The sequence below is a fragment of the Micromonospora sp. USAFONa4 genome (assembly GCF_057197825.1).
Genome location: NZ_CM170072.1, coordinates 4,316,231 through 4,777,603, shown reverse-complemented (window position 1 = coordinate 4,777,603; position 461,373 = coordinate 4,316,231). Strand labels below are relative to the sequence as shown.

Below are 461,373 nucleotides of genomic sequence, written 5' to 3'. Positions count from 1 at the left end.
TCCTCCCCGATGCCGGCGAGCACGCCGGCCAGCGCGGCGGCGGCGCGCCCGTCCAGCTCGGCGGGCAGGTCGACCAGGCCGCCCCAGGTGTCGGGCAGTTCCAGCGCGGCGACCCGGCCGAGGCCCCACACCTGCGACTGGGCCACGCCGGTCACCGGGTCGGCCGGGGAGGTGGCGACGGCCCCACGGGTGAGGCACCACAGCCTGGCGCCCCGCCCGGCGAGCGCGCGGATCAGGTCGAGGGTGGCGGCGGCGCCCGCCGGGACGCCGGGGTGGCCGGTCAGGAACGCCTCGTCGAGCGCGAGGAGGGAGACCACGCCTGCCGGTTCCGCGTCGAGGTGGCCGGCCAGGTCCGCCGGGCCGGTGGTGACGACCGTGGCGCCGTGCGCGGTGAGCGCGTCGGCCACCGCCGCGCCCGCGTCGCCCGGCGCCGCCGGGTCGGCGACCACCAGCAGCCAGGTGCCGGTCAGCGCCGCCGGGGTGCCGCCGGGGCGGCGCTCCCAGCGGGCCTCGTAGCGCCAGCGGTCCAGCGCGGAGCGCTCCTGCCGTCCCCGGCGCCACGCGGAGAGCGCGGGCAGCACGGACGCCAGGGGCGCCTGCGGGTCCACGTCGAGCGTGGTGACCACCGTGTCGAGGTCACCGCTGTCCACCGCCGCCCACAGGCCGTCGTCGTCGCCGGCCTGGCCGGAGCCGGCCGGGTCCACGCTGTCCTGCCAGAAACGCTCGTGCTGGAAGGGGTACGTCGGCAGGTCCACCCAGGACCGTCCGGACCGGTGGTAGAACGCCTCCGGGTCCAGCGTGACGCCCCGGGTCTCCAGCCGCGCCAGCGCCTCCACCAGGGCACCCGGCTCGTCGCGGTCCCGGCGCAGCACCGGCGCGGTCAGCACGTCGCCGTCCAGGCAGTCCGCCGCCATGGTGGCGAGCACCGAGTCCGGGCCCAGTTCGAGGAACGTCGTGGCGCCGGTCGCGGCGGCGGCGCGTACCGCGTCCGCGAAGCGCACGGTCGCGCGGACCTGCCCGACCCAGTAGTCGGGCGTCGCCAGCTCGTCGCCCGCGGGCACGCCGGTGACCGTGGAGACCAGCGGGATGCTCGGCGGCGCGTACGAGACCGTCTCGGCCACCGCCCGGAACTGCGCGAGCATCGGGTCCATCAGCGGCGAGTGGAAGGCGTGCGACACGGTCAGCCGCCGGGTGCGGCGGTCGGCGAACCGCTCGGCCACGGCCGCCACCGCCTCCTCGGTGCCGGAGACGACCACCGAGTCCGGGCCGTTGACGGCGGCGATGTCGGCGTCCGCGCCGAGCAGCGGCGCGACCTCGTCCTCGGTGGCCTGCACGGCGAGCATCGCCCCGCCGGCCGGCAGCGCCTGCATCAGCCGCCCCCGGGCGGCGACGAGGCGGGCCGCGTCGGCGAGCGTGAACACCCCCGCGACGTGCGCGGCGGCCAGCTCGCCGATCGAGTGCCCGGCCAGGACCGAGGGGGTGACACCCCACGACCGGACGAGCCGGTACAGGGCCACCTCGACGGCGAACAGGGCGGGCTGGGTCCAGCCGGTCAGGTGCAGGTCCTCGGTGTCGAGGACGTCGCGCAGCGGCCGGTCCAGGTGCGGGTCCAGGGCGGCGCACACCTCGTCGAACGCCGCCGCGAACTCGGGGTACGCCGCGTACAGCCCGCGGCCCATGCCCAGGCGCTGCGCGCCCTGCCCGGAGAAGAGCATCGCGACCCCGCCGTCGGCCACCCGGCCGCGGACCAGGTTGGCGGCCTGCTCGTCACGGGCCAGGGCGCCCAGGCCGGCGGCCAGTTCCCCGGCGGTGCCGCCGAGCACCGCGGCCCGGTGCGCGAAGCGGGACCGGGTGGTGGCCAGGGCGTAACCCAGCTCGGCCGGCTCCACCTGCGACACCACGGCGGAGAGCCGCCGCGCCTGGTCCCGCAGCGCGTTGGCGTCGCGGGCGGTGAGCAGCAGCGACGTCACCGGCGCGGCGGCCGGTTCGGGCGCGGCGACGGTGTCCGGCGCCTGCTCCACGATCACGTGGGCGTTGGTGCCGCTGAACCCGAACGACGAGACCGCGGCCCGGCGCGGCTGCCCGGTCTGCGGCCACTCGGTGGCGGCGGTCAGCAGCCGTACGTTGCCGGCCGTCCAGTCCACCTGGTCCGACGGCTGCTCGGCGTGCAGCGTCGCGGGCAGGACGCCGCGCCGGATCGCCTCCACCATCTTGATGACCCCGGCGACCCCGGCCGCGGCCTGGGTGTGGCCGATGTTCGACTTCACCGAGCCGAGCCAGAGCGGGTCCTCCCGGTCCTGGCCGTACGTGGCGAGCAGCGCCTGTGCCTCGATCGGGTCGCCCAGGGTCGTGCCGGTGCCGTGCCCCTCGACCACGTCGACCTGGCGCGTCGACAGGCCCGCGTCGACAAGCGCGGCCTCGATGACCCGCTGCTGCGACGGCCCGTTGGGCGCGGTCAGCCCGTTCGACGCGCCGTCCTGGTTGACCGCGGAGCCCCGCACGACCGCCAGGACGCGGTGGCCGTGCTCGATCGCGTCCGACAGCCGCTCCACCAGCAGCACGCCGGCGCCCTCGGCGAACCCGGTGCCGTCGGCGTCCGCCGAGTACGAGCGGCACCGCCCGTCCGGTGACAGGCCACGCTGGCGGGAGAACTCGACGAACGTCAGCGGCGTCGCCATGACCGAGACGCCGCCGACGAGCGCGAGGGTGCAGTCGCCCCGGCGCAGCGCCTGGATCGCCAGGTGCAGCGCGACGAGCGACGACGAGCAGGCGGTGTCGACGGTGACCGCCGGCCCCTCCAGCCCCAGGGTGTAGGCGACCCGGCCGGAGACCACGCTGCCGGAGCTGTTGCTGCCCGCGTAGTCGTGGTACATCAGGCCGGTGAAGACGCCGGTCGGGCTGCCGGCGAGCGAGGTGGGGTCGATGCCGGCGCGCTCCAGCGTCTCCCACGCGACCTCCAGCAGCAACCGCTGCTGGGGGTCCAGGCCGACCGCCTCGCGGGGGCTGATGCCGAAGAACGTCGGGTCGAAGTCCGCCGCGTCGTACAGGAAACCGCCGCGCGAGGTGTACGAGGTGCCCTCCCGCTGCGACCGGGGGTCGTACAGCGACTCCAGGTCCCAGCCGCGGTCGGTCGGGAACGCGCCGGTGGCGTCGGTCCCGGACTCCACCAGCCGCCACAGGTCCTCGGGACTCGTCACGCCGCCGGGGTAGCGGCAGGCCATACCGACGATCGCGACCGGCTCGTGCGCGGACGCCTCCACCTCGTGCAGGCGCTGCCGGGTCTTCTGCAGGTCGACCGTGACCCGCTTCAGGTAGTCCCGGAGCTTGTCCTCGTTGGCCACTACGGTCGCCCTCCTCGCACTGTCATGAGATCCCCAGCTCGCTGTCGATGAGAGCGAAGACCTCGTCGTCGGTCGCGGATTCGATGTCGTTGCCGGTGGACGCCGCCGCCTCGCCGCCCAGCTTCGAGAGCACGTCGCGCAGCCGCAGCGTCAGCCGGGTGCGGGACTGCTCGTCGACGTCCGACAGGACCGCCTCGAGGCGGTCGAGTTCGGCGAACGCGGCCAGCACCGCGTTGGTGTCGCCCGCCTCGCCGGAGAGTTCGGCCCGCAGGTACGCGGCGAGGGCCTTCGACGTGGGGTGGTCGAACACCAGCGTCGCGGGCAGTCGCAGCCCGGTCGCCGCGTTCACCCGGTTGCGCAGCTCGACCGCGGTGAGCGAGTCGAAGCCGAGCTCGTTGAACGGCCGGTCGGCGGCGACCGCGCCCGGGTCCGGGTAGGCCAGCACCCCCGCCACCTGGGTACGCACCAGGTCGAGCAGGATCGCCTCGGCCTCCTCGGCGTCCCGGCCGGCGAGCCGCTGCCGCAGCGCGTCGGCCGCTCCCGCCTCGGCGCCGGCCGTCCGCCGGGCGGGCACCCGGACCAGCCCGCTCAGCACCGGTGGCACCATGCCCGCGACGGCGCGTTCCCGCAGGGCCCGGTGGTCGAGCTTGATGGGCGCCACCATGCCCCCGGTGTGCAGCGCCGCGTCGAAGAGCTCCAGCGCCTCCTCGACTCCGAGCGCGCCGACGCCGGAGCGCGACATGCGCCGCAGGTCGGCCTCGGTCAGCTGCTCCGCCATGCCCGCCTGCTCCCAGCGGCCCCAGGCCAGCGACACGGCCGGCAGGCCGTTCGCCCGCCGGTGCTGGGCGAGCGCGTCCAGGTAGGCGTTGCCGGCGGCGTAGTTGCCCTGGCCGGGCCCGCCGAGCACCCCGGAGGCCGACGAGAACAGCACGAACGCGGTCAGGTCCCCGGTCAGCTCGTGCAGGTTCGTCGCGGCGTCGACCTTGGGCCGCAGCACCCGGTCGACCCGCTCGGGGGTGAGCGAGGAGATGACGGCGTCGTCGACGACGCCGGCCGTGTGCACCACGCCGCGCACCGGGTGCGCCGCCAGCAGCGCGGCGAGGGCGGCCCGGTCGGCGACGTCGCACGCGGCGACGGTGACCTCGGCCCCGAGGGCGACGAGTTCGTCGCGCAGCTCGGCCGCGCCCTCGGCCGCGGGGCCGCTGCGGCTGGCCAGCACCAGCTCGCGTACGCCGTGCCGGGTGACCAGGTGCCGGGCGACGAGCCGGCCGAGCGCGCCGGTGGCGCCGGTGACCAGGACGGTCCCCTCGAACGCGGTCGCGGCGGCCTCGTCGGTGGCGCCGGCCCGCGCCAGGCGGGGCACCAGGACGTCGGCGCCGCGGACGGCGAGCTGCGGCTCGTCGGAGCCGAGCGCGGCCGGCAGGCCGGTCCCGGCGGCCCGGTCGTCGTCGACGTCGACCAGGACGAACCGGTCGCCGTGTTCGGACTGCGCGGAGCGGACCAGGCCCCAGGCCGCCGCCCCGGCGAGGTCGGTGACGTCGCCGTCGGGACGGGTGGCCACCGCGCCGCCGGTCAGAACGGCGAGGCGGGCGGCGGCGAACCGCTCGTCGGCGAGCCACTGTTGCGCCAGGGCGAGGACCTGGTGGGTGGCCGCGCGGGCCCGCGCGTCCTCCGCGACGCCCCGGTCCGGGGCGCACCGCGCCACCACCACCTCGGGCACCGCGGCGCCGGCGTCGACGGCGGCGGCGAGGGCCGCCAGATCCGGGTACGCGGGCGCGTCGAGGCCGTCGATCCGCTCCCCGAGCACCGCGAGGGTGCGCGGCCGGGGCGACCCGGTCAGCGGCGTCCAGTCCAGGCGCAGCAGCGACTCGTGCCGGTCGCGGCGCAGCGCCGCCAGCTGTTCGGGCGACACCGGGCGTACCGCCAGCGCCTCGACGGAGGCCACCGGGGCGCCGGTCGCGTCGGCCAGGGTGATGGCCGCCGTGCCGTCGCCCGGCACGATCCGGGCCCGCAGCCGGTCGGCGCCCGCCGCGTGCACGGTGAATCCACGCCACGAGAACGGCAGCACCGGGTCGCCGTCGCCGGTCGACGCCACCGCGTGCAGGACGGCGTCCAGCAGCGCCGGGTGCAGGCCGAAGCGGCCGGCGTCGTCGTGGGCCTGCTCGGGCAGGGTGAGCTCCGCGAACACCTCGTCGCCGCGCCGCCACGCCGCGGTCAGGCCCTGGAAGACCGGGCCGTAGCGCAGGCCGCGCGCGAACAGGTCGTCGTACGCCGTGGCGACGTCGACCGGCTCGGCGTCCGGCGGCCAGGCCCGCAGGTCGGCGCCGGCGGCCCCGGCCGGGGTCAGCCGGCCCACCGCGTGGGTGGTCCATCCGTCCCCGTCCTCGGTCCGCGAGTGGACGCCCACCTCCCGGCCGCCGTCCGGCGCCGGTTCGCCCACCGTCACGCGCACCTGGACGCCGCCGGAGTCCGGCAGCACCAGCGGCGCCTCCAACGTCAGCTCCTCGACGCGCGGGCAGCCGACCTCGCGGCCGGTGTGGGCCGCCAGCTCGACCAGCGCCGCGCCGGGCAGCAGCACCAGGTCCGCCACCGCGTGGTCGGCCAGCCACGGGTGGGTGGTCAGCGCGAGGCGGCCGGTGAAGACCGCGCCGCCGTCCGGCAGTTCGACCGCCGCGCCCAGCAGCGGGTGGTTCGCCCGTGTCTGGCCCAGCCCGCTCGCGTCGCCGGTGCCGGCGCCCGCCCGGGGCCAGTACGGCTGGTGCTGGAACGCGGACGTGGGCAGTTCGACGGTCCGCCCCGGCACCACCGAGGGCCAGTCGACGGGCGCGCCGCGCACCGCGAGCCGGGCGAGCGCGGTGGCGACGGTCTCCGGCTCGGCGCGGCCCTTGCGGCACGCCGGGATCCACTCGCCGTCGGCCACGTTGCGCCCGAGCGCGGTCAGCACCGCGTCGGGGCCGATCTCCAGGAAGGTGGTGGCCCCGGACGCGGCCAGCGTGGCGACGGCGTCGGCGTACCGGACCGGTTCGCGCACCTGCCGCACCCAGTGCTCGGCGTCCAGCGTGGTCGGTCCGCCCGTGACCGTCGAGACCAGCGCGACGGCCGGCTCCCGGCAGTCCACCTGGGCCACGACCGCGCGGTACTCGTCGAGCATGGGGTCCATCAGCGGCGAGTGGAACGCGTGCGACACGGTGAGCCGCCGCGCCCTGCGGCCCTGCCCCGACAGCTTCTCGGCCACGGCAAGGGTGGCGGTCTCGTCGCCGGAGAGCACCACCGACTCCGGCCCGTTCACGGCCGCGATCGCCACGTCGCCCGAGAGCAACGGCGCGACCTGCTCCTCCGTCGCCCGTACGGCCACCATCGCGCCGCCGGTCGGCAGCGCCTGCATCAACCGGCCCCGCGCCGCGACGACCTTCGCGGCGTCGGCCAGTGACCAGACCCCCGCCACGTGCGCCGCCGCCAGCTCACCGATCGAGTGCCCCGCCACGAAGTCCGGCCGCACCCCCCACGACTCGAACAACCGGAACAGCGCCACCTCCACCGCGAACAACGCCGGCTGCGCCCACCCCGTCTGATGCACCTCCTCGGAACCCAACACCTCCCGCAACGGCCGCTCAAGATGCCCGTCCAGTTCCCCGCACACCTCGTCGAACGCCGCCGCGAACGCCGGGAAGGCCATCAGCTCCGCCGTCATGCCGACGCGCTGCGCCCCCTGCCCGGTGAAGACCATGGCGAGCTTCCCGCCGTCGGCCGTGCCGGTCACCACCTCGTCGCCGAGCAGCACCGCGCGGTGCGCGAACCCGGCCCGCCCGGTGGCGAGGGTGTACGCGACGTCGACGGGGCGCAGCGTCGGGTCGGCGGCCACGTGGGCGCGCAGCCGGGGGATCTGCTCCCGCAGCCCCTCCTCGGTCCGCGCGGAGAGCAGCCACGGCGTGAACGGCACGGCCGGCTCGTCGACCGGCGGCGCCGGGTCGGCCTGCTCCAGTACGACGTGGGCGTTGGTGCCGCTGATGCCGAACGACGACACGGCGGCCCGTAGCGGGCGGTCGGCGGCGGTGAGCGGGACGGGCTCCGAGGCGACGCGTACCGCGCCGGCGGACCAGTCCACGTGCGGCGAGGGCTCGTCCACGTGCAGGGTCTGCGGGAGCACGCCGTGGCGCAGCGCCAGCACCATCTTCATGATGCCGGCGACCCCGGCGGCGGCCTGCGTGTGACCGAGGTTCGACTTGACCGAACCGAGCAGCACGGGCGTGGCCCGGTCCTGCCCGTACGTGGCGAGGACGGCCTGCGCCTCGATCGGGTCGCCCAGCGTGGTGCCGGTGCCGTGCGCCTCGACCACGTCGACCTCGGACGGCGACAGCCGCGCGTCGGCCAGGGCGGCGCGGATCACCCGCTGCTGCGACGGCCCGTTGGGTGCGGTGAGCCCGTTGGAGGCGCCGTCGGAGTTGACGGCCGAGCCACGCACCACCGCCAGTACGGGGTGCCCGTTCCGCCGGGCGTCGGCGAGCCGCTCGACCACCAGCACGCCGACGCCCTCGGAGAGCGACGTGCCGTCGGCCGCGCCCGCGAACGACTTGCACCGCCCGTCGGGGGCGAGGTTGCGCTGCCGGGAGAACTCCAGGAAGGTGCCCGGCGTCGACATCACCGACACGCCACCGGCGAGCGCGAGGGAGCACTCCCCGTTGCGCAGCGCGGAGATGGCGAGGTGCAGGGCGACCAGCGACGACGAGCAGGCGGTGTCGACGGTCATCGTCGGGCCCTCCAGCCCGAGCGTGTACGAGATCCGGCCGGAGATGACGCCGCCGGAGTTGCCTGTGGAGAGGAACCCGTCGACCGACTCGGCGGAGGCGCTCAGCACGGTGCCGTAGTCGTTGTACATGACGCCCGCGTACACCCCGGTCCGGCTGCCGCGCAGCCTGGTCGGGTCGATGCCGGCCCGCTCCAGCGCCTCCCACGAGGTCTCCAGCAGCAGCCGCTGCTGCGGGTCCATCGCCAGCGCCTCGCGCGGGGAGATGCCGAAGAAGCCGGGGTCGAAGTGGGCCGCGTCGTGGAGGAAGCCGCCCCGGTCGACGTAGCTGGTGCCCGGCGTGTCCGGGTCGGGGTCGAAGAGCGCGTCGAGGTTCCATCCCCGGTTGCCGGGGAACGGCCCGATCGCGTCGCCGCCGCCGACCAGCAGCCGCCACAGGTCCTCGGGCGTACGCACGTCGCCGGGGAAGCGGCAGGCCATGCCGACGATCGCGACCGGCTCGTGGTCGTGCCGGGTCACGGCGACGTCCGCCGTCGCGGTCCGCCCGCCGGCCAACTGCGAGACCAGGTAACCGGCCAGCGCCTCCGGCGTCGGGTAGTCGAACACCAGGGTCGCCGGCAGCCGCAGCCCGGTCGCCGCGCCGAGCTGGTTGCGCAGGTCGAGCGCGGTGAGCGAGTCGAAGCCCAGCTCCTTGAAGGGGCGTCCGGCCGGCAGCTTGTCCGCCCGGGCGTAGCCGAGGACGGACGCGATCCGGGTGAGCACCACCTCCAGCACGACCTCGGTCCAGCGCTCGCCGGGCACCTCGGCCAGCCGTTGGGCGAGGGAGGAGCCGCCCACCGCCCGGCGGGCCGGGGCGCGGACCAGGCCGCGCAGCAGCGCCGGCGGTTCCCGGTCGTCGCGGCCGAACGCGGCGAGGTCCACCGGCACCGGCGCGAGCAGCGCGTCGGCCGACCGGACGGCGGCGTCGAACAGTGCCAGGCCGTCCTTGCTGGACAGCTCGCTCATGCCGCTGCGCGCCATCCGGCCCAGCTGCGCGCCGCCCACGTCTGCGGTCATCTCGCTGCGCTCGGCCCACAGCCCCCAGGCGAGCGAGTGGGCGGGCAGTCCCGCGGCCCGGCGCCGCGCCGCGAGCGCGTCGAGCAACGCGTTCGCGGCGGCGTAGGCGCCCTGGCCGGGGCTGCCGAAGATGCCGGCGGCCGAGGAGAACAGCACGAAGGCGGTGACGTCCCCGGCCAGCTCGTGCAGGTGCCAGGCGGCGTCCACCTTGGGTCGCAGCACCGCGGCCAGCTGGTCGGGGGTGAGCGTGGCGATGGTGGCGTCGCCCATGACGCCCGCCGTGTGCACGACGCCGGTGACCGGGTGGTCCGCCAGCAGCGCCGCGACCTGGTCGCGGTCGGCGACGTCGCACGCCAGCACCGTCACGGTCGCGCCCAGCTCGGCGAGTTCGTCGCGCAGTTCCGCCGCGCCGGCGGCGGCGAGGCCGCGGCGGCTGGTCAGCACGAGGTCGCGTACGCCGTGCCCGGTGACCAGGTGGCGGGCGACCAGCCCGCCCAGGGTGCCGGTGCCGCCGGTGACGAGCACCCGGCTGTCCGGCCCGAACACCGCCGGCCCGGCGACGTCCTGCTCGGGCACCCGGGCCAGGCGGGGCGCGCGCACCACGCCGTCGCGGACGGTGAGCACCGGCTCGCCCGTCGCCAGCGCCGCCGCCACCAGTTCGTCGGCGGTGTCGTCGGCCTCCAGCAGGACGATCCGCTCCGGGTTCTCCGCCTGCGCGGAGCGGACCAGGCCGTGCACCGCCGCGCCGGCGAGGTCGTCCGGGCGGGTCACCACGACGAGCCGGGTCTCGGCCTGGCGGGGGTCGGCGAGCCACTGCTGGATCGTGGTCAGCGCGTACGCCGTGAGGTCGGGCACCGCGGCGATGCCCGGCGCGGCGGAGAAGCACGGCAGGAAGAGCGTGTCTGCGGCCACGTCGGCCAGCGCCACCGGCGGCGCGCCGAAGACCGCCGTGTCGCCCAGCGTCTGCCACGTGCCGCGCTCGCCCCGGCCGGCGGGCAGCGGCACGTGCTCCAGCCGGAACAGCGACTCGACGAAGCCGCTGCGTCCCTTGAGCGCCTGCGGGGCCACCGTGCGTACGGTGAGCGCCGCCACGGAGGCGACCGGGGCGCCCGTGTGGTCCGCGAGGAGCAGGGCCGCGCTGTCCGCCCCCGTCCTGGTGAGCCGGACGCGCAGGCTCGTCGCGCCGGCCCCGTGCAGCGTCACGCCGTTCCACGAGAACGGCAGCTTCGCCGCCCCGTCCCCGACGTCCGCGGCGAGCGCGTGCAGGGCGACGTCGAACAGCGCCGGGTGCAGGCCGAACCCGTCGACGTCGACGCCCTGCGGCAGGGCCACCTCGGCGTACGTCTCGTCGCCGCGCCGCCACGCGGCCCGCAGGCCCTGGAACACCGGGCCGTACCGCAGGCCGAGCCCGGCGAGCCGGTCGTACAGGTCGCCGAGGTCGACGGCCAGCGCGTCGGCGGGCGGCCACTCGGTGAGCTGCTCCCCCGCTGCCGTGGCGGCGGCGAGGACACCTGTGGCGTGCCGGGTCCACATGCCGATCCTCGCCTCGGTGTCGGTCTGCCCGTAGACGCCGAGCGCGCGGCGGCCGTGCTCGTCCGGTGCCTCCACGGTGAGCCGCAGGGCCACCCCGCCGTGCGCCGGTACGACGAGCGGGGCGGTGATGACGAGTTCCTCGACGGCCGGGCAGCCGACCTCGTCGCCGGCGCGGACGGCCAGCTCGACGAGCGCCGTGCCGGGCAGCAGGACGGTGTCCAGGACGGCGTGGTCGGCCAGCCACGGGTGCGTCTCCAGGCTGATCCGGCCGGCGAGCACGACGAGGTCCCGCTCCGGGACGGTGAGCGCGGCGCCGAGCAGCGGGTGGCCGACGACGTCGATGCCGAGGCCGCGGGCGTCCACCGCGGACGCCGCCGCGAGCTGCCAGTACCGCTGGTGCTGGAACGCGTACGTCGGCAGCGGGGCCGGGACGCCGCGGGTGTGCGGGGACCAGTCGACGGCGACCCCGCGCACGTACGCCTCGGCCAGGGAGAGCAGGAAGCGCGACAGGCCGCCCTCGTCACGCCGCAGCGAGCCGACGAGCGCGGCCGGGGCGTCGGCGCGGTCCAGGATCTCGCGTACCCCCATGCCGAGCACGGGGTGAGGGCTGATCTCCACGAGGACGTCGTGCCCGTCGGCGAGCAGGCGGTCGATGGCATCCTCGAACCGGACCGTGCCGCGCAGGTTCGCGTACCAGTACCCGGCGTCGAGGGTGGCGGTGTCGACGACCTCGCCGGTGAGCGTGGAGTACAGCGGCACGTCGGCGCTTCGCGGCCGGACGTCGGCGAGGACGTGCAGCAGCTCGTCCCGGATGGCCTCGACCTGCGCGGAGTGCGAGGCGTAGTCCACGGGGATCATCCGCATCCGCACGCCGTCGGCCTCGCACGCGGCCAGCAGCTCGGCGAGGGCGCCGGGCTCGCCGGAGACGACGGTGGCGGCGGGACCGTTGACCGCCGCGACGGAGATCCGCTCGCCCCACCGGGCGAGCAGCGCCTCCACGTCCGCCCGGGGCGCCGCCACCGAGGCCATGCCGCCGCGACCGGCCAGGCCGGCGGCGATCGCCCGGCTGCGCAGCGCGACCACGCGGGCGCCGTCGTCGAGGGTGAGCGCGCCGGCGACGACGGCGGCGGCGATCTCGCCCTGCGAGTGCCCCACCACGGCGGCGGGCCGCACGCCGTACGAGCGCCACAGCGCCGCGAGCGACACCATGACGGCGAAGAGCACGGGCTGCACCACGTCCACCCGCTCCAGCGACGGCGCGCCGGGCACGCCCCGGACGACGTCCAGCAGCGACCAGTCGGTGAACGCGTCGACGGCCCGCGCGCACTCGTCCATCCGGTCCGCGAACACCTCGGCGGTGTCCATCAGCTCGACGGCCATGCCCGCCCACTGCGAGCCCTGGCCGGGGAACATGAAGACGACCCGGGGCTCGTCGCCCAGCGCGGCGCCGGTGGCGACGGTCGGCGCGGGTTCGTCCGCCGCGACGGCGGCCAGCCCGGCCCGCAGCTCGGCGGGGTCCGTGCCGACCACGACCGCCCGGTGCTCGAACCGGGCGCGCCCCGCCAGGGCGGCGGCGACGTCGGCCGGGGCGGCGGGGTCCCGGTCGAGGTGGGCCGCCAGCCGGGCCGCCTGGTCGCGGCGGGCCTCGGGCGTACGGCCCGACAGCACCCAGGGCACCGGCCCGGCCGCCGCCTCGGCGGGCGGCGCGGTCTCCTGCGCGGGCGGCTCCTCGATGATCACGTGGGCGTTGGTGCCGCTCACGCCGAACGACGAGACGCCGGCGCGGGACGGCTCGGCGCCCCGGGGCCAGGCGACGGCCTCGGTCAGCAGGTCGACCGAGCCCTCGGTCCAGTCGACCTGGTCGCTGGGGGCGTCCACGTGCAGCGTCTTCGGCAGCAGCCGGTGCCGCATGGCGAGCACCATCTTGATGATGCCGCCGACGCCGGCCGCGGCCTGGGTGTGACCGATGTTGGACTTGACCGAGCCGAGCCACAGCGGCCGGTCCCGGTCCTGACCGTAGGTGGCGAGGATGGCCTGTGCCTCGATCGGGTCGCCGAGGGTGGTGCCGGTGCCGTGCGCCTCGACCACGTCGATCTGGTTGGCCGACAGCCGCGCGTTGGCCAGCGCCGCCTGGATGACCCGCTGCTGCGCCGGCCCGTTCGGGGCGGTCAGGCCGTTGGAGGCGCCGTCCTGGTTGACCGCCGTCCCGCGGACGACGGCGAGCACCTGGTGCCCGTTGCGTCGGGCGTCGGTGAGCCGCTCCACGATCAGCATGCCGACGCCCTCGGCGAAGCCGGTGCCGTCGGCGGCGGCGGCGAAGGACTTGCACCGGCCGTCCGGCGACAGCCCGCGCTGCTTGGAGAACGCGACGTAGGTCTCCGGGGTCGCCATCACGGTGACCCCGCCGGCCAGCGCGAGCGAGCACTCGCCGTTGCGCAGGGCCTGCACGGCCAGGTGCAGGGCCACAAGCGACGACGAGCACGCGGTGTCGACGGTGACGGCCGGCCCCTCCAGGCCGAAGGTGTACGCCACCCGGCCGGAGGCGATCGCGCCGGTGGCGTTGTTCTCCGCGTAGTCGTGGTACATCATCCCGGCGAAGACGCCCGTGTCGCTGCCGCGCAGCCCGGTCGGGTCGATGCCGGCGTTCTCGAGGGCCTCCCACGACGTCTCCAGCAGCAGCCGCTGCTGCGGGTCCATCGTCAACGCCTCACGCGGGCTGATCCCGAAGAACTCCGGGTCGAACTGGGCCGCGTCGTGCAGGAAGCCGCCCTCGCGCGTGTACGAGCGCCCCGGCGTGCCGGGCGTGGGGTCGTAGAGCTCCGCGACGTTCCAGCCGCGGTCGGTGGGGAAGCCGGTGATGCCGTCCCCGCCTGCGGCGACGAGGTCCCACAGGTCGTCGGGGGTCCGTACCCCGCCGGGGTAGCGGCAGGCCATGCCGACGATGGCGATCGGCTCGCGCAGCGTCGAGTTGAGCTTGCGGTTCTGCTCCCGCAGCCACTCGTTCTCCTTGAGCGAGGCCCGCAGCGCGGTGACGAGCTTCTCCTCCGAGTTGGCCATGTGGTCAGCTCCCCGCTTCCGTCGTCGCTTCACCGAGGTCGGCGAGCGCCATGCTGATCAGTGCGTCGGCGTCCATGTCGTCGATGGATCCGCTGGGTGCGGCGTCCGGCTCGGCGGCGGCGACCCGGACGCCGCCCAGTTCGAGCAGGCTGTCCATCAGGCCGGCGTCCCGGAGCCGGCTGAGGGGGATGGCGAGCAGGATGCGGCGGACCTCGTCCTCCGGCAGCCCGCCGTCGCTGCCGGTGTCGGGGACGAGCCGCTCGTACAGCAGCTCCGCGACCGCGCGGGTGTTGGGCCGGTCGAAGGTCAGGGTGGCGGGCAGCCGCAGGCCGGTCGCGGCGTTGAGCTGGTTGCGCAGTTCCAGCGCGGCGAGCGAGTCGAAGCCCAGCTCGGTGAAGGCGCGACCGGGGTCGACGGCGTCGGGGTCGCGGTGCCCGAGCACCGTCGCGACGTTCGTGCGGACCAGGTCCAGCAGCAGGTCCGCGCACTCCGGTCCGGACCGGCCGGCCAGGCGCGCGGCGAGGCCGTCACCGGTGGACGCCGCCCGCCGGGTCCGGGGGCGGACCAGGCCGCGGTAGAGCGGGCCGTCGACCACACCGAGGTCGAGCCCGATGGGTACGAGGACCGGCGCGGCGCAGGTGAGCGCGGCGTCGAGGAGGCGCAGGCCCTCGTCGACCGGCAGGGCGCGTACGCCCGCCTGGGCCAGCCGCTGCCGCTCCGCGCCGGTCAGCTCGCCCGCCATCCCCCCGTCCCACATGCCCCACGCCAGGGACTGCCCGCTCAGGCCGGCCGCCCGGCGCCGCACGACCAGCGCGTCCAGGAACGCGTTCGCGGCGGAGTACGCCGCCTGGCCCACGTTGCCGAACACGCCCGCCGCCGACGAGAACACCACGAACGCCGACAGGGGCGTCCCGGCCGTCACCTCGTGCAGGTGCCACGCCGCGTCCACCTTCGGCGCCAGCACCCGGTCGAGGCGCTCCGGCGACAATGACGCCAGCAGACCGTCGTCCACCACGCCGGCGACGTGCACGACCGCCGACAGGTCGCAGCCGGCGACCAGCTTCGCCACCGCGTCCCGGTCGGCCACGTCGCAGGCCGCCCAGCGCACCGACGCGCCCGACGCGGTCAGCTCCGCCGCCAGCTCCTCGGCGCCCGGGGCGCCCGCGCCACGACGGGACACCAGCAGCAGGTCGCGCACCCCGTACACGGCCACCACGTGCCGGGCCACCACCGCGCCCAACGCGCCGGACGCGCCGGAGACCAGCACCGTCCCGGCGCCGAGATCCGTGGCGACCGGTTCGGCGGTGGCCGCCCGGGCCAGCCGGGCGGCGTGCGGGACGCCGTCGCGGACCACGAGCTGCGGCTCGTCGTCGGCCAGCACCAGTTCGCCGTCGACCAGGACGACGCGGTCGGGGTGCTCGGCCTGGACCGAGCGGACGAACCCCCACACGGCGGCGCCCGCGAGGTCGGTGACGTCCTCGCCGGGCAGGGCCACCGCGCCGCGGGTACGCACGACGATCCGGGGGCCGGCGGGTTCGGCCAGCCACGACGTGAGCTCGTCGAGGACGCGGTGCAGCACGGCGCGGACGCCGGCCGGGGTGTCCGCCGGGACGGGGCCGGCCGGGAACGTAGTCGTGTCGAGCAGCCGTACGTCCCCGTCCTGCCCTGCGGCGGCCGGCACGGGGGTCCAGGTCAGCTCGTACAGCGAGTCGTGGTGGGCCGGGCGGGCGTCGAGCGCGCCGACCGGCCGGGTCTCCAGCCTGCCCACCGACACCACGGGGGCGCCCGTGCCGTCGGTCGCGGTGATCGCCCAGCCGGAGTCGACGGGGGCGATGCGGACCCGCAGGGCGCTGGCGTTCGTGGCGTGCAGCACGACCTGCTGCCACGAGAACGGGAGCACGGTGTTGCCCGCACCGGCGGGGTCGGCCAGCAGCGGGGCGTGCAGCGCGGCGTCCAGCAGGGCGGGGTGCAGCGCGAACCGCTCGTCCGCCTCGGGGAGGGTGACCTCGGCGAACAGTTCGTCGCCGCGTTCCCAGACCGCCGTGACGCCACGGAACGCCCGCCCGTACTCGTAGCCGGAGTCGGCGAGCCGGTCGTAGGCGTCGGTCAGGTCGACCGGCCGGGCGTCGGCGGGGGGCCACTCGGTCACGGTGTCCGGCGCGGTGACCGCGTCCGCGGCGACGAGTCCGGTGGCGTGCGCCGTCCAGGCTCCGGTGTGCTCGCCGCGCGAGTGGATCTCGACGGTGCGGCGGCCTTCCTCGTCCGGCTCGCCGACGCGCAACCGCAGTTGCACCGCGCCGTCGGTGGGCAGGACCAGCGGGGCGACCGTGGTCAGCTCCTCCAGCACCGGGCAGCCGACCGCGTCCGCGGCGTGCACCGCGAGCTCGACGAGCGCCGCGCCGGGAACGAGCACGACGCCCGCGACGACGTGGTCGGCGAGCCACGGGTGGGTGCCGGTCGACAGCCGGCCGGTGTAGACGACGCCGTCGAAGTCGGGCAGCGCGACGGCCGCGCCGAGCAGGGGGTGCTCGGTGTCGGCGAGCCCGAGTCGGCTCGCCGCCCCGGTCGCGGCGGCGTTCTCCGCCCAGTACCGCTGGCGTTCGAAGGGGTACGTCGGCAGCTCCGTGCTCCGGGCGCCGGCGAAGAACGTGGGCCAGTCGACCGGGACGCCGCGGGTGTGCAGGGCGGCGACGGCCCTGGTGAGGGTGTGCGGCTCGGGTTGTCCCCGGCGGGCGGTGGCGATGGCGGTGGCGTCGCCGGCGGCGGCCGTGGCGAGGACGGTGTCGGGGCCGATCTCGAGGAAGGTGTCGACGTGGTGGGTGGAGGTGAGGGTGGTGACGGCGTCGTGGAAGCGGACGGCCCGGCGGACCTGGTCGACCCAGTGGTCGGCGGTGGGTCGCAGCGGTTGGCCGTCGACGGTGGAGACGAGGGGGATGCGGGGTTCGTGGTGGGTGACGGACGCGGCGACGGCCCGGTAGTCGTCGAGCATGGGGTCCATCAGGTGGGAGTGGAAGGCGTGCGAGACGGTGAGGCGCTTCGTCCGGTGGCCCTGGGCGGCGAGTGCGTCGGCGGCGGCGCGGGTGGCGGTGTCGTCGCCGGAGATGACGACGTTGGTGGCGGTGTTGACGGCGGCGATGCCGACGGTGCCGGTGAGGTGGGGGGTGACCTGTTCCTCGGTCGCCTCGACGGCGATCATCGCGCCGCCGGCGGGTAGTGCCTGCATGAGGCGGGCGCGGGCGGCGACGAGGGTGGCGGCGTCGGTGAGGTCGAGGACGCCGGCGACGTGGGCGGCGGCGAGTTCGCCGATGGAGTGTCCGGCGACGGCGTGGGGATGCACGCCCCAGGATTCGAGGAGTCGGTGCAGGGCGACCTCGAAGGCGAACAGGGCGGGCTGGGTGTAGCCGGTCCGGTGCAGCTCGTCGGTGTCGATGACCTCGCGTAGGGGCCGGTCGAGGTGCTTGTCGAGGGCGGCGCAGGCTTCGTCGAAGGCGGCGGCGAAGACGGGGTACGCGGTGGCGAGTTCGGCGCCCATGCCCGGCCGCTGCGCCCCCTGCCCCGTGAACAGGAAGGCGAGCCGCCCGCCCGTGCCGGCGGGGGTCGGCTGCACGCCGGCCTCCAGCGCGCGTACCAGCTCCGCGAGGTCGCGGCCCACCACCGCCGCGCGGTGCTCGAACGCGGTGCGCCCGACGGCCAGCGTGAACCCGACGGCCAGGGCGAACCCGGCGTCCTCGGGGTCGCGGCCCGCCACCGCGCCGGCCAGGCGCGCGGCCTGCGCCCGTACCGCCTCCGGCGTCCGTCCGGAGAGGACCCACGGGATCACCGGCGGTTCGGCCGCGGCGACGGGCTCGGGGGCCTCCGCCGGCTCGGGCTCCTCCAGCACCACGTGCGCGTTGGTGCCGCTGATGCCGAACGACGACACGGCGGCACGACGCGGGCGGTCGCCGGCGGGCCACGCCACCGGCTCCGTCAGCAGCGACACCGCTCCCGCCGACCAGTCGACCTTCGGGGACGGCTCGTCGACGTGCAGGGTGCGCGGCAGCAGCCCGTGCCGCAGCGCGCCCACCATCTTGATCAGGCCGGCGACGCCGGCCGCGGCCTGGGTGTGGCCGATGTTCGACTTGATCGAGCCCAGCCAGAGCGGCCGGTCCCGGTCCCGCCCGTAGGTGGCCAGGATCGCCTGCGCCTCGATCGGGTCGCCCAGGACGGTGCCCGTGCCGTGCGCCTCGACCACGTCGACCTGGCTCGCCGACAGCCGCGCGTTGGCCAGCGCGGCCCGGATCACCCGCTGCTGCGCCGGCCCGTTCGGGGCGGTCAGGCCGTTGGAGGCCCCGTCGGAGTTGACTGCCGTGCCCCGGACCACCGCCAGCACGCGGTGGCCGTTGCGCCGCGCGTCCGACAGCCGCTCCAGCACGAGCACGCCGACGCCCTCGGACCAGCCGGTCCCGTCGGCGGCGGCGGCGAAGGACTTGCAGCGGCCGTCCGGCGACAGCCCGCGCTGCCGGGAGAACTCGATGAACGTCTCCGGGGTCGCCATCACCGTCACGCCGCCGGCCAGCGCCAGCGTGCACTCGCCGTTGCGCAGCGCCTGCCCGGCGAGGTGCAGGGCGACCAGCGACGACGAGCAGGCGGTGTCGACGGTGACCGCCGGCCCCTCCAGCCCGAACGTGTACGCCACCCGGCCCGAGGCGATCGAGCCCGTGGAGCTGTTGCCCGTGTAGTCGTGGTACATCATCCCGGCGAACACGCCGGTGGCGCTGCCCCGCAGCCCCGCCGGGTCGATGCCCGCGTTCTCCAGCGCCTCCCACGAGGTCTCCAGCAGCAGCCGCTGCTGCGGGTCCGTGGTCAACGCCTCGCGCGGGCTGATCCCGAAGAACTCGGCGTCGAAGTCCGCGGCGTCGGGCAGGAAGCCACCCTCGCGGGTGTACGACCGGCCCGGCGTGCCCGGGGTCGGGTCGTACAGCTCCCCCACGTTCCAGCCCCGGTCCGTGGGGAAGCCGCCGATCCCGTCGCGTCCGGCGGCGACCAGGTCCCACAGGTCCTCCGGGGTACGCACGCCCCCCGGATACCGGCACGCCATGCCGACGATCGCGATGGGCTCGTGCGCGGCCTCCTCCGCGTCACGCAGCTTCCGCCGCGTCTCGCGCAGCTCCGCTGTCGTCCGCCTGAGGTAGTCGAGCAGCTTTTCCTCGTTGTCGGGCATCGACGTCACTCCAAGGGCGGACCGGTGGGGGATCGTGTGCTAGAGCGGGAGGTGCCCGTGCGCGCCGCGCCGCCGGACGGGGCCGGCGGCGGGCGCGGACATGGGACGGGCCCGGGTGTCCTCCGGGCGGACGACCTCGGCGACCGCGCCGAGATCGAGTGCGCGGTCGGGGCCGCCCACGACCCGCGCGTGGTCTGCGACGCCCCGCGCCACGGGTTCGCGGCGTCCGGTCCCGCCGGGCGCCGCGATCGTCGTGTGGTGGATGGCGGCGACCTCGGCGAGGGCGTCGAGCGACGTGGTGTCGAGCAGCGTGGCGCCGCGCCGCCGTGCCGGCCGGGGCAGCCGGGGCAGCGGGGCGCGGCATTCGCGCTCGGCGGTCATCGCGATCAGCTCACCCTGCGCTCGTGACCCTGCCAGAATCGCTCGCGCAGCTCGCGGCGCAGGATCTTGCCGCTGGGGTTGCGGGGCACCCGGTCGATGAACTCGTAGTGCAGGGGCTGCTTGAAGGCGGCGAGCTTGCCGCGCAGGTGCAGGGCGAGGTCGCTCTCGGTGAGCTGCTGCCCCTCCACCGGCACCACGAACGCGTGCACGGCCTCGCCCCAGCGCTCGTCCGGCACGCCCACGACGGCCGACTCGGCGACCAGCGGATGGCGCCCGATGACGTGCTCGACCTCCGCCGGGTAGACGTTCTCCCCCGCCACGATGATCATGTCCTTGATCCGGTCCCGGATGAACAGGTAGCCGTCCTCGTCCAGCACGCCCGCGTCCCCGGTGACCACCCAGCCGTCGACGAGCGTCTTCGCCGTGGCCTCGGGCAGGTTCCAGTACTCGACCATCGCCGCCGGCGTACGCAGCCAGACCTCGCCGATCTCGCCGGGCGGCAGCGGCTCGCCCCGGCTGTCGGCGATCTTGACCTCGAAGCCCGGGTAGGGGCGCCCCGCCGCCTGCATCCGGCCGCTGTCCGGCGTGTGGTCGGCCGGGGGCAGGCAGATGGCCGTGTTGCCGGTCTCGGTCAGGCCGTAGATCTGGGCGAACTCGCAGCCGAAGCCCTCGACGCAGCGGGCCAGCAGCGCCGCCGAGATGGGCGCGCCGCCGTAGACCACCTTGCGCAGCGAGGTGAAGTCCTCCTTCGACACGCCGGGCTCCGCCAGCAGCAGCCGCAGCATCGCGGGCACCAGGCAGGCGGTGGTGACGCGCAGCGTCCTGATCAGCTCGACCGCGCCCGCCGTGGTGAACTCGCGCATCACCACGTTCGTCACGCCCGACACGAAGCCCTGCGTCGCCCACCAGAGGCCGCCGATGTGGAAACCGGCCATGCCGACGAGGCTGACGTCGCCCTCACGCCAGTCGATCCAGTCCAGCTCCGCCGAGGCGAGCGCCTGGCGTACCGCGAAGAAGCTGCGGTGCGCGAGGACGACGCCCTTCGGCAGGCCCGTCGTTCCGCTGGTGTACATCTGCACCAGCGGCGTGTCGGGGGTGACCCTGGCCAGCACGTTCGCGTCCGGTTGCGCCGACACCCAGGCGGTGAAGCCGGCCCCGGCGGCACCCGGCTCGTCGAGCCCGACCACCCCGGTCAGCGTCGGCAGTTCCGCCGCCAGCTTCTCGGCGACGGCGGCCGAGTCCGAGTCGACGAAGAGCAGGGCCGCGCCCGAGTCGCGCAGGATGTGCTCGACCTCGCCGGCGGCCAGCCGCCAGTTGATCGGCACCAGCACCACGCCCGTCTTCGCGGCGCCGAAGAGCAGCTCGTAGTAGTGCTCGGACTCCCTGCCCAGGTAGGCGATGCGGTCACCGGGGCGCAGGCCCGCCGCCTGGAGGGCGCGCGCGACCTGGTTGCTGACGCGGTGCAGGGTGGCGTAGTCGACGCGCCGGCCCTCGCAGACCATGGCGACGACGTCCGGCTGCTGGACGGCGTGCCTGCGCACCACGTCGACGAGGGTGCGCAACTGAACAGTCACCGGGTCCTCCTCAGGGGACGTACGGGTGGGGGCGGCTCACGCCGCGTCGGCCTGGAAACGCATGCCGGGCGGGTTGACCAGCGCCATCCGTACCTCGCCGTCGGCGACGCCACCCTGGGTGTCCCAGAAGCGCCAGGGCATGTCGATGATCTGCACCGGCTTGCTGCGGTTGCGCTCGCTGAACTCGGCGAAGGAGACCTCGCCGTGGAACGAGGACGAGTCGATCGGCCGGCGGAACCTGCTGGTGAAGTTCGCGATCAGCATGTCCGGCAGCTGCTTGGCCCAGTAGTCCTCCATCGTCCAGGCGGCCAGCGCGGGCACCGTCCGCTCCTGGACGCACTTGGCGATCAGGTAGTACATGAGCTGGTTGAAACAGATGTTCACCTCGACCGAGTTGAGGTGACCGGTGTCGTCGATGTAGCACGGGTACGGGATGGCGAACTCGCCCTCCGCGCTCGCCAGCCCGTTGGCGACGGTGACCGTCGCGGACTTCAGGTACTGGGTCTTCGGCCTCGCGTACGGGCGCAGCACGTCCGAAAGCAGTCCCGGGTCGTTGGCAAATGTCGCACGCCCGATAGGCGCACTGTTCTTCACCGGCGATGTGGTCATTGCTATTCCTCCTTTGCGCACGAGTGCGAAATTGAAGGTAATCGCGGCCGGCCCATCAGCCGGTAACAGCGGAAGAACTCAGCCGACGCCCGTGGCGGACCCGGCCGACGAGCCGGTCCAGCAGCATGTCGGAGGTGAGCGACAGGTCCGCGAGCAGCGGGTCGGTCGACAGCAGCGCCAGGTGCAGCGCCTGGATCCGCTCCGAGGGCTCGATGCCGAGTTCGTTCATCATCCGCCGCCGGAACCGCAGGTAGACCTCCAGCGCCGCCGGCGTGCGGCCCGACCGGTGCAGCGCGAGCATCAGCATCGTGTGCGCCGACTCGTGCAGCGGGTGCTCCACGACCAGCGACGCGAGCTCGGAGGTCGCCTCCCGGTGCCGGCCCAGGCAGAGGTCGGCGTCGATCCTGGTGGTGTACGCGTAGAACCGCCGCTCCTCGAGCCGCGCGGCCTGGGCGCGCAGCTGCGGGCCCCACTGGCCCTGGTGCACGACGTTGCCGCGCCAGAGCGCCAGCGACCGGCGCAGGTGCGCGCCCGCCTGTTCGTAGTCGCCCGCGTGCATCGCCGCGGTGCCCGCCGTGACCAGCTCGTCGAACTCGACGATGTCGAGCTGCTTCGGGTCCGCCCGCAGCGTGTAGCCCCCGGAGCAGGTGAGCAGGACGTCGCGCGCGATGTCCTCGACGGAGCCGCCGAGCACGCCGCGGAAGAGCTTGCGCACCTTGAACATGTACGTCTGGAGGGTGGCGTGGGCGGTGCGGGGCGCCCCCGTGCTCCACAGCTCCCGGACGAGCACCGACGCGCCGACCGGCTGGTTCACGTTGAACAGCAACGCGGACAGGACCAGCCGCAGCTTCGGTGCGCTCGGTGCGATGTCGACCCCGTCGTGCCGGATGACGAGCGGGCCGAGCAGTTCGAACCGCAGCCCGGCGAGCGGGTTCCCCGCCGGGTGCCGGGGCGGTACGACCGGCGGCGGCTCGGGGCGCCGGACTTCCGTCGCGGGTTCGGCCGCCGACTCCAGCAACGCGGCGAGGAGCGTCAGTTTCTCCTCGTGCGACATCGATCCCAGTTCCGCAAACTTGGTAATCATTTCGCCGACCTCGCTATCAGTCGGATCCACCGCACTTTCCACTGCCGACGATCGTGTCGGCGTACTGGTTCCGTGACGGGAGCGACGATTCCGACCAGGGGGAGTCAGGACAGGCTTCCACGCTATTCCAAGCGAAGGTCGAGCCGATAGTGACCGCGTCATGGACGGGCATGACCAAACGAGGGGGCAGCATGTGACCGCGGCACTTGCCCGCAGCCTGCGCTGCCGCGAGGCTGGCTGGAGGCACGCTGGAGTGTCGCTGGAGCGGCACTGGTCGAGCAGGGAGCAGCCATGTCGGGTGGGGATGCACAGCTGCGCGTCGGGTTCAAGCGGCACCTGCGGGCCCACGTGGTACGCGGTGACGCGGTCTACCTGCTCTCCGAGCGCGGAGCGACCTCGGTCAGCGGGGCGCACGTCGAGGCCCTGGCCCCGCTGCTCGACGGCACCCGTGACCTGACGGAACTGGTCCGGGACCGTCCGGCCGGGATGTCGCCCGCCGAGATCGGCACGGTGGTCCGGCGGCTCGTCGACGCCGGCCTGGTGACGCTGCGGCCGGCGCGGGAGGCGGAGGCCGACGAGCCCGCGCTCGCGTACTGGGAGGCGGCGGGTCTTGACCCCACCGCCGCCGTACGGGCCACCGCCGCCGCCCGGGTCGACCTCGTCCGCGTCGGCGGCCGTGCGGAGGATGCCGTGGCGGCGACGGACGCGCTGCGCGCGGCCGGGTTGACGGTGACGCCGGTGTCCGGGAACTTTTCGGCCCCGCCCGCCGACTTATCGATTGTGCTCTGTGAGGACTACCTCGACGAGGGGTTGGCTGCCGTCGACGCCGCGCATCGCGCGGCACGCCGGCCCTGGCTCCTCGCGAAGCCGGGCGGCGCACAGGTGTGGGTGGGGCCCGTGTTCGACCCCGCCGCCGCGACGGGGTGCTGGCACTGCCTGGGGCACCGGCTGCGCGGCCACCGCCAGGCCGAGACGCGCCTGCGCGCCGTCGTCGGCTCCGGCGCGGAGATCGGCACCCCGCCGGTGTCGCTGCCCCCGCTCGGCGCCGCCGCCCTGCACCTGGTGGCGTTGGAGGCCGCGAAGTGGACGGCCGGGCTCCGGCACGACGGGCAGCGCGCGGTGTGGACGTTGGACAGCGTCACCCTGCGCGGCGCCCACCACGAGGTGCGCGCCCGGCCGCAGTGCCCCGAGTGCGGCGACCCCTGCATCGAGCGGGACCGGGCGTTCCGCCCCGTGCCGCTGCGCAGCCGGCCGAAGGCGTCCCGCAGCGGCGGCAGCCATCGCGCCCTGCCGCCGGAGCGGGTGCTGCGCGACTACGGGCACCTGGTGAGCCCGGTCAGCGGCGTGGTCAAGGAGATCACCCGCGACGGGCGGGGCCCGGCCTTCTTCAACTCGTTCCGCTCCGGCCCGAATCTCGCGATGACCACGCGCAGGAACGCCGAGCAGATGCGTTTCGCGCTGCGGGCCGAGAACGGCGGCAAGGGCGTGACCCCCGTGCATGCCGAGGTGAGCGCGCTGTGCGAGGCCATCGAGCGGCACAGCGCGTACTTCCACGGCGACGAGGCCCGGGTCACCGGCAGCTACGCCGAGCTGGCCGGCACCGCCGTCCACCCCGACGACTGCCTGCTGTTCGACGAGCGGCAGTACGCCGACCGCGACCGCTGGAACGCCACCTGCTCCCCGTTCCAGTACGTGTGCGCGCCGTTCGACGACGCGGCCGTGACGAGCTGGACCCCGGTGTGGTCGCTCACCGAGCAGCGGCACCGCCTGCTGCCCACCTCGATGCTCTACTTCAACGTGCCGGAGCAGCACGGCGGCATGTCGCTGTGCGCGGACTCCAACGGCAACGCCGCCGGCAGCAGCCTGGAGGACGCGCTGCTCCAGGGCCTGCTGGAGGTGGTGGAGCGCGACGCCGTGGCCCTCTGGTGGTACAACCGCACCCAGGCCCCCGCGGTCGACCTGGACAGCTTCCGCGACCGCTGGATCGACGAGCTGCGGGAGGTCTACGCGGGCCTGCACCGCGAGGTGTGGGTGCTGGACGTGTCGTCGGACGTCGGGATCCCCACCATGGCCGCGCTGTCCCGGCGCACCGACAAGCGGTGCGAGGACATCATGTTCGGCTTCGGCACCCACCCCGACCCGCGGGCGGCACTGGTCCGCGCGCTCACCGAGATGAACCAGTTGATGCCGACCGTGGCGGAGGTCGGCGGTGACGACGACGACGGGTACGGCTGGTCCGATCCGGACGCCGTACGGTGGTGGCGCACCGCCACCTGGGCCGGGGACGCCTACCTGCGGCCCGATCCGGCGGTGCCGGCGCGCCGGCTCGCCGACTACCGCCACACCCCGACGGACGACCTGCTGGCCGACGTCCGCTCGGTGCAGCACAGGTTGGAGGCACTGGGACTCGACGTGCTGGTGCTCGACCAGACCCGCCCGGACGTCGGGCTCCCCGTGGTGAAGGCCATCGTGCCGGGGATGCGCGGCTTCTGGGCGAGGTTCGCGCCGGGCAGACTGTTCGACGTCCCGGTGCAGCTCGGCAGGCTCGACCGCCCCACGGAGTACGAGAACCTCAACCCGATACCACTTTTCGTGTAGAGCGGGGTGCACGTGGCCCCAGCCACGCCCGTCGAGGAGCCAGGTTGCCATCCGACGCCGACACGTCCCGCCCCGGACCGAGCCTGTCGCTGTGGTCCTTCCGGGACGACGTGACCATCGAGACGGCTGAGGACGGCAGTCTGACCATCCTCACCCGCTGGGGCGACGTCCCGGTGGGCCGCCCCGCGCCCGCCGTCGAGGAGGTCCTGCACCGCATGACCTACGGGCCGGTCGCGCTCGGCAACGTCGCCGGGCTGGACGGGCGCGCCCTCCGGTCGCTCCTCGACCGCCTGCCCGGCCGGATAGTCCGCTCGCTCGGCTCGCGGGACTCACCGGTGCCGCTGCTGTCCGTCCAGCCGGTGTCCCCGCTGGGGGTGTTCGAGCTGCCGGAGGTGGCCGAGGAGCAGCCGGTCAGGCTGTCCCGTTTCGCGTTCGCCCACCAGCGGGACGGCGAGCTGGTGCTCGAGTCCCCGCTGTCGCACCACCGGGTGGTGCTGCACCGGCCGCAGGTGTCGCTGGTGCTCGGCGCGCTCCCCCGCGCGACCACCGTCGTCGAGGTGGCGCGGCGGGTCGGCCTGGCGCTGCCCGGGGTGGCCGACATCGTCGCCTACCTGGTCGGCGCGGGCATGGTCGTCGTCGGTGCGGCCGGCACGTCGCGGTTCCACGAGGACTCCGACCCCACGCTGGCGATGTGGTCGCCGTACGACCTGCTGTTCCACTCGCGCAGCAGGCTCGGCACGCACGACGACCCCGCCGGCGCGACGTTCCGTCACGTCGCGACCCTGCCGCCCCCGGCCGCCGTCAAGCCGGCGCCCGCCGGGCCGCGGATCCCGATGTACCGGCCGCCCGTCTCGGTTCCGCACGGGATGACGCTCACCGAGGCCGTCGACCGGCGCCGGTCCACCCGCACGTTCGCCGAGGCGGCGCCGTCGACCCGCGAACTCGGGGAACTGCTGTTCCACGCGGCGCGGGTCCGGATGCAGACGGTGGCCACGGCTCCGGACAACGTGCGGTACACGGTGACGCGACGGCCGTATCCCAGCGCGGGTTCGCTGTACGAGCTGGAGTTGTACCTGACGGTGGACCGCTGCCCGGACCTGCGGCGCGGGATCTACCACTACAGCCCGGTCGAGCACGCGCTGACCCTCGTCAACGCCAGTCCGGCGGACATCGACGAGATGCTCGACAACGCCCGGGTGTCCGTCGGGGACCGGCGGCCCCCGCCGGTGCTGATCACCATGACCGCGCGGGTGGGCAGGCTCTCCTGGGTGTACGACAGCATCTCCTACGCCACCACCCTGAAGCACGTCGGCATGCTCCAGCAGACGCTCTGCCTCGTCGCCACGATGCTCGGGCTCGCCACGTGCGCCCTGACCATGGGCGACGCCAGGGTCTCCGCATCGGCGTTCGGGCTCGACTGGCCGGCGGAGGTCGGAGTCGGCGAATTCGCCATCGGACTACCCGAAAACGACATGTCCTGTAACGACGAGTACCTGGGCGTGCACGGAATGTGAATGGGCCGATCGGCCGCCGGCAAATGGTTCGGCGACACTTCGCGGGCGGGCGCGAAAACAGCATTCAGGATGTGTGCGGGCGCGTGATAGAACGGGGTTAATTGCGCCGGCCCGACAGGGGATGCCAAGTTGATCAAGGTGTTGTTGGCCGAGGACATGCACATGGTCCGCGATGCGCTGGTCGCGTTGCTCAACCTGGAGCCGGACATCGAGGTCGTCGCCGCGGTCGCCTCGGGCACGGAGATCCTCCCCATGGCGCGGCGGTTCCGGCCCGACGTCGCCGTGATCGACATCGACCTGCCGGGCAAGGACGGGCTCTCCGCCATCGCCGACATCCAGGTCCACCTGCCGGAGATCCGCACCCTGGTCCTGACCGCGCTCGGCCGACCGGGCACCCTGCGCCGGGCGTTGTCCGCGAAGGCGACCGGCTTCCTGCTGAAGGACGCCCCGACCGAGCAGCTGGTCGACGCCATCCGCAGCGTCGCCGCCGGCCGCCGGGTCGTCGACAGCCAGCTCGCGATGTCCGCCTGGGACAGCGCCGAGTGCCCCCTCACGGCGCGCGAGACCGAAGTCCTCCGCCTCACGGCGGAGGGACTCCAGGCCGTCGACATCGCGGCGCAGATGTTCCTGTCAGTCGGCACCGTCCGCAACTACCTGACCACGATCGTCAACAAGCTCTCCGCGCGCAACCGCGTCGACGCCATCCGGGTCGCCCGGGAGGCCGGCTGGTTGTGACCGGGACGCCCCGTGGCGCTCCAGCCGCAGGGGCACCCTGGCGCAGAGCCGGAACTGGTCCGGCTGCTGGTCGACCGTCAGCGAGCCGCCGATCTCCTCGGCGCGTACGCACAGGTTGCGCAGCCCGTTCCGACCGCTGCCCGGGTCCCTGGGCGGCCCGACGGCCAGGTCGTCGTTCACGATCTCGATCCAGGCGTCGTCCTGCGTCTGCCGGATGGTGATGTCGCAGCGCTTGGCCTTGCTGTGCCGCAGGATGTTGGTCACCCCCTCCCGCAGCACCGTGGCGAGCACCGTGCTCACCTGGACCGGCAGGTCCAGGTGGTCGCTGTCCAGCTGCACCTGGATGTCCGCGGCGGACAGCACGGACACGGCGGACCGGCACTCCTCCTCCAGCGACAGTTCGCGGTAGCCACTGGCGACGGTCCGCGCGTCGGAGAGCGCGACCCGCGATATCTCCAGGATCTCCAGCAGCTGGTCGCTCGCCTCCTGCGGTGACTTCTCCATCAGCCGGTGCACCAGCTCGATCTTGAGCGAGATGGCGGACAGGCTGTAGCCGAGCAGGTCGTGCAGGTCGCGGGCGAACCGCAGCCGCTCCCGCAGCACCGCCATGCGGGCGATCTCCGCACGACTCTCCTGCACCTCGACGACGAGGGCGGTCAGCCGGGACAACCCGTACACGACGAGCCCCGTCGTGACGGTGGAGATCGCGGTGTAGAGCATGTCGATCGGCGCGCGGGTGAAGATCCACTGTGCGACGGCCATCGAGGCGACGATGAGGACGAAGGTCACCCACGCCGTGACCGCCCGCAGCACGAGCAGCACGCTGCCGGCCAGGAAGCCCGGCATGCCGACCCACGCCTGCCCGAAGGTCAGGATCGGCAGGTAGACCAGCGCGGCCTGGGTGGCGAGGACGCCGTAGCCCAGCGGCGTGCGCAGGCGTCCGTGGTCCCGGCCATACCACAGCAACTGCATCGCCATCAGGACGGCGATGCACGTGAACGACAGCGCGATGGCGACCGGACCGACCGGCAGGAACATGACGTGGATGAAGCCGATGAGACTGATGCTTGCGAAGACGGCGGTGACGACGCCCATCGCGAGACGGGGCGCCGGTAGCGGCGCGGCCCCTCGCGATGATGAGCGCCCTGGTGTGACGGAGAGGTTCACGGCAGCAGCGCTCTCGTATGCTCTAGCGCAGCCGGCGTACGCCCAGAGGCCAACTGGCCCCGTACCCGGTGTGGCCGGCCCCCCGCCAGCCGCGATGCCCGGTAACGGGCGTCGATCCAACAACCACGACACACTCTCCCCAGTGATCGACCCGAGGGCGGGAATGCCTCGTCGACCCGCGCAGGAACCCGGTGCGGCCGATCGGACGCCGACAGGCGTCGCACCCCACAGAGTTGTTACGCAACGCAAACGATTTTGACGGATTCCCGGCCCCGAATTGCGATGTGCCCTTACGGACACCTTCCCCCTTGAGGGTCGACCTTTCCACAAAAAAATGACGGCCGTCAAGCCGTCCATCCCTGGCCGCCGCAGCGCGAAAGGGTCCTAATCGATGCTAGGGAACATTTGCCACCGTCACGTCATATCCTCTAGTAAGGACATTTGACGCGGGGGCCGCCGTGCGGGGGCGAGGGCCTACCGGGGCAGCGCCGGACGCCGCCGGGGGGCCGGTGCCAGGACCGACACGAGGTCGCGGCGGGCCCGCGCGACGCGGGAGCGGATCGTGCCCACGGGACAGCCGCACAGTTCGGCCGCCTCCGCGTATCCGAGGCCGACGACCTGGGTGAGCACGAACGCGTCGCGGCGGGCCGCGGGCAGCGTGCGTACCGCGAGGTTGAGCGCAACCGTGTCGTCCGGGCCGGGCAGGTGGTGGGCCGCGGAACGCTCCGCGGTGGCCTGCCAGTCCTGGTCGGACACGATCCGGGGCCGGCTCGCGGCGGCGCGGAAGTGGTCGGCGGCCACGTGCCGCGCGATGGCCAGCAGCCAGGACCGTGCGTGGTGGCGCCCGGTGAACAGGTGCGCGCTGCCCAGCGCGCGGACGAACGTCTCCTGCGTCAGGTCCTCGGCGTCGGCGTGCCCCACCAGATAGACCAGGAATCGCCAGACGTCACGCTGCGTGCTGCGGACGAGAGGATCCGCCGCGGAGCGGTCGCCGCGCCCGACGGCCAGGGCCAGAGCCGTGACCGCGCTTTCTTCCAGTGGCTCCGACATGAATTCACGGTAACCATGCGGGATGCGGAGAAGAACGGATTCCAGTGGCAGTCCAGTCGGCCTCATCGCCAGGAACCAGAATTCGATGGAACCGTTCGGGCAGCGTGCCGGGCGTCCAGGGGACCGCGCGGCGCACGGGCACGGGGAACGCGGCGACGGGCGCGCGCCCGACGGGGGCCGCCCGCCCGGGGCGCGCCGCCCGCCCGACGGGGTGCCGCCCGGCCGGGTCCGGCCGGGCGGCGGGCATGTGCGCCGCACCCGGCTCAGCCCGTCTTGGCCAGCGGCCGGGCGCCGTACGTGACGCGGACGACCCCGTCGTCGTGACGTTCCGTCTCGGCGGTGACCCCGAAGACCCCGGACAGCACCTGGGGGGTGAGCGCCTCCAGCACCGGCCCCGACGCGACCACCTCCCCGCGGTCCAGCACGACGAGGCGGTCGCAGCTGCGCACCGCGAGGTCCAGGTCGTGCAGCACCGCCAGCGTGGTGACGGCCAGCGTGTGCACCAGTTCCAACAGCTCGAACCGGGCCCGGATGTCCAGGTGGTTGGTCGGCTCGTCGAGCACCAGGAGCTGCGGCTGCTGGGCCAGCGCCCGGGCGAGCAGCACCCGCTGCCGCTCACCGCCGGACAGCGAGCCGTAGATCCGGTCCGCGTGCCCCAGCATGCCGGTGCGCTCCAGCGCGTCGACGACGATGTCGTTGTCGTCGGCCGTCTCGCGGTCGAACACCCCCTTGTGCGGGGTCCGACCCAGCGCGGCGACCTCCCGCACGGTCAGGCCCGGCGGGGTGGGGCTGTTCTGCAGGACGGCGGCGGTCCGCCGCGCCGCCGCCCGCGCCGACAGCGACCAGACGTCCTCGTCGCCGAGCAGCACCTGCCCGTTGGCGGGCCGGACCGACCGGTAGATGGTCCGCAGGAGCGTGGACTTGCCGCTGCCGTTGGGGCCGATCAGGCCGACGACCTCGCCGGGCGCGACCTCCATGCTGACGTCGCGGAGGATCGGCGTGCCACCGATGGAGACGCACACCTGCTGCACCTGAAGCTTCATCGAAAACCTCCGTGGAAACCCCCGGCATTAGCCGTGGGGAGGAAACGGAACTCCTGCGGAGCAGGACAGGAAAGGCCGATCCGCGGCCAAGGAGGATGGGGGTCCACCCGCACGTCAACGCAAGGCTTACTGGCTATGTTGCTAGGCTGTGAGCCATGGCCAGGGCTGTGAAGCGGGCATTCAAGTTCCGCTTCTACCCGAGCTCCGAGCAGGCTTGCGAGCTTGCCCGCACGTTCGGCTGTGTCCGGCTGGTCTACAACATGGCGTTGCAGGCCCGCACCGAGGCGTGGACGCTGCGCCAGGAACGGGTGAACTACAACGCGACGTCGTCGATGTTGACCGCGTGGAAGAAGACCGACGACCTGGCGTTCCTCAATGAGGTGTCGTCCGTGCCGTTGCAGCAGACCCTGCGGCACCTGCAAGTCGCGTTCACGAACTTCTTCGCCAAGCGCGCCCGGTACCCGAGCTTGAAGAGCAAGAAGAAGTCGCGCCGGTCGGCGGAGTACACCACCAGCGGGTTCCGCTACCGCGACGACCGGCTCACCCTGGCGAAGATGGCCGAGCCGCTGAACATTGTGTGGTCCCGGTCGCTTCCCGAGGGCGCGAAGCCGTCCACGGTGACCGTGTCGCAGGACGCGGCCGGTCGCTGGTTCGTGTCGCTGCTGTGCGACGACCGGATCGAGCAGGCTCCGGCACCGAGCCCGGCCGTCGGGATCGATGCCGGCCTGGACAGCCTGCTCACGCTGTCCACCGGCGAGAAAGTCGTCAACCCGAAGCATGAGCGCCGCGACCGGGCCGCACTCGCCCGCGCCCAACGGAACCTGTCCAAGAAGGAGAAGGGCTCCGCGAACCGGGCCAAGGCCCGACTCAACCTCGCCCGCGTGCACGCCCGGATCACCGACCGCAGGCGGGACCATCTGCACAAGTTGACCACTCGGCTCGTTCGTGAGAACCAAACGATCGTCGTCGAGGACCTGACCGTGCGCAACATGGTCACAAACCACAGCCTGGCCCGCGCCGTCAGCGACGCGGCTTGGCGGCAGTTCCGCACCCTGCTTGAGTACAAGGCCGACTGGCACGGCCGCAACCTCGTTGTCGTGGACCGCTGGTTCCCGTCGTCCAAGCTGTGCTCGGCGTGCGGTGCGCTCGCGCAGCGGATGCCGTTGAACGTCCGGTCGTGGACCTGCCAGTGCGGCACTGTCCACGACCGCGACGTCAACGCGGCCCGTAACATTCTCGCGGAGGGGCTCTCCGTGATTGCCTGTGGAGGCGGTGTAAGACCCCAACGGACGAACGTCCGGACGGGGCGGCCGTCGGTGAAGCAGGAAACCCAGCGGGCGACCGCTGAAATCCCCCGCCTCTAGACGTGGGTAGGAAGTCAAGAGTGGGACAGGCTCCTATCCCGGCGCATCAGCCAGATGAAGAACGGTGCGCCGAAGAGGGCGGTCAGGATGTTGAGGGGCAGCTCGTTCGGCGGGTCGACCGTCCGGCACAGCAGGTCGACGACCACGAGGTAGACCGCGCCGACGAGGGCCGCGAGGGGCAGCACCCGGCGGTGGTCCACGCCGAACGCGAGCCGCACCAGGTGGGGCACCATCAGCCCGACGAAGCCGATGCCGCCGGCCACGGCGATGAGCACGCCCGCGAGCAGCGACGTCAGGACGATCGACACGATCCGCAGCCGCTTGACGTCGATCCCGAGGGCGGTCGCCGACTCGTCGCCGGTGACGAGCGCGTTGAACTGCCGGGCGTACATGGTCAGCAGCACGGTCACCGCTAGGACGACCACGCCCGCGACCTGGAGTTGCTCCCAGCGGGCGCCCGCGACGCTGCCGAGCAGCCAGAACATGATCTGGCGCATGTTGTTGGGCGTCGTCTGCAACTGGAGCAGGCTCGTGATCGAGGTGAACACGTAGCTGATCGCGACCCCCGCGAGCACGAGCCGGACGGGGTTGAGCCGGCCGTGCTGCTGCCCGAGGGTGAAGACCAGCGCCACCGCCAGCATCGCGCCGACGAACGCCGCACCCGACACCCCGAGTCCGCCGGCCGCGCCGGCGCCCAGCGCCATCACGGTGACCGCGCCGACCGAGCCGCCCGCCGACACCCCGAGGATGAAGGGGTCGGCGAGCGGGTTGGCCACGAGGGCCTGCAGCACCACGCCCGCTACCGCGAGCCCGGCGCCGCACAGCGCGGCCAGCAGCACCCGTGGGATCCGGAAGGTCCAGACGATCTGGTCGTGGGCCGGGTCCACGGCGGGGGTCGCCCCGGTCAGGTGCGCCCAGACGATCCGGCCGGTGTCGCCGATGGATACCGGCACCGAGCCGACGGCCGCCGCGACGAGGATCAGGACGACCAGCAGTACGCCGAGCACGAGCAGGCACAGCGGCAGGGGCGCGCCGTGCAGGGGGGCCGGCCGGGTGGTGTGGCTCTTCGGCGCGGCCGAGACCCGGCCGTTCGTGGAACGCGACAAGGTGGTCATGGCGCTCAGAACGCCTCGGGGTGCGCGGCCTGCGCGATCTTGGCGACCGCGAGGTGGTTGCTGGGGCCGAGGTAGATCGAGTCGGACAACACGACGTAGCGGTTGTTCTTCGCCGCGTCCCACTGCGGGAACTGGGCGAGCAGCTTCTTCGCGTCCGCGTCCGGATCCTTCGACATGTAGTTCACGACGAGCAGGACGTCCACGTCGGCCTTGGCGACCTGCTCGCGGGAGAGGTTGGCGAACATCTGGTCGGTGGCGCCCTCGAAGGCGTTCACCGCGCCCGACTTGGCCATGATGTCGTTCCAGATCCCGTTGCCGCCGACCGAGCTGAACTCCCCGCCCATCGCCATGCCGGGGATGATCAGCATGACCTTCTGCTTCGGCAGGCTCGCGGTCTTCGTCCCGACCTCGGCGATGCGCGCCTTCGAGTCGGCGATGATCTTCTCGGCGCGCTCGGACACCCCGAAGATGGCCCCGAGGTCGCGCAGCAGCGCGTAGCTGTCCTCGACGGTCGGCGTGCCGGAGACCGTGCCGACCTCGCCGCACGAGCTCTTCGGCGCGTACGTGTTGGCCCCGACGGCCGCGAGGTCGTCGCGGGTGGCGAAGCCCGCCTCGGCACGGAAGCCGCCGTCGTACGTGGAGATCACGAAGTCGGGCGTCAGCCCGATCATGGCCTCACGCGGGATGTCCGACATGTCGTTGAGCTTGATGTTGCCCGTCGGCAGCTTCTTGATCGCGTCGACCCGGCCGTCGACCTCGGAGGCGCCGTAGGACTGCGCGTTGGCGACGATCCGGTCGGCGACGCCGAGCTCCAGCAGCGCGGAGACCTCCGCGACCGACCCGCCGTTCATCACGACCACGCGACTCGGCGCCTGCTGGTAGGTGTACTTCTTGCCGCAGTTGGTGATCGTCACCGGGTAGCCCGCCTTCGGCGGGTCGTCCGACTGGCCGGCCTCGCTCTTGGCCGTCGAGCAGGCCGTCGTGAGAAGCAGGGCGGCGACGGCCGCCGCGAAGGGGAGTCGCTTGAGTTTCATCCGGTCCTCCGAGCAGTTGACGTGGCGACGGGCGACGGCGCCGCCGCCTCTTCCGGTTCCGCTGCCGCGGCCGCGGGCTTGGGCAGGTGGTGCAGACGGACACTGACCAGGCCGGCGCAGATCGCGGAGGCCGCGAGCAGGAGCGCGGTGACCGCGAAGGCCGTCGCGTGGTCGGCGAAGGGCACGTCGGGGTCGCCGGGCGTCGCGCCGAGCACGGTCCGGTAGCAGACGCCCGCGACCGCGACCCCGAGCGCCAGGCCGAACTGCGTCACGGTGGTCGCCATGCCGGACGCCGCGCCCGCCTCGGCGGGCCTGACCCGGCCGAGGATCCCGGCCACCAGGGGTGAGACGACCAGGCCCTGCCCGAAGCCGGCCAGCGTGACCACCGCGACGAGCATGGGCGCCTGCGCGGACTCGGGCGCCTGGACGACGGCCGCGCTGGCCAGCAGGACGGCGGCGAGCAGGCCGCAGCCCACGGCCGGGGTCGGCGCCGAGACCAGGCGTGCCACCCGTCGGCTCGCCGCGGAGCCCAGCGAGAAGCCGATCCCGAGCGGTACGAACATCAGCGCCGCCGTGAGCGGCGTGAAGCGCAGCCCCGTCTGCAGGTAGTAGGTGAACACGAGGAAGAGCCCCGAGTTCGTGGCGAACAGCGCCAGCACCGTCAGCAGGGACAGCCGCATCCCGGGGGCGGTGACGACCCGCGGCGGGAACAGCGGCTCGCCGCCCTCGCGGTGCAGGCGCCGCTGCTGGCGCACCAGCACGACGGCCAGGACGAGGGCGAGCGGCACGCCGAGCCACAGCCACGGCGAGCCGTCCGTCCCGAAGACCAGGGGCACGAGCAGGGCGGGGGCCGCCACGATGGTGAGCGCCGCGCCCGCGAGGTCGAGGCGGTGCGGCGCCTTCGGCACGGTACGCGGCAGGATCCCGCCCAGCGCCAGGATCGCGATCCCGACGGGCACGTTGACGAGCAGCGCCGGCCGCCAGCCGAGGCCGAAGAGGTCGGCCTCGACGATGAGCCCGCCGCCCGCGATGCCGCTGATCACGCCCAGGCCGATGACCACGCCGTAGACGCTGATGGCCCTCGCCAGCCGGTCCGGGTCCTGCATCGTGGCCCGGATGATCGCGAGCACCTGGGGTGCCATGAACGCCGCCGTGGCGCCCTGGAGGAAGCGGGCCACGATGAGCAGGTCGGCGTCCGGCGCGATGCCGCACAGCAACGAGGTCACCGTGAAGCCGGCGACGCCCCAGAGGAACACCGTGCGGTGGCCCATCCGGTCGCCGAGCCGCGCGCCGGTGACCATCAGGGCCCCGAAGGCGATCACGTACGCGGCGCCGACGAACTGGATCTGGTCGAAGCCCGCGTCGAGGTCGCGCTGGATGGACGGGCTGGCCACGTTGACGACGAAGCCGTCCACCTGGGTCATGAACGTCGCGGCGAGAACCGCGCCGAGTCCGAGCCACTCACGCCGTTCGCTCATGTTGCCCTCCGAAGGTCGCCGACAGGTGCGAGTACGGCGCCGACCCGCGCCAGGGGACCGGCGGCGAGCATGCCGTCGTGGGTGCAGTCCAGCCGGTGCACGTCGATGCGCCCGTCGACGTGTGGCTCCCAGCTCCGCGGGCCGGGCCAGTCCGGTGTCTTGCCCTCGGTCGCCTCGATGACCAGCACGTCCCCGCCGAGGCGCCGGGGCGTCCAGCCGGCGGCGAGCCGCGAGTTGCGCGCGAAGGCGTCGTACGCGAGGCGACGCTGCGCCTCGTCGAGGCCGCCGAGCACGGCCTGGCCGAGCACGGCGGCGGCCGCGTCGTGCTCGGCGGGCGGCGGCAGGTCCCGCCAGGCGGCCGGCACCGGATACGAGTCGAGCAGCGCGAGCAGGGCCACCGCCTCGCCGGCCTCCGCGAGCTGCGTGGCCATCTCGTGGGCCACCAGGCCACCGAACGAGGCGCCGAGCAGGTGGTACGGCCCGGCGGGCTGGATCGCACGGATGCGGCGCACATGGTCGGCGGCCAGGTCGGCGACGCTCACGCACCCGGCGGCGGCGACCGACTGGAGTCCGTACACCGGGCGATCGGGCAGGCTCGCCAGCAGCGCGGCGTAGGACCATGCCAGCCCGGTCGCCGGCGCGACGCAGAACAGCGGCGGCCCGCTCCCCCGCGTCCGCAGCGGGAGCAGCACCTCCGTCGAGCCGCCGCCGGTGTCCGTGGCGAGCGCCGGCGCGAGCTTCGCGACGGTCGGCGCCTCGAACACCGTCCGGATGCTGATCTCCACGCCGAACTCGGCGCGCACCCGGCCCATGAGCCGGGCGACGAGCAGGGAGTGCCCGCCGAGCGAGAAGAAGTCGTCGTCGATGCCGACCTCCGGCAGGCCGAGCAGGTCGGCGAAGAGACCGCACAGCACCGCCTCGCGGTGGTCGCGGGGCGCGCGGCCGCCGACCGTCGCGGTCAGGTCCGGCGCGGGCAGTGCCGCGCGGTCGAGCTTGCCGTTCGTGGTACGCGGGATCGCCTCCAGCGCGACGAACGCGGGCGGCACCATGTAGTCGGGCAGCCGCTCCGCCACGAACTGCCGCAGCGCGGCGGGCTCCGGCGCGGCGTCGCCCACCGGCACGACGTAGCCGACGAGCCGCACCTGACCGGGCGCGTCCTCGCGGGGCACCACCGCCGCCTGGGCGACCGCGGGGTGGGCCAGCAGGACCGCCTCGATCTCCCCCGGCTCGATGCGGAAGCCCCGGATCTTGACCTGGTCGTCCGCGCGGCCGAGGAACTCCAGGGTGCCGTCGCGCCGCCAGCGGGCGAGGTCGCCGGTGCGGTACATCCGGCTGCCCGGGGGCCCGAAGGGATCCGTCACGAACCGCTCCGCGGTCTGTTCCGGACGGTCGTGGTAGCCGCGGGCGACCGGAGCCCCGGCGAAGTACAGCTCGCCCACCGTCCCTGGGGGCACGAGCCCGCGCGCCGGGTCCAGCACGTACGCCCTGGTGTTGGTCAGCGGCCTGCCCACGATCGGCTCGGCGCTCTCGGAGAGCCGGCACCAGAGGGTGTCGACCGTGCACTCGGTGGGGCCGTACAGGTTGTAGACGGTCGTGCCGGCGTCGCGCAGGGCCGTCCAGAGCGCTGGGCCGGTGGCCTCGCCGCCGAGCGCGAGCACGGCGGGCCGGTGCCGGCCGGCGTCGAGGAAGCCGTTCGCCACCAGCTCCTCGGCGTACGTGGGGGTGATGTCCATGAAGTCGATCCCGTGCCGGTCGACGTAGTCGAGCATCGCGGCGGGGTCCCGACGCCGGTCGTCGTCGACGAAGTGCAGCTCGTGGCCGTCGAGCAGCCACAGCAGGCCCTCCCACGACGTGTCGAACGACAGCGACGCGGACAGCGCGGCCCGGCACACCCGGCCGGCGGCGGCCGGTCGGATCATCGTGTCGCGGTGATGGTGGAAGAGGTTGGCCAGGCCACGGTGCTCGACCACGACGCCCTTCGGCACGCCCGTGGAGCCGGACGTGTAGATGAGGCAGGCCGCGTGCTCCGGCGCGAGGCCGGTGTCCGGTACGGGCGCGTCGGGTGCCCCGGCCAGCTCCGCGACGGTCGCGGGGGCGTCCACGAGCAGGACCGGGACCTCCGACTGCCGGTGCCCGGCCCACAGCGCCTCGGTGGCGAGCAGCACGACGGGTGCGCTGTCGGCGAGCATCGCCGCGACCCGCCGGGCGGGCAGGTCCGGATCGACGGGCACGTACGCGGCGCCGGCCTTGAGCACGGCGAGCAGCGCCACGATCGCCTCGGAGGTGCGGGGCAGCAGGAGCCCCACGTGCCGGTCGGGGCCGGCCCCCCGGGCGACGAGCAGGTGGGCGAGGCGGTCGGCGCGGCGGTCGAGTTCGGCGAAGGTCAGCGTGGCGTCGCCGGCCACCAGCGCCGTACGGTCCGGCGTCGCGGCGGCCTGTGCCGCGAACAGCGCGGGTACGGTCACCGCCGGCAGGGGTCGGGCCGTGTCGTTCCACTCCTCCAGGAGGAGCCGGCGCTCGCCGTCGAGGAGCAGGTCGACGTCGGCGACCGGGGTGTCGGCGGCGTCGGTCACGCGGCACAGGAAGGCCAGGAACCGGGTCAGGTGACCGGTGAGCTCCTCGTCGTCGTAGCAGTTCGGGTTGGCGTCGAGGACGATCCGCAGCCCGCTGCCGTCCGCCCGGTCGTACACGTGGACCACCAGGTCCTCGACGAGCCCGGCGCTGACGTTGTGCACGACGCCCCGGTGCCCGGCGAAGCGCAGGCCGTAGTCGAACGGCATGATGTTGACCGACGGGCCGAACAGCTTGCGCTCGCTGGCGACCATCCGCAGGTCGCGGCGCAGTTGCTCGTAGCGGTAGCGCAGGTGCGGGCGCCCGGCCCGCAGCTCCGCCGCGACCTGCGCGGTGAGGCTGGCCAGCGTGGCGGTGGGCTCGACGCGGACCCACAGCGGCACGACGTTGGTGACCATGCACGGCACCCGCAGCGACACCGAACCGAGCCGCGACATGACCGGCAGCGCGAGGGTCAACTCGTCCGCGCCGGTCATCCGGTGCAGGTACGCCGCGAAGGCCGCGATGACGGTCTCGCTCCACGTGGTTCCGGTGGCCTTGGCGACCGCCTTCAACGCGTCGATGCCGGCGGCGTCGAGGTCCGCGGTGGCGCGCAGCACCGTCCGCGCCAGCTTCCCCGTGCGGCGGGCGAGCACCACCGGCGCCGGCCTGCCCTGCGCCCGGGTCGTCCAGTGCTCGCGGGCGGCGGCGTACCTGTCCGAGTCGGCGTAGGCCCGGTCCTCGTCGACCACGGCGGCCAGCGACCCGAACGTCCGGGGCGGGGGTTCACGCCCCTCGACGAGGGCGGTGTAGAGCTCGGCGACCCGGCGGGCGACCAGGGACAGCCCGTACCCGTCCAGGGCGATGTGGTGCACGCGCTGGTACCACAGGAGGTGGTCCGGGCCGAGCCGCAGGAACGCCTGCCGGAACAGCGGGTCCTTGCGCAGGTCGACGGGGGTGTCGAGGTCCGCGCGCATCCAGGTCGTCGCGGCGGCGAGCGGGTCCGCCTCGGCGCTGGTGTCGATGGTGTCCAGCGGCCACGACGCGTCGTCGCAGGGGCGTTGCCACGGGCGCCCGTCGGCGTCCTCCTCGAACACCACGTTCAGCGCCTCGGCCTCGCCGACCGCCCCGCGCACGGCCGCCTCCAGGAGCCGTACGTCGACCGGGCCGCGGATCTCCACGTACTCGGCGGTGTTGAAGGCGGGGCTGTCCGGGTCGAACTGTTGACCGGTCCAGATGCCCTCCTGGGCGGCGCCCAGCGGCAGCGGCTCAGCCATCGCCGCCCACCAGCAGCTTCACCCAGTGCTCCACCGTCGGCCGCTCGGCCAGGTCGACGAAGCTGACCTCGGCGCCGGCGTCGCGCCACCGCTCGATGAGCGTCATCAGCCGCACCGAGTCCAGGCCGCAGTCGAACAGATCCTCCGTGTCGAAACTCTCGTCCGGGCGACGGTGGAGCATCTCGGCGACGTCCGCCCTGATCCTCGCCGCCGTCAACTGACCTGCCACGTCATGCCTCTCGACCTCGTGCGATGTGGACACCGGTGGGATCCGACGGTCGACGCCGTCGGATCCCACCGCGGAGCGAACGTCCGTGCGGGACTAGGCGGCGTCCACGTCGTCGTAGACGGTGACGCGGTAGGACACGGCCGGCTCCGGCGTCGCGGTGTGCAGCGCCCGGTGGACCAGGCTCTGGTTGTCCCAGAGGAGCATGTCGCCCTTCTCGAACGTCTGAAGGTGGATGTTCTCGTGCTCGTAGGTGCGGTCGAGCTGGCCGGTGGCCGTGAGCAGCTCGGCCAGCAGTTCCGGCCGGTCGTTGCCGTCCGCGTCCTGCACCGACAGCGTGAAGCCCTCGCTCAGGTAGAGCAGGGTCTCGTCCGTGTGCGGGTGCGGGAACGCGAGCGGGCTCGTCACCGGCGGGGTCTTCGCGTTGACCTCGTCGATGATCTCCGAGATCGGCCGGTAGACGTCGGTCGGCCGGATCTTGAAGTACCGCAGCACGCTGTGCGTCGCCGTCTTGTCCTTGACGGCCAGCTTCAGCTCCTCGGAGAGCTGCTCGTAGGCGGTCGCCAGGTTGATGAAGTAGGTGCCCCGGTTCTTCGACGGCACGACCTGCGGGTAGATCATGGTGATGTCGAACGGACGCGGCATGAACTGGTAGTCCGAGTGCCAGAACTTGCCGGTCTTCGGCACCCCGATCTGGCGGCCGTCCTCCTCCTTGACGTTGGAGGAGACGAACACCTCCTTCACCTCGGGGTGGTGGTAGACCGGCTCGTAGTACTCCGCGACCCGGCCCAGCCGCTGGCCGAGCGCCAGGAACTGCCGCGGCGACAGGTCCTGGTTCTTCAGCACGACGATCTTGTTCGAGTAGATGGCCTTCTTCAGCTCGACGATGTCCTCCGGCGAGGCGGTTTCCGCGTCGAAACCCTCCACGATCACGCCGAACTTCTTTCCAGCCTGCGGGGTGATTTTCATTCGCACTCCTCTGAGCGGTGGTCCCGGGCTCCGCGTACCTCAGTAGTCGCGTCCGGTCGGTCAACAGTTCCCGCCCCGACAGATGTGCGGGGCCGAATTGCCTGCTCAATTACCGCGCTGTGGGTTCACATTTCCGCGAACTCCTCTGCGAGTCTCGGCCTGCCTCTCCCGCAGCACCTGGGCGTGACAGGCGTGGATGACGGCAGCGGCGGTGTGCGGGTCGTCGCGTACGACGAAGTGACCGCTGCCGGGGATGACGTAGTGCTGCGCCCTCGGGAGCACCTGCCGGGCCCGGAGCGCGTCGCGCAACGGGACCACGCGGTCCTGGTCGGCCCAGACGAGGTTCACCGGCGTCGTGTCGGTGGCGTCGGCGCGGAACGAGTAGAGCCCCGCGTACCGGCTCAGGGCGGACAGGTCGCTGGTGATCATCGAGGTCACGTCGGCGGCGGCCACATCCGGCCGGAGGGCGGCGGGCCGGGCCGACACGCTGCCCATGACCATCCTGCGGACCACCCCCCGGTTGAGCAGCCGCCCCCGCGTCCTCGGCCCCACCGCGGCGGTCATCCGCAGGATCGCGTGGGTCCGCACCACGCACATCGAGGCGTGGCAGACCGCCCGGAACCCGATGCTGCACAGGGCGGTCACCGCCGCGACGGGCACCCGACGCGCCAGTTCGAGCGCGATCACCCCGCCGAGCGAGTGCCCGACCACGTGCGGCCTGCGCAGCCCCAGCGCGGCGATCCGCTCCGCGACGTACTCGGCGAGCCTCGGCACGACGTCCCGGTCGTACGCGAGCCCCGGCACGCTGCCATGACCGGGCAGGTCGATCGCGAGGGTCCGGGCGAATCCCGGGATGCGTTCGACTACGGCGTCCCAGCTCGCCCGGCCGAGACCGGCCGCGTGCAGCAGCAGGAGCTGGGGATCCTCCGCGAGCCGGCTCGGCTCGGCCATGGTGCGGCTCCGTTTCTTTCCGTACGGACGTGCGCGCTCGACGCGTCAGGAAGCGGTGACCATCGGGGCGCGCGACGCCTCGGCCGTGTCGGCCCGGTCCGGGAGTTCGTTGCCGGCGAGCGCCTTGAACCGCCGCAGCCGCAGGCTGTTCGACACCACGAACACCGAACTGCCGGCCATGATCAGACCCGCCAGCATCGGATTGAGCAGCCCGCTCGCCGCGAGCGGGATGGCCGCGACGTTGTACGCGAAGGCCCAGAACAGGTTGCCCTTGATCGTGCCGAGGGTGCGCCGCGACAGCCGGATGGCGTCCGCGACCACCCGCAGGTCGCCGCGGACCACCGTCAGGTCGCCGGACTCGATCGCCACGTCGCTGCCGGTGCCCATCGCGATGCCCAGGTCGGCCTGCGCGAGGGCGGCGGCGTCGTTGACGCCGTCGCCGACCATCGCGACGACCTTGCCGTCGGCCTGGAGCCGCTTGACCAGCTCGACCTTCCCGGCGGGGAGGACCTCGGCGACCACGTCGTCGATCCCCACCTCCGCCGCGATCGCCGCCGCCACCGCGGCGTTGTCGCCGGTCAGCAGGATCGGGTGCAGCCCGAGCCGCTTGAACTGCGCCACCGCCGCCGCGCTTGTGGACTTCACCCGGTCGGACACGACGAGCATCCCCCGCAGGGCGCCGTCCCAGCCGACCATGACCGACGTACGGCCCGCCGCGTCGGCCGTCGCCCTGGCGGCGACCAGCTCCGGGGGCAGGTCGGTCGCCCACGCGCCCAGCAGCGACGCCCGGCCGACGACGACCTCGTGCCCGTCGACGGTGCCGCGCACGCCGACGCCGGTCTCGCTGGCGAAGTCCGCGACCGGGGGCAGTTCGCCGCACCGGTCCCTGGCTCCCGCGACGACGGCCCGGGCGATGGGGTGCTCCGACGCGCTCTCCAGTGCGCCGGCGAGCCGCAGCAGCTGGACGTCGTCCTCCCCGTCGACGGGCACGACCTCCACGACGGACATCTCGCCGGTGGTCACGGTGCCGGTCTTGTCGAGCACGACGGTGTCGACGGTCCGCGTGGACTCCAACACCTGCGGTCCCTTGATGAGGATGCCGAGCTGGGCGCCCCGGCCGGTGCCGACCAGCAGCGCGGTCGGCGTCGCCAGTCCCAGCGCGCACGGGCAGGCGATGATCAGTACGGCCACGGCAGCGGTGAACGCGGCCGCCGCCGGCTGGCCGGAGCCGAGCCAGTAGCCCAGCGTGGCGAGCGACAGCGCGATCACCCCGGGCACGAACACCGCCGACACCTGGTCCGCGAGCCGCTGGACGGCGGCCTTGCCGGTCTGCGCGTCCTCGACGAGCCTGGCCATCTGTGCGAGCTGCGTCTCGCCGCCCACCTTCGTGGCGCGGACGACGAGCCGCCCGCCGGCGTTCACCGTCGCGCCAACGACCTCGTCACCCGGTCCCACCTCGACGGGCACGGACTCACCGGTGAGCATGCTCGCGTCGACCGCCGAGGAGCCCTCCTCCACGACGCCGTCGGTCGCCACCTTCTCGCCGGGCCGCACGAGGAACCGGTCGCCGACGGCGAGCGCCGAGATCGGCACGATCGCCTCGGCGCCGTCGCGCAGCACCGTCACGTCCTTGGCGCCCAGCGACAGCAGCGCGCGCAGCGCGGCGCCGGAGCGGCGCTTCGCGCGGGCCTCGAAGTACCGGCCGCAGAGGATGAACAGGGTCACGCCTGCGGCGACCTCCAGGTACATGTTGCCCTCGCCGGGCGTCCGCTCCAGGGTGATCCGGAACGGGTGCCGCATGCCGGGCACGCCGGCGGTGCCGAGGAACAGCGTGTACAGCGACCACACGAACGCGGCGAGCGTGCCCACCGAGACCAGCGTGTCCATCGAGGCGGCGGCGTGCCGGAGGTTGGCGAAGGCGGCCCGGTGGAACGGCCACGCCCCCCACACCACGACCGGTGCGCTCAACGTGAGGCAGGCCCACTGCCAGTACTCGAACTGGAGCTGGGAGAACATCGACATCGCGATGACCGGCACCGCCAGCACGGCGACGACCCAGAGGCGGTGGCGGGCCGCCCGCAGCTCACGGTCGTGCTCGGCCTCCTCCGCCGCCGCCGGATCCGGGACGTCGGCCGCCGGTGCCGCGGGCGCCAGCACCGGCCGGGCCGTGAAGCCGATCTCCTCGACGGCGGCGATCACCGTCTCCCGCGAGACCTGGGGCGCGAGGAGGACCTTCGCCTTCTCGGTGGCGTAGTTGACGGTCGCCTCCACCCCGTCGATGTCGTTGAGGCGCTTCTCGATGCGCGCCGCGCAGGCCGCGCACGTCATGCCACCGATCAGCAGTTCCAGGTGGTTGTCGGCCCTGGCCGCGCGCGGCTGCACCGGCCGGGCCGTGAAGCCGATCTCCTCGACGGCGGCGATCACCCGCGCCTGCGTGATCCCGGGCGGGAGGAGCACCTTCGCCTTCTCGGTGGCGTAGTTGACGGTCGCCTCCACCCCGTCGATGTCGTTGAGGCGCTTCTCGATGCGCGCGGCGCAGGCCGCGCACGTCATGCCGCCGATCAGCAGTTCCAGGTGGTTCTCAGCCGTGGCCATGCTCGGTGCCCCCCTCCGTGCCGCCGCCGGTCGTGTCGGCCGGGACAGCGGCTCCGCCGTTGCGCACGGCCTCCTCGTTGCGGGCCTTGGCCGCCGCGAAGGCCTCCTCGCTCAGGCCGTGCGGCGGCGGGTTGGGGCCCTTCACGCGCAGGGTGAACGACGCCGTGCGCACGACGCCCTGGTGCTGGAAGTCCAGGAACAGCCGGTAGTCGCCGAAGCTCGGCGCGGTGGCGTGGAACAGGACGTCCGGACCGGGCGCGGTCTGCCCGTCGCCCGGCGTGCCGTCGGGGTGGACGTGCAGGTACGCCATGTCGCCGTCGCGCAGCGCGACCAGGTGCCCGAAGGCGCCCAGGTACGGCTCCAGGTCGGTGACCGGCTTGCCGTCCTTCGCGACGCTGAGCGTCAGCTTGCCGCTCTTGCCGGGCGTCAGCTCGCCGCCGAGGGTCACCGTGTAGCCGTCGACCGTCGAGGTGGTCGACGGCGCGGGCAGCGCTTCCGGCCGGTAGTCGCCCGACACCGACACGTCCGCCCCGAGCGTCTCGCCGTGGATGCCCCACAGCGGCATGTAGTCGGCGAAGACGCGGTACTCGCCCGCCGCCGCGAAGGTCAGCGGCACCCGCCACACGCCGTCCGAGCCGAGGTTCGGGTGGACGTGCTGGAAGTTCGACAGGTCGCGCCGCGCCACGATCAGGTGCATCAGCTTCTCGTGCTGCGGCTTGTACTTCACCAGCGGCGTGCCGTCGTGCTGCAGGATCTGGAAGGCGAAGGTCTGCTTCGTGCCCGCCCGGACGTTGTCCGTGATCACCTTCAGGTTCATGCTCTCGTGGTTGATGGTGAGGCCGTACGAGGACTCCTCGGCCACGGCGGCCGGCTTGGCGGCGGGTGCGGTTGCGGGAGCGGCGGTCGGCGGCGGCCCGACCACGCGGCCGACGGTGTAGGCGCTCCCCAGCACCAACACCAGGGCGAGCGCGAACGCGCCGAGCTTCGTCAAGGTCTTCATGAATAACCGTCCTGTTTCGACAGGGTTGGCGTGGAAGCGGGCAGGGTTTCGGGGGCGCGGTGGTCGGCCGGTGGGCTCACCGGTCCCCACCGGGGTCCGGGCCGGGTGTCCGGCCCCACCGCAGCAGGCACGCCCCGAGCGACATCCCCCCGCCGAACGCCAGCAGGAGGACGAGGTCGCCGTCGCGGAGCAGCCCGGCCCGGTTGGCGTGGTCGAGGGTGAGCGGCACCGAGGCGCTGCCGACGTTCGCGTACTCCTCCACCGTGCGGTGCGTGTGCGCGGCGGTCAGCCCGCACGCGCGTACCAGCTCGTCAAGGAGCAGGCCGTTGGGCTGGTGCGGCACCACGTGCGCGACGTCCGCCGCGCCGACGCCCGCCCTGGCCAGCAGCTTGTCCACGAACGGCGGGACGTCCTGGAGGACGAGCTCGCTGACGCCACGGCCGTGCATGCGGAAGAAGTGGCCGCCGTCCGCCACCGTCGTCGCGGACGCCGGCAGCCTGCTGCCGCCCGCCGCCACCCCGATCAGGCCGCTGGCGTCGCCCCGGCTGGCCAGCTCGTACTCGACGACACCGCGCCCCGCTGCCGTCGTCCCCACGACGGCCGCGCCGGCGCCGTCGCCGAACAGCACGGCCGTGCGCCGGTCGTCGAAGTCGAGGATGCGCGAGTACACGTCGGCGCCGACCACGAGCGCGTGGGTGCCGGGCCGGTCCGCCACCAGCGACTGCGCCAGCACCAGGGCGTGCACGAATCCCGCGCACACCGCGTTGACGTCGAAGCACGCGGCCCCGTACGCGCCGAGGCGGTCCTGCACGAGGCAGGCCGTCGGCGGCTGCGGGTGGTCCGGGGTCGACGTCGACACGATGAGGTAGTCGACGCGGTCGGCACCGATGCCCGCGTCCCGCAGGGCGCGGGACGCGGCCCGCACGGCCAGGTCCGACGTGGCCTCCTCCGCCGCCGCGAAACGGCGCGAACGAATGGCGGTCTTGCGTACGATCCATTCCGGGCTGGCGCCCGGTACGCGACGCGCGATTTCCTCGTTCGGCAATGCTCGCGCGGGCACCCAGGATCCGGTGCCCAGAATTCCGACGGATGAGGACACAGCAGCCTCCAGAGAGGAGAGGCATTTCGTGTCTGCAAATTAGCCGAGTCGAACCATCGGCCGCAATCATGTTCGCCATCCGTCGACACGACTCGAAGCGCAAATTACCGAGCGATGGCGGTAACAATTTCAAGGCGATGGAACGCGCAATTTCCGGGCCGCCCGGGAACCCGCTGACGACACCCCGGCGCACGGTTCACCCGTGCAGTTCTCCCGGGTCGTACGTGACGCGCGGGGATGGGATCCGGCGCGTCCCCGCCGCCATGCTGACGGCACGACCGACCGCGTGGCGACGCCCGCGGCACGGCCGGCGACCCGCGGGGCGGACCGGCGCCCGCCGGCGCCCACGCGACCAGGACCGGACGGAGGCCCTCCGATGACAGCGCAGCTCCTCGAGACCACCCACCGCACGGGCGGGCCCGGCGGGTGGCGGCCCCGGGACGCGACGGCAGGGACGGATCCGCGTCGGCACGAACCGACGGTAACCGATACCATGCATTCCGTGGCGACCGTGATCCGGCAGGCGACGGCACCGAGCGCGCCGCTGCCCGGGGCGGCGCGGCGGGGCGTGCCGGGGCCCGGCACGCGCCACGTCCGCCGGGAGCCGTGGCGTTGATGGTCACCGGGATCCGGCCCACCGGCCTGACGGAGACTCCCGCCGCGCCGGCTGACGCCCTGTCCACCCCGGGCATGCGGCGGGCGAGGCTGTGCATCCTGGCGGGCGCCGCGAGCGGGGTGGCGGCGTGCGTACTGCTCGCCGCCCTGGAGCTGCGTCGCGAGCCCGACCCGCGCGGGATCGTGCTCGGCGCGGCGGGGTCGCTGCTCCTGGTCCTGGCGCTGGCCGCGGCGCTGCACCGGTCGGTCATGCCGTGGCGGGCGACGACGGCCGGCCGGTGGCTGGTCGCCGGCTGCGTCACGGCCGCCGTGCTGTCCGTCCCGCTCGTCGGGCCGGTCGGCGGCACCCCGGGGCGGGCCTGGGCGTTCGTGGGGGCCGCGCTCGTCGGGGCCGCGCCGCTGCTGCTGCCGGTCCGGTGCGCGGTGACCCTGATGGCCGGGACGGTGCTGGTGGCCGCGGCGACGGCCTGGTGGCTCGGCGGTTCCGTGCGCGACGCGGTGACCGTGACGGTGGTGCTCGGGCTGACGGTGGCGACCTGGAACGTGCTGCACCTGTGGTTCTGGACGTTCCGGGCGCAGGCCCGGGAGGGGCACGACGCCCTGGCCCGCCTGGCGGCGGCCGAGGAGCGACTGCGGTGCGCCCGGGACGTCTACGCCCTGCTCGCGAACGAACTGTCGGCGCTCGTCCTCAAGGCGGAGCTGGCGTCACGGCTGGCGTTGGTCGACGGGGAGCGGACCAGGAAGGAGACCGCCGAGATGCGGGCGCTCGCGGCGGCCGCGTCGGCTCGGATGCGCGAGGCCGTGCACGGCTACCGCAGCGTCGGCCTGCGCGAGCAGGCGCAGACGGTGGCGCGGGTGCTGCGCAACGCCGGCGTGCGGTGCTCCGTGACGCAGCCGGAGCGCGACCTGCCGCCCGCGCTCACCGGGCCGCTGGTGTCCGTGCTGCGCGAGGCCGGCGCCCACGTGCTGCGGCACGGCGAGGCGCGGTGGTGCACGATCGAGATCGCCGGCGAGGCGTCCGGGGCGCGGTTGACGGTGGTCAACGACGGGGCCGGCGACGGGGCGCCGGACCTCGACGCCAGCGGGCTGCCGGGGCTGGCCGACCGGCTGCGCGACGCGGGCGGCACGCTGCGCACCTGGCGGGAGGACGGCACGTTCACCGTGCAGGCCAGCGTCCGGGCCGGGTCGTGACCGGGCCCGACAGCAGCACCCGCCGCAACGGACGACGGACCGCGCCCACCCCGCCGGTGGGCACGGTCCGCCGCGCGCCGCTCAGCCGGTGGCCGTCAGCGTCCCGCCGGGCAGGAGGCACTCGTCGGCCGTGGGCCACCGCGTCGGATCGTCGCCGAGGGTGACGAGCTCGGCGACCTGGAGGCGACACCACGGCGACACGGAGATGTCGCCGGTGCCCACCGCGTACACGAAGTCCGCCCAGGCGACCCACTCGAAGTCGCCGATGGCGGCCGGGTCGGGGGTCGGGCGGTCGTCGGTCACCACCCGGAACACCGGGGACACGGCGTTCTCCGCCACGCCGTTGTCCATCGTGGCGCGGTACCGGAAGGCGGGCAGGACCAGCTCCGGCGCGGGCGCGGACAGGCCGAGCTCGGCGCGTACGGTGCGGGTCACCGCCGCAGGGACCGGTTCCCCCGGCACGGGGTGCCCGTAGCACGAGTTCGTCCAGATCCCCGGCCAGGTGCGCGTCCGGTCGCTGCGCATGGTGAGCAGCAGCTTCGCGTCGCTGGTGAAGACGTAACAGGAGAACGCCAGGTGCAACGGCGTACGCAGGTGGTGCACCGTCGCGCCCTCGGTGGCGCCCACCGGCCGTCCCTCCTCGTCGAGCAGCACGACCTGCGCCATGGTGTCCCTCCCCACCGGGACTCAGCTCGCCTGTGCGAAGGCGGCGGCGATCACGGTTCCCCAGCCGGTGCTCGCCACCTGCAACGGCACCAGCTTCGCCCGGGGCCGCAGGAACGCCAGCGCGTCCGTGAGGGGCTTGCCGCGCACGCCGCGCCAGGTGCCCGACACGTGCACCAGCGCGAACGCGATGGCGGCGATCATCGGCACGGCACCCCAGGTGAACCCGCCGATGGCGAGCACCGACACGCACACCGTGGAGCCGCCGACCGCGATCAGCCCGCTCGCGACGGCCATCGCGCGGGTCAGGCCCAGCGCGCGTACGCACGTGCGGATGTTGAACGCCGCGTCCTCCGGCCAGTCCTCGGCCGTGTTGACCATGACGATGCCGACCTGGTTCAGCCCGAAGCCGATGATCACGGCCAGCAGCGGCCACGACAGCTCACCGGGCACCGACCGGACGACGACGAGCATCGGCAGCCAGATCAGCACGGCGGCGAGGCCGGGGATCTGCCCCACGCCGGAGCTCTTCAGGTGGACCGGCGGGATGGAGTACTGGGCGCCGATCCAGAGGGTGAACGCGACCAGGGGCAGGATGTCCCAGTGCCCGGTGCGGAAGGTGAAGTAGGTCGCGAGGGCCAGGACACCCGCGCCCGTGGCGGCGATCTGCCAGCGGACGTTGCGCAGCCCCAGCCCGTACACCGCCTGGGACAGCCACGTCTTGTACACGGCGTCGACGTCGCGGTCGGCGTACGCGTTGGTCATGTCGATGAAGTGCATGATGGACAGCGCCATCACGATCACCAGCGCGAAGTGGACCGAGGCCAGGGTGCTCAGGTCGTCGACCGACAGCAGCGACGGGATCGCGTAGATGGCCAGCATCACGGGCAGGAACTCGACCCGGCGGATGCGGATGGAGTGGTAGATCGGGCGCCGCGCGGTGGCCGGCGCCGGTGTGGACGCGCCCGCGCGCGCCTCTTCGACGGTCATGGTGTCTTCCTTCGGGGTTGAGGACCTTCGGTGGCACCCGCGGGCGCCCCTGACCGGGGTCAGAGGATCTGGATCCGCTGGAGGTGCCGGGAGGAGTTGCCGCGGAAGGCGTTGCGACCGTGCAGCAGCGCCTGGTTGTCGACGACCACGATGTCGCCGTCGACCCACTGGTGGTGGTAGCAGACGTCCGGGTGGTGCAGCCGCTCGCGCAGGTCGGCCATGAACGGCTCGGCCTCCTCCGCCGACCTGCCCCCGATGGTCACCCACACCGGGTTGCGGTAGCGCTCCGGGTCGAGCGGCTCGCCGTACCGCATGATCGTCTCGCCGGTCTCCGAGTGCGTGGTGAGCAGCGGCGACACGGTCTCGCCGCCGTAGTAGCCGAGCTTCTCCGTGCGGTAGCTGACCTCCGTCGCCGCCCACTCGCGCACCAGCTCCGGCGAGGCGCGCCGGATCACGTCGGTGCTGTCGGAGAACACCGTCTCGCCGCCGCCGCCGGGCACCGGCGCCTCGAGGCACTGGAAGAGGAAGAACCGCGGCGCGGCCCGCGCGAACGCGCCGTCCCAGTGGAACGGCACGTCCGTACGGCTGAACAGGTAGTTCTTCGGGTCCTCCTGGACCACCAGGTCCAGGACGGCGCCGAAGTCCCAGGTCAGCACCTCGCCCCAGGTCTCGCAGTAGGCGACGAGGTCCTCCGTGTCGAGCAGGGGGAAGCCGCGCAGCACGACCACCTTGGACTCGATCGTCCAGCGCTCCAGCGTCACGGGCGCGATGTCCCGCAGGTCGGCGCCGTCGTGCTCCGCCGTCACCAGCGTGCCGAACGGCGCCAGCGGCGTCCGCTGCACCCGCAGCTCGTCTGCCGTGGTCATGAGGCGATCTCCTCCTGCCGGAAGTGGGGGTTCACGTAGTGGCTCGGCCGGCCGTTGCGCCAGACCAGCGAGGCCCGGTCCCGCTCGGCCTGGCTGCGCTTGACCAGCGTCAGGTTGACGCCGTCGTCGAGGACGACGCCGTGCCACGGCGTCAGCCAGCTGTCCCTGGTCCGGATGAGGTGCAGCCCGATCTTCTCGGCGTGCCGGGGCTGCGGGTGGATCGACAGCCGCAGCGAGTCGGGGAACTTCGTGCCGACCAGGTCTCCCCAGGCGCGGCTGCGCCGGATCATCTGGTACGCGAACTCCTTGCAGTGCTCGCGCAGCTTGGTCCGGCTCAGCTCGGGGTGCAGCGGGCCCTGGTCCTCGAGCATGAACCGGTGCATGCCGTTGAACAGCGACCGGGCGCCCAGGTCGGTCAGCACCTCGGCGCGGATGTCCGCGAGCGGCGTGGCGTACCCGGCGAGGAGCCGAGCGCGCATCTCGTCGTAGGACATCGCCCCGAACGCGTCGTCGAGCGAGTACATCGAGACCGAGGACGCGCCGGTCTGGTCGATGATGCGTTGCAGTTCCGTGCGGTACGCGGTCACGTCCTCGTCGGGGATGCCGAGCAGGTCGGAGAAGACGTGGCCGTCGGAGCAGATGAGGATCCGCGCGCCCGCCGGGTGGTAGTGGCTGACCTGCTCGCAGAAGGACTGGAGGAACTCCACGGAGATCCGCTCACCGAGGTCGGGCAGCGAACCGACCACCTTCTCCGGGTTGCGGGACTTCGCGGGGAACGCCGGCAGCACGAAGTGCAGCGGCTCGCCGCTGCGTACGTACCGGCCCACCCGTTCCTCGTGGGTCGCGAAGCAGTCGTCGCACGGCTGCGCCCCGCACGGGTCGTCGGCGTGCTCGAGACGGCGGAAGCGGAAGACCAGTTCGAGTATCTGCCGGGCGAGCGTGCGCTCCCGGCTACCGACCTGTTCGTCCTCGGCAACGGTCATGTCGTGTCCGATCGCATCGTGGTTTCCTTGTCGCCCGAGGGCGGGCCGACCGGGGCGACGCGCCGGCGCCGCGTACCGCGCGCGCCCTTCGGCGGGTCGATGTGCACCAGCTCCGTACGCGTGCTGATCTTCAGCTTCCGGTAGGCCCGCGTCAGGTGCTGCTCGACGGTGCTGACGGTGATGAACAGGCGGTCGCCGATCTCGCGGTTGGTGTGCCCGCGGGCGGCCAGGTTCACGACGCGGCGCTCGGCGTCGGTAAGCGTGGCGAGCCCGTCCTTCGCGCCGGCCACCCCGGCTTCGAGGGTGTCGTCGGACGGCTTGAGCTTGCGCCGCAGCAGCTCGGCGTGGCAGCCCTCGGCGAGCTGGAGGGCGTGCGCGCCCATCATCTTGGCGCGCCCGAACTCGCCGAGGGCGTGCCCGGTCTGGCTCAGGTCCGCGAAGACGTGCGCGAGTTCGTGCCGGTCGCCGCTGGCGTGCAGCAGGTCCATCGCCTCGCGCAGCATCACCTGCCGTTGCTTCGGCGCGTACGCCGCCGCCAACGCCCGCAGCCCCATGCCCTTGGCGCGCGGGGCGTCGCCGCCCGGCAGCGCCAGGTGTTCGGTGACCAGCTTCCGGGCCTGGTCGGGCCGGCCCATCCGGACGTACAGCCGGGCGAGGTCGACCCGCCACGGCAGCGCGGACGGGTCGTCGGCGCCCCAACCGACGGCGAGCTGGCCGGCGGTCTGGAAATCGGCGAGCGCGGCGTGCCGCCGGTCCACGGCGTCGTAGTAGACGCCCCGGGCCCGCAGGTACTGCGGCCAGAACAGGCTCTGGCGCATCGCGGCCGGCGTCGGCTCCCGCAGGGCCGCCTCGGCCTCGGCGAGCTGCCCGGTCATCGTGCAGGCCAGGACCAGGTGCGCGAGCGGCGAGCCGACGGCGACGCCCCACGCGGCGGGCGGCATCGTGGCCAGCGCGTCGCGCGCGTGCCGCTCGGCGGCGGCGAGGTCGCCGCGGCACAGCGCGACGGCGGCCCGTACGTCGGTCAGAACCGCCCGCCAGCACGTGATCCGGTGGGACTCGGCCTCCTCCGCCAGCTTCTCGCACCAGTCGGCGGCACGGTCGAGCTGGTCGGCGCCGATCAGCACCCGCAGCGCGTGCCACACCGACACCAGGAGGGAGTCACCGGGGCGGGCGCGTTGCAGCACCTCCTCGGCGCGGTCGACCGCCGCGCCCGGCCCGGGGTCGCCCGGACCGTCGCCGCCGTGCGGGCGGCAGTGCCGCAGCCACTCGCGGGTGGCGAGGTGGTCGGCGCCGAGGTCGGGGTCCGGGTGCGTGGTGAGGTCGCCCACCCCGTCGAGCGCCTGCACCGCCTCGTCGTGCCTGCCCTGCCAGGCGAGCGACCGGGCGAGCAGCAGCGTGTCGGCCTCGTCGAGGAGGCCGGCGCGAGCCGCCGCCGCCAGCGACGACAGGTGCCGCGGAACCGCCTCGGGGTCGCTGCGCCAGTGCACCCGGACGAGGGCCGCCTCCACGGCGGCCCGTTCGCGGTCGTCCTCGGTGGATCGCAGCGCCAGTTCCAGGCAGTCCACGGCGTGCCGTGCGGCGCCGCCGGCAACGGCCTCCCCGGCCGCCGCGACCAGCACCGGCACGGCCCAGGATCCGGCCGGCCCACCGACGGCCACGAGGTGCGCGGCGACCTCGGCGGCGGACGTGCCGCCCTCGTGGAGCAGGAGCGCGGCCCGAGACCGCAGGGCCGACTGCGTCTGCGGCGGGCAGTCGTCGAGCACCGCCGCGCGTACCGCCGGGTGGTGGTAGGAGTGTCCCTCGGTGAGGCCCGCCTCGGCGAGCGCGCCGAGCACCTGCCGGGTGGTCGCCGCGCAGAGGCCCACCAGCCCGGTGACGAGCCCGGGGGACGCGGACGGGCCGACGACCGCGAGGGCGCGGGCCACGTCGAGCAGCCGGGGGTCGCTGCGGTGCAGGCAGGCGAGCGCGGCCTGGACGAACGACGCGCCCACCGTCGGCGCGACGTCCCCGTCGGCGCCGGTGAGGGCGTCGTCGAGCAGCGCGTGTACGAGCATCGGGTTGCCGCCGCTGACGGCGTGCGCGGACGCGGCGAGCCGCCGGGCGGCCTCGGGCCGGATCCGCTCGGCGAGCAGTCGCCCGACGCCGTCGGGCGACAGCGGGAGCAGCCGCAGGTGACGGCAGTGCGGCTGCCGCGTGAGCTCCGCGCGGAACGCCGCCGCCTCGGGCCGCGCGCCCACGCATCCGCTCAGCACGAGCAGCACCCGCGCGAACCGGATGCGCCGTTGCAGGTACAGCAGCGCCTGCAACGACAGGGAGTCCGCGAACTGGACGTCGTCGACGACCACCACCAGGGGCCGGTCGGCGGCCACGTCGAGGAGGACCTGGCAGACGTCCTCCAGCAGTTGCGCGTCACCGTGCCGCAGGGTGGGGGCGTCCGGGTTCCCCGCCGGCCCGGTGTCGCGCCGCAGCAGCGGCAGGTGGCCGGTCGAGGTGGTCTGGGCCCGGAGGCTGTGGAACAGCTGTCCCACCACCCCCAGGGGGATCATGCTCTCCGCGACCGAACAGGCGGCGGTCAGCACCAGCGCGCCCTCGCCGACGGCCACCTCGGTCACGGCGTTCACCAGTCGGGTCTTCCCGCTGGCGACGCCGCCGTCGACCAGCGCGACCCGGCCCTGGCCCGCGGCAGCCGTCGCGTACGTCTCGACGAGGTCGGACAGCAGGTGTTCTCTCTCGATCAGTGCCATGTGGGTCACCTCCGGACACTCCTGAGGCTCGGGTCGACCGGCGACTCACCCCGGTTGTTCGGCGTGGGCGACCGTGGCGGCGCCGCGCGAGGCCGAGCTGAGCGACCGGGTGGGCGCCCTGATGCTGCGCAGCACCGCGGACATGTTGTCGTTGAGATAGAAGTGACCGCCCGGGTGGACGACGAACTCGAACCCCGCGTCGGTGTGTTCCCGCCACGCCTTCGCCTCGTCGACCGTCACCCGCGGGTCGCTGTCGCCGATGTGCGCGACGATCGGGCAGTCCAGGCGTGGCCCGGGCCGGTACTCGTAGGTCTCGGCCGCGGTGTAGTCCGAGCGGATGGCCGGCAGGACCATCCGCAGCACGTCCTCGTCCTCCAGCAGCGCGCTGTCGGTGCCCGCCAGGGCGCGTACCTCGGCGATCAGGCCGGCGTCGTCCCGCAGGTGGGTCCGCTCCTCCTTGCGCAGGTGCGGAGCCCGCCTGCCGGAGACGAACAGCGCGGTCGGGCCGACGCCCGCCTGCCGCAGCCGCAGCGCGACCTCGTAGCCGATGGTCGCGCCGAGGCTGTGGCCGAAGACGGTGAGCGGCCGGTCGACCAGCGGCAGCAGCACCGTCACCAGTCGGTCCGCGATCTCGTGGACCGAGGTGAGGCCCGGCTCCCGCAACCGGTCCTGCCGACCGGGGTACTGGACGGCGAGCACGTCGACCTCGGGTGCGAGCGTCCTGGCCACCCGGGCGAAGTAGCTCGCCGAGCCGCCGGCGTGCGGCAGGCACAGCAGCATGGTCGCCGCCTCGTCCGCCGGGTGGAACCGTCGCACCCACAGGTCGGAGTCCGTCATCTCGTTCCCCCCGCGAATCAGTTCGTGGTCGCCGGTGGCGGTCGCCCCGGATCCGTCAGCGGGCCGCGTCCACCCGGGCCTCGCTCCAGCTGATGGTGGTGGGCCGGACCGCCGCCAGGTCGCTGGTGGTCCAGCTGTCCACGACGTCGATGCGCACGTCACCGTCCCCCGGAGCGTCGACACCGTCGAAGAAGAAGGCATTGAGAATCTCGGTCGCGTTGACAGACATGGGAGTCCCCTCTCGCACAGCTTGGCCCGGTGGTGCGGAACGCCATCTAAACCTGCTGGACGGGTACGTGTTTCAACAAGGTCTGCGTTCACCGTCTGCGCGAAGGTTCGTCACAGCGCATTCGTGAATCGCTCATACCCGTCACACGCGGCAGGCCCGGTGGCTTTTGTCAATACCTGGCCCGGCCGTCCGGGCGCCACGAGCGCGGTGTCCAGGGTGGACTCCCGGCCCGGGAAGCCCTTGCGTGCCAAGGGTCACGGGCGGTGGGCCGGCCGGCGGAGCGGGCCGGGGGAATTGCTCCCCACCGGCCGTGGGAGCAACCTTCGGCAGCTAACCGGCACCTTTCCCCGTGTGCACGTGCGCCGTTCATCGGACCCGGATGACGGACTCATGCCTCACCACCACCCGACAATGCCTGACCAGCAACTCCACACTGCCAACCCAATAACACCCACCATGCACCCACACCTCCTGCGGGGTGCCCTAGGGGTGCCCGCCCAATGACCACCGATGGGAAACTCAAAACCCACCCCCCACCACACCACCGGACAACCGGAGCACACCCATGCGCTTCTCCGTACTCGGCAGCACCGAAGTCACCAACAACGGCCACCACCTCGAACTCGGCGGAATCCGCCAACGCGCAATCCTCGGCTACCTCCTCCTCAACGCCAACAAAGTCGTCGCCACCAGCCAAATCCTCCACGCCATGTGGGACGGCAACCCACCCCCCACCGCCCGCAAAATGGTCCAGAACGCCGTCTCCGGCATCCGCCGCATGCTCACCCACAACACCGACCCCACCACCAACCCCACCCTGCGCACCCACCCACCCGGCTACCAACTCCGCATCGACACCGAAACCATCGACCTCTACCGCTTCCGCAGACTCGTCCGCGAAGGCCGCCACGCCACCACCACCAACAACCCCACCCGCGCCGCCCAACTCCTCACCGAAGCCCTCACCCTCTGGCGCGGACGCGCCCTCGCCGACCTCGTCGAAACCGGCACCTGCTGGTCAGAACTCGCCGCCATCGAAGACGAACGACTCTCCGCACTCGAAGACCGCCTCGACGCCGAACTCGCCTGCGGCCGACACCGCGAAATCACCCCCGAACTCGAAATCCTCACCGCCACCGAACCCATGCGCGAACGCCTCTGCCACCAATTCATGCTCGCCCTCTACCGCAGCGGCCGCCAAGTCGACGCCCTCCGCGTCTACCGACGCACCCGCGAAGCCCTCGTCGACGGCCTCGGCCTCGAACCCGGCCGCAGCCTCCAAGAACTCCAACAACGCATCCTCGAACACGACGCCAAAATCCAGATCCCCGCACTCACCCACTGAGCCACGGCCGTGACCGCGTGCTGTACCGACGGCCCCCCGGACGCACCGCCGCCCGGCCCGCGACGCGGGCCGGGCGGCGTCGTGTCCGCCTACCGGTGGTTCAGCAGCACCGGCAGCGACGCCACGTCGTTCGCCATGAACGAGCGCAGCGGCTGGATCTCGTCCGGCGCCACGGCCAGCGCGAGGTGCGGGAAGCGGGCGAACAGCGCCGGCACCGCCACGACCGCCTCCAGGCGCGCCAGGCGGGCGCCGGGGCAGAAGTGCGGGCCCGCGCCGAACGCGAGGTGCTCCTTGTTCTCCCGGTCGATGTCGAACACGTCCGGGTTCTCGTGGACGGCCGGGTCGCGGCCGTGCGCCAGGTAGCTGATGAGGATGGCGTCGCCCGCCCGGATGACGACCCCCTCGCCGAGGTCGATGTCCTCCTTCGCCCAGCGCATCGGCAGCGCCGCCACCGGGCAGTGCGCCCGCAGCGCCTCCTCGATCGCGTCCGGCCAGCGGGCCGGGTCGGCCAGCAGGGTCGCCAACTGGTCCGGGTTGGCGAGCAGCTCGCGGACCGTGTGGTCGATCAGCGTCACGGTCGTCTGGCTGCCGCCGCCGATGAGCAGCAGCAGCATGTCGACCAGCTCCTGCTCGCTGAGCGGCTCCTCGCCCTCCACCCGGGCCGCCATCAGGAAGCTCGTCAGGTCGTCGGACGGCTCGCGGCGCTTGAGGTCGATCAGCGTACGCATGGCGACGTTCATGTCGACGTAGACCGCGGCCGACTCCTCCTCCGGCACGTTGTCGGTGTTCAGCACCACGCGCAGGATGCGCAGCACCTCGGGCCGCAGGTCGTCCGGCACCCCGAACAGGTCGCAGATCACCCTGGTCGGCAACTGCTGGGAGTAGATGGTGTGCAGGTCGACCGGCTCGTCCGCCGGGTGCGTCGCCAGGTCGTCGAGCAGCCGCCGGGCGACGAGTTCCACGTGCGGGCGCATGGCGTCGATCCGCTTCGGGGTCAGCGCCGGCGCCACGAGCTGCCGCAGGCGCTGGTGCTCGCGGCCCTCCGCCGTGGACATGGACTCGACGTCCACCCACGGCGACAGCCACTTGATCTCGCCGGGGGTGTAGCTGGGCACGTTCTTCTTGACGTTGCGGGAGACCCCGGGGTGGGTCAGCAGGCGCCGGACCACGTCGCCACGGGTGATCGACCAGGCCAACATGCCTTCCGGCAGCTCGACGGCCACCGCGGGGCCGGCCGCACGGAACTCGTCGATCTGCGCGTACAGGCACTTGCCGCCGCGACTGTCGATCTGGGTGGTGGGGGCAGCGCTGAAGTCGACCATAGTGCGCCTCCTACGATGGTGAGGGAACGCAGAGAAAGGTAACTGTCAATCGGGAACTGCCGGGTAACCGCTTTCTCGCGCCCGCCACGAATTCGTCTGGACAAAGGCGCAGATCATTGCGTCGAGCCGGCTGACCAACCTATCGTCCTACCACGACACGTGTCAGGGAGCGGCGATCCCGCCCTACTCACCGAATTTCGCGGCAACCCCATTTGTTAACGCGTGTGCGGAGGCAGAAACATGGACAGGATTCGCCGGGTCGGCGTCGTCGGGTGCGGGGTCATGGGCGCCGGGATCGCCGAGACCTGCGCGAGGGCCGGCTTGGACGTGCTCGTCGCGGTGTCGCGGCCGGCCTCCCTCGTACCGGGCCGGGCGCGGCTGACCGCGTCGCTGGACCGCGCGGTGGGCCGGGGCAAGCTCAGCGAGGCGGATCGGGACGCGACGCTGGGTCGGGTGTCCTTCACCGCCGACCTGACGGACTTCGCCGACCGGCAGCTGGTGGTCGAGGCCGCCTCGGAGCAGGAGTCGATCAAGCTCGACGTGTTCGCCACCCTCGACAAGGTCGTCGAGGACGAGGACGCGATCCTCGGCTCGAACACGTCCTCACTGCCCATCGTGAAGCTCGGCGGCGTCACCGCCAGGCCCGAGCAGGTGGTGGGCATCCACTTCTTCAACCCCGCGCCGGTGCTCCCCCTCGTGGAGGTCGTCGGCTCGGTGCGTACGGACCCGCGGACCGTCGAGACCGTCGACGCGTTCGTCACCGAGGTGCTCGGCAAGCAGGTCGTCCGTGCCAAGGACCGCGCGGGCTTCGTGGTGAACGCGCTGCTGATCCCGTACCTGCTCTCCGCCGTGCGGATGGTGGAGTCCGGAATGGCGTCGGTGGCCGACATCGACAAGGCGATGACGCTCGGCTGCGCGCACCCGATGGGTCCGCTGCGCCTGGTCGACCTGATCGGGCTCGACATCGTGGCCGCGATCAGCGAGTCGCTGTACCGGGAGTTCCGCGAGCCGCACTACTCGCCGCCGCCGCTGCTCGCCCGCATGGTGGCCGGCGGCATGCTCGGCAAGAAGTGCGGCCGGGGTTTCTACGAGTACGGGCGATGAGCCCGTCCCCCGCGGAGGTGGGCTGAACCATGGACCTCGTCGACCGTCTGCACCGCGTCGTCGCCGACGCGAAGTACCTGTCACTGTCCACCGTCTCCCCCGACCGCCGGCCGTGGACGGCGGTGCTGCAGTACGCGTGGCTGCCCGACCCGCTGCGCTTCCTGTTCGGCTCCGCCACCGGGTCCCGGCACAGCAGGCACGTGGCGGCCCGCCCGACGGTGAGCGGGGCCCTCTTCGTCACCGGCGACGGCGGGCTCACCGAGGTCGACGGCGCCCAGTTCACCGGCACCTGCCGGGAGCTGACCGCCGACGAGGTACGCGCACACCACGCGACGTTCTACGACGCCCTGCTGCCGGACGAGGCCAGCAGGGCGGAGTACACCCTGCCCGTGTCGGCGCTGCTACCGCCGGCGGAGCACCGCATCTACCAGATCTCGGTGGACCGCGTGTGGCTCGTCGACACCAGCACCTGGATCGAGGACCGGATCGACCGCCGGATCGAGGTGGACCTGCCCTGAGCGGGGCGGGTCCACCCCGGTCCCGGGGTCACTCGGCCATCGTCGCCCAGAACACCGCCTCGTAGGCGTGCACCATCCGCGCCGCGCGCAGCGCCTCCACCGGGTCGTCGCCCGCCGCGAGGCCGGTCGACACCACCCCGGCCGCCTGCTCCAGCACCTCGTCCGGCGTCTCGGCGAAGTAGCGGAAGTGCGCGACCGCCCCGTCGGAGAACCCGTAGCGCGCCTGGAGGGCGTCGGCCATCCGGGCGTAGAAGCCGCCCGACTCCTCGACGTTGACCAGCAGGGCCAGCGGGATCGCCGACCGCGGCCCGAACACGGCGGTCCGGACGATGAAGGAGGGGTACGCCTGGGCCAGCGGTCGCGGCTCGTGCGCCCGCAGCTCCTTCTCCCCCAGACCCACCGCGGCGGCGAAGGCCGGCAGCAGGCCCAGCGCCTCCTCCTCGGCGCCCGCCATGGCCAGGAACAGCGGCTCGGGGAAGCGGGCCGCCAGGAACGCGAAGCTGCTCCGGTCGCTGGACACCAGGTGGTACAGCTCGCCGGCCAGGGCGCGCAGCCGGTCGGCCGACACCTCACCGCGCTCCAGCAGCTCCAGGAACCGGTTGGGCGCCAGCTCCAGCGACCGCCGGCCCTGTGCCACCAGCTCTGCCACGTGCTCGTCCACTAGTCACCTCCGAATCGTGCGGTGCAGGTTCGGGCCGCTCGCCGGTCCCGGTACGGGCTCGGCGATCCACGGCCCCTCGATGGACGCGTCGAGCACGCCCTCTTCCAACCAGGTGAAGCTGCCGTCCAGCACCCGCCGGGCGACCGCGACGTCGTCGCCGTCGGTGTTGGCCCACAGCCCCCGGCAGAGTTCGGCCACCCGCTGCCGGGACTGTCGGCAGAACGCGTCGGCCAACTCGACCGCCGTGCCGCCGAGCGCCCTGGCGTACACGCAGGCGGCGGTCATCGCGTACAGCTCGGCGGCGACGTCCACGACGCGGCCGAGGAACAGTTGCCGCTCGGCGACCGCCTCGCCCCACCGCTCCCGGCCCCGGTCGAGGTGCCGGGCCAGCTCGGCGCACGTCGCGGCGGCGGACGACAGGTGCCCGGCCAGCACGCCGAAGTCGGGCGGCGGCGCGGACGGCGTGGACCCCTCCGCCGGGCCCTCCTCGTCCGCCAGCGCGTCGGTTCCGACGAACACCCGCAGCGCCTCGCTGGAGCCGTCGAAGATCCGGCCGATGCGCAGGTCCCGGAACAGCTGCTCGACGGGGACGCCGCGCTCGCCGCGCGCGGCGGCCGACTCGGCGGTCTCGTACCCGCGACCGCCCCGGATCTGCATCAGCTCGTCGACGATCCGCCACGCCTGCTCCGACGCGAACAGCTTCGCGAGCTCGGCCTCGGTGTGCGTGTCCAGCACGCCGGCGTCGGCGTGCCGGCCGGACACCTCGACCATGGCCTCCAGCGCGAAGGCGGTCGCCGCGATGTAGGCGATCTTGCCCGCCACCGCCTCGTGCTCACCGATCGGCCGGTCCCACTGCACGCGGACGCCGGACCACTCGCGGGCGATCCGCAGGCTCCACTTGGCGGCGGCGGCGCAGACGGCGGGCATCGACAGCCGGCCGGTGTCCTGCGCGGCGAGCGCCACCTGGAGCCCCTGCCCCTCCGGCCCGATCCGGCGGCTCGCGGGCACCACGACCCGGTGCAGCCGGACGACCCCGTTCTCCAGGCCGCGCAGCCCCAGGAAGGAGCTGCGGTGCTCCACCGTGACCCCCGGCGCGTCGGCCTCCACCACGAACGCGGACATGCCTCCCGGGCCGCTCTCCGAGGGCGGGACCAGGGCCATCACCACGATCAGGTGGGCGATGGTGCCGTTCGTCGTCCACAGCTTCACCCCGTCGAGGCGGTAACCGCCGTCGCCGGTGGGGGTGGCGGTGGTCCGCATCCGGAAGGGATCGTTGCCGATGTCGGGCTCGGTGAGGGCGAAGGCGGAGAGCTCGCGTACGCACCTCGGCAGCAGCTCGCGCTTCTGCGCGTCGGTGCCGAACAGCCGCAGCGGCTGGATGAGGCCGATCGCCTGGTGTGCGCCGAGCAGCTCACCGAGCGAGGAGTGCGCGGTGCTGACGATCATCAGCGCCCGGTGGTAGCAGACCCCGGACAGGCCGAGCCCGCCGTACTCCCTGGGGAGCTTGATGGCGAACGCGCCGAGGTCGCGCAGGCCGTCGACCACCTCGTCGGGGATCCGGTCCTCGCGCTCGATGAGCCGGCCGTCCACCTTGTCGGTGCAGAACGCGCGCAGCCGCGCGAGGAACGCCTCGGCGTCGGCGTCGAGCCCGGCGTCGGGCAGCGGGTCGAGCAGGTCGACCCGCAGCCTGCCGCGCAGGAGTTCGCTGCCGAAACTCGGTCTGTTCATCGTTGCCTCCCCGTTGCGCGGGTGGGTCTGGATCGGGACACGGGCCGGGCCACGTTCGACTCGCGTGAGCGGGTGCGCCCGTGGCCCGGTCCTCGACGTGGGTCAGCTCGCCGGCACGGCCTTGATCAGCGAGAGCGGCCCGGCGGCGCCGTGGCCGCACCACTCGACGGTGAAGCCGGTCTCGGCGAGCAGGGACCGGAACTCGCTCTCGGTCCGCTCCCGGCCGCCGGCGGTCACCAGCATGTTGATGTCCGTGTAGAACATCACCGGGTTGTCGGTGTTCGCGGTGTCCGGCAGCACCGATCCGACGATCAGCAGCGTGGCGTCGGCGGGGATGTGGGCGCGCACCGTGGCCAGCAGCTTCCGGGCGTTCTCGTCGTCCCAGTCCTGGAAGACGCTCTTGATGACGTACAGGTCGCCGCCCTCGGGGACCGACGAGAAGAAGTCGCCCGCCACGATCTCGCACCGGTCGGCGACACCGGCGGTGGCGAGCACGCCGGCGGCCTCGGCCACGCCCGCAGCGCTGTCGAAACACACCCCCCGCAGGTGGGCGTGGGTGCCGAGGATCGCGGCGAGCAGCGTCCCGTCGCCGCCGCCGACATCCACGACGGTACGCACGCCGGAGTAGTCGTACCCGTCGGCGACGAGCTGGGCGGACGCCCTCGACTCCTGCCCCATCGCCACGTTGAACAGCGCGGACAGCTCGGGGTTCTCGGCGAGGTGCACGTACGCGTTCTTGCCGTGCACGTGGTCGAAGGCGCACTCGCCGGTCTCGATGGTGTGCCGCACCTGCTGCCAGGACGCGAAGAGCGTGGGGTTGGTGAAGAACCGGGTGAACGCCCACAGCGAGTTCGGCGAGTCGGTGCGCAGCTGCTCGCCCACCTCGGTCAGGCGGAACTCGCCCGGCGTCGGCTCGACCAGCACGCCGATGGCCACGAGGGTCCGCAGCAGCCGGTGCAGCGACGGCGCGTGGGTGCCCGTCGCCTCGGCGAGCTGCGCGCTCGTGACCCGGCCGTCGTGGATGTGGTCGGCGAGCTTCAGCTCGGCGGCGAGCGCGAGCGACTGCGAGGCCATGTAGCCGCCGATGATCTCGATCAGGGCGGCGCGGTTGCGGATCTTGGAGGCCAGGGTGGCCGGAACGGTGCTGGTCATGAGGCATGCCTTTCCGCGAGGGGGTGTCGAACCCACACGTTGGGCTCGACGTAGACGGCGTGGTCGTGGTCGACGTTCACCGCGACCGGGGTCAGGGCACCCGGCACGACGACCGGTCCGCTGGTGTCGAAGGGCAACCCGGTCCAGTCGCGCCACTGCGCGAGGCTGCCGGAGATCGTCATGGAGGCCGGGCAGACCTGGAGGACCTCTCCGCCCGCCCGGACGTGCACGCGCAGCCACGGGTCGGCCGGCAGCCCGTCGTCGCGGGTCCGGGCCGCGTACTCCGGCATCGGCTCGTGCGGCTCGGCGTGCTTGCCGCTGGGCCGGACCGGCCCGACGACGTCGCGGTAGCCGTGCCGGCGGGCGTTGTCCTTGACCGCGGCCAGGACGCGCCCCGACATGTTCCGGGCCTGCATGCCCGGCACCACGGCGATCTCCAGCGCGCACAGCGCGGTGAGCCGGCGGCCGGCGGCGGTGTCGAGCATGCTCATCCCCAGCACCGCGTCCCAGCCGGTGTCGGGCAGGCTCGCCGGGTCGCCGTCCCAGGCGAACGGCACGGCGGCCGCGCGGGCGATCACCGCGTCGTCGGCGTCGAGCACGACGAGCTGGTGCTCCGGGTACCGGTCGAGGGCCCAGCCGACCACCATCGGCTCGGGCGGGATGTAGTCGGGCCAGGAGGCCTCCATGTGGAGCATCCCGTCCAGCAGGTCAGGTCGCTCCGCGAGGGTCAGCACGCGCACGGGGTCACCTCCCTTGGTCAGGCGGCCAGGCTGCGCGCGGGCAGCGGGTCCGCGGGCATGGCACAGTGGTCGTCGGCGTGCCTGCGCAGCAGCGCCAGGTATTCGGTACGGGGCACCGCGACCGCGCCGATGAGCTTCGCGTGGTCGCCGTCGTGCTGGACGTCGACCGCCACGCCGCCGCTCTCCGCGACGCGCCGCACCAGGCACGCGACCGCGACCTTCGCCGCGCCGCTGCGCAGGGCGAACTGGGAGTCGGCGCTGAACACGCCACCGACGCGTACGCCGAACGTGCCGCCGACCAGCTCGTCGCCCTCCCACACCTCGACGCTGTGGGCGTGCCCCGCCGCGTGCAGCTCGCGCAGCGCCGACACGAGCCGGTCGGTCAGCCACCGGGGCTCGCGGCCCACGCGGCAGTGCTGGACCACCCGGTCGAAGCAGACGTCGAGCGTCGTCGTCCACTCGACCTTGTTGCGCAGCTGCCGCCGCAGGCTGCGCTGGATGCGGGCCTGGTCGACGCGGATCACCGGGCGCGGGTCGGGCGAGCACCAGGCGACGGCGTACGGGTCCGCGCTCCCGGCGAGCACCGCGATCCGGCCGGCGGCGACGTCCGCCTCGTAGGTGAACTCGCTGACGATCTTCCGCTCCTCGGTGTCGGCCGGGAACGGGAACAACCCGTGCCGGTAGGCGCCGAGGAGCGTCGTCGCGGACAGGTCGTCGCCGAACGCGACCGGGCCGGCGGTGGGGGCGTGGGTGAGGTCGAGCGTCTCCCAGCCCATCACGCGGCCCGCAGGAACCCGGTACGGGTCAGGTAGCCGATGTAACGGTCGAGCATCTCCGCGTCCACCGTCGGGATCTCGATGCCGCTGCCGCGCAGCGCGTCCTCCACGTTGGTGCGGGAGAAGACGGGGAACGTCGTCTCCAGGTACATCTCCGCGACGCTCATCTGGCCCGTCGCGCAGCGGTCGATGAACAGCGGCGCGAAGGGGGTCATCGGATGGTCGGGTTGCTCGACCGCGACCCGCACCATCTCGTCGAGCCACTCGGCCCAGGTCACCTCGCGGATGTCGTGCCCGTGCGCCCGCAGGCGCTCGACCAGCACCGAGATGTTGACCTTCCCGGGGTTGGTGAGGTGGTAGACCTCGCCGGCGGGCCGGGACGCCCGGGCGATGTGCGCGACCGCGGCGGCGAACACGTCGACAGGCGTGTAGTCCAGCGGCAGCTCCGCGACGGGGGCGGTGCCGGTGTCCACCACGAACTTCTTCATGGCGCACATCTCCGTGGCGATGTTCCACGCGCCGTTGACCCGGTCGCCGGAGATGTCGGCGGCCCGGTAGATCGCCACCGGCAGCCCCCGCTCCGCCGCCCGGTGCAGCAGCGCCTCGGCCACCCACTTGCTCTCCACGTAGCCGACGGAGAGGTGGTCGGCGTACGCCAGCGGGGTGTCCTCGTCGACGTGCCGGACGCCAGCGGTGCCGAAGCCCGCGACGACGGCCATGGTCGACGTGTAGTGGACCGGGACGTTGCGGTGCCGCGCGGCCATCCGGATGATCTCACGGGTGCCGTCGACGTTCGCCGGCCGCATGTGCGAGTACGGGTAGATGAAGTTGACGGCCCCGCCGGGGTGGTGGATGACGTCGACCGTGCGCGCCAGCTCGTCGAAGGCCGCCTCGGACAGGCCGAGCCCGGGTGCCGCGAGATCGCCGGGGACGGCGACGATCCGGCCCGCCGCCTGGTGACCGGCGAGGTCCTCGCCGAAGTAGTGCCGCGCGTTGGCCTGGATGCGGGCCAGGCCCTGCTCCGGCCCGTCGGCGCGTACGAGGCAGTGCACCACGGCGTCCGTGCTCGTCAGCAGCTCCCGCAGCAGGTAGATGCCCAGGAAGCCGGTGGCGCCGGTGAGGAACACGTGGCGGGGGTCCTGCCAGCGCGGCTCGTCGGGCACGTCGCGCCGGACCTGCACGTCCAGCTCCGTCTCGGCGGCGAAGTCCACCCGTTTGCGGGTGTCGTCGCCGGCGAGCGTGCCCTCCCGGGCCTCGCGCACCGCCCGCGCCAGGCCGCGCGGCGTCGCGTCCTCCAGCAGCAGCCGGATCAGCGGACGTACCTGGGTGATGAGCACGCCGAAGGAGCCGCGGATCTTCGCGAGCAGCTCGGCGGCGAGGATCGAGTTGCCGCCCTGCGCGAAGAAGTTGTCGTCCGGCAGCACCCGGGGCACGCCGAGCACCTGCCCCCACAGCCGGGTCACGCCGCGCTCCACCAGGTCGACGGGCGTGTCGTCAGCCGCCTCGGCGGCGACCGTCGCGGTGCTCGGCGCGGGCAGCGCGGCCAGGTCGACCTTGCCGTTGGTCTTCAGCGGCAGCTCGTCGAGGGCGACGAACACCGTCGGCACCATGTAGTCGGGCAGGTGGCGGCCGACGAACTCGCGCAGCTCCGCGACGTCCAGGGACCGTGGGCCGGTGTGGTACGCGACCAGGCGCCGCTGGCCGTCGTGCTCGTACGTGGTGACGGCGACCGTGTCGACGCCCTCGTGCGCCGCCAGCGCCGCCTCGATCTCGCCGGGCTCCACCCGGAAACCACGGATCTTGACCTGCCGGTCGATGCGCCCGATCACCTCGAGGTTGCCCTCGGCGGTCCAGGCGCCCAGGTCACCCGTCCGGTACATCCGCGCGCCGGGCTCGGACGCGAACGGGTCCGCGCGGAAGCGGCCGGCGTCGTCCTCGGTCAGGTAGCCGCGCGCCACGCCGCGACCGCCGATGTGGATCTCACCGCGCTCGCCGGGGCCGACCGGCCGGCCGTGCTCGTCGAGGACGTACACGACGGTGCCGGGCAGCGGCCGGCCGACGGGGGCCGCGCCGCGGGCGGGCAGCACGTCGGCGGTCAGGTCCATCAGGCAGGAGGTGATCGTGGTCTCGGTGAGCCCGTAGGCGTTGACCAGCCGCACCCCGGGCATCAGGTCCAGCGCCGTGCGGCAGTCCTCCGCGTTGACCGCCTCGCCGCCCACGATCACCAGCCGGACCGGCAGGTCGCCGGCCCCCGCGCCGGCCTCGGCGAGGAAGCGGCGCCAGTACGCGGGGGTCAGGTCCATGACGGTGACCCCGTGGTGGCGCAGCCGCTCCGGCAGTTCGCTGGGCGCCCAGCTCAGCTCGGGCAGCACCAGCGTCGCCCCGCCCAGCAGCGCGACCGTGATCTGCTCGATGGAGGTGTCGAAGGAGAGCGCGCCGAACTGCAGCACCCGGTCGTCGGGGGCGACGCCGTAGCGGCCCACCAGCTCCCCGCACAGGTGGCTCAGCGAGTCGTGGTTGACCACGACGCCCTTCGGCGTACCCGTGGATCCCGACGTGTAGATGATGTAGGCGGCGTCCCCGCCGCCCTCCGCCACGGCCGGGGCGGTCGCGGCGCCGTCCGCGACGCCCGCGGTGAGCGCCCTGACCGGCAGGTCGGCGAAGCGCGCCAGGTCGCGGGCGTGGGTGATGACGGTGGTGCAGTCGGTCTCCTTCACGAACGCCTCGACCCGGCTGTCCGGCAGCCCCGGATCCACGGGCAGGTAGGCCGCGCCCGCCTTCCAGATGGCGAGCAGGCCGACGACGGCGTCGATGGAGCGTTCCAGGTGGACCATGACCACGGAGTCCGCGCCGACGCCCTCGTCGACGAGGTGGCGGGCCAGGCCGTTCGCCCGGCGCTCCAGGTCCGCGTAGCTGACGTGCGCGTCGCCCTGCACGACCGCGGTCCGGTCGGGCTGCGACGCCGCGCGGACGGCGATGAGTTCGTGGACACGCGGTTGCGTACGGATGTTCATGTTTTCCCTCGGGTGTGAGCACGGTCGTACCCGTGGATTTACCTGCCGCTGACCCAACGAAATTCGATACGGGCGACACTACTGCCTGAGGGCGGTTCCCCCGACTACCAGAATGAGCATGGAACCAGAATTGACACTACTCATCAGGGTAGTCATTTGGGCGCGGTCCACCCTTCGTCGAATTCAACGTGAAGGACGCCGGAAATCGCTATGTGGCAGTGCTGTCCGGAAGGTCCGGAGCGCCCGCTACGCCGCGGAGGAGACCGGCACGTGGCGGACGAGTTCGGCCCGCGAGGAGATGCCCAGCCGGCGGAACAGGCCACGCAGGTGGTAGTTCACCGTGTGCGGCGACAGCCGTACCCGGGTCGCGATCTGCCGGTTGGTCATGCCCTCGGCGACGAGCCGCGCGATGGCCCGCTCGACGCCGCTGAACGACTCCCACGCGCCGCCGGCGTCCGGACGGTGCTCGCGGGCGGCGGGCGCGGAGCGCAGCCCGATCCTGCGCCGCAGGTCGGCGGGGGCCACGGGCTCCGCCGACGGGTCGGCGGTGCGGGACGCACCGGTCACGGCCCGGCGCCGGCGCAGGCGGTCGCGGTCGGCGCGGAGCGCCTGCCGCACGGCGGGCGGCAGGGCGTCGAGCACCGCCCACCACACCAGTTCGTGCCGGAAGGCGAGGTCGTCGCCCACCCAGTCGAGCAGACCGGCGTCGAGCAGCGCGTCCAGGTCCGGCAGCAGCTGGGCGGTGTTCCGCCGGGTCATCGCCGTCAGCTCCGCGAGCTGGCAGGACCGACCGAGCACGGCGGCCACCCGCAGCAGCTGCCACGATCCGGTCGGCGCGCCGCGCAACGTGGCACGGACCAGCTCCTGGACCCGCTTCGGCGTCCGCGCCCGGCCGGGCCCGGCGGTGACGCCCTCGACGCGGATCCCCTCGCGCAGCGCGGCCAGCAGCAGCGGGTCCCCCGCCGCGGCGGCGACGAGCAGGCGCATGGCAGGATCCGCCACGACACCCGGCGGATCGGCGACGAGCCGACCCACGGCGTCCCCGGACAGCGGGCGGCCCGCCTGGGCGAGCGCCCCGGCCATCTGCGACAACTGCTCGTCCTCGTATGCCACGACGCAATCGTGCACGTGAATGTCTGCCGGTCTCAACATTGCCTTACCGCCAGGTACGCCGAGCAATTACCCGCACGTGGGGGAAGCGACACCGCAGCGGCTTGCCGGCGGGTGACCCGGGATTGCTTCGATCAATGTAATGACGTCGCGAGAGAGGCGGGCAGTTGTGGAACCCGTTGTGGTCCAGGATTTCGTACCGGCGATCGACCTGTCGGGCCGCACCACCGCCGAGGGGCGCGCGGCCATCGCGGCAGCCATCGGCAAGGCGTGCGAGGGTTCGGGGTTCTTCACCGTCGTGGGGCACGGCGTGCCCCGGGAACTGGTGAACCGCATGTACACCACCACGAAGACCTTCTTCACCCGACCGGAGGAGGAGAAGGACCGGAGCGCGAACCGCGGCTCCGGGGTGTCGGGCCTGCGCCGCCCGGGCGGCCCGTACGAGGCGTTCGCCGCGCACGTGACGGGCGACCTGAGCGACGAGGAGCGCGCGCGGCTCGGCACGCACCCGGCCACCTGGAAGGCGGCGAACATCTGGCCGGACGACGACTTCAAGGCGGTCTGGTACGAGTACATCGCCGCCATGACCGAGCTGTCGGCCGACATCATGCGGCTGTTCGCGCTCGCCCTCGGGCTGCCGGAGGACTTCTTCGACAGCAAGTTCGACGAGCACGTGTCCCTGATCATCGCCAACTACTACTACCCGACGCCCGACGACGGCGTGCTGCGGCGGGAGATGCACACCGACTGGGGCAGCCTGACGGTGCTCTACGTGGAGGACGAGCTGGGCGGGCTCCAGGTGCGGCGCGGCGACGACGACTGGCTGGACGTGCCCGCCATCCCCGGCAGCTTCGTGGTGAACATCGGCGACCTGATGGCGTTCTGGACCGGCGGCCGGTGGGCGTCGACCGTGCACCGGGTGGTCAACCCGGAGGGGACGGACGCGCCGTCGCGCGTCTCCATCCCCTTCTTCTACCTGCCCAACCACGACACCACCATCGAACCCATGCGCCCGCTGGCCCAGGAGAGCGCCGAGGCCGGGCTCGACCGCGTGACCGTCGGCGAGTGGTTCTCGCACAAGATGCAGTCGACGTACCAGGCTTCCGCGTAACCGCCCCCCACGGCGCCCGCCGGACCGCCCCGCAGACGCGGTCCGCCCGGGCGCCGCGCGGTGGGCGGGCCGCCGGACGCTCCAAACGCGCGGCGCATCGGCGACGGGCGGTCCGCCGGGCGGCGTTCCGGTGTCAGAGGGAACGCACCGCGCCCGGCACGGTGAACTCGATGGTCTCGCGGGCGACCTCGCGCTCCACCACCGTCACCGGCCCGCGCGCCCGCAGCGCCTCGACCACGCCCTCGACCAGGCGCGGCGGGGCGGACGCGCCCGCGGTGACCCCGACCGTGCCGACACCCGCCAGCCACTCCGGCAGGATCTCCGCCGCGTCCTCGATGAGGTGGGCCGGGCGGCCGGCGCGGCGGGCCAGCTCGACGAGCCGTTGCGTGTTCGCCGAGTTGGTCGAGCCGACCACGAGCACGAGGTCGGACTCCTCGGCGACCGTACGCAACGCCGCCTGCCGGTTGGTCGAGGCGTAGCAGATGTCGGCCGAGGACGGTCCGCGCAGCGCGGGGAACCGCTGGCGCAGCACGTCGAGCACCTCGGCGGTCTCGTCCACGGCGAGCGTGGTCTGGGTCAGGTACGACACCCGGTCCGGGTCGGGCACCTGGACCGTGCGCGCGTCCTGGAGCGACTGCACGAGCAGCATCCGCTCCGGCGCCTCGCCCAGGGTGCCCTCGGTCTCCTCGTGCCCCGCGTGCCCCACGAGCAGGACGGTGTCCCCACGGTCGGCGTACCGGCGCGCCTCCGTGTGCACCTTCGCCACCAGCGGACACGTCGCGTCGAACACCTCCAGGCCGAGCCGGTCGGCCTCGGCGCGCACCACGGGCGACACCCCGTGCGCCGAGAACACCACAGTCGCGCCGGCGGGCACCTCGGCGAGTTCCTCGACGAACACGGCGCCGCGCGACTCCAGGTCGGCGACGACGTGCGCGTTGTGGACGATCTGTTTGCGGACGTACACCGGGCTGCCCCGGCTGGCGAGCGCACGCTCGACGATCTCGATCGCACGCTCGACACCGGCGCAGAACGCACGCGGTGCCGCGAGCAGTACCGTTACGGACTCGGCTACGGACATCGCGCACTCCTTCCCACGCATCTCCGCAGTATCGAGCCGGGTCCTCGCAATCCGGTGGGGTTCCGATGGAGCACCAGCGACGACGCCCGGCGCCGGGACGTCCGCTACCCGTTCACCTGGTAGGCGGCGAGGACCGTCTCGGAGATGAGGCGGGGGGCGTCCGCCCGGTCCACCTGCCCGCTGGCCACGTCGGCGGCGGCGCCCTTCATGATGTGGTGCAGCACGCTGGTCAGCCAGTCGGCCGGCAGGTCCATCCGGAACACCCCCTCGTCCTGGCCCCGGCGGATCAACTGGTCGACGCGTCGCGCCGGCTCGGCGTGCAGCTGGTGCACGCGCTCGGGCGGCAGCGACGCCTGGGCCGCCTCCAGCACGGCGCTCGACTGGGCGATCAGCAGCCAGCTCGACCGGATCAGCACGCGCAGCGCGTCCCGCGGGTCGCCGGTCAGGTCGAGGCCCGCCAGGAGTTCCTCCCCCTCGGCCAGCACCCGGGTCAGCGCGGCCTCGACCAGGGCGTCCCGGGACGGGAAGTGACCGTAGAGGGTCACCCGGCCCACCCGCGCCGCCTGCGCGATGTCGCTGACGCTGGCGTCGGGGTCGCGACTCAGGCAGCTGACCGCCGCCTCCAGGATCCTCTCCACGTTCTGCTGGGCGTCGGCCCGGCGGGTCGGCTTGGCGAGTGGGCGAGTCATGGAACTTCCCCTAAGTCGAACAGACGTGCATGAGTTAACGTGTCTCCGTAACTTGAACACTACCGTTCAACTTGGCGGAGGAGCCTGGCAGCCATGGCGGAACCTGTGACCGCAACCGAAACTCCCACACCAGCGAGTCCGCATCCGCAGCGCTGGCGGATCCTGGGCCTCGTCGGCATCGCCCAACTGATGCTGATCCTGGACGTCACCGTCGTCGCGATCGCCCTGCCGCACATGGGGTCGGACCTGGGGATGGATCGGGAAGCCCTCACGTGGGTGGTGAGTGGATACACCCTCACCTTCGGCGGCCTGCTGCTGCTCGGTGGGCGCGCCGCGGACCTGTTCGGCGCCCGGCGCCTCGTCCTCGCCGGGCTCCTGCTGTTCAGCGCCGCGTCCCTGACGGCGGGGCTGGCGACCAGCGGCCCCATGCTCCTGGGCGGTCGCGTCGGGCAGGGCCTCGCGGCGGCGCTCCTCTCCCCCGCCGCCCTGTCCCTGGTCGTCACGATCTTCGACGGCGACGAGCGCAACAAGGCGCTCGGCATCTGGTCGGCGCTCGGCGGCGGCGGCGCCGCCCTGGGCGTCCTCCTCGGCGGCCTGCTCACCGCCGGGCCGGGCTGGCCCTGGGTGTTCTTCGTCAACGTGCCGGTCGGCATCATCCTGCTGCTGGCCCTCCGGATGCAGCTTCCGCCCCAGGCGCCCACCGGCGCGACGGCCCGGCTCGACCTGCCCGGCGCGGTGCTGGTGACGGCCGCCACCGGATCACTGATCTACGCGCTGATCCGCGCCGGCGACGTCGGCTGGGCCGACCCGACGATCCTGGCGCTGCTGGTGGCCGCCGTGCTCCTCTACGCCGCGTTCATCGTCTGGCAGCGCCGCGCCGCGAGCCCGCTGATGGACGTACGGCTGCTGTTCCGCCGGCCGGTGGCGACCGGGGCGCTGCTGATCCTCGTCGCGACCGCGCTGATGATCACCGTCTTCTTCCTGGGCACGTTCTACCTGCAGAACCACCAGGGCTACGGCGCCCTGCGCACCGGGCTGCTCTTCCTGCCCGTGGCGATCACGACCATGCTCGGCGCGAACGCCGCCGGTCGCGTCATCGGCCGGATCGGGGCGCGCACGCTCGGCGTCCTGGGGCTGCTCGTCGCGGCGGCCGGCATGGCGGTCCCCGCCTTCGTCGACGGGACCCTGGCCCTCGTCGTCGGGGTGGCCGTCGCCGCCTCCGGCACGGGCGTCCTCTTCGTCGTGGCGTCCGCCGTCGCGCTCGGCCAGGTCGCGCCGCACGAGGCCGGTCTGGCGTCCGGCATCGTCAGCACCTTCCACGAGTTCGGCGCCTCGCTCGGCGCCGCCGTCGTGTCGAGCATGGCCGCGGCGAGCATCGCGGGCACCAGCACCGCCGGCTTCTCCCGTGGCTTCACCACGGGCGCCGTCATCGCCGTCGCCGCCGCCGTCCTGGCCTTCTTCATCACCCCCCGGCCGGCCCACTGAGCACCGACCCGGCGGCCGGTGGGGGCCCGCCCACCGGCCGCCGGGTCGGACATCCTCCACCGCGCCCCCGACAGGCGGGCGTGGGAACGGCCGGTGGGGGCCCGCCCACCGGCCGCCGGTCGGACACCGGCGCGCTCCGGGGACGCGCGGGCGCCGGCCACCGTCACATCGACGGGCCGGCGCTCACCGGCGTACCCGCGGCGCGATCCAGGCGCCGAGGCTGTCGCCGTGGCACTGCTCGACGCTTGTGGTGCTGACCCGCAGCGACACCTGGGTCGAGTCGCTGATGTCCACCTTGACCGGGCGGGTCCTCCCGAGGCCGACCGTGGTGGTGAAGACCTCCTTGCGGTCGGAGAGCACGGTGAACCGCAGCGGCATGCCCTTCGGGGACTCGTCGGCGATGCCCACGGCCGCCTCGAAGACCCGGAACTGCCGGCTCACCACGAACGTGACCGTGTAGTTGTCGTTCAACCAGCACGGGGACGCGGTCAGCACCGCCTCGTGCCGCTTGCCGGCGACCATCAGCGGCTCCTGCTCCCAGCCCTCGAAGTCGTCCACCTCGCGCATCTCCGTCAGCGGGACCACGCCGGCCGAAGGCGACGGCGACGCGGTGACCGCGGGCGACTCGGGTGTCGGGGCGGGGTCGGTGGGCGCCGCCGGCGGGGTCGGCGAGGGCTGCCCGGTGGAAGGGGCACCCTGGACCGGCGGCGCGGCACCGCCGCCGCCGGTGTCTCGGGTCAGCTCCAGCGCTACGGGAATGGCCGCCGCGACCACCGTGGCCACGGCGGCGATGACCGCCCCGACGATCGCGGGATTGGACGAGCGGAGGCGCCTCGGGACAGACACCGTTCGATTATGGCAACGTCGCGCACGCGCGCCGGACGACCGGCGCGCCGGGTCCGGCGGCGATCCGCGCGCCGGGTCCGACGGGCGGACGCGCCGGGCCGCCGCCGGTCAGTGCCCGAGCCGGTCGAGGATCCTGGCCGCCACGTCGAGGGTGTTCCCCTCGGGCGCGGCGGGACAGCCGCCGGTCGTCCCCCGCCAGCGCTCCTCGTGCGCGACGACGCGGGCGCGCAGGACGTCGACGTCCGGCGCCTGCCCCGTCGTCGCCGCCCGGGCCAGCCAGGTCGCCCACAGCTCCCACCGGGGCAGGTAGTAGTCCCGGACGAGCCCGGCCCAGTGCCGCCCGGAGTAGTCGTGCAGCCCGCTGGTCTGGTGGCCCCACACGGAGACCAGGCTGCGGGCGTCGCGCTCCATGACGTCGGCCTCGGCGGGCGAGTCGCCCCACGCGCGGGCGTCGTCGATCCACCGGCCGACGCGCGATTCGGCGCGCGTGCCGGCGAGCTCGTCGAGGTCGAGCAGATCCGCCCGGAACCGGGCGAAGTGGTCCAGGACCCCGTCCCCGTCCCGCTCGGCGAAGGCCGCCAGCATCCCGCGGATGTGGATCCGGGATCCCTGCGCCAGCACGTGACCGACCAGCTCGACCAGGTCCCGCTCGACCTGCTCCCGGACCCCGGCCTCCGGCGCCCGCCCGAGCAGCAGCCGGGCGGCCGAGGCGATCCGCGGCAGGGCGCCGAGGACCATCGGGTCGTTCTCGGCGTCGATGTTGGCCGACTGCCGCTGCGGCTCCGCGTCCTGCGGGACGAACTCGCCGGCCAGCCGCTGGGCGGCGAACGGCGCGTCGGCCGACCACGGCCGGGCGATGACGGGGGACGGGATGGACCGGGTGCGCCCCGGCGCGTAGAGCGTGTCGGCCAGGAGCCGCCAGGCCAGGGCGAAGTCCTCGTGCCCGGACGCGTAGCGCTGCCGTGCGAACGACCGCAGCCAGTCGTCCAGTCGGGGCACGCCCCAGGTCAGGTCGGTGGCCAACTCGTAGAAGACGCTGTTGTTCTCGACCGCCTCCGGTGCCAGCCCTACGCCCGCCAGCCGGGCCGGCCGCGTACGCCGCAGCTCGTCGACGTCGCGACGCAGTCCGTCCAGGTCGCCGAAGAGCGCGAAGCGGCCCCCGAAGTTGTGGATGGCGCACCACACCCAGCGCCGCCCGAACATGCCGTCGCGGCGCCACATGGGGGCGTGCTCGCCCCACAGGTCCAGCAGGAGGAGCCGCTCGTCGGGCACGTCGGCCAGGAACGCGCGCACGCGGTCGGGCCGCCAGAAGTCGCGCTGGTAGTGGAACGGCCAGCCCTGGAGCACCCAGGTCGCCTCCGGGTCGCCGTCCGCCATCGCCCGGTAGACGGCCCGGCCGACCGACGCCAGGTAGTCGGGTTCCCCGGACGGCGGCACCGACTCGATGAACGGGTCGACGGCGTAGTGGTGGTCGGTGCCGAACAGCTCCCGCTGGATGCTCAGGAACTCCGCCGTCAACGACGCGAACCGCTCGCTGTCGGGGCCGAGGATCGGGGTACGCCAGCCCTGCCACTCGATCTCGCCGGCCGACGGGTCGGCCAGCTCCGGCGGCACGTGCCCCCCGAACATGGGCAGGACGGGCGTCATGCCCAGCGCGCGCTGCCGGTCGAGGATCCGCTGCGCCAGCTCGACGTGGCGGCTGATCCAGCGCGACGGCAGCGGCCCGCCGAACGAGTTCGTGTTGCCCATGAACGTCCACGGGAAGTGCGCCGCGCTGCCGATCCACTCGTCGACCCGGGCCGCGTCGAGCCCGGCCCGCCGGAACGTCTCCGCCAGCACCGCCTCGTGGCCGACCTGCATGAGCGGATGGGTGACGCCGTGCAGCGCCATCCAGTCGATCTCCCGCTCCCAGCGGTCCCAGTCCCAGAACGCCGCCGAGTAGCCGTAGGTCACGGTGTTGAGGTGGTAGCGGACCGCGAACGGGCTGGTCAGCCGCGTCGGGGGCGCGTCCGGCCAAGGCGTGGGCCGGGGCGCGAGCCGGGGCTGCTCCCAGGTCACCTGACGGCCGGCGTACGCCTTCAGGTACTGCCCGAACGCGGCGGCCGCGGCCACCGGATCCGACCCGCGCAGCGTCAGGCCGCCGTCGCGGCACCCATATCCGGCGACGGCCGCGTCGTCGCCGGCGGGGATCCGCTCCACCCGCACGTCGTCGGCCGTGCCGGCGACGCGGGCCACGAGGGCACGCACCTCGTCCACCGTCACAGCTCCTCGACGGTGCGGTTCAGCCGCGACCGCTCGGCGGCGAAGGCGACGAGGTGGCTCTCCACGCTCTCCTCCAGGGAGCTGGGGGCCGCCTCGACGTCCTCGCCGGACAGCCGGCTGCGGACCCGCCCGGTGAAGTCGAGCATCAGCCCGGCGTCCCCGCCACCGTGTCCGGAGAACGCCTCGATGACCTCGTCGACGACCCCCTGACTGCCGCTGCCGACCTGGAACGTCTCGTCGGTCCGCCGCCCCTCCACCGTGGGCGGCGTGTCGGTGAAGGTCGCCAGGCTGATCCGGCCCGAACGCATGTCCGCGGTGATCTGTCCGTGGCTGCCCATCAACGTGAGCGTGCGGGTGTTCCAGGCGGTGAACGCCGAGACCACAAGCGACGCCGTGACGCCGTTGCCGAAGCGCAGCGCCGCCGTCTGGTGGTCGACGACGTCGTTGTCCATCCGGTAGACGCACCGGCCGTAGTCGGTCAGCCGCAGGGCCCGCCGCCGGCCGGCCACGCTCGTGTCGTTCGTGACGACCGTGACGGGTGGCCCGTCGACGTCGGCGAGCTGGTCGACGTAGAGGCGTTCGGCGTTGTACGGGCAGGTGTCGGCGACGGCGCACCCGTCGACGCAGCGCTCGGTCGATCCCTTCGGCGCGTGCTCGGCCCGGAAGTGACGGCGCTCGCCGAACGAGGCGACGGTCGTGCAGGGCGACCCGACCAGCCACCGGAGGATGTCGATGTCGTGGCACGCCTTCGCCAGCAGCATCGGGCTCGACTGGTCGGTCCGGTGCCAGTTGCCGCGCACGTAGCTGTGCGCGAAGTGCCAGTACGCCACGTTCTCGATGTGCGAGATCCCCTGCAGCTCCCCGATCCGGCCCTCGTCGAGCAGGCGGCGCAGGGTCTGGAAGAACGGGGTGTAGCGCAGCACGTGGGCCACGGTGACCGTGCCGGCGCTGCCACGGGCCGCGACGGTCAGCCGGTGCAGGTCCTCGGCGGTCGGCGCGATGGGCTTCTCGAGCAGGACGTGGTGTCCCAGTTCGAGGGCCCGGAGGGTGGGATCGACGTGGTCCCGGTCCGGGGTGGCGACGATTACCGCGTCCCACGGTCCGCGCGTCGAGAGCGCCTGCTGCCAGCTGGTGAAGCGTCGGTCCGCCGGGACGGCGTGGGCGTCGCCCAGTCCGTCGCGGCGCTCCGCGTCGGGCTCGGCGACCGCGACGACCCGCGCCGCGTCGGGGTGCTCCAGGCACCACTGGGCGTACGCGTGCGCGCCGCGCCCTCCCGCGCCGAGCACGAGCAGTCGTACCGGTCCCGATCCGGGGGACACAGGGCCTGCCACGTCGATCATCCTTTCGGTGTTCACTTGTCCGCCCCGGAGGTCAGTCCGGTGACGATGTAGCGCTGGGCGAGGAAGAAGATGACGATGACCGGTACGGTCACCGCGATGGAGCCGGCCAGGAGCACGGTCACGGGCACCTGGAAGTCGGTGAGCTGGGCGAGGCCGAGCGGAGCCGTCCACCGGGACCGGTCCTGCACGAGGAAGAGCAGCGCGTAGAAGTACTCGTTCCAGGCGATCATGAAGACGTAGATGGCGGTCGCCACGACGCCGGGCAGCGCGATCGGCAGCACGACCCTGCGCAGCATCGTCGGCAGCGAGCAGCCGTCGAGCAGCGCCGCCTCCTCGACGCTCTCCGGCAGGGCGAGGAAGTAGTTGCGCATCATGTAGAGCGCGACCGGGACGGTGGCGGCGACGTAGATGACGAGCAGCCCCACGAGCGACCTGGTCAGCCCCAACCGGCTCAGGATGACGAACTTCGGCACCGCGAGCACGATGCCCGGGAATAGGTAGACGGCGAGGATGATGCCGCTCGTGAAGCGCCGGCCCCGGTAGCGCAGGCGGGCCACGGCGTACGCCCCGAAGATGCACGCGACGATCGACACCGCGACGGTGGCGAGGGCGACCAGCAGGGAGTTGACCACGAACCGGCCGAGCCCGAAGCCGCCCGCCGACTCGTCCTTCATCGCCGTGACGTAGCTGGACAGGTCGATCTCACCGAGGCCGGGGACGACGTCGAGGGGTTCCAGCAGCACCGCCGAGAACGGGCGCAGCGAGAGCAGCACCCCGTAGAGCACGGGTCCCACGGCGCAGAAGAGCGCGACGGTGATGAGCGTCCACCGCAGGACGTTGACCGGGCGCGAGGGCCGCATCGCCGAACTCACAACGCCTCCTTCCGCCGGGAGAGCAGGACGTAGCCGGCCAGCAGCACGCAGAGGATCAGCGACATCAGCAGTCCGTACGCCGCCGCGCTGCCGATGTCGGACCGGGTGACCAGCTCGGTGTAGACCTTGATCGCCATGACCTGGGTGCCGCCGGCGCCCTCGGTCAGCAGGTAGACGTCGTTGAAGTTCTGGAACGACCAGATGAACCGCATCAGCAGCAACAGCAGGAGCACCCCGCGTAGCTGGGGAAGGATGATGTGGCGCAGGTTCTGCCACCGGGACGCCCCGTCCAGGGCCGCGGCCTCCTCGATCCCGCCGGGCACGTTCTGCAGGCGCGCCATGACGAACAGGAAGGCCAGCGGGAACGACTTCCAGATCTCGAAGGCGACGACGACGAGCAGCGACACAGGTACGGGCAGACCCGCCACGTCGGTCGAGGTGGTGCTGAGGAAGCCGATCGGGCTCTGCCAGCCGAGGTACTCCATGCCGATCGCGTTGACGATGCCGTACTGCGGGTTGAGCATCGTGCGCCAGATCATCGCCGCCGCGATGACCGGCAGCACGTACGGGATCAGCAGCAGCGCGCGGACGAGCCCGCGCCCCCGGAAGGGGCGGCGCAGGGCGAGGGCGAGGGCCGTTCCGACGCCGATGGACCCGAGCGTGGTCAGGGTCGCGTAGGCGACGGTGGTCCAGAGCGCGCCCCAGAACGCGTCCGACCGCCAGGCGTCGGCGATGTTCTCGAAGGTCCACTCGATGGTGGACGGCGACAGCCGGGGGATGTCGATCAGCCGCGTGTCGGAGAACCCGAAGATGACGACCAGGACGAACGGGAGCAGGACGACCAGCGCGAGCAGGAGCAGCGTCGGGCCGGTGAGGAGCTGGCCGTTGAGGTTCTCCCGCTGGGAACGGCTGAGCCGCTCCCAGCGGGAGGACCGCACGGTCGGCGTGCTCACAGTTCGGCCTGGACCTTCTTGACCTCTTCGGCCATCGCCTTCGTGATGTCGGCCGGCGACTGCCCGCCGTAGAGCCGCTCGAGGAACTGCGCGAGCACGTTCTCGGCGGTGACCGCGCCGGCCAGCGGCGAGTCCTTCGTGCCCATGCCCCACAGGCTCACGGCGTTGACGCCCTCGCGGATCTGGGTGACCATCTCCGGCCCGTACAGCTCGGCGACGGAGCTCTTGGCCTCCGGGCCGATGCCCAGCTTGCCCCACGCGTCGAGGTACGCGTTCGGCTCGGCCTTGGTGCCGTTGCGCAGCGGGATCCGACCCTCGGTCGCCGAGGCGAGCGTGTCCGAGTAGCCGTCCTCCAGCATGAACTTGATGAACTCCTTCGCCCCGGCGGTGTTGGCGCCCTCGGGGATGCCGTAGCCGAGGGTCGCGCCGTACTGCGCAGGGTGGTTGCGGTCGAGCACGGTGATGAATCCGGAGTTCTTCGACAGGAACGCCGGGTCGGCCTTGCACTGCGCGCAGGTCGGCGGGTTCGCCGAGTCGAGGCCGGCCAGCTCGTCGAGGATGTGGGTCGAGAAGAGCAGCATCGAGGACTTGCCGGCGAGGTAGGCCGCCCGCGCGCTCGTCACGTCGAAGTCGCCCTGCGCGCTGGAGTCGCGCAGGACCTTGAACTGCTCGGCCGCCCGGGTGCACTCCGGCGAGTCGATGGTGACCTTGCCGTCCTGCACGAGCTGGCAGCCGGCGCTCTGGAACATCGAGTAGATGGCCTCGGTCCCCGAGGCGGTGCCGGACTGGGTGCCCAGGGCGATGCCGGACACCCCGGTCGCCTTCATCGTGGTGGCGGCCTTCGCCACCTCCTCGAGGTTGGTCGGCACCGCGACGTTCGCCGCCTGGAGGAGGTCCTTGCGGTACACCAGCAGGTGCACCCAGCCGTCGCTCGGCACGGCGCCGACCTTGTCGTCCAGGCTGAACGCCTTCAGGGCGTTGGCGTTGAACGTCTCGGCCCCGAGGTCCTTGACGACCTCCTCGGCGGCGCCGGTGTTCAGCAGTCCCTGGGAACGCCAGGCGGCCGTGGTCGTGGAGCTGTGCAGCATCACGTCGGGCACGTCCCCGGAGGCGGCGCCCGTCGCCAGGGCCTGCTTCTGGTCGGCCTCGCTGAGCGGCACGACCTTTACGGCGATGCCGGTCTTCTCGGTGAACCGGGCCGCGACCTTCTCCTGCGCCGCGACCCGCTGCGGGGTCGTCTGCGGCGTCCAGAAGGTGATCTCCTTGGCCTTCTCCGCCTCCGACTCGGACCCGCCGCAGGCGGCGAGCATGGTGAGCGCGGTCGCGGCGGCCAGAGCCGCCGCCCACCGGCGCTTCGTCAGGTGGACCATGTGCTGTCTCTCCTCGATCTGCTTGGTGACGACGGTCAGGACCGCTCGACGGCCCCGCGCATGACGTGCCCCTGGGAGTTCGCCGGCGGGCGCACGCCGAGCAGGGCGCTGATGGTGGCGGCCACGTCGACCAGGCCGACGTTGCGCAGCGGGACGCCGCGGCGGATCCCGGCGCCGGAGAGCACCATCGGGACCTGCGCCTCCGGCAGGGCGCCGTGCGAGGCGCGGGGGGCGCCGTCGGCGAGCGTGGAGAGGTGGTACGGCTCGACCGGCTCCACCACGAGGTCGCCGAGCTTGTCGCTGGCCTTCAACCGGCGCAGGTCCTGCTGGTCGCGGACGGCCGCGATGCCCGGGATGCCCCGGATGATCCCGGCGATGCGGCGGGCGTTCTCCGGGGTGTCCGCCCGGCCCCGCAGGGTGATGTCGGCGGTACGCGGGGCGGGCACGACGACGATCTCGCTGGCCGGATCCGGTACACCGCCCGAGCTGGCGACGACCTGGACCTTGAGGCCGGTCGCGGAGAGCCGGTCGAGCACCTCGGGCAGCAGCGGGACGGTCCACTCCCGGGCGCCGTGGTCGGCCGTGACGACGAACGCCGTCCGGTCCAGGACGCCGGCCTCGCGGGCGGCCTCGCGGACCCGCCCGATCTGGGCGTCCACGCGGGCCAGGGCGGCGGGCAGGTCGGGGTCGGAGAACCCGCCGTCGTGCAGTACGCCGTCGACGTCGTCGCAGTAGACGGTGATCAGGTCCGGGATCGCGGCGGGGTCGACCATGGTGCCGCCGGAGTTGACCGGTTCGCCGCGCAGCAGCGCGATCGCCTGGTCGGCGCGGGTCTCGCAGTTGCCGCCCGGCTGGGTGTACAGCGCGGCGGGGTCGCCGTACGTGGCGCCGTAGTTCTGCACCGCGTACCACTGGAGGTAGGCGGCCGTGCGGTCCTGCCGCTTCAGCGAGTGGGCGATCGTCTCCACGCCGGGCTCGATGTAGCGCTCCTGGGAGACGCCGCGGTCGGTCTCCTGGTTGTAGTAGTAGCCGGTGTTGCGGTGCACGGCCGGGTACGCGCCCGTCGCGGTGGTCGTCCGCGACGAGTTGGAGTACGACGAGTACGACCCGTCGGCCACGCCGAAGGTGCCCTCCCCGATGAGCGCCCGGATGTTCGGCAGCTCGGCCAGGCCTGCGTAGCGCCCCGTGAGGAAGCGCGGGTCGAACCCGTCGAAGTCGAACATGATCACGTGCTGCGCGGGCCGCGCGCCGCCCGCCGCCGGTGCCGACACCGCCGGGGTCGCCGGCAGTACGGCCGCCGCGAGCAGCACGACCGCGCCGGCCGCGCCGGCCCTGACCGAGCTGGAACGCCTGATCGGATGCGCCACTCTCTGCCTCCTCGAACCGTCGGACCCGTGGGCGAGAGTCTGCCGGAGACACGAGGGAGATTGTCAAGATGCCCGTGTGAGATGCAAGATACGCGCATGCAGAACCTATCGGCTGACGGGAATGGTCGATCCTTGGACGAACTCGACCGCCAGATCGTCGGCGCTCTGCTCGCCCACCCGCGGGCCACCCACGCGCAGATCGGCGAGGCGGTGTTCACCTCGGAGGCCACCGTCTCCCGCCGGGTCCCGCGACTCCTGCGCAGCGGTGCGGTGCGGATCATCGGGGTCATGGACGGCGAGGCGACCCGCCGGGCGCGATCGCTGTTCGTGCGGCTGCGCTGCCGCCCGGACGCCGCCGGCCGCTCCGCCGAACACCTGGCCCGGTGGCAGGAGTGCGGCTCCGTCAAGCTGCTCACGGGCAGCGTCGACTGCGTGGCCGAGGTCTCCTACACCTCCAACGAGCACCTGCTCCAGCTCATGTTCGAGCAACTGCCCGGCCTGGACGGTGTCCTGGCGATATGGAGCAACCAGGTCATCCGGAGGTTCTGCACGCCACACAACTGGAGCCCGAGCCTGCTGCCGGCCGAGGTCGTCGACGAGCTACGGGCGCAGCGGACGGACCACTGGAACGAACAGACACCCGTCGAGGCGCCGTCCCGGCTCAGCCGACTCGATGAGCTGATCATCGCCAGCCTCGCCACGGACGGCCGCCAGGGCTGGCAGCAGCTCGCCGAGCGGTGCGGCGCGAGCCCCGCCACCGTACGGCGGCGGGCCGAGGCGATGATGGCGGCGGGATTCCTGCGCATGCGGACCGTCGTCGAGCCCAGCCTCGTCGGGCTCACGGTGAACGCCTTCGTGACCCTCAGCGTCAACCCCACGCAGCTCGGACAGGCCGGCGAACTGCTCGCCGCGCACCCCGCCGTACTCATGATCTCCGCGACGACCGGCGACCGGAACCTGTGCGGCGAGATCGCGCTGGAGAGCGACGCCGCCCTCTACGAGTTCCTCTCCGGCACCATCGGCCAACTCCCCGGCCTCCAGCACGCGGACGTGGCCGTCGCCCTGCGTTCCGTCAAGCGGGCGGGCATGATCCTGCCGCCCGCGCCCCCCGCAGGCGAGACGAACCGTCGCAGTGTGGCCGCCCCACCCAGATGACCGACCTGCTCGACCGCAGGCAGCGGGAACGCCTCGCGTGGGCTACGGAACGATCGGGAGCACGTCGGCGTCGCCCCCGGTCTGGGGCAGCCCGGCGGCTGCGGCGACGACCTGGACGGCGTCCTCCAGCGTGGTGGACTCCGGGAGGACTAGTTCGTCGGGCCAGCCGAGGACGTCGTGGGCGGCGTACCAGCCACTCATCTGCGCGGCGGTGAACTCACCGGCCTGCGGGCGCGTCAGGTGCCGGCGCAGGGTCTCGGGCAGGGACACGTCGAGGTAGACGAAGAGCGACCGCCCCCGATGGCCGTCCCGGAGCGCCGTCAGGACGGCCCGGTGGCGGACGGTGTGCAGGATGCCCTCCAGCACGACGTGGTAACCGTGGTCGAGCGCGAACCGTACGGTCTGTTCGATCAACGCCGGCGCCGCGCCGCCGGGCTTGTCACGCTCCCGCAACACGATGCGGCGCAGGTAGTCCTGTTCGACAAGCGCACAGCCCCGGCCGTGCCGACGCCGCAGCTCCCGGGCGATGCTGCTCTTGCCCGAGCCGGAGTTGCCCCGGATGCAGACGAGGATCGTGTCCGCGCTGCCGGTCGGGATGGCGTCGGCATCCATCGTGCCCCCTCGCGGTCAGTCGTTGCTTATGGTCAGGCCAAGGCGGCGACGGCGCACAGAGCCATCGGCGATCTTGACAGTCTCGGCCTCGTTGGGACACCCTCTGGGCCAGATCGCGCCCGAAGGTCCATGGCTCACGGGCGTACAGCTGCACGGTCGATACTCCACACAGGTACATGGAGGCTCATTTGCGTCGGAATATCGCAGTCAGCATGGCTGTGCTTGTCGCCGCGCTCGGGATCCTGGTTCCCCAGGGGTCCGCGCTCGCCGCCAGTGGCGCACCGTTCAAGCTGCCCTACCGGGCTGGACACGCGTACACCATCACCCAGACCCCCGGGAGCGGCTACTCCCACAACGACGGCTACAACCGACACGCCGTCGACTTCGCCATGCCGCAGGGCACCCCGATCGTCGCCTCGGCCGCCGGCACCGTCCGCTTCGAGGGATGGAGCAGCGGCGGAGGCATAATCGCCCTGATCGACCACGGCAACAATCGATGCTCCCAGTACGCCCACCTCAGCACCACCATCGTCGACAGAGGGCAATGGGTGGCGCAGGGGCAGCACATCGGCGCGTCCGGCGCCACCGGAAATGTGACCGGTCCACATCTGCACTGGAACGTCGTCTACTGCGACTCTCAGCTCAGCCGCGAGATCCCCAATACCGTGGAGAACGGCACCAGCTATCCCACCGGCACCGCACCGGTGAGCCAGAACCGCCTTTCCACCAGCCTGCCGGGAGCTGATGGCGAACGGGTGTCCGACTTCAGCGGTGACGGTGCCGCCGATGTCCTGGGGGTCGCCGCCAACGGCGACTTCTGGTACTACCCGCACAACCTCTCCGGTCTCAGCACCCCGGTGAAGATCGGGATCGGTTGGGCAGCCTTCAGGCACGTGATGGCCGCCGACTGGAGCGGCGACGGCGCCGCCGACGTCCTAGGGGTCGATTCCTCAGGAAGGCTGTTGTACTACCCGAACAACAGCTACAAGCTGTCCGGCTACACGCAGATCGGGAATGGCTGGGCGGCCTTCAGGCACGTGATGGCCGCGGACTGGAGCGGCGACGGCGCCGCCGACGTCCTGGGAGTCGACGCCAACGGAAACCTCTGGTACTACCCCCACAACGGAGCCGGCCTCGGCAACCCCGTCAAAATCGGCTACGGCTGGGCCACCTTCACACACGTCATGGCCGCCGACTGGAGCGGCGACGGCGCCGCCGACGTCCTGGGAGTCGACGCCAACGGAAACCTCTGGTACTACCCCCACAGCGGAGCCGGCCTCGGCAACCCCGTCAAAATCGGCTACGGCTGGGCCACCTTCACACACGTCATGGCCGCCGACTGGAGCGGCGACGGCGCCGCCGACGTCCTGGGAGTCGACGCCAACGGAAACCTCTGGTACTACCCCCACAACGGAGCCGGCCTCGGCAACCCCGTCAAGATCGGGAACGGCTGGGCCACGTTCGTACACGTCATGTGAGGGTGACGATCCACCAGGGCGGGTCGGCCCAGGCACCAGACCGGGTGCCCCGGCCGACCCGCCGGCCAGGGCGCCGCGCCGGGAACGGGCGAGGCGCGGCGCGTTCAGTCCGGCAGGAGCGGGCGCATGAACGTCCTCTCGTAGCGCAGGACGCATCCTGACTCGTCGCGGATCCGGTCCGCGTCGACAAACTCCGGATCCTCACCGAACCGCGAGCGGTAGCGCTCGTAGGCGGCCAGGCTGTCGAAACTGAACAGGGCCTCCGCCCGGTCGCTGGCACCCTCGGCCGGCAGGAAGTAGCCGTGATGGACACCGCCGTGCCGTGCCACCAGTCGCATCCACTCGCGGGCGAAGCGCTCGAACGCCTCCAGCTTGGTCGGATCGATGGTGTAGTGCACCACGCAAGTGATCATCAGGCCACCATAGGCCGCGCGGAAGCGTCAGGCAGACATCGGCCGGTGCCGCCCAGTCAAGGCCGACCGGGGCGCGGTGGTCATCGTCGTACTGCAACTGCTGGTGATCGGCCGTCTCAGCGGGCGCAGCCGCTCGCGGGCCCTCGCCGCCGTCGGCCTCGTGTTCGCCATCTCCTGGCTGGTGCTTGGCATCGGTGGCCTGGTGGGCCGGGACAACGCCCTCCTCGCGGCCTGCTGTGTGGTGGCCTGCGCGACGATCTTCGCGTTGGGCGAGACGATGCTCGCCCCGGTGCTCCCGATGCTGACGAACATTCTCGCCCGCGACGAGTTGCGCGGCCGCTACAACGCGATGAACTCGATGGCCACCGGCATCAGCGGGGTGATCGGCCCGGTCACCGCCGGCCCGCTGATCGGCACCGGCAACGCCACGGCCTGGGTGGTCATGGTCGTCGGTGGTTGCCTGCTGGCCTTGGCCGTGGGGCTGTCGCTGCGCCGCCTGCTCACCCCGTTGCAGGACGGTCGGGTGCCGCCCGGGACGGCCCACCCACCACCGCGCTGCTCTCCCGGGCCAGCACCGTGTGCGGCGCGATGATCCGGGTCGGGGCCGCGTCGGGCAGGGCGATCCGGTTCGTGACCCGGGCGACGGCCTCGCGGGCGATGAAGGTGGTATCGACGCTGACGGTGCTCAGGGCGGGCCGCGCGTACCGCGCCTCCTCGCTGTCGCCGATGCCGACCACGGCGACGTCTTCCGGGACGCGCAGGCCCGCGTCGAAGACGGCCCGCATCGCGCCGATCGCCAGCAGGTCCGAAAAGCACAGCAGCCCGTCCGGACGCCGGTCCTGCGCCAACAGCGTCCGGGCGGCACGGTAGCCCTGGTCACGGCGGTGCAGCAGCGCGGGTTGGAGGTGTCCCGGCGACTCAGCGAGGCCGGCCCGCCGCAGGGCCCGTCGGTAGCCGACCGTCCGACGTCGCGCCCGGGTGGAGGACTCGCCCGGACCGACGCCGATCGCGGCGATCTGTCGGCAGCCCGCGCGCAGGAGGTGCTCGGTGGCGTCCTGGGTCGCCCCGGCGTGATCGACGGTGATGTGGTCCCACCGGTGGTCGCTGCTCTCGCCGAGCAGCACGAGTGGCGCGCCGGACGCCTGTTTCCTGACCAGTTCCGGCGGGGCGTCGTCGGCCACCAGGATGATGCCGTCGACCAGCGCGTGGTGGGTGCCTCCGGGCGAGGGGTGGCCGCAGTGGTCAGCGTCGGCGTGGTCGATGACCACGCGGTAGTCCAAGCGGCAGGCGCTGCTGACGATCTCGCGGACGAGGCTGTCGAACCGGGGGGCGTCGCCGCCGGGCACCACCAGCGCGAGCAGGTGGGTGTAGCCGGTACGGAGGTGGCGCGCGAACAGGTTGGGACGGTAGTTGAGTTGCTCGATAGCGTCCTGCACGCGCTGTCGCAGGTCGTCGCTGACGTACGGGTAGCCGTTGACGACGTTGGAGACGGACTTCACTGACACCCTGGCGAGCCGTGCCACGTCCTTGAGAGTGGCGGCCACCATGCCTCCTCCGCTGTCGTCTGCTCGGAGCCGACACCCCGTGGTCGGAAAAGGATCAGCCACAGGCGTCCGACCAGGCGCTCGCTGACACTGCCAAAGCCGTTTTGCCGGTGTAACTGGGATGTTCGCAAGGACCACCAACCCTGTCAAGGGACGCGACTGGTGCCCGCTGCGCGGCTGGTCGACAATGTCCGCAGGCCGGTAGGGGTGGAGCAGGTGGTGGTGCCGGCTCCGGCGACGACCGGCCACCAACCGTTTCATCGCAGGAGGTTGGCCGTGAGCGACCAGGCAGGGGTGCCCGCCGCCGCCCGGCTGGTGCTGGATTTCGTCAACACCTTCGAACCCCAGGTGGGCGAGGAGACCCTGACGTCACCCGACCGGCTCCGCGACTGGTTGGTCGAACGGGATCTCGTCGAAGTCGGTACGCGGCTGGCACCGTCCGACGTCGCCACGATCACCACGATCCGCGAGCACCTGCGCACGGTGCTCCGGGCGCACGCAGGGCCGCCCGTCGACGTCGTACCGGTCGCGCACCAGCGGCTCAACCAGGCGCTGGCCGGGTTCCCCGTGCGGCTGGTCTTCACCGGCGGGTCCTTCCGACTCGTCTCCGTCGACGACGAGCCGCTGCACCGTGCCCTGGGTGGGCTGATGGACGCGGTCCGCCGCTGCGCGGAGGAGCGCTCCTGGGACCGGCTCAAGGTGTGTGACCGGGACACCTGCCGGTGGGCCTTCTACGACGCGTCCCGCAACCAGACCCGCCGTTGGTGCTCGATGGCCGGTTGCGGCAACTACGTCAAGATGCGGCGCGCCCACGCCGTCCGGAAGAGCCGGGCGGCGTCCCCGTGACCGTCGGCCGGAGCCACCCGGCGCGGATGACGAGCAGGGGTACGCGATGAGAAATGCGGTCGTCATCGGCGCGAGCCAGGGGCTCGGCGCCAACCTGGCGACGCGGCTGGCGCAGGACGGTTGGGCTGTCACCTGGGTGCGCGGACGGCCCACCGTGCGGCCACCCGCGCCGGTTCACCCCCGCCGGGCGACGGTGATGATCTCCGGGCTCGTCTCGGTGAACGCGCCGCCCTGCCAGTCGCCGAACCGCTCCTCGACCACCAGACCGGCGCCGGTCAGAAACGACGACAGCGTCGCCACGTCCAGGAACCTCAGCACGCTGTGGCTGGTACGCGGTCCCGGCCAACGCGGGCTGGAGAACGTCGTGGTGAACCCCACGATGCCGGGCTCGGCCGGCGGCTCGGCGTCGTACTCCATCCGGACGGTGGCACCACGGGCGTCGACGCCCTCCACCGCGTGCTCCGGCGTCCACCGCTCCCAGGCCCGCGCCGCCGGGTTACGGGTCTCGAACAGGAACCGCCCGTCGTCGGTCAGTGCCGACCGGACCGCCGCCAACGCGGATCGCAGCTCATCGTCGGTGACGAACACCTGAAACGCGTGGCCGGTCATCACGACGAGGTCGAACTCCCGCTCCCAGTGCACCGAGCCCAGGTCACCCAACACCCACTCGACGTCGGAACGGCTGCGGGCCCGCGCCAGCATGCCGGCACCCGGGTCCAGCCCGCACAGACGGCCCTGGTGCCCGGCCGCACGCGCCCGGTGCAGCAACAGGCCCGTCCCGCACCCCACGTCGAGCACGGCACGCGCCGACATCACCCACGGCAGGTAGAAGGCCAGGTCGTCGCGCTGGTCCCAGGAGCAGAACACGTCGTACAGCTCGGCGAGATCGGGATCGGCGTACTGGTGATCGACCACCCCATCTGTCTACCCGCGCGCCTCGCGGCCCACAACCGGCCGAACCCGCGGATTAAGTGATTGGTGTTGGTCGAGTCCTTCACCCAGGGAAAGGGCGGCGTTACGCATGGCGAGGTCGAGGAGTTGGGCTTCACGAGTTGGGCAAGGCGGTCGGGCTTCGCGGGCGCATGGGCGGATGAGCTCGGCGTGTCATCCCCAGCGACGCCTACCGGAGCGAAGCCCTGTCAGCTGCGAAGACTGACGCCCTCGGATGGAGTACCGGCGCTGAGGTCTGATCGCTCGGAACCTTGATCCCATTGGAAGACCGTCGCACCGTACGCAGGGCACTCTGCGTGGATACCAGGGCAACGGTAAGGTACCGCGATCAATGTGGAGTTGGCACTGGGGACGGGGTTTCGACCTTGAGAGAACAACGGCTTGCCCAGCTGCGAGACCGCGTGCAGCGGCACCTCACCACCCGTGCCCCGGAGCCGGTACTCGCGCCGGAGGCGATCGGCGAGCTGGTCGACCTACTCTGCTCGGTGCCGGACCCTCTCGACGACCTCCCGGTCACCCAGGCCGCAGGGCTGTTGCTGATGGCACAGGTCTCCGCCGCTGCCAACCCCGATGCGGTGCCGAAGGCGACGGTGGCGCTGGAGCTGCTCGCCCCTGTGTACCTGTGCGGGTATGAGGTGCCGGACGTGGTCCGCGAGCAGTTCGAGCGCCATCCGCCGGCCGAGCCGGACACGGCCTCGACGCTGGCGTCGCTCGGCCGACTACTGTACGGGCGGGCGCTGTCCAGTCCTGACGAGAACACCCTGAACCAGGCCGTCGCCCTGCTGATCCGCGCCATCGCGCTGACCGAGCCCGACCACCCCGAGTATGCGCGCAGCCTGACCAACCTGGGCAGCATGCTGCTGACCCGATTTGAACGCGCAGGCGACCTGGACGACCTGGAGCTCGCGATCAACCTCACCGAGACGGCCGTCAACGCCACCGCACCCGGCGACGCCGAGCGCGGTACCTATCTGAGCAACCTGGGCAACGCCCTGCTGACACGGTTCGAACAGCTGGCGAGCGAGGCCGACCTGGATGCCGCGATCAAGGCGCATCAGGCGGCAGTGACCGGCTGGCCCGACGATCCGGAGCACGCCGGAATGCGTGCCAACCTCGACCTCGCTCTGCGGGCCCGGGCCAGGTTCCGCGACCAGGTCAGCGAGCTCGACCGGATGATCGAGGTGGCGCGGACCGGGTCAGCGGAGCAGCTGAGCGATCTGCTGCAAATCCGGTTCGACCACGCCGGCGATCGAGCGGATCTGGAGGAGGCGATCCAGGTGCGTCGGGCCGCCCTCGCCGCAGCAGTCGATGACGCCGAGCGGGCCGATCACCGGTCCCGGCTCGCCAATCTCCTCCTGAGCAGGTTCGTTCACCTCGGACACAGCGAGGACATCGGGGACGCCGTTGCCTACGGCCGCGCGGCGGTGGCGGCGACCCCGGCCGGGGATCCGGAGCTTGCCGGGCGCCAGCTGCATCTCGCCAACGCGCTCAATCGCCGGTATCGGGTGACCGGTGGTCTGGATGACATCGAGGAGGCCGCCGCACTCGGCCGCAGGGCCGTGGACGGCACGCCCGCCGCCGACCCCAACCGCGTCGCGCGCCTCTCGTCGCTTTGCGTAACCCTGTGCTCGCTGGCTGAGCGCACCGGCCGAAGCGCCGACCTCGACGAGGCGATCGAGGCGGGGCGGACTGCCGTCGACACCGCGCCGCCGCACACCCCGTACCGGTCGGCTTTCCTGGGCAATCTCGGTGCCGCCCTGCTGGCCCGGTTCCGGCATACGGGCGGTCAGGCCGACCTGGCCGCGTCTCTGGACGCGCTAAGCCATGCCGCGCTCGCCGCGCCTGCGGCCAGTCCCGAGCGGGCGACCGTGCTGGCCAACCTCTGCGGCGCCCTGCTGACCAGCTACGACTCGCTGCGCCGACGCGAGGATCTCGACGAGGCGATCGACGCTGGCCGCTCGGCCGTCCAGCTGACGCCGGCCGGTCACACGGCCCTCGGGACGCGGCTATCGAATCTCGCCGGCGCGTTGCGGACCCGGTTCACGGTGGGCGCGGACGTCGCCGACCTGGACGAGGCGATCGACGCGAGCCGGTCGGCGGTGCAGGCGCTGCCGCCGGGCCATCCGGGCCGCCCCGCCGCACTGTCGAACGAGTCACTCGCCCTGCGTAGCCGATACGAGCACCTCCACCGGCCGGACGACCTCGACGAGGCAGTGCGGGCGGTACGGGCCGCGATCGGCGAGACGCCGGCCGATCACCCGTACCACACCGCGTACCTGCTGAACCTAGGCCAGACGCTGCGCCAGCGCTGGACCCGGACCGGCGATCCCGCCGATCTCGACGAAGCCGTCGCCGTGTCCCGGGAAGCGGCGTCCGCGGAGGTGGGACCGACCCGGTTCCGGGCGGCGGCAGCGGCCTTGCAGGCGAGCCTCGCCGCTGCCCAGGGCCGCTGGACCGACGCGATGACGGGGTACGCGACCGCCGCCGACCTTACGGCTCGGACCGTTGCCCGGCACATCACCCGCAGCGACCGCGAACACCTGCTCGACGGCATGGGCGGCACGGTGGCCGACGCCGTCGCGTCGTGTGTGCGGGCCGGTGCGATCGGCCGCGGCGTCGAACTGTTCGAGCAGGGACGCGGCATACTGCTGAGCCAGGCGCTCGACAGCCGCACCGACCTCACCGCGCTCGCCGAACGCCACCCCGAGGCGGCCGAGCGGTTCACGGCGCTGAGCCAGGAGCTCGACTCGCCCGGCCCGGCGGGCGACGCCGTGGCGCTGCGCACGGCGGCCGCAGCATACGACCGGCTCGTCGCGGACATCCGAGACCTGCCGGAGTTCGGCGCCTTCCTGCGTCCGCCAACGATCGAGCAGCTCCGGCCGGACGAGGGCCACGCGGTGATCGTGACCGTGTCGGCGTTTGGCTCCTACGCGGTCGTCCTGCCGGCCGCCGGCAACCTCACCGCCGTCGCGCTGCCCGAGCTCACGCCGGACGGCCTGCTAACGGAGGTCCTCGCGTACCTGCACGCGCTCGACGACATCAACGCGAACGCGGCGCGGCGACGGGCGCGCAGCCAGGAGCAACTGGCCCGGACGCTGGGCTGGCTGTGGGACACCATCGCCGGCCCCGTACTCGACCACCTGGGCATCACCGGGGCGCCGGTCGCCGGGCAGCGCCCGCCGCGGCTGTGGTGGTGTCCGGCGGGCCCGCTGACGCTGCTGCCCCTGCACGCCGCGGGCCACCACGGCACGGCCTCGGACGCGGTGCCACGGGCGGTGCATGACCGGGTGATCGCGTCCACCACGCCGACGCTGCGAGCGCTCGCTCACGCCCGCCGCACCGGCACGGAACAGCCCCGGAATCTTCAGGGACTCGTGGTGGCGATGCCACACACCCCCGGCGGCACCGACCTGTTCGGCGCGGAGACGGAGGCGGAAATCGTCGAAGAGTACTGCCCTGGCAAAGTCGATGTCCTCAGCGGTACGGCCGCGACGCGCGACGTCGTGCTCGCCGCCCTGACCGAGGCGCGGTGGGCGCACTTCGCCTGCCACGGCTACACCGACCTGCACGACCCGTCGAGCAGCCGGCTCCTCCTCGCCGACCACCACGACCGGCCGCTCACCGTGGTAGACGTGGCCGGGCTGCGGCTCGACGGCGGCGAACTGGCATACCTGTCCGCGTGCTCCACCGCACAGCCCGGCACCCGACTGAACGACGAGGTGATCCACCTGGCGTCAGCGTTCCAGCTGGCTGGCTTCCGGCACGTCGTCGGCACGCTCTGGGCGGTCGGCGACCGGCACGCCGTGGACGTCGCCGAACTCGTCTACGCGGCACTCGCCGACGGCGCAGACATCGCCACAGCCGTGCACGACGCCGTCCGGCGCATGCGCGACCGCTGGCCCGACAACCCATCGGTGTGGGCGTCACACATCCACATCGGCCCCTGACGAACGGCCCAGCACCAGCGTCGCAACGCACTCCGCATGGTCCTCGTCCGCGGCCGACAGCACCATCCCGCCGGTACCGGTGCCGCACTCGACATAGGCCACGAGAGCCGGGTGCACACCAGTCTCCGGCGTGCGGTGCACGAACACGAACCGGCCCTCCACGACCGTCACCAGGGCGATCCCATGGGCCCGCGCGAACGCGACCGCCCCGGACTGGTACGGCGCGGTGGCAACCATGACGCCCTTGTGCGCGCCGACGCTCTGCACCTTCTGGTAGAGCACCTGGACGAGCTCGCGCTTGATCGGATTGCGGTGCAGCTTCGCCTCGACGATCACCAGGAACGCCAGGCCCGCGAACCGGTACCGGACGGTCGCATCCAGATCGTAGCCGCCATCCAGACCGGTGAGCTTGTCGTGCAGCGTGACCACGAGGTCGTCCACCTCCGGCCCGGCGGATCGCAGCAGCTCGTCGGCGACGAAGGCCTCGAACCGCGCCGGGGTGATCTCAGCCGGCGGAAATCGCACCACGGCGTGGTCATCCTCGATCACACGCGAACGCTACCCGTTGCGCCCGCACCGCAGTCAGCACAGGGCGATTCCCACCGGTGCGACCGCCCAGTCAGCCTGACCGGCCGATCGGGCTGCACCCAGTTGGCCAGGGTGCCGTTGTTGATCCCCAGATCACGCGCTACCTGCGCGATCGACTTCCCGGTCTCACGCACGATTTCGACCGCACCCGCGCGGACCTCCGGATCAAACTGGCGTCTCGTCCCAGCCATGAACCCCTATCCCTCAAGTTCTGGCCTCCACGTTACGAGGGGACGAGAATTGCATGAAATCCGGCGACTCGGCCGGAAGGTATGTAAGCCCACGACCTCCACGCCTTCGCTGCGGAGGAACCGGACCCGCGCGCCCCGGGTCGAGGCGGAGTCCGGTCGAAGCCAGCGGCTCGCGGGCGTACCGACGACTTAGGAGCATTGACACTGATCAAGCTTTCGGGCACACTTTCCGCAGTCGCCTCAGCGCAGACGGTGAGCCCCTTGCAGTAAGCGTGCTTCGAGCAGGACACATAGATCGGGCCGCGTCCTCACAATGGTCGTGAGGGATGCGTAAAACCTTGTAAGAGCATCTGGTCGTCGGTGGGTCCTTCGCCTGCCGGGCACTTTCGCGTGCCCGCGTGACTGCGTGGCGGAGTTCTGCCAATCGTGCGTAGCGGTCTCGACTCTCCTCTGAAGGCCGGGTGTCGTATTCGTGGCCGAGGCGGTTGATCCAGGCCCAGATCGCGAGTTCGCCCGTTCGTTTTTCCATGAATCGGAGATCTAGTGCGCATCGCCTTTCTCACCACGACTCAGCATGGCCACCTCAACCCGTACATTCCGGTGGTCAGTGCGCTCCAGGCCGCCGGCAATGAGGTTGTGCTGCTGCTGTTGTCTGCGGACGGTGGCGGGCTCGGTGAGCAGCGTCGCCAGGCCCTGGGCGCGGCGGAGGTCCACATGGTCGGGGAGGTCCAGATGGCGCCGTGGAGCGACGACCCGGCAAAGATCGGTCCGATGCTCGAGTCGTCACCGGTGGCGGGCCAGGTGGCTGATGCGCTGCGGGCGACGGCGCCGGACTTCACGCTACTCGATTCGCTGCCGGTACTGGCGGCAGCGATGGCCGGGGCGCAGGCATCCGGTGTGCCGTACGGGATGATATGGGCAAACCTGGGCGGAGTATGCCCAAGGGAGCGTCGGCAAGGTCGCTGGCCGTACGACGAGCAGGTTGGCGACTACCTGACCAGGCGCGGAGTGTTGTGGTCGACCCGGACTCATTCGGCGCGTTCGCCGATTCTCAATCTCATGCCGACGATTCCCTCGCTCGTCGGGGATGAAGCGGTCACCGACGACGGTGTGCAGCTGGTCGGGTTGCCGGGTGCGGCAGGAAAGCGCGGCGACGAGGTCGCCTTTCCCGGCCTGGAGGAGATCGACCCCGGCCGGCCGCTGGTGTTCGTCTCCTTCGGCACGATCTTCTTCAGGCGGCCCGGCCTCCTCCGCACGGTGATCATGGGGGCGGTGAAGACCGGTGCGCAGGTGATCGCCTCAGTGGGAGATCTCGCTGAGGAACTCGCGCTGCCCGCTGACGTGCTTACCGCCCCGTACGTGCCACAACGTGAGGTGCTTCAGCGCGCCGATGCGTTCATCACCCACGGCGGCTACAACTCGGTGGCGGAGTCGGTCCGGGCGGCGACACCAATGCTGGTGATCCCGCTGGCTGTGGATCAGCCTATTCAGGCGCACTTCGTAGAAACCGCGGGCTTCGGGACGGCATTGGAGCCGGCCGACGTCACACAACAGGCGGTCGCTGACGCTGTCACCAATCTGCTTGATCCCGGCCGGGACTACCGGGCGCGGCTGCGCGCGGCGCAGCCCGAGTGCGGCGATTCCGCCGCGCGCACGGCAGAACTGGTCATCAGCATGGGCGAGAAGCTACCGCGAAAGGGGGAGCAGTGACGATAGAACTGCAGCGGCCGGTGGGCGATCGGATCGTCTTCGATGATCTTGACAGTTTCTCATTCCGGGTGGACCGCCGGGCCTATACGGACGACGACGTGGCCGCACAGGAGATGACCAAGATCTTCGATCGCTGCTGGTTGTACGTCGGGCACGAATCGGAGGTGCCCGCGCCGGGCTCCTACGTGTCACGTGACGTCGGAGGGCGCCCGGTGGTCATGGCGCGCGGCTCCGACGGGGTGATTCGGGTGTTTGCCAACAGCTGCCCGCACCGCGGGGCTCTGATCTGCTCGCAGTCAGCCGGGCAGGCCAGATCGTTCCGGTGCCCGTACCACGACTGGACATTCTCCAACCGGGGTGACCTGGTCGGAGTTCCGCTCCCGGACGGGTACGGTCCAGGCTTCCGGAAGTCCGACTTCGGCCTGTCGCGGCACCGGAGCGACAGTTACCGGGGTTTCGTGTTCGCGACCTTCGATCCTGAGCAGCCACGCACCTTGACCGAGCATCTGGCGGGCGCGACGGAGTACCTCGATCTGATCGCCGACCAGTCCGAAGTGGGAATGGAGGTGATCCAAGGTGCGCAATTGCACGGGGCTCGGGCCAACTGGAAGCTCATGATGGAGAACAGCGTCGACATCTACCACTTCCGCGCCCTGCACAAGCGTTACGTGAGCTACATCGAGTCGCTTGGGACGATGGCACCGCGACGACGAGGCGGCTTCGCCCGCGCTCTCGGACGGGGGCATGGCGCCAATGAGCTGGTACCGGCGGCAGCCCGACCGCTCGCCTACTGGACGCCGATGTTCCCACCCGAGGTCAGGTCACGGATGGAGGCGACGGCCGCACGGTTCGTCGAACGGTTCGGCGCCGAACGCGCTCAACGGATCACCGGCGCCAATCGGGCGTTGATGATCTTCCCGAATCTGATGATCATCGACGCGATCGGGATCACCATCCGCAAGATCGACCCGGTCGGCGCCGGCCAGATGTCCATAACCTCAGTCGCGCTGGCCCCCAAGGACGAGGATCCGGACATCCGGGAACTGCGTAAGAGTCACTACCTGACCTTCCTCGGTCCCGCCGGCTTCGCCACCCCCGACGACATCGAGATCATCGAGTCCTGTCAACGGGGCTACCTCAATCGCACGCTCCGCTACTCCGACCTGTCACGCGGAATGGCCAAGGATGTCCCCGAGACCACCGACGAACTTCCGGCCCGCGAGTTCTGGCGGCAGTGGGACCGGCTGATGCACGACGGCGACGACGACCACGAGGAAGCTCACCACGTCACTCAGCGGGCCGAGAGGCAAGGGGCGCAACGGCGATGACCACCGACACGATCAACACCGAGCCGGCGGTCGACGAGACGGCCCGGATGCGGCTGTGGCACCGGGTGAGCCAGTTCCTCTTCCGTGAGGCGCGGCTGCTCGACGAGTGGCGCCTGCGCGAGTGGTACGACGAGATGCTGACCGACGACATCCGCTACCTGGTGCCGGCTACCGACGTCCGGGGCGAGTCGACCGATGCGCTCGGGCTCATCGACGACAACGCCGCCCGGCTGCGCCAGCGGATCGAGCAACTTCTCAACGGCGAGGTGTGGTGCGAGAATCCCCGGTCGCGGACGAATCGGATGATCAGCAACGTGGAGATCCTGGCTGATCGGGGCAAGCACCTCGATGTGACGGCGAATGTCGTCGTGTACCGGTTCGGGCACGGGCGCTCTGACTCCTACGTCGGAAAATGTCGGCTCGAACTCGCCGTCGAGGGCGAGTCGTTCCGGGTCCGGAGACGTCTCGTGGTGCTCGACCACGAGAGTCTCTTCGAACACGGAAAGCTCAGCGTCATCCTCTGAGACCTGACAGGGGCACGGCCCCCCCCACACAGCCTTGGCGCAGCCGTGGGTCTGGTTCTGGCTGCGCCGTACCGCTGCTCGTCGCCTTCGTGGCGTCGTAGGGATTCACCACTGTCCGACAGGCCACCTGGCAACACGAAGGAGTGATCGATGGACCAGTCGCTTGCCCGACATGAGCGGGGTGAGGCCATGTTCAAGCACGTCTTCGGCCGTGCACCCCGCCCAGGCTCCTACCCCGACTTCCTCCAGCTCACCATCGATCACCTGTTCGGTGAGATCTGGACCCGACCGCACCTGAGCGTCGAGGAGCGCGAGTTGATCGCGCTGACCGCGGTCACCCTGGCCCGTACCGACTGGGAGCTGCGCGGCCACATCGGCGCCGCCCTGCACCTCGGGATGCCACGGGAGAAGATCGTCGAAATCATCATCCAGCTCGCCTACTACGGGGGCTGGCCGGTCGCCAACAACGGGCTGCGCATCGCCCAAGAGGTGTTCGCCGAGCTCGACGCTGGCAAGGACACCGACCATGACCAGTGACCCTGCTCCCCTCGACCCCGCCGTCAAGGTCGATCTCTGGCGCCAGCGGTTCTTCGAGGCCCAGGCGGCCGCCGAAGAGTTCATCCTCGGCGTGCACGGCGATGAGGGCGTGTCCGCGTGGATCCAGGCGAACTCGCGCATCACTGCGGACCTCCTGCAATCGCAGCGGCCCGCCGGAGAGTCTGCCACCGTCCACTTCATGACCCGGCTGCAGCGCCAACTGCTGCTCTACGACTCGGCAGTGACCAGCGAGCCCCAGCCCTCTGGCACCGTCCTGCGCAACGCCGAGTGTGGGATCCTGCGGTACCGCAAACAGGCCGCCGGCGCCGGCGTCAAACTGACTTTCGCATCACCATGTCCGTACTGTCAGGAACTCAACACCGCCATCGCCGCCCGCTACGTCGAATCGGACGTCACGGTGTCGTGCGAACAGTCAGGCGACGGATGCACCTGGCGCGCGGAATCCCGTCACGCTCCAGGGGACGGCGCGACCGGGTCACCTGACCGCGGCGGAACCGTAGATTAGACCGACAGCAGCGGCGTCGGTCGTCGACTGTCGGGCCGGCGGTTCGACATCGAACTTCTGACAACTTGTTGCCCGGCTTCCCACGTCGGGAATTCCGGCTTCTGATCTGGAATGGAGACCGCCGTTGAAGGCATCAGCCATTGTGCCGGCATTCAACTCGTCCGTGCTGCTGGACAGATGCCTTCGCACGTTCCGTGCACAGAAGCTGGCTGCCTCCGATTCCCTCGAAGTGCTCGTCGTCGATGATGGATCGACCGACCCGACAGCAGAAACGGTGCAGCGTCACATGATAGCCGACCCCCGGCTCCGCTACCTGCATCTGCCTCGGTCCGCGACGTCGTCCAGAAGTGCCGCAAGAAATCGCGGTGCAGAAGAGGCGACCGGCGACATCCTGATTTTTGTCGATGGCGATCAACTGGTTCCGCCCACCTTCGTCGATCGGCATCTTCGCCACTACCGCGTCATGAGCGAGAAGAAGGCCGTCATCGGCTTCAGAAAATACCTGCGGGCTCCGGATGCGTTCGACGATCGCTTCATCAAGGACGGCGCCGAGGAATTCCTTGGCAGCTTGATCAAGAGCGACATCAGACTGGACCTGCTGAGTCGCCTGAGCGATCTCGGTGGCGATCTGAGGACATCGTGGCATCTGTTCTTCACCTGCAACGTCTCTGTTCCGAGCGTCGACTACAAGCGCGTCGGTGGGTTCAACGAGGAATTTCGGGGATGGGGCCTGGAGGATTCCGAGTTGGGGTACAGGCTGGGGCGCTCCGGTACGCAGATCGTCTTCGACGAAGAGAGCTTCGCCTACCATCAAGGGCCACCCCTGAGCCCCAACAAGCCTGTCTACGAGGGCTGGCTGAAGAACTTGAGCCTGTTCATCGCGCTGCACAAGGAAGCTCCCGAGGTGATCCTGCAGGCCATGCTTGCGCCAATCTTCAACCCCGCGGTCGGCGCCAACTGGACCGATCTCTACGAGCAGTTCGAGATGTGCGCAAGGTCGACCCCCGCAGCCTTTCCCGGGTCACGTGTCGAGGTTGAGGACGACTTTCCTGCTCCTGTCGCGTAGGCAGAGCTGGAGACGGTTCCGACACGCTTCGGTGAACGCCCATGCCTACACCTCCCTACGTCACTAGATTGATGAAGTCGCATACCCCAACCGAAGTCGTCGATGTTGCCGGCCTCGGTCGGCACGTCACGTGCAGGGCTCTGCCATGCGCCGATAGGGTTCACAGCCGCACGGGAGGCGCCTGATGGTGACGATGCACGAGAAATCTGTGTGGGCGGAATTTGTTCACGGCCACAGGGCGCGCCTTGACGGGCGAATGAGAATCCTGCACCTGGTGCCCAATGCCGGTTGGCCGCTGGTTTCGTCCGCCGTGATGATCCAGATCGCCGCAGGGATCCTGCCGGTCGCGTTCATCCTCGCCACCTCAGCCGTGGTCGCCCGAGTGCCCGACGCCGTAGCCGGCGGGCTCGGGTCGGTGGCCTGGAGCGATCTTCGGACCAACCTCGTCCTCGCGGCGGCCGCGTTCTTCGGAGTGCAGCTGCTGCTGCCGGTACAGGAACTGCTCGGCAACCTGATCCGCCGTCGCCTCGACGATCTCGTCCGTGACCGGTTGATGGCGGCCTCCCAAGCGAGCGGCGGCGTGGCCGTGATGGAGGATCCAGAGCTGCTCGATCACGTCGCCGATGCCAAGGACCGGCTGCGGACCGAAATGTGGTCGCCGGGTGCCGCGGGCGCCGGTCAGATCGCGCTGATCTCGCGGTACCTACAGACCGTGCTCGCCGCTGGGATCACGTCGGTCGCCTTCGTGTGGTGGGCCGGGCCAGCTCTGCTCGTCGCGGCCCTGACGATCCGCTTCGGCTACCGCCTCGGCCTGTCGGTGTTCACGGAGGTCTTCCGGAGCACCGCCCGGCTGCGGCGCCGCAGCGAATATCTCCGCACCATGCTGCTCCAGCCCGCGGCGGCGAAGGAGTTGCGGGTCTTCGGCCTTCTACCTTGGTTGCAGCAGGAGTACACGTCGGCCGCCATGGACGCCGTGCTCCCGGTCTGGCGGGCCCGACGTCGGCTGTTCTACGGTCCGTACATTCTCTATGTTCTTGTCGCTTTCGTGCTGCTGGGCGCGCTGCTGACGGAAGCGGCTCAGGCAACGGCAGCCGGACTGCTCGGCTTGGGCGGGTTGATACTCGTGTTCCAGGCGTCCCTGGCCGCCATGAGGATCGGCGGGTTCATCGCCGAGTCCGATGTGGCGACCGAGCAGGGCCTCAATGCCTACCGGTCGGTGGAGCGGATCGAGAGGATGAGCGAAGCCGACGCCCGCGCCACCGAGAGCGGCAGGGGTGATCCGGCTGGACTGCCCAGGACGGTGCTGAGATTCGACAAGGTGTCCTTCGCCTACCCGGGCGGGCCACCGGTGCTGAACGACCTTGACCTCACCATCGAGGCCGGCCGTTCGCTGGCGATCGTCGGCCTCAACGGCGCAGGCAAGACCACCCTCGTGAAACTGTTGGCCCGGCTCTACGAGCCGACGGCCGGGGCGATCACCGCTGACGGCGTAGACATCCGGACCTTCCCGGCCACGGCGTGGCAGCGCCGGGTTGCGGCGATCTTCCAGGACTTCACCCACTTCGAGTTGCCAGTGCGCGACAACGTCGCCTTCGGCGCGATCGAGATGCTCACCGAGCCGGAGCGTGCCGACAAGGCGGTCCGGGCTGCCCTGGAGAAGGCCGGCGCGACGGATTTCGTCAGTCATCTCCCCCGCGGCCTGGAGACTCCACTGTCGCGGCGATACGCCGGCGGCGCCGAGCTGTCCGGCGGGCAGTGGCAGCGCATCGCGATCGCCCGCGCTCTCGTCGCCGTCGAGGGTGGCGCCAGCATTCTCGTCCTCGACGAGCCAACCGCCAACCTGGACGTGCGGTCGGAGGTGGCGTTCTTCGAGCGGTTCCTCGACCTGACCCGGGGAGTCACCAGCGTGGTCATCTCGCACCGGTTCTCCACGGTGCGCCGTGCCGACCGGATCGTCGTGCTGGAACACGGTCGCGTCGTCGAGGAAGGCACCCACGAAGAGCTGCTCGCCCTCGACGGTCGCTACGCGGAGCTGTTTCGGCTCCAGGCTGCGCGGTTCACCGAGGAAGAGGGAGAAGGCAGTGAATAGAATGCCGCGCAGTGTCGGCGCGACGCTGGCCTCGGCGTGGCGGCTCAGCCCGGGAAGGCTGATCACCGCCGCCCTGTTGATGATGCTCGGCGCCGTGAGTGGACCCCTGCTGGCGCTCTTTCTGGGTGTGGCAGTCGACGCGGCCCTCGACCGGCGGACCGATGTCGCGGTCTGGACAGCGGCGGCCGCCGCCGTGAGTGTCCTACTCAGCTTGACGATGGAGCACTTCGCTCACATCTTCTTCTTCGAGCTCGGTGATCTGCACAAGCAGGATACCGAGCGTCAGCTCGGCGACCTGGCGCACGGGCCGGTCGGGCTGGCGCTGCACGAACGGCGGGACGCCGCAGATCGCTTCGAGCTGCTCCGACAGCAGTCGTGGACGCTGAGTCAGAGCGTGCAGACCGTCCTGACGATCGGGGTGCTACTCACCCAGATCACCCTGACCGCTGTGCTGCTCGCCCGCATCGAGCCGTGGCTGCTCCTGCTGCCGGTCTTCGGTGTCCCCCCGCTGATCGCCGGGCGGCTGGCCGAGAAGCGGCTGGAACATGCCGAACTCGCGACCGCCGAGTCGACCCGCATGAGCTGGCACCTGTTCGATCTGGCCCTCAGCTCGATCGCTGCCAAGGAGATTCGGCTCTTCGGGCTCGGCGGAGAGCTCCGCCGCCGCCACGGGGTGGTCCGCCGCGAGGTGGACAGCCGCTTGCGCCGGGCTGAATGTGCCGGCGCGGCCCTGCGGTTCACCGGTCAGCTGATCTTCGCGCTCGGGTACATCGGCTCCATCGTCCTGGTCGTCCGCGCCGCTATCAGCGGCGAGCGTACCGTCGGCGACGTCGTCCTCGCCATCACGCTGGCCGTGCAGACCAACGCGCAAGCTGCCGGCGCCGTCGCGCTCGCCCAGGCGCTGCAACGCAACGCCCGCGCCTTCGGCTGGTTGAGCTGGATCCGCGACGCCACGCCGCCGGAACCCGGCCCGCCGGCTGACCAGACACCGCCCGCCGTCCTCACCGACGGCATCGAGCTGCGTGACGTCGCGTTCCGCTACCCGGGCACCAATACCGACGTGCTGCAAGGCCTCAGCCTGCGCATCCCTTCCGGCACGATCGTGGCCATCGTCGGCGACAACGGTGCCGGCAAGTCCACCCTGGTCAAGCTGCTCTGCCAGTTCTACCGGCCGACCGCAGGCGAGATCACCATAGATGGCGCCGATCTGCGGCGGCTCGACCCGCTGGGATGGCGCCGACGGATCTCCGCCAGCTTCCAGGACTACATCCGGCTGGAGCTGCGGGCCAGAAGCAGCGTCGGCCTCGGTGACCTGCCTCGACTCGACGAACCAGGCGTGGTGGAGCGGGCGGTCCGGCGAGCAGACGCGCAGGAGGTGATCGACCGGCTGCCGATCGGCCTGGAGACCTACCTGGGCAAGTCCTACGACAACGGCGCTGAACTGTCGGGCGGGCAGTGGCAGCGCATCGCGTTGAGCCGGTCGATGATGCGCGACGATCCGCTGCTGCTGTTGCTCGACGAGCCCGCCGCCGCCCTGGACCCGCTGACCGAGCATGCCTTGTTCGATCGGTACTCCGACGCGGCGCGTGACGTGGGGATCCGTACCGGCGGCGTCACGGTCTTCGTGTCACACCGGTTCTCGACCGTCCGGATGGCTGACTTGATCCTGGTCGTGTCGGGCGGGCGGATCGCAGAGTCCGGCAGCCACGACGAGCTTCTGGCGCTCAACGGGATGTACGCCGAGTTCTTCAGCATGCAGGCGGCCGCATACCGCTGATCGTCGAGACTTCGCAGGTGTCGCCGTGCGCGGGGAGGAGGAGGGTGAGGTTCCCCCGGGTCGCCGGAGGGTGTGGTCTGCCCCGGATTCCTGCGCATGCGGACCGTCGGGCCCAGCCTCGTCGGGCTCGCGATGAACGCCTTCGTCACATTCAGCGTCAACCCCACGCAGCTCGGACAGGCCGGCGAACTGCTCGCCGCGCACCCCGCCGTACTCATGATCTCCGCGACGACCGGCGACCGGAACCTGTGCGGCGAGATCGCGCTGGAGAGCGACGCCGCCCTCTACGAGTTCCTCTCCGGCACCATCGGCCAACTCCCCGGCCTCCAGCACGCGGACGTGGCCGTCGCCCTGCGTTCCGTCAAGCGGGCGGGCATGATCCTGCCGCCCGCGCCTTGAGGTAGGCCGTCGGAGCGTGGCGGAGGCTACGGGAACGGGTGCGGGTGCGGGTTGATCTCCTCCGGGGTCAGCGGGGCGTCCCGGTAGCCGAGCCGCACCGGCAGGTCGCGTAGCCGGGGCAGGTCGACGCGCCGGTTGCGGTGCCCGAACGCCATCGGCAGCAGCCCCGGGACGATGACCTTGACGCAGGTCAGGTCCGCCTTGGCCTGTTCCAGGGCCGTCTGGTCGACCACCACCACGTCGAGACCGTCGCGGAGATAGCGGTCGACCACGCCGGTCAGGTCGTCGAGCAGGTCGTCGGCCGGCCGGTAGCGCTCGGCGGCGGGGAACGCCTGCGCCATCGACAGGATCTCGTCGCGCTCGTAGAGGAAACCGAAGCGGTGCCAGCTCTCGGGTGCGGCGGCCACCAGCATGTGATCCTCCATCCGCAGCACGAGATCCGGGTCGGCGACCAGGCTCGGCGCGGTGATGTCCTCGGCGACCATGTCCCGGGTGGCGTCGGCGACGCTGGCCAGCTCGACGAGCCCCGCCCACAGCGCCCGCTCGGGGTCGAGATGGGCGCCGGCACCGCAGAACGTCTTGGGCTGGCCCGGCCGGCCCTCCTCGTCGACGAGCATCAGCCACAGGGCCGGGATTCCCTCCGGCATGGTGATGTCGAAGACGTGCAGCCGGCTGCCGGTGGTGCGCTCCAGCCACCGTACGAGCAGCCGGGCCATCGGGTCGGCGGAGGTCATCGGGTCGACCCGGGGCACCGGCAACCGGGCGAACCAGGTCGCCAGGAAGGCGTCGCGCTCGGCCACCTCGAAGATGCCGTGCAGGATCGCCTCCTCCATCGTCCCACCGAGGGCGCAGCCGTTCGAGCTCTCCACGCCGAACATGGTCTGGTGGGAGCCGTAGTAGGCGAAGCTCTCCGGCACCAGCACGGGACCGCCGCGCCGGAACGAGTAGCCGTACACCCACTCCACCGGCAGGTCCGGGTGGTAGCGGACCGACTTGTGGCTCGGTGGCCGCTCGGGCAGTCCGAGGGTCACAGGGTCGACGGCCCGGTCCGGTCCCAGCTCGCGGAAGGAGGCGATGACGCTGGTCCGCCTGGTCCGGGGCAGGGTGCCGCCGAGACGTTCCAGCGCCTCGGCGATGGCGACGGACACGCTGGCCGGGTAGCTGAACGTCCGGCCGTAGCCGGCCAGCTCCGTGCAGCAGGCGGGGCCGCCGATCGCCGCGGCGAGGATCATCGGGTGGTGGTGGTAGACGGTCATCGTCGAGATCAGACCGGTCTCGCCGTCGACCATCAGGTCCAGCAGCCGCTCGTGCTCGTCGGCAAGACTGCGTGCCCGGTACTCGTCGGGCCGGGGCTTGGGCCGGGACACCAGGGCCAGGCCGCCCGCCGCCGGGCTGTCGTCCGGCAGGTGGCCGCAGAGTGAGCACTCCGGGTCGGCGATGAACCGGTGCCGGCTGATGCGCAGGGTCGCGGTGTCCACCTCCAGCACGGCCCCGGCGCTCCGGGGGACCGCGCCAGCGCCCGCGCGGGCCAGCTCGTCGGCGACCAGGGCGGCCACGACGGACCGGACCGGCGACGCGAGTACGGGTGGGGGCGCCTGCGCCGTGCCGTCGTAGAGGGCCTCCCACAGCGCCGAGCGCTGCGGGGTGCCGGTGACCCGGGCCCGGCCCTCCCGGATCCGGACACAGTGGTGGCAGCCCGGAGTGCCGGCCCTGGTGTAGGGGCCGATCCGGACCCCGCGCGGGGTCGGGTAGACCGGCAGGAAGTCACGCCCGTCCCGGTACGCCCCGGTCGCGGCGGCGAGCACCCGGTCGGCCTCCGTCCGGTCGACCACAACGAGCTCGATGCCCGGCGCGGTGCGCGGATCGACGCTCGCGGCCACCGCCCGGTGCAGGTCGCCCTCGCCGCTCAGCCGCAGCCCCGGTTCCGTCGTGTGGGTCATCGAACTCCTCCGGTGCCGTCGGTCAGGGTGGCCTCGACCACGAACGGAAGCACGCCCCGCAGGGCCGGCAGTGCGTCGACGGGGCGGAGCAGGAGCCGCCGACCACCTGCCGCGAGCCCCTTGAGCAGCACCTCCAGGTCGCCGTCCCAGGTGCCGGCGCCGGCGTCCGGCCCGACGTCGGCGCCGTGCGGGCCACGGCCGGTGAGGATGGCGGCGGCAGCCTGGGTGGCGAGGTCCCACGCCACCTGGACATCGGTGGCGCAGGCATGCGCCAGCCAGCGCTCGTCGGTCCCGACGAACACCGTCGGCACGTCGGACGCGGAGCGCCAGGCGTGCAGCTCGTGGCCCAGGACGGCCATGTCATCGGCGAGCTGCCGGGCGGCCGCCGGCCACCGGTCCCGTCCGCCGTCCCCGGCGGCCTGCCCGGGCTCGGCCTGCCCTGGCTCGGGCGGCCCGTCCGCCGTGGCGTGCGCCAGCCGGAGCGCCGCCCGGCCCTGGGCCTCGGCCCAGCTGAGGCCGCCGGCCACGACGACCGGGTACGACGCCACTACAGCCGCCGGCACGGCGACCCCGGCCAGTGGGTCCCACCACCCGTCGTCGGCCTGGGCGGCCGGCGGTTCGACTTCGGCGGTCGCCGTGCCGGCCCCGGCGGCCCGCGTTCCGCGCCCGGTCGCGACGGCCTCCGCGGCAAGCAGTTCGAGCCCGGCGACCGTGGCCCGCACGAGGGCCTGCCGGCGGCTCCTGCCGACGGCGGTGACGACCCGGGGGCCCCCTCCGTCGCCGGTCAGGTCGGCGACGGTCGCCGCCAGGCAGCTCACCGACAACTGGGAGTGCTCGCCGGTGCCCACCTCGACGACCGGGCCGAGCCGCCGGTCGATCAGCGTCGTCACCCGGCTGGCGAACATGTCCGGGTCGAGCGGCGATCGGCCCGCCATCCGGGTCACCCGCTCGGCGAGCCCGCCCGGGGCGTCCCGCCCCGCGCAGGTGCCGCACCGGGGGTGGATACCGAGCAGGTGCTCGCTGGTCTCCCCGGAGGCCAGGTCGACGTGGGTCATGGTGTTCGCCCCGGCACCCGCTGCGCCGACCGCGCCCCGGAAGTAGGCGAAGCCCAGGACCGCACCGAGCAGCGTCTCCATCGGCCCGTTCAGCAGCTCCGACCGCCGGTCCGTCCGGTCGTGCACGGCGAGGACGCCGCCGGTGGGGCCAGCGCTGTGCGCCGCGCGTATGCCGCACTCCCAGCAGCCGGCGACGACACCGCCGCTGGTCGGCCCGACCCACGCGGCGTCGCCGACGGGTACCGCGTGCAGCGCCGGGATCCCGGCGGCGCGGGCCGCCCGGGTCACGGCCAGCGCCCGGCCCGCCAGCTCGTGGCCGGTGCAGTGCAGCACCGCGTCGAACCCGCCGAACGTCGCCGCCAGCGCCACCTCGGACCCGGGCCCCGCCGTGTCGTCGGGGACCTGCCGCAGCGTGACGGTCGGGTCGCCGTCGCGGCAGCGGTCCAGGATCCGCCGGTACGCCTCGTCGCCGGCCGGCTCCTCGCCGGTATCCATCACCGTCGCCGCTCGCAGCCCCAGGTCGAACAGGGTCTGCACCAGGCTGTGCAGGGCCGCTCCGGCGCCGACGACAAGCACCCGGGAGTTGCGGAAGCCCTCGAAGCGGTGCGCGGGGGCGTCGGCGACGTGCTCGGCGTACATGATCGCCTGCCGGTACCGGTCGAGCTCCCAGTCCTGCAACCCGTGCGGCGGCTCGGCATCCAGGTCCCGGGCGATGCCGCGACGGACGAGCATGGTCACCATGTCGGCGACGACGCGCTGCTGGGCCGGCGGCAGGCCGGAGGTGAGCGACTCCACCGTACGGCTGCCGTCCAGGTGCGGGGCGAGCTGCTGGACCAGGCGGTACGCGGCACCGCCGCTGAGCTCGGTGCTGCCCCGGCCGGTCTCCAGGTAGACGCCGTTCTCGACCGGCACGTAGAGCAGGTCGTCGCGCAGTTTCGCCCTCATGTCGTCTCCTCCTGGTGCAGGTGTCCCATCCGGACCATGACCGACCGGCCGGTGTCGGTGAAAGCCTGGCGACCGTGCAGGTAGCGGGAGTTGTCGACGACCAGCACGTCACCGGCCTGCCACGGCACCGCGACGGTCAGCTCGCGCGCGGCCTCCGCCGCGACCGACAGCAGGTCCGCAGGGACCGGTCCGCCCGCTGCCGTGCGCACCCGCAGCCGCTGGTCGTGGTACTCGTCCTCACCGGGCCGGCTGATGAACAGCGAGTTGCAGAACGCCGGGACGCCGCCGAACCGCGTGGGCGGGGTGCACCGGGTGCCGAAGCCGGTGACCAGCGCGGTCGCGGTGGCGCGGATGTGCACCGACTCCCACGGCCGCAGGTACGGCTCCCACTGCCGCAGCGCCGTCCGGACGGTGGTCGGGTCGTCCGTGCCGAACGCCCGCTGCCATTCGCCGGTGGGCAGGACGTTCTCCCAGACGATCTCCAGCCGCTCGAACGCGGCCCGCGTCCCGGCCGGCAGCGCGCCGAGCAGGGCGACGCCGTCGCACAGCGTGGTGCGGCCCGCGTCGGCCGCCGGCCGCTCGCACAGGAAGGTGATCAGGTCGGGAGAGCCGGGGGCGTACGACGCCTCCCGGTGCAGCGGCATGCCCCTGGTGCCCCGGGTGACCGTCGTGGTCGTCCGGTCGTCGCCGATGACGTCGCGTTCCTGGTGGAAGCCGCCCGCGTACGCGACGGGCGCCATCAACGCGTCGCCGAGCGCCACGAAGGTGTCCCGTCGCCACCCGCCATCGCGCAGCAGCACCGCCCCGTGCTCGACGACCGCCGCCAGGACGTCCGCCGGTTCCCGCGTACCGGTGAGCACCGGCACCTGGTCGTCACGCATCCGCACTTCCCTCCGTGAACGCCACGGCCAGCGAGCCGGCCCGTGGTCTCGGTACGCCGACCAGCAGTTGCAGCAGGGGCACCGCGCCGGCCGGCAGCCCCAGCAGGGCGGTGGCGGCCCCGACGTCGAAGCCGCCCATCGGGCGGGTGGCCGCCCCGACGGTCTGCGCGGCCAGCGCGGCGAGCTGCACCGCCGCGCCGGTACGCAGGTACAGGTCCCGCAGTGCGAGGGGATCGAGGCGGTCGATCGGCGGCTGGCCCCCGGCCACGACGAAGAGACTGGCGCCGGCCGTGCTCATCGCGGTGTCCAGCGGGTTGTGGACCCGGCTCGGGGCGCCGTCGTGAGCGGTCGACGGGCACAGCAGGTGCCGGTCCCGGTCGTACCGGTAGGCGCCCGGCGCCAGTCCCTCCACCTGGCTGACCAGGCACCACAGGGCGGGATGGTGCGGGTGCCCGGTCAGCTCGGCCAGCGCGCCGCCGGGCCGGCGGCCCCCCGCGTACGCGAGGATGCCGGCGAGCTGGGCGACGGTCAGGCCCGGCGCGAGGTCGTTGGCCGACGCCCGGTGGGCGGCGGCGGCGCGGGACGGCGCGGCCGGTGGCGGCAACGCGACGGACGACGACGGCCCCGGCCCGGCGGGCACCGGTGGTGCGACGGCGTCGGCCGACGGAACTCGCGGCACGGGCCGGGCACCGGCCCGGACCGCCCGGTGCAGGGCGGTGACGGCGGGGTCGGCCGTAGCCAGGTTGTGCCGGTCGCCGTCCAGCCCGACCGGCGTCGGGGGCACGAAGGCCGACGGCGACGGGCTGACGCCGGCGCCCCCACCGCAACGGCTCACCGGCAGCTCGACGACGGCGACGACGGTCTCCAACTCACCGGGCAGTCCGAGCAGGTCCTCGGCGGTGCTCGGGTCGGCGGCCAGGTGGAGCCGCCCGGCCAGCGGCGACCCGGCGAGCTGACCCAACAGGACGCCGCTGTCCATCATCGCGAGCTGGTAGCCGAAGGCCCGGTACTTGCCGGCGTTCTTGAAGGCGCGGCAGGTCACCACCAGCGCGTGGCGCGGCTCCGGACCGGCGGCACCGAGCAGGCGGTCCAGGCCGGCACCCGAGTCTCCGGGGTGGAGCAGTTCCAGGGCGTGGTGGACGGGGTCGTGGTGGTAGACCCCGGCGGGCAGCTCGGCGGTGCCGGCCCAGACGACGTACAGCTCGGCGGCGTGGAACGCGCCCCCGGAGGGCACCGCGCGCCGGGACGTGAACCACGCGGGCAGCAGCCGCGCCTGCTCGGGAAGGGCGGTGGGCCGCCCGCTCATCGCGGCGAAGGCGGCGTTGGTGATCAGCTCCAGCCGGCGGGGCGCGTACCCCAGCAGCAGCGCGCTGAGCCGGTCGACGCCGGTCGGTCCGAGCGGCGGCGCCCCCGGCCCCGGCCAGCGCAGCTGCCATCGCCGGCTGCCCGGATACCGTTTGCCGCCCGGCGGCGGGTAGGTCGCGGGCGCGGCGCCCGACTGCGCCGCGACCGCCCTCAGGTAGGCGGCGACGACGCCCGTCGTCTCCCCTGCCGGTTCCGTGCCCGCCACGTCAGGTGCCCGCGCTCTCGTAGCGGCGCAACCCGAGTCCGAACACCGCCAGTGCGCCGGTGACGGCGACCAGACCGACCAGCGGGGTCGCCACGCCGACGATGGCCGAGCCACCCTTGCCCAGCAGCGCCGCGGCCGGGAAGTAGCCGACGAACGCCACCGGCACCACGGTCAGCAACGACCGCAGTCCCGGGCCGTACACGGTCAGCGGGTAACGGGCCAGGTCACCGAGCAGGTGCACGCTGACCGCGACCGAGTTCGACGGGCTGAGCAGCCAGAACGCCAGGGCGTTGGTGGCGAGGCTGAGGGCGGTCTTGACCAGGATCCCGCTGACCAGCAGGACACCCGCCCACAGCAGGGTGAGCGGCGTCCACGCCACCGCGGTCCGGCCGGCGGACAGGCCGAGCAGCAGCCCGCCGATCAGCACGTTGCCGAGCCCGTTGACGCCCACCGCCGAGCCGGTCACCTGGAGCACCACCGGGTAGGGCCGGACCAGGAAGTAGTCCAGGCCGCCCAGGTTCACCATGCCGCTGAGCTGCCACGCGCCCTCGCAGAACAACGAGCCGATCCCCTCGGCGAGCATCACCATCCCGCAGACGCAGAGCACCTCCCACCTGCTCCAGCCGACCAGCACCGGGGTCTGCGCGAAGATCGTCACGACGAACACCAGCCCGGCGAGCTGGCCGAGCACCGTCGCGCCCACGGTGAGCAGGGCGTCGGTGCGGTACTCCGACACGGCGCGCAGGTGGGCGCCGAGCAGGCGCCGGTAGATGCCCAGGGCCCCCGGCGGGCGGAGTCGGTCATCCACCGTGCACCACCAGCCGGCGGACCGCGATCCGCCACAACAGCCGCGCCGCCAGCCAGAGCAGCACGGTCCACAGCAGTTGGACCCCGACCAGGGACAGCGCCGTTGCGCCCCGGGCCTCGCCGAGGAAGATCAGCGCCGGGGTGGAGACGATGCCCGGGAACGGGGAGAACGCGCAGATCGTCTGCAACCACTGCGGGTACAGGGCGATCGGCACCAGCGCGCCGGACAGGATGCTCGTCACCGCGACGCGCGACATGCTGAGCCCGTGGAAGTTGCCCGTCCAGAAGCAGGCCAGCCCGACCGCGTAGACCAGGGCGAACTTCAGCGGTACGACGGCGGTGAGGCTCACCAGGAACAGGGCGGCCTGGGGCGCGTCGGGCAGCGGGGCGCCGCCGAAGACCACCAGCAGGGCCGTGCCCATCGCCGCGACCACCATCAGCTCGCCGAACAGGTAGCCGATCGACTCGGCGAAGCGGGCCACCTGGTAGTCGATCGGCCGGACCAGGTCCAGCGCGACCGATCCGTCCAGCACCCGCAGCGCGAGCTGACCGTCGGTGAAGCTGGACAGGACGGTCCCGGTGAGGAACGAGATGAACAGGTAGCCCTTCATCTGGTCCCAGGAGAGCCCGGCCAGGCTGCCGTCGGCGTCCCCGGCGAACAGCGCCCGCCACACCGCGAACAGCGCCACCGCCTGAACCACGCTGCCGACCAGTTGCAGCAGGAACTCGGTGCGGTAGACCAGTACGGTGGACCAGGCCATCCGGCTCAGCGTCAGGTACGGCGTCATCAGGCCCGGACCACTCCGGCCGCCCGGCCGAGCTCGCCCGCGTACGCGCGGCGGACCACGTCCTCCAGGGACGGCTCGTCGATGCGCAGGTCGACGACCCCGGCCACCGACGACACCGCCGAGACCACCTCGCCGGCGCCGAACCGGTCCCGGTCGAAGGTGACCGACAGGCGCCGCGGCGAGTCCCCGGCGGTGACCCGCGTGCCGGGCAGCCCGACGTCGAGGTCGCCGGCCCAGTCCCGGTCCAGGGACAGGTGCAGCGTCCGGTCCCGGGCGAGCATCCGCCGGACGGTCTCCATCGGCCCGTCGAAGATGATCCGGCCGCCGTCGATCACGATCAGGCGGCGGCACACCTGCTCGATGTCGCCGATGTCGTGGGTGGTGAGCAGCAGCGTCGTGCCGGCCCGACACTGGGCGCGCAGGAAGTCCCGGACGGCCTGCCGGGCGATGATGTCCAGCCCGATGGTCGGCTCGTCCAGGAAGACCACCCGGGGCGAGTGCAGGAGCGCGGCGGCCAGGTCGGCCCGCATCCGCTGGCCCAGCGACAGCCGCCGGGCCACCACCGGCAGCAGCTCGCCCAGCCCGAGCAGCGCGTCGAACTCGGCGAGCCGCTCCGCGTACCGCCGGCGGGGGATCCGATGGATGTCCCGCAGCAGCGCCAGGGAGTCCCGCACCTGCAGGTCCCACCAGAGCTGGCTGCGCTGGCCGAAGAGGACCCCGATGTTGCGGGCGTTGGCGTGCCGGTCCCGGTGCGGGGTCACCCCGCACACCTCGACCTGCCCGGCGGTCGGATGCAGGATGCCGGTCAACAACTTCACCGTCGTCGACTTGCCGGCTCCGTTCGGTCCCACGTACGCCACCGCCTCGCCGGCGCCGATGGTGAGGTCCACGCCGTCGACCGCGGTGCGCTCGTGGTGCCGGGGCCGCACCAGGTGCCGGAGCGAGCCGGCCAGGCCGGGCGGCTTGTCCGGCATCCGGAACGTCTTGGTCAGTCCGCGCGCCCGGATCAGCGGCGCGGTCACGGGCCGGCCGGCTCGGAGAGGGCCGGCTCGAAGGCCGCCGGCAGCGGACGCAGGGTCAGCACGTCACCGAGCCCGTCGACGCGGGTCAGGTCGGTGGTGAACGCGGCGCCGAGGGCGCGGCGCACGTGGTCCAGCCCTGCCTGCCCCGGGGGCAACGACGCCGTTCCGGGGTCTGCGGTGCGGACCAGGTGCACCTCGCCGGCCAGCCGGCCGGCGACGTTGACGAACTGGCAGAGGTCGTCCCACCGCAGGTGCCGCCAGAAGTCCACACTGACCACCGCGTCGAGGCTGCCCGGTGCGATCGGCGGGTCCATGCCGATCAGGTGGTGGTTGGTCGGGCCGGGCGGGGCGGCGTAGTCGAAGGTGACGGCCCCGGCCGGCAGGTCGGCCTCCGCGCTGCCGGTGCCCACCCACAGCACGCGCGGGCCGGGAAGGCGGTCGGCGAGCCGTTCTGCCGCCGGCCCGATCCGGCAGGTCGACCGGCGTACGCAGTCGGTGACGGCGGAGCGGTAGTGCACGATCCGCTCCACCGAGTCGTACACCTCCAGCATGCCGTAGAACTCCCACTCGATGACCTGCTCGGCGGCGAGCGCCCGGTTGGCGGCGAACTCGGCCCAGTTCCGGTCGATGTTGCGGTGGTGCGGCAGGTGGAAGGCGCGGGCCTCGTCGTCGAAGGCGAAGTTCAGCTCGCTCAGGCCGAGGTGCTTGTGCACCCGGTAGAACAGCTCGATGTCCTCCAGTCCCCAGCGCAGCCCGAAGCGCTCGTCGAAGCCACCGGCCAGGTCGAACAGGTCACGGGCGACCGAGATGTTGTGGGTGTAGCTGAACAGCCAACCCGCCCGGAGCCACTCCTGCCCCGGCGGCTCACCGTGCGGGAAGCGCAGGTCGCCGCCGCCGTCCGCGCGGCGCCGGGGGACGTCGACGACCTCCTTTCCCTCCAGCGCGGCCTCGACGTGCGCCAGGCTCAACTCGTCGCGGCGGCCCAGCAGCACGGCGGGCCGACCGGGGACCGCGTGGTGGGCCAGGTGGCGCTCCAGCAACTGCGGCGAGGTGTACGAGTCGGCGTCGAGAAACAGCAGCAGCGGCGACCGGGTGTGCCGGACCGCCTCGTTACGGGCGGCCGCCCGGCCCCGCCGCTCGGGGAACTCCAGCAGGCGCAGGTCGATGCCCCTCGCGACCTGGGCGATGTCGGCGTACCCCTCGGGGGATCCGCCGTCCCGGACCACCACCACCTCGAAGCGCTCGGGGCTCAGCGTCTGGCGGGTCAGCGACCGCAGCGTCGGTGCCAGGCACTGCGCGTCCTGGTGCGTCGGTATGACCACGCTCAGCTCGATCTCGTCGTCCGTCCGTGCCGTCATCCGACTTCCTCCCGTCAAAGGTCACCTCGTGGGGTCGGGGTGCCGGCGCCGCCGGCACCCCGACCGTGGTGCGTCCGGTGCCGGGCTGGCCGACGCCGGACGCGCCGCTCACCGGATCAGTGGCAGTTGATGCAGCACCACTGGATGGGGCGCCCGCCGCAGCCGCCACCACAGCAGCTCCGGCCGTCGTTCGCGCCCTCGGTGACCGAGATGCTGCCGGCGGGGGCGACCGCGTACAGGTTGGTCGTCTCGTCGCTCTGCTCGGTCCAGGACACCTCGGTGATGTCCAGGGCGGTCAGGTCGAGTGGTCCATTCATGTTCCACCTCCAGTTGACGGGATCGTCGCCGAGCAGCATAGGGAGCGCTCCCACACGTCCGGCGGGCTCGCCGGTCACGGAATGGTCAAGCAAAGACGAACTGCGGGCCTGAGCGCTACGAAGAGCCCTTTTCCGATCCCGGCACGGGAGGCCGCTCAACTTGCCCGCGGGGAAAGTACGCGCTACTTTCCTGCGAGGAAAGCTAATCGTCCGTTCGGGAGAGGACCCATGAACCCACGCGAAGCAGAACAGACACTGGCACAGGTGGCCGAGCGCCGTCGTCAGAGCATCGAGGCCGGCACCGCCGCCTGGTCCCCACGCGCGCTGTGGACCGTCTGCCTCGGCGTCATCGCCCTGGGTCTGCTCATCGACGCCGACATGATCTGGCTGTGGGCCCTGCTGGTGGTCCTCGGCCTGGGGACGGCGTGGAACCGCGGCGTCCAGCTCCGGCCGACCCGCTCGTCCCGGCACTGGAAGGTGGCGCTGGTGGCGACCTTCGTCCTGGCCCTCGCCGCCGACATCGCCGTGCAGTTCGTCGTCCGCGCCCTGCACTGGCCGATGCCCAACACCATCGGCGCCCTCGGGGCCGCCGTGACCATCGCCCTGCTCAGCCGGCCGGTGCAGGCGCGCCTGGCCGCCAGCCTGCGCCCGTGAACCGCCCCCGACCGGCGACGCCCACCGCTCCCGGCGCACCGCTGCCCGCAGCCGGCCTGGACGGGTTCCTGCACACCCCCGCCCGGTTGAACATCTGCGCTCTGCTCGCCCCGGCCGAGTGGGTGCTGTTCTCCTTCCTGCGGGACAGCATCGGCACCAGCGACTCCGCGCTGTCCAAACAACTCACGACGCTCGAACAGGCCGGCTTCGTGGAGATCCGCAAGGACCACAACGTCCGGCGCCAGACCTCCGTCCGCCTCACGGACAACGGGCGCGCGAGGTTCGACGCCTACCTGGCCAGCCTTGAGGATCTCGTCGCCCGGGCGCGCGGCGCAGCCGACAGCGCACGGCAGCGTCCGGCTGGCGCCGACCCGCTCGTGGACGACAGTGGGCACCCCTCGCCAACAGTCGCCCGCTCGTTCGAAGGCGGTCAGCCCACTCGGGACGGCGTCTTCTCGTCGCCGAACTGATCGGCGAAGTCGAGCCAGCCGCTGGCGCAGGCACGGGCGACCGCGTCCAACGAATGCCGGCAGTGCACGGGTGCCACGCCCTCCATCGAGCCGGACTGCTCGAGGAACGCCAGCGTGGCCGACACCAGTCGGAGCAGCGCCCGGCCCTGGTCCGTGTAGCGCAGCGCCGGCTCCTGGACCAGCCACCCCAACTGGGCCCGGATCCTGCGCATGCTGAGCTGTCCGGCGTCCGCCGCGACCCGCTGTGCCGCCACGGGCCGCGCCGCGCCGGCGGTGTGGCCGACCAGCTCAGGCTCGCCGCCCAACATCCGCCGCCGTACGTCCAGGGCGGTGCCGACGGACACGCCGGCGCGGCGGGCCACCTCGCGCAGGCTGGCTGACGGTTCCTCGCGCATGATCTGCTCGGCCGTCCGGCGGCCCTTCTCGGCGGAGAGCGGGTGGCGTCTGCCGTCGCGGCCGATCCGGGTCCCGAGCCGCTGACCGGTGTCGGCAGCACCCTGTCGCGCCTTGGCGACCGTGCGCGGCGCGACCCCGCACACGGAGGCGATCCAGCGGTCCGACCAGTCGGGATACGTGTCGAGGATGCGCCGCACCGCAGCCGCCCGGTCCTTCCCGCGCAGCGCCTTGCCGTGGGTCGCGTTGAGCCGCACCGCGAGGACGAACGCCTCCTCGGAGGTCCCGTCGAAGTACACCACGGGCACCTGCCGCTGGCCGCGCGTGCGCGCCGCGGCCAGCCGGTGCAGCCCGTCCACCACCCGCATCGTCGACCGGTGCACGACCAGCGGCGGCAGCTCGTCCGCCAGCCCGGCCAGGAGCTGCACATGAGCGCCGTCGATGCCGTCGAGCCGGGGTGAGAGCCCGTTCCGCAGCAGGGCGACGTCCACCTGTTCGGCCTTGCCACGGATGCGCTCGAGCGCGTCCGCCGCGTGCTCCTCCGCCGGAGCGGCCTGCGGAAGCGCGACGTCGGTCCTCGCCGTCGGTACAGGACACATCTGCCTTTTCCCATCAGGAAGCAGCGACCCGGACAACCCCGTCGGTCGGGTGGGCAGCTAGAAGCTAGCGCGCCCCGGAGACCGGTGGGTACAACCGCCGTACACGCTGCGTACAAGCCGCTCGCAGGCTCGGCGACGACCGGCACCGCGTGACCCACCCGCTCGCCCCCGGGCAACGGGAAGGGGCCCGGGGGCGGTCAGCCCACGGGCCCCTTCCAGGCCAGCCTCCGGTCAGTCGACGGGCGGCGGTGGGGGAAGCACGTGCCGGTGGAAGACCGGACGCTCGGTCGATGCGCTGGTCGTACGGGCACGGACCGCGCCGGCGATCCAGGAGGTCGGCTCCTGGACGGTGTACAACCGCAGCGAGCCGGCGGGGGTACGGGCGAGGTAGGCCACGTTCGCCCCGTTGGCGTTGACGAAGCTGAACGCGGTCGGGTCGGTGGCGTAGGTCTCGAACGCGTCCTGCGCCGGGATCCAGGCGCCCCACGTGCCGCTGCCCTGCGCCGTCTCGGCGGCGTAGTGGATGTAGCCGTCGGTGCCGCGCACGTAGACCCCGATCCGGCCGGTGACCGGGCTCAGCAGCGCGCTCGGCGCACCCGCCGGGGCGACGCCGGAGCCGCCGACCTGCGTCCACGTTCCGGTGAAGGTGCCGTCGACACGGCGTTCCGTGGCCGCGATCCGGCCGGCGGAGTTCCGCGAGAAGATCCGCAGCCGGTAGCCGGGCATCACCACCACGGCCGGGGTGCCGGTGAAGCCGCTGCCGCCGAGGCTGGTCCACGCCCCCAGCGTGCCGGCCGTGTACACGGCCGCCTGCAAGGTGCCGGCGCTGTCCGCGACGACAACCAGGGCGCTCGCGTTGGCCAGGGGGACCGCCACCGGGGTGCCGGTCAGGCCGGTGCCACCGAGCTTGCGCCAGGCCAGCAGGTCCGCGTGCGCCGGGTCCTGCCGCCGGGCCCAGAGGGCGCCGCCCGCGTCCACCGCGAACACGACCTCACGCTGGTCGGAGAGGCGTGCCACGGCGGGGCTGGTGGCCATCCGGCCGCCCAGGTCGGCCCAGCCACCCCAGCCGGGGCTGCCGGCGGCCGACTGGGTACGGGTCCAGACATCGCTGTTGATGTTGCGAGCCGTGACCCGGACCAGGTTCTGGGTGTTCTCCGACACCGCCGGCACGCCGCTGAAGCCCTCGCTGCCGGAGACCGCGGTCAGTTGCAGCGAGCTGAAGTTGTCCGGGCTCATCCGGCCGTGCAGCAGCCGGCCGATGTTGTCGGTGTGCGCGAGCTCGATGCTGTTGGAGCTGGCCTGCGTCACGCTCGCCGCCGCGTACTGGGCCACCGGCACCGCCGGCCGGGCCGGGACGTGCGAGGCGGTAAGCGTGCAGGCGTTGGTGATGGCCGCGACGTTGCTGAAGCTCTGCCAGCCGGAGGTGCTGATGGTCCGGCGCAGGACCACCCAGGTGTTGTTGTCCTCGCGGAAGCGGTACTGCGCCATGAGCCCGCCGGCCTCGATGCCGAACAGCGTGTCCCCGCCGGCCGAGACGACGCCCTTGGTGAACACGTTCCAGCCCGTGCCGAGCGACTGGTGGTAGTCGATCCACCGCTGGCTGTCCGCGTCGTACCGGTAGCGGTAGAGCCGGCCGTCGGTGGCGTCCCGGGCGAACAGCACGCCCTGGCCGGCGGCGACGATGAGGTTGTACCGGCCCCACCCGGTGTCGAGCAGGCGGTCCGAGAAGGCCCACGCGCCGGCCGCCTCGTCGTAGCGGTAGGTGCGCAGCCTGCCCAGCCCGTCGACGGCGTAGAAGTCGCCCCGCTCGTCGACGGTGATCTTGTTCCGGGCGCTGGCGCTCGCGAACTGGGTGAAGCCGGTGCTGATCCGCTGGCCTTCGCTGCCGTTGATCTTCTCCCACCCGCTGCTCGTCCAGCGGTAGCGGTACAGCCCGCTCGCGTTGATGCCGTAGACCCGCCCGTCCGGGCCACCGATGACCCGGCCGTAGGTCTGCCAGCCGTTGCCGATCTGGCTGCGGCTCGCGAAGCTCAGGCTCGTGCTGCCGGGTGAGTTGACCGGGTAACGCCAGAGCCTGCCGCTGGTGTCCGCGCCGAAGAACGACGTCTGGGCGACGCAGCTCACCGTGTCGGCGGCGTGCGCGGGCGTCGGCTGGACCACCGCCAGCAGCGCCGCGGCCAGCGCCGCGACCTGCGCGGCGGCCAGCCCGCCGCGCCATCGTGACCGATTCATGACATGCCTTTCCATCGAGCTGGCGTCCCCGGTCGCCGCCGGTTCCCTTCAGGAGCGGCGTGCCGGTGGACGGCCAGCTGATCAATATCGGGAGGTGAGGTGCTGGTGTACCGGTGTCGGGTGGGCGCGCAACCCTGCCGCGCCCACCCGTGGTGCTCAGGCCGGTGGGGCGGGGAGGGTGTGCGCGGCGAAGACGCCGCGCGCGACCGCCGGGACGGCGGCCTCTCCGGCCTCGTCCGTCACCGTGGTCGAGTTACGGCCGGCCGCGCCGGCGAGGCCGGCGACCGGTTGCCGTTCGTAGATGCGGCTGGCGTTGTTGGCGTTGCGGAACAGGATCAGCCACGTCTGCCCCGCGCTGTTGGTCACCGGCACGATCGTCGGATCCGTCGCCGTGGCCTCGAACAGGTCCGGGATCGCCGGGGACCACCCGCTGAACTCACCCGAGGCCTGCGTCGTCTCCCAGGACAGCATCACCTGACCCGACGGGCTGCGGGTGACCACCGCCGTACGACCCAGCACCGGATCCAGCACCGCCGCCGGCGCGCCCGCCGACACGTACGACCCCAGCGACGTCCACGCTGCCGGGAACGTCCCCGCCGCGTCCTGGTACTTCGTCGCGATCGTCCCGTCGACTGTCCGCACGAACACCCGCATCCGGTAGCCGGGGTACGTCACCACGGCCGGGGCGCCGGTGCCGGTGCCACCGAGGTTCGTCCACGCCGACAGGACGCCCTCGACGTACTCCGCCGTCGCCACCGCGCCCGACGCCGTACGCAGGAACAACCGCACGCCGGTGCGGGTCGGCGCGACGACCGGGGTGCCGGTGAAGTCCTGGTCGGCCAGGGGCCGCCAGGCCGGGATCGTGCCCGTCTGCTGGTGGACCCACAGTTTCCCGTCGGCGTCCACCGCGAACAGGGCCATCGTCCCGGACGGCAGCCGGGTCACGGTCGGAGCCCCGGCCATCGAGCCGCCGAAGTCCGCCCAGGCGCCCCACGTCGCCGCACCCACCGCCGTCTGCGTCTTCGCCCACACGTCCGAATCCGAGTAACGGGCCGCCACCTGCACCCGGCCGTCACCCAGCACGCCCAGCGACGGCCGGCCCGAGAACGCCTCGTTGCCCGACACCACGGTCCACTGCACCGAACCGAAGTTGTCCACGTCGGTCTGGTGCCCGATCAGCACCCGGCCGATGTTGTCGGTGTACGCGTACTCGACCATCCCCAGCGACGCGCCCGCCACCGGGCCGGCCTGCGCACCCACCGACGCCGCGTACGACTCCACCTGGGCCGGCGGGATCGGATCGGCGAAGTATCCCTGGATGTCCACGATGAGGCGGGTGGACGTGGGCAGCGTGTGCCTCAGCCGGATCGCGCCGTCGGTGCCGGGCTGGACGACGGCCAGGCCCGCCACGCTGTGCGGCTTGCGGGTGTGCACCTGGGCGACGGCAGGCACGGCACCGCCCGTCGGCCACACCTGGACGTTGCCGGCGGCGCCCGGGGCGACGGCGGTCACGTTGAGGACCACGCCGGCGACGCCCCGGGTGGGCATCCCCAGCTTGCCGGTCACCTGCACATCGACCACCCCGCCCGCCGCGACGGAGCCGTCGTACAGCCGGGTGGCCGCCAGGTGGCGGAAACCGGCTCCCTGACCGGCCTCGCCGCTGATGTAGCCGTACGGCGCGACGACCAGGTCGACGGCGGCCCCGCTCTTGTTGAAGAAGGTGGCCTGCCCGGCCGAGGAGAGCGGCACCGAGACGAGGTGCCCCTGGTGCCCGGTCTCCTCGAAGCTCACCGCCGAGTGCGACGGCGCGCCGCCGCCGGCCGGCATCACGCCGAACCAACCCGGCGCGGTCACGTTGACGGCGATCACGTTGGCCAGCACGGCGGTCGCGGTCGCCGGGATCGCGCCGCCGGTCAGGGTCACCGTGCGGGAGCCCTGCGCGGGGACCTTCGCCTTGGTCGTTCCCGTGCCGTCCCGGGTGTCGACCAACTTGTTCGGCACGACCGGCACGAACCCGCCGCCGCCCCCGACCGTGGAGCGGAAGTAGCCCTGCGCGGTGACGATGACGTGCGAGCTGCCGGAGTCCTGCCGGACGGCTATCCGGCCGTTGCTGCCCGGCCGGACGACCGCGGTGTTGGAGATCTGCTCCTTCGGGGAGGTGTTGAGCATCGAGACCCCGTTCGGCGTGGTGCCGTCCGGGTAGGCCCGCAGGTAGGTGGTGGCGGTGCCGTCCGTCGTCACCAGCCGGATCAGCACCGCGCTCACCCCGGCGGAGGGAACGCCACCGACGCCCAGCACCGGGAACGACACCACGCCGCCGGCCCCGACGACGCCGGTGCGCCCGCCGACCCCGGAACGGGTGTCCAGCAACGCGACTCCGCTGGGCAGCGGCACGTAGTCGCCGCCCAACCCGGCCGCGTCCGCGGCGGCGGGCGACGGCCGTGAGACGGCCACGCCCAACGCCGCCACCAGCAGCACCAGCACGGTCAGCAGCCGGGCCGGCCGCCGTCTGTACGTGCCTTCGGTCAACACGTCACTTCCCTTGTCGTCGTTGTTCGCCTGTGGTTGGTGTGTGTGGGTGTCGAGGCGGCGGGCGGTGTCACTAGCCCAGTGGGGCCCCCGGTGGGCTCCCCGGTGGGACCCAGAGATCCTGGATGGTCTCCAGGATGTCCTCGACCTGGCCGGTGACGCTCTTCGGCAGTTCTGCCCGCTTGCCCCGCCCCTCGATCTCCCTCCGCAGCTCCTCCATGCGGTCGGCGTTCTGCCGCTGGGCGGTGCCGTTGCGCAGGTCGGAGGCGTCGTCCAGCTTCGAGTCGCCGCAGTCGCACTTGCCCGAGGGCTTCCTGCCGGTCACCGATTCGGGCAGGGTCGACGGACCGTGGACCGGGCAGCCGGCGTCGGTGTTGTGCACCAGCAGGTCCAGCGCGCCGGCGAGCACGTAGAACGTGTGCGTCGTGTCGACGGTGAGGTTGTAGACCCGCTCCCGCTCGGTCCGTTCCCGGGTGGCCAGCACGGTCCCGGTCCCCCCGGTGGAGGTCAGCAACCGCTCGCCGTCGGCCAGGTCGCCGGCCTCGACCCAGGTGTTGCGCTCCGGTGACCAGAACGGGTGGCCCTCGGTGGCGGTCACCGAGGCGGTGGCCGAACCGCTCGGGCCGTCGGTGTCCACCTCGACCTCGACCAGTTCCTTGCGCCCCTCGCCGACGATGACGGCGGTGACCGCGAAGGCCCCCGTGCGGCCGGTGGTGGGATCGGTGGAGAGCACCTTCTCCCCCACCTCGACCTCGCTGATCGGCTTGGTCGAGCCGTCGGCCATGCGGACCAGCGTGTCGCCGGTGAAGCTGTTGCCGGTGGCGCAGGACGCGACGTCGGCCGCGTCGTCCGCCCGCCGGGCGGTGGGCACCCGGGTTCCCCCGCGGACGACGTCGGCGATCTCGTCGCCGTGCTTGGCCGCCATCCGCGCCGCCCGCGCCGCCCGCACCGCGCCGCCGCCGACCCCGCCGAGCGCGAAGCCGGCCACGGTCGCCGCCGTCCAGGCGCACGCCTCGAGGTCGCCCTTGCTCACGCAGTCGACCAGGTCGGTGATGCCGACGGCCTCGGCGGCGAAGCTGAGCGCGTCCTTCACGTACGGGGCGGCCGCCTGGGCGAAGTCCGCCACCGCCTCGGTCGCCTTGGAGACCTCCTCGACGACGTTGCCGACCGCCTGGACCGCCGACTGGTAGATGACCTTGGTCGCCTGGACCGTGTCGGCCACCACGTCCCGGACGGTGGCGACCACCGCGGCCGGGATGTGCGCCGCCGCCGAGACCACCGTCTTGATGGTCGACAGGACCGGCTTGAGCGCGGCGGCCACGGCCTTGACCGGGTTGTGCTTGACCGCGTACTCGATGGCCCGGCGCGCGGTCTCGGTGACCCGCCGCTTCATCTCGTGGATCACCCGGCGCGCCTGCTCGGCCTTCTGCCTCGCCCAGGTCATCCCCGCCGAGGCGGCCGTGCTCACCGTCTGCCACGCGCGGGACGCCTTGCTGGCGACCCAGTTCGCCGCGGACCTGATCTTGCTGCCGACCCAGCTGACGGCGGTGCGGGCCTTGTTGTAGAGCCACCTGGCTCCGTTGGATATCGCGTTGCCCACCTTCCTGATGGCCGAGCCGACCCAGCTGGCCGCCCGCTTCACGCCCGCCCAGGCGTAGCTGGCCGCCCGCTTCACCCCCGACCAGGCGCTGGCGGCGACCCGCTTCACTCCGGACCAGGCGTTGGAGGCGACCCGCTTCACTCCCGACCAGGCGTTGGAGGCCGTCTTCTTGACCCGGTTGACCACGGACTTGCACCAGCCGCACGAGGGCCAGTAACCGTCCGGGTCGATGTGCGCCAGCGGGTCGCCCGCCGCGTACGTGTACCGGTTCGCCAGGATCGAGTCGCCGGTGCTGTAGTTGGCGGTGTCGCGGGAGACGAAGCCGCCGGTGCCGGGCTCGTACCAGCGCGCGCCCATGTCGACCTGGCCGGTGGTCGGGTCGGTCCAGTCGCCCTGGAAGCCCAGGTCGCCCGTGTCACCCTCGGTGGCGACGACCGCGCCGAAGGGGTCGTACGCCTTCGAGTCGGTGAGCTCGGTCAGCGCGGTGTCCGTGGGGTCGATGCCGGCCACCACGTCGCCGTGCCCGTCGGTGAGGGCCAGCAGCTGCTCGTCGCCCTCGCCCACGGCGAGGACCTCGCCGGCCGGTCCCCGGGAGAAGCGGCCGGTGCCGTCGCTGACCACGTCGTCGGCCAGACCGGCGTACCCGAACGGCGAGCTGCCACGGGCCGCCACCCGGTTCAACGCGTCGTACGTGTACGTCACGCTGCCCGCGGTGGTGAGCCGGTCGAACGCGTCGAAGGTGTACTTCTCGGTCAGTCCGGCGCTGGTCCGCGAGGCGAGCGTGCCCCGCGCGGTGTAGGTGTAGGTGTAGTCCGTGTCGGACAGCAGCCGGTTGCGCTCGTCGTAGCTGGCCGTCTTCGCGCCCGCCCGGATCCGGTTGCCGGAGGCGTCCCAGGCGTACGCCACGGTGCCCTGCGGCCCGGTCCACGAGATCAGGCGCCCGGCCAGGTCGTAGGCGTAGGTGTGCTTGCCCGCCCCGGCCGTTCCGGCCGTGGTCTTGCCGATGAGCTTGTCGTCGGCGTCGTAGGTGTAGTTGACCGAGCTGACCGACTGCCCGGTCGCGTTGCGGGTGACGTCGCTGCTCAGGCGCGCCAGGTTGTCGTAGGCGAAGGTGCGGGTGCGGCCGGAGCCGTAGTCGATGCCGGTCGGCTGCCCGGCGGCGTCGTAGGTGTAGCGCTGGGTGACGCCGGTGATGCCGTCCCGGGCCGCGGTCAGCCGCTGCCGGGTGTAGGTGTAGCTGGCGGTCCCGGACGCGTCGGTCTGGCTGGTCAGCAGGCTGTCCGCGTCGTACTGGAAGCGGGCGGTGCCGGCCCGGCCGGTGGCGCTGAGCATGTTGCCCCGGTCGTCGTAGCTGTACGTGTCGGTGCCGACCGGCGCGGCGGCCCGGACCAGCCGGCCGGCCAGGTCGTAGCCGAGGGTGCGCTCCGGGCTGCCGGCGCCGCTGCCGGTCTCGCCGGTCAGCCGGCCCGCCGCGTCGTAGCTGCGCAGCCGGTTCACCCCGCCGGGCGCGGTGAGCCTGGTCGGCTGCGCGCCGATGTTGTACGCCACCGTCCAGGTGCGGTCGGCCGCGTTCGGGTGGGCGGTGGTGGCCGGCTCGATCTGCGACTCCAGCAGGCCCCAGCTGTTGTAGGTGGAGATGGTGCGGTTGCCCCGGCCGTCGGTGTAGCGGGTGGGGTTGCCGGCCGCGTCGTAGCCGAAGCTGGTGGTGATCGAGGAACTGGTGGTGGTCGGCTCCACCTGCCGGACCAGCCGGCCGAGCGTGTCGTACTCGTAGGTGGTGGTGACGCCGCGCGGGCTGACCGCCGAGGTCAGGTTGCCGGCGGCGTCGTAGCCGTAGGTCTGGGTGCGCAGGGTCGAGCCGTCCGGCGCCACGTCCGACTCGGCCGTGATCAGCCCGAGCAGGTCGTAGTCGATCCGCTCGGTACGCCCCAGCCCGTCGCTGACGCGCACCTGCCGGCCGGCGTAGTCGTAGCCGTAGCTGGTGGCCACCCCGGCGGGGTCGACCACCCGGGTGAGCTGGCCGAACACGTCGTACGTGTTGGTGGTGGTGGCGCCGCCGGGCGACACGACCGACGTGACGTTGCCGCCGTCGTCGTAGCGGTACTGCCTGGTGAGGGTGCGCGGGGTCGGGTACCGCTCCAGTACCGTCGCGGTCACCTGGCGGTCGAGGTCGTCGTAGGTCGCCTCGGTCCGGCTGCCGGTGGGGCTGGTCGCCGACAGCAGCTCACCCGTGCGGGTGTAGGTGTACCGGGTCACCGCCCGGTCCGCGGTGCCCGCCGGCTCGTCCCGGCTGACCAGGCGACCCATCTGGTCGTACTGGTACCGGGTGGCGTTGCCACGCGCGTCGACGGTCTCGACCACGTTGCCCGTCGGGTCGTAGCGGGCCGTCGTGGTGGGCTGCAACGCGCTCACCCCGGCCGGCGGCGCGTACGTCGGGGCGGTGCTGCCGACCTGGCGGCCCAGCCGGTTGTAGGTGAAGCTGCTGATCTTGCCCCGGGCGTCGGCCGTGTGCACCGTCTCGTCGAAGGTGTTGTAGCCGGTGACGGTGGTCGGCGTGACGGTGGTCGGCGCGCCGCCGTTCTCCTCGGCGGCCACCGCCGGGGCGACCACCCGGATCTGGCGGCCCAGCTCGTCGTGCGCGTAGCGGATCGTCCGCCCGAGCGGGTCGGTGGCGGCGGTCAGCAGCCCGCGCTGGTCGTACGCGCTGGTGGTGACCCGGGTGACCGTGCCGGCGACGACCGTCTGGCGGACCGGGTTGCCGCTGTCGTCGTAGGCGTAGTCGACCTGCTCACCGGCGGTGGACAGGGTCCACGGCACGTTGGAGGGCCGCCCGGCGCGGGTCATCCGGGTGACGTTGCCCATCGTGTCGTACGTGTACGACGTGGTCAGCGCGGCGGCACCGGGGTTGACCACGATGCTGGCGACGGCGCCGGCCGGAGTGTACGTCTGCTGGGTGACCGAGGTGCCGTTGGCCGAGGCCTGCCGGGTGCGGTTGCCGGCGCCGTCGTACGTGTTCTCCTCCACGACGTAGTCGCGCTTGCTGCCGTCCGGGTTGCGGAAGTTCTTCAGCACGAGGCGGTGCAGCTGGTCGTCGCCGTAGTACTGGTACTCCAGCCGCCGGCCCATCGCGTCGGTGTCGCTGGCCATCCGGCCGGCGTGGTCGTAGGTGTAGGTGTGCAGCACCAGGTAGTCGCCGGTGGTGGGGCCCTCGTCGCCGGCGTACGCCCGCAGGCGCACCTCGGCCAGGGCGTTGCGCGCGGTGTAGGCGTAGTCGTACCGGTTGCCGTTCGCGTCCACGACGGTGGTCTCGTTGCCGAACCGGTCGTAGTTCTTGACGGTCTCGTTGCCCTCCGCGTCCGTGGTCTTGATCGGCCGGTTGGACTGGTCGTACTCCCACGTGCTCACGCGGGTCTCGTCGTCGCCGCGCACGTCGTCGACCTCGACGCGGGTCACGTTGCCGTCCACGTCGTAGGAGGTCGTGGAGCGCTTCTGGTGCGCCTGGCCGGTCACCGCGTCGGTGGTGGCCGGCGCGGTGATGCTGACCGGCCGGGACAGCGCGTCGTAGGTGTGGCTGGTGACCACGCCCGCCGGGTGGCTGTCGGAGATCTCCGTGGTGGTGAGCAGCCGGCCCAACGCGTCGTAGGTGTGGGTGGTGACCAGCCCCGACGGCTCCGTGGTCCGGTAGAGGTCGCCGTTCTGGTAGTACGCGTAGCGGGTGATCTTGCCGCGCGCATCGGTGGTGGTCAGCAGCAGGCCGGCCGGCACGGTGCCGCCGCCGTACGCCGCCTCGCCGCCGGTGGTGTAGGTGTGCCGGACGGTGCCGCCGTCCGGGTTGACCTGCGTCGCCAGCTCACCGAACGGCGTGTGGGTGTAGCTGGTCCGGTAGGTGTTGTCGGTGGCGCTGGCCGAACGCCCGTCCCGCGACTCGGTCGGCAGGTCGTTACGCGGGTCGAACGGGTCGGTCACCGTCGCCGGGTAGGTCGTGTAGGCGGTGTGGCAGACCCCGTTGGTGCGGCAGGTCCGCTTGGAGGTGACGTTGCCGCGCTGGTCGTGGCCCATCCGCACGGCGTCGCCGTTCTCGTTCGTGACCACGGTCTGGTTGCCGCGGTCGTCGTACTCGAACGTGCGGATCGCCATGCCCTCCAGCGGGTGCCGCACGAACACCGGCCCGCCCGCGTCCCCGGGGATGACGGTGCAGAACGAGGGGTCACCCGGATCGGGCGTGGAGCACACCTCCGTCGGCGGCGGGGGCGGTGGCGGCGTGGGCGAGCCGGGCCGGTCCTCCTCGCGGATCTCCAGGCCGAGCGGCGTGCCCGAACGCAGCAACTGGCCGCTGAGCGCGTCGTACTCGAACAGGTGCGGCCGGTTCGCCGGGTCCAGCACCTGCACGCTGCGGCGCAGGTCGGTGTCGCCGCCGTAGACCAGCGGTGCGCCGATGGTCCACATGCCGCCGTGCCGGTCGGTGTGCTTCGTGACCCGGTCGGCCGCGGTGTCGTAACTGAACTGCGCCGCGATCTTGCCGCTCGGCAGGGTCACCGTGGTCAGTTGGTCGGTGCCGGCGGCGTACCGGTGGTGCGCGGTGACCGCCGCCTGGCCCAGCGGGTGGGAGTAGACGGCCACCTCGTCGATGACACCGGCGAAGTGCCGGCGGGCCGTCGTGCCCCACGCCGGCCAGGACGCCGGGGTGGTCGCGTACGCCGCGCCGAGCTGGTTGAAGGTGAGCAGCGAGTGCTCGACCGTCGTGCCGGTGCGCTCGGCCATCTTGACGCCGTCGAGGTAGAGCGTCTGCACGCCGCCCATCGCCGACAGCACGGCGTGGTGCCAGCGCCCGTCGTTGACGGCGGCGGTCGAGGTCAGCGGCGCGATCGGAGGGCCGCCGAACTGGCCACGGAGCAGGCCGTCGGTGCCCACGTACAGCACCGGCACGCCCGTGGTGGAGGCGGCGCCGAGCGCCTTGTCCTGGTAGCCCAGCAGCGGGCCGCCACCGCCGGTGGTGCTGGCCTTGAACCACAGCTCGACCGCGGTGTCGCGGGCCTTCTTCACCGCGCCCTTGGGCAGGTCGACGAGCGAGGAGGTGCCGTTGAAGGTGGCCGCGGTGTTGCCGGTGCCGGTCAGCGCGCCCGCCGTGCCGAGGGTCACGCCCGTGTGGACACCCGCGTCCTTGCCCAGGTTGACGGCGACCTCGCTGCCGGCGGCGGTGCCCTGCGGCTCGCCCAGGCGCCAGTACGACTCGGGCTTCGCGTCGAGCACACCGGTGCGGTAGTTCGAGCCGGCCGCGTAGCCGTACCGGGTGCAGGCGTTGCCCGGGGCGCAGACCGAGGTGAGCAGGTCGCCGCTGTAGGTGTAGGTCCAGGTCGGCGCCACGCCGTTGACCGCGTCCGCGGCGACGCTCGTCACGTGCGCGCCGGTCCAGGTGAAGGTCAGCGACCGGCCGGCCGTGTTGGTCTGGCTGTTGGAGACCCGGGCCCGGGCCAGCTTGCCGTCGGTGGCGTTGTAGGTGAGCACGATCGACCGCAGGGCCGCGTCGGTGATCTTCGTGAGCCGGCCGGCGGCGGAGAACTGGTACGTCGTCCTCGCCTTGTCGACAAGTGTCCAGAGGGTGCCGTTCCAGGTCAGCGAGGCGGTGCGGCCGGCCGGGGCGGCGAAGGTGCCGTCGGGGTTGCGGCCGAAGCGCACCTGCTGGCCGTCAGGGTAGGTGACCAGCACGTTGCCGGAGCCGTCCGCGTCGGGGACGACGCGCATGTCGTACCGGGTCGACCAGCCGGCGCCGAACGCGCCGGCGCGGCGCGGGTCGAGGCTGTTGTAGGTGCGGACCAGGTTCAGCTCGGGACCGACGGTGGTGACCGTGGCGTCCACCGCGGTGGTGGACACGTTGCCGGTCTGGGCGTCGAACTCGCGGTCGCGCGCCGCCGTCGTCGCGCCCGCGATCCGCGAGGTGATCTCCGGCTGGGGCACGGCGGTGAGCAGCGTCGAGGTCGGCGACGGCACCTCGTTGCCGCCGTCCTTGACGATCACCCGCCACCGGTAGGTCTTGCTCCAGGACAGCCGGCCGGCCGGCACCGTCCAGGCGGTCCTGGCCTGGAAGCCGGAGTCGAAGCAGCCGGTGGTGCCGCCGGCCGCCGTCTGCTCGCACACCTCGAACTTGTAGGACAGCGACAGTCCCGGGGGCGCGTCGATGTCCAGCGCACGGGCCCACAGCTGCGGGGTCAGGGTCTGTGCGGAGTAGCCGTTCGGCGGGTACAGCTCCTGCACGACCGGTGGGATGTCGACGACCTCGAGCACCATCCGGGCGGGCGGCACCTGGTGGTCGGTGAAGACCACGCCCCCGGTACGCACCATCGTGAAGTCGAGGAAGTACCGCCCCGGCGGCAGGGCCTTGATGGTCGCGTTGAGGGTCACCGCGGCGCCACGGGCCACCGGGGCCGTCAGGTTGGCCGCGCGCTGCTGGGTGACCGCCGCGCCGGTCTTGGCGTTGTAGGCCCGGTAGGCCAGGTAGTAGTCGCCGACCGCCCACGCGCCGGCGCTGCGGTTGGTCACCGTCACGGCGACCCGGCCGTCCTGGTTCTGCAGGACCGGCGGGTTGGGCACCGGCTTCGGGATCTGGTACGAGGCGTTGTACGGGCTGTGGGTCACGTACAGCCTCGGCGGGTTGGCCGTCTGGGGGCCGGCGAACCGCTTGCCGCTGAGCGGATCGGTGGAGGCGCGCAGCGACAGGCCGTGGTTGGCCTGTTCCCCGTTGACCCACCGCTGCACCAGGTTGCCCCCGGCGCCGCCCAGGTCGAACGCCTCAGCCGCGGTCGGGCAGGCCGAGGAGCTCTCGCCGAACGCCACGTGCCCGTGCGCGAACGACCGGGTGGCCAGCGCGGCGCCGACCGCGGGGCCGGGATAGGAGTAGCCGGTGCCGGCCGACCACGCGGCCGTCACGGGGTGCACGGTCACCTCGCGGGCCCGGCAGGAGTCGGCGTCGTAGTTGACCACCTGGAGCTGGGCGCCGTAGATGGTGTGGTGCCGCAGCCGGTCCACCAGCCCGCCGAACTTGACGTACGACGCGGCGTTGGCGCCGTCCACCGTGCCGACGCGCAGCTCGCTGGCGCCCGAGGCGGAGCTGCCGCCGTGCACGTACATGGCCGAGTCGGCGGCGCCCTCGGCGACGGGCAGTTCGACCGTCGGGTCCAGGCGGACCGGGTAGACCCGGGCCGGGTCGCGCAGCCAGCCGTCGTCCACGGACACCCGCAGGTGGGGCTTACCACCGACGGTGCGCAGCTGGTAGCTGACGGCCATCGAGGTCACCGGAACGGGCGCGGCGTCGACCATGTGGCCGGGTGGGAAGACGGCCCGCACCGTGCCGGCCGCGTCGGACAGCTCCACGGAGCCGTCGCGCACCGCCGCGGTGAGCCCTTCGAGGCCCAGCGGGAAGTCGTACACCCGTGAGGCCTTCGGGGAGCGCAGGACCAGCGTCTCCTTCAGCGCGCCGGGGCGCGACTCCAGCTCCAGGTCAACGCCGGGCAGCACGCCGCGGTAGGTGACCAACGCCCCGTCGGCCTCTCCGGGAACCGACGCGGCGCCGGCCAGCCCGTACGACACGGCCTGACCGTCGGCGAGGGCGAAGCGGGCCACGGCCGGCGCGTCGGCCCGGGCGGCGAGCCGGACCTGCACCGCGTCCGCCGTGTTGCGCCAGCCCGAGGCGGCGTCGCCGGTCAGCCGCGGGTCGATCGGTGCCCAGCCGCCGGTGGCGGTCCGGAAGTTGACCGGCGCCGCGGAGAAGACGGTGGTCTGGGTGCCGTCGGCATTCGCGTAGACCCGCCGGTACGCGTCGCGCTGCGGCGCGAGCTCCCGACTGGTGGCCGACTGATAGCCGCGCGCCGGTGTGACCGGTGGCTGCTGCATGGTCGCCGTGTTCGCCGGGACACTCGGTCGCTGCGTCAGCGAGTGCTGCGGGTAGCGCGACCGCTGGGAGGCGGGGACCTTCCGGTTCGTCCGCGACCGCGTCGCCGCGACGGTCTCCGACTCGCCCTCCCACCGCTGTCGCGGCGCCGCGGCCGTGCCCTGCCCACCACCGGTCCCGTCGGCCAGCACGTCGAGGCCCGCCTTCGGGGGATCGATCGGCGGCGGCAGCTCCCCCACCCCGGTCACCGCGATGACCAGGGCCATCGCCCCCGCCAGCGCCGGGACCAGCCTGCGACGCAGTGGCGGTCGCGCGTGCCACAGCCCGGGGAGCAGGTCGACGGCCCGGTCACCTGACGTGCTCTTGTTGCCGTCGCGCATCGCCGACCTCCGTGGCGCACAGAAGTGTTCTTCCGCACCGCGGCACGCGATGCCGCCAATGGATATCGTGGTGCGGCACCCCGGTTCGACGTCGATACCCAACCGTTATCCACAGTGGAAGTTCAACCGCTGTCCGGTGGCCGGCTGAACGGATGCGGACGCGTCGGCGGGTCACACGGACGCGGCACTCAGCGAGCCGCAGGCGGATACGGTGCGAAGGACCCCGCTCCTGCCGGCGTTGCTGCCTCTCATCCCGAAACGACATCTGGGCACCCACCCGCGAGGGTGAATGCCCAGATTATTGCTGGTGCGCCGCCAGGGACTCGAACCCCGAACCCGCGGATTAAGAGTGCTCCCTCTCGACCGAGCTCAACCGCCCTGGCCTCATCCCTGCCAGCCAGGCGGCTTGGCCGATCGTGCTCATCTTGCGGCTGATTGGGGTCATCTTGGGTCAAGATGCTGCGGGAGTCACTTCGTCCCGAAGCAGGGTAGGCAGCATCTCAGGGTGTCATCCGACGTTAATGGCCACCATGTTTGCTCCTGCTAGGTGGCGTCGCTCGGCGGCATGCTCTCGCCACCCTCTGACCTGCCCTATTTAGTCACCTGATGCAGTTTGAGGGCACTTCGCCTGCTGGAGTCCGGCCGCATTCGCAACCTCAGCCGGAAGCCGCACCCACCGATCCATCAACCACGTGGGCAACCTGGGCATGTTGAGCACGATCGATGGATTGTGCTATCCTGCGCACTGGCCGCTAGGTATATCGCATTTGTCAGAGCCAATGCACAGGAGGATGAATAGGGAATGAACTTCAAATCAAGGCTCATCGCTACTGCGGCAGCGGCAATGACTACCATTGCAGCCACCCTCGCAATCGCCTCGCCCGCACAGGCAGGATGTCAATCAAATAGCCTCCAATACCGCTACTACACCGGCCCCGTCACAATTTCAACTTGGACCAAGTCATGTAGCGGCACCTATAGCCTCAACTCAGAGGGGTTCGATCTCCTCACGCGCGGCTGGTCCGGAACCCTAACTTTCGCGAGTGGCGCGAAAATCGATTTCTGTGACTGGCAAGACTGGGACTTGACAGGTATGGCGTCCGAGGGGAACGTCAAGCAGATTTGGATGAGCGCCACAAAGGCGAGTCACTGCCCTTGAGCGAAGGGCGGACCTTCGATTCGGCACTTCGGTTTCGTTACAGCGCTCGACCGCGCCTTACACGCATAGCGGCACTTGAAGAGCACGTCAAAATATGATGTGTTGCCATCCCGTCTGCCGCCGACCCACACACCGTGGAGCGGGCCAGGGCCAGGGTGACAAGGGTGGAGCGCCCTACCGGACGTACGACCTTGTCGCCCTGGCCCTGGTCTGCTCGGCTTGCCTGGGTCGGTGGCTGGCGGGATGGCATCCCACCCCCACCACCCACAACCGCAACCGTTCGGCAACTCCATCCTGGAGTCGTTGCGCCCCCGCCGGAGGCAGCTCTAACCCCAACCCCACCCCAACCCTCCGCCCCCTTCCCTACCTACACCCCTTCCCCACCTCGGACCCGTGAGCGGCCTGACGGATTCCGTTCGGCAACTCGTCCCGGCAACCGTCGACCGGTCCACGCGGGAGCGCCGGAGACCCGGTTCCGTGCGTCATCTGCGGTAAGCCGGCGATCTGCCGTAGCCCGGCGGGCAAGCCGGTGCACAAGGTCTGCGCTGAGGCGTGGATCGACCAGCGCAACGCCGACAAGGCGGTGGCGTGATGCGCGCTCCGCTGGTCAACTTCCGTCGCCTCCAGGTCGCCGCCCCGTGGCCCCTGGTCTGGACGGTCACGTTCTTCATCCTCCTCGCCCGCCTCGTCGTGCTGGTGGCGCGTCTCGCTGTCGCGGTGGTGCGGCACTGGCGGGCCTGGCCTGCTGTCGCCCTGGTCCTGCTCGCCGTCGACGTGCACCGCTGGCACGGCTGGTGGCCTCACCTCCTGGTCCTCATCGTCGTCGCCGCTTCGGCGGGCGTGTGGTGGTGGCGGGCTAGGGAGTCCTTCGAGCGCTTGGTGGTGCTGCGAGGGCTGTCGTGGTGGCGGCGGTTGTGGGTGTATCGGCGTCAGTGGCACGAGGTCATGTCGCTGTGTGGGCTGATGAAGAAGTACGACGGTGGCGAGAAGCTGCCCGAGCTGCTGTCGGTGCGCTGCTCGTATGCCACGGATGAGGTCGTGTTGCGGATGCCTCGGGGGCAGAACCCGGAGGCGTACCACAAGGCGGCCCGGGATCTGGCGTACTCGTTCGGCACCCGGCACTGCCGGGTCTTCTCCGGCCGCCGCCAGGCACCCCCGACCCGCTCAGGTCGACTGGCTTGGCTACTCCGCAGGGTCGACGCCATCCGGTTCCGGGACCGGCCCCGGCACGTGTGGTTGGTGCTGATCCGCCGCGACCCGCTCACCCGCATCGTCAAGCCGCTGCCGGTGCCGGCACGCCCGGACTTCACCGCCCTGCCCCTCGGCCTGCGCGAAGACCTGGCCGTGTACTGCCTGCGCCTACTCGCCACGCACGTGCTCATCGGTGGGGCGACGCGGATGGGCAAGGGCTCGGTCATCTGGTCCCTGCTCCGTGCTCTCGCCGCTGGCATTCGTTCAGGGCTGGTGCGGGTGTGGGCGATCGACCCGAAGGGCGGCATGGAGCTGTCGATCGGTCGGCCGCTGTTCTCCCGCTACGTCGATGACGACTGGTCGCGCATGGCCGACATGCTCGATGACGCCGTAACCCGGATGCGGGCTCGCCAACGGGTGCTGCGGGGCAGGGTGCGGGTGCACACCCCGACCGTCGATGAACCGCTGATCGTCATCGTCATCGACGAGATCGCCGCTCTACTGGCGTTCCTGCCTGACAGCGACATCCGCCAGCGCATCACCCAAGCCCTGGGCCTACTGCTCACCCAGGGCGCCGGGTTGGGCGTGTTGGTCGTCGCTGCCACCCAGGACCCCCGCAAGGAAGTCGTCTCCGTGCGCGACTTCTTCCCCACCCGCATCGCCCTGGGCGTCACCGAACGCGGCCACGTCGACCTCCTCCTTGGCGACGGCGCCCGCGAGCGGGGAGCCCTGGCCGATCAGATCCCGCTGTCGGCAAAGGGTGTCGCGTACGTGCTGCTCGATGGGCAGCCCGAACCGGCTCGGGTTCGCTTCTCCTACATCTCCGATGACGTGATCCGGGAGATGGCCGCGACGTTCCCCGCCCCTGCCGAGGTCCAGCCCGAACCGGCCGACACCCCGGCCCCGGCTCCGACTGCGGTCAAGGCGCGGTCGAACGGCAACGGCCGGCACACCTACCGGCCCACGCCGCCGAAGCAGGCCGCGCCGCTGCTGCCGCCGTCGCTGCTTTACGTCCTGGACCTCGACGCCACCACCCCGAACGGAGGCGACCCCCGATGACCGAGCTGCCCGAGGGCGCGCCCGCCCGGATGCCCTACGCCGACCAACCCGACGACCAGCCGCGGCGCTTCTACCGGCTGCGTGCCCCGCACGTCGACAAGGCCTCGGTGCCGGTCACCGTCCGCGTCACCCCGGATGCCGATCTGTACGTCGCTGTTGGTGCCGGCCGGCGCCGCATGTACCTCACCCCCTCGGAGGCGTGGGCGCTGTGGCGCTGCCTCTCCGAAGCGGTGGCGTCGACGGGTGAGCCGCCGGAGTGGATCCGCGTGCACGTCACTCCCACCCACCGCTGACCTTCCCGCACGTCCCGAAACGAGGAGTCCTCTGATGGCTGCCCGTCGCCTCACCTTGCGCCCGATCCGTCGTACCTGCCTCGATCTCCACCACACCGACCCCGACCAAACCTGCCCCTACTGCGCTCCCGACGCCCACGCCGCCGCGATCCTCGGCGCCGCGCTCGCCCGGCACGCCGAGATCGCCGCCGAAGACGCCGAAGCCTGGGGATGGGCCGCATGACCGCCCGGCGCCTGCATCCGTTCGGTCAGCCCGTCGCCGTCTTCGCCGTCACCTCCGCCGGCCTGCTGCACCTGGTCATCAACCCCGAGGACTGCTCCCTCTGCCGCCAGCGGGGCGAGGTGCAGATCTGGAACCCCGAAATCCGCGACCCCCTCACCCACGAACGCACCCCACCCGCGCACCGCATGTGGAAGATCCCCTGCCCCGTCTGCCGCCCCGCCGACTTCGCCACCTGGGAGGCCCCGCAATGACCTACCAACTCTGGTCCTGGCTCCTGATGACCGTCGGCGTCACCGGCCTCTACCTCGCCGGCAAACGCTCGTGGACCGGCTGGGCCGTCGGCCTGGGCGCCCAAATGCTCTGGCTCGCGTACTCCCTCGTGACTGAGCAGTGGGGCTTCCTCGTCTCCTGCTTCGTTTACGGCTCGGTCTACGTCCGCAACCTGCGCGCCTGGCTCCGCCCGGCTCCTACCCCCGTGATGGTGGACGAGGCTGCCGCTGATCCGGCACCGACCGTTGCCCCCGTCCGGGTCGCCCGGCCGCCGCTGGTGCGGGAGTCGCCGCTGCGGGAGCACTCGGGACCGGTGCGCTGCCTCACCTCGTACTGCACCCGACCGGCAACCCACTGGCACGACGGTGCCCCCCGGTGCGAGCCCTGCGCCTGGAACGTGATCGAGGAAGAGGGCCGCAACGGCTTCAGCCCGGTTCCCGGCTCGTCGGCGGAGTTCGCCGCCTACTACCTGCACCGCGACATGAACCCCGCCCCACGTGTCGCTGGGGAGGTGCGCTGATGCGCCGCTTCGTCAACTCCGACCGCCTGGAAGGCGTCGCCCTGGTCGTGATCCTCCTCGCCGTCGGCGGAATGGCCGGTGCCGCGTCGTTCACCCACGTCAAGGACTGGACGATGATCCACGCCCCCGCTGGCACCCACGAGTGGTTCGGCTGGTCCAACGCCGTCATCTCCGAACTCACCCCCGCAGCCGCTCTCCTGGTGATTCGTCGCCGTCGCCGTCTCGACCCGGACGCCTCGGTGTTCTACCCGCTGTCGATCCTCGTCGGCGCGGTCGCCCTGTCCCTGGCCGCGCAGATCGCCGTTGCCAACGACAGCTTCTCCTCCCGCCTGCTGTCGTCGGTGCCGGCGCTGGCGTTCCTCGCCCTATCCAAGCTCGTCCTCACCGCCCCCGCCGCTCGCCCGGCCCGGGAGTCGGCCCCGGCCAAGCCCAAACCCGAACCGGTGCCAGTGCCGGTGGCCGTCGAGGAAGCCGCCGACCTGGAACCGGCCGACCTGCCCACCGACCCGGCACCCGTCTACGTCCCGCCAGCACCCCCGCCCGCCGTCGCCCAGGCCCCGGCTTCGGCCACGCCGGTCCGCTCCGCGCTCATCTCGTCCGTCGTCCAGGCCCCCCGCAACGGTCAGGTCTTCACCTCGGAGGTTGTCCGATGACCCGCACTCAACTCGCCCGCCGCAACCTCGCCGACCCCACCGTCATCGCCCGCCGCGTCGTCGGCACCCCCGCCGAGGTCGCCGCCACCGTCGCCCTCGTCCGCGACTCCGGCCGCCTCGTCTCCATGACCAAGCCCCGCCAGATCCCGGGCGGCACCCGCGTCACCGTCACCGTCCGGCTCCTCGACAACCAGGGCCCCGCCCCCGCTGCGGTCCGCCGGCTGCGCCGAGGCCACGTCGTCGCCGCCGTCGCCGTCCCCGCCGTGGGCGCTCTCGCCACTGCCGGCTACCTCGCCGCGCAGCTCGTCGACGCCGCCCGCTCGACGGTGCCGCTCATCGCGGGCGTCGTCCTGGTCCTCATCGTCATCGTGGCGCTGCTGCGTCGCTCCGGTCGCTGCTGCCCCGGACTCCACTGCCCCGGCTGCGGCCACTGACCCGCGATGACTGCTGGTTGGCCCACCTACTGCGCGCGCTGCCGTAGGTGGGCCACCGCCCTCATCGAATCCGGCCACCCCGGCACCGGCCACTACCGCGCCGAGGTCGCCTGTACCCGCCATGAGGCTGCCGCCCACCGCTGGGCCGGCCGTCTCGGCCCGACCCGCACCACCCCGATTGGTGACAGCCAACCCGCCCTGTTCGAGCTACCGGAGGTGACCCGTTGATCGCCCCGACCCTGCCCGGCCTCACCCCCACCCCCACCGAACCGACCTCGACCGCGGCCATCCCGCCGGCGCCCGGCTCCCGTGCCGCACGCCTCGCCCTGCCCATGTCCCGGCAGGTGCTCAAGGAGATGGCCGCGGAGTACGGCGTGTGCCTGCGCCCGGTCACCCTGCGCCGCACCAACCTGCACACCGGCCAAACCGAGGTCATTGACCTGCCCTGCGGCAGCACCCGGGAAGACAAGTGCTCCCCATGCGCCAAGCGTGCCCGCCGGCTGCGGCAGACCCAGATCCGCGAGGGCTGGCACCGCACCGACGAACCCAACCCGGCCGGCGCCAACCCCGCCACCGATGCGCAGAGAGAGTTGGTGCTGCTGCGGGCACACCTGGAGTTCGCCCGTGATGAGGCACAGCGCTCCGCACAGTTCGACCAGGTACCCGGCATCGACCAGGCCATCGCCGAGGTAGAGGAAGCCATCGCCGCCGAGGGCCTACGCGGGCAGGTCGCCCCACCCCACGACGACGACTCCGACAACGGGCGGCGCAAGAGGTCGACCAAACGGCGTCAGGACGCCCCGGACCTGCCCCGTAAGAAGGTCGAGCCGCGCACGGTCGGGAAGGTCTACACCGCCCCGGACGGCACCCAACACCGCCCGTCCATGTGGCTGTCGCTCACCCTCGACACGTACGGCCGGGTCCTGCCCGACGGTACCCCCGCCGACCCCGGCTCGTACGACTACCGGCGGGCCGCCTGGGACGCGGTGCACTTCGCCCGGCTCCTCGACCGGTTCTGGCAGAACCTCAGACGGTGCGTCGGCTGGAACGTCCAATACGCCGGCTGCGTCGAGCCACAACGACGCCTCGCCCCACACGCCCACTTCGCCATCCGCGGCACCATCCCCCGCGCCCTGCTGCGCCAGGTCGCCGCCGCCACCTACCACCAAGTCTGGTGGCCCCCGGCTGATGAGCTGGTCTATTCGCTGGATCGGCTGCCGGTGTGGGACAACGACGCTGACGCCTGGGTAGACCCCGACACCCGAGAGCCGCTGACCACGTGGGCTGACGCCCTGGACCTGCTCGACGCCGACCCCGATGCGCAACCCGTGCACGTCGTCCGCTTCGGCCGGCAGGTCCACGCCGAGGGCGTCACTCCGGGCACGGTGCACGCTGACCGCACGATCGGCTACATCACGAAGTACATCACCAAGAGCGCGGCTGACTGCCACAAGACCGACAGCGAGCGGCAGCGTGACCACCTCGACCGGCTGTGGCACCAACTCCGGGTGACGCCGTGCAACGAGCGGTGCGCCAACTGGATGCTCTACGGCATCCAACCGAAGAAAGCCCACGGCCGCCTGCAAGCCGGTCGATGCAAGGGCAAAGTCCACCAACGCGCCACCCTCGGCATCGGCGGACGCCGCATCCTCGTCTCCCGCGACTGGTCCGGAAAGACCCTCGCCGACCACCGCGCCGACGCCCGCGCCTGGGTCCGCAAACTCCTCGGCGTCACCACCGGCGCCGACGACGCCTACCCCGTCGACCAGGACGACGCACCCGCCTACGCCTGGGAGCTCGCCCGCCCCGATGACCCCGACATCCCACCCCTGCAACACCGACTGCTCCGGGCGCTGTCCCAACGCGCCCAATGGAAAGCCGCCCTCCTCGCCGCCAGAGACAAGGCAACACAGGACGGCGCTTCCGACGGCTCTGCAAACCCTGATGCTGCCCTGGTTAACGGGAGGAACTGAGAATGGACAGCTCAACAAACGCCGGCAAGTGGCTCACCATCGACCAGGTGGCGGAGATGTTGAACGTCTCGTACTGGACGGTCTATCGGCTGGTCAAAGCGCGCGAAATCACGGGCGTTCGGATCGGTCGCGCTCGTCGCGTGCTGCCCGAGTCGGTGGAGGCGTACAAGGCCCGGCTGATCGAGGAGGCTGCCTGATGCCTCGGGGCACGGAACCGGCCCGACGCGGTGCTCGCCGCAAGGTCAACGGTGAGGGCAACATCCGCCAGCGCAAGGACGGGCGCTGGGAAGGCCGCGCTTGGGTATTCACCAGCGATGGCCGCGAGATCCGCCGGAGCGTCTACGGCAGCTCCTGGGAGGAGGTACACGAGAAGCTGACCGGGTTGAAGGCCAAGGCTCAGGCGGGAATCCGGGTTGCTGGGTCCATCCAGTCCGTGGCGGACTTCATGGCCTACTGGCAGCGAGAGGTCCTCCAGGATCGGGTCCGCCCCAGCACCTTGCGCACCTACGAATGGCTGTCGCGCTGTTACATGGTCCCGCTGATCGGGAGCCAGCGTCTGGGGAAGCTCCAACCGCCAACGATCCGCACGTTCCTCAACCGAGCCAAGAGCACCTGCCAGTGCTGTGCGCAGGGCAAGGACGCGGCCCGACGGGGAGCCGGGAAAGAAGCTCGCTGCTGCGCGAAGCACCCGCGCCAATGCTGCGAGTCCTACCCCTCCGACGGCACGATCCGCCACCTGCACCGGATGGTCCGGGCGGCGCTTCAGGATGCCGTGGTCGACGGACTCATCGCCGAGAACCCGGCACGCAACCTGCGCCTCGCACACCGGTACCGTCCGCGCTTCACACCGCTGACCGGCGAGGAAGCCAAGCTGCTGCTCAAGGCTGCGCGGTCGGATCGCTTGTACGCCCTCTACGCGGTGGCGCTGGCTCTCGGCCTTCGCCGCGGTGAAGCGCTCGCCCTGCGCTGGCAGGACGTGGACCTGGTCGACGGCGTCCTCTTCGTTCGTCAGTCGCTGCAACGTCTGGACGGTCGGCTCGTGTTCGGACCGGTGAAGTCCGACGAGTCGGAGCGGGTGATCGGGCTTCCACCGCCGTGCCTGGCCGCACTTCGACAGCACAAGCTCATGCAAGAGGCGGAGCGAAAGACCATGGGCGACAGGTGGCAGGACTTCGGCCTGATCTTCACCACCGGCATCGGAACGCCAATCGAGCCGCGCAACCTCAACCGGCACTTCGTCCGGCTCCTCGACGGCGCCGGGCTACGTCGAGTGCGCTTCCATGACCTGCGTCACTCGTGCGCGACGTTGCTCTACGAGCAGGGCGTACCGATCGAGAAGATCCAAGACGTCTTGGGGCACAGCTCCCCGACGATCACCAAACTGATCTACGTCGAGGTCACGCGACAGGCCCAGCGGTCGACCACAGACAAGCTGGGTTATCTGTTCGAGGCCTGACGTAGGGGTCACCAAAAGGGGTCAGGGCCGGTCTCAATGACCGGCCCTGAGGGTGTTACTGCTGGTGCGCCGCCAGGGACTCGAACCCCGAACCCGCGGATTAAGAGTCGGCGGTCATCGATGCCGGAGGATGATGGTTGATGCTATCCAATGCTGCCTGAGCAGGCAATAAACCCGACGACATGTCGCGCAGGGCTACGTCGTGCCGGACCGTTCCGGGACATCCGGTCCCCCTACGGTCCCCCAAGAACTCGGCAGGCACCAAAGGGGCGAAACCGGCAATACTGATGCCACCTGTGGCGTAGCTAACAAAGTCATCAGTCGGCCGGTTCGCGCGCCCCGCTTGTCTGGCCGGCCTAGCTTTGCGGCCAGGTCGGCCAGACATACCGACAAACGAGGTCAGCCCCGCGATGCGGTCTGCTGCACCCCTGTCACCAGAACCGTACTCCTTCAACCATCTCAGTAACCTCGCGCAGGAAGGGCACTGACGTCGGTGCCGTGACCGATCGTCTTCATCTTTGACGCATCGGCCAGCTGACGTCGAGCACGTAGACGCTCACGTCGAACTGCGGTGTGACTTCTGCGGCCCAGCGTCGCATGTCGTCGAGGAGTTCCTGCTTATCGGCGTACTTTCGTGGGCCGGAGGTCCGTTGTTCGGGCGGAACCCAGTACACGAGATAGATGCCGTGCCGCTGCCTGGCTGCCGCGAGGTATCGCTGTACGAGCTGAGTTCGCAGTGCGGTGGGCAGCTCGTTGTTGCTGGCGAGCTTCGCCTCGATGATCGCTTCGGCAACTTCGATGGGCGCGGTGTTGGTCGGCGCGCCCGCGCTCAGGTCAATGCGTGTGCCGGAGCCCCTGACCGCGATGCGTTCAACCTGGGGCTCCCGGGCGAGAATGAGCCGGTCTGGGCCAAGCCGTTCGGTCAGGCGGCGACGCACCCAGTCGGTGATGTCGTCCTCACTGCCGAGGTTCCGGCCGTCCGGTGACCACAAGTCGTGGAAACCGTTGTTGCGCGAGAGCTCGTGCTGTAGCTCGTCGAAGTGGTCCAACAGGACGCGAATCAGGTCGCTGGAGTTACGGATGAGCCGCAGATCCGAGCGGCCGAGCAGGTTGAGCAAACCGGTCGGGTTGAACCGGGCTTGGGCGTTGTCGGCCGCGACCTGGCGGGCATGGCGCAGGTAGTGGCGGATGAGCGCCTGCGCTTGCGGTGACTGCCCGTCGACCAGCATTCTGAGCTCTCTGACAAGGCCGCGATTAGCCATCCTCTCGACGGCGTACTGACACATGCGGCCTTCTCGCTGCGACGGACTGTCGAACGAGTCCTCGATGCCCTCCGATGCCTCGGCGGATGGGAGTCGACTGAGCAGAAGGCGGGTCAGGCCGATCAGGCTGCCGTCTTCGACGGTGTCCAGCGGCAGACCCTCAAGAGATGCGAGGAACACTCCGGGTGGGGGTGCTTCGGTCAGCAGGCGGTTGATCGCGTCAGGGGCGTCGATGCCAGCTAGGTGCCGGCTAGCAGCGCGGGAAAGCTGTGAGTCCCCGTCGTTCGCCACTGACCTGGCCACAGCACCGGCTGTGGCCGGGTCATGCTCGATCAGGAAGGCGAAGACGTCGACGTTCTGGTCGTCGGGATAGCGGCGCTGCGTCAACATGACGGTCAGGTCGGGCGCCAGGTCTTGGGCGAAGTACTCGTACATTGGTGTGCGCTGCCATTCGGCGCGGCTGTCGAGCGCGCTCCGGACCGCGCTGCGAATCTTTGCCTTCGCATCGGCGGGAGCGAGGTCGACGAGCTTCCCAAGTAAATTTTTGTCGCCGTAGGCCCAAGCGTTCGCGATGGCGGGCGCCCACTGCCCCCACGTTGTCAACGGTAGGTCGCTGAGGCGCTCTGGCGCGTGGCGGGCCAGTGTGGTCAGCAGATAAACCCCAGACCAGTCGCAGATGACATCAAGGTTGATCGAGGTCTTGCCCAACCACAGGCCAGGGTCGGGGGAATGTTCATTCACATACTCAAGGCCCCGGTCGAGGACCTCCCTCTGCTCATCTGCGGTCAGCAGTGACCAGCCCTGCCGGGCAGCGATGTCACAGAAGAAAAGCTCTTCCCGTTCGCCGTCCGCAACAAGTTTGATCGGTATGGCGGCCCATGCGGCAAGGTCGAGTCGGGCCGTCGCGAGAGCTGCTCGCAATGCGGCAGTATCGGGCTCCTCCTCAGTCTCCTCCTCCTCATTCTCCTGCTCCTCGGTCTCCTGTTCGTCGGCAGGCGCAGGCGGGGCAGTCAGCCGTTGAAGACAGCGAGCCAAGGCGTCGCGGCCGGTAGCTCGTTCCTCGTCGACGGCGGCCGTCAGCCAGTCGATGTCATCAGCCGTGACGAGACCGAGTTGAAAGAGAATTGACCATCGACGTTGGTCGACTCGTGCCGCGACGGCGAGGGCGAGTAGCCGGCGCTGGGCGATGTCCAGAGTCCAGGGCGCGCCGACCCGGGCGTGTCCGGCCAGATTGACGACAAGCGCGGCCAACGGTTCCAGCACTGCCGGGTCATTGGAAACGGCTACGGCTCGCGTCACGATGCCGACCGACACGTCGTTCCACCATCGGCGGTGCTTGAAGGAGACCTGGTCTTGAGGGTTTGCACGTGCCCAGGCGAGGGCCTCGGGCAGGTCAGCTTCTGGGATCCTCGCGGGGAACTCCCAGAGGAACTTCCGGTAGGCGCCGATGAAATTGTGACGACGCGGCCGGGTGACGAGGGGCAGTAGCTCGGTAGTGGTCATGTGCCGCGGGTAGAGCCCGTCCAGTAGTCCTGCCCGCAACTCGTCGTCTGGGTCCGCATCCGGGTCGAGCCTCAGCCCCTCAGTCAGGGCCAACCGATCGGACGGTGAGCCGAGGTTGGTCACCACGGCGATTGCCGGTCTGCGGGTCCAGGACGGGAGCTGGTCGTCGAGCGCGATCGTCAGTGCCGCAGGAGCGACCGTCGAAACGCGCCCGGCCAGGGCAAGCTGGCAGATCCACCATGTCTCGAAAGGTTGTTCGACCCCGGCTGCCAGCCGGTCGGCGAGCTGCTGCTCTATCTCGGCATGTACGACGACCGACAGGTCCAGGGACCACCGCGGCTCTGCGTCGTTCTCCCGCGCGTCGGCAAGCAGCGCGTCCACGACCACTGCCCGTGCCGCTGGGGGCAGGTCGACCTCGGACTCGACCAGCGCCACTGCGTTAGCGGGCGCCACGACGTAGGCGAGTTCCGGGCGCAGCGCCACAATCCATGCCGCGACCGCGACCATCGAGCGCGGTAGCACTCCATCAGTAAGGCCCAGAAGTGCAGCTACCTGGGACCCCGTAGGCGCCCGATCCACCACGTACTTCGCGGCGAGGTAGTCGACGTACTCCTGGTGTCGGAATGCGACCGTTTCCCGGGGCGCGGTGTCGAACAACGTGCTGCCCAGCACCTCCGCGTAAACCTCGCCCCCGACCGTGATGTCGGGGCGGTCCGGCTCGGGATCGGTCGGCAACTCGGTGATGGCGATGGCAGCCTGACCAGTGCTGGTACGAAAGGCGAACCGACCGCCCCCGCCGAACGCAGCGAAGACTGCCAGCCGGCCGGCAGTTCGGCGCCGCACATCCGCGCCCGTCCGCAGCGGCTGGCGAAGGTCCTCCTGCTCGGTCAGCAGCCGCTGGACTTCTGACTCCAGAACGTCCACGCGCCTGCCGGGAAGGCGACCTGTCTCCTGCCACTGCCGGGCCGCCGCGATGAAATGCAGCAACGAGGCACTTAACCGGCTCTGGCCCGCAGCCGCCAGGGCATCCAGGAAACCCTCATCGACGTCGAGCGAGGCGAGCAGGCGGCGGGCCGCGTAGCGCGTCATTGGTAGCAGGCGCATCTTCTCCACGTTGGCGCCGGCGACAAATGCCCTGGTCCACGCCGATGGGCGGCACGCGAGCCGCCATCTGACCCCGTCAGTCCCGGGTCCGGAGATCGCCCGGTTCAACAGCCGGGCAAGAGCCGGCTCGGTAGGCAGGGCTTCGTCCAAAGAATCTAGGTAAATCGGCTTTCCGAGGGAGATCACCTCACGGATCGCCTGACCGATATCGGCGCCTCGGAGCCCTACAAGGTCTACCTGGACACCGTCCTCTCGCTGCCGAAGATCGTCGAGGACAACCGACTTGCCGACCCCGCCCGGCGCAAGCAGGACAAAGCTACCCGGCCGCCCGGCGAGATCACCGGCCGGCGTGATGCCGGCGGCTGCCTCGATGTCGAGAAAGCCGTCGCCGTCCAGCGGCATGTGCTCCTCGTCCGCGCCCTGAACATGACGTTCGGCTGCACCCTGTGTCAACAATCTACTCCGCAGCGTGCTACTGGCGATTAACGGCCGAACCCAGGATGGCCTCAGCAGGTGTTCGGCACTGCGGAAGACTACCGCCGGACGGTTCCCGGCCACGCAGCCCTAACGGCGAAACCACCAACAACCCCATTCCCTTCGCTTGGGCCACCCATCAAGGGCGCCTGATCGGATGTGCCACGTTCCAGCAGCGCAGCCGGCGAGGCTGCAGCACGACTACTCGGTGGTCGTCGGGTGAGTACCCGCACAGGGCCCAGAAACCCGAGGCGCCACCTACTGGGCCAGTTCCGTTGTCCCGACCCGCTGGTGTATTGGCCCCGTCAGCGGACTTGCTAGGCTTCATCAGCCGACATGCAGCGGGGCCGGCTGCCCGATTTGGAAACGGCCGCGCCACGGCTCGGCGAAGGCGTCGAGGGTACGCAGCGTTGCAAGCACTTTCGCCTCGCTGGCGGTGACATCGTCCGTGTGCCGTAGTAGAGCGGTGAGGTCTCGTGCGCTCTGATCACTGTGTGGGCTGCGCGCCAAACGGTAAAGGCATGCCCTCGCCAGGGCAGCCGAAGGACTGCGGTGCCCTGTGATCTCGTCGCTGTCGGGCTGAACTGGTTGGAGCGTTTCGAACTGTTTCCGTGGGGCATCACGTTGCGTCAGGACCTCTGCAACGGTGACAGCGGCGGACGACAGCCCGGTACCTAACGCGGCCTGCACCTTGGTCCTGGTCTCGGGTGCGACGAGGTAACGGACCGCGCCGGCGGTAGCTAGCGTGCCGACCACCAGCCACGGCCACGGCACCCGGCGAGCAGCAGTGGCGATCCCGTGAAAGATGCCGGAGCTGGCCAGGCCGAGAAGTGATTCGAGTGTGTGGACGAACCGTCCGAGCGGGCCGAGATCGCCGACGGCACTCAACTCGCTCTGCCACTGAGCGTGGGCGACGTGGTCATACGGATGCCCGTAGACCGCCCGCAGCGGCGCTCGGTCCTTACTCAGCAGTGCGGCGTTCAACAGGATCGCCAGGGTTGCGGTGGGGACGTCGTCGGGATCGCAGTACCTGCTGACGGTGGGCGGCTGGTTGAGGAAGTCGAGACGTTGCTGCTCGGCCACGGTCGTCAGCCCGGCAGGTACCTCCACGCACCGGAGAAGGGGCGCGATGCTGTCCTGCCACGCCGCTCGGACGACACGGGGATCAAGGCTCCTCTGCGCCGACCAATCCACCAAGTGCCGTTCGACCTCGTGCAGGACGTGCGGCGCGCAGAAGAGACGGAGCACGCCGCCGTTGGCGGCGTTCAAGATCAACGTCCGGGGCTTGCCGGCGGCGACTCGCAGCAAATCATCCCTGAGGGCGTTCGCATCCACGACGACCGGGAAGACCTCGGGAAGCAGCGCCGGCGCGAACCGTCCGCGTTCGTCGGGGACCGTCACGGGCATCGCCAGATGCTCCACCATCGTGTGGTCGAACCCAATCGCCAGCAGGTCCTGCTGGATCGGGATGTCCACCTGTAGATCGGGGCGGTACTTCTCGCCCGCCGCGCCGGCCTGCCGCCGGTAGTGCGACCGCAGCCAGTCGGGACCGAAGACGAGATCGCCCCACCAGAACCAGCGGCGGCCCTCGTGCTGCGGCTTGGCCAGCTCGTCGAGTAGGTCGCTGCCCTGGATCAGATCAAAGTTGATCTTGTCGGCGCCGGGGATCGTCCGCTGCCAGGTCGCGACCTTGTCGAGGTACTTCTCCCGCTGCGACTTGAGCTGCCTGCCCTTCCTGACCTGCCTGCTGGTAGCGAGGTTCCAGGAAATGGCAAACGTCAGCATCCGCAGGGTGGGGCGCTCCTTGGCAACCCGGGTGACCGACTCGGTCATCGCCGTCAGCAGCGAATCGATGCCCTGTACGTGCTTGGCCTGCCAGCCGTGTTCCTCGCCATTGGGCAGGACGGCGTACCACTCGACGCCGCCGTCCGGGTTACCGGTGCGGATCGCCTGGGTCCCCGCCGGCACCCGGTCCTTAAGCAGCTGGAACGACAGTTCCTCGAACGCCCGGCTCTGCTCGCCCTCCCACGTGCGCAGCGTGGCGAAGCGCGACACTTCGAATCTCGCCATTCCCCTCCTTCCCTCCGGCCTGCTCGCCCACTAGTGGCTACATGCCGCAGGCAACCGACCCATGCTAGTGAGCACTGGCACCGGCGAAGGGGCCGCCGGATTGATGAGCGCCAGGCAAGCAACACAACCAAACCCAGAGGACGGATCGGCGGCGCTCTGCAAGATGATTGTCTGTCGGCTTTCTGATTGTGAGGTCGGCCGTGTGAAGGAGAGGGTCCCTGCCGGGCCATCGCTAGTGTCAACCTCACTCTAGGACTGATCCTCCCTAATCGAATGGTGTGCGTGAGTGGAAGCGGTAGACGTCGACATCCGGGTGGCCTGCCCTAACCTCGACGATGGCCGGCTGAAGGAGTTGGCAGACGACCTGGTCGAGACGTTGTTGGCAACGGACGTGGAGAGTCTGCGACCTGGGTACGGTGATTCGGTGCCGGCAGGAGCCAAGTCGGGCGAGGCTCTTGCCATCGGAGCGCTCGTTGTTGCGGTGGCGCCGGCAGTGGTGGAGGGCGTCATGGCGGTCGTGGCTTCCTGGTTGAGCCGTCAGCCGCGTGACGTGGAACTGGAAATTAACGGACATCGGTTCCGCGGGCCGGTGACCAAGGCACAGCGGGACCAGATGCTGGCCGCATACCTCCGACACATCGACCGGACGCCGTGACTGAGGCCAGGCAACGACGTCGAGCGCTGCTCCTGGGCTGCGGCAGCTTTACGGACCCTACGCTCGCGCAGCTACGGTCGCCACGCCGAGACGTCGAAGAGTTATCGCGGGTGCTGCGCAGCCCGGACACCTGCGGGTACACGGTGACCGCGAGCGTGGATTGCGACAGCCGGCAGGCGCAGCGCGCCATCGAAGGCTTCTTCTCGTCTGCCCGCATCACCGACGGAATGAACTTGCTATACCTGTCCTGCCACGGCGTACAGGACTACCGTGGTCGGCTGTACTTCGCGTTCGCCGACACCGAGCGGGACTACCTCAGTTCGACCGCGGTGTCAGCCGACTGGGTCCGGGAGTGCATCAATGCCAGCCGGTCCAAGGCCACCCTCGTCCTGGTCGACTGCTGCTTCAGCGGAGCCTTCATCAAGGGCATGCAGGCCCGATCGGCTGGCGCCGCCGGCGTGGAGTCACTCGTACAGGACCTACCCGAAGGTAGCGGCGTAGCCGTCCTCACGGCCTCAGGCGAAACGGAAGTCAGCTTCGAGGACGCCGAGTCGGCCGAAATCCGCCCGTCGTACTTCACCGACGCCCTCATCGCGGGAATCGCCACCGGAGCTGCCGACCTGAACCGCGACGGGCGGGTCACAGTTGATGAACTGTACGTATACGTCTACGAACAGGTCGTCAGCGGGCCGTCACCGCAGCGTCCACGCCGGCTCGGCATGGGCGAAGGGGCCCTAGTCGTCTCGAACGCCGCCCGAACGCCGGCATCACCGTCCACACCCGTGATCGCGGCCCTCCCGAAGCCAGTGCGGACCCATCCACGCATCGCGGAACCACTGTTCGTCCAAGGCGTGCTGGGGTGGGTATCGTTCGACGGCGACTGGATCGTGATCGGCAAGGACGGCGTCGGAAATATTTACAAGGGCGACCGCCGCTACCACGTCAGCCAGCTTGCCGGAATAGCCGCCAAGGACGCCACTCGCCTTCACCACGGCTACTTCCAGGTAGTTCCACTCGGCGTGACGCCGGCCCCGGTCAGCCGGTTCGGCCCGCATGCCGGGCGGCCACCCATGACCGACGACAACTCGGTCTCCTTCAGCTGGCGCGTCAACGACGCCATGCGAGGCCTCCGTCACGCAGTACAGCTCGCAATCAGCGACATCCACCGCGGCACGACGATTCCGGCGAGCGCTAAAGTCGCTCCACCACCACACTCATCTCCTACACCTCGACCCCGCACCACAGACGCACACACCAACATCGGCACGACACCACTGGTGTCCCCGGCCGCCGCTGCCCGTGAGTCCCAGCCCCTCCCCGGCAGCCACAGCGGGGTGATCCGCCCTGTAGAGCGGCTCATCCGCCATCGCGGATCACACGATGAACAGGCGGCCACCACCGGCACCGAATACCACCGCGGGACGCTGGACGCCTCTCGCTGGGTCATCCGACTACCGCTGCATGCGCTCGACACACTCGTGAGCTACCAGTTCGACGTCGTACGGTGGCTCGTTCCCTGGCGTCACCAGTGGAGCCGCGCCTCAAAGACGCCAGGACCAGTCGGCCCGCCAGTGCCTTCGTGGCTGGTAGATCTCGCTCAGCACCTCGGCGAACACGCAGCACCAGCAGGATCCACCAACTCGACGTTCACTCCCACCCCGGCCTACCTCGCCGGATTCTGCGCCGGCCTACGCAGCACCTGGGTCGACGCCGTCAGTGCGCAACTCGTACCCGCCGACCACGCTGCCATGGCGGCCTGGCTCGCTCAACCACCCGCCAAACTCGACCTACCCACGCCACTGCGCGAGGCTACAATCCGCGATTTAGAAAATGCTCGCCGGCGTGCACGACGCGCCGCCAGGATCCGCTGGACGCTCCGCAGCCTGATGTGGGCCACAGCCACGCTGCTCCTCTTCATGGAGATCGCCGCTATCGCAATCACCGCCGGCAGCGGCTGGACCGGTGCTGACGGCAAGCCCATGGCTGACCAGACACCATCCGCCGTAATCGCCAACGTCGGCTGCACCCTCCCACTGATCGCCTTGGTCGCAATCATCATCGCCGACATCCGGAGGATGCGCCGCGCACAGACGGCTCCGGCTACAGCCGATCCAGCGGTCGCGGTCACAAGAACCAGCCAGCCACGTACAGAACAGCAGCCGTGACCGTTCACCCTCGACGTCGTTTCAACTCTCTCACCAGATACCGCTGAATCTCACTCCAGGCTTCACTATTATGGTGCGCCGGACCATGTCATCTCCTGCCAGCAAACCCCGTGCCGCTCGCGAGGCGGCGGTGAATGTGGCTTAGCAGTCGCCCTGTGTCGTGCTGGAGCAGGTGCTCTCCTGGTGGCTAAACTAGGCAGCACGATGGACACGGCGCCCGGCAACCCGGACGACACAACGGCCTGGCTGGATGCTGGTGGCGCCAGGGGCCTTCAGGTTGGCTCGCAAAACGTGCAGCACAATCACTTCGGCTACGATCCGCCGGCTGTACGGTCCGCCTACCTGGAGCAGGTACGCCGGATCGCGCCGCCTGAGTTGAAGGATCGCGACGCGGAGTTAGCCGATCTGGCCGCCTTCTGCACCGGTGACCCCGAGAATGTGTACGCGTGGTTGCGGGCATCGGCGTGGGCCGGCAAGTCGGCTCTGATGTCGTGGTTCGCTTTGCATCCTCCGCCCGGCGTCAGAATCGTCTCTTTCTTTGTCACTGGGCGGCATCACCGACAAAATGACCGAAAGGCGTTCATCGAAAATGTCCTGGAGCAGCTCGCAGATCTGCTTGGGCACCGTGGCCTGCCAGCCGGCCTCACCGAATCGACGCAGGAGGCACATATGGCTGGAATGCTCTCAGGGGCCGCAGCGGCTTGCCGACGATCGGGCGAGCAGCTGGTCCTACTAGTGGATGGGCTCGACGAGGACCGCGGCGTGACGGTCGATCCCGAGTCCTACAGCATCGCCGCAACGCTTCCTCGCCACCCACCCGCAGGGCTACGCATCGTGGTGTCGAGCCGGCCAGACCCGCCGCTTCCACTGGACGTGCCGACCGATCATCCATTGCGCACCCGGTGCAAAATGTGGGAACTGAAGCCGTCGGCGCATGCCCAGGTTGTCCGCATGGATGCCGAACGCGAGCTGAAGAAGATGCTCCACACTGGGGGCATCGAGAAGGACATACTCGGTTTTGTCACGGCCGCTCGCAGTGGCCTGACCCCGCGCAACCTAGCCGACTTGAACGACCAAGATGAGTGGCTAGTCATGGATTACCTGGCTAGCTTCACCGGGCGTACATTCGCCCGCACCGACGCCGCCTATGTTCTCGCCCACGATGAGTTGCAGTCGGCCGCGACGAAGCTGCTCGGCCTGTCCCGCTTGCACGGCTATCGGCAGCGATTGCACGAATGGGTAGACCGCTACCGCGACCTCGGCTGGCCCATCGGTACGCCCGACTACGTTCTACGCGGCTATTTTCGGATGCTGTCTGAGCAGGGAGACACCGCGCGCATGGTGCGACATTCCACAGACGCCGACCGGCATGACCGCATGCTCGATCACACAGGCGGCGATGCCGTTGCCCTGGAGGAAGTTACCCTGGCCCAGGAAGCTCTCCTCGCAAGCGCCAACCCCGACCTGCCAGCGATGTGCAGGTTGGCTCTACGGCGCGCAGACCTCGAGGAGCGCAACAAGAATCTCCCCCTCGCATTGCCGAGATTGTGGGCCGCAGTAGGCAACCTCGCACGAGCTGAGGCAATAGTCCGTTCGATCCCCGAGGACGGACACCGCCGCGCCGTGGCATTGACTTTGCTGGCACCGGAGGTAGCCGCAGCCGGAGACCATGCTCGAGCCGAACGACTGCTCGGCATGATCCCTGCCAACATGAGTTTTATATCCCTGGATGAACCATACAAGACGATCTGCGAGGTCGTGCGCAAGATTGCCAGGAATGGCGATCTTGACCGGGCAACCGCGGTGGCAGACGACATCGGCGTTCCGTTCTGGCAGTCTAAGGCACATTGCGAGATCGCTGTCGCTCGTGCGATGGGAAGAGGGAGCCTAGCGGACGCAGAGGCGCACGCCACACGGATCTCAATGCCGTACTGGCGGGCGCAGGCATTTGCTAGTTTGGCAGCCACAGCCGCCGGAGTTCGACAAATCGATCTGGCGGAACGCTTATTCGGCAGCGCAGAGAGCGAAACGAACACCCTGCCCGACGCCCATCGCAAGGCTCTCGCCTACACCGTCCTTGCAAGAGAAGTCGAGACTTGGGGTGGCATGGATCGGGTGAGGTGGTTACTCAACCTCGCCGTGCAAGCAGCAGCCGCATGCAATAGACGCCACCGAGCCGATGCCATAACAGCGATCCTTCCCATCCTTGCCAAGAACGTCGAGCGGACGGAGCTGGTCAGCCTAGCCGGCATAGCTGAGTCAACACTTGAAATAGCCCGCAACGAGAACCAGCCCGCTAACAGCCCGGAAATGCGCAGGCTGGTCGAAGCCGCGGTGTCGGCCTGGTACATCGCAGGGAACCCCGACCGCGCCGTAACACTCGCAACTTCCATTGCGGACCCGGACCACCGTGAACGTACACTACTCGGTCTCATCGGAGCTGCTTCAAATTCCGGCGGCCTTGACCGCGCCCGGGCCTTCACCAGCTACCTTCCAGACCAGGCCGGGAGAGACCGCGCGTTTGGCAGAATCGTCACTAACCTGCCCAGCGAGTTCGATGACGAATGCATCGCAGGACTGGTGGATTCTATCCAGGATCGCGCGACTTATGCTGCCGCTATGACCGAGTGGGGCTATCGTGCGGCTAAGCAAGGCAGCCTCGAAAGCGCAATCGTTCTGGCAGAACGGACCGAGGGAATTGGACGACTGATCAGTGACCCCGACCTGAAGGCTAAGCTACTCACACCACTTGCATCCGCGCTCGCCCGGACCGGCGACATCACACGTGCCCAGACAGCAGTTCGACAAGCCTTGCGGGCGCACCGCGCAGCAGAGAAATATCGGGCTGACACGGCGCTCACCACGCTTATCCAAGTCGCCCTTCGAGCGGATGAATACGAGACCGCCATGGGCGCGGCTGCATTGATCAAAGGTCCTTACATTCGGGCTGAAGCGCAGACTAAACTGGCGCTCTCGATTGGCGATCATAACGATCGAGAAAAGGCGATGGGACTATTGAATGCCGCAGAGATTTCTGCAATGTCGATTCCCCGCCAGCGCGATCGAGTCCAGGCGCTAGGGAAGATCCTAACGGCCCTCTGGACTATCGGTGAGGACGAAAACGCCGAAGCCCTAGCTAGCCGCATAACAGACCATGAGGACATTGTCGAAACACCACTTCCGCCTGCGCCGCAAACATTTCCATCCTTCCCCACGGATAGCGAGAGCACGTTCTCACTTACGGCACGAACACGCGATGAATCCCTGGTGAAGGCGGTCGAATCCTTGGCGACAACCGGGAATTTCGCCCGCGCCGACATACTCGGCGCCATAATCAGTGACAGAAGGCTGCGAGCCGATGCGCGGATCAGCGTAGTGCTGGCGCTGGCGCGCGGAGGTCACCACGGGCGCGCGTTCGAGCGGGCCCGAACGGACAGCGACTGTTACAAACCTGACGAGTGTCTCCGTCAGCTTGCACCAGTCCTCGCCGAGCATGGTGCCCTCGAACTAGCCGAAGAGGTCGCTCACTGCATCGCTGACGAGTTCTATCGCGGGAGAGCGCTGCTCGCTCTTGCGCACCAAGTCGGTCGGATGCAGGCTCAACGCCTTCTACTTGTTCCCATACGGCATGGGATGCTGCCGGACACTCTGGACTTGCTTGTTGAAGTCTGCCCCGAGGCTGTCGATGTCATCGCCGATCATCTACTCCTTAACAAGAGCCCCGAGCAGACCGCCGCGAGCGTATCAATGCCGCAGGACGAACCGTAGGACTCGCCTAGATGCATCGCTAAGGGATGTTGGTCTATCTGGTAATAGTGGGGGAGGGTTGCCGGTCGCTGGTGGCAATGTCTGGTCGGTTACAGAATTTAGGATTGCAGTCAGGCGGGTAGGCCTGCTCGGCGGACGTGCTCCGAACTGTAGAAGCGTCGTCACGCCCAGCAGTCGATCATGGCGCGGCGAAAGCGATCGATTTTGCTGTTGATCCGGAGTCGGCGGCCCGACCGACAGTTGAGAGCCAACAACGCAACTGGTGGAGGCCGCAGCCCCCTGCGACAAGGCTCACAAAAAGGTGTTGATTTGACGGTTGTGATCGCCGACAGTTACACCCTTGGCCTCCCGCAAATCAATCTGATACTTGCCCGTTAAGCCTCGGCCCGCTAGCCCGAGCAGTTCCCGTGCTGCCGCTAGTATATGCTCGTCGGCGGCAGCGCCAGACGCGGTCAGGTCATCGTCGAGGCGGGCATGCCATACGCTGGCATCGGTCTCATCAGCCTGAAGTGCCTCGACGGCGTGACAGTGTTTCCCTAGTCGACCGATAAGCAGGTTCTTCAACCCGGTGTAGGCGTCCTGTATCGCGCTCGACGCCGCACCGGTGACACCGGCAGTCGCTCCGGCGGTCAACGCCGCCACGATCAACTCCACCCCGGACATGCGCCTCCTTCGACGACCTGACTGACCAACCTTCCTGAGTCTGACACAGAGACACCACATGATTACGATCATGCTGGGCTCGCTGCTCGATGCACCCCGACGTCGATCCGTCGGCTTGCGGATCTTTGTAGAGCATCGTGTACCTGGCGCTGCACCCAAAGCCGTAGCCCGACAGCAGCGTGACCCTTACCCTGGACTGGATATCGGATCAAGTACCTGTCAGCTGTGCAGGGGTGAGGTCGGCCAGCAGGTCCGGTAGTCTCGATTCTTCGTAGATGCCGTCAGCGGCAGCCAGCCATTCGACCGCGCCGGGCAGGCGCAGGAGTTCCGTGAGGAACTGCTGCCCGGCGGTGTCGCGGTCACAGGTCATGAGCAGACGGACCCCGGCGGCGGCCAAACCCTCCAGTAGCAGCCATGCCGCGATCGACGGGCGCCCGTACACGCAGATCAGTGGCAGAGCATGGGGGCCTAGCCGTGCCGCCGCGGTTTCGACCACGACCGGGTTCTCGCACACCCGGACGGTGTGAAGGCCGGATCCGGGTTTCCACGCGCGGCGCAGCGACCGGGCGGTCAGCCAGACTGGCTCACCGGTCTCGGCGGCTGCGGCGGCGATTGCCGCTGCGGCACCGGAGCCGGCCAAGGGCAGGTTGAGGACGAGGACGGTCGCCGAGACTTCGTCGCAGCTGACGCCGACGCTCGCCCACACCTGCCGCCACGCGTCGGCGCTCAACGCGGTGCCGGCCGCAGCTGCGGCGGCGCCGGGGTCCGTGGTGTATGCGGCGGCGAGCAGGCGGGCGGCCAGCCGGCCGAGGTCGGCGTCACGGTCGAGATGGTGCGGATTGCCGAACAGCGAGTTCGCGAGCTCCGGCAGCGGACGGCCGACGGCGGGCAGGTGCTGCCACAGCAAGGCTAGAGCCTGGGCGCGGCTGTCGGCCAGATCGGGGTTGGCGTGCTCTAGCCAGCGCCGGGTGCGCGCAAGTGCGACCGCATGCTCCGGGATTCCCGCACTGGCTAGGACGGCGTAGGCGTTGTCGAGATGGTCCTGAGCGGCTTGCCGATCCAGTTCGCGTTTGGCGACCCGGTCGTCGAGCGGGCCGCCGAGCCGGACAAGGAGGTCTTCCAGGGTGTCGTCCAGGCCATGCAGGGCTTTGCGTAGCCGGCCGAGGGTGACCGGAGCAGTGGAAGCTTCCCAGGACATCCCGAGGATCCGTCCGACCTGGTCGCGTTCAACCGCGTCGAGGGTGATTCGAACGGTGACGCCGGGGCCGGTCTTGCCGTTCTCCAGCAGTTCCCTGGCGGCGGCGAGGACCTTCGTCGGGCCGAGCAGGGCAGCCCATCGGTCCGCGGCCGCGCTCACCGCATCTCCTCGCTGCCGGTGGCCTCAACATCGGCAATGAGCGTGGACAGTAGGTCCGGTCCGTCCTGTTCGGCTGGTCGCGGGGTGGCCAGCAGCGGCGCGGCGGTGTCGGCGACCGGAACAATCTGCAGCGTGTTCCCGGCCCACAGCATCAGGGACAGGTCGACGCCGGGCAGTGGCGCCGGCGCCCGGGTGATGGTCCAGATCGCGGCGGCGGGGACCTGGGCTGCGGCGACGAGGGCGCCAGGGCCGGCGAGCAGGAAGTCGAGGTCGAAGTCGCACAGCATCCGCAGCATGATCGCCCGGTTGTTGGGGTCAACACCTTCGAATGCTTCGTCGAGCCACAGCGGGCGGGGCCCGGCAGGGTTGTCGGAGTACAGCGCGACGAGGGTGGCCAGCAACGGCTGCATCAGCGTGACGACCTTGCCGCCGCCGGAGTCGACCGCGTGGACCTGTTTCGTCAGCGGCTTCCATTTCGGGTCGGGAGCGGTCCCGACCCGAAACTCGCACACAACGTCGAACCAGTCACGGTAGTCGAGCAGGGTGGCGAGCCGGTCGGCCCAGTCGTCGACGCCTGGCAGGCCTGCCTCCTGAACCTGCTGGAGCCGTTCGATGAGGAAAGCCTGCAACTGCTCCTGCGCGGCGTCAGATTCGAAGCTGCCGGACTCCAGAGCGCGCAAGATTTTGTAGCCGGCCTGCTGTTCGTTGCGGGGATTCCGGCGCAGCCGCAGCGTGGTTCGGTTCGCTCCGGTCGGGTGCCGTTCAAGGACGTCGTTGACAGTGCTCAGCAAGCTCAGGACACGCTTGAGACGGTCACGCAGGTGGTTGATGAACGTCGACGACAGAATCTGCGCGTACATCTGGTGCAGCTTCTCGTCGTGCGTCGCGGACAGCTTCGCGATCTGATCGTCGAGGTGTGCGATCGCCGCGGCTGGAGTGAGTTGCTTGCCGGAGGCTTCCACCACCATGGTGATCTCCGGCAGCGGCCGGGCGTCGTCGGCTTCGGCGGCGTGTACGGCGCGGCCGCCTTTGGCTTCGAGGCTGGTCTGCAGCTCGGTGTAGGTGCTTGCGAACAGCCGGGCGGTCACCTGGCGGACCCGGTCCTCGCGTCCGGTGCGCGTCGCCGGCCAGCTCGCTGGACGTAGGTCGGCGATTGCGCTGCGGGCCTGCTGCAGCGCGTCGTCGACGGTGCGCCCGCACGGATCGGGCAGGTTGCGGGCCGCGGCGAGCCCTGCGTCGACCGGAATCCACCAGCTGACGACGGCGGCGGCGCGATCCTGTTCGGCGGTAGCTTGCTCTCGGCAGCGTTGTTCCCAGTCACTCTGCGCGGTCGCGTCGGCCCCTGCCAGGACGAGACCGTCGCGGTGGGAGGCGGCGATCGCCGATTTGAGCACGTCGGCCTCACGATCGAGTTCGGCGGCCCGGTCGAACAGCTCCTGGTCGCCGCGCCCGACTGCCTTCTCCGCCTCGGTGGCTCGCTCGTCGAGCAACGCCGCCTCGGCTGCTGCGGTCTGCTCCGCCTGGACGCCGGCGTCGAGTTGGGCTTCGGACTCTGTGGTCTTGGTGACCGCTGCGGCGCTGGCCTGCTCGGCGATGTCGCGGGCCTGGTCAGCGAGCCGGAGCCGGCCGGTCGCGCCTGCGGCCGCGTCGAGCGCTTCGGTGACGGCGTCGAGGTGATCGTCGGAGTTCGGCAGCCGGTGGTCGAGCGCGTGAGCGGTTGCGTCTGCGGTTGCGGTCTCCCACACCTGGCGGGCGGCGTCGGCCTTGCCGGCCAGAACCACGTGCTTGCGCTGGGCGGTGTCACGTTCGCGGTTGGCGGCCGCCATCGCCAGAGCGGCGGCTACCACGTCGCCGTCAGAGGGTGCCTGCTCCGCCGCGGTCCGCAGCGCGGTGATTTCATCGGCCAGGGTGTCCGCGGCATGGTTCGCGTCATCAGCTCGGGTGCGGTGCTGCTCGGCCAGCTCGTGCAACTCGGTGATTCGGCGTTGCCGGGCGGCCGCGCGGGCGGCGGCGCCGATCAGCTCGGCGCCGTGTTCAGCCGGGCCCGCTTGCCCAGAGGCGGTCGGGGTCTGCCAGCGGCCGTCGGCGGCGACGGCGACGGCGCTGGCGTGGGGCTGCCTGGCCGGCGTGAAGCCGATCCCGTCGAGGATCGCCGTGATCGTCGCGGTCAGCGGGCCGCTGTCACCGGCTGGGACGAGCACCGTCGAGAGTGCCGGACCAGTCGCCGGGGGCAGGCTCGTGGCGACCACGTCCGTGCCGTCGCGGCCGGGGGTGTACACCCCGTCGACGGTGACCCATGCGTCGAGCAGGCCTGCGGCGGTCAAGGCGGCCTCAACCTGGTCCAGCACGTCCCGCTCGATCCCGTCGGCTGGGTCGACCAGCCGCCACAGTGGCGCCCCGTCCGCGGACGGGATCGGTGGCCGCGGGCGGCGGGTCCAGCCGGCCGGAGCCGGCGGGACCGGGTCACCGTGCATCGCCAGCGCGTCGGCTTCCCGGTCAGCGGCCGTCGCTGCGGACTGCTGCTGTTCGGCTTCGGTACGCAGCTGCGCGACTCGGGTGGTCCGCGGGTCGACGGCTGGGGTGAGCCAGTCCCGCATGAGCAGCTGCTGCAGTACCTGACGCGGGCTGGCGCCGATCGACTCCGTCGTGACCTGCTCGAGCCACCGCTGCCGAACAGCCGGCTCCGGTGCGGGTCCGGTCAGGGCGGCGGCCCACCGTTCGACGTCGTCGGACAGCTGCTGTACCGCGTCGCTGAGCCTGCCGGCGGCGGACTGCGCATCGGCGTTACGGGTGTTGAGGTCCGTTTCTGCGGCGCTCGCCAGCTCGTCGGCTGTGCGGTACTTCGCAGCCAGCTTGGTCGTCTCCCGCAGCAGGTTCCGCAGGGTGGCGACCGCGGTCCTGCGAGCGGCGACGGCCGCGTCCAGCCGGGCAGTATCCGCGTCGGTTGCCCACTGGGCTGCCAGGTCTCCGAGCATCGCCGTGGTGGCGGCGGTGACGGCGGCGGTCACCGCCCCCTGGTAGCCGGTGTGGGCGGTCGCCAGGTCCGTTTGCGCCTCGGTCTGCTTGGCCAACGCCTGCTCGTGCAGGCGGCGTAGCGTGGCCAGCGCCGCCTTGGCGTCATTGGCGCGGGTGGCGGCTTGGTTGGCGGCGCGGCGGGCGAACGTCGCGGCTTCGGCCCGGCCGGTCGCGCTCTGGTATGCCGCGGACTCCAGCAGTTGCTGATGCGCTCCACGATTACGCTCGGCGGCGTTAGTGAGCTGCTGGGTCTTGGTCGATTCGGCGTTGAGAGCCTGCCGGGCCTGATCCAGCGTCACGGCGGCGGCTTCCACGGCCGCCGACGCCGCGCTGAGCGAGGCGTCGGCTTCGGAGAGGGCGTCGGCGTGCTGGCGCAGCACGGCGTCCGCCCACGGCCGCCACGCCTTGGCGACGTAGTCCACGATTGCGGACCGGGCCTCCTCGGCGTCGGTACGGTCGGCGCCGACCTGCTCGACCTGCTGCCAGCCAGCGGCGAGCCCTTCGATCTCGTCGCGGGCCAGGGGTGGCAATGCCGAGCGGATCTGGTTGGTGAACCAGTCTGGATTCAGTTTCTGCCCTAGGTGTGGGGTGCGCAGCGTCTTAAGCAGCTCGAGCACGGTCGCGTACCGGTCGTCATCGGTGAACCCGAACAGTGCGGTGGTCAGCTTGCGCCTGTAGTGCGTGCCGGTGGGAAAGACCTGGACTCCGTCGATGCTGTCGAGGTGTTTCGGTTCGGTGACCGCCTGCCCGCTCAACAGGTCGAGGCCGGCGCGGACCCGGGCAGTGCCGTGGCAGATCATCCAGGTGCGGGTCAGCTGCGACACGCCCCGTTTGGCCTGCGCGTACAGCAGCGTGGTGAAGAACTCGGGGATGCCGTCGTCACGGATCCGGCCGTACTCGACCCACGCCCATCCGCGATGCGCGGTCAAGGAGTCGTCACGGCGGTCCTGGTCGTTGCCTGAGGGCTCGACGTAGTACCGGAAGTCTTTGCCGGAGTCACCGAAGGTATCGATGTTCTGCCGTTCGAGGTTGCCGACGAGCATGATCAGCGTCGTCAACGTCATCAGCGTCGACTTGCCGGACTGGTTCGCGCCGACAAACTGGGCGCGGCCGTCAGCAAACACGTACTCGGCGACGTCGAACTCCCACAAACCGATGACCCCGGCCCGCAGGATCTGCCACCGGCCGCGGACCGGCTCCGGCAGCCGGCCGTGCGCGACGGCGTCGCGCCATCCGGCGAGCTGGGCGTCGGACAGGTGCGGGCCCGGTGACGGTACGTTCGGGCCGGCGAGGGCGGTCATCAGACAATCTCCACGACGGTCGGGTCAGCGGCGGACGAGGTGCGGCTTTTGGCCTCGGGATATAGCACGTCCGGGTCGCGGTAGCGGGCGGCGGGCGGCAGCAGCACCCAGCCGCCGTCGCCGGTGCCCCGCAGCAGGCCGAGTTCGGTCAGGACCCGCTTCACGTCGTCGAGGACGACCTGCGGGTCGGTTCTCTGCCGGTCGTTCATGTACGCACCTCGTGACCGGATTAGGTCGTCGATCAGCTCGTCGACCAGGACCCGGGTCAGGTGGACCGTGCCGTCGTCGTGGCGGACACCGTCGCGGCCGGCCTGGTCTGCGGCAAGCAGCGCGACCCAGTCTGCGGCTTTCGCCCGCGGCCAATCGGCGACCGTCGGCGGACGGCCGTCGCCGTCAGAAAGGACCAACAGGATCCCTTCCTGCCGGGCCTCGATCGCACCACCGGTCATTTGCGCCAGATAGCCGGCGTATCGGGACCGGTGCCGGCGCAGCGTGTCCGCGTCGGTCGGGTCGAGGTCGGCGTAGAGCACTGCCGGGGTTTCGACCAGGGCCCGCAGCAGCCGAACCGTACGGGTCGCGTCCCCATCCGCTGGTTCCGGCTGCAACGCGGCGGCGAGCACGTCTGGGCTGGTCATCAGCAGGAGCGCGTCCCGGTCTACTTCGTAGCCGGCGCCGGGACCGGACCCGTCCTCAGTCCATTCCTCCAACATCTTCTCGTCGCTAGTGCGCCGGTTTAGCACGCCCCAGCGGGCCAGCAGCGCCGCCGCGTCCCGCAATTGCCGGCGCTCGGACTTGATGTCCGGGTCGTATGGCGACACCTGCACGCCGGGGGCGGCGCACACGTCACGGACCATGTCGGACAACCGCTGCAGGGTGACCGTCCCGGAAACCTCCTCGCAGCACGCTGCGATCAGGCACATCAGCGCCAGCAGCCGCCGAGACGGGGCGTCCGAAGGCCGCGGCGGAAGGGTCGCCTTTCCGCCGACCGGTACCCGGATCAGTCGGGCCGCCTGACCGACCCGCTGGATCCGGTACCCGAGCCGGCGCGCCCCCTCCGACAGCGGCTGCTGATGGCGAATCACCAGCCGGAACAACTCCCGGTTCGTGGCCGGGGTGATCATCGGCTGGGCGAGCAGGCCGACGAACGCGTGCTGCGCAGCGACCCGCTGCTCCGACGTTCTGGCGCTCATCCGATGCTCCCGGTCGTGGTGGCGGAGATGTGCAGGATCAGATCCGGGTGCACGAGCCGGCCTGACGGTGTGTGGATCACGGCGTCCACGCCCCCGGGAACCGGTTCGGTGCGCAACGACCAGCGGCCGTCCCCGGTCGTCGCGGTCCGCGTTCCGGACGCCGCGGATCTGCCCCGCAGCATCGCGGTCAGGAACTGCAGCAGCAGCGTGGTCTCCGCTTCCGAGATCGGCGGCCAGTCCGACAACCGCATCCCCGAGCGGGCTACGACCGACGCCTCGGTCTGCGCCGCCATGGACTGTTGCGCCACCGCGTTTGCCCGCGCAATTTTCCGGTTGCCGGTGTTGTCTGCCAGCCGCGCCGGCGCCCCGGTCGTGCCGCGCGGGCCCTGCTTACGCAGCCGGGCTTCGACCGGTACCGTGTCGGATTCCCACCACGACGACGCGGACGGATTACCGGCCGGCGCCGGCACCACCCCCGGCAGGTGCCGGGCCGCATACAGGCCGGTCGCGTTGCACCACACCTGCCAGCCCGCCTCGTCATCGCTAGCGGCCTCGACCCGGGCCGCCAAGGCGAGCAGCTCGGCACGCCGAGACATGTGCCCACCGACCGCAGCCAGGGTCCGCTGCCCACGCAGCAGCGGACCGATCGTGTCGCGCATCTGCCGCCGCAGCCGCCGGGCCTGACAGTCCGGGCCATCGAACCAGGAACGCAGCGTCTCCAAAGTCTGCCGGTACGTCCCAACCAGGTCCACGATCGACGGGTCGTCGGCGTTCGGCCCGAGCATGCGGGCCGCGACCGCCCGCCACACCCCGTCCGAGACAGCACCCAGTTCGTTCACCCGGCGGGTGATCGTCTCCGAATGCACGTCGACGCCGGCACCCCACATGTCGACGTACCGGCGCAGGGTCTCCTGCACCACCGTGATTTTGTCGACGGTCGGGGTGCCGGCCAGTGCGGACGCCAGCCGCGCCTGCCACCCGGCCGCGGCCCGCGCCATCGATTGGTGGGTATTCAAGATGATCGACCAGACAGTCGCCGCCTCGCCCGGATCCGGCTCGGCGAGATCACGCAGCTGCGTCAGATTCGCGGTCAACACGCCAGGTGCCAGCGTGGCTGCGGCCGCCGCCGCGGCATCCTGCCCGAGACCCGTGACCGCCTGATGCAGCTGCGCGGCGATCTCGGTCAGCTGGAACCGGTCCAAGTTTCGGATGAAGTCCGCGTCCCGCAGCGCCCGGTCCTGGAACCGGTCGACGACACTCCACCGCTCCAGGCTTGTCATCCGCGCTGGCAGGTCGAACCCGGCCTCGTCGACCAGGGCGGGATCCGCACCCGAGGCGGCCAAATGCGCCCGGATGAGGTCGGGAAGATCCGTGGCGGCGACACCGGTCAGGGTGTGCTGCTGCTGCGCGAGCAACACGTCGACAATCGCCCGGTACTGGGCGGCGTACCTGCCCGGCGTCAGGTAGCTGGCCTGCAGCAGGCCGCCCGGCATCCCGCCCAGCTGCCACGCATCCGCGCCAGCGACGTCCTCCTCCGGACCCGTTCGCCGCACCCGCGAACTCCTCTCAGCGCCGGACCATTCCCCATCTGCCCGAGCGCTTCACACGAAAGCGCCGTCCCGGCCGGGGCCCGCAGCATATGCGAACCGTCCGACACCTTGACCAGGCGGCATCCCTCCGAGTAACTGGGTCGTCACCAACCCACAAGTTGGCATCGCGAAACAACTCCCGGTGCCAGGGCATCTCCGCGAGCGAGCTGGCCAGTCAACTCCTCATGGTCGACATGGCCAGCGGTCAGGTGGTTTCGGGGGCGGGGAAGTGAGGCTGCTTGCCGCCAGTCTTGAGGAAGGTGGCTGCTATCTGTATGGCCGTTGCGGGCCGGAGCCGTAGGTTCTCGGCGCCGTATTCGGTGGGTACCCCGCCAAGGTCGAAGCTGATGTCCCCGTCGGGTGTCTGGACTGTTGGGTCGGTGAGGTAGTCGCCGTCATCGGCGATGTGTACCGCGAAGGCGTGGGTGGGGTGGCCGAGCCCGATCTGCAGGCCGGGTGGCAGTTCATCAGGATCATCGGTGGTGTCGCTGAAGATGGTGACCGCGACGGGCTCACCGGCCTGATGGATCTCGTGGAGAAGAGCCTCCAGGACAGCGGGGTCGGTCACGTCGGTCTCGTGGTTGTCGCGGTGGTCGCCTCGGTCGTAGGCCCACGTGGCCTTCATGCGATCGCCTTTCCGTTGCCTGTGTAGGTACGCCAGAGACGTACCTGATCGTCATCGTCGCGTACGTACACGCTCAGCTGTGCGCCGGCGGGCAGGAGCCGGGAGAGGATCTTCTCGCATCCGTAGGGCTCGTAGTCGCACGGCGGGTTGTTCGTCAACACCTCCGCATGCATGACCTGGTCGCGGCGCATCCGGGCGGCGAGTTTGGCCTCCAGGTGGTCGGTCGTGGTGGCGATAAGTTTGTAGGCCGGCTTGAGATCGGCAGCGGCGGCGGGATCCCGGCCAGATCTCATCGGTATCCGCTCACCGTTGATCAGCGCCACACCGGATGTGGGGTCCTTCGCCTGTCGTCGAGGCAGATCGCGGGCGGCCTCTGTCAGCCAGCCAGGGAGCCACTCCGGCGGGTTCGATGCGCGCGTGGGGTTCGCGGTGCCGTCGCGGGTAGCGGGCGGCCGGCTTGAGCCGCCGCCCGCAGCCATTTTCCCACGTCACCGACTTGCCGGGCCTGCGCAAGTGCCGCTTCGACATGGAGCCGCGCCTGGTTTCCTCGGGCTTCGACGGCCGAGAGCCCTTGGCTGAGCTGCTGCAGGCGGGCCAGTGTCGGGCCGGGTTGGCCTCCCCGCAGCGCCACTGTGACGAGCCGCCGAGCTTCCTCGATCCCGCCTGCCGCCGCCGCGACTTCGGCATCGACCCGGGAGAGGACGGTCAGCAGCGGCGTGAGGACGCTGATGGTCTCCTGAGGTGACGGTTGTTGCGCAGCGCTGGCGACCGAGCGCGTTGTCTCCCCCAGGATTGCGTCGATCGCTGTCAGCCGGGCGCGGGCACGCCCGACCACCTCGCCTACCTGCGCCAGCCCCGCCGCGATACCCACGAAGCCAGCCGCGACGGCCCGGGCGGCGATCTGCGCGATGACATGCTCGGCCGCAGCAGCCTGCCTCTGCGCCGCGCCGACACCTGCGGTCATCGCGCACAGGTCGTCATTGATGCTGTCGGTCAGCGACACCGGTTCCTACCTCATCCTGACGATTTCGGTACTCCCCTAAACGGTGACAGCCTAAAGATGAGTTTCGACGGCTCGCCAGTGGCGTTCGTTCGCGCACGGACGGGCCAGCAGTGCTTGACGCCGGTGGGGAGATCAACAAGTTGAGGCGTTCCTTGTCTATCAGCGATCTGACAGCGCTCCATCGTTGCCTTTACCTGCTGGCCTAACCGAGGGTGGATGCTGCGGTTGCCGGAAGGAGTAGAGGCTTGAGCCAACGGGGGGCGGCGCCACCAGAGCCCCGGGGCGCGACAGAGGCATCCTTCAATCGACTAGCTGCGCGGGACGTGTGGTGGCGTGGGCACCTACTGCTGGAGCAGCTCACCGCATTCCGATCAGCTCGAACAACCGCAGAGCTCGAAGCGGCAGAGCTCTATCGCCAAGCACACCATGCTGCCATGGTCGAGGGGTTGCGGGAGACGCCCGTCCAGGAACTCCGAGCGGTACGGCCGGGCCTGCGAATCGCGCCGAGCCTTGAGCGACAGGGTTACCGCACAGTTTTGGATGTGCTGGGCGCATCGCACGGGGACCTTGTACGACTTCCAGGAGTAGGAAGCCGCAGCGCAGCGGCCATAGCCGATGCGGCGCAAGCGCTTCAACGTGTTGTCGAGCACGGCGCCTCAGTGCGCTTAGATGCCGATCGCAAAGACCCGGCCCTGGAACCGCTGCTGCGGGCCCTGCGGGTACTTCGCATTGTCACGCAGCTGCACGCCGACGGTATCGCCCGCCTGGGCCCTCTTGCCGACGACTTGGCAGACGCTCTGCGTAGGGCGAAGCGCGCTACACGCCGAGGAGGGCTGCTCATCGCTCGGGCAGCCACCAAGGCGGCTGCGAGGTCAGCGGTAGCGGAGGTGGAGCGACTGTTGAGCAGTCGCCAAGCAGACGCAGCGGCAACGATTCTTGGGCAGTGGGACCAATCAAGCAGCCAGGCACTAACTGACGGCCGGGACGCGTTGTGGGCCGACTTCGCACGCCACGCCGCGGTCTACAACACGCTGCTGGAGCGAGTCAGCGGTAGCACGTCAGACGGCGCGGCGGCGCATGGGCACTTGCCGCAGGCTCTCCAGAACCAGGCCGGGCAGATCGGGCTGGACCTGGGAAGGTTACGCGTCACTCTGCGCGGCTATCAGGCTTTCGGAGTCCGGTACGCACTCCTGCAACGCCGTTGCATCCTCGGTGACGAGATGGGGTTGGGCAAGACGATCGAGGCCATCGCGGTCTGCGCCCACCTCGCTGCCGCCGGAGGGCGTCACTTCCTCGTCGTCTGCCCGGCCAGCGTCATCGTGAACTGGCTCAATGAGGTTGCATCCCACAGCACGCTGCCCGCCCACCGCCTACACGGGCCGCAGCGCGACGAAGCGATCCGACATTGGCACGCTGACGGAGGCGTGGCCGTCACAACGTTCGAAACGCTGAGCCGGCTGTCCTTACCTCAGGATCTCCGCCCCGGAGTCGTCATCGTGGATGAGGCACAACTGATCAAAAACCCGGCAGCTCAACGGTCCCAGGCCGTCGCCGCCCATCTCGCCCAGGCACCCCGGGCCCTTTTCCTGACCGGTACGCCAATGCTGAACCGGGTCGACGAGTTTCGAAACTTGATCCGCTACCTGAACCCTGCGGTGGCGGCCACGATCAGCGTCACCGACGGTTTGGCCGGCGCCGCCAGCTTCCGCCGCAAGGTCGCCAACGTGTACCTCCGCCGCAACCAGAAAGACGTCCTGGCCGAACTTCCGGACCTGATCGAGGTCGCGGATTGGGTCGAGATGGGCCAGACGGAGACGCGCGCCTACCGGCGGGCGGTCGAGGCCCGGCAGTTCGCCCACATGCGTCGAGCCGCCGTTGTCGTCGACGGGTCAGTGATGCCGGCGAAGGTGGAGCGACTGCGCGAGATCATCCAAGAGGCTGCGGACAACGGATGGAAGGTCGTGGTCTTCTCCTTCTTCCTGGAGGTCCTGGAACGCGTACGCGTGAGCCTCCAGGAAGGCACACCGGTGTTCCTGCTCTCTGGGGCGGTCCCTGTCGCTGCTCGGCAACAGGTTGTGGACGACTTCAGCGGCACGGACGGCCACGCCGTCTTGGTCAGCCAGATCGGCGTTGGCGGGGTGGGCTTGAATCTTCCGGCGGCGTCGATCGTCGTGCTCACCGAGCCGCAGCTCACCCCGGCACACGAGGAGCAGGCCATCCGGCGGTGCTACCGGATGGGTCAGACCCGGGGTGTACGGGTTCACCGCCTACTTGCCAGAAACACCGTGGATCAGCGGTTGTTGGAAATGCTCGAACGCAAGAGCGCCCTGATCCGCGCATACGCCCACGACAGCGTCGCGAAGAGCGCTGACCCGTTGGCAACTGACGGCACCTACGTCGACCACGACCTCCTCACCGATGAGGCGATCCCGCTTGATCGGCGGATCATCATGGTCGAGCGTCAACGGCTTGGTCTCGACAAGCGACGGGTTTCCTGACGGCGCGCCGGTGCCGGAGCACATTGCTCGGGACTAACGGTGTACACACCGCAACCGGGCCAGCGAGCGATCCGAGGTGATTGGTGTCGGGGTGGCGCGAGGAAGTCTGTTCCGTCGTTGACGTGTGGCGGTCGACCGTAGGCGGCACAAGCACGGCGACATGGGGGCGGGTGGGACGGGCGCATCCCATGGCAGAGGCTGGCTGGTTCAGCGTTGATCTGCGCGGATCGCGTGCCGACGTGGACCAGCTCGACACGCTGCGCGTGGCCGGTACGGCCCCAACGAGGGGCGCCGAGGGTGGATACCGGCCGCTTGAGGTGATGCAGGAGGGGCAGCAGCTGCGGGTTCGGGTCGCCGAGTTCGTGGACCTCGCCGATGCCTACTTGTGGCAGCAGCGTCAGCCACCGGCCTACCTGTTGGACCGGCTCCGCGAGGTCCTCGCCACCATAGAGCCAGTGGGCCTGGCCACAGACCTCGCCGCCGGCCGCCTCGCCCCCGCACCCCAATTGTTGGACCGTGTCGCGGGATTTACGCCGGCGCAGTGTGAGGCGTACACGTCCTGCCTACGTCCCGGGGTGCGATTGGTCTGGGGACCGCCGGGCACCGGGAAAACGTGGGTGCTCAGCGAAGCGATCAGCTCCCTGATAGCCGACGGTAAGCGGGTCCTGCTGGTGTCGGCCACCAACATCGCGGTCGACAACGCCCTCGCTGGCGTGATGAGACACCGTCGGCACCGCCCGGGGGACCTGATCCGCGTCGGACCAGCCCATCTACGGGAGATAGCCGCCGACCCCGACGTGTCGCTCACCCACCTCGTCAAGGCGTCGCTGGTTGAGGCCGAGCAGCGCCGATTGGTCCTGCAGAGCCGCCTCCTGGCGCTCAAGCAGACAGTGAACGATCTTCACACCATCGAGAAGCTGGTCGCCGACTTCAACCCCGGTGAGCACGATCGGGCACGTGCCGCGGTTAACCGGGGCCGGGACATACCCCGGCTCGCACAACAGCAGGCGAATGCCGGCGATCAAGTGACCGCTCGCCGTCGTGCCCTGGCGCAGGCCGATGCCGCAGTGCAGGAGGCGCGTGCCGCGGTAGCGGAAACCTCGGACTCGCGAAACGCGCTGGACGCCCTTGACGACATCAGGCGCGAGGCCACGTTGGCCCAGCAGGAGGCTGACCGAGTTGCCGTGCGGCTGCTCGCCGCGCGAGCCGAATGCGACCGGACGGAGTCGGACCTTGCCTCCGCCCAGGACGGCGGACCATGGGCTCGGGCCCGCAACTGGCGGCAGCTGCATCGCCTCCGCGGTCTCCTGCAGGAGCAGCGCGAAACAGTGGAGACGCTCGGCGCGCAGGTGCAACATGACCGGGCCCTTCTCGCACGGTTCCATCGCTCCGCCGAGCCTCGGGTAGCGGCACTGACAGCCAAGGTACGTTTCAGCCGGGAACAGATCGCAGCCCGCGGCAGCGTTTTGACCGAGGCACAGCGCATCCACCACGCGGCGGCCGCTGAATTGTCCGCAGCAGTCAACGAGCACGACGCGGCCCAGCAGCGACTGCTGGCAGCCGAGGCGGCGCCGCGCGCCACGCCAGAGCAGCAAAGCCTGGTCGAGCGGGCTGATCGTCACCAACTGCCGGCCCAGTACGAGCGTATGCAGTCATTGCGCCGTCGCGCTGCTGCTGAGGCTCCCACCCGATCTCGCCTGGAGAAAGAGCACGCCAAAGCCCACGACGCCTACGACCGTTTACGCCGCGACGCGGAAAGCACCCTCATCCGCCAAGCCCGCGTCATCGCCACCACCCTCGCGCGGCTGCGTACCGCCAAGGTCCTCCTCGACGGCCCTTACGACGTCGTGCTCGTCGACGAAGTCGGCGCCGCCACCATCCCCGAAACACTGCTGGCCGTGTCGCGCGCCACCACCACCGCTGTGCTCCTCGGGGACTTCATGCAACTCGGACCCGTCCTACCGACGCCCATCACCAAGAGCAAACGCCCCGACGTGCAGCGCTGGCTGTGCGACGACATCTTCGGCCTCTGCGGCATTACCGTCGCCGCTGACGCGACCGCCCACCCCGGCTGCACCGTACTTGACGAGCAGCACCGCTTCGGACACGACATCATGCACGTGGCCAACGCTGTCGCCTATGACGGCCTGCTACGCGATGCGCCCAACACCCGCGTCCGCGACGCCGACGACCCGGAGATCGTCCTCATCGACACCGACAGACTCGGTGACCTCGGCACCGTGCGAGCAACCGGCCCTGCCAAAGGCTGGTGGCCGGCCGGTGCGCTCATCAGTCGAGCCCTGGCCCAGTACCACCGCTCGCGCGGAGAGACGATCGGCGTCATCACCCCGTACAACCCGCAAGCCGATGCCACCCTCGAGGCGTTGCGGGATTGGGAGGAGACCGGGGCCCATCCCACGGAGGTCGGCACCGCCCATCGTTTCCAGGGCCGGGAGTTCGACGTGGTGATTCTCGACCTCGTCGAGGACAACGCCAAGTCCCGATGGATCGCCCAGGCAAGCTCTTCTCGTGGCGGCTTCGCCCGTGAGGGTCTCAGGCTGTTCAACGTCGCCGTCACCCGTACCAAGGACCGTCTCTACCTCATTGGCAGCCGCCAGCGCATCGAACAAGCACCGCCGGACACCGTGCTGGCCTGTATCGCGCCGCTACTCGGCAAAACGATCCGCACCGTGCGCGCCGAGCAGCTGATCACCGCACCATCCGTGCCTGAGCCCGACCGGCCGCTACTGGGAGAATTCAGCAGCGACCTGGCCGACATCCTGGCCCAACATGTCCGCGTCGCCGAAATTCAAGACGAGAAAACGTTCTATCGAACCTTCGCCGAGCACCTCGAGTCTGCGCGCCACTCTATCTGGATGTGGGCCACCTGGACGGCAAACCGAACGAGTTCGGTGGCGCCGGCGCTTGGTGCAGCCGTTGGACGAGGCGTCAAAGTCGTCGTCTTCGTCCGCGACGCCAGAGACCACCTGCAGGGCACCGACAATTCGCAGCAAAACCTGAAGACGCTGCGAGCGGCGGGTCCCACCATCGTTGAAATGTACAAGATGCATCAGAAGATCGTCGTCATCGACGAGCGGCTCGTGCTTCTCGGAAGCCTCAACGTCCTCTCTCAACGCGAAAGCCGTGAAGTCATGCTTGTGATGGAAGGCGCCCACTTCGCCCGCAAAATACTTGAGCACGAAAATGCGGCACAGTTCAGGCAGGCACCACCGACGTGTGAGGCGTGTGGCAGCACAACGATCGCGTTGCACCGTACCGCCAAAGGCTGGCGATGGCGCTGCTATGCCCGCAGCCTCACTCCCAGCAATACACGGTCATCCACCTGCGGCTGGACCGTCGAGCCGGAAGGGCCAATCACCGACGCCAGGAACCAATGAGCCCACTCATTGGGGGCACACCGCCGCAGGGGCTGCAATACGATCTTGCGTAGCATCTCCCGCGCGAGGAGTGGCCGGGTTGGGCAGAGCCTGGTACGTAGGCCTGATGAGGGGCACAGGTTGGTAGGCAGAGATCGCCTACTCAACCTGGAGGTGCGGTAATGCGCGGCAACGGTGTGATTTTGAAGCGGTGCGGGTGTCGCCACACGGAGACCAGGCAACGCCTGGAGTCGTCCTGCGAGTTGCTGAGCCGGCGTGGTCACGGCAGTTGGTACTCACTGCTCGGTGAGCACCCTCACGGGGCGGCGGGAACGTGTCCGACGCGGCGGGTATCTGACCCGTGGGGATGCCGAGCGGGCGCGGGATGCGCTGCTGGCCAGGTCGACCGAGGAATGCACCAGCGACACCTGGACGGTGTCCCGCTGGCTGCGCTACTGGCTGTCGACCAACCTCGGGATCCGCCCCAGCACGCTGCGCTCCTACACCGATCACGTCGAGCACCAGCGCATTCCCCACCTCGGGCGCCATCGTCTGACCGACCTCACCAACCTGCACGTCACGGCGACGTTCGCCGACATCGCCGTAACACCCAACCGCCACGGCCGGCCGCCGACCCCGTCGACGCTGCACCGCATCCGCGCCACCTTGCGCTCCGCCCTCAACGCCGCGATCCGGCACGGGCTCCTGCGCGACAACCCGGCGCGATTCGTCAGACTGGCCAAACCGAGACGACCCCAGGCCCGCGTCTGGACCGACCACCGGGTACAGGCCTGGCGCCAACACGGTGAACGCTATGCCGTCGCGGTCTGGACCACCCAGCAGTTGGCACACTTCCTCGGCCACACCGCCGACGACCGGCTCACCGCGATGTGGTGGCTCATCAGCCTGCGCGGCCTGCGCCGCGGCGAAACCGCCGGACTGCGCTGGGTCGACGTCGACCTCGACGGCCGGGTGATCACCATCGACCAACAACGCATCGCCTACGGCCAGACCGTCACCGTCGGCCCACCCAAGACCGCCGCCAGCCGCCGCACTATCGCCCTGGACCACACCACCGTCACGATCCTGCGCCAACACCGCCGCCGACAACTCACCGAGCAGACAGAGCACGCAGCCGACTGGACGGACTCCGGCTACGTCTTCACACAACCGGACGGGCAGCCGCTACACCCGGATTACCTGACCCGCCGCTTCCGGCGCCTCGTGACCGACTCCGGTCTCCCGCCCGTCCGTCTGCACGACCTGCGCCACGGCGCGGCCAGCCTCGCTCACAGCGCAGGCGCCGACCTGAAAGCCGTTCAGGAGCAACTCGGTCACACCAGCATCGTGCTCACCGCTGACACCTACACCAGCGTCCTGCTCGACCTGCACTTCACCGTCGCCGAAGCCACCGCCCGACTCGTCCTGGCCGCCGCAGCCCGCGTCCCCGGCCGCAAGCACCGGACACCCACCCGACACCCACGAACCGCAGCAACACCCACCGCCCGACGGCCCAAACCGTTGCCAGGAACCAGAATCAGGCGCGAGCCCCACCCAAGGGCTGGCCGCGCCCACGTGACACCCAAACGACACCCAAAGATCAAGGCCGCATAGCCAGATGGCTATGCGGCCTGATCAGTGCTGGTGCGCCGCCAGGGACTCGAACCCCGAACCCGCGGATTAAGAGTCCGCTGCTCTGCCAGTTGAGCTAGCGGCGCTCGTCGGCAACGGGGAGAACATTAGCACGCCTCCCGAGGGGGGTTCCAATCCGATCCCCGGCTCCCCCCTTCGGCCGAGCTTACCGGGCATTAGTGGACGAACCGGCCGGGCGGACGAGGACAGGGGGCGGACAAGCGGCGACCATGCGGCACGATGTGCGCCAGGTACGCGAGAACAGAGGTGGGGATGGGCATGTTCGCGCGGGCCGGGGCGATGGTGGGCGCCCTCGGCCTGGTGGCGTCGCTGGCTCTGACGGGCTGCGGCGCGGAGCAGAAGAAGCAGGCGGAGTTCGTCGGCGGCACCGCGCCGGCCACGTCCGCTACACCCGGTGCGGCAGGCACCCCGGCCGAGCCGGGCACCCCGGCCGCGCCGAGCGGTCCGCCGCTGACGGTGAGCCCGGCCGACGGGGGGAAGAACCGGCCGGTCAGCTCCGAGATCAGCGCCGAGGTGCCCGGCGGCGGGAAGGTGTCCAGCGTCACGCTGGCCGCCGCCAACGGCGGCCAGGTCGAGGGGCGCCTGCGCGCCGACGGCTCGTCCTGGGTGCCGTCGAAGCCGCTGAAGTACGGCACCCGTTACACGGCCACGGTCACCGCCACCGGCCCCGACGGGACGACCAGCCAGGGCAAGAGCACCTTCACGACGATGGCGAAGCCCAAGTCGGTGATCAGCTCCGGCCTCTACCTCTTCGACGACAAGACCTACGGCGTGGCGATGCCGGTGGTCACCGAGTTCCACCCGGGGATCCCGAAGAAGGACCGGGCGGCGGTGCAGAAGCGCATGTTCGTGCAGACCGATCCGCCGCAGCCGGGCGCCTGGCACTGGGTGGAGAACGGCACCCAGGCCTACTACCGCGCGCCGGAGTACTGGAAGCCCGGCACCACGCTCACCGTCCGGATCGCACTGGCCGGCATCCCGCTGAGCAACGGCCGCTACGGCAACGTCGACCGTGCGGCGACCGCCAAGATCGGCCGGGCGTTCGAGATGCAGGTGGACAACGCCACCAAGAAGATGACGGTGTACGAGGACGGCCAGGTGGTCCGTACCCTGCCGGTCAGCCTGGGCAAGAAGAAGACCCCCTCCTCCAGCGGCACGATGGTCGTGATGGAGAAGAAGGAGTCCACGGTCTTCGACACCCGCGACGATCCGGACCCGGCGAACCGCTACGTGACGGAGATCGACTTCGCCCAGCGGCTCACCTGGGGCGGCGAGTACATCCACGCGGCGCCCTGGTCGGAGCACGTGCAGGGCCGGCAGAACGTCTCGCACGGCTGCGTCAACGTCTCCATGGCGAACGCCCGCTGGCTGTTCGGGAAGACCAAGGTCGGCGACCCGATCACCATCAAGGGCACCGAGCGCAAGCTGACGCCGGGCAACGGCTGGACGGCGTGGAGCCAGAGCTGGTCCGAGTTCGTCAAGGGCAGCGCGGTGCCGGTGCCGGAGGCCGGCGAGGGGTCGGCCTTCTGAGGCACGTCCACCGACGATCCGGCGACCGGCCCGCACCCGCGGGCCGGTCGCCGTCTTCGTGGCCCTGCCGCGACGCCGTCCGGCCCCGCGACGCCGGCGACGCCCCGGGCGCCCGCGCCTGCGCTGCCGGCACGTACGGCGGGTCCGGAAAGGTGAGCGGACCTCGGCAAAGCCCTGGATCTTATCAACATCCGGACATCTCGTACGGCGTGTTTCGGTTCACCTTGCGGAACGGGTACCTGCCCCGGTGCGTCAGTGAGGGACGATGGGCAACCGGGGACCACGACTGTGAGGGAATCATGCGAGCTGTCCAGGACCAGCTGATCCGGCACGGGGACGACCGGCGGGGTCGACGACGCCGTGGGTTCGCGGCGGCGGTGCTCGCCGCGACGCTCGCGCTGGCCTCCGCCTGCACCGACGGGGGCGGGGGCAAGCCCTCGGGCGGCTGGCAGAACGGCGACGACCAGCCCGCCGCGCCGAAGGCGGCGGCCACCATCGTCGAGCCCAAGGCGGACGCGAAGGACGTGCCCGCGTCCACCGGCATCACCTTCACGGCGACGGAGGCGGAGCAGACCAGCGTCGAGCTGAAGGACTCCGCCGGTGGGGCCGTCGAGGGCGAGCTGGCGGCCGACGGCAGGAGTTGGCTGCCCGCCGGCGCGCTGAAGTACGGCGAGACGTACACCGCGACGGTGACCGCGACCGGCGACGACGGCCGGCCGGCCACGGCGACCAGCACCTTCACCACCATGGCGAAGCCCGGCAAGCAGGTCCGGATCAGCAGCTTCCTGGGTGACGACCAGGTCGTCGGCGTCGGCATGCCGCTGATCGTGAAGTTCAGCCGGGCCGTCCCGGAGGACTACCGCGACGACGTGCAGAGCCGGATGACGGTCACCTCCGTACCGGCGCAGGAGGGCATCTGGCACTGGGTCAGCCCGACCGAGATCCGCTACCGCCCGAAGGAGTTCTGGAAGGCGAACAGCACGGTCTCCTACCGCGTCCAGGCCGGGGGCCTGCCGCTGGGCGACGGCTGGTACGGCCGGGCGGACCTCAGCGTCGGCATCAAGGTCGGCCCGGCGGTGGTCATGACGGTGGACAACAAGACCAAGCGGATGACCGTCACGAAGGACGGCTCTGTGATCAAGACCATCCCGGTCAGCCTCGGCAAGAAGAGCACCCCGTCCTCCAGCGGCACGATGGTGGTCATCGAGAAGCTACGCAAGACCGTCTTCGACACCTTCGAGGAGCTGGGCCCAGAGGAGGGCTACCGCACCAAGATCGACTACGCCCAGCGGCTGACCTGGGGCGGCGAGTTCATCCACGCCGCCCCCTGGTCGGAAGGGCAGCAGGGCCGGGTGAACGTCTCGCACGGCTGCGTGAACGTCTCGATGGCCAACGGCGCCTGGCTGTTCGCCAACACCCGCGTCGGCGACCCGATCACGGTCAAGGGCACGGAGCGCAAGCTCCAGAACGGCAACGGCTGGACCGACTGGAACATGAGCTGGGAGCAGTACGTCAAGGGCAGCGCCCTGCCGTACGAGCCGCCGACCGAGGCCGCCCCGGAGCAGACCGGCGAGCCCACGGTCACCCCGACCACCTGAGCCCCGCAACGCCGAAGGCCCCCTCCGCGAGGAGGGGGCCTTCGGTAACCGGGTGACTGATGGGAATTGAACCCACGACAACCGGGACCACAACCCGGTGCTCTGCCAACTGAGCTACAGCCACCATGCCGTTCACACCCGATGGATCCACGCCCGGTCGATCGCCCCGGGCGGGGTGCGGACCAATAATAGCCCCACCCCCGCCCGCCGCGTCCAGCGGGTTCCGCCCGGCGCGATCGTGCCCGGCGGCTCAGAGGCCGGCGGCAATTGCCTTGGCGGTCTCCACGTCCGGCCCGGGCAGGGGCACAAAGAGGGTCCGCCGGTAGTACTCCAACTCCCGGATGCTCTCCCGGATGTCGGCCAGGGCCCGGTGCGCGAGCCCCTTCTGGGGCTGGCCGAAGTACACCCGGGGGTACCAGCGGCGGCACAGCTCCTTGATCGACGAGACGTCGATCATCCGGTAGTGCAGGTGCGCGTCGAGGCGGGGCATGTCCCGGGTGATGAAGCCCCGGTCGGTGGCGATCGAGTTGCCGCACAGCGGGGCCGTACGCGGATCCTTCACGTGGCTGGCCACGTAGTCCAGGACCATGTCCTCGGCCTCGGCGAGGGTCACCGTGGAGCGCCGGACCTCCTCGGTCAGCCCCGACTTGGCGTGCATCGTCGCCACGATCTCGGGCATCGCCTCCAGCGCCGCCTCGTCGGCGTGGATCACCACGTCGACGCCGTCCCCGAGCACGTTGAGGTCGGGATCCGTGACGAGCGCGGCGACCTCGATCAGCTTGTCCCTGCCGAGGTCCAACCCGGTCATCTCACAGTCGATCCAGACGAGAAGATCAGCCACCGGGACAGCCTACGCGCAGCCCACCCGGCCGCGCGCCCGCGCACCGGGGCACGCGGTGACCGCTAGGGTTTCCTCCGTGCCAGCCGAACCCGCCGCACCGCCCGCCGTCACCGACGACGATCCCGGTGGCCGTACGGTCCGTCGGCTCGTCACCCTGCTGGCGCTGGCCGCCGTGCTGCCGGCGCTCTACCTGCCCGGCATGGTGCACGACTTCTTCGACCTGAAGATCTACATGCGGGCGATGGACTGGTGGGCGGCCGGGAACCCGCTCTACGACTACGTGCAGCCCGACCGGGTGCAGGGCGAGCTCTACTTCACCTACCCGCCCTTCAGCGCGCTGCTGCTGCGCCCGTTCGCGCTGCTGCCGCTGGGCGCCACCGTGGCGATCTTCACGATCCTGACGGGCCTGGCGGTGGTGGTCACGACCCGGTGGCTGCTCGCGCCGGTGATCGCCCGGCACGGGTTGCCCCGTGTGTTCAGCCTCACCGTGGCGGTCCTGCTGGTGCTGGCCGTCGAGAGCACCCGCGAGACGATCACCTTCGGTCAGATCAACATGCTGCTGGTCGTGCTGATCCTGGCGGACCTGCTCTTCGCCGTACCCCGGGCGAGCCGGTGGGCCGGCGTGGGCGTCGGGCTGGCGACGGCGCTCAAGCTCTTCCCTGGCATCTTCATCGTCTACCTGCTGGCCACCCGCCGGTGGCGGGCGGCGGCGGTGGCGAGCGCGACGGCCGCCGCCGCGACCCTGCTCGCCGCCGCGGTCGCGCCGCGCGACTCGTGGCGGTTCTGGACCCACGAGCTGTGGGCGACCGACCGGGTCGGCCGCACCGACTACACCGGCAACCAGTCGCTGTTCGGCCTGCTCAGCCGCATCACCGCGCCGGAGAAGCCCCACCAGCTGCTCTGGCTGCTGCTGGTGGCGGCCGTCGCCGGGTACGGGCTGTGGCGCGCCGCGCGGGCCGCCCGCGCCGGGGACACGCTCACCGGCCTGGCCCTGACCGGACTGGTCGGCTCGCTGGTCAGCCCCATCACCTGGACCCACCACATCTACTGGTTCATCCCGGCGGTGGTCGTGCTGACGGACGCGGCGCTGAGCGCCGACGCCACCACCGGCGAGGGCGCCCGTCGGCGACGTCTGCTGGCGGCACTCGCCGTCGGCACCTCCGCCCTCATCGTGTACGGGGTGGTGACCTTCCACGACTGGGGCATCGCCCCGGTGCGTACGGACTCGCCGGGCGAGTTCCTGGTGCGCAACACGTACGTGCTGCTGAGCCTGCTGCTGCTGGTGACCCTGCCGGTGCGGCGGGAGTGCCGCAGGTCGCGGGAAATGGACAGTCTTCCCAAGTAGCGCCCTTCATGGCTAATCTGGTCGCAACTACCTCAGACGTCTCTCGGGTAGCACCGATCCCCCGGTGAGGGCGGCCCTCCGCGTCGGCAGCGCGGAGGGCCGCCCGCCGTCCGGCCCCCGGGTGGGATGCCGGCACGGGGCGGAGGCCGGACGCGGGTCAGCGCGGATCGTCGGGCGACTGCCGGCCGGCGCGGGAGGCACCGGCCTCGGAAACGCCAGCGCCGGGAGTGCCGGAAGTGCCAGCGCCGCGAGTGCCGGCACCGGGAGTGCCGGCATCGGAAGCGGCGGCATCGGAAGCGCCAGCATCAGGAGTGCCGGTGCCGGAAGCGGCGGGGCGGCGGCGGTCCGCTGCGGAGACCGGGTCGGCCGTCTCCTCGGGGGCGGCCAGCGGCCAGGCCAGGGTGAGGTTCACCTCGGGCGGCCGCAGCGCCGGGTCGCCTCCGGCGAGGTCGGCGAGCGTCGCGGGGCGGCGGGCGGGCACCGGCCCGATCGCCGGCCGGGCCCCCGTGGGGGCGGCGCCGACCGAGGCGAGCTGACGCCCGGCGACGCGCGACCGGTCGCTGTCCCGGGTCGGTTGCGCGCCGAGGCCGGCGAGCGAGGTCACCCCGAGGCGGCCGGCGAGCACCGGCACCTGGTCCGGCTCGACCACGAAGACCACCTCGCGGGGCCGCACCGGGCGCAGCAGGAGCAGGGCCAGCGCCACCGCCAGCACCCCGCCGGCCAGTAGCCCGGCGGTCGCCGGGGCGGTCCAGCCGGCGCGCAGCCCCGCGCGCAGTTCCAGGCTCAGGTCGGCCCGCCCATCGGGACGCATCACCACCAGGCTCAGCCGCCGGTCTGCCAGCTCCGCCGGGGTCCACTCCAGCGCGCCGATGCCCTCGCGTACCCAGAAGGGCTGGTTGATCGGCGCGACCGACGGCGCGGGGCCGGCGGACGGCGCGGGGCCGGCGGGCTGCAACCGGACCGGCAGCGGCCCCCGGGCCAGCGCCACCCGGCGCACCTCGGCATGCGCAACCGGCTCGAGCCAGCGCCGCACCTCGTCGGCGGGTGCCAGCCCGACGAAGGCCGGGCCGTCGGGCGTCCGCGCGTCCAGCCGGAGTCGGGCCTGCCCGGCGCGGGTGAACGGCGCCTCGGCCCGCAGCAGCTCGTCGACGTCCCGAACGACCATCGCGTGACCCGGGGTCTGCACGGTCTCGAACCGGGCGCTGAAGGCGCCACCCGGGTCGGCCTGCCGGGCGAGCAGCGTGAGCGCCCCACCGGCGAGCAGCGCCGTGATCCCGACCGTCAGCAGCAGCATGGCGGCGAGCGCCCGCACGATCCGCATTCGTTCCGTCCCCCTCCGTAGCCGGATACCCGGCCGACCTTACCGACGTGGGGCGAGCCAGCAGCGGATATCCACGGCACGGGGCCAGGAAAGCAGCCGGCCCGCCGGATGGTCCGACGGGCCGGCGGAGCGGTACGACCAGGTCACTCCTGCGACGTCGGCGCCCGCCGCGTACGCGAGAACGCGAGCCCGCCGAGCAGCAGGCCACCCACGCCGGCGACCAGGCCGGCGACCGCGAGCCCGGTGGCCACGTCGTCGCTCCCGGCGTCGTCATCGTCGTCGTCGCCGGCGGCCTGCGGCGCGGCGGTGCCGGTGGGGGCGGTCGACGGCGAGGCCGCCGTGAGGGTGAGCACCGGGGCGGGGTTCTCCGGCTCCTCGCCGCCGGGGAGCGGCTCCTCGATCCACCGCTGCACGTTGCCGTCGGAGTAGGTCTGCAAGGTCTTGAAGACCATCGTCTCGACCTGCGGCAGCGGCCCCATCGACACCGGGAACTCCTGGAACTGGCCGGGCTTGACCGCCGCGCTCCCGGTGGCCGTCCAGGTGAGCTTGGAGACGACCTCGCTGAGCTGGCTGCCGTGCACCTCGACCGGCGGGTCCACCTTGCGCTTCTCCACCGCCACCGTCCAGCCGGGTACCGGCATGGTCGACACGGAGCCGACGGGCGCGTTCTCCGGCAGCACGACCTCCAGCTTCGTGGTGGAGGCCGTATCGCTCTCGTTCGGCACCCGGAAGGCGAACCGGCCGTAGCCGCCCTGGGTCGCCTCCTGCGGGTTGACCGTGACGTGGGCCGAGGCGGGCGCCGCGAAGCCGAGGACGGCGGTGGCGACGGCGCCGAGCGCCAGGGCGGCGGCGGCGCTTGCGGTACGCCGGTGACGGATCATGGTGCGAGCCTTCCTGTTACCTGATCGGCACGGTGGTGGTCACCGTGGCCTGGTCGATGTCCGAGGTGCGGGCCGTGATGCGCAACTGCCACTCCCCCGCAGCCGGGAAGTTGATCTCGCCGGTGGCGTGGTTGTCGGTCAGCGGCAGCAGCGGGACCTGGATCGCTTCGATCCCCGCCGCCGGCAGGGCGACCGTGGCCCGCCACTCCACCACCGGCTGGGGCCGGTTGTCCTTCGTGTACGCGTAGAAGTGCACGGTGTTGTTGCCCCGCTCGGCCGGGTCCAGCTCGATCTGGAGGTCGTAGTTCGGGCTGGACAGCGTCGTGGAGAAGAAGCGGCCCGGCGCGCCGGCCACGTCGGCGCCGGCGGTGCGGGCCGGGGTGGTCTGCACCAGGACGGCGGACAGGCCGAGGACCACCGCCGTGATCGCCAGCTCCGCCCAGACCGCCCGCCGCATCGACGTCGGCCGGCCGGCCGCGGTGCGCCGGCGCACCAGCTGCCGGGAGTACGCGGCCACCGCGATCACCAGCGCGAAGAGCCCGATCTTGCCCAGCACCAGCCGGCCGTAGGTGGTGTCGACAAGCGCGCGGAGGGTGGCCACCTCGATCAGCGCCTGGACGGTGCCGGCGAGCAGCAGCGCCGAGACGGCCAGCGCCGCCCAGCGCGACCAGATCGGCAGGATCGCGCCCAGCTCCCGCTCGTCGGCCCGGGTCAGCAGGAAGACGGCGAGCATCACCAGCCCGCCCATCCAGACCGCCATGCCGCCCAGGTGGACGGCGTCGACGACCACGGAGACCGCCGGGGCGGGCGAGGCCGCCGGGTGCCCGGCCAGCGGCCAGGTCACCAGCGCCGCCGCCCCGAGCACGCCGAGGATGACCAGATCGCTCCGCTCGACCGGCCCCGCCATCAGGGGCCGGAGCAGGAACGCCGCCGCAGCCAACAGGCCCAGCCGGACCAGGTGCGCGGCGCCGAAGGAGCTGCCCAGCACGTCGCTCAGCCCCTCGCCGGTGACGTCGAACACGCCGCCGCCGGCGGTGTAGGGCACCTGGAGCAGGAGGTTCGCCACCGTGGAGACCGCCAGCAGGCCGAGCCCGGCCCAGGCCAGGCGGGCCGGGCCGCGCCGGGGCAGCCGCCGGGGCCAGAGGGCGGCGAGCACCAGCGTCGGTCCGACGAGCAGCAGCAGGCCGGCGTAGCCGGCGTACTTGGCGACCTTGACCGCGTTGCTGACGACCGGGTCGGCCCGGCTGTCGTCCCCGCTGTCGACCGGGGGCGTCGAGGGCGCGCCGACGGAGTAGGTGAACGCGCCCGAGACGGGGTGGCTGTCGGAGGAGATGACCCGGTAGCTGACCAGGTAGGTGCCGCGCGCCCCGGCGGGATCGACCGGCACGGTGACCACGGTGCCCTCGAAGGTCGGTTCGCCGCGGTCGGCGCGGGAGCCGTCCGGTGCGATCACCCGGATCTTGCCGGTCACCTTGCGCACGGGCTCGCTGAACGTGAGCACGACCTCCGCCGGCGCGTTCGACACCACGGCCGAGGCGATGGGGCTGCTGCTCACCAGCACCGCGTGGGCGCTGGCGGGGCCGGCGGGGGCGATCAGCAGGGCGACGACGGTGACCAGCAGGCCGGCGACGGCGAGCAGCCGGGCGATCGGGCGGCGGATGGCGACACTCATGCCGGCAATGCTCTCGAATCCGACCGGTCCGGCGCGACTCCGACCATGCCCCGCGCCGCCGGAACCCGCCCGCCCGGGACGACTCCGACCACGCCCGACGCCGCCGGGACCCGCCGGGCCGGCCCGCCCGGGGCGACGTCAGCCATGACGGGCCAGGAGTGCGGTCGACGGCCGGCGGTCCGCCTCGTCGCTGACCCGTCCCAGCGCCCACAGCAGCCCCGCCTGCACCACGGCGGCCAGGTGCCCGACCTCGTGCACCAGCGCGGTCGTCGAGTTGGCGATGTCCACCGCGCTGGTGCCGGCCAGGCAGACCGCCAGCACCAGCGCCACCGGCACGAACGCCCGGGCCCGCTCGGGTCGCCACGCGGCCAGCGCGAAGCCGACGGCCAGCGCCACGTCGAAGGAGGCCATCTCGCGGCTCGTGTGCGGGTCGACGGTCACGCCCAGCCCGGCCAGCAGGACGGGCAGGGCGATCGCCAGCTGGGCGACCGCGGCCACCGCGACCGCCACCCGCAGCACCTGACGGCGGGCCGCCCTGGCCGCGGCCCGGGTGCGTCCGGCCGCCAGCGAATCGGCGGCGACCGCCGCCAGCACCGACGCGGTCAGGTCGGGCACCGCCACCGCCTGCACCCGGACCAGCCGGGTGACCTGCTCGGCACGGGTCAGCCAGGCCCGGCAGCCGGGGCAGCTCTCCGCGTGCGCGTCCAGCACCGCCGGCGCCGCCAGCGGGTCCTCGCCGTCCAGCCGCGCCGACAGCGCCGCGCGTACGTCGTCGCATGTCATGTGGGGATAGTCGTGCGACGCACCGGTTTAGTTCCCGGGGTGGCGCAGGCCATGGAAGGGTCGAAGGACCCTCCCCGGCCCGGCCACGCCGCGTAACCTGGACTGTCGTGATCCCCGCCCCGCGCGAGACCCCCGCCGCCAGTCCGACCGGTGACGCGGGCGTCGCTGCGCGGGAGTCGGCGACCGAGTGGGCGCTGGCCGCCCGCGACGGGGACCCCGTCGCCCAGGCCGCCTTCGTCCGGCTGACCCAGGCCGAGGTGTGGCGCTTCACCGCCGCGCTTGTCGATCCGGACAGCGCCGACGACCTGACCCAGGACACCTACCTGCGGGCGTTCCGGGCGCTGCCGGCGTTCGAGGGCCGCTCCAGCGCCCGCACCTGGCTGCTGGGCATCGCCCGCCGGGCCTGCGCCGACCACCTGCGCACCGTCGTGCGCCGCCGCCGGCTCGGCGAGCGGCTCGCCGCCGACGCCTGGACCGACCGGCCGCACCCGGACCCCGCCGGCCAACTCGGCGCCGCCGACCTGGTCCGCCGGCTGCCCGCCGAGCGCCGCGCGGCGTTCGTGCTCACCCAACTGCTCGGCCTGTCGTACGCCGAGGCCGCCGCCGTGGAGGGGGTGCCCGTGGGCACCATCCGCTCGCGGGTGGCCCGGGCCCGCAACGACCTCGTCGAGGCGGTCGGCGACGCCCTCGCCGGATGAGGCGGGAACTTCCGCCGGGGACGGGACGACCAATGATCGTGACCGCACCGCACACCCGGGTCGCCCGCTGGCCCGCCGTCCGCCCCTGGATCGGGGTCGCCGTCCGGCTGGGCCTGGCCGCCGTGTGGCTCGTCGCCGGCGGCAGCAAGGTCGGAGACCTGGCCGCCTCCGGCCGCGCCGTCAACGCCTACCAGGTCATGCCGTACGACCTCGCCACGGTGATCGGCGCGGCGCTGCCCTTCGTCGAGCTGGCGCTGGGCCTGCTGCTGCTCCTCGGCCTGGCCACCCGGCTCTCCGCCGGGGTGTCCGCGGCGCTGCTGGTGGTCTTCATCGTCGGCATCGTCTCGGCCTGGAGCCGGGGCCTCGCCATCGACTGCGGCTGCTTCGGCGCCGGCGGGGAGCTCGCCGAGGGCCAGAGCCCGAGCTACCTCCCGGAGATCCTCCGGGACCTGGGATTCCTGGCGCTGGCCGGGTTCCTGCTGATCTGGCCCCGCACCCCCGTCTCGGTGGACGGCTGGCTGGCGGGGGACGCATCCGTGGAGGACGAGGATGAGTAGTCGCAAGGGGCAGAAGGGCTCCGCCCGGGTGGTCCGCGAGCAGTTGGCCCGGGAGCGGCGGCGCAAGCGGACGCTCTGGGTCTCCGTGGCCGCCGTGACCGTCCTGGTCGTCGCCGGCCTGATCGGCTGGAGCGTCTACTCCAGCCAGCGTTCCGACGACTTCACCGCGCCGACCGGCTCGACCGAGGCCGGCACCGGGGTCGTCGCCGGCTCGGGCCCGGTCACCATCGACGTCTACGAGGACTTCCTCTGCCCGGCCTGCAAGCAGTTCGAGCAGGCCAGCGGCCCAACCCTCGACCAGCTGATCAGCGAGGGCAAGGTGCGGGTCGTCTACCACCCGGTGGCGTACCTGAACCGCTTCTCCAGCACCCAGTACTCGACCCGCTCCTCGGCCGCCTCCGGCTGCGCGGCGGAGGGCGGCCGATACCGGGAGTACGCCAAGGCGCTGTTCGACCGGCAGCCGCCGGAGGGCGGCGCGGGGCTCAGCGACGGGGAACTGGCCGACATCGCGGCGGGCGCCGGCCTCGACCGGGACGGCTTCGCCTCCTGCCTGCGGGAGGGCACCTTCAAGCCGTGGACCGAGCACGTGACGCAGGAGGCCAGCAAGGCCAACATCACCGGCACCCCGACGATCCTGGTCGACGGCGAGGAGATCGCCGACCGCAGCCCGGAGGGGATCAAGTCGGCGGTGGAGGCGGCCGGCAGGTGATCCGCGACCTGGTGACCCGCGCCGGCCTGGTGCTCGCCGGCACGCTGACGGCGACTGTCGCGTTCGCCGCCCCGGCCGCCGCGCACGGCGCGGACGCTCCCGACGGCACCGACTACCGCACCGAGGTGACCACCGTCGCCCCGGCCCGCCCCGGACTGAGCGTACGGGTGATCGAGGCGGGCGCGCGGCTGGAGCTGACCAACACCGGCGACCGCGCCGTCGAGGTGCTCGGCTACTCCGGCGAGCCCTACCTGCGGGTCGGCCCCGACGGCGTGTACGAGAACGTCCGATCCCCCGCGACGTACCTGAACCGGACCATCGCCGGGGACACGCGGCTGCCGGCCGAGGCGAACCCCGCCGCCGCACCGGACTGGCGGCGCGTCGACGACTCCGCCACAGCGCGCTGGCACGACCAGCGGGCACTCTGGCGGGAGTCGGCACCGCCGCCGCAGGTGCGCGCCGCCCCGGACCGGGAGCACCGGGTACGGGACTGGACGGTGCCGCTGCGCACCGACACCGGGACGGGGGAGATCCGCGGCACCCTCGACTGGGTGCCGCCGCCGGACGCGTACGTCTGGTGGGTGCTCGCCACGGTCGGGCTGCTGGCCGTGGGGGCTCTCGGGCTGTTGCCGGCCCGCTCCGGGCCGGGCGCGCGGGCGCTGGCCGGGCTCGGCGGGCTGCTGGTCGTCGGCGGGGTGGCCGCGGTGGTGTTCACCGTGGGCCGGGAGGTGGACGCTGGCGCACGGGGCGTGGGCGGGGTGCTGACCGGCCTGCTCGGCGGGCAGGTCTGGGCGCTGCTGACCGGGCTCGGCGCCGTCGCCGCGGGGGTGTTCGCGCTGGCCCGCCGGCCGGCCGCCGACTTCGCGCTGGCGCTGGCCGGGGCCTGCCTGGCGCTCTTCGCCGGGGTGGCCAACGCCGCCGTCTTCGCCCGCGGTGTCGCCCCCGTGCCGTGGCCGGCGACGACGGCCCGGATCCTGGTCGCCCTGATCCTCGTCGCCGGCGCCGGCGCCACGGCAGCCGGCGCCCTCCGCCTCCACGCCGCCCGCCCCACCCCCACTCCCCCTCCCACCCCCGCCCCGCCCCCCACCCCCGCCCCAAGCGTCGATCATGGAGTTGTGGTGGGGGACGAACCGGAGCAGAAGGGGTTTGATCGGGCGCCATGAGTGCATGATCGACGCCTCGGGGGTGGGGCGCGGGGGTGTTAGCGGGGGGTAGGGGTGAAGCCTCGGGGGAGTTCGAGGCGGTGGCGGGCGAGGCGGTCGGCGTCCGCCAGGAGATCGGCCGTGGGGGCGTCGGCGACGATGCGGCCGGCGTCCAGGATGACCGAGCGGTCGCAGAGTTCCAGGGCGTACGGCAGGTCGTGGGTGACCATCAGCAGCGTCACCGGCAGGGCGCGCAGGATCCCCGCCAGCTCGCGGCGGGCCGCCGGATCGAGGTTGGACGACGGCTCGTCGAGGACGAGGATCTCCGGGTGCATGGCGAGCACGGTGGCCACCGCCACGCGGCGCCGCTGCCCGAAGGAGAGGTGGTGCGGCGCGCGGTCCCGGTGCTCGCCCATCCCGACGGCGGCGAGGGCCTCGTCCACCCGGGCGGACAGCTCCGCCCCGCGCAGGCCAAGGTTGGCCGGCCCGAACGCCACGTCCTCGGCGACCGTGGGCAGGAAGAGCTGGTCGTCCGGGTCCTGGAAGACGATGCCCACCCGGCGGCGTACCTCGGCGAGCGTGGCCCGGTCCTGGCTGACGGCCAGCCCGCCGACGCTCACGCTCCCCTCGGCCGGGGTGAGGATGCCGTTGAGGTGCAGCACCAGCGTGGTCTTCCCGGCGCCGTTGGGGCCGAGCAGCGCCACCCGGTCGCCGCGCGGCACGGTCAGGTCCACCCCGTGCAGGGCGACGTGCCCGTCCGGGTACGCGTAGCGGACACCACGAACGTCCAGGGAGAGGGCCGTCTGCACGGCTCCGATCATGTCAGCACGACGGCCGTGGCGGCGATGCCGGCCGCCAGGGCCGGCACGGTGGCCGCGACCAGCCACTGCCCGGCGGTCGCCGCACCCGCGCCCTGCCACACCGCCGGCATCCGCCCGGTGTAGCCGCGCGACAGCATCGCCAGGTAGACCCGCTCGCCGCGTTCGAACGCGCGCAGGAAGAGCGCGCCGACGCCGGTCGCGAAGCCGCGCAACTGCCACAGGAAGCGCGGATCGTCGCCCCGGGACATCCGCGCCACCCGCATCCGGCGGGCCTCGCCGACCAGCACGTCCAGGTAGCGCAGCATGAACGTGGCGATCTGGGTGAGGATCTGCGGGCAGCGCAGCCGGTCCAGGCCGACGATCAGGTCCCGGGTCGTGGTCGTCGCGGCGAGCAGCAGCGAGGCGAGCACGCCGAGGGTGCCCTTGGCGACGATGTTCCACGCCCCGAGCAGCCCGTCGGACGACAGGCTCAGGCCGAGCACCTCGACCCGCTCACCGGCGCCGAGGAACGGCAGCGCCACCGCGAACAGCACGAACGGCAGCTCGATCAGCGACCGGCGCAGCAGCCAGCCGGGCCCCACCCGGGCCAGCGCCGCCACCGCCGCGACCAGCAGGGCGTACGCGCCGAAGGCCCAGAAGGCCTCGCGCGGGGTGCCGACCACGGCGAGGGTGAACGCCACCATCGCCGCGACCTTGACCTCGGGCGGAAGGCGGTGCACCGGTGACGAGGCGTCCCGGTACAGCACGTGCGCGTGCCCGGCGCCCATCCGGTCGCTACTCCCGGCCCGACGCCCCGACGGGGGTACGGGCGCCCCCGGCCGCGTCCTCGTCCCGGGGGTCGCGGCGGCGGACCAGCCAGAACGCCCCGCCGGCCACCGCGAAGGTGAGCAGCACGCCGAGGACGCCGGACAGGCCGGTGGAGAGGAACTCGTTGTCGATCCCCGCCACCCCGTAGTCGGCCAGCGGCCCGCCGACCTCGTGTTCGCGCTCCCGCTGGGCGGGGCAGCTGCCGCCGGTGATGTTGTCGTCGGCGTCGAAGGTGCAGCCCTCGCGCAGCGACGAGTCCAGCCCGTCGGGGTGGGACGAGGCGAAGTTGCTGACCACCCCGGCGAGGAGCAGGGCCACCAGCAGCCCGCCGACGACGAACCCCCAGGAACGCTTCCTCACCGGACACCTCCGACGGCCGGGACGGCGGGCGTGGACGCCGCGCGCAGCCCGCGCAGCGCGTAGACGAGATCGGGCCGGACCTTCGCGACGGTGACCACCGTGGTCGCGGTGATCAGGCCCTCGCCGATGCCGATCAGCAGGTGCACGCCGGCCATCGTGCCGGCCAGGCCGCCCAGGTTGCCGCCGAGGTCGGTGGTGCCGCCGAGCTGGTACTGGAGCACGAAGCCCATCGACGCGACCACCACGCTGACCAGCGCGGAGACGAAGGCGGTCACGCCCAGGCCGGCCGGGGTGCGCGGCAGCACCCGCAGCAGCAGCGCGATCAGCAGGTACGCCGCGGCGGTGCCGAGCACGGCCATGTTGGTGATGTTGAGCCCGAGCATGGCTACGCCGCCGTCGCCGAAGACGAGCGCCTGCACGACCAGCACCACGGCCACGCAGAGCGCGCCGACCCACGGACCGACCAGCATCGCGGCGAGCGCCCCGCCGAGCAGGTGACCGCTGACGCCCGCGGTGAAGATCGGGAAGTTGAGCATCTGCACGGCGAAGATGAAGGCCGCCACGAGCCCGGCCATCGGGGCCAACCGGTCGTCCAGGTCACGCCTGCCGCGCAGGACGCAGAACGCCATCGCGGCCAGCGCCACCGCCGCGAAGACCGCCGCGACGGGACCGTCGACGATCCCGTTCGAGATGTGCATCGCCAGGTTCTCCACGCGGCCTCCCACGCGTCGCCCGGCCAGGCCTGGCCGTTGACGTCAGCCTATTTCCCGAGGTTGGCTGTTGCCAATAGTTGGCAACTGGCGTACGCCCGATTGCGCGTCCGCCGCCGACTCTGCGTGCCGGCCGGGGCGGCGTTCCGGTCGGTCGGCGCGCCGCCCCGGAGGCGGCGGGGACGCGTTGCGGTCGGGGTCGGCGTGCCGTCCGGGAAGGGCCGGGGCCGGCGGTAGGGTCGTGCCATGACCGCGCCCGACCGCCTCTCCCCCGGTGACCCCGCGCCCGAGTTCAGCCTCCCCACCGACACCGGTGAGACGCTCTCGCTGACCGGCCTGCGCGGCCGTAAGGTCGTGCTCTACGCCTACCCGGCGGCCATGACGCCCGGCTGCACCAAGCAGGCCTGCGACTTCCGCGACTCGCTCGCCTCACTCCAGGCCGCCGGCTACGAGGTCGTCGGGATCTCGCCCGACAAGCCGGAGAAGCTGGCGAAGTTCCGCGAGCGCGACGCCATCACCTTCCCGCTGGTCGCCGACACCGATAAGGCCGTGCTGAGCGCCTACGGCGCGTACGGCGAGAAGCAGTCGTACGGCAGGACGGTGACCGGCGTGATCCGCTCGACCTTCGTCATCGACGCGGACGGCAAGATCGAGCGCGCGCTCTACAACGTGAAGGCCACCGGCCACGTCGCCAAGCTGCGCCGGGATCTCGGGCTGGACTGAGGTCGCCGCCCGCGCCGGGACCGAGCCCACCACCGGTGCGGCGCGACACTCTAGACTCAGCGGGTCGGCGGGAGTGGCGTAACGGCAGCCGCGGTAGGTTTAGGTCCTATTGTCCGAAAGGACGTGGGGGTTCGAATCCCCCCTCCCGCACCGAGCGCCCTGTCGCGCGCGTCACGATCGCGGGTCGGCGCGGGGCCCGCGCGGTCAGGATTACCGGGTGAGCCTGCGCTTCGTCCTCGATCCCGAGCTGACCCCCGAGTTGCGGGAACGGATCGTCGCCCTCTGGGTCGACGTCACCAACGCCGGCGGGGCGGTCGGCTTCGTGCCACCGGTCACCGTCGCCGACGTCCGGCACACCGCGGACCCCACCTTCGCCGGCATCGCGGAGGGCCCGGACCGCCTCCTCGTGGGGTATTCGGGCGAGCGGCCCGTCGCCGCGCTGATCTTCTGCGACAACCGGTTCGACCTGAAGGCGCACTGGTGCGTGCTGAAGCGGGTGATGGTCCACCCGGACACCCAGGGCAACGGGTACGGCGCCGCGCTGATGCGCGAGGCCGAGCGCCTCGGCCGCGGGATGGCGTGGGAGGCGCTGCACGTGACCGTCCGGGACGGCCTGGGGCTCGACCGGTTCTACCGGGGCCTCGGTTACCGGGAGATCGGTCGACTGCCCGGCGCGCTGCGGGTCGCCCCCGGCGACGACCGCGACGAGATCCTCATGTGGCTGGACCTGACCGCCCCGCCGGCACCCGGGCGCTGAGCCGAAACGCGCGGGGCTCCAGACCAGCGGAGCCCCGCGCGGAACAGCGGGCGGTGCCACCCGGCGAGCAACCCGGGGTTCAGGACACCGACCGGCTGCGGGAATCAGCCCGTGACACGCAGCTCAAGCAGGACGGCAGGGGGCAGGGTGTCATCCTCTCCCACCCCGACACCGACCCAACCGTTCTTGGGAAGGGCGACCGTCTCGGATTCGCCGTCCACGCTCACCGTGGCGGATGCCGTGTGACTGTCACCACGGATCTGGTAGACATCCGAGATCTCCAGAGTCAGGTAGCCAGGTGCGCCCTTGACCGTGAAGCAGTATCCGCTGAGCCTCGCGTAGCTCCGGACGATGATCTGGTTGGTGGCGTTGGCCACGCAGTCGGCAAAGATGATCTTGCCGTCACCCTTGATCAACTTGATGCCATCGCTGGCTTCGATCTGGGCGGCCCCCGGATAGCTGAAGTCCTCCTCGATCGAGGGCGGCGTGTCCTCCAAGGCCGCGCTGGCGGCGCCGGAGACCAGCGTCATGCCGCCGGCGACGGCGACACCGGCGACCAATCCGGTGACGAGCAACGCCCGAAAGTTCTTCACTCATGACCTCGCTTACCTGGAACATGGCCCGACAGGAACGGTGACTGGCGTTGCCGCCGTCGTCGCGACGCCCGCGGTCCAAAGTGGGCGACGGACGCTCCGGGGAGAAGCTACGACCATCCTATCGATGCACATGAGTCTCAGAGGCCCCCCGTGAAGCCTCGGTACAAGCTGCGATCGCCGCAGGATTCCGACCTTAGAGCACGCCCGACAACGCCGCTGCCCCGTCGATCGCCGCCAGAATCGCCCTCCCCACCGGGGAAGGGAGACGCCGGGGTTGTCGCCGCAGATCGACACTCGCCCACAGCGTCACCGCCGCGATCGCCTCGACACCGCCGGCGCGGACCCGCAGACGTGGTGCGGCAGAGCCCGGCCGCGCACCCACCTCACGAGGAGGAATCCGGCACGAGCAGGTCACCCACCGCGATCCTGCCCGTCGCCTCAGGAACCAGGTGCAGACCGAAGAGGAGTTTCTGGTCGACCTTGCGGTGCCGGGCGAGGGTGCGCAGGGGTTCCTTCCCGCGTACCCCCGTCTCCTGGTCGGTGGTGGTGACCACGCAGCGGTCGCACGGCCCGGCGGCGCGGAAGCGGGCGGCGCCGATGCGCAGCCGGCGGCCGACCCAGTCGTCCTCGGCCCAGGCCGGCGCGCCCTCCACCACCAGGTTGGGGCGGAACCGCGCCATCGGCACGGGCTCCTCGCCGGCCTCGGCGAGCCACCCGTTGAGCGCGTCGAGCGAGGCGGCGGTGGCCAGCAGCAGCGGGTAGGCGTCGGCGAAGCTGACCTGTTCACCGGTGTCGTGCTCCCGGTCCCCCGGCGGGATGTGCCGGGTCGGTCGGGCGAGCCAGACCAGCCGGACGGCGCGGCCCAGGAGCGCGCCGATCCAGGCGTCGGCCGCCGGCCCGGCGGGGAGCGCCGGCACCGGCAGCTTGCGGTTGCGGAAGGTCCGCACCGCGACGGGTTCGCCGCCGACGGGCTCGGGCACGGCCAGGTCGTCGTGCCCCTCGGCGCGCAGCAGCAGGCCGCCGTCGTGGGGCGTGGCGTGCAGGCCGACCAGGCGCGTGGTCTCCCGCTGGGTGACGCCGACGCCGTCCGCGTCGACGATCATCCAGCGGCGGTCGCCGGCCAGGCCCCACGGCTCGACGCCCGCGACGTCGTGGTCGAGCCGGCGACAACCCTTGACGGGGTACGTGTGGATGGCGCTCAACCGCATCCGACCACCCTGCCACGGCCCGCGCGCGACCGTCGCCCCCGCCTGCTCCCGTGCCGGCGTCGTCGCGTGGGACGCCCGCTCAGCGCGCCCCGGCTGGTCGAGGACCTCCGGCATCTCGCGCCGACCCGGCCCGCACGACCGCGATCACCAGGCGACGCCGATGCCGTCCCCCGGGTACCAGTGGTTGGCGGGGGTCTCCCGGTAGGCGAGGAAGCGTCGGCCGGTGCGCTCGGCGTGCTCGGCGAGCACGTTGGTGGCGGTGACGTTGTCGGTGAGCAGGATCGCGCCCGGCGCCAGCCTGCCCTCGACCGCCTCGAACTCGCGCTTCTCGTGGGCCCGGCTGTGGTCGCTGTCGTGCAGGAAGAGGTCGACCGGCCGGTCCAGCGCGGCGATGGAGGCGATCGAGTCGCCGATCACCAGGTCGACCACCTCCGACCAGGGCGCGGTCCGGGCGAGGTAGCCGGCCTCCGGGTTGATGTCCAGCGAGGTGACCCGGCCGGGCTGCCCCTCGGCGGCGTTGCGCAGCAGCGCGGCGGCGAGCACGCAACTGCCCAGTCCCTTGTCGACGCCGGTCTCGACCACGTGCGTCGGCTTCGTGGCGCGCACGATGGCGTACCAGCCGATGCGGCGGGCGTAGCGGACCTGCCGGTCGGCCAGGCCCCGGCGGGCGGCGCCGGCGGTGGCGGACTCGATGTGCCGGCGCAGCACGTCGTCCGACTCGATCTCGGCGAAGTACGCGCGGACCTGCTTGACGGGCACGTCGCAGACCACGCTGACGAACCAGGCGAGGTGGTGCCGGCTCAGCTTGGTCAGCTCGTACGTGTAGTTGTGGTGCTCGCGCGAGGTGACCAGCCAGCGGGCCGAGGTGCGCAGCACCTTGGCGTCGTGGCGGGCGACGCGGGCCAGGCGCTTGGGGAAGGCCGCGACGGGGGCAAGGCGGGTGCGGGCGATGGCCCGTCGGAGCTTCGTTGCGTCCACGCAAGGGTTCTACCAGCCGCAGGCGAGCAGGTGTAGTGCAGAGCACACCCCGCGCACAAGTTGGTTGGCAGGTTCGGGCCCTGATGTCGCATGACAAGGTGGACGGGTCTGCACGGACGGGGGCGGCCATCGGCCGGATGAGGGTACGCGCACGTCCTCGCGGATAAGTAGCATCGCCGCCATGCCAGTTCCACAACAGTCCGTCGAGCCGGAGGCGGTCGCCGACCAGACCGATCGTCAGCCGGGCAAGCACGCGAAGCCTCGTCGCCGGTGGCGACGCGTCGCCCTCATCAGCCTGCTGGTGGTGGCGCTGCTCGGCGGCGGTGGCATGATCGCCGGTGGGCTCTACCTGCGTTCGGTGGAGTCGGACATCGAGCGTGTCGACGCGTTCGCGGACGTGCCCGAGGCGGGGCGCCCGCAGGCGGTGGCCAAGGGCGCGATGAACATCCTGATCCTGGGCAGCGACACCCGCGACCCGGAGAGCACGTCGGGCTCGCGCACCGACACGATCATCCTGGCCCACCTGCCGAAGGACCGGTCGAGCGCCCAGCTCATCTCGATCCCCCGGGACACCTGGGTCGCCGTGCCCCGGTCCAAGGAGGGCAACCAGGGCGGCCGGGACGCGAAGATCAACGCAGCGTACGCATGGGGTGGCGTGCCGTTGATGGTGCAGACCGTCGAGAAGTTCACGAGCGTGCGGATCGACCACGTCATGATGGTCGACTTCGCAGGGTTCAAGGAGATCATCGACGCCCTGGGCGGCATCGACATCAACGCGGAGAAGAACTTCACCTCGATCCACCCCCCGTTCCGTACCTTCCGGCAGGGGATGCAGCGGATGGACGGCGAGACGGCACTCGACTACTCGCGCCAGCGCAAGCAGTTCCCCGACGGGGACTTCGCCCGCATCCGACACCAGCAGCAGGTCATCAAGGCCATCCTCGACCGGGCCGTGTCCGGAGGCATCGTCACGAACCCGGGAAGGCTGAACTCCTTCGTCAAGGCCACGTCGAATGCCGTGTCGGTGGACGAGGACATGTCCCTGCTGAGCATGGCGACCGACCTGCGCGGCCTGCGCGGCAACAACCTGCGCTTCATCACCAGCCCGACGAAGGGCACCGGTCGGGTGGGCAGCGAGAGCGTCGTGTTCGCGAACACCGACAAGGCCAGGTCCTTCTACGACGCGGTCCGGCGGGACGCCGTAGCAGACATCCTCAACGCCGGAAAGTAGGAGGTCGGACTGCCCGATGCGGCTCTGGTGGGCCGCCCGCCCCGGTCGTATCCTTCGTTCGCCTCGAAGCCGCCGTGTGCCGCCCCGGGGCAGTCAACGGGGAAGGACCAACCATGTCCAGGCAACAGGCGATGGGCCACCACGCCACGACACCGCAGCGCGATGAGGCGGCGGCACGAGGCATGGCCGTGGGGGTGAGCGACGAGGCGGACGCCACAGGCGGTGCCACCGGTTCGCTGCCCACCTCCACGCCACCGGCAGGCGGTCAGGCGAGCGGAGCGCCCCGGCCCGGCCTCGACGTGACGGCGGTGCTGCCGTACGCGAGTTCCCGCGCGTCCACGCGCACCCGGGGGCTGCGGGCCTGGATGATGACGGCCCCCGTCGACGTGGCCGCCCTGCTGGCGCCCCTGCTGTTCAGCCACCAGTACTGGCGCGGGACGCTGGGCATGGCCGGCCTGACGGTGGCCATCTTCGCGGCAGGCGGGCTCTACCGGGCCCGTCGCCACGTGAGCATCCTCGACGAGCTGCCGAGCCTCTGCGGACGGTTGCTCGCGTCCGCGGCCGTGGTCACCATCGTCGCGGCGCTGCGTCACGACTCCGCCGATTACGTGGGCGGGTTCGCGCGCGGGGTGATCATCGCGGCCGGGCTGGTCCTCGTCGGTCGTGCCTTCTCGCGGGAGTTCGCCACCATCGCGCGCAAGCGTCGGTGGGTGGAGCACAACGCCATCATCATCGGCAGCGGCCCGATCGCCGTGGAACTGGCCCGGCTGTTGCGCCGCTACCCCCAGTACGGGCTGCGCTTCGTCGGCTGCGTCGACTCCACGCCCCCGCAGACGCCGGCGGCGCTCCCACTGATCGGCACCCTGGACCAGCTGGAACCGCTCGTGCGGATGGTCGAGTGCGACGTGCTCATCATCGCCGACCCGATCTGCCCGGAGCTGACCCTGATGGAGGTCCTCCGCCAGCCCCGCAGCGCGAGCTGCGACCTGTGGGCGGTGCCGCGGCTCTGGGGCTCCCGTTCGCACGGCGACCACATCGGCGCGATCCCGATCGTCAAGGTCGGCGACATCACGCTGTCCGGGCCCCGCTGGGCGCTCAAGCGCGCGTCGGACATCGCCTTCGCCGCCACCGCGTTGCTCCTGCTGAGCCCCGTCCTCCTGCTCTGCGCCATCGCGACGCTTCTCGACGGCGGCCCGGGCATCTTCTTCTACCAGGAGCGGATCGGCCGCCACGGCAAGCCGTTCCACATCATCAAGTTCCGCTCGATGCGTCCCGTCGACGAGCACGAGTCGCAGACGAACTGGTCGATCGCGCACGACCAACGCGTCGGACCGATCGGCCGTTTCATGCGCCGCACGTCGCTGGACGAGCTGCCGCAGCTCTGGAACATCCTGCGGGGCGACATGAGCGTCGTCGGGCCCCGGCCCGAGCGGCCGTTCTTCGTCGAGAAGTTCTCGGCCGAGTACCCCAACTACGCCATGCGTCACCGGGTCGCGGTGGGGCTCACCGGGCTGGCGCAGGTCAGTGGCCTGCGTGGTGACACCCCGATCTCCGACCGGGCGCGGTTCGACAACTACTACATCGAGAACTGGTCGCTGTGGCTCGACGCCAAGGTGCTGATCCGGACGGTGTCCGAAGTCTTCCGCGGCGGTGGTCGCTGAGCCGCTGAGCGGGGGCCGTCCCCTCGACGGCCCACCCGACCGGGGATTCCGCGGGCACCCTTGCCCCGGCCCCACAGTCTGCTGTTTCCTGTGCGCGCTCGCCGTCCACCGCGCGCCGAGTGCTTGGAGAGTCAATTGCCGGACGTTTCGGTCGTGATCCCGACCACGGGCAGGCCCAGCATCGCGGAGGCGGTGCTCTCGGCGCGGGGGCAGCAGGGGGTGTCCGTACACATCGTGGTCGTCTGCGACCTGGCCGAGGTTCCCGCGTCCGTGCAGGAGCTGCGGGGGCACGTGGACGAGATCGTGTGCACCGGCGGGGGCCGGCGGGGCTCGCACGCGCGTAACCTCGGGGTCGCACACGCCGCCCCGGGCAGCCACGTGGCGTTCCTGGACGACGACGACACCTGGCTCCCGACGAAGCTGGCGGTCCAGGTACCGGTGGTCGACCGGCTGGCCGCCGAGGGCTGGCTGCCCGTCGTGTCGTCCCGGATCCTGCAACGCAAGGCCGGCGCCGCTCCCCTGCCGACCGCCGCCCCGGAAACGCTGATCAGCGACGGCATGCTTCCCGAGGACTACCTCTTCCGCCGCCGACACCTCGGCGTCGGCCGCCAGTCGCTGCCCACCTCCACCCTGGTGACCACCCACGAACTGGCCACCCGGTGCCCGTGGGACGAGACGCTGCCCCGGCACCAGGACTGGGACTGGCTGGTGCGGGCGGCTCGCCTGCCCCGCGCCAGGATCGTGCAGGTGGAGGAGGCCACCGCCGTCTACACCGTGGGCAGCCCCGGCTCCATCTCCGCCCGTGCCGACTGGCGCCAGTCGTGGGAGTGGGCCAAGCGGTGGGAGGGCGTGTGGTCCCCCGAGACCTTCTCCGACTTCATCGCCGCGCAGACCCTCCGCTACGCCCTCCAGTCCCGCGACGGGCAGGGCGTACGGGAGATGGTGCGCGCCATCCGCCGGAACTCGCCGCCGTCGGCCCGTAACGCGGTGCTGGCCGCTCTCGGCCTCGTGCCGCGGGCCACCCTGGAACGGGTGGCGATGCGCAAGTCCCGCGTCGCCGCCGGTGCCCGCCCGACCGACGGAGAACGCTGATGCGTCTGCACTTCGTGCTGCCCCAACTGGAGCCCTTCTACGGCATGGAGCGGGCGGCCGCGCTGCTCATGCAGGGCCTGAAGGCGCAGGGCGTGGAGGTCTCGGCGACCGTGATGTCGCGGGGGATCCCGGCCGGCCTCGGCGACCTGCCGATCGACACCCTCAGCCTGGGGTCCCGGATCACCCGCCTGATGGAGGCGGTGCCGCCGCTGCGCCGACGGTTGCAGGCACTGCCGAAGGACGTCGAGATCGTGGCCAGCGGCCTGTGGGGAAGCGTGCCGGCGGGCGCGGCGCTCGCCGGGTCCGGCAGGAGCTTCGTGGCATGGGAACACTCCCTGCTCCCGGAGCGGCTGCGCATCGACCGCAGGGTGCGGACGCTCGCCCGGGTCACCCGGGTCGGTGTGCTGCGGCCCCGGCTCGTCGTGGCCGTCTCGGGGGGCGTCGCGAGGACGGTACGGCACCTCGCACCGGAGCAGCCCGTCGTCACCATCACCAACCCGATGCCGCTCACCCCGTTCGTCGCGCCCCGGGACGTCGTCGACCCGCGCAGGATCCAACTCCTCACCACCGCGGCCTTCCGTCCGTACAAGAACCACTCCTGCGCCCTGTCCGCCCTCGCCCTCCTGCCGGAGACCTACCACCTGACGCTGGCCGGCGACGGCGAAGAACGCGAACTACTCCAGAACCAGGCGCGCGACCTGGGCCTGGAGGGCCGCGTGACGTTCCTGGGCCGGGTTCCCGGCGTCGGCGGGCTCCTCGCCGAGGCCGATCTGCTGGTGCACCCCTCCCGAGCCGAGACGTTCGGGTTCAGCCTGGTCGAGGCGGCCGAGGCCGGCCTGCCCGTCGCCACGCTGCCGGTGCCCGCGCTGGACGAGCTGATCCCGACGCTGGTGCCGGGGGCGCTGGCGGCGGCGCCCACCCCCGTGGCGCTCGCGGAGGCGGTGCGGAGGATGACGCAGGAGGCGCGTCCCACCCACGCCGACTTCGAGAAGGCCTGGCACGCACGCTGCGCGGCCCTCGATCCCGCCGTGGTCAGCCGCCAGTGGGTGGAGGCGTTGCAGCGGTGACGTCCGCCCGGGGCACGGCCGGGTCCGTGGCGGCCCCCGAAGGTGTCCGCCCGCGATCACACCGGCGGAGGTCCGCCCTGTCCGGCCGGGGCGACGGCTTCCTGCGCAAGTCCGGGAAGTTCTTCACCGGGACCCTGCTGCGAACCATCGCGCAGGGTGCGCTCTTCGTCCTCCTCGCGCGGGAGATGCCGATCGACACCTACGGGTTGTTCGTCGGCATCACCGCGCTCATCGCCGTGGTGTCCCCGTTCGCGTCGGCCGGGGCGCCGAGCCTGATCTTCCAGAGCTACGCCGACTCGCCGTCCGACTGGCCCCGCCATCTCGCCCGGGGCCTGCTGCTCACCCTCGTCTTCGGCGCGGGCGCGACCGTCCTGGTGACCGCCGCGGGGGTGGCCATCTGGGGTGCCCAGGTGAGCGTGGTCGCGGTCGCCTGCCTCGCCTTCGCCGACCTGGTGGCGTGGCGCCTGGTCGAGGTCGTGGCCGCCTCGGTGCAGGCCCGGGGCCAGGTCTTCCTCGCCTCGGTCATCCCCGCGCTCCTGCACGTGTGTCGGCTGGCCGGAGCGCTGGCCCTGGGCATCGCGGCCGCGGGACCGATGACGCTGTACGGCTGGGCGACCCTGTCGGCCGTCATCTCCGCCGTCGTCAGCGTGCTCGTGATCGGGTTCGGGCTGCGCGGCGCGGGCGGGTTCGGCTTCGACATCCGCGGCGCGCTGGGGCAGGCCCGGACCGGGATGCTGTTCGCCGTGGGGCTGTCGGCCCAGACCGTCTACAACGACCTCGACAAGGTCATGTTGTCGCGACTGAGTACCCCCGAGAGCGCCGCCATCTACGCGGCGGCGTACCGGGTGGTCGACTTCGCGTACACCCCCGGCCGTTCCATGGCGGCGGTCGCGTACCCCAAGTTCTTCGAGGCCGGCCGGGACGGGACCCGGGCCGCCTTCGCCCTCACCCGGCGGCTGCTGCCGCGCTACCTGATGTTCAGCGCGCCGGCCAGCCTGGCGCTCGTCGCGTTCGCGTGGACGATGCCGTACGTCTTCGGGGCCGAATTCGCGGCGGCCGAGACGGCGCTGCAGGGGCTGAGTGCGCTGCTCGTGCTGAAGGCGCTGCACTACCTCGCGGCCGACACCCTCTCGGGCAGCCGGATGCAGGGCCGCCGTACGGTGTGTCAGATCGCGGTCGGGGTCGTCAACGCGTTGCTGAACGTCTGGCTCATCCCCGCCTACGGTTGGCAGGGAGCCGTCGTCTCCAGCCTGGTCTGCGACGCGCTCCTCTGCGTACTGCTGTGGGGCTGCCTCGCCGCCGCCCTTCGCCGGCAGCCGCCGGGTGACGCCGTGCCGACCGCCGGTCCGACGTCGTCGAGAGAAAGGGCCTGAGTTGGTCGGCCTCTTCGCTTTCCTGCTGACGGTGAGTGGTCTCACGGTGGCCGTCTGGCTGGTCCGTTCCCGGCGGCAGGTCACCGCGTCCTTCGGCGGCGGCGCACCGGCGGTCGCCCTCATCGGGTTCGCGGTGCTCACCAACGCCGCGCCCGTGCTCGCCGGCGACCGTAGTTCCGCGCTCATCGGGCTGCTGGTGCTGTGCCTGCTGGTCTGGCTGGTCGTGTCGGGCCGCCGCAGCCTGCGCGGCTCCACCGACATCTGGCGCCGGATCAGCCTGCTGATGGCCGGTGCGCTGCTCGCCTGGTGTTTCGCCGTGGACAGCCTCAGTGGTGCCGGGCTCTACGGCTCGAGACTCGCGGCGTACGGGGCGTCCGCGCTGCTGCTGCTCGCCGTGGCCCTGCTGTCCCGGGACACCGCCCTCACCAGCCGGGCGATGGCCTGGACGGGGCTGGCCGTCCTGTCGGTGATGACGATCCCGACCCTCTTCTCCGGGCAGTCGTGGCGGGCGTGCACCGCCGGGAAGCTGGAGAAGTGCTCGATGGCGGGGGCACTGTTCAAGAGCTTCTACGACTCCGAGAACTACATCGCCATGCTCGCGTCGTTCACGCTGGTCGCCAGCCTCTGCGCGATGCGGAGGCTGGAACTGCTGGCATCGGCGTCCTTCTGCCTGCTGATCATCGTCGCCACGGGCTCGCGAACCAGCTACCTGGCCCTCGCCGCCGCCGGCCTCTGGCTGCTCGGCAGCCTCGTCCTCGAACGGTGGCGGCAGTTCCTCCGGATCAGCTTCCCTCTCTGCGTGGCCCTGGTGGTGGCCGCCCTCGGGCTGGCCACCTACCTGACGTGGACGGCGTCGAAGACCACCCTGAGTAATCGCGGCAACATCTGGATGGCCGCCCGCGAGTACATCGCCGGCACGGAGGCGACCGGCGTCGGGGTCTCCAAGTGGTACTACCTGCGCGACGTCGGCGAGGCGCCCACCCACTTCTTCCACTCGGGGTACGTCCTGGTCGTCTTCGCCGGTGGCCTGGTCGCGCTGACGCTGTGGGGCCTGTGGGCGACGACCCTGTTGCACGGGAGCGTCACCGACGGTCGGGCCTTCTCCGCGAAGGCGCCCGTCGTGCTGCTCGTCATCTACTCGTTCACCGAGGTCACCTGGAACCCGCTCTCGGTCGACGGGCTGTCGTGGATCTTCATCGCGCTCATGCTGACCTCCTCGGCGTCCGCCACCGCGGACCCGGTGCCGGCCACCGGGCCGGTGGACGCCGCCGACCGGCCGGACGGACGGTGGGCGGCGTTGCGGAAGCTGGCACCGTGGCACGCGCAGGGCCGGAGGACCGGGGCGCTGACCGATCGGTGAACCTGCGGGCCCGCCGGAGCGTGGCGCGCAGCGGCGACCAGGCGCTGGCCAGCCGGCCCGGGTGGATCACGAGCCGCCGGAGGGAGGAGGGCCGGCGGCGATCGTCAGGTTGTGGAAGGCCAGCAGCCCGGTGCCCGTCGCGTTGACGATCCACGGCCCCGCCCCGGCGTGGCCCAGGTAGCTCACCCCCGAGACGCCGTCGGCCGGGCCGGACAGGGTCAGCACCAGCCGGCCGCCGTCGCGGTACGCGACGCCGGTGACGGTGACGGTGCCGCCGTGGACGCGGAAGTCCGCCTGCGCACCGGGCTGGACCGTGAGCGGGTCGTCGTCGCGCAGTTGGACGACCACCTCGGTGCGTCGGGCGTCGGCGAAGGCCGCCGACCGCGGGTCGGGGGAGGCCACCCCGTCCCCCGGACCGCCGTACAGGTCGTGGGCCAGCACGCGGAAGACCCGGTCGCCCAGCTCGCGGTAGCCCTGCTCCCACGCGAAGTGGCAGCCCTCGTGGCCGGACAGGCCGTTGGTGGACAGCACCGTCACGCCGAGGGTGTCGCGCATCCGCCGCTGGGCCTCCCGCAGTTGGCCGGTACCACCGTCACCGCAGGGCGAGGTGCGCACCTGGAAGACGTAGTAACGGCTTCCGCCAGGGATGTCGGTGCCGATCTCCCGTCGCCAGTCGCTGAGCAGAGCGGTGAACCCGGCCACGTGCCGTGCGGCGTCGTCGTCGTCCGACTCGCCCTGGTACCAGAGCACGGCCCGGACCCGCCCGGTCACCCCGGCGGCCACCAGACGCTGCCGCAGGCGACCGTAGTTGGTGGCGAGGTCGCCGGGGCTGGCGTCGTTGCGCTGGAAGAACGAGACGGGCCTGCCGTTCTCGGCGCCGTTGAGGACGGCCACCGGCACCTGGTAGGTGTCCGAGAGCCGGTGGGCCATCCGGATCCCCCACTGGCCGACGGAGCCGGGCTGCCGGATCGCCTCGCTGACCGCGTAGTTCCATCCCCGGTCGGACGCCGAGAGCGTACGGTCCACGGTGGACGAGCCGTAGCTGCGGACGAAGGGCGACTCCTCCCCCGCGGACGATCCCCGGTACTTCGCCGAGACGGCGTTGGACTGGCCCTGGATGACGTAGACGTCACCCGCGACCACCCCGTCCCAGAGGCCGACCCGGCGGCTCAGGCCGTCGCCCAGCACGTGCAGCTCGAAGCGGTACTCCCGCAGCGCCGCCAGGATGCGCCGGCGGAAGGCGAAGTCGCCGGTACCGGTGACCGGCAGGGTCTCCTCCCATCCCTCGGCCCCGCTGGTGATCTTGAGGCGTACGGCCCTGACGCGGGCGTCGCGCACCTTGCCGGCGACGGGGACCACGGCCCCGTTCTCGGCGTCCCTCGGGTACAGCTGCCGGTCGCGGGGGTGTTGGGCGAGGGTGAGCACCGACGGCCTCGCGTACACCGTCAACCGGCGCTCGGTGAAGGCGCCCGCGTTGTCGGCCAGCGTCCAGTCGGGGTGGCCGTCAGGGGCGGTACCGATGCCGAGCGACAGCGTGTTCTTCTTCGAGGTGAACCCGTTGACCGCGAGCACCGTCTGCGGTGCGACGGTGGAGGGGCGGGTGGGGGCGACCAGGTGGACCTGGAACGAGCCGTACCCGAGGGCGCCCCGCAGGTCGTCGTCGGCGTCGAAACGGGCGGAGGAGGCCCCGGGCACCTGACCTGACGCCCCGGCGTTGTACGAGTTCGGCCACATCTCCAGGTAACCGGGAAGCCCCGTGCCGGTCGTCAGGCCCGAAACGTTGGACGCGATCTCCAGGTCACTGACCCGCTGTCGCACGATCTGGCCGCCCCGGGTCGGCAGACCGAGGCGGCGGGCGTCGGTGGTGAACGGCGCCATCGCGGTCCACACCCACTGCCGGCCGGCCGGGCCGGTCAGTTCCAGGCAGTAGCCGACCCGGTCGAAGCCGCGAGCCACCTCGGCGGTGCGATCGAACGCGTACGCCGGGTTCCGGTTCGTCCAGTCGACGCGGTCGGGCAGGTCCACCGCCGCGACCGGCGTGAAGTCGGCCATGCCTGTGACGTTCGCCGCGCACGTCGTGCCGTCGACCGGGGCAGCCGTCGGTCGCGTCCCGTCGCCGCCGGGCGTCGACCACGCCGCCAGCGGCTCTCCCGCTGGCGACGAGGGCCAGGCGAGCACCGCCAGCGAGAAGACGAGCAGCCCGACCGTCCCCACGGCGATCCAGACCTTCCGGGGCACGGACCGGAAGCGCTGGAAGGGGGAGAGAGCATCGGGCACCCTCGGACCTCCACTGGTCGGACGGTTCGTCGCGGCAAGGCTATGCGATGCGCGGCGACGGATCGTGCGCGCCCGGGACCTGCGACCACGCCACGCTCCCGGCGTCGCCCCTTGACCCCCGTCGGGAGGTGGGGCGGTCGGCGCGGGGCGGGACATGACCCGTCGTCATTGTCTGCGATGATGCCCGCCATGGCCGCTACCACCACGACGCCCGCGGTGGGCACCCGGTCCGTCGGGATCGACACCCTCCGGATCATCGGAATCGCGGCCGTCGTCGTCGGCCACATCTGGATCGACGACACCACCAGGGCGGTCATCTACACCTGGCACGTCCCGTTGTTCTTCGTCCTCACCGGCTACTTCTGGACGCCCGGCCGACCTGTCGGCGGCGAGTTGCGGAAGCGGTGGCAGACCCTCGGCGTGCCGTACCTGGCCTGGCTGGTGATCCTGCTCGCGATGCTCGCGGCCGCGGCGGCGGTGAAGGGCGGCGTGGGATCGGACACCTTCAGCGGAGCGCTGTACGGGGGCACGGCCGCCGTCCGGCCGTTCTCGGCGTTCTGGTTCGTCTCGGTGCTGTTCCTGATCGCGGTCGCGTACCGCTGGCTGGAGCGGCTCGGGACGGCCGTCACCTGGGGGGTGGCCCTGGCGGGGCTGCTGGCCGCCCACCTCGCTCCGGAAGTGGTCACGGCCGGGCCGCTCGGCGTGTTCCTCGTCCCGGCCTGCCTGCTCTTCGTGCTCTGCGGTCGCCACCTGCGTGAGCTGCGATCGCGGTTGTCCGCCGGTATGGGTGCCGGCATGGTGTCGGCCGGCACGGGCCTGGTGCTCGTCGGTGCGAGTGGCTCGCTGGACATCAAGGCCGGCGACTTCGGCAACCCGGTGTTCGGTGTGCTGACCGCGATCCTGCTCAGCTGCGGATTCATCCTGCTGGCCGAGGCTCTCGACGGGCGCGTCGGCGCTCCCGCGGCGCACGTCGTCGGCCGGCTCGCCGCCTGCGGCATCGCCGTCGTGCTGAGCCACGCGGCGGTGCTCTGGGTCCTGCGCACGGGCCCGGACGGCGGGTGGCCCGACCTGGCGGCCACCCTCGTGCTGCCCTGGGCCTTCGCGCTGGTCGTGCTGGGCACGCGCCTCGGCCCCTACCTCACCGGTACGGGCGGACGCCGGCCGTAGGCGCCGGATGGGCGCGGCCGCCGGGATACGCGCCAGGCCCGCTCTACGCCCGGTTCCCGCGCCGGCTGAACAACATCGCGGTCAGCGCGACGAGCCCGATCAGGAGCACGACACCGGAGGCGACGAGCAGCGGCACCGCCCAGCCCGGCCGGGCCGACGAGCCGCCCTCGCCTCCACCGCTGTCGACGGCCGCCTGACGGTACGCCTGGGCCAGCAGGTTGGCTGGGGACTGCTCCAGCACCCCGGAGAAGCGGGAGATCGCGACCGACTCGTCGCCGGCGAAGTACGCGTCCAGGCCGGAACGGTAGAGCTTGTCGGGCTCACCGAGGCTGTTCTGCACCCCCGCCGCGCCGAGCAGGCCGGTCATCGTGGACACCGGCGCGACCAGCCGGTTGGCCTTGTCGGGCCGGAGGAGGTCGTTGTCGAGCAACCCGACGACGCGGCCCTGCGGGTCGATCGCGATCCCGCCCCGGGAGTAGAGGCCGACGTCCTCGCTGATGCGGTACGCGCCGACCGTGGACTGGGTGTCCACCCCGGTCACCCGCACGGGCTTGGACAGCACCGTGTAGGTGGCGGACCGGAAGCTGGCGTCGGTGGTGCCGTAGCCCAGGATCAGCAGCGGGGTCTCCGGGCTGACGGCGGCGGAGGGGTTCAGCTCGGCGGCGGGAAGGTTCTGCTGGGCGAGCTTGACCAGCGCGAGGTTGCCCTCTTCCAGGGTGAGTGCCCGGACGATGGTGCCGGGGATCGCCGGGCTGTCCGTGACGTCGCCCTTGGCCGCGTTCAGCTGTCCGAAGAGCTTGACCTCGGGGGCCGTCGTGGCCTCCGCGCCGGTGAAGCGGGTCGTCCTCATCCTGGCCCGGGTGTAGGCGGAGACGTCCTTCGCGTCGAGCTTCTTCTCGCTGACGAGGACGTTGGCCAGGGCGGAGAGGGCGCCGGCGAGCACGATGTCCTCGGTCGGCTGCACGCACTGACCATTGGTGAGGACGTGTCCGTCGTGGTTGACCACGAACCCGCTGCATCGCCGGCTGAACGTGACAGGTGCCTCCCGCAGCGGGGCGTCGCCCTGCTTGTTCCGCACGTAGCCGGTGAAGATGACCTCCACGAAGACCATGGACGGGGCCGCTGTCGCCAGCGCCCGTTCCTCCGGGCTGTAGAGGGCCGCCTGCGCCCAGGGCTTGAGGCCCGGGTTGACCGGGGTGGCGGTCGGGAAGGCGGTGGAGGTGGGCGCGGGCGCAGCCGCCGGCTCGCCCGAGCCGCCCGTCGTGACCGCCCAGCCGCCGACCCCGGCACCCAGGGCCGCCACCAGCAGCAGCGCGGCGACGACGACCCATCGCCCGGTGCGGCGCGGTGGCGGGGTGGAGGACTGGATCCGGCGGGCCGGCGCGGCGAACGGGTCGCCCGGCGGCGGCTCAGCGGGCGGGCGGGGCTGCACGACCGGCATCTGGACCGTCTCGCCGGCCACCGGCGCCGGGACGCCCTGCGCTGGGGCGGGCGAGGCCGGAGCGGCCGAGACGGGGTACGGGGTCGCCGACGCCGGCTGGGCGGAGACCGGGCTGGTGTGCATCGCCCACGGCACATGCGGCAGCCCGGACACCGGATGCGGCATCCCGGAGACCGGGTGAGGGACCCCGGAGACCGACTGCGGAATTCCGGAGACCTGCTGGGGAGGGGCCGAGACGGGGGGCGCGGCGGCCGGCGCGGGCTCGTACTCGACGCCGAGCGCCCGGAAGAGCTTCTCGGCCCCCGGGCCCACCTCGGAGGAGTACGCCACCCAGGGCGAGGCGGCCGAGAAGTCCGCGTACGTGTAGGGCAGCGCGTTCGGCGCCTGCGCCTGCGCGAGGGAGTTGACGATCCCCACGAACGCCTCCCGCCACCCGGGGGCTGCGGCCACTGCGGCGTCCAGGACCGCCACGGTGACCAGGCGGCCCTGTCCGTCGATGGCAGCCCAGGCCTTTCCGACCGGAGATCCGCCCAACATGTGGGTGAACCTGTAGGGGCCTTCCGGCTGCATGCGCACTCCTCCGCTCAACGCCGTGGGGATAGTACCGAGGCAGGGCCAGCTCTCCCCCTGCCGGTCGCTGGCCCGACACTCAGCGGGACGGGCAGTTCCTTGGGGGAACTCCGCGACGGACGGTTGCTTTGTGAAAGTTTTCATGCATAGAGTCGCGGCATGAATGATGGAGCTGTCGTGGTGCCCACCGAGCGGGTGCTGGACCTGTTCCAGGGGGTCCGGCTCACCCCCACCCAGCGCCGCATCGCGCACTGCCTCGTGCAGCACGCGCCGGCCGCCGCGTACCTGTCGGCGGCCGAGGTCGCCGAGCTCGCGGGGGTCAGCCAGCCGTCGGTCACCCGGTTCGCGGTCGCGCTCGGCCACGACGGCTACCCCGCGCTGCGCCGCCGGCTGCGCGAGCTGTCCGCCGGCGCCCCGGGCGACGCGACCGACGCCGGCAACGAGCTCCAGCAGGCGGTACGCGCCGAGATCGGCAACCTCGACCGCCTCGCCGGGCAGCTCGCCGACCGGGACCGGATCGCCGAGACCGGGAGGCTGCTGGCCGCCAGCCGCCCCCTGCCGGTGCTGGGCCTGCGCGCCGCCGCCCCGCTGGCCGCCTACTTCGCCTACTTCGCCGCAAAGGTGCACCCCGACGTGCGGGTGCTCGACGACGGCGGCAGCCTGCTCACCGACCGCCTCGAACAGGCCGCCGAGGCCGGGGCGGGCGCCCTGCTCGCCTTCGTCCTGCCCCGCTATCCCCGGGAGACCCTGGAGGCGCTGCGCGAGGCCCGGGCCGCCGGCCTCACCGTGGTGGCCATCACCGACTCCCCGGTCAGCCCGGCCACCGAGCACGCCGACGTGGTGCTGCCCGCCGCCGTCGGCGCGCAGCTCGTCTTCGACCTGCACACCGCGCCGATGACCCTGGCCATGGTGCTGCTCCAGGCCATCTGCGACGCCACCCCGACCGACACCCAGCGCCGGCTGGAGGCCTTCGAAGCCTCCGCCGCCCGCCGCCAGTTGTTCCTCGGATGACCCGGAGGAGAGCCGAGATGACCCAGCCCGTACGCGCCGCACGCGGCACCGAACGCACCGCCCGTGGGTGGCCCCAGGAGGCCGCGCTGCGGATGCTGATGAACAACCTCGACCCGCAGGTGGCCGAGCGCCCCGACGACCTGGTGGTCTACGGCGGCACCGGGAAGGCGGCGCGGGACTGGCCGTCGTACCACGCGCTGGTGCGCACCCTGACCGACCTGCGCGACGACGAGACCATGCTGGTGCAGTCCGGCCGGCCGGTGGGCGTGATGCGTACGCACGAATGGGCGCCTCGGGTGCTGCTGGCCAACTCGAACCTGGTGGGCGACTGGGCCACCTGGCCGGAGTTCCGCCGCCTCGAACAGCTCGGCCTGACCATGTACGGGCAGATGACCGCCGGCTCGTGGATCTACATCGGCACCCAGGGCATCCTCCAGGGCACCTACGAGACGTTCGCCGCCGTCGCCGCGAAGAAGTTCGGCGGCACGCTCGCGGGCACGCTGACGCTGACCGCCGGCTGCGGCGGGATGGGCGGGGCGCAGCCCCTCGCGGTCACCATGAACGGCGGCGTCTGCCTGATCGTCGACGTGGACCGGACCCGCCTGGACCGCCGGGTGCACGACCGCTACCTCGACGAGGTCGCCGACTCGCTGGACGACGCCGTCGCGCGGGTGCTCGCCGCGAAGCGGGACCGGCGGGCGCTGAGCGTGGGCGTGGTGGGCAACGCGGCGACGGTCTTCCCGGAGCTGCTGCGCCGGGGCGTCGACATCGACATCGTGACCGACCAGACCAGCGCCCACGACCCGCTGTCGTACGTGCCGGAGGGGGTGGAGCTGGCCGACGCGCCGGACTACGCGAAGGCGAAGCCCGCCGAGTTCACCGATCGGGCGCGGGCGTCGATGGCGAAGCACGTCGAGGCGATGGTCGGGTTCCTCGACGCCGGCGCGGAGGTCTTCGACTACGGCAACTCGATCCGGGGCGAGGCGAAGCTGGGCGGGTTCGAGCGGGCCTTCGACTTCCCCGGCTTCGTGCCCGCGTACATCCGGCCGTTGTTCTGTGAGGGCAGGGGCCCGTTCCGGTGGGCGGCGCTCTCCGGGGACCCGGCCGACATCGCGGCCACCGACCGGGCGATCCTGGAGCTGTTTCCGGAGAACGAGTCCCTCGCGCGGTGGATCCGGATGGCCGGCGAGCGGGTCGCGTTCCAGGGCCTGCCGGCGCGGATCTGCTGGCTCGGCTACGGCGAGCGGGACAAGGCCGGCGTGCGGTTCAACGAGATGGTGGCCTCCGGCGAGCTGTCCGCGCCCGTGGTGATCGGGCGGGACCACCTGGACTGCGGCAGCGTGGCGAGTCCCTACCGGGAGACCGAGGCGATGGCCGACGGCTCCGACGCCGTGGCCGACTGGCCGCTGCTCAACGCGCTTGTCAACACCGCCAGCGGGGCGTCCTGGGTGTCGATCCACCACGGCGGCGGCGTCGGCATCGGCCGGTCCATCCATGCCGGGCAGGTCTGCGTCGCCGACGGCACGGCGCTGGCCGGGCAGAAGATCGAGCGGGTGCTGACCAACGACCCGGCGATGGGCGTCATCCGGCACGTCGATGCCGGCTACGACGCCGCCCGCGAGGTCGCGCAGGCCACCGGCGTCCGCACCCCCATGGCCGAGGGTGGCAACCCGTGAGCGACCTCGCCGACCGGTTCCGGGCGCTGTGGGACGAGATCGCACCGGTCGGGCGCGACGAGGGCAGCGGCGGCTACCTGCGGTACGCGCTGACCGAGCCGGAGCTGCGGCTGCGGGAGTGGTTCCGCGAGCAGGCCGACCGCCGGGGCATGCCGGTCACCGACGACGGCAACGGCAACCTGTTCGCCCGGTGGGGTGACCCGGAGGCCGGCGACGCGGTGCTCACCGGCAGCCACTTCGACTCGGTGCCGCACGGTGGGGCCTACGACGGGCCGCTCGGCGTCGTCAGCGCGTTCCTCGCCGTCGACGAGCTGCGCGCGGCCGGCGTCGCGCCGGCCCGACCCGTGGTGGTCGGCGCGTTCGTCGAGGAGGAGGGGGCGCGCTTCGGCGTACCGTGCCTGGGCTCGCGCCTGCTCGCCGGGGAGATCGCGGTGGAGCGCGCGGCCGGGTTGCGCGACGCCGGCGGGGTGAGCTTCGCCGAGGCGCTGGGCGCCCGGCCGGCGGGTGCCCGGCCCGAGCTGCTCGGCGGCTTCGCCGCCTTCGTCGAGCTGCACGTCGAGCAGGGCCGCGCGATGGTGGACGCCGGCGCGCCGGTCGGGGTGGCGAGCGCGATCTGGCCGCACGGCCGCTGGCGCTTCGAGTTCACCGGCGAGGGCAACCACGCCGGTACGACCCGGATGGCCGACCGCCGCGACCCCATGCTGACGTACGCCTTCACGGTGCTGGCGGCCAACAAGGAGGCGCGGCTGCGCGGCGCCCACGCCACCGTCGGCCGGGTGGCGGTCGAGCCGAACGCCACCAACGCGATCCCGTCGAAGGTGACCGGCTGGCTGGACGCCCGGGCCGCCGAGCCGGAGACGCTGACGGGGCTGGTCGACGCGGTACGCGCGAAGGCCGCCGAGCGGGCCCGCCGCGACGGTACGGAGCTGGCGCTGACGGAGGAGTCGGCCACCCCGCTGGTCTCCTTCGACGGTGGCCTGGCCGACCGGCTGGCGGCCCTGCTCGACGCGCCGGTGCTGCCGACCGGGGCCGGGCACGACGCCGGGGTGCTCGCCGCGCACCTGCCCACGGCGATGCTCTTCGTGCGCAACCCGACGGGGGTGTCGCACTCGCCGGCGGAGTCGGCCAGCGACGCCGACTGCGCGGCCGGGGTCACCGCCCTGGCCCGGGTGCTGGAGGAGCTGACGTGCCGCTGACCGCGGCCCGGGAGGTCCGTCGGCGGCCTGTCGAGCTGATGTCGCAGACGATTCGCCTCCGCGGTGATCGACTGATGTCGCAGACGATTCAGCTCGACAGGGGGCAGACGACATGACCGGGACCCGCTGGCTGGCCGAGTACGCCTGGCTGCCCGACCACGCCGAGCCGACCGCCGACGTGCTGATCGAGACGACCGACGGGCGGATCACCGGGGTGACGCCGCTGACGGTCGGGAGCACGCCGCCCGCCGGGGTCGAGGTCATGACCGATGCCGAGCGGCTGCCCGGGCTGACCCTGCCCGGGCTCGCCAACGCCCACTCGCACGCGTTCCACCGGGCGCTGCGCGGGCGCACCCACGGCGGGCGTGGCGACTTCTGGACCTGGCGCGACCGGATGTACGCGGTGGCCGCCCGGCTGGACCCGGACTCGTACCTGGCCCTGGCCCGGGCGGTCTACGCCGAGATGGCGCTGGCCGGCGTCACCTGCGTCGGCGAGTTCCACTACGTGCACCACGACCCGGACGGCACCCCGTACGCGGACCCGAACGCGATGGGTGCGGCGCTGGTCGAGGCCGCCGCGCACGCCGGGATCCGGATCACCCTGCTGGACACCTGCTACCTCACCGCCACCGTCGACGGGGAGCCGCTCGCCGGGCCGCAGCGGCGCTTCGGCGACGGCGACGCGCTGCGCTGGGCGGAACGGGTCGACGCGTTCCGGCCCACCGACGACCACGTCCGGGTCGGTGCGGCGATCCACTCGGTGCGGGCGGTGCCGGCCGGGCAGCTCGCCACCGTGGCCGGGTGGGCGGACCGGCGTGGGGCGCCCCTGCACGTGCACCTCTCCGAGCAGCCGGCGGAGAACGACGCCTGCCGGGCCACGCACGGCTGCACCCCGGCCCGGCTGCTCGCCGACCGGGGGGCGCTCGGCCCGAACACGACGGCCGTGCACGCCACCCACCTGACCGGCGGCGATCTCACGCTGCTCGGGGATGCCGGCACGGGCGTCTGCCTCTGCCCGACCACCGAGCGGGACCTGGCCGACGGGATCGGCCCGGCCCGGCGGATGGCCGACGTCGGCCTGCCGCTCAGCCTGGGCAGCGACAGCCACGCCGTGATCGACCTCTTCGAGGAGGCCCGCGCGGTGGAGCTGGACGAGCGGCTGCGCACCCGCCGGCGCGGCCATTTCGCCCCCGCCGAGCTGCGCGACGCGGCCACCGTGGGCGGTCACGCCGCGCTGGGCTGGCGCGACGCCGGGCGGATCGCCGTGGGGGCCCGCGCCGACCTGGTGACCGTACGGCTGGACAGCCCGCGCACGGCCGGCGTACCGCCGGTGGGGGTGTGGTTCGCGGCCGGCGCGGCCGACGTCACGCACGTCGTGGTGGACGGCCGGCCGGTGGTGCGCGACGGCCGGCACCTCACGGTCGACGTGCCGGCCGAACTGACCGCGGCGATCGAGGAGGTGACCTCATGAGCAGTCTGCTGGTCGACGACATCGGCGAGCTGGTGACCAACGAGCCCGGGGGCGAGGGCGGACCGCTGGGCATCCGGCGCGACGTCGCCCTGCTGGTCGAGGACGGGCGGGTGGCCTGGGTCGGGCCGTCCCGCGACGCGCCGGCCGCCGACCGACGCCTGGACGCGCAGGGCGCCGCCGTGCTGCCCGGCTTCGTGGACAGCCACGCCCACCTGGTCTTCGCCGGGGACCGGGCCGCCGAGTTCGCCGCCCGGATGGCCGGGCAGCCGTACACCGGTGGCGGCATCCGGACCACGGTCGGCGCCACCCGGGCCGCCGGCGACGACGAGCTGCGGGCCACCGTGCGGCGGCTGCGCGGCGAGGCGCTGCGGCAGGGCACCACCACCATGGAGATCAAGAGCGGGTACGGCCTCACCGTCGCCGACGAGGCCCGCTCGCTGCGGATCGCCGCCGAGGTCAGCGAGGAGACCACGTTCCTCGGCGCCCACGTGGTCCCCGCCGAGTACGCCGACCGCCCCGACGACTACGTGGGTCTGGTGTGCGGGCCGATGCTGGCCGCCGCCGCGCCGCACGCGCGCTGGATCGACGTCTTCTGCGAGCGGGGCGCGTTCGACGTGGACCACGCCCGCGCGATCCTCGCCTGCGGGCAGGCCGTCGGGCTGGGCGTGCGGGTGCACGCCAACCAGCTCGGCCCCGGGCCGGGCGTCCAGCTCGGCGTGGAGCTGGGCGCCGCCAGCGTCGACCACTGCACCCACCTCACCGACGCCGACATCGACGCGCTGGCCTCCGCCCGGTTCGACTGCATGTGCGCCGACGGCCGGCACACCACCACCGTGGCGACCCTGCTGCCCGGCGCCGAGTTCTCCACCCGGTCGCCCTACCCGGACGCCCGCCGGCTGCTCGACGCCGGCGTCACCGTGGCGCTGGCGACGGACTGCAACCCCGGTTCGTCGTACACGTCGTCGATGCCGTTCTGCGTGGCGCTCGCCGTACGCGAGATGCGGATGACCCCGGCGGAGGCCGTCTGGGCCGCGACCGCCGGCGGCGCGCGGGCGCTGCGCCGCGACGACATCGGGCGGCTCGGCGTGGGGGCGCGGGCCGACCTGATCGTCCTCGACGCCCCGTCCCACCTGCACCTGGCCTACCGGCCGGGGGTGCCACTGATCCGCCAGGTTCTGCGCAACGGAGTGCCGCAATGACCGTGACCATCCTGCCCACCGGGATCTCCCCCGCCGACGTGCTCGCCGTGGCGCGCGGTTCCGCCAAGGTCGTCCTCGATCCGGCCACCGTGGACGCCATGACCACCAGCCGGTCCATCGTCGACGGCATCGAGGCCGCCGGCCGCCCGGTCTACGGCGTCTCCACCGGCTTCGGCGCGCTGGCGAACACCTTCGTCGCGCCCGAACGGCGGGCCGAGCTCCAGCACGCGCTGATCCGCTCGCACGCCGCCGGGGTGGGCGCGCCGATGCCGCGCGAGGTGGTCCGGGCCATGATGCTGCTGCGGGTCCGCTCGCTGGCGCTCGGCCGCTCCGGGGTCCGGCCCCTGCTCGCCGAGGCGCTTGTCGACCTGCTCAACCACGACGTGACGCCGTGGGTGCCGGAGCACGGCTCGCTGGGCGCCTCCGGCGACCTGGCGCCGCTGGCGCACTGCGCGCTGGTGCTGCTCGGCGAGGGCTGGGTGCTCGGCCCGGCCGGCGAGCGGCTGCCCGCCGCCGACGCGCTGCGCCGGGCCGGCCTGTCGCCGGTCGGGCTGGCCGCCAAGGAGGGCCTGGCGCTCATCAACGGCACCGACGGCATGCTCGGCATGCTGCTGCTGGCGATCCACGACGCCGCGCACCTGTTCACGATGGCCGACGTCACCGCCGCCCTCGCCATCGAGGCGATGCTCGGCTCGGAGCGGCCGTTCCTGCCGGAGCTGCACGCCATCCGGCCGCACCCCGGGCAGTCGGCCTCGGCGGCGAACATCCACCGGCTGCTCCAGGACTCCCGGGTGATGGACTCGCACCGCGACGACCTCGCGCACGCGGTGCAGGACGCGTACTCGATGCGGTGCGCGCCTCAGGTCGCCGGGGCTGCCCGGGACACGCTGGACTTCGTCCGGACGGTGGCCGGGCGGGAGCTGGTCTCGGTGGTGGACAACCCGGTGGTGCTGCCCGACGGCCGCGTCGAGTCGACCGGCAACTTCCACGGCGCGCCGCTCGGCTTCGCCGCGGACTTCCTGGCCATCGCCGCCGCCGAGGTGGGCGCGATCGCCGAGCGCCGGGTGGACCGGCTGCTCGACGTCACCCGGTCCCGGGAGCTGCCGGCGTTCCTCTCCCCCGACGCCGGGGTCAACTCCGGGCTGATGATCGCCCAGTACACGGCGGCCGGGATCGTCGCGGAGAACCGGCGGCTCGCCGCGCCGGCGTCGGTGGACTCGCTGCCCACCAGCGGCATGCAGGAGGACCACGTATCGATGGGCTGGGCGGCGGCCAAGAAGCTGCGCACCGTGCTCGACAACCTGACCAGCCTGCTCGCCGTCGAGCTGCTCGCCGGGGTGCGCGGGCTCCAGCTGCGCGCCCCGCTCACCCCGTCACCGGCCGGCCGGGCGGCCGTCGCGGCGCTCGGCGGGATCGCCGGGGAACCCGGGCCGGACGTCTTCCTGGCCCCGCTGATGGAGGCCGCCCGGGCCGTGCTGGCCGGGCCCGAGCTGCGCGCCGCCATCGAGCGCGGGATCGGCCCCCTCGACTGACGGCCACCCCGGGCCGCCGTGGCGCCACGGCGGCCCGGGCGCCCGCCGGGTCTCAGCCCGCCAGCACCGCCACCCCGATCAGCACGGGCACGGCGGTCACCGTCGACAGCAGGATCGAGTCGCGCGCCAGGACCGTGCCCCGGCCGTAGCGGACCGCGTAGACGAAGACGTTCTGCGCCGTCGGCAGGGCGGCGGTGACCGTGCAGGCCAGCACGAGGCCGGGCGGCAGCCCCATCGCGAAGCGGGCGACGAGGTAGGCGACGGTGGGCTGGACCACGGTCTTGAGGACGACCGCGAGCCGCACGTCCCGCCCGGTGTCGCCGGAGCCGGGCCGCGGCGCGCCGTGCAGGGAGAGGCCGTACGCGATCAGCGTGGCGGGCACCGCCATCGCCGCGACGAGTTCGATCGGCCGCAGGACCGGCTCCGGCGGCAGCCAGCCGGTCAGGCTGGCCGCGACGCCCAGCGCGCACGCGATGGTGACCGGGTTGGTGAGCGGCTGGAGCACCACCGTGCCGAGCGACGGCCGGCTTCCCGCCGTGGCCGCCTCGAGGAACGCGAACGCGACGGGCGTCATGACGACCAGTTGGAACATCAGCACGGGCGCGACGAACGAGGCGTCCCCGAGGACGTAGACCGCGACGGGGATGCCGATGTTCGCCGCGTTGACGTACGACGAGGCCAGTGCGCCGATCGTCGCGTCCGCGACGGAGCGGCGCCAGCCGAGCCGCGCGACGGCGACGAACACCGACGCCACGGCGGTGGTGCTCACCACCGTGACGACGAGGGCGGACGAGACGACCGCGGGCACGTCCGCCCGGGCCACCGTCTCGAACAGCAGCGCCGGGGTCGCGACGAAGAACGCGACGCGGGAGAGGACGGTGGCCGCGTCCGGCCCCAGCACCCCGCCGCGGCCGAGGGCGTAGCCGACGGCGATGACGCTGACGATGACGGCGAACCCCGTCAGCACCCCTGCCACCGGGGCGGGTCCGTCAGCTCGCGGGCGGCAGCACCTTGGCGACCAGCTTGGCCAGCTCGCGCAGCGCCTTGCCCCGGTGGCTGACCGCGTCCTTCTCCTGCGGCGTCAGCTCGGCGTTGGTGCGGTCCTGGCCGTCGCCGAGGAAGATCGGGTCGTAGCCGAAACCGCCGTCGCCGCGCGGCGACCGGAGCAGCCGGCCGCTCTGCCGGCCGTCGACCAGGTGCTCCTTGCCGCCCGGCAGCACCAGGGCCACCGTGCAGACGAACGACGCGGCCCGGTTCTCGTCGGGCAGGTCCGCGATCTGGTCCAGCACGAGCTGGAGGTTGGCCTGGTCGTTGCCGTGCCGGCCGGCCCAGCGGGCGCTGAACACCCCCGGCATGCCGTTGAGGGCCTCGACGGCCAGCCCGGAGTCGTCGGCGATCGTCGGCAGGCCGGTGCGCCGGCAGCCCTCCCGCGCCTTGATCAGCGCGTTCTCGCCGAAGGTCAGGCCGCTCTCGGGCAGCTCCGGGTACTCCTCGACGTCGTCGAGCCCGATCAGGGCGACGCGGTGCGCGCCGAGCGCGCCGTCGAGGATCCGCTGGAGCTCGACGAGCTTCTTGCGGTTACGGGTGGCGAGCAGCACCTTGTTCATGAATTGAGCGCCTTCCGCTGGGCTTCGGCCAGTTCCACGCAGCCGGCGACGGCCAGGTCGAGCAGCGCGTCGAGCTGCTCGCGGGCGAACACGCCCGCCTCGCCGGTGCCCTGCACCTCGACGAACTCGCCGGTGCCGGTGCACACCACGTTCATGTCGACCTCGGCGGCGACGTCCTCGGTGTAGTCGAGGTCCAGCCGGGGCTCGCCGTCGATGATCCCGACGCTGATCGCGGCCACCGAGCGGTGCATCACCTTCTCCGGCTTGCCGGCCAGCGACTTGCGCCCGGCCAGCCAGGTCACCGCGTCGTGCAGCGCCACGTACGCGCCGGTGATCGCGGCGGTGCGGGTGCCGCCGTCGGCCTGGAGCACGTCGCAGTCGAGCACGATCGAGTTCTCGCCGAGGGCCTTCAGGTCCATGGACGCCCGCAGGCTCCGCCCGATCAGTCGGGAGATCTCGTGCGTACGCCCGCCGACGCGGCCCTTCACGCTCTCCCGGTCGGAGCGGGTGTTGGTGGCCCGCGGCAGCATCGCGTACTCGGCGGTGACCCAGCCGAGCCCGGAGCCCTTGCGCCAGCGGGGCACGCCCTCGGTCACGCTGGCGGTGCAGAGCACCCGGGTGCCGCCGAACTCCACGAGCACCGAGCCCTCCGGATGGGTGCTCCAGCCCCGGGTCAACGTCACAGGTCGGAGTTCGTCGGGTCGCCGCCCGTCAGGTCGTGCCATCCCTGCACCCTATGCGGTGCCCCGAGCGGTGCGCCCCGGGGTGTCCCGCCCCGGCGCGGCGGCCGGTCAGATCTCGTAGCTGGCGCCGGGCCGGACCACCTCGAACGGCCCGTCGAAGGCGGCGCCGGCCGACGCCACGGTGTGCGCCTCGCTGCCCCAGGCGGGCACGAGGTGGGTGAGCAGCAGCCGGCCCACCCCCGCCTTGGTCGCCACCTCGCCGGCTTCCCCGCCGGTCAGGTGCAGGTCCGGCGGGTTCTCCACGCCGTCGAGGTAGCTCGCCTCGCAGAGGAACGTGTCGGCGTCCTGGGCCAGCCGCAGCAGCGCGTCGCAGGGCGCGGTGTCCGAGGAGTAGCAGAGCACCCGGCCGCCGTGCTCCAGCCGGACGCCGTACGTCTCGACGGGGTGGTTCACCCGGTCGACGGTGACCGCGAACGGGCCGATCGGGAAGGTGCCGGGTTCGAGGGCGTAGAACTGGTAGACGTCCTCGACCGTGCCGTCCTCCTGCCCGTACGCGGCGGCCAGCCGGTCCGGCGCGCCGGCGGGGGCGTAGACGGGCAGCGACGGGTAGGGGCCGTCCGGGGCGTAGCGGCGGACCACCACGTACGTCACCGCGTCGAGGATGTGGTCGCAGTGCAGGTGGGTGAGGATGATGGCGTCGGGGGCGTGCAGCCCCGCGTAGCGCTGGAGGTTGGACAGCGACCCGGAGCCGAAGTCGACCAGCAGCCGGAAGCCGTCCGCCTCGACGAGATAGGCCGAGCAGGGGGACTCGGGACCGGGGAAACTGCCCGCACAGCCCAGGACGGTCAGTCGCATCGAGTCTTCTCACTGTAACTATGCGTAGTTCTCGCGTCGACGGTCCCGTTGTGGATGATCTCTACCGGCGCGTACACCACGCAGGGCAGCCTACGCGCGCCCGCGCGACGACAAGAGTCATCCACAGGAAGTTGTCACCAACGTGACACCCGCCCGGGCCGCCCACCCGGATCCGGTGACGAGACGGCGTCCGTCGGTAGCGCTGGGTGAGCGGGCCGGCCACGTCGCGGGAGCCGTGACGGGCGGCCGGGCCACCGACGTGGGTCGGCGGCCCGGCCACTCGACGTCACGCCCAGAGCTGGCCCTCCAGGGCCTCCTCGGCGTCGGCGAGGGTGCCGCCGTACGCCCCGGTGGAGAGGTACTTCCAGCCGCCGTCGCAGACCACGAAGGCCACGTCGGCCCGCTGGCCGGCCCGGACCGCCTCGTGGGCCACCGCCAGGGCGGCGTGCAGGATCGCGCCCGTGGAGAAACCGGCAAAGATGCCCTCCACCTCGACGAGCTGCCGGGTCCGCAGCACCGCGTCGCGGGTGCCGACGGAGAAGCGCCGGGACAGCACCGACGCGTCGTAGAGCTCAGGGACGTAGCCCTCGTCGATGTTGCGCAGCCCGTAGACCAGCTCGCCGTAGCGCGGCTCGGCCGCCACGACCTGGATGCCGTCGACCTTCTCGCGCAGGTAGCGTCCGGTGCCCATCAGCGTCCCGGTGGTGCCGAGGCCCGCCACGAAGTGCGTGATCGTGGGCAGGTCGTGCAGCAGCTCCGGGCCGGTGGTCTCGTAGTGCGCCCGGGCGTTCCCCTCGTTGCCGTACTGGTAGAGCATGACCCAGTCGGGGTGCTCGGCCGAGATCTGCTTGGCGGTGGCGACCGCCTGGTTGGAGCCGCCCGCCGCCGGCGAGAAGATGATCTCCGCGCCGTACATCCGGAGCAGCTGCACCCGCTCGGTCGAGACGTTCTCCGGCATCACGCAGACCAGCCGGTAGCCGCGCAGCTTGGCCACCATCGCCAGCGAGATGCCGGTGTTGCCGCTTGTCGGTTCGAGGATCGTGTCGCCCGGCCGGAGCCGGCCGGCCTCCTCGGCCGCCCGGACCATGAATGTGGCCGCCCGGTCCTTGATGCTGCCGGTCGGGTTCCGGTCCTCCAGCTTCGCCCAGAGCCGCACCGGCGGCGCCCCGTCGGGCACCGTCGGCGAGAGCCGGGGCAGCCCGACCAGGGGCGTTCCCCCACAGGCGTCGAGAAGGCTGTCGTACCGCGCCATGGCGACCGCCCCCGTCAGCGGGCGGCGGCGGCCGACCGCGCGGCGACCGCGACGCCGTGCTGGGCGATCGCGGCAGCCGCGGCGAAGCCGAACGCGCCACCGGCGACGGCCGGCAGGATGGTCACGCTGTCGCCGTCGTTGAGCTTGGCGTCCAGCGCACCCAGGAAACGGACGTCCTCGTCGTTGACGTAGACGTTGACGAAGCGGTGCAGCGCACCGGCGTCGGTGACCAGCCGGGCCTTCAGGCCGGCGTGCCGGGAGTCCAGGTCGGCGAGCAGGTCGCCCAGCGTGTCGCCGGTGCCCTCGACGACCTTCGCGCCGCCGGTGTAGCTGCGCAGGATGGTGGGGATGCGAACCTCGATGGCCATGGTGTCGTGCTCCTCGATGATGGTCGGGCGTGCCGAAGGGTGACGGGACGTGGACGGGTGTGACGGCGCTGGATCAGCGGCCGGAACACTCGTAGTCGACCGTCGCCGGGCTCTGCCCGAACATGTAGGACTGCACGGCGTGCGGGTCCACCCCCGCGTCCACGATCCGGACCGGCTCCTCGGTCACCACGCCGTCGACGATCCGGAAGGAGCGGATCTCCTCCGTGTCGGCATCGCGGGTGGAGACCAGCAGGTAGTGCGCGCCGGGCTCGCCGGCGAACGAGATGTCCGTGCGGGACGGGTAGGCCTCCGTGGCGGTGTGCGAGTGGTAGATGACGACGGGCTCCTCGTCCCGGTCGTCCATCTCGCGCCACACCCGCAGCTGCTCCATCGAGTCGAACTCGTAGAACGTCATGGAACGGGCCGCGTTGTCCATCGGAATGTGCCGGGTGGGGGTGTCGCTGCCGGCGGGACCGGCGACCACGCCGCACGCCTCGTCGGGGTGGTCCCGCCGGGCGTGGGCGACGATCGCGTCGATGATCGACCGGTCGATGCTCAGCACGTGGTCCAGCCTAACGCGTACCTGCCGCGACCTTAAGGTGGTGCCGGTCACGCCTAGTCGATCAAGGCGTTGAGCAGGGATTCCTGGAGGTAGCCGAGGTACGCGTAGACCGACAGTTGGAACACCCTGCTGGAGGCCGGGTCCTCGGCGACCGCGTCGTCGAGCTCCTCGCCGAGGTCGGTGCCGTCCTTGATCTCCAGCCGGACGCCCATCGCCAGCCGGGCATCGTTGAGCGCCCGCAGCCACGCCTCGGCCGCCTCCGCGTCGAGACGCACCTCGCCGCCGGCCTCGTCGGGCAGCGACGCGAGGATCGCGCCCGCCTGGTCGATCTTGGCGGTCTTGAGGTCGCCCTCGGTGTAGCGGCGGAACTCGGCCGTGCCGGACGGGTCCTCCGGGTAGACCTCGGGAAAGAGCCGGCCCACCACCGGGTCGGTGTGGTCGAAGCCGTCGGTGAGCAGCCCGACCACCTCGGATGCCACCTTCCGCAGCACCCGCACCTCGTCGACGGCGAAGGTGACGACGTAGCGGTCGCCCTGGCGACGGAACATGCTCACGACCGGTCCACCGTCGCCCACAGCCCGTACGCGTGCAGCTGCGACGCGTCGTGCTCCATCCGCTCCCGGGCGCCGCTGGAGACCACGGCGCGACCCTTGTGGTGCACGTCGAGCATGAGCTGTTCCGCCTTCTCCCGGCTGTAGCCGAAGAGCTTCTGAAAGACCCAGGTCACGTACGTCATGAGGTTGACCGGGTCGTCCCACACGATCGTCACCCACGGCCGGTCGGACGCCGGCACCTCATCGGTGTCCGGCGTCTCGACAGGTGCAACCTGCGGAGCCGCCATGCCCCCCATCGTGCCACCGGACTCGCCCAACTGAGGAACCGGAACGCCGGCCCGGCGCGGATCGCCGCGTCCTGCCTGGTCAAGGGCGTCTGCGGCAGCGGGCGGCGGCCGCCCGGTGCCGACGCCGCAGGCGACCGGACCGCCCTCAGGCGAGCAGGATGCCGTGGTCGACAGCATCGGAGAGCACCCCGTCCAGCGAGAGGCGGACCACCTCGAACCGCCGGGTCACCTCCCGGCACAGTTCCAGTTCGACCTCCCGCAGCGCGCGCTGCGCCCAGGCACGGGCGGCGTTGGGGTCGTGGTTGCCGGGGCTGCGCCAGTGCTGCCAGCAGCCGCCCGAGAGGGCCACGGCCATCGGCGGGAGCACCTCCTCGCGCACCACGCCCGGGTAGCTCGCCAGCGTGTCGGTCGCGCCGGTCCCGGTCAGCCCCGCCACGCCGCCGGTGCTGGTGACGAGCAGCACGCGGTCCAGCTCGTGCTCGCCCCCGTGTTCCGTCAGGCCCCAGCGCACCGGGACGTCGAGGCGCCGCCGGACGCCCGCCGGCAGCGGCGCGCCGAAGACCCGACCGGCGACCTCCTCGACGAGCCGGCGCACCGCCTCGTCGCACTGGGCGGTGGCCAGCAGCGACAGCGCCTCCATCTCGCGGTCGAGCAGCTGCGGCAGGCCGGCGCAGCCGACCCCGAAGACGATCTCCTGCACCACGCGGAGGTGGATGTTCGCCACCTCCAGGGCGAGGTGCTGACGGATGCGCCGGGCGGAGGACCGGGCCTGCCGGTCGAGCTGCTCCGACCAGCCGCCCGGGTCCGCCACCACCGGCACCCGGCCGTGCGACCCCGGCAGCACCGGCGGCTCGGCGCTCGCCCGTCGCAGCCCCTCGTCGGCGGCCCAGCCGACCAGCGCCCGGCGCAGGTCCGCCCCGTCACCCGCGGCGTCGATCGGGAACCAGCGGGCGTCGGCGAGCCCGGGCACGGCGGCCAGCAGGGCCGCCCGGTGCGCCTCGACGGTGACCGCGACCGGGTCCACCGGTGCGGGGGCCGACCCGACGGACGCCCCCGTGCCCTCCGTCGTGGCCGCGCCCTCCGGCACCGGGGCCCAGCCGCCCGCGCCCGGGGTGACCGCGAAGACGACCCCGACGCCGGCACGGGCCAGGTCGGCGAGCAGGTGGAGCTCGACCGCGGTGAAGGCCTGGTCGGCGGCGATCACGAAGAGCACCGCCCCGGACCGGCCCGCCGCGTCGAGCAGCAGCCGGCCGCCGGCCGCCCCGAGGGCACCCGTGTCCGGCGTGTCGACGAGGCTGAAGTGCCGCAGCAGGGGCTCGGGCAGGCTCAGCTCGACCCGGCGCGGCGGGCGCGCGAGCGCCGGCCCGGCGGCCAGCCGGTCGGCGCCGTAGGAGTGGGGCTGGCGGTAGCCGGGCACGTACGCGGCCCGCGTCGGCACCTGGGAGTGGCGCACCACGAGCCAGCTGCCGGCGGGCACGGCGAGCATGGCGGGATCGAGCCGGAGCAGGCGGGCGAGCACCTCGCGCCGCCCCGCGGCGGCCGGGCCGACGCCGATCACCGCAAGCGGCTCCTCCGGGCGGGGCTCGGTCACCCCCAGCCGGACGGGCAGCCGGTCCCGACGGGGCAACTCGGCGGCTCCGGCCATGTCGTCGGGGCTGTCGACCGCGGGGAGAGGACCGGGCTTCATCGAAAGCGGCCTCCCGTGGCAGGCGACCGGCAGCGGCCGGCCGCATGGAATCGTCCGGTGACGGCACCCGGATGCCGGAAGAGTACGGGCGGCCAGGCCCCCGAACCGAACACATCGAATACTTAGAGGTAACCACGAGACTACTCAACTTCGGTGCGTGACGATGTGCACGCGGACGGATTCCGGTCGATATGCTGCCCCGATGAGTCGGTGGGGGTTCGTCGGCCGAACGGATGAGCTCAACCGTCTGCTGTCGGCGGTGACCGGCGCGGAGCGGCGGGGCATCTTCTTCAGCGGCAACGCCGGCATCGGCAAGAGCCGCCTGCTGCGCGAGGGGATGGCGGCCCTCCCCCGCGACGGGTACGCCGTCTGGACGATCGCGGCCAGCGCCACCACGGCCGCGCTCCCCTTCGGCGGTCTCGTCCAGGTGCTCCCGACGGAGCAGCCGCAGGGCCTCTCCCCCGCCGGCATCCTGCGCTGGGCGGTGGACGTGCTTCAGCAGCAGGCGGCCGGCCGCCGGATCGTGCTCGCGGTCGACGACGCGCACCTGCTCGACCCGCCGTCGGCGGCGCTGGTGCACCTGGTGGCCCGCTCCGACAACGCCACGGTCGTCGGCACGTCCCGCGACGGCGAGCAGCTCCCGCTGCCGATCCGCGCCCTGTGGACCGACGGCCTGGTCGACCACGTCGAGCTGAGGCCGCTGCCGCCGGCCGAGACCACGCGGCTGCTCTCCGCGATCCTGGAGGGGCCGGTCGACGCCACCTCCGCCGACCGGCTCGGCCGGCTCTCCGAGGGCAACCCGCTGCTGCTGCGCGAGCTGGTCTTCGCCGCCGACCGCGGGGAGCTGACGCGCACGTACGGGATCTGGAAGTGGACCGGCCGGCTGGAGCTGGCGCCCAACCTGACCGACCTGATCGACGTACGGATCGGCCAGCTCACTCCGGGCGTACGCGGGGTGGTGGAGCTGGTCGCCTTCGGCGAACCGCTCGGCCTGCACCTGCTCAACCAGGCCGCCGACCCGGTGGACGTGGAGACCGCCGAGGAACGCGGGCTGATCGCCGTGGAACACGACGACCGGCGGGCGAACGTGCGGCTGGCCCACCCGCTCTACGGCGAGGTGATGCGCCGCCGCTGCCCCGTCAGCCGGACGCGACGGCTGCAGGCCCGCCTCGCCGAGCTGCTTGAGCTGGTCGGCAAGCGACGCCGCGACGACCTGCTCCGGGTGGCCGTGTGGCGGCTCGACTCGGGCACCGCGCAGGATCCGGCCCTGCTGCTCGACGCGGCCCGGCAGGCGTTCGCCCGCTACGACGTACCGCTGGCGACCCGGCTGGCCCGCGCGGCGCTCGACGCGGGCGGCGGCTTCGACGCGGCGGAGCTGCTGGCCACCATCCTGATGTTCGCCGACCGGCCGGACGAGGCGATCGGGGTGCTGGACGCGGTCGCCGCCGACATCGAGGGCGACCGGCGGCTGAGCCGCTGGCTGACCGTGCGGGGCATGGTCAGCTACTGGGGGCTGAGCCGGGAGTCCACGGTGGAGGAGATCGCCGCCCGCCGGTCGACCCTGGCCGACTCCGCCGACCAGGCCCGGGTGCTCGCCTTCGAGGGCATCATGCGGCTGCACCGGCTGGACACCGGCATCGCGCTGCGGCTCGGGCAGACGGTGCTGGACCGGCCGGCCGCGAGCGTCGCCGCCCGGGAGCTGGCGCGCAGCACGATCGCCCACCTCCAGGCCGCGCAGGGGCAACTGCACCGCAGCGCCACCGCGATCAACCGGGTGCAGGCCGAGGCGGGCCGGTGGCGGGCGGACATGCCGTACCTGCAACTGGCCCTGGAGCTGGCCCGGGGCACCCGGCTGGCGCTCGCGGGCGACCTGGCCGGCATCGACGCGATCGTGGCCGACGAGTTCGCCGACCTGGCCGGGGCCGGCGACTTCCGGCTCGGCACCGGCTACCTGGCCATCCTCCAGGCGTACGCGGCCCGGCTGCGCGGCCAGAGCGACGCGGCGCTGCGGACCAGCCTCGGCGCCTGCGCGGTGCTCGCCACCAGCCGGGTCTACGCGGGACTGGCCCAGGCCGAGCGGGCCCAGGCGGCGGCGCTGCGGGGCGACGCCGCGCAGGCGGCCGCGGCGATGGCGGAGGCCGACCGCACCCACGCCCCGGGCATGATCGTGCTGTACCCGTGGCTGGAGCAGGCCCGGGGTGCGGTGCTCGCCGCCGGTGGCGACGTGTCCGGCGCCGTCAAGCACCTGAGCGGGCTGGCCGACCGGCTGCGCGCGGACGGCTTCGCCGGCCACGAGGTGCACGTGCTGCACGACCTGGTCCGGCTGGGCCAGGCGAGCGCGCCGCTCGGCCCGACCTGCTCCGACGGCGGCCAACGCACCGTCGCGCAGCGGCTCGCCGAGCTCTCCGAGCGGGTCGACGGGCTGCTGCCCCCGCTGCTCGCCCGGCACGCCCGGGCCGCCGCGGGCGGCTCCCCCGACGATCTGCTGGCGGTGGCCGACGGCTTCGACGCGCTCGACCTGGCCGTCTACGCGGCGGAGGCCACCGCCACCGCCCTGGACCGGCTGCGCCGGCGGCGGTCCCCGGCGGCGGCCGCGGCCCGGGAACGCCTCGCCGCCCTGCTGGGCCGCTGCGACCTCGTCCGCACCCCGGCGTTGCAGGCCGGCTCCCCGGCGCTGAGCGACCGCGAGTGGCAGGTGGCCCGGCTCGCCGCCGACGGGGTGACCAGCCGGGTCATCGCCGAGCGGCTCTACCTCTCCGCCCGCACCGTGGAGAACCACCTCCAGCGGATCTACGGCAAGCTCGGCGTCGCCGGCCGGGCCGAGCTGCGGGCCGCCCTGCGGGCGATCCCGGGCCACGAGGGCGGCGATGGCGGGTGAACCCTAGGCTGGGGCGGTGAGCACCCTTCGCCCCGCGCTGCTGACCGACCACTACGAGCTGACCATGGTCAGTGCCGCCCTCCGCGACGGCTCCGCCGACCGCCGCTGCGTCTTCGAGGTGTTCAGCCGCCGGCTGCCCGCCGGCCGCCGCTACGGGGTGGTGGCCGGCACGGGGCGGCTGATCGAGCTGATCCGCGACTTCCGCTTCGACGCCGACGAGGTCGACTTCCTGCGGCGTACCGGGGTGGTCGACGAGCAGGCCGCCGCCTGGCTGCGCGACTACCGCTTCACGGGCGACATCGAGGGCTACGCCGAGGGCGAGCTGTTCTTCCCCAGCTCGCCGATCCTCACCGTCTCCGGCGGCTTCGCCGAGTGCGTGGTGCTGGAGACGCTCATCCTCTCCGTGCTCAACCACGACAGCGCCGTGGCAGCCGCCGCCGCGCGGATGGTCACCGCGGCGCGCGGGCGGACCCTCATCGAGATGGGCTCCCGGCGCGCGCACGAGGAGGCGGCGGTGGCCGCGGCGCGGGCCGCGTACCTGGCCGGCTTCCGGTTCACCTCGAACCTCGCCGCCGGGCTGCGCTACGGCATCCCGACCGCCGGCACGGCCGCGCACGCGTTCACCCTGCTGCACTCCGACGAGCGGGCCGCGTTCGCCTCGCAGGTCGCCACGCTGGGCAAGGACACCACGCTGCTGGTCGACACGTACGACATCAGCCAGGGCATCCGCAACGCGATCGCGGTGGCCGGGCCCGACCTGCGGGCGGTGCGGATCGACTCGGGTGACCTGGCGGTGATCGCGCAGCAGTCCCGCGAGCTGCTCGACTCGCTGGGCGCCACCGAAACCAAGATCATCGTCTCCGGTGACCTCGACGAGCACGCCATCGCCTCGCTCGCCGCCGAACCGGTCGACATGTACGGCGCGGGCACCGCCGTGGTCACCGGCTCCGGCGCGCCCACCGCCGGGCTGGTCTACAAGCTCGTCGAGGTCGAGGGCCGCCCGGTGGTCAAGCGCTCCGAGCACAAGGCCACCATCGGCGGCCGGAAGGTGGCCGTACGCCGGCACAAGCCGACCGGCACCGCCACCGAGGAGATCGTCGTGCCGCAGGGCGTGCCGGATCCCCGGCCCAACGACCGGCTGCTCCAGCACTCGTACCTGGCCGGGGGCGAGCCGGTCGACCGGCCGACCCTGGACGAGTCGCGGGAACACCTGCGACAGTGCCTGATCTCCATCCCCTGGGAGGGCCTCAAGCTCTCCGCCGGCGACCCGGCCATCCCGGTCACGATCGTCCCGGCCGACTGACGAAGGAGCAGCAGGTGAGCAACGCGCTGATCATCGTGGACGTGCAGAACGACTTCTGCGAGGGCGGCTCGCTGGCCGTCGGCGGCGGGGCCGGCGTGGCGGCCGGGATCACCCGGCTCCTCGCCGCCGAGCCGGACCGCTGGGACCACGTCGTCGCGACGAAGGACCACCACGTCGACCCGGGCGCCCACTTCGGCGACCCGCCGGACTTCGTGGAGTGCTGGCCGCGGCACTGCGTGGTGGGCACCCCGGGCGCGGAGTTCCACCCCGACCTGGCCACCGACCGGATCGAGGCGATCTTCCACAAGGGCGAGTACGCGGCCGCGTACTCCGGCTTCGAGGGGCACGCCGAGGGCGGCGAGAGCCTGGCCGACTGGCTGCGCCAGCGCGGCGTGGACCGGGTCGACGTGGTGGGGATCGCCACCGACCACTGCGTACGGGCGACCGCCCTGGACGCCGCCCGGGAGGGCTTCGCCACCACCGTCCTGCTGGACCTCACCGCCGCCGTCGCCCCGCCCACCACGGACGTCGCGCTGCGGGCGATGGACGGCGCCGGGGTGACCCTGCGCGGGGAGCCTGTGATCAGGGCCGCATGAGGCCGTAATTCGTTGGCGGGTGTCGTACCTCCGGCCGAGGATGTCCGGCGGAGGTACGCACCGACATGAACCTGAAGCCTTACCGGGAGGCGCTCGCCCTGCCCGGTCTCCGGTCGTTGCTGCTGGTGTCGGTGCTCGCCCGCGTCCCGCTCACCGCCACCGGGGTGACCCTGACGTTCTACGTCGTGCTCGACCTCGGGCGCGGCTACGGAGCGGCCGGGCTCGTCGGCGCGGCGATCACCGTGGGAGCCGCGATCGGCGGCCCGCTGCTCGGCCGCCTGGTCGACCGGCGCGGCCTGCGGCCGGTGCTCGTGCTGACCGGGATCGCCGAGGCCGTCTTCTGGTCCACCGCGCCGATGCTGCCGTACCCGGTGCTGCTGCCCGCCGCGTTCCTGGCCGGCTCGCTCGCCCTGCCGATCTTCTCGGTGATCCGGCAGTCCATCGCCGCGATGGTCCCGCCGGAGCGGCGCCGCCCCGCGTACGCGCTGGACTCGATGTCGGTGGAGCTGTCGTTCATGGTCGGCCCCGCGCTGGCCGTGGCGGCGGCCACCGCGATCTCCCCGCGCATCACGCTCCACCTGGTGGGCGCCGGCATCGTCGCCGCCGGCGTCGCGTTCTGGGTGCTGAACCCGCCCGTCCGGGGCGGCGGCGAGCCGGCCGGGCCGCAGCCGCGGGTGCCCCGCCGGTCGTGGCTCACCCCGCGCCTGCTGGCCGTGCTGGCGGTCAGCGCCGCCGGCATGCTGGTGCTCGGCGGCACCGACGTGGCGGTGGTCGCCGTGCTGCGGGAGAACGGCGACGTCGGGTGGACGGGCGCCGTCCTCGCCGTCTGGGCGGTCGCGTCGCTGGTCGGCGGCTTCGCGTACGGGGCGGTCACCCGCTCCTTCCCGCCGCTGATCCTGATGGCCGCCCTCAGCCTCTGCACCATCCCGGTCGGGCTGGGCGGGGCGCACTGGTGGCTGCTCTGCCTGGCGCTGATCCCCGCCGGGGCGCTCTGCGCGCCGACCATCGCGGCCACCTCGGACGCGGTCAGCCGGCTGGTCCCCGCCTCCGTACGCGGCGAGGCGATGGGCCTGCACGGCTCGGCGGTCACGATCGGCATGGCTGTGGGCGCGCCCCTCGCGGGCGCCGTCATCGACGCCTCCGCACCGGCCTGGGGCTTCGCGGTCACCGGGGCGGTCGGGGCCCTGGTGGCGCTGGCCGTGCTCCCGATCGAGCTGCGCCGCCGCCGCACCGCCGCCGCCCTCGCGCCCACCCCCGAACTCGTCCCGACCCCCGCCACCTGACCGGGCGCCCCGGCTCGACGCTCGGGCCCGGCGGCCCTGGCTCAGCCGTCCCTGGCTCGGCAGCCCTGGCCCGGCAGCCATGGCCCGGGGACCTGGCTCAGCGGCCCTGGCTTCCCGGCCTCCCTGGCACGGGCCGGTCCTGACGGACCTGCGCGGGCCGTCGGGCAGGCTGGCCGTCGGGCAGGGGCTCACCCCTCGCAACGCCGACGGGCGCCACCCCGGGTGGGGTGGCGCCCGTCGTACGTGGTGCGGAGCGTCAGCGCCGGTCGGCGTCGCTCGCGGTGTCCTCGCGGTAGCTGGCACCGCCGTCGGACTCGCTGGTCAGCGGCTTGGCGCCGCCCTCCGGCGGGCCGGCCAGGCTCTGGCCGCCGGCCGCCAGCTCCGGGAACTTGAGGTCGAACGCCGGCCGCTCGGAGCGGATCCGCGGCATCCGGTCGAAGTTCCGCAGCGGGGGCGGGGAGCTGGTCGCCCACTCCAGCGAGTTGCCGTGACCCCACGGGTCGTCGACCTCGACCACCGGGCCGGCCTTGTACGACTTCCAGCAGTTCCAGATGAACGGCAGGGTCGAGATGCCGGTGATGAACGCGCCGATGGTGGAGACCATGTTCAGCGTGGTGAAGCCGTCACCGGGCAGGTAGTCAGCGTACCGGCGCGGCATGCCCTCGTTGCCCAGCCAGTGCTGCACCAGGAACGTGGTGTGGAAGCCGATCATGGTCAGCCAGAAGTGCACCTTGCCCAGCCGCTCGTCGAGCATCCGGCCGAACATCTTCGGGAACCAGAAGTAGATGCCGGCGAAGACGGCGAACACGATCGTGCCGAAGAGCACGTAGTGGAAGTGCGCCACCACGAAGTACGAGTCGTGCAGGTGGAAGTCGATCGGCGGGCTGGCCAGCAGCACACCGGTGAGACCACCGAAGAGGAAGGTGACCAGGAAGCCGATCGAGAAGAGCATCGGCGTCTCGAAGCTGATCTGGCCGCGCCACATGGTGCCGATCCAGTTGAAGAACTTCATACCGGTCGGCACGGCGATCAGGTAGCTCAGGAAGCTGAAGAACGGCAGCAGCACCTGGCCGGTGGAGAACATGTGGTGCGCCCAGACGCTCATCGACAGACCGGCGATGGCGATGGTCGCGGCGACCAGGCCCTTGTAGCCGAAGATCGGCTTACGGGAGAAGACCGGGATGATCTCCGAGATGATGCCGAAGAACGGCAGCGCGATGATGTACACCTCGGGGTGGCCGAAGAACCAGAAGAGGTGCTGGTAGAGCATCGGCCCGCCGGTCGCGGGGTCGTAGACGTGGGCGCCCAGGAGCCGGTCGGCGGCGAGCGCCATCAGCGCGGCGGCCAGCAGCGGGAAGACCAGGATCACCAGGAGACCGGTGACCAGGATGTTCCAGGTGAAGATCGGCATCCGGAACATCGTCATGCCGGGCGCGCGCAGGGTCAGGATCGTGGTGATCACGTTGACCGCGCCGAGGATCGAGCCCAGACCCGAGATGACCAGGCCGACGACCCACAGGTTCGCGCCCACGCCGGGCGAGTGCTCGACGGAGCTCAGCGGCGCGTAGGCGGTCCAGCCGAAGTCGGCCGCGCCACCCGGGGTGAGGAAGCCGACCATGGTCATCGTGCCGCCGAAGAGGAACAGCCAGTAGGCGAAGCTGTTCAGCCGGGGGAACGCCACGTCGGGCGCGCCGATCTGCAGCGGCACCACGTAGTTCGCGAAGGCGAACACGATCGGCGTCGCGAAGAACAGCAGCATGATCGTGCCGTGCATGGTGAACAGCTGGTTGTACTGCTCGGGCGACAGGAACTGCAGCCCGGGTCGGGCCAGCTCGGCCCGCATGATCAGGGCCATCAGGCCACCGATCATGAAGAACGCGAACGCGGTGACCATGTACATGATCCCGATCTGCTTCGCGTCCGTGGTACGCAGCAGCCGCGCGATGGCCGACCCCTTGACCGGCGCTCGGACCGGCCAGGGCCGGGTCACGACCGGCTTGGGTGCGACGGTGGTCACGAGTGGCCTCCGGTTCTGGGTTGTCCCGCTCGGCACACGCTGGTTATCTGCGGGCCGTCATCCGCAAGGAGGATAGTCCCCGGCAGGTGACTACGCCGCGTGGGGTGGTCGGGTAGCCTGCACGACCCCGGCGCACCGGGCCCTCGGCCGCCGGCCGCTACAGCGGGCCGAGCAGCAGCCGGTAGTGCTCGCCGAAGATCCGGTCGCCGCGCCCGCGCAGCAGCGGGTCGCGCAGCGCCGGCGGCACGTCCCGGGTCCGGTTGCGGTCCCGGGTCCGGTCCCGCACCCATCGCGTACGCGGGCGACGACGACTCTCGTACGCCGCCAGGGCCGCCTCGACGTCGCCTCCGGCCGCGCGGAGGGAGTCGGCGAGCACCACGGCGTCCTCCAGCGCCATCGCCGCGCCCTGCGACAGCGTCGGTGCGGTGGCGTGCGCGGCGTCCCCGACGAGCAGCACCCGCCCCCGGGACCAGCAGCCCAGTTCCACCTCCTCGGTGACCCCGACGTGCACCCGGTCCAGCGCCTCCAGCACGGCGGGCACCGGTCCGCCGTAGTCGCCGAAGAGCTCGCGCAGCCGGGCCGTCGGGTCGGCCGGCGCGACGGTGCCGGCCTCGTCGGCGTAGCAGTGCAGCCGCCCGGCGCCGATCGGCACGACCAGGAAGCCGGCGCGCTGGCCGAGCAGGGCGGTCCACTCGGCGACCGGGGGCCCGTCGCGCACCACGCTGCGGTAGACGACCTGGCCGGCGGGTCGGGGCGGACCGCCGAGCGCGGCCAGGGCCCGGATCGAGGAGCGCGGCCCGTCGGCGCCGACGACGAGGTCGTACTCGGCGGCGGTGCCGTCGACGAAGGTGACGCCGACGGAGTCCGGCAGCAGGTCGACGGCGCGCACCTCGGCGCCGTGCCGGACGGCGCCGCCCGCACCGGTGAGCAGCACCCGGTGCAGTTCCGTCCGGGGCAGTGCCCGGCACTCGCCGACCCCGGACCAGAGCGCGTCGAGGTCCACCTCGCAGAGCGGCGCCCCGGCCGCGTCGAGGAACCGCTGCCGGTGGATGACGTGCCCGAGCGGGCGTACGGGCCCGTCGAGGTCGAGGCGGCACAGCGCCCGGGCCGCGTTGCCGGGTAGGTAGAGACCGGTCTCGGCGTTCTCGCCCGGGGGCAGCCTCTCGGTGACGTCGGGGCGGAAGCCCGCCATCCGCAGCGCCCGGGCCACGGCCAGACCGGCGATGCCCGCGCCGACGACGAGGATGCGCAGGGGAGAGCCACCCATGGTGGTGTACGCCTCCGGAGGGGTTCGGCACGCGTTGGAGGCAAGACACTACTCGGCGCAATCGGCACACACCAGAGTCAATCGTCCCAGGCGAAACACTCCTCGGCGCCCGCCGCGCCCGCTTCGGAGGACGACCTGCCGCCGAGCGACTCCGGCGTGACAAACCTCACTTACCTCTCCAATACCCCAGGCCCGTTGCGCTGCGGTTTCAGAGATGTAAATGTGTCGAAGGGTTGTGGGAGCGCTCCCGGCCCACCGACCGACTCCGTCCGGCGTTCCGCGCCGAAGCCGAAGGAGCATCATGAAACGTCCACTCCGGGCCCTCGCGGCAGCCGCGCTGCTCGCCGCCGGCTCGATCGTCGCCGTGGCCCTCGGCGGCACCGCCAGCGCCGACACGCAGATCTGCGAGCAGTACGGCTCCACCACCATCCAGGGCCGCTACGTGGTGCAGAACAACCGCTGGGGCACCACCGCCCAGCAGTGCATCAACGTCACCGGCAGCGGCTTCGAGATCACCACCCAGAACGGCAGCAACCCGACAAACGGCGCGCCGACCGCGTACCCGTCGATCTTCCTCGGCTGCCACTACACCAACTGCTCCCCCGGCACCAACCTGCCGATCCAGGTCAGCCAGATCAGCAGCGCCACGAGCAGCATCGCCTACCGGTACGTCAGCAACGCCGTCTACAACGCCTCGTACGACATCTGGCTGGACCCGTCGCCGAAGCGGGACGGGGTGAACCAGATGGAGATCATGATCTGGCTCAACCGGCAGGGGCCGATCCAGCCCATCGGCTCCCCGGTCGGCACCGCCACCATCGACGGGCGGAGCTGGGAGGTGTGGCGCGGCAGCAACGGCTCCAACAACGTCATCTCGTACCTGGCCCCGTCGGCGATCAGCAGCGCCAACCTCAACCTGAAGGCGTTCATCGACGACACCCGCAACCGGGGCGCGATCACCAACTCCTGGTACCTGACCAGCATCCAGGCCGGCTTCGAGCCGTGGCAGGGCGGCGCCGGCCTCGCGGTGACGTCGTTCTCGGCGGCGGTCAACGGTGGCGGCAACCCGCCGCCCACGACCGCGCCGCCCACCACTCCCCCGCCCACCACTCCCCCGCCGGGCGGTGCCGGGTGCGCGGTAAAGTACACGCCGAACTCCTGGAGCAACGGCTTCACCGCCGACGTGCAGATCACCAACACCGGGTCGAGCCCGATCAACGGCTGGACGCTGGCCTACAACCTGCCCGCCGGGCAGCAGATCACCAGCTCGTGGAACGCCACGGTCAGCCAGAGCGGCTCGGCGGTGACCGCGCGGAACATCAGCTGGAACGGTTCGCTCGCCCCGGGCGGCACGGCCAGCTTCGGCTACCAGGGCACGCTAAGCGGCGCGTACGCGTCCCCGACCAGCTTCACCCTCAACGGGACCGCCTGCTCGCGCTCCTGAACGCCGGACGCGACGTCCGCCGGGCCACCCCGATGCCTGGCGGACGTCGCGTGTCTCAGGGCCGGCCGGGTCAGACCCGGGTGAGCCGGACGGCGTCGGCGATGACGAGGCCGGCTGCGGAGCTCCACCGGCTGACCGCGACCCGGTTGGCGTCCCCGGCCGGCAGCGTGAACGTGCCGAGTGAGCGCCACTGCCCACCGGTCGCCGCCTGGTTGACGATGACCGTCCGGTTGCCGGTGGTGGTGGCCACGATGTACGGCGTCGCGGTGTTGTAGCCGGCGACCGCCGGCCACCACGCGTCGACCCGGTAGTTCGCGGTCGCCGGGACGTTGAACTTGTACCAGGCGGCGTCGCTGGCGGCGACCGGGTCCGCGAAGCGGTAGTCGGTCCCGTAGCGCTGGGCCGAGTACGCCGAGGTGCCCCAGTTGGCGCTGGCGGTGAAGCGGCCGGCGGTGGAGTTGTCCACCACGGAGCTCCAGGCGGGGACGCCGCCCGACATCTTCGCGGCGACGTCGGCGCGCATCGTGTTCAGGTCGATGAAGGACGGGTCGATCTTGCCGCTGGTGCTCGTCTCGCGGTGGCCCCGGGCGTAGCTGGCGTCCCTGCCCAGCCGCTTGAGCACGGCGGCGGTGGCGGCGATCGACGCGTTGTACTGCGCCGCCGTCATCTCCTGGTTCACGCCGTTGTAGTCGATCTCCCACCCGATCATCAGGGTGTTGCCGTCGCCCGCGGGGATCGGCCCGCTGCCCCGGCTGACGCCCGCGTGGTTGCAGCGGCCGGCGGAGATGACGTGGAAGACGCCGTGGTAGTCGACGAGGGCCTGGCAGAGCGGGCCGGGCAGGTCGGAGCGGCCGTTGATGCAGACGTTGAGCGCCGGGTGCGGGTTGCTGGCGCTGGAGGTGGCGGCGGTGTGGTGCCAGAGCACGCCGATCGGGTCGAACGAGCCCGCGCGCATGCGGTTGACCCAGTCGCCGTGGGTGACGACCTGGACGCCCGCTCCCCGCAGGACGTCCACCAGCCAGGGAATGGTGGCCATCAGGACTCCCCGAGCAGGTCGGCGAGGCACTCGGCCTTCGGCGCGGCGAGCGGCGCGGCGCTCGCCGTGGCGGGCTTGGCGGCTACGGCCACCGCGGTGGCCACCAGGGCCGACATGCCCAGCACCCCGCGTCGGGGGAGGCGGGCGGGTCGTGACGCGTTCATGGCGCTCCTTCAGACAAGGGCGGAGGGGTTCCGACTCATCGATGAACTGGTGACGCGCACGGTATATCGTCACGAGCATCTATGTCGATACCCTTCATCGCCCCTATTCAGGCTGAAGGAAATTGGCAACGGCGGACCCCGGAGCGGGTTCCGCTCCGGACGCCGGAAGGGGTTCGTCAGGGGTTGCCGAGGGCGTCGATGTCGCGCATCTCCTCGGCGGTCAGCGAGAAGTGGAAGATGTCGGCGTTGACGCGGATCCGCTCCGGGGTCACCGACTTGGGGATGACCACGATCTCGTGGTCGACGTGCCAGCGGAGCACCACCTGGGCCGGGGAGACGTCGTGCGCGGCGGCGATGCGGGTCAGCACCGGATGGGCGAGGTCGCTGGTCTTGAACGGGCTGTAACCCTCCAGCACCACTCCCCGGTCCCGGTGCTCCTTGTGCCGCTGCCGGTCGTACAACGAGGGGCTCCACCGGATCTGGTTGACGGCCGGGTTCTCCTCGGTCGCCTGGATCAGCTCGTCGAGCTGGCCGGTGCCGTAGTTGCTCACCCCCACCGCGCGCGCGAGCCCCTCGTCCCGGGCGGCGAGCAGCTCGCGCCAGACGGGGATGTTGTCCGCCGGATTCTCCGGCGGCCAGTGGACCAGCCACAGGTCGACGTGGTCGGTGCCGAGCGCGGTCAGGCTGGCCTCGAGCGTCTCCCGCTCCCGTCCGACCCGGTCCGGCGGCAGCTTGGTGGTGACGAAGACGTCCTCGCGGCGCAGCCCGCTCTCCTGGACCGCCCGGCCGACCTCCTCCTCGTTGCCGTACATCGTGGCGGTGTCGACGTGGCGGTAGCCGGCGTCGAGCGCGGCGAGCACCGCGTCGTACCCGGCCTGGCCGGTGGCCTGCCAGGTGCCGAAGCCGAGCAGGGGCATCCGCACCTCGCCCGGGAGCGCAACGGTGGGCTGGTCCTCGTGGTCCATGCCGCGGTCTACCCGTGATGACCCACGACATTCCCGGGCGACCGGACACCCGGGCGGCCGGACATCCGGACATCCGGGCGGCCGGCGGGCCGGCGCGGATTGCCGGAGAATACGGATGTGGCTGACCCGCTGGAGGAGTACCGGCGCAGACGGGACGCGGCGCGCACCCCGGAGCCGGTGCCGAAGCGCCCCCCGGGGAAAAAGCGGCCCGCCGACGGCACGGCCCGGTTCGTGATCCAGCAGCACCACGCCCGCAGCCTGCACTGGGACCTGCGCCTGGAGCACGAGGGGGTGCTGGCCTCCTGGGCGGTGCCGCGCGGGCTGCCCCGCGACACCGGCCGCAACCATCTCGCCGTGCACACCGAGGACCACCCGATGGAATACCTCGACTTCCACGGCGAGATCCCGGCCGGCGAGTACGGCGGCGGACGGATGACCGTCCACGACCGGGGCACCTACCACTGCGAGAAGTGGCGCGACGACGAGGTGATCGTCGTGCTGGACGGCGAGCGCACCTCCGGGCGGTACGTCCTCTTCGCCACCGGCGGCAGGAGCGGGCGGGACTGGATGGTCCGGCGCACCGACCCGCCGCCGGAGGGCTGGACGAGCATGCCGGAGCTGGTCCGCCCGATGCACCCCACCCGGGCGGCGAAGCTGCCGGCGGACGAGCCCGAGTGGGGCTACGAGCTGCGCTGGGACGGGGTGCGCGCGGTCGCGTACGTCTCGGGTGGGCGGCTGCGGCTGCTCGCGGAGGACGACGAGGACGTCTCCGGGACGTACCCCTGGCTGCGGGAACTGGCCGAGGAGCTGGCGCCCACGGAGGCCGTGCTGGACGGCGTCCTGGTGCGCATCGACGCCGCCGGCCGGGTGCGGCCGGCGCGCGGCGGACGCCGGACCCCCGACGCCCAGTACCTGATCTTCGATCTGCTCTGGATGGAGGGCGTGACCAGCCTCGACCTGCCGTACGCGCAGCGCCGGGAGCTGCTCGACGGCCTGGCGCTCGCCGGCCCGCACTGGCAGACTCCGCCGTGGTTCCCCGGTGCCGGCCGGGAGGCGCTGCGGACCGGGCGGGAGCAGGGGCTGCCCGGGGTGGTGGCGAAGCGCCTGGACTCGGTCTACGAGCCGGGCGGGCGCAGCCGGCGCTGGCTGAGCATCGACGCGAGCCGAGACACGAGCTGAGACGGCGAGGAGCATCGTGTACCTGACGCACCTGGAGTGCCCGCGCTGCGGGCGGGAGCACGACGCCACCAAGCTGACCAACCTCTGCGACTGCGGATCCCCGCTGCTGGCCCGCTACGACCTGGCGGCGGTGGCGAAGGTGCTCACCCCGGAACGGTTCCCCCTGCGCCCGGCCGACCTGTGGCGCTACCGCGAGCTGCTGCCGGTGGCCGACCCCCGGCACGAGACCACGCTGGGCGAGGGCTGGACGCCGCTGCTGCGCACCCCGACCTACGGCGCGGAGATCGGCATTGCGGACCTGCTGGTCAAGGACGAGGGACTGACCCCCACCGGCTCGTTCAAGGCGCGCGGCGCGGCGGTGGGCGTCAGCCGGGCCCGCGAGCTGGGCGTGACGCGCATCGCCATGCCCACCAACGGCAACGCGGGCGCGGCCTGGGCCACCTACGCCGCGCGGGCCGGGCTGGGCGCGACCATCGTCATGCCGCTGGACGCGCCGGCCATCTGCCGGCGCGAGTGCGTGGCCGCCGGGGCCGACCTGCGCCTGGTCGACGGCCTGATCGGCGACGCCGGGCGGCACGTCGCGGGGCTGGTCGCCGGCTCCGGCGGCGCGATCTTCGACGCCGGCACGCTGCGGGAGCCGTACCGGCTCGAGGGCAAGAAGACGATGGGGTACGAGATCGTCGAGCAGCTCGGCTGGCAGGTGCCCGACGTGATCATCTATCCCACCGGCGGCGGGGTCGGCCTGATCGGCATCCACAAGGCGCTGCACGAGCTGCGCGAGCTGGGCTGGATCGAGGACAAGCTGCCCCGCCTGGTCGCGGTGCAGTCGACGGGCTGCGCGCCGATCGTCCGCGCCTTCGCCGCCGGTGAGCAGCGGGCGCGCCCCTGGGCCGACGCGCACACCGTGGCGTTCGGCATCACCGTGCCGGCCCCGCTCGGCGACGAGCTGATCCTCGACGCGCTGCGCGCCAGCGCCGGCACCGCGATCGCCGTGGACGACACCGAGATCCTGGCCGACCTGCGGGACTTCGCCGCCCGCGAAGGGCTGCTGCTCTGCCCGGAGGGGGCCGCCTGCCTGACCGCCGCCCGGCACCTGCGCGCCGGCGGCTGGATCCGGGCCGGCGAACGCGTGGTGGTGCTCAACACCGGGGCCGGCGTGAAGTACCCCGAGACGGTGGACGTCACCGACGTACCGGTGCTCCCCGCCTGAGGTGCAAGGAGGGGACCCTTCCCATACGAATAGCGATAGTAGGGGCCCCCCTCACACCCTCGTCAGTCCGTGGTGGGGTCGGTCAGCCGCCAGGCGGCGCTGACCAGGCCGATGTGCGACAGCGCCTGCGGGGTGTTGCCGACCTGCGCGCCGGTACGCGGGTCGATCTGCTCGCTGAACAGGCCGATGTCGTTGGCGTGCCCGAGCAGCCGCTCGAAGAGCGCCTCGGCCCGGCCCGGCTCACCGGCCAGGACCAGGCACTCCACCAGCCAGAACGAGCAGGGCAGGAAGCCCGCCGGGTCGGTGTCCCAGCGGCGGACGAGTCCCTCCCCGGCGCCCAGCCCCCGCTCGACGGCCTCGATGGTCGCGCGCATCCGCGGGTCGGTCGCCGGCAGGAAGCCCACCAGGGGCAGCAGCAGCACGGAGGCGTCCAGCTCCGGCGAGCCGAACGCGCCGGTCCGCTCGTGCCAGCCGTCGCGCAGCACGGCGGTCCGGATCTCGTCGCGGATCCTCGCCCACCGCCGGGCGTCGGCCCGGTCGCCGAGCCGGGGCGCGAGCCGCACCGCCCGGTCCAGCGCCACCCAGCAGAGCACCTTCGACGTGAGGTAGTGCCGGTCGGTGTCCCGGGTCTCCCAGATGCCCCGGTCCGGCAGGTGCCAGGTGGCGGCGACCTGCTCGGCCAGGCCGAGCACCATCTCGCGCAGTTCCGTGTCGAACGACTCCCCGAGGTGGTCGCGCAGCTGCCAGACCGCCGAGAGCACCTCGCCCGGCACGTCGAGCTGGCGCTGCCGCCAGGCGTCGTTGCCGACCCGCACCGGCAGGCTGCCGCCGTAGCCGCGCAGGTGGGCGCACTCGTGCTCGGAGACGTCCCGCTCCCCCTCCAGGCCGAAGAGCACAGGCACGGGGTCGGGGCCGACCCGGCCGATCGAGCGGGCCGCCCAGGCGAAGAGCCGGGACGCCTCGGACGGGCAGGCGGCCACCCAGAGGGCGCGCAGCGTCATGGCGAAGTCGCGCAGCCACGAGTAGCGGTAGTCGTAGTTGCGGTCGCCGCCGATCCGCTCCGGCAGCGACGTGGTCAGGGCCGCGGCCACCGCGCCACTGCGGGCGTACGTGAGGCCGGTGAGCACGGTCGCGCTGTGCCGGACCTGCTCCCGGTAGCGGCCGTCGTAGTGGTGCGACTCGCGGTAGGCCTGCCAGGCCTGCACCGTCTCGGCGAGCGCGGCCACCGGCTCCAGCCGGGCCGGTGCCGTCCCGTACGCCTGCCCGTACGCCACGTCGAAGCCGACCACCTGCCCGGCGGAGATTTCGAACTCCTGCCGGACCCGGTCCCGGTCGACGTGCGGCTTCACCCCGCCGGTGTGCAGGGCCAGCACCACCGGGCCGGCCGCGGCCAGCACCCCGCCGTCGGGCTGCCCGTGCAGGTACGGGGTGAGCAGGCCGTACTCCGGGCGGGGGCGGAAGTCGAGCGACATCCGCACCCGCCCGGCCAGTCCCTCCACGACCCGTAGCAGCACCGCCGGAGAGTTCATCCCCAACTGGTGGCCACGGGCGCCGAGCTCGGCGGCGAGGGCGTCGGTGACCGCGACGCTCCCCTCCGGCGTGTGGTGCACGGTGCGCAGCACCAGCGTGTCGGCCACGTACGCCCGCTCCACCCGGTGCCCGGGAAGCCCGGCGGCGGTGGGCGCCAGCCGGAAGTGCCCGGCCTCCGTGTCGAGCACGCGGCCGAAGACCGACGGGGAGTCGAACCGGTCCGGACACCACCAGTCGATCGAGCCGTCCCGACCGACCAGGGCGCCCGAACGGCAGTCGGAGAGGAACCCGTAGTCGGAGATCGCCAGTTGGTCCACCCGCTGCGGGTACCCCGTCGCGGCCGCCTCAGGCGGCACCGACGGTCAGGAGGTGGGCGGCTCGTCCTCGCCGGCGGCCTCGGCCGCGTCGGCCTCCTCCTTGGTCCGGTGCACCGCCTGGTCGGCGTGCTCGGGCGGGCCGTAGACCGTGTAGAGCACCAGGGGGTTGGGGCCGGTGTTGACGAAGTTGTGCTTCGTGCCGGCCGGCACCACCACCAGGTCGCCCTGCACGACCTCGCGCTTCTCCCCCGCCACCTGCGCCTCGCCCGTACCGCTGACGAAGGTCAGGATCTGGTCGATGTCCTCGTGGACCTCCTCGCCGATCTCGCCACCCGGCGGAATCGTCATGATCACCAGCTGGGTGTGCTCACCGGTCCACAGCACCCGCCGGAAGTCCGGGCTCTTCTCGGCGACGGTCGCGATAGTGAAATGCTCCATGCCGACGCACATACCCGCTGCGGCCCGACGCCACGCCGGGACTCGCAGATGGTGGAATTCGCCACTCCTCGGGGGTTTCGATCCCTGATGGACGGGGATCGAGGAAGTAGCCGGCGCACGGTGGCCGGTCGAGCCAGGTCCCCGCCGGCGTACCGCCGTACGGCTGCGGTGGTGGGAGACGGCCAGAGCGCGGCGACGTTCCGATCCCCGGGATCCGAACGGCGCCGCGCGCTCGTGTCCGGCTCAGTCGTCGTCCTCGACCGACACCGGCTCCAGCCCCACGCAGCGCAGCTTCAGCTCGAACTCCCCGGACGGGCCGGCGAAGGCGACCTCCACGTCGTCGTCCGGCCCCGGGTCCGCGTCCGAGACCCGGTAGCCCGGCGCGGGTGTCCAGGAGACCAGCCGTACCCCGCCCGGCCCGCACTCGACCACCGCGCTGCCACCCGTCGTGGCGAAGGCCCGACGTGCTCCCGCCGGGGTCGAGCCCGGCGCTCCCGGCGACGGCGGCCCGCCGGTCCCGCCCGCCGCCGGAGACGAGCTGCCGGCCCCGGGGACGGTGGGCCTGGGCGAGGCCAGGGCACGCTCGATCTCCTCCTGGCTGAGCACCCCGCCGGGGGTGCCGGCGATGCTCTCCCCCACCCACCGGATCGCGGCCACCCCGATCAGGGTGGCGAGGGCGGCGGTGGCCAGCCACCCGGCGACGGCGAGGAACGAACGGCGGCGCATTCCCCGAGTCTGACCGATCCGAGGTTGGGACGAGCACCGGACGAGGCTAAGGGAGGGTTAACGTCCGGGCCGGCGCGCCGCGTGGCAGCTAGCCTGCCACCTGTGGCCCGCCTGCTGCTCATCGAGGACGACCTGACGATCCGTACGCCGCTGCTGCGGGCACTGCGCGAGCGGGGGCACGCGGTGGCCGCCGCCTCGACGGCGATGACCGGCCTGCGCGACGCGCTGGAGGACCGGCCCGACCTGGTGGTGCTCGACCTGGGACTGCCCGATCTGGACGGCCGCGAGCTGCTGCGGATGCTCCGCGCGGTCAGCGCCGTGCCGGTGATCGTCGCGACCGCCCGCGACGACGAGACCGAGATCGTCGGGGTGCTCGACGCCGGGGCGGACGACTACGTGGTGAAGCCGTTCACGGCCGCGCAGCTCGACGCGCGGATCCGGGCGGTGCTGCGGCGCGGGAGCGGGTCCGCCCCGGAGGAGGACCCGGCACTGGTGGTCGGCGGGCTGCGGGTCGACCCGCGGTCGCGGCAGGTCACGCTGGACGGTGCGCCCGTCGAGCTGACCCCGCGCGAGTTCGACCTGCTGCACCACCTCGCGGGCCGGCCCGGCCAGGTGGTCACCAAGCGGGAGCTGCTGGCCGAGGTGTGGCGGGTCCCGTACGGCGGCGCCGACAAGACCGTGGACGTGCACCTGTCCTGGCTGCGGCGCAAGCTCGGCGAGAGCGCGCAGGCGCCCCGCTACCTGCACACCGTCCGGGGCGTCGGGGTCCGGCTCGAAGCGCCGGGGAGCGCCGGATGAGGGCCCGACTGGCGCTGCTCGTCGCCGCGGTCAGCGTGCTCACCCTGGTCGCCTTCCTGGTGCCGCTGGCGCTGCTGGTGCGTACGGTCGCGGCGGACCGGGCCACCGTGCGGGCCACGGCCGACGCGCAGAGCCTCGTCACCGTCGTCGGCACCGCCGACACCGCGACGATCCGGCTGACCGTCGACCAGCTGGCCACGGAGTCGGCGCGGCCGGTGACGGTGTTCCTGCCCGACGGCACGGTGCTCGGCGCCCCGGCCCCCCGTACGGCCGCCGTGGCGCTGGCCGAACGGGGGCAGAGCCTCACCGCCGAGTCCGGGCGGGGACGGGAGGTGGTGATCGCCGTGCAGGGGCGCCCGGACGGCACCGGCGTGATCCGTACGGTGGTCCCGCCCGCCGAGCTGACCGCCGGGGTGACCCGGTCCTGGCTGGTCCTGGCCCTGCTCGGCGTGCTGCTGGTGCTGATCGGGCTGGCCGTCGCCGACCGGCTGGCGCGCACCCTGGTCCGGCCGATCGGTGAACTCTCGGCGGTGTCGCACCGGCTGGCGAACGCGGAGCTGGCCGCGCGCGTCACGCCCGCCGGGCCGCGCGAGCTGCGCGAGGTGGCCGGCGCCCTCAACCACCTCGCCGGCCGGATCCAGGTGCTGCTGGTGCAGGAGCGGGAGGAGGTCGCGGACCTATCGCACCGCCTGCGTACCCCGCTGACGGCGCTCCGCCTGGAGGCCGAGGCGCTGCGCGACCCGGAAGACGCCGCCCGGGTGACCGCGGCCGTGGACGGGCTGGAGCGGGCGGTCACGGGCCTGATCCGACAGGCCCGGTGGCGGGTGCCCACGGCCGGGGCGGCCAGCGCCGACGCGGCGGCCGTGGTGGCCGAGCGGGTGGCGTTCTGGTCGGTGCTGGCCGAGGACACCGGGCGGGCCGTGACGCTCGACCTGGCACCGGGACCGCTGCCGGTGGGCGTGCCCGCCGACGAGCTGGCGGCGGCGGTGGACGCCCTGCTCGGCAACGTCTTCGCGCACACCCCGGACGGCACCGCGTTCGCCGTCCGGCTGACGGCGGAGGAGGCGGGCCGGGCGGCGCTGGTCGTGGCGGACGAGGGTCCGGGGATGCCGCCCGGCACGATCGGCCGGGGCGCGAGCACCGCCGGCTCGACCGGCCTGGGCCTGGACATCGCCCGCCGCGCCGCCCAGTCCAGCGGTGGCCGCCTCACCCTGCACGCCGCGCCCTCCGGGGGCGCCGAGGTACGCCTCGAACTGGGCCCGCCCCCGTCCTGACCCGTCCTCCGGTCCGCGCCCGGACAGGCTTAACCCGGCCTTAGCGTTCGGGCAGCGTGGCGCTATCCGGGCGGGCGCGATCCTGGGAACCAGCAACCGAGGAAGGGTGAACGAGATGAAGCGCAAGTCCCTGATGCTGGCGTCGCTCGGAGGCGCGGCCGTGCTCGTCGTGACCGGTGCGACCTTCGGCGTCGCGGCGGCCGACAACGGCGCGGCCCGGGCGACCACCCTGGCCGCCGCCACCACCGCCCCGACGACCCCGGCCACGCCGGGCACCCCGAGCGGCACCGGGAGCAGCGCCCCGGCGACGGGCGGCGCGCCGACCACCAGCGGCACCCCGGCGGTGCCCGGCTCCCCGTCGGGCAGTGCTGCGCCGGCCACCGGCGACGACGCGGTGAGCGAGCAGCGGGCCGGCGAGATCGCACTGGCCCGGGCGGGCGGCGGCAAGATCGTCGAGGTCGAGCGCGAGGACGAGGACGGCCGGGCCGTGTGGAGCGTCGAGATCGTGGCCGGGCAGACCGAGCACGAGATCGACGTCGACCGGGGCGACGGCTCGGTGGTCAAGGCCGAGCAGGAGCCGGTCGACGACGATGACGATGACGACGACCGGGACGACGACGATGACGACGACTCGGACGACGACGGCGACGACGACTGACCCGTCGCCGGTAGCGCCGCCGTCCCGCACTGCGGGGCGGCGGCGTCGTCGTTGCGGGCACCCGGCGGGCGGGACGGGCCGCTCGGCCCTGTGACCGACGCCGATGTCTGGCTACATTGGGGTATGGTGCCCGCCCACGAGGGCCGGGCGGCGGAACCGGTCTACCGCCCCATCCTCGCCAACCGGCGGGGTGAGCTGGAGGCGCTCGGTCATCTCGACGACGTCGTCGCCCCCCTGCTCGCCCCGGTCCTCCAGGTGTCCGTCCTCGACCAGTTCACGCTTGACGTGCTCCGTCGGCTGCCCGACGGGCTGCTCACGGCCGTCGACGTCACCGGCCTGCCCGACGTCCCGGAGGCCGAGCTGGTCCGCTGGGGCGTACCGCTGGTGCCGGTGATCGGGCTCGCGGACAGTGACCGGCGCCTGGTGGCGCACGGCGCCGCGGCCCGGGCCCACACCCAGCGGGCGGTCGTCCGGCTGCGGGTCGGGCACGATCGCGCCGGCCCGGACGCGGCCACGGCGGCGGCGGAGCGGGTCTGGCGGCTCACCGGCCTGGTGCCCGAGCAGTGCGACCTGCTCCTCGACGCGGGCGACGTGTGCTGCCGGGCCGACGTACGGGTGGCCGAGCCCCGGGTCCGCCGGTTGTCGGAGTGGGCCCGCCGGCACGCCTGGCGCTCCGTGAGCGTGGCGGCGGGCGGGATGCCCCCGGCGGTGTCCGCCCTGCCCACCGACGAACCGGTGCGCGTCGACCGCTGGGACTGGCAGCTCTGGCAACGGCTGGCCGACCTCGGCGTCGGGTACGGCGACTACGGCGTCGGCTCCGCGGTGCCCGGCGCCGACCAGGCGGGAGACCGGCTGCCCACGGTCCGCTACACCGCCGACGGCGTCTGGTGGGTGTACCGCTGGTCGCGGCGGGGCGGACGCGGCGACGACCGGTTCGCGGACCTGTGCCGCACCGTGGTCTCGTCGCCGCACTGGCCGGCCACGGGCGCGGCCTTCTCCTGGGGTGACCACGAGATCCTGCGGCGGGCCCGCCGGGGCGCCGGCGCCGGGTCCGCCAGCAACTGGGCGGCGTGGAGCACCTCGCACCACCTGGCGCACGTGCTGGCCGCGCTGCCGCAGCGGGGGCGGGAGTCCCGGCCGTGGCGGTCCGGTCAGGCTCCGCCGGAGCGGGGCCGTCCCGCCCGGCCGCACCGCAACGGGGAGACCCGCCGGGCCGGCTGAGCGCCTCCCCGCCGGGCACCGGTGGGGAGGCGGCGCCCGGCCGTCACTGCTTCTCGGTGAACCCGAACTGCACGATGCCCTCGTCGTCGACGCTCGCGTCCACCGACGCGTCGCCGAGCAGTTCGGCGGCGTCGGAGTCCAGGAAGATGCGGGCGCCCTGGTTGTCGACCACGTGGTCGCCCTCGGTCGGTTCGGCGACCAGTTCGACGGTGAGCGACCCCGCGTCGGTGTCGGCGGCGATCCGCACTCCGCCGTCCTCGGCGACGTCCTGCTGGTTGGCGAGGTCTCGGATGACCAGCACGGCGTTGTCGGTCATGGTGAGCATGGCGGAACTCCTCGTGGATTCTCGGATTCGCGGTGCGGGACCGGGCTCGGCCCGCGGGCGAGCACACGTGGGAGGCGATGGAAGGGCGACACGCACATCGCCGTCGCGCTTCGGGGCAGCTCAGGGCCCCTCCACGGCCTACGTTGCCCCCTGCCGGGGCATCCGTCAAATAGAGCGGGGTCAGTGCGCGGCACGGGCCGGGGCGAACCGGGCCCGGATCTCGCGTACTGCCGCGCGGCCCGCCCGGTTGGCGCCGATCGTGCTCGCGGAGGGGCCGTACCCGATCAGGTGAATCCGCTCGTCGGCGACCACCCGGGTGCCGTCCATCGTGATACCGCCGCCCGGCGCGCGCAGGCGCAGCGGCGCGAGATGGTCCAGCGCGGCCCGGAAACCGGTGCACCACAGGATCACGTCGGCGGGCACGAACCGCCCGTCGTCCCAGGCCACGCCGTCGGGCGTGATCCGGTCGAAGACGGGTAACCGGTCGAGCACGCCGCGCTCGCGCAGCCGCCGCAGTTCCGGCGTGAGCGGCAGCCCGGTCACCCCGACCACGCTGTCCGGCGGGCGGCCCGCGCGTACCGCCGCGTCGACCAGGGCCACCGCCGCGCGCCCCCGCTCGGGGGTGAACTCCTCGTCGCGGAAGTCGGGCGGGCGCCGGGTCACCCAGGTGGTGCCGGCGGCCACGGTGGAGACCTCGGCGAGCAACTGCACGGCCGACGTCCCGCCGCCCACCACCACGACCCGCCGGCCGGCGAACTCCGCCGGTCCCCGGTAGTCGGCGGTGTGCACCTGCCGGCCCCGGAAGGTCGACCGGCCGGGGTAGTGCGGCCAGAACGGTCGGGTCCAGGTGCCGGTGGCGTTGACCAGGGCACGGGTGGTCCAGGAGCCGTGGTCGGTGTGCACGGCGAGCCGGCCGTCGGCCCGGTCGCGCACCTCCCGGACCCGCACGGGCCGCCGCACCGGCAGGTCGAACTCGCGCTCGTACGCGGCGAAGTAGGCGCTGACCACCTCGGCCGCCGGCCGGTCGGGCCCGGCCACCGGGAAGGGCAGGCCGGGCAGGTCGTGGAAGCCGTGCACCCGGTCGAGCCGCAGCGTGGGCCAGCGGTGCCGCCACGCCCCGCCCGGCCCGTCGCCCCCGTCGAGGATCACGAAGCCGTCCCCGGGGGCGAACCCGGCGCGGGCCAGGTGGTGGCCGGCGGAGAGGCCGGCCTGCCCGGCCCCGATCACCAGCACGTCGACGGAGCGCTCGTCCATGCCGGGTACAACACGGGCGGGCCCGCCCGGCTGCCCGCCGGGAGCGTCTCGCCGGTCACAGCCGCCGGGCCCACGGAAAATTTCTTTCCATCGACGCCCTTTTCTGGCAGATACCTGCATGGCAGCATCACCCCATGCATCGTCGTCTCTTCCCCCGGACGCTCGCGCTGGCGGCACTCGTCGCCGCCGCGGCCACGGCGGGCGCGCCCACCGCCACCGCCGAGTCCCCGACCCCCGCGGCGACCCGGCTGAACGCCACCATCGACGCGATCCTCGCCGACAGCCGGCTGGCCGGGGCGCAGGCCTCGGTGGTGGTCAAGGACGCGACAACCGGAGAGACGGTCTACCACCGCAACGGCGACCGCCGCCTGGTGCCCGCCTCCAACACCAAGCTGCTGACCTCGGCGGCGGCGCTGGAACTGCTCGGGCCGGGCCACCACTTCAGCACCGAGGTGCGGACCAGCGGCGCCCGCCGGGCGGGCCTGGTCTCCGGCAACCTCTACCTGCGCGGCGGCGGCGACCCGACCATGCTCGCCGCCGACTACGACGCGCTGGCCGCGCGGGTCGCCGCCGCGGGCGTCCGGGTCGTCACCGGCAACCTGGTGGCCGACGACACCCGCTACGACAGCACCCGCCTCGGCCCCGACTGGACCTGGGACGACGAGCCGTACTACTACGCCGCGCAGGTCTCCGCCCTGACCGTGGCACCGGACACCGACTACGACGCGGGCACCGTCATCGTCCACGCCGCACCCGGCGCGACCGCCGGCGCGCGTCCGGTCGTCACCACCACCCCGGCCACCCGGTACCTGAAGATCGACAACCGGGCCGAGACGGTCGCGGGCGGGGAGACGTCGGTCTCCTTCGAGCGCGCGCACGGCAGCAACACGGTCGTGGTGACCGGGCAGATCGCGCTCGGCGCCGCGCCGGCGAACGACTGGGTCAGCGTCTGGGAGCCCACCGGCTACGCCGCCGACGTCTTCCGGTCGGCGCTGCGCCGGCACGGCGTACGGGTGCTCGGCCGGACGGTGCTCGGCGAGGCCACCCCGGAGGGCGCGGCCGAGGTGGCGCGGCACCGCTCGATGCCCCTGGCCCAACTGATGGTGCCGTTCCTCAAGCTGTCCAACAACGGCCACGCCGAGGTGCTGACCAAGGAGATCGGCCGGGTGCTCTCCGGCTCCGGCACCTGGTCGGCCGGGCTGACCGCGATCAGCGAGTACGTCGCCGACGCCGGGATGGACACCGGCACGCTTCGCCAGCGCGACGGCTCCGGGCTCTCCCGGCGCAACCTGATCCCCGCCGACGAGTTCGTGGACCTGCTCACCGCCGTGCGCGACGAGCCCTGGTTCGACACCTGGTACGCGGCCCTGCCGGTCGCCGGCGAGGCGGACCGGTTCGTCGGCGGCACGCTGCGCAGCCGGATGCGGGGCACGGCGGCGGCGGGCAACGTGCACGCCAAGACCGGCAGCCTGACCGGCGTCTCCGGCCTCTCGGGCTACGTCACCGACGCCGACGGGCGGGTGCTGGCGTTCTCGATCCTGCTCAACAACTACCTGGCCTCCTCCGTCAAGACGCTGGAGGACCAGATCGCGATCGCCCTGGCCTCGTACACGGGCAGGGGCGTGACCGGCGCGCGGGTCGCGGCCCCGACGGCGCCCGACGTTCCCCGGGTCCCGGAGGGCCTGGAGTGCGCCTGGGTCAAGCCGAACGCCTGCTGACCGGCCGGCGGGGCCCGGTGCGGGGGCCCCGCCGGCACTCAGGCGCCGGGGCGGTGCGGCAGCTCGGCCGCCGGGTCGCCGCGCTCGATCAGCGCGGCGATCTCGGTGGGACGCAGACCTCGCTGCGCCAGCACCCGGGCGCCCCAGCGGTGCAGCCGGCACGGGTGCGGGCTGGCGTCGTTGCGGCAGACCGTCCCGCCGGACCAGGTCCGGGGCGCGTGCACCACGACCGCCCGCACGGCGAACTGAGCGTCCTCGACGGTCACGTACGGCGGCAGCGGGATCTCCCGGAGCACCTCCCCGGACGGCTCCCCGGCGCCCCTGGGGGCGGTCGGACGGACGGTGCGGGTGGTGACGCTGCTCATCGGTGTGTCCTCCACAAGGGATGGTCGGAGATGGACAGCAGAAAGTTACGACAGCCACGACGCGGCGCGACGGACAAACTGTCCCGCAGGGTGGACACGGACCCGCCCGCCGGCGCCGGACGGCGGCCCGGGCGGGACCGCCGAGCGGGCGGAGCCGCCGGTCAGCCGGCCGCCCGCGCCCGCAGCCGGGCGGCCGTCCGGCGGGGGTCGTAGTCGTCGGCGACGCCGTCGACGATCAGCGTCGCGCCCGGGATGTGCCGGGTGCGCAGCGGCAGGATCTCCTGGTACGCCGGCGAGTCGTACCAGGCCCGGGCCCGGTCCAGGTCGGGGAACTCGATGATGACGACGGTGCCCGGCCAGTCGCCCTCCCTGACCTCCACCTCGGCGCCGTGCACCCGGAACCGGCCGCCGAACGGGTCCAGCGTGGCCTGGATCCGCTCGATGTAGGTGAGGATGTCCTCGTGGGCCGGGGTGTCGTAGAGGTGGGCGAGCGCGAACGCGGGCATGGTGCCTCCCGGGAGCCGGTCCGCCCGGCCGGACGACCGGGGCGGTACGCCGAGTCTCCCGCCGGCGCGTGCCCGGCGTCGATTACCCGTGGGGTAACGACGGCGGCGGCCCGCCCCGCTCAGACGCGGTCGAGCACGACGACGGGGATCTCCCGGTCGGTCTTCTCCTGGTACTCGTCGTACGCCGGCCAGATGGCGGCCATCGTGGACCACATGCGCGGCTTCTCCCCCGCCGTCGCGGTACGCGCCCGCGCGGTGAACCGCTCGGCGCCCACCTGCACCTCGACCAGCGGCTCGTCGAGCAGGTTGAGGTACCAGGCCGGGTGCTTCGGGTCGCCGCCCTGCGAGGCGACGACCAGGTAGGCGTCGCCGTCGCGGCCGTAGATCAGCGCGGTGCGCCGCAGCTTCCCGCTGCGCCGGCCCCGGGTGGTCAGCAGCAGCGTGAAGACCCCGGGCTGCCACTCGTGCCCCTCGGCGCCGCCGGTCTCGACGTACCGCCGGATGTGGTCGGCCACCCAGCCCTGCGGGCTGTCCAGCACCTGCTCGCCCATCGGCCCTCCCGTTCGCCCTCGCGCACCCGGTCGTCGCGATCACGCTACTCCGGGCGGCGGCCGGTCGCCGGGCGAACGGGGCCGCCCGGGCGCCCGGGTCAGCGCAGCGCGACCGCCTGGACGCCGACATTGCCGCAGTCGTCGCTGAACGCCTGCTCCACCGTCCAGGTCAGCACCAGCCGGCTGCCCTTCGGCGCCTGGAACCGGATGGTGAACTCGGTGGACCGGCTGGTGTGCCGGTCCTCGATCCGCAGGGTCCGGCTCGGACCGCCGACGGAGAGGCGGGCGTCCAGCCGTCCCCGGGCCATCCACACCCCGCCGTACAGCCGGACGGTGCGCGCCTGGCCGTCGGCGGCCACCGCGAGCGTGAAGCCGCTGCCGGCGCCGCACCGGTAGACCCCGTGCGGCGAGCCGCTCGCCGACGCGACCGGGCTGCCGTCGCGCCAGCTGAAGCTCTCCTGGTTGTCGTCCCAGCCGCCCCGCCGGCCGGTGCCGCCCTCGTCGCGGATCTCGCCGGAGCCGCCGCGCTTGCGGACCGTCGACTCCGCGCCGCGCAGGCCCCAGTGGACCCAGTCGCGGCGGCCCACCGTGGTCAGGTCGACCTCGCCCGGCGCCTCGGCCATGCTGGCGGCGAGCACCGCCCGCACCGGCAGTGCCGACGTCGATGGCTTCGGTGGCGTCGGGGACGGACTCGGCGGACGCTGCCGGGGCCGCAGCCCGGGCGAGACCAGGCCGGCGTCGAGGTCGCGTCCCTCCAGCCCGGGGAAGCCGCTCGGCCGGCCGGCGTCCGCCGGTACGTCGCCGGCGGTCTCCCCGCCCGGCTCGGGGTCGCCGGCGGTCAGGTACGACACGAGGGCGACCAGGCAGGCGACCACGGCGATCCCCTCGACGGCCCACCGGCGGCGCTGCCGTGCCCGGGCCAGCCGCCGCAGGCCGGTGCGGGTGTGCCCGGCCTGCGGAAGGGGCGGATGCCGTGTCCCGGGCGGGGCTGCCGGATCGCCGTGTCCCGACGGCCGGATGTGCTGTCGGGTGAGGTCTTCCTCCGCCACCGGCCCTCCACTCCCCACCGGCCCCGGCCGGACGCGGCCGTCCGTTGTGGGCGGCCCGCGCCCGCACCGCCTCGTCCGTCGCGCCGGACGGACGGGCGTGTCCAGTTCGTCACCGGACGGTAGCGGACATCGACCGGGACGGTGGTCTCGGGTCGGTGCCGCCGGCGCGGCAGGCGACCGGGACGCCCGGCTGCCTCAGCGGATCTCGAAGCCCAGCGCCTGCGCGATCACCATGGCCTGCGCGGCGTCGACGATCGCCCCGGCCCGCTCCACCGCCGTCGGGTCGAGCGCGGTCAGGTCGCTGCCACGCAGGTCGGCCCCGGTCAGCCGGCAGCGGTGCAGCTGCGCGGCGGAGAGGTCGACGCCGGTCACCGTGGCCCCGGTCAGGTTGGCCCCGGTCAGGTCCGCCTCGCGCATCCGCACGTCGGTGATGCGGACCCCGCGCAGGTCGGCGCCGGGCAGCGCGACGAACGACCAGTCGCCGCCGGCGACCGTCAGCGGTCGCAGGTCGCACTGGACGAAGGTGCTGCCCACGAGCTTGCAGCCGGTGAACTCCGCCTCGAAGAGGTTGCACCGCTGGAAGGTGCAGCGGGTGAAGGCCGAGTCGGTGTGCCGGGAGGAGTTGAAGCGCGTGTTGCCGAAGGTGCAGCCGTCGAAGACCGCGCCCCGGCTCACCGCCTCGGACAGGTCGACGTCGAAGAACGTGCAGCGGACGAAGTGCCGGTCCACCAGCTCCTCGGCATACCAGTCCTCGTTGCGGAAGGTCTCGTCCTCGGTCAGCTCGGGCATCGGACCAGGCTATCGAGGGGGTGGGACAACGGCGGGCTGCCCCTTCCGGCGAGGCGTACCGGCTAGTAGTTTCGGCGACGTGAGTGTGGCACGCAGCATCGACCCGGACCAGATCGGCTTCGACCCGGCGCGGTTGGCGCGCATCGACGAGCACTTCGGCAGGTACGTCGACGACGGCCGCCTCGCCGGTTTCCAGGTGCTGGTCACGCGGCGCGGCGAGATCGCCCACTCGTCGACGTACGGGCTGCGCGACGCGGAGGCGGGCAGGCCCGTCGAGGCGGACACGCTCTGGCGCATCTACTCGATGACCAAGCCCGTCACCTCCGTCGCCGCCATGATCCTGTGGGAGGAGGGCCGCTTCGAGCTGACCGACGAGATCAGCCGGTGGCTGCCCGAGTTCGCGGACCTGCGGGTCTACTCCAAGGGCTCGGCGCTCAAGCCCTTCACGGTGCCGGCGGTCGAGCCGATCCGGGTGTGGCACCTGCTCACCCACACCGCCGGCCTGACGTACGGCTTCATGCAGACCTCGGTGGTCGACGGCATCTACCGGGCCGCCGGCTACGACCTGTACCCGCCGGCGGACGTCGACCTGGCGACGGCCTGCCAGGCGTTCGGCGAGCTGCCGCTGCTGTTCCAGCCCGGCACCGCGTGGGGCTACTCCGTCGCCACCGACGTGCTCGGCCGGCTCGTGGAGGTGGTCTCCGGGCAGAGCCTCGACGCCTTCTTCGCCGACCGGATCTTCCGCCCGCTGGGCATGACCGACACGCACTGGTGGGCCGAGGGCGACACCGCCGACCGGCTCGCCGCCCTCTACGCGCCCGACCCGCGCACCGGCCGCGCGTTCCGCTACGACAAGCTGGGCGCCCTGGCGTACGAGAAGCCGCTGCTGCTCTCCGGTGGCGGCGGCCTGATCTCCAGCGCCGCCGACTACCACCGGTTCACCCAGATGCTGCTGCGCGGCGGCGAGCTGGACGGGGCACGCCTGCTGGGGCCGCGCACGGTGCGCTTCATGACCCGCAACCACCTGCCCGGCGGGCAGGACCTGGAGACCCTCTCCACCGGCGGCTTCGCCGAGACCACCCTCGACGGGATCGGCTTCGGGCTCGGCTTCGCCGTGGTCGACGACCCCGTGCCGAGCCGGGTGCCGAGCAGCCCCGGCGAGTACTACTGGGGCGGCGTGGCGAGCACGGCCTTCTGGGTCGACCCGGCCGAGGAGGTCACGGCCCTGTTCTTCACCCAGCTCATGCCGTCGAGCACCTACCCGATCCGGCCGCAGCTGCGGCAGCTCGTCTACTCCGCCCTGGTCGACTGAGCCCGGGCGCGCCTCGCCCGCGACGGCCGGGATCGCGGTAACGGCACCGGCCGGTCGGGGAGGTCAATAGCCTGGAGGCGGACCAGGTCGGGCAGGACGGGAGGCGGTCGGCCATGAGCAACATCGTCGTGTTCGGCGCGGGTGGCACCGCGGGGTCGCGGATCGCCGCCGAGGCGGTCGGCCGGGGGCACCGGGTCACCGCGGCGGTACGCCGGCCGGAGGCCACCTCGTACCTGCCGCCGGCGGTCACGGTGGTCACCGGGGACGCCACCAGCGAGCGGAGCGTACGCGAACTGGCGCCCGACACGGACGCCATGGTGGTGGCGATCGGCGGTGGCGAACACGACCTCTGGCTCGACGCGGCGCGCAACCTGGTCGGCGCGCTGCGTGGCATGCCGGCAGCGCCCCGGATCATCCACGTGGGCGGCGGTTCGACCCTGCTCACCCCGAAGGGCACCCGCTTCCTCGACGAGCCGGACTTCCCCGAGGAGTACCGCGAGGCGGCGCGCGGGCAGGCCGAGGCCCTCGACTTCTACCGCTCCTCGGCCGACGGGGTGACCTGGACGTACGTCTCGCCGCCGCCGCTGGAGTTCCACCCGGGCGAGCGCACCGGGCACTACCGCACCGGCGGCGACCAGCCGGTGACCGACCACGAGGGCCGCTCGGTGCTCAGCTACGAGGACCTGGCGGTGGCGATCGTGGACGAGATCGAACAGCCGCGCCACGAGAACGCCCGCTTCACCGCCGCGTACTGAGCGGCGCGGGGCGGCCGGCGGTGCCGTGGGCGCCGGATCAGTCGGCGAGGCGGGCGGGGAAGCCGCCGGTGGCGATCGGGCCCCAGGCGTCGATGGTGACCCTGATCAGCGACTTGCCCTGGCGGACCATCGCCGCCCGGTACTCGTCCCAGTCCGGGTGCTCGCCCGAGATGCAGCGGAAGTACTCCACGAGAGGTTCCAGCGCCGCCGGCAGGTCCAGCACCTCGGCGGTGCCGTCGAGCTGCACCCACGGGCCGTTCCAGTCGTCGGAGAGCACGCACGCCGACACCCGTGGGTCGCGGCGGATGTTGGCGACCTTGGCCCGCTCGGGATAGGTGGAGATCACCAACCGGCCCTCGCCGTCCACCCCGGCGGAAACCGGGGACGACTGCGGCCGACCGTCGGCGCGGGTGGTCATGAGCACCACCCGGTGCCGCGGCCGGAGGAACTCGGTCAGCCCGGCCCGGTCGACCCGGGTGTTCGTCGCGATGCTGCGTGCCATCGTTCGTTCCTACCAGGGCGCCCGTCGCCCGGCGACCGCACCGGACGGAACGGCCCGACGCACACCGGGATGGTGCGGCGGCGCGGCGGTCTCAGCGGGGCCGCGGGGCGGCGCGGCCGGCGGCGGGCTGGGCCGGCACCCGGGGGCGGACGGAGGGCCGCCAGGCGCGGCCGTTGGCGTAGATCACCCGGAAGCCGAGGTACGAGGCGAGGGGCGCCCAGTGCGCGGAGCCCATCCGCAGCTCGGCGGCGTTGTGGCGCTGCCCGTTGGCCAGCACGTCGAGCAGGACGGTCTCGAAGGCGGCCGACTCGACCCAGTCCACCTCCCGGGTGTATCCGCAGATCAGGGCCGCTCCGGTGGCGTCGAGGAAGTCCCGCAGCACCGCGTCGGAGGCGCGCAGCACCGAACAGCTGCCGAAATAGAGCCGCCGGCCCTCGCAGCGACCCGCCATCAGCTCGGCGACGTCGGCGAGCGCCACCGATTCCCAGTCGGTGAGGCAGAGCCGGCTCGGCTCGCCGTGCATGGCGAAGAAGCCGACCCGGTGGTCGGCGTACTGCTTGAGCAGCCAGCGGTCGACGAAGTAGAAGAGTTCGTCGCGGGTGGCCGCGTCCTTGTGGATGAACCGGATCTTTCCGAGCCGTTCGAGCAGTTCCAGGGTGGGCAGGACGGAGCCGCGCTCGTTGAGGTCGCGGTGCCACTGGCCCTCGATGCAGAAGACGCCACCGCGTGCCATGCCGCCCCCTCCCCCGGTCCCGCCGGCGCTGACGTTACCGGGTCGGGCCGGCGGGAGAACATCACCCGGCGCGTGCCGACCTGCGGCTTTGCGCGCCGTTCGCGCTCTCCTGTGGCCTGTTGCCGGTCAATGGGCGATTAGCAATTCGCGTAATGCCCAGGCAACGCCCAGGAACGGCGAATCGTGAGGACAATTCTTGTTAATCGCCGCGAACCACCCGCCGGCCTGCCACTGTGGAAATGCGGGACGGGCAGGCCGATGTCCCGGATGCCACCCCATTCCCACTCCTATCGGGAGGACTTCTGTGCGCGTTAACACCCTGAAACGGGCCGCTGTCGCATTCGCCCTGGCGTTGCCGGCAGCCGCTGTCGCCACGGTGGTCGCCGCGCCAGCGGCCCACGCCGACGGCTGCTACACGTGGAAGCGCAACCTCTACCAGGGGCGCTCCGGCGACGACGTCCGCCAGTTGCAGATCCGGGTCGCCGGGTGGGCCGGCAACCGGGACATCGTGGAGAACGACGGCCGCTACGGACCGAAGACCGCCGCCGCGGTCAAGCGGTTCCAGGCCGCGTACGGGCTGCGCGCCGACGGCATCGCCGGACCGCAGACGTACGGCAAGCTCTACGACCTCCAGGACAACGACTGCACGCCACGGCACTTCAGCTACAGCGAGATGGACGACGGCTGCGGTCGCGGGGGCTGGAGCGGCGGTCCGCTCTCCGCCGCGCAGACCCGGCAGAACGCGCTGCGCACGATGTGGAAGCTGGAGGCGATGCGACGCAGCCTCGGCGACAAGCCCCTCCTCGTCAGCAGCGGTTTCCGCAGCCGCACCTGCAACGACCGGGTCGGCGGGGCGTCCGACAGCCAGCATCTCTACGGCAACGCCGCCGACGTGGTGTCGCGCACCAGCTCGCTGTGCCAGATCGCCCGCGACGCCCGCAACCGGGGCTTCAGCGGGATCTACGGCCCCGGTTACCCGGACCACGACGACCACGTGCACGTGGACTCGCGGCGGGAGAACAACAGCGACGACACCCCGAACACCACCAGCTGGTCCGCGCCGGACTGCGGCATCGGCGCCGGCCGCGACTGAGCCGGCCGGCCACGCCGAACCGGCCGGACAGGCCACGCCGAACCGGTCCGGACAGGCCACGCCGAACCGGCCGGACAGGCCACGCCGAGCCGGGCGAACGACGACGCGGGTCCGGTGCGCGGGGTGCCACCCCGCGCACCGGGCCGGCGTCGTGTGCCCGGGTCCCGCCGAGCGGACGTACCTCCGCCCGACGTGCCGGGGACCGGCGGTCCCGCCGGCGGACGGACCCGCTCAGCTCGCCCGGGGCCAGCGCGGAGCGGGGGCGGGGGGAGCCACCGGCCGGGCGGGGCCGGCGGGACGGGCGCCGGGCGCGACCGCGCGCGGGCCGCCCGGGTGCCCGCCGGTGCCACGTGCTGCGCGGCTGGCCGGCGCGGGGCCGGTCACCGTGAACGGGAACGGCACGTGCACGAAGGGGTTGCCGTGCCGCACCAGGGCGTCGATCTGCCGCTCGTTGAGCCCGTGCCGCGTCAGCACCTGCCGGCCCCAGCGGTGCAGCCGGCACGGGTACGTCGCGCCGTCGTTGCGGCACAGCGGCCCGGCCGGCCACTCCTCCGCGGCGTGCACCACCACCGCCCGGACCGCGAGCCGGACGTCCTCGGGCGTCAGGGGCGCTGGCACCGGCACCTCGCCCAGGATCTGGTCGATGGGATCCGTCGACTGCTCACCAACCCGCACGGCAGGCCTCCCGCGGCTCCGGCAGCGGTGCGGCTGACCCGCCGCACCGCATCCTCGGCGACTGGTACGGCCCCCGCCCCCGGAAGGTTCAATCGCGCCTCAGACGAGGCCGGCGTCGTGCACCAGCAGGGCGACCTGGACCCGGTTGTTCAGGCCGAGCTTCACCAGCAGCCGCGACACGTACGCCTTGACTGTCGCGACGCTCATGAACAGCTCGGCGGCGATCTCGGCGTTCGTCCGGCCCTGCCCGAGCGCGACCGCGACCTCGCGCTCCCGGTCGCTGAGCCCGGCGAGCTGCCGCAGCGCCCGCTCCCGGCGCGGGTCGGGGCCGCCCGCCGCGCCCGGCGCGGTCACGTGGTCGATCAGCCGGCGGGTCACCGCCGGGGAGAGCGTCGCCTCGCCCGCCGCCACCCGGCGCACCGCCCGCACGATCTCGGCCGGCGGGGTGTCCTTGAGCAGGAAGCCGCCGGCCCCGGCCCGCAACGCCCGGAGCACCTGCTCGTCGGCGTCGAAGGTGGTCAGCACCAGCACCTCGGGCGGGTCGGGCGACGCGCGCAGCGCCTCGGTGGCCGCGAGACCGTCGAGCCGGGGCATCCGGATGTCCATCAGCACCACGTCCGGCGCGCAGGCGGCCACGGCGGCGGGCACCTCGCTGCCGTCGGCGGCCTCCCCGACCACGAGCAGGTCCGGCACCCCGCCGAGGATCATCGACAGGCCGGCCCGCACCAGCGCGTCGTCGTCGACGAGCAGCACCCGCACCGGCCGGCCGGGGTCGGAACCCGGCCCGCTCACGCCGGCCACGGCAGCCAGGCGGCCAGCCGGAAGTCGCCCGTGTCGTCCCGCCCGTACTCCAGCCGGCCACCGGCCAGGCTGACCCGCTCGGCGATGCCGACCAGGCCGGTGCCCGCGCCGGGGATCTCCGGGCCGGCGATGCCGCCGACGGGCCACCGGTTGCGGATCTCCACGGTCAGCCCGTCGCCGGGGGCGCCGGCCACGTCGACGGTGACCGCCGCGCCGGCGGCGTGCTTGCGGGCATTGGTGAGCCCCTCCTGCACGATCCGGTAGACGCTGCGCCCCACCGCCGCGGGCACCCGCTCCGCCGAGGTGACCACCTCGCGGACGCCGATCCGCGCCCCGGCCGACCGGGACTCCTCGACGAGCGCCGGCAGATCGCCCAGGGTGGGCTGCGGGCGCTCGGGATCCCCCTCGGCGGTGCTCTCCGCGCGGAGCACCCCGATCACCTCGCGCAGATCCTGCAACGCGGCGTGGGCGCTGCCCCGGATCACCCCGGCGGCCCGCGCCACCTCCTCCGGCGGCGCGTCCGGCCGGAACTCCAGCGCGCCGGCGTGCAGGCTGAGCAGCGAGATCCGGTGTGCCAGCACGTCGTGCATCTCGCGGGCGATCCGGGTGCGCTCCAGGTGCCGGGCCTGCGCCACCCGCAACTGCTGCTCCGTCTCGGCCCGCTCGGCGCGCTCGCGCAGCGACACGACGAGCTGCCGCCGGGCACGGACGAACATCCCCCACGCCAGCACGGAGAGGCTGAGCACCACCCCCCAGACGGTGGTCGCCCAGTACGGCATCTGCGGGTCCGGGCGCAGGTAGCTGAAGGCGAAGTTGGTGACCAGGCCGGCGGCGGTCAGTCCCAGCGCGACGGCCGTGCGCCGGTGCACCACCACGGTGAAGTAGATGATCAGCAGCGGGATCGCCGCCGCCATCGAGAACAGGGTCAGCGGCACGGTCGCGACGGCGAGCCCCACCGGCCACCGGCGCCGCAGCCAGATCAGCGCGCAGCAGGCGAGCCCGAGCAGGGCGTCGGCCGGAACCATCCAGCGCTGCGGCAGCGGCGTGGCGAACTCCGGGTCGGCGGAGGCCGCGTCGGCCGTGGCGAGCAGGACCCAGCCGAGGGAGAGCAGGAAGCAGAAGCCGTCCACCACCCAGTCGCGGGTGGTGCGACGCGGCCCCCGCCCCACCCGCGCCGCCGGATCGACGCTCAGCGCCCCCGGCAGCAGCCAGGGGTGCTCCGGTACGGCGGCACTGGTCACGCGACCATGCTAGGCAGCCGCCCGGCGGGCCGACCAGCTACCAAAGTCGAGACCCTGGCGTCGACCAAGGTAGCCGCCGGACGAGACCGTCGGCCGCAGCGCGCGACCGGGTGGCTCCGGCAGCGTGGCCGGCATGATCAGCGTGGAACACCTCACCAAACGGTACGGGCGGCACACCGCCGTCGACGACGTGTCGTTCCGCTGCGAGCCGGGCACCGTCACCGGCTTCCTGGGACCGAACGGCGCCGGCAAGTCCACCACCATGCGGATGATCTGCGGGCTCACCCCGCCCAGCGGCGGCGGCGCGACGGTCGGCGGCCGGCCGTACCGGGAGCTGCCCAACCCCGGGCGGGAGGTGGGCGTGCTGCTGGACGCCTCGGCCCAGCACGCCGGGCGCACCGGGCGGGAGGCGCTGACCGTGGCCGCGGCGACCATGGGCGTGGACCGCCGGCAGGTCGCCACCAAGCTCGACCTGGTCGGGCTGAACGAGGTCGCGGCGAAGCGCCGCCTCCGGGCGTACTCGTTGGGGATGCGGCAGCGGCTCGGCCTCGCGCACGCGCTGCTGGGCGACCCCCGGGTGCTGATCCTCGACGAGCCGGCCAACGGCCTGGACCCGGAGGGGATCTTCTGGATGCGCGGCCTGCTGCGCGACTTCGCCGACCGGGGCGGCACCGTGCTGCTCTCCTCCCACCTGTTGCGCGAGGTGGAGGCGGTCGCGGACCGGCTGGTGGTCATCGGGGGCGGCCGGATCGTGGCCCAGGGCGACAAGGCCGAGTTGCTGGCCGGCGGCGGGACGCTGGTGCGGGCCCGCGACGGCGGCGCGCTGCGCGGCGCGTTGGAGCGGGCCGGGCTGGCGGCCACCGAGGGCGCCGAGGGGCTGCTGGTCCGCGCCGACGCCGAGGCGGTCGGGCAGGCCGCCGCCGACGCCGGCGTCGCCCTCACCGAACTGCGGTCGGCCGGCAGCGGCGGCCTGGAACAGCTCTTCCTCACCCTGACCGCCGGCGCGTCGACCCAGGAGGCCGTCCGATGACCACCGCCACCACCGCCAGCCCGCCCGCCACCGCCGCGCCCCAGCGCCAATCCGGCGTACGCCGGCCGTCGCTGCTCCGGCTCACCGGCGTGGAGCTGCGCAAGCTCGTCGACACCCGGGCCGGGCTCTGGCTGCTGATCACCATCGGGCTGCTCGCCGCCGCCCTCGTGGTGGTCCAGTTGATCTGGTCGGACGACGCCGCGCAGACCTTCCCCAACTTCTTCGTCCCCTCGATGCTGCCGATCGGCCTGCTGCTGCCCGTGCTGGGCATCCTGTCGATCACCGGGGAGTGGTCCCAGCGCACGGCGCTCACCACGTTCGCCCTGGTGCCCCGGCGGGGCCGGGTGATCGTCGCGAAGCTGGTCGCGATGGTGCTGGCGGCCCTGGCGTCGGTGCTGGTGAGCCTCGGCGTGGCCGCCGCCGGCACGCTGGTCGCCGGGGCCACCGGCGGCGCGGGCACCTGGCGCCTGGAGTGGACCCTGGTGCTGCACGCCGTGGCGCTCCAGGTGGCAAACGTGCTGATGGGGGCCGGCTTCGGCCTGCTGCTGCTCAACACCCCGCTGGCGATCGTCGGCTACCTGCTGCTGCCGACCGTCTGGTCGATCCTCGGCGAGATGATCCGGCCGCTGCGCGGCCCGGCGGGCTGGCTGGACACGGGCCGGACCATGGAGCCGCTGCTCACGCCCGACGTGACCGCCGGGCAGTGGGGACGGTTCGCCGTGTCGCTGCTGGTCTGGCTGGCCGTGCCGCTGGTCGCGGGGCTGGTCCGCACGCTGCGGCGCGAGGTGTCCTGACGGTGGACGGCTACGGTGCGCCCACCGTCGTCGACGGCGGCGCGGCGGAACTGGCGATCCTCTGGGGCGGGTTCCCGGCCCTCGGCGCGGGCGCCGGATGGCTGCTCGTCGCCGGCGCGGAGTGGGTCGCCGGGCTGTCCTGGGCTCCCGCGCAGGACCTGTTCGAGCTGGTCGCCCGGCTGCCGGACCCGCAGGCCGGCATCGGCGGGCTGGCCGTCGGCACGCTGGGCGGCCTGCTGGTCGCCGCCGTCGGCACCGCCGAACGGCTCGCCGTCACCGTCGACACCGAACGGGTCCGGCTGCGCCGCGACCGCACGACCCGGCAGGTCGGGCGGCGAGCGGTGCACGCCGTCTTCGTCGACGGCAAGGACCTGGTGCTGCTCGGCGCGGACGACGAGGAACTGGTCCGGGAGCGGTCGGACCTGGTCGTCGACCGGCTGCGCGACGCCTTCCGCGCGCACGGCTGGCCGTGGACCGACGGCGACCCGCACCGGGACGCGTACCGGCGGTGGGTGCCGGGCCTGCCGGGGCTGCCGACCGGCGCGGACGCGCTGCTGCGGGCCCGGCAGCGGGCCCTCGACGCCGACCGGGGCGGCGAGGCCCGGGAGCTGCGCGGCGAACTGGGCCGCACCGGGGTGGTGCTCCGCGACGACGGCCGGCGGCAGTACTGGCGGCTGACCCGTGCCGCCCCGCGCCCCCGGCCGGAGGACGCGACTTCGGCTGAGCCGGAGGTCGAGGGCCGGTAGCGTTGCTTCCGACGGGGCCCGGGGCACGGGGAGCGCGCGATGACCGAGCAGCAGCCGTACCGGGTGGTGGCCCGGCACCCCGGCTTCGAGCTGCGCCGCTACCCGGCCCACCTGGTCGCCGAGGTGCGGGCGGAGGGCGCGTTCGAGCAGGCCGCCCGGGACGCCTTCCGGCCGCTGGGCGCGTACCTGCGCGGTGCCAACCGCGCGCGGCGGGCGACCGCCGGGGAGACGGGCCCGCAGACGATCGCGATCACGGCCCCGTTCGTGCAGGAGGAGGGGGACCGGCCGGGCCACTGGCTGGTGTGGCTCGTGATGCCGGCGGGCCTCACCGCCGACACGCTGCCCGAGCCGGCGGACCCCCGGGTGCGCACCCGGGTGGTCCCGGAGCAGCTCGCCGCCGCGACGCGATTCGCGGGCCGCTGGACGGCCCGGGCGTTCGACCAACGGGCGACCGCGCTGGGCCGGGCGGTCACCGCGGCCGGGCTGCGCCCCACCGGCGCGGTCCGGTACGCGCGCTTCGATCCGCCGTGGAAGCCGTGGTTCCTGCGCCACAACGAGGTAGTGCTGCCGATCGCCGAGTGAGCCGGGTACCGCGTCCCGGCACGGGGCGCTCCCGGCCGGACCGGCGCCCGGGTGCAGCTTGTGAAGGTCATGAGCATCTGCGACAGCGCGTCGCGAAACGGCACCCACCACCGTCGCCCCCTCCCACCCGACCCCCGAGCAGAGCCGCACCCGCCCCGACCCTCGGCGTCGATCATGAGGTTGGCGGCGCGGACTCCGGCATTTCCCCCCGCCAACCTCATGATCACCGTCCTGGGTCAGGGCGGGCGGGGTGGGGTTAGGGGGTGAGGATCACGATGGCCAGGGCCGCCAGGAGTGCGGAGAACGTCGCCGAGGTCAGTCGCCGCCAGGGCGGCATGGTGCTCCCTCCGTCGGGGTGGGTCAGCGGCGGGCGGCGGTGAGGATGGCCAGCAGCGGCACGACCCGCTCGGCCGGGACGGCGTAGTGGCCCCGACCGGCGCTGCGCAGCCAGCCGGCGGCGGTGAGCTGGCGCAGGTGGTGGTGCAACTGGCCGGTGGTGCCGAGGCCCTCGATCTCGGCCAGCTCGCCGGTGCCGTGCCGGCCGCCGAGGATCTCCCGCAGCAGGCGCAGCCGCACCGGGTGCGCAAGGGCGGTCAGCGCGCCGGCCAGTTCCGTCCAGTCGCCGGCGAGCACGTCGTCGACCATGAGGCCGTGTTGCCAGTCGTAGTGCTGGTCGCCGAGGCGGACAGTGCCGGTGTAGAGCACCGCGCCCCCGCCGTCGGGCGGGATCCGCTGCTTCAGCCCGTCGAGCGCCCAGAAGACGTCGCCGGTCGCCGTGGGCGCCTCGGCCGGGGGCGGTTCCGCCCCGAGGTGCTCCGTCAGGGCGGCGACCTGCGCCTCCAGCGCGCTGAGCCGCTCCTCGATCTCCGCCATAGTTCGATAGTACGAACTTACGTAGTTACGTGCAAAGGCGGACCGCCGGAGCGGGTGCCGCGCCGGTCTGCCGGCCCGCTACCGTTCCCGGTCTGGGGAGGTGCCGGTGTACGTCGTATCGGTGATCAATTACAAGGGCGGGGTCGGCAAGACCACCGTGACCGCCAACCTCGGTGCCGAGCTGGCCAACCGCGGGATGAAGGTGCTGCTCATCGACCTCGATCCGCAGGCCAGCCTCACCTTCGGCTTCTACGACCCCGACGACTGGCGGGACCGGCTGCGCGACGGCCGGACGGTGAAGCGCTGGTACGACGGCCTGCGCGGGGACACCCCCGCGACACCCCTGGGCGAGCTGGTCGTCTCCCCCGGCCCGGCCAACGCGCGACTCAGCGGCGCCGGCCGCCTCGACCTGATCGCGTCCCACCTCCAGCTCGTCGACATCGACCTGGCGCTGGCCCGGGCGGTGGCCGACGGCGACGAGTACGACGCCGAGCTGTTCCGGGTGCGCGGCTCCCTGGCCGAGGGGCTGCACGACGACGCGCTCGGCGGCTACGACATGGTGCTGATCGACTGCCCGCCGAACTTCAACGTGGTCACCCAGTCGGCCATCATCGCCAGCGACCACCTGCTCATCCCGGCGAAGGCCGACTACCTGTCCACGCTGGGCATCGACTACCTGCACGGCAACGTCCGGGAACTGGTCGACCAGTACAACGCCGACGCCCGCCGGTTCGCCACCACCCGCCGGCACCACAAGGTCGCCCCCGACGTGGCCGGCGTCGTGTTCACGATGATCCAGCTCATGGCGCAGCGGCCGATCGCCGCCCACCAGGGCTACATGGACCAGGTCCGGGCGCTCGGCCTGCCGGTCTTCCCCACTTCGCTGCGGGAGAACGTCACCGTGTTCGCCACGAACACCCCGCGCGGCGTGCCCGTGGTGCTCCGCGACCGGATCGCCACCCCGGCGGTCCGCGACGAGCTGCGCCGGCTCGCCACCGAGTTCCTCGACCACCTCCAGCCCGAGCGGGCCGGGGCGTGACCGACCCGACCCGCGACGTCGCCGACCTGGTGACCGCGCTGCTCCGGGGGCTGCCCGCCGCCGACCTCGCCGCCCTGGCCGACGGGCGGGCCCGGCTCGCGGTGGTGCCGGTCGACCCGGCCCCACCACCCGCCGGAGCCGCCCCCGCCGGGCGCCCGACCACGGCACGCGCCGACCGGCCCAGTCCCGCCGGGCACCCGGCCGCCTTGTCCGCCGACCGGACCGCCCCCGCCGGGCACCCGGCCGCCGAATCCGCCGACCGGGGCGGGGCCCCCGCGCGCCCGTCAGCCCGGCGGGCGGCGTCCGCGCCGGACCCGGTGGCGGCCCGGGCCGCGCTGGCGGCCATGTCCCGCCGCGACGACGGTACGGCGTACCTCTCCGGCTGGACCGCCCGCGACCTGCGGGTGCTCGCCGCGAGCCTGGAGTTGCGCGGCGTCGCCGGGCTGCGGAAGGCGGACCTGGTCGCCCGCATCGTCGACCGCACCATCGGCTTCCGCCTCGCCTCCGCCGCCATCCGCCGGCTCTGACGCCGGGCCCCGCCATCGCCGGCTCTGACGCCGGACCGGAGCGGACGGCGTCTCCGGCATCCGCGGGGGTCCCGGCCCGGCTCCGCCGCGCCGTCCGGGCACCGGGCACGGCGATGGCCGGGCCTGCCCGGCCCGGCCATCGCCCACCGCTAGCCGGTCGTGCAGGCCGTTCCGTCGAGGGTGAAGCCGGCCGGGCGGTCGTTGCTCGTGGACCAACCGGCGAGGAAGCCGAACTCGACCGTCCCGCCGGCGGGCAGGGCGGAGTTCCAGGACGTGGGGGTGACCGACACGTCCGCGCCGTCCTGCCGGACCGTGCCGTTCCAGAGCTGGCTGATCCGCTGCCCGTCCGGGAACCGCCAGCGCACCGTCCAGCCGTCGTGCGCCCGCCCGCCGGTGTTGGTGATCCTGACGCTCGCCTGGAAGCCGCCCGGCCACTGGTTGGAGACGGTGTACGTCGCCCGGCAGGCGTCCGGCCCCCCGGTCGGCGAGACCGTCGGGCTGGCGGTCGGCGAAACGGTCGGGCTGGCGGTCGGCGAGACCGTCGCGCTGACCGTCGGCGTCGGGGTCGGGTTGATCCGGGTCGGGTCGACGATCCCCCAGTACGCCGGCTTGGCCTGGAGTTCCGTGTCGAACAGCAGCGGCGCGTCCTTGCGGGCCACCGGGAAGGTGTCCAGCCAGGTGTCGTCGTCCGCCAGCCCCCACAGGGTCACCGAGGTCAACTCGTCGGCGTAGCGGCGGTAGAGGGCGAAGAGGTCCCGGTACCGGTACGCCTGGGTGAGCAGCCGGTCGGCCGGCGGGGTGGGGAAGGACTCGCTGTTGTTGACGTAGATGCTGACGTCCATCTCGGTGACCTGCTGCTCCACCCCGAGCGGGACGAACGCCTGGAGCATCGCCTCGGTCTCGGCGATCGACGGCCACTGGACGTTGACGTGCATCTGGTGCCCGACGCCGTCGATCGGCACCCCTTCGGCGCGCAGCTGGCTCACCAGGTCGCGCAGCTTGTCGCGCTTGGCCGGCACGTTTGTGTTGTAGTCGTTGATGTAGAGCTTGGCCGTCGGCGCGACCTCCCGGGCCACCCGGAAAGCGGTCCGCAGGTAGTCCAGCCCGCTGATCTCGTGCCAGCGGCTGCGCCGCAGCCCGTCGGACTGGTTCTCGTCGATCACCTCGTTGGCGACGTCCCAGACCCCGATGGCGTCGCCGTAGCGGCCGACGACCGCGCGGACGTGCGCCTCCAGCCGGGACAGCAGCAGGGCCTTGTCGGCCGGGTCCGAGGTCAGCGGGGTGCCGTCGGTGTCGGTGAAGACCCAGGCCGGGGTCTGCTGGTGCCATACGAGGGTGTGGCCGCGTACCGCCAGGTCGTTGTCCGTGGCGAAGTTGACCTGCGCGTCGGCGTCGGCCCACCGGAAGGTGCCCTCGGCCGGCTGGGTGGCGTCCCACTTGAGCGCGTTGCCCGGGGTGACCGTGTCGAAGTGCCGGCGCAGCAGGGTGGCCTGGTCGCCGATGATCTGCCGGTTGCCGATCGCCGCGCCGATCGGGAAGTCGGCGGCCAGCACCTCACGCAGGGCGGGGATGTCGGTCTGCACCGGCTTGGTCGGCTGGTACACCATGGTGAAGTCGTCGATGTGCAGGTCGGCGGTCCCGCTGGCGGTCTCCACGTACGCCGACAGCCCGTCCACGTCGTGCGCGAGCACGTACGTGCCGGTGAGCCGGACCCAGGCGTCGGCGGTGACGGCCGTGTCGCCCACCACCTGGTCGTAGGCGGAGGTGCCGCCGGAGTCGCGCTGCACGCTGAGCCGGACCTGGCCGGGCGACTGGCCGGCGGCGAGCCGCACCCACACCGTCAGCGTGTAGCGGGTGCCCTTGACCATCTCGTCGAGCAGGTCCAGGGCGGGGCCCTGCCAACTCGCGGTGCGGCCGGAGGCGAGCAGGCTGCGGGTGCCGCCGTGGGCGACGGCGGTGCTGACCGCGACGGTCTCCCCGGCCCGGGGCCGGAAGCCCTGAGTGGTGCCGTCCTCGAAGGTGGCGTCGAGCACCACCACGGGGTCGGCGGCGCGGGCGGGCGGGCTGGTCAGTGGAACGGCGGCGGCCACGGCGACGGTGGCGAGGCAGGCCAGGGCCAGCAGCCCCGGCAGAAGACGGTGACGGCGCGTCCAGGGAGCGCGCATGGCGGTGTCCTTCCGGTACGGATGGGTGCGCGCGGACCGCTGGGCGAGGTTTCTCGCTTGAGGCGGTCGCACGCCGGTCGACCGGCATGAGCCCGCATGCCGGTGTCCGTGGTCCCGCTCCGCTCGCGGCACCCCGTCGCCGGGGGCCGCTGTCGAGAACCGATGGTACGGATCACGGACCCGGCACTCCAGCGCGGTGTGCCGAGCGGCGGGCCCGCCCCGGCGACGACGGCCGCGACCGACCTCGACCACGCCCTAGGCTGGCCCGGTACCGGCGGGTCGAGGAGGTCGTGTGGACAGGTGGGTCGCGTTGCTGCGCGGGGTCAACGTCGGCGGCGCGAAGGTCGCCATGGCCGACCTGCGCCGGCTGGTCGCCGGCCTCGGCCACCAGGACGTGCAGACGTACCTGCAGAGCGGGAACGTGGTCTTCGGCAGCACGGTGCGCGACGCCGACGCGCTGGCGCGGGGCATCGAGCGGGCCATCGCCGACGAGCTGGGGCTGACGGTGCCGGTGCTGGTGCGCAGCGGCCGGGAACTGGCGGCGGTGGCCGGCGGCAACCCGTACGCCGGGCGGGAGGACGACCCCACGCGGCTGCTGGTGGTCTTCCTCGCGACCGCGCCCGACCCGGTCGCCGTGGCCGCCCTGACCGTGCCCGACGGCGAGAACCTGGCGTTCACGGTCGCCGGTCGCGAGGTCTACCTGCACTATCCCGACGGCGGCTACGGCCGGTCGAGGTTCACCAACAACCACCTGGAGAAGAAGCTCGGCCTGGTGGCGACCACCCGCAACTGGCGCTCGGTGCGGGCGCTGGCCGGGATGTCGACGGGCTGAGCCCTCGGCGCCCGGCCCCGCGTCGACGGCCGACCGGGGCGCGGCGACGGGCCGGGGCTGCCGCCCGCGGCCCGTCGCGCGTCGCTCAGAAGTGGTACGCGGTGTGGTACTCCGGCACGATCACCCGGCTGCGCGGGGAGACCCGGCGGATGGCGGCGAGGAACGCGTCCAGCCGCTCGCGGTCCGTCGGCGCCACGGGCACGGGGTTGCGCAGCTCGGTCTCGAAGTTGTCGAAGTGCACCGGCACCACGACCTTCGGCCGGTCCAGCGCGTCGAGCAGCCGTTCCGCGTAGTCGGCGGTGACCGTGGTGCTCGGCAGCGCCAGCATGGCCACGTCGGGGGCCAGCCCGGTCAGGTTCCGCTCGGCGAAGTCGCTGGCGCCCATGAAGAAGACCGACGGGCCGCCGGGCACCCGCAGCTGGTACGCGAGGGTGTCGCCCTCGGGCAGGTCGGCGATGGTCTCCGGCTTCGCCGGCTGGCTGACCCGTACGCCGGGGAAGGCCATCGAGTACGACCTGTTGCGGCTGTGCAGGGAGCTGACCACCTCCACGGTGTACGCGCCGAAGTCCAGCACCTCCCCGCCGCGCACCGGGCTGAGCTGCCCCGACGGCAGCCCGTACGCCAGCCCGAGGTGGTAGGCGGTCAGCGTGCCGAAGACCCGGGCGCCGGTGCGGCCGGCGATGTGCGGCACGTCCATGTAGTGGTCCCAGTGGGTGTGCGTGACGAGCACCGTCTCGGCCCGGTCCACCAGGGAGTCCACGACGTCGGTGCGGACCTCCAGCTTCCTGGTCTGGTCGAAGGCGCCCCTGAACAGCCCCGTGTCGATCCGGCTGAGGAAGGGGTCGACCAGGACGGTCCGGTCGCCGACGTCGATGCGCCAGGCGGACGTACCCCACCAGCGGAAGCTGACCGGGCCGCTGCGGCGGCCGGCCGGTGCGGCGGCGGCCGGCGGCGCGGCGTGTGCCGGGCCGGTGAGTGCGGTGCCGGCGAGCCCGCCGGCGGTGACCAGCGCGGTGCTGGCGGCGGCGTCGCGGAGGAAGCGGCGGCGGTCGATGTCGGGCATGTGGAACTCTCCCCGTCGTGGTGCTGATCGGTCGGTGCCGAGCCAACCAGCACGACCCCCGCCAGGTCCAAGATCCATGGCCGACACGGTCGATACGCGCCGGCATATCGGGCCAGCTCAGCCGGGCCGACGGCAGCACCTCGCGCCCGGAAGATCAGCCGGCGCGCAGCACCTCGACGGCGGCTCGGGCGGCCTGGCCCAGCGCCAGGTCCACGTCGATGCGGCGGGTGGCGAGCTGCGTGGCGCGGACGAAGACGGCGACGGCGTACCGCCCGCCGTCCGGGTACTCGGCCACGCCCGCCTCCAGGTGCAGGCCCGGCAGGGTGCCGGTCTTGCCGGTCACCCGCACACCGGGCGGGAAGCCGGCGGCCAGCCGGGTCCAGAAGAGCTGCCGGGCCATCCAGCCCCGGACCATCGCGCACGCCTCGGGCGGGCCGGCCTCGTCGCGCCAGATCAGGCCGAGCAGCCGGGTGATCTCCCGGGCGGTGCTCGACGTGGTGTGCGCGGGATCGAACATCCGCATCGCGCGGACCCGCTCGGGCGGCAGCGTGGGGAAGATCCGGGCGAAGTCCGCCTCCGTACGCGCGCCGACGTCGGCGAGCATCGTCTCGACCAGCTGCCGGGGGCCGCCGACGATCCGGGTACGCGGCAGCCCCAACTCGGCGGCGAGCATCGGCAGCACGTCCGCCCCGACCCGGCGCAGCAGCAGGTCGGCGGCGGTGTTGTCGCTGACCGACATGGCGAAGTAGGCCAGGTCCCGCAGCGACACCTCGGCGTCGTCGGCGCAGCCGGCGATCCCCCACCCGCCGAGCCGGTCGTCGGCGGCGACGAGGACCCGTTCCCGGGGGTCGATCTGGCCGGCCACGACCTGCCGGGCGAACTCCAGCACCAGCAGCACCTTGAAGATCGAGGCGATCACCACCTGCTCGTCCGCCCGGACCGCCACCTCCCGCCGGCCGCCCGGCTCCCCCGGACCGGCACCGCCGCCGGCCGCGTCGAGGTCGACGACGTGCAGGCAGCCGGTGACCCCGGCCCGCTCGAAGATCTCCACGATCCGCTCCGCCACCACACCGCGCACGGTAGCCGCTCCCCCGCCCCCGCCGCCGCCCGCCGACCCCTGGACGCCGGCGCCCGGCGCCCGGCACCAGATCTTGGTACCGAAGTGCCCCCCGAGGGGCACTTCGGTACCAAGATCTCGCCGCGTCGCGGACGCGGACGCGGTTGCGGACGCGGTTGCGGACGCGGTTGCGGACGCGGTTGCGGACGCGGACGGGGGGGGTGGGACGCGGACGGGGTTGCGGGCGTGTTCGCGGGCGTGTTCGCGGTTGCGGGCGCGGGCGGGCGCTGGCGTAGGGTCCGGCCGTGGACCTGCTCCGGCACCTGCGGCACTTCGTGGTGGTCGCCGACGAGCTGCACTTCGGGCGGGCGGCCGAGCGGCTCGGCATGGCCCAGCCGCCGCTGAGCCAGTCGGTGCAGCGCCTGGAGCGGGAGTTGGCGGTCGAGCTGTTCGACCGGTCCCGGCGGCAGGTGCGGCTGACCACCGCCGGCCAGTTGCTCCTCGGCGAGGCCGAGGAACTGCTGGCCGGGGAGGGCCGGCTGCGCAACCTGATGCGGCAGGTACGCGACGGGGTGTCGGGGGTGCTCCGGGCGGGGGTGCCGCCGGAGACACCCGCCGTGACCCTGCGCGAGCTGCTCGACCGGCTGGCCGAGCGCGCCCCCGGGCTCGACGTGGACCTGCACGAGCTGACCAGCGGCGAGCAGGAGCGGATGCTCAGCGAGGGGCGGCTGGACGTCGGCCTGCTGCACCATCCCGTCACCGACGACGGGCTGCGCCTCGGCGCCGCCGTCGACGTACCGCTGGGGGTGCTGTTGCCGCGCGCCTCGGCGCTGGCCCGGGCACGGGAGGTCGAGCTGGCGGCGCTGGCCGGACTGGACCTGGTGACCGCGCCCCGGGCCACCGCGCCCGGCTGGCACGACCACCTGCTGGAGGTCTGCCGCCGGCACGGGTTCGCGCCGGGGCGGGTCCGCCCGGCGCGGAACCCGGAGTTCCTCTTCGGGTTGGTGCTGGCGGGCGGCGGGGTCGCCGTCGAGCCGGCGGCGACGGCGCGCCGGGAGCCTCGGATCGCCTGGCGGCCGGTCGCCGGTTCGCCGCTGGTCCGGCGCACCTCGGCGGCCTGGCCGCGCCGGGCCGCGCACCCGGCCGCGCCGATGTTCGGGCAACTCGCGGCGGAGGTGCTGGCCGACGGGTCGGAGCCCCCGGCGCCGCCGCCCGGGCCGCCGCCCCGACCCTGGCCGGTGCTCTTCGACGAGCCCGCCTGACCACCGGTGGGAAGGCCCCCCGTCAGGGGTACGCCACAGGTCGGCACCCGGCGTGGAGACGCCTCCGCGTACCGGCGCGCCCGGTCACCCCGCCGGCCCTCCCCTCCCCTGGCGCCCGGGGCGGCACCCGCCGCCGGCATCGCGCCCCGCCAGTTCCGATCTGGCGGGGCGCTGGCCGCCGTCTCGCGCCCGACGGGTGGAACCGGAGCCGGGAGGGGGAGCCATGACGCCACTGCGCCTCGCCGTGATCATCGGCAGCACCCGGGAGGGGCGGGCGGGCGACCGGATCGGCCGCTGGTTCGTCGACCGGGCGCGGCGGCGCGACGAGTTGGCGGTGACGGTCGTCGACCTCGCCGACCACGACCTTGCCGCGAGCTGCCCGGCTGAGCCGACTCCCGCGATCGGGTCGTTCGTCGCGCAGGTCGCGCGGGCGGAGGCGTTCGTCGTGGTCACCCCCGAGTACAACCACAGCTTCCCGGGCTCGTTGAAACAGGCGATCGACCACGCGTACGACGAGTGGCAGGCCAAACCGGTCGGCTTCGTGTCGTACGGGTGCGGTTCCATCGGCCTGCACGCGGTCGACCAGCTCCGGACGGTCTTCACCGCACTGCACGCGGTCACGATGCGCGACGTCGTCGGTGTCGACCTGCTCGACGGCGCGCCGTCACCCCCGACGGCCGACCGCTGCGAGCGGGCCGCCGACGTCCTGCTCGACCAGCTCCACTGGTGGGGCCTGGCCCTGCGCGAGGGCCGCGCGGCGCGCCCGTACGTCTCCTGAACGTGTGACACCTGAGGAAGGTAGGGAGCATGACACGCACCACCGGCCTGGCCATCGAGGCCGAGGGCCTGACCCGGTCGTTCGGGGACACCCGGGCGCTCGCCGGCATGGATCTCCAGGTCCCCGCCGGCACCGTCTACGGGCTGCTCGGCCCGAACGGCGCCGGCAAGACCACGGCGGTACGGGTGCTGGCGACGCTGCTGCGCCCCGACGGCGGACGGGCCCGCGTCTTCGGGCACGACGTCGTCACCGAGGCCAACAGCGTGCGCGCCCGGATGAGCCTGACCGGCCAGTACGCCTCCGTGGACGAGGACCTGACGGGGCTGGAGAACCTGATGCTCCTCGCCCGCCTGCTCGGGCACCGCAAGCCGGCCGCCCGGGAACGGGCGGAAGGCATGCTCGCCGCGTTCGGCCTGACCGACGCGGCCGACCGGCAGGTCAAGAAGTACTCGGGCGGCATGCGGCGGCGCATCGACATCGCGGCGAGCATCCTCAACACCCCCGACCTGCTGTTCCTCGACGAGCCGACGACGGGGCTGGACCCGCGCAGCCGCAACCAGGTGTGGGAGATCGTCCGGGCGGTCGTGGCACACGGCACGACGGTGCTGCTGACCACGCAGTACCTGGACGAGGCCGACCAGCTCGCCGGCCGCATCGCGGTGGTGGACCACGGCCGGGTGATCGCGGAGGGCACCCCGGGCGAGCTGAAGTCCTCGGTCGGCTCCGGCACCGTCCACCTGCGGCTGCGCGACCCCGGGCGGCGGCCGGAGGCGGAGAAGCTGCTCCAGGCGGCACTCGGCGTGCCGGTGCAGCTCGCACCCGATCCGGTCGCGCTGACCGCGCGGGTCGGCGGCGACGGCAGCGACCTCGACGCCAGCGAGCAGGCGGCCCGCGCGCTCGGGGACCTGGCCCGCGCCGGCATCGTCGTCGACGACTTCTCCCTCGGTCAGCCGAGCCTGGACGAGGTCTTCCTGGCCCTGACCGACCACCCCGCCGTCGCGGCCGACGAGCGGGACGACCAGCTGGAGGCAGCCCGATGACAAACGCCACCACGACCGGGCGGGCCCCGTCCGTCTACGTACCCTCGACGGAGGCGCTCGCCACCGTCCTCGCGCCCGGTGCGCGACCGCCCAGGCCCGGCGCGCTGTCGGCGTCGTTGACGTTCGGCTGGCGCGCGCTGCTGAAGATCAAGCACGTGCCGGAGCAGCTCTTCGACGTGACGGCGTTCCCGATCATCATGGTGCTGATGTTCACGTACCTGTTCGGTGGCGCCCTCGCCGACAGCCCGCGCGACTACCTCCAGTTCTTCCTGCCCGGGATCATGGTGACGAGCGTCGTGATGATCACCATGTACACTGGCGTCGGGCTGAACACCGACATCGAGAAGGGCGTCTTCGACCGGTTCCGGACGCTGTCGGTCTGGCGGCCCGCCCCGCTGGTCGGCATGATCTTCGGCGACGTGCTGCGGTACGTGCTGGCGGCCGTGGTCATCCTCGGCGTCGGGCTGGTGCTCGGGTTCCGGCCCGACGGCGGGCTGACCGGCGTGCTGGCCGGGATCGGCCTGCTGGTGGTCTTCTCGTTCGCGTTCTCCTGGGTCTGGACGTTCTTCGGTCTCGTCCTGCGCAGCGAGAAGTCCGTGATGGGCGCGAGCATGATGGTGCTGTTCCCGCTGACGTTCCTCAGCAACGTGTTCGTCGAGCCCGCGACGATGCCCGGCTGGCTCCAGGCGTTCGTCAAGGTCAACCCGATCACGCAGCTGGTGGCCTCGGTACGCGCCGTCATGTCGGGAACCTCGGACGCGTCGGCGATCATGTGGACGCTGCTGTGGACCGCCGGCTTCCTGGTGGTCTTCGGCACGCTGACCATGTACCGCTACAACCGCCGCTGATCCGGCCGGCGACGGGCACCGCCACGCAGGTGGTGGTGCCCGTCGTCGCACGGCGGCCGGCTAGGAGTCGACCCGGACGGTGCTGGCCGTGCCGCCAGCAGCGGTGACGCGTACCTCGGTGGCGTCGGCGGGTAGCAGCGCCGCGCCGCGCCCGGCGTCGTGCCATTTCCCGGCACCGACCCGGTAGCTCAGCGCCGCGCCCTCGGCGGCGACGAGGACACCCTGCCCGTCGGGCAGCCGCAGCCGCACCGGCAGCGGCGCGTTCCAGTCGACGAATCCGCTGGCCACCGGCTGGAGGGGCGCGCCGGCGTGGGCGAGCAGGGCGATCGCGCGGGTGGGATCGTCGTCGTACTGGTGGCTCTCGAGCAGCAACTGCCGGCCGTCGGGGGTCGCCCCGTAGACGACCAGGTGGGGAGATTCCCCTGCCCGGTGCGTGCCGCCGGGATCGATGTAGGCGGCGAGCGCTTCCGTCTCGTAGACGTTCCTGCCGACCTGCGCGGCGGGGCTGTCGCCCCACACCCGGTCCGCGCCGGGCAGCGTGTAGGTGACCGACCGCTGCGGGCTGGCCTGCCGGTCGGGAAGGAGGATGTCGTTCGCGTTGGCGATGTGGACGGCGGTCGTCGCGCTGACCGGCTTCCTGACCAGGGCGACGGTCACCCTGTCGCGCTGCGGCGGCACCGACAGCACAGCGGCCCCGTCCCGGAACTCCACCCGCTGGAAGGTGCGCTCGATGCGGCCGTCGGCCGCGTACTGGAACGTCGGCGAGAACTCCACCGGCTCCCCGGCGTCGAGCACGACCAGCACGTCGCGTCGCGGCCCGAGCAGCACGGCCTGCCAGCTGCCGTAGCTGCCGGCGTCGGTCACGAACTCCCGCGTCATGACCCGTGGCCCGTCGGCGGTGGGCTCGACGAACGCGGCGTAGCCGATCATCCGCTCGCCGGCCGGCTCCCACACTTCGGGGGTGGCGGTGGTCCGCTGCGCGACGTAGGCGGCGGGACCGGCCGGGGTGTTCCCCGCCCAGACCACGTGCGGCTCGCCTTCGACATCGGTGCCGGTGTCCCCCGCCCCGTCCCGCCACGCCTGCCGGACCTGCCGCAGATACCCGCCGTCGCCGGCCAGGTCGCCGCGGGTGGGTCCGTCGAACAGCGGTGAGGCGACCTCCGCCGCGGCCCCGCCGTCCGCGAGGTGGAGCGCACCGCCGACGGGCACCGCCACCACGGCCGCGCACACGGCGGCCAGGACGGCGCGACGTCGCCGCAACCGGCGACGCCCACCCCGGCGTACGTCGTCGAGCAGGGTCGGCGGGCCGACGAGGTCATCGGTCACCCGACGCAGGGCACCCCGCACGTCACGCTCTTGGATGGTCATCGCGCACTCCCGGTGTGGGTCGGGGCGGACAGGACGAGGCTCGACCCGGCAAGCGCCACCCGGAGGTGGGCGAGGCCCCGGGAGGCGTGGCTCTTCACGGTGCCCTCGGAGCAGCGCAGCGCCCCGGCGACCTCGGCGACCGACAGGTCCTCCAGGTAGCGCAGCACGACGGCGGCGCGCTGCCGGGGCGGCAGGGTACGCAGCGCCGCGACGACCGCCTGGCGCAGCGCGATGTCGTCGGCGTGGTCCCGGGCGACCCCGTCGTTGTCGCCCAACGCCTGCTCCGGCCGCCGCGACCGCCACCGCCACCGGTTGATCGATCGGTTCACCAGGGCCCGCCGGGCGTACGCCTCCGGTGAGGTGCGCAACCGGCGCCACCGCACGTACATCTGCTCCAGTACCTCCTGGAGCAGGTCCTCGGCCGCGTGCCGGTCGCCGGTCAGCAGGTAGGCCACCCGCAACAGCGCCACCGACCGGGTACGGACGAAGTCGTCGAACTCCGTGGCATGCGCCTCTCGCATCTGGCCCCTCCCGGGTCTCTCAGTCAGCAAGACACCGCGGGAAGCTGCGGGGTTTACCGGCGCTCGCCGACGACGAGCGACCGGTGCCCGGGGGCTAGAGGTGCCAGGGCAGTGGCTCGGGCGGGAGGTAGCGGCAGGTGCTGCCCGTGGAGACGGTGTCGCGCAGGTGGGCGGCGAGGCCCGGGTGGCGCTGGTCGAGCTTGCGCAGCGCGTCCCGGATGCGGGCGGTGACCGTCTTGCGGGCCCGCTCGGCCTCGTCACCCAGGCGTCGGCTGCGGCCGGCCAGCCCGGCGGCGGCGCGCAACTCGGCGAGCAGGGCGCCGCGCTCGGCGTCGAGGTCGGCCAACCTCCGCTCGTCGCCGCGTTCGGCGGCCCGGTCGATCTCGTCGTCGAGCCGTTCCAGGTGCCGCCGGTAGCGGGCCTTGGCCTCGTCGTCGAGGACCGGGTCGCCGCCCATCCGGCGGGCCGCGACGAGTTCCGGCCCGGCGGCCGGGTCGAGCAACTCGACCGCCGGGACGTCGACGCCCGGCCGGCTGAGCAGCACGTGCAGGTCGCGCAGCCCCTTCGCGTCGGGCAGGTGCACCACCACGCCGGCGTAGGCGAGCTGCCAGACCGGCCCGTCGCGGCGGAACCCGTACGCCTGGCCCGCTGGCCGCCCGAAGGCGGACGGGTGCGGCGCGGCGGCGACCGCCGGCGCGCCGGGCGACCCGGTCCCCACCGCCGGCACGCCGGGCGACCCGGTCACCACCGCCGGCGCGGCGGGCGGCCCGGCGGTGACGGCCCGCGCCGGAGTTGGGCCGGCGATCGGAGCGACGGCCGACGCCGGTCGCGGACCGGCGACCGCGGCGACGACCCCCGGCCGGCCGGCGGGCGGCGCCTCGGCCCCCGTCGACGGCGCGCCGGCCAGGCGGCGGGCCGTCGAGTGCATGCCGAGGTCGTCGGCGTCGCGGGCGGTGGTGGCGCGCAGCGCGGCGGCGGACGCCGCGTCGCCGGGACGGTCCCGCCCGGTCAGCGCGTCGGCCAGCGCGGCGCGGGCGAGGACCGACCACGGGCGGGCCCCCAGCCGGTCGGCGGAGTCGCGGGCGGCGCAGAAGCCGGTCACCGCGTCTTCCCAGCGTTCCTGCGCGGCGTCGACGAGGGCCAGCCAGTGGTCGACGGGGCCGCTGAGGTCGCAGCCGAACATCGCCGACATCCACTGCCCGCGGTGCGGTCGCAGCGCGTCGCGGGCCTCGGCGCAGCGCCGGGGGTCGCGACTGACGGCGGCGACCCCGGCGCGCAGCCGCAGCCACAGCGGCGACATCGATCCCGGGTACGTCGTGCCGGCGGACTCGATGCCGGCGACCACCCGTCGGGCCGTCTCGACGTCGCCGCGCTCGGCCGCGGTGATGCCCCGGACGAGTTCCGGATGGGGGTAGCCGGTCGAGGGCAGCTCGTCGAGCAGGGCGTCGACCTCGTCGGCCCGGCCCTGCAGATGCAGCCGCGACCAGCGCAGGTGGTGGCCCATGAAGGCGAAGTCGGAGTGGTCCCACTCGGTGAGGGCGGTCAGCTCGCCGACCAGTTCGTCGGAGCGGGCGAAGTCGCCTCGGAAGGCCGCGACGATGGCGTCGTCCATCGTGGCGGCGGCCCGGTACCGGGCGTCCCCCTGGCGGGCGCCGGTGACGAAGGTGGCGAGTTCGTCCTGGTAGCGGGGGTCGCCCAGCTCCAGCAGGGCGACCCAGCGCAGCGCGGTCGCCCAGAGCGCCGTCTCCCGGTCGCCACCGCGGCGCGCCACGTCCCGGATCTCGGCGGTGATCGCGGCCCGGTCGCGGGCCGAGCCCAGCCCCCAGGTGGTGTCGTGGCGGGCCCACAGGCTGAAGGTGAGCGCCTCGTCGTCGTGCCCCCGTCGGGCCAGGGACTCCGTGGCGGCGATCAGGTCGGCGACCATCGTGCCGACCGGCACGGCGCCCGCGGACCCGCCGATCAACCGCCGGTACGCCTCCCGCAGCACGCCCTCCGGGTCGTCGAGCCGCCCGGGGCCGTCGGCGTGGCGGCGGTGGACGACGAGGGCGACCCGGGCCAGCACCACCGGATCGTCGGCCGCCACGGCCAGCGTGGTGGCCTCGGCGAGCAGCCGCCGGGCCTCGTCGCCCGCGCCCGAGTGGTGCAGCAGCTCGCCCAGCTCGATCATGATCTTCACCCGTCGGGCCGGGTCGTCGGCGACGTCGAGCGCCCGGCGGAAGTGGACCACCGACTCGTCGATGGCCAGCCGGCCGGTCGCGGCGCGGGCCGCGGCGACCAGCAGCTCGGCGGCGCGGGACGGGTCGAGGTGGGCGCCGGCGAGGTGGGCGTGCCGGGCCAGGTCGGCGGGGATCAGCCGCTCGGCGAGCGCCGGCGCGCCGTCGACGGCCCGGACGACCGCCGCGTGCCGGGAACGCCGGTCGTCGTCGGGCAGCGCGTCGTAGAGGGTCTCCCGCACGAGGTCGTGCACGAAGGCGAACCGGCCGCCGCCACGGGACACCACGAGCCGGGCCGTCGCCGCCCGGTCGAGCAGCCGGTCGGCCTGCGCCGCCGGCAGGCCCGCGCAGGCGGCGAGGACCGGCCGGTGGAACTCCCGGCCGAGCACGGCGGCGGCGGTGAGCGCCTCGACGACCGCCGCCGGCAACTGGGCGAGGCGGCCCCGCACCGCCTCCCGTACGCCCGGGGGGATCGTGCCGACCCGGCCGTCGGCACGCCAGATCCGGGCGGTCTGCTCCACGAAGAACGGGTTGCCGCCGGTGCGCCGGTGCACCTCGTCGAGGAGGTCGGCGTCGGGTGCCCGGCCGGCCGTCCGGGTCATCAGCGCGGCCACCTCGTCGCGGGACAGGCCGGTGAGGGTGAGCGTGGTCGCCTTCGCCACCAGCGGCATCAGCAGCCCGCGCAGCGGGTGCTCGGGTGACTCGACCTCGGCGTCGCGGTAGGTGCCGATGAGCAGCAGCCGCTCGAACCAGGTGTGCTGGGCGGCGAAGCGCAGCAGCCGCATCGAGGCGGGATCGGCCCAGTGCAGGTCGTCGAGCACGACCACGACCGGCCGGCGCTGGGACACCGTGACCAGCGCGGTGGTCACCGCGTCGTGCAGCGCGAACTCCTCCTGGTCGACGCGGTCGTCACCGCTCCGACAGCCGGCCGCCTCGCCGGCCCCGCCGTCGACCGCACGCGGGTCGCCGTCGACCGCACTGGCATCGCCGTCGACCGCCCCGGCCGCGCCGTCCGCCGGCTCCCCGGTGGCGCCGCCGGCCGCCTCGCCGAGCAGCGCCGCCAGGGCCGGCTCGGCCGACTCCCGGGCCAACGCCCAGTCGTCGGTCGAGCGGCGCAGGCCGCGCAGCACCTGCACCCAGGGCCAGTAGCCGGGGGCGCTGTCGGAATCCCAGCAGGCCGCGCCGAGCACCAGCGCGCCTCGGCGGCGGGCCTCGCCGGCCGCCGCCGTGACCAGCGTCGTCTTGCCGATGCCGGGTTCCCCGGCGACGAGGACCAGACCGCCGTGGCTGGTGGTCACCCGGTCGATCTCGGCGCGCAGCAGACCCGCGGGATGCTCCCGCCCGATGACGTCCCCGTCGTGCCGCGGATCCATGACGCCCAGACCGTAGCGGAACGGTGGGACATCGCGAGCCCTTTACGCGCGGCGACGCCGCCGCCCGGCCCGTGTGCGCGGCTCCGCCCGGTGGGCGGACCCGCGCACGAGCAGGCGGGCGGCCGGGTGCTCAGCGGGCGTCGGTGACCACGTGGGAGCAGGCGGCGCAGGCGGCCCGGCCCTGCTCCGCGTACCACCGGCAGGTCCGGCGGATCGCGCAGCGCGGCAGGTCGTCCTCCGCCGGACCGGCGACCTCCTGGAAGGACGCCGCCACCCGTTCGCCGAGGCCGCAGTGCGCACCGGTCCAGAAGCCGCACTTCGACGTGACGCACGGGCCGGCCAGCCGGTACCGGGACTCGACCGGGGTGTCCGCGCCGGCCTGGGCGAGGGCGACCTCGGCGGGGAGCGGGGGCGTCACGTAGGCGACCCGCCCCGCCGGAGTGATCATGCCGAGGAACACCGTGGCGTTGGCCGCGGGGGTGCTCGGGCACATCCGCTCCGGCGGGTCCGGCCGGTGGGCGGTGTCCGTCACCGCTGCATCCAGAAGCCGATGTCGTTGATCTTCTGGCCCAGCTCCTCGGCGAACGGGCCGTCGATGACCCAGAGGCCGTACCACTCGGGGCGGAGCTTGATGTTGGCGTGCCCGACGGCGAGCGGGTTGGTCAGCCTCTTGCCGGCGGTGGAGAGGGCGTTGAGGCCCGCCTTCTGGATCTCGCTCGCGATCAGGCTCTGCTGTTCGACGGTCAGGTCGACGCCGTCGACGACGAAACGGAACTCGCTGCGTGCCATGTCCTACCTCCGATGGTCAGTACGAATCGGTCCGCAGCCCGCGCCGCAGACTCGCCCTGGTGAATGCCGCCCAGCCGGAGCGGGTGGTGGGGTCGCCCCCGTGCCCGGCCCGGCTCAGGTGCTCGCGCCAGTCGGTCGCGTCGGCGGCGCGCAGCCCCCACAGCTCCCGGCAGGCGGTGGTCGCGAACGCGACCTGTCCGGCCGAGCCGGTCCAGCCGGCGGAGCCGTCGGCCACCCGCAGCGCGCCGCCCGCCTCGACGCGTACCGACGGGAAGTGGTGGTGCAGGCTGGCGAGGGTGGCCAGGTGGGCGGCGTCCGGGCGCCCGGCGGCGAAGGCGTCGCGCGTCTCGTCGTCCCGGGTGACCCGGATGGCGTGCAGCGTGAACGCGTCGCCGTCGCCAACGACCTGGCCCTCGACCTCCGTCGGGGTGCTCCAGATCCGGGGCGAGTTGGCCGACCAGAAGGCCAGCCAGGCGTCGAGGCGTTCGTGGAAGTCCGCCTGGAAGCGGGCCGGTCCGCCGGCGAGCCGGGCGGTGGCGATCCGGTCCCGGGCGACGGGACGCCGGGCCGGTCCTGCCGGGGGCGCTTCCCCGGCGGGTGGCGCGGCGTGTGCGGCGCTGGCTCCGGCGACGGTGGCCGCCGAGGCCGCGGCGGCGCCGAGCAGGATCCGGCGCCGGGAAAGTGGGGAATGGGATTCGTTCATGGCCCGCCTTTCATGGACGGCCTTTGCCACGACACGCTATCGACAGACGTAGATCAAAAGAGACGTCGCTCTATCGGTGAACCGACATGAAAACCGGTGATCGACGGCGGCGGAATCCCGCACACTGTGCACTGCGCCCCCGCCGGCCGGACGGCCGCCTAACGATTGATAAGCATCCATCAGCACTCGTAGCATCATCGCCATGCGTGCCCGTCGCGTCACCCTCGCCGTCTTCCTCGCCGCGCTGCTCGGTCCGTTCGCCGTCGGCGCCGCGCGGGCGGACGACGCCCCGGCGCTCACCACCCCCGGCAGCCCCGTCGTCGTGGTCGACGAGCCCCACCGCCTCACCCTCTCCTGGACGCCCTCGACCTGGGTGGGCGAGCCGGCCGGCGAGGAACCGATCACGTACGAGGTGCGGGCGCGCCTGGGCCCGTACGTCTACCGGAGCCTCGGCAGCACCACCGCCACCACCCTGACGCTGACCAACCTGGCACCGGGCAGCGAGTACCGGCTCGTCGTCAGCGCCTACACCCTCGGCGGCTACTCCGACCCGTCCCCCGTCACCCCGGTCCGCACCGCGTACGGGCGGGCCAAGGTCAGCTACCTCAACCTCGACTGGTCGCCGACGGACAACCAGATCCAGCACGTCCTGAAGGTCACCAACACCGGCACGGGGCCGCTCGACCTCACCGCCGTGCGGGTGCGCTACCACCTGACCTTCGAGGGCGGCGACACCTCGCTGGTGCCGAACTGCGACTGGGCGGCGCTGGGCTGCGACCGGATCCGCCGCGACGTGACGTTCTTCCCGCCGCCCCTGCCGCCCGGCGGCCCGCCGACGCCGACACCCACCCCGACGCCGACCCGGTACCCGCTGCCGGGCACGCCGGTCCCCGGCTGGGTGGAGCTGACCTTCACCGGGGGCGTCCTCGCCCCGGGCGCGTCGTCCGGGCCGATCCAGCTGCGCCACCACCGGCCCGGGTGGACCGACATCGACGAGCGCGACGACCCGAGCTGGCGCGCCGCCACCGGCCAGTGGACCGACAACAGCCGGATCACCCTCGACGTCGACGGTGTACGCGAGTTCGGTGACACGTTCGCCTGACGAACACCGGCCGGTGGCGCCACCCCGGATCGGGGCGGCACCACCGGCCGGCGCCGAGTGACTACGCCGTCGCGCAGATGGCGTACGCGGTGCTGGTCCAGTTGCCGGTGAACGTGTCCTCCTCGTACGCGCCGACGGTGGCGGTGGCCGGCGCGGCGGCCGGGCCGCCGTTGGGGCGGAAGTCGTCGACCACGCCCTCGCCCGTGACGCCGTTGAGCTCGTAGCCGGCGCCGGTCAGCACCTTCCCGACCGGGCAGGCCGCAGCGGTGCTGTGGAAGTCGTTCGAGTCGCTGGGGCTCACCGCGGAGGCGCGCACCAGGCCGGCGAGGGGGTTGGCGCAGATCGCGTACGCCGTCGCGGACCAGTTGCCGGCGAACGCGTCGGCCTCGTACGCGCCCACGAAGACCGAGGTCGGCGCGGCGGCCGGGCCGCCGTTGGGGCGGAAGTCGTCGACCACGCCCTCGCCCGTGACGCCGTTGAGCTCGTAGCCCGTCCCGGTCAGCACCTTGCCCACCGGGCAGGTCGCCGTGACGCTGCGGAAGTCGGCCGAGTCGCTGACGCTGGTCGCGGCGATCCGCACCAGACCGGCGACCGGGTTGGCGCAGATGGCGTACGCGGTGAGGGACCAGTTGCCCGCGAACGCCTCCGCCTCGTACGCCCCGACGGTGACGGCGGTCGGCGCGGCGGCCGGGCCGCCGTTGGGGCGCAGGTCGTCGACCACCGCCTCGCCGGTCGCCCCGTTGAGCTCGTAGCCCGTCCCGGTGAGGACCTTGCCCACCGGGCAGGTCGCCGTGACGCTGCGGAAGTCGGTCGAGTCGCTGGCGCTCGTCGCGGCGATCCGCACGAGGCCGGGGACGGCGGCCGAGGCGGGTGCGGCGGGGACGACCACCCCGGTCGCCACGGCGACGCCGAGGATGAGGGTGAACGCGTGGGGTCGGAGCCGGCGGGCTGCTGCCTGAGCTGACATGGAATTCTCCTGTCTGTCGCCTCGGCGGTGGCCTCCCGCAGGTGTCGGGTGCGACCGTGACGAGGCGCTGCGATTGACGCGCTCACGCTATGTAGTCGCCCGAACAGGCATTATCTCCAACATGACTACGTCAAGTAGTCGACTGATCGCCCTCGCTCGGGCCGCCACGCCCGCCGGCTCCTTGATCACCGGCGGGCGGGCGGCAGGCGGAGCCATGGTCCGCTCGCACCGTCAGGCGGTGTAGAGGATCTTCACCCCGTTGAGGCTCGTCGCCGAGACGGTCGTGCCGCGGACGCCGGAGTTGAGGTTGCGCCAGCCGTTGTTGCTCGCCGCCTCGTGGACCATGCCCCCGGCCACCGTGTAGACGTGCTTGACGCCGTTGAAGTTGATCGCAGCCAACGCGTCGGGGCTGATCCCGGAGATGTTGGAGTTCAGATTGCGCCAACCGTTGTTGCTCGCCGCCTCGTGGACCGTACCCCCGATCACGGTGTAGACGATCTTCACGCCGTTGAGGTTGATCGCAGCCAACGCGTTCGGGCTGACCCCGGAGATGTTCGAGTTCAGGTTGCGCCAACCGCTGTTGCTCGCCGCCTCGTGGACCGTACCCCCGGCCACCGTGTAGACGATCTTCACACCGTTGAAGTTGATCGCAGCCAACGCGTTCGGGCTGACCCCCGAGATGCCGGTGTTCAGATTGCGCCAACCGTTGTTGCTCGCCGCCTCGTGGACCATCCCCCCGATCACGGTGTAGATGTACTTGACGCCGTCGACGTGGATCACGGCGAGCGCGTTGTTGCTGACCCCCGAGATGCCGGTCCACAGGTTGCGCCACCCGGTGTCGCTGGCCGCCTCGTACACCCGGCCGTCGTTGACCGTGTAGAGCAGCTTGTTGGTGCCCATGACCATCGACGCGGTGGTCGAGCCGGTGATGCTGTTGACCGGCAGCATCTGCCAGCCGCTGTGGCTGCCGGACTCGTACACCTGGCGGTTGGAGCTGACCTGCCCGCAGTTCTGGCTGGTCATGTTCCGGGCCGACGAGACGGGACCGGAGACGTAGAGCGGCCCGGTGTTCGGGCTGCCGTCGGACGTGATGCCGGAGGGCACGCCGTTGAAGTACGCCTCGGTCTTGACGCCGTCGCGCGTCTGCTCGTAGTGCAGGTGGGGGCCGGTCGAGTTCCCGGTGCTGCCGACCCGGCCGATCTGCTGGCCGGTCGACACCCACTGCCCGGCGCGCACCGGCGGCGACTCGATCATGTGCGCGTAGCTGCTCCGCCAGCCGCCGCCGTGGTCGATCACCACGTACCAGCCGCCGCCGCTGGTCCAGCCGGCGAACGTGACGGTGCCGGCGTACGAGGCGAGGATCGGCCGGCCGTTGCTGGCCCCGCCGGTGAAGGTCATGTCGATGTCGTAGTCGTCATGCCCGTAGTAGGTGGCCATCCGCCAGGTCTCCCCGCAGGGGAACGGCAGCTGGAAGTTCGGCCGTGGGCCCGCGGCCTGGGCCGGTGCGGCCACGACAGCGATGGCGCCCACCATGGCGAGCAGCACGGCGCCGACGCCGGCGAGTGCCAGGCGGGCCGAGGTGAGGACGCGGGCGGGTAGACCCGTCATAGGGGAAGTTCCCTCCGGAGCCGGATTTGATGTTGATGGATGTTAGGGCAGCCATCGCCATCCGGCGAGAGGGGGCGGACGGTTCCGTCCGGCCGGCGGAACCGGCCGGCGGCGGGGGCCGGGTCAGCCGGCCACCGTCGTGCCGGCGAGCAGGGCGAGGATCGTCTGGTTCGCCTCCCAGCCGTCCGGGAACTTGACCGGCACGTCGAGGTGCACGGTTTCCGTGGACGGGTGGGCGTCCAGCAGCTCCCCGATCCCGGCGCGCGCCACCACGACGCACGCCTGGCGGTGCCGCGACGTCAACACGCAGAGCCGCCCCGACTCCAGGTGGAACGCGGTCGCGTCGCGCCGCCCCGACAGCGGGTGCAGCACGATCGTCACGTCGTACTCCCGGCCCTGGAGCCGGTTGGCGGTGTCGACGGTGATGCCGGCCCCCGCCGGCCCCAGGCGCGCGCGGATGGCGGCGGCCTGGTCGCGGTGGGCGGCCCCGACGGCGATCCGGTCGGCGGTGACCGGCGCGCCCGCCGGCGCGTGCTCGGAGACGGCGACCGCCCCCCGCTGGAGCACCCGCAGCGCCAGGGCCGCGCAGGCAGCGGCGGCCTCCGCATCGGTACGCAGGGTCTGCCGCGCCGGCAGCTCGTGCAGCGCCCAGCCGGTGGCCGCCGCCAGCTCCACCACCCGGTCCAGCGCGTCGCCCCGCCCCGGCTCGGTGAAGCTCAGCGCCCGGTCGGCCGGGCCGGTGCCGGCGCGGAACCCGGTGAACGGGTAGAACGCCGCCGCGACCACCGGCGCCGCCGAGGCCGGCAGCCGCCACGACACCGGCAGCCGGTGCACCGGCAGCTCCGGGTTGTGCCTCAGCAGCACGGCCACCGCCGACTGCATCGGATCCCAGGTCAGGCCCGTCCAACGGCCCGTCTCCACCGTCGAGAACGGATCGAGCTGACCGGGATCGCCGACGAACAGCGCCCGCTCGAACCGCCCGGCCACGCGCAGCAGGGCGTCCGAGCGCATCTGGTACGCCTCGTCGACGATCGCCCACGGCCAGGAGCCCTCGGCGACCGTGGCCCACTTGGCCGCCGTACCGATGATGACGGCCGGACCGCCGAGGTCGGCGACCTTCGCGGCGACCCGGACCGTCTCGTGGCCCCTGACCCGCTCGGACGGCCGGTAGTCGGCGGCGGAGAGCCGGCCGATGCGCAGCTCGGGCGCCTTGCGCGCCAGGCGGTCGATGAGGTCGTCTACCTGCTCGTTGGTCTGCGCGATGATGATCAGCGGTTCGCCGGCGGCGGCCAGCTCGACGGCGGCGCGCACCACCAGTGTCGACTTGCCGGCCCCCGGCGGCGAGTCGACCACCACGCCGCGATGGTCCCCGGAGCGCAGGTCGGCCAGTACGGCGGCGATGACCCGTTCCGCCTCGACCGCCGGCGGCACCTCCAGCCCGGAGCGCATCGATTCCCCCTCCCCACCGATCACCGGGACACTACGCCTGCCCCACCGCCGAGCGCACCGCGCGGATGGCCCCGCCTGGCGCAAGTGAGCCGTACGGGCATCCGCACTAGGCTTCGACGCATGTGGACGTCGCGATGGCACGGCCTGGCGGCGAAGATGGCCCTGGTGCCGGCGGTCGGCCTCGTGGCCGTCGTCGGCCTGGTGGTGCAGGCGTCCGGCATCGACACCGACGCCGAACGGGCGGCGCTGTTGGCGGTGCTGGTGTCCTCCGGCGCGCTCTACCTTCGCCGCCGGCATCCGGTGGCGGTGGGCGTGGTGGCGTTGGCGGCCGTCGGCGCGTACGGCGCGCTGCTGCACCGGCCCGGGCCGATCATGCTGGTGTTCGTCGTGGCGCTCTACACCGTCGTCGACGAGGGGCACCTCGGGGTCGCCGTCGGGCTCGGTCTCGCCTCGGTGGTCGCCTTCGCCGTCGCGGACAGCTACAACCGGACAGCCGAGAGTGTGAACGGGGCGACGCTGCTGCACGCCGGTTGGCTCGTCGCGGTCATCGTGGGCGTGACCCGCAACCGCCGGGCCTACCTCGCCGAGGCGCAGGCCCGGGTGCTGGCCGCGGAGCAGGGCAAGGAGGAGGAGGCCCGGCGGCGGGCCACCGAGGAGCGGCTGCGCATCGCCCGTGAGCTGCACGACGTGCTCGGTCACCACCTCTCACTGATCAACGTGCAGGCCAGCGCCGCGCTGCACCGGCCGGATCCCGACCGGTCCGCGCAGGCGCTCGCCGCGATCAAACAGACGAGCAAGGAGACGCTGCGGGAGTTGCGCACAACGCTCGGCGTCCTGCGGCGGGAGGATGCGGCGCCGACCGGGCCCGCACCCGGCCTCGACCGCCTGTACGAGCTGGTCACGACGGCCGGGCGGTCCGGGTTGGAGATCCGCACCGAGCTGGCCGAGACCCGCGCGCTGCCACCGGAGGTCGATCTGGCGGCGTACCGGATCGTCCAGGAGGCGCTCACCAACGTGACCCGGCACGCCGGCGCGACCGCCGTGGTGATCCGGGTCCGACCGGACCGCGACGACGTGCTGCTGGAGGTCGAGGACGACGGCGTCGGCACGGCGGGCCAGCCCGGCAACGGGATCCTGGGCATGGGCGAGCGGGCCCGGGCACTGGGCGGCTCGCTGACCACGGGCCCGGGCGTGGACGGCGGCTTCCGGGTACGCGCCCGCCTGCCGGTACCGCCCGTCCCGGTGCCGGCGGGCCCGCCCGCGCCTCGACCGGAGCCGGGGGACGTGGCGTGATCCGGGTGCTGCTCGCCGACGACCAGACCCTGGTGCGCGCCGGGTTCGGGTCCATCCTGGGCGGTGAGGACGGCATCGAGGTGGTCGGCGAGGCCGCCGACGGTGCCGAGGCGGTGCGGCTCGCCCGGCAACTGCGGCCGGACGTCGTCCTCATGGACATCCGGATGCCCCGGCTGGACGGCCTGGCCGCCACCCGGGAGATCGCCACGAGCTCCGACGTCCGCGTGATCATCCTGACCACGTTCGACCTGGACGAGTACGTCTACGGCGCGCTGCGGGCCGGCGCGAGCGGCTTCCTGGTCAAGGACACCGAGCCCGCAGAGCTCATCCACGGGGTGCGGGTGGTGGCGCGCGGCGACGCGCTCATCGCACCGTCGATCACCCGACGGCTGATCTCCGAGTTCGCCGCCCGGGCCACGCACCCGGATCCGGGGCTGCGGCTGAGCGCGCTGACGGAGCGGGAGCGTGAGGTGCTGACGCTGGTCGCCGCCGGCCTGTCCAACGACGAGATCGCGGCGCGGCTGGTGCTGAGCCCGGCCACCGCGAAGACGCACGTCAGCCGGATCATGACCAAGACCCGGGTCCGGGACCGGGCCCAGTTGGTGATCCTCGCGTACGAGTCCGGCCTGACCGTTCCCGGCTGGCTCGCCCGCTCCTGACGGCGACCTCCGCGACGCCGCACCGACCCGGCGCCCTGGCTAATCGGCGATCCAACGCCCCGGCCGGTCGGCGATCAGGCGGTGCGCCGGGAACGCACCAGGGCCAGCCCACCGAGGACCACGGCGACCAGCCCCACCACCAGGGCCACGTAGGCCCCGCCCCGCCCGTTTCCGGTGCCGATACCGCTGTCGGAGGTGGCCACGACCAGCCCGCCGAGGGCGACGCCGATCAGCCCCGCGGCCAGGGCCACGGTGGCCCCGAGCCGGCCGGAGCCGGTGCCGAACCGACCGGCGGGGCGGGCCAGAGCCAGCCCGCCGACGACCACGCCGGCCAGCCCCAGCAGGGCGGCGACGGTGGCCCCGAGTCGCCCGGCGCTCATGGTGTAGGCACTGGTGGCGGCAAGCAGGTGACGGACGTTCATCGAGGATCCCTTCGCTCGCATGACGGGTACAGCCGGCAGCGTATGTACCGGCGTGGTCACGGGTCGTCATGCCGGAGTTGGCGATGGGCCTACCACCCGGGTTGCGCGCGCCCGGGGTGACGTACATCCCTGGTCGTCCCGGGCTGGTCCACCGGGCGTCGAGCAGGCGACGGCCATCTGGTGTGCCGAGCGGCAGGACTAGACACCGGCACACCGGGTACGCGCGGCCGGAACCTGGAGGTGGTGCCCGGATGGCGAGGTTCCTGTTCACGGCGACCTACACGGTCGAGGGAATCAACGGGTTGGTGAAGGAAGGCGGGGCGAGCCGCGTCGAGGTGATCCAGGCGTTGGTCGAGAACGCCGGTGGCCGGATGGAGTCGTTCGACTTCGGGCTCGGCCCGTACGACGTGTACGTGATCTGCGATCTTCCCGACCAGCAGACCGCCGTCGCCCTGGCCGCCACGATCCGGGCGGCCGGCGGCCTGGACACCCGGATCAACCCGCTGCTGACCCCGCAGGACATGGACGAGGCGCTCCAGATGAGGATGGCCTACCGGCCGCCGGGAGCCTGACCCGCCGAACCGGCCGCCACGGGAGCCGACGTGGCGGCCGAGGGCGTCACGGCACTCGGGCCACCTTGCGGCGGTGGGCGCGCAGGGCCGCGGCGTCGGGATGGTCCGCCGTACGCGCCGGAAGGTGCAACTTGTCGCCGCTGCGGCGGGTGTAGTGCGCGGCCTCCGCCTTGACCCGGATGCGGAGCTGGTCGTCGATCCAGATCAGGCTGCGGTCGAAGAGGTTGTGCACGTCGGCCCGGAGCAGCAGACCGTTCGTCACCCTGTTCGTGGCGGGTCCGTCGTACGGCGAGATGTGCGCGGCCTGGAGGGCGGCTTCGGTGTCGCAGCCCGTGATGGCGCAGCGGCCCCCGTACGCCTCGAGAAGCCTGCGCCGGAAGTCTGCCTGCCCCTGGCGGGCGGTTACCTCCGCGAGCCGGCGGCGACGGCCCTCCGCCAGCGCCTCGGGCTCCGGCGCTCTGCTCGCCTCCAGCGCGTCGACGAGTCGATCGAACTCGGGCGCGTCCATTCCCCGCACGCCACGCACCGGGCCCGCTGTCAGGACGGGAACGTCCTCCCCGCTGTCGAGGAGATGCCGGGTCAGTACGGCGTCCCATCGGATCGCCACCCGCCACTCCGGTCCGCCCTCCGTGGCCCGCTGGTACGGGCCGGCACAAGCGACGCCGGCCGCGACGAGGCGCCCGGGTGGCTCGGTGGCGTAGGCCCAGATCCGGTCGCCGGAGGCGATCTGGTGGTAGCCGGCGGGGAGCTGCCAGTCGACAACGGTGTCGCTGCGGAAGTACTCCCAGACGTCACCACCCTTCCCCGACGAGTCACCACCGGCATCCACCGGGTAGATCCAGTCGGTCTGCTCGTGCCGGCCGAGCACCGCGTCGGCGAGCGGCTGGTTGTGGCCCCGCGCATGCAGGGTCCGAGACCGGAGCAGCGGCTCGGTGAGGGCACGGGCGGCCAGGACGACGCGCTCGTCCCCGAGCGCCGCGATCAGGTCCTCGACGTCGCCGGCGAGGACCTCCTGATCTGGCCCGGCATCGACGTAGTCCGACGGCCACCTGGTCATGGCGGGATGGGCCGTCCGGAATTCCGCTGGCGTCCAGTGCCGGTCGAGCACCGACTTGCGTACGACCAGGAAGCCCTCAGGCCGGGCGTTGGCACCCGGCTCGGTCGGCTCGTGCAGCACGAACGTCTCCATCGTCTTCATGGAGACCGCCGACAGCCGTGGCGGATCCGTCCGGGTGCCGGGCAGGCAGGAAAGCGCCCAGTGGTCCCGCTCGGTGGCCGCCGCGTCCGGCACGACCGCGTCGAGGTAGGCCCGGTTGGCCGCCACCACCGAGTCGAGGTACGGGCCGCCCGCCAGCCGCTCGAAGCGGCTCACGGGATCCGTGGACGCGGTCCGCTGCCCGGGCAGCAGCCGATTGAACCGTGGGTTCACGAGGGTGAGCAGGGCCTCCTTGAGCGCCTTCGGATCGCCCGTCTCCCGCCACCTGATCTCGCACCGACCGAGCCACTCGGCGATCTCGGCGGCGGTCGCCTGCCGGCCGATCTCCCGGTCGAGCAGCTCGCCGACCTGCTTGTGCAACACCGACGAGCCCCGGTTGCCCCGCAGGTGGGCGCGGAGTCGTTCGCGCAGGGTCCGCCCCGTCTCACCCACGTAGACGATGTCGCCGTCGAGGAGCACGACGTGTGTCCCCGGCGCGAGGGGCGCAAGGGCCGCGGTGTCGGGTGTGAACGGCTTCGGTTCGGTGAAGGGATCGAGCAAACCGTCGAGAGTGGAGTCCGGCATCCGGGGAGGCTACCGGCGCCGGCATCGGCGCGTGGTCCGGGCACTGCTGAGGGCGGGAGGCGGCGGTCGGCGTACGGCGTCCGTGCTGACGGCAGGGCGGGCACGACCCGCTCGGTCATGCCCGCCCTGCCGTCGTCGTCGATCTCGTTCGTGCTGTTGTGCTGTGACCGCGCGTACGGTCAGCCGACGCGCTGGCGGGGGCGGGTCAGGGCGAAGCCGACCACTCCCGCGACGGCGGCCAGGATGCCGCCGCCGATCGTCCAGTACCAACGGGACGACAGGCCCGGCCACCGCACCCAGTCGAACCAGCCGTCCTCCTCGTCACCGGCCGCCCCCGGGGCCGGAGTGCTGGCGGTCGGATCGCCGGCGAGCACCTTGCCCGGGTTCACCGCCGGGACCAGGGGCTCCTTCAGGTCGCCGCCCTCCGGCTCGGTGTCGCCGTCGGACTCCACCCCGACCAGCAGGCTCACCTCGATCGGCAGGCCCAGCTCCTGCTCCGGCAACTCGATGCCGGACAGCCGGACGTAGTAGGTGCCCGGCAACGGGTCACCCGACCACGGCTCGGCCCACGAGCGCACCTGGCGCAGCTCGCAGTCGAGTTCGACGGTGGTGGCACTCTTCGACGCCACGGGGGTCTGCGCCCCCGCCACACACGCCTGCCGGCGGCGGAGCCCGTCGAAGACCTCGACCGTCCAGGTGGAGTCGCCCTTCCGGCTCGCCGCGGCGGGCAGCGACACGGTGGCCGCCACGTGATGGGTGTCCCCCGCCGCGGCCGTGAACGACCAGTACAGGTAGTCGCCCACGGAGGCGCCGACCCGTACCGGCTGACCGGGGCTGATCCCGGCGGCGGTGAGGAACGAGGTGCCGGCCTTGTTGATGGTGGCGGCCCCCGGCGACGGGGTGGGCGTCTCCGCGCCGGCGGCGGCCGGCAGCGCGACGGCGATGCCGGTGGCGGCGAGCAGCACCGCCGCCCGGCGGGCCGGGGTCAGGGCCTTCGGCATCCTCATCGGGTCCTCCAGACCGCTACCCACCAACGGGTCAGCCAACCAACGATCAACCCACTGAGCAGGCCCGCGAGCATGAGTACGCCCAGCAGCACCCAGCCCCGGCCGAGACCCGGGCTGTTCGGGGCGGGCGACGCGTCGACCAGGTCGACGGTCAGTTCGAGCGGCATGCCCGGAGCCTGACCGGCACCCGCCTTCGCGGAGAAGGAGTTGCTCACGACGAGGCACACGACGGTGGGCTCGGGAGCCTTCTCCGTCGAGTCCGTGAAGACGCCGCCCCTGTCGTCGTCCTCCGACTCCGCCTCGTCCTCGTCGTCCGCCGCCGACCAGCGCACGCCTGTCGACAGCACGTCGGTACGACCGCTGCCGGCGTCGTTGCCCCGGACCAGTTCCCGCCCGTCGGTGGCGGTGGCCCGCAGCAGTACGCCGTAGTCCCGGTTCAACGGCCGGTCCAGGCCGATGCTCACCGAGGCCCGCAGCTCCTGCCCCGGCTGGACCGGGATCCGGTACCACCGGTGCTCCTCGAAGCGCTCCCGGTCGGTGTAGACACCGGGGCTGAGCACGGGCGCCTTGGCGCAGACGTCGGTGCCGGCCACCTTCGCCGGCGTCTTCGTGTGCGTGTCCTTGGCCCGTTCCACGATCTGCTTGATCCGCCGGGTCAGGTCGTCCTTGCTCTGCGCGGAGGTGTACGTCCCGCCGGTCGCCGATGCGATGCAGACGAGCTGCTTGCGTACCTTCTCGTCCGGGATGAGGCCGAGCGTGTCGACCACCAGGTGGGTGCCCTGGGCGGCCAGCTCGCGGGCCACCTCGCAGGGGTCCGGCGGCGCGCAGGTGTCCTCGCCGTCGGTGATGAGCACGATGCGTCGCGTGGTCTCGCCGGTGCCGAGGTCCTTCGCCGCCTCACGCAGGGCCAACCCGACGGGGGTGAAGCCGGTCGGGCGCAGGGTGGCGATGGCGTTCTTGGCCTTCACCCTGTCGACCGGGCCGACCGGTACGAGCTGCTGCGTGTCCTGGCAGCCGACCTTCTTGTCGTCGCCGCCGTAGGTGGCGCCGAGGACGCGGATGCCGAGATCCGTCGTCTCGGGCAGCGCGTCCACGACGTCGTTGAACGCCTCCTGGGCCACGGCGATACGGGAGCGCCCGCCGATGTCCTTGGCGCGCATCGAGCCGCTGACGTCGAGCACCAGCTCCACCTTGGGCGGCTCGACGGGTTCGGTCTCGTGCTCGTCGGCGTAGGCGGGAACGCCCAGTGTCGGGAAGGCCACCAACAGTCCTAACAGGACCGCCGGGAGCCGTCGTTTGATCATCACAGGCGCCGATCCTAGTGATCACCAAGCCCTCGGCCGACCGGGCGGCATCATGATCGTCCACTGGGGAGTTATTCGTCCGCTCGGCAACCGACCCGCTTCCCGGTGGTCGTCGTGACGCCGACGCGGAGGGATACGCAGCAGCTCGGCCGTCAGGGCGTCGGCTCCACCGGCAGGTGGATGCGGTCGGCGGACACCCCGGCGGCGAGCAGCCGCAGCCGCGCGCCGTCGAGCATCGGGGGCGGGCCGCAGACGTACACGTCGCCCTCGGAGCGACGATGGTCGAGGGCGATCGTGAGGGCATCGCCCCGCTCGGCGGGCTCAGCGGCGGGGTCGTGGCTGAAGGCGGGCACGACGGTCAACCAGTCATGGGCCTGCTGGAGCTTGTCGAGGGCGGTCGCGTCGTACAGGTCCGCGAAGGTGCGCGCACCGACGACCAGGGTCACCCGCCGGCCGTCGGGCGCGGCGGCGACCTGCTCGACCAGGGCGCGCAGCGGCGCCAGCCCGGTGCCGCCGGCCACGAGCAGCAGGTCCCGCCGCGCGGACGGGTCCAGGCACAGGCCGGCGTCGCGCGGCGGGCCGAGGTGGAGCAGCTCGCCGGGGCGTACGTCGTGGACGAGGCGGTGGGCGACGGCCCCGGCGGCGACGGCGCGGACGTGCAGCTCGACGGTGCCGTCGGGGCGCGGGACATTGGCCGGGGAGAGCCAGCGCCAGCGGCCGGGTCGGCGCGGCGTGCAGACGGGGACCGCCTGGCCAGGGCGGAAGGGCAGGCGCTGCCAGGGGCGTACGGTCAGGATCGCGATCGTGTCGCACGGCCGGTCGTGGCCGATCACCTCGGCGGGGCACCAGGCCGGGCCATCCTCCGCGCGGGCGACGGTGCGCCGCACGGCCTCATCGGCGCGGCGGCCGGCGTGCTCCCAGGCGTCGGCGAGCCGCGGCGTCCACAGTGGCCGCGCGCGCCGGGCGACGGCGGAGAGCAGCGCATCGCCGATCGTGGCGGCGTGCGGCAGCAGGCCATGGCGGCGGTACGCGCGGCCGAGCACCGCCAGCAGCGCCGCCCGCCCGGCCAGGTCGTCGCCGCCGACTGTGAGGCGGCCGAGCGCGGCGAAGAGCAGCGGCGCGTCCCGTTCGGGGAGCAGGCCGGGGCGGCGGTCATCCAGGGTGCACCAGAAGTCGTCGGCGCCCCGCTCGACGGCTGCCTCCCAGGCGGCGGCGATGGTCACGCGCCCACCTCCCCTGCGAAGACCTTGCGGGCGTGGGCGATCCGCTCGTCGGGCACGTCGAGCGCCCAGAGCACCCCCGCCAGGTAGTCGACGACGCGCCGGTGCTGCTCCTCCGACAGGCCGAACCCGCGCCACGCGTCCTCTCTTGGCTGGCCTTCGAGGGCCGCGGCGAGGCCCGCCGCCAGGTGCGCGCCGAGCCGCTCCAGGTCGACCCCGATGAGGTACGGCCACAGCTCCGCGTCCGCCACCACGAGCCGCAGCCACCGCCTGACCACCTCCTGCACGCTCATGCCCAGCTCCTCACGGGGTGTGCCCTTGTCCACGGATTCCGTAGCGGAAGGGCGCCTCGCCAACGGTTGGAGTGGCGCCGGGGCGGGCGGGAACGGAGCTGTGTCGTTCGGGTCGACGCAGCTCCGGAGCCAGCACCCGCCCCGGGCCATGCGTCGACCTTCGGCTCCGGCCGAGGCTCCCGCTATGCCGCGATCACCGTGACAGCGATGCACGCTGCGCATTCGGTTCGTCACTCACGCCTCTTGGTCGCGGCTGCGCAGTCGAGAACGGCACGAATACGCGCTGCGCACATCGGCCCCGCACAGAGTGATATCGGTGGATAGAGTCCCCGAGGCGAGATCGACGCGGCAACAAGGAGAATCCCCATGAACAGACATGCCCGATGGATGCTCAGCGCCCTCGCCGTTCCGCTCGTGATGCTGACGGGGTACGGCATCGCTCGGGTGGGCGACGCCCCTACGCACCAGGCAGCCGCCCCGGTAGGCAGTGTGGCCGAGTATCCGTCGATGACCGCGCTCCGCAAGGTCGAACAGGCGGGCGTCGCCTACGAGCTGAGCTGGAAGATCACCAGCTCGCCGCTGATCGTCGTCGCCCCGCACGGCGGCCCGATCGAATCACGCACCAGCGAGATCGCGGGCGCGATCGCGGGCACCATCCACACCCAGTGCCAGTTCAAGGGCATGCTGCCGGCCGGCCAGAACTTCCCGCGGCTACACGTCACGAGCGAGAACTGGGACGTCGAGGAGTGCCTGATCCTGATCGGCCAGCGGACCCACGCACTGTCGGTGCACGGCACGGCCAAGCCGGGCAAGGTCGTCTACATCGGCGGGCGGGACACCGCCACCGGCGCGGAGGTGGCGACGGCGCTGAGCGCCGCCGGCTTCACCGTCGTCCAGCCCGCGCCAGCGGACATCGCCGGCACGTCCACCGCGAACTTCGTCAACATGGACGCCGACGGTGCCGGCGTTCAGCTTGAACTGACGTCCGACCTGCGGATGGAGCTGTTTCCGACCAAGGACGGGCCGCCCTCGACGAGCGGGCAGGCGTTCGTCGCAGCCGTGCAGGGCGTGTACGCCTGACAGGCCGCTGCCTCGACGCACAGGTCTGCACCCAGGCTGTGGCCGGATTGTCGGGTGGCGGATGACGGCGTGAGCATCATCGATATGCGCGCTGCGTATATCGCGTCTGCACGGAGCGGCTTCAATGGATAGGCTCGACGAGGCGAGACGGACGGAGCCACCTGCGCATGGCGAGGTTGCCGGTGACACACGCGAACTGCCCCCGGTGCGGCGGACGGCTGGCGCGCGACAACGACAGCGGGCGCTGCGCGCCGTGCCAGGCCGCCGAGCGCGACAGGCTGAGCGTGCCGCCGGTGGTGCCGGCGAGCTTCTGGGAGCACGAGCCGGTGCGGCGGGCGCTGGCGGAGCGGCATCTCGGGCGGGTCATCCGGGCGTACCGGTGCCATCCGTACCACGGTCGGGCCGCGTTGCCGCAGACCGTGGTGGCGGGGTGGCTGGGGATCACGCAGGCGCAGCTCAGCCGAGTGGAGAACGGGCCGCCGCTGGTGCATCTGGATCGCTTGACGCACTGGGCGCAGCTGCTTCGGATCCCGTCCCGCTTCCTGTGGTTCAGCCTCCCCGCCCGGCTGACCAAGAATGGGGAGCACGACCCCGTACCCGTGCAAGAAGCCGGAGCGACAAACCTGCCGGCGCTGGCCGATGCCCCCATCGCGGCGTCGAACCAAGGAGGTGGCACTACGGACCGCCGACAGTTCCATGCCCTCGCCGCACTCGCGGGCATCGCCGCGACCGGTTCCTTCAACCTGCTCGCCGCACCGCACAGCACGGTCCGAAGCATCAGCATGGAGCAGGTCCGCGCCGTCAGCTCACTGGTGGACGAGCTCCGTCGCACTGATGCGGCGGTCGGTGCCAACCAGCTCTGCGGCCTCGCTATCCGGGTCCACGCCCAGGTATCAGAGTGGGCGGCGAAGGCCACCTACAGCCGGGACGTCGGCGAAGCCCTCCAGACCACCCTCGCCGATCTGGCTATAGAGACGGCCTGGCTCACGATCGACGCGAATCGCCGCCCGGAAGCCAGGGCCTACCTGAACGAAGCGATCACCAGAGCCCGCTTGTCCGATGATCCACGGATGGAGGTACGCGCCTTCGCCTACCTCGCGCTGCTGACTCGCGAGGACCGCCCCGGTGAGTCGCTGCACGCCGTCGAAGCGGCACTCCGCTCCTCCGCCGGGTGGGGCACCCCACGATTGGTCACGCTGCTGCACCTGCGTGCCGCGAGGACGTACGCCACCCTGAGCGACATGAGCGGCTTCCACCGGGCGATGAGCAGGGCTCAACGCGAGTTCGAACGCGGTACCAGCGAGGACGACATGCCGTTCCTTCATTTCGTCACCGCGCAGGAGATGAAGGGCATCGAGGGCCTCGCCTACCTCGCCCTGGGCAGGCCCGAACGCGCCGCCGGTGCCTTCCGAACCATCACGGAGAACCCCTCCCCCGTTCTTCGGCGCAACCACATCTACTACTCGGTCCAACTCGCCGACGCCGCCTACCGGCAGGGCAACCTCGACGAGGCTGCGTACACGGCGATGAGCCTGCTGCCTGACATCGGTCAGGTGAGTTCGGGGCGGGTGAGTCTTCACCTCGCGCAGCTCCGGACCAGCCTGGGGCGCCCCCAGCGGTCGACCGCTGCGACCCGGAGTTTCGTCGAGGCGTACGACCAGGCGGTGCACGCATGATCGAGGGCTTGGAACTGCGGCACCACACCGCCGAGCAGGCGGTCGGGTCCATCGACCGGCTCGTCGGGCTCTACCTGAAGGTGTACGCGGACGGCGGCGAGTTCCACAGCGATGACCGGTACCGCCGCCAACTTGCCGGCCACATGCAGCGCGACGGCTGGGACCTCGTGACCGCCACGATCAACGGCGACCTGGTGGGATATGTCTACGGCTTCCTGCTGCCCGCCGAGACCAGGTGGTGGGGCGGCATCCGCGAGCCCATCCCGGACGGGTTCACCAACGAGGATGGGAAGCGGACGTTCGCCATCAGCGAGCTGATGGTGGCCCCTGACTGGCGCCGTAGAGGAATCGCCAAGTCGCTGCACGACGAGTTACTCGCTGACCGCACGGAGGAACGGGCCACACTCCTGGCGGAGCCAGACAACAGTCCTGCTCAGGCCGCCTACCGCAGTTGGGGCTGGCGAAAGATCACCAAGCTTCGGCCTGACTGGGAGCACGCACCCACGTACGACGTACTGGTTAAATAGACCCGCCGACCCGCCGGCCCCTTACCTGCACACGACGACGAGGTTGCCGATGACATCCGCGGAGAAGGACTTGCCTGTCGGCACTTGCAAACCGTCAAAACAGCGAACGGCGATGCTTTCCGCCACATAGTAGCGAAATCAGCCACGCCCCTTCTGGGCCTATGAAGGAATTCCACCCAAACCAAGATCAACGAAACTTTCGAAGAAGGCCCCTGCGCCTGTCGACAGCGACCGACCACAGCGGCGAACCCATGATCGACTGGCCCGCAGTCTGATGACCCGGATTGAGGGAAATGAGAAGGCACCTCACTTAGGTCAAGCGAAGGGCCTTGACCCTCCGTGCCAGCTGGCCGGTACTCTCGCATCCCGCCGAGCCGGAATACTTGCTGGCGGCGGAGGAAGCTGCGTCAGCTCGAACCCGGGGGTCAGCAACGTGGACGGACAGCTCAGAAACGATGGCGGGGGGGGAAGGCCGTGGCGATGAGCCGCTCTCCCAGAGTCGCTACCGACCGTCGCCCTGTCCCACTCAGCCAAGCGGTCTCGGCTCAGATGAAGCGCATGCGTCGGGCCTCCACCAAGCCTGAGCTGCTCATCCGTAGGGAGCTACACCGCCGCGGTCTTCGCTTTCGAGTAAACCACCCAGGATTACCCGGAAAGCCGGACATCGCCTTCACCAAAGCCCGGCTTGCCATCTTCGTCGACGGCTGCTTCTGGCATCTGTGTCCGGTACACGGTGTCCTGCCCAGGAACAACCGCGACTGGTGGGAGGCGAAGCTCCTCCGCAACGTTGAGCGGGACCGGGAAAAGGACGCGGCGCTGTCGGCCTTAGGCTGGCACGTTCGGCACTTCTGGGAGCATGAGGATCCACTGAGAGCCTCGGACGAGATAGCGCGGTTGTGGCGGCGTCTGCTCAGCGAGCGAGCATCCGGTGGAAGGTCGTGACGTGGTCTGTGACATCCTGGTCCTCGCTCGCATGACTTGATGGAGGTAGCCGTGCCCGGCAAGGCCTGGTTCGATGTTGCGCCGTCGGCTGCGCGCCTGACCGGCTCGCTTCGTGACATCGGTTACGACTTCCCCACGGCTGTGGCGGACATCGTCGACAACAGCGTGGCTGCCGGAGCGACGCGGGTGGAGGTGATGATCGAGTTCGCGGGATCAAGGTCGCGGGTCTACATAGCGGATGACGGCTCCGGTATGTCGCCGGGCGCTTTGCTGGAGGGCCTGCGACTCGGCACACGTCGCGCGTACAGGCTGGGTGAGCTGGGTCGCTACGGGTTGGGCCTCAAGACCGCCTCGCTGTCCCAGTGCCGATCGGTGGCGGTGGTTTCCCGGAGCAATCCGGAGGTGGTTCGAACGTCGGCCCGGGTCCTCGACCTTGACGTGGTGGAGGAATGGGACCAATGGATCGTGGTAGACCCGGGTGATGATCCGGACGTCGTCAGAGCCAAGCAGTGGCTGGCCGAGGGAACCGGGACGGTAGTCCTATGGCGCCACCTTGACCGGGTGCTGCCCGAGAAGCAGCCCGAGGGCGGTTGGGCTCGGCGTCGGTTCGAGAGTCTTGCCGCGAAGACTGCTGAGCACCTGGGAGTCGTGTTCCACCGCTTCCTCGAGGGCGTCGACGGCAAAGGCCCACTGGTCATCACAGTCAACGGTCAGAAGGTCAGGGCCTGGAACCCGTTTGCGCCCGAAGAGCCTGGCGTGTCTGAGCTGTCGTCGCAGCGCTTTGAGGTCACGGTCGGTGACGTTACAGGTCACGTGGATCTTCGACGCTTCATCCTTCCCGCACGCGACCAATTTTCCACTCCTGGCGAGTTCGAGCGGCTCTCCGGTCCGCTCAACTGGAACCGGCAGCAGGGCATCTATGTTTACCGTGCGGACCGACTGGTGCAGTGGGGCGGCTGGAGCGGCATCCGGGGGATTGACGAGCACACGAAGCTGGCGCGTGCCGCTCTCGACTTCAGCACCGACCTCGACTCGGCTTTCAACATCAACGTGGCCAAGATGAGGGTTTCATTACCCGCGCAGCTACGTCAGATGCTCGAGGCCCCGGTCAATGAACTCTGCATCTACGCCAACGACGCCTACCGCCGGAGCGCACGGCCCAAGCCGAAGCCGGTCCCCGCTGACCTCAATGCCACTCCCGACGTCCGTGCCGCCACGCAGGCCGCGACCAACGCCGGGTTGGCCCTCCGAGCCGCAGCGATGCAGGCAGGCGAGTGGGACGCCTGGCAGCGGATCGCCGCTTCCCTGCGCAAAGAAGCGCCCGAGATTGCAAAGTCGCTGGGCCTGGACGTGTGAGTCAGTGACGACCCTGCTCAGAAGAGCCGCAGTGGGTCGGCACGGGACTCGAGGCACAGCTTCTGCAGCGGGCATGCGTTGCACTCGGGCTCCACCGGACGACACAGTGTGTTCGCCAGCTCGACCAGTCCGAGGTGTGCACGGCGGGCGTCGCTGTCCGCGCCGATCATCCGCGCTATCTCGAGCCGCCCGTCAGTCAGCCGGTTTCGGCGATTCACCGGATCCCCACTGAAACGTGCGGCGACCCGCAACACGCCCTTCGTCACCAGCACGGGCTCCTCGGAGTCCTCGTCCCCGTGGGCGGGCACGACCAAGACCGCCAGGTCAGCCACTGACTCCGTGAGCCCAGCCACTTGGCGCAGCTGATCGTCATCTTTGAGCAGTTCAGGATTGTCCGCGAGCCGTCCCGCCAGTTCGAGAATCGTTCCGGCGCGCTGGGGTCGTGCCGCCCATTTGCTGATCTCGACAAGCTCGCTCTCAGCCAGGACCGTGTCCTGAGGCTGCCGCCAGCGTGCAAGCAGTGGCCAGATGAAGCGCACGACATCGGCCGGGGCCCGGTCCAGCAGCATCTCGGCCTGTATGACCTGCCATCGGGTCTCGGCCCGTAACCAGGGAAGACCCCGAACCGCGGCACTGTCGAACCAGCCGGCCAGGATCGCCGCGACATCCTGGGTCGTAGCAGACACGGGCTGCGGGTTGTCTAGTGATGCCCGCACGGCGCCGGCGAGATGCTCGCCGAGCAACGGCGGCACGGCGTTACCGATCTGACGGAATGCCGCCGACGGAGGCCCAGCAAAGCGGAACCAGTCCGGGAAGGTCTGGAGGCGGGCCGCCTCCCGGACTGTGAGGGTCCGGTTCTGACGAGGATGGATGTACCAGTATCCGTCCTTGGCAATATGCGCGGTGATCGTCCGGGAAAGGTTGTTCTCGTCGAGCCGCTTGTACTTGTCGTCGAAGATGTCGTCCCGATACCGCTTCATCTCGTCCGGTAGGTCGCTGTACCGCGTGCTGTGGTCCATGGCCTCAAACGCACGCGCGTCGTCCTCGCGGACCGGCCTGGTGATGTGGTCGAAGACCTTGTGCGCGTCGGAGGCGGACACGGCCTCCCGCATTCGGCGCTGGAACTCGCTGACAGGGCCCTCGTAGTCGCTCCAGCCCTCCGCGCCACCCTCCGGTCGCCAGCCTCCCTCGACGGGGGGAAGATCGCCGATTGCGTTCCAGACGGTGACCCGCTCGGGCTGTTCCCGCGGCCAGGTGAACTGGACGCCGTCCTGCAGCGCAACGAGGATGAGTCGCTGGCGGAACTGCGGGACTCCGTAACGGAACGTCTCCACCGACCGCTCTTCGACCGAGTATCCGATCGATTCAAGCTCGTGGACCATCGTCCGGAGGATGAACATCTCCTTGTCGAGCGCCATGTCCGGCACGTTCTCCATGAGAACAGCCTGCGGGCGCGCGGTCCGTGCGATCTCCAGGAATGACCGCCACAAGTCCCGACGCTCGTCATAAGGATCACGAAGGCCGTGCCGGACACGGTGTCGAATCTTCGAGCGCCCAGCCTTGGAAAACGGTTGGCACGGCGGGCCACCCGCCAGCAGTTCCACTCCGGCGGCCTTCATGAGTTCGCCAACCTGTCGAACCCGGTCCGGGTCGCCGAGGTCCCAGTTGACACTCAGTCCCGGGTGGTGGTGTCGGTGAGTCTCGACCGCTTCCTCATCATGGTCGACCGCAAGTACGACCCTGTAGCCGGCGGCATCGAGACCAAGGCTCAGACCGCCGGCGCCGCTGAACAGATCCGCAGCGAGACGCACACCCTCAGCTCTGAGCTCAGACGCGAGCGAGATGAGGTCCTCGGGTTCCGAGCAGGCCTTGGGATGCGGTGCGAGCCGGACGAAAGGACCACGGACCAACTTGACTCCGTACCCACGGCGTCGGGCAGGGGCAGGGGGCTGGTCTTCATTGGTCACGACAAAGCAGGTTACCGGCACGCCGCCCAAGTCATCGACCGCCGGCGGCGACACACCGCCATGCAGCTACTGACATGGATCAGACCTTAACCAATGTCCTGAGGCAACTACTGCCCGTATTGTCTGAAGTTTGACACCGAAAGGGAACAACCCCCTCAAATCCCATGATGAGTGATCTTGCAGGGCTGACTGTAAGCACCGTCACGTACCTATACTCACCAAGCCCGCTCCGGGGTCCGAGTTCCGCTGAGAGTTCGACACGCCAGCCGAGTTGGGAAGCAACGAACGCGACTGTGCGGCACCGACGAGGTTCCTGCACCGACTGGAGCCGACTGCCTTGAGCTACGACATCGCGAACCCCGACCCCGCGGGCACCATCACATCTCTGCGGTCGTTCGGCTACAGCGTCGAGGCTGCCGTGGCGGATCTCGTGGACAACAGTGTTTCCGCCGGCGCCCGTCGGATCGACGTCTTCTTCACGTGGGCCGGTCCTGCCTCATGGGTGGCGGTGGTGGACGACGGCAGGGGGATGACAGCTGACGAGCTCGTCACCGCAATGACTGTGGCGGCGCGCGGCTCCTATCAGGCGCGCGCCGCTGAGGACCTCGGACGCTTCGGCATGGGGTTGAAGAGCGCTTCATTCTCGCAGGCGGCCCGCCTCACTGTGCGCACGAGAACTCTGGCCAGCGCTGAAGAAGCAGTTCGGACCTGGGACCTGTCCGTCGTCGCGGAGACAAGTGAATGGCGTCTGCTGCACGGAACCGACGAGGAGACCGGGACGGTTCTCAAACAGCTTCGACCCGATGGCAATGCTGGAACGACCGTCATCTGGCGAGATCTGCACCGGTTCGTCGTGGACGGTCTGACCGCCGAAGACGCACGGGCACAGAAACAGTTCTACGCGGAGGCGACCCGGGTCGAGGAGCACTTGGGCATGGTGTTCGCGCGGTTCCTCGTAGGCAGGAACCGACTCGCGATGACCGTCAACGGCACACCGGTCAAGGCCTGGGACCCCTTCCTGAGCGGACACCCGTCGGTCCAGCGACTACCGGCAGAGGAGTTGCCCGTCGGCAACCACACGGTCCGTATCGAGCCATTCATCCTGCCTCACCCCAAGAAGCTCAGCCTCGAACAGCAGCAACAGGCAGCCGGCCCGAAAGGCTGGCTGGACCAGCAGGGCTTCTACGTGTATCGGCGAAACCGGCTTATCTTGGCCGGAGACTGGCTGGGCATCCGCGGCTTCCGCCGCGACGAGCGGTACAACCTGGCGCGCATCATCGTCGACGTGCCGGCGGAGGCGGACGCTGCCTGGGCAATCGACGTCCGGAAGTCAACGGCCGTACCGCCGGTGGGCGCGCGTCGTCACCTGCAGCGCATCGGTACCGCCACCCGTAGCCGAGCTGCAGAGGTACTGAGTCACCGTGGGCGGATCGCCGCACGGGAGCACGGCGCAGAGTTCATCTACGCCTGGCGGGTGGACAAGCGCGACGGCACCATCCGCTGCCGCATCAACCGGGACCACCCGCTCGTACGGGAAGTGCTGCAGGGCGGCCCCGATGCTGCGACCGATGCAAAAGCCCTGATCAGGCTTCTGGAGGAGACCGTGCCGGTCGCGGCGCTGCGGATCATGCACGACGGCGACGTCACCGACGATCCTGAGCCGTTCCTCGGGGCGGCGCCAAAGGAGGTAGGGGATGTTGCGAACCGCATCTATGCCGCCTTCGTCGCCCAAGGCCGAACTCCAAGAGAGGCCAAGGAGCGGCTCGCACTCATGCCGCCCTTTGACCAGTTCGACGGTTTCTGGCAGCAGCGCTGACGGCTCCACCGCCAATCACCATCGCATCAGACCAACGGGAGGGCCGGATGACAGCGCTGACAAACGATGACGATGACACGATGCAGCAGGCCACCCGGCTCGTGCTCGCGTTCCTGCCGCAGGATCGGCAGGCGAATCCGGCCGAGCTGAACGACGCCGTGAACATGGTCTGCGCGATGCAGCAGGCCCGAGGCCAAGCACTCGACCGGGATCTGCTGCTCAAAGAGATCCAGGCCCGGGTGGCGGTCTGGCAGGACGACTCGGTGGGATTGAAGGACGACCGGAACCACATCGAGTGGCTGGTTGAGGCGCAGCTGGACCGCAGTTGGGACTTCTGGGACCGATACCGTCGGTATCTTGAGGACGTCCGGCTGATGCCGCCGCGAGTCGTACGACGACTGAACCAGAGCACGGACAGGATCCTGCGACAGCTCGAGGACCCACAGCGTCCCGGCTCCTGGCGTCGTACCGGGCTGGTGGTCGGTCAGGTTCAGTCGGGCAAGACAGGTAACTACATCGGGTTGGCCTGCAAGGCCGCCGACGCCGGCTACAAACTCATCGTGATCCTTGCCGGGATCCACAACAGCCTGCGCAGTCAGACCCAACTTCGGGTCGACGAAGGACTCCTCGGCTTCGACACCCAGTATCAGCAACGCTATGACGAGAACAAGAGCACCGCACGCATTGGTGTTGGCGTCATGCCAGGGGTGAAGCGCCTCCGAATCGCCTCATTGACCAACAGTGCCGAGGGGGGCGACTTCCGGCGGCACGTGGCGAGCAACCTGAACCTTCCGATCGGCGACTATCCCGTCGTATTGGTGATCAAGAAGCACCAGAGCATCCTCGAATACGTACGGAAGTGGGTGGTCGAGGTTGAGGGTGAACCAACCGCTGACGGCACAACCAAGGTCGTGCGGGACGTTCCCCTGCTGGTAATCGACGATGAGGCTGACAACGCGTCGATTGACACGACGAAGGACGACGACGCCGATCCGACAAGGATCAACGCGTCCATCCGGCACCTGCTGAGCTGCTTCGACAAGGCCGCCTACGTCGGCTACACCGCCACTCCTTTTGCCAACATTTACATCAGGCCTGACGCCGACCACGAGACGTTCGGCCTCGACCTGTTCCCCGACAGCTTCATCGAGAGTCTGCCCGCGCCGTCCAACTACCTCGGGCCAGAGCGCATGTTCGGCCTACGCACCGAGGACCCGGACGAGGATGACGTGGAGGCTTTACCGATCTTCCGTGCCATCGATGATCACGAAGCCTGGATGCCGCGGCGCCACAAGAAGGATTGGGCGCTGCCAGAGGACCTTCCCGAGTCCCTGCGCGAGGCGTTGGACGCCTTCGTACTAACCTGCGCGACGCGGCGAGCACGGGGACAGGGTCGCCAGCACAACTCCATGCTTGTCCACGTCACCAGGTTCATGAACGTGCAGAACCTGGTACGCGACCAGATCGAGGAGTACATCGGCCTGATGCGGGACCGGCTCCGAGACAGCATGGGTCGCGAAGCCGGAGAAGTCCTCATCCAGCTCCGTGAGCTGTGGGACCGTGACTTCGCGCCGACCAGTGCGAACTTCCCGTCCGAGGAGGCGACCCCACCGTCCTGGCAGGACGTCCAGCAGGAGCTGCGCCCTGCCCTACTCAAGATCGAAGCCCGCGCGATCAACGGCAGCTCGCGAGACGCCCTCGAGTACTACGAGCACAGGCGGACCGGGGTGTCGGTCATCGCGGTGGGTGGCAACAAGCTGTCCCGCGGCCTGACCTTGGAGGGGCTGAGCGTCAGCTACTACCTGCGCGCGTCGAACACGTACGACACTCTGCTGCAGATGGGACGTTGGTTCGGCTACCGCCCCGGTTACGAGGACCTCTGCCGGTTGTACACGACGCCTGATCTTCGCGACGCGTATGCCGAGATCACCGCAGCGGACAACGAGCTGCGACGGGAGTTCGAGGAGATGGCGGCACTCGGAGAGACGCCGAAGAGCTTCGGTCTCAGGGTTCGCGCGTCCTCCGCCGGACTTGCGGTCACGGCCGCCAACAAGATGCGCCGTGGCGTCAAGGTACGGCTGAGCTACTCCGGTGAGCTTCCGGAGACCACAATCTTCAACCTCCGGCCAGAGGTACTGCGACGCAACTTCGACAACCTGGAGCGCTTCGTCAGGCTGCTGAGCGAGCCAACCGAACCACACACCGCAGGCAAGAGCCTCGTGTGGCGGAACATCACACCTGCAGAGATCATCGACGGCTTTCTCGACCGATACGTCGCCGACCGCGGCTCATACCGCGTGCGACCCGCCTTCATCGCGGAGTACATCCGCCGTTGCGCCGGCTTCGGGGAGCTGTCCCGGTGGACGGTACGCCTGGTGGGTGCTCCGGGTCGGCAGGTGGAAATCGGCAATCAAAAGATTGGACTGGTGAAGCGGCGACCGCCGACGGTTGAGGGCAAGGAGCGCCCCATCGAAGGTGACCGCTTCATTATCAAGCGAGTACTCAACCCTGCCGATGAAAGCAGCGATCTCGCAGACGAGGTGGCTGAACTGGCTTTGCAGGCCACGAGGGCAGCGCGTCGGGCGTGGGCCGAGCGCAAGAACAGGGAGTACAAGGAGCCTGACGTACCAACCGGGCAGTCACTCCGGAGATTCCGCCCGGCGCAGGAGCCACTACTTATCATCTACCCGATCGAGCATCCGCAGCAGACCGCAAACCACGATCGTCTTCCGGTTGTCGGGTTCGCCATCAGCTTCCCCTTCTCGGAGCATCCGACCGAGACCGAGTACGTGGTCAACGACATCTGGTGGCAACAGGAGATTGACTACTACGACGACGAGGACCCCGACGAGTGAGGATTGACGAAGAGGACTGGGCACCACTCGAAGCGGAACACCACCCGTACGGCATCGTCGCTCGTCGCCTGTTTCCACGCTCGGGGCATGACATCTTCCTAGCTGTTCAACAGCCGAGTGGGCGACGCGCGCTGGTCGTCCGCGTGCCGGCTGCCGCGGCCGAGGCAGTGGCGGAGCGACATTCTCCTCTCGCGAGCACTCGAGGCTTGGCGCTGCAGTTCGCGGCGGCTCCCGACGGGAATGCCGAGCTACGGGTGGTGCTCACCGCCGATGACCGGCGAGAGGTGTTCAACCCGCTGATCGCCGATGTCGCCCTGGCGGCTCAGGCGACGGAGGGGCCGGTGCAGGCGCTCAGCGTGGCGATCGAGCGCTTCGAACACTGGCGCCACCTCCTTCAGTCGCTTCGGGACACCGGCCTCGGCGTGGATGCCAGGCGGGGTCTCTTCGGGGAACTCGTGGTGCTCCGTGATCACCTCCTTCCGGTCCTGTCGCCCGCTGAAGCGGTTCATTCCTGGCGGGGCCCCACCGGAGCGAATCAGGACTTTCAGTTGCCGGGGTGCGCGATCGAGGTCAAGACCGGAGCTGGCAGAAACCCCGGAAGTATCGTGATCGCCAGCGAACGTCAGCTCGACGACACTGGAACAGACCACCTGGTCCTGGCTCACCTGTCCGTGGACGAACGGCGAGGCGGTTCCGGGGAGTCGCTGAATCAGGTTGTCGGTTCGCTGAAGGAGGCGATGCCGACGGGCCCGGTACCAGCTGAGTTTGGTGACCTTCTTGTTCGGGTCGGCTACCTCTCGGAGCACCGTCATCTGTACGACGACGTTCGGTACACCGTCCGCCGGACGGTCTTCTGGCACGTCATCGGCGACTTCCCACGAATTGTGGAGGTAGACCTCCGGTCCGGCGTCGGGGACTGCCGCTACCGGATAAGCACTGCCGGACTTGACCAGTACGGCGTCTCCGCAGAATGGGTGGCCAAGATCGTGAAGGAGAAGGCATGAGCCAGAACAGCCTGTCGGCCTACGTTCAGGAACTCGTCGCCGACGTGCTCGCGACGGCTGAGGCGGAGAACGCCACAGCTCCCGACACCTTCACCCGTCGCGTGCTCGATGAACTGGAGCAGGCCGGCGAGATCGAGAACACCTTTACCGCCTACCACAAGACCCACGGGCTGGAGGTCAACGGCTACGGCACCAACGAGTCCCTGGGGACTCTCGATCTCTTCATCACCCACTTCAGTCTCAGGCCTGAGGAGGACCGCCTGCCACGGGGCCAGGTCGAGACCTTGTTCAAGCGCCTGGTGACCTTTGTCCGCAAATGCCGTGACGGTCTCGCGCGGGACATCGACGAGTCCTCCGACGTGCATGACATGTGCGTCGCGGTCGAGAAGGCCCTACCCGATGCCCCCCGCATCCGACTTTTCCTTCTCACCGACGTTGTCAGTGCGGTCTCGAGCATCCCGCCCGGCGACTTGGACGGCCTGAAGGTCACTCACGAGATCTGGGACCTGAACCGCCTTCACCGGTTGTCCTCTTCCGGGACGCTCAGTGAACCGATCGTGGTTGACTTCGATCCGCCACTGCCCTGCCTTGCCACCCCCGAGACCGACCGCAACTACTCAGTCTTCCTGGCCATCATTCCAGGACAGGAGCTGGCCAACCTCTACGGCAAACACGGCACGCGTCTGCTCGAGCTCAACGTTCGCTCGTTCCTGCAGACCAAGGGTGGCGTGAACCGCGGCATCCGCGACACCCTGCTGCACAACCCTGATCGGTTCCTGGCCTACAACAACGGGATCACTGCCACAGCGTCGACCGTGGAGTTCACCCAGCTCCCCGACGGCGGACGAGCGATCAGGCGCGTCCAAGACCTGCAGATCGTCAACGGTGGCCAGACCACCGCGTCCATCCACTACGCGTACACGAGAGACAAGGTGGACCTCAGTCGGGTCCACGTCCAGATGAAGCTGACCCGGGTCTCGCCTGATCGACTGCAGGAGATTGTGCCTGAGATCTCGAAGTACTCGAACACTCAGAACAAGGTCACCGTCGTCGACTTCAGCTCGAACCATCCGTTCCACGTCGGCATCGAGAAGATCACCCGGTCACTGTGGGCCCCCGCAGCCGACGGGAGCGGGCAGGAGACTCGCTGGTTCTACGAGCGCGCGCGGGGGCAGTACACCGACGCGCTGGCCCGCGAACGAACGCCGGCCAACCAGCGCAAGTTCAAGAGCCTGCACCCTCTCGCTCAGAAGTTCACCAAGGCGGATGCGGCGAAGTACATCCATTCCTGGGCTGGGCTCCCTTACCTCGTGAGCCGGGGGGCTGAGAAGAACTTCCGCGAGCTGATGATGCGGATGGGTGACAGCGTGCCGGACATCAACATCAGTTTCGGCCAGCGGCTCATCGCCAAGGCGATCCTGTTCAAGGCAACTGACAAGATCGTCGCTGCCAAGGACTTCGGCGGCTACAAGATCAACATTACGGCGTATTCAATCGCCCGGCTCGCTGAGGCGACAAACCGACGGATCGACCTGGATCGGATCTGGCGGGAGCAGGGCCTCAGCCCAGCCCTCGCCACGGCTTTGGAAGAGCTCTGCGTCCCCGTTCGCGACGTGATTGTCAACCCTCTCCGGGGCGGCACCAATATCGGCGAGTGGGCGAAGCGTCCAGATTGCTGGGAGGCAGTCCTCGCCGTCCCATGGACGGTGCCGGACGAACTCATCGCGGAGCTGACTGACCAGTCCGTCGAAGACAGCGCGCCGACGGTGCCGGACGACACCTCCGGTGACGTCGCCTCGGTGACGACCATCTCCGCACCCGAATGGTTTGCAGTGGCACGTTGGGCGAAGGAAACCCGCAACCTGCAGCCTTGGCAACGCCAGTTGGCCGAGACCGTTGGGCGGTACGTGAACAACAGCTGGCCGGTCACTGACAAACAGGCCACTCAGGCCCTTCGACTCATGGATGAGGCGAAGCGACTCGGGTTTCACGCCAAACACTGATCAACAAACTGACGTCGAGTACCGGCAAGGAGAGGACAACCATGACCAGCACAGCATTCGGGGATCTGCCCCCCGAGGCGTACCACGACGCGCCTTGGACCCGGCTGCTGCCTTGGCTGGCTCCCTACACGCCGGCGACAGCACGAGAACTCGTCGACCTGACTCCTTCACCTGACTGGTGGATCACTGAGTCGCCGGCGGTCACCACGATGACCGTTGAGCACGAGGAACTGTGCCGTCATCTCGCCCAGCTGTTTGTCGTCCGTCATTCAACCGCTGCCTTCGGCCCGAGTTTCCCCACAGTCCCGCGCCAACTCCCTCTGTCCACTCTTGCGATCAGCTCCAGGGTCGCGACAACATTTCAGCGCCTGCAGGTGCAGACGGTCGCCGACCTCGAGCCCTTGACAGTCGGAGACCTCTACGACGTCCGCGGGACGGGGCACTACACGGTTGAGGATGCCGTCACAGCCCTCGTCTCGGCAGCGATCGTCCGGTCCGGTGAGCAGCGCGAATGGGATGGCCCGGAGAACGAAGGGGAGCCGTTACGCGGGCCGATGCCGACTCCGCTGCCCCCCGCCCAGATTCAGATGCTGGAGGACCTCAACCAGTTGGCGGCTTGGCGTCACATCCGACGTCGCGGCGATCAGTCCCTGCTGAATGTCGCGGTCGAGGACGGGGCGCCTGAGGAAATCCAGGAACTGGCTCTCCGGCTCAACTCACTCACGGCGGCGGACATGGCTTCCGCCACCGCAAGCTTGGATCCGGTCCTTGAGTTCACCGCATTCCTGTCCGAGCTCGACGTGCGACAGATTCGCATTCTGCGCGATCGCTTTTTGGGCAGGCCACCGAAGAAACTCGCCGAGCTGGCGGACGACTTCGATGTTTCCCGCGAGCGAGTCCGGCAGATCGAGAGCAAGGTGAAGGATCTGCTCGTCGGAAGGTTCCACTTCGGCACAGCTATCGGGAATCTCCTGGCGAGTCTGCGCACGGAGATCCAACCGATCGCCGCCTTGGACCGGCTGATCGTCCTGCACCCCGCCCTCGCCCGAGATGTTCCAGGGGTCAACGTTCCACTCTGGCTCGTACTGGACCGTCTGGACGACTATTTCGAGGTGACGGACGGGTGGGCGGCTGCTCCCGACGTCGCCGCCGCACGCGAGCAGACCCGAACCCTGCTTGAGGATTTTGCGACGGAGCATGGCCTCGTAGATCTGGCCGCTGTCGCCGCCGCCACCTCAATGCCGAAGACCGAGCTACTCGCTTGGCTCAGTTGGTGTGGCTATGTGCTTCACAACAACCAGATCCTGACCCGCACCCGTTCGCTCAGTGACCACGCGGCAGGCCTTTTGGCCGCGACTGGCGAACCACTTCACATCGATGAGCTGCAGCTGCAGATCGGTCGGGACAACAGCATCCGAAGTCTGGCCAACCAGCTGGGCGAGGACGATCGGTTCGTGAGAACCGACCGGGCGACCTGGGGGCTTGCGAGCTGGCAAATGGAGGAATACACATCGATCCGGCAGCGGATCGGCCTTGAACTCGCCGCTGCAGGGGGCGAGGTGGAGATCGGGCAGCTCATCGAGGCGATCACCAGCAGGTTCGATGTGTCGCCGAGCAGCGTGCAAGCCTATGCCGGAAACGGTGACTACGAGATCGTGCAGGGTGCGGTCCGCCGTCGAGAATCTCCCGCAGCACCTCGCAAGGCGCCAAGCGCCACCCGCCGACTTTTCAAGTATGACGACGAATGGTGGAAGTTGCGTGTCACCGTCACCCGAGACCACCTCCGCGGCTCGGGCTTTCCGGTGCCCTCTGGAGTCGCCAGTCTCGTGGGATGTGCACAGGGCGAAGTCGTGGAACTCGAGTCGGAACTCGGCACGCAGAGCATCCGATGGACGGGACTGCAGCCGTCGAGTGGCACCATCAAGAGGTTCCTAGACCGTCTTGAGGTAGGGGAAGGGCAGAACGTCTTCCTTGAGTTCGCCCCGTACGGTCGTTTTGACGTTTCACTTCAAGACCCGGTCAATCCCGAGGACCACCCCTTGGAGCAGGCTGCGACGCTCACGGGTTGCGCTGAGGGGGTCGGGGACCCGGAAGACGCGCAGATGGCCTTAGCCATGGCAGTTGATCTTCCAGTCGATGCCAAGCCCCGACAAATCCTGTCGGCTTACCGGCAGCGCGGCGATGATGACATCGCGGGTCTCCTTGAGGAGGTATGGACCCGTCCTCGCCATCAATGGGTCGATCTGTCGCCAACTGACCCGTCAGGTGGGGCCGCGCGGAACGCTCAGGACGACGGGGGCGACGCCAGCAACGAGAATCTCGCCGTCGATCCGGCGGAACCGCAGCACCAGGTCTCGTCCGACGACGGCCCTGTGTCAGTACCGACGGGGTACCGCAGCGTGGGGTGGGTCCGGCCGCATGAGGCGGAGGCCGCTGTGCTGGCTTACCAACTGCACTCCGACGTTCCCGTGCACGATGGAGACAACATTGCGGGCTGGGCCCGGTACGTCGACGACAGTTCCGGTGACGCGTCCAAGTTCCGCGCCAACGTGATGCTGGTCAGAGCCAGGTCGCAGGGCGAGCGCGTCGTGTGCTGGATCCGCGAGCACGAGGCGTTCGCCATCGTCCAGGCAGCAGCAGAGAAGCGGGCGATGTCTGTTCGCGGATCCGATGGTGTCACCACAGGGAGGGTGCAGTACTTCCAGCCCGACAGCGAGGCCGCCGAACGCTACAGGAGCACCACTCGACTGCTCCGCGGACACGGACAAGCTAGCTGACCCGCCGAGCGCCAGCTTAATCGACGCGCCGACCATCCAGTCAACGCTGGGTTCGTTCGCTGAGGATGGCCGTCGCTCCGTCTTGCGCTGCTGACGACCACCTCATCGCGAACTCAGGAGCTGCGCGAAGTGGCTCCCTTGACCCGACTGCTGGCCACGGCCAGCTCTTCCTCTGTAAAGAGCGAATGGAACTCCGCCTGCAGTGCGAGAGCCTCCACCGTCAGGTCCACGCGTCCCCGCTCCCATAGGGCGGTAAATCCATCCGAAACCGCCGGATTGTGGAGAAGCCGTCGAGCCGCAGCGAGGCCTCCCATCTCGGTGACCATCCTCAGCAGGAGAGCGGGGTTGTAGTTGGCCTCATCGCGCGCCCGCACGAGGATGCGGACCATCGCTTGGTGAAAAGCTCGCTCCGGCCCAGATTGCTCACTCCTCCCCGGAGTGGTTGAGGCCGTGAGATCCCGGCGAGCCCGAGATACCCCTTCCGCCTCCTGCGTCGTTGTTTGCCGCTGCAGCCGCTCAGAGACAGGTCCCTCAATCGGCTTCGCGATGTCCTGGGTGTTGCCGTCGCCTGAATCCGTCGCGCCGGTTGGAACGCGGCCCGCTGAACGCAGCAGACGGGTCACACTCCGATGTCGGACTGCGGCAGGGCTGGTGGGTGCGAAGTACTGGACCAATCCTCCGCGGCCACCCTGAGGAACCTCCCATGGGACGTCACGCCTCCTGCTAGCTGCTTGGATGACCGCCTTCGCCTCGTTCTGGTGCACCCAGCAAACTACTTCGAAGCCGTCGGGACCAGTCCGGTCCACTCTGATGTTTGCGCGGTTAGCTCGGGCCTCCGCAGAGGTGCCTGGGTGGAACCTGGCCCACCCGAGGACCTTTCCGTCGTGCCGAATGGGGATGTCGCACCGCTGCTGATAGCTGGTAATGGCGGCCTGCGCCTCGTACGGCCGCAGCCAGACGAGGCTGTCGTATCCAGCAGGCACCGGCGGCTCCGGTTCCTTGGTGCTGTTGGCGAGGGACGTAGGTGGGAGAGAGCCTTGCCCAGTTGCCAGAGGAGGCGCCGTCCGCTCATTCGGTTGTCTGGCGTCCGAATCCCTTGCTGCCTGTCGCGGCAGCCCGGTTCCGGACAGCCGTGGCTTTGCCTGCTCTCCGAGGTGCGACGGCACCTCATGGCGCAGCTGATCCAGCGGGCGAACCTCAGCGAACGGCTCAGACTGGTGCGCCACTTGCTCATTCAACGCGGAGGATTCAATCTCGATGTCGCCTCGGCGAGACGCGGAAGGATTCTCCGATGTCTGAACGGGCTCGGCCGACGGCCGTGCTGCCGTGGCCCCCACATCCGGCTGGTTGTCCAAGGCCTGAGTCTTGACGATCGACCGTGGTCCCGTCGCGGCAGAGCCGTCCGGAGCCGTCTCTCGGTCAGCATGCACCCAGGCGGAGCCACCTGCAGCGGAGGTGCTGACCCCAGCGGTCGTCGGCCTGCCAGTGGGAGTTAGATGCGGTTCCGAGGACAGGGCTTCCTCGTCACGAACAACGTCATCCGCGACTACCGCCGAAGTGACGGTGTCGACTGCGGGGAGGCCCCGCGGAGACTCGAGATTCGGCTCGACGACCGTGATTTCCAACTCGGCGATCCGCTCCCACAGTGGCTCCAGGGCCGCCTCCGGGTCCCGGCTGAAGACGCTCCCCCGGATGCGGACGAAGACGCAGTTGCCGACCCGCTCCAGCACCGCCTGCCGGCGCATGTCGCTCTCCCACTGGTCCGGCCCGTGGTAGGCGTCGCCGTCGCACTCGATGGCGAGCCGCCGCCCGTCGGGTGCGGGGAGCACGAAGTCGATGCGGTACCCGCCGATGCGGTACTGCGGCAGCGGCCGGTATCCCCGGGTCAGGACGCGACGCAGCACCGCGCGTTCGAAGTCGCTGTCGCAGCGCTTCTCCAGGTCGTCGTAGGCCTCGTCGGCGGCGGTGACGTTCTGGCAGTAGGTGAGCAGCAGCCCCCGGGCGTCGTCCTCGCGCAGGTCGGCGGGCTGCACGGAGTGGAAGACCCAGAGCTGGTCGCGGGCGCGGGAGGCGGCGACGTTGACCCGCCGGTGGTGGTCGCGCTTGGTGAAGGCGGAGACCATGCCGTTGTGCGGGGAGACCACCGTGGAGACGAGCACGATGTCGCGTTCGTCGCCCTGGAAGGTGTACGGGTCGCCGACGCGCAGCCGGCGCCGCTCCATCTCCCCCTCGCCCACCACCTCGCGCAGGCGGGTGAGCAGGTAGATGGCCTGCCCGCTGGTGCTGAGCAGGCTCACCACGCCGATGGTGCGGCCGTCGTACGCGGGGTCGGCGACGATCGCGGCGACCCGCTCGACGAGCGCCTCGGCCTCGGCGACGTTGACGTTGCCGTAGGTGGGCAGGTCCTGGCGGATGCCCTCGGGCACGTGCACGGCGACGACGGGTTCGCCGATGCCGGCGGGCCGGTCGGTGCGCAGCGGCTCGATCTCCCCGCCGTAGTACGTCTGGCTGGAGAAGCCGATGATCGCCGGTACGGAGCGGAAGTGCTCGGTCAGCAGGATGCGCTCGGGTGAGCGGCGTACGGCGTGGTCGTAGAGGCTGCTCTCCGGGTCGAAGTGCTCGGCGGAGGGCACGTCGACCAGGTGCGAGTTGATCAGGCCGGTGACCGTGCCGACGAACGACAGCTGCGGGCCGATCTGCTGGTCGTCGCCGACGACGACGGCCCGTTCGGCGAGGCTGAGGATCGGCAGGGAGAACATGTCCGCCTGCGACGCCTCGTCGACGATCACGACGTCGAAGTGGGCGCCGCCCGCGAACTGCTCGATGGCCCGGTCGACGGACATGACCCAGACGGGCACGGCGTCGACGGCGGAGTTCATGGCCCGCTGGGCGTGCGCCTGCCACTGGGCGGCGTTCTTGCCCGTACCCTTGCCGATCTTGCGCAGGGCGGTGGTCCAGTCGGCGAGCGCGGCCCGGCGCCGGTCGTCGAGCGCCTTGGACACCTCGAGCCAGGACGAGGCGACGACGAGTTCCTGGGTCAGCCGGCGGATCCGCTCCCGCGTCTGCTCGATCCGGCGGCCCAGCGCGACGGGGTCGACGCTGCCGACGACCGTGTCGAACCAGGTCTGCGCGCGGCGCCACTGCCAGCGGTGCGGGCAGTCGGCCCCGGTGCCGCCGACCGCGACGGCGGTGCCGTCCTCGATCTGGGCGGTCCAGCCGGGCGCGACCTGCCGTAGCCGTTCGGTGAGCTGCGCGAAGCGTTGCGCGTCGGGGCGCAGGGCGGCGAGCCGGCGTACCTCGTCGAGGATGCCGTCCCACCCTTCGAGGTCGGCGCGCTGGCGGCTCTGGTCGAGCAGCCGCCACAGCTCGCTGGCGTCCGTGCGCGACATGCCCTCCTGGAGCACCGTGCCGAGGGCCCGCTCGTCGGCGACGAGCCGGTCGTGGTCGAACACGGTCGCGCACCGGGAGACCAGGTCGGCGAGGGCGGTCAGCCGGCGTACGTCGACCGCCTGCTCGGCCCGGGGGACGAGGCGGCGGACGGTGGCGTGCAGGGTGGGCCAGCGGCGGCGGTCCCAGTCGAGCGCGGTGGCGGCGTCGGTGAGCAGCCGACCCACCCACAGGTCGGGCTGGTCGCCGAGGTCGGCGGGGAGGTCGAGCAGTTGCCGCCACTCGGCCCACCGGGTGTTCAGCTCGTGGCGCAGCCGCAGCCGGGTGACGTACGCGACGACGATGTCGACGTCCTCGGTGGCGCGCAGGGGTTCGCTGTCGATGCGGCATTCGGCGGCGAGCCGGGCGAGGGTGCTCTGGAAGACCCGGTTGACGCCCTTGCCTGTCGCGAACCGTTGCCGCAGCTCACCGAGCTGGGCGAGGAGGCGGCGCGGCTCGGCGAGCTGCCCCTCGGGCACGCTCACCTGGTGGCCGGCGAGGGTCCGGGTCGCTGCGGTCAGGTCGGTGAGCGCGCGCTGGCAGGCCGCGACGTGGTCCTGCCACCTGGTCTGCCAGTTCGGGTCGGCCTGGAGCAGGGTGGCCAGCCGGTCGGTCCACGCGCCCTCGCGGCCGGCGAGCAGGGTCAGCGCCTGACGCAGTTGCCCGACGAGGTCGTCGAGTGCCGGCCGACCGAACGCGCGTACCTCCGGCAGGACGACCCCGGCGGCGGCGAGCCGGTCGAGTTCCTCGCGGGCGGCGGCGAGTTCGCGCCGGCCGGCGAGGACGGCGGCCGCCGCGGGCAGTTCGGCGGCCGTGGGCAGGTGCCGCAGCGCCTGGGTGCGGTCCTGCCGGACGGTACGCCGGGCGATGTCGAGCAGCTCGGTGAACTCCTCCACGCCCAGCGGCGCGGCCACGTCCGGCGCCAGGGCGTCGGGGATGTCCCCGTAGCGGTCGGCCCGCTCGCGCAGCCAGTTGCCGACGTCGCTCGGCGACAGCCGGATGCCGTCGATCTCGTAGTGCGCGGCCTCGTTCTCGGCCATGGTGCGCAGGCCGCCGAGGGCCTGGCCGAGGTCCCGCTCGGCCTCCTCCAACTGGCGGCGCAGCCGGTCGACGCGCTGCTGCTCGCCCCGCTTGTCGAGGGTCGCCCCACGGTCGGAGAGTTCGCGGGCGGCCAGTTGGAGCTGCACGAGCTGGTCGGTGGAGCGGCCCAGCACCGCCAGGCACAGCGACTGGATCTCCTTCGGCAGGCCGTCGCGCAGGACCCGCAGCGGGTCCTCCTTCTGCGCCACGACGAGCACCCGCTTGCCGTGCGCCATCAGGTGGCAGATCAGGTTGCGGATGGTGTGGGTCTTGCCGGTGCCGGGCGGGCCCTGCACGGCGACGTTGCGGTGCTGCGCGAGCCGGCGCGCGATGGACTCCTGCGCCTCGTTGGTCGGCAGCGGCATGAGCAGCCGCTCCCCCAGCGGCGCCCACCGCGCCGGCTGGTCCTGCGGCATCTCCAGCCGGCTCGGCTCGTGCGCCAGGATGGCGGCCAGCGAGCCGATGCTCGCGGTGTCGCCGGCGAGCAGCCGGGCGCGCAGCTCCTCCAGGAAGCGGCGCAGCATCCGCTGCCGGGGCCGGACGAAGAGCACGCCGGTGTCGTGCACGTGCGGGCCGGCCGGGGCCGCCGCGCCGCTGTCCCGTACGACGGGGTCGTGCCCGAGCCGGCGCAGCGCCCGCTCGAAGAACTCGACGCGGTCGAGGTCGTGCCAGACGTCGAGGTCGAGCTGACCGCCGGAGCCGGCCAGCGCGAGCAGTTGACCGAGGTAGCGCTCGTCGAGGCCGGTCAGCGGGTCGGTCTGGAGCCGGGGCGCCCCCTGCGGCGCCACCGTGACCATCGACCGGTCGGCGTCGAACTCGATGGCGACCGGGGTCACCACCAGCGGGTACTGCACCCGGTGCCCGGCGACGTCGGTGCGGATGACGCCGTGGCCCCACACCAGTTCGTGGGTGGCGGCGTCCATGTCGACGCGGTGCTTCAGGTCGAACAGGCTGCGGTGCAGTTGCCGCGTCGCCTCCGTACGCCGGGTCTGGTCGGCCCAGGGGCGCCACTCCCGCTCCCGCCACTGCGCGAACCGCTCCTGGAGCCGCTCGATCGTCTCCTCGTCGCCGACGAGCCGGGGCTCCACGGCGTACGACGGCGCACCGGTCAGGTACGGCGCGAACTCCGTGGGCGTCCTGATCGGTCTCGTGGCGGCGGGCAGGCCGACCCGCAGCCAGCTGGCGCCGTCGGTCGAGACGCCCACCTCGCAGGCGGCGTGCGCGGGGAAGTCGTGCTGCCAGAAGGCGTCGGCGGTCGGAACCGTCCGGGCCGGCTTCTCCAGCTGCGCCCGCACGGCCATCAGGTACTCGACCAGGGAGGTGGCCCGGTCCCGGATGAGTGCGGGCGATTCCGTCGAGGACGTGGAGCGGGAAAGCATGCGGCACCTTTGGTTCTGCTGGGTGGACCGGCCAGGACGGGACGGATCGACCTGTCGTCAGGAGATTGGCAGGCGGGCTCGTCGTACGAGCAGTCGGTCACCTCCGCGCTGACGCACGGCTCCCACCTCCCCACTGGCGGTCCCCGGACCCTACCCACAAGAGTCCTACCAGCGGGACCCCCGAGGTTCCACCGATCGGCCGGCCCCGGCTGACCTGTTCCCGCCGTCAACAACCTACGAAGTCGATATTGCGCACGCGCAACTACTTGCCGGCAATCCGACGTTTGCCCTGCTGAGCGGAAACAGCCGCTACGGCGTCGACGCCCGGCGCGCCGCCCGTCCCCAGCGGACTGAGGCACCTGGGCGGAGCGGCAGTGTCAGACACGCGACAGTCGACGCGGAGCTACCTGACGGCGTGCCCGTCGCTGGGGGTCGCCGGCCCGAGTTCTGCGAGCGCCTTCGCGAAGTAGGTGTCGACGTCCGTGGCGTGGTAGACCCGCTCGCTCGCCTCGATCCCGTCGAGGAACATCGCGTACACGGCCGCCAGGCGTAGCGCCGCGACCGGCCGCAGCAGCTCCACGGCCCGTTCAGGCTCGCACCCCGGCACGTCGGCCCGCCACCGCGCACACCACTCGGCGAGCACCGGGGCGGCGACATCGTCCGCAAGGCCCTCCACCAGCCGCAGCGCGTCGAAGGCCGGGTGTCCCACGAACGCGTCGCCCCAGTCGATGACCACGTGCCGTCCGGCGTCGGCGCGCACGTTGCCGGGGTGCAGGTCCCCGTGCACGAGGGTGTCCGGCAGGCCACACCCACGTACCTGGTCGAGCCTCGCCGCCAGCCCCGCCAGCAGGGACCGCACCGGCGAGGTGTCCCAGCCGACCAGCCGGTCGCGGATCCAGCCCGGCAGGGCGTCGGCGCGCAGGTCGGGCACGCCCGCCGCGATCAGTTCCGCCACGTCGGGGGCGGAGCGCACCTGCACCGGGTGGAAGTCGGCGGCCATCGCCAGCCGTTCCTCGACGGGTGCGCCGTAGCGGTCCTCGCCGGGCACGTGCTCGATCAGCATCCGGCCGTCGCCGTCGTCGGCGAGCAGCGTCGACGTCCTGCCGGGCGCGGCCCGGCCGAGCCAGCGCAGCACCGCGGCCTCGTGCCGGAAGAACACCGGCACCTGCTTCAGCCAGGCCGTGCCGCCCGGCCCGTCGAGCCGCCAGACCGCCGAGAGGTTCCAGGTGCGCTGCTGAGCGACGGTCTCCGCCGGGCGGCCGAGCCGCCGCAGCTCGGCCGTCGCCCAGGCGAGGCTGCGCGCCGGCCCGCCGGGCTCGGCGTAGGGGGCGCGCAGCGGGTCCGCCGACAGGTCTGCCTCCGCCGGTACGAGCGGCGTGCCGGGCGGCCCGTCGACCTGGGCGAGGTACGTGACCGTGCCGCCCATCGGCTGCGGCGCGTCGCCGGCCAGCAGGCGGAGCACGGCCACCTCGACGCCGTACCGCCGGCGGGCCTCGGCCACGACCGGGGCGACCTCCTGCCACCAGGGCGACGGGACGTCGAACGGCGGCAGGGCGCCCAGCGCAGCGCCGGCGGCATCGACCAGGACGAGGGTCACGAGGCGGGACACGCCGGCACGCTACCGCCGGCACGCGAATTTCGGCGACCGGTTAAGGCAGCGGCCGGTCAGCGGGAGAGGATGGCGACGATCTCGGCGTACCCACGCTGGCGGGCGTGCTCCAGCGCGTCGACGCCGTCGCGGTCGGGCTGCTGGACGCGCGCGCCGGCGGCCACGAGGATCTCCGCGATCTGCTGGTACGGCCTGCTGCCGTCGCCGAGGATCACGCACTCCAGCAGGGCGGTCCAGCCGAGGTTGTTGACGTGGTTGACGTCGATGCCGGTGCGGACGACCCGCCGGACGTAGTCGACGTGGCCGCGTTCGCTGGCGGGGATGACGGAGATCCCGCCGTAGCGGTTCACGATCGTCAGGTCCGGCCCGGCGGGCAGCAGCACCTCCAGCATCGCGACGCTGCCGGTCACGCCGGTCACCAGCCAGGGGGTGTCGTGCTGGTCGTCGAGCGCGTTCGGGTCCGCGCCCGCCTCGACCAGCACCCGGGCGGCGTCGACGTGGTCGTTCGCGGCGGCCAGCAGCAGCGGCGTACGCCGTCTTTCGTCGCGGGTCTCGGTGTCGGCGCCGGCGGCCAGCGCGGCGCGTACCCTCGTCGGGTCGCCGGCGCTCGCGGCGGCGAGCAGGTCCTGGTTCGCTGGTGCGGTCACGGTGTCCTCCGGGGCGGGTGTGGTCTCGGGCGGCGTGCAGCCGGCCGCCGCGAGGGCGGCGAGGGTGAGGGCGAGCAGGGCGCGGCGTCTCACAGTGACCACGGGCGAGCAGCGTCAGGGGCGGCGGGTGCGGGCGAGGGTGCCGACGACGGCGAGGGAGGCGACCGCCGCCCCGGCGAGCACCACGGCCATCGGGACGGCGCTGCCCTCGCCGCCCAGCCCGACCAGCGGGGCGGCCATCGCCCCCACCAGCGACTGGATGGTGCCGAGCAGGGCGGCGGCCGTGCCGGCGTGGGCAGGGTGCCGGTCCAGGGCGAGCGCGGTGCCGTTCGGCATCACCATGCCGAGGGATCCCATGAAGACGAAGAGCGCCACCGCCACCAGCGGCAGGCTGCCGAGCAGCGCGCCCGCGAGCAGGACGGCGGCGGCCAGCAGCCCCACGCCCAGCGGGCGCACCAGCAGCGTGCGGGGCGCGAAGCGGTCCAGCAGGCGGGCGTTGAGCTGGCCGGCGGCGACCAGGGCGAGCGCGTTGACGCCGAAGATGAGGCTGAACGCCCCGGCCGAGACGCCGAAGACGTCCTGGAAGACGAAGGACGACCCGGAGATGTAGGCGAAGAGCGCGGCGAAGGCGAGGCCCTGCGCCAGCGCGTACCCGAGGAAGATCCGGTCGGTGAGGAGCGAGCGGCCGGCGGCGGCCGTGGCGGCGAGGCCGCCGGTGCTGCGCCGCGCGGCGGGCAGCGTCTCCGGCAGCCGCCACGCCACGGCGGCGGCGAGCAGCGCGCCGATCACCGCGAGGGCGACGAAGACGGTACGCCAGTCCCCGAAGCGCAGCACCAGGCTGCCGAAGGCGGGCGCGGCCATCGGGGCGACGCCGAAGACCAGGGTGAGCCGGGAGAAGTACTTGGCGGCCTCGCGGCCGGCGTAGAGGTCGCGCACGACGGCGCGGGCCACCACGACGCCCATGCCGCCGGCGAAACCCTGCGCGAGCCGCGCGGCGGCCAGGGTCTCGGCCGACGGCACGGCCGCGCACACCAACGACAGCAGGGTGTACGCGGCGACGCCCACCAGCACGGGCCGGCGGCGCCCGAAGCGGTCGCTGAGCGGACCGGTGACGAGCTGGCCGAGCGCCATGCCGACGAGGCAGGTGGTCAGCGAGAGCTGGATCTGCGCCTGGCTGGCGGACAGGTCGCGGGTCATCTCCGGGAACGCCGGCAGGTAGGTGTCCAGGGAGAGCGGCCCGAACGCGGTGAGCGTGCCGAGCAGCACCAGCAGCACGACGGCGGCCCGCCCGGTGGGCGCGGCGACGCGCTCGTCCGGTCGGACGGGCGGCGCGGTGGCGTGCGGCATGGCGGTCCCCTCACTGACGGCTCGGCCCGGCTACGATAGCTCTGACTACAGAGCTATTTCGGCGTCGGAGGGCCTGACTGTGACGGACGAGACGGTCGACCTGCTCGGCGGAGCGCTCGGTGACCTGCACCGGATGCTGCGCCGGACGGCCACCCAGCGGGTCGGCCGCACCGCCCTGCCGGACGCCCAGGTGGAGGTGCTGCGGCTGGTGCAGCGGCGCCCGGGGATCGGCGTCCGCGAGGCCGCCGAGCGGCTCGGCACCGCGCCGAACACGGTCAGCACCCTCGTCGGCGAGCTGACCACCGCCGGGCTGCTGCACCGCGAGCGGGACCCGGCCGACCGGCGCACGATCCGGCTGGAGCTGACCGACGCGGCGCGGGAGCGGATGGCCGCGTACGGGCGGCACCGGCGCGACCTGCTCGCCGCCGCGCTGGCCGAGCTGGACGCCCCGGACCGCGAGACGCTGCTCGCCGCCGCCCCGGCGCTGCGCCGCCTCGCCGACCGGATGACGGGACGGGGCTGAGCCACCGGAGCCGCAACGGCCGCCGGTTCGACGCTACGGTGACGGTGGACGGTGCCGGGTCGTAGCTGGAGGGTCGCCGGGTGATGGAGCAGCGGATCAGCCTCGTGACGCTCGGCGTCGCCGACGTGGCCAGGGCACGCGCCTTCTACGAGCGGCTCGGCTGGCGCGGCCAGGAGGTCGAGGAGACCGTCTTCTTCCAGGCCGGCGGCCTGGCGCTGGTGCTGTGGAGCCGGGAGAAGCTGGCCGCCGACGCGGGCGTGCCCGACCTGGGCACGGGCAGCTTCGGCGGGACGACGCTGGCGCAGAACGTCCGCTCCCGGGCCGAGGTCGACGCGCTGCTGACGGCGGCGGCCGACGCCGGGGCGGAGGTGACCGTGCCGGCACGCGAGACCTTCTACGGCGGCTACGCCGGCTGCTTCGCCGACCCCGACGGGCACGTCTGGGAAATCGCCTGGAACCCCGGCTTCCCTCTCGGCCCGGACGGCTCACTCACCATCCCCGACCTCGGTGCTGGTGCGGGTCCCGCCGAGGCCGGCCGAGGCCCGGAATGACTCAGGCGTCCGGCCGGCGGGCCCGGGTGCGACGACGCCGCGACCTACCGGGACCGCGCCGCCATCGGGCAAGGGTCGCCACGGTGATCAACCCGGTGCCCAGCAACGCGATCACCGTGCCGACGATCCACTGGGTCACCGCCCAGCCGCCGCGGGTCGCCTCGCGCGCGGTGTAGGCGCCCGTCCTGGTCACCGTGAGCTCGATGTCCACCCGCTCCCGGGGCATCAGCAGCGTCTCGGAATCGCCCGCGAGAACCGACACGCTCGCGACGAGCGGGTACGTGCCGGGTCGGGCGGCCTTCACGAACCAGGCCCAGTAGGCCACGTCGTCGCGTTCGGTCAGGGGCTGTGCCGGGTCCCCGGTCGCGTCCACCGACCTGACCGTCATCGCGTCGGGGTTGCCGCTCGTCAGGTCGACCCGCACCCGGGCTCCGAGCGGGACCGCCACCGGTTCGCGGCTCGCGTCCGGAACGGGGCCGGTCCCGGACGTCGCCGTGGCGGCCGGGCAGGCCACACCGCTGTCCGGACCGCACGCCCAGATCCCGATCCTGCTCTCCTCGCCCACCCGCACCCGCCGCTCGGCCGCCACGTGGAGGGTGCCGGGAAAGAGACCGGACCGGTCGGCGCGGATCCGCGCCTGGTACTCGGCCTGGTCGGAGGGCCCGCCCACCTCGTCCGGCGAATAGACGATGGCGGCGACGGTGAAGGCCAGTGCCACGAGGGTGACCCCGGCACCGAGCAGCGCCACCATCCAGACCCGTCGCGGCGGCCACCGTCGGATCTCCGTCCGCTCCTCGTCGGCCATCCCGCCCCCTGCGGTTCGTCGTCCGTCCAGTGTCGTCGTCACCACCCACGAGGTGGCCCGGTAGCCGGAAAGTCGACTTGCGAGCGGCCGACCGTCAGCAGGTGGCGCGGCGGGGGTACGCGTCGGTTTCCCGCGCCCACTGCTCGGCGGCCACGGAGAGCGCGTCGGCGGAGACGGTGAGCGTCAGCGGATAGACCGCGCCCGGCGGCTGCCGCCGCATCCACGGCGGCAGGGACTCGTACGCGAACTCGACCGTCAGCGCGAGCCTGCGGCGGCGCAGTACGCGGGTGCGGAAGGCCAGGTTCGGCTCGGTGAAGCGGGCCACCGCCAACGGCTCCGCCGGGTCACCGGTCGTCTCCGCCTGCTGCCGCAGCCAGCCCGCCAGCGCGTACGCCTCGGCCACCGTCAGGCAGGGTTCGAGGTGCGACCAGGCCTGCCCGTCGGCGGTGCGGGCGTCGGTCTCGACGAGCAGCCAGTCGTCCCACTCCGCCGCCTCGTCCGGGTCGTCCGGCGGCTCGACCCCGGGCTGGTAGCCCACCGGCCGGATCCTCACCCGGGCACCATCGTCGGAGCGGATCTCCATCCTGTCATCATGACCGATCCCGAGGCGTCGATGGGGGCATCCCCGCAGCTCAGGGCGCCCCGGCGAACAGCGGTCCGGGGCGCCGGCCGCCCCGGTCAGCGCACCGGGTCGTGGGTGCCGCGCGGCACGTCGGGCCGGCAGCGGCGCACCCGGTCGGCCGCCATCCGCCCGCCGACGGCCAGCCCGTGGCGCTCCACGGCGGCGAGCCCGTACGCGCTGCACGTCGGGGTGAAGCGGCACTGCCCGGGCCAGCGGTGCGACAGCCAGCGCCGGTAGCCAAGGATCGCGGCCCGCCCGGCCCGGTCCACCAGCGGCCCCCGCCCGGCGGCGACGGTCGGCGGTGCCGGGGCCCGGCCGGGCGACACGAGCCGGGCGACCAGCGCGCCCAGGGTCAGCAGGGTGGAGAAGAGCCCCAGGTCGCAGCAGGGGATGTCGCAGTTGCAGGCGTCGCAGTTGTCGAAGCGGCTCTTCTTCTTGCGACGCTGGCCGCTCGGGAGGTAGATCACAGGGAACATCATGCGACTTCCGCGCCACCCCGAATTCCTCGGATGGCGTGCGCACGCCCCGGTGGTGGCCGGCCCGGTGGTCAGCGCCAGACCGTGCGGCGCACGCCGTCGTGCCCGGCGCAGGCGTCGCGCCGCCCGCCGGTGAGGCTGACCGAGCCGTCGCCGCACTGCACCAGGTAACCCCGGCCGGCCCAGAACCCGGGTACGCAGTCGAACCAGTCGCAGACGTCGACGGCCGGCCTGCGGATGCGCTCGCCGCCGCAGAAGTCGTACCCCATCGGACTGGTCGGGGCGCCGCAGAGCCGCTCGCGGACGGGCGTCGGCGTGGGTGCGGTCGTGCCACGTCGCGGCTTCGACGCGGCGGGCGGCACCTTCGCCTGCGCGGCCGGGAGGGCGACCGGCGGGGCGACGAAGGTCGGCGCGGGGGTCGCGGCGACGGCGACCTCGGAGCCGGTCGGGTCGACGGGATCGGTGTCCAGCAGGGCGGCGGGCACCAGCAGGGCGATGCCGGCGGCGACGGCCACGGTGCGCCGGCCGCCGGGCACGAACGCGAAGGGCTGGGCCTGCGCCGGGGTCGCGATCTGCGGCCGGAACGGCTTGAGCTGCGCGTGCTCGGCGATCGCCTCGTCGAGCTGGTCGAGCACCGCGCCGCGCTGCTCGATGGCGTCGGCGAAGGCCAGGGTCAGCTTGAACCGGAAGTCGGCGGCGACGTCCGCCGGGAGCATCAGGCCGGAGGTGCGCCGCCGGTCCAGCACCTGCATGAGGGTGACCGGCGCGTGCGGGTCGTGGGCCAGGCCGGTCATCCTCCCGTACGCCCAGTCGCGCCGGCCGCGACCGCCGAGCAGCACCAGTCGGCGGTTGGTGATCACCGCCATGCCGGCGTCGGCGACCCGGACGCCGTCCGGCCTGCGGGGCCGCGGCGGCGCGGCCGCCGGGGCGACCGTCAGGTCGGGCGCGGGCAGCACGGTGGTGTGTCGCACCTCCACCAGCTGCGCGGCCGGCAGCACCCAGAACACCACCTCGTCGGGCGCGAGCTCCAGCGCCAGGCCGGCGCCCGCCGCGGCCGAGCCCTGGAACTCCTCGGCGAGGGTACGCAGGCGGCGCAGTTCGTCGTCGCGTCTTCGCCATGCCTTGTCGGCGCTGCGGAACTCCCGCCGCCGCCGTTCGTTCTGCCGGTGCGCCCACCGGTACCGCCACGTGGAACCCGTCGAATCAGTCCTTGCCATGCCGACTCCTTCGCCGCGCAGGCCACCAACCGGGGTGTCACAACCGTCAACGGTGACAACGGCCGACGGGGACACGCCGCAACGGGCAAAATGGCCGAACGACGGGCGAAAACGGGCGATAGGTGGATTTCATCGCATCGTTTCGCATCAGTCGGGCGTGTCCGGCGGCACACCCCACCGCCCACCGAACAGCACCACGAAACCGGACACCGGTCCCGGACGGTCGGGGGCCGGTGGAGATCTTGGTACGGAAGGGCCCCTGGAAGGGCCGGTTGTTGCCAAGATCTGAAAGGTGACCAGCGCGCGGACGCGAGAGTGGGCACCGACGGGCCACACCCCACCACGACAAACCGCAACCACCCCACGCAGCGCAGCCACTCCCTGCCCGTCAACGCGGTCGCGCCCGCCCGGTCGCGGTGACCGGACGGGCGCGAACGATCGCGGGTCAGTGGCGGCGGCCCTCCCCCACCCGGTAGGTGCGCAGGTTCGGGTCGGCCTTGATCTGCGCCTCCGTGTATTTGATCGTGTCCCAGCCCTTGCCCGAGTAGAGGCGGGTCTGGTCGCCGTACCAGGGCGAGTTCGGGTTGCTCGACTGCGAGTAGGTGAGGATCTGCCGCCCCGAGGGGCCGTTGCGGCCCAGCTCGACGGCCATCACGAAGGACGAGCCGTGCACCACCTTTGGGTAACCGACGCCCGGCGCCAACGGACCGATGATCATGTTGAACACGCCGGCCTCGGCGCGTCCGCCGTGGATCGGGATCCGCCGGTCGCCGCGCGGCTCGGTCTGGATGTCGCCCAGCCGCGCGTCGAGCGGGATGCCGGCGAGCTTGCGGACGGCGTCGGCGAGCGCGGTGAGCACGCGCGGGTCGGCGGTGTCGAGCCGGCTCGGGGTGCGCACCGGGTCGGCGGCGTCGAACGCGTCGGCGAACCGGATGCCGCCCGACAGGGCGAACTCGGTGAACAGGTGCGCGCCGCGGCTGTCCAGGTCGACGCGCAGGTCCCAGCCCTTCAGCGCCGCGCAGGCCCCGCGCAGGTCGACAGTGGTCCCGTCGGAGGCGGTCGCGGTGGGCTGCGCGGCGCACAACGCCACCAGGTCGTCGCGCAGCAGCTCGCCGCCGTACGCGCGGTTGCCGAAGACCGTCTGCCAGAGCCGGGACGTGGTGTAGCCCCGCCCGGGCAGCCCGTCGGTGCCGGCGAGCCGCTCCCGCACCTGCTCCACGCCGAGGCGCGTACGCAGGCTGCGCTCGGTGCGCTCGTTGCCGACGATGCGCGGGAAGCCCTCCAGCGGCGCCTCCGGGTTGGCCAGCCAGTGGCTGTCGTTGGAGTTGGTCACGTAGTCGGCGCGGAACCGGATCGGCAGGTTGGCCGGGCCGAGGATGCCGGGCACCGCCGCGTCGCGGTCACGGCCCAGCGCACAGGCCGACCGGGAGCCGTCGAGGACGGCCTGTCCGCTGCTCGCGTAGAGCGGCTGGAACGGCGCGGGGATGCAGGCGGCGGCCAGCGCGTCGGTGACCCGGGGCACCACCGAGTGGTCGGCGTAGAGCGCCTCGCCACGGGCGTCGGCGGCGATCACGTTGACCCAGGGCAGGAACTGGCGCCGGTCGAGGACCTGCTTCAGCTCGCGGACCGTCTTCGCCCGGCCCATCTCGAGCCAGCCGTCGAAGGCCCGGTTGTTCGTCGCGTTGACGTCGGTGATCGCGTAGGCGGCGGTGGTGGTCCAGTCGAAGGTGCCGGGGACGACGACCACCGGACCGAAGTGGGTGTCGTGGAAGGTGCGGCTGACCGGCACGGTGCCGCCACCCGGGGCGGGCACCTGGACGGTGACCGTGCGGGTGGTCATCTTCCGGGCCCGGCCGTCCACGTAGTAGGACGTCGGGTCGCCGGGGACCAGCGCGAGCCGGTGCCAGACGAAGCGGCGGGCGGTGGAGACGGTGTGGCTCCAGGCGAGCGTGCGGTTGTGCCCGATCTCGATGATCGGGTCGCCGATGAGCGCCGCGCCCTCCACGTCGTAGTGGCCCGGGACCTTCAGGTGCATCCGGTAGAAGCGTTCCGCCCCCTCCCACGGGAAGTGCGGGTTGGCCAGCACCATCCCGCCGCCGTGCGTGGTGGCCCGCGCGCCCAGCCCGTACGCGTTGCTGCCGACGCCGGCGGGCGCGCCGTCGCGGGCGGCGACGACCGCCGCGGCGCCCGGCGCGTCGAGGGCGGCGGCCGGGCCGGTGGCCGTGGGCGGGGCGGCGGCGACGATCCCGTCGAGCACCGCCCGGGAGCCGGCCCGGACCATGCTGGCCCAGCTCGCGCGCCACATGTCCAGCTCGGTGAGCGGACGCACCCACGGCTTGCCCCGGCAGGCCGGGTCGGTGAGGTTCGCCGCACCGGTGCGACGCAGATAGCTGTTGTAGCCGGCGACGAAGCCGCGGATCTGGTCACGGACCTCGTCGGACGGCGAGTGCACGCCGTCGCGGGGCCCCTGCAGCAGCCGCTCGGCGGTGCGGTCGTCGATCGCCTTGCGGAAGAACAGGTCACTGCGGACGTTCGCGTCCGTGGGGCCCGCCGCTCCGAAGTAGCGGGACCGCTCGGCGTTGACCGTGACGGCCTTCTCCGCGATGACGCAGATGTTGTCCTCGGCCTGGACGTGGCCGACGCCGAAGCCGAGGCTGGCGAAGGTGCGGGCGGTGATGTGCGGGACGCCGTACGACGCCCGACGGATCTCCGCCGAGTAGCCGCCGTCGTGGTGCCGCGCGGCGGCCGGCGGGACGCCGGCGACCGCTGTGGTGGCGACCGTGGCGAGGGTGGTGACCAGTGCGCAGAGCGGCCTTGGCCTCATCGGGACTTCCTCCCGTCCGGGGGACGTGTGAGAAGTTCACACGACCGGCATTCTCGCCGGGCGCGGGCGTGCCGAGGAAGACCCGACCGGGAAACCGGGTTGTTCCCCCTACGGACCACCCGGGGGCTGGGTAACGTCGGCGGCAGCCAGGGCCGACGAGGGGGTGGGACCGGTGGGCGACCCGCTCCGCCCGGTGGTGATCGGCGTCGACATCGGCACCACCAGCACCAAGGCGGTCGCGTACGACCTGGACGGCACCCTGCTCGCCCACCACTCGGTCGGCTACCCCCTCGACGAACCCTTCCCCGGCTACGCGGAGCAGGACGCGCGGCACATCCACACGGCGGTGCTGGAGTCGGTGCGCGTGGTCGTGGCGGAGCTGGACCGGCCGGTCGCCGGGCTCTCCTTCGGCACGGCGATGCACAGCCTGATCGGCCTGGACGCGGACGGCCGCCCGCTCACCCCGTCGCTCACCTGGGCCGACTCGCGGGCCAGCCGGCAGGCCGAGCGGCTGCGCGCGGTCCCGTCCGGGCTGGCGCTGCACCGCCGCACCGGCACCCCGGTCCATCCGATGGCGCCGCTGCCCAAGCTGCTCTGGTTCGCCGAGCAGGAGCCGGTGCTGTTCGGGCGGGTGGCGTACTGGGTGGGCATCAAGGACTGGGTGCTGCTGCGGCTGTGCGACGCGCTGGTGACCGACCACTCGGTCGCCTCCGCCACCGGCCTGATGGACATGCACCAGCTCTCCTGGGACGAAGAGGCGCTCGGCGTCGCCGGGATCACCGCGGAGCAGTTGCCGGAGCTGGTCCCCACCACCACCGTGCTGCCCGGCCTCACCGCCGAGGCCGCCGCGGCGACCGGCCTGCCCCGGGACACGAAGGTGGTCGTCGGCGCCGGGGACGGCCCGCTGGCCAACCTCGGGCTCGGCGCGGTCGCCCCGGGCGTGATGGCCTGCACGATCGGCACCAGCGGCGCGATGCGGGTGATGGTGGAGCGCCCCGGCGTCGACCCGCTCGGCGGGGTGTTCTGCTACGCGCTGACCGAGCAGCGCTGGGTGGTCGGCGGGGCGATCAACAACGGCGGCGTCGTGCTGGAGTGGACCGGCGACGCGCTCGCCCCGGAGCTGGGCGAGGACGCCGAGGAGGAACTGCTGGCACAGGCCGCGCTGGCGCCGGTCGGCTCCGGCGGGCTGATCATGCTGCCGTACCTGCTCAGCGAGCGCGCCCCGCACTGGAGCGCGCTGCCGCGCGGCGCGTACGTGGGGCTGACCCACGGGCACCGCCGGGCGCACCTGGTGCGGGCCGCGCTGGAGGGCGTCTGCCAGCAGTTGGCGCTGGTGCTGGCCTCGGTGCGGGCCGCCGGCAACGAGGTCCGGGAGATCCGCGCCAGCGGCGGCTTCGCGCGCAGCCCGCTGTGGCGGCAGATGCTGGCCGACGTGCTCGGCACGCCGGTGCACTTCCCCGCCACGCGGGAGGGCTCCGGCTTCGGCGCGGCGCTGCTCGGCATGGAGGCGCTGGGGCTGATCCCGTCCATCGAGGTCGCCGCCCACCTGGTGCGCATCGAGGAGACGGCACGCCCGGATCCGGCCGCCGCCGCCACGTACGCCGCCCTGCTGCCGCTCTTCGCCGGGCTCTACGACGCGCTGGTCCCCACGTTCACCTCGCTGCGCCGCCTCGCCCCGGGCCTGACCCCGGCACCGGCACAGGCACCACCGAAGCGGTAGGGGCGCCGCCTCGCCCCGGGGCCTGCCGCCGGCACCGGCGCCGCCGACCGCCGCGGGGCGCCGCCCGGACGGGTGACGCCACCGGGGGCAGGCACGTCCACGACAACCGCCTCCATATGGTGCAAACGTGAGCAAAGCAGACAAGAGGCGTTCGTCTTCCCGGTGGACGGCTGTCCGCGTACCGCTGGCGGTCTTCACGGCGCTGACGCTGGCGGCGGACCCCGCAGCGGCGGACGGCGGCGGACCGGGCCCCGGGCCCGAGCGGCCCCCGGCCGCCTCGGCGGCGTGGCTGGCCTTCCCCGGCGGGGTCTTCTCGGTGGACACCCGCACGCGCACGGTGCGCTACCGGGCGTGCGACGGCGACACCGGCCGGGCGTCCGACCCGGACATGCGGATCACCGACCGGGCCGCGCGCGGCACGCTGGTCGTCGACGGCACGACGTACGCCTACGACGTCCCGCTGGTCGGCCGCCGGTGGGGCACCCTGGAGCTGCTCCGCCACGGCGCCCGGCCGCAGCGACGGACCGGCCCGGTGGTCACCGATCCCCCGCCGCCCACCGACCCGGTCGCCGGCCGCCGCCTGCTGCCGCTGACCGGTCGGCTCCGGCAGGTGGTGGACGCCTCAGCCGGCACCAACCCGGCCGGCGTCACCGTCCGCGACCTCTCCGGCCGGTACGGCGGCCAGCAGATCGCGGTCGACGGCACGTTCCGCCCCAAGGCGGCCAGCGTGATCAAGCTGTGGATCCTCGTGGAGCTGCTGCGTCGGGTCGACTGCGGCCAGGTGTCGCTGGACGAGGGCGTGCTGGTCACCCCGGCCGACGTGGTCGACGGCACGGGCGAGCTCCAGCACGAGACGTTCCCGCAGGTGGTGAGCCTGCGTCGGCTCGCCGAGTACACGATCGTCTACAGCGACAACACGGCCGCGAACGTGCTGATCGACCACCTGCGCGGGTTCGGGCCCGTCAACGCGCTCGCCGACTCGATGAACCAGTGGCAGACCCTCCTGGGCCGCAAGTTCCTCGACGAGGACGCCGCCCGGCGCGGCGAGGAGAACTACACCAGTCCGGACGACGTCGTCTCGCTGCTGGGCGCGGTCTGGGACGCGCAGATCCTCACCCCCGCCTCCCGGGACCTGCTGGTCGGCTTCATGCGGCGGCAGACCCTGAACACCAAGATCCCCGCCGCGCTGCCGCCCGGCGTGCCGGTCGCCCACAAGACCGGCGACCTGCCGGACGCCTCCCACGACGTGGGCTACTACCTGATCCCCGGCTCCGAGGTCGCGGTCGCGTTCCTCACCGCCGGCCCGATCGCCACCGGCGACGAGGTCGTCCGTCGCCTCGCCCGCACCGTCTACGACCACCTGGTCGCCCCCGCCGGGACCGGCCGGACGCCGTGACGCCCCGCCGGCCCCGTCAGGGAGCCTCGACTCCGGAGATCAGGTAGCGGTGCACCTCCGCGCCGCGGATCGCCACCGCCTGCTCCGTCGAGGGGCCGGAGCCCCGGAAGTCGAGCAGCTGCTCCTCGGACTCCCAGCGCTCGTGGACGTTGATCCGCCCCGGCTCGACCAGGTCCGCGCCGATCGCGAAGTCGACGCAGCCCGGCGCGGACCGCGCCTGCCGGACGACCTCCACGCAGCCGGCCAGGTAGGCGTCCCGCTGGTCCGGGTCGACGTAGAGACTGCCGGCGACGATGAACACTGCTGACCTCCGGGTACGGCCGCGCGTCAGGCGCGGGTGATGGCGTTGGCGTGGATGGCCTCGCCCAGGTAGGCGGCCATCCCCGGCCTGATCGTCTCGAAGTACGCGGTGAACCGCTCGTCCGACACGTACATGTCGGCCAGACAGGCGTGCAGCTCGAACGGGCAGTCGTAGAACCAGCGGCTGATGAGCTGCCGGTGCTCCTCGGCCAGGTCCATGGCCGCCGGCCCGTCCGCGGGCGCCCCGGAGGCCATCACCTCGACGAACCGCCGCGCCCAGTCCTCGTTCTCGGCCTTGTTCCGCAGCCAGTCGTCCCTCGTGTAGCGGGCGACCCGCTCGTTCGACTGGCGGTACGCGTCGGTGTCGCCCCAGCGCTGTTCGACCTCCTCGGTGTGCGCGTCCGGGTCGAAGTCGCCGAAGACCTCGAACCGCTCCTGCGGGGTGAGTGGGATGTTCAACTTGCTCGCCTCCATCGCGAACTCGATCGCCGCGACCATCTCCTGGAGCTTCCTGATCCGTACGGACAGCAGCTCGTGCTGGCGGCGCAGGTGCGACGCCCGGTCACTCGCCGGGTCGTCGAGGATCGCGGCGATCTCCTCCAGCGGGAACCCCAGCTCCCGGTAGTAGCGGATGTGCTGCAACCGGTCCAGGTCGGCGTCGTCGTAGCGCCGGTAGCCGGTGCTGCTGCGGCCACTGGGCGAGAGCAGTCCGATCCCGTCGTAGTGGTGCAGCGTCCGCACGGTCACGCCGGCCGCCTTCGCGACCTGTCCCACCGTGTAGGCCATGGTTCCCTCCCTTCCGCCACCGAGGCTCCCGCCTGCCGTTACGTGAGGGTCAAGCCCGATTCTGCGCCGCCGGCCACCCCGCCGGCCGGCGCATCCGGGGACCGGCCCGCTCCGAGGCGCCCGCCGGGGGCGTCGCCTCCCGGAACGACGGTGCGGGCCGCCCGAGGATCGGGCGGCCCGCACCGTCACTGTGGTGGGGCGGTCAGGCGGTCACCAGCGGCGGCCGTCCGGCCAGGCGTCGTACGGGCGGGCCGACAGGATCGGGTCCCAGCCCGTGCTGGCCGGGGCGTTGGGCAGGTGGGGCTGGATGTCCGCGCCGCTGCCGTCGAACGGGCTGGCGTCGAGGTAGGTGAGGACCTGCCCCGAGTCGAGCCGCTTGTGGTAGAGGCCGCCGCCCGGGCTGAAGAGCGACTTCGTGTCGCCCCAACCGCTCGCGGCCAGATCCGCCGGGGTCCACGTCCCGGCCGCGTCGATGACGTACGCCAGCAGCTTGCCGCCGCTGGTCGTGCCGAGGATGCGGCCCGGGCCGGGGGCGGCCAGCGAGGTCAGCGTGAAGTTGCCGGTGATCGTCTTCGCGTTGACGATGTCGGCGTAGACGGGCTTCGCCTTGGTCACCGTGTAGCGGCGCAGGGTCGCGCCGGCGAGGCCGTAGAGCGAGCCGTTGCCGTCGTAGGCCAGCCGGTCCTGCGTCCATCCGCCCGACAGGGTTTCCGTCCTGGTGAAGGTCAGCGGGTCGGTACCGGTGACGTCCACGCGGTAGAGCTGCCCGTCGACGCTGGTCACCAGGAGGGTGTCGGCGTTGAGGGCGGCCATCGCCTTCGGGGTGATGCCGAGCGGCTCCGCCGAGACCACCGTCCGCTTGGCACCGGTCACCGGATCGACCGCCGTGTGCGACAGCCGCCCGTCCGGCTTCGTGCCGAAGACCGACACGGTGCCGCTCCAGGGCCGCGCCGAGATCAGCCGGTGCGAGCTCCACGCGCCGTCCGTGACGCGGGCAGCGCCCTCGAAGACGAGGTCCGCGCCACTGCCGTCGAACGGGTTGGCGTCGCGGTAGCGCTGGAGTCCTCCGACCGGGTGCAGGACGTAGTAGACGCCCCCACCGGGCGAGGTCAGGAGGGTGGGCTGGTCCCAGCCGGTCGTCTTCAGGTCGGAGCGTGACCAGGCGTTCGCACCGCTGCCATTGATCTTGTAGGAGATCAGGTAGCCGGTGCTCAAGGTGCCGAGGATGCGACCGGCCCCGGGCGAGGCGAGCGTCTTCAGGCCGAAGCCGCTGCTGATCGTGGTGTAGGTGCCGATCTGGGCCAGCGTCGGCTTCGCGCTGGTCACGGTGTAGCGCCGCAGCGACGAGCCGGAGAAGATGCCGTACAGCGAGCCGTAGCCGTCGTAGACGAGCCGGTCGTGGCTCCAGCCGTCGCCGAGCAACGTCATCGTGTACGTCAGGTCGACCGCGTCCGCGACGTCCACCCGGTGCAGGTTGCCCACCTGGTCGGTCATCAGGATGGTGTTCGCGTTGAGCGTGGCCATCGCCTTGGGCTGGAAGGGCAGCGCCGCCGCGGCCGTACGGGTGGCCCGCACGGCGTCGACGCCCGTGTCGAGCGCGTGCGAGACCAGGCGGAAGGCGGTGCCGTCCTGCACGACGGCGAAGAGGTGCACGTCGGCGACCTGCCAGCGGATCCACTGCTCGAGGTCGTCGACCCGGGTCGCGGTGGCGCCGTCGCGGGTCTCGGTCTCGGCCAGGCAGCCCTTCTGCCACGAGGTGCTGACGATCGCGACCAGTTGGGAGTTGTCGCGGAACGCCGGGCCGCCCGCGTCGCCCTTGCAGAGCGCCGCGCCGGCCGAGGCGCCGAGCAGGTCGACCGACGTGGCGTCGACGTCCTGCACGGTGAACGAGCCCTGGTGCAGGTTGTCCGGCACCCATTCGGTGGCCGTGCGGCCGTAGCCGGTGACCGTGAGCGTCTCGGTGGCCGACGGCGGCGTGTTGGCGAGCGCGACCGGCGGCACGTCGGTGACCGGGGCGGCGAGGCGGACCAGGGCGACGTTGCGGTCCGGGTGCGGGGCGACCGCCGCCACCACACGTTGGTGGCCGGCGGTGCCGGTGAGGTCCGCGCGACCCACCACCACCGTGGTCGGCCGGCTGGGCGGGCCGGCGGCGACCGGCGCGTTGCCCTCGGCGAAGCAGCTCTTCGCCGTCAGGACCCAGTCGGAGTCGACGAGCGCCCCCGAGCAGGCGCGGAGATCGCCGAAGGTGACCTTGGCGCTGAACCGGTAGGTGCCGTCCGGTACCGGCTGGGCACCCGTGACGGCCTGGGCGGAAGCGCCGCCCAGCAGGCCCGCCGTGACCGTGGCGGCGAGCAGGGCGGCGCCCCATCTACGCGTTCGGTGAACTGACAATGCATCCCCCGTGAGTTGAGCAGACTCGTGCCCGAACCGACTGCGGCCGATTCGATCTCGGTGGATGCTATCGGGGCTGCCACGGCGGGGAGACCCCTGCGCGCATAGGCGTCCGAGACGGGACAAGAGGTCCGTCGGGTGCGGGTCGTCAGCGGCCCTCCGACGCGGGAGCGTCGTCCGCGTCCCCGGCCCCGCCGCCGGCGGCGGCGGGCGGTCCACCGTGCGTCCACGGTGTCTCCTCGACCGCCGGGAACGCCCCCGCCGGCATGAACGCGTCCGACAGCGTGGTGTAGCAGAGCCGCTCCCCCACCTCGGGCACGCTGCCCGGCGGCGCGGTCAGTCCCCGGCCCATCCCGCCGGAGAGCTCCAGCACCACCTCGGTCTTGCCGTCCGCCGCCGGGGTCACGAAGACCACCCGGGCCTTCTGCGCCGGCCGGGCCGGCGAGTACAGCGTCGCGCCGGTCGGCACCGACACCGGCTCGGTGGTGACCAGCTGGATCCGGGGCCGCAGCACCGGCCGCTTCCCGGTGTCGTCCACCCGCTTCGGGTCCGCCAGGGTCACCTCGCCGACGAACGCCTCCCCGGTCAGCCGGTGCTCCGCCATCACCAGCGGGTCGTCGTAGGCGCGCTGCACCGCGTAGGAGGTCAGGGCCCGTTCCAGCCGGTGCAGCCGCTGGGCGGCGGCGACCGCCCCGTCCCGGCGGGGTTGCGGCGCGCCGCCGGAGTCGACGTGCTCGGCGTAGCCGGTGAAGGCGTCCTTGTCGCCGTCCCACCGGCCGGCCACCCGGGCGCCCGGGGGCAGGCCGCGCAGCAGCCCCACGCCGCGCCACATCAGCTCCCAGGTGGGCGCGAGCTGGTCGTGCAGCAGCCGTTCCAGCTCCGCGTACGCCCCGGCGCGCGCGACCGGGTCGTCCTCGGCGGCGGCGTACGCGGCGATGGCCGGGGCGAGCCACCGGTTGTCGAAGTCCGGGTCGGTGGCCGGGCCGGCGGGCGGGCAGGTCGCCGGGTCCTCGGCCCGGGCCGCCGCCTCGGCGCCGGTGAGCCCGGCGGACGGGTCGATCCAGCCGAGCAGCGCCGGCAGGTGCAGGTCCTCCACCACGCTCTGCCCGGTGGCCCAGTGCAGGGCCAGCGCGTCGGTCATCGCCAGCAGCGCCGACGAGCCGGGGTGCTCGGCCCGCTCGGCGAAGAAGGTCAGCCAGCGCCCGAGCACCGGCACCGACGGGTGCACCGGATAGTCCCCGTCGGGCCGGCGGAAGCGGGTGGAGCGGCCGAACAGCCGCAGGAAGGTGATCCCGGCGGGGTTCGGCACCAGCAGCTGCGGGGCGTCGACGTGGCGGTAGCGCACGTCCCTGCCCCGGTCGACCGGCACCGCCTCGGAGACGCCCCGGAAACCGTCCAGGTAGGGCAGCACGATCCCGGCCAGCTCGGCGGCGAACGCGAACCGCTGGTCACGGTTGCGGGGCTGCGGCACGATCAGCAGCCGCGCCGCGCCCGGGGCGTCGCCGACCAGCGCCGCCAGCGGCGCGTTGGCCTCGCCGGCCATCGCCAGCGGCACCAGCACCAGCGGCCGCGCGGACAGGTGCAGGTGCCGGACGGTGGCCACCGGCTGCGCCACCCCGGCGGCGAGCGCCTGGGCCCGGGCGAACGCGCGGAGCGTACTCACGCGGGCCCGCCCCGCCCGGCGGCCGACGCCCGGGCGGTGCCGGAGGCGTACGGCGTACTCATGCGGGGGTCCCGGTGAGTGCGTCGGCGCGCAACCGGGCGGCGGCCCGCAGCAGCGCGGCGGCCTCCTCCTGCCCGGGTTCCGGGGTGCGCTCGCCGGCAGCCAGCGCCAGCACGTCGTCGACCTCCGCGACCCCGCCGAGCGCCTCCCGGACCGGCCGGCCCAGCGCCCCGGTGTGCCCGCGCGCCTCGTGCCGGCAGAAGTACGCCAGCTCGCAGGCCGCCAGGCAGTCGGGCGCGTAGCGGGCCTGCACCTGCGACAGCGCGTCGAGCAGGGCTGCGGGCTCGACCGTCAGGTCGGCGGTGAAGTCCTCGGGCACGGCGGCCAGCAGCGCGTCGAGCCGGGCCATCCGGTCGAGCTGGCGGCGCAGCACCAGCAGCTGCTTGCGCACGTCGACCAGGCTGGCCACCGGCTGGAGGGCGAAGTCGCGCGGGCAGACCAGCACCGCGTCGTGCGACACCAGTTCCGGGTCGTGTCCGGCGGCGGCGAGCAGCTCGCGCAGGGCCAGCACGTAGACGGCGGACTGGATCGCGGCGGCGGACACCTTGGCCGGGTCGGCCTGGCCGTCGACCACCGGGAACGACTTGATCTCGACGACGTGGAACCGGCCGGCGAGCCGGGCGGCGACCAGGTCCGGCTCAAGGTGCACCCGGCGGCCGGCGACCTCCAGGCCGAGCAGCGGGTGGTCGAACAGGGCGGCGGTGTCGTCCGTCCCGCCGGGGGTGGCGCCGGTCAGCAGCGCGGCGGAGCGGCGGTGCCGGGCGGCCGTGTCGTCCTCGACGCCGTCGCCGAGGTCCGTCCAGCTCGCCGCCGCCGGCACCGGTACGCCCAGCCGCTCGGCGACCAGCCGCAGCAGCTCGGCCCCGCCGTCGGCCTTGACCTGCGCCTCGAACGCGTTGCCCCGGGTGATGGCGAACCGGGACTGCCCGAACCGGGCGGGAAAACCGATCCGCTCGGCCAGCTTCGGCTTGTCCACCCCCGCGCCGTCCAGCACGGCCCGCCGGGTGCAGCCCGGGTTGCCGGTCAGGGCGGCGATGGTGCGCGCGTTGTGCCGCCTCGGTGGCACGCCGCCGCGGATCGCGGCCAGTCGTTCCTCGGTGCTCGTCACGATCCGCCACGATAGGCGGTCGCCGCCGCCCGCGCCCGGCGCCGCCCCGGCCGGTGGCACCCGCCGCAGCCGTCAGCCCGGGGACGGACCGCGCGGAACCGGCTCAGAGCAGGGTGGTGAACGGCCCCAGGAAGCCGCAGCAGATCAGCCCGAAGGCGCCCAACGTGACAAGCGCGATGCTGTAGTTCGACCAGAGCCCGAACTTCGTCACGTCGGTGCCGTACCCGTCGTAGGCGCGGTTGCGCCAGCCGCCGAAGCGGAACGACAGGTGGTAGGCCGCGCCGGGATGGGCGACCAGCGTGGTGGTGATCAGCGGCAGACCCATGAAGTCGGTGTACCGCACGTCGAGTGACCCGGGAGGAATCACCACGTACCAGGTGCCCTCGCCGGGGATCGGCACCGCCTGGCCGTTGACCTTGAACTTGCTCGTGGCGGTGGCGGGCACGATGTACGGGCCACGGTTCACCGTGACGGCGAGCACCGCGTAGCCGGGCGGGGGCGCGATCGGGTGGGGGTACGCCATCGGCGTCACGGGGCCCGGCACGTGCGGGTACGACGCATGAGGGGGGTACGACACCGCCACATCCTGGCACGACCCCACCAGTCCGCCGCGCCTCGGCGGATCACGGATCGGTCAGCGCCCGGCGGAGCGGTTCCAGGGCGAACGGGGCAGGGCGGTGCCGGCCAGCGGCCGGCGGTCGCGGCGACGACGGCGGCGGCCGGGGGTGCACGGCGGCCGGGAGACGGTGTGCACGGGTGCGGGCACGGGCACGGCGGGCTGCCGGCCGATCAGCCAGCAGAGGAAACGGGCCATCGGTGGGCTCAGCCGACCGGGAGGCGCTCGGCCTCCGACCGGGAGATGTCGTACTGGGCGCCGCAGAAGGTGCACTGCTGCACGTAGCGGGTGCGGATCGGGATGAGCGGCACGAAGAACAGGCTGAACTTCGTCGATCGGCGCGTGATCACCTGTGCGGCCTGGTTGTGGCAGTTGCGGCAGACCTGCTGCACCACGCCGGACTGGCTGACCTTGGTGCGGAGCCCGAAGATGAAGAACATCGCCCCCCAGTACCCACCAGAGGCCCGACTATCACCTCGACCTTCTCGACCCTCCGCGACGAAGGCCACACCCACACGCAGGGGTATAGCGCTCGGTATACTCGGCTAGTGGGGCAGGACGAGTGGGACATCTTCGTGGTGGACGAGGTCCACGAGTGGATAGACATCCTGCTCGTCGCCGGCGACAAAGCGGGCCAGTGGGACAGCTGGTACCGACAGGCCATTCCACTGGCCGAGCAACGCTATGAGATCTACCTGAAGGAACGAACACAGCAGGAGGGGGGACGACGGTGAGCAGCCACGTGCGCTGGAAGGACATCCGGGCGGAGTACGTGCGCCGCGCGGGTGGCGAGGATGCGGTGCGGGCCGGCAAGGAGGAACTCCTCGCCGAGGTCGTCGGGCATCGCTTGGCCGAGATCCGCCGTGCCCGGGGGTTCACCCAACAGCAGATCGCCGAACGCATGGGCGTCACCAAGGGCCGGGTCTCCCAGATCGAGCAGGGCAGGATCTCCGGCCAGGACGTGGTGGCCCGCTACGCGGCAGCCCTGGGCGGGCGACTGCATCAGGCCATCTACTTTGACGACGGCGACATCGCCGCCATCGCCTGACCACACGAAAGTGCCTGGCCCGCTCCATGCGGCCAGGCACTTTCCGTCGTACGCCCCGAGCCCGGGGGCGTACGTCAGCTCGTCGCCTTCGCGGGCTGGGGTTCCAGGCCCGGCACCTCCGCGGGGAGCCAGATCGGCTGCCAGTCCTTCATCTCGTGGAACCGGCGCAGCTCGAACAGCGACGAGACCGACCCGGCCCACGCCCCGTACGGCGGGTTCTGCTCGTCGAAGCCGGACTGCACGAAGGTCAGCTTCGTCTTCCCCTGCGACTCGGCCAGCTCCCAGGTGCTGACGCCGGTCGGCCCCCAGTCCACCGACAGCTTCCGGCCCGGCTCCAGGTCGACGACCTTCGCCGCGTAGCCGTGCTCGAAGCCGCCCATGGCGTAGCGACCGCCGACCCAGGGCTCGATGCCGATCGGGTAGCCGAACCAGGCGCTGGCCTGCTCGGAGTCGGTCAGCGACTCGAACACCTTCGCCGCCGGTGCGTCGATCAGCAGCTCGCCGCGCATCTCGGCGGAGGCGAAGTCGACCTTCGGCAGCAGCGACTGCCCCGCCAGGTGGGCGGCCAGGTTGGCGAGCGACAGACTCCAGAACGTCTGGAGCACGCCCCGGATGCTGCTGCCGCTCATCGCCTCGGCGAAGTCGAAGTGGCTCTGGGTCAACGTCAGCACCGTGGTCCCGGGGCCCTCCGCGCGCAGGGCGAACTCGGTGGTGGTCTCCACCCCGTCGAGCAGCCAGGCGAAGCGCAGCGTGTCGTCGTCGACGTGCAGCAGCCGCTGGTGCGGCGCGTCGCCCTCCGGGGTGTGGCGGCCCCAGAACTCGTACCGTCGCGGCAGCTCGACCTCGGCATGCTCGGCGAGCCAGACGCGCAGCTCGGCCGGGTCGGTCAGGGCGCGGCGGACGGCCTCGGCCGGCGCGGCGAGACGGACGGGCAGCCTCATCGATTCAGTCACGTTCTTTCCCCTTCGGGTAGCAGGCCACGGCGAGCTTGAAGGCGTCGCCCTCGGCGCCCCCGTAGCGGGTGAACAGGTCCTGCAGAGTGCTCTGCAGGTCGTGCAGGAACTGCTGGCGAAGCTCCGCCGGCACCCGGATCTCGCCGGCGACCCCGACCGAGGGGAGTTCGGGGGCGGTGCGGTCGAGCCCGGCGATGTCCTCCTGGACCTCCTCCATCAGGTCCAGCAGGTAGCCGAGGCTCAGCTCGTCGCGGGCCCGGCGCAGGCCGATCCGGCCGACCAGCCGGGGTGACAGCCAGTAGGACCGGGCGGCGGCCTGGTAGATGCCCTCGGTGATGCCCCGGACCTTGCGTTCGCTGACCAGCTCGACCAGCCCGGCGGCGACGAGCTGCTTGACGTGGTAATAGACGCGCTGCGGCGTCTGCTCCAGCCGGGTGGCGACCTCGGTGCAGGTGCGCGGCTCGGCCAGTTGTCGCAGCACCTCGACGCGGTGCGGCTTGAGCAGGACCTCGGCCTGCTCGATCTGTTCCAGGTACAGGACGTCTCTCATGGCAAAATCAGTTTGTACGTACAAAATTTATTTGTCAATAGCTTCGGCGACAGCCGCGCCGACGGTCGGCGCGGCTGTCGGACGCGGTCAGGGCAGCCAGTCGGGGCGCAGCGGGTAGCCGCTCGCCCCCTCCGGGCCGAGGCGGGTGGCGAGCACCTGGTGCAGCTGGATGCCGTTGCGCTCGAACGCCAGCCGGGACCCGGCCATGTAGAGGCCCCACACCCGGGCCGTGCCCGCCCCCACCTCCGAGACGCAGGCGTCCCAGTGCGCCGCGAGGTTGCGGCACCAGCCGGCCAGCGTCAGCGCGTAGTGCAGCCGCAGGTTCTCCTCGTGCTGCACCTCCAGCCCGACGTCGTGGATCTCGCTGACCAGGCGCCCCGGGCCGGCCAGCTCCCCGTCGGGGAAGACGTAGCGGTCGATGAACGCGCCCGACCGGTGCGGCGCGCGGTTGTCGGCCCGCGTGATGCAGTGGTTGAGCAGCCGCCCGTCCGGCCGCAGCCGGTCCCGCAGGGCCCCGAAGTAGGCCGGGTAGTGGCGCACCCCGACGTGCTCGGTCAGGCCGATCGAGGAGACCGCGTCGAACTGCTCGCGCGGCGCGTCCCGGTAGTCGAGGTGGCGCACCTCGGCCAGGCCGGTCAGCCCCTCCCGCTCGATCGCCGCCCGGGCCCACTCGGCCTGCGCCCGGGACAGGGTCACCCCGAGCGCCTTCACGCCGTACTCGCGGGCCGCGTGCCGGACCATGCCGCCCCACCCGCAGCCCACGTCGAGCAGTCGCATCCCGGCCTTCAGCGCCAGCTTCTGCGCCACCAGGTCGTACTTGGCCGCCTGCGCCTGCTCCAGCGTGTCGTCGGGCGAGCGGAAGAGCGCGCAGGTGTACGTCATCGACGGGCCGAGCACCTTCTCATAGAAGGCGTTCGAGACGTCGTAGTGGTGGGAGATCGCGGTGCTGTCCCGGGTACGGGAGTGCCGCAGCCCGTTCACCAGGCGCTTCCAGCGCGGCAGCGCCTCCTGCGGCGGGGGCGGCGGCGGCATCAGCCGCTCCCAGCCCAGCCCGCGCACCAGGGCCAGCCCCTCGGCCAGCGACGGCGTACGCAGCCGCAACTCGTCCTTGAGCACCCGCAACGCCTCGTACGGGTCGCCCGGATGCACCCCCTGCAACGCCAGGTCGCCGCCGACGTATGCCCGGGCCATGCCCAGGTCGCCCGGGGCGGTGAGCAGGTAGGTCAGGCCCCGCTCGGAACGGATCGACAGGGTGATGCCGGCGTCGGCCGGGCCGACCGCGCTGCCGTCGTACCCGGTGACCCGCACCGGCAGGGCACCGGTCGTCAACGCGCGGACGACGTCCGCCACGGTCGGACCCGGGCGCCGGCTCCCCGCCGGCGGGCTGGCGGGAGCGCTCGCCGCCCCCTGGTCTCGATCGGTCAGGCTCATGCTCTCGCTACCGCCTTCTCGTACAGTCCGGTGAGCCGGTGGTCCGGGTCGTAAAGGTCCTTCACCGCGCGCCACGTCGCGCCGCCGTAGAGCCGGTCGAAGGATTCCCGGTCGTAGTACGCGTCGGAGTAGAGCGACTTGTGGCCGCCCGACTCCGACACCATGCGCTCGATCGCCCGGTTGACGTCGCCGTCGGCGGCCCCCGCCGCGATCGGCACGCTGCCCCAGAAGCCGACGTTCACGTAGTCCTGCCCGGCCCGGAGCGGATAGAGCGGCCAGGCCCGGGCCGACCCGGGACCGGACGGCTCGCGCAGCCGCAACGGACACAGCCAGACCGGGGTCATCCCGACCGTGCCGGCGAACCAGCGCAGGAACCCGGCCATCCGCTCCAGCGGGATCTCCACGTCCTGCACCACCCGCTCGCGCGCCGGCTGGCCCCGCAGGCGGTCGATCCGGGCGGCCACGCCGTGCCGGTGCTCCCACCGGACCAGCCGGTGGTAGACGTCGCTGCGCCGCCACCGCGCCGGCCAGACCCGCCGGAGCACCGGGTGCTGCACCCCGAACGCCGCCGAACACCAGAACCAGTCGGTGTCCCAGCGCCACAGATAGTCGTACGTGGTCAGTGCGTCGTGCGTGCGCCGGCGCAGCGAGCGGTAGTAGATGTCCTGTCCCGTGTAGTCGCTGGGCGGCGGCGCGTCGTCGGTGAAGGCGCCCAGCACCAGGTACGCCTCGCCGGGGCTGAACATCACCCCGTCCATCGCGTCCACCGCCTCCCCCGCCCAGGACCGGGTCGCGGCGACCTCGGCGATCGCGTCGGCGAGCGCCTCCAGCCGGGTGAACCGGACGTTGCGCAGGGCCACGAAGCGGCGTACCGGCTGGAGTTCGATGCGCAGTCGGGTGGCGTAGCCGAGGCTGCCCAGCGAGTTGGGGAACGCCGCGAAGAGGTCGGCGCGCTCCCCCTCCGGGCGGGCGGTGACGATCTCGCCGGCCCCGGTGAGCACGTCCATCTCGACCACCGACTCGTGCGGCAGGCCGTTGCGGAACGAGGTCGACTCGATGCCGAGCCCGGTCACCGCCCCGCCGAGGGTGATGGTGCGCAACTGCGGCACGACCAGCGGCATCAGCCCGTGCGGCAGGGTCGCGTCGACCAGGTCCTCGTAGGTGCACATGCCCTGCACGTCGGCCGTGCGGGCGACCGGGTCCACGGCGAGCACGCCCGTGAGCCCGGCGACGTCCAGGCCCGGCGCGCTGGGGGCGGACCGGGGACGGAACAGGTTGGAGGTGCGCTTGGCCAGCCGCACCGGCGCGCCCGCGGGCACCGCCGCGTAGGACCGTCGCAACTGGGCCACCGCACCGTCGTGGTCGACCAGATGATGATCCACACGGACCGCACACATGCGATCACTGTACGCGCTGCAACCCCCGTGACGGGGGACGTCCACTGGTGCGTCCGCGACGTGGTCGGAGCACTGGCCGCCGCCGGGCCGGCGACATAGCGTGGGAGCCATGCCGAGAGCCGTCTGGAACGACCTGGTCGTGGCCGAGAGCGACGACACCGTGCTGGTCGAGGGAAACCACTACTTCCCGCGCGCCGCCCTGCGCGACGACCTGCTCCGCGAGTCCGACACGCACACCGTCTGCCCGTGGAAGGGCACCGCGTCCTACTACACCCTCGAACACGACGGCCGGAGCAGCGCCGACGCGGTCTGGTACTACCCCGAGCCGAAGCCGGAGGCGGAGATGGTCCGCGACCGGGTCGCCTTCTGGAAGGACGTCCGGGTCGTCGACTGACGGCGGCCGCCGGCCCACTCCGCCCGCCCGGGTCGGCGCAGTTCCCGACCTGTATCGAGCGGCGACTCAGCCGGCGCGCAGCATGCGCAACTGGGCCAGGTGTTTCGGCAGGTGCACCCGGGTGTGCAGGTCCAACGTGCGGGCCCAGGGTAGCGGCTCATCCACGATTAGGTCGAAGCCCTCGCGCAGGTGGGTCTCCACCGGGGTCTGGGCGGCCGGGCCGAGCCGATCGGTCAGGGCGCAGAGCCTCTGACTGGTGGCCCGCAGCAGGTTGGCCAACCCGTCCAGTCCACCGCACTCGGCGACCAGTGCGTCCACCTGGGGACGGTGGATGGTCTCCAGGTCGTAGTACGCGAACGGCGAACCGGCGAGGACCGCCTCGGTGGCCTCCGTCATCAGCTCGTCGTTGGCGGCGAGGTGCGCGACGATCTGCTCGGCGCTCAACTGCCCGGCCGGCGGTGCCGCGAACCCGCCCGCCTCGACCTCCGCGAGCACCTCCGCGTACGCCCTCCGCAACGCCCCGCTGTCCATGCCCCCCAGTCAATCCCGGCGCGCGCTGTCCGGCCCGGCGTTCCCGCGGACGGTTCACCCGGAAGGGACCGGCCGGAAACGCGTGCCGGGACGCCGCCGGCCGAAGGGCTGGTCGGCCGCTGTCGAGCTGCCCCGTCAACAGGACCAGGGGCGTCAGCCGGAAGAGAACCCCGGCAGGCGCCGCACGTCGTACCGACCCGCGGCACCGGGCGGGCTGTGGTCTCACCAACGGGGCAGCTCGATAGCGTCCGAGGTGGGACCATCCGGGCCGAGCCGAGCCACGGGGCGCAGCCGCTCGGTCCCGTCGAATACGCCAGGTCAGCGACGGCGGGGTTGCCGGGTGCGGAGGTAGTCGGAGACCACGTACTCGCCGAGATCCTCCAGGTCGGGGGTGAACATGCGGCCCTTCGAGCGGCGGGCCACGGCGTCGACGAAGCGGCGCAGGCCGGGATCGTCGCCGAGCATGAACACGTTGAGCGTGGCCCCGTAGCGGGTGAGCCGGTCCACCTCGCCCACGGTCGCCGCGATCGTCTCCGGCAGCGGCGGCCAGTGGAACAGCGCCTCCCCGTCGTCCGGGTCCAGGTGGGCGGTCGGCTCCCCGTCGGTGACCACCAGCACCACCGGCTCGGCGCCCGGGTGCCGCCGCAGGTGCCGGGCGGCCAGCCGCAGCGCGTGCTGAAGGTTCGTGCCCTGCCGCAGGTCCGGCTCGACGGCGGCCAGCTCCTGCTGGGTCAGCGGCAGCGCCTCCAGGCCGAAGCCGACGATCTGCAACGCGTCCTGGGGGAACCGGGTGGCCATCAGGTGCGCCAGCGCCAGCGCCGTCTGCTTCATCGGGCCCCACCGGCCCTGGGAGATCATCGAGTAGGAGAGGTCGACGCAGAGCACCACCGCCGCCGAAGCCCGCCGCTCGGTCTCCACCACCTCGAAGTCCTCGACGGCCAGCTGGACCGGCACACCGGAGCCGGCGCGGCGGACCGCCCGGGCCAGCGTCCGCACCACGTCCAGGGGCTGCTCGTCGCCGTACTCCCATGGCCTCGATCCGCCGCTGACCTCGCCGGCGGCGCCCGCCGAGCGCAGGTCGTGCTGGCCGCGCGGCCCGGCCGTCAGGTCCGCGAAGACCCGCCGCAGCGCCGTGCCGCCGAGCCGGCGCAGCGCCTTCGGGCTCAGGGTCAGCCCGTCGGCGTCCCGGCTCACCCAACCCTGCCGGCGCAGCTCCCGCTCCAGCTCCCGCAGCCGGCGTACGTCGTCAGCGGCGTCGCGGCCCAGCGTCCGGGCCACCGCGTCGACGTCGACGTCGTCCAGGGTGGCGCCCGCATGCTCCTGGTCGAGCTGGTCCAGCAGCTCGTCCAGCTCGGCGATCTCGCCGAGCGCGCCGGTGGCCTCGCCGTAGCCGAGCGGCCGCTCGCCCCGCACCCGCTCGCCCGGGCCCCGGTGCAGGTCGGGGCGGAGCGCCCGGAGGTTGGCGTCCAGCGCGGACAGCTCCCCGGCGAGCCGGTCGCCGAGCGACTGCCGCATCAGGCCGGCCAGCTCCTCACGCTGGCGGTCGGAGAGCGAGCGCATCAGCCGCTCACCGGCGGCCGAGCGCCGGGCCAGCACGTCGACCAGCTCGTCGACGTCGGCCGGCTGCTCGGGGAAGAACGCGCCGTGCCGACGCATGAACTCGGCGAAGGCGTCGGTGGTGTCCTCCGACCGGGCGTGCCGGGCCAGCAGGTCGTTCAGGTCGCGCATCATCTCGGCCAGCCGCTGCTGCGCGGCCGGGTCCGCCGAGGCGCGTACCGCGTCGCGCAGCCCGGCGAAGCGCTGGCCGAGCACGTCGTCGCGCAGCCCGTCGAGGATCCGCTGGTACGTCCCGCGGGCCTCGTCGCTGCTCCACCGGTAGCCGGTCAGCTCCTCCACGGCGCGGGCCGTCGAGCGGGGCAGGTTGTCCAGCACCGCCTCGGCGAACCGCGCGTCGTCGCCGTCGCGCCCGCGCAGCTCGTCCCGCTCGGCGGCGAGCGCCTGGTCGAGCAGGGCCCGGGCCCGGGTGACCGCCCCGTCCAGGTCGCCCCGGCGCAACGCCTCCCGGCGCAGCCGCCTGGCCCGGGCGGCGAGGTCGTCGAGGCCGCCGCGCCCCCGGGGCCCCTGCCGCAGCAGGTTCCGCAGCGCCTCCCGGAGACTGCCGCCGGCCAGCACCTCGGCGCCGACGGCGTCCACCGCCCCCCGCACGTCGTACGGGGGCGCGAGCGGGTCGGGGCCGCCCCGCCACTGCCCGTACCGGAACCGGTCGCCGGCCATGCTCAGGCCCGGCCGCCGTAGCGGGTCCGGCCGGAGTCGGTGACGTCCTTGCCGAGCCGGCGGGTCAGGTGCAGCCCCTCCAGGACGAACTCCACGCCGGCCGCGACCTGCTCCTTGGTGGGCGCGTCGCCCAGCCCGAGCCGGTCCAGTGCCTTGGCCAGGCCGGGCACGGTGCCCACCTGGCGCAGCAGCTCGGCTGAGCTGACCAGCTCGCCGGTCTCGATGACCGCGTCCTCGTCGACGAGAGCGGTGAAGCCGGAGAGGTCCAGTCCCGCCAGCCGGGCCCGGAACGTCTCGGCGGTCGCGGTGCGCAGCAGGTGGCCGAGGATCTCGACCTCCCGGCCCTCCTCGCCGCTCTCGAACTCGACCTTCCCGCGCAGGGTGCTCGTCACGGAAACCGCGTCCCCCACCCGCGCCACCGCCTGCTCGGATGAAAGGAAGGGCACCTTGCTATCGCTTTCTGATGTGGAAGGTGCCCTTCCTGACCGCTCGGCGGGGGGCACCGTGCCCGCGGCGGCCAGCAGGCCGGCGCGGCGCAGCGCGGCGGCGGCGACCGTCTCGGCGGCGGCGATGGCGAACCGGGCGGAGACCCCCGAACGCGGGTCCACCGACGGCGACTCGCGTACCGCGCGGGCGAACCGCGCCAGGACCTCCAGCACGTGCTCCGGCACCTCGGCGACCAGGTCGGCCTCCTGCCGGATGAGGGCCAGCTCCAGGTCGAGGTCGACCGGGTAGTGGGTACGCACCTCGGCGCCGAAGCGGTCCTTCAGCGGGGTGATGATCCGGCCCCGGTTGGTGTAGTCCTCCGGGTTGGCGCTGGCCACCAGGAACAGGTCCAGCGGCAGCCTCAGCTGGTAGCCGCGGACCTGGATGTCCCGCTCCTCCAGCACGTTGAGCAGCGCCACCTGGATCCGCTCGGCCAGGTCCGGCAGCTCGTTGACGGCGAAGATGCCCCGGTTGGTACGCGGGACGAGGCCGAAGTGGATCGTCTCCGGGTCGCCGAGGGTGCGCCCCTGGGCGATCCGGATCGGGTCGACGTCGCCGATCAGGTCGCCGACGCTGGTGTCCGGGGTGGCCAGCTTCTCGCCGTAGCGCATCGAGCGGTGCAGCCACGCCACCGGCAGGTCGTCGCCGGCCTCGGCGACCAGCGCCCGGGAGCTGGGGGTGAGCGGGTGCAGCGGGTGCTCGTTGAGCACCGAGCCGGCGATCACCGGGGTCCACTCGTCGAGCAGGCCGACGAGCGAGCGGATGAGCCGGGTCTTGCCCTGGCCCCGCTCGCCGAGCAGCACCATGTCGTGCCCGGCGAGCAGTGCCCGCTCGACCTCGGGCAGCACCGTGTCGTCGTAGCCGACGATGCCGGGGAAGCGGTCGGCGCCGGAACGCATCCGGGCCAGGAGGTTGTCGCGGAGTTCCTGCTTGACCGTGCGGTACGCGTGGCCGGCCGCCCGCAGCGCGCCGAGCGTGCCGGGCAGGTCGGCCGGAGGTGCCGGGGTAACCGGGGAAGGCGCAGTCACCCGACCAACGCTAGCTCACGGGAGCGGGGGTGCCCGGTCCGTCGACCGGGCACCCCCGTCTCAGCCCTGTCCGCAGCTCCGGCAGGTGCCCCGGCGGCGCAGGTGGTACGCGTACGTGGCGGCGCCGAGCGCGACGCCCCAGAACGGCCAGAGCAGCATCGGCGCGGTGGCGAGGCTGAACCCACCCGAGAAGTCCCAGAAGGCGGGGGTGGCGAGCAGGCCGAGACTCGCCGCGGTGACCGCCACCGCCACCAGCGTCGCCGGGACGACGGCCAGCCGGACCGGCACCGGGCGCCCGGCCAGGCCGATCGTCCAGCGCGGAAACCGTTCGCCCCACCGCTGCACCAGCCCGAGGGTGAGGACCGCGCCCACCAGGGCGAAGCCGCCCAGCCCGGCGCCCGCCCAGACCAGCCCGGAGTCGCGCATCTCGTCGAGGAACGACCGCTCGATGCCGAGCGGGACGCCGACCGCCCAGGCGAGCCGGGTGATCGCGTACAGGGCGGGGACGATGGCCGCGGTCCAGGCCGCCACGCGCCCCCAGCGGGCGGCCGAGGCGGGCGAGGTCCAGCCGTGGTCGGCGCCGTCGCGCCCGCACGTCGGGCAGGCGCCTGCGGTGCGCCGCTGCCAGCGCAGCACCGCCCCGGCCAGCAGCACCCCGCCGACCATGGCCGCGCACCGCGCGAACAGCGCCCAGGTGAACACGTCGGCGTAGTCCACCGGCGGCCAGCCGAACGGCGCGCCGACGATCAGGATCGGGAGGTAGCCGAGGATGACCAGCACCTTCACGTCCGGCACGACGACGGCGAGCAGGAACGCGACAGTCCAGGCGTACGCCGGCAGCAGGGTGTTCAGCGGTCGGGCCCGGCGGCGGGCCGGACCGGTCATGGCGAGCGCGGCCACCGCGGCGCCGAGCAGCAGCACGGCGAACAGCGGCGCGCCGACGTCGGTGGGGACCAGCCGGAGCAGGTTGGCCTCGCCGTCGACCGGATCGTTCGCCCCGAAGGGGTAGCCGGCACCGGTGACGGCGGAGACCAGGGCGAGCAGCCCCCAGAGGCCGAGCCAGCCGGCGGCCAGCGGGGCGAGCCGGTCCAGCCGGCCCGGGGCCGGACGATGGGTGGGAACGTTGGTCGTCGTCATGCTTCCCAGCCTCGGCCGGGGGGCCTCGCCGGCCCTCCCGTGCGGCGGTGAACCGGCTCCCCCTCGGGAGGGAACGCTCAGCCCGACGGGGTGACGAACCCCGACTCGTACGCGGCGATCACCGCCTGGGTGCGGTCGCGGACGCCGAGCTTGGCCAGCACGTTGCCGACGTGGGTCTTCACCGTCTCCACCCCGACCACCAGGTGCGCGGCGATCTCCGGGTTGGACAGCCCGGTGGTCATCAGCCGCAGCACCTCGGCCTCCCGTTCGGTGAGCCGGGCGGCCGTCAGCCGGTCGGCGCCCCGCCCCCCGTACGCCCCGGCGAGGCGGCGGATGGCGGCGGGGAAGAGCAGCGACTCACCCCGCGCGACGACCCGGACCGCCTCCACCACCTCGGCGGGCCGGGCCCGCTTGAGCAGGAACCCGCTCGCTCCGGCGCGGAGCGCGTCGTAGACGTACTCGTCGTTGGCGAACGTCGTCACCACCAGCACCCGGGGCGGGTCGGCGGAGGTGGCGAGCAGCCGCCGGGTGGCCTGGATGCCGTCGATGCCGGGCATCCGCACGTCCATCAGCACCACCCGGGGGCGCAGCCGGGCGACCAGCGGCGGCACCTCCGCACCGTCGGCGGCCTCGCCCAGCACCCGCAGGTCGGGCTGGGCGTCGAGGATGGCCCGCAGCCCGACCCGGATCAGCTCGTCGTCGTCGACGATCAGCACGCCGGTGGTCGTCGCGGTTCCGGTCGTCATCAGGTCCCCTCGAACGGCAGTCGCACCCGGATGCGCCAGCGGTCGCCGTCCGGCCCGACGGTCAGCCGGCCGCCGAGCAGCAGCACCCGCTCCCGCATCCCGTCCAGGCCCCGGCCGCCCCGCCCCGGGTCGGCGCGGCGGCGCCGGCTGACCGCGTTGTCCAGCTCCAGCTCCAGCGCGTCGGCGTGCACGTCGAGGCGCAGCGTGACCGGTCCCCGCCCGTACCGGGCCGCGTTGGTCAGCCCCTCCTGGACGATCCGGTAGCCCTCCCGGGAGACCGCCGCCGGCAGGTCGGCCGGGTCGCCGGTACGCCGGGCGTCGACCGGCAGGCCGGCCGCGCGGGTGTCGGCCACCAGCCGGTCCAGGTCGGCGAGCGTACGCTGCGGCGCTGGCGCGGCCCGCCGGCCGTCGGGCTCCCGGAGCAGTCCCAGCACGTGGTCGAGGTCGTCCATGGCGGTCCGCCCGGCCTCCTCGATCGCGCCCAGCGCGCGCCGGACGAACTCCGGGTCCCGGTCGAGCAGCTCGCGGGCGGCCCCGGCCTGGAGGGTGGCGACGGTGAGGGCGTGGCCCACCGAGTCGTGCAGTTCCCGGGCCAGCCGGTTGCGTTCGGCGAGCCGGGCGGTGTGCGCCTCCAGGGCCGCGATCCGTTCCGCCTGGGCCGGGCCGAGCAGCACCGGGGCCATCGACACCGCCAGCGCGCCCAGCCCGGCCACGGCGTAGCCGAGCGCCACCAGCACGACGACGCCGGCGAGGGTCAGCCAGCCGGTGTCCCGCCCGTCGAGCGGCCCGAACCGGTCGCCGCCGGTCACGCCGGTGTCGAGCCCGAACTGCTGCCCGATGAAGGCGAGCGCCATCGGCACGGCGCTGAACAGGGCGGCCACCACCAGCCCGCCGCTGACCAGGTGCAGCCCGATCCAGAGCGCCGAGCGCAGCCGGGTCTCCCGGTCGGCCACGTGCCCGGGGGCCGGGTCCGGCAGGTCGACGCCGAGCAGGGTCCGCGCGGCGGCGATCTCCAGTGCCCGGGGGCCGTCGAGGAAGACCGGGACCGCCGCGATGACCGCCGCGACGCCGAGCAGCGCCAGCACCAGCGGCCGAGGGATGTCCGACCGGGTCAGCAGCTGGGCGAAGGCCACCACCAGCAGCGCGTACGGCAGCGCGAGCACCCCGCCGAGCAGCAGGAACACGCCACGCCGCCAGGTGCTGCCGGCCGTCAGCGGGGCGAGGACCGTGCGGGGCTTCACCGGCCCATTCTGTCCCGGTCGCGCCCCGGGCCGACTCCCCCGCGTCGGGGAGATCGGCGCTCCGCTCAGCGGCGGTGTTCGTCGACGTAGCGCTGCGGGTCCTTGTCGGCGAAGGCCAGGTCGCGGCCGAACTTGTGCTCGCCGTGGAAGGTCAGCCAGCGGCGGCCCAGCTCGGCCCGCAGCTCGACGCTCGCGTGCCGGCGGAAGTCGGGCAGCGCCTCGTCCTCCTCCTCGGCGAGGTGCTCGCTGTTCTCCCGGCGGGCGGTACGCACCGCCGCCCACCACTCGTCGGAGCCCACCGGGTGCAGCTTGGACTCGGCGACGGCGTCACGGATCTTGTTGTGGTCGCCGATCGCGTCGGCGGTCTCGGCCTCGCCGTCGTCGCCGTGGCGCACCAGGTGCGGGTAGAGGATCGCCTCCTCCGCCTCGGCGTGCACGTCCAGGTGCAGGGCGAGCGCGTCCCAGATCGCCAGCAGCTCGTGCTCGTCGCGGGCGTCGTCGAGGCGGGCGAAGCCCCGTCGGAAGGCCGCGTGGTCGTCGAGGATCAGCGCGGTGATGTCGTCCATCGGCTCACCTTCCGGCTCGGGCCCGCAGCAGGCGGGGCGCCGCCGCCAGGCCGGTGATCGGGCGGAACTCCTTCGCCGCGCGGGCCAGCGCGGCGTGTTCGTCGTCGGCCAGGTCGATGTCGGCGGCAGCCGCGTTGCGTTCGACCTGTTCCACGCCGGACGCGCCGGGGATGGCCAGCACGTTCGGGTGGCGCAGCAGGTAGGCGAGGGCGATCTGGCTGGGCGTGGCGTCGTGCGCGTCGGCCACCTGCCGCAGGGTCTCGATCAGCGTCGCGCCGCGCTCCAGGTTCTCCGGCAGGAAGTACGGGTTGGCCCGGCGTACCGCCCCGCTCGGCGGGTTCTTCGCGTCGTACCGGCCGGAGAGGAAGCCCTGGGCCAGCGGGCTGTACGCGATGACGACGCGGCCGGCCTGCTTCGCGTACGGCAGCAGGTCGTGCTCGGGCCCGCGGTCGACCATGCTGTAGCGGACCTGGTTGCTGAGCACCCGCCGGCCGAGCGCCGCCTCGGCGACCTGCCAGCGGCGCAGGCCGTAGTTGCTGACGCCGACCTCGCCGACCAGCCCGACGTCCTGCAACGCCCGCATGCCGCGCATGGTGGTGTGGTCGGCGACCAGCGGGTTGGCCTGGTGCACCTGGTAGAGGTCGAGGTGGGTGACGCCGAGCCGCGCGGCCGAGGCGACCGCCCGCTGCTGCACCACCGGGGCGACCGGCAGGATCGGCAGGATCTTGGTGGCGATCACGACCTTCGGCCGGTCGTCGCCGAGCGCCTCGCCGAGGATCCGCTCGCTGCGGCCGAAGCCGTACAGCTCGGCGGTGTCGAAGACGGTGATGCCGAGGTCGACGGCGCGCCGGACGATGTCGGCGGCCCGGCGCTCGTACTCGGGGCCGTAGCCCCACTCCCGGGACCCGAACTGCCAGGTGCCGAGGCCGATCTTGGACAGGGGCTTGGGGGTGTCGAGCGGGACGAAGCGCATGGTCCCGAAACTACCCCGGCGTCCGTTGTCGCAGGCCCGTTCGCCGCGCACGCCCGCCACCGGCGGGGATAGGGTCGGTGACCGTGACCTACCTCGCCGCGGATGAGCGCTACGACCAGATGACCTACCGGCGCAGCGGGCGCAGCGGACTGCGGCTGCCCGCCATCTCGCTCGGGCTGTGGCACAACTTCGGCCCGGACCGGCCGTACGAGCGGCAGCGCGACGTCGTCCGCCGCGCCTTCGACCTCGGGGTCACCCACTTCGACCTGGCCAACAACTACGGACCGCCGCCGGGCAGCGCCGAGGAGAACTTCGGCCGGATGCTCGCCACCGACCTGCGGCCGTACCGGGACGAACTCGTCGTCTCCACGAAGGCCGGCTACCTGATGTGGCCCGGCCCGTACGGCGAGTGGGGCTCCCGCAAGTACCTGGTCTCCTCGCTGGACCAGTCGCTGCGCCGCCTCGGGCTGGACCACGTCGACATCTTCTACTCGCACCGTTTCGACCCGGACACCCCGCTGGAGGAGACGATGGGCGCCCTGGACGCCGTCGTCCGGGCCGGCAAGGCGCTCTACGTCGGCGTCTCCAACTACGACTCCGCGCAGACTGAGCGGGCCGCGGCGATCCTGCGCGACCTGGGTACGCCGCTGCTGATCAACCAGCCGTCGTACTCGATGCTCAACCGCTGGACGGAGCACGACGGCCTGCTGGACACGCTGGAGCGCGTCGGCGCGGGCTGCATCGCGTACAGCCCGCTCGCCCAGGGCCTGCTCACCGACCGCTACCTGGGCGGCATCCCGGCGGACTCCCGGGTGCGCACCAGCGTCTTCCTCAGCGAGAGCGACCTCGGCGAGGAGAAGATGGCCACCATCCGGGCGCTCGGCGCGATCGCCGAGCGACGCGGCCAGTCGCTGGCCCAGCTCGCGCTCGCCTGGGCGCTGCGCGACCCGCGGATGACCAGCGTGATCATCGGGGCGAGCAGCGTGCCACAGCTGGAGGCGAACATCGCCGCCCTGGACTACCTCGACCTCGGCGCCGAGGAACTGGCCGAGATCGAGCGCCACCTCGGCCCCCGTACCCCATGAATGCTCGCGCCACCGGAGCAAAGTCTGGTGGACGCCACGGCGAGAACCGGCGCGACGACCGAGCACAGGAGGTTAGCCAATGTTGACAATGAGTCGCAGGGCGAGGGTATCTTGGCCAGACTCACGTGGATGGATGGCTTCGATCCGCTGACCTGAGTCCAGAGAACTGGCCGCAGAGCCGAGGCGAGTTCGAGTCGCGGTCGCGATCTCCCCCGCCCGGACGACTGCGGCGAAACGGGGGAGAGCTAATTGGAGTTCAATGTCCTGGGACCAGTGGAGATGCGCCTCGATGGCCAGGGGGTACCCCTCGGCGGAACGAAGCCGCGCACTCTGCTCGCCGCGCTGCTCGTTCACCACGGCCAGGTGGTGCCCACGGAGCGCCTGTTCGAGGTGCTTTGGGGACCGCGTCCACCGAGCCGGGCCCGGGCCATCCTGCAGACGTACGTGTCGGGCCTCCGCCAGCTTCTCAGGCCCCTGGCAGGCAGGGCGAGCATCACCACCACGCCCCCCGGATACGCCCTGCGCCTCGCTCCCGGCATGCTTGACCGCGACGTCTTCGAGGAGCTGCTCGGCGCGGCGCGGCAGGCAACCGGCGAAGGTCGGAACGACGAGGCCGCCCGCCTTCTACGCCGGGCCCTGGCACACTGGCGCGGTCCCGCTCTCGGCGGCGTCGACAGCGACCTCCTCAGCGGTGAGGCAGCCCGTCTCGAAGAGCTGCGGCTCACCGCGGTGGAGGAACGCATCGGCGCGGACCTCGCGCTCGACCAACTGTCCGACGTGGCCGCCGAACTGATGGACCTCGTCCGGCGCCATCCGTTCCGGGAACGGCTGCGTGGGCAGCTCATGACCGCTCTGTACGGTCTGGGGAGGCAGTCCGAGGCGTTGACCGTCTATCGGGACGGCCGCCGGAACCTGGTGGAGGAGTTCGGCGTCGAACCGGGAACCGGGCTGCGGACGCTCCACACACGTATCCTGCGCGGTGGCTCCGAAAGCGAGCCCACAGCCGCGCCGGGCCGATGGGACGAGCCGCCGCCGGGCGGGGCGCGCCACCACGGACCGCCGGTCCACGTGCCCGCCCAGTTGCCGGCCGCCCCGGCTGACTTCACCGGGCGTGCCATCGAGGCGACGCAGCTGACCACGGCGCTCGCCCGGACCCCCGCCAACGGGCAGGCACTGGTACAGCTGGTGGTCGGTCCCGCAGGGTCGGGGAAGACCGCCCTGGCCGCGCACGTCGCGCACGTGGTCACCACGCGGTACGGGGACGGCCAGCTCTACGCGGACCTGCGTGGCCTCGACGACGCGCCCGCCGAACCCTTCACGATCCTGGGTCGCTTCCTCCGGGCCCTCGCCCCGGCCGACGACCGCCTGCCGGCCAGCACCGTCGAGCGGGCCGCGCGGTACCGCACCCTGCTCGCCGGCCGGCGGATGCTCGTCGTACTCGACGACGCCCGCGACGAACGGCAGATCCGTCCTCTCCTTCCCGGAACGGCCACGTGTGGCGTCCTGGTGACCGCCCGCCGCCGCCTCACCGGCCTCGCCGGGTGCCGCGTCACCGAACTCGACGCGATGCCGGACGTCGACGCCCGGGTCCTCCTCGCCTCGCTGATCGGCCCACGACGGGCCACCGCCGAGCCGGAGGCGGTCCAGCAGGTGCTACGAATGTGCAGCGGCTTACCGCTCGCCCTCCGAATCGCCGGCTCTCGGCTCGCCAGTCGAGAGCCGTGGCCTGTACGGCTGCTGGCCGACCGGTTGGCCGATGAGCGGCTGCGTCTCGACGAGCTCAGCGCCGGCGACCAGAACGTCCGCGGCAGCATCCACCGCAGCTACCGTCACCTGGACCGGCAGCAGCGCGCCGCGCTCGGGGTCTCCGCTCAGCTCGGCGTCGGCGAATTCCCCTCGTGGATCTTGGCCGCCGCGATGAGCGTGTCGCCCGCTGAGGCCGAGCGTGTGATGGAGGGGCTGGTCGACGCATGTCTGGTGGATCTCGTCCGGATCGACGAGGTCGGACAGGCCCGCTACCGACTGCCCGACCTGGTACGCATCTACGGCCGCGAGCGGGCGTCCGGCGAGGGTCCGCCCGCGCGCGCAGTCGTGGCACGGGTGGTTGCCGGCTGGAGGCTGCTGCTCGACGCAGCGCGGGACGACGGCGCGCCACCCACCCGGCAGCCGGCGCGGGTCTGACCGTCGACGCGCGCCTTCGGACGAGGACACTGAGCGATCCGGCGGCGTAGCTGGCTGCCGAGCGCGCGACGTGCGCGGCGACCACCGTGCGTGCCAGGGAGCTGAACCTGGAGATGCCCATACCGGAGCTGGTGACGCCCACCGGTGTTGTTCCGGAAACCGGGCCGCCCAAGGTGGCGCACCGGGGACAACGCCGGCACGGACGTGAAAACGTCCGGCGCGTCGCCGGAGACGACGTGCGCCTAGCGGGGCCCTCTACGCGACGCGGTCGCCGGACCGGGGTGCCGCGTCCGCAGCGGATTCTGAGTCACCCCTGATCAGCTCTGGCCCCTCCACACGGGTAGGTCGTGAGCGTCCCGCTCACGACCTACCCGGATCGGACTGGGCCTCGATCCCCTACGTCAGAGGACGCTCCATCTGCCGAAGGTACCGCCGGCTTCCACCTGGTTGACGCCGCCGAGCGTGTCACCGGTGGAGGCTGCGTAGATGGCGATACGTCGGCCGACGGCGTAGACGGCGGTCGGATCGCCGGTGATCACCGGACTGTCCGTACCACGAGCGGCCCAGGTGCCGAACACACCGCCAGCCCGGGGCTGACTGGCACCGTAGATGGTCTCACCACGGCGGGCATAGATCGCCACCCGACTGTCGTCGTCGACGAGCACGGCCGGGACGCCCGCGTACCCGCCGGTCGTGGTGAGGACCTGCCAGGCACCGAACCCGCCACCAGCGGTGGTCTGGTTGACTCCGACCACGTTGCCGCTCGTGCTGGTCGCGTAGATCGCGATCCGCCCCCCGACGGCGTGCACGGCGGTGGGATCGCTGGCAATCCCCGACCCACCCGTACCCCTCGGATTCCACCCACCGAACGGCCCGTTCGGCGCGCTCTGGCTGGCCCCGTAGACCGTGCCGTTGCGCCGCACGTACAACGCCACCCGCTGCTGGGCGTCGACCAACGCCGTCGGCTTGCCCGCGTACCCACCACCCGTGGTCAACTGCTGCCACGAACCGAACGCGCCACCGGCCTGGGTCTGCGTCACGCCGGCCACATCCCCACCACTGGTCGTGGCGTAGATCGCGATCCTGCCCTGACTCGCGTACACCGCCCGGGGATCCCCTGTCACCGCCGGAGAGCCGGAACCGATCGCGATCCACGCGCTGAACGCCCCACCCGTCTCACGCTGGCTGGTCCCGTAGATCGCCTCGCCACGCCGTACATACAACGCCACCCGATCATCGTCATCACGCAACACCGCCACCCGACCAGCGAACCCACCCCCGGTCGACAACCGCTGCCACGGGTTGAACGTGCCACCCGCGGTTCCCTGACTGCGACCCCAGACGTCCCCGTCAGCCCGCACCACATACACCGACACCCGGCCGGTGGACGACACCACCACCCCGTCCCGCGACACGTCATCCGACGAACCGGCAACGCCGTTCCGCCACTGCTCGACGGTTTCTCCGCGGAGCACGCTGAGCAGGGCCTCCTTGTTGTCGAAGCTCGTGACCTTGTTCCGGTCCTCGCTGAGGTGGATGTGCCACAGATGAGACGGATCGGACGACACCGCGACGTCGTACCGGAAGTCCCAGCCCTCCACCGTGTTGTCGGTGTCGGTCTGCCCGTAGAACTCCCGCCATCCGTCCAGACGCGGATCGCTCGAATCCTTGCCCGAGGCCATGAGGCGGCTGGAGTAACGGGCGATGTTGCTGTAGTCCGAGGTGGCAGCCAGGTCGCCTGAGGGTAGGTGCAGATCTGGATTCGGGCCGACCCCGTCGGCCAACAGCTCCAGGCTCTGCGCTTCCGGGAAGGTCCAGTCGTAGGCGGCGGCCTTGTCCGACGGGCCGCCCTGGTCCTCGCTGTCTCGGACGGAGTAGTTACTTGGGTCATTGGCTGCGCGGGTGTTGTGATAGCCCGACTTGGCGGCGTAGATCCCGCCGTTTTCGGAGCCTGGTTCGAGCTTGATCAGCTCCTCCATGAGCCACCACGAGGCGTCGGTGATTCGAGCTGGATTCGGGTTTTCGTCGGCACTGGCCATGCTGGGTGCCGTGACGACGCCGGCGCCGAGAAGTGCCGGAGCGAGGACCATGGCGAGGATGGTGGGCAGGGGCCGTACGGCGACCCTGGTGCGGCTGCGTCGCATGAATGCCTTCCTGAAGGACCAATCTGCTTCAGCGACAGTGCCTGCCCCCTCTTCACAGATGGTTCCGCCAGACTCAAGAGCTCCTCCAGCCATGCTTGACCGCGAGAGAGGTAGGGCCCACCGGATCACTCCGCCGCCGGCACGACCGCCGGAACTTCCGCACGGGCGGAGGGTGGAGTGCGCCCCTACTGTGGGCAGCTTGTCCCGCGCTGGAGCACACCCGGCCGGAGCGCAGGTCCGACCTGCTGGACCATCTGCGGTAGGTGGCGACCCGGGCAGAAACGCAGAAGCCCGGCGCGGGCGGATCGGCGAGATACCGTCCCCACGCCGGGGCTTCCCGGAAACTCCGGTCAGTAGATGTCGGCGTACGGCGACGCGCGGGAGAACGCCCTGAGCACGTCGAGGTCGTAGCCCTCCTCGAAGTTCGTCAGCTCCGTCAGCAGGTCCTCCGGCTCGTACCGGTACCGGCCGGCCCAGGTCTCGAACGACTCGACCTGTGCCGGGTCGGCGGCGCTGAAGCAGCGGTAGCCGCGCGGCGAGTTCCCGATCACCTCGTCGACCGCCGGGGCGAACCGGATGTCGATGTTCCACCGGATGCGGTCCGACACGTTGGGCGTCGAGCGGTGCAGCGTGGTGTCCGTGAAGATCACCACGTCGCCGGGCTCCATCCGGGCGGTGCTGACGGGGCCGTCCCCGACGGCCTCGTCCGACGTGCCGTACTCGCCGTTGGGCAGGCGGTCGCGGGAGATCCAGCCACGGGTGTGCGAGCCGGTGACGAACTGGAGGCAGGCGGTGTCCTCGTCGACGGGCACCAGCGGGATCCACACCGACAGCAGCGGCCCGCTTGAGGCGTCCCAACCCTTGTAGTAGTAGGCGTCCTGGTGCCAGGCGACCTGCTGGGTGCGGCCGTGGGGGTCGCGCGGCCGGGCGTTCCAGACACCGTGCGCGTAGACCTCGTCGCCGATCAGGCTGCGCACCGGGCCGAGCAGCTCGGGGGTGCGCCACAGGTCGTACACCGGCCGGCCCACCAGGATCCGCCGCCAGGCGGCCGGTACGCGGACCTGGCTGGACTCGATCAGGCGCAGGTAGCGCTGGTCGTACGGCAGGTCCGCGAAGGTCTCCGTGATCACCCCGCGCTCCTGCCACTGCCGGGCGAGGTGGTCCACGACGCGGCTGAACGAGCCGTGCAGCGCGTCCAGCGTCCCGGTCGGGAGCACGCCCCGCAGGATCAGGTGCCCGTCGCGCCGGAACTGGTCCAGTTGCTCGGCTGTCAACGCGTGGGGGTGGTCCACCATCGGCTCCTTCGCTGGCCGCACAGGATCGGGCCCAACCACCCGGCGGGGGAAAGGCCTCCAGTGGGGCGATCGTGACAGAAGGCCCGGTGGGCGACAACGCCTCACTTGTGCGACAGGACCCCTATTCCTGAGGGGACCAGGTCCGGGCCCGAGGAGGACACCAGCCGACGCCTACCATCCAGGATTGTGATCTCGACCGTGTGGCGGCTGCTCACCCGCCAGATCGATACGAACCCGGCCCAGGACGACGCCGTGCTGCGCGAGGCGTGCACGCAGGCGCGGTACGGCTCCGACACCGAGTCCGCCCGGAAGGCTCTGGCTGCCACCCGAGGTGACCACGACCGTCGGGCGCGGTACGTCCGCGTCATGGCCGAGTCGACCGCCGGTGGGCTGGGCTCCCGGGTCGACCCCGCGACCGGCCGGGTCGACACCTCGGCCGCCTGGACCGACCGCTGGGCGGCGCGCACGCCCACCAGTCCGGATGCGCAACTCTTACGTGCCCGGTCCCTGGTGGCACGGGCCTGGGAGGTGCGCGGCGGGGACTGGGCCGCCAGCGTCCGCCCGGCGCAGTGGACCGAGTTCAACCGCCTGCTGCAACTGGCCCGGCAGGTGAACGATCTGGCGATGCGGCTCGCCCCCGAGGACCCCACGCCGTACGTGAACCTGTTGGACCTGATGATCGGCCAGAGCACGCCACGGGAGGACGTCGAGGAGACGTGGCGTGAGCTGACCCGGCGCGACCCCTGGCATCGGGAGGGGCACATGCTCAAGCTGACCTACCACTGCAGGAAGTGGAGCGGCTCGCACGAGGCGATGTTCGGCTTCGCCCGGTCGGTCGCGGAAGCGGCACCCGTGGGGTCCCCGCTGCACGTGCTGCCGGTACAGGCCGCCGCCGAGTGGGCGCTGTGGGAGCAGGAGCGCGCGTCCCAGGGCAGCGCCGCCGGTGAGGTCAGCGAGCGGTGGCGGCAGGACCCGGTCATGCAGTCGGATCTCGACAACGCGCTGTCCCGGTGGTTCCACCAGCCGGCCACCCGGCACGCCGACTGGCTGAACGACGCGAACATCCTGGCGTACGGGCTGGCGCGCACCGGCCGCGACGCCGACGCCGCGCCGGTCTTCGCCTCGATCGGCCGGTACGTGACAGGCGTTCCGTGGGGCTGGTGGGACGGCGTACGCGGAGACACCGCCTTCATGCAGGCCCGCCGCCGCGCCCGCCGCGCCGCCTGACCGGCCGGAGAACAGATCAGCGGCCTGGTCGAATCACTCTCGACCAGGCCGCTCACCTGAAAAACAAGGGTGGAGCCGAGGGGACTCGAACCCCTGACCCCCACACTGCCAGTGTGGTGCGCTACCAGCTGCGCCACGGCCCCTTGCCTCGTCCCGGTCACCCGGGCACGAGAGAACTATACACAGCGCCCGCCGCATGGTCATCTCGCGGGGGCCCACCCCGCGCGGCTCAGTTGAGCGCCACGTCCGGCGGGAAGTGCGCGACCGCCGCCATCATGCCGCCCTGGCGGCGCAGCACCATCGGCCACAGGTCGTCCGGCCGGTCCACGAAGGCGTCGCCGGGCAACGCGTCCAGCACGAACCAGGAGCCGTCCTCGATCTCCTGCTCCAACTGCCCCGTGCCCCAACCGGAGTAGCCGGCGAAGACCCGGATGCCGGTGATGCCCTCCCGCAGCGGCCCCGGGTCGACGGAGAGGTCGAGGGTCCCGACCGCCCCGGAGACCTGGTGGAATCCCCTGAGCCGCTGCACCGGGTGGCGCATCCGGGCCAGGCAGATCGCCGAGTCGGGCTGCACGGGGCCGCCCTCGAAGAGCACCGCCGGGTCGCGGGCCAGGTCGCTCCAGTCGCCGAGCACGTCGGCGACCGGCACCTCGGTGGCCCGGTTGAGCACCACACCGAGGGCGCCGCCGGGCTCGTGCGCCACCAGCAGCACCACCGTACGGTCGAAGTTCGGGTCCTTCAGCGCCGGCGTCGCGACCAGCAGCCGCCCGGTCATCGACCCCGTCGCCCGCCCGCCGATCGCCTGCCCCTCTCCCTGCATGCCGGACACCCGTCAGACCGACCGGACCGGGACGCCCGGGGGCACCGGTGTCATCCGCGCTGTGAACGCCATGCCTGGCACCATAGCTTGCCCCCGGGGCGGTGGCTAAGGTCTGACGTGCGGTAGATCGGCGGACACGAGGGAGGGCCGATGGGTCCCACGGCGGAACTCGCGGTGATCGGCGGTTCGGGGCTCTACGCGTTGCTCGACAACGCGACCGAGCACGTGGTGGAGACGCCCTACGGGCCGCCGTCCGACGCCGTCACGATCGCCGAGGTCAGCGGCCGGCGGGTGGCGTTCCTGCCCCGTCACGGCCGGGACCACCGCCACCCGCCGCACCTGATCCCCTACCGGGCCAACCTCTGGGCGCTGCGCTCCCTCGGCGTACGCCAGGTGCTCGCCCCCTGCGCCGTGGGCGGTCTGCGGCCGGACCTCGGGCCGGGCACGTTCGTGGTGCCCGACCAGCTGATCGACCGCACCAGCGGACGGAGGCATACCTACTACGACCGGGGCGCGGTGCACGTCTCCTTCGCCGACCCGTACTGCCCCTCGGGCCGGCGTACGCTGCTGGCCGCCGCGGCCGGCCGGGACGTGCCCGCGGTGGACGGCGGGACGGTGGTGGTGGTCGAGGGCCCGCGCTTCTCCACCCGTGCCGAGTCGCGGTGGTACGCCTCGATCGGCGGCACGGTGGTCAACATGACCGGCCACCCGGAGGCGGTGCTGGCCCGCGAGCTGGCCCTCTGCTACTCCTCGATCGCCCTGGTCACCGACCTCGACGCGGGCGTGGAGGGCGGCGGCGCGGTGACGCAGGAGGAGGTGTTCCGGGTCTTCGGGGAGAACACCGACCGGCTGCGGGGCCTGCTGCTGGCGGCCGTCGCCGCGCTACCGGCCGAGCGGGACTGCGCCTGCGGGCACGCGCTGGACGGCATCACCCTCCCCTTCGCACTCCCCTGAGGTGCAAGGAAGCAGCGGCGAAAAGCCCTGGTTGCCTGAGTCATCCGGATAGATTCAGAGGCGATGGCTACGGTCCGCGATACCACGTACGACCTGCTCCGGGCCCTCGGCCTGACCACGGTCTTCGGCAACCCCGGCTCCACGGAGGAGCCGTTCCTGCGCGACTTCCCGGACGACTTCCACTACGTGCTCGCCCTGCACGAGGCGTCGGCCGTGGGTATGGCGGACGGCTACGCCCAGGCCACCGGCGGAGCGGCGCACGTCAACCTGCACACCGCCCCCGGCACGGGAAACGGCATGGGCAACCTGGTCACCGCGTGGCACAACCGCACCCCGCTGATCGTCACCGCCGGCCAGCAGACCCGGGAGATGCTGCTGATCGAGCCCCGGCTGGCCAGCCGGCGGGCCACCGAGTTGCCCCAGCCGTACGTGAAGTGGAGCCACGAGCCGGTCCGCGCGCAGGACGTCCCGGCGGCGTTGATGCGGGCGTACGCGACGGCGGTGCAGCCGCCCGCCGGGCCGGTCTTCCTCTCGCTGCCCCTCGACGACTGGGCACAGCCGGCCGACCCGCCACCGCCGGTGCGGACGGTGGCGACCCGGTTCGCGCCCGACCCGCGCCGGCTGCGCGAGTTCGCCGCCGTGCTGGCCGCCAGCAGCGCGCCCGCGCTGGTGCTCGGCGCGGCCGTGGACCGGGCGGAGGGCTGGCCCGCCGCCGTGGCGCTGGCGGAGCGGCTCGCCGCGCCGGTCTGGTCGGCGCCCGCGCCGGAGCGGGCCGCCTTCCCCGAGGACCATCCGCACTTCCGGGGGGTGCTCCCGTTCGCGATGGGGCCGCTCTCGGAGGCGCTGGACGGGCACGACACAGTGCTGGTGGTCGGCGCGCCGGTCTTCCGCTACTACCCGCACGTGCCGGGCGACCACCTGCCCGCCGGGGCCCGCCTGCTGCACGTCACCGACGACCCGGACGAGGCGGCCCGCGCGCCGGTGGGCGACAGCCTGCTCGCCGACGCCGGGCTGGCCCTGGCCGCCCTGGTCGACCTGCTCCCGGCGGCGGACCGGCCGGCGCCGCCGGCGCGCCCCGATCCGCCCCCGCCGGCGGACGGGCTGCCGCTGGCCCCGGACGCCCTCTTCGCGGCCCTGGCCCGGCACTGGCCGGCCGACGGGATCCTGGTCCAGGAGTCGCCGTCCAGCCTGCCGGCGCTGCGCCGCCGGCTGCGCGCCACCCGCCCTGGGTCGTACTTCACGATGGCCAGCGGCGGCCTCGGATACGGTCTGCCGGCGGCGGTCGGCATCGCGCTCGCGCAGCGCGACACCGGCCGGGGGCGGCCGGTGGTCGCGGTGATCGGGGACGGCTCGTTCCACTACTCGGTGCAGGCGCTCTGGACCGCCGCGCGGCTGCGCCTGCCGCTGGTCGTGGTGGTGCCGGTCAACCAGCAGTACGCCATCCTGAAGGCCTTCGCCGACTTCAAGGACACCCCGGGGGTGCCCGGGCTGGACCTGCCGGGGCTGGACATCACCGCGATCGCCCGGGGCTACGGCTGCACGGCCACCGTCGTGGAGACCCCGGAGCAGCTCGGCGACGCCCTGGCCGCCGGCCTGCGCGCCGACGGCCCGACGGTGCTCCCGGTGCCGGTCAGCACCGAGGTGCCCCGGCTCCTGTGAGCCGCCGCCCGGTGGCTCCCGTCAGCGCGTCGCGAGGCGCAGCGGCGTGCCGGTGAGCACGTCGAGGATCGGCCGGTCGCCCAGCGGCGCCTTCAGCGTGGCGGTGACCGGTTCCATCTTGAGCATCGCGTTGCACACGCCGGTGGCGCGGATCACACTGCCGCCCACCACCACGACATCGTCGCGCTCCTGCACCATCGGGGTGATCCCGGTGTCGCAGCTGCCCACGCCGAGCCGCCAGGTCAGCTCGGTGCCGTTCACGGACTGGATGTCCTGCGCACCGACCAGGCCCTCCGGGGCCGGGCCGGCGGGCGGGGCGGGCTCGGGCGGGGCGGTGACGGCCTGCGGCGCCACGGCGAGCCGGGCCACCGGCACGGTGATCTCCTCGACCGTGAACAGCCACGCCGGCACCTGCGCCTCGCCCCGGCTGGTGCGCACCGGCGCGGTGCCCAGCTTCACGGCCGTGACCGTCAGCGGGACGCAGGCGGTCTGCGAGTTGCTGCTCACCGGGCCGTCGGGCCCCGGCTCGATGGTGGGGCCGCCACCGGGGAGCTTGGACCCGGGGTCCTTGGGGCGGCCGTCGCACGGCGGCGGATCGCCCTGGTCGAGCTGCCCGTACGCGGTGGCGGCGCTCACCAGCGGGACGGTCAGCGTGCCGTCCGGAAACTTGATGGTGCCGTCGGCGGGCTGCGCGACAGGCAGGTCGACCTGCTCGCGGTACCAGCCGTTGAGGAAGGCGATCTTGGTCTCCCCGGTGAAGCCCGGGTCGCCGACGAGCACCGTCGGGTCCTGCATCGGCACGTAACCGGACTTCCACGCCGGAAGCGGTCGCCACAAGTCGGCCACCTCGGTGGCCCGCTGGGCGAAGGCGTCGCGGCGCGGGTCGGAGTCGACCGGGTCGACGGCCGGGTCGGAGCCGGCCGGCGCGCACCCGGCGACGATCATCAACAGCGGAAGGCCCAGCAGGGCGGCGGTACGGCGCATGTGGGTTGGACGCCGGTACGCCCACGCCGGTTCCCCCTGGTCAGGTCTCTCCGCCGAGATCCGTCTCGTACGCCTCCCAGAGCAGGTCCGCGCCGCGCTGCCGGTGCCGGGCCAGGGCCCGTAGCAGGTGCGCGGCCCGGCCGAGGAGGTCGTCGAGCGAGGCGTCCGGCAGTTCCGCCGCCTGCTGGAGGGCGCTCAGCGCGGCGGTGATGGCGACGTGCTCCCGGGCCAGCAGGCGCACCCCGCGTTCCAGCCGGGGCGCCTGGCCGAGCACCTCGGCGTAGAGGCCGGCGGGCCCTTCGGTGACCCGGACGTGCTCCGTGAAGCCCCGTTGCACGGGGCCGAGCCCCACGAGGAAGCGTTCCCGCCAGCGCGGTCCGGCCGGCGCGACGGCCAGCGCCCGGGCGAGCGGGTGCAGGTCCCCGGGCGGGGCGCCGGGGAGCCGGCGCGCGGCGGGCGGCCGGAGCCCTCCGGGCGGGGTGGGCGGCTGCTGGATCGGACCGGTGACCATGGGCACCTCCCGCGTCGCGTCTGACCGCGTACAGCGATGGTGGACCCGCACGTCCGCCCTGTCCAGAGGCGGGACGGGCCTCATCGGTCCCGTCCGTCCCTCCTGTCCCGTGCGACCCGGCCGCCCCAGTGCCGACCGGTCCGGACACGACGATGCGCCCCGGTCCGGTGGACCGGGGCGCATCGTCTGGTGGTGGAGGTGCCGGGAATCGAACCCGGGTCCTTCGCCGGTTTGTCAGGGCTTCTCCGAGCGCAGCTCGCTGTGCCTCTACTCGGCCCCACCGCTCACGCGAGCAAGTTGGTGTGACGGGCCCAGTCGCTGATTGATCTCGCCGCACGGACCCCGCGACCGGGTCCGATTGGCCAGCCTTCTAGCTGATGCCGGCTAACTGGGTCGAAGGCGCTCCCAGGCCGACAGACTCACTACTCGCCTCAGGCGGCGAGAGCGAAGTCAGCGCGATTGTTCTTGGCGCTTATTGGTTTCCGACGACCGATTCTCGAGACGACGTCGGCTTCCTCGGCTCGCTTCCCCTGTCGCTGCGTACGAAGTCGAAACCAGTCACCCCCTCGACAGGCCGCCGATGTGGCGGCACTGACAAGCGTAACGCCTGCCGCAACGGGTTTCATCCCGAGCCCCCGGCGGGCGCGTCGAACCGGACAGGACGGACACCTCAGTCGTCCATGCCCTTGCCACGCCGGCCGGCGACCCGGGCGATCTCCCGGTCCGCGTCCCGCTTGGCGAGGTCCTGCCGCTTGTCGTACGACTTCTTGCCCTTCGCCAGGGCGATCTCCACCTTGGCCCAGCCGTCGGAGAAGTAGACCTGCAACGGCACCATGGTCAGGCCGCCCTCGCGGGTCTTGCCGATCAGCCGGTCGATCTCCAGCCGCTTGAGCAGCAGCTTGCGGGTCCGCCGGGGCTCGTGGTTGGTCCACGTGCCCTGCGTGTACTCGGGGATGTGCATCCCGTGCAGGTAGAGCTCACCGTCGCGCTCCTGCGCGAACGCGTCGACAAGCGACGCGCGCCCGGCCCGCAGCGACTTGACCTCCGTGCCGGTCAACGCCATGCCCGCCTCGTAGGTGTCGAGGATCGCGTAGTCGTGCCGGGCCTTCTTGTTGGAGGCGACGACCTTGCGTCCCTTTTCCCGTGGCATCGGCGCCACCCCCTTTCCGGTGATCCGCGCCGGACGTGACCGGCCGCGGAGCGGAGATCATGCTACCCGAACGGCAACGGCCCTCCCACGCCGTTTGTTCCTGGCGCGGGAAGGCCGTCGTCGAGCCGTACGGGCGTCAGACCCGCAGGTAGAAGCGGAGCGTGACCCAGGCGGTGATCGCGCTGACCAGGCCACCGACGCCGGCCATCAGCGGGAACATGAACAGGATGTCGCCCCAGCTGATCGGCGAGAGCAGGCCCTGCAGCGCCTGGAGCGACCCGTCGAAGAGCAGGTACTTGGCCGCGATGAGCGCCACCAGGCCGAGCAACGAGCCGATCAGGCCGGCGACCACGGCCTCCAGCACGAACGGCGCCTGGATGAACCAGTTCGACGCGCCGACCAGTTTCATGACCGCGACCTCACGCCGCTTGCTGTACGCCGCCACCTGGATCGTGTTGGCGACCAGGAGCAGGGCGGCGACGGCCATCACGATCGCGGCGGCCAGGGCGATGTTCTGGATCGCGGTGAGGATGTCGAAGATCTTGTCCAGCAGCCGGCTCTGGTCGACGATCTCGTCGACCCCCTCGGCGTCCTTGTACTGGTCGTAGATGTTCTTGTACTGCTCGGGATTGTTCAGCGTGAGCCGGTACGACTCGGGCAGGCTGTCCGCCTTGACGGCGCTGAGCAGGTCCGGCGCGTCCTGGAACATCTCCTGGAAGCGCTTGTACGCCTCCTCCTTGTTGACGTAGATGACCTCCTTGACCAGCGAATCGGCCTTCAGCTGGGTTTCCAACGCGCCGCGCTGCTCAGGGGTCACCTCCTGCGTGAGGAAGATCGAGACCTGGATGTTCTTGTAGTAGAGGTCCTTCATGTCGTCGACCTGGCGGTACATGAGACCGCTGGCGCCGAGCATGGTCAGCGAGACCGCCATCGTGATGATCATCGCGATGGTCATGGTCACGTTGCGCCACAGTCCGACCAGTACCTCGGACAGGACGTATTTCACGCGCATCGGGATTTCCTCCGGGTCTCCGGCATGAGGTGTTCGTCGTCAGGCTGCGCAGGGGTGGCGTCGACTCAGCCGTAGACGCCGCGGGCCTGGTCGCGCACGATGCGGCCGCTCTCGATCTCGATGACCCGGCGGCGCATCTGGTTCACGATGTTGGAGTCGTGCGTGACCATCACGACGGTCGTGCCGGTGCGGTTGATCCGGTCCAGCAGGCGCATGATCTCGATCGAGGTGTCCGGGTCCAGGTTTCCGGTCGGCTCGTCCGCGAGCAGGATCAGCGGACGGTTCACGAACGCCCGGGCGACGGCGACCCGCTGCTGCTCACCACCGGAGAGCTCGTGCGGGTAGCGGTGCTCCTTGCCACCGAGTCCGACCAGCTCCAGAACCTCGGGCACGACCCGGCGGGCGACCGCCTTGGTCTTGCCGATCACCTCGAGGGCGAACGCCACGTTCTCGTACGCGGTGCGGTTCGGCAGCAGCCGGAAGTCCTGGAACACGCAGCCGATGGAACGCCGGAAGTGGGGTCGCTTCCAGGAACGCATCGACGTGACGTCCTTGCTGTTGACGACGACCCGGCCCTTGTTGGGCGAGACCTCGTGCAGCAGCAGCTTGATGATGGTGGACTTGCCGGAGCCGGATGGACCGATGAAGAAGACGAACTCACCCTTCTCGATCGAGACGGACACGTTGTCGAGCGAAGGCCGGGACGCCTTCGGGTACGTCTTCGTCACTTGCTCAAGCTGAATCACGGGTCGTGAGTCTACGCGGTGTAACCGAGGAGCCAAGCCCCACGCCCCGCCGTTGCGAGTCGCGTCATCCAATCCGGGCGTACCGGGAAGATCGACGACGCGCTCCGCCCACGGTTGATCACGCAGCGTCGCCGGCGAGCTGCTGCTGCTTGCGCCACCGGATGCCCGCCTCGAGGAACTTGTCCAGGTCGCCGTCGAAGACCGCCGTCGGGTTCCCGGTCTCCTGCTCCGTCCGGAGGTCCTTCACCATCTGGTACGGGTGCAGGACGTACGAGCGCATCTGGTCGCCCCACGAGCCGGCGGCGTCCGTCTTGAGGCCCTGGAGCTTGGCCTGCTCCTCCTGGCGCTTGCGCTCCAGCAGGCGGGCCTGGAGCACCCGCAGCGCGGACGCCTTGTTCTGCAACTGGGACTTCTCGTTCTGGCAGGTGACCACGATGCCGGTCGGGATGTGCGTGAGCCGCACGGCGGAGTCGGTGGTGTTGACGCTCTGCCCGCCCGGGCCGGAGGAGCGGTAGACGTCGACGCGCATCTCGTTCTCGGGAATCTCGATGCTGTCGGTCTGCTCGACCACCGGCAGCACCTCGACGCCGGCGAAGCTGGTCTGCCGGCGCCCCTGGTTGTCGAAGGGGCTGATCCGCACCAGCCGGTGGGTGCCCGACTCGACGCTGAGCGTGCCGTACGCGTAGGGCACCTTGACCGTGAAGGTGGCCGACTTCAGGCCCGCCTCCTCGGCGTAGGAGGTCTCGTAGACCTCCGTCGGGTAGCCGTGCCGCTCCGCCCAGCGCAGGTACATCCGCAGCAGCATCTCGGCGAAGTCCGCCGCGTCCACGCCGCCGGCGCCGGCCCGGATGGCGACCAGCGCCTCCCGGGAGTCGTACTCGCCGGAGAGCAGGGTGCGGACCTCCATCTCCTCGATGGCCTTGCCCAGCGAGGCGATCTCCGCCTCGACCTCGGTGAGCACCCCCGGGTCGGACTCCGCCTCGGCCAGTTCCAGCAGCACCTTGGCGTCGTCGAGCCCGGAACGCAGGCTGCCGAGCTTGCTGATCTCGCCGTTGACGTGCGACAACTGGGAGGTCACCTGCTGGGCCTTCGCCTGGTCGTCCCACAGGTCGGGCGCGGAGGCCTCCTGCTCCAGGCGGTCCTTGTCCGCGCGCAGCCGGTCGATGTCGAGCACCGCCTCGATGTTGCGCAGGGTGGCGTCGAGGTCCTTGAGCTGTTCGGCGTAATCGGCAGCGGTCACGACAGACAAGGGTACTGCTCGTGCGAGGAGTGAGCTTGCGAGCCCCGCAGTCACGAGCCAAAAAGACCCAGCTCGTGCGAGGAACGGGCCTGCGAGCCCCGCAGTCACGAGCCAAAAAGACCCAGCTCGTGCGAGGAACGGGCCTGCGAGCCCCGCAGTCACGAACCTAAAGACCCAGTTCGCGCGAGGAGCGGGGCGGTCAGGCGACCGGGGCGCTCTTCAGCCAGGACAGGGCGGCCTTGTGGTAGGCGACGGCGAACTCCAGCGCGCTGGCGTCGTACGCGTCGCCCTCCTTCTTCGCGTTCTTGACCTGCTCCCGGACCTTGGCCAGGGCCTCGGTGTGGTATTCGTTGGCCGCGGCCTGGAGGTTCTTGAGCTGGCTGGCCGAGTGCAGCTCGCCGAAGGCGATCCGCAGGGCGATCGGGTTACGGATGGTGTCCCGCCCCGGCTCCTCGGCCAGCCAGCGGGAAAATGTCCGTTTTCCCGCTGCGGTGATCGCGTACGGCTGGCTGGAGCGCGGTCCGGGCTTGCCCATCCGGACCAGGCCCCGCTCGGCCAGCACCGGCAGCTCCCGGTAGACCTGACTACGCGTCATCGACCAGTATGGCGCCAGTCGGCGCTCGGCGGCGGCCATCAACTGGCCACCTGTCATGGGGCCCTCGTGGAGCAGCCCGAGCAGGGCCGCCGCCGTGGGGTTGACTCCGGAATCCGCCATGCCCCTCACGCTGCCACTTTGCCGACGCGGCGTCCAGGATTTGGCATTTTCGCCACCCGGTCGGGTTCCTATGTGCACTGTCGGCGCGAGACAGTGCGTCGAGGAGGCGCGGGACGGTCACAGTCGGCTACGCAGCTCCCACAGCTCCGGGTAGAACCGGGTCTCCACGCGGGAGCGCAGATAGGCCCCGCCGGCCGAGCCCCCGGTGCCGGGCTTCGTGCCGATCTGCCGCTCGGCCATGAGCACGTGCCGGGCCCGCCACAGCGAGAACGCCTGGTCGTGGGCGACCAGCGCCTCCGCGAGGTCCCACAGCGGCCCGAACCGCTCCCGGTCCCCGGCGATCGTGGCGTACGCGGCGAAGCGCGACTCCGCCTCGGTGACGTCGAAACCGGCCCGGCCGAGCACGGCCAGGAAGCCGTCCCAGAGGCTGGGCTCGGCCAGCCGCCGCTCCAGGCGCTCCCGCTCGACGTCGGGCAGGCCCCGGAAGCGGCGCAGATAGTCGGGGTCCTTGAGGCCGGAGAGGAACTCGATCTCCCGGAACTGGGCGGACTGGAAGCCCGAGGCCGGGGCGAGCTTGGTGCGGAAGGCCAGGAAGTCCTGTGGGGTCATGGTGTCGATCACGTCGACCTGACCGATCAGGACCCGTTCCACCACGTGGCAGCGCTCCAGCCGGACCCGGGGCAGGTAGGTCTCACCGTCCAGCATCCGGTCCCGGGCGTCGGTCAGCTCGGAGAGCAGCAGCTTGAACCACAGCTCGTAGACCTGGTGGATGGTGATGAAGAGCAGCTCGTCGTGGGAGGCCGGATCGGACTCCGGCACCTGGGCGGCCAGCAGGTCGGCCAGCCGCAGGTAGTCGGTGTAGGTGAGCAGGCCACCCTGCTCGCCGAAGTGGGGATCCTGCGCGGGGGTGGGGTGGGTCACAGCGGCCACCGTACCGCCGTCGCCCCACCCCCGCCCGCTGGCGAGGAAGGGCCCCTTCCTGTACGCGAGGCGTCAAGAAGGGGCCCTTCCTCACATCTCAGCCTCAGCCCATGTGGGGGTAGGTGTGGTCGGTCGGCGCGACGAAGGTCTCCTTGATCGTCCGGGGCGACATCCACCGGACGAGGTTGTGCCAGGAGCCGGCCTTGTCGTTGGTGCCGCTGGCCCGGGCGCCGCCGAAGGGCTGCTGCCCGACCACCGCGCCGGTCGGCTTGTCGTTGATGTAGAAGTTGCCGGCGGCGTACCGCATCTTCTCGGCGACCGCGTCGACCACCCGGCGGTCCGTCGCGAAGATCGACCCGGTCAGGGCGTACGGCGCGATCGCCTCGGCCTGGTCGACCACGTCGTCGAAGCGGCCGTCGTCGAAGACGTGCACGCCGAGGATCGGCCCGAAGTACTCGGTGGTGAACGTCTCGTGCGCCGCGTCGGTGCACTCGAACAGCGTGGGCCGGACGAAGAAGCCGACGGAGTCGTCGGCGGTGCCGCCGGCGAGGACCCGGCAGGCGTCGTCGCCGGAGATCAGCTCCAGGGCGGCGCGATGCCGGTCGAACGCCTTGGCGTCGATCACGGCGCCGCCGAAGTTGCCGAAGTCGGTGACGTCGCCGTAGGTCAGGGACTCTGCGGTGGCGGCCAGCCGGTCGCGCAGCCCGCCCTCCCACAGCGACCGCGGGACGTACGCCCGGGACGCCGCCGAGCACTTCTGGCCCTGGTACTCGAAGGCGCCGCGGATCAGGGCGGTGTGCAGGGCGTCGACGTCGGCGCTGGTGTGCGCGACGACGAAGTCTTTGCCGCCGGTCTCGCCGACCAGCCGGGGGTAGCCCCGGTAGCGGGAGATGTTCTCGCCGACGGTCCGCCACAGGTGCTGGAAGACCTTCGTGGAGCCGGTGAAGTGGATGCCGGCCAGGTCCGGGTCGGCGAGCACCACGTCGGAGACCTCCTCGCCGCGCCCGGTGACCATGTTGATCACGCCAGGGGGCAGGCCGGCCGCCTCGAACAGCCGCATGGTGAAGTGCGCGGCGAACTGCTGGGTCGGGCCCGGCTTCCAGACCACGGTGTTGCCCAGCAGGGCCGGCGCCGAGGGCAGGTTGCCGGCGATGGCGGTGAAGTTGAACGGGGTGACCGCGTAGACGAAGCCCTCCAGCGGGCGGTGGTCGAAGCGGTTCCACACCCCCGGCGACGACATCGGCTGCGCCTCGAGCAGCTCCCGGGCGAAGTGCACGTTGAACCGGAGGAAGTCGATGAACTCGCAGGCCGCGTCGATCTCGGCCTGGATGACGGTCTTCGACTGGCCGAGCATGGTGGCCGCGTTCAGCGTGTCGCGCCACGGGCCGGCGAGCAGCTCGGCGGCGCGCAGGAAGATCGCGGCCCGCTCCTCGAACGGCAGGGCCCGCCACATCCCGGCGGCGTCCTTGGCGGCCTTCACGGCGGCGCGGGCGTCGTCGTGGGTGGCGTGTGCGGTGACGCCGAGCACGTGCGCGTGCTTGTGCGGCTGCACGACGTCGATCGACTCGCCGCCGGCCATCCGCTGCTCACCGGCGATGGTCATCGGCAGGTCGATCCGCTCGGCGGCCAGCTCGGTCAGCCGCCGCTGGAGCCGTTCCCGGTCGGCACCGCCCGGCTCGTAGTTGCGGACCGGCTCGTTGCGCGGCTCGGGTACGGAGAACACAGCGTCCATCAAGGCTCCTGGCGATCTCGACAGCGGTGGCGAAACCGGACCCGCGGGCACCGGCCGGGTGACCGGCGCCGACGCCGTGCCGGGTTGACCGGTCACGGCAGCGGGACCTCTCCCGATTCTTTCACGCCCCACCCCCGGCCCTTCCACCCTGCGCGGGGCGGGCCACGGGGGCGGGCGTGGTGGACGCGTACGCTGGGTGGCCGGTGAACTGCCGGCCCACCGGGGCCGGGCGTCCGTCGGAGGGAACACGATGACCAAGCAGCCCGGCAGCTCCGCAGCCGCGGAGTCGGACCGGTCGGCGCCGGCCGGCGACGCGGTTCCCGAGACGACGGACGCCGTCGGGAAAACCGCCACCGGCACGACGGACGCCGCCGGGGACACCGCCGCCGAAGCGCAGGACGCCACCGGCGCCGCACCGGTGGACGAGACCGACGCGACCGGGGCCGGACCCTCCGTCGACCCGCGGGGCGGGACGGCGCTGCCGCTCGCGCCCGGTGCGCCGGTGCTGGCGCTCCTGGCGCTCGGGTGGCTGGCCGCGATGCTCTGGTCGACCCGCGAGGTGATCAGCTCCGCGGCGGCCGGGCTCACCGCCATCAGCCTCTCCGCGTTCGCACTGCCGGGGGTCATCTCGGCGGCGCTGGTCGCCGGCGCCGGCTTCGCCCTCTTCGGGGTCGACCTGCTCGCCCGCCGGGGCAGCGAGCGGGTCACCCTGCGCTTCGTGGCGGCGATCGGCACCGGCCTGCTCGTCGGGCTCGCCGCCGCGTTCGCGATCAACCTGACGTACGCCGACAACGCGACCACCAACGTGATCGCCGCCACCACCGCCGCGGCCGCGACCGTCGGCGGGGCCGTCGCCGGCGCGCGTAGCGGGTCCGTGGTCGGGGCCGTGGTGGCCGCCACCCTCGGCACGCTGATCTTCGTGGTGGCCTTCAGCCGGGCCCGCGACCCGCTCTTCGACCTGTTCGGCGGCGGCGACGGCCAGGAGTCGCTGCTGAGCGCGGCCAAGTGGGTGTCCCGCACCGAGTCCCTGCTCGCCGGCCTGGTGGCCGGGCTGCTGGCCTTCGGGTACCTGACCCTGGCCCGCCGCCGGGCCGCCCGGCTCGACGCGGCGGCGCCCGCGTCCCGCTGGCCCGCCTACCTGCTGGCCGGCGCCGGCCCGGGCCTGCTCCTGATCGTCGCCGAGGTGATCATCCGGGTCGGCGGGCGGTCGCTGCTCGACCTGGCCGGGGCGCTGAGCGAGGCGGACGCGGTGGCCCAGACCTCGCTGGGCACCTCCCGGATCGACAACGCCATCTGGGTGCTCTTCGTCGGCGCCCTGACCGCGATGATCGCCTTCGGCCGCACCCTGGGGCCGGCCCACGCCGACGACGACGAGCCGGTCGAGGCCGCCCCCACCCGCTGACCTGGCGGCACCCGTCCCGCGCCGACTTTCCGCCGTCTGGCGGCGCGCGGGAGGTCAGGAGGTGGCGCGGAGCAGCAGGTCCAGCTCGGTGACGTCGTACCACTCCAGCTCGTGGTCCTCGGCGCCGTCGACCGTGAACTGCGCGTCCGGGTCGCCGGCCAGGGCCTCGGTGACCGCCTCCGCCGCAGCGGAGACGTCCTCGACCGCGTCGGCGCCGTCCACGTGGACGGCCGCAACGGCGCCCACCGGCACGGGGGCACTCAGCTCGACCGCGCTGGAGCCCAACTCCCCGTCGCCCCGGCCCACGGCCGAGGCGGGCAGGTCGACCGAGACGACGATCCGGCGGCGGGGCGCGTCGGGGTCGGCCCGGAGCAGCTGCAACGCGTCCTGGGCGGCCCGGGTGAAGGCGACGTACTCCAGTTCCTCCTCGTCGCCCTCGGCGTACCACTCCCGCAGGGTGGGGGTCACCGCGTGCGCGGCGGCCACCGGCAGCCCGGCGCCACGCAGGAGGGTCAGCATCGGGACGGTCGCCGGCACGTACACCCGGACAAGCTCCTCGGTCACCGGTCGTCTCCCCCGTTCAGGTCCCTGCGCCGGCTTCCGCCGGCCCCGGCCGATCATGCCCTATCCCCGTGACCGTCATACACCGCGCACCTTCTGCGGTGGAAGCGTCCGACCGGTGTGTCCCGGGGCGGCTCGGCGCAGGTCGCGCCCGGGTGGCTGGGTCATGTCGGCCGTCGGTGGCAAACTGAAGCAAACGACGCCGACCCCGGGAGTTTTCGTGGAGCCGAGGTTCCTGCTGCTCTCCGACGTGGCCACCGAGCTGAACGTGTCGGACTCGCAGGTCTACCACATGGTGCGCAGCGGCGAGCTGCCCGCGATCAAGATCGGCGGGCGCGGCCAGTGGCGGGTGGAACGCGCCCGGCTGGAGGAGTACATCGAGCGCAAGTACGCCGAGACGGCCGACTGGGTGCGGAGCAACCCGCTGGCCGACCGCGACCCGGAGTAACCGGACCGATCCGCAGGGCCATTGACCGTAGGCTCTGCCATGCCCGAGAATAGAGCCTGTCGGAGGCAAACGAAGGCAAACGCAAGATCGTGGGAGGTTACCGGATGACCGATCACCGCCGACCCGGGCCGGCGCGCCCTCCCGTGCGGCTACGCCCCGCCCCCTCGTTCGAGCCGCCGTTCACCGACGACGACGCCGCCCACTGGCCGGCCCCGGGTCACGCCCAGCTCGTCCTCGACCTGTTCGAGCCGTCCCGACGCGAAGCCGACCGGCCGCCCGGCCGACGACAGCGGCCGGTCCCGACCGGCCCCGGCCGTCGGCCCGCCGCCCCGCTGCCGCTGGACGCGCTGGTGACCGCCACCCCCGAGGCGACCCGGGCCGCGCACCGGTTCGTCCGCACCTGCCTGGAGGTGCTCAACGGCTACCGCTCGCCCGGGCAGCTCAGGCCGCTGCTCGACCCGACCCGGGCGGCCGGGCTGCTGCCCGAGCTGGCCCGCGCCACCGCCCGCTCCGGCCCGCTGCGCCGCCGGTCGACCCGCCCGGCCGTACGCCTGCTCCGGCTGCGGGTCTGTGAGCCGCGCACCGCCGCCGTCGAGGTGGCCGCGGTGCTTGCCGGCACGGGCGGGCGCACCTGGGCGATGGCGCTGCGCCTGGAGCACCGCCGGGGCAGCTGGCTCTGCACGGCCCTCCAGGTGCTCTGAGCCACCGGGCTCCAGCCACGACGTGGCGGGGCGCGGGCCGCGCATGGTGCTCACCCACGAGCCCGGGGCGGACCTGGTGCGCGCCGACCCGGCGGTCGCCGAGGTGCGCACCCCCGGCCCGGGTGGCCAGCCGCGCGGACGGTGGCCAAGACGGAAACGAGCCGTGGTCCACGAGGACCACGGCTCGACTGCTCCGGCGGGCGCGGGCCCGCTCAGTTGCCGGTCACGCGCCGCCGTTGGGGGCGCCGTGGCAGCGCTTGTACTTCCGGCCGGACCCGCACGGGCACGGCGCGTTGCGGGACGGGCCGTTGCCGGCCTCCGCCTGCCCCGACGCCGCCCGCCGGTTGTTGCCGGCCGGGACGCCCGGGCCGCGCAGACCCGACGCCGGCCGCTGCGGCGCCGCCGGGGCGGTCGTGCCCGGCGCGGCCGGGGCGGCCGGTGCCGGACGACCGACGCCCAGCGCGGGCGCCTGTTGCTCGGCGTGCTCGACGGCCACCGCACCGGCGCCGGCCTCGCCGTCGATGGTCGGCGCGGAGTATTGCAGGCCCTGCTGCTGCGGGGCCCGGCCCAGGCCCTTGGCCCGGATCTCGACCGGCTTGTCGAGCAGCTGGACCTCCTCGGCCTCGGGCTCCGGCTCGTTGACCTGGACCTCGAGGTTGTAGAGGAAGCCGACCGTCTCCTCCTTGATGCCGTCCATCATCGTCGCGAACATGTCGAAGCCCTCGCGCTGGTATTCCACCACCGGGTCGCGCTGGGCGTACGCCCGCAGGCTGATGCCCTCCTGGAGGTAGTCCATCTCGTAGAGGTGCTCGCGCCACTTGCGGTCGATGACCTGGAGCAGGACCATCCGCTCCAGCTGGCGGGTGCCCTCCTCGCCGAGCTGCTCCTCGCGCCGGTCGTACGCGGCGTGCGCGTCCTCCTTGAGGCGGGAGAGCAGGAAGTCCGCGTCGATGCCGGCCCGCGAGCCGCCGGCCTCCTCCTCCATCTCCTCGATCGTGATGCCCACCGGGTAGAGCTGCTTCAGGCTGGCCCAGAGCTGCTCCAGGTCCCAGTCCTCGGCGTAGCCGTCGGCGGTGGCCCCCTGCACGTACGCGCCGACGACATCGTCGATCATGTTGCGGACCTGGTCGGAGAGGTCCTCGCCGTTGAGCACCCGCAGCCGCTCGGCGTAGATCACCTGGCGCTGCTTGTTCATGACCTCGTCGTACTTGAGGACGTTCTTGCGGATCTCGGCATTCTGGCCCTCGATCTGGGCCTGCGCGCTCTTGATCTGCTTGGTGACCATCTTCGACTCGATGGGCACGTCCTCCGGGATGTTGAAGCGCTCCATGACCGCCTCGACGGCGCCGGAGCGGAAGCGCTTCATCAGCTCGTCCTGGAGCGAGAGGTAGAAGCGGGACTCGCCCGGGTCACCCTGCCGGCCCGACCGACCGCGCAGCTGGTTGTCGATGCGCCGGGACTCGTGCCGCTCGGTGCCCAGCACGTAGAGGCCACCGGCGGCGGCGACCTCCTCCGCCTCGGCGTCGCAGGCCTGCTTCCACTGGGGCAGGACCTCCTCCATCGCCTTGGCGTACTCCTCCTCCTGCTCGACCGGGTCGAGGCCGCGCTGGCGCAGCTCGTTGGCGGCGAGGAACTCGGCGTTGCCGCCGAGCAGGATGTCGGTGCCACGACCGGCCATGTTGGTGGCGACGGTGACGGCGCCCTTGCGGCCGGCCTGGGCGACGATCTCGGCCTCACGGGCGTGGAACTTGGCGTTCAGGACGGAGTGCGGGATGCCGCGCCGGCGCAGCAACTGGGAGATGATCTCGGAATTCTCCACCGAGACGGTGCCGACGAGCACCGGCTGACCCATCGCGTGCCGCTCGGCGATGTCCTCCACCACGGCGTTGAACTTGGCCTTCTCGGTCTTGTAGATCACGTCCGGCCGGTCCTGGCGGACCATCGGCCGGTGGGTCGGGATCGTCACCACACCGACCTTGTAGACCTTGTTGAACTCGCCCGCCTCGGTCTGGGCGGTGCCGGTCATGCCGGAGAGCTTCTCGTAGAGGCGGAAGTAGTTCTGGAGGGTGATGGTGGCCAGGGTCTGGTTCTCCTGCTTGATCTCCACCCCCTCCTTGGCCTCGATCGCCTGGTGCATGCCCTCGTTGTAGCGGCGGCCGTGCAGGATGCGCCCGGTGAACTCGTCGACGATCAGGACCTCGCCGTCGCTGACGATGTAGTCCTTGTCGCGCTTGTAGAGCTCCTTGGCCTTGATGGCGTTGTTGAGGTAGCCCACCAGCGGGGTGTTGACCGACTCGTAGAGGTTGTCGATGCCCAGCCGGTCCTCGACCTTGGCCACGCCGCGCTCGGTGACGGCGATGGTGCGCTTGGAGTGGTCGACCTCGTAGTCGCCCTCGCCGTCCTTGCCGGCCTGGAGCCGGGCCACGACGCCCGCGAACTCGCCGTACCAGCGGGCGGAGTGCTCGGCCGGGCCGGAGATGATCAGCGGGGTGCGGGCCTCGTCGATCAGGATCGAGTCGACCTCGTCGACCACCGCGAAGTTGTGGCCACGCTGGACCAGCTCCTCCTTCGACCACGCCATGTTGTCGCGCAGGTAGTCGAAGCCGAACTCGTTGTTGGTGCCGTAGGTGATGTCGCACTCGTAGGCGGCCCGGTGCTCGGTGGCCGGCCGGTTGGGCAGCACCACGCCGACGGTGAGGCCGAGGAACTCGTGCACCTGGCCCATCCAGGCGGCGTCCCGCTGGGCCAGGTAGTCGTTGACCGTGATGACGTGCACGCCCTTGCCGGAGAGCGCGTTGAGGTAGACCGGCATGACCGAGGTCAGGGTCTTGCCCTCACCGGTCTTCATCTCGGCGATGTTGCCGAAGTGCAGCGCCGCGCCGCCCATGACCTGGACGTCGTAGGGCCGCTGGCCGAGCACCCGGGCGGCCGCCTCACGGCAGACCGCGAACGCCTCCGGCAGCAGGTCGTCGAGGGTCTCGCCGTCGGCGAGCCGCTCCTTGAACTGGTCGGTCATGCCGCGCAACTCTTCGTCGGTGAGGTTGACGTAGTCGTCCTCGATCGAGTTGACGGCGGCGGCGATGGCCTTGAGCCGGCGCACCATACGGCCCTCGCCCGCGCGGAGGACCTTTTCCAGAATCGACACGGATCAACGCTCCCCTAGACAGTCTCGACCCATCGTAGGCGCTTCATCGGCGCGATGGTCACTGGTGGCGGCCCTCCGTGACGGCGAAACCGACATAACGCGCCCGACTCGCGCCGTCCCGCCGTAATCCGGTTACGCCGTCCGCGAACGTTCCGGCACGATGGCTCGGGTGGAGCCTGTGGAGATCACCGAAGACGGCCTGTTGCTGCGACCCTGGCGGGCGGGCGACGCCGACGCGGTGCACCGGGCCTGCCAGGATCCGGACATCCAGCGCTGGACCACCGTACCGCGCCCGTATCTGCCCGAACACGCCCACAAATTCGTCACCGAGGTGGCCCCGGCCGACTGGACGAAGGGCACCGGGGCGCCGTTCGCGGTCTGCGACGCCGAAACCGGCGAGCTGCTCGGCTCCTGCGGGCTCGTCTCGATCGACACCGGCCTGCGCTCCGGCGAGATCGGCTACTGGGCCGCACCCTGGGCCCGGGGCGCGGGCGTCACCGTCCGGGCCGCCAGGGCCGTCGCCCGCTGGGCCTTCGACGCGCTGGAGCTGCGTCGGGTGATCTGGCAGGCCGAGGTCGGCAACCACGCGTCCCGGCTGGTCGCGCTCCGGGCCGGCTTCCGCGTCGAGGGCCGGCTGCGGCTCGCCGACCCCGCCCCCGGCGGCAGCGCGGAAGGCTGGATCGGCTCGCTGCTCCCCGGCGAGGTGCCCGCCGCCGGCGAGACCGGCCCGGCCGGACCGGGCACCCTGGAGGCCCGCCGGGCCGCCGTCTTCGGCCGGCCCCAGCCCGTCGTCTTCGCCACGGCCGGCGCCACCGACCTGCGGCTGCGCCCCATGGAGGAGCGCGACCTGGACGCGGTCGTCGACACCTGCCGCGACCCGGAGAGCATCCGGTGGACCACCGTGCCCGACCCGTACGAGCGGGCGGACGCCGAGTCGTACCTGCACTTCGGCCGGGGCACCTGGGCCGGCGGCACCAGCGCCTGCTTCGTGGTCGCCGACGCCGAGGACCGGTACGTCGGCACGATCGACCTGCGGCTCTCCCCCGCCGACCCGCTGCTCGCCGACGTCGGCTTCATGACGGCGCCGTACGCCCGGGGGCGCGGCTTCATGCCGGCCGCGCTGACCGCGCTCAGCGCCTGGGGCTTCACCACGCTGGGCCTGGCCCGGGTCGAGTGGAAGGCCAACGTCGGCAACACCGCATCCCGTCGGGTCGCCGAGAAGGCCGGCTTCACGGTCGAGGGCACCGCCCGGGGCGGGCTCACCCACCGGGGCCAGCGGGTGGACGCCTGGGTCGGCGCGCTGCTCGCCGGGGACCTGACGTGACGCCCGAGGTGATCGAGGCCGACGGGGTGCGGCTGCGGCAGTTCCGCCCCGCCGACGTCGCCGACCTGACCGCCGGCTGCGGCGACCCGGTCAACCTGCGGTTCAACCCCGGCATGCCGCAGCCGTACACCGAGGCCGACGCCCGCTGGTGGATCACCGAGGGCGCCCCGGCGGCCTGGGCCGCCGGCGGGGCCGCGTACGCCATCGCCGACCGGACCACCGACCGGCTGGTCGGCGGCGCGGGCATCGGCCAGGTCGTGCCGCCGCGCCGGCAGGCGGAGGTGGGCTACTGGGTCGCGCCGTGGGCGCGGCGGCGCGGGATCGCCAGCGCCGCGACCCGGGCCCTGGCCGACTCCGCGCTCCGGCACGGTCTCCACCGGCTGGAGCTGATGACCCACGCCGAGAATCCGGCCAGCCAACGGGTGGCGCTCGCCGCCGGCTTCACCAACGAGGGGGTACGCCGGTCGGCCGGCCAGCTACGCGGCGGCGGCCGGACGGACCTGCTCGCGTGGGTACGCCTCGCCGACGACCCGCCCGGTCCCGCCCCCCGGCTCCTGCCGGACCTGCCCGACGGCCGGCTCACCGACGGCGTGGTGACCCTGCGCCGGCTCGGCCCGGACGACGTCGACGTGATGTACCGCCTGCACACGCGGCCGGAGGTGGTGGCGAACCAGGCCCCGCCGGTGCCGCCGACCCGGGCGGCCGTCGAGCGGCGCTGTCTGCTGGCCGAGAGCGCATGGCTCACCGGCACCATCGCCCGGCTGCTGATCGTCGACGCGGTCACCGGCGAGCCGGCGGGCAGTTGCGGGCTCAGCCTCTCCGACCCGGCGGCCGGCGAGGGCTCGGTCGGCTACGCGCTGCTGCCCGACCAGCGGGGCCGGGGGCTGGCCACCAGGGCGGTGCGGCTCCTGGCCGGCTGGGCGTTCGGCCCGGCCGGGATCGCCCGGCTGGTCGCCGGCACCGTGCCCGACAACACCGCCTCGCACGGGGTGCTGGAGCGGGTGGGATTCCGCCGGGAGGGCCTGCTGCTCGGGCGGCTGCCGGGACTGGCCGGCAGCCGCATCGACGACCTGCTCTTCGGGCTGCTCCCCGACGAACTCCGCTGACCCGCCCGCCCTCGGCGGCCGTGGTGGCGGGTGGGCCGCCACCACGGCGCCGGAGGGGTCAGACGGCGAGGGAGATGATTCCGTAGTCGTAGGCGTGCCGCCGGTAGACGACGCTCGGGCGGCCGGACTCCTTGTCCTGGAACAGGTAGAAGTCGTGGCCGACGAGTTCCATCTGGAACAGGGCGTCGTCGACGGTCATCGGCTCGGCGGGGTGCACCTTCTCCCGCGCGATGTGCCAGGGCTGGTCGTGTTCCTCCTCCTCGACCCGTTCGGCGACGGCGGTGGCCGTCCCGACGCCGTCGGGGGACGCGCCCAGCGGCGCGTCGAGGCCGGCCACCGGCAGACCGGCGGTGGCGGCGGCGACGGAGAGCGGCGCGTGCCGGCCCCGGTGGACGCGACGGCGGTCGGCCGCCCGGCGCAACCGGGTGTCCAGCTTGGCGATGGCCGCGTCGAGCGCGCTGTAGAAGTCGTTCGTGCAGGCCTCCGCCCGGATCACCGGGCCACGGGAAACGCAGGTGATTTCGACGCGCTGGCAGTGGTCGGCCTGGCGCGGATTGCGCTCGTGGAACAGCTCCACATCGACACGAATAAGTTTATGGTCGTAGCGTTCGATCTTCGCGAGTTTCTCCGCCACGTGCACCCGGTAATGATCCGGCACTTCGACGTTACGGCCCTTGACCACGATGTCCATGTGACCTCCCTAGTTCGGACGGTCGTTCGTTCCGGCATCCGGTCGCGCGCCCTGGGGGAGGGCCCCACTCGGCGTCGACCGGTCAGTGCGGCTACGCCTCCTTTCACCACCGGGGGCGGATGGAAACACCTCCTACCCCCGACACGAAAACGCTAACTCCTGTTCGCCCGACAGTCACCCCCGGTCGCCGGGACGGCCAACAATTTTTCGCAGCTCATACACCAACGGGTGAAACGGAAACACGCACCGTCACAAAGTGCGCCGTCGCTCGGTCGCGGCGAGCACCGCGGCGACCGTCGGTGACAGCCCGCTCGCGGTCAGCGCCCGCCCCACCGCCGCGAGGGTCGACCCGGTGGTCAGGATGTCGTCGAGCACCACCACCGCCGCCCCGTCGGGCGCGGACGGGACCCGCGGGCGGACCCGGAAGGCCGCCTCGGCCGCCGCCGCCCGGCCGGCGCTGTCCAGCGTCACCGAGTCGGGGCGGGGCAGGGCCCGCAGCGGCCGCCGCACCCGCACCGGCCAGCCCGCCCGGCGCAGCCGGTCCGCGCAGTGCCGGGTCAGCCGGCCGAGGTGGTCGCCGTACCGGGCGCGGGCCGCCGCCGCGGTGTCCGGCACCGGCACCAGCGTCACCGGGCGGACCCCGCCCACCGCCGCCGCCACCACCTCGGCGAGCAGCGCCCCCAGCGGCCGGGCCAGCCCGTGCCGGCCGTGGTCCTTGTACGCCAGCAGCGCCTCCCGCAGCGGGCCCGCGTACGGACCGAGGGCGACGCAGGGCGGCAGGTCGGGCGGGGCGGGAGTGGGTCGTACGACCCGGGGGCGCAGCGCGCCGAGCGCCGCCACGCACTCCGGGCAGACGCCGTGCCGAAGCCCCGGCCGGCGCTCGCGGCAACCGGCGCACTCCACGGGCAGCACCAGGTCGGTGAGGTCCGCCCAGAGCCCGCCGAGATCCCGCACGGAGATCAGTAGAGGAAGAAGGGGGCGGTCGGGTTGCCGGCGCGCGCCCCGGCCGAGGGCGGCGTGACCTCCTGCACCTGCTCGGGCTGGATCCGCTCGAACGGGCCGCTGCGGTACGCGACCCCGTTCGCCTCGTACATCGCGGCGCCGACGCGCCCCACGGCGTTCGCCGGGTACGCGGCCAGGTGCGTCACCCGGGCGCCGATCTTGTCCTCCAGCCGGCTCTCCCGGGCGCCGTCCACGCTGACCTCGTAGACCGCTGGGCGGCCGACCGCGCCCGCGAGGACCAGGGTGTTCTCGCCGTACCAGTCGACGGCCGACAGGCTGGTCAGCCGGGTGTGCAGCCGACGGGCCGGGCCGGGGGTGACCCCCGCGCCGTCGGGGCTGAGGGCGGCGACGTAGAGCGCGCCCCCGGCGATGACGGCGATCCGGTGGCCGTCCAGCGAGGCCGCCACGGCGGTCACCGGGCCGGGTACGCCCAGCGACACGGCGGTGAGCTGCGACTGGGCGTCGAAGCGGTACAGGCTTCCGTCGGCGACCACGAGCCCGGCCGGCTGCCCCCGGTACGTCGAGCGCAGCCAGACGGGCCGGCTCATGGCGGCGTAGCCCTTGGCGCTGCGGGTGAAGGCGGCCACCGGGTCGGTGCCGGTGCCGACGGAGAGCCACTGGCGGCCGGCGTCGGAGACCACCAGCGCCGCCAGCATCTGGTTGTCGGCGCGGCTGAGCCCGGCAGAGACGACGTTCCGGTTCGCCTTGGCGTCCACGGGCACCGGGCCGGTCGGTTCTCCCGGGTAGGCCAGCGGGTGAACGGCGCCCTCGTAGACGCAGAACCGCTGGAAGCTCTCCGGGAGCTGGTGCACCGGGCGGTCCAGGCGGCGCCGCTCCAGGTCGGGGATGAACTCCTGGGACTGGTTGCGGATCTTGATGTCGAGCGGCCCGTCGAGGTCCGACAGCGACCAGGCGAGTTGCGTACCGAGCTGCTCCAGCCGGGCCTTGTCCTCCGGCATCTCCAGGTCGACCTCCCAGCGGCCGTCCGTCCGGGTGGCGTTGTTGATCAGGCGGGTGCCGTCCGGCAGCCGGCGCACGGCCGTGCCGAGCCAGGCCGAGGGCCCGGCGGTCAGCCACTTGACCACCTCGCTGACCCGTCGCTCGTCCGGCACGGCGAGCGGCAGGTAACGCTGGTCGGGGACGAGGCGGGTGCGGTCGTTGTTCCAGAAGTAGATCGTCCGGCTCTGGTAGTACGTCTCCAGCGCCTCGACGCTGAGCAGCAGCGCGGTCGGCGGGTTCGCCACGTACAGCCCGCCGTCCGTCAGGCCCTCCTGCCCGGCCTGGCTGCGCAGCTCGAACGTGTACGTCGTGGTGCTCGTCTCCGGCGGGGCCAGGGTGCCGTCGGTACGCAGCTGCCCGACCTGCTGCACCTTGAGGGTGACCTCGGTCCGGTCCGGGGCGTAGACGGGCACCGGCTCCTCGGTGAGCCGGACGACGGCCAGCGTGACCTCGCTGCCCTGCTTGGTCTGGAGGCGGTCGCGGTCCGCCGGCACGATGAACTGCCGGACCCGCTGGTAGGCCCCGTCCGGCTCACCGGCCGCGGCGGAGAGGAAGTTCTGGACGAACTGCTCGGCGTCGGTGCCGGCCGCGCTGCGGCTCGGGGGCTCGCCCCGGCTGCCGCTGGTCGAGGCGCCCTCCGCCGCCGGCCCCGGCCCGTCCACCCGAACCTCGGTGTTCTCCGGGATGCCGCAGCCGACCGCGCCGCCCAGCAGCAGCGCGCCGCCGAGCAGGCCGGCGAGCAGCCGACGCCTCACGACCCCACCTCCGCGTGCCCCCCGCTGCCCGGCCGGCGCGGGCCGACGGCCAGCGCGCCGTCGGTGCCCGGGCCGATCGTGAGCGCACCCTTGGTGCCGGGGCCGATGGCCAGCAGCCCGCCCGCCCGGGGCCCGCCGAAGGGCAGCGTGGCGTCGGCCGGGACCAGCCGCAGCGGCGAGGTGGTCAACCGGTCGCCGGCCCGCGACGGCAGGGTGAGCCGGAACTGCGCGCCCTGCCCGGGCGCGCCCCACGCCTCCAGCCAGCCGCCGTGCAGCCGGGCGTCCTCCAGGCTGATCGACAGGCCGAGCCCGGTGCCGCCGGTCTGCCGGGCCCGGGACGGGTCGGCCCGCCAGAAGCGGTTGAACACCAGCTTCTCCTCGCCCGGCTTGAGGCCCACCCCGTGGTCGCGGACGGTGATCGCCACCGCCGTGTCGTCCACTCCGAGCGTGATCAGCACCGGCTTGGCCTCGCCGTGCTCGACGGCGTTGCCGACCAGGTTGCGCAGCACCCGTTCCACCCGCCGGGGGTCCACCTCGGCGATCACCGGGGTGCCGGGGACGTCCAGCTCGATGGCCACCCCGACGCGCTCGGCGAGGCCGGCCAGCCGGTCGGCCACCCGGTGCACGACCGGCACCAGGTCGGTCGGCTCCGAGTCGAGCATGGCGAAGCCGGCGTCGAAGCGGCTGATCTCCAGCAGGTCGGTGAGCAGCTCCTCGAACCGGTCCAGCTCGGCCTGGAGCAGCTCGGCGCTGCGGGCCACCGCCGGGTCGAACTCGTCCCGCTCAGCGAAGATCAGGTCGGCGGCCATCCGGACCGTGGTCAGCGGCGTGCGCAGCTCGTGCGAGACGTCGGAGGTGAAGCGGCGTTGCAGCCGGGACATCTCCTCCAGCCGCAGGATCTGCCGTTGCAGGTTGGTCGCCATCTGGTTGAACGACGCCGCCAGCAGGGCGAGGTCGTCCTCGCCGTTGACCACCATCCGCTGGTCGAGCAGGCCGGCGGAGAGCCGCTGGGCCGTGCGGGCGGCCACCCGTACCGGCGTCACCACCAGCCGCGTGACCAGGCCGGCGAGCAGGGCGAGCAGGAGCACCAGGGCCGCTCCGGTGGCGGCCACGGTGCCCCGTACGTCGGCGGCCGTGGCGTCCTGCCGGGCCAGCGGCACGAGGTAGTAGAGCTCGACCTGGCCGAACCGGGTCGGCACCGGCGAGCCGTAGACCAGGTATTTCGTGCGCTCCTCGCCGAGGCGCCCGGTGCGGATCTGGCTGGCGACCTTGCCCCCGGCGACGGTCTCGCGCAGCTCCCGGCTGATCAGCGGGCGGACGTTGACCGCGGGCGAGGACCGGGGCTGGATGGCCCCGGTGTGGTTGTCGGCGGTGAGCGCCACGATGACGCCGGTGGTCTGCTGCGGGTCACCGCCGGCCAGGTAGTTGACCGTGCCGTCGATGGTCTCCTGGAGCTGCCCCTCCTGCGGCTGGTTGTAGAGGCCGAACTGCTTCGCCGCGTAGTCCGCGCCGCTGCCCAGCCGGAGCCGCACGTCGGTCTCGACGTTCTCCACCAGGATGCCGGTGATCTTGTCGGCGATCAGGTAGGCGAAACCGCCCACCAGCAGGCTCGACGCGACCAGTGTGATGGTCACCACCCGCAGCTGGAGCGACCGGCGCCAGCTCTGGTGCAGCCCGGCGACCAGGCGCGCGGCCCGGCCGCTCACGCCACGCCACAGCTCCCGCGCGGCGACACGCCGGCGCGGAGCTGCCGTCGGGGGGTCCGGAATCGGGGAGGTGGCCACAGTGTGACCAGGCTATCCGGTGCCCGCCTTGTAGCCCACGCCCCGCACGGTGAGAATGATTTCCGGCCGCTCCGGATCCGGTTCGATCTTGGCCCGCAGCCGCTGCACGTGCACGTTGACCAGCCGCGTGTCCGCCGCGTGCCGGTAGCCCCAGACCTGCTCCAGGAGCACCTCGCGGGTGAAGACCTGGCGCGGCTTGCGGGCGAGCGCGACCAGCAGGTCGAACTCCAGCGGCGTCAGCTTCACCTCCTCGCCGTTGCGGCTGACGGTGTGCGCCGGCACGTCGATGGTGATCTGGTTGCCGGGCGGCCCGATGGTCAGCATCTCCGGGGCGACGTCCTCGCCCCGGCGCAGCCGCGCCCGCATCCGGGCGACCAGCTCCTTGGGCTTGAACGGCTTGACCACGTAGTCGTCGGCGCCGGACTCCAGGCCGAGCACCACGTCGACGGTGTCGCTCTTGGCGGTCAGCATGACGATCGGCACGCCCGACTCAGCCCGGATCGACCGCGCCACGTCGATGCCGCTCATGCCGGGGAGCATGAGGTCGAGCAGGACGATGTCGGGGCGGTTCTCGCGGAACGCGGCCAGCGCCCGCTCCCCGTCGGCGACGAAGGAGGGCAGGAACCCCTCGCTGCGCAGGACGATGCCGAGCATCTCGGCGAGCGCGGGGTCGTCGTCGACCACCAGTACCCGGGCTCTCATGGGGTTAATGTTTCCATCCCCTTCAGTTGGTGGGATCCCCGTCACCCGGCACGGTACTGCCGTGGGCCGTCGCCGCCCAGCAGCAGGTGCCCGGCATCGCCGCCCCGACGTGCGGGTCCACCCGATCGGAACGGGCGTGTCACCATGATCCCCGCGTGCGCCGTCACGCGCCACCACCGTCCCTCCAGGAGTACGCGTGCCCGACGCCGGCCCGACCGCCGTGCTCCCGCGCCGCCCCCTCACGGTCGGCGAGCTGCTGGACTCCGCGGTCCTGCTGCTGCGTGGCCAGGCCCGGGTGCTGGTGCCGGTCGCCCTCGTACTGGCCGTGGCCGAGCAGCTCCTGCTGTACCCGCTGCGGCTCGCCGCCGGCACGGCGCCACCCGCCTGGCTGCCGGAGTTCGGGCGGTTCGGCGCGTACTGGCTGCTGCTGGCGGTGGGGGCGGCGACCGAGGCGGTGATCGTCCTGCTGCTCGGCAATCCGGCCGCCCGGGCCGCCGGGGCCGCCCTGTTCGGCCGCGCGCCGGGCCCCCGGGAACTGCTCCGCCCGGCCGGCGCGCGCTGGGGCGCCACCGCGCTGCTCGCCGTGCTCGTCGGTGTGGTGATGTGCGGGGTCGCGCTGTTCGGGCCGGCGTGGATCGTCGGGTTCGCCCTGCTCGGCGCCGTGGCGCCGGCGCTGGTCGTCGACCGGGTGCATCCGCTGCGCGCCCCGCTGCGCGCCGCCGCCCTGGCCGTCCGCGGCGCCGGCCGGGCCGGCTGGATCCGGCTGCTCGGCTACCTCGTGTGGTGGATCGTGCGCGTCGGCCTCGGCGTCGGCGTCTACGTCGGGCTGGACTCGTTCGACCTCGTCGACCGCGCCTGGGCCGGGTGGCTGTCGCTGGCCGTCTGGGCGGGCGTGAACAGCGTCGCCTACCCGGCCCTGGCCTGCCTGGACGCGGTGCTGCACCTGGAGACCCGGATGCGTACCGAGGGGCTGGACATCCGGCTCTCCCGGGCCCGGCCGGGCACGCCGGAGACGGTCCTGCTGGCGGCCGGACGATGAGCCCCAGCCGGTGGTGGACCGAGACCACGGCGGCGCTCGGCGACCGGGTGCCGCTGCCCCTGGTCGCCCTGCTGCTGGTGCTCGCCGCGGTGCTGGTCGCGGTCGGCTGGTACACGTTCCCGGCCTGGGTCCCCCGGCGGTTGCCCCGGCTGCGTCGGCGCCGCCGGAAGACCTCGCCGCCGCAGGCCCCGTCGCCGGTCGTCCCCGCGCCCCGCGAGCCCGAGCTGCCGGCCGCCGCGTACGTCTCCCTCGCCGACCGGTTCGCCGCCGAGGGCCGGTACGCCGAAGCCGTCCGGGAGCGGCTGCGCGCGATGGTCCGGGAGCTGGCCGCCCGGCGCGTGGTGCAGCCGCAGCCCGGCATGACCGTCGCCGAGCTGGTGCGGGCCGCCACGGACAGCCAACCCCAGGTGGGTCCGCCGCTGAGCGCCGCCGGCGCGATCTTCTCCGAGCTCTGGTACGGCCAGCGCCCCGCCTCCGTCGAGCACGACCACCGGATGCGGGAGCACGCCGCCGACCTGGACCGGCTGCTGACCGGGCGACCCGAGGACGGGCCACGACCATGAGCGCACAGGCCACCGCCGTACCACCGGCGCCCCGCGCGGGCGTCGCCCCCCGGCGTCGGCGCCGCCGGCACCGGCTGCTGATCCCGCTGGGCCTGGCCGCGGCGCTGCTGGCCACCACCCTGGTCACCCACGCGGTCGACCAGCCCGACCCCGGCGACCAGGGCTTCCTCTCCCCGGTCGCGACGGGGGACGACGGCGGCAGCCGGCTCGCCGACGCGCTGCGCGGGCAGGGCGTGACCGTGCAGCGGGAGACGGACACGCTGCGCGCCCTGCTGGCCGCGCGTAGCGGGGCGGCCACGCTCTTCGTGCCCGCGCCGGCGCTGCTGCACCCGGACACGGTCGGCGCGTTGGACTCGCTGCCCTCGACCACCAGGCTGGTGCTGGTGGACCCGTCGCGACGGGTGCTGGAGGCGGTCAGGCTGCTGCCGGTGCAACCGGCCGGTCGCCGGTGGGCCGCGCAGGCGGTGGGGCCGGACGCGCGGGGCCTGCCCTGCCCGCTGCCCGAGTTGCGGCAGCTCGGGCGCGTGGCGGTCGGGCTGCAACGCTACGCGCTCGCCCCAGGCGCGTCGGCGCCCGTCGGGTTCTGCTTCGCCGATGGGCTCGCCCTGCTGCCCCGGGTCCCCGAGAGCACCGTGGCGGTGGGCGCCAGCGATCCGTTCCGCAACGACCGGATCGACGAGTGGGACAACCGGGCGTTCGCCACCGCGCTGCTCGGCGGGACCGGCCGGGTGGTGTGGCTCGACCTGGACGGCCCCGAACCCCCGCCGGTCTTCGGCGACGGCAGCAGCGGCAGCCCGGCCTGGTCGCCGACGCCGGGCGGCTCCACCGGGTACGGCGGCCCGGGCGGCGGCACCGGCACCGGCGACGGCACCGGCGACGGGCGGCCCGGCGGCCCGGCGGGCCCGGGCGGGGAGACCGACGACGACAGCGAGGGCCGGAACGAGGACCGGGCCGACAGGCCCGACCCGCCGAACCCGCTCTGGTCCGCCTTCCCCGGCTGGCTGTGGGCGTTGCTGGCCCAGCTCGCCCTTGCCGCCCTGCTGGCCGCGCTCTGGCGGGCCCGCCGGCTCGGCCCGCCGGCGGTGGAGCCGCTGCCGGTCACGGTCCGCTCGGCGGAGACGGTGCTCGGCCGGGCGCGGCTCTACGAGAAGGCGGGCGCCCGGGACGCGGCCGCGCGGACGCTACGGAACGCCGCCCTGGACCGTCTGACGCCCCGGCTGCACCTGCCGCCGACCGCGCCGCCGGCCGACGTGGCCGCCGCGGTCGCCGCCCGCACCGGCGACGACCCCCGGTGGACCGACGAGGTGCTGCACGGCGCCGGGCCCGAGACCGACCAGGACCTGCTGGACCTGGCCCGCGCGCTGGACCGGCTGACCCGCGTCGCCGCCCCGCACGCCCCCGACGGACCGCTCCCACCCGCCGAGACGCCGCCACCGGCCGCCTACGGGCCGCCCCTGCCAGCCGTGCCCGCCGACGGGCCGCCGCCCCCGCCAGCCGCACCGCCCACAGCCGGGCCGCCACCACCCGCCGCGCCGCCCGCGGCGGGGCCGCCCCCGCCAGCCGCACCGCACCCGCACCGAGCCGAAGGAGACCCCCGGTGACCCGACCCGCCGGTACCGCCGAGCCGCCGACCATCGACCCCGTCGACCCCCGCGCCGCCCTGCACCGGCTGCGCGCCGAGGTCGCCAAGGCGGTCGTCGGGCAGGACGCGGTCGTCACCGGCCTGGTCATCGCCCTGCTCTGCCGCGGGCACGTGCTGCTGGAGGGCGTGCCGGGCGTGGCCAAGACCCTGCTGATCCGCACCGTCGCCACCGCCCTCGACCTGGGATCCAAGCGCGTGCAGTTCACCCCGGACCTGATGCCGGGCGACGTCACCGGCTCGCTGATCTTCGACCCGCGCACCGCCGCCTTCACCTTCCGCGAGGGGCCGGTCTTCACCAACCTGCTGCTCGCCGACGAGATCAACCGGACGCCGCCGAAGACCCAGTCGGCGCTGCTGGAGGTGATGGAGGAGCGGCAGGTCTCGGTGGAGGGCGAACGGCGGCCGCTGCCCGACCCGTTCATCGTCGCCGCCACCCAGAACCCGATCGAGTACGAGGGCACCTACCCGCTGCCGGAGGCGCAGCTCGACCGGTTCCTGCTCAAGCTCACCGTGCCGCTGCCCAACCGGGACGAGGAGCTGGGCGTGCTCCGCGCGCACCACGCCGGCTTCGACCCGCGCGACCTGACCGCCGCCGGCGTACGGCCGGTGGCCGACGCGGCCGACCTGGCGGCGGCCCGGGCGGCGGTCGGCCGGGTGCACGTGGCCGAGCCGCTCTTCGGCTACGTCGTCGACCTCTGCCGGGCCACCCGCAACACCCCGGCGCTGGAGCTGGGCGCCTCGCCCCGGGGCGCCACCGCGCTGCTCAACACGGCCAAGGCGTGGGCCTGGCTGGCCGGCCGCGACCACGTCGTACCGGACGACGTGAAGGCGGTCGCCCGGCCGACGCTGCGGCACCGGCTGCGGCTGCGCCCCGAGGTGGAGCTGGAGGGCGTCGGCGTGGACCAGGTGCTGGACACGGTGCTCGCCACCGTGCCGACGCCGCGATGACCTGGCGGGCGGCGCTCCTGCTGGCGGTCGGCGCGCTGACCCTGCCGGCCTGGCCGTCGCCGTTCGCCGGGCTGCTGGTGATGACCGGGGCGGTGCTGCTGCTGGTGCTGCTCGACCGGGCGCTGGCCGCGCCGCCGGGTGCGCTCACGGCCGCCCGGCAGGGGGACCGCGCGGTCCGCCTCGGCGGCACCGCCACCGTCGCGCTGCTGCTGCACAACCCCTCCGGCCGTACGCTGCGGGCGCGCGTCCGCGACGCCTGGGTGCCCTCCGCCGGCGCCCGCCCCGACGTGCCGCCGGGACAGCTCGTGCACGTCGAGCCGGGCGCGACGGTGGCGCTGCCCAGCCGGCTGACCCCGCTGCGGCGGGGCGACCGGCCGGCGGTGGCGTTGACCGTGCGCTCGTTCGGGCCGCTGGGCCTCGGGTTCCGGCAGCGCTCCGGGCGGCCGGCGACCCCACCGTGGACGCTGCGCGTGCTGCCCCGTTTCGACTCCCGCCGGCACCTGCCGGAGAAGCTGTCCCGGCTGCGGGTCATCGACGGCATCCAGGTGAGCCGGGGGCGGGGCCAGGGCACCGAGTTCGACACCCTCCGCGAGTACGTGGTGGGCGACGACGTGCGCTCGATCGACTGGCGGGCGAGCGCGCGCCGCGCCGACGTGCTGGTGCGCACGTGGCGGCCGGAGCGGGACCGCCGGCTGCTGTGCGTGCTGGACACCGGGCGGACGTCGGCGGTGCGGGTCGGCGACGAACCCCGGCTGGATACCGCGATCGACGCCGCGCTGCTGCTCACCGCCCTCGCCGCCCGCGCCGGCGACCGGGTCGACCTGCTCGCGGCCGACGCGGCGGTACGGGCCACGGTCACCGGCACCGGCGGCCCGGCCCTGCTTCCCCGGGTGGTGCACGCCCTCGCCCCGCTCCAGCCGACGCTCGTGGAGACGGACTTCGACCTGATCGCGGGCGAGCTGCTGCGCCGGCAGCGCCAGCGCAGCCTGGTGGTGCTCTTCACCGCGTTGGAGGCCGGTGCCCTCGGCGAGGGGCTGCTGCCGGTGCTCCCCCGGCTGGCCGCCCGGCACAAGGTGGTGATCGCGGCGACGCACGACCCGGTGCTGACCGCCCTCACCACGACCGTCCCGCAGCGCCCGGCGGACGCCTACGCCGCAGCGGCGGCCTGGCGCGCGCTGGCCGAGCGCGACCGGGTGCGGGTGGCGCTGGCCCGCCACGGCGTGACGGTGGTGGACGCCCCGGCCGGCCGCCTGGCCCCCACCCTGGCCGACACCTACCTCCGCCTGAAGTCCCTGGGCCACCTCTGACCCGGTCCGGCGGCCCCACCGACAGGCCCCACCGGCAGGCTCCGTCGATCATGAAGTTATTGCCCGTCCGCCCGGCGTGTCACGGCAACAACTTCATGATCAACGGGATCCGGGTGGGTGGCGCGGCGGCCGAGGAGCACCACGTACGCCAGGAAGGCGAGCCAGACGGCGGCGCCCACGGCCACGCGGAGCGGAATGGGCACGGGCGCGGGGGTCACGAACGCCTCGATGACGGCGGAGACCGCGAAGAGCCCCACCAGCCCGACGGCGACCAGCACGCCCTCTCGCCCCGCCCGGGCCACCGACTGCCCCCGGGTGAGCTGCGTCGGCGGCGCGATCCACGCCCACCCGATGCGCAGGCCCACCCCGGCGGCCACGAAGACGCCGGTGAGTTCCAGCAGCCCGTGCGGGGTGATCAGGCCGAAGAAGACGTCCGCCCGGCCGTAGGCGACCATCACCCCGCCGACCACGCCGATGTTGAGCGCGTTCTGCCAGAGCAGGTAGAGCACCGGGACGATCAGTACCCCGGCGGCGAGGCACTGGGCGGCGAGCCAGGCGTTGTGCGTCCACAGGTGGAAGGCGAACGTCGGCGCGGAGAACTCGGTGTAGTAGCCGGCGAAGCCGGACTCGACCAGGTCGGCGGCCGCCGCCTCGCCGATGAAGGCCGCCGCCGTCTGCGGGTTGCCCGCGACGAACCAGATGAGAAAGAGGCTGAGCAGGCTGAACCCGGTCGCCACCCCGCACCACCAGGGCCAGGCGCGGTAGACCGCGGCGGGGAAGCCGGCCACGAAGAACCGCCCGACCGCCGCCCACGACGGGCGCGGGCGCCCGGTGAGCCGGGCCCGGGCGCGCAGCACCACCTGGGAGAGCTGGCTGACCAGCGCCGGGTCGGGTGAGCGGCTGCGCAGCACCGACAGCTGGGTGGTCGCCCGCTGGTAGAGGGCGACCAGCTCGTCGACCTCGGCGGCGTCGAGCCGGCCGCGCCCGGAGAGTTCCTCCAGCCGTCGCCACTGCCCGCCGTGTTCCGCGACGTACGCGTCGAGATCCACCGTCACCCCCGTCCGGCGATCATAGTGTTCACTGTCGGGGTGAGAGCACAACCGCGACCCGCACCGTGGGCAGATGCCGGGCTGGTCAGCGGGGAGGCCGTGGAGCTGGACGTCCGGGCCGCCCGGATCGGTTCCCGGGTGCTCGCGCTGCTGCTCGACGTCCTGGCGCAGGCGGCCCTCATGCTGGTGCTGTCCATGAGCGTCGGCGTCGCGCTGCTCAACCTGCCGGAGGGGCTGGTCGACGGCGCCCTGGCCGGCGGGATCGCCACGGTGGGCCTGATCCTGGTGCTGGTCGGCTACCCGGTGCTGTGCGAGCGGTTCAACCACGGCCGCACGCTGGGCAAGATGGCGGTCGGGCTGCGCGTGGTCAGCGCCGACGGCGCTCCGGTCGCGGCGCGGCAGTCGCTGATCCGGGCGCTGGTCGGCGTGGCCGTGGAGTGGCCCGGCCTGGTGCTGCCGCTGGTGAGCTGGGTGGCCGGGGTGACGGTGATGGTGACCGACCGGCGCGGGCGTCGGCTGGGCGACCTGGTGGCGGGCACCCTGGTCGTGCACACCCGCACGGCGACCGCCTGGCGGCCCGTCCCCACGGCGGTCCCGGCGCTGGCCGGTTGGGCGGGCGCGGCGGACCTGAGCCGGCTCGACGACGGCCTGGCGTTGGCCGCCCGCCAGTACCTGGCCCGGGTGCACCAGCTGGCGGAGCCGGCGCGGGGACGGTTGGGGCACGGATTGTGGACCGAGGTCTCGGCGGTGGTCACCCCGCCCCCGCCTCCAGGCATGCCCGAGTCCGTCTACCTGGCCGCGGTCCTCGGCGAGCGGCACCGGCGGGCGAGGTACCGGCTGGGGCTCGGCCGGTCGGCCGCCGCGACGCTCTGGCCGGAGCTGACACTCCACCCGCCCGCGCCAGCCCGCGCGATCCCGTCCGCCGCCGGGCCCGCGGGCGTCGCCACGTCGGAAGGCGCCGCCGGACCCGACCTCACCGCCGGGCCCCCGGGCGCCGCCGGACCCGACTTCACCGCCGGGCCCGCAGGCGTGGTCACCTCTCAAGGTGCCGTCGGGCCCGCGGGCGTCGTGCCGCCCGGCACGGTCCGTCCGGCGGTGCCCGTCGGGGCGCCGGCCGCCGTGCCGGCGCAGCCCGTTCCGGGGGTACGGCCGGCGGTCGCCCCGGCGGCACCGGCGGGTGGCGGGCCCGTGCCCGACGCCGGCACCTGACCGGCGGGCGGGGGCCGCGCACACGTCGCGACCTGGAATCCGCTGCATCCGGGAGCGCCGTCGGTCACCCGGCTGTGGCAGGATCCGGCTCGCTCGCCCCTACCGAGACGGGAACATCGTGGCCGACGATCTGTTCACCCCCACAATCGCGCCGGCGGCGTACGGGACGCGACGCCGGCCGTGGCGACCGCAGTCGCTGATCTTCCCCGCCGTCTTCGCCGGTCCGCTGGCCGCCACCGTGCTGGCCCTGGTCAACGGGCACCGGCTGGGCCTGCCCCGGCGGACGAACCTGATGGTGCTCGGCGTCGGGCTGGCCGCGCTGACGGCCCGGCTGGCGCTCACGCTCGCCTTCCTCGACGACTGGGGGGACCGTCCCGTCCGGCTGATCGCGGCGCTGGCCGGCGCCGGGGTCTGGCTCGCCGCCTCCACCACGCAGAAACGTCCGTTCCGGGCCTACGAGCTGCGTGGCGACGAGCCGGCGTCGCTGTGGCTGCCCGGCCTCGGGGCGGTGCTCCTGTTCGGGGTCGTCGAGGCTCTGCTGTTCCTGCTGGTGGCCGCCGTATGACCGCCCCGGAGGTCCAGCTCGCCCGGGTGGCGCACCTGCTCGAGCTGAACCGCGCGGAGCAGGCCCTCGACGAGGTCGACCGGCTCCCAACCGCCCTCGCCCTCAGCCCGGCGGCGTTCCGGCTGCGGGCGTACGCGCTGACCTCGCTGAGCCGCTGGGACGACCTGGCCGCCGTCACCCGTCGGGGCCTCGCCGAGGCCGGCCCGGACCCCGAACTGCTCGGCCGGCTCGGCGTCGCGCTGCGCCACCGCCGCGAGTACCCCGCCGCCGAACGGGCACTGCTCGACGCGCTCGCCATCGAGCCGGAGGACCCGTGGCTGCTGTGCCAGTACGCGCAGCTCTGCTCGGCCGTGGGGCAGCTCGACAAGGCGGAACGCCTGGTCGCCCGGGCCGCCGCGATCAGCCCGCAGGAGCCGGCCGTCTTCGCGTGCCGCGTCCAGCTCGCGTACGCCCGGGGGGACGACCGGGAGGCCGACCGGATCGCCAGGGAGTTCCTCGGGGCGTGGCCGGACAATCCGGCGGCGCTCGCCCTGCACGGTGCCACCTCGGCCCGGCGTGGCCGGTTGGGCACCGCGCGCCGCGCGTTCGGCCAGGCCGTGGCGCACGACCCGACCGATGCCGACTACGCCGAGGCGGCCTGGGAGGCGCAGGTGCACGCGCACCCGCTGCTGCTGCCGCTGCGCCCGCTGCACCGGCTGGGGATCTTCCGCACCTGGCTGTTCGCGGTCGGCGTCATCGTGCTGCTGAACGTCGCGGGTCTGGACGTGCTCGCCGGCCTGTTCGCCGTGGCCTGGATGCTCTTCTGCGTCTGGTCGTGGATCGCTCCGCCGCTGGTCCGCCGGATGGTGCTCGGCCGGTGGCGGTCGTGAGGGCGTTCGGGCCGTGGCTGGCCGTCCCCGCCGTGGTGCTGCTGCTCGACGCGCTGCGGCTGCGCACGCTGGCCGCCGTGGTCTCGGTGGCGTGGCTCGTCTGGTGCGTCTGGAGCTGGGTCCGCCCCGCCCGTCGCCGCTCCCGCCGGGACTGACCACCTGGCGGCAGGCGACCGCCCGCGCTGACGCCGGCTGGCTCGACCCGTGGCGGCGCGCCCGCCCCGGAAACGCCGACCGGGCCGGCCGCTCGGGAGGGAGCGGTCGGCCCGGTCGGCGCGGTCGGTGTCAGTAGCGGTAGTGCTCCGGCTTGAACGGGCCCTCCACGGAGATGCCGAGGTAGGACGCCTGCTCCTTGGTCAGGGTGCTCAGCTTGGCACCGAGCGCCTCCAGGTGCAGCCGGGCGACCTTCTCGTCGAGGTGCTTGGGCAGCACGTAGACGCCGATCGGGTATTCCTCGGTCTTGGTGAACAGCTCGATCTGGGCGATCGTCTGGTTGGCGAACGAGTTCGACATCACGAAGCTCGGGTGGCCGGTGGCGTTGCCCAGGTTGAGCAGGCGGCCCTCCGACAGCACGATGATGGCGTGCCCGTCGGCGAACTTCCAGAGGTCGACCTGCGGCTTGATGTTGACCCGCTCGACGTCGGAACGCTTCGCCAGGCCGGCCATGTCGATCTCGTTGTCGAAGTGGCCGATGTTGCCGACGATGGCCTGGTGCTTCATCCGGGCCATGTGCTCGTTGGTGATGACGTCGAAGCAGCCGGTGGCGGTGATGAAGATGTCGGCCTGCTCGACCACGTCGTCCAGGGTGGCGACCTGGTAGCCGTCCATCGCGGCCTGGAGTGCGCAGATCGGGTCGACCTCGGTCACCACGACGCGGGCACCCTGGCCGCGCAGCGACTCGGCGCAGCCCTTGCCGACGTCGCCGTAGCCGAGCACGACCGCCATCTTGCCGCCGATCAGCACGTCGGTGGCCCGGTTGATGCCGTCGATCAGCGAGTGGCGGCAGCCGTACTTGTTGTCGAACTTGCTCTTCGTCACCGAGTCGTTGACGTTGATGGCGGGGAAGAGCAGGGTGCCGGCGCGGTGCATCTCGTAGAGCCGGTGCACGCCGGTGGTGGTCTCCTCGGTCACGCCCTTGATGCCGGCGGCGATCCGGGTCCACCGCTGGTTGTCCTCGGCGAGCGAGCGGTGCAACACGCCGAGGATGACCGCGTACTCCTCGGAGTCGGCGGACTCGACCGGCGGCACGGTGCCGGCCTTCTCGAACTCGGCGCCCTTGTGCACCAGCAGGGTGGCGTCGCCGCCGTCGTCGAGGATCATGTTCGGGCCCTGCCCGTCGGGCCAGGCGAGCACCTGCTCGGTGCACCACCAGTACTCCTCCAGGCTCTCGCCCTTCCAGGCGTAGACCGGGACGCCGGCCGGGGCCTCGGGGGTGCCCTCGGGGCCGACGACGATCGCGGCGGCGGCGTGGTCCTGGGTGGAGAAGATGTTGCAGGACGCCCAGCGGACCTGCGCGCCGAGCGCGACCAGGGTCTCGATCAGGACGGCGGTCTGGATGGTCATGTGCAGCGACCCGGTGATCCGGGCACCGGCGAGCGGCTGGGCGTCGGCGAACTCACGACGGATCGCCATCAGGCCGGGCATCTCGTGCTCGGCGAGCTGGATCTCCTTACGCCCGAACTCGGCGAGCGACAGATCCGCCACCTTGTAGTCGCCCTCGGCGAGAGTGCTCGGCCGGGCCTCGGACGGCGTGCCGCTGGCGGACGCCGGGAGGGTGCTGGTCATGAAATCTCCTGTCGGACGATGTGCTGCGCGACCATTCACCTTACGCGCGCGAGCCGCCGACGGGAGGACCGGTCGGGTGAAGTGAGCACGAAGACATCAGCGGACAGCGCACGGGGCGGTCGGTCGTGGACGGTCTCCCGTCCCTCGTCCGCCCGCCCCGTGCATCCCCCCGGTTTGGTTCCCCCGCGCGTTCTCGGACCTTCGTCGCGATAACGCTGCGTACTCATAGAGTCACACTCGGCCAGGGCAACGTCAAGCCATTCCGGAAAAGTCGGACTTGCGCGTCGCCCCGCGCCGCCCGCCGCCCCGCCGGTCAGCGCAGGCCGCAGCTCGCGACGTACGCCTCCCCGGCGCCGCCCAGGCGCAGCGGCCCGGCGGCGGCGCTGCCGACGGCCGCCTGTCCGGGCGCCAGCGTCACCGCGCCGGCCCCGTCGTCGACCGAGACCTCGCCGGAGCGGCAGAGCACCACCCGGGGCCCCGGCACCTCGACCGACACCGTCGGCAGTCCCGAGTCCACCGTCACCCGGTGCAGCGCGAAGTCCTCCACCGGCACCGGCCACGTGACCAGGCCCGGGGCGAGGACCAGCGGCGGCACCACCGGGTCGCGCAGCACCTCGAAGCGCAGCACCCGCAGCAGCTCCTCGACGTCCACCCGCTTCGGCGTCAGCCCGCCGCGCAGCACGTTGTCGCTGGCCGCCATGATCTCCACGCCGGTGCCGCGCAGGTAGGCGTGCAGGTTGCCCGCCGGCATCCAGATCGCCTCGCCGGGGGCCAGCCGCACCAGGTTGAGCAGCATCGCCACCAGCACCCCGGGGTCGCCCGGGTAGGCGGCGGCCAGGTCCCGGGCCAGCTCCGCGTCCGGCCCCGCGACCGGCGCCGACGCCACGGCCGCCACCAGCGCGTCGCGCCCGTCGGCGGGCCAGGTCAGCAGCAGCCGTACGGCGTCACGCAAACCCGCCGGCCCGGTCCGCAGCGCCGCCAGCACCGGCTCCAGCGCGGGTACGCCGAAGCCGGCCAGCGCCGCCGCCGAGGCCGCCGGGTCCCGGAAACCGCAGAGCGCCTCCATCGGCGAGAGCGCGACCAGCAGTTCCGGCTTGTGGTACGGATCGACGTAGTTGCGCTGCCCGTCGGGGCGGGCGGCGTCGGCGGCGTGCCCGGCGCGTGCCTGCTCGGCGTCCGGGTGCGCCTGGAGGCTCAGCGGGGCGTCGGCGGCGAGCACCTTGAGCAGGAACGGCAGCCGGGTGCCGAACCGGCCGACCAGCCGCTCGCCGAGCCAGTGGTGCGGCTCGGCGAGCAGCAGGTCGGTCAGGCTCACCCGGTCGCCGTCGCGGTCGACCAGGGCCGGGCCGCCCGGGTGGGCGCCCAGCCACAATTCGGCCTCCGGGCCGTCGCTCGGCGCCGGCCGCCCCTGCAACTCGGCGATCGCCGAGCGGGACCCCCAGGCGTAGTCGCGGATCGGTCCGTGCAGCAGTTCCACCGGTCAGCTCCCGGGCCGCCCGGCGACCTCACCCGGCTCGGCGGGCGACGCGTTACCGGCGACCGCCCGCTCGGCGGTGGCGTGGTAGATGTCCGGCTCCAGGTAGATCACCCGGGCGGTCGGCACGGCGGCGCGGATCCGACCCTCGACGGTGTTGATGCTCCGCGCCAGCACCTCGGCGGTGACGCCGGCCGGCACGGCGACCTTGGCGGCCACCATCAGCTCCTCGGGCCCGAGGTAGAGGGTCTTCATGTGGATGATCCGCTCGAACTCGGGGCCGTCGGTGACCGCCTTCTCCAGCGCGGCGACGTCGTGCGCCTCGGCGCCCTCACCGAGCAGCAGGCTCTTGGTCTCGATGGCCAGGATGATCGCGATGACCACCAGCAGCACACCGATCATCGCGGTGCCCACCGCGTCCCACCGGCCGTTGCCGGTGATCAGCGTCATGCCCACGCCGAAGAGCGCGAAGACCAGACCGACAAGCGCGCCCAGGTCCTCCAGCAGCACCACGGGCAGCTCGGGCGCCTTGGCGCGCCGGACGAACTTCACCCACGACTGGTTGCCCCGGACGAGGTTGGACTCGACGATCGCGGTACGGAAGGAGAACGTCTCCATGATGATCGCCGCCACCAGCACCACGACCGGCACCCAGTGCCACGAGGTGATGCCCTCCGCGTGCGACCACTTGTGGTACGCCTCGTAAAGGGCGAACAGGCCACCGACGCTGAACAGCACGATGGAGACGATGAACGCGTAGATGTAGCGCTCCCGGCCGTAGCCGAACGGGTGCTGCGGGGTGGCCGCGCGCTTGGCCCGACGCCCGCCGAGCAGCAGCAGCCCCTGGTTGCCGGAGTCGGCGACCGAGTGGATCGACTCGGCGAGCATCGACGACGATCCGGTCAGCAGGAACGCGACGAACTTGGTGACGGCGATGCCGGCGTTGGCCAGCAGGGCGGCGACGATCGCCTTCGTACCACCGTTGGCGCTCACGCGGTCGCTCCGTCGCGTCGCGCGGCCCCGCCGGGCGTCGGCGCGGTGCGCCGCTCGACCCGTTCCCTGCTATCGCTCACTGGTTTGCCAGCTCCTTCATTTCGGTGATGGCCGGCACGGCCATCGGGTCCAGTCCGTGTGCCAGGGCGAGGTAGATCGAGGCGAAGTCCGGCACGGCGACCAACGAGGCGAGCCGCTCCAGCGCGGAGCCGCCCTCGGCGGTCACCACGTCGCAGCGCACGCCGCGCCGCTCGGCGAGGGTCTGCACGGCGTCCGCGCGGCGCTCCTCGACGTCGAGCGGCTCGTCGGCGTCGTCCTCCGGGTTCAGCCCGCCGTCGCGCAGCAGGACCAACCGCAGCCGGGTGCCCGACGGCGACTCCGCGTCGGGGTCGGCGAAGATGTCACGCTCCCCCTCGGCCAGACCGCCGAACACGCCGTCGAGCAGGCCGACCCGACCGCGCCCCGCCTCGCCGAGCGCCCCGCTGACCACGGGGTAGCGGGCGTTGGCGGACAGGGTGTCGCCGAACCGGCGGGCCGCGACCGTGGCCAGCGGCGACGAGCCCCAGACGATCGGCACCGAGCCGGCGAGGCCCAGGGCCAGCGACTTCGCGGGGTTGACGAAGGACTCGGCCGTCGGACGGCAGCGGTCGGCGTCCGCGTCCAGCCGGGCCGCGGTCTCCGCCAGATCCGCCTCGTTGACCTTCACGAGCCCGAGCGTACGGGCGGCGAGCAGGACCGGCACGGTGAGCGCCCAGAGGCTGGCCCGGGCCGGGGCGCGCCGGGGCACCGGGATGAACGGCGCCCGGGCCCGCTCGGCCACGGACTGCAACTGCGAGTCGGGCGCACCGACGGCGACCAGCCGGGCGCCCCGCCGGTGCGCGGCCTCGGCGGCGCCCAGCGCCTCGGGGCTGCGGCCGGACGCGCTGACGGCGATGACCACGTCGGCGGCACCCACCCAGCCGGGCACACCGGCGCTGCGGTGCGGGATGACCGGCACCGGGCAGCGCGGCCCGGCGACGGTGGCCAGCACGTCGCCGGTACGCCCGGCGGTGCCGATGCCGGCGATGACGACCGCCCGGGGGCGGCCCTCGTCGGCGAGCACCTGGAGGTTGGCCTCGGCGGCCAGCGCAGCCGTCTCGCGGACCTGCGCCCCGGCGGAGGCGGTGTGCCGCAGCATGCCGCCCGGGTCGTGCTCGGCCAGCGCGGCCGGGTCGTCGAGCAGTGCCTCGTCGGGCTCGCGCCGGCCGCTGACCCCGGCCGTGCCGTCGATCACGACTGCTCCGCGGGGCCGCGCGCCTCGTCCAGCAGCAGCACCGGCACGTCGTCGCGGACCTCGAAGATCCGGCCGCACTCGGTGCAGGTCAGCGTCTGCGCCTGCGCGTCGTAGTCGAGCGGGGCGTGATGCGTGTCCGGACAGGCGAGGATTTCCAGCAACTGCGGGTCCAGGGCCACGGCGCGGCTCCTTCCACGTATGCGGTCTCACCGATCGACGGTGCCGACCGGCGCAGGCGATCTTATCGGCGAACGCGGTCGAGCACCTCGTCACGGAGGGCGGTCATCCGCTCCCGCGTCGGGGCCTCGACGTTGAGCCGCAGCAGCGGCTCGGTGTTGGAGGCGCGCAGATTGAACCACGCGCCGTCCGGGAAGCGCAGGGTCAGCCCGTCCATCTCGTCGACGTCGGCCTGCGGGTACGCGGCCCGCACCTCGGCCACCCTGGCGGCCTGGTCGGCCACCGTCGAGTTGATCTCGCCCGAGGCCACGTACCGCTCATACTCGCCGGCCAGCACGGACAGCGGCAGCGACTGCTCGCCCAGGGCGGCCAGGGTGTGCAGCGCGGCGAGCATGCCGGTGTCGGCGAACCAGAAGTCGCGGAAGTAGTAGTGGGCCGAGTGCTCGCCGCCGAAGATCGCGTTCGTCCGGGCCATCTCCGCCTTGATGAAGGAGTGCCCGACCCGGGCGACGACCGGCTCGCCGCCGTGCTCGCGGATGATCTCCGGCACCGCCCGGGAGGTGATCAGGCCGTGGATCACCGTCGAGCCGGGGTGCTTGGCCAGCTCGCGGGCCGCCACCAGGGCCGTGACCGCCGACGGCGAGACCGGCTCGCCGCGCTCGTCGACCACGAAGCAGCGGTCGGCGTCGCCGTCGAACGCCAGGCCGATCTCGGCGCCGTGCTCGATCACCGCGCGCTGGAGGTCGACCAGGTTGGCCGGGTCCAGCGGATTGGCCTCGTGGTTCGGGAAGGTGCCGTCGAGTTCGAAGTAGAGCGGCACGATCTCCAGCGGCAGGGCCGGCAGGACGGCGTCGCCGAGCACGGCCGGGACGGTGTAGCCGGCCATGCCGTTGCCGGCGTCCACGACCACCTTCAGCGGACGGATGCCCGAGAGGTCGACCAGCTGCCGCAGGTACGCCGCGTAGTCGGCCAGCAGGTCGCGGCGCTCGGCCGGCGCGGCCGGCGTGCCGGTCGGACGCTCGCCCTTGTCCAGCAGGGCCTGCGCCCGCTCGCGGATCTCGGCCAGCCCGCTGTCCTGCCCGATCGGGCGAGCCCCGGAGCGGCACATCTTGATGCCGTTGTACTGCGCCGGGTTGTGGCTGGCGGTGAACATCGCGCCGGGCAGCCCCAGCGCGCCGGAGGCGTAGTACAGCATGTCGGTCGAGGCGAGGCCCAGCTCGATGACGGCGCGCCCCTCGGCGCGCACGCCGGCGGCGAAGGCGGCGGCCAGAGCAGGACCGGTGGCGCGCATGTCGTGCGCGACGAGCGCCGCCCCGTCCCGCTCGCCGAAGCCGTCCAGCACCTGCGCGAAGGCCGTGCCGAGGGCCTCAGCGGCCTGCTCGTCCCACTGGTCCGGCACCGTCCCACGGACGTCGTAGGCCTTCACGATCTGGGACAGATCAGACACCGGTCTCGCTCCTCGCGCCGCAGGTCCTCAACGGCCTGAGCGTATCGGAGCGGCGCGGTGCGGCCCGGCTCAGCCGGGGAGCCGGGGCATGAACACCGTGTGGTCGCCACCGCCGGCCTCCGGCGGCGGGTCGCCGGGCTTGCCCTGGGCGGGCGGCACGGGCGGCGGCGCCCCGTACTGCCCCGGCACCGGGGGCGCCGGCGGGGCCGACACGGGCGGGGAGGCCGGCGCGCCGGGCACCACCTGCGTGGCCTCCGGGGCCGGTGCCGGGCGGCTGCCGTACACGCCGCCGGCGGGGCGTGGGGCGGGTGCGCCGCCGGCCGGCCGCGGGGCGGGTGCGCCGCCGTACAGGCCGGGGGCGGGCGGCTGCTGCCCGTACACCTGGCCGGGTGGGCCGGGGGCGGCGGCCGGGCCCTGCCCGGAGCGGTAGGTGGTGCCGCCGGGGTTGCGGGGCAGCGGGACGTGGCCCGGGTCGGCCGGCTCCTTGTCCGCCCGCGAGCGGCGGAACAGCAGGACGATGAGCAGGATCCCGACGGCGACCATGGCGATGCCGAAGAACATGACCACCGAGCCGCCGGAGGACTCCTCCTCGGCCGCGTTGCTGACGGCGCCCGCGCCCTGGCCGGCGGCCAGGCTCGGGTCCGCCGCGCCGGCCAGCACCTCGGTGGCGACCGCGCTCGGGGTGGGCGACGGCTTCTTCGACGGCTTCGGCGTCGGCGAGGGCGTGGCCCGGTCGCCGACCACCCGGGACGCCACCGCGCCCCGGCCCAGGGCCCGCCCGAGCGCGTCGCTGGCCGCGCCGCTGACGGTCAGCCGGCCGCCCGGCACCTCCGCGTCGAACGCCACCCGGTAGCGCACCGTGATGCTCTTGCCCTTGCAGAGCCTCGGCTTCAGGGGCGAGGTGGCCGACGTGGCCGCGCTGCCACCGCTCCCGGAGAGCGGCACCGGGAACCAGCGTCCGCCCACGCTGACCTGCGCGCTGACCTGGTCGGCGCGCAGGCCGGCCAGGCGCAACCCCAGTGCGGTACGCAGCAGCACGCAGCCGTCGCTGCGCTTGCGCACCTCGATCGAGACGCCCCCGGCGGAACCACCGGCGGTGAAGCTGCCGGCCGAACGCACCCGGACCGAGTCGCCTGCGGCGAGCGCCGGCGTCGCGCCGAGCGCCACCAGGCCGCCCAGCAACGCGCAGACCGTCGCGAGCCGCGCCGCGTGCCGACGTACCGCCATGATCACCTCGCCGTTCCTCCCCCGACGGGGGTCCGCCGGTCAGGCTACTACCGGGCCCCGTCGGGGCCCGGTCATTGAGCGCTCCGGATGTGCGCCGTATTACCCCGCGACCCGGTCCACGCACCCTGGCCGGCGGCGGGACGGTCACGCGTCCGTCGGTCCGGGGCTGCGGAAGACGGCGGCGACCCCAGACGGCGCGGGCCGTCGCCACGGCGGCCTCAGGTAGCGCGGGCCCTCGCCTCGGCGGCGGCCTCAGGTGGCGCGGGCGGTCGCCTCGGCGGCGGCCAGGGCGTCGCGGCAGAGCCGGTCGGCGGCACGGGTGGTCTCCGGCAGCCGGTAGCGCGGCGTCAACGCCAGCACCCGCGCGGTCGCGTCGTCGAGGCTCATCCGGTGGCCGACGCTGACGAAGACCGGCTTCACGCCGTCCCGGGTACGCAGCACCCGACCCACGGTCTCGTCCCCGTCGCGCAACGGCGTCCACGCGCCCCGACGCTGGGCCGGCGGCGTCCACTCCCCCAGCAGGGGCGTCTTGCCCACCCCGATGGCGGGCAGGCCGGTCACCACGCCCAGGTGGCAGGCGAGCCCGAACCGGCGCGGGTGGGCCAGCCCGTGCCCGTCACAGACCAGCAGCTCGGGAAGCACGGTCAGCCGGTCGAGCGCGTCGAGCAGCGCGGGCAGCTCGCGGAAGGCGAAGAGCCCCGGGACGTACCCGAACGCGGGCCGGCCCACGCTCACCGCCGAGTCGACCACCGCGAGGGTCCGGGCGTCCAGCACGGTCACGGCCGCCGCCAGCCGGTCACCGCTCTCGGCGTACGCCACGTCCAGGCCGGCCACCGTCGCGGGCTCGGCCGGACCGGGCCCGACCAGGTCCACCAGCGGCCGCAACCGCTCCTGTACGGCCAGCGCCTCCGCCACGCTGCCCGGCACCACCATCCGGGGGTCCGGCGCCCCGCTCGTCGTCTCCACCCGCGCGGCTCCGGGTTCGCCAGATGTCACGACGGGCCGTCGGTGCGCGACCTGTCGGCGTTCTGCCCGTCGACACCCGGCGTCCCGGCGCCCTCCGGGCCGACCGTCTGCCGCTCGGTGCCCCGCTCGTGAGCGTCCCGCCCGTCGTCGCCCTTGCTGTCGTCGCCCTTCATGTCGTCGCCCGCGCTGTCGGCGTCCTCGCCGTCGTCGTCCCCGCCGTCGGTGTCCTGGCTGCTGCCGGCTCCCAGGGCGACGGCGAACGCCACCCCCATCGCGATGCCGACGCCCACACCGGCGGCTCCGTCCAGTGCGGCCAGGCCGACGACCAGACCGAGCATGAGGCCGACCGGCCACGCCCAGGCGTTGGACTGCCACCCACCAGGGCCGGGCGACTTCTGCCCATTGTCTGATTCAGCCATTTCGCCATGGTATTCCGGCCCGGCAACCCGCCCCGAAACCGCGACCCTCTGGGGCGGCGGACGCCTACTGGCCGGGCTCCCGAGCCATGGTGCTTCGCGTCCCGACCGGCCACCGTCCGCCGGAAGCAGTCGGTCCCCTTGTGTGATGCGCCGGACCAGACTGAGCAAGACAGCGTCGACTGGGTGGGACGCCATCGATAGGAACGGCGGCATGGCCGATCGAAGCGATCAACCATGCCGCCGTCGCCCCTAACCGGCCACGGGACTGAGCCGCACCCGGATTCTGGCGTACACCTCGGGTGCGCCTGCCCTTCCAAAGGGGCCCTACGCCTGCCCTTCGGAACCCAAACCTGGATCCGCAGCCGGATCACCCAACTGTTCGAGTTGCTCCTCGAACATGACAAACGTTTTACGTTGAATTCCGGCAATCAGAGCAAGCTCGGTGGGATTCGGATACCGCCGTTCGCGAGCCACTGCGTCTTGAATCGCCCGGACCGTCTCATAAAGAGCGAAGACGGGGCCTTCACCTCGAAGATAGTACCCGCGGTCGTGCTCAGTCCGTTGGATGAACTCTTCACGGGTCAACTCCTCAACCTCATCACCTTCGGCAGAAAACAGCTCACTCAGGAGATGATTTGCTGGAATCCAGCCCCCTGAGTCCTTCGACAACCGCCAGGCAGCGACAATCCCTCCGCCCTTCTCGACGATTTTCACAGGGGACTCGTAGTAACTGTAGAAGGCCGGGAAAACGAGACCGGAAGGAATTTCGATCACAGTCACGCCTCGCTCTGCTTATCGCTCATTGCCCGCCAGTAGGCTTCCTGTCCTTCGCGGCTCAGGCCGTACCGCACGCCTTGCTCCATCCGAGTTAGTGGTCGGTCTTGCGCTTCGGCGAGCGCCTCGATATCTCGCCGGACCTCGTACAGAGGATGCTCCCACTTGGCAACCTCGTCGATGGCGGCGAGGTGCAATCGGAGCTCAGCGACGTGTCCGTTCAACATCCGGAGGTTTAACAGGATGTCGCGGTATCCGCTGCGCATTGGTCCGAGGAAGCGGTCTTTGATACCGACGATAACCACTTCAGGATCTCGCTCCAGCCCACCCAGGGCATTGTAGAGATCTTCGAGCCGCTGGAACTCCACCTTCGCCGCCGCAAGGTCTTTGAGTCGCGAGGCGTCGTTCTCGTACTCGACGAGTTTGTCCTTCACTCGATCGACACCCTTCGGCTTGGCGCGCCAGCCGGGCCTGCCCACGCCACCGGCCAGACTAGTCGCCATCCGGTTCAACTCCCGCTGAGCGTCCGCCGCTTCAGCAAAGAGACGCTGCACGAAAGCCCACCGATAGTCGTCGTCGTGACGCCTCGTCGCGTCGAAGCCCATCTGCACCGGCGATTGCCCTCGATCTGCCACACGTGTGCTCAACAGTCGCTGTTCGCTGGTGAGTTCCGCAGGGCGTGGAGAGGCAACGCCTTCTCCGATGACAGCCTCTACGCCTCGCCGATCGATGTCATCGAGAACGGAGCCGAGGACGTCGATCGCGTGCTGCTGCGCAGCCAGATGGAGCATCGTCAACGGCCGAGCCGTCAGCGAAGTGGCCAGCTCAGGCGTAGCGAGGACCATCCGCGCCAGGTCAGGTCGCTGCGCCAGCTGTCGGACGAGGTTCTCGGCCAACATCGGCTCGTCCTTGGGCGGCTGCCGCCACGTCTCGTCCAGCATCTGCTGCACGCGTGGATCCGCGAACAGCCGTGCCACGTCTTCGGCGCCCGCGTCGTCAAGTTGCGGTACGAGTCGCCGGAGTGTCGAGGGGTCTACGCCGGCCGCCACCTCGGCCGGCGTCACGCCGGCGGCGAGGACCCGTTCCAGGTCAGGCTCTGCGGCCAGGATCGCGCCGACGGCAACCGGGTTCCCTGCCCGGTCCGCCTGCGCGCGTTCCCGCGCCGTCCGCAGGTCCTCGGACGGTGTGTCGCTGCGTTCGGCAGCCGGTCCCGCCTCGTCGGGCTGTCGTGGGAGCCCTGGTGGCATCGAACCGTCGGACGGAGCCGAGCCCGGCCCGTCCAGCAGGTGCATGCGGTTGAGGAACAGTTCGCCGTACCCCTGGTCGGTCTCGACGGGTGGGTACTCCAGCAGGTCCGGTCGCTGGCTGAACCGCCCCCGCCGCAGCCCGCCCAGCGGCATCGGTCTGCCGTCCGAACCGATCACCAGGACCTCAGTGTCGACGGCGTTGTGCGGATGCGGGACGCCCTGGTGCCGGTACAGCGGTGTCGTCGAAACGGCGCCGGTCTGTGGGTCGAGGTAGAGAATGGTGCCGTTCTGGTTGAGGGCGACCCAGATGTGGGAACCGCCCTGTTCCCAGTTGTTGATGACGAAGGCGAAGCTGCCGTGGCCGCCGAGGCGGAGCTGGTCGTGCAGGTTGCGGTATCCCGTGTCGATGGCCCGCTGCCGCTCAACACCCTGGATGTCCTCGGTCGGCTGGCAGAGGCGCTGGAAGCGGCCTCCGGTGATGTCCTCCACCCGCCCGATGCCGTCGCGTTCGCCGTTGATGGGGCACGTGACGTCGCCGGCCAGGTAGGCGTCGAAGGTGCGGGGAGCGGCCACCCGGGGGCGACCGTGCATCCAGGTGTCGAACATCGACAGGGTGCAGTCGATGCAGTTGATGCCGCGGGTCGGGTCTGCCCGCGGTCCGCCGTCGTTGACCAACCCGAACCAGCCACCCACTCGCGGGTCGGCGTTGCGCCGGACGCTCCCGTCGGGTTCTCGGGGCACCTGCCGTTCGATGTCGGTCTGGTGCAGGGCCAGCGGCGGACGCAGACCGCCGGGCCGGCCGTAGTTCCGGGACCGGTCGATCGGCGGCGGGTAGTCGTCGCCTGTCAAGGCCGAGCGGTCGGCGGTCTCCACGGCACCGTATGCCAGGTCGCCGACGTCGTCGTTGATCCGGCGGAAGTCCGCACCATCGACGGCGACGACGCCTGGGGCGGCTGCTCCGGCGAGGACCGCTTCCGCCAGATCCCTCTGCTGGTGACACCAGCGCTCCCGGTCACGCGCCCCCAGAAAGTAGCGCTCGGCGGCAGCGCGATGCCCGGCCTGCGCCAGGCGACGGCCCTCGCTGACCAGCCACCGGGCTTCGTCGTAGCTCCGATCTGCGGCCTGACGCAGTCGCGCCGCGCTGTCCAGGCGGCGGTTCTCCTCATGAGTCCTGCGCTGGAACTCGAAGTGCCCCCGGTAGCGGCGCCGCTCGAACGCGTCCTGGTCCGCGGCCCATCTGGCGGCGTACCACTCCGGCGTGCGCGGACGCGGAGGTGGCTGCCCTGCGGCTCTTGACGGGTGTGGCACCGCCTCAGGCATTCGGTCTGTCGGTGACGGAACCACGGGCGCATCGGACCCCACGTCTGGGACGCGCGATGAGCCCACCTTCGGCTCTGCGGTTCTCGCCGTCGTCTCACCGGACGCTGCCGACCCCGTGGCGGCGACCGGGGACGCCTGCGCCGGGAAGCCGGCGAGCGGTGAGTTCGCTGCTGAGCCGTGGGGCGCTGGGCCTCCGGTCGTCGGCGGGTTGGTTGCCGCGACGCCGGTGTTCTGCGCGGCCAGCCCGGAACTGGGCACCGATTCGTTGACGGGACCAGGGACCACCGACGGGGCATGAGCGCCTGTCGAAGGTGCCACAGGCGCGACTGAGGAGAGCGTCGGGTCGAGCGGAGCCGTTGGCGCCTCGGCTTGCGACGCCGGGAGTACGGACCGATCCCCAGGGTCGACTCCAGGTGGCGGCGGTGGAACGGTTCCTGCTTCCGCGGTTACATCCTCAACCGCCGGGCTCACCGCATGGGCGGCGGAGACTGAGTCGGAAACCTGAGATGGCGTACTGGACGAGGCTACGCGCTGGTCGGAAATCCGGCTGTCGGACCCGGGTGCACCAGCACCAGGAGACCCTGGCGTCACGGTCGCCGCCCTCGTCTCGACTGGCGTGTCGACCTCGACGGCAGGCACTGATCGGGGCGTCTCCGCGTCCGGCGTCGAGAGCGCGTGGCGGGAGGCTTCCACACCCGGCGTCGAATTTGACATGGAGGTCGAGGGCTGCGTGGGAGCCCCACTGTCCACCGAGATGGAGGGCAGCCCTGCCAGGGCGCTCATCTGGCCGTTGAGCCGTGCCTGCAAGGCCGCGTCGGCCTGCGCGGTGGCGGAACCACGGGCACCGGAAGCGGCCGCGCGGGCTGCGTCCTCCATCGAGGTCAGCCCCTGGCCGGTGGCCAGGCGCGCGGCCTGGTCGGCCATCACCTCGCCGGCCATCTCGCGGCCGAAGTGCTCCCCGACCCGGGCGCCCCGGCCGGTGGCGTGCCGCCCGAGGCCGGCCAACGGCGCCACCGCCCCGCCGGCCATACCGCCGAGCGCGGTGGTGCCCAGCTCCGCTACGTCCAGCCCGTGGCGGCGGCCGGTCGAATTCTGGTACGCCTGGGTGGCAAGGTTGATGCCGCCCTCCTCGGCCGCCTCCGACACACCGCTCAGCGCAGCTCGGCGGCTGAACCCCCGCACGCCGCCCTTGGTGACCTCCTTCGCCGCCCGCTCACCGGCCTCCTTGAGCCCCTGCTTGAGCGACTTGCGCGCCAACTGCGCCATCAACCGCTTGAAGATCTGCTGCACGATCAGCCTGGTGGCCGCGATCGCCGCCCCCGCCGCAGGCGAGGCCGCGCCAGCGGTGAGCACGGTCGCGACGGCCAGCGACAGCAACTCGATCACCAGGATGCCCAGCTCGATCCACACCTCGAGCTTGGCGCCCTCGATGTCGCAGCCGCACTCCTCCACCAGCCGACCCAGCTCCGTGCTGACAGCCAGCAACACCGGCAACGGCGCCTCGTCGCCCTCCGCGACCCGACGCCACGCCGTGTCGAACGCGGCGGCCACCGCCCCGACGCCGCCGTACCCACCACGCACCTCACCGGCGGCGGCAACAGCGTCGGCACGCGGCCCGGCCAGGGCGGCGGCCACCCCGTACCACTGGTCCGCCAACTCCCAGACCGCCCGCTCGTTGCCCTCCGGCCACTCCACACCGATCACCCAGTCAAGGGCCTCATAGACCCAGCCGGGCAACTGCCAGGGCGAGTAGTCCAGCGGATGCGGGATGGGGCTCGGCAACACACTCATCCGGGTCTCCTCGGCGGATCAGCGCTGCTGGTGCCGGTCGCCGACACGGCCTAGCCGCCCCGCACCCGCCGCGTCCGCCCGCAGGTTGGCGTCCACCGACCGGACCACATCGGCACCGAGGCCCTCCAGATGCCGACCCACGCCCTCCCACGCGCGCAGGACCAGCTCCTCGAACCCGCGGTATTTCTGCTCGAAGGCGGCCCCGATGTCGTCCTTGCCCCATGGCGACCGGTCGCTCGCCGCCGCGATGGCGCCGCCCACCTGGCGGCGGTGTGCCGTGACGCCCTCGCCGGACAACGAGAGGTCGACGCCCCCGCGTCGGGCGCGCTGCGGGTCGAGCCAGAGCTGACCGTCCATCACTCGCCCCGGCGCAGCACGGCGTCGGCCCGGCCCAGCAAAGAACCGAAGTCACCCGTACGCAGGAAGTCCGTCGCCCCGGAGCCGGTGGGCAGATAGCCGGCCACGAGTTCCTGGGTGGCGGCGACCGCCGCAGCGCCGGCCCGGTGGACGGTCGCGGTGATCTTCCGGCTCAACGCCTTCGCGTCCCGGTCGTGGAAGACGGCGGGGTGCAGCTCGACCGAGACCAGCTCGCCACGGGCACCGGCGGTGGCGGTCACCTGACCGTCCTCGGAGCGCTCGGTCACCCGCAGCTCGGCGAGCCGGCCCTGCAGCTCGTCCAGACCGGACCTCAGTCGCTGGTAGTCCCCGTACACCTCGTCGAACCGCGCCCGCAGCGCGCGATTGGCGTCGCGGTCCACACTCTCGGCCAACGCCACCCTCCCCCCGGTTACCGTCGGTAGGGCGAACCATACCGGGCGCCACGAATCCGTGGGGTCCGGTACTTTCAAGCCGTGATCGATCGCCAGCAGGCCGAGCAACTCGCCACCGTGTGGGCCCGCCGCGAGTCACAACGACTGGGACACGACTGCCACCCCCACGTCGACGAGTTCGACCTCGGCTACGTCATCACCTCCACCGTGCCCGTCGAGGCGAGGACGATGCCCGGCGACCTGCCGACCACGGTGGTGGACAAGCTGACCGGCGAGGTGACGACCTGGCCGCGGGTGCCGGTCGACGTGGTCGCGCAGATGTACCGCCGGAGTCGACCGGAGGGCCCCGCTGTTCCCCGCACCGTCGATCCGGCGAGCCAGCTGCTCCGCGAGATCCGCCGCCTGCCGACCCCCAACACGGCAGCGCACCTGACGGTCGAGGGACGGCTGTTCCGCGCGCAGGGCGCCAAGGGCGACGTCACCCTCAACCATCACCCACTCGTACGCTCCTACCTGGACGAACTTCCCGCCGGGCACCTGGCACGCGGCGGCGACCGGCACGCCGAACTGATCGTCGTCTCCGACGTCCTGCACCACTACGACCACCACCGCGCCGCCGAGGGCATCGCGCCACTCGGCATGGCCGACGCGGAGATGCTGCTGGGCGGCGCTCGCCTCGAAGTCTTCCGGGTGCGGGAGGCGGGCGACCCTTATGGCGGCAGGGCGGAGAGAGCCTGCGACTCGTGCGTCAACTTCCTGGTCCACTTCAACGCGCTGTCCTGGGCGGACCTGGCGTTCACCTCGGAGTGGCACCCGCAGCCGCAGCACCCGCATCATCCGGGCCGCTTCCCGCCCCCGGTGAGCGACGCACTGATGGATGCCGGCTGGGAGGACAGCGAGTTCAACCCCGCTTTGGCCGCCGGGGCGATCCGGGAGACGTGCGAGGTCGCCGGCCAGCGACACCGCCACGAGCCTTTCCCCGCAGCCGAGCGGGCGCTGACCGCCTTCCCCGCGATCGTGAGCAGCCGCCGGGGCCCCGGCGAGCAGGTCTGGATCAGTCGGTTCACGACCAACCCACTCCGCAGCGCACACTCGGCCGACACGCTCGCCGACTTCGCCGCCGTACTCGGGACGAGGCTCTTTCCCGTCGGCTCCGAGCACGGCGACAGCATCTTCGCCGTCGACGAGCGGGGGCGGGTCTTCGCGCTGGACCAGGCCGGCGAGTGGTTCCTCGGCGAGGACATCGACGCCGCGCTGACCACCCTGCTGCTCGGCCGGGCGCCGGCCCGCGTCCGCGACGACGGCACCTGGTGAGCGGGCGGCGCTACAGCGACAGGCCGGTCAGCACCATGACCCGGGGCTCCGTGTAGTCCTCCATGGCGCTGCGCACGCCCTCCCGCCCGACGCCGCTGCCCTTCACCCCGCCGTACGGCATCTGGTCGGCCCGGTACGACGGCACGTCGCCGACGATCACCCCGCCCACCTCCAGGGCGCGGTGCGCCGCGAAGGCCGTGTCGAGGCGGTGGGTGAAGACCCCCGCCTGCAACCCGTACGCCGAGTCGTTGACGGCGGCGAACGCGGCCTGGTCGTGCGCGACGCGGGCGACCACCAGCACGGGCCCGAAGACCTCCTCGACGCAGACCCTGGCGTCCGCCGGCACGCCGGAGAGCACGGTCGGCGGGTACGTCGCGCCGTCGCGCCGGCCGCCCAGCTCGATGGTCGCGCCGGCGGTGACGGCCTCGTCCACCCACGCCTCGACCCGGCGGGCGGCGCCGGCGGAGATCAGCGGCCCGACGTCGGTGAGGGGGTCGGACGGGTCGCCGACCCGCAGCTCCTGCACCGCCGCGACGAGGCGGGGCAGGAACGCGTCGTAGAGCCATTCGTGCACGTAGACCCGCTGCACGGCGATGCACGACTGGCCGGCCTGGTAGTTGGAGAACGTCGCGATGCGGTGCGCGGCGAAGGTCAGGTCCTCGGCGGTGTTCCAGTCCTCGCAGATCACGGCGGCGGCGTTGCTGCCCAGCTCCAGGGTTACGTGCTTCTCGGGCACCGAGCGGCGGATCGCCGCGCCGACCGGCCCGGAGCCGGTGAACGAGACGACCGGCAGCCGGGGGTCGGCGACCAGCTCGGCGGCGCGCTCGTTCGGTAGCGGCAGGACCGAGAACGTCCCCTCCGGCAGGTCGGTCTCGGCGAGCAGCTCGCCCAGCAGCAGTGCCGACAGCGGGGTGGCGGGGGCGGGCTTGACGATGATCGGGGCGCCGACCGCGATGGCCGGGGCGACCTTGTGCGCGACGAGGTTCAGCGGGAAGTTGAACGGCGCGATGCCGAGCACCGGCCCCTTCGGCACCCGCCGGACCAGGGCGATCCGCCCGGTGGCGGCGGGGTCGGTGTCGAGGCGTTGCAGCTCGCCCGAGAAGCGCCGGGCCTCCTCGGCGGCCCAGCGGAAGGTCGAGACGGCCCGCCCGACCTCGGCGCGCGCCCACTTCAGCGGCTTGCCGTTCTCGGCGGTGATGAGCCGCGCGAACTCCTCGGCCCGCTCGGCGAGCCGCCGGGACACGTGGTCCAGGGCCGCCGCGCGGGCGTGCGCGGGCAGGGCCGCGACCTCCGCGGCCACCCCGGCGGCTGCCGCGACGGCCGCTTCGACCTGGCCGGCGGTGGCGAGGGTGGTACGACCGACGGCGCGTCCGTCGTACGGGTGGTGGACGGTCAGCTCGCCCTCGCCGTGCGCGGGGCGGGAGGCGACATGGAAGGCGACGGAGTCCACACGCAGCAGCGTAGCCCCTCCCCGGGGAGCTGATCCGAACGCGCGGGCGGCAGCCGGAACCTCGCGAGGCGTCGATGCATTACCGCAGTTCGACCCCTAAACACAAGGTGCTCTCACGTCTCCACTTTTTGCCGTGGAGGCCCTACGCTCTTGCTCACTTTGATCAATTGCGATCGATGGCGGGACCCGCCGTCGTGTAGCGAGAGGAACACCCGAGGGATGACACTCCCCTATCCCGCCGCGCGCCGCTGGCGCGTCGGTGTGTTGACCGCCGCCGTCGCCACCGCCGTGGCGTTCGGCGCCCCCGCGACGGCTGCCCCCGCAGAGGGACAGATCCTCATGGCGGGCGGCGCCACCGCCGTCGACGACTCGTACATCGTGGTGTTCAAGGACGCCTCGGTGGGCCGGACCGACGTCACGAAGAAGGCCCGTGACCTCGCCGGCCGGCACCGTGGCGCGGTCAACCGGACGTACCAGAACGCGCTGCGCGGGTTCGAGGCCCGGATGTCCGAGGCGGAGGCCAAGCGGCTCGCCGCCGACCCCTCGGTGCGCTACGTCCAGCAGAACCACACCATGCGGATCAGCGGTACGCAGAGCCCCACCCCGTCCTGGGGCCTGGACCGGCTCGACCAGCGCGCGCTGCCGCTGAACAACTCGTACACCTACCCGAACACCGGCTCGGGCGTGAAGGCGTACATCATCGACACCGGCATCCGGTTCGGCCACAGCGACTTCGGCGGTCGTGCCGTCACCGGCTTCGACTCCATCGACGGCGGCAGCGCGGACGACTGCAACGGGCACGGCACGCACGTGGCCGGCACGGTCGGCGGCACCGCCTACGGCGTGGCCAAGGGCGTCACGCTGGTCGGCGTCCGGGTGCTCGACTGCGAGGGCAGCGGCACCGACGCCGGCGTCATCCAGGGCGTCGACTGGGTGACCGGCGACCACGCCGCCGGCCAGCTCGCGGTGGCGAACATGAGCCTCGGCGGCGGCTTCAGCCAGGCCCTCAACGACGCGGTGGCCCGCTCCATCGCCGACGGCGTCACCTACGGCCTGGCGGCCGGCAACGACTACGGCGCGAACGCCTGCAACAGCTCGCCGGCCAGCCTCCTCGCCGGCATCACCGTCGGCTCGACCACCAACACCGACGCCCGCTCGTCGTTCTCCAACATCGGCACCTGCCTGGACATCTTCGCGCCCGGCAGCTCGATCACCTCGGCCTGGCACACCAGCAACACGGCCACGAACAGCATCAGCGGCACCTCGATGGCGACCCCGCACGTGGTCGGCGCCTCCGCGCTCGTGCTCGCCGCCAACCCGACGTTCACCCCGCAGCAGGTACGCGACAAGCTCGTCGCCGACGCCACCAGCAACGCGGTGACCAGCCCCGGCACCGGCTCGCCCAACAAGCTGCTGTACGTCGGCGACGGCGGCACCACGCCCCCGCCGCCCCCGCCGCCCACCGGCTGCACCCAGACCAACGGCACCGACGTGACGATCAGCGACAACGCCACGGTGGAGAGCACCATCACCATCGCGGGCTGCACCGGCACCGCCGGCTCCGCCAGCACCGTCGCCGTGCAGATCGTGCACACCTACATCGGTGACCTCGCCGTCAGCCTCGTCGCTCCCGACGGCAGCGCCTACACCCTGCACAACCGCACCGGCGGCTCCGCCGACAACATCAACCAGACCTACACGGTCAACCTCTCCTCCGAGGTCGCCAACGGCACCTGGAAGCTGCGGGTCCAGGACGCGGGCGCCGGCGACACCGGCTACGTGAACAGCTGGACGCTCAACCTGGGCGGCTCCGGCACGACGAACTGCACCGGCACCAACGCCAACAACGTCACCGTCAACGACAACGCGACGGTCACCAGCAGCATCGCGATCGCCGGCTGCACCGGTACCGCCTCGGCCACCAGCAAGGTCGCCGTGCAGATCGTGCACACCTACGTCGGTGACCTCGTGGTCAGCCTGGTCGCCCCCGACGGCAGCGCCTACACCCTGCACAACCGCACCGGCGGCTCCGCCGACAACATCAACCAGACCTACACGGTCAACCTCTCCACGGAGACCCGTAACGGCACCTGGAACCTGCGCGTCCAGGACGCCGCCTCCGGCGACACCGGCTACATCGACGGCTGGACCCTGACCCTCTAGGGATTCGTCAGCTCAGCACACGGCCGCACCGCAGGGCCCCTCGTCACGCTCCGCCTGGCGAGGGGCCCTCTCCCTCCCCAACCCACTCCCGTGACCCCGCCCCGGCCTACCCCCCCCGGCCCGCCCTGGCTCGGCCCGGCGATCATGCAGTTGTGGTGGGCGGAGTGCCAGTTTTTGCCCGTTTCGCGGGGCACCACAAGTGCATGATCGACGCATGCCGCCCGCTGGCGCTGCTCCGTCACGGTGGTTGGTCGGGCACGCTCAGAGGGTGCCTGTTGCAACTTCCCGCCTGGACACGGTCGTCTCGCCGTCGCACATGGTGTTCTGCCTGTTCTCACAGGGTGCGGACGCACGGCGAGATCTTGCGGAAGCAGGGCGACTCGCCTTCGCTGACGGGGTCGGTTTCGCCGCCAGTGCCGTCGGGGTGCGTACAGCAACCGAGGTCAGCAGGGCTTTCGTGTCGGTGGAGACCTGGTCACGGATGCCGTCGATCCTGCCGGACCAACGCCCGTTCGACTTCGCCTTCGAGGGGGTCCTGAACTTCCCGGATACCTGTTGGCGCATCCACGAGTCGCACGACCACCCTGTCGTGCGCGGCATCGTGCTGCCGTCGGGTGCGGGCCGATACGGCGCGCGGGTGATCGCCTACAACCACAACGAGGCTCTCGACCGGTTCGAGATGGCGCAGGCTGGCACGGATGAGGAGTTCGCCGCCGTGTTGGACGACATGAGACGGCTGACGCCCCCGGCGGCGGAGCGATACCAGATTCAACTGTGGCCGTTAGGCGGCAGGGTCAGCCCCACCGCGGATACCTCCAGGCGCTGGCCCTGACCACGAACTGCGCCCCGTCGAGCACCCCGGTCCAGATCAGGCGGCGAAGAGCGCCGCGATCGTGGAGATGATGTAGGCGGGGCGGCGGTACAGGTCCAGGTCGGTGAAGTAACGCATGCGCCAGCCATGGGCGGCGAGCCAGTTCATGCGGGAGCGGTCGTGGCGGAGGCGCTGACGGTCGAGGTGCGAACTCCCATCGTACTCGATGCCGATCCGACGCTTCCGGTAGCCGAGGTCCAGCCGGTAGAGGCAGATGCCGTCTTCGTCCCGCACCCACAGTTGGAGATCCGGAGCGGGCAATCCGCCGTCGACCAGCAGGAGCCGGAGCTGACTCTCCTGGTGGCATTCCGCTCTGGGGTCCGCGAGGTCGATCAACTGTCGCGCCTGGCACACGGCTCGGAGCCGGGCATGCCGCGTCACCTCGGCCCGGAGTTCGTCGGGCCGGCAGGCGCCCACGCGCAGGCACCGATCGAGCAGCGGCAGGGCGTTCATCCGATGCAGCGACCTGGCCAGATCGACAGCGCACCGGGCCGCAGGCGCGCAAGGTACCCCTTCCAGCAGAACCGGCTCCTGGACCGGCAGCACGGACTCGTGCGTCACGACGCCCCGGATACGGGGTACGACGAGCCCGGCCGGCACGATCACGTGAACGTCGTCGCTGGGTTCGACTCCGAAGCCGTGCAGCCGGGCGCCGGTCTGGAAGCCGACCACGACCCCGTTCGGCAGCCTCTTGAAGATCGCCGTCAGTTGCTGGCCTCGGTCGATTGTTCGGCCGTAGACGCCTCTCGACAGTCGGTGGATACGCCCCGTGTCGACGCTCCGCCTCACCTGCGCCCGGCTCAGCCTCACGGAGATCAGCTCCGGATACCGGTACAGCCCCTCTGCCATGACCAGTCACCCTGCCGAGCGCGCCCCACCCGCACCACCCGCCCTGAGGCCCCCTGTGGACAACGCCCCCTCTGTGGAAAACCCTCGCCTCGCCCCTGACCTGTGCTAGCCCGGGCGACCACGGCCCCACGCCCGACATGACGCCAACCCCCTCGCCCCGCGCGCCGGGCTGCACGCACACAGCTCTGTCGATCATGCACTTGTGGCGCCCGGAACGCCCGCATTCACACCTTTCTCGGGGCACCACAACTGCATGATCGACGCGGCGGGGGAGGCGGCGGGGGGGCGAGGACGGGTGGGTGGGGGTTATGGGGTTTTCGGTCGGGGTGTTCGTAGGGTGGTGGGGAGCACCAGTAGCAGGGCGAGCAGGAACATGGCGGTGCCGATGACGTTGACCTGCGGCGGGATGCCCCGCTGGGCTGCGCCCCAGACGTACATGGGGAACGTGACGGTGGTGCCGGCGTTGAAGTTCGTGACGATGAAGTCGTCGAAGGAGAGCGAGAACGCGAGCAGCGCGGCGGCCACGATGCCGGGCAGCGCCAGCGGCAGGGTGATCCGCCGGAAGGCCTGCCACTCGCTCGCGTAGAGGTCCATCGCGGCCTCCTCCAGCCGGGGGTCCATCCCGGCCAGCCTCGCCCTGACGGTGACCACCACGAACGACAGGCAGAACATGACGTGCGCGACGACGACGGTCCAGAAGCCCTGCGGCACCCCGGCGGAGACGAAGAGGGCCAGCAGCGAGGTGCCCATCACCAGTTCGGGGGTGGCCATCGGCAGGAAGATCAGCACGTCGATCGCGGAACGGCCACGGAACCGGTGCCGCGCCAGCGCGAACGCCATCAGGGTGCCGAGCACCGTGGCGACCACGGTCGCGATGAAGCCGATCTGGACGCTGCGCACCACCGCGTCGCACATGTCGGAGGTGGCGCACGGGTTGCGCCAGTTGTCGAGGGTGAACTCGTCGAAGTCGTACGACAGGCGGCTGGAGGGGCGGTTGAAGGAGAGCGCGGCGACCACGGCGATCGGCAGGAGCAGGTAGCCGAGCACCAGCAGCGCCACGCCCGCCACCCAACGGTCGGCCAGCCAACGGAAGACCCGAGCACTCACAGAGCTGGCCTTTCGTTCGCGACTGCGGGGCTCCGCTGCGCTGCACTCCTCGCGCTCACAGCGCTCGCCTTTCGTTCGCGACTGCGGGGCTCCGCTGCGCTGCACTCCTCGCGCTCACAGGACCTTCTCCGGGAACCGTCCGGCGCAGGTAGCCGAAGACCACCGCGAGGATCGCCGCCATCAGCAGGAACGACAGCGCCGCGCCCTGCGGGTAGTCCAGCCGGACCAGGAACGCCGAGTCGATGACGTTGCCGATCATGTACTCGTTGGGGGTGCCGAGCAGTTCGGCGTTGATGTAGTCGCCGCTGGCCGGGATGAAGAACAGCAGCGTGCCGGCGACCAGGCCGGGCATGGACAGCGGCAGGGTGACCCGGCGGAAGGTCCGCAGCGGGCCGGCGTAGAGGTCGCCGGCCGCCTCCAGCAGCCGGGAGTCCAGCCGCTCCAGGCTCGCGTACAGGGGCAGCACCAGGAAGGGCAGGAAGTTGTACGTCAGGCCGAGCACCACCGCGACGGGGGTGGCCAGCAGCCGGCCGTCGGGGGCGAGCAGGTGCACGTCGCGCAGCAGCCCGACGAGCCAGCCGTTGTCCGACAGGATGGTCTTCCAGGCGAGCGTGCGCACCAGGAAGCTGGTGAACATCGGCGCGACCACGCAGACCAGCAGCAGGTTCTTCCACCGGCCGGCCTTGCGCGCGATGGCGTACGCGAGCGGGTAGCCGGCCAGCAGCGCCAGCACCAGCGCGGCGCCCGCGTAGCCGAAGGACCGCCCGAACTGCGGCCAGTACGCGGCGAGCGCGTCCGGGTAGTTGCCGAAGGCCCACGTCATGGCGTACCCGGTGGCGAGCGAGCCGGCGGGGTCGTAGAGGCTGGCGGCGGCGAGTTGGAGCAGCGGCACCGCGAAGAAGACGAGCAGCCACGCCGCCGCTGGCAGCAGCAGCAGGTATGGCAGGAGCCGGTGCCGCCCGGGCGGGCGGGGCGGCCCGGGTGCCGACGGCTGGGCGGTAGGAGTGGGCAGGCGCGCGGGGGCGCTCACGAGGGTGTGCCGACCGGCTCGTCCCGCGCCGGAGCGCTCCGGTCCTGCCCGCCGGCCTCCCGGGGCAGCAGGAAGGCGTGCCGAGGCTCCCAGTACGCCGCCGCCTCCACCCCCACGTGCAGCGGACGGGCCGTGCCGCTGTTGGCCACGAACGCGGTCAGCTCGCCGCCCCAGCCGGTGCGCAGCAGGTACTGGGTGCTCACCCCCACGTAGGAGGCGTCGGTGACGATCCCGGTGACGTGCTGGCATCCGGCGGGGACCTGGTCGACGGAGTCGACCAGGTGCAGCTTCTCCGGGCGTACGCCCAGGTGGACCGGCCCCCGGTCGACCTGGGCCCGGCCGGCGGGCACCGAGAAGCGACGGCCGTGCGCCGACACCGCCACCTCGTCCCCGGCCGCGCCGGCCGCCTCGCCGGCGAGCAGGTTGGACTGGCCGAGGAAGTTCGCCACGAACGCCGTGGCCGGGTATTCGTAGAGGTCGGCGGGGGCGCCGAGCTGCTCGATCCGCCCGGCGTTCAGCACCGCGACGGTGTCGGCCATCGTCATGGCCTCCTCCTGGTCGTGGGTGACGTGCACGAACGTGATTCCGACCTCGGTCTGGATCCGCTTGAGTTCGAGCTGCATCCGCCGGCGCAGCTTCAGGTCGAGCGCGCCGAGCGGCTCGTCCAGCAGCAGCACCTGCGGGCGGTTGACCAGGGCGCGGGCCAGCGCGACCCGCTGCTGCTGCCCGCCGGAGAGCTCGGCGGGCCGGCGGTGGCCGTGGCCGTCGAGCTGCACCAGCGCGAGCATGCCCATGACCTCGTCGTCGACGGAGCGGATGCCCCGCCGGCGCAGGCCGAACGCCACGTTCTCGAAGACGTTCAGGTGCGGGAAGAGCGCGTAGCTCTGGAAGACGGTGTTCACCGGCCGCTTGTACGGGCGCAGCCGGGTGACGTCCCGTTCGCCCAGCAGCACCTGCCCGCCGGTCGGCTCCTCCAGGCCGGCGATCATCCGCAGCGTGGTGGTCTTGCCGCAGCCGGACGGGCCGAGCAGGGCGAAGAACGAGCCCTGCGGGACGGTCAGGCTGAGGTCGTCCACCGCGGTGACGCCGCCGAACCGCTTGGTGAGGTGCGCCAGCCGCAGGTCGCCGGCCGGGTTCCCGCGTCCCGCAGTCGTGGCACCCATCCCGCTCACGCCCCGATGACCCGCTGGAACTTGCTCTCGTACTCGCGTTCCTGCTTCTCGTCCAGCGCCATGAAGACCGCCGTCCTGGCGAGCATGGCGGCGTCGGGGAAGATGAGCGGGTGGGCGGCCAGCGCCGGGTCGATCTTCTCCATCTCGGCCTGCGCACCCTGGACGGGGCAGATGTAGTTGACGTACGCCGCGAGCCGGGCGGCGACCGCCGGCTGGTAGTAGTAGTCGACGAGCTGCTCGGCGTTGCCCTTGTGGGTGGCCCTGTTCGGCACCAGCATGTTGTCCGACCAGAGCATCGCCCCGGACTCGGGCACCACGAATTTGATCTTGTTGTCTTCGAAGCCGAGCTGGATGGCGTCGCCGGACCAGCCGATACAGGCGGCGATGTCGCCCTTGGCGAGTGCCGGCGCGTAGTCGTTGCCGGTGAACCGGCGGATCTGGCCCGAGTCGACGGCCTTCTTCAGCTTGGCGAGCGCTTCGTCGAACTGGGCGTCGCTGAAGTACGCCGGATCGTGGCCGTTCGACTGGAGCAGCAGGCCCATGGTGTCGTTCATCTCGGCCAGCGCGGTCACCCTGCCCCTGAGGTCGGGGCGGGTGAGCAACTCGTCGACCGTACGGATCTCCTTGGTGACCCGGCCGTTGTAGGCGAGACCGGCCAGGCCGGACTGCCACGGGACGGCGAGGTGGTCCGCGGGGTCGAAGGACCGGTTGCGCAGCGAGGGCAGCAGGTTGGCCTGGACGTTGGGCAGCTTCGACTTGTCCAGCTTCTGGACCCAGCCGAGCCGGATCATCCGCGCCGCCAGCCAGTCGCTGAGGACCATGATGTCGCGCCCGGTGGGCTGGCACCCCGCGAGCTGGTGCTGCACCTTGCCGAAGAACTCCCTGTTGTCGTTGATGTCCTCGGTGTAGGTGACCCGGATGCCGCTCTTCTTGACGAACGCGTCCAGGGTGGGCCGCTTGGCGGTGTCGGCGTCGTCCACGTCCATGTACTGCGGCCAGTTGGAGAACGTCAGCGTCTTCTCGCTGCCGGACAGGTCCTCGCTGACGCAGCCGGCCTCCGTCTGGGTGGCGGCCCTGGTGCCGCAGCCGGCCAGGGAGCCGCCCGCCGCCAGCAGTGCCGCCGAGCCGAGGGCGCCGGTCAGCAGCCCACGCCGGGTGAGGGGCCGGAGGGGAGTTCGCATGTGACGACTCCTCTGGGTCATCGCCGGCGGGCAGGTGGGAGCGGCGCGCCGACGGGACGTCAGGTGCGGTGAACGACAGATATTGGCATGGGCCGACGGCGACGACGGACGGCGGGTGTCAGCGTGCGCGAAGGGCGATGACGCGACCACATCCCGCTCGACCGCGGGAGCGATACGGATCGTCGCGGGAGCTGTGCGGACCGTCGCGGGGGCGGCCCTGTCCCGCCGGTGCGGCGTTCGTCCGCCGCACGCTGCGCCGGCAGGCGTACGCCTGGGGCGCCGCCCCGATCAGCCGGCGCGCCCGTGCCGGCCGGCCGACCCGACGAACGCCCGCCAGGCGTCAGGCGCGAAGGTGAGCACGCCCCCGGCGCGGTCCTTGCTGTCCCGCACGAGCACCCGATTGGGCAGGTTGTCGGCCACCTCGACGCAGTTTCCGCCGTTGTTGCTGCTGCGGGTCGCGGTGCGCCAGCGGGCGTCGGTCATGTCCATGTCGTCGCCACTTCCCCGATCAGCTCGATCGACTGCCGTCGCGGCAGCGCCTCGCCCGCGACGCTCTCCCACCTCGTGCCCAGGCTAGCAACGTCGGCACTCTCGGTCACCACCTGACCGCGAAGCTGGTTGTCCACATAGGCCGTCTCGGCGCCGTCGGGCAGGCGGATCAGGGCGAACGGCCCGGCGAGCCCGGTGTGCCACGGCGTCCCGGCGGGGATCACCCGCACCTGCACGTGCTCCTGCGCGGCGACCGCCAGCAGGTGGGCCAGCTGCCCGGCCATCACCGCCCGGTCCCCCACCCGCCGGCGCAGCACCACCTCGTCGATCACGGCGACGAGCTGGGGCGGGGCGTCCCGGGCCAGGATCGCCTGCCGGGCCAGCCGGCCGCCCACGATCTCGTCCACCTCGGCCGCCGGGAGCAGGCCGCCGGTCGCCAGCACCGCGCGGGCGTACCCCTCGGTCTGGAGCAGGCCCGGCACCAGCGATGGCTCGTACGACCTGATCGAGACGGCGTCCTGCTCCAGCTCGGCCCACGGCCGGAACCACGGCAGGTCGCGGCGACGGAACGGCTCGGGCCACAGCTCGGCGGCGTCGCGCCCGAGGACCTCGGCGACGGCGAGCCGGGTCCTGGGGTGCGGGATCCGCCCCGAGGCGAGCCACCGCCCCGCCGTCTTCGGGTCGACGCCCACCTTCTCCGCCAGCGACTCGGCGGTCTCGCCCTTCTCGGCCATCGCCACCCGAAGTACCTCGTTCACCATCCGACCTCCCGCGCCCGCGATCACACTGGGGCGCACGGTAGCCACGCAGCGTGCCCTTGTCGTGGCGCTGCCGGCGTGTCGCGGCGGGATCTGTTTCGCGCACCCGAGGTGGCCGGAGACCGCCCGGAAAAGGCCCTGGACATGCCTGCGCGGCTGCGTGGGGGCCAGACACCGCCACGAGGGATCGCACCCGCGAAGGGGCCGCGTGCCGGCCGCGCCCGACCCACCTCATCCGCGCTGTCGAGCTGATGTCGCAGACGACTCAGCCCCCGGCGGCGCGCCGCGATGTCGTAGACGATTCAGCTCGACAGTGCCCGGCGCGCCCATCCGGCCGCAGGCAAGCCCCCGCGCCCGCGCGGACTTTCTTTCCGGCGCCCGTGACTCCCGCCGCGACCACCGGCTGCGGCCGGGACGCGCCGAGGCGGAGTTGGGCGCCGAGCGCCGCGGAGGCGGTGGATCAGTGGTTCGGGGGGATGACGCGGAGGTGACCCCGGCGGCCCGTCTGGGGGGTCGAGTTGACGGTCTGGTCGTCCTCGGGCGGGCGCGGAGCCACCGGGCGGGCGGCCTCGCGGACGGCCTCGGCGAGGGCGACCAGATCGTCGGTGGTGGGCGGCGGGGGCTCGAACTCGCCCTCGTGCCGGACCACGTCCCAGCCGCGCGGCGCCGTCAGGCTCCGGGCGTGCGGTTCACAGAGGTCGTACGTGTGCGGCTCGGCGAACGCCGCCAGGGGGCCGACCACCGCTGTCGACTCGTTGTAGACATAGGTCAGCGTGGCGACCGCTTGCCGGGGGCAGCCGTTACGGGAGCAGCGCCGTGGTGACCTCACGGCGGCAGGGTATCTCCATTACCGGGTCCGGCGCACTGCTTCGCGTTGCGACACGCCCGTCACGGTGATCACAATTCGGCCGGTTGCGCGCCGGCCGGCCGCCGGGCGGGCGAGCGCCACCCCGCGGATGCCGACCGCGCCGCGCCGCGCCAGCGGCGCTGCCGCAGGCCAGGTCGGTGCGGGCGCTAACCTTTCCTCATGACGAGCCCGGAACACCGCCGCCCCGGCCCCGGCCGGCGCGCCCACCGCGACCGGCACGGGCGCGGCCTGCGCGGGCGGCTGGTGCCGGCGACGGTGCCGTTGGCGCGTACGAAGGCGGAGATCTTCGACGACCTGGTGCTCGACACGGTCGAGACCCTCGAACGGCGGTTCGCCAAGGAACTGGCCGGGGTCGAGTTCGCTGTGGAGGACGTTCCGCCGGACCTCAACGTCTACGACTCCGATGTGCTGGAGGACGGCGAGGTGCCGCTCGCCCGGCTGCTGCCGGGTCGCCCCGGCCGGCAGGAGGTGCCCCCGCGGATCGTGCTCTACCGCCGGCCGTTGGAGTTCCGTGCGATGGACCGCGAGGACCTCGCGGATCTCGTGCACGACGTGATCATCGAACAGGTGGCCAATCTGCTCGGGGTGGACCCCGACGAGTTGGCCTGAGCCGGGCGGCCCCCACCGCCCCGGCCCGGCAAGGCTCAGGCGACCCGCCGCTTGAGCTTGCGCCGCTCCCGCTCGGAGAGCCCGCCCCAGATCCCGAACCGCTCGTCGTGGCCGAGAGCGTATTCGAGGCATTCCGTCTTCACCTCGCAGCGCGAGCAGATCCGCTTCGCCTCGCGGGTCGAGCCGCCCTTCTCGGGAAAGAACGCCTCCGGATCGGTCTGGGAGCAGAGCGCCCGCTCCTGCCACTCCGGCGCGTTTCCGAGCAGGTCGGCCACCTCAAGCTGGCCGTCCATCAGATGCCTCCTTGTCGCGCACCGGCGTCATCGCCGCTGCAACCCCCCACGCGGAAGGCGTGCTTGTCCGTACGGTCCCGATTTGTTGCGTTCCGCGCGAACAACCCCATTCAAATTACACGCGTGTAATGCGTGCGCCGTCAAGCCGAACTTGATAATGGAGTCGTCCTCCCGACAACACTCCGGACGGCCACCCGGCCACCCGGCCTCGCAACCTGCCCTATCGATTCAGACCCCGGCCGAGTAACGCCCTCTCCGGCGAGTTGCCCGAGTTTTCTCCCGTGGCGCCTCCCCGCCGACCCGACGGGGAAGGCCGGTGAGGACGCCCGGAAGTCACCCACCACGATTGGTTGATCTTGGTGGGGCACAGGTTAACCCGAGTTGGCGCGGACCGCCCGTCGAGCCGGGAACGCCGACGGCGCTTCGCCCACGATGTGGACGCGGCGCGGCGGCGCGACCGCGTACCCCGGATCGCGGTGGGCCACCGACACGCTGCTGTGCCGGACGGATCCGGCCGTCCCTCCACTTGCGACAGAAATCCGGCCTATCGACAACGGTTCGTCCCACCAGGCGGTACGGACGCGGCTGGCGAGCCGGACCGGCGGCGTGCCGCGCGACGTCCGCTATGGACGAGGGCTGCCGTACGCGGTCGTGCGCCTGCGGGCCGGTCGTCCGGCGGCCGTCGCGATGGCGATCAACTGCTCCTCGGTACGGGCCGAGCCGTTGCCGGAGCCGGCCATCCGGGAGATCGTCTCCTCCATCAGCGTGCCGCCCAGGTCGTTGCAGCCGCCCCGCAGCATCGCCGCCGTGCCCTCGTCGCCGAGCTTCACCCACGAGCACTGGATGTTGTCGATCCGGCCGTGCAGCAGCAGCCGGGCCATCGCGTGCACGACCCGGTTCTCGCGCCACGTCGGCCCCGGGCGGGCGATGCCGGCCAGGTAGATCGGCGCGTTCGTGTGCACGAACGGCAGCGCCACGAACTCGGTGAAACCGCCCGTACGGTCCTGCAACCCGGCCAGCACCCGGAAGTGCGCGAGCCACTGTCCGGGGTGGTCCACGTGGCCGTACATCATGGTGGAGCTGGACCGGATGCCCAGCTCGTGGGCCGTGCCGACCACGTCGACCCAGGCGGCGGCCGGCAGTTTGCCCTTGGTGAGCACCCAGCGCACGTCGTCGTCGAGGATCTCGGCGGCGGTGCCCGGGATGGTGTCCAGGCCGGCCTCGCGCAGCCCGGTCAGCCACTCCCGCACCGGCACGCCGGCCTTCGCGGCGGCGGTGACGATCTCCATCGGCGAGAACGCGTGCACGTGCATCCCCGGCACCCGCGCCTTGATCGCCCGGACCAGGTCGGCGTAGACGGTCACCGGCAGCTTCGGGTCGATCCCGCCCTGGAGACAGACCTCGCTGGCGCCGGCCGCCCACGCCTCCTCGGCCCGGTCGGCGACCTGCTCCACCGAGAGCCGGTACGCGTCGGCGTCGCGCTCCCGCTGGGCGAAGGCGCAGAACCGGCAGCCGACGTAGCAGACGTTGCTGAAGTTGATGTTGCGGTTGACCACGTACGTCACGTCGTCGCCGACCGCCGCCCGGCGGACGTCGTCGGCGAGCCGGCACAGCTCGTCCAGCGCCGGCCCGTCGGCGGCGAACAGCGCCAGCGCGGCGTCGGCGTGCCGGGGCTCCAGCAGGGCGGCCGGGTCGTCGGCCGCCAGCCGCAGCCCGGCCCGCAGGTCGCCGTCGGTCCCGCCCCCGGCCCCGGTGGTGACCTTGCCGGCCACCTCCGACCAGTCCCCGTAGACGTGGTCGAAGTCGCCGCGCCGGTCACCGGTGCGCCCGGTGGTGTCGATCGTGGCGTGCAGGTCGGTCCGGCCGCCGTACGTCTCGTCGGGCTCCTGCCAGGGCCGGCCCACCGGTCGGGCCTCCTCGACCGCCAGCCCCGTCGCCGGGTCGGCCAGCGCACCGACGTGCGGCAGCAGGCGCGGATCCAGCCACGGGTCGCCGGCCCGCACGTACTCGGGGTAGATCGTCAGCCGCTCGCGCAGGGTGAAGCCGGCCTTCTCCGTGTGCCGGGCCAGCTCGTCGATCTGCGGCCAGGGGCGCTCCGGGTTGACGTGGTCCGGCGTCAACGGGGACACCCCGCCCCAGTCGTCGATGCCGGCGCGCAGCAGCAGGTCGTACTCGCCCGCGATGAGGTTCGGCGGGGCCTGGATCCGGGCCTTCGGCCCGAGCAGCACCCGGACCACCGCCACGGTGGCGGCCAGGTCGTGCAGCTCCGCGTCGGGCATCCCGCGCATCGCCGTGTCCGGCTTCGCGCGGAAGTTCTGCACGATCACCTCCTGGAGGTGGCCGTACTCGCGGTGCGCCCGGCGGATCGCGAAGATCGCGTCGACCCGCTCGGCCGGGGTCTCGCCGATGCCGATCAGGATGCCGGTGGTGAACGGCACGCCGACCCGGCCCGCGTCGTCGAGCACCCGCAGCCGTACCGCCGGTTCCTTGTCCGGCGAGCCGAAGTGCGGGCCGCCCGGCTCCGACCACAGCCGCGTCGCCGTGGTCTCCAGCATCATCCCCATGCTGGGCGCCACGGGCTTGAGCCGCTGCAACTCCGACCAGGAGAGCACGCCCGGGTTCAGGTGCGGCAGCAGCCCGGTCTCCTCCAGCACCGCCACCGCGCAGGCGCGCAGGTAGTCGAGGGTCGAGTCGTAGCCGCGCTCGTCCAGCCACTGCCGGGCCGCCGGCCAGCGCTCCTCCGGCCGGTCGCCGAGCGTGAACAGGGCCTCCTTGCAGCCCTGCGCCGCGCCCGCCCGGGCGATGGCGAGGACCTCGTCCCGGTCGAGGAAGGCCGCCGGCAGCCGGTGCGGCACCGTCGCGAAGGTGCAGTAGTGGCACCGGTCCCGGCACAGCCGGGTGAGAGGAATGAAAACCTTCTTCGAGTACGTGACCACGCCCGGCCGCCCGGCCTCGCGCAGCCCGGCGTCGCGCACGGCGCCCGCCACGTCGAGCAGCTCGTCCAGCGCCCCGCCCCGGGCGGCCAGCAGCGCGGTGGCCTCGTCGACGTCGAGCGCCCGCCCACTCGCGGCCCGGTGCAGTGCCCGCCGCACGCTCGCATCGGTCGGGCCGGGCACGGTGCGATCAACCATCCGCCCAGCCTAGGCGCTCAACCGCCCCGTCCCACCTCACCCACCCGGCGCACACGGTGACCCAGCGCACTCCACCCCCGCTCCCCTCCCCGCGCACAGTTGGGTGGGACGGGGCAGTTGGGGTGGGACGGCGAGCGCCCCGCACGGAAGCCGTGCGGGGCGCTCGGGTGGGGCGGGGTCGCGGTCAGCGCGGGGCGTCCGGGCTCTCGCCGGGGTTGATGCGCTGGGTCCGGTCGGTCTCGTCGGCTGCGGGACGCGGGATCGCCTGGGTGGGTTCCGCCGGCTCGACGGGCTGGCGCGGGATCGCCTGGGTGGGGTCGGCCGAGGGCGGCTGGCCGAACGGCGGGGCGCTCTGCGGCTGGCCGAACGGGGGCGCGGACTGCGGGGCCGGGGGCGCCGACTGCGGGGCCGGTGCGAACGGCGAGCCCGGCTGCGGGCCGCCGGCGTACGGCGCGGGCTGCTGACCGTACGGGGCGCCGTAGGGGCCCGGCGCCTGCCAGCCGCCCTGCTGGCCGGGAACCTGCTGACCCGGGGCCTGCTGACCGGGGACCTGCTGGCCCGGGCCGGGGTAGCCGCCCTGCTGCTGGGGCCAGCCGGGCTGCGGCTGGCCGTACACGCCGGGCTGCGGCTTCGGCTTCGGCACGTAGTAGAGGGTGCGCCAGACCTTGAACACGACGTACGCGGCGACGGCGAACAGCGCCAGCCAGGCCACGCGGCTCAGCAGGCCCAGGAAGGCGTCGAGGATCTCGCCCTCGGCCAGCCGGTCGACCGTCCAGAAGAGGAAGGTCAGCCCGCCGAACAGCGCGCTGACGGCGTACTCGCCCAGGGCGACCTGGGTGATCAGCTTCGCCTTCGGCACCGGGGGCTTCACGTGCGTGGCAAGCAGCACGGCCAGCAGCGGCAGGAACACCGACTCCACGCCGACGAAGGCGAAGAAGGCGCTGCCCGCCCGACCGCCGATCGTGCTGTACTCGGTGGGCGTCACCAGCCGGATCAGGCCGACGAAGAGGAACACGGCGTTCGCGCCGAGGAGCACGAACGCGGCGAGTTCACGCAGCGGCTTGGTCAGTTGGCTGGCCTGCGTCGCGTCGGTGGACGCGGGCTCGGCGGGGCTGGTCACGGGATCCCCCTCGGGGCGAATGCGGACAGTTGCCGACGTGAGCCTAGTCTCCCGGCCCACACGCGGACCGGAGGCGGCCCGTACGCGAGGATGGGCGACATGCGCATCGTGGTTCTGACGGGCGGCATCGGAGGTGCTCGCTTCCTGGTCGGCGTGCGGGCGTACGCCCGCGAGGTCGGCGCCGAGGTGACCGCCGTGGTCAACGTCGGCGACGATCTGCTCCTGCACGGGCTCAAGGTCTGCCCCGACCTGGACAGCGTGATGTACACGCTGGGTGGCGGCGCGGACCCGGAGCGGGGCTGGGGGCGCGTCGGCGAGAGCTGGACGGTCAAGCAGGAACTGGCCGCGTACGGCGCCGAGCCGAGCTGGTTCGGGCTCGGCGACAAGGACATCGCCACCCACCTGGTGCGGACCACGATGGTCAACGCCGGCTACCCGCTGCACGCCGCCACCGAGGCGCTCGCCGCCCGCTGGCAGCCCGGCGTACGCGTGCTGCCGGCGACCGACGACCGGCTGGAGACGCACGTGGTGGTGGACCTCGACGGCGGCCAGCGGGCGATCCACTTCCAGGAGTGGTGGGTACGCCACCGCGGTGACGTCCCCACCCACCGGTTCGTCTTCGTCGGCGCGGAGGCCGCCCGGCCGGCGCCCGGCGTGCTGGAGGCCGTCGCCGGGGCCGACGTGGTGCTGATCGCGCCGAGCAACCCGGTGGTGAGCGTCGCCCCGATCCTGGCCGTGCCCGGGCTGCGCGAGGCGGTCTCCGACGGCCCCGCGCCCGTGGTCGGCGTGTCGCCGATCATCGGCGGCGCGCCGGTGCGCGGCATGGCCGACCGCTGCCTGGCGGTGCTCGGGGTGGAGTGCAGCGCGGCCGGCGTGGGCCGGCTCTACGGCGGCCGGTCGGCCGGCGGGCTGCTCGACGGCTGGCTGGTCGCCGAGGAGGACGCCGGCACGGTGGTGCCGGAGGTGACGGTCCGCGCGGCACCGCTGCGGATGACCGACGAGGCGGCGACGGCGGCCATGGTCCGCGCCGCGCTGGAGCTGACGTGAGGCTTGAGATCCTGCCGGTGCCGGGCATCGGCCACGTGTCCGAGGGCGACGACCTGGCGGCCCTGATCGCCACCGCCGCGCCCTGGTTGCGCGACGGCGACGTGCTGGTGGTGACCAGCAAGATCGTCTCGAAGGCGGAGGGGCGCCTCGTCGACGTCCCGGCGGACGGGCCCGAGCGGCTCGCCGCGCGGGACGAGGTGCTCGCCGCCGAGACGGCGCGGGTGGTGGCCACCCGGGGCGCGACCCGGATCGTGCAGACCCACCACGGCTTCGTGATGGCGTCGGCCGGCATCGACGCCTCGAACGTCGACAAGACCCGGCTGGTGCTGCTCCCCGAGGACCCGGACGCCTCCGCCCGGGCGCTGCGCGCCGCCCTGCGCGAGCGCCACGGCGTGGACGTCGCGGTGATCGTCAGCGACACGATGGGCCGGCCCTGGCGCAACGGGCTCACCGACGTGGCGCTCGGCGTCGCCGGGATGGACGCGATCCGCGACCACCGGGGCGAGGTCGACCCGTACGGCAACGAGCTCCAGCTCACCCAGATGGCGGTGGTGGACGAGCTGGCCGGCGCGGGCGAGCTGATCAAGGGCAAGTGTGACCAGATGCCCGTGGCGGTGGTGCGCGGCTACCTCACCGCGCCCCGGCCCGACGACGGCGTCGGCGCGTCGGCGCTGGTCCGCGACGCGTCGATGGACCTCTTCTCGCTGGGCACCGCCGAGGCGAGGGCCGCCGGGCTGGCCGCCGCCGCCACCCTGCCGGACGGCCCCAACCCGAGCCCGCCCGACCCGGAGGCCGTACGCCGGGCGATCGGCACCGTCGCGGGCGTGGTCGCGCCCGGGACGGTCTTCAGCCTGGTCTCCGACGAGGAGGACCGCGCCGGGCTGACCTCCCGGGTGCCCGGCTGGCCGGCGGAGGCGACGACGCTGGTGCTCGGTTCCCCGGCCACCCCGGCCGGCCCGGTCGACCTGGTCCGCTTCGGCGCCGACCTGCAACGCCTCCGCGCCGCCCTGGCGGCCGAGGGTGTCGCCTCCCTGCTGCTCCCCCCGCCCCCGGGCACCACCGCCAGCGCCGCGCTCGCCCTCTGACGGCGCCCCGGCGGAGTTCACCAGCCGCCCCCGCCCGGGAGCCGGCTGACGGCACCGGGCGCGCTCAGGAGTTGAGCATCGCCCGCCCCAACGGGGTCAGGGTGTGCAGGACGGTGTTGCGGTCGCGCTGGCTGACCAGCAGGCCGGCGTTGCGCAGCACGGTGGTGTGCTGGCTCGCGGCGGCGGCCGAGATGTTGAGCCGGCGGGCCACCTCGCCGGTGGTGCAGCCGTCGTCGCTGGCCGCCAGCACGGCGGCCCGGGTCCGGCCGAGCAGCGCGGCCAGCGCCTCCCGCCCCGGATCCGACGCACCGGGACCGCCGCCCTCGCCGGGGGCCGGCAGCAGGCCGCCGAGCCGGTCCACCGGATAGACGAGGACCGGGGGCAGCGCCGGATCGAGCAGGGCGACCGGCGTGGCCGCGCAGAAGAACGACGGCACCAGCAGCAGGCCGCGCCCGCCCAGGTGCAGCTCCCGGCTGTGCGGGTAGTCGCGGATCTCCAGGACACCGTCCTCCCAGCGCATGGCGGGCCGCATGCTGGCCAGCAGCCCCTCCACCCCGCCGTCGAGCAGGGCGCGGGCCCGCCGGGCCCGGTCGGCCTCCACCGCGGCCTGGATCCGGGTCCAGTACGGGTCGATCGCCAGGCCCCGGTAGCGCTCCATCGCGCCGGTCAGACCGCGCAGGATGTCCGGCTCCCCCCGGGCCAGCGCCCCGGCGCCGACGGGCAGGGCACTGTTGGCGGCGAGCAGCGCCAGGTCACGGTGCAGCAGGGCCGTGGGGGTGCTGCGGACCGCCTCCATGCCGGCGTCGAACCCCGACACGCTCTCGTACGGGGTGAGGAAGTCGGGGAAGTAGCCGCGGGGCGGGTTGAGCGTCAGCAGGAGGCGCAGCCCCGCCGAGTCACTGAGCTCGCGCAGCCCCTGCGTGACGCTACGCCGCCAGCCCGCCAGCAGCGGATCCCGGCCACGGCCGGGCAGCAGGTGCAGGCTGAGAACGAGCTCCCACACCGGATCCGCCGCCGGAGCCACCCGGGTCCGGAGGATGTCCTCGGCGGAAAAGTAGATCTTCAGCATGGACGGCTCCCGCGTCGCCCGGCAGAGGGGATGCCTGGCAACCGTTTGCACTGTACCTGGCCGGCACTTATCTCCGTCTTTAAGCGTGGACTGAAAGACCTCGACGCCTCCGGGGGCCGTTCGGCATGCTCTCACTGCCCGTACACGGGGGCGGGCACGTCACCCGACGCGCCTGGAAACGGGCACCCGGGGGCGGGGAGAGACCGGCGACCGGGCGGCACCACGAGGGTCTGCGGGCCTGTTCCGCGGAGGTGTCGTCCGGCCGCCGGTCCACCACAGCTCAGGCGACCCAGAGCGCCACCCGATGGTCCTCGTCGGTGACGTAGAAGCTCTGCCCGTCCCACTCGGCCACTCCCTCCACGTGGTGGAACGGCGCCAGGTCGGCCACCAGCTCGCCGGGGACCAGGTGCTCGTCGCCCGGTGCGGAAAACCGCACGTGCCGGGAGGTGACCTCGCCGCCGGCCGGATGGTCGTCGAGCAGCACCGAACCCTTGCCCAGTGCGTCGATCGACCCGACGATCGCCGCGTAGCCGCCGTCGTCCGTGGGCGTGATCGCCCGGAAGCCGGCCAGCGCGCCGGGCGGCGTCACCCCCGTCAGGACGTACGCCCCCGCCGCCCGCGGCCAGCTCGGCGCCGGGTCGAACATCTCCGGCACACCGGTCAGCTCGACCAGGATCGGCTCGCCGTCGGTGGTGACCGGGAACCGCAGTCCGAGCAGAACCCCGCCAGCCGGCGTGAAGGCCGCCGCCTCCACGTTCAGCGGCAGGTCGTCGGGGACGAGCCGGCTGACCCACCCCTTCGACCGGGCGGTGCCCCGGGCGACGGTCTCCCCGATGAACCGGGCCCGCACCCGCTCGCCCGGCGGCAGCGGGGTGAACGCCGCCTTGAGCAGGGCGTCGTTGACCGCCCGGTGCAGCCGGAACCGGTTGCGGACCACCTGCACCGGCAGGGGGCCCGCCGCCGCGTCGTCCTCGCGGAACCGGGCCACGAAGGCGCGTCGCGGGCGCAGCGGCCCCGCCTTCGACCCGAAGTGGGACCCGAAGACGTACACCCAGCCGTCGTGGTGGGCGAGCGCCTCGCCGTCCTCCGTGCGGCCGTTCTCGGCCCCGGCGTCGGCGGCCACGTGGTGGGCGGCCCAGCGGCCGTCGTCCAGCTCCAGCAGCAGGGCCAGGCAGTGCTCCACCGGCCCCTCGTCCAGCACGGTCCAGAAGCCCCGCCGGGCACCGTGCGCCCGCAGCAGCGGCACGGAGCGCACCGGCAACAGGTCGCTGGCCTCGTTGCCGGCCACGACGAACTCCAGCAGTCGCAGGGTCACCGGGCCAGGGTACGAAGCGCCGGCTCGTACAGTGTCGACATGGCCGACTTCCCCACCGCCGCCTCCCGACCGTCGGACGCGGAGCCGCACGCGGCCGCGCCGGCCGAGACGGACGGGGCGTGGCACGCCGAGGTGTACGCGGCCCTGCACGCCGACGCCGTCGCGACGCTGAGCCGGTGGGAGCCGACCGGTCCGGCCGCCGCCGAGGCCCGCGACCGCACGGTCGCGCTACTGGCCGCCGGGCCGGTGGCGATGAGCCGGGCGCACCGGCCGGGGCACGTCACGGCGAGCGCGCTGGTGCTCGACGCCACCGGGTCGCGGGTGTTGCTCTGCCTGCACGGCAAGTTCCGGCGGTGGGTGCAGCTCGGCGGCCACTGCGAGCCGGCCGACCGGACCCTCGCCGCCGCCGCCCTGCGCGAGGCCGGCGAGGAGTCCGGCATCGCCGGCCTGCGGATCGACCCCGTCCCGATCGACGTCGACATCCACCCGGTGAGCTGCCAGGGCGGCTCGCTGCACTACGACGTACGCTTCGCCGTGCTCGCCCCGGCCGACGCCGTCGAGCGGGTCAGCGAGGAGTCCGAGGCGCTGGGCTGGTTCCCGCCGGACCGGCTGCCGGAGCCGCTGGCCGGCGGGACGGCGCACCTGGTCGCCCCGGCCCTGGCGACGCTCAGACGAGCCCCTCTTCGCCCCGTTCCTTGAGCTCGTCGACGACCTTCTTCACGTCCTGCGCCCGGTCGCGGGGGCAGACCAGCAGCGCGTCCGGGGTGTCGACGATGACCAGGTCGCGCACGCCGACGGCGGCCACCAGCCGCCCGGAGTGGGGCACCACCACCAGTCCGGCGCTGTCCCGCAGCATCACCCCCGGCTTGGCGTCGGCACCGAGCACCACGTTGCCGTCCGCGTCGGCGGGCAGCACCTCGCCCAGGGTGTGGAAGTCGCCGACGTCGTTCCAGCCGAAGTCGCCCGGCACGGTCGCCACCCGGCCGGCGGTCGCCGCGCCCTCCATCACCGCGTAGTCGACGGAGATCTTCGGCAGCGTCGGCCAGACCGTGCCGAGCACGTCGTCCTGCTCCTCGGTGCCCCACGCCTCGGCGATCGCCACGATCCCGGCGTGCAGGGCGGGCTGCTGGCGGGCCAGCTCGGCGAGGAACACGTCGACCCGCCAGACGAACATGCTGGCGTTCCAGAGGTGCCGCCCGGAGCGGAGGTACGCCTCGGCCACCTCCGCGCTCGGCTTCTCCTTGAACTCGGCCACCGGCCGCAGCGGGCCACCGTCGACCGGGTCGCCGGTCTCGAGGTAGCCGTAGCCGGTCTCGGCCCGGGTCGGGGTGATGCCCACCGTCATCAGCAGGCCCTGCTCGGCGCCGCGTACCGCCTCCCGGACGACCTCCCGCCAGCGCTCCGGGTCACCGATCAGGTGGTCCGCGGCGAAGGAACCCATCACCGCCTCCGGGTCGCGCCGCGCGATGACCGCGGCGGCCAGGGCGATCGCCGCGCACGAGTCCCGGGGCGAGGGCTCGACCAGGATGTTCTCCTCCGGCAGCCCGGCGAGCTGACGCGCCACCGCCGTCACGTGCGCGGTCCCGGTGACCACCAGGGTGCGTTCGGCGGTGGTCAGCGGACCCAGCCGGTCCACCGTCGCCTGGAGCAGCGAGGCGGCGGAGCCGGTCAGCGGGTGGAGGAACTTGGGATGGCCGGCGCGGGACAGTGGCCACAATCGCGTGCCACTGCCACCCGCCGGGATCACGGCGTAGATCACCCGCACATCATGCCCGATTCGCCTGACCGGGGACGCCTTCTCGCGCTGCCGGCCACGGCGGTCAGGCCCGCGCCCGGCTCCAGGCGGCGATGTGCACCTCGGCGCTGGACTCCCAGGTGAACTCCTTGGCCCGGTCGAAACCGGCCTTCGCCAGGGACAACCGCCGCTGCTCGTCGTCGAGCAGCGCGGCCAGGTCCGTGGCGATCTGGTCGGGCGCCTCGCTGGTGTACGCGACCGCGTCGCCGCCCACCTCCGGCAGCGACAGCCGGGGCGTGGTGAGCACCGGGGCGGCGCACGCCATCGCCTCCAGGATCGGCAGGCCGAAACCCTCCCCGTAGGACGGGTAGGCGGCCACCAGCGCCCCGCCGAGGAAGCCGGGCAGGTCCGCGTAGCGGAGATAGCCGGGGCGGAGCAGCCGCAGGTGCGACGGGACCTCCGCCACCGCACGGTCGATGTCGTCGTCGTGCCCCTGGCCGCCGGCGATCACCAGGGCCGGCGGATCCGCCCGCTCGGCCACCGTGCGGGCCCAGCCGCGGATCAGGTTCGGCACGTTCTTGCGGGGCTCCTTGGCCCCGAGGAAGGCCACGTAGTTGGTGCCGCCGAGCCCCAGCCGGGCCCGGACCCGGGCCTTCTCCTCGTCGCTGGGCGCGTGGAAGGCCGCGTGGTCGACGCCGTGGTAGGCCACGTCGATCCGGGTGGGGTCCGCGTCGAGCAGCCGGATCAGCTCGTCCCGGGTGGCCTTGCTCGGCACGATCACCCGGTTGGCGCGGCGCAGCGACGTCTTGATCGCGCTGCGGAAGAAGGTGCGCCGCGACTTGTCGTAGTGCTCCGGCTCGGTGAAGAACGTCGCGTCGTGCACGGTCACCGTGACGGGGCAGCCGGCGCGCAGCGGACAGGTGTAGAAGGGCGAGTGGAGCACCTGCGCGCCCACCTGCTGGGCGAGCAGCGGCAGGCCGGTCTGCTCCCAGGCGAGCCGGGCGGGGCGGTGCGCGACGGCCGCCGGGGCCGGGACGATCTCCGCACCGGGCAGCATCCGGGTGTAGCGCTCCAGGTCGGTGCGCAGGCAGACGACGGCCAACTCCACCCCCGATCCGCACACCTTGCCGAGGGCGCCGAGCAGGCCGTCGACGTATCGACCGACACCACCACGGTCGACGGGGACACTCGTGGCGTCGATGAGCACGCGGGGCGGGCGGCCGGCGGTCACGGGGCGACTCCTTGAACTGACGGAACTGTGGGGAACAACACTCCGGCAAGCCTACGCCGGAGCCCGGCGCGGACGCTGACTGCGACCCGACGGTACGCCGACTTCTCGCTGTCATCGAGTACGGCCGCCGGGGGCGTATCATTCGCGCCGATGGCCGACAACATTGCCCGGGTCTTCGCCGACGCGATCGCGACCGACCCGACCCGACCGCTGCTGACCTGGTACGACGACGCCACGGGCGAACGGACCGAGCTCTCCGGGGCCACGCTGGCGAACTGGGTGGCCAAGACGGCCAACCTGCTCGTCGACGAGGTGGCCGTGGGCCCCGGCGACGTCGCCGGCGTGTCGCTGCCCCCGCACTGGCAGACCGCCGCGGTGCTGCTCGGCTGCTGGTCGGCGGGGCTGACCGTCGCCGACACGCCGGGCGACGTGGACGTGCTCTTCACCGCCGCGACCCGGGTGGCCGAGGCCGACGCCTGGTCGGCGGGCGAGCGGTACGTCCTCGCCCTCGACCCGTTCGCCCTGCCGATGCGTCAGGTGCCGCCCGGCTTCGCCGACTACGTGTCGGAGGTACGCGCCCACGGCGACCACTTCAGCCCGTACGCCCCCGGCGGCCCGAGCGAGGCGGCGCTGCTGGGCCGCGCGACCGCCCGCGCCACGGAACTGCGCATCGCGTCCGGCGACCGGGTCCTGATCGACACGGGGAGGTATCCCGATCCGGTCGACTGGCTGCTCGCCCCGCTGACCGCCGACGCCACCACGGTCCTCTGCGCCAACCTGGACCCGTCCGCCCTCCCCACCCGCACCACCACGGAACGGGTAACCCGCCCCCTCCCCTGACCCCCACCCCCGCCCCGCGCCGGCGGGGTGGGGGTGGGGTGGGAGGGTCAGGGGCGGGGGGTGCGGGTCTGGGCGAGAGTGGCGAAGGCCGTGAGGGACTCCGGGTTGGCCAGGGCGCCCCTGGCCGCCGCCGAGTCCACCGGGGTGCCCGTGAGGATCTTCTTCACCGGCACCTCCAGCTTCTTCGCCGACAGGGTGCGCGGCACGGCCCGTACCTGGTGGATCTCGTCCGGGACGTGCCGGGGCGACAGGGCCGTACGCAGCTCGCGGCAGATCTTCTTCCGCATCGCGTCGTCCAGCTCCAGGCCCTCGGCGAGCACCACGAACAGCAGCAGCTCGCCAGCCCCGCCCTCGTCGTCCTCCAGGTGCACGACCACCGAGTCGACGACCTCGTCGAGCCCCTCGACCACCGAGTAGAACTCGGCGGTGCCGAGCCGCACGCCGCCCCTGTTGAGGGTGGCGTCGGAGCGGCCCGTGATCACGCAGCCGCCCCGGTCGTTGATGGTGATCCAGTCGCCGTGCCGCCAGACGCCCGGGTAGAGGTCGAAGTACGCCTCGCGGTAGCGGGTGCCGTCCGCGTCGTTCCAGAAGCCGACCGGCATGCTCGGCATCGGCTCGGTGATCACCAGCTCGCCCAGTTCGCCGACGACCGGCGTGCCGTCGGCCGAACGGGCCTCCACCTTGGCGCCGAGCGCCCGGCAGGTGATCTCACCGGCGTGCACGGGGAGCAGCGGCACCCCGCCGACGAAGCCGGTGCAGACGTCCGTGCCGCCGGAGAGTGACTGGAGTTGGAGGTCGTCGCCGACCGTCTCGTACACCCAGGTGAAGCCCTCGGCGGGCAGCGGCGCGCCGGTCGAGCCGACCCCGCGCAGCGCGGAGAGGTCGGCGGTCTCCTTCGGTACGAGACCGGCCTTGCGGCAGGCCAGCAGGAACGGCGCGGACGTGCCGAAGTACGTGGTGCGGGTCTCCCCGGCCAGCCGCCACAGGGCGCCCAGGTCGGGGTGGCCCGGGTTGCCGTCGAAGAGCACGATCGCCGCACCCACCGCCGGCCCGGAGACCAGGAAGTTCCACATCATCCAGCCGGTGGTGGTGAACCAGAAGAACCGGTCCGCCGGGCCCAGGTCGTGGTGCAGGGCGAGCATCTTCAGGTGCTCCAGCAGGATGCCGCCGTGGCCGTGCACGATCGGCTTCGGCAGCCCCGTGGTGCCGGAGGAGTAGAGCACGTAGAGCGGGTGGTCGAAGGGGACCGGCGTGAAGGTCAGCGGCTCGTCGGTGTCGGCGGCCAGCTCCGACCAGGCCAGCGCGCCCTCGAACGCGCCCGCCGGCCGGTCCGGAACGTCGCCGGACGGCGCGGTGGCCGGATCCCCTGCCGGGTCGAGGTAGGCGATGCCGACGGTGTGCTTCACCGACGGCAGGGCGGCCCGGATCGCGGCCACCTCGCCGCGCCGGTCGACCGGCTTGTCGCCGTAGCGGTAGCCGTCCACCGCGACGAGGACCTTCGGCTCGATCTGCTGCCACCGGTCGGTGACGCTGCGGGTGCCGAACTCCGGCGCGCAGGAGGAGAAGATCGCGCCCAGGCTGCTGGTGGCGAGCAGCAGCACGTACGTCTCGGGGATGTTGGGCGCATAGGCGGCGACCCGGTCGCCGGCGGTGACGCCGAGCCGGCGCAGCCCGGCGGCCACCCGGCGGACCTGCTCGCGCAGCTCGGCGGCGGTGAGGGTGACCGGCGCCCGGGTCTGGCCGTGCGCGATGACCACCGGATCGTCGTCGGCCAGGCCCGGCATCCGCAGCACGTTCTCGGCGTAGTTGAGGGTGGCGCCGGGGAACCACCTGGTCCCGGGCATCCCCCGGCCGCTCAGCGTGGCGGTCGGCGGGGTGTGCGCGACCACCTCGAAGTGGTCCCAGACCGACCGCCAGAACGCGTCCAGGTCCGTGACCGACCAGCGCCACAGCTCGTCGTAGTCGGCGAAGTCCAGCCCCCGGTGCTCGCGCAGCCAGCGCAGGTAGCTTCCGATCCGGGACCGCTCGCGTACGTCCGCCGGCGGCGTCCACAGCACGTCACCCACTGCTCCACCCTCCCCTGGCCCCGCACGACACTGTGAAATGGGCCGTGGCGCCATCTTGCCCTACCTCAGAGCGCCATTCTCCGTACCCGACCTCCGTCGGCGCACGTGCCGGACCCACATGCCCCACCGCCCTGCTGTGTGTGCCGCGTCAGGAAGGGCACCTTCCCTGGCGTTTCTGGTAGAGAAAGGTGCCCTTCCTGACACCCGGTCAGCCGGCGCGGTGGGCCTGGATGGCGCGACGGCGGGCCAGCCGGTGGGCGCGGCGGATCTCCGCCTCCCGGAACCGGCGCTCGTCCTCCGGGCCCTCCGGCAGCACCGGCCGGACCGCCCGCGGCGCGCCGCCGAGGTCGACGCCCACGAAGACCAGGTACGCCGTGGCCACCCGCACCGGCTCGTCCTCGGCCGAGTCCCACCGCTCGGCCACCACCCGGACGCCGACCTCCATCGAGGTCTGCCCCGTCCAGTTCACCTGGGCGTGCGCGTGCAGCAGGTCACCGACCCGGACCGCCTCGGTGAAGACGATCTCGTCGATGGCCGCGGTGACCGCCGTGCCGCCGCTGTGCCGGGCCGCCGCGGCCCCCGCCACGTCGTCGATGAACTTCATCAGCACCCCGCCGTGCACGGTGCCGTAGAGGTTGACGTCGACCGCGGTCATGATCCGGCTCAGGGTGACCCGGGAGTAGGAGGTCGGCTTGCCGGCCGGCGCGGTGGAGGGGTGCTCGGTCATGTCGGAAACGGTACGGTGCGCGGATGCGACATCTCTGGAGCTTCCTCGCGGGGTTGGTGGTGGCGCCCGTCACGTGGGTGCTGGTCACCCTCGGGCAGGACGGGTCGGCGGGCACCGTCGACCGTTGGGTCGAGATCGGCACGTCGAACTCGGCCAATCTCATCGAGCCCGCCGTCTACCTCGCCGTCGGCGGGGTCCTGCTCGGCCTGCTCGGCACGCTGCGCACGTCACCGCTCGGCCCGCTCGTGGCCGGGCTGCTGCTCGCCACCCCGTACGTGGCGATGTTCGTCGCGCCCTTCGAGGTGCGGGACCGCATCCCGGACGGCTGGAAGGTCTTCGGCGACCCCCTGCCGCTGCACCTGCCGGTGGAGAACGGCACGCTTTTCCTGATCGGCCTGCTGCTGGTCGTGGCCACCTTCAGCGGGCAGCGCTGGCGGCGGTGGCCCCGACCGGCGGTCGAGCCGACGCCGGCGCCCGCCGAGGGGCCGGAGCGCAACGACTTCACGCTGACCGACTGGCCGCCGGCCGAGCCGACCGACCGGGACACCGCCCCGCCGAGCCTGGGTTACCCGGATTCGACGCCGACGGAGCCGCTGCCGCGCCGCACCGGCGGTGGGTCGCCGTGGTCGGCGCCGCCGCGCACCGGCAACCGGCCGGAAGAGGACACGACGACCGAGATCCGGTGACGCCCCGGCCGGGAGCCGGGTGAGGATGCGGGCGGGCCGGACGACCGGCCCGCCCGCCGACCGGCTCAGCCCTTCAGGAGCTGGCGGGCCATCACGATGCGCTGCACCTGGTTGGTGCCCTCGTAGATCTGCGTGATCTTGGCGTCCCGCATCATCCGCTCGACCGGGTAGTCCCGGGTGTAGCCGTAGCCCCCGAGCAGCTGCACGGCGTCGGTGGTGATCTCCATGGCCGCGTCCGAGGCGAAGCACTTGGCCGCCGCGCCGAAGTAGGTCAGGTCGGCGTCGCCCCGCTCGGACTTGCCGGCCGCGGCGTACGTCAACTGCCGGGCCGCCTCCAGCTTCATGCCCATGTCGGCGAGCATGAACTGGACGCCCTGGAACTCGACGACCGCCTTGCCGAACTGCTTGCGCTCCTGGACGTACCCCTTGGCGTAGTCGAGCGCGCCCTGGGCGATGCCGATGGCCTGCGCGGCGATGGTGACCCGGGTGTGGTCCAGGGTCTTCATCGCGGTGCCGAAGCCGGTGCCCTCGGCGCCGATCATGCGGTCCGCGGGGATCCGGACGTTGTCCAGGTAGACCTCGCGGGTCGGCGAGCCCTTGACGCCGAGCTTCTTCTCCGGGGCGCCGAAGCTGACCCCGGCGTCGGACTTCTCGACCACGAAGGCGGAGATGCCCCGGGACCGGGCCGACGGGTCGGTGACCGCGAAGACGGTGTAGAACTCCGACACCCCGGCGTTGGTGATCCAGCGCTTCACGCCGTTGAGCACCCAGTGATCGCCGTCACGCACCGCGCGGGTGGTCATCGACGCCGCGTCGCTGCCGGCCTCCGGCTCGGAGAGGCAGTACGAGAACATCGCCTCGCCCGCCGCCACCGGGGTCAGGTAGCGCCGCTTGAGCTCCTCGGAACCGGCCAGCAGCAGCGGCATCGTGCCGAGCTTGTTGACCGCCGGGATCAGCGAGGACGAGGCGCAGGCCCGCGCCACCTCCTCGATCACGATGGCCGTGGCCAGGGCGTCCGCGCCCGCGCCGCCGTATTCGACGGGGACGTGCGGTGCGTGGAAGTCGGCGGCCCGCAGCGCGTCGTAGGACGCCTTCGGGAACTCGCCGGTCTCGTCCGCCTCGGCGGCGTGCGGCGCCACCTTGGCCGCACAGACCTCACGGACCGCCTCCCGGATCGCCTCGTGTTCCTCGGGCAACCGGTAGACGTCGAACGACTGCTCTGCGGCCATGTCGGCCCCTCCCCTTCACCGCTATCATGCGCAGTCTGTAGCGTCTCCTGACCGCCGACGGCGCAGACTGAAGGATAGCGACCCGGTTCGGGGTCATGTTACCGCCGCGTAGCCTTGGACGTGGCGGAGCGCCGACGCCGCCCGGCGACGAAGGAACAGGCAGACGTTAGAGTCCCTCCGGTGCCCGCCCAGGCGCCGCAGCAGAACGCGACGCGACGACGCGACGCCAGCGCGAGCGGAGAAGACAGGCGTGACGATCCCGTACCCCAACACCCAGCCGATGCCCGCCATCGCCGCGGTGACGCCCCCCTCCGGCGCGCAGCGACCGCGGGTGACCTTCCTGGGCACCGGCTATCTCGGCGCGACCTACGCCATCTGCTACGCGGAACTCGGCTACGAGGTCCTCGGCTTCGACGTCGACGCAGACAAGATCGCCATGCTCAACGCCGGCGAGGTGCCGATCCACGAGCCCGGCCTCGACGAGCTGCTCAAGCGCAACCTGGCGGCCGGGCGGCTGCGGTTCAGCACGGACATCGCCGAGGTCGCCGAATTCGGTGACGTGCACTTCATCTGCGTCGGCACCCCGCAGCGCGCCGACGGGATGGGCGCCGACCTGTCGTACGTCGAGGCGTCGGTCACCAGCCTGGCCCAGCACCTGACCCGCAAGGCGCTGATCGTCGGCAAGTCGACAGTGCCGGTCGGCACCGCCGAGTGGGTGGAGCAGCTGGTCAGCAAGCACACCCCCGCCGACCTGGGCGTCGAGGTGGCGTGGAGCCCGGAGTTCCTCCAGGAGGGCTTCGCCGTCGACGACGTGCTGCGGCCCAACCGGATCGTCGTCGGCGTCAAGAGCGAGTGGGCCAACGGCATGCTCTACGCCGCCCACAAGGGCGTCTTCGACCTGGCCGCCACCGAGGACCGCGAGGTGCCCCTGGTGGTCACCGACTTCGCCACCGCCGAGCTGGTCAAGGTCGCCGCGAACGCCTTCCTCGCCACCAAGATCTCCTTCATCAACGCGATGGCCGAGGTCTGCGAGGCCTCCGGCGGCGACGTCACCCACCTCGCCCGGGCCATCGGCTTCGACCCGCGCATCGGCAACCGGTTCCTCCAGGCCGGGCTCGGCTTCGGTGGCGCCTGCCTGCCCAAGGACATCCGCGCGTTCCAGGCCCGCGCCCAGGAGCTGGGCGCCGGGGAGGCGCTGCGCTTCCTGCACGAGGTCGACCTGATCAACCTGCGCCGCCGGACCCGGGTGGTCCAGCTCGCCGCCGAGCTGCTCGGCCGCCGCTCCGGGCCCGCCGGACCGGATCTCTCCGGCACGCGCGTGGCCGTGCTCGGCGCGACCTTCAAGCCCAACACCGACGACGTACGCGACGCGCCGGCGCTCTCCGTCGCCTCGCTGCTGCGCAAGGCGGGCGCCGACGTGCACGTCTACGACCCGCAGGGCATGGAGCGGGCGCGCGCCGTGGCACCCGAGCTGGTCTACGAGCCCGGCATCAACGAGGCCGTGACCGGGGCGGACCTGGTCTGCGTACTCACCGAGTGGGCCGACTTCCGCAACGCCGACCCGGTGGCCCTCGGCGAGCTGGCCGCCGGACGCAAGGTGGTCGACGGCCGCAACTGCCTGGACTCGGCACTGTGGACGCAGGCCGGCTGGGAGTACCGCGGCATGGGCCGCCCCTGACGATCGACGGCTGACGGCCGGTCGCGGAGCACACTCCGCGACCGGCCGTTCGCTGTCCGCATGGACGATCTTTGCCCCGGACCCGCCGACAACTGTCGAATTCCGCGCCCACATTGGGCATGCTGCCAAGGTGGGAGTCCACAGTGCGGGTGGAGGGTGTCGTGGCGAGTTTTCAGTGCTCCTCGTGCGGGCGGGAGATCAAGCCGGCCGCCAGCTGCCCGCACTGCGGCGCGCACCAGCCACAGTGGGTCGAGCACCTGGCGGAGATCGAACGGTCCATCGCGGAGATGAAGGCCCGCGAGGCCGCCATCGCCAGCGAGCAGCGGCAGATCGCCGCCAAGATGCAGGCCGCGCTCTTCCAGCGGGACATCCTCGCCCACGCCGGTGAGGAACGTCTCAAGCAGGCCACCCGCCCCCGTCGGGTGTTGCGCCGCAGGCCGGGCCGCCGGCCGCCCACGGCCGCCACCGGCGCCCCGCCCCGGGTCCCCCGGCAGGGCACCCCGGCCGGCAACGAGGACCCGCCGCCGCCCCCGCCGTCGACCGCCACCTGGCTCGACGCCGACGACCCGGAGCACCCCCCGGAGGCGTCCTCCCGCGAGGTGCAGAACATCCCCCTCGGGCTCGGCGCGCTGCTGCTGGGGGTCGCCGCCGTGGTCTTCGCCGCGGTGGCCACCAGCTCGATGGACGCGCTGGCCCGGCTGGGCATCCTGCTGCTCGCGACGGTGCTGATGCTGCTCGCCCCGCCGGTGCTGGCCCGGCGCGGGCTGACCTCGACCGCCGAGACCATCTCCGCGGTCGGCCTGCTCCTGGTGCCGCTCGCCGGCTACGCGCTGTGGGCGGTGGACCGGATCGGCAACGGCGGCGCGTCGGGCGCGATCTTCGCCGGCGTCATCTTCGCCGTCACCGCCGGCGTCTCCTTCGGCTACGCGGGCTGGACGGGGCTGCGCGCGCCCCGGTTCGCCACGGTGCTGGCCGCGCAGCCGGTGCTGCCGCTGCTGGCGTCCGACCGGATCACCGGCCCGGCCGGCTGGGCGCTCGTGCTGACCGCGGTGGCCCTGCTCGACCTCTGGCTGGCCCGGTCCGCGGTCACCGTGGAGCGGCCGGTCCGCCGGGACCTGCCCGGGCCCTCGGCAACACCCGCCGGGTCTCCGGCCGCGCCCCGGCAGCGCCGCGCCGACAGCCGGCCGGAGGGGGTGCCCGAGGAGGCCGGCGAGGTCGTCGACGGCGGGCTGCCGGCGCAGGAGCGGGTGCCGGCCGCCCGCCCGGTGCCGTGGCTGCGCGAGCTGACCTGGGTGCTGCACGGGGTGGCGGTCGCCCTCGCCCTCGCGTACGCCGTCTCCGCCCTGCTCCGCGCGAGCACCGTGCCGGCCGCCACCGGGGCCGGCGTGGTGCTGCTGCTGGCCGCCGCGGTGGGGCTGGCCGGGACGCTGGTGCTGCGCCGGCCGCCGCTGCCCGACCTCGGCGCCGGGATCTTCACCCTCGCCGTGATCGGCGCGCTGAGCCGGATCGCCTCCGTGGCGTTCCCCGGGCGGGCGCTGCTGCTGATCGCGGCGGTCATCACGCTGACCGGGCTGGCCGTGCGGGCGGTGCCGGAGGCGGCCCGCCGCGGGCCGCAGCTCGCCTCGGCGGTGGCGCTGACGGTCAGCGGGGTGGTGGTCGCCGGAGGTGCCCTGCGCGCCGGGGTCGCCCCCGTCCGGGCCGCGCTGCCGGCCTGGGCGGCCGACCTGGACCGCTACCCGGCCGAGCTGTCGGCGGCCGTGGGACCGGCGGCCTGGCAGCTCGCCGCGAGCGCCTTCCTGCTGACCGTCGCCGCGGTGCTGGCCCTGCCGCCCGAGATCCGCCGGGAGTTCGCCGTGGTCGGCGCGGCGCTGACCGCGCTCGCCGTACCGGCGTCGTTCGGTCTCGGCTGGGCGGTGGCGCCCTGGCCGATGGTGCTGACGGCGGTCGGAATCGGGGTGGTCGGGCTCTCCGCCCGCACCGAACGCGCGGCGCTGGCGCACGCGGCGACCGCCGCCGGCGTCGGCCTGTTCGGCGCGGGCGCGGGACTGGCCCGGCCGGCGCTGACCACCGCGGTCCTGCTCACCCTGTTCGCCGCCGGGGTCCTGGTCGCCGTGGCGCCCCGGATGCGGCTCGCCCCGGCGGCGGCCGACACCGTCTCCGCCTGGGCCGCCGGGGGCGCGGCGTTCGCGCTGCCGGGCGCGGTGGCCGCCTTCGTCGCCGCGACCGTGCCGGTCGATCCGACGCCCACCCCGGCGAGCCTGCGCGAGGTCACCGTCCCGGTGCTCGCGGCCAGCTTCCTGGCGGTCTGCGTCACCCTCGGACACGCCGCCATCGTGCAGGTCTCCCAGCGTCGCATCCCGACGCCGCTGGCGGTGGGTACCGCCCTCGGCGCGGTCACCGTCACCGCCGCCGCGTTCGGGGCCCCGGGCGCCACCGCCGCCGACGCCTGGGTCGGCGGCCTGCTGCTCGTCGCCGCCGCGATGGTGGTGTTCGCCGGTCCCATCGACGCCGGCCGGCGCTCCGACCTCACCCTGGACGGCTCCGACCTGGCCGCCGCGGCGGTGACCGCCGCCCTGATCGCCACCCTGGCCCGGATCGCGGCCGTGCTCGCTCCCGGCGGGCAGCTCGCCGTCGCCGCCGCGCTGGTGCTGGTGGTGGCCGTGGCCGCCCGGGCCATGCCGGAGGAGTGGCGACGGGGGCCGATCGTCGGCCTCGCCGTCGGCGGCGTGCTGATCGGGCTGCTGGCCGGCTGGAGCGCCCTGCGGGGCGGTCTGGGGGTGCTCGCCACGCCGGGCCCGATCTGGGCCGGTGACCTGACCGGTTGGCCGGCCGGGCCGACCGGTGGGTCGACGTGGCAGGCCCCGGTCGCGCTGGCCCTGCTCGGCGTCGCCGCCGCCGTCCTGCTGCCGCCACCGTGGAAGTACGACGTGTCGGGCGCGGCGGCCGTGCTCGCCACGATCGGCGCGCCGGCCGCGTTCGACCTGCCGTGGTGGTCGCCCGTCCTGGTCGGCGGCATGGTCGCCACCGTCTTCGGGGCCGCCGCCGTGGCCGCGGTCGACCCCCGCGCCGGCCTGTCCCGGGCGGTCGTGGCCGGTGTCGTCGCCCTGCACGCCGCCGGGGCGGGACTGGTCCGGCCGTGGACCACCGCGCTGGCGCTGGGCAGCATCGCGCTGATCGGCATCGTGGTGGCGGCGCTGGCCCGGTCGCTGGCCGTGCCACTGGTGGAGGACATCGAGACCGAGGGGATGCCGCCGCACCTCGCCCAGATCGGGGGCGCCGCGGCCGGTGCCGCGCTGCTCGCGTTCCCGGGCGCCGTCGCGGCGCTGGCGGCCGAGTTCGGGCGCGCGCCGGAGGTGGTGCTCACCGCCGCGTTGGCCGCGTCGAGCCTGGGTCTGGCGGCGGTGGCCGCCGTCCGGCGACGGATCCCGCAATACCTGCCCTGGGCGAGCGCGGCGGTGGTCGGCGGCGCCACGGTGAGCGCCCTGGCCGCCGTCCCCGCCGGCATGCCCGTCGGCGTCTACGCCGCCGCGGCGGCCCTGCTCGGGGTGCTCGCCGAGCTGGTGCGGGGCGCGACGGAACCGCCGGTCGGCGCGGCCCAGCCGGTCCGGCGCTGGTCGGTGCTGCTGGACGGCGCGCTGCGGCGACTGCCGGACGACGGCACGCGGCGCCGCTGGCGGGTCAGCCCCGCCGCCGGTGCGCTCGCCGCCGCCGCGCTGCCCACCGCCCTGGCGCTGGTGTCGATCGCGCCGTCCCTGGTCGTCGCCCTGGTCGACCCGCACCGCAGTCTGGGCCGGGTGTGGCAGGGGCCGCCGCCGGAGCTGCTCACCCCGCCACCCGACGCGGTCGACGCGACCCACGTGCTGACCGCGCTGCTGCTCACCGCGACAGCCGCGCTGGCCGCCACCGGCTTCAGCGGCGGGCGACGCTCCCGGGCCGTGCCGGTGGTGCTGCCCGGCGCCGCCGTCACCCTGCTGATCACCCCGGTCTCGCTCGGCAACGGCTGGCCGGCGAGCACCCTGGCGGCGCTGTCGGTGTTCACCATCTCGATGCTGGGCCTGGCGCTCACCCCGCCCCCGCCGCTGGCCGAGCGGGCCCGCTCGCTGCGGCTGGCCCGGGTGCTCGTCTTCGCCATCGGCCTGGCCGCGGGGAGCGCGGGCCTGGTCGGCGGCCTGGCGACGCGGGAGCTGACCCTGTTCACCCTGGGCGGCGCGGTCGGCGTCGGCGCGGTGGCCGCCATCTTCGGCACCACCCAGCGGGCGCGCATCCTCGGCTGGCTGTTCGCCTCGCTGACGGCGCAGCTCTTCGTGCTCACCGCCGGCCTGGTGGCCGGCCTCGCGGCCGTCTGGTCCGCGTTCGGCGTACTGGCGGTCGGCGCGGCCCTCCAGGTGTTCGCCGCGACCCTGCCCCGGCTGCGTCGCCCCGAGGCCCAGCGGGAGGCGGCCACCGTCGAGTGGAGCGGGTACGCCGCCGCCCTGATCGCCCTGGCGTTGGCGTTCGACTCGCCCCGGCACATCGCGGCGCTGCTGGCCGCCTGGGGTGCGGTGCTGGGCGTGGCGGCGACCCGACCGGGCCGCCGGCCGGTGGAGCGGCGCATCCTGTTCTGGGCGGTGGTGGTCTGCGAGATCGCCGCCTGGTGGATCCTGATGCGGGTGGCCGACGTGGCGCTGCCGGAGGCCTACACGCTGCCCTTCGCGGCGCTCGCCCTGCTCGTCGGCGTGCTGGAGTTGCGGCACCGGCCCGACCTGAGCAGTTGGGTCGCGTACGGGCCCGCGCTGGTCGCCGCGTTCGTGCCGACCCTGGCGATCGTGCTGGCCACCGACTCCGGCACGCTGCGCCAGGTGCTGCTGCTGCTCGGCGCCGTGGCCGTCCTCGTCTTCGGGTCGATGAGCCAGCAGCAGGCGCCGGTGATCGTGGGCGCCGCCGTGACGGCGATCGCGGCGGTGCACGCCCTGTTCAGCCTGGGCCCGTGGCTGGCCCTGATCCCCGTCGGCATCCTGCTGCTGGCGCTCGGCGCGAGCAACGAGCGCCGGCGCCGGGCCCAGGAACGCCTCCAGACGGCCCTGCGCGGCATGCGATGAGGTCGGCGGGGCCCGTCCCCCGGCGATCAGTTGCCACTGCTGGTTGGCCTCGTCGACAGGCCGGCCGTTGGATCACCGGCCCGGAGAACACGTAGCGTGACTCCTCGGCTCGGCCGGGCGCATGCCCCGTCTCCCCTTTGCTCTGCACCCATCGATGCAACAGTCACCGGGCGTGACAAATGCTTGAGGCGTCAGCCACCGCGGCTTGCGAAAGCCCCAGCTCAGGACTCTGGTGCGCGGAGGCATGCAGAGCAAAGGGGCGAAGGAGGGGTGGGCGCCCCGAGCCGCCACCGTAACCCTGCGCAATCCCGCCACCCGTCACCGACAGCGACGAGTCCCAGGGTCGGTCCGGCGGGGAACGTCAGGTGAGGGAGGCGCGCAGGGCCGCGTCCTTCTCGGCGACCAACTGCTCCAGGTCGGCCTGGTAGGCCGACATGCGGTCGAGCAGGGCGCGGTCGGCGGCGGCCAGGATGCGCACGGCGAGCAGCCCGGCGTTGCGGGCGTTGCCGATCGACACGGTGGCCACCGGCACCCCGGCCGGCATCTGCACGATGGAGAGCAGCGAGTCCATCCCGTCGAGGTGCTTCAACGGCACCGGGACGCCGATCACGGGCAGCGGGGTGACCGAGGCGACCATCCCGGGCAGGGCGGCGGCGCCACCCGCCCCGGCGATGATGACCTTCAGGCCTCGGTCGGCTGCGGCACGCCCGTAGTCGATCATCTTGATCGGCGTACGGTGCGCCGAGACGACCTCGACCTCGTACGGCACCTCGAACCCGTCCAGCACCTCGGCGGCGGCCCTCATCGTCGGCCAGTCCGAGTCACTGCCCATGATCAGTCCAACGGTGCTCACGCGTGCCTGCCTCTCACTCGCGACTGCGGGGCCCGCAAGCTCACGCTCGCCCCTCCCGCAACCAGCGGGCGGCTCGCGCGGCCCGCGTCCGTACGTCGTCCAGGTCGTCCCCGAGCACCGTGACGTGCCCGATCTTGCGGCCGGGTCGCACCTGCTTGCCGTAGAGGTGCACCTTGGCGCCCGGCTCGGCCGCGAAGAGGTGGTGCAGCCGCTCGTCGATCGACATGCCGCCCGGCTCGCCACCGAGCACGTTCGCCATCACCACCACGGGAGCGGCCAGCGAGGTGTCGCCCATCGGGTAGTCGAGCACCGCCCGCAGGTGCTGCTCGAACTGCGACGTGCGTGCGCCCTCGATGGTCCAGTGCCCCGAGTTGTGCGGCCGCATCGCCAGCTCGTTCACGACGATCCGGCTGCCGCCCGGCGCGGCCCGGTCGGCGACCTCGAACAGCTCCACGGCGAGCAGGCCGACCACACCGAGCGCGGTGGCCAGGTCGATGGCGAGCTGCTGGGCGGCGACCGCCAGCTCCTCCGGCAGGCCCGGTGCGGGGGCGAGCACCTCGACGCAGATGCCGTCGCGCTGCACCGTCTCGACCACCGGGTACGCGGCGACCTGCCCGAACGGCGAGCGCGCCACCTGCACGGCCAGCTCCCGGCGCAGCGGCACCCGCTCCTCGACGATCAGCCGGGTGCCACCGGCCAGCAGGGTCGTGGCCAGCTCCCCGGCCTGCGCCGCGTCGTCGACCAGCCACACGCCCCGGCCGTCGTACCCGCCGCGGGCCGCCTTGAGCACCACCGGCCAGCCGATCTCGTCGCCGAACGCCACCAGGTCGGCGGGCTCGGCGACTCCTCGCCACGCCGGGTTCGGCGCGCCCAGCTCGCCGAGCCGCTCCCGCATGACCCGCTTGTCCTGGGCGTGCAGCAGCGCGTCGGCCGGCGGGAAGAGCTTCACGCCCTCGGCGGCCAGCGTGCGGATGTGCTCGGTGGGGACGTGCTCGTGGTCGAAGGTGACCACGTCGCAGGCCTTGGCGAAGGTGCGCAGCGCGGCGAGGTCGGTGTGGTCGCCGTACTGGACGTCGGCGGCGACCAGCGCGGCGCCGTCGTCGGGGGCCAGCGCGAGCACGCGCAGCGACTGGCCGAGGGCGATCGCGGACTGGTGGGTCATCCGGGCCAACTGGCCGCCGCCCACCATGCCGACAACGGGCAGACCGGTACGGGAATCCATAGCGGCGCCAGCCTATCGGGACGCCCCGCCACCTGCGCCGCCGGATGGCGCATCGAACACCCACCGCCGCTGCTGAAAGGATCATGGCATGACGATTCGCAGTCTGCTCCGTGGCCTGCCGGTGCTCGCGCACGAGATGCCGTCGTTCGATCCTGCCGCCGCCCCGGCCGAGCCGCTGGCCCTCTTCGTCGAGTGGATGGCCGGTGCGATCGACACGGGCGTCGACGAACCGCACGCGATGACCGTTTCCACCGTCGACGCCGACGGCATGCCGGACGCCCGGGTGCTGATCCTGAAGGACCTCGACGAGGCCGGCTGGCACTTCGCCACCAGTTCGGCCAGCGCCAAGGGCCGCCAGCTCGCCGAGAACCCCCGGACCGCGCTCAGCTTCCACTGGCGAGAGCAGGGCCGCCAGGTCCGGGTGCGGGGAATCGCCGCTCCGGCGGACCCCGACGTCTCCCGGGCCGACTTCCTGGCACGGCCCGAGGGGTCACGGATGGCCGGACTGGCCGGCCGGCAGAGCGACGTGCTCACCGACCGCGCCGAGTTGGACCGCGAGCTGGCCCGGATCCGGGAGCGGCTGGCCACCGACCCCGACCTGGTCGCCAGGACGCACACCGTCTACGCGGTCGCGCCGCACAGCGTCGAGTTCTGGCAGGCGGACGCGCAGCGCCGGCACGTCCGGCTGCGCTACCGCCGCACCGGCGCAGGCTGGGAACGTGAGCAACTCTGGCCGTGAGCACCGGCACGGCCCGGAGGCACCCCCGCACCCGGGCGGCAGCCTGAGCGACGGCCGGAAGCCTCAGGGCCGGGTGAGAGCGTCAGCGCCGGCCGAGCTGGGCGACCAGGTCGTCCACCGTCGTCACCGGCCGTTCACAGACGAAACCCCGGCAGACGTACGCGGTGGACCGCCCGTCGACAAGCGGCCGGTCGGCGAGCAGCGGCATTCCGGCCTGGCCCGGGCGGCCCGCCACGATCACCGCGCCGGGCGGGGCGTGCCGGTGTGCCGCCGCGACCAGCGGGTCCCCGGTCGGCTCGTCGGTGACGACCGCGATCTCGTACGGCCCCGAGAGCAGCGCCTCGCCGACGGTGGCCGCGTAGCCGGTGAACCGGGCGTGCCGGCCGACGATCGGCGCCACGGTCGACAGGGCGGCCTCGGCGGCCTCCCGGTAGCGGGTCTCCCCGGTCAACGCCGCGTACGCGACCAGCGCCGCGACGATCGCCGAGCGCCCGGACGGGGTGGCGTTGTCGGTGGGGTCCGCGGGTCGGCTGACCAGCCGTTCGGCGTCGTCGGCGGTGTCGTAGAAGGCGCCGCCCGGCGCGGCGAACCGCTCCAGCGCGACGTCGAGCAGTCCACCGGCCAGGGTCAGCCAGCGGCCCTCCCCGGTGAGCTGGTGCAGGGCGCAGAACGCCTCGGCCACGCAGCCGTGGTCCTCCAGCACGCCGGCCGGCTCGCCGACGACCCCGCCGCGCGAGACGCGGCGCAGCCGCCCGGCCACGAGGTGGCGGTCGGCCAGCACCTCGCCGATCCGGACCGCCGCGGCGGCGGTGACGGGATCCCCGGTGAGCGCGGCGTGCTCGACCAGCGCGGTGACCGCGAGCCCGTTCCAGGCGGCGACCACCTTGTCGTCGCGGGCCGGTTGGGGCCGGGCGTCGCGGACCTCTCGCAGCCGGGCCCGGATCCGCTCCCACCGCGCGGCCACCTCGGGCGCGACGTCGTCGACGTCCCGGGCCAGCCGCAGCACGCTCGTGCCGTGCTCGAACGTGCCCTCGTCGGTGACCGCGAACAGGTCGGCGGCGAAGCGGCCGTCCTCCTCCCCCAGCACCTCCACGAGCTGGGCCGGCGTCCAGGAGTAGGTGAGCCCCTCGACGCCCTCGATGTCGGCGTCCAGGGCGGAGGCCAGGCCGCCCTCGGGGGTGCCCAGGTCGTCGATCATGAACGCGGCGGTCTCGGCGGCGACCCGGGCGGCGAGGGGATCGCCGGTCAGCCGCCAGAGCTGGGTGTACGCCCGCAGCAGCAGCGCGTTGTCGTAGAGCATCTTCTCGAAGTGCGGCACCGTCCAGTGCCCGTCGACCGAGTAGCGGGCGAAGCCGCCGGCGAGCTGGTCGTAGATGCCGCCCCGGGCCATCGCCTCGCAGGTGTGCCGGGCGATCTCCAGGCTGCGCGGCGAGCCGGTGCGCTGGTGGTGCCGCAGCAGGAAGAGCAGGTTCATGTGCGGTGGGAACTTCGGCGCGCCGCCGAAACCGCCGTTCACCTCGTCGTACTCCTTGGCGAGCTGGTCGGCCGCGGCGTCGAGCAGCGCGGCGTCCAGCGGCGCGGTGGGCCCACCCACGGCCTGCGCGCCGCCGATCGCCTCGACCACGGCGGCGCCCTGCTGGACGACGGCGTCGCGCTGGTCCCGCCAGGCCGCGGCGACCGACTGGAGCAGCCGGACGAAGTTCGCCCGGGGGAAGTAGGTGCCGCAGAAGAACGGGGTGCCGTCGGGCGTGGCGAAGACGGTCATCGGCCACCCGCCCTGCCCGGTCATCGCCTGGGTGGCGGTCATGTAGACGGCGTCGACGTCGGGGCGTTCCTCGCGGTCCACCTTGACGCAGACGAAGTCGTCGTTCATGAGGGCGCCGACCTGCTCGTTCTCGAACGACTCGTGGGCCATCACGTGGCACCAGTGGCAGGCGGCGTAGCCGACCGAGATGAGCACCGGCACGTCCCGGCGCTTCGCCTCGGCGAACGCCTCGTCGCACCACGGCCACCAGTCGACCGGGTTGTCGGCGTGCTGGAGCAGGTACGGGCTCGTGGCGTCAGCGAGTCGGTTCACCCGACGACCATAACCACCCGGCGACGCGCCCGCCCGCGCTCCGACGTGGACCGGCCCTGCCCGGCCGTGCGGCGGGCTGGGGTCAGGAGGCGCCGTCGGCGCGCAGCGGGAAGACGTTGGGGCGGGCCTCGTCGAGCAGGGTGCCGAGGACCGCGCCGATCTTGTCGGCGGGCATCGGCTTGAAGAAGTGGTAGCCCTGGGCGGCCGTGCAGCCCAGCTCGGCCAGCGCGAGGCGCTGCTCGGCGGTCTCCACGCCCTCGGCGACCACCCGCAGCCCCAGCTCGTGGGCGAGGCCGACGGTGGTCCGTACGATCGCCGCCGCCTCCGGGGAGTCGGCCATCCGGATCACGAAGGAGCGGTCCACCTTCAGCTCGTCCACCGCGATCCGGGTGAGGAACGTCAGCGAGGAGAAGCCCGTGCCGAAGTCGTCGACGGCGAGCTGCACGCCCATCGACCGCAGGGTGGCGAGCACCTCGTCGATGACCTCCAGCTCGCTCATCACCACCGTCTCGGTGATCTCCAGGACCAAGTGGTCCGGCGGCACCTGGTGCCGGCGCAGGGCGTCGGCGATCTCGGTGGGCAGGCGGGGGTCGAGCAGGCTGCGCGCCGACAGGTTGACCGAGATCGGCACGTCGAGCCCGTCGCGGGCCCAGCCGGCGGCGACGGCGAGCGCCTTGTCCAGCACGTAGCGGGTGAAGGTGCCGAGCTGCTCGCTGTTTTCCACCGGGCGGATGAAGTCGTGCGGCCCGAGCCAGCCCCGGCGCGGGTGCCGCCAGCGGATCAGCGCCTCCACCCCCGTCGGGGCGCCGGTGGTCAGGTCGACCGCCGGCTGCAACGCCAGCACGAGCTGGTCGTCGGTCTTCAGCGCCTCGCGCAGCTCGGCCAGCAGGGCCAGCTGGTCGGTGCTGGCGGCGTCCCGGGCGGAGTCGTACGCGGCGACGCTGCCGCCGCCCTCCTTGGCCTGGTACATGGCGATGTCGGCCCGGCGCAGCAGCTCGGTCAGGTCGGCGGTGCCGGCGTCGGCGACCACCACCCCGACGGAGACCTCGACGGACATCCGCACCCCGGCCACCTCGGTCGGCGCGGCGAGCCGCTCAGCGATCTCGCGGGCCTGCCGCAGCGCGTACGCCATCGGGGCGGCCCGGTCGCCGATCACCGGGACCGACGTCAGCAGCAGCGCGAACTCGTCGCCGCCGAGGCGGGCGAGCAGGTCCCCGGGGCGGGCGAGGGCGCCCAGCCGGTTGGCGGTCAACCGCAGCAGCTGGTCGCCGGCCGCGTGCCCGAGGGTGTCGTTGACCTCCTTGAACTGGTCGATGTCGAGCAGCAGCAGCGCCACCGGATGGTCGTGGGCGAGCTGGCGCAGCGCCTGGTCGCCCTTGCTGAGCAGGGCCGACCGGTTCACCAGCCCGGTGAGCTGGTCGTGCACCGCCTCGTACGACGAGCGGGCGGTGACCAGGCGCAGCTCGCGGTGGGTCGCGGCGTCGTGCAGCGCGGCAGCGAGCGCGTCGCCGAACGCGGCCACGGCGTCGCGTTCCCGGGCGTTGGGGGGCGCGCAGCGCGGGAACCGGACCCGCAGCTCGCCCACCTGGGCGGCACCCACGGAGAGGGTACGCACCAGCTCGTGGTCCTCCGGCCCGGTCCGGCCGGGCGGTGCGACCTCCCGGTCGACCAGTTGGCCGCCCGGGTCGCCCCGGTAGCGCCGCCACCGGCCGTCGCCCCGGGCGACGTCGACGTCGACGAGTTCGGCGTTGAACAGGGTCAGCGCGCCGGTCACGGCGGCCGTGGCGACGCCCCGCTCGTCGAGCTGGTTGAGCGCGGCGGTGGCCTCGGCGAAGGCCCGCCAGGTGCGCCGTTCCTGGTCGGCGCGGAGCCGGTGCCGGTAGGTCTGCTGGAGCAGCCAGAGCGGCGGCGGGAGCAGCAGCAGCCAGCGCGCGTCGAGTTCCAGCAGCGCCACCACGACCAGGCCGACGGCCACGTTGCCGACGAACATCAGCAGCTTGCCCCGTAGCGCGGCGAGCAGCGGCGGCCCCACGGGGATGCCGTGCCGCAGCGCCAGGGTGGCGCCGCCGAGCCAGGCGGTGGCGAGGAGGTAGGTGACCGAGCCCGCGAGCACGGCCAGGGCGAGCGCCGGGGTCGGCGTGGCCAGCAGCGGCTCGCCGAGCACGGTGGTGACGGAGACGGCCAGGGCGGTGGCGGCGGTCAGCGACGCCGTGATCCGGACGACCTCCAGCACAGGCCGCCGGTCGCCGAGCAGCGACATGGCCGACCAGGCGAGCGCGGCGCCGAGGAGCGCGGCGGAGGGGAGCCAGCCGGTGGGCGTCAGGTAGAGGCAGATGATCAGCGCGGCCTCGCCCCAGGTGATGCTCACCATCCCGGCGGCGGTGCGGAAGCGCAGCCGGGCCAGCTGGGCGACGGCGAACACGGCGACGGCGAGGCCGAAGCGGGCCGGCCCGCCGAGCGGGTCGTCGGCGGGAAGGTGGGTCGGGGCGGTCCACCCCAGCCCGGCGGCGACCAGCGCGGTCAGCGCGACTGCGGCGGTGAGCAGGAGCAGCCGCGCGGGGGTGCCGCGGGCTCCGACCCGGTCGGTCGACTCGCCGGCCCTGCCGGAGGTCACCGGGCCGCTCCGCCCGCGGGCCGCTCGCCGGTACGACGGGCGGCCGCTGGTGTGGTGGTCATCGGCGCCCCCTCCCGCGCACGGCTCGGGAACTCTTGGTCCCCCCGGCGAGAGGCTAAGGCAAACCCGGTGGCCGCAACAGGGGGCGACGACCGGGTTCGACGTGAATCATGGGCGGACTAGCCGTTGCGACGCTGCTGACGCCCGGTGGGAGCGGCGGAGGATGAATCCTGCGTCAGCGCACCATCTGTCGGATCGACGACTGCCGCGTCCGCCTGGTCGGTGGTCGCCGGCGGGCCCTGCTGGGGGAACCGGTCGGGCAGCCGACGCAGCCGGGAGTTCATGTTGCGGATCAGCAGGACGGTGGCGGTGGCCAGAACGAGGATGAGGAAGAGGCCCATCGGGCCGGCCAGGCCACCCGTGCGGGTGTCCCCGAAGTTGTTCTGGGCGAGCACCTCTGCGGCGGTCAGCATGGCGTTCCTCCGGTGTGCGGTTGGTGACCAGGGTAGCCCCGGCCCGGATCAGCGGGCATGGGCCGTCTCGCGCACCCCGGCGAAGAGGTCCGACTCGGGCAGCGGGCTGTCGACCAGCGAGCGCACCAGCTCGAAGTCCTCCGTCGGCCACGCCCGCCGCTGCATCTCCATCGGCACCTGGAACCAGAAGCCGTCCGGGTCGATCTGGGTGGCGTGGGCGCGCAGCGCGTCGTCGCGGACCGGGAAGTAGTCGGCGCACTCGACCCGGGTCGTGATCCGGGGGCCCTTGTCGGGGCGGTCCTCCCAGCGCTTGATCCACTCCTCGTAGGGCGACGTCAGGCCGGCGGCGAGCAGCGTCTCGTGCAGCGCCATGATCTTGCCCTTGGAGAAGCCGATGTCGTAGTAGAGCTTCAGCGGCTGCCACGGCTCGCCCAGCTCCGGATAGCGCTCCGGGTCGCCGGCGGCCTCGAACGCGGCCACGCTGACCTTGTGGGTCATGATGTGGTCGGGGTGCGGGTAGCCGCCCTCCTCGTCGTACGTCGTGACGACGTGCGGACGGAACTGGCGCATCAGCCGCACCAGCGGGCCGGCCGCCACCTCGACGTCCTGGAGGGCGAAGCAGCCCTCGGGCAGCGGCGGCAGCGGGTCGCCCTCGGGCAGGCCGGAGTCGACGAAGCCGAGCCACGCCTGCTCGACGCCGAGGATCGCCCGCGCGGCGTCCATCTCCGCCCGGCGGACGTCGGCGATGTTGGCCCAGACGTCCGGCCGGTCCATCTTCGGGTTCAGCACGCTGCCGCGCTCGCCGCCGGTGCACGTGACCACCAGGACGTCCACGCCCTCGGCGACGTACTTCGCCATGGTCGCGGCGCCCTTGCTCGACTCGTCGTCGGGGTGTGCGTGGACGGCCATCAGTCGCAGTTGCTCTGCCAACGTCGGCGCTCCTCGTCTCTGGCCCCGGCGGACCCCCCGCGGGACCGCCCGGCTGACCTGCCGGAATCTTCCCCCCGCGCCGGGACCTGCCGGTGCCGACCTGTCATATTTGACGACGTGACGGGCTGGGAAGATGGAACTCTGCCATTCTTGCCGATGCCCCCGACAACGACGCCAGGAGATACCCGCCGGTGACCGAGACGCACGCCACACTTCCGCCCGGCGCGCCGGCCTTCCCGCCCGGCCGGTACGGCCGCCGCCGGGAGCCCGGGCGTCGCCGGCCGCTGCTGGTGGCGCTGCTGGTGGTCGCCCTGGTCGCGGTCATGACCCTGGTCGCGGTGCGGCTCTACCGGCAGTACGGCGACCCGAACTACGACGCCGAGGTGATCACCTACACGGAGATCACCGACAGCCAGGTGCTTGTCGACTTCCGGGTCACCCTGCCGAAGGGGGGCTCGGCGGTCTGCCTGCTGCGCGCCCGGGACCGCGACGGCGCCGAGGTGGGCCGGGAAGAGGTCACGGTGACCGCCCGCCCCGACCAGCGGCAGGCGACCGCGCAGCACCGGCTGGCCACCACCGCCCGCCCCTTCGTCGGCGAGGTGCTGCGCTGCCGGCCCGCGGGCTGAGCGGCCACGGCGCGGGCTCGGGCTCGCGGCCCGGACAGCCTCGGCGGCCCGGGCACCGGGGGTACCGCCGGTGTTCGAGCACGCCCTGTGTCGTACCGCACTGGTAACTTGGAAGTTCACCTGTCAGCCAGCACGCACGAACGAGGAGAACGCCTGTGTCCACTGGCAACGAGGCGCCCGCCACCTGGCTGTCCCAGGACGCGTTCGACCGGCTCCAGGGCGAGCTCGACGAGTTGATCGCCAACCGGCCGGTCATCGCCGCCGAGATCAACGCCCGCCGCGAGGAGGGCGACCTGCGGGAGAACGGTGGCTACCACGCCGCCCGCGAGGAGCAGGGCAAGGCCGAGGGGCGCATCCTCTACCTCAAGGAGCTGCTCCGCACCGCCAAGGTGGGCGGGGCGCAGGCCGCCGACGCGGTGTCGCCCGGCATGGTCGTGACGATCTACTTCGACGACGACAAGGACGACACCGAGACCTTCCTGCTCGGCTCCCGGGAGATCGCGTCGACCACCGAGCTGACGGTCTACAGCCCGGAGTCGGCGCTGGGCCAGGCGATCCTGGGCGGCCGGGCCGGCCAGACCTGCACCTACACGGCCCCCAGCGGGGCCGACATCAAGGTGACCGTGGTCAGCTTCGAGCCGTTCTCCGGCTGAGCCCCCGCCGCCGGGCCGGAGCGGCCCGGGCTGGCGACACGGCCGCCCGGGCGCCGATCCGGCCGGGCGGCGACAACGAGCGACCCGGCGAGGCGTGGCACCGGTCCCGGTGTCACGCCTCGCCGGCGAAGACCACCTGGTAGCCGCTGGCCCGCAACGCGCTGATCAGCGTGTCGGAGTGCTCGGCCCCCCGGGTCTCCACCGACAGGGCCACCTCCACCTCGCCCAGGCGCAGGTGCGGATTGGCCCGCTGGTGCTCCACGTCCACCACGTTCGCCCGGTGCTCGGCGATCTCGCCGAGCAGCGACGCGAGCTGGCCGGGGCGGTCCGAGCAGCGCACCGTCACCCGCAGGTAGCGCCCGGCGGCGGCGAGGCCGTGCTCGATCACCCGCAGCATCAGCAGCGGGTCGATGTTGCCGCCGGAGAGCACCGCCACCACCGGCGCCTGCACCTCGACGACGCCCGCCAGCAGCGCGGCCACGCCCACCGCGCCGGCCGGCTCGACCACCTGCTTGCCCCGCTCCAGCAGCATCAGCAGCGCCCGGGAGATGTCCTCCTCGGAGACCGTGACGATCTCGTCCACCAGCTTGCGGACGTGGGTGAAGGTGAGCTCCCCTGGCCGGCCGACGGCGATGCCGTCCGCGATGGTGCCGAACGCCGGGAGGCGTACCGGCTCGCCGGCCACCAGGGAGGGCGGGAAGGCGGCGGCGCCGGCGGCCTGCACCCCGATGATCCGCACGTCGGGCCGCAGCGCCTTGGCCGCCACCGCCATGCCGGAGACCAGCCCGCCGCCGCCCACCCCCGTGATGATCGTCCTGACCTCGGGGCACTGTTCGAGGATCTCCAGGGCCACCGTGCCCTGGCCGGCGATCACGTCCCGGTGGTCGAACGGGTGGATCAGCGTCGCGCCCGTCCGCTCGGCGTAGGTCTGCGCCGCGACCAGGGACTCGTCGACGGTGTTGCCGACCAGCTCGACCTGGGCGCCGTACCCCTTGGTGGCGGCGACCTTCGGCAGCGGCGCGTTCACCGGCATGAAGACCGTGGCGTGCGTACCGACCAGGCCGGCGGCGAGCGCGACGCCCTGGGCGTGGTTGCCGGCGCTCGCCGCGACCACCCCGTCGGCCCGCTCCGCCTCGGACAGCCGGGAGATCCGCACGTACGCGCCGCGCACCTTGTACGAGCCGGCGCGTTGCAGGTTCTCGCACTTGAGCCACGTCGGCCCGCCCAGAGCCGCGCTGAGCGGCCGGGAGGGCTCCAGCGGGGTGGTGCGGACGACGTTGGCGAGAAGCTCCCGCGCGGCCCGTACGTCGGCGAGACCGACCAGTTCCGTCATGCCCTGATCGTGCCACCCGCCTCCCGCGCCGACGCGCGGCACGCCACCTCTCAGACGGGGGCGGGGATCCGCGGGTAGCCGGGGGCGTGGCGGGACCAGGGGGCCTGCATCTCGAACTGGCCGGCG

At 72.6% G+C, this 461,373-nt stretch carries 369 protein-coding genes, 4 tRNA genes, 1 other RNA gene and 4 pseudogenes (2 of these 378 only partly in view); 145 read left to right on the top strand and 233 right to left on the bottom strand.

From position 1 onward, the window contains the following. The 7 genes from AC0OO9_RS21100 to AC0OO9_RS21070 all read right to left on the bottom strand — a co-directional run. Nucleotides 1–3,341 carry the start of a type I polyketide synthase gene (locus tag AC0OO9_RS21100; RefSeq protein WP_484511805.1) on the bottom strand. Its footprint begins 7,510 nt before the window's first position, so 3,341 of the gene's 10,851 nt are visible here — the first part of the coding sequence; the start codon lies at nucleotides 3,339–3,341; its stop codon lies off the left edge, out of view. A gap of 22 nt (nucleotides 3,342–3,363) precedes the next feature. Then, nucleotides 3,364–13,731 (bottom strand): SDR family NAD(P)-dependent oxidoreductase, encoded by a 10,368-nt coding sequence (locus tag AC0OO9_RS21095; protein ID WP_484511803.1) that lies wholly within the window; start codon nucleotides 13,729–13,731, stop codon nucleotides 3,364–3,366. Between the two features lie 4 nt (nucleotides 13,732–13,735). Then, on the bottom strand, nucleotides 13,736–18,931 hold the full coding sequence (locus AC0OO9_RS21090; protein ID WP_484511801.1) for an SDR family NAD(P)-dependent oxidoreductase: 5,196 nt from the start codon (nucleotides 18,929–18,931) through the stop codon (nucleotides 13,736–13,738). A 39-nt stretch (nucleotides 18,932–18,970) separates the two neighbouring features. Next, entirely contained in the window at nucleotides 18,971–19,312 is a 342-nt protein-coding gene (locus AC0OO9_RS21085) for a hypothetical protein (RefSeq protein WP_484511800.1), read from the bottom strand. A gap of 5 nt (nucleotides 19,313–19,317) precedes the next feature. Continuing rightward, nucleotides 19,318–20,886 (bottom strand): fatty acid--CoA ligase, encoded by a 1,569-nt coding sequence (locus AC0OO9_RS21080; protein WP_225851891.1) that lies wholly within the window; start codon nucleotides 20,884–20,886, stop codon nucleotides 19,318–19,320. Between the two features lie 36 nt (nucleotides 20,887–20,922). After that, nucleotides 20,923–21,417, bottom strand: coding sequence for an FcoT family thioesterase (locus tag AC0OO9_RS21075; RefSeq protein WP_311414143.1), 495 nt, complete (start codon nucleotides 21,415–21,417; stop codon nucleotides 20,923–20,925). A gap of 133 nt (nucleotides 21,418–21,550) precedes the next feature. Continuing rightward, nucleotides 21,551–22,579, bottom strand: coding sequence for an AfsR/SARP family transcriptional regulator (locus tag AC0OO9_RS21070; protein ID WP_165947957.1), 1,029 nt, complete (start codon nucleotides 22,577–22,579; stop codon nucleotides 21,551–21,553). 291 nt (nucleotides 22,580–22,870) lie between these two features. Here AC0OO9_RS21070 and AC0OO9_RS21065 point away from each other — a divergent pair, with 291 nt between their 5' ends. From AC0OO9_RS21065 to AC0OO9_RS21055, 3 genes are all read left to right on the top strand, one after another. Further along, nucleotides 22,871–25,177, top strand: coding sequence for a TOMM precursor leader peptide-binding protein (locus tag AC0OO9_RS21065; RefSeq protein ID WP_484511798.1), 2,307 nt, complete (start codon nucleotides 22,871–22,873; stop codon nucleotides 25,175–25,177). A 44-nt stretch (nucleotides 25,178–25,221) separates the two neighbouring features. Next, nucleotides 25,222–26,691 (top strand): SagB family peptide dehydrogenase, encoded by a 1,470-nt coding sequence (locus AC0OO9_RS21060; protein ID WP_484511797.1) that lies wholly within the window; start codon nucleotides 25,222–25,224, stop codon nucleotides 26,689–26,691. 138 nt (nucleotides 26,692–26,829) lie between these two features. After that, entirely contained in the window at nucleotides 26,830–27,426 is a 597-nt protein-coding gene (locus tag AC0OO9_RS21055) for a response regulator transcription factor (protein ID WP_484518001.1), read from the top strand. Here the strand turns inward: AC0OO9_RS21055 and AC0OO9_RS21050 are convergent. From AC0OO9_RS21050 to AC0OO9_RS21040, 3 genes are all read right to left on the bottom strand, one after another. Then, a complete protein-coding gene (locus tag AC0OO9_RS21050) occupies nucleotides 27,322–28,521 on the bottom strand; it encodes a histidine kinase (RefSeq protein WP_421457641.1) in 1,200 nt (399 codons plus the stop codon). The genes AC0OO9_RS21055 and AC0OO9_RS21050 overlap by 105 nt on opposite strands. A 546-nt stretch (nucleotides 28,522–29,067) precedes the next feature. Continuing rightward, entirely contained in the window at nucleotides 29,068–29,643 is a 576-nt protein-coding gene (locus tag AC0OO9_RS21045) for a sigma-70 family RNA polymerase sigma factor (RefSeq protein WP_421457640.1), read from the bottom strand. A 263-nt stretch (nucleotides 29,644–29,906) separates the two neighbouring features. Then, on the bottom strand, nucleotides 29,907–30,686 hold the full coding sequence (locus AC0OO9_RS21040; RefSeq protein ID WP_484511794.1) for an ABC transporter ATP-binding protein: 780 nt from the start codon (nucleotides 30,684–30,686) through the stop codon (nucleotides 29,907–29,909). A 155-nt stretch (nucleotides 30,687–30,841) separates the two neighbouring features. Here AC0OO9_RS21040 and AC0OO9_RS21035 point away from each other — a divergent pair, with 155 nt between their 5' ends. Next, complete coding sequence (locus AC0OO9_RS21035) at nucleotides 30,842–32,050, top strand: RNA-guided endonuclease InsQ/TnpB family protein (RefSeq protein WP_484511793.1); 1,209 nt, start codon at nucleotides 30,842–30,844, stop codon at nucleotides 32,048–32,050. Nucleotides 32,051–32,064: 14 nt separating this feature from the next. On the opposite strand, the gene AC0OO9_RS21030 is transcribed toward AC0OO9_RS21035, so the two are convergent. The 10 genes from AC0OO9_RS21030 to AC0OO9_RS20985 all read right to left on the bottom strand — a co-directional run bounded on the left by AC0OO9_RS21030 (nucleotide 32,065) and on the right by AC0OO9_RS20985 (nucleotide 46,344). After that, entirely contained in the window at nucleotides 32,065–33,165 is a 1,101-nt protein-coding gene (locus tag AC0OO9_RS21030; protein WP_484511791.1) for a FecCD family ABC transporter permease, read from the bottom strand. A 5-nt stretch (nucleotides 33,166–33,170) separates the two neighbouring features. Continuing rightward, the gene (locus AC0OO9_RS21025; RefSeq protein ID WP_484511789.1) at nucleotides 33,171–34,199 is read right to left on the bottom strand and encodes an ABC transporter substrate-binding protein; all 1,029 of its coding nucleotides are present in this window, start codon (nucleotides 34,197–34,199) and stop codon (nucleotides 33,171–33,173) included. After that, on the bottom strand, nucleotides 34,196–35,677 hold the full coding sequence (locus tag AC0OO9_RS21020; protein ID WP_484511787.1) for an MFS transporter: 1,482 nt from the start codon (nucleotides 35,675–35,677) through the stop codon (nucleotides 34,196–34,198). The genes AC0OO9_RS21025 and AC0OO9_RS21020 overlap by 4 nt, the downstream gene beginning before the upstream one ends. Continuing rightward, nucleotides 35,674–39,504 carry an amino acid adenylation domain-containing protein gene (locus AC0OO9_RS21015; protein ID WP_484511785.1) on the bottom strand — a complete coding sequence of 1,277 codons (3,831 nt, stop codon included), beginning with the start codon at nucleotides 39,502–39,504 and terminating at the stop codon, nucleotides 35,674–35,676. Before AC0OO9_RS21015 ends, AC0OO9_RS21020 begins: the two co-directional genes overlap by 4 nt. After that, nucleotides 39,497–39,733, bottom strand: coding sequence for a phosphopantetheine-binding protein (locus tag AC0OO9_RS21010; RefSeq protein ID WP_132240708.1), 237 nt, complete (start codon nucleotides 39,731–39,733; stop codon nucleotides 39,497–39,499). The genes AC0OO9_RS21015 and AC0OO9_RS21010 overlap by 8 nt, the downstream gene beginning before the upstream one ends. Before the next feature lie 93 nt (nucleotides 39,734–39,826). After that, on the bottom strand, nucleotides 39,827–40,699 hold the full coding sequence (gene scoE, locus AC0OO9_RS21005; RefSeq protein ID WP_132240686.1) for a (3R)-3-[(carboxymethyl)amino]fatty acid oxygenase/decarboxylase: 873 nt from the start codon (nucleotides 40,697–40,699) through the stop codon (nucleotides 39,827–39,829). A gap of 105 nt (nucleotides 40,700–40,804) precedes the next feature. Next, nucleotides 40,805–41,650: an alpha/beta fold hydrolase gene (locus AC0OO9_RS21000; RefSeq protein ID WP_132240685.1), complete on the bottom strand. Its 846-nt coding sequence runs from the start codon at nucleotides 41,648–41,650 to the stop codon at nucleotides 40,805–40,807. Nucleotides 41,651–41,695: 45 nt separating this feature from the next. Further along, entirely contained in the window at nucleotides 41,696–44,245 is a 2,550-nt protein-coding gene (locus AC0OO9_RS20995; RefSeq protein ID WP_484511782.1) for a heavy metal translocating P-type ATPase, read from the bottom strand. Further along, nucleotides 44,232–45,245, bottom strand: a complete 1,014-nt coding sequence (locus tag AC0OO9_RS20990; protein ID WP_484511781.1) for a hypothetical protein — start codon at nucleotides 45,243–45,245, stop codon at nucleotides 44,232–44,234. The genes AC0OO9_RS20995 and AC0OO9_RS20990 overlap by 14 nt, the downstream gene beginning before the upstream one ends. 76 nt (nucleotides 45,246–45,321) lie before the next feature. Beyond that, on the bottom strand, nucleotides 45,322–46,344 hold the full coding sequence (locus tag AC0OO9_RS20985; RefSeq protein ID WP_484511780.1) for a 3-oxoacyl-ACP synthase III family protein: 1,023 nt from the start codon (nucleotides 46,342–46,344) through the stop codon (nucleotides 45,322–45,324). Between the two features lie 615 nt (nucleotides 46,345–46,959). Between AC0OO9_RS20985 and AC0OO9_RS20980 the strand changes: the two genes are divergently transcribed. Further along, complete coding sequence (locus AC0OO9_RS20980; protein ID WP_484518000.1) at nucleotides 46,960–48,150, top strand: histidine kinase; 1,191 nt, start codon at nucleotides 46,960–46,962, stop codon at nucleotides 48,148–48,150. 81 nt (nucleotides 48,151–48,231) lie between these two features. Here the strand turns inward: AC0OO9_RS20980 and idi are convergent, their stop codons facing one another. The 7 genes from idi to AC0OO9_RS20945 are packed head-to-tail and all read right to left on the bottom strand — an operon-like array spanning nucleotide 48,232 to nucleotide 55,462. After that, a complete protein-coding gene (idi, locus tag AC0OO9_RS20975; protein ID WP_421457631.1) occupies nucleotides 48,232–48,816 on the bottom strand; it encodes an isopentenyl-diphosphate Delta-isomerase in 585 nt (194 codons plus the stop codon). Nucleotides 48,817–48,837: 21 nt separating this feature from the next. After that, nucleotides 48,838–49,803, bottom strand: coding sequence for a UbiA family prenyltransferase (locus AC0OO9_RS20970; RefSeq protein ID WP_357579774.1), 966 nt, complete (start codon nucleotides 49,801–49,803; stop codon nucleotides 48,838–48,840). A 59-nt stretch (nucleotides 49,804–49,862) separates the two neighbouring features. Further along, nucleotides 49,863–50,669: a TauD/TfdA dioxygenase family protein gene (locus tag AC0OO9_RS20965; RefSeq protein ID WP_484511778.1), complete on the bottom strand. Its 807-nt coding sequence runs from the start codon at nucleotides 50,667–50,669 to the stop codon at nucleotides 49,863–49,865. Continuing rightward, entirely contained in the window at nucleotides 50,666–51,652 is a 987-nt protein-coding gene (locus AC0OO9_RS20960) for an L-tyrosine/L-tryptophan isonitrile synthase family protein (protein ID WP_421457630.1), read from the bottom strand. Before AC0OO9_RS20960 ends, AC0OO9_RS20965 begins: the two co-directional genes overlap by 4 nt. Next, entirely contained in the window at nucleotides 51,649–54,396 is a 2,748-nt protein-coding gene (locus AC0OO9_RS20955) for an AAA family ATPase (protein WP_484511776.1), read from the bottom strand. Before AC0OO9_RS20955 ends, AC0OO9_RS20960 begins: the two co-directional genes overlap by 4 nt. A 45-nt stretch (nucleotides 54,397–54,441) precedes the next feature. Further along, nucleotides 54,442–55,233, bottom strand: a complete 792-nt coding sequence (locus AC0OO9_RS20950) for a thioesterase II family protein (protein WP_484511775.1) — start codon at nucleotides 55,231–55,233, stop codon at nucleotides 54,442–54,444. Between the two features lie 55 nt (nucleotides 55,234–55,288). Continuing rightward, nucleotides 55,289–55,462, bottom strand: a complete 174-nt coding sequence (locus AC0OO9_RS20945; RefSeq protein ID WP_484511773.1) for a hypothetical protein — start codon at nucleotides 55,460–55,462, stop codon at nucleotides 55,289–55,291. Between the two features lie 565 nt (nucleotides 55,463–56,027). On the opposite strand from AC0OO9_RS20945, the gene AC0OO9_RS20940 reads away from it, so the two are divergent. Continuing rightward, on the top strand, nucleotides 56,028–56,807 hold the full coding sequence (locus tag AC0OO9_RS20940) for an AfsR/SARP family transcriptional regulator (protein ID WP_311414996.1): 780 nt from the start codon (nucleotides 56,028–56,030) through the stop codon (nucleotides 56,805–56,807). A gap of 89 nt (nucleotides 56,808–56,896) precedes the next feature. On the opposite strand, the gene AC0OO9_RS20935 is transcribed toward AC0OO9_RS20940, so the two are convergent. Further along, a complete protein-coding gene (locus AC0OO9_RS20935) occupies nucleotides 56,897–58,129 on the bottom strand; it encodes a cytochrome P450 (RefSeq protein ID WP_132240860.1) in 1,233 nt (410 codons plus the stop codon). Nucleotides 58,130–58,369: 240 nt separating this feature from the next. Between AC0OO9_RS20935 and AC0OO9_RS20930 the strand changes: the two genes are divergently transcribed. Both AC0OO9_RS20930 and AC0OO9_RS20925 read left to right on the top strand, forming a co-directional pair. Beyond that, nucleotides 58,370–59,233: a 3-hydroxybutyryl-CoA dehydrogenase gene (locus AC0OO9_RS20930; RefSeq protein ID WP_151453515.1), complete on the top strand. Its 864-nt coding sequence runs from the start codon at nucleotides 58,370–58,372 to the stop codon at nucleotides 59,231–59,233. A 29-nt stretch (nucleotides 59,234–59,262) separates the two neighbouring features. After that, complete coding sequence (locus tag AC0OO9_RS20925) at nucleotides 59,263–59,751, top strand: pyridoxamine 5'-phosphate oxidase family protein (RefSeq protein WP_484511770.1); 489 nt, start codon at nucleotides 59,263–59,265, stop codon at nucleotides 59,749–59,751. Nucleotides 59,752–59,779: 28 nt separating this feature from the next. Here the strand turns inward: AC0OO9_RS20925 and AC0OO9_RS20920 are convergent, their stop codons facing one another. The 7 genes from AC0OO9_RS20920 to AC0OO9_RS20890 form a co-directional block, all read right to left on the bottom strand. Continuing rightward, nucleotides 59,780–60,412: a heme oxygenase-like domain-containing protein gene (locus AC0OO9_RS20920; protein WP_484511769.1), complete on the bottom strand. Its 633-nt coding sequence runs from the start codon at nucleotides 60,410–60,412 to the stop codon at nucleotides 59,780–59,782. A gap of 3 nt (nucleotides 60,413–60,415) precedes the next feature. Next, nucleotides 60,416–62,140, bottom strand: coding sequence for an acyl-CoA dehydrogenase family protein (locus AC0OO9_RS20915; protein WP_484511768.1), 1,725 nt, complete (start codon nucleotides 62,138–62,140; stop codon nucleotides 60,416–60,418). A gap of 102 nt (nucleotides 62,141–62,242) precedes the next feature. After that, nucleotides 62,243–63,292 (bottom strand): methyltransferase, encoded by a 1,050-nt coding sequence (locus AC0OO9_RS20910; RefSeq protein ID WP_484511767.1) that lies wholly within the window; start codon nucleotides 63,290–63,292, stop codon nucleotides 62,243–62,245. Beyond that, nucleotides 63,289–64,032 carry an N-acetyltransferase gene (locus tag AC0OO9_RS20905; protein ID WP_484511766.1) on the bottom strand — a complete coding sequence of 248 codons (744 nt, stop codon included), beginning with the start codon at nucleotides 64,030–64,032 and terminating at the stop codon, nucleotides 63,289–63,291. The genes AC0OO9_RS20910 and AC0OO9_RS20905 overlap by 4 nt, the downstream gene beginning before the upstream one ends. Before the next feature lie 17 nt (nucleotides 64,033–64,049). Continuing rightward, nucleotides 64,050–64,808, bottom strand: coding sequence for a leucyl/phenylalanyl-tRNA--protein transferase (locus AC0OO9_RS20900; protein WP_484511764.1), 759 nt, complete (start codon nucleotides 64,806–64,808; stop codon nucleotides 64,050–64,052). Further along, entirely contained in the window at nucleotides 64,808–67,822 is a 3,015-nt protein-coding gene (locus AC0OO9_RS20895) for a non-ribosomal peptide synthetase (RefSeq protein WP_484511762.1), read from the bottom strand. Before AC0OO9_RS20895 ends, AC0OO9_RS20900 begins: the two co-directional genes overlap by 1 nt. 246 nt (nucleotides 67,823–68,068) lie before the next feature. Beyond that, a complete protein-coding gene (locus AC0OO9_RS20890) occupies nucleotides 68,069–68,935 on the bottom strand; it encodes a helix-turn-helix transcriptional regulator (protein WP_484511761.1) in 867 nt (288 codons plus the stop codon). A gap of 166 nt (nucleotides 68,936–69,101) precedes the next feature. On the opposite strand from AC0OO9_RS20890, the gene AC0OO9_RS20885 reads away from it, so the two are divergent. Further along, a complete protein-coding gene (locus AC0OO9_RS20885; protein WP_225852038.1) occupies nucleotides 69,102–70,043 on the top strand; it encodes an isopenicillin N synthase family dioxygenase in 942 nt (313 codons plus the stop codon). 133 nt (nucleotides 70,044–70,176) lie between these two features. On the opposite strand, the gene ispH is transcribed toward AC0OO9_RS20885, so the two are convergent. Then, the gene (ispH, locus tag AC0OO9_RS20880; protein WP_484511759.1) at nucleotides 70,177–71,121 is read right to left on the bottom strand and encodes a 4-hydroxy-3-methylbut-2-enyl diphosphate reductase; all 945 of its coding nucleotides are present in this window, start codon (nucleotides 71,119–71,121) and stop codon (nucleotides 70,177–70,179) included. A gap of 104 nt (nucleotides 71,122–71,225) precedes the next feature. Next, entirely contained in the window at nucleotides 71,226–71,810 is a 585-nt protein-coding gene (locus AC0OO9_RS20875) for a TetR/AcrR family transcriptional regulator (RefSeq protein WP_484511757.1), read from the bottom strand. 105 nt (nucleotides 71,811–71,915) lie between these two features. Here AC0OO9_RS20875 and AC0OO9_RS20870 point away from each other — a divergent pair, with 105 nt between their 5' ends. Beyond that, complete coding sequence (locus AC0OO9_RS20870) at nucleotides 71,916–73,295, top strand: MFS transporter (protein ID WP_484511756.1); 1,380 nt, start codon at nucleotides 71,916–71,918, stop codon at nucleotides 73,293–73,295. 183 nt (nucleotides 73,296–73,478) lie between these two features. Here AC0OO9_RS20870 and AC0OO9_RS20865 read toward each other — a convergent pair whose 3' ends face one another. The 7 genes from AC0OO9_RS20865 to AC0OO9_RS20835 all read right to left on the bottom strand — a co-directional run bounded on the left by AC0OO9_RS20865 (nucleotide 73,479) and on the right by AC0OO9_RS20835 (nucleotide 82,305). Further along, complete coding sequence (locus AC0OO9_RS20865; RefSeq protein WP_484511754.1) at nucleotides 73,479–74,141, bottom strand: NPCBM/NEW2 domain-containing protein; 663 nt, start codon at nucleotides 74,139–74,141, stop codon at nucleotides 73,479–73,481. A gap of 108 nt (nucleotides 74,142–74,249) precedes the next feature. Continuing rightward, nucleotides 74,250–76,397 (bottom strand): alpha-N-acetylglucosaminidase, encoded by a 2,148-nt coding sequence (locus AC0OO9_RS20860; protein ID WP_484511752.1) that lies wholly within the window; start codon nucleotides 76,395–76,397, stop codon nucleotides 74,250–74,252. 2 nt (nucleotides 76,398–76,399) lie between these two features. Beyond that, the gene (locus AC0OO9_RS20855; protein ID WP_484511750.1) at nucleotides 76,400–77,734 is read right to left on the bottom strand and encodes a Gfo/Idh/MocA family protein; all 1,335 of its coding nucleotides are present in this window, start codon (nucleotides 77,732–77,734) and stop codon (nucleotides 76,400–76,402) included. Nucleotides 77,735–77,754: 20 nt separating this feature from the next. Beyond that, nucleotides 77,755–78,615 carry a carbohydrate ABC transporter permease gene (locus tag AC0OO9_RS20850; protein WP_484511749.1) on the bottom strand — a complete coding sequence of 287 codons (861 nt, stop codon included), beginning with the start codon at nucleotides 78,613–78,615 and terminating at the stop codon, nucleotides 77,755–77,757. Further along, nucleotides 78,612–79,568, bottom strand: coding sequence for a carbohydrate ABC transporter permease (locus AC0OO9_RS20845; protein ID WP_132240876.1), 957 nt, complete (start codon nucleotides 79,566–79,568; stop codon nucleotides 78,612–78,614). The genes AC0OO9_RS20850 and AC0OO9_RS20845 overlap by 4 nt, the downstream gene beginning before the upstream one ends. Continuing rightward, complete coding sequence (locus AC0OO9_RS20840) at nucleotides 79,565–80,938, bottom strand: ABC transporter substrate-binding protein (RefSeq protein ID WP_484511747.1); 1,374 nt, start codon at nucleotides 80,936–80,938, stop codon at nucleotides 79,565–79,567. The genes AC0OO9_RS20845 and AC0OO9_RS20840 overlap by 4 nt, the downstream gene beginning before the upstream one ends. Before the next feature lie 35 nt (nucleotides 80,939–80,973). Then, a complete protein-coding gene (locus AC0OO9_RS20835; RefSeq protein WP_484511745.1) occupies nucleotides 80,974–82,305 on the bottom strand; it encodes an alkaline phosphatase family protein in 1,332 nt (443 codons plus the stop codon). Between the two features lie 132 nt (nucleotides 82,306–82,437). On the opposite strand from AC0OO9_RS20835, the gene AC0OO9_RS20830 reads away from it, so the two are divergent. Further along, nucleotides 82,438–83,460, top strand: a complete 1,023-nt coding sequence (locus tag AC0OO9_RS20830; RefSeq protein ID WP_484511744.1) for an Lrp/AsnC family transcriptional regulator — start codon at nucleotides 82,438–82,440, stop codon at nucleotides 83,458–83,460. 42 nt (nucleotides 83,461–83,502) lie between these two features. On the opposite strand, the gene AC0OO9_RS20825 is transcribed toward AC0OO9_RS20830, so the two are convergent. Then, entirely contained in the window at nucleotides 83,503–84,072 is a 570-nt protein-coding gene (locus AC0OO9_RS20825; RefSeq protein ID WP_484511743.1) for a kinase, read from the bottom strand. Between the two features lie 212 nt (nucleotides 84,073–84,284). Between AC0OO9_RS20825 and AC0OO9_RS20820 the strand changes: the two genes are divergently transcribed. Continuing rightward, entirely contained in the window at nucleotides 84,285–85,550 is a 1,266-nt protein-coding gene (locus AC0OO9_RS20820; RefSeq protein WP_484511741.1) for a peptidoglycan DD-metalloendopeptidase family protein, read from the top strand. 104 nt (nucleotides 85,551–85,654) lie between these two features. On the opposite strand, the gene AC0OO9_RS20815 is transcribed toward AC0OO9_RS20820, so the two are convergent. Next, a complete protein-coding gene (locus AC0OO9_RS20815) occupies nucleotides 85,655–85,963 on the bottom strand; it encodes an NIPSNAP family protein (protein WP_421457596.1) in 309 nt (102 codons plus the stop codon). A gap of 76 nt (nucleotides 85,964–86,039) precedes the next feature. On the opposite strand from AC0OO9_RS20815, the gene AC0OO9_RS20810 reads away from it, so the two are divergent. Beyond that, nucleotides 86,040–86,555: an MFS transporter gene (locus AC0OO9_RS20810; protein WP_484511739.1), complete on the top strand. Its 516-nt coding sequence runs from the start codon at nucleotides 86,040–86,042 to the stop codon at nucleotides 86,553–86,555. Here AC0OO9_RS20810 and AC0OO9_RS20805 read toward each other — a convergent pair. Continuing rightward, nucleotides 86,464–87,510 carry a LacI family DNA-binding transcriptional regulator gene (locus AC0OO9_RS20805; protein ID WP_484511737.1) on the bottom strand — a complete coding sequence of 349 codons (1,047 nt, stop codon included), beginning with the start codon at nucleotides 87,508–87,510 and terminating at the stop codon, nucleotides 86,464–86,466. The two genes, AC0OO9_RS20810 and AC0OO9_RS20805, sit on opposite strands and share 92 nt — an antisense overlap. Nucleotides 87,511–87,783: 273 nt before the next feature. Here AC0OO9_RS20805 and AC0OO9_RS20800 point away from each other — a divergent pair, with 273 nt between their 5' ends. Continuing rightward, a complete protein-coding gene (locus tag AC0OO9_RS20800; RefSeq protein ID WP_484511735.1) occupies nucleotides 87,784–88,353 on the top strand; it encodes a CGNR zinc finger domain-containing protein in 570 nt (189 codons plus the stop codon). A gap of 174 nt (nucleotides 88,354–88,527) precedes the next feature. Here AC0OO9_RS20800 and AC0OO9_RS20795 read toward each other — a convergent pair whose 3' ends face one another. Next, nucleotides 88,528–89,268 carry a class I SAM-dependent DNA methyltransferase gene (locus AC0OO9_RS20795; RefSeq protein ID WP_484511734.1) on the bottom strand — a complete coding sequence of 247 codons (741 nt, stop codon included), beginning with the start codon at nucleotides 89,266–89,268 and terminating at the stop codon, nucleotides 88,528–88,530. 437 nt (nucleotides 89,269–89,705) lie between these two features. On the opposite strand from AC0OO9_RS20795, the gene AC0OO9_RS20790 reads away from it, so the two are divergent. Beyond that, the gene (locus tag AC0OO9_RS20790) at nucleotides 89,706–93,251 is read left to right on the top strand and encodes a CHAT domain-containing tetratricopeptide repeat protein (RefSeq protein WP_484511733.1); all 3,546 of its coding nucleotides are present in this window, start codon (nucleotides 89,706–89,708) and stop codon (nucleotides 93,249–93,251) included. Here the strand turns inward: AC0OO9_RS20790 and AC0OO9_RS20785 are convergent. Beyond that, complete coding sequence (locus AC0OO9_RS20785) at nucleotides 93,228–93,800, bottom strand: restriction endonuclease (protein ID WP_484511731.1); 573 nt, start codon at nucleotides 93,798–93,800, stop codon at nucleotides 93,228–93,230. The genes AC0OO9_RS20790 and AC0OO9_RS20785 overlap by 24 nt on opposite strands. Then, nucleotides 93,797–94,030 carry a transposase gene (locus tag AC0OO9_RS20780; protein WP_484511729.1) on the bottom strand — a complete coding sequence of 78 codons (234 nt, stop codon included), beginning with the start codon at nucleotides 94,028–94,030 and terminating at the stop codon, nucleotides 93,797–93,799. Before AC0OO9_RS20780 ends, AC0OO9_RS20785 begins: the two co-directional genes overlap by 4 nt. A 543-nt stretch (nucleotides 94,031–94,573) precedes the next feature. On the opposite strand from AC0OO9_RS20780, the gene AC0OO9_RS20775 reads away from it, so the two are divergent. From AC0OO9_RS20775 to AC0OO9_RS20735, 9 genes are all read left to right on the top strand, one after another. Beyond that, nucleotides 94,574–95,740 carry a nucleotide disphospho-sugar-binding domain-containing protein gene (locus AC0OO9_RS20775; protein WP_484511727.1) on the top strand — a complete coding sequence of 389 codons (1,167 nt, stop codon included), beginning with the start codon at nucleotides 94,574–94,576 and terminating at the stop codon, nucleotides 95,738–95,740. Beyond that, a complete protein-coding gene (locus AC0OO9_RS20770) occupies nucleotides 95,737–97,068 on the top strand; it encodes an aromatic ring-hydroxylating oxygenase subunit alpha (RefSeq protein ID WP_484511725.1) in 1,332 nt (443 codons plus the stop codon). The genes AC0OO9_RS20775 and AC0OO9_RS20770 overlap by 4 nt, the downstream gene beginning before the upstream one ends. Continuing rightward, nucleotides 97,065–97,592: an aromatic-ring-hydroxylating dioxygenase subunit beta gene (locus AC0OO9_RS20765; RefSeq protein WP_484511723.1), complete on the top strand. Its 528-nt coding sequence runs from the start codon at nucleotides 97,065–97,067 to the stop codon at nucleotides 97,590–97,592. The genes AC0OO9_RS20770 and AC0OO9_RS20765 overlap by 4 nt, the downstream gene beginning before the upstream one ends. Nucleotides 97,593–97,742: 150 nt before the next feature. Then, nucleotides 97,743–98,129 carry a carboxymuconolactone decarboxylase family protein gene (locus AC0OO9_RS20760; protein ID WP_484511721.1) on the top strand — a complete coding sequence of 129 codons (387 nt, stop codon included), beginning with the start codon at nucleotides 97,743–97,745 and terminating at the stop codon, nucleotides 98,127–98,129. Continuing rightward, complete coding sequence (locus tag AC0OO9_RS20755) at nucleotides 98,119–98,655, top strand: hypothetical protein (protein ID WP_484511720.1); 537 nt, start codon at nucleotides 98,119–98,121, stop codon at nucleotides 98,653–98,655. The genes AC0OO9_RS20760 and AC0OO9_RS20755 overlap by 11 nt, the downstream gene beginning before the upstream one ends. Before the next feature lie 124 nt (nucleotides 98,656–98,779). After that, nucleotides 98,780–99,721, top strand: a complete 942-nt coding sequence (locus tag AC0OO9_RS20750) for a glycosyltransferase family 2 protein (protein ID WP_484511718.1) — start codon at nucleotides 98,780–98,782, stop codon at nucleotides 99,719–99,721. Nucleotides 99,722–99,905: 184 nt separating this feature from the next. Next, nucleotides 99,906–101,810 (top strand): ABC transporter ATP-binding protein, encoded by a 1,905-nt coding sequence (locus AC0OO9_RS20745; protein ID WP_484511716.1) that lies wholly within the window; start codon nucleotides 99,906–99,908, stop codon nucleotides 101,808–101,810. 1 nt (nucleotide 101,811) lies between these two features. Next, nucleotides 101,812–103,587 (top strand): ABC transporter ATP-binding protein, encoded by a 1,776-nt coding sequence (locus AC0OO9_RS20740; protein ID WP_484511714.1) that lies wholly within the window; start codon nucleotides 101,812–101,814, stop codon nucleotides 103,585–103,587. 96 nt (nucleotides 103,588–103,683) lie between these two features. Continuing rightward, complete coding sequence (locus AC0OO9_RS20735) at nucleotides 103,684–103,986, top strand: Lrp/AsnC family transcriptional regulator (protein ID WP_484511713.1); 303 nt, start codon at nucleotides 103,684–103,686, stop codon at nucleotides 103,984–103,986. A gap of 26 nt (nucleotides 103,987–104,012) precedes the next feature. On the opposite strand, the gene AC0OO9_RS20730 is transcribed toward AC0OO9_RS20735, so the two are convergent. The 9 genes from AC0OO9_RS20730 to AC0OO9_RS20690 all read right to left on the bottom strand — a co-directional run bounded on the left by AC0OO9_RS20730 (nucleotide 104,013) and on the right by AC0OO9_RS20690 (nucleotide 114,669). Next, nucleotides 104,013–105,926 carry a TOMM precursor leader peptide-binding protein gene (locus tag AC0OO9_RS20730; RefSeq protein ID WP_484511711.1) on the bottom strand — a complete coding sequence of 638 codons (1,914 nt, stop codon included), beginning with the start codon at nucleotides 105,924–105,926 and terminating at the stop codon, nucleotides 104,013–104,015. Then, complete coding sequence (locus AC0OO9_RS20725) at nucleotides 105,923–107,926, bottom strand: hypothetical protein (protein ID WP_484511709.1); 2,004 nt, start codon at nucleotides 107,924–107,926, stop codon at nucleotides 105,923–105,925. Before AC0OO9_RS20725 ends, AC0OO9_RS20730 begins: the two co-directional genes overlap by 4 nt. Beyond that, complete coding sequence (locus AC0OO9_RS20720) at nucleotides 107,923–108,807, bottom strand: TauD/TfdA family dioxygenase (protein WP_484511708.1); 885 nt, start codon at nucleotides 108,805–108,807, stop codon at nucleotides 107,923–107,925. Before AC0OO9_RS20720 ends, AC0OO9_RS20725 begins: the two co-directional genes overlap by 4 nt. Next, entirely contained in the window at nucleotides 108,800–110,377 is a 1,578-nt protein-coding gene (locus tag AC0OO9_RS20715) for a hypothetical protein (protein WP_484511707.1), read from the bottom strand. The genes AC0OO9_RS20720 and AC0OO9_RS20715 overlap by 8 nt, the downstream gene beginning before the upstream one ends. Nucleotide 110,378: 1 nt before the next feature. Continuing rightward, complete coding sequence (locus tag AC0OO9_RS20710; protein WP_484511705.1) at nucleotides 110,379–111,185, bottom strand: ABC transporter permease; 807 nt, start codon at nucleotides 111,183–111,185, stop codon at nucleotides 110,379–110,381. Further along, entirely contained in the window at nucleotides 111,178–111,972 is a 795-nt protein-coding gene (locus AC0OO9_RS20705) for an ABC transporter permease (protein WP_484511703.1), read from the bottom strand. Before AC0OO9_RS20705 ends, AC0OO9_RS20710 begins: the two co-directional genes overlap by 8 nt. Next, nucleotides 111,972–112,994 (bottom strand): ABC transporter ATP-binding protein, encoded by a 1,023-nt coding sequence (locus AC0OO9_RS20700; protein WP_484511702.1) that lies wholly within the window; start codon nucleotides 112,992–112,994, stop codon nucleotides 111,972–111,974. The genes AC0OO9_RS20705 and AC0OO9_RS20700 overlap by 1 nt, the downstream gene beginning before the upstream one ends. Next, on the bottom strand, nucleotides 112,991–114,352 hold the full coding sequence (locus AC0OO9_RS20695; protein WP_484511701.1) for a glycosyltransferase family 2 protein: 1,362 nt from the start codon (nucleotides 114,350–114,352) through the stop codon (nucleotides 112,991–112,993). The genes AC0OO9_RS20700 and AC0OO9_RS20695 overlap by 4 nt, the downstream gene beginning before the upstream one ends. Nucleotides 114,353–114,468: 116 nt before the next feature. Further along, complete coding sequence (locus tag AC0OO9_RS20690; RefSeq protein WP_484511699.1) at nucleotides 114,469–114,669, bottom strand: hypothetical protein; 201 nt, start codon at nucleotides 114,667–114,669, stop codon at nucleotides 114,469–114,471. Between the two features lie 264 nt (nucleotides 114,670–114,933). Between AC0OO9_RS20690 and AC0OO9_RS20685 the strand changes: the two genes are divergently transcribed. Together AC0OO9_RS20685 and AC0OO9_RS20680 are read left to right on the top strand one after the other, a co-directional pair. After that, nucleotides 114,934–115,323 carry a hypothetical protein gene (locus AC0OO9_RS20685; RefSeq protein WP_484511698.1) on the top strand — a complete coding sequence of 130 codons (390 nt, stop codon included), beginning with the start codon at nucleotides 114,934–114,936 and terminating at the stop codon, nucleotides 115,321–115,323. Beyond that, nucleotides 115,320–115,793: a winged helix-turn-helix domain-containing protein gene (locus AC0OO9_RS20680; protein ID WP_484511696.1), complete on the top strand. Its 474-nt coding sequence runs from the start codon at nucleotides 115,320–115,322 to the stop codon at nucleotides 115,791–115,793. The genes AC0OO9_RS20685 and AC0OO9_RS20680 overlap by 4 nt, the downstream gene beginning before the upstream one ends. On the opposite strand, the gene AC0OO9_RS20675 is transcribed toward AC0OO9_RS20680, so the two are convergent. The 4 genes from AC0OO9_RS20675 to AC0OO9_RS20660 all read right to left on the bottom strand — a co-directional run bounded on the left by AC0OO9_RS20675 (nucleotide 115,754) and on the right by AC0OO9_RS20660 (nucleotide 131,411). Then, entirely contained in the window at nucleotides 115,754–116,785 is a 1,032-nt protein-coding gene (locus AC0OO9_RS20675; RefSeq protein ID WP_484511694.1) for a hypothetical protein, read from the bottom strand. The two genes, AC0OO9_RS20680 and AC0OO9_RS20675, sit on opposite strands and share 40 nt — an antisense overlap. A gap of 231 nt (nucleotides 116,786–117,016) precedes the next feature. Beyond that, a complete protein-coding gene (locus tag AC0OO9_RS20670; protein WP_484511692.1) occupies nucleotides 117,017–119,017 on the bottom strand; it encodes a tachylectin-related carbohydrate-binding protein in 2,001 nt (666 codons plus the stop codon). A gap of 156 nt (nucleotides 119,018–119,173) precedes the next feature. Further along, entirely contained in the window at nucleotides 119,174–121,549 is a 2,376-nt protein-coding gene (locus AC0OO9_RS20665; protein ID WP_484511691.1) for a DUF8189 domain-containing protein, read from the bottom strand. Between the two features lie 70 nt (nucleotides 121,550–121,619). Continuing rightward, nucleotides 121,620–131,411 (bottom strand): polymorphic toxin-type HINT domain-containing protein, encoded by a 9,792-nt coding sequence (locus AC0OO9_RS20660; RefSeq protein WP_484511689.1) that lies wholly within the window; start codon nucleotides 131,409–131,411, stop codon nucleotides 121,620–121,622. 1,750 nt (nucleotides 131,412–133,161) lie between these two features. Here AC0OO9_RS20660 and AC0OO9_RS20655 point away from each other — a divergent pair. The 10 genes from AC0OO9_RS20655 (at nucleotide 133,162) to AC0OO9_RS20610 (ending at nucleotide 140,642) form a co-directional block, all read left to right on the top strand. Continuing rightward, nucleotides 133,162–134,820, top strand: coding sequence for an FtsK/SpoIIIE domain-containing protein (locus AC0OO9_RS20655; RefSeq protein WP_484511688.1), 1,659 nt, complete (start codon nucleotides 133,162–133,164; stop codon nucleotides 134,818–134,820). Nucleotides 134,821–134,849: 29 nt separating this feature from the next. Next, nucleotides 134,850–135,113: a spread protein gene (locus AC0OO9_RS20650; RefSeq protein WP_484517999.1), complete on the top strand. Its 264-nt coding sequence runs from the start codon at nucleotides 134,850–134,852 to the stop codon at nucleotides 135,111–135,113. Nucleotides 135,114–135,147: 34 nt separating this feature from the next. After that, nucleotides 135,148–135,336: a hypothetical protein gene (locus AC0OO9_RS20645; RefSeq protein ID WP_484511686.1), complete on the top strand. Its 189-nt coding sequence runs from the start codon at nucleotides 135,148–135,150 to the stop codon at nucleotides 135,334–135,336. Continuing rightward, nucleotides 135,333–135,587: a hypothetical protein gene (locus AC0OO9_RS20640; RefSeq protein ID WP_363895390.1), complete on the top strand. Its 255-nt coding sequence runs from the start codon at nucleotides 135,333–135,335 to the stop codon at nucleotides 135,585–135,587. The genes AC0OO9_RS20645 and AC0OO9_RS20640 overlap by 4 nt, the downstream gene beginning before the upstream one ends. Further along, nucleotides 135,584–136,126: a hypothetical protein gene (locus AC0OO9_RS20635; RefSeq protein WP_484511684.1), complete on the top strand. Its 543-nt coding sequence runs from the start codon at nucleotides 135,584–135,586 to the stop codon at nucleotides 136,124–136,126. Before AC0OO9_RS20640 ends, AC0OO9_RS20635 begins: the two co-directional genes overlap by 4 nt. Then, a complete protein-coding gene (locus tag AC0OO9_RS20630; protein WP_484511682.1) occupies nucleotides 136,126–136,779 on the top strand; it encodes a hypothetical protein in 654 nt (217 codons plus the stop codon). Before AC0OO9_RS20635 ends, AC0OO9_RS20630 begins: the two co-directional genes overlap by 1 nt. Next, nucleotides 136,776–137,213 (top strand): hypothetical protein, encoded by a 438-nt coding sequence (locus AC0OO9_RS20625; RefSeq protein WP_484511681.1) that lies wholly within the window; start codon nucleotides 136,776–136,778, stop codon nucleotides 137,211–137,213. Before AC0OO9_RS20630 ends, AC0OO9_RS20625 begins: the two co-directional genes overlap by 4 nt. Before the next feature lie 224 nt (nucleotides 137,214–137,437). After that, the gene (locus tag AC0OO9_RS20620; RefSeq protein WP_484511680.1) at nucleotides 137,438–139,186 is read left to right on the top strand and encodes a replication initiator; all 1,749 of its coding nucleotides are present in this window, start codon (nucleotides 137,438–137,440) and stop codon (nucleotides 139,184–139,186) included. Between the two features lie 2 nt (nucleotides 139,187–139,188). Then, entirely contained in the window at nucleotides 139,189–139,383 is a 195-nt protein-coding gene (locus AC0OO9_RS20615) for a helix-turn-helix domain-containing protein (protein WP_357578265.1), read from the top strand. Continuing rightward, on the top strand, nucleotides 139,383–140,642 hold the full coding sequence (locus AC0OO9_RS20610) for a tyrosine-type recombinase/integrase (RefSeq protein WP_484511678.1): 1,260 nt from the start codon (nucleotides 139,383–139,385) through the stop codon (nucleotides 140,640–140,642). The genes AC0OO9_RS20615 and AC0OO9_RS20610 overlap by 1 nt, the downstream gene beginning before the upstream one ends. 512 nt (nucleotides 140,643–141,154) lie before the next feature. Here the strand turns inward: AC0OO9_RS20610 and AC0OO9_RS20605 are convergent. Further along, complete coding sequence (locus tag AC0OO9_RS20605; protein WP_484511676.1) at nucleotides 141,155–144,913, bottom strand: NACHT domain-containing protein; 3,759 nt, start codon at nucleotides 144,911–144,913, stop codon at nucleotides 141,155–141,157. A 399-nt stretch (nucleotides 144,914–145,312) separates the two neighbouring features. Then, nucleotides 145,313–147,055, bottom strand: a complete 1,743-nt coding sequence (locus AC0OO9_RS20600) for a hypothetical protein (protein WP_484511675.1) — start codon at nucleotides 147,053–147,055, stop codon at nucleotides 145,313–145,315. 286 nt (nucleotides 147,056–147,341) lie between these two features. Between AC0OO9_RS20600 and AC0OO9_RS20595 the strand changes: the two genes are divergently transcribed. The 3 genes from AC0OO9_RS20595 to AC0OO9_RS20585 all read left to right on the top strand — a co-directional run bounded on the left by AC0OO9_RS20595 (nucleotide 147,342) and on the right by AC0OO9_RS20585 (nucleotide 153,643). After that, the gene (locus tag AC0OO9_RS20595; RefSeq protein ID WP_484511673.1) at nucleotides 147,342–147,710 is read left to right on the top strand and encodes a hypothetical protein; all 369 of its coding nucleotides are present in this window, start codon (nucleotides 147,342–147,344) and stop codon (nucleotides 147,708–147,710) included. Beyond that, on the top strand, nucleotides 147,707–149,875 hold the full coding sequence (locus AC0OO9_RS20590) for a caspase family protein (RefSeq protein WP_484511671.1): 2,169 nt from the start codon (nucleotides 147,707–147,709) through the stop codon (nucleotides 149,873–149,875). The genes AC0OO9_RS20595 and AC0OO9_RS20590 overlap by 4 nt, the downstream gene beginning before the upstream one ends. A gap of 291 nt (nucleotides 149,876–150,166) precedes the next feature. Next, nucleotides 150,167–153,643 (top strand): tetratricopeptide repeat protein, encoded by a 3,477-nt coding sequence (locus tag AC0OO9_RS20585; protein WP_484511669.1) that lies wholly within the window; start codon nucleotides 150,167–150,169, stop codon nucleotides 153,641–153,643. 291 nt (nucleotides 153,644–153,934) lie between these two features. Here AC0OO9_RS20585 and AC0OO9_RS20580 read toward each other — a convergent pair whose 3' ends face one another. From AC0OO9_RS20580 to AC0OO9_RS20540, 9 genes are all read right to left on the bottom strand, one after another. After that, nucleotides 153,935–154,306, bottom strand: coding sequence for a hypothetical protein (locus tag AC0OO9_RS20580; protein WP_484511667.1), 372 nt, complete (start codon nucleotides 154,304–154,306; stop codon nucleotides 153,935–153,937). A 208-nt stretch (nucleotides 154,307–154,514) separates the two neighbouring features. Next, nucleotides 154,515–155,663 carry a TIGR02679 domain-containing protein gene (locus AC0OO9_RS20575; protein WP_484511666.1) on the bottom strand — a complete coding sequence of 383 codons (1,149 nt, stop codon included), beginning with the start codon at nucleotides 155,661–155,663 and terminating at the stop codon, nucleotides 154,515–154,517. Continuing rightward, nucleotides 155,660–159,979, bottom strand: coding sequence for a TIGR02680 family protein (locus AC0OO9_RS20570; RefSeq protein ID WP_484511665.1), 4,320 nt, complete (start codon nucleotides 159,977–159,979; stop codon nucleotides 155,660–155,662). The genes AC0OO9_RS20575 and AC0OO9_RS20570 overlap by 4 nt, the downstream gene beginning before the upstream one ends. After that, nucleotides 159,979–161,169, bottom strand: coding sequence for a TIGR02678 family protein (locus AC0OO9_RS20565; RefSeq protein ID WP_484511664.1), 1,191 nt, complete (start codon nucleotides 161,167–161,169; stop codon nucleotides 159,979–159,981). The genes AC0OO9_RS20570 and AC0OO9_RS20565 overlap by 1 nt, the downstream gene beginning before the upstream one ends. Next, nucleotides 161,166–162,722 (bottom strand): DUF2397 domain-containing protein, encoded by a 1,557-nt coding sequence (locus AC0OO9_RS20560; protein WP_484511663.1) that lies wholly within the window; start codon nucleotides 162,720–162,722, stop codon nucleotides 161,166–161,168. The genes AC0OO9_RS20565 and AC0OO9_RS20560 overlap by 4 nt, the downstream gene beginning before the upstream one ends. 241 nt (nucleotides 162,723–162,963) lie before the next feature. After that, nucleotides 162,964–163,383 (bottom strand): Imm1 family immunity protein, encoded by a 420-nt coding sequence (locus tag AC0OO9_RS20555; protein WP_484511662.1) that lies wholly within the window; start codon nucleotides 163,381–163,383, stop codon nucleotides 162,964–162,966. Then, entirely contained in the window at nucleotides 163,380–163,862 is a 483-nt protein-coding gene (locus AC0OO9_RS20550) for a DddA-like double-stranded DNA deaminase toxin (protein ID WP_484511661.1), read from the bottom strand. The genes AC0OO9_RS20555 and AC0OO9_RS20550 overlap by 4 nt, the downstream gene beginning before the upstream one ends. Continuing rightward, nucleotides 163,760–164,386, bottom strand: a complete 627-nt coding sequence (locus AC0OO9_RS20545) for a DUF6244 family protein (RefSeq protein ID WP_484511660.1) — start codon at nucleotides 164,384–164,386, stop codon at nucleotides 163,760–163,762. Before AC0OO9_RS20545 ends, AC0OO9_RS20550 begins: the two co-directional genes overlap by 103 nt. Before the next feature lie 371 nt (nucleotides 164,387–164,757). Continuing rightward, the gene (locus AC0OO9_RS20540; protein ID WP_484511659.1) at nucleotides 164,758–165,036 is read right to left on the bottom strand and encodes a hypothetical protein; all 279 of its coding nucleotides are present in this window, start codon (nucleotides 165,034–165,036) and stop codon (nucleotides 164,758–164,760) included. A 237-nt stretch (nucleotides 165,037–165,273) separates the two neighbouring features. Between AC0OO9_RS20540 and AC0OO9_RS20535 the strand changes: the two genes are divergently transcribed. The 3 genes from AC0OO9_RS20535 (at nucleotide 165,274) to AC0OO9_RS20525 (ending at nucleotide 171,875) form a co-directional block, all read left to right on the top strand. Further along, complete coding sequence (locus AC0OO9_RS20535) at nucleotides 165,274–166,884, top strand: DEAD/DEAH box helicase (protein WP_484511657.1); 1,611 nt, start codon at nucleotides 165,274–165,276, stop codon at nucleotides 166,882–166,884. Between the two features lie 239 nt (nucleotides 166,885–167,123). After that, nucleotides 167,124–170,282 carry an AAA domain-containing protein gene (locus AC0OO9_RS20530; protein WP_484511655.1) on the top strand — a complete coding sequence of 1,053 codons (3,159 nt, stop codon included), beginning with the start codon at nucleotides 167,124–167,126 and terminating at the stop codon, nucleotides 170,280–170,282. A gap of 285 nt (nucleotides 170,283–170,567) precedes the next feature. After that, entirely contained in the window at nucleotides 170,568–171,875 is a 1,308-nt protein-coding gene (locus AC0OO9_RS20525) for a site-specific integrase (protein WP_484511654.1), read from the top strand. A gap of 28 nt (nucleotides 171,876–171,903) precedes the next feature. Here AC0OO9_RS20525 and AC0OO9_RS20520 read toward each other — a convergent pair. Further along, nucleotides 171,904–171,979, bottom strand: a tRNA-Lys gene (locus AC0OO9_RS20520). A gap of 187 nt (nucleotides 171,980–172,166) precedes the next feature. Here AC0OO9_RS20520 and AC0OO9_RS20515 point away from each other — a divergent pair. Together AC0OO9_RS20515 and AC0OO9_RS20510 are read left to right on the top strand one after the other, a co-directional pair. Beyond that, nucleotides 172,167–173,444, top strand: a complete 1,278-nt coding sequence (locus AC0OO9_RS20515) for a L,D-transpeptidase (RefSeq protein WP_484511652.1) — start codon at nucleotides 172,167–172,169, stop codon at nucleotides 173,442–173,444. Nucleotides 173,445–173,743: 299 nt separating this feature from the next. Beyond that, entirely contained in the window at nucleotides 173,744–175,042 is a 1,299-nt protein-coding gene (locus AC0OO9_RS20510; RefSeq protein WP_484511650.1) for a L,D-transpeptidase, read from the top strand. A gap of 51 nt (nucleotides 175,043–175,093) precedes the next feature. On the opposite strand, the gene AC0OO9_RS20505 is transcribed toward AC0OO9_RS20510, so the two are convergent. Next, nucleotides 175,094–175,166: transfer RNA gene (locus tag AC0OO9_RS20505), tRNA-His, on the bottom strand. A 126-nt stretch (nucleotides 175,167–175,292) separates the two neighbouring features. Then, complete coding sequence (gene orn, locus AC0OO9_RS20500) at nucleotides 175,293–175,883, bottom strand: oligoribonuclease (RefSeq protein WP_484511649.1); 591 nt, start codon at nucleotides 175,881–175,883, stop codon at nucleotides 175,293–175,295. 76 nt (nucleotides 175,884–175,959) lie between these two features. Between orn and AC0OO9_RS20495 the strand changes: the two genes are divergently transcribed. After that, a complete protein-coding gene (locus AC0OO9_RS20495; RefSeq protein ID WP_484511648.1) occupies nucleotides 175,960–177,228 on the top strand; it encodes a glycosyltransferase family 87 protein in 1,269 nt (422 codons plus the stop codon). A 157-nt stretch (nucleotides 177,229–177,385) separates the two neighbouring features. On the opposite strand, the gene AC0OO9_RS20490 is transcribed toward AC0OO9_RS20495, so the two are convergent. From AC0OO9_RS20490 to AC0OO9_RS20475, 4 genes are all read right to left on the bottom strand, one after another. Continuing rightward, nucleotides 177,386–178,549: a hypothetical protein gene (locus AC0OO9_RS20490; protein ID WP_484511647.1), complete on the bottom strand. Its 1,164-nt coding sequence runs from the start codon at nucleotides 178,547–178,549 to the stop codon at nucleotides 177,386–177,388. A 143-nt stretch (nucleotides 178,550–178,692) separates the two neighbouring features. Further along, nucleotides 178,693–179,430 carry a YcnI family copper-binding membrane protein gene (locus tag AC0OO9_RS20485; protein WP_484511646.1) on the bottom strand — a complete coding sequence of 246 codons (738 nt, stop codon included), beginning with the start codon at nucleotides 179,428–179,430 and terminating at the stop codon, nucleotides 178,693–178,695. A gap of 16 nt (nucleotides 179,431–179,446) precedes the next feature. Further along, the gene (locus AC0OO9_RS20480; RefSeq protein ID WP_484517998.1) at nucleotides 179,447–181,111 is read right to left on the bottom strand and encodes a copper resistance CopC/CopD family protein; all 1,665 of its coding nucleotides are present in this window, start codon (nucleotides 181,109–181,111) and stop codon (nucleotides 179,447–179,449) included. Between the two features lie 129 nt (nucleotides 181,112–181,240). Continuing rightward, a complete protein-coding gene (locus tag AC0OO9_RS20475) occupies nucleotides 181,241–181,885 on the bottom strand; it encodes a zf-HC2 domain-containing protein (RefSeq protein ID WP_484511644.1) in 645 nt (214 codons plus the stop codon). Nucleotides 181,886–181,992: 107 nt separating this feature from the next. Here AC0OO9_RS20475 and AC0OO9_RS20470 point away from each other — a divergent pair, with 107 nt between their 5' ends. The 4 genes from AC0OO9_RS20470 to AC0OO9_RS20455 are packed head-to-tail and all read left to right on the top strand — an operon-like array spanning nucleotide 181,993 to nucleotide 185,012. After that, nucleotides 181,993–182,583: a sigma-70 family RNA polymerase sigma factor gene (locus AC0OO9_RS20470; protein ID WP_357578258.1), complete on the top strand. Its 591-nt coding sequence runs from the start codon at nucleotides 181,993–181,995 to the stop codon at nucleotides 182,581–182,583. Between the two features lie 32 nt (nucleotides 182,584–182,615). Continuing rightward, nucleotides 182,616–183,140, top strand: coding sequence for a MauE/DoxX family redox-associated membrane protein (locus tag AC0OO9_RS20465; RefSeq protein WP_484511642.1), 525 nt, complete (start codon nucleotides 182,616–182,618; stop codon nucleotides 183,138–183,140). Next, nucleotides 183,133–183,849 (top strand): DsbA family protein, encoded by a 717-nt coding sequence (locus AC0OO9_RS20460; RefSeq protein WP_484511641.1) that lies wholly within the window; start codon nucleotides 183,133–183,135, stop codon nucleotides 183,847–183,849. The genes AC0OO9_RS20465 and AC0OO9_RS20460 overlap by 8 nt, the downstream gene beginning before the upstream one ends. Beyond that, the gene (locus AC0OO9_RS20455; RefSeq protein WP_484511640.1) at nucleotides 183,846–185,012 is read left to right on the top strand and encodes a hypothetical protein; all 1,167 of its coding nucleotides are present in this window, start codon (nucleotides 183,846–183,848) and stop codon (nucleotides 185,010–185,012) included. The genes AC0OO9_RS20460 and AC0OO9_RS20455 overlap by 4 nt, the downstream gene beginning before the upstream one ends. Nucleotides 185,013–185,050: 38 nt before the next feature. On the opposite strand, the gene AC0OO9_RS20450 is transcribed toward AC0OO9_RS20455, so the two are convergent. From AC0OO9_RS20450 to AC0OO9_RS20435, 4 genes are read right to left on the bottom strand one after another with little or no spacing between them, the layout of a single operon-like run. Continuing rightward, nucleotides 185,051–185,812, bottom strand: coding sequence for an energy-coupling factor ABC transporter ATP-binding protein (locus AC0OO9_RS20450; RefSeq protein WP_484511639.1), 762 nt, complete (start codon nucleotides 185,810–185,812; stop codon nucleotides 185,051–185,053). Continuing rightward, on the bottom strand, nucleotides 185,809–186,579 hold the full coding sequence (gene cbiQ, locus AC0OO9_RS20445; RefSeq protein ID WP_484511637.1) for a cobalt ECF transporter T component CbiQ: 771 nt from the start codon (nucleotides 186,577–186,579) through the stop codon (nucleotides 185,809–185,811). Before cbiQ ends, AC0OO9_RS20450 begins: the two co-directional genes overlap by 4 nt. 7 nt (nucleotides 186,580–186,586) lie before the next feature. Beyond that, nucleotides 186,587–186,979, bottom strand: coding sequence for a PDGLE domain-containing protein (locus tag AC0OO9_RS20440; RefSeq protein WP_421457529.1), 393 nt, complete (start codon nucleotides 186,977–186,979; stop codon nucleotides 186,587–186,589). Beyond that, nucleotides 186,976–187,692 (bottom strand): energy-coupling factor ABC transporter permease, encoded by a 717-nt coding sequence (locus AC0OO9_RS20435; protein WP_484511635.1) that lies wholly within the window; start codon nucleotides 187,690–187,692, stop codon nucleotides 186,976–186,978. Before AC0OO9_RS20435 ends, AC0OO9_RS20440 begins: the two co-directional genes overlap by 4 nt. 243 nt (nucleotides 187,693–187,935) lie before the next feature. Between AC0OO9_RS20435 and bcp the strand changes: the two genes are divergently transcribed. The 3 genes from bcp to AC0OO9_RS20420 all read left to right on the top strand — a co-directional run bounded on the left by bcp (nucleotide 187,936) and on the right by AC0OO9_RS20420 (nucleotide 189,169). Beyond that, on the top strand, nucleotides 187,936–188,412 hold the full coding sequence (bcp, locus tag AC0OO9_RS20430; protein ID WP_421457526.1) for a thioredoxin-dependent thiol peroxidase: 477 nt from the start codon (nucleotides 187,936–187,938) through the stop codon (nucleotides 188,410–188,412). Between the two features lie 67 nt (nucleotides 188,413–188,479). Beyond that, nucleotides 188,480–188,562: transfer RNA gene (locus AC0OO9_RS20425), tRNA-Leu, on the top strand. 67 nt (nucleotides 188,563–188,629) lie between these two features. Continuing rightward, nucleotides 188,630–189,169, top strand: a complete 540-nt coding sequence (locus AC0OO9_RS20420) for a GNAT family N-acetyltransferase (protein ID WP_484511634.1) — start codon at nucleotides 188,630–188,632, stop codon at nucleotides 189,167–189,169. 104 nt (nucleotides 189,170–189,273) lie between these two features. Here AC0OO9_RS20420 and AC0OO9_RS20415 read toward each other — a convergent pair whose 3' ends face one another. The 3 genes from AC0OO9_RS20415 to AC0OO9_RS20405 form a co-directional block, all read right to left on the bottom strand. Further along, on the bottom strand, nucleotides 189,274–189,762 hold the full coding sequence (locus AC0OO9_RS20415) for a hypothetical protein (protein ID WP_484511633.1): 489 nt from the start codon (nucleotides 189,760–189,762) through the stop codon (nucleotides 189,274–189,276). A gap of 386 nt (nucleotides 189,763–190,148) precedes the next feature. Further along, on the bottom strand, nucleotides 190,149–190,973 hold the full coding sequence (locus AC0OO9_RS20410; protein ID WP_484511631.1) for an MOSC domain-containing protein: 825 nt from the start codon (nucleotides 190,971–190,973) through the stop codon (nucleotides 190,149–190,151). 144 nt (nucleotides 190,974–191,117) lie between these two features. Then, the gene (locus AC0OO9_RS20405; RefSeq protein WP_484511630.1) at nucleotides 191,118–191,951 is read right to left on the bottom strand and encodes a class I SAM-dependent methyltransferase; all 834 of its coding nucleotides are present in this window, start codon (nucleotides 191,949–191,951) and stop codon (nucleotides 191,118–191,120) included. Between the two features lie 181 nt (nucleotides 191,952–192,132). On the opposite strand from AC0OO9_RS20405, the gene AC0OO9_RS20400 reads away from it, so the two are divergent. The 6 genes from AC0OO9_RS20400 (at nucleotide 192,133) to AC0OO9_RS20375 (ending at nucleotide 199,735) form a co-directional block, all read left to right on the top strand. Beyond that, on the top strand, nucleotides 192,133–193,182 hold the full coding sequence (locus AC0OO9_RS20400) for an LCP family protein (protein ID WP_484511628.1): 1,050 nt from the start codon (nucleotides 192,133–192,135) through the stop codon (nucleotides 193,180–193,182). A gap of 113 nt (nucleotides 193,183–193,295) precedes the next feature. Continuing rightward, on the top strand, nucleotides 193,296–194,843 hold the full coding sequence (locus AC0OO9_RS20395; RefSeq protein WP_484511627.1) for a sugar transferase: 1,548 nt from the start codon (nucleotides 193,296–193,298) through the stop codon (nucleotides 194,841–194,843). Nucleotides 194,844–194,996: 153 nt separating this feature from the next. Further along, the gene (locus AC0OO9_RS20390; RefSeq protein ID WP_484511625.1) at nucleotides 194,997–195,935 is read left to right on the top strand and encodes a glycosyltransferase family 2 protein; all 939 of its coding nucleotides are present in this window, start codon (nucleotides 194,997–194,999) and stop codon (nucleotides 195,933–195,935) included. Next, nucleotides 195,935–197,002 (top strand): glycosyltransferase, encoded by a 1,068-nt coding sequence (locus AC0OO9_RS20385; protein ID WP_484511624.1) that lies wholly within the window; start codon nucleotides 195,935–195,937, stop codon nucleotides 197,000–197,002. Before AC0OO9_RS20390 ends, AC0OO9_RS20385 begins: the two co-directional genes overlap by 1 nt. A gap of 26 nt (nucleotides 197,003–197,028) precedes the next feature. After that, the gene (locus AC0OO9_RS20380) at nucleotides 197,029–198,375 is read left to right on the top strand and encodes a lipopolysaccharide biosynthesis protein (RefSeq protein ID WP_484511622.1); all 1,347 of its coding nucleotides are present in this window, start codon (nucleotides 197,029–197,031) and stop codon (nucleotides 198,373–198,375) included. 31 nt (nucleotides 198,376–198,406) lie between these two features. Further along, the gene (locus AC0OO9_RS20375) at nucleotides 198,407–199,735 is read left to right on the top strand and encodes an O-antigen ligase family protein (RefSeq protein WP_484511621.1); all 1,329 of its coding nucleotides are present in this window, start codon (nucleotides 198,407–198,409) and stop codon (nucleotides 199,733–199,735) included. Between the two features lie 66 nt (nucleotides 199,736–199,801). Here the strand turns inward: AC0OO9_RS20375 and AC0OO9_RS20370 are convergent, their stop codons facing one another. Next, the gene (locus tag AC0OO9_RS20370; protein WP_484511620.1) at nucleotides 199,802–202,012 is read right to left on the bottom strand and encodes a sialate O-acetylesterase; all 2,211 of its coding nucleotides are present in this window, start codon (nucleotides 202,010–202,012) and stop codon (nucleotides 199,802–199,804) included. A 189-nt stretch (nucleotides 202,013–202,201) separates the two neighbouring features. Here AC0OO9_RS20370 and AC0OO9_RS20365 point away from each other — a divergent pair, with 189 nt between their 5' ends. Next, nucleotides 202,202–203,179 carry an acyltransferase family protein gene (locus tag AC0OO9_RS20365; RefSeq protein WP_484511619.1) on the top strand — a complete coding sequence of 326 codons (978 nt, stop codon included), beginning with the start codon at nucleotides 202,202–202,204 and terminating at the stop codon, nucleotides 203,177–203,179. 43 nt (nucleotides 203,180–203,222) lie between these two features. Here AC0OO9_RS20365 and AC0OO9_RS20360 read toward each other — a convergent pair whose 3' ends face one another. After that, nucleotides 203,223–205,190, bottom strand: coding sequence for a trypsin-like peptidase domain-containing protein (locus tag AC0OO9_RS20360; protein ID WP_484511617.1), 1,968 nt, complete (start codon nucleotides 205,188–205,190; stop codon nucleotides 203,223–203,225). A gap of 159 nt (nucleotides 205,191–205,349) precedes the next feature. Here AC0OO9_RS20360 and AC0OO9_RS20355 point away from each other — a divergent pair, with 159 nt between their 5' ends. The 6 genes from AC0OO9_RS20355 (at nucleotide 205,350) to hutH (ending at nucleotide 213,275) form a co-directional block, all read left to right on the top strand. After that, complete coding sequence (locus AC0OO9_RS20355; protein ID WP_484511616.1) at nucleotides 205,350–206,201, top strand: MurR/RpiR family transcriptional regulator; 852 nt, start codon at nucleotides 205,350–205,352, stop codon at nucleotides 206,199–206,201. Between the two features lie 17 nt (nucleotides 206,202–206,218). Next, complete coding sequence (hutU, locus tag AC0OO9_RS20350) at nucleotides 206,219–207,877, top strand: urocanate hydratase (RefSeq protein ID WP_484511615.1); 1,659 nt, start codon at nucleotides 206,219–206,221, stop codon at nucleotides 207,875–207,877. Then, entirely contained in the window at nucleotides 207,874–209,073 is a 1,200-nt protein-coding gene (locus tag AC0OO9_RS20345) for an allantoate amidohydrolase (RefSeq protein WP_484511613.1), read from the top strand. Before hutU ends, AC0OO9_RS20345 begins: the two co-directional genes overlap by 4 nt. Before the next feature lie 112 nt (nucleotides 209,074–209,185). Beyond that, on the top strand, nucleotides 209,186–210,544 hold the full coding sequence (locus tag AC0OO9_RS20340) for a formimidoylglutamate deiminase (protein ID WP_484511612.1): 1,359 nt from the start codon (nucleotides 209,186–209,188) through the stop codon (nucleotides 210,542–210,544). Further along, nucleotides 210,541–211,743 carry an imidazolonepropionase gene (gene hutI / locus AC0OO9_RS20335; protein WP_484511611.1) on the top strand — a complete coding sequence of 401 codons (1,203 nt, stop codon included), beginning with the start codon at nucleotides 210,541–210,543 and terminating at the stop codon, nucleotides 211,741–211,743. Before AC0OO9_RS20340 ends, hutI begins: the two co-directional genes overlap by 4 nt. Continuing rightward, entirely contained in the window at nucleotides 211,740–213,275 is a 1,536-nt protein-coding gene (hutH, locus tag AC0OO9_RS20330; RefSeq protein ID WP_484511609.1) for a histidine ammonia-lyase, read from the top strand. The genes hutI and hutH overlap by 4 nt, the downstream gene beginning before the upstream one ends. A gap of 52 nt (nucleotides 213,276–213,327) precedes the next feature. Here hutH and AC0OO9_RS20325 read toward each other — a convergent pair whose 3' ends face one another. The 10 genes from AC0OO9_RS20325 to AC0OO9_RS20280 form a co-directional block, all read right to left on the bottom strand. Continuing rightward, complete coding sequence (locus tag AC0OO9_RS20325; protein ID WP_484511608.1) at nucleotides 213,328–214,251, bottom strand: AEC family transporter; 924 nt, start codon at nucleotides 214,249–214,251, stop codon at nucleotides 213,328–213,330. A 13-nt stretch (nucleotides 214,252–214,264) separates the two neighbouring features. Further along, a complete protein-coding gene (gene rdgB, locus AC0OO9_RS20320) occupies nucleotides 214,265–214,882 on the bottom strand; it encodes an RdgB/HAM1 family non-canonical purine NTP pyrophosphatase (protein ID WP_151454393.1) in 618 nt (205 codons plus the stop codon). Further along, complete coding sequence (gene rph, locus AC0OO9_RS20315) at nucleotides 214,879–215,607, bottom strand: ribonuclease PH (RefSeq protein ID WP_484511607.1); 729 nt, start codon at nucleotides 215,605–215,607, stop codon at nucleotides 214,879–214,881. The genes rdgB and rph overlap by 4 nt, the downstream gene beginning before the upstream one ends. Nucleotides 215,608–215,673: 66 nt before the next feature. Then, entirely contained in the window at nucleotides 215,674–216,420 is a 747-nt protein-coding gene (locus AC0OO9_RS20310; RefSeq protein ID WP_484511606.1) for an MBL fold metallo-hydrolase, read from the bottom strand. Nucleotides 216,421–216,706: 286 nt separating this feature from the next. Continuing rightward, nucleotides 216,707–217,672 (bottom strand): PLP-dependent cysteine synthase family protein, encoded by a 966-nt coding sequence (locus AC0OO9_RS20305; protein WP_132233856.1) that lies wholly within the window; start codon nucleotides 217,670–217,672, stop codon nucleotides 216,707–216,709. Between the two features lie 14 nt (nucleotides 217,673–217,686). Beyond that, nucleotides 217,687–218,040 carry a MoaD family protein gene (locus AC0OO9_RS20300; protein ID WP_421457490.1) on the bottom strand — a complete coding sequence of 118 codons (354 nt, stop codon included), beginning with the start codon at nucleotides 218,038–218,040 and terminating at the stop codon, nucleotides 217,687–217,689. 73 nt (nucleotides 218,041–218,113) lie between these two features. Beyond that, nucleotides 218,114–218,602, bottom strand: coding sequence for a M67 family metallopeptidase (locus AC0OO9_RS20295; RefSeq protein ID WP_132233852.1), 489 nt, complete (start codon nucleotides 218,600–218,602; stop codon nucleotides 218,114–218,116). Between the two features lie 53 nt (nucleotides 218,603–218,655). Further along, a complete protein-coding gene (locus AC0OO9_RS20290; protein ID WP_484517997.1) occupies nucleotides 218,656–219,150 on the bottom strand; it encodes a DUF2017 domain-containing protein in 495 nt (164 codons plus the stop codon). A gap of 2 nt (nucleotides 219,151–219,152) precedes the next feature. Then, nucleotides 219,153–219,443, bottom strand: coding sequence for an ATP-dependent Clp protease adapter ClpS (clpS, locus tag AC0OO9_RS20285; RefSeq protein WP_089001780.1), 291 nt, complete (start codon nucleotides 219,441–219,443; stop codon nucleotides 219,153–219,155). Nucleotides 219,444–219,588: 145 nt separating this feature from the next. After that, a complete protein-coding gene (locus AC0OO9_RS20280) occupies nucleotides 219,589–221,130 on the bottom strand; it encodes a P-loop NTPase family protein (RefSeq protein ID WP_484511605.1) in 1,542 nt (513 codons plus the stop codon). A 202-nt stretch (nucleotides 221,131–221,332) separates the two neighbouring features. On the opposite strand from AC0OO9_RS20280, the gene AC0OO9_RS20275 reads away from it, so the two are divergent. The 4 genes from AC0OO9_RS20275 (at nucleotide 221,333) to AC0OO9_RS20260 (ending at nucleotide 227,190) form a co-directional block, all read left to right on the top strand. Further along, nucleotides 221,333–224,008 (top strand): LuxR C-terminal-related transcriptional regulator, encoded by a 2,676-nt coding sequence (locus tag AC0OO9_RS20275; RefSeq protein ID WP_484511603.1) that lies wholly within the window; start codon nucleotides 221,333–221,335, stop codon nucleotides 224,006–224,008. 16 nt (nucleotides 224,009–224,024) lie between these two features. Beyond that, the gene (locus AC0OO9_RS20270) at nucleotides 224,025–225,311 is read left to right on the top strand and encodes a nicotinate phosphoribosyltransferase (RefSeq protein ID WP_484511602.1); all 1,287 of its coding nucleotides are present in this window, start codon (nucleotides 224,025–224,027) and stop codon (nucleotides 225,309–225,311) included. 14 nt (nucleotides 225,312–225,325) lie between these two features. Next, nucleotides 225,326–225,907 (top strand): isochorismatase family protein, encoded by a 582-nt coding sequence (locus AC0OO9_RS20265; RefSeq protein WP_151453616.1) that lies wholly within the window; start codon nucleotides 225,326–225,328, stop codon nucleotides 225,905–225,907. A 65-nt stretch (nucleotides 225,908–225,972) separates the two neighbouring features. Next, nucleotides 225,973–227,190, top strand: a complete 1,218-nt coding sequence (locus tag AC0OO9_RS20260; protein ID WP_484511601.1) for an MFS transporter — start codon at nucleotides 225,973–225,975, stop codon at nucleotides 227,188–227,190. A gap of 256 nt (nucleotides 227,191–227,446) precedes the next feature. On the opposite strand, the gene ctaD is transcribed toward AC0OO9_RS20260, so the two are convergent. Further along, on the bottom strand, nucleotides 227,447–229,207 hold the full coding sequence (gene ctaD, locus AC0OO9_RS20255) for an aa3-type cytochrome oxidase subunit I (protein ID WP_132233840.1): 1,761 nt from the start codon (nucleotides 229,205–229,207) through the stop codon (nucleotides 227,447–227,449). A 157-nt stretch (nucleotides 229,208–229,364) separates the two neighbouring features. After that, entirely contained in the window at nucleotides 229,365–230,474 is a 1,110-nt protein-coding gene (locus AC0OO9_RS20250; RefSeq protein ID WP_484511600.1) for an FAD-dependent monooxygenase, read from the bottom strand. 301 nt (nucleotides 230,475–230,775) lie between these two features. On the opposite strand from AC0OO9_RS20250, the gene AC0OO9_RS20245 reads away from it, so the two are divergent. Further along, nucleotides 230,776–231,918, top strand: a complete 1,143-nt coding sequence (locus AC0OO9_RS20245; protein ID WP_484511599.1) for a glycoside hydrolase family 12 protein — start codon at nucleotides 230,776–230,778, stop codon at nucleotides 231,916–231,918. A gap of 70 nt (nucleotides 231,919–231,988) precedes the next feature. Here AC0OO9_RS20245 and AC0OO9_RS20240 read toward each other — a convergent pair whose 3' ends face one another. The 3 genes from AC0OO9_RS20240 to AC0OO9_RS20230 all read right to left on the bottom strand — a co-directional run bounded on the left by AC0OO9_RS20240 (nucleotide 231,989) and on the right by AC0OO9_RS20230 (nucleotide 234,083). Further along, nucleotides 231,989–232,954, bottom strand: coding sequence for a golvesin C-terminal-like domain-containing protein (locus tag AC0OO9_RS20240; protein WP_484511597.1), 966 nt, complete (start codon nucleotides 232,952–232,954; stop codon nucleotides 231,989–231,991). Then, nucleotides 232,954–233,118, bottom strand: coding sequence for a hypothetical protein (locus AC0OO9_RS20235; RefSeq protein WP_165947736.1), 165 nt, complete (start codon nucleotides 233,116–233,118; stop codon nucleotides 232,954–232,956). Before AC0OO9_RS20235 ends, AC0OO9_RS20240 begins: the two co-directional genes overlap by 1 nt. Nucleotides 233,119–233,294: 176 nt before the next feature. Further along, nucleotides 233,295–234,083 (bottom strand): aldo/keto reductase, encoded by a 789-nt coding sequence (locus AC0OO9_RS20230; protein WP_484511595.1) that lies wholly within the window; start codon nucleotides 234,081–234,083, stop codon nucleotides 233,295–233,297. Nucleotides 234,084–234,200: 117 nt separating this feature from the next. On the opposite strand from AC0OO9_RS20230, the gene AC0OO9_RS20225 reads away from it, so the two are divergent. Together AC0OO9_RS20225 and AC0OO9_RS20220 are read left to right on the top strand one after the other, a co-directional pair. After that, nucleotides 234,201–235,262 carry a DNA polymerase ligase N-terminal domain-containing protein gene (locus AC0OO9_RS20225; protein ID WP_484511594.1) on the top strand — a complete coding sequence of 354 codons (1,062 nt, stop codon included), beginning with the start codon at nucleotides 234,201–234,203 and terminating at the stop codon, nucleotides 235,260–235,262. A 16-nt stretch (nucleotides 235,263–235,278) separates the two neighbouring features. After that, nucleotides 235,279–236,472 (top strand): threonine synthase, encoded by a 1,194-nt coding sequence (locus AC0OO9_RS20220; RefSeq protein WP_484511592.1) that lies wholly within the window; start codon nucleotides 235,279–235,281, stop codon nucleotides 236,470–236,472. 62 nt (nucleotides 236,473–236,534) lie between these two features. Here AC0OO9_RS20220 and AC0OO9_RS20215 read toward each other — a convergent pair whose 3' ends face one another. The 3 genes from AC0OO9_RS20215 to AC0OO9_RS20205 all read right to left on the bottom strand — a co-directional run bounded on the left by AC0OO9_RS20215 (nucleotide 236,535) and on the right by AC0OO9_RS20205 (nucleotide 239,483). After that, nucleotides 236,535–238,319, bottom strand: coding sequence for a glycoside hydrolase family 15 protein (locus tag AC0OO9_RS20215; protein WP_484511590.1), 1,785 nt, complete (start codon nucleotides 238,317–238,319; stop codon nucleotides 236,535–236,537). A 45-nt stretch (nucleotides 238,320–238,364) separates the two neighbouring features. Next, the gene (locus AC0OO9_RS20210; protein WP_121399025.1) at nucleotides 238,365–238,757 is read right to left on the bottom strand and encodes a cupin domain-containing protein; all 393 of its coding nucleotides are present in this window, start codon (nucleotides 238,755–238,757) and stop codon (nucleotides 238,365–238,367) included. A gap of 243 nt (nucleotides 238,758–239,000) precedes the next feature. After that, complete coding sequence (locus AC0OO9_RS20205) at nucleotides 239,001–239,483, bottom strand: septum formation initiator (protein WP_484511588.1); 483 nt, start codon at nucleotides 239,481–239,483, stop codon at nucleotides 239,001–239,003. Nucleotides 239,484–239,585: 102 nt separating this feature from the next. Between AC0OO9_RS20205 and AC0OO9_RS20200 the strand changes: the two genes are divergently transcribed. The 4 genes from AC0OO9_RS20200 (at nucleotide 239,586) to AC0OO9_RS20185 (ending at nucleotide 243,434) form a co-directional block, all read left to right on the top strand. Beyond that, nucleotides 239,586–240,281, top strand: coding sequence for a response regulator transcription factor (locus AC0OO9_RS20200; protein WP_484511587.1), 696 nt, complete (start codon nucleotides 239,586–239,588; stop codon nucleotides 240,279–240,281). Beyond that, nucleotides 240,278–241,555 carry a sensor histidine kinase gene (locus AC0OO9_RS20195; RefSeq protein ID WP_132233814.1) on the top strand — a complete coding sequence of 426 codons (1,278 nt, stop codon included), beginning with the start codon at nucleotides 240,278–240,280 and terminating at the stop codon, nucleotides 241,553–241,555. The genes AC0OO9_RS20200 and AC0OO9_RS20195 overlap by 4 nt, the downstream gene beginning before the upstream one ends. Before the next feature lie 115 nt (nucleotides 241,556–241,670). After that, entirely contained in the window at nucleotides 241,671–242,213 is a 543-nt protein-coding gene (locus tag AC0OO9_RS20190) for a PepSY domain-containing protein (RefSeq protein WP_484511586.1), read from the top strand. Nucleotides 242,214–242,336: 123 nt separating this feature from the next. Beyond that, on the top strand, nucleotides 242,337–243,434 hold the full coding sequence (locus AC0OO9_RS20185) for a beta family protein (protein WP_484511584.1): 1,098 nt from the start codon (nucleotides 242,337–242,339) through the stop codon (nucleotides 243,432–243,434). A 43-nt stretch (nucleotides 243,435–243,477) separates the two neighbouring features. Here the strand turns inward: AC0OO9_RS20185 and AC0OO9_RS20180 are convergent, their stop codons facing one another. Continuing rightward, nucleotides 243,478–243,759: an adhesin gene (locus AC0OO9_RS20180; RefSeq protein WP_357579712.1), complete on the bottom strand. Its 282-nt coding sequence runs from the start codon at nucleotides 243,757–243,759 to the stop codon at nucleotides 243,478–243,480. A 180-nt stretch (nucleotides 243,760–243,939) separates the two neighbouring features. Further along, on the bottom strand, nucleotides 243,940–245,013 hold the full coding sequence (locus AC0OO9_RS20175) for an NAD(P)-binding domain-containing protein (RefSeq protein ID WP_484511582.1): 1,074 nt from the start codon (nucleotides 245,011–245,013) through the stop codon (nucleotides 243,940–243,942). Between the two features lie 134 nt (nucleotides 245,014–245,147). Between AC0OO9_RS20175 and dacB the strand changes: the two genes are divergently transcribed. Then, nucleotides 245,148–246,731 (top strand): D-alanyl-D-alanine carboxypeptidase/D-alanyl-D-alanine endopeptidase, encoded by a 1,584-nt coding sequence (gene dacB / locus AC0OO9_RS20170; protein WP_484511581.1) that lies wholly within the window; start codon nucleotides 245,148–245,150, stop codon nucleotides 246,729–246,731. Nucleotides 246,732–246,769: 38 nt separating this feature from the next. On the opposite strand, the gene AC0OO9_RS20165 is transcribed toward dacB, so the two are convergent. From AC0OO9_RS20165 to AC0OO9_RS20145, 5 genes are all read right to left on the bottom strand, one after another. Beyond that, nucleotides 246,770–247,096 carry a hypothetical protein gene (locus tag AC0OO9_RS20165; protein WP_484511580.1) on the bottom strand — a complete coding sequence of 109 codons (327 nt, stop codon included), beginning with the start codon at nucleotides 247,094–247,096 and terminating at the stop codon, nucleotides 246,770–246,772. A gap of 161 nt (nucleotides 247,097–247,257) precedes the next feature. Further along, on the bottom strand, nucleotides 247,258–247,602 hold the full coding sequence (locus AC0OO9_RS20160; RefSeq protein WP_132233804.1) for a DUF1330 domain-containing protein: 345 nt from the start codon (nucleotides 247,600–247,602) through the stop codon (nucleotides 247,258–247,260). 119 nt (nucleotides 247,603–247,721) lie between these two features. Continuing rightward, a complete protein-coding gene (locus tag AC0OO9_RS20155; RefSeq protein WP_132233802.1) occupies nucleotides 247,722–248,153 on the bottom strand; it encodes a nitroreductase family deazaflavin-dependent oxidoreductase in 432 nt (143 codons plus the stop codon). Nucleotides 248,154–248,251: 98 nt separating this feature from the next. After that, nucleotides 248,252–249,202, bottom strand: coding sequence for a hypothetical protein (locus AC0OO9_RS20150; protein ID WP_484511578.1), 951 nt, complete (start codon nucleotides 249,200–249,202; stop codon nucleotides 248,252–248,254). Between the two features lie 195 nt (nucleotides 249,203–249,397). Further along, on the bottom strand, nucleotides 249,398–249,991 hold the full coding sequence (locus AC0OO9_RS20145; RefSeq protein ID WP_484511576.1) for a pentapeptide repeat-containing protein: 594 nt from the start codon (nucleotides 249,989–249,991) through the stop codon (nucleotides 249,398–249,400). Nucleotides 249,992–250,070: 79 nt separating this feature from the next. Between AC0OO9_RS20145 and AC0OO9_RS20140 the strand changes: the two genes are divergently transcribed. After that, on the top strand, nucleotides 250,071–251,303 hold the full coding sequence (locus AC0OO9_RS20140; protein ID WP_484511575.1) for a serine hydrolase domain-containing protein: 1,233 nt from the start codon (nucleotides 250,071–250,073) through the stop codon (nucleotides 251,301–251,303). Between the two features lie 113 nt (nucleotides 251,304–251,416). After that, nucleotides 251,417–252,058 carry an NAD(P)-dependent oxidoreductase gene (locus AC0OO9_RS20135; protein WP_357579703.1) on the top strand — a complete coding sequence of 214 codons (642 nt, stop codon included), beginning with the start codon at nucleotides 251,417–251,419 and terminating at the stop codon, nucleotides 252,056–252,058. A 37-nt stretch (nucleotides 252,059–252,095) separates the two neighbouring features. Here AC0OO9_RS20135 and AC0OO9_RS20130 read toward each other — a convergent pair whose 3' ends face one another. Then, nucleotides 252,096–252,560 carry a PPOX class F420-dependent oxidoreductase gene (locus AC0OO9_RS20130; RefSeq protein ID WP_425853862.1) on the bottom strand — a complete coding sequence of 155 codons (465 nt, stop codon included), beginning with the start codon at nucleotides 252,558–252,560 and terminating at the stop codon, nucleotides 252,096–252,098. A 91-nt stretch (nucleotides 252,561–252,651) separates the two neighbouring features. Further along, nucleotides 252,652–253,293, bottom strand: a complete 642-nt coding sequence (locus AC0OO9_RS20125) for a DUF6642 family protein (RefSeq protein WP_311412426.1) — start codon at nucleotides 253,291–253,293, stop codon at nucleotides 252,652–252,654. A 304-nt stretch (nucleotides 253,294–253,597) separates the two neighbouring features. Here AC0OO9_RS20125 and AC0OO9_RS20120 point away from each other — a divergent pair, with 304 nt between their 5' ends. Beyond that, nucleotides 253,598–254,386: a D-Ala-D-Ala carboxypeptidase family metallohydrolase gene (locus AC0OO9_RS20120; protein WP_484511572.1), complete on the top strand. Its 789-nt coding sequence runs from the start codon at nucleotides 253,598–253,600 to the stop codon at nucleotides 254,384–254,386. A 231-nt stretch (nucleotides 254,387–254,617) separates the two neighbouring features. Here AC0OO9_RS20120 and AC0OO9_RS20115 read toward each other — a convergent pair whose 3' ends face one another. From AC0OO9_RS20115 to AC0OO9_RS20105, 3 genes are all read right to left on the bottom strand, one after another. After that, entirely contained in the window at nucleotides 254,618–255,061 is a 444-nt protein-coding gene (locus tag AC0OO9_RS20115; protein WP_484511571.1) for a hypothetical protein, read from the bottom strand. A 99-nt stretch (nucleotides 255,062–255,160) separates the two neighbouring features. After that, the gene (locus AC0OO9_RS20110; RefSeq protein WP_484517996.1) at nucleotides 255,161–255,871 is read right to left on the bottom strand and encodes a response regulator; all 711 of its coding nucleotides are present in this window, start codon (nucleotides 255,869–255,871) and stop codon (nucleotides 255,161–255,163) included. Continuing rightward, nucleotides 255,850–257,103: a sensor histidine kinase gene (locus tag AC0OO9_RS20105; protein ID WP_484511570.1), complete on the bottom strand. Its 1,254-nt coding sequence runs from the start codon at nucleotides 257,101–257,103 to the stop codon at nucleotides 255,850–255,852. Before AC0OO9_RS20105 ends, AC0OO9_RS20110 begins: the two co-directional genes overlap by 22 nt. Nucleotides 257,104–257,236: 133 nt before the next feature. On the opposite strand from AC0OO9_RS20105, the gene AC0OO9_RS20100 reads away from it, so the two are divergent. The 4 genes from AC0OO9_RS20100 to AC0OO9_RS20085 are packed head-to-tail and all read left to right on the top strand — an operon-like array spanning nucleotide 257,237 to nucleotide 260,255. Continuing rightward, nucleotides 257,237–258,133, top strand: coding sequence for an ABC transporter ATP-binding protein (locus AC0OO9_RS20100; protein WP_484511569.1), 897 nt, complete (start codon nucleotides 257,237–257,239; stop codon nucleotides 258,131–258,133). Continuing rightward, a complete protein-coding gene (locus AC0OO9_RS20095) occupies nucleotides 258,130–258,927 on the top strand; it encodes an ABC-2 transporter permease (RefSeq protein WP_484511568.1) in 798 nt (265 codons plus the stop codon). The genes AC0OO9_RS20100 and AC0OO9_RS20095 overlap by 4 nt, the downstream gene beginning before the upstream one ends. Nucleotides 258,928–258,929: 2 nt before the next feature. Continuing rightward, nucleotides 258,930–259,673 (top strand): YqeB family protein, encoded by a 744-nt coding sequence (locus AC0OO9_RS20090; protein WP_484511567.1) that lies wholly within the window; start codon nucleotides 258,930–258,932, stop codon nucleotides 259,671–259,673. A gap of 39 nt (nucleotides 259,674–259,712) precedes the next feature. Beyond that, entirely contained in the window at nucleotides 259,713–260,255 is a 543-nt protein-coding gene (locus AC0OO9_RS20085) for an SOUL family heme-binding protein (protein ID WP_484511565.1), read from the top strand. A gap of 360 nt (nucleotides 260,256–260,615) precedes the next feature. On the opposite strand, the gene AC0OO9_RS20080 is transcribed toward AC0OO9_RS20085, so the two are convergent. Next, a complete protein-coding gene (locus tag AC0OO9_RS20080) occupies nucleotides 260,616–261,128 on the bottom strand; it encodes an ArsR/SmtB family transcription factor (RefSeq protein WP_484511563.1) in 513 nt (170 codons plus the stop codon). 106 nt (nucleotides 261,129–261,234) lie between these two features. Between AC0OO9_RS20080 and AC0OO9_RS20075 the strand changes: the two genes are divergently transcribed. After that, the gene (locus AC0OO9_RS20075) at nucleotides 261,235–262,167 is read left to right on the top strand and encodes a ParA family protein (protein ID WP_484511562.1); all 933 of its coding nucleotides are present in this window, start codon (nucleotides 261,235–261,237) and stop codon (nucleotides 262,165–262,167) included. After that, nucleotides 262,164–262,694 carry a Rho termination factor N-terminal domain-containing protein gene (locus tag AC0OO9_RS20070; protein ID WP_484511561.1) on the top strand — a complete coding sequence of 177 codons (531 nt, stop codon included), beginning with the start codon at nucleotides 262,164–262,166 and terminating at the stop codon, nucleotides 262,692–262,694. The genes AC0OO9_RS20075 and AC0OO9_RS20070 overlap by 4 nt, the downstream gene beginning before the upstream one ends. 149 nt (nucleotides 262,695–262,843) lie before the next feature. Here the strand turns inward: AC0OO9_RS20070 and AC0OO9_RS20065 are convergent, their stop codons facing one another. Further along, a complete protein-coding gene (locus AC0OO9_RS20065; protein WP_484511559.1) occupies nucleotides 262,844–264,859 on the bottom strand; it encodes an endo-1,4-beta-xylanase in 2,016 nt (671 codons plus the stop codon). A gap of 292 nt (nucleotides 264,860–265,151) precedes the next feature. On the opposite strand from AC0OO9_RS20065, the gene AC0OO9_RS20060 reads away from it, so the two are divergent. Next, nucleotides 265,152–265,691, top strand: coding sequence for a DUF1697 domain-containing protein (locus tag AC0OO9_RS20060; RefSeq protein WP_484511557.1), 540 nt, complete (start codon nucleotides 265,152–265,154; stop codon nucleotides 265,689–265,691). 85 nt (nucleotides 265,692–265,776) lie between these two features. Here AC0OO9_RS20060 and AC0OO9_RS20055 read toward each other — a convergent pair whose 3' ends face one another. Next, nucleotides 265,777–266,754 (bottom strand): MBL fold metallo-hydrolase, encoded by a 978-nt coding sequence (locus AC0OO9_RS20055; protein ID WP_484511555.1) that lies wholly within the window; start codon nucleotides 266,752–266,754, stop codon nucleotides 265,777–265,779. 154 nt (nucleotides 266,755–266,908) lie between these two features. Beyond that, nucleotides 266,909–267,832: a serine hydrolase gene (locus tag AC0OO9_RS20050; RefSeq protein WP_484511553.1), complete on the bottom strand. Its 924-nt coding sequence runs from the start codon at nucleotides 267,830–267,832 to the stop codon at nucleotides 266,909–266,911. A gap of 284 nt (nucleotides 267,833–268,116) precedes the next feature. Between AC0OO9_RS20050 and AC0OO9_RS20045 the strand changes: the two genes are divergently transcribed. The 4 genes from AC0OO9_RS20045 (at nucleotide 268,117) to AC0OO9_RS20030 (ending at nucleotide 271,739) form a co-directional block, all read left to right on the top strand. After that, nucleotides 268,117–269,073 carry a LysR family transcriptional regulator gene (locus AC0OO9_RS20045; RefSeq protein WP_484511552.1) on the top strand — a complete coding sequence of 319 codons (957 nt, stop codon included), beginning with the start codon at nucleotides 268,117–268,119 and terminating at the stop codon, nucleotides 269,071–269,073. Between the two features lie 223 nt (nucleotides 269,074–269,296). Next, nucleotides 269,297–269,851, top strand: a complete 555-nt coding sequence (locus AC0OO9_RS20040; RefSeq protein ID WP_484511550.1) for an NADPH-dependent FMN reductase — start codon at nucleotides 269,297–269,299, stop codon at nucleotides 269,849–269,851. A 29-nt stretch (nucleotides 269,852–269,880) separates the two neighbouring features. Continuing rightward, nucleotides 269,881–270,891 (top strand): ATP-binding cassette domain-containing protein, encoded by a 1,011-nt coding sequence (locus AC0OO9_RS20035; protein WP_484511549.1) that lies wholly within the window; start codon nucleotides 269,881–269,883, stop codon nucleotides 270,889–270,891. Next, complete coding sequence (locus AC0OO9_RS20030; protein WP_484511548.1) at nucleotides 270,888–271,739, top strand: ABC transporter permease; 852 nt, start codon at nucleotides 270,888–270,890, stop codon at nucleotides 271,737–271,739. Before AC0OO9_RS20035 ends, AC0OO9_RS20030 begins: the two co-directional genes overlap by 4 nt. A gap of 60 nt (nucleotides 271,740–271,799) precedes the next feature. On the opposite strand, the gene AC0OO9_RS20025 is transcribed toward AC0OO9_RS20030, so the two are convergent. From AC0OO9_RS20025 to AC0OO9_RS20000, 6 genes are all read right to left on the bottom strand, one after another. Continuing rightward, the gene (locus AC0OO9_RS20025) at nucleotides 271,800–273,107 is read right to left on the bottom strand and encodes a hypothetical protein (RefSeq protein ID WP_484511546.1); all 1,308 of its coding nucleotides are present in this window, start codon (nucleotides 273,105–273,107) and stop codon (nucleotides 271,800–271,802) included. Further along, nucleotides 273,104–273,628, bottom strand: a complete 525-nt coding sequence (locus AC0OO9_RS20020; protein ID WP_132233744.1) for a SigE family RNA polymerase sigma factor — start codon at nucleotides 273,626–273,628, stop codon at nucleotides 273,104–273,106. The genes AC0OO9_RS20025 and AC0OO9_RS20020 overlap by 4 nt, the downstream gene beginning before the upstream one ends. 94 nt (nucleotides 273,629–273,722) lie before the next feature. Beyond that, complete coding sequence (locus AC0OO9_RS20015) at nucleotides 273,723–277,214, bottom strand: ATP-binding protein (RefSeq protein ID WP_484511545.1); 3,492 nt, start codon at nucleotides 277,212–277,214, stop codon at nucleotides 273,723–273,725. Nucleotides 277,215–277,344: 130 nt separating this feature from the next. Beyond that, complete coding sequence (locus AC0OO9_RS20010) at nucleotides 277,345–277,746, bottom strand: hypothetical protein (RefSeq protein ID WP_484511544.1); 402 nt, start codon at nucleotides 277,744–277,746, stop codon at nucleotides 277,345–277,347. Continuing rightward, nucleotides 277,743–278,003, bottom strand: a complete 261-nt coding sequence (locus AC0OO9_RS20005) for a hypothetical protein (protein WP_132233740.1) — start codon at nucleotides 278,001–278,003, stop codon at nucleotides 277,743–277,745. The genes AC0OO9_RS20010 and AC0OO9_RS20005 overlap by 4 nt, the downstream gene beginning before the upstream one ends. A 16-nt stretch (nucleotides 278,004–278,019) precedes the next feature. Beyond that, nucleotides 278,020–278,706, bottom strand: a complete 687-nt coding sequence (locus AC0OO9_RS20000) for a hypothetical protein (RefSeq protein ID WP_484511543.1) — start codon at nucleotides 278,704–278,706, stop codon at nucleotides 278,020–278,022. Nucleotides 278,707–278,908: 202 nt separating this feature from the next. Here AC0OO9_RS20000 and AC0OO9_RS19995 point away from each other — a divergent pair, with 202 nt between their 5' ends. Continuing rightward, a complete protein-coding gene (locus tag AC0OO9_RS19995) occupies nucleotides 278,909–279,808 on the top strand; it encodes a cellulose binding domain-containing protein (protein WP_484511542.1) in 900 nt (299 codons plus the stop codon). 61 nt (nucleotides 279,809–279,869) lie between these two features. Here the strand turns inward: AC0OO9_RS19995 and AC0OO9_RS19990 are convergent, their stop codons facing one another. The 3 genes from AC0OO9_RS19990 to AC0OO9_RS19980 all read right to left on the bottom strand — a co-directional run bounded on the left by AC0OO9_RS19990 (nucleotide 279,870) and on the right by AC0OO9_RS19980 (nucleotide 283,832). Continuing rightward, nucleotides 279,870–280,775 carry a hypothetical protein gene (locus AC0OO9_RS19990; protein ID WP_484511541.1) on the bottom strand — a complete coding sequence of 302 codons (906 nt, stop codon included), beginning with the start codon at nucleotides 280,773–280,775 and terminating at the stop codon, nucleotides 279,870–279,872. A 231-nt stretch (nucleotides 280,776–281,006) separates the two neighbouring features. After that, nucleotides 281,007–282,383 (bottom strand): M23 family metallopeptidase, encoded by a 1,377-nt coding sequence (locus AC0OO9_RS19985; RefSeq protein ID WP_484511539.1) that lies wholly within the window; start codon nucleotides 282,381–282,383, stop codon nucleotides 281,007–281,009. 123 nt (nucleotides 282,384–282,506) lie between these two features. Next, nucleotides 282,507–283,832, bottom strand: coding sequence for an AAA family ATPase (locus AC0OO9_RS19980; RefSeq protein ID WP_484511537.1), 1,326 nt, complete (start codon nucleotides 283,830–283,832; stop codon nucleotides 282,507–282,509). Between the two features lie 120 nt (nucleotides 283,833–283,952). On the opposite strand from AC0OO9_RS19980, the gene AC0OO9_RS19975 reads away from it, so the two are divergent. Both AC0OO9_RS19975 and AC0OO9_RS19970 read left to right on the top strand, forming a co-directional pair. Beyond that, on the top strand, nucleotides 283,953–285,125 hold the full coding sequence (locus tag AC0OO9_RS19975; RefSeq protein ID WP_484511536.1) for a sensor histidine kinase: 1,173 nt from the start codon (nucleotides 283,953–283,955) through the stop codon (nucleotides 285,123–285,125). Beyond that, the gene (locus AC0OO9_RS19970; RefSeq protein WP_484511534.1) at nucleotides 285,122–285,784 is read left to right on the top strand and encodes a response regulator transcription factor; all 663 of its coding nucleotides are present in this window, start codon (nucleotides 285,122–285,124) and stop codon (nucleotides 285,782–285,784) included. The genes AC0OO9_RS19975 and AC0OO9_RS19970 overlap by 4 nt, the downstream gene beginning before the upstream one ends. A 74-nt stretch (nucleotides 285,785–285,858) precedes the next feature. On the opposite strand, the gene AC0OO9_RS19965 is transcribed toward AC0OO9_RS19970, so the two are convergent. After that, nucleotides 285,859–286,206, bottom strand: coding sequence for a DUF6223 family protein (locus AC0OO9_RS19965; protein WP_484511532.1), 348 nt, complete (start codon nucleotides 286,204–286,206; stop codon nucleotides 285,859–285,861). Nucleotides 286,207–286,457: 251 nt separating this feature from the next. On the opposite strand from AC0OO9_RS19965, the gene AC0OO9_RS19960 reads away from it, so the two are divergent. Then, entirely contained in the window at nucleotides 286,458–286,778 is a 321-nt protein-coding gene (locus tag AC0OO9_RS19960) for a GYD domain-containing protein (RefSeq protein WP_132233720.1), read from the top strand. Nucleotides 286,779–286,824: 46 nt separating this feature from the next. On the opposite strand, the gene AC0OO9_RS19955 is transcribed toward AC0OO9_RS19960, so the two are convergent. From AC0OO9_RS19955 to AC0OO9_RS19935, 5 genes are all read right to left on the bottom strand, one after another. Next, a complete protein-coding gene (locus AC0OO9_RS19955) occupies nucleotides 286,825–288,558 on the bottom strand; it encodes an HNH endonuclease (protein ID WP_484511530.1) in 1,734 nt (577 codons plus the stop codon). Between the two features lie 179 nt (nucleotides 288,559–288,737). After that, nucleotides 288,738–289,565: a peptidase gene (locus AC0OO9_RS19950; protein WP_484511528.1), complete on the bottom strand. Its 828-nt coding sequence runs from the start codon at nucleotides 289,563–289,565 to the stop codon at nucleotides 288,738–288,740. Beyond that, nucleotides 289,562–290,869 carry a VWA domain-containing protein gene (locus AC0OO9_RS19945; protein WP_484517995.1) on the bottom strand — a complete coding sequence of 436 codons (1,308 nt, stop codon included), beginning with the start codon at nucleotides 290,867–290,869 and terminating at the stop codon, nucleotides 289,562–289,564. Before AC0OO9_RS19945 ends, AC0OO9_RS19950 begins: the two co-directional genes overlap by 4 nt. A gap of 152 nt (nucleotides 290,870–291,021) precedes the next feature. After that, nucleotides 291,022–292,092, bottom strand: a complete 1,071-nt coding sequence (locus tag AC0OO9_RS19940) for an FAD-binding oxidoreductase (RefSeq protein WP_484511526.1) — start codon at nucleotides 292,090–292,092, stop codon at nucleotides 291,022–291,024. After that, nucleotides 292,089–292,382 carry a hypothetical protein gene (locus tag AC0OO9_RS19935; protein WP_484511525.1) on the bottom strand — a complete coding sequence of 98 codons (294 nt, stop codon included), beginning with the start codon at nucleotides 292,380–292,382 and terminating at the stop codon, nucleotides 292,089–292,091. The genes AC0OO9_RS19940 and AC0OO9_RS19935 overlap by 4 nt, the downstream gene beginning before the upstream one ends. Before the next feature lie 387 nt (nucleotides 292,383–292,769). Between AC0OO9_RS19935 and AC0OO9_RS19930 the strand changes: the two genes are divergently transcribed. The 5 genes from AC0OO9_RS19930 to AC0OO9_RS19910 all read left to right on the top strand — a co-directional run bounded on the left by AC0OO9_RS19930 (nucleotide 292,770) and on the right by AC0OO9_RS19910 (nucleotide 297,963). Then, nucleotides 292,770–293,462, top strand: coding sequence for a poly-gamma-glutamate hydrolase family protein (locus AC0OO9_RS19930; protein ID WP_484511523.1), 693 nt, complete (start codon nucleotides 292,770–292,772; stop codon nucleotides 293,460–293,462). A gap of 182 nt (nucleotides 293,463–293,644) precedes the next feature. Beyond that, complete coding sequence (locus AC0OO9_RS19925) at nucleotides 293,645–295,138, top strand: helix-turn-helix domain-containing protein (RefSeq protein ID WP_484511522.1); 1,494 nt, start codon at nucleotides 293,645–293,647, stop codon at nucleotides 295,136–295,138. After that, complete coding sequence (locus tag AC0OO9_RS19920; protein WP_484511520.1) at nucleotides 295,135–295,665, top strand: GNAT family N-acetyltransferase; 531 nt, start codon at nucleotides 295,135–295,137, stop codon at nucleotides 295,663–295,665. Before AC0OO9_RS19925 ends, AC0OO9_RS19920 begins: the two co-directional genes overlap by 4 nt. A 480-nt stretch (nucleotides 295,666–296,145) precedes the next feature. Then, nucleotides 296,146–296,607 carry a very short patch repair endonuclease gene (locus AC0OO9_RS19915; RefSeq protein WP_484517994.1) on the top strand — a complete coding sequence of 154 codons (462 nt, stop codon included), beginning with the start codon at nucleotides 296,146–296,148 and terminating at the stop codon, nucleotides 296,605–296,607. A 39-nt stretch (nucleotides 296,608–296,646) separates the two neighbouring features. Continuing rightward, nucleotides 296,647–297,963: an ATP-binding protein gene (locus tag AC0OO9_RS19910; RefSeq protein ID WP_484511518.1), complete on the top strand. Its 1,317-nt coding sequence runs from the start codon at nucleotides 296,647–296,649 to the stop codon at nucleotides 297,961–297,963. Between the two features lie 17 nt (nucleotides 297,964–297,980). Here the strand turns inward: AC0OO9_RS19910 and dcm are convergent, their stop codons facing one another. Then, on the bottom strand, nucleotides 297,981–299,774 hold the full coding sequence (gene dcm, locus AC0OO9_RS19905; RefSeq protein ID WP_484517993.1) for a DNA (cytosine-5-)-methyltransferase: 1,794 nt from the start codon (nucleotides 299,772–299,774) through the stop codon (nucleotides 297,981–297,983). Nucleotides 299,775–300,267: 493 nt separating this feature from the next. Between dcm and AC0OO9_RS19900 the strand changes: the two genes are divergently transcribed. From AC0OO9_RS19900 to AC0OO9_RS19880, 5 genes are read left to right on the top strand one after another with little or no spacing between them, the layout of a single operon-like run. Continuing rightward, nucleotides 300,268–301,746, top strand: coding sequence for an ATP-binding protein (locus tag AC0OO9_RS19900; protein WP_484511516.1), 1,479 nt, complete (start codon nucleotides 300,268–300,270; stop codon nucleotides 301,744–301,746). 47 nt (nucleotides 301,747–301,793) lie between these two features. Continuing rightward, nucleotides 301,794–304,601 carry a Z1 domain-containing protein gene (locus AC0OO9_RS19895; protein ID WP_484511514.1) on the top strand — a complete coding sequence of 936 codons (2,808 nt, stop codon included), beginning with the start codon at nucleotides 301,794–301,796 and terminating at the stop codon, nucleotides 304,599–304,601. Then, complete coding sequence (locus tag AC0OO9_RS19890; RefSeq protein ID WP_484511512.1) at nucleotides 304,598–305,605, top strand: PD-(D/E)XK motif protein; 1,008 nt, start codon at nucleotides 304,598–304,600, stop codon at nucleotides 305,603–305,605. The genes AC0OO9_RS19895 and AC0OO9_RS19890 overlap by 4 nt, the downstream gene beginning before the upstream one ends. Then, on the top strand, nucleotides 305,602–307,608 hold the full coding sequence (locus tag AC0OO9_RS19885) for an AIPR family protein (protein ID WP_484511510.1): 2,007 nt from the start codon (nucleotides 305,602–305,604) through the stop codon (nucleotides 307,606–307,608). The genes AC0OO9_RS19890 and AC0OO9_RS19885 overlap by 4 nt, the downstream gene beginning before the upstream one ends. A 41-nt stretch (nucleotides 307,609–307,649) precedes the next feature. After that, nucleotides 307,650–310,385, top strand: coding sequence for a sigma factor-like helix-turn-helix DNA-binding protein (locus AC0OO9_RS19880; protein WP_484511508.1), 2,736 nt, complete (start codon nucleotides 307,650–307,652; stop codon nucleotides 310,383–310,385). Nucleotides 310,386–310,498: 113 nt separating this feature from the next. On the opposite strand, the gene AC0OO9_RS19875 is transcribed toward AC0OO9_RS19880, so the two are convergent. The 4 genes from AC0OO9_RS19875 to AC0OO9_RS19860 all read right to left on the bottom strand — a co-directional run bounded on the left by AC0OO9_RS19875 (nucleotide 310,499) and on the right by AC0OO9_RS19860 (nucleotide 319,873). Next, nucleotides 310,499–316,270: an AAA domain-containing protein gene (locus tag AC0OO9_RS19875; protein ID WP_484511506.1), complete on the bottom strand. Its 5,772-nt coding sequence runs from the start codon at nucleotides 316,268–316,270 to the stop codon at nucleotides 310,499–310,501. Nucleotides 316,271–316,673: 403 nt separating this feature from the next. After that, on the bottom strand, nucleotides 316,674–317,879 hold the full coding sequence (locus tag AC0OO9_RS19870; protein WP_484511504.1) for an aminoglycoside phosphotransferase family protein: 1,206 nt from the start codon (nucleotides 317,877–317,879) through the stop codon (nucleotides 316,674–316,676). Nucleotides 317,880–317,935: 56 nt separating this feature from the next. Then, nucleotides 317,936–318,628, bottom strand: coding sequence for an ankyrin repeat domain-containing protein (locus tag AC0OO9_RS19865; protein ID WP_484511502.1), 693 nt, complete (start codon nucleotides 318,626–318,628; stop codon nucleotides 317,936–317,938). A gap of 12 nt (nucleotides 318,629–318,640) precedes the next feature. Further along, a complete protein-coding gene (locus AC0OO9_RS19860) occupies nucleotides 318,641–319,873 on the bottom strand; it encodes a multidrug effflux MFS transporter (protein WP_484511501.1) in 1,233 nt (410 codons plus the stop codon). A gap of 133 nt (nucleotides 319,874–320,006) precedes the next feature. Between AC0OO9_RS19860 and AC0OO9_RS19855 the strand changes: the two genes are divergently transcribed. After that, entirely contained in the window at nucleotides 320,007–320,396 is a 390-nt protein-coding gene (locus AC0OO9_RS19855; RefSeq protein WP_327031153.1) for a MarR family winged helix-turn-helix transcriptional regulator, read from the top strand. Between the two features lie 83 nt (nucleotides 320,397–320,479). After that, nucleotides 320,480–320,947, top strand: coding sequence for a VOC family protein (locus AC0OO9_RS19850; protein ID WP_484517992.1), 468 nt, complete (start codon nucleotides 320,480–320,482; stop codon nucleotides 320,945–320,947). A gap of 1 nt (nucleotide 320,948) precedes the next feature. Here AC0OO9_RS19850 and AC0OO9_RS19845 read toward each other — a convergent pair whose 3' ends face one another. From AC0OO9_RS19845 to AC0OO9_RS19825, 5 genes are all read right to left on the bottom strand, one after another. After that, nucleotides 320,949–321,752, bottom strand: a complete 804-nt coding sequence (locus AC0OO9_RS19845; protein WP_484511499.1) for a hypothetical protein — start codon at nucleotides 321,750–321,752, stop codon at nucleotides 320,949–320,951. Between the two features lie 94 nt (nucleotides 321,753–321,846). Continuing rightward, nucleotides 321,847–322,335, bottom strand: coding sequence for a WapI family immunity protein (locus AC0OO9_RS19840; protein WP_484511497.1), 489 nt, complete (start codon nucleotides 322,333–322,335; stop codon nucleotides 321,847–321,849). Between the two features lie 95 nt (nucleotides 322,336–322,430). After that, complete coding sequence (gene yidD, locus AC0OO9_RS19835) at nucleotides 322,431–322,850, bottom strand: membrane protein insertion efficiency factor YidD (RefSeq protein WP_484517991.1); 420 nt, start codon at nucleotides 322,848–322,850, stop codon at nucleotides 322,431–322,433. A gap of 71 nt (nucleotides 322,851–322,921) precedes the next feature. Continuing rightward, on the bottom strand, nucleotides 322,922–324,067 hold the full coding sequence (locus AC0OO9_RS19830) for a hypothetical protein (protein ID WP_484511496.1): 1,146 nt from the start codon (nucleotides 324,065–324,067) through the stop codon (nucleotides 322,922–322,924). A gap of 445 nt (nucleotides 324,068–324,512) precedes the next feature. After that, nucleotides 324,513–326,891 carry an acylase gene (locus tag AC0OO9_RS19825; protein WP_484511495.1) on the bottom strand — a complete coding sequence of 793 codons (2,379 nt, stop codon included), beginning with the start codon at nucleotides 326,889–326,891 and terminating at the stop codon, nucleotides 324,513–324,515. 172 nt (nucleotides 326,892–327,063) lie between these two features. On the opposite strand from AC0OO9_RS19825, the gene AC0OO9_RS19820 reads away from it, so the two are divergent. Then, on the top strand, nucleotides 327,064–328,611 hold the full coding sequence (locus AC0OO9_RS19820) for a gluconokinase (RefSeq protein WP_484511494.1): 1,548 nt from the start codon (nucleotides 327,064–327,066) through the stop codon (nucleotides 328,609–328,611). A gap of 127 nt (nucleotides 328,612–328,738) precedes the next feature. After that, nucleotides 328,739–330,007 (top strand): serine hydrolase, encoded by a 1,269-nt coding sequence (locus tag AC0OO9_RS19815; RefSeq protein ID WP_484511493.1) that lies wholly within the window; start codon nucleotides 328,739–328,741, stop codon nucleotides 330,005–330,007. 16 nt (nucleotides 330,008–330,023) lie between these two features. Here AC0OO9_RS19815 and AC0OO9_RS19810 read toward each other — a convergent pair whose 3' ends face one another. The 8 genes from AC0OO9_RS19810 to AC0OO9_RS19775 all read right to left on the bottom strand — a co-directional run bounded on the left by AC0OO9_RS19810 (nucleotide 330,024) and on the right by AC0OO9_RS19775 (nucleotide 337,371). After that, nucleotides 330,024–330,308, bottom strand: a complete 285-nt coding sequence (locus AC0OO9_RS19810) for a putative quinol monooxygenase (protein ID WP_484511492.1) — start codon at nucleotides 330,306–330,308, stop codon at nucleotides 330,024–330,026. Between the two features lie 26 nt (nucleotides 330,309–330,334). After that, nucleotides 330,335–331,093 (bottom strand): MerR family transcriptional regulator, encoded by a 759-nt coding sequence (locus AC0OO9_RS19805; protein WP_484511490.1) that lies wholly within the window; start codon nucleotides 331,091–331,093, stop codon nucleotides 330,335–330,337. A 210-nt stretch (nucleotides 331,094–331,303) separates the two neighbouring features. Then, on the bottom strand, nucleotides 331,304–333,484 hold the full coding sequence (locus tag AC0OO9_RS19800; protein WP_484511489.1) for a trypsin-like serine protease: 2,181 nt from the start codon (nucleotides 333,482–333,484) through the stop codon (nucleotides 331,304–331,306). 148 nt (nucleotides 333,485–333,632) lie between these two features. Further along, a complete protein-coding gene (locus tag AC0OO9_RS19795) occupies nucleotides 333,633–335,147 on the bottom strand; it encodes a hypothetical protein (protein ID WP_484511488.1) in 1,515 nt (504 codons plus the stop codon). Nucleotides 335,148–335,205: 58 nt separating this feature from the next. Then, entirely contained in the window at nucleotides 335,206–336,315 is a 1,110-nt protein-coding gene (locus AC0OO9_RS19790; protein ID WP_484511487.1) for a hypothetical protein, read from the bottom strand. A 103-nt stretch (nucleotides 336,316–336,418) separates the two neighbouring features. After that, nucleotides 336,419–336,892 carry a hypothetical protein gene (locus AC0OO9_RS19785; RefSeq protein ID WP_484511486.1) on the bottom strand — a complete coding sequence of 158 codons (474 nt, stop codon included), beginning with the start codon at nucleotides 336,890–336,892 and terminating at the stop codon, nucleotides 336,419–336,421. Nucleotides 336,893–336,949: 57 nt separating this feature from the next. Beyond that, nucleotides 336,950–337,129, bottom strand: a complete 180-nt coding sequence (locus AC0OO9_RS19780) for a hypothetical protein (protein ID WP_484511485.1) — start codon at nucleotides 337,127–337,129, stop codon at nucleotides 336,950–336,952. Between the two features lie 8 nt (nucleotides 337,130–337,137). Beyond that, on the bottom strand, nucleotides 337,138–337,371 hold the full coding sequence (locus tag AC0OO9_RS19775) for a zinc-ribbon domain-containing protein (RefSeq protein WP_132233650.1): 234 nt from the start codon (nucleotides 337,369–337,371) through the stop codon (nucleotides 337,138–337,140). Between the two features lie 108 nt (nucleotides 337,372–337,479). On the opposite strand from AC0OO9_RS19775, the gene AC0OO9_RS19770 reads away from it, so the two are divergent. Together AC0OO9_RS19770 and AC0OO9_RS19765 are read left to right on the top strand one after the other, a co-directional pair. Further along, the gene (locus tag AC0OO9_RS19770; RefSeq protein WP_484511483.1) at nucleotides 337,480–337,665 is read left to right on the top strand and encodes a hypothetical protein; all 186 of its coding nucleotides are present in this window, start codon (nucleotides 337,480–337,482) and stop codon (nucleotides 337,663–337,665) included. Continuing rightward, on the top strand, nucleotides 337,662–337,979 hold the full coding sequence (locus tag AC0OO9_RS19765; RefSeq protein ID WP_101414290.1) for a helix-turn-helix domain-containing protein: 318 nt from the start codon (nucleotides 337,662–337,664) through the stop codon (nucleotides 337,977–337,979). Before AC0OO9_RS19770 ends, AC0OO9_RS19765 begins: the two co-directional genes overlap by 4 nt. Nucleotides 337,980–338,053: 74 nt before the next feature. On the opposite strand, the gene AC0OO9_RS19760 is transcribed toward AC0OO9_RS19765, so the two are convergent. From AC0OO9_RS19760 to AC0OO9_RS19745, 4 genes are all read right to left on the bottom strand, one after another. Continuing rightward, entirely contained in the window at nucleotides 338,054–338,932 is an 879-nt protein-coding gene (locus AC0OO9_RS19760; RefSeq protein WP_484511481.1) for an SRPBCC domain-containing protein, read from the bottom strand. Next, nucleotides 338,925–339,482 (bottom strand): helix-turn-helix domain-containing protein, encoded by a 558-nt coding sequence (locus AC0OO9_RS19755; RefSeq protein WP_484511479.1) that lies wholly within the window; start codon nucleotides 339,480–339,482, stop codon nucleotides 338,925–338,927. The genes AC0OO9_RS19760 and AC0OO9_RS19755 overlap by 8 nt, the downstream gene beginning before the upstream one ends. Before the next feature lie 87 nt (nucleotides 339,483–339,569). After that, nucleotides 339,570–340,913: a class I SAM-dependent methyltransferase gene (locus AC0OO9_RS19750; protein WP_484511478.1), complete on the bottom strand. Its 1,344-nt coding sequence runs from the start codon at nucleotides 340,911–340,913 to the stop codon at nucleotides 339,570–339,572. Beyond that, entirely contained in the window at nucleotides 340,910–342,310 is a 1,401-nt protein-coding gene (locus AC0OO9_RS19745) for an FAD-binding oxidoreductase (protein WP_484511477.1), read from the bottom strand. The genes AC0OO9_RS19750 and AC0OO9_RS19745 overlap by 4 nt, the downstream gene beginning before the upstream one ends. 109 nt (nucleotides 342,311–342,419) lie before the next feature. On the opposite strand from AC0OO9_RS19745, the gene AC0OO9_RS19740 reads away from it, so the two are divergent. Further along, nucleotides 342,420–342,704: a DUF427 domain-containing protein gene (locus AC0OO9_RS19740; RefSeq protein WP_484511475.1), complete on the top strand. Its 285-nt coding sequence runs from the start codon at nucleotides 342,420–342,422 to the stop codon at nucleotides 342,702–342,704. A gap of 66 nt (nucleotides 342,705–342,770) precedes the next feature. Here AC0OO9_RS19740 and AC0OO9_RS19735 read toward each other — a convergent pair whose 3' ends face one another. From AC0OO9_RS19735 to AC0OO9_RS19700, 8 genes are all read right to left on the bottom strand, one after another. Further along, nucleotides 342,771–343,235: a hypothetical protein gene (locus AC0OO9_RS19735; RefSeq protein WP_484511474.1), complete on the bottom strand. Its 465-nt coding sequence runs from the start codon at nucleotides 343,233–343,235 to the stop codon at nucleotides 342,771–342,773. A 318-nt stretch (nucleotides 343,236–343,553) separates the two neighbouring features. Next, nucleotides 343,554–345,509, bottom strand: coding sequence for a VWA domain-containing protein (locus tag AC0OO9_RS19730; RefSeq protein ID WP_484511472.1), 1,956 nt, complete (start codon nucleotides 345,507–345,509; stop codon nucleotides 343,554–343,556). A 2-nt stretch (nucleotides 345,510–345,511) separates the two neighbouring features. Next, entirely contained in the window at nucleotides 345,512–347,023 is a 1,512-nt protein-coding gene (locus tag AC0OO9_RS19725) for a magnesium chelatase ATPase subunit I (protein WP_484511470.1), read from the bottom strand. Nucleotides 347,024–347,083: 60 nt separating this feature from the next. Next, a complete protein-coding gene (locus tag AC0OO9_RS19720; protein ID WP_484511468.1) occupies nucleotides 347,084–348,160 on the bottom strand; it encodes a hypothetical protein in 1,077 nt (358 codons plus the stop codon). A gap of 77 nt (nucleotides 348,161–348,237) precedes the next feature. Further along, nucleotides 348,238–348,906 (bottom strand): response regulator transcription factor, encoded by a 669-nt coding sequence (locus AC0OO9_RS19715; protein WP_132233630.1) that lies wholly within the window; start codon nucleotides 348,904–348,906, stop codon nucleotides 348,238–348,240. Further along, on the bottom strand, nucleotides 348,906–350,147 hold the full coding sequence (locus AC0OO9_RS19710) for a sensor histidine kinase (protein ID WP_484511466.1): 1,242 nt from the start codon (nucleotides 350,145–350,147) through the stop codon (nucleotides 348,906–348,908). Before AC0OO9_RS19710 ends, AC0OO9_RS19715 begins: the two co-directional genes overlap by 1 nt. Nucleotides 350,148–350,212: 65 nt before the next feature. After that, entirely contained in the window at nucleotides 350,213–350,713 is a 501-nt protein-coding gene (locus AC0OO9_RS19705; RefSeq protein WP_484511464.1) for a hemerythrin domain-containing protein, read from the bottom strand. A gap of 4 nt (nucleotides 350,714–350,717) precedes the next feature. Next, on the bottom strand, nucleotides 350,718–351,686 hold the full coding sequence (locus tag AC0OO9_RS19700) for an aldo/keto reductase (RefSeq protein ID WP_327030561.1): 969 nt from the start codon (nucleotides 351,684–351,686) through the stop codon (nucleotides 350,718–350,720). A gap of 77 nt (nucleotides 351,687–351,763) precedes the next feature. On the opposite strand from AC0OO9_RS19700, the gene mgrA reads away from it, so the two are divergent. Both mgrA and AC0OO9_RS19690 read left to right on the top strand, forming a co-directional pair. Beyond that, nucleotides 351,764–352,771, top strand: a complete 1,008-nt coding sequence (mgrA, locus tag AC0OO9_RS19695) for an L-glyceraldehyde 3-phosphate reductase (protein ID WP_484511462.1) — start codon at nucleotides 351,764–351,766, stop codon at nucleotides 352,769–352,771. A gap of 279 nt (nucleotides 352,772–353,050) precedes the next feature. Beyond that, entirely contained in the window at nucleotides 353,051–354,952 is a 1,902-nt protein-coding gene (locus AC0OO9_RS19690) for an AfsR/SARP family transcriptional regulator (protein WP_484517990.1), read from the top strand. A gap of 401 nt (nucleotides 354,953–355,353) precedes the next feature. On the opposite strand, the pseudogene AC0OO9_RS19685 reads toward AC0OO9_RS19690, so the two are convergent. The 3 genes and pseudogenes from AC0OO9_RS19685 to AC0OO9_RS19675 form a co-directional block, all read right to left on the bottom strand. Further along, nucleotides 355,354–356,373: pseudogene (locus AC0OO9_RS19685) on the bottom strand (DUF8189 domain-containing protein); the annotation flags it as partial. Between the two features lie 21 nt (nucleotides 356,374–356,394). Further along, nucleotides 356,395–357,042, bottom strand: a pseudogene (locus tag AC0OO9_RS19680) (hypothetical protein); the annotation flags it as partial. Nucleotides 357,043–357,446: 404 nt separating this feature from the next. Beyond that, a complete protein-coding gene (locus AC0OO9_RS19675; protein ID WP_484511461.1) occupies nucleotides 357,447–358,388 on the bottom strand; it encodes a phytanoyl-CoA dioxygenase family protein in 942 nt (313 codons plus the stop codon). A 189-nt stretch (nucleotides 358,389–358,577) separates the two neighbouring features. Here AC0OO9_RS19675 and AC0OO9_RS19670 point away from each other — a divergent pair, with 189 nt between their 5' ends. After that, the gene (locus AC0OO9_RS19670) at nucleotides 358,578–359,618 is read left to right on the top strand and encodes a DUF4034 domain-containing protein (protein ID WP_484511460.1); all 1,041 of its coding nucleotides are present in this window, start codon (nucleotides 358,578–358,580) and stop codon (nucleotides 359,616–359,618) included. Between the two features lie 70 nt (nucleotides 359,619–359,688). Here the strand turns inward: AC0OO9_RS19670 and AC0OO9_RS19665 are convergent. Further along, nucleotides 359,689–359,761 (bottom strand) — tRNA-Ala (locus AC0OO9_RS19665). 86 nt (nucleotides 359,762–359,847) lie between these two features. After that, the gene (locus AC0OO9_RS19660; RefSeq protein WP_089001872.1) at nucleotides 359,848–360,438 is read right to left on the bottom strand and encodes a YqgE/AlgH family protein; all 591 of its coding nucleotides are present in this window, start codon (nucleotides 360,436–360,438) and stop codon (nucleotides 359,848–359,850) included. Between the two features lie 150 nt (nucleotides 360,439–360,588). On the opposite strand from AC0OO9_RS19660, the gene AC0OO9_RS19655 reads away from it, so the two are divergent. Next, complete coding sequence (locus AC0OO9_RS19655; RefSeq protein ID WP_484511458.1) at nucleotides 360,589–361,392, top strand: S-methyl-5'-thioadenosine phosphorylase; 804 nt, start codon at nucleotides 360,589–360,591, stop codon at nucleotides 361,390–361,392. Between the two features lie 63 nt (nucleotides 361,393–361,455). Continuing rightward, nucleotides 361,456–363,051, top strand: a complete 1,596-nt coding sequence (mdlC, locus tag AC0OO9_RS19650; protein WP_484511457.1) for a benzoylformate decarboxylase — start codon at nucleotides 361,456–361,458, stop codon at nucleotides 363,049–363,051. A 21-nt stretch (nucleotides 363,052–363,072) separates the two neighbouring features. On the opposite strand, the gene AC0OO9_RS19645 is transcribed toward mdlC, so the two are convergent. The 10 genes from AC0OO9_RS19645 to pruA all read right to left on the bottom strand — a co-directional run bounded on the left by AC0OO9_RS19645 (nucleotide 363,073) and on the right by pruA (nucleotide 372,062). Further along, a complete protein-coding gene (locus AC0OO9_RS19645; RefSeq protein ID WP_484511456.1) occupies nucleotides 363,073–364,035 on the bottom strand; it encodes a hypothetical protein in 963 nt (320 codons plus the stop codon). 40 nt (nucleotides 364,036–364,075) lie between these two features. Beyond that, on the bottom strand, nucleotides 364,076–364,546 hold the full coding sequence (locus tag AC0OO9_RS19640; RefSeq protein ID WP_484511455.1) for a hypothetical protein: 471 nt from the start codon (nucleotides 364,544–364,546) through the stop codon (nucleotides 364,076–364,078). Between the two features lie 190 nt (nucleotides 364,547–364,736). Then, nucleotides 364,737–365,112, bottom strand: a transfer-messenger RNA (tmRNA) gene (gene ssrA, locus AC0OO9_RS19635). A gap of 104 nt (nucleotides 365,113–365,216) precedes the next feature. Further along, nucleotides 365,217–365,696, bottom strand: a complete 480-nt coding sequence (smpB, locus tag AC0OO9_RS19630) for an SsrA-binding protein SmpB (protein ID WP_132233612.1) — start codon at nucleotides 365,694–365,696, stop codon at nucleotides 365,217–365,219. Between the two features lie 136 nt (nucleotides 365,697–365,832). Next, complete coding sequence (gene ftsX, locus AC0OO9_RS19625; protein ID WP_484511454.1) at nucleotides 365,833–366,708, bottom strand: permease-like cell division protein FtsX; 876 nt, start codon at nucleotides 366,706–366,708, stop codon at nucleotides 365,833–365,835. Between the two features lie 65 nt (nucleotides 366,709–366,773). Next, entirely contained in the window at nucleotides 366,774–367,454 is a 681-nt protein-coding gene (gene ftsE, locus AC0OO9_RS19620; protein WP_089001878.1) for a cell division ATP-binding protein FtsE, read from the bottom strand. A 118-nt stretch (nucleotides 367,455–367,572) separates the two neighbouring features. Then, complete coding sequence (prfB, locus tag AC0OO9_RS19615; protein ID WP_484511453.1) at nucleotides 367,573–368,694, bottom strand: peptide chain release factor 2; 1,122 nt, start codon at nucleotides 368,692–368,694, stop codon at nucleotides 367,573–367,575. Between the two features lie 199 nt (nucleotides 368,695–368,893). After that, on the bottom strand, nucleotides 368,894–369,409 hold the full coding sequence (locus AC0OO9_RS19610) for a PadR family transcriptional regulator (RefSeq protein WP_357576468.1): 516 nt from the start codon (nucleotides 369,407–369,409) through the stop codon (nucleotides 368,894–368,896). A gap of 117 nt (nucleotides 369,410–369,526) precedes the next feature. Then, nucleotides 369,527–370,330: a tryptophan 2,3-dioxygenase gene (locus AC0OO9_RS19605; protein ID WP_484511452.1), complete on the bottom strand. Its 804-nt coding sequence runs from the start codon at nucleotides 370,328–370,330 to the stop codon at nucleotides 369,527–369,529. Between the two features lie 103 nt (nucleotides 370,331–370,433). Continuing rightward, complete coding sequence (pruA, locus tag AC0OO9_RS19600; RefSeq protein ID WP_484511451.1) at nucleotides 370,434–372,062, bottom strand: L-glutamate gamma-semialdehyde dehydrogenase; 1,629 nt, start codon at nucleotides 372,060–372,062, stop codon at nucleotides 370,434–370,436. Nucleotides 372,063–372,312: 250 nt separating this feature from the next. Here pruA and AC0OO9_RS19595 point away from each other — a divergent pair, with 250 nt between their 5' ends. Continuing rightward, a complete protein-coding gene (locus tag AC0OO9_RS19595) occupies nucleotides 372,313–373,464 on the top strand; it encodes a hypothetical protein (protein ID WP_484511450.1) in 1,152 nt (383 codons plus the stop codon). 54 nt (nucleotides 373,465–373,518) lie between these two features. On the opposite strand, the gene AC0OO9_RS19590 is transcribed toward AC0OO9_RS19595, so the two are convergent. Then, nucleotides 373,519–374,028, bottom strand: a complete 510-nt coding sequence (locus tag AC0OO9_RS19590) for a DUF6912 family protein (protein WP_132233598.1) — start codon at nucleotides 374,026–374,028, stop codon at nucleotides 373,519–373,521. Between the two features lie 217 nt (nucleotides 374,029–374,245). Between AC0OO9_RS19590 and AC0OO9_RS19585 the strand changes: the two genes are divergently transcribed. Both AC0OO9_RS19585 and AC0OO9_RS19580 read left to right on the top strand, forming a co-directional pair. Next, nucleotides 374,246–374,473 (top strand): helix-turn-helix domain-containing protein, encoded by a 228-nt coding sequence (locus AC0OO9_RS19585; RefSeq protein ID WP_121396459.1) that lies wholly within the window; start codon nucleotides 374,246–374,248, stop codon nucleotides 374,471–374,473. A 104-nt stretch (nucleotides 374,474–374,577) separates the two neighbouring features. Further along, entirely contained in the window at nucleotides 374,578–375,174 is a 597-nt protein-coding gene (locus AC0OO9_RS19580) for an Rv3235 family protein (RefSeq protein ID WP_484511449.1), read from the top strand. 223 nt (nucleotides 375,175–375,397) lie between these two features. On the opposite strand, the gene secA is transcribed toward AC0OO9_RS19580, so the two are convergent. Then, a complete protein-coding gene (gene secA / locus AC0OO9_RS19575; protein WP_421457361.1) occupies nucleotides 375,398–378,319 on the bottom strand; it encodes a preprotein translocase subunit SecA in 2,922 nt (973 codons plus the stop codon). Between the two features lie 160 nt (nucleotides 378,320–378,479). Here secA and AC0OO9_RS19570 point away from each other — a divergent pair, with 160 nt between their 5' ends. Further along, entirely contained in the window at nucleotides 378,480–379,643 is a 1,164-nt protein-coding gene (locus AC0OO9_RS19570; protein WP_484511448.1) for a GNAT family N-acetyltransferase, read from the top strand. Next, entirely contained in the window at nucleotides 379,640–380,749 is a 1,110-nt protein-coding gene (locus AC0OO9_RS19565) for a GNAT family N-acetyltransferase (protein WP_484511447.1), read from the top strand. Before AC0OO9_RS19570 ends, AC0OO9_RS19565 begins: the two co-directional genes overlap by 4 nt. A 58-nt stretch (nucleotides 380,750–380,807) precedes the next feature. Here AC0OO9_RS19565 and hpf read toward each other — a convergent pair whose 3' ends face one another. The 5 genes from hpf to mtrA form a co-directional block, all read right to left on the bottom strand. After that, nucleotides 380,808–381,440, bottom strand: a complete 633-nt coding sequence (hpf, locus tag AC0OO9_RS19560) for a ribosome hibernation-promoting factor, HPF/YfiA family (RefSeq protein ID WP_132233588.1) — start codon at nucleotides 381,438–381,440, stop codon at nucleotides 380,808–380,810. 249 nt (nucleotides 381,441–381,689) lie between these two features. Next, a complete protein-coding gene (locus tag AC0OO9_RS19555; RefSeq protein ID WP_484511446.1) occupies nucleotides 381,690–382,394 on the bottom strand; it encodes a ComF family protein in 705 nt (234 codons plus the stop codon). 5 nt (nucleotides 382,395–382,399) lie between these two features. Further along, nucleotides 382,400–384,196: an LpqB family beta-propeller domain-containing protein gene (locus AC0OO9_RS19550; RefSeq protein ID WP_484511445.1), complete on the bottom strand. Its 1,797-nt coding sequence runs from the start codon at nucleotides 384,194–384,196 to the stop codon at nucleotides 382,400–382,402. Continuing rightward, nucleotides 384,193–385,980, bottom strand: a complete 1,788-nt coding sequence (mtrB, locus tag AC0OO9_RS19545; RefSeq protein WP_484511444.1) for an MtrAB system histidine kinase MtrB — start codon at nucleotides 385,978–385,980, stop codon at nucleotides 384,193–384,195. Before mtrB ends, AC0OO9_RS19550 begins: the two co-directional genes overlap by 4 nt. Before the next feature lie 12 nt (nucleotides 385,981–385,992). Then, on the bottom strand, nucleotides 385,993–386,682 hold the full coding sequence (gene mtrA / locus AC0OO9_RS19540; protein WP_089001893.1) for an MtrAB system response regulator MtrA: 690 nt from the start codon (nucleotides 386,680–386,682) through the stop codon (nucleotides 385,993–385,995). A gap of 196 nt (nucleotides 386,683–386,878) precedes the next feature. Here mtrA and AC0OO9_RS19535 point away from each other — a divergent pair, with 196 nt between their 5' ends. The 5 genes from AC0OO9_RS19535 to AC0OO9_RS19515 are packed head-to-tail and all read left to right on the top strand — an operon-like array spanning nucleotide 386,879 to nucleotide 392,181. Further along, nucleotides 386,879–387,721 carry a hypothetical protein gene (locus AC0OO9_RS19535; protein WP_484511443.1) on the top strand — a complete coding sequence of 281 codons (843 nt, stop codon included), beginning with the start codon at nucleotides 386,879–386,881 and terminating at the stop codon, nucleotides 387,719–387,721. Beyond that, a complete protein-coding gene (locus AC0OO9_RS19530; RefSeq protein ID WP_484511442.1) occupies nucleotides 387,718–388,284 on the top strand; it encodes a DUF4129 domain-containing protein in 567 nt (188 codons plus the stop codon). The genes AC0OO9_RS19535 and AC0OO9_RS19530 overlap by 4 nt, the downstream gene beginning before the upstream one ends. After that, entirely contained in the window at nucleotides 388,281–389,885 is a 1,605-nt protein-coding gene (locus tag AC0OO9_RS19525) for a DUF4350 domain-containing protein (protein WP_484511441.1), read from the top strand. Before AC0OO9_RS19530 ends, AC0OO9_RS19525 begins: the two co-directional genes overlap by 4 nt. Then, a complete protein-coding gene (locus AC0OO9_RS19520; RefSeq protein WP_207913964.1) occupies nucleotides 389,882–390,874 on the top strand; it encodes an AAA family ATPase in 993 nt (330 codons plus the stop codon). Before AC0OO9_RS19525 ends, AC0OO9_RS19520 begins: the two co-directional genes overlap by 4 nt. After that, on the top strand, nucleotides 390,871–392,181 hold the full coding sequence (locus AC0OO9_RS19515; protein ID WP_484511440.1) for a DUF58 domain-containing protein: 1,311 nt from the start codon (nucleotides 390,871–390,873) through the stop codon (nucleotides 392,179–392,181). Before AC0OO9_RS19520 ends, AC0OO9_RS19515 begins: the two co-directional genes overlap by 4 nt. A gap of 56 nt (nucleotides 392,182–392,237) precedes the next feature. Here the strand turns inward: AC0OO9_RS19515 and AC0OO9_RS19510 are convergent, their stop codons facing one another. Beyond that, nucleotides 392,238–393,236 carry a stage II sporulation protein M gene (locus AC0OO9_RS19510; protein WP_484511439.1) on the bottom strand — a complete coding sequence of 333 codons (999 nt, stop codon included), beginning with the start codon at nucleotides 393,234–393,236 and terminating at the stop codon, nucleotides 392,238–392,240. A gap of 93 nt (nucleotides 393,237–393,329) precedes the next feature. Here AC0OO9_RS19510 and AC0OO9_RS19505 point away from each other — a divergent pair, with 93 nt between their 5' ends. The 4 genes from AC0OO9_RS19505 to AC0OO9_RS19490 all read left to right on the top strand — a co-directional run bounded on the left by AC0OO9_RS19505 (nucleotide 393,330) and on the right by AC0OO9_RS19490 (nucleotide 396,028). Next, the gene (locus AC0OO9_RS19505; protein ID WP_484511438.1) at nucleotides 393,330–394,439 is read left to right on the top strand and encodes an RDD family protein; all 1,110 of its coding nucleotides are present in this window, start codon (nucleotides 393,330–393,332) and stop codon (nucleotides 394,437–394,439) included. Between the two features lie 118 nt (nucleotides 394,440–394,557). Next, the gene (locus AC0OO9_RS19500) at nucleotides 394,558–395,004 is read left to right on the top strand and encodes a hypothetical protein (RefSeq protein ID WP_357576450.1); all 447 of its coding nucleotides are present in this window, start codon (nucleotides 394,558–394,560) and stop codon (nucleotides 395,002–395,004) included. After that, nucleotides 395,001–395,873 carry a tetratricopeptide repeat protein gene (locus AC0OO9_RS19495; protein ID WP_484511437.1) on the top strand — a complete coding sequence of 291 codons (873 nt, stop codon included), beginning with the start codon at nucleotides 395,001–395,003 and terminating at the stop codon, nucleotides 395,871–395,873. The genes AC0OO9_RS19500 and AC0OO9_RS19495 overlap by 4 nt, the downstream gene beginning before the upstream one ends. After that, entirely contained in the window at nucleotides 395,861–396,028 is a 168-nt protein-coding gene (locus AC0OO9_RS19490; protein ID WP_484511436.1) for a hypothetical protein, read from the top strand. The genes AC0OO9_RS19495 and AC0OO9_RS19490 overlap by 13 nt, the downstream gene beginning before the upstream one ends. A gap of 130 nt (nucleotides 396,029–396,158) precedes the next feature. On the opposite strand, the gene ahcY is transcribed toward AC0OO9_RS19490, so the two are convergent. The 13 genes from ahcY to AC0OO9_RS19425 form a co-directional block, all read right to left on the bottom strand. Further along, nucleotides 396,159–397,658: an adenosylhomocysteinase gene (gene ahcY, locus AC0OO9_RS19485; RefSeq protein WP_484511435.1), complete on the bottom strand. Its 1,500-nt coding sequence runs from the start codon at nucleotides 397,656–397,658 to the stop codon at nucleotides 396,159–396,161. Between the two features lie 313 nt (nucleotides 397,659–397,971). Continuing rightward, entirely contained in the window at nucleotides 397,972–399,135 is a 1,164-nt protein-coding gene (manA, locus tag AC0OO9_RS19480) for a mannose-6-phosphate isomerase, class I (protein WP_484511434.1), read from the bottom strand. A 3-nt stretch (nucleotides 399,136–399,138) separates the two neighbouring features. After that, nucleotides 399,139–400,125, bottom strand: a complete 987-nt coding sequence (locus AC0OO9_RS19475; protein WP_484511433.1) for a cation diffusion facilitator family transporter — start codon at nucleotides 400,123–400,125, stop codon at nucleotides 399,139–399,141. A gap of 76 nt (nucleotides 400,126–400,201) precedes the next feature. Next, the gene (locus tag AC0OO9_RS19470; RefSeq protein WP_421457344.1) at nucleotides 400,202–401,398 is read right to left on the bottom strand and encodes an SIS domain-containing protein; all 1,197 of its coding nucleotides are present in this window, start codon (nucleotides 401,396–401,398) and stop codon (nucleotides 400,202–400,204) included. Then, entirely contained in the window at nucleotides 401,395–401,577 is a 183-nt protein-coding gene (locus AC0OO9_RS19465) for a Trm112 family protein (protein ID WP_089001904.1), read from the bottom strand. Before AC0OO9_RS19465 ends, AC0OO9_RS19470 begins: the two co-directional genes overlap by 4 nt. A 62-nt stretch (nucleotides 401,578–401,639) precedes the next feature. Continuing rightward, nucleotides 401,640–403,022, bottom strand: coding sequence for a phosphomannomutase/phosphoglucomutase (locus tag AC0OO9_RS19460; RefSeq protein ID WP_484511432.1), 1,383 nt, complete (start codon nucleotides 403,020–403,022; stop codon nucleotides 401,640–401,642). Nucleotides 403,023–403,091: 69 nt separating this feature from the next. Continuing rightward, nucleotides 403,092–404,249: a hypothetical protein gene (locus tag AC0OO9_RS19455; protein ID WP_484517989.1), complete on the bottom strand. Its 1,158-nt coding sequence runs from the start codon at nucleotides 404,247–404,249 to the stop codon at nucleotides 403,092–403,094. Nucleotides 404,250–404,501: 252 nt separating this feature from the next. Next, nucleotides 404,502–405,182: a deoxyribonuclease V gene (gene nfi / locus AC0OO9_RS19450; protein ID WP_484517988.1), complete on the bottom strand. Its 681-nt coding sequence runs from the start codon at nucleotides 405,180–405,182 to the stop codon at nucleotides 404,502–404,504. Between the two features lie 59 nt (nucleotides 405,183–405,241). Continuing rightward, nucleotides 405,242–405,634: a hypothetical protein gene (locus AC0OO9_RS19445; protein ID WP_484511431.1), complete on the bottom strand. Its 393-nt coding sequence runs from the start codon at nucleotides 405,632–405,634 to the stop codon at nucleotides 405,242–405,244. A 324-nt stretch (nucleotides 405,635–405,958) separates the two neighbouring features. Continuing rightward, nucleotides 405,959–406,414 (bottom strand): hypothetical protein, encoded by a 456-nt coding sequence (locus tag AC0OO9_RS19440; RefSeq protein ID WP_484511430.1) that lies wholly within the window; start codon nucleotides 406,412–406,414, stop codon nucleotides 405,959–405,961. Next, on the bottom strand, nucleotides 406,411–410,766 hold the full coding sequence (locus AC0OO9_RS19435; RefSeq protein ID WP_484511429.1) for a toxin glutamine deamidase domain-containing protein: 4,356 nt from the start codon (nucleotides 410,764–410,766) through the stop codon (nucleotides 406,411–406,413). Before AC0OO9_RS19435 ends, AC0OO9_RS19440 begins: the two co-directional genes overlap by 4 nt. A gap of 18 nt (nucleotides 410,767–410,784) precedes the next feature. After that, on the bottom strand, nucleotides 410,785–411,123 hold the full coding sequence (locus AC0OO9_RS19430) for a hypothetical protein (protein WP_484511428.1): 339 nt from the start codon (nucleotides 411,121–411,123) through the stop codon (nucleotides 410,785–410,787). Then, nucleotides 411,123–411,542: a YbaB/EbfC family nucleoid-associated protein gene (locus AC0OO9_RS19425; protein WP_484511427.1), complete on the bottom strand. Its 420-nt coding sequence runs from the start codon at nucleotides 411,540–411,542 to the stop codon at nucleotides 411,123–411,125. The genes AC0OO9_RS19430 and AC0OO9_RS19425 overlap by 1 nt, the downstream gene beginning before the upstream one ends. A gap of 75 nt (nucleotides 411,543–411,617) precedes the next feature. On the opposite strand from AC0OO9_RS19425, the gene AC0OO9_RS19420 reads away from it, so the two are divergent. Then, nucleotides 411,618–412,850: an SUKH-3 domain-containing protein gene (locus tag AC0OO9_RS19420; protein WP_484511426.1), complete on the top strand. Its 1,233-nt coding sequence runs from the start codon at nucleotides 411,618–411,620 to the stop codon at nucleotides 412,848–412,850. Nucleotides 412,851–412,860: 10 nt separating this feature from the next. Here AC0OO9_RS19420 and AC0OO9_RS19415 read toward each other — a convergent pair whose 3' ends face one another. Next, on the bottom strand, nucleotides 412,861–414,300 hold the full coding sequence (locus tag AC0OO9_RS19415; protein WP_484511425.1) for an aldehyde dehydrogenase family protein: 1,440 nt from the start codon (nucleotides 414,298–414,300) through the stop codon (nucleotides 412,861–412,863). 219 nt (nucleotides 414,301–414,519) lie between these two features. On the opposite strand from AC0OO9_RS19415, the gene AC0OO9_RS19410 reads away from it, so the two are divergent. Together AC0OO9_RS19410 and AC0OO9_RS19405 are read left to right on the top strand one after the other, a co-directional pair. Further along, nucleotides 414,520–416,463, top strand: coding sequence for a proprotein convertase P-domain-containing protein (locus tag AC0OO9_RS19410; RefSeq protein ID WP_484511424.1), 1,944 nt, complete (start codon nucleotides 414,520–414,522; stop codon nucleotides 416,461–416,463). 268 nt (nucleotides 416,464–416,731) lie between these two features. Next, nucleotides 416,732–417,295: a hypothetical protein gene (locus tag AC0OO9_RS19405; RefSeq protein WP_484511423.1), complete on the top strand. Its 564-nt coding sequence runs from the start codon at nucleotides 416,732–416,734 to the stop codon at nucleotides 417,293–417,295. Nucleotides 417,296–417,331: 36 nt separating this feature from the next. Here AC0OO9_RS19405 and AC0OO9_RS19400 read toward each other — a convergent pair whose 3' ends face one another. From AC0OO9_RS19400 to AC0OO9_RS19365, 8 genes are all read right to left on the bottom strand, one after another. Continuing rightward, complete coding sequence (locus tag AC0OO9_RS19400; RefSeq protein WP_484511422.1) at nucleotides 417,332–418,183, bottom strand: DUF559 domain-containing protein; 852 nt, start codon at nucleotides 418,181–418,183, stop codon at nucleotides 417,332–417,334. Between the two features lie 306 nt (nucleotides 418,184–418,489). Continuing rightward, entirely contained in the window at nucleotides 418,490–419,290 is an 801-nt protein-coding gene (locus AC0OO9_RS19395; RefSeq protein WP_484511421.1) for an ABC transporter permease, read from the bottom strand. Between the two features lie 55 nt (nucleotides 419,291–419,345). After that, the gene (locus AC0OO9_RS19390) at nucleotides 419,346–420,320 is read right to left on the bottom strand and encodes an ABC transporter permease (protein ID WP_484511420.1); all 975 of its coding nucleotides are present in this window, start codon (nucleotides 420,318–420,320) and stop codon (nucleotides 419,346–419,348) included. Then, complete coding sequence (locus tag AC0OO9_RS19385; RefSeq protein ID WP_484511419.1) at nucleotides 420,317–421,483, bottom strand: ABC transporter ATP-binding protein; 1,167 nt, start codon at nucleotides 421,481–421,483, stop codon at nucleotides 420,317–420,319. The genes AC0OO9_RS19390 and AC0OO9_RS19385 overlap by 4 nt, the downstream gene beginning before the upstream one ends. Nucleotides 421,484–421,488: 5 nt before the next feature. After that, the gene (locus AC0OO9_RS19380) at nucleotides 421,489–422,673 is read right to left on the bottom strand and encodes a polyamine ABC transporter substrate-binding protein (RefSeq protein WP_484511418.1); all 1,185 of its coding nucleotides are present in this window, start codon (nucleotides 422,671–422,673) and stop codon (nucleotides 421,489–421,491) included. A gap of 288 nt (nucleotides 422,674–422,961) precedes the next feature. Next, nucleotides 422,962–423,162, bottom strand: a complete 201-nt coding sequence (locus tag AC0OO9_RS19375) for a DUF397 domain-containing protein (protein WP_484511417.1) — start codon at nucleotides 423,160–423,162, stop codon at nucleotides 422,962–422,964. Continuing rightward, complete coding sequence (locus AC0OO9_RS19370; protein ID WP_484511416.1) at nucleotides 423,153–423,920, bottom strand: helix-turn-helix domain-containing protein; 768 nt, start codon at nucleotides 423,918–423,920, stop codon at nucleotides 423,153–423,155. The genes AC0OO9_RS19375 and AC0OO9_RS19370 overlap by 10 nt, the downstream gene beginning before the upstream one ends. A 460-nt stretch (nucleotides 423,921–424,380) precedes the next feature. Further along, nucleotides 424,381–424,749 carry a DUF3499 domain-containing protein gene (locus tag AC0OO9_RS19365; protein WP_132233538.1) on the bottom strand — a complete coding sequence of 123 codons (369 nt, stop codon included), beginning with the start codon at nucleotides 424,747–424,749 and terminating at the stop codon, nucleotides 424,381–424,383. 198 nt (nucleotides 424,750–424,947) lie between these two features. Here AC0OO9_RS19365 and AC0OO9_RS19360 point away from each other — a divergent pair, with 198 nt between their 5' ends. Continuing rightward, nucleotides 424,948–425,397, top strand: coding sequence for a metallopeptidase family protein (locus tag AC0OO9_RS19360; RefSeq protein ID WP_089001916.1), 450 nt, complete (start codon nucleotides 424,948–424,950; stop codon nucleotides 425,395–425,397). 35 nt (nucleotides 425,398–425,432) lie between these two features. Here the strand turns inward: AC0OO9_RS19360 and AC0OO9_RS19355 are convergent, their stop codons facing one another. The 3 genes from AC0OO9_RS19355 to AC0OO9_RS19345 all read right to left on the bottom strand — a co-directional run bounded on the left by AC0OO9_RS19355 (nucleotide 425,433) and on the right by AC0OO9_RS19345 (nucleotide 429,941). Next, nucleotides 425,433–425,690, bottom strand: a complete 258-nt coding sequence (locus AC0OO9_RS19355; protein ID WP_088980572.1) for a WhiB family transcriptional regulator — start codon at nucleotides 425,688–425,690, stop codon at nucleotides 425,433–425,435. Nucleotides 425,691–426,313: 623 nt separating this feature from the next. Continuing rightward, nucleotides 426,314–428,821 carry a bifunctional FO biosynthesis protein CofGH gene (locus AC0OO9_RS19350; RefSeq protein WP_484511415.1) on the bottom strand — a complete coding sequence of 836 codons (2,508 nt, stop codon included), beginning with the start codon at nucleotides 428,819–428,821 and terminating at the stop codon, nucleotides 426,314–426,316. Between the two features lie 184 nt (nucleotides 428,822–429,005). Further along, on the bottom strand, nucleotides 429,006–429,941 hold the full coding sequence (locus AC0OO9_RS19345; protein WP_484511414.1) for an ABC-2 transporter permease: 936 nt from the start codon (nucleotides 429,939–429,941) through the stop codon (nucleotides 429,006–429,008). Nucleotides 429,942–430,040: 99 nt separating this feature from the next. On the opposite strand from AC0OO9_RS19345, the gene cofD reads away from it, so the two are divergent. Together cofD and AC0OO9_RS19335 are read left to right on the top strand one after the other, a co-directional pair. After that, nucleotides 430,041–430,988 (top strand): 2-phospho-L-lactate transferase, encoded by a 948-nt coding sequence (gene cofD, locus AC0OO9_RS19340; protein ID WP_484511413.1) that lies wholly within the window; start codon nucleotides 430,041–430,043, stop codon nucleotides 430,986–430,988. Further along, nucleotides 430,985–432,073, top strand: a complete 1,089-nt coding sequence (locus tag AC0OO9_RS19335; RefSeq protein ID WP_484511412.1) for a coenzyme F420-0:L-glutamate ligase — start codon at nucleotides 430,985–430,987, stop codon at nucleotides 432,071–432,073. Before cofD ends, AC0OO9_RS19335 begins: the two co-directional genes overlap by 4 nt. Nucleotides 432,074–432,137: 64 nt before the next feature. On the opposite strand, the gene AC0OO9_RS19330 is transcribed toward AC0OO9_RS19335, so the two are convergent. Both AC0OO9_RS19330 and AC0OO9_RS19325 read right to left on the bottom strand, forming a co-directional pair. After that, entirely contained in the window at nucleotides 432,138–433,142 is a 1,005-nt protein-coding gene (locus AC0OO9_RS19330; RefSeq protein WP_484511411.1) for an ArsR/SmtB family transcription factor, read from the bottom strand. A 280-nt stretch (nucleotides 433,143–433,422) separates the two neighbouring features. Next, the gene (locus AC0OO9_RS19325) at nucleotides 433,423–434,457 is read right to left on the bottom strand and encodes a hypothetical protein (RefSeq protein ID WP_484511410.1); all 1,035 of its coding nucleotides are present in this window, start codon (nucleotides 434,455–434,457) and stop codon (nucleotides 433,423–433,425) included. Nucleotides 434,458–434,496: 39 nt separating this feature from the next. Here AC0OO9_RS19325 and AC0OO9_RS19320 point away from each other — a divergent pair, with 39 nt between their 5' ends. Then, a complete protein-coding gene (locus AC0OO9_RS19320) occupies nucleotides 434,497–435,156 on the top strand; it encodes an NUDIX hydrolase (RefSeq protein WP_484511409.1) in 660 nt (219 codons plus the stop codon). On the opposite strand, the gene AC0OO9_RS19315 is transcribed toward AC0OO9_RS19320, so the two are convergent. Both AC0OO9_RS19315 and AC0OO9_RS19310 read right to left on the bottom strand, forming a co-directional pair. After that, nucleotides 435,125–436,216, bottom strand: coding sequence for a mannose-1-phosphate guanylyltransferase (locus AC0OO9_RS19315; RefSeq protein ID WP_484511408.1), 1,092 nt, complete (start codon nucleotides 436,214–436,216; stop codon nucleotides 435,125–435,127). The two genes, AC0OO9_RS19320 and AC0OO9_RS19315, sit on opposite strands and share 32 nt — an antisense overlap. A gap of 61 nt (nucleotides 436,217–436,277) precedes the next feature. Continuing rightward, entirely contained in the window at nucleotides 436,278–437,423 is a 1,146-nt protein-coding gene (locus tag AC0OO9_RS19310) for a glycosyltransferase family 4 protein (RefSeq protein WP_484511407.1), read from the bottom strand. Between the two features lie 150 nt (nucleotides 437,424–437,573). Here AC0OO9_RS19310 and AC0OO9_RS19305 point away from each other — a divergent pair, with 150 nt between their 5' ends. Further along, a complete protein-coding gene (locus tag AC0OO9_RS19305; RefSeq protein ID WP_484511406.1) occupies nucleotides 437,574–438,263 on the top strand; it encodes a TIGR03089 family protein in 690 nt (229 codons plus the stop codon). Between the two features lie 47 nt (nucleotides 438,264–438,310). On the opposite strand, the gene AC0OO9_RS19300 is transcribed toward AC0OO9_RS19305, so the two are convergent. After that, nucleotides 438,311–440,329, bottom strand: coding sequence for an acetoacetate--CoA ligase (locus AC0OO9_RS19300; RefSeq protein WP_484511405.1), 2,019 nt, complete (start codon nucleotides 440,327–440,329; stop codon nucleotides 438,311–438,313). Nucleotides 440,330–440,537: 208 nt separating this feature from the next. After that, nucleotides 440,538–441,056 carry an acyl-CoA thioesterase gene (locus AC0OO9_RS19295; protein ID WP_132233514.1) on the bottom strand — a complete coding sequence of 173 codons (519 nt, stop codon included), beginning with the start codon at nucleotides 441,054–441,056 and terminating at the stop codon, nucleotides 440,538–440,540. Nucleotides 441,057–441,079: 23 nt separating this feature from the next. Between AC0OO9_RS19295 and AC0OO9_RS19290 the strand changes: the two genes are divergently transcribed. Beyond that, entirely contained in the window at nucleotides 441,080–441,742 is a 663-nt protein-coding gene (locus AC0OO9_RS19290; protein ID WP_484511404.1) for a hypothetical protein, read from the top strand. A gap of 65 nt (nucleotides 441,743–441,807) precedes the next feature. On the opposite strand, the gene AC0OO9_RS19285 is transcribed toward AC0OO9_RS19290, so the two are convergent. Next, on the bottom strand, nucleotides 441,808–442,971 hold the full coding sequence (locus AC0OO9_RS19285; protein WP_484511403.1) for an acyl-CoA dehydrogenase family protein: 1,164 nt from the start codon (nucleotides 442,969–442,971) through the stop codon (nucleotides 441,808–441,810). A 250-nt stretch (nucleotides 442,972–443,221) separates the two neighbouring features. Here AC0OO9_RS19285 and AC0OO9_RS19280 point away from each other — a divergent pair, with 250 nt between their 5' ends. Continuing rightward, nucleotides 443,222–444,649, top strand: a complete 1,428-nt coding sequence (locus AC0OO9_RS19280; protein WP_416611196.1) for a UDP-glucose dehydrogenase family protein — start codon at nucleotides 443,222–443,224, stop codon at nucleotides 444,647–444,649. 161 nt (nucleotides 444,650–444,810) lie between these two features. Further along, nucleotides 444,811–449,727, top strand: a complete 4,917-nt coding sequence (locus AC0OO9_RS19275; RefSeq protein WP_484511402.1) for an SCO7613 C-terminal domain-containing membrane protein — start codon at nucleotides 444,811–444,813, stop codon at nucleotides 449,725–449,727. 361 nt (nucleotides 449,728–450,088) lie between these two features. Here AC0OO9_RS19275 and purE read toward each other — a convergent pair whose 3' ends face one another. Both purE and AC0OO9_RS19265 read right to left on the bottom strand, forming a co-directional pair. Continuing rightward, nucleotides 450,089–450,580: a 5-(carboxyamino)imidazole ribonucleotide mutase gene (purE, locus tag AC0OO9_RS19270; protein ID WP_484511401.1), complete on the bottom strand. Its 492-nt coding sequence runs from the start codon at nucleotides 450,578–450,580 to the stop codon at nucleotides 450,089–450,091. Between the two features lie 40 nt (nucleotides 450,581–450,620). Beyond that, nucleotides 450,621–451,802, bottom strand: coding sequence for a 5-(carboxyamino)imidazole ribonucleotide synthase (locus tag AC0OO9_RS19265; RefSeq protein ID WP_484511400.1), 1,182 nt, complete (start codon nucleotides 451,800–451,802; stop codon nucleotides 450,621–450,623). 88 nt (nucleotides 451,803–451,890) lie between these two features. Here AC0OO9_RS19265 and AC0OO9_RS19260 point away from each other — a divergent pair, with 88 nt between their 5' ends. Beyond that, nucleotides 451,891–452,541 carry a pyridoxine/pyridoxamine 5'-phosphate oxidase gene (locus tag AC0OO9_RS19260; protein ID WP_484511399.1) on the top strand — a complete coding sequence of 217 codons (651 nt, stop codon included), beginning with the start codon at nucleotides 451,891–451,893 and terminating at the stop codon, nucleotides 452,539–452,541. An 82-nt stretch (nucleotides 452,542–452,623) separates the two neighbouring features. Here the strand turns inward: AC0OO9_RS19260 and AC0OO9_RS19255 are convergent. The 5 genes and pseudogenes from AC0OO9_RS19255 to mca all read right to left on the bottom strand — a co-directional run. Continuing rightward, a pseudogene (locus AC0OO9_RS19255) lies at nucleotides 452,624–453,328 on the bottom strand (hypothetical protein); the annotation flags it as partial. Nucleotides 453,329–453,387: 59 nt separating this feature from the next. Next, nucleotides 453,388–454,618 (bottom strand): annotated as a pseudogene (locus AC0OO9_RS19250) (thioredoxin domain-containing protein); the annotation flags it as partial. Between the two features lie 82 nt (nucleotides 454,619–454,700). Beyond that, a complete protein-coding gene (locus AC0OO9_RS19245; RefSeq protein ID WP_484517987.1) occupies nucleotides 454,701–457,169 on the bottom strand; it encodes a putative bifunctional diguanylate cyclase/phosphodiesterase in 2,469 nt (822 codons plus the stop codon). 242 nt (nucleotides 457,170–457,411) lie between these two features. After that, nucleotides 457,412–457,705, bottom strand: coding sequence for a hypothetical protein (locus AC0OO9_RS19240; RefSeq protein ID WP_421457313.1), 294 nt, complete (start codon nucleotides 457,703–457,705; stop codon nucleotides 457,412–457,414). A 48-nt stretch (nucleotides 457,706–457,753) separates the two neighbouring features. Continuing rightward, complete coding sequence (gene mca, locus AC0OO9_RS19235) at nucleotides 457,754–458,635, bottom strand: mycothiol conjugate amidase Mca (RefSeq protein ID WP_121396513.1); 882 nt, start codon at nucleotides 458,633–458,635, stop codon at nucleotides 457,754–457,756. A gap of 191 nt (nucleotides 458,636–458,826) precedes the next feature. On the opposite strand from mca, the gene AC0OO9_RS19230 reads away from it, so the two are divergent. Both AC0OO9_RS19230 and greA read left to right on the top strand, forming a co-directional pair. After that, a complete protein-coding gene (locus AC0OO9_RS19230; protein WP_484511398.1) occupies nucleotides 458,827–459,261 on the top strand; it encodes a DUF4307 domain-containing protein in 435 nt (144 codons plus the stop codon). A 155-nt stretch (nucleotides 459,262–459,416) separates the two neighbouring features. Next, nucleotides 459,417–459,914, top strand: coding sequence for a transcription elongation factor GreA (gene greA, locus AC0OO9_RS19225; RefSeq protein ID WP_132233490.1), 498 nt, complete (start codon nucleotides 459,417–459,419; stop codon nucleotides 459,912–459,914). A gap of 112 nt (nucleotides 459,915–460,026) precedes the next feature. On the opposite strand, the gene ilvA is transcribed toward greA, so the two are convergent. Together ilvA and AC0OO9_RS19215 are read right to left on the bottom strand one after the other, a co-directional pair. Continuing rightward, complete coding sequence (gene ilvA, locus AC0OO9_RS19220) at nucleotides 460,027–461,247, bottom strand: threonine ammonia-lyase (protein WP_484511397.1); 1,221 nt, start codon at nucleotides 461,245–461,247, stop codon at nucleotides 460,027–460,029. A 50-nt stretch (nucleotides 461,248–461,297) separates the two neighbouring features. Beyond that, nucleotides 461,298–461,373, bottom strand: partial view of an amidase gene (locus AC0OO9_RS19215; RefSeq protein WP_484511396.1) — the 3' end only. 1,322 nt of this gene lie beyond the right edge of the window; 76 of the gene's 1,398 nt are visible here — the last part of the coding sequence; the start codon falls outside the window, past its right edge; its stop codon occupies nucleotides 461,298–461,300.

What these genes read in the sequence shown, in the direction of transcription:
- AC0OO9_RS19570 (WP_484511448.1), top strand. Translation starts at nt 378,480, where the DNA reads ATGGCTCGGGTGGAGCCTGTGGAGATCACCGAAGACGGCCTGTTGCTG.
- AC0OO9_RS20990 (WP_484511781.1), bottom strand. Translation starts at nt 45,245, where the DNA reads ATGAAGACCTTGACGAAGCTCGGCGCGTTCGCGCTCGCCCTGGTGTTG.
- AC0OO9_RS19495 (WP_484511437.1), top strand. Translation starts at nt 395,001, where the DNA reads ATGACCGCCCCGGAGGTCCAGCTCGCCCGGGTGGCGCACCTGCTCGAG.
- AC0OO9_RS20640 (WP_363895390.1), top strand. Translation starts at nt 135,333, where the DNA reads ATGACCGCCCGGCGCCTGCATCCGTTCGGTCAGCCCGTCGCCGTCTTC.
- cbiQ (WP_484511637.1), bottom strand. Translation starts at nt 186,579, where the DNA reads ATGGGCGCCGGGCACGCGCACGTGCTGTACCGGGACGCCTCGTCACCG.
- AC0OO9_RS20305 (WP_132233856.1), bottom strand. Translation starts at nt 217,672, where the DNA reads ATGGCGCGGTACGACAGCCTTCTCGACGCCTGTGGGGGAACGCCCCTG.
- AC0OO9_RS19880 (WP_484511508.1), top strand. Translation starts at nt 307,650, where the DNA reads ATGACCAGCACAGCATTCGGGGATCTGCCCCCCGAGGCGTACCACGAC.
- nfi (WP_484517988.1), bottom strand. Translation starts at nt 405,182, where the DNA reads ATGGTGGTGCCGGGCAGCGTGGCGGAGGCGCTGGCCGTACAGGAGCGG.
- AC0OO9_RS20635 (WP_484511684.1), top strand. Translation starts at nt 135,584, where the DNA reads ATGACCTACCAACTCTGGTCCTGGCTCCTGATGACCGTCGGCGTCACC.
- AC0OO9_RS19840 (WP_484511497.1), bottom strand. Translation starts at nt 322,335, where the DNA reads ATGGAGATCCGCTCCGACGATGGTGCCCGGGTGAGGATCCGGCCGGTG.
- pruA (WP_484511451.1), bottom strand. Translation starts at nt 372,062, where the DNA reads ATGGACGCTGTGTTCTCCGTACCCGAGCCGCGCAACGAGCCGGTCCGC.
- AC0OO9_RS20940 (WP_311414996.1), top strand. Translation starts at nt 56,028, where the DNA reads ATGCGCTTCTCCGTACTCGGCAGCACCGAAGTCACCAACAACGGCCAC.
- AC0OO9_RS19745 (WP_484511477.1), bottom strand. Translation starts at nt 342,310, where the DNA reads ATGTGTGCGGTCCGTGTGGATCATCATCTGGTCGACCACGACGGTGCG.
- AC0OO9_RS19690 (WP_484517990.1), top strand. Translation starts at nt 353,051, where the DNA reads ATGCGCCTCGATGGCCAGGGGGTACCCCTCGGCGGAACGAAGCCGCGC.
- AC0OO9_RS20310 (WP_484511606.1), bottom strand. Translation starts at nt 216,420, where the DNA reads ATGCGACTGACCGTCCTGGGCTGTGCGGGCAGTTTCCCCGGTCCCGAG.
- AC0OO9_RS20240 (WP_484511597.1), bottom strand. Translation starts at nt 232,954, where the DNA reads ATGGCCACCATTCCCTGGCTGGTGGACGTCCTGCGGGGAGCGGGCGTC.
- AC0OO9_RS19580 (WP_484511449.1), top strand. Translation starts at nt 374,578, where the DNA reads ATGACCGATCACCGCCGACCCGGGCCGGCGCGCCCTCCCGTGCGGCTA.
- AC0OO9_RS20650 (WP_484517999.1), top strand. Translation starts at nt 134,850, where the DNA reads ATGCCCTACGCCGACCAACCCGACGACCAGCCGCGGCGCTTCTACCGG.
- ilvA (WP_484511397.1), bottom strand. Translation starts at nt 461,247, where the DNA reads ATGACGGAACTGGTCGGTCTCGCCGACGTACGGGCCGCGCGGGAGCTT.
- AC0OO9_RS20605 (WP_484511676.1), bottom strand. Translation starts at nt 144,913, where the DNA reads ATGCCGCTGGACGGCGACGGCTTTCTCGACATCGAGGCAGCCGCCGGC.
- AC0OO9_RS19705 (WP_484511464.1), bottom strand. Translation starts at nt 350,713, where the DNA reads ATGGACGACATCACCGCGCTGATCCTCGACGACCACGCGGCCTTCCGA.
- AC0OO9_RS20900 (WP_484511764.1), bottom strand. Translation starts at nt 64,808, where the DNA reads ATGGGCTGGGAGACGCTCGACCTCACCCACGCCCCCACCGCCGGCCCG.
- AC0OO9_RS19780 (WP_484511485.1), bottom strand. Translation starts at nt 337,129, where the DNA reads ATGGCCCGTTTCCTCTGCTGGCTGATCGGCCGGCAGCCCGCCGTGCCC.
- AC0OO9_RS20930 (WP_151453515.1), top strand. Translation starts at nt 58,370, where the DNA reads ATGGACAGGATTCGCCGGGTCGGCGTCGTCGGGTGCGGGGTCATGGGC.
- AC0OO9_RS20755 (WP_484511720.1), top strand. Translation starts at nt 98,119, where the DNA reads ATGACCAGTGACCCTGCTCCCCTCGACCCCGCCGTCAAGGTCGATCTC.
- mtrA (WP_089001893.1), bottom strand. Translation starts at nt 386,682, where the DNA reads ATGAGAGCCCGGGTACTGGTGGTCGACGACGACCCCGCGCTCGCCGAG.
- AC0OO9_RS20895 (WP_484511762.1), bottom strand. Translation starts at nt 67,822, where the DNA reads ATGAACATCCGTACGCAACCGCGTGTCCACGAACTCATCGCCGTCCGC.
- AC0OO9_RS19930 (WP_484511523.1), top strand. Translation starts at nt 292,770, where the DNA reads ATGCTCAGCGCCCTCGCCGTTCCGCTCGTGATGCTGACGGGGTACGGC.
- AC0OO9_RS19875 (WP_484511506.1), bottom strand. Translation starts at nt 316,270, where the DNA reads ATGCTTTCCCGCTCCACGTCCTCGACGGAATCGCCCGCACTCATCCGG.
- AC0OO9_RS21065 (WP_484511798.1), top strand. Translation starts at nt 22,871, where the DNA reads ATGTCGGGTGGGGATGCACAGCTGCGCGTCGGGTTCAAGCGGCACCTG.
- AC0OO9_RS20570 (WP_484511665.1), bottom strand. Translation starts at nt 159,979, where the DNA reads ATGACCGCCCTCGCCGGCCCGAACGTACCGTCACCGGGCCCGCACCTG.
- AC0OO9_RS19715 (WP_132233630.1), bottom strand. Translation starts at nt 348,906, where the DNA reads ATGACGACCGGAACCGCGACGACCACCGGCGTGCTGATCGTCGACGAC.
- yidD (WP_484517991.1), bottom strand. Translation starts at nt 322,850, where the DNA reads ATGTTCCCTGTGATCTACCTCCCGAGCGGCCAGCGTCGCAAGAAGAAG.
- AC0OO9_RS19525 (WP_484511441.1), top strand. Translation starts at nt 388,281, where the DNA reads ATGAGCGCACAGGCCACCGCCGTACCACCGGCGCCCCGCGCGGGCGTC.
- AC0OO9_RS20135 (WP_357579703.1), top strand. Translation starts at nt 251,417, where the DNA reads ATGAGCAACATCGTCGTGTTCGGCGCGGGTGGCACCGCGGGGTCGCGG.
- AC0OO9_RS20745 (WP_484511716.1), top strand. Translation starts at nt 99,906, where the DNA reads ATGGTGACGATGCACGAGAAATCTGTGTGGGCGGAATTTGTTCACGGC.
- AC0OO9_RS19360 (WP_089001916.1), top strand. Translation starts at nt 424,948, where the DNA reads ATGACGAGCCCGGAACACCGCCGCCCCGGCCCCGGCCGGCGCGCCCAC.
- AC0OO9_RS21015 (WP_484511785.1), bottom strand. Translation starts at nt 39,504, where the DNA reads ATGGCTGAGCCGCTGCCGCTGGGCGCCGCCCAGGAGGGCATCTGGACC.
- AC0OO9_RS20935 (WP_132240860.1), bottom strand. Translation starts at nt 58,129, where the DNA reads ATGGTCGACTTCAGCGCTGCCCCCACCACCCAGATCGACAGTCGCGGC.
- AC0OO9_RS20085 (WP_484511565.1), top strand. Translation starts at nt 259,713, where the DNA reads ATGACCGAGCAGCAGCCGTACCGGGTGGTGGCCCGGCACCCCGGCTTC.
- AC0OO9_RS20175 (WP_484511582.1), bottom strand. Translation starts at nt 245,013, where the DNA reads ATGGACGAGCGCTCCGTCGACGTGCTGGTGATCGGGGCCGGGCAGGCC.
- AC0OO9_RS19445 (WP_484511431.1), bottom strand. Translation starts at nt 405,634, where the DNA reads ATGGCTGAATCAGACAATGGGCAGAAGTCGCCCGGCCCTGGTGGGTGG.
- AC0OO9_RS20875 (WP_484511757.1), bottom strand. Translation starts at nt 71,810, where the DNA reads ATGACTCGCCCACTCGCCAAGCCGACCCGCCGGGCCGACGCCCAGCAG.
- ispH (WP_484511759.1), bottom strand. Translation starts at nt 71,121, where the DNA reads ATGTCCGTAGCCGAGTCCGTAACGGTACTGCTCGCGGCACCGCGTGCG.
- AC0OO9_RS19655 (WP_484511458.1), top strand. Translation starts at nt 360,589, where the DNA reads ATGGGTCCCACGGCGGAACTCGCGGTGATCGGCGGTTCGGGGCTCTAC.
- AC0OO9_RS20155 (WP_132233802.1), bottom strand. Translation starts at nt 248,153, where the DNA reads ATGGGCGAGCAGGTGCTGGACAGCCCGCAGGGCTGGGTGGCCGACCAC.
- AC0OO9_RS20725 (WP_484511709.1), bottom strand. Translation starts at nt 107,926, where the DNA reads ATGAGGGCGAAACTGCGCGACGACCTGCTCTACGTGCCGGTCGAGAAC.
- AC0OO9_RS19240 (WP_421457313.1), bottom strand. Translation starts at nt 457,705, where the DNA reads ATGCTGACCGCCGCAGAGGTGCTCGCCCAGAACAACTTCGGGGACACC.
- AC0OO9_RS19330 (WP_484511411.1), bottom strand. Translation starts at nt 433,142, where the DNA reads ATGCTGAAGATCTACTTTTCCGCCGAGGACATCCTCCGGACCCGGGTG.
- AC0OO9_RS20670 (WP_484511692.1), bottom strand. Translation starts at nt 119,017, where the DNA reads ATGAATCGGTCACGATGGCGCGGCGGGCTGGCCGCCGCGCAGGTCGCG.
- AC0OO9_RS20915 (WP_484511768.1), bottom strand. Translation starts at nt 62,140, where the DNA reads ATGAACAGACCGAGTTTCGGCAGCGAACTCCTGCGCGGCAGGCTGCGG.
- AC0OO9_RS20065 (WP_484511559.1), bottom strand. Translation starts at nt 264,859, where the DNA reads ATGCGCGCTCCCTGGACGCGCCGTCACCGTCTTCTGCCGGGGCTGCTG.
- AC0OO9_RS19355 (WP_088980572.1), bottom strand. Translation starts at nt 425,690, where the DNA reads ATGGACGGCCAGCTTGAGGTGGCCGACCTGCTCGGAAACGCGCCGGAG.
- idi (WP_421457631.1), bottom strand. Translation starts at nt 48,816, where the DNA reads ATGGCGCAGGTCGTGCTGCTCGACGAGGAGGGACGGCCGGTGGGCGCC.
- AC0OO9_RS20025 (WP_484511546.1), bottom strand. Translation starts at nt 273,107, where the DNA reads ATGACCATCCAAGAGCGTGACGTGCGGGGTGCCCTGCGTCGGGTGACC.
- AC0OO9_RS20705 (WP_484511703.1), bottom strand. Translation starts at nt 111,972, where the DNA reads ATGACGCCGTACCTGACGCTGAGCCGGATGGCCTGGTCCACCGTACTG.
- AC0OO9_RS20055 (WP_484511555.1), bottom strand. Translation starts at nt 266,754, where the DNA reads ATGCCCGACATCGACCGCCGCCGCTTCCTCCGCGACGCCGCCGCCAGC.
- AC0OO9_RS20555 (WP_484511662.1), bottom strand. Translation starts at nt 163,383, where the DNA reads ATGAAGGCCACGTGGGCCTACGACCGAGGCGACCACCGCGACAACCAC.
- AC0OO9_RS21050 (WP_421457641.1), bottom strand. Translation starts at nt 28,521, where the DNA reads ATGGGCGTCGTCACCGCCGTCTTCGCAAGCATCAGTCTCATCGGCTTC.
- AC0OO9_RS20660 (WP_484511689.1), bottom strand. Translation starts at nt 131,411, where the DNA reads ATGCGCGACGGCAACAAGAGCACGTCAGGTGACCGGGCCGTCGACCTG.
- cofD (WP_484511413.1), top strand. Translation starts at nt 430,041, where the DNA reads ATGCGCATCGTGGTTCTGACGGGCGGCATCGGAGGTGCTCGCTTCCTG.
- hpf (WP_132233588.1), bottom strand. Translation starts at nt 381,440, where the DNA reads ATGGACATCGTGGTCAAGGGCCGTAACGTCGAAGTGCCGGATCATTAC.
- AC0OO9_RS20740 (WP_484511714.1), top strand. Translation starts at nt 101,812, where the DNA reads ATGCCGCGCAGTGTCGGCGCGACGCTGGCCTCGGCGTGGCGGCTCAGC.
- hutH (WP_484511609.1), top strand. Translation starts at nt 211,740, where the DNA reads ATGACCGTGACCATCCTGCCCACCGGGATCTCCCCCGCCGACGTGCTC.
- AC0OO9_RS21020 (WP_484511787.1), bottom strand. Translation starts at nt 35,677, where the DNA reads ATGAGCGAACGGCGTGAGTGGCTCGGACTCGGCGCGGTTCTCGCCGCG.
- AC0OO9_RS20100 (WP_484511569.1), top strand. Translation starts at nt 257,237, where the DNA reads ATGATCAGCGTGGAACACCTCACCAAACGGTACGGGCGGCACACCGCC.
- AC0OO9_RS21035 (WP_484511793.1), top strand. Translation starts at nt 30,842, where the DNA reads ATGGCCAGGGCTGTGAAGCGGGCATTCAAGTTCCGCTTCTACCCGAGC.
- AC0OO9_RS20765 (WP_484511723.1), top strand. Translation starts at nt 97,065, where the DNA reads ATGACCACCGACACGATCAACACCGAGCCGGCGGTCGACGAGACGGCC.
- AC0OO9_RS19895 (WP_484511514.1), top strand. Translation starts at nt 301,794, where the DNA reads ATGACAGCGCTGACAAACGATGACGATGACACGATGCAGCAGGCCACC.
- AC0OO9_RS20645 (WP_484511686.1), top strand. Translation starts at nt 135,148, where the DNA reads ATGGCTGCCCGTCGCCTCACCTTGCGCCCGATCCGTCGTACCTGCCTC.
- smpB (WP_132233612.1), bottom strand. Translation starts at nt 365,696, where the DNA reads ATGCCACGGGAAAAGGGACGCAAGGTCGTCGCCTCCAACAAGAAGGCC.
- AC0OO9_RS21025 (WP_484511789.1), bottom strand. Translation starts at nt 34,199, where the DNA reads ATGAAACTCAAGCGACTCCCCTTCGCGGCGGCCGTCGCCGCCCTGCTT.
- rdgB (WP_151454393.1), bottom strand. Translation starts at nt 214,882, where the DNA reads ATGAACAAGGTGCTGCTCGCCACCCGTAACCGCAAGAAGCTCGTCGAG.
- AC0OO9_RS20245 (WP_484511599.1), top strand. Translation starts at nt 230,776, where the DNA reads ATGAAACGTCCACTCCGGGCCCTCGCGGCAGCCGCGCTGCTCGCCGCC.
- AC0OO9_RS20235 (WP_165947736.1), bottom strand. Translation starts at nt 233,118, where the DNA reads ATGAACGCGTCACGACCCGCCCGCCTCCCCCGACGCGGGGTGCTGGGC.
- AC0OO9_RS20815 (WP_421457596.1), bottom strand. Translation starts at nt 85,963, where the DNA reads ATGATCACTTGCGTGGTGCACTACACCATCGATCCGACCAAGCTGGAG.
- AC0OO9_RS19735 (WP_484511474.1), bottom strand. Translation starts at nt 343,235, where the DNA reads ATGGACAGCGGGGCGTTGCGGAGGGCGTACGCGGAGGTGCTCGCGGAG.
- bcp (WP_421457526.1), top strand. Translation starts at nt 187,936, where the DNA reads ATGACCGCGCCCGACCGCCTCTCCCCCGGTGACCCCGCGCCCGAGTTC.
- AC0OO9_RS20400 (WP_484511628.1), top strand. Translation starts at nt 192,133, where the DNA reads ATGCCAGTTCCACAACAGTCCGTCGAGCCGGAGGCGGTCGCCGACCAG.
- AC0OO9_RS20720 (WP_484511708.1), bottom strand. Translation starts at nt 108,807, where the DNA reads ATGCGTGACGACCAGGTGCCGGTGCTCACCGGTACGCGGGAACCGGCG.
- AC0OO9_RS20185 (WP_484511584.1), top strand. Translation starts at nt 242,337, where the DNA reads ATGGTGCCCGCCCACGAGGGCCGGGCGGCGGAACCGGTCTACCGCCCC.
- AC0OO9_RS20340 (WP_484511612.1), top strand. Translation starts at nt 209,186, where the DNA reads ATGACCGGGACCCGCTGGCTGGCCGAGTACGCCTGGCTGCCCGACCAC.
- AC0OO9_RS20095 (WP_484511568.1), top strand. Translation starts at nt 258,130, where the DNA reads ATGACCACCGCCACCACCGCCAGCCCGCCCGCCACCGCCGCGCCCCAG.
- AC0OO9_RS20780 (WP_484511729.1), bottom strand. Translation starts at nt 94,030, where the DNA reads ATGGCTGGGACGAGACGCCAGTTTGATCCGGAGGTCCGCGCGGGTGCG.
- AC0OO9_RS20190 (WP_484511586.1), top strand. Translation starts at nt 241,671, where the DNA reads ATGAAGCGCAAGTCCCTGATGCTGGCGTCGCTCGGAGGCGCGGCCGTG.
- AC0OO9_RS21095 (WP_484511803.1), bottom strand. Translation starts at nt 13,731, where the DNA reads ATGGCCAACTCGGAGGAGAAGCTCGTCACCGCGCTGCGGGCCTCGCTC.
- AC0OO9_RS19975 (WP_484511536.1), top strand. Translation starts at nt 283,953, where the DNA reads ATGTGGACGTCGCGATGGCACGGCCTGGCGGCGAAGATGGCCCTGGTG.
- AC0OO9_RS21070 (WP_165947957.1), bottom strand. Translation starts at nt 22,579, where the DNA reads ATGATTACCAAGTTTGCGGAACTGGGATCGATGTCGCACGAGGAGAAA.
- ftsX (WP_484511454.1), bottom strand. Translation starts at nt 366,708, where the DNA reads ATGCGCGTGAAATACGTCCTGTCCGAGGTACTGGTCGGACTGTGGCGC.
- AC0OO9_RS20275 (WP_484511603.1), top strand. Translation starts at nt 221,333, where the DNA reads ATGAGTCGGTGGGGGTTCGTCGGCCGAACGGATGAGCTCAACCGTCTG.
- AC0OO9_RS20035 (WP_484511549.1), top strand. Translation starts at nt 269,881, where the DNA reads ATGACACGCACCACCGGCCTGGCCATCGAGGCCGAGGGCCTGACCCGG.
- AC0OO9_RS20515 (WP_484511652.1), top strand. Translation starts at nt 172,167, where the DNA reads ATGGGCATGTTCGCGCGGGCCGGGGCGATGGTGGGCGCCCTCGGCCTG.
- AC0OO9_RS20125 (WP_311412426.1), bottom strand. Translation starts at nt 253,293, where the DNA reads ATGGCACGCGGTGGCGTCTTCTGCATCGAGGGCCAGTGGCACCGCGAC.
- AC0OO9_RS20020 (WP_132233744.1), bottom strand. Translation starts at nt 273,628, where the DNA reads ATGCGAGAGGCGCATGCCACGGAGTTCGACGACTTCGTCCGTACCCGG.
- AC0OO9_RS20460 (WP_484511641.1), top strand. Translation starts at nt 183,133, where the DNA reads ATGAGTAGTCGCAAGGGGCAGAAGGGCTCCGCCCGGGTGGTCCGCGAG.
- AC0OO9_RS20820 (WP_484511741.1), top strand. Translation starts at nt 84,285, where the DNA reads ATGGCTGTGCTTGTCGCCGCGCTCGGGATCCTGGTTCCCCAGGGGTCC.
- AC0OO9_RS20030 (WP_484511548.1), top strand. Translation starts at nt 270,888, where the DNA reads ATGACAAACGCCACCACGACCGGGCGGGCCCCGTCCGTCTACGTACCC.
- AC0OO9_RS20655 (WP_484511688.1), top strand. Translation starts at nt 133,162, where the DNA reads ATGCGCGCTCCGCTGGTCAACTTCCGTCGCCTCCAGGTCGCCGCCCCG.
- AC0OO9_RS19595 (WP_484511450.1), top strand. Translation starts at nt 372,313, where the DNA reads ATGACCAAGCAGCCCGGCAGCTCCGCAGCCGCGGAGTCGGACCGGTCG.
- AC0OO9_RS20760 (WP_484511721.1), top strand. Translation starts at nt 97,743, where the DNA reads ATGGACCAGTCGCTTGCCCGACATGAGCGGGGTGAGGCCATGTTCAAG.
- AC0OO9_RS19430 (WP_484511428.1), bottom strand. Translation starts at nt 411,123, where the DNA reads ATGGACGGTCAGCTCTGGCTCGACCCGCAGCGCGCCCGACGCGGGGGC.
- AC0OO9_RS20410 (WP_484511631.1), bottom strand. Translation starts at nt 190,973, where the DNA reads ATGCGGTTGAGCGCCATCCACACGTACCCCGTCAAGGGTTGTCGCCGG.
- AC0OO9_RS20805 (WP_484511737.1), bottom strand. Translation starts at nt 87,510, where the DNA reads ATGGTGGCCGCCACTCTCAAGGACGTGGCACGGCTCGCCAGGGTGTCA.
- AC0OO9_RS19455 (WP_484517989.1), bottom strand. Translation starts at nt 404,249, where the DNA reads ATGGCGGTACGTCGGCACGCGGCGCGGCTCGCGACGGTCTGCGCGTTG.
- AC0OO9_RS21000 (WP_132240685.1), bottom strand. Translation starts at nt 41,650, where the DNA reads ATGGCCGAGCCGAGCCGGCTCGCGGAGGATCCCCAGCTCCTGCTGCTG.
- AC0OO9_RS19845 (WP_484511499.1), bottom strand. Translation starts at nt 321,752, where the DNA reads ATGGCCGACGAGGAGCGGACGGAGATCCGACGGTGGCCGCCGCGACGG.
- AC0OO9_RS20450 (WP_484511639.1), bottom strand. Translation starts at nt 185,812, where the DNA reads ATGATCGGAGCCGTGCAGACGGCCCTCTCCCTGGACGTTCGTGGTGTC.
- AC0OO9_RS19945 (WP_484517995.1), bottom strand. Translation starts at nt 290,869, where the DNA reads ATGATCAAACGACGGCTCCCGGCGGTCCTGTTAGGACTGTTGGTGGCC.
- AC0OO9_RS19830 (WP_484511496.1), bottom strand. Translation starts at nt 324,067, where the DNA reads ATGGCAAGGACTGATTCGACGGGTTCCACGTGGCGGTACCGGTGGGCG.
- AC0OO9_RS20490 (WP_484511647.1), bottom strand. Translation starts at nt 178,549, where the DNA reads ATGCGGATCGTGCGGGCGCTCGCCGCCATGCTGCTGCTGACGGTCGGG.
- AC0OO9_RS20290 (WP_484517997.1), bottom strand. Translation starts at nt 219,150, where the DNA reads ATGTTCCGTCGCCAGGGCGACCGCTACGTCGTCACCTTCGCCGTCGAC.
- AC0OO9_RS19910 (WP_484511518.1), top strand. Translation starts at nt 296,647, where the DNA reads ATGGAGGTAGCCGTGCCCGGCAAGGCCTGGTTCGATGTTGCGCCGTCG.
- AC0OO9_RS19320 (WP_484511409.1), top strand. Translation starts at nt 434,497, where the DNA reads ATGGCCGACTTCCCCACCGCCGCCTCCCGACCGTCGGACGCGGAGCCG.
- AC0OO9_RS20160 (WP_132233804.1), bottom strand. Translation starts at nt 247,602, where the DNA reads ATGCCCGCGTTCGCGCTCGCCCACCTCTACGACACCCCGGCCCACGAG.
- AC0OO9_RS20205 (WP_484511588.1), bottom strand. Translation starts at nt 239,483, where the DNA reads ATGCGCCGCCGTTCGTTCCTCGCCGTCGCCGGGTGGCTGGCCACCGCC.
- AC0OO9_RS20910 (WP_484511767.1), bottom strand. Translation starts at nt 63,292, where the DNA reads ATGACCAGCACCGTTCCGGCCACCCTGGCCTCCAAGATCCGCAACCGC.
- AC0OO9_RS20000 (WP_484511543.1), bottom strand. Translation starts at nt 278,706, where the DNA reads ATGAACGAATCCCATTCCCCACTTTCCCGGCGCCGGATCCTGCTCGGC.
- AC0OO9_RS19985 (WP_484511539.1), bottom strand. Translation starts at nt 282,383, where the DNA reads ATGACGGGTCTACCCGCCCGCGTCCTCACCTCGGCCCGCCTGGCACTC.
- AC0OO9_RS20730 (WP_484511711.1), bottom strand. Translation starts at nt 105,926, where the DNA reads ATGACCCACACGACGGAACCGGGGCTGCGGCTGAGCGGCGAGGGCGAC.
- AC0OO9_RS20195 (WP_132233814.1), top strand. Translation starts at nt 240,278, where the DNA reads ATGAGGGCCCGACTGGCGCTGCTCGTCGCCGCGGTCAGCGTGCTCACC.
- AC0OO9_RS19385 (WP_484511419.1), bottom strand. Translation starts at nt 421,483, where the DNA reads ATGGGTGCCACGACTGCGGGACGCGGGAACCCGGCCGGCGACCTGCGG.
- AC0OO9_RS20360 (WP_484511617.1), bottom strand. Translation starts at nt 205,190, where the DNA reads ATGCAGCCGGAAGGCCCCTACAGGTTCACCCACATGTTGGGCGGATCT.
- AC0OO9_RS19265 (WP_484511400.1), bottom strand. Translation starts at nt 451,802, where the DNA reads ATGGATTCCCGTACCGGTCTGCCCGTTGTCGGCATGGTGGGCGGCGGC.
- AC0OO9_RS19750 (WP_484511478.1), bottom strand. Translation starts at nt 340,913, where the DNA reads ATGAGCCTGACCGATCGAGACCAGGGGGCGGCGAGCGCTCCCGCCAGC.
- AC0OO9_RS19855 (WP_327031153.1), top strand. Translation starts at nt 320,007, where the DNA reads ATGCTGCGCCGGACGGCCACCCAGCGGGTCGGCCGCACCGCCCTGCCG.
- clpS (WP_089001780.1), bottom strand. Translation starts at nt 219,443, where the DNA reads ATGGCGGCTCCGCAGGTTGCACCTGTCGAGACGCCGGACACCGATGAG.
- AC0OO9_RS20210 (WP_121399025.1), bottom strand. Translation starts at nt 238,757, where the DNA reads ATGGAGCATTTCACTATCGCGACCGTCGCCGAGAAGAGCCCGGACTTC.
- AC0OO9_RS20840 (WP_484511747.1), bottom strand. Translation starts at nt 80,938, where the DNA reads ATGGTCCACCTGACGAAGCGCCGGTGGGCGGCGGCTCTGGCCGCCGCG.
- AC0OO9_RS19410 (WP_484511424.1), top strand. Translation starts at nt 414,520, where the DNA reads ATGACACTCCCCTATCCCGCCGCGCGCCGCTGGCGCGTCGGTGTGTTG.
- AC0OO9_RS20945 (WP_484511773.1), bottom strand. Translation starts at nt 55,462, where the DNA reads ATGTCTGTCAACGCGACCGAGATTCTCAATGCCTTCTTCTTCGACGGT.
- scoE (WP_132240686.1), bottom strand. Translation starts at nt 40,699, where the DNA reads ATGAAAATCACCCCGCAGGCTGGAAAGAAGTTCGGCGTGATCGTGGAG.
- AC0OO9_RS19955 (WP_484511530.1), bottom strand. Translation starts at nt 288,558, where the DNA reads ATGCCGGACTCCACTCTCGACGGTTTGCTCGATCCCTTCACCGAACCG.
- AC0OO9_RS20465 (WP_484511642.1), top strand. Translation starts at nt 182,616, where the DNA reads ATGATCGTGACCGCACCGCACACCCGGGTCGCCCGCTGGCCCGCCGTC.
- AC0OO9_RS19700 (WP_327030561.1), bottom strand. Translation starts at nt 351,686, where the DNA reads ATGCGCTTCGTCCCGCTCGACACCCCCAAGCCCCTGTCCAAGATCGGC.
- AC0OO9_RS20960 (WP_421457630.1), bottom strand. Translation starts at nt 51,652, where the DNA reads ATGACCGTTGCCGAGGACGAACAGGTCGGTAGCCGGGAGCGCACGCTC.
- AC0OO9_RS19850 (WP_484517992.1), top strand. Translation starts at nt 320,480, where the DNA reads ATGGAGCAGCGGATCAGCCTCGTGACGCTCGGCGTCGCCGACGTGGCC.
- AC0OO9_RS19375 (WP_484511417.1), bottom strand. Translation starts at nt 423,162, where the DNA reads ATGGACATGACCGACGCCCGCTGGCGCACCGCGACCCGCAGCAGCAAC.
- AC0OO9_RS20550 (WP_484511661.1), bottom strand. Translation starts at nt 163,862, where the DNA reads ATGGCTGCGGGCGGCGGCTCAAGCCGGCCGCCCGCTACCCGCGACGGC.
- AC0OO9_RS19660 (WP_089001872.1), bottom strand. Translation starts at nt 360,438, where the DNA reads ATGCAGGGAGAGGGGCAGGCGATCGGCGGGCGGGCGACGGGGTCGATG.
- AC0OO9_RS20600 (WP_484511675.1), bottom strand. Translation starts at nt 147,055, where the DNA reads ATGGCGAGATTCGAAGTGTCGCGCTTCGCCACGCTGCGCACGTGGGAG.
- AC0OO9_RS20565 (WP_484511664.1), bottom strand. Translation starts at nt 161,169, where the DNA reads ATGAGCGCCAGAACGTCGGAGCAGCGGGTCGCTGCGCAGCACGCGTTC.
- AC0OO9_RS20355 (WP_484511616.1), top strand. Translation starts at nt 205,350, where the DNA reads ATGAATGATGGAGCTGTCGTGGTGCCCACCGAGCGGGTGCTGGACCTG.
- AC0OO9_RS21085 (WP_484511800.1), bottom strand. Translation starts at nt 19,312, where the DNA reads ATGACCGCCGAGCGCGAATGCCGCGCCCCGCTGCCCCGGCTGCCCCGG.
- AC0OO9_RS21040 (WP_484511794.1), bottom strand. Translation starts at nt 30,686, where the DNA reads ATGAAGCTTCAGGTGCAGCAGGTGTGCGTCTCCATCGGTGGCACGCCG.
- AC0OO9_RS20040 (WP_484511550.1), top strand. Translation starts at nt 269,297, where the DNA reads ATGACGCCACTGCGCCTCGCCGTGATCATCGGCAGCACCCGGGAGGGG.
- AC0OO9_RS20955 (WP_484511776.1), bottom strand. Translation starts at nt 54,396, where the DNA reads ATGGCACTGATCGAGAGAGAACACCTGCTGTCCGACCTCGTCGAGACG.
- AC0OO9_RS20395 (WP_484511627.1), top strand. Translation starts at nt 193,296, where the DNA reads ATGTCCAGGCAACAGGCGATGGGCCACCACGCCACGACACCGCAGCGC.
- hutI (WP_484511611.1), top strand. Translation starts at nt 210,541, where the DNA reads ATGAGCAGTCTGCTGGTCGACGACATCGGCGAGCTGGTGACCAACGAG.
- AC0OO9_RS19825 (WP_484511495.1), bottom strand. Translation starts at nt 326,891, where the DNA reads ATGAGGCCAAGGCCGCTCTGCGCACTGGTCACCACCCTCGCCACGGTC.
- AC0OO9_RS20230 (WP_484511595.1), bottom strand. Translation starts at nt 234,083, where the DNA reads ATGGACCACGAGGACCAGCCCACCGTTGCGCTCCCGGGCGAGGTGCGG.
- AC0OO9_RS19295 (WP_132233514.1), bottom strand. Translation starts at nt 441,056, where the DNA reads ATGACCGAGCACCCCTCCACCGCGCCGGCCGGCAAGCCGACCTCCTAC.
- AC0OO9_RS19645 (WP_484511456.1), bottom strand. Translation starts at nt 364,035, where the DNA reads ATGCGCCGTACCGCCGCCCTGCTGGGCCTTCCGCTGTTGATGATCGTC.
- AC0OO9_RS20300 (WP_421457490.1), bottom strand. Translation starts at nt 218,040, where the DNA reads ATGGCCATCGAGGTTCGCATCCCCACCATCCTGCGCAGCTACACCGGC.
- AC0OO9_RS20675 (WP_484511694.1), bottom strand. Translation starts at nt 116,785, where the DNA reads ATGTGTCCTGTACCGACGGCGAGGACCGACGTCGCGCTTCCGCAGGCC.
- AC0OO9_RS20980 (WP_484518000.1), top strand. Translation starts at nt 46,960, where the DNA reads ATGGTCACCGGGATCCGGCCCACCGGCCTGACGGAGACTCCCGCCGCG.
- AC0OO9_RS19980 (WP_484511537.1), bottom strand. Translation starts at nt 283,832, where the DNA reads ATGCGCTCCGGGCTGGAGGTGCCGCCGGCGGTCGAGGCGGAACGGGTC.
- AC0OO9_RS20580 (WP_484511667.1), bottom strand. Translation starts at nt 154,306, where the DNA reads ATGTCCGGGGTGGAGTTGATCGTGGCGGCGTTGACCGCCGGAGCGACT.
- AC0OO9_RS20250 (WP_484511600.1), bottom strand. Translation starts at nt 230,474, where the DNA reads ATGGGTGGCTCTCCCCTGCGCATCCTCGTCGTCGGCGCGGGCATCGCC.
- AC0OO9_RS21030 (WP_484511791.1), bottom strand. Translation starts at nt 33,165, where the DNA reads ATGACCACCTTGTCGCGTTCCACGAACGGCCGGGTCTCGGCCGCGCCG.
- AC0OO9_RS19965 (WP_484511532.1), bottom strand. Translation starts at nt 286,206, where the DNA reads ATGAACGTCCGTCACCTGCTTGCCGCCACCAGTGCCTACACCATGAGC.
- AC0OO9_RS19435 (WP_484511429.1), bottom strand. Translation starts at nt 410,766, where the DNA reads ATGAGTGTGTTGCCGAGCCCCATCCCGCATCCGCTGGACTACTCGCCC.
- AC0OO9_RS19990 (WP_484511541.1), bottom strand. Translation starts at nt 280,775, where the DNA reads ATGTCAGCTCAGGCAGCAGCCCGCCGGCTCCGACCCCACGCGTTCACC.
- AC0OO9_RS19860 (WP_484511501.1), bottom strand. Translation starts at nt 319,873, where the DNA reads ATGCCGCACGCCACCGCGCCGCCCGTCCGACCGGACGAGCGCGTCGCC.
- AC0OO9_RS20615 (WP_357578265.1), top strand. Translation starts at nt 139,189, where the DNA reads ATGGACAGCTCAACAAACGCCGGCAAGTGGCTCACCATCGACCAGGTG.
- AC0OO9_RS20695 (WP_484511701.1), bottom strand. Translation starts at nt 114,352, where the DNA reads ATGACGGCACGGACGGACGACGAGATCGAGCTGAGCGTGGTCATACCG.
- AC0OO9_RS20995 (WP_484511782.1), bottom strand. Translation starts at nt 44,245, where the DNA reads ATGGCCACGGCTGAGAACCACCTGGAACTGCTGATCGGCGGCATGACG.
- AC0OO9_RS20610 (WP_484511678.1), top strand. Translation starts at nt 139,383, where the DNA reads ATGCCTCGGGGCACGGAACCGGCCCGACGCGGTGCTCGCCGCAAGGTC.
- AC0OO9_RS20485 (WP_484511646.1), bottom strand. Translation starts at nt 179,430, where the DNA reads ATGATCCGTCACCGGCGTACCGCAAGCGCCGCCGCCGCCCTGGCGCTC.
- AC0OO9_RS20510 (WP_484511650.1), top strand. Translation starts at nt 173,744, where the DNA reads ATGCGAGCTGTCCAGGACCAGCTGATCCGGCACGGGGACGACCGGCGG.
- AC0OO9_RS19950 (WP_484511528.1), bottom strand. Translation starts at nt 289,565, where the DNA reads ATGAGGATGCCGAAGGCCCTGACCCCGGCCCGCCGGGCGGCGGTGCTG.
- AC0OO9_RS20825 (WP_484511743.1), bottom strand. Translation starts at nt 84,072, where the DNA reads ATGGATGCCGACGCCATCCCGACCGGCAGCGCGGACACGATCCTCGTC.
- hutU (WP_484511615.1), top strand. Translation starts at nt 206,219, where the DNA reads ATGACCCAGCCCGTACGCGCCGCACGCGGCACCGAACGCACCGCCCGT.
- AC0OO9_RS20145 (WP_484511576.1), bottom strand. Translation starts at nt 249,991, where the DNA reads ATGCCCGAGCTGACCGAGGACGAGACCTTCCGCAACGAGGACTGGTAT.
- AC0OO9_RS20735 (WP_484511713.1), top strand. Translation starts at nt 103,684, where the DNA reads ATGCGGACCGTCGGGCCCAGCCTCGTCGGGCTCGCGATGAACGCCTTC.
- AC0OO9_RS20970 (WP_357579774.1), bottom strand. Translation starts at nt 49,803, where the DNA reads ATGACCGTCGAAGAGGCGCGCGCGGGCGCGTCCACACCGGCGCCGGCC.
- AC0OO9_RS19640 (WP_484511455.1), bottom strand. Translation starts at nt 364,546, where the DNA reads ATGGTCACCGGTCCGATCCAGCAGCCGCCCACCCCGCCCGGAGGGCTC.
- AC0OO9_RS19740 (WP_484511475.1), top strand. Translation starts at nt 342,420, where the DNA reads ATGCCGAGAGCCGTCTGGAACGACCTGGTCGTGGCCGAGAGCGACGAC.
- AC0OO9_RS19290 (WP_484511404.1), top strand. Translation starts at nt 441,080, where the DNA reads ATGCGACATCTCTGGAGCTTCCTCGCGGGGTTGGTGGTGGCGCCCGTC.
- AC0OO9_RS19515 (WP_484511440.1), top strand. Translation starts at nt 390,871, where the DNA reads ATGACCTGGCGGGCGGCGCTCCTGCTGGCGGTCGGCGCGCTGACCCTG.
- AC0OO9_RS19960 (WP_132233720.1), top strand. Translation starts at nt 286,458, where the DNA reads ATGGCGAGGTTCCTGTTCACGGCGACCTACACGGTCGAGGGAATCAAC.
- AC0OO9_RS20180 (WP_357579712.1), bottom strand. Translation starts at nt 243,759, where the DNA reads ATGCTCACCATGACCGACAACGCCGTGCTGGTCATCCGAGACCTCGCC.
- AC0OO9_RS19995 (WP_484511542.1), top strand. Translation starts at nt 278,909, where the DNA reads ATGCGTGCCCGTCGCGTCACCCTCGCCGTCTTCCTCGCCGCGCTGCTC.
- AC0OO9_RS20130 (WP_425853862.1), bottom strand. Translation starts at nt 252,560, where the DNA reads ATGGCACGCAGCATCGCGACGAACACCCGGGTCGACCGGGCCGGGCTG.
- AC0OO9_RS20015 (WP_484511545.1), bottom strand. Translation starts at nt 277,214, where the DNA reads ATGGATCCGCGGCACGACGGGGACGTCATCGGGCGGGAGCATCCCGCG.
- AC0OO9_RS20005 (WP_132233740.1), bottom strand. Translation starts at nt 278,003, where the DNA reads ATGGCACGCAGCGAGTTCCGTTTCGTCGTCGACGGCGTCGACCTGACC.
- AC0OO9_RS20365 (WP_484511619.1), top strand. Translation starts at nt 202,202, where the DNA reads ATGGCCGCTACCACCACGACGCCCGCGGTGGGCACCCGGTCCGTCGGG.
- AC0OO9_RS21090 (WP_484511801.1), bottom strand. Translation starts at nt 18,931, where the DNA reads ATGCCCGACAACGAGGAAAAGCTGCTCGACTACCTCAGGCGGACGACA.
- AC0OO9_RS19380 (WP_484511418.1), bottom strand. Translation starts at nt 422,673, where the DNA reads ATGCGAACTCCCCTCCGGCCCCTCACCCGGCGTGGGCTGCTGACCGGC.
- mdlC (WP_484511457.1), top strand. Translation starts at nt 361,456, where the DNA reads ATGGCTACGGTCCGCGATACCACGTACGACCTGCTCCGGGCCCTCGGC.
- AC0OO9_RS19260 (WP_484511399.1), top strand. Translation starts at nt 451,891, where the DNA reads ATGACGATTCGCAGTCTGCTCCGTGGCCTGCCGGTGCTCGCGCACGAG.
- AC0OO9_RS19305 (WP_484511406.1), top strand. Translation starts at nt 437,574, where the DNA reads ATGGCCGACAACATTGCCCGGGTCTTCGCCGACGCGATCGCGACCGAC.
- dacB (WP_484511581.1), top strand. Translation starts at nt 245,148, where the DNA reads ATGCATCGTCGTCTCTTCCCCCGGACGCTCGCGCTGGCGGCACTCGTC.
- AC0OO9_RS19935 (WP_484511525.1), bottom strand. Translation starts at nt 292,382, where the DNA reads ATGAGCGTGCAGGAGGTGGTCAGGCGGTGGCTGCGGCTCGTGGTGGCG.
- AC0OO9_RS19915 (WP_484517994.1), top strand. Translation starts at nt 296,146, where the DNA reads ATGAGCCGCTCTCCCAGAGTCGCTACCGACCGTCGCCCTGTCCCACTC.
- AC0OO9_RS19720 (WP_484511468.1), bottom strand. Translation starts at nt 348,160, where the DNA reads ATGACGACGACCAACGTTCCCACCCATCGTCCGGCCCCGGGCCGGCTG.
- AC0OO9_RS20475 (WP_484511644.1), bottom strand. Translation starts at nt 181,885, where the DNA reads ATGACATGCGACGACGTACGCGCGGCGCTGTCGGCGCGGCTGGACGGC.
- AC0OO9_RS19885 (WP_484511510.1), top strand. Translation starts at nt 305,602, where the DNA reads ATGAGCCAGAACAGCCTGTCGGCCTACGTTCAGGAACTCGTCGCCGAC.
- AC0OO9_RS20950 (WP_484511775.1), bottom strand. Translation starts at nt 55,233, where the DNA reads ATGACGGACTCCGACCTGTGGGTGCGACGGTTCCACCCGGCGGACGAG.
- AC0OO9_RS20690 (WP_484511699.1), bottom strand. Translation starts at nt 114,669, where the DNA reads ATGAATGGACCACTCGACCTGACCGCCCTGGACATCACCGAGGTGTCC.
- AC0OO9_RS19530 (WP_484511442.1), top strand. Translation starts at nt 387,718, where the DNA reads ATGAGCCCCAGCCGGTGGTGGACCGAGACCACGGCGGCGCTCGGCGAC.
- AC0OO9_RS20630 (WP_484511682.1), top strand. Translation starts at nt 136,126, where the DNA reads ATGCGCCGCTTCGTCAACTCCGACCGCCTGGAAGGCGTCGCCCTGGTC.
- AC0OO9_RS20965 (WP_484511778.1), bottom strand. Translation starts at nt 50,669, where the DNA reads ATGACCACGGCAGACGAGCTGCGGGTGCAGCGGACGCCGCTGGCGCCG.
- AC0OO9_RS20280 (WP_484511605.1), bottom strand. Translation starts at nt 221,130, where the DNA reads ATGAAGCCCGGTCCTCTCCCCGCGGTCGACAGCCCCGACGACATGGCC.
- AC0OO9_RS20165 (WP_484511580.1), bottom strand. Translation starts at nt 247,096, where the DNA reads ATGAGCAGCGTCACCACCCGCACCGTCCGTCCGACCGCCCCCAGGGGC.
- AC0OO9_RS20080 (WP_484511563.1), bottom strand. Translation starts at nt 261,128, where the DNA reads ATGGCGGAGATCGAGGAGCGGCTCAGCGCGCTGGAGGCGCAGGTCGCC.
- AC0OO9_RS19285 (WP_484511403.1), bottom strand. Translation starts at nt 442,971, where the DNA reads ATGGCCGCAGAGCAGTCGTTCGACGTCTACCGGTTGCCCGAGGAACAC.
- AC0OO9_RS19805 (WP_484511490.1), bottom strand. Translation starts at nt 331,093, where the DNA reads ATGGCCTACACGGTGGGACAGGTCGCGAAGGCGGCCGGCGTGACCGTG.
- AC0OO9_RS20385 (WP_484511624.1), top strand. Translation starts at nt 195,935, where the DNA reads ATGCGTCTGCACTTCGTGCTGCCCCAACTGGAGCCCTTCTACGGCATG.
- AC0OO9_RS20625 (WP_484511681.1), top strand. Translation starts at nt 136,776, where the DNA reads ATGACCCGCACTCAACTCGCCCGCCGCAACCTCGCCGACCCCACCGTC.
- AC0OO9_RS19755 (WP_484511479.1), bottom strand. Translation starts at nt 339,482, where the DNA reads ATGAGAGACGTCCTGTACCTGGAACAGATCGAGCAGGCCGAGGTCCTG.
- rph (WP_484511607.1), bottom strand. Translation starts at nt 215,607, where the DNA reads ATGGCACGACCTGACGGGCGGCGACCCGACGAACTCCGACCTGTGACG.
- AC0OO9_RS19400 (WP_484511422.1), bottom strand. Translation starts at nt 418,183, where the DNA reads ATGGCAGAGGGGCTGTACCGGTATCCGGAGCTGATCTCCGTGAGGCTG.
- AC0OO9_RS20925 (WP_484511770.1), top strand. Translation starts at nt 59,263, where the DNA reads ATGGACCTCGTCGACCGTCTGCACCGCGTCGTCGCCGACGCGAAGTAC.
- AC0OO9_RS20260 (WP_484511601.1), top strand. Translation starts at nt 225,973, where the DNA reads ATGAACCTGAAGCCTTACCGGGAGGCGCTCGCCCTGCCCGGTCTCCGG.
- AC0OO9_RS19350 (WP_484511415.1), bottom strand. Translation starts at nt 428,821, where the DNA reads ATGGTTGATCGCACCGTGCCCGGCCCGACCGATGCGAGCGTGCGGCGG.
- AC0OO9_RS19730 (WP_484511472.1), bottom strand. Translation starts at nt 345,509, where the DNA reads ATGGCCGGCGACCGGTTCCGGTACGGGCAGTGGCGGGGCGGCCCCGAC.
- AC0OO9_RS19920 (WP_484511520.1), top strand. Translation starts at nt 295,135, where the DNA reads ATGATCGAGGGCTTGGAACTGCGGCACCACACCGCCGAGCAGGCGGTC.
- ahcY (WP_484511435.1), bottom strand. Translation starts at nt 397,658, where the DNA reads ATGACCAGCACCCTCCCGGCGTCCGCCAGCGGCACGCCGTCCGAGGCC.
- AC0OO9_RS21045 (WP_421457640.1), bottom strand. Translation starts at nt 29,643, where the DNA reads ATGTCGGAGCCACTGGAAGAAAGCGCGGTCACGGCTCTGGCCCTGGCC.
- AC0OO9_RS19775 (WP_132233650.1), bottom strand. Translation starts at nt 337,371, where the DNA reads ATGTTCTTCATCTTCGGGCTCCGCACCAAGGTCAGCCAGTCCGGCGTG.
- AC0OO9_RS19610 (WP_357576468.1), bottom strand. Translation starts at nt 369,409, where the DNA reads ATGGCGGATTCCGGAGTCAACCCCACGGCGGCGGCCCTGCTCGGGCTG.